437 protein-coding genes, 8 pseudogenes and 2 riboswitches (1 of these 447 cut by a window edge) are annotated in these 457498 nt (G+C 74.7%); of the genes and pseudogenes, 265 read left to right on the top strand and 180 right to left on the bottom strand.

What is annotated here, in order from left to right; genetic code table 11:
- Positions 1 to 114: the 5' portion of a dihydropteroate synthase gene (gene folP, locus FB558_RS35715; protein ID WP_142062017.1), read on the bottom strand. It extends 696 nt beyond the left edge of the window; only the first 114 of its 810 coding nucleotides appear in the window; it begins with the start codon at positions 112 to 114; its stop codon lies off the left edge, out of view.
- 246 nt (positions 115 to 360) lie between these two features.
- On the opposite strand from folP, the gene FB558_RS35710 reads away from it, so the two are divergent.
- The gene (locus FB558_RS35710) at positions 361 to 690 is read left to right on the top strand and encodes a DUF3817 domain-containing protein (RefSeq protein ID WP_142061375.1); all 330 of its coding nucleotides are present in this window, start codon (positions 361 to 363) and stop codon (positions 688 to 690) included.
- Between the two features lie 24 nt (positions 691 to 714).
- Here FB558_RS35710 and FB558_RS35705 read toward each other — a convergent pair whose 3' ends face one another.
- Both FB558_RS35705 and FB558_RS35700 read right to left on the bottom strand, forming a co-directional pair.
- Entirely contained in the window at positions 715 to 1911 is a 1197-nt protein-coding gene (locus tag FB558_RS35705) for a trans-sulfuration enzyme family protein (protein WP_142061373.1), read from the bottom strand.
- Between the two features lie 23 nt (positions 1912 to 1934).
- Complete coding sequence (locus FB558_RS35700) at positions 1935 to 3002, bottom strand: LuxR C-terminal-related transcriptional regulator (RefSeq protein WP_142061370.1); 1068 nt, start codon at positions 3000 to 3002, stop codon at positions 1935 to 1937.
- A gap of 86 nt (positions 3003 to 3088) precedes the next feature.
- On the opposite strand from FB558_RS35700, the gene FB558_RS35695 reads away from it, so the two are divergent.
- Positions 3089 to 3520, top strand: coding sequence for an ester cyclase (locus tag FB558_RS35695; RefSeq protein ID WP_142061369.1), 432 nt, complete (start codon positions 3089 to 3091; stop codon positions 3518 to 3520).
- 669 nt (positions 3521 to 4189) lie between these two features.
- On the opposite strand, the gene FB558_RS35690 is transcribed toward FB558_RS35695, so the two are convergent.
- Positions 4190 to 5014 (bottom strand): SWIM zinc finger family protein, encoded by an 825-nt coding sequence (locus tag FB558_RS35690; protein WP_142061366.1) that lies wholly within the window; start codon positions 5012 to 5014, stop codon positions 4190 to 4192.
- On the bottom strand, positions 5007 to 8153 hold the full coding sequence (locus tag FB558_RS35685) for a DEAD/DEAH box helicase (protein ID WP_142061363.1): 3147 nt from the start codon (positions 8151 to 8153) through the stop codon (positions 5007 to 5009). Before FB558_RS35685 ends, FB558_RS35690 begins: the two co-directional genes overlap by 8 nt.
- A gap of 175 nt (positions 8154 to 8328) precedes the next feature.
- Between FB558_RS35685 and FB558_RS35680 the strand changes: the two genes are divergently transcribed.
- Positions 8329 to 9303, top strand: a complete 975-nt coding sequence (locus FB558_RS35680) for a mannonate dehydratase (protein ID WP_211367063.1) — start codon at positions 8329 to 8331, stop codon at positions 9301 to 9303.
- Here FB558_RS35680 and FB558_RS35675 read toward each other — a convergent pair.
- Positions 9255 to 9788: a GNAT family N-acetyltransferase gene (locus FB558_RS35675; RefSeq protein WP_246106999.1), complete on the bottom strand. Its 534-nt coding sequence runs from the start codon at positions 9786 to 9788 to the stop codon at positions 9255 to 9257. The genes FB558_RS35680 and FB558_RS35675 overlap by 49 nt on opposite strands.
- Before the next feature lie 4 nt (positions 9789 to 9792).
- Positions 9793 to 10521 carry an MBL fold metallo-hydrolase gene (locus FB558_RS35670; RefSeq protein ID WP_142061357.1) on the bottom strand — a complete coding sequence of 243 codons (729 nt, stop codon included), beginning with the start codon at positions 10519 to 10521 and terminating at the stop codon, positions 9793 to 9795.
- Between the two features lie 84 nt (positions 10522 to 10605).
- Here FB558_RS35670 and FB558_RS35665 point away from each other — a divergent pair, with 84 nt between their 5' ends.
- On the top strand, positions 10606 to 11031 hold the full coding sequence (locus FB558_RS35665) for a TIGR03668 family PPOX class F420-dependent oxidoreductase (RefSeq protein ID WP_142061354.1): 426 nt from the start codon (positions 10606 to 10608) through the stop codon (positions 11029 to 11031).
- Here the strand turns inward: FB558_RS35665 and FB558_RS35660 are convergent.
- On the bottom strand, positions 10991 to 11938 hold the full coding sequence (locus tag FB558_RS35660) for a LysR family transcriptional regulator (protein ID WP_142061351.1): 948 nt from the start codon (positions 11936 to 11938) through the stop codon (positions 10991 to 10993). The two genes, FB558_RS35665 and FB558_RS35660, sit on opposite strands and share 41 nt — an antisense overlap.
- Before the next feature lie 70 nt (positions 11939 to 12008).
- On the opposite strand from FB558_RS35660, the gene FB558_RS35655 reads away from it, so the two are divergent.
- Entirely contained in the window at positions 12009 to 12890 is an 882-nt protein-coding gene (locus tag FB558_RS35655) for a dihydrodipicolinate synthase family protein (RefSeq protein ID WP_142061348.1), read from the top strand.
- 12 nt (positions 12891 to 12902) lie between these two features.
- Here FB558_RS35655 and FB558_RS35650 read toward each other — a convergent pair whose 3' ends face one another.
- From FB558_RS35650 to FB558_RS35630, 5 genes are all read right to left on the bottom strand, one after another.
- Positions 12903 to 13664, bottom strand: a complete 762-nt coding sequence (locus FB558_RS35650; RefSeq protein WP_142061346.1) for an alpha/beta fold hydrolase — start codon at positions 13662 to 13664, stop codon at positions 12903 to 12905.
- A gap of 72 nt (positions 13665 to 13736) precedes the next feature.
- Positions 13737 to 14096, bottom strand: coding sequence for an MmcQ/YjbR family DNA-binding protein (locus FB558_RS35645; protein WP_142061344.1), 360 nt, complete (start codon positions 14094 to 14096; stop codon positions 13737 to 13739).
- Entirely contained in the window at positions 14093 to 15097 is a 1005-nt protein-coding gene (locus tag FB558_RS35640) for a methyltransferase (RefSeq protein ID WP_142061342.1), read from the bottom strand. The genes FB558_RS35645 and FB558_RS35640 overlap by 4 nt, the downstream gene beginning before the upstream one ends.
- The gene (locus FB558_RS35635; RefSeq protein WP_142061340.1) at positions 15094 to 15480 is read right to left on the bottom strand and encodes a VOC family protein; all 387 of its coding nucleotides are present in this window, start codon (positions 15478 to 15480) and stop codon (positions 15094 to 15096) included. The genes FB558_RS35640 and FB558_RS35635 overlap by 4 nt, the downstream gene beginning before the upstream one ends.
- A 56-nt stretch (positions 15481 to 15536) precedes the next feature.
- Positions 15537 to 16358 (bottom strand): helix-turn-helix domain-containing protein, encoded by an 822-nt coding sequence (locus FB558_RS35630; RefSeq protein WP_170231696.1) that lies wholly within the window; start codon positions 16356 to 16358, stop codon positions 15537 to 15539.
- A gap of 70 nt (positions 16359 to 16428) precedes the next feature.
- Between FB558_RS35630 and FB558_RS35625 the strand changes: the two genes are divergently transcribed.
- The gene (locus FB558_RS35625) at positions 16429 to 17097 is read left to right on the top strand and encodes a nucleoside/nucleotide kinase family protein (protein WP_246106998.1); all 669 of its coding nucleotides are present in this window, start codon (positions 16429 to 16431) and stop codon (positions 17095 to 17097) included.
- 213 nt (positions 17098 to 17310) lie between these two features.
- On the opposite strand, the gene FB558_RS35620 is transcribed toward FB558_RS35625, so the two are convergent.
- Genes FB558_RS35620 through FB558_RS35610 form a run of 3 tightly spaced genes read right to left on the bottom strand, consistent with a single transcriptional unit; the run spans position 17311 to position 21133 of the window.
- A complete protein-coding gene (locus FB558_RS35620; protein ID WP_211367062.1) occupies positions 17311 to 18438 on the bottom strand; it encodes a DUF3500 domain-containing protein in 1128 nt (375 codons plus the stop codon).
- Between the two features lie 60 nt (positions 18439 to 18498).
- The gene (locus FB558_RS35615; protein ID WP_142061335.1) at positions 18499 to 18738 is read right to left on the bottom strand and encodes a hypothetical protein; all 240 of its coding nucleotides are present in this window, start codon (positions 18736 to 18738) and stop codon (positions 18499 to 18501) included.
- Between the two features lie 22 nt (positions 18739 to 18760).
- Positions 18761 to 21133 (bottom strand): transglycosylase domain-containing protein, encoded by a 2373-nt coding sequence (locus FB558_RS35610; RefSeq protein ID WP_246106997.1) that lies wholly within the window; start codon positions 21131 to 21133, stop codon positions 18761 to 18763.
- Positions 21134 to 21553: 420 nt separating this feature from the next.
- Here FB558_RS35610 and FB558_RS35605 point away from each other — a divergent pair, with 420 nt between their 5' ends.
- The 12 genes from FB558_RS35605 to FB558_RS35550 all read left to right on the top strand — a co-directional run bounded on the left by FB558_RS35605 (position 21554) and on the right by FB558_RS35550 (position 34070).
- The gene (locus tag FB558_RS35605) at positions 21554 to 22330 is read left to right on the top strand and encodes a hypothetical protein (protein ID WP_142061333.1); all 777 of its coding nucleotides are present in this window, start codon (positions 21554 to 21556) and stop codon (positions 22328 to 22330) included.
- Between the two features lie 107 nt (positions 22331 to 22437).
- Positions 22438 to 22881 carry a hypothetical protein gene (locus FB558_RS35600; protein WP_142061331.1) on the top strand — a complete coding sequence of 148 codons (444 nt, stop codon included), beginning with the start codon at positions 22438 to 22440 and terminating at the stop codon, positions 22879 to 22881.
- A gap of 28 nt (positions 22882 to 22909) precedes the next feature.
- Positions 22910 to 23479 (top strand): hypothetical protein, encoded by a 570-nt coding sequence (locus FB558_RS35595; RefSeq protein WP_142061329.1) that lies wholly within the window; start codon positions 22910 to 22912, stop codon positions 23477 to 23479.
- 109 nt (positions 23480 to 23588) lie between these two features.
- A complete protein-coding gene (locus tag FB558_RS35590) occupies positions 23589 to 25130 on the top strand; it encodes a hypothetical protein (RefSeq protein ID WP_142061327.1) in 1542 nt (513 codons plus the stop codon).
- Positions 25131 to 25238: 108 nt separating this feature from the next.
- On the top strand, positions 25239 to 27290 hold the full coding sequence (gene thrS, locus FB558_RS35585) for a threonine--tRNA ligase (protein ID WP_142061325.1): 2052 nt from the start codon (positions 25239 to 25241) through the stop codon (positions 27288 to 27290).
- 740 nt (positions 27291 to 28030) lie between these two features.
- Positions 28031 to 28603, top strand: coding sequence for an HIT family protein (locus tag FB558_RS35580; protein WP_142061323.1), 573 nt, complete (start codon positions 28031 to 28033; stop codon positions 28601 to 28603).
- Between the two features lie 85 nt (positions 28604 to 28688).
- Positions 28689 to 29345: a phosphatidylinositol phosphate synthase gene (gene pgsA / locus FB558_RS35575; protein ID WP_142061321.1), complete on the top strand. Its 657-nt coding sequence runs from the start codon at positions 28689 to 28691 to the stop codon at positions 29343 to 29345.
- The gene (locus FB558_RS35570; protein ID WP_246106996.1) at positions 29342 to 30274 is read left to right on the top strand and encodes a phosphatidylinositol mannoside acyltransferase; all 933 of its coding nucleotides are present in this window, start codon (positions 29342 to 29344) and stop codon (positions 30272 to 30274) included. Before pgsA ends, FB558_RS35570 begins: the two co-directional genes overlap by 4 nt.
- A gap of 14 nt (positions 30275 to 30288) precedes the next feature.
- Positions 30289 to 31419, top strand: coding sequence for a glycosyltransferase family 4 protein (locus FB558_RS35565; protein ID WP_142062001.1), 1131 nt, complete (start codon positions 30289 to 30291; stop codon positions 31417 to 31419).
- Complete coding sequence (locus FB558_RS35560) at positions 31416 to 31955, top strand: NUDIX hydrolase (RefSeq protein ID WP_142061319.1); 540 nt, start codon at positions 31416 to 31418, stop codon at positions 31953 to 31955. The genes FB558_RS35565 and FB558_RS35560 overlap by 4 nt, the downstream gene beginning before the upstream one ends.
- Before the next feature lie 45 nt (positions 31956 to 32000).
- On the top strand, positions 32001 to 32921 hold the full coding sequence (pdxS, locus tag FB558_RS35555) for a pyridoxal 5'-phosphate synthase lyase subunit PdxS (protein WP_094924589.1): 921 nt from the start codon (positions 32001 to 32003) through the stop codon (positions 32919 to 32921).
- 210 nt (positions 32922 to 33131) lie between these two features.
- The gene (locus tag FB558_RS35550) at positions 33132 to 34070 is read left to right on the top strand and encodes a glycoside hydrolase family 16 protein (protein WP_211367061.1); all 939 of its coding nucleotides are present in this window, start codon (positions 33132 to 33134) and stop codon (positions 34068 to 34070) included.
- 34 nt (positions 34071 to 34104) lie between these two features.
- On the opposite strand, the gene FB558_RS35545 is transcribed toward FB558_RS35550, so the two are convergent.
- Positions 34105 to 34659: a helix-turn-helix domain-containing protein gene (locus tag FB558_RS35545; protein WP_142061317.1), complete on the bottom strand. Its 555-nt coding sequence runs from the start codon at positions 34657 to 34659 to the stop codon at positions 34105 to 34107.
- 54 nt (positions 34660 to 34713) lie between these two features.
- Here FB558_RS35545 and FB558_RS35540 point away from each other — a divergent pair, with 54 nt between their 5' ends.
- The 3 genes from FB558_RS35540 to FB558_RS35530 are packed head-to-tail and all read left to right on the top strand — an operon-like array spanning position 34714 to position 37121.
- The gene (locus tag FB558_RS35540; protein WP_142061315.1) at positions 34714 to 35409 is read left to right on the top strand and encodes an AzlC family ABC transporter permease; all 696 of its coding nucleotides are present in this window, start codon (positions 34714 to 34716) and stop codon (positions 35407 to 35409) included.
- Entirely contained in the window at positions 35406 to 35714 is a 309-nt protein-coding gene (locus FB558_RS35535; protein WP_142061313.1) for an AzlD domain-containing protein, read from the top strand. The genes FB558_RS35540 and FB558_RS35535 overlap by 4 nt, the downstream gene beginning before the upstream one ends.
- Before the next feature lie 27 nt (positions 35715 to 35741).
- Positions 35742 to 37121, top strand: coding sequence for an SDR family oxidoreductase (locus FB558_RS35530; RefSeq protein ID WP_142061311.1), 1380 nt, complete (start codon positions 35742 to 35744; stop codon positions 37119 to 37121).
- Here the strand turns inward: FB558_RS35530 and FB558_RS35525 are convergent.
- Both FB558_RS35525 and FB558_RS35520 read right to left on the bottom strand, forming a co-directional pair.
- Entirely contained in the window at positions 37108 to 38274 is a 1167-nt protein-coding gene (locus tag FB558_RS35525; protein ID WP_211367060.1) for an MFS transporter, read from the bottom strand. The genes FB558_RS35530 and FB558_RS35525 overlap by 14 nt on opposite strands.
- A 55-nt stretch (positions 38275 to 38329) precedes the next feature.
- Positions 38330 to 40516, bottom strand: a complete 2187-nt coding sequence (locus FB558_RS35520) for an elongation factor G-like protein EF-G2 (RefSeq protein ID WP_142061309.1) — start codon at positions 40514 to 40516, stop codon at positions 38330 to 38332.
- Between the two features lie 199 nt (positions 40517 to 40715).
- Between FB558_RS35520 and FB558_RS35515 the strand changes: the two genes are divergently transcribed.
- Positions 40716 to 42110: an NAD-dependent malic enzyme gene (locus tag FB558_RS35515; protein WP_142061307.1), complete on the top strand. Its 1395-nt coding sequence runs from the start codon at positions 40716 to 40718 to the stop codon at positions 42108 to 42110.
- A gap of 14 nt (positions 42111 to 42124) precedes the next feature.
- On the opposite strand, the gene FB558_RS35510 is transcribed toward FB558_RS35515, so the two are convergent.
- Positions 42125 to 43060: a LysR family transcriptional regulator gene (locus FB558_RS35510; RefSeq protein WP_142061305.1), complete on the bottom strand. Its 936-nt coding sequence runs from the start codon at positions 43058 to 43060 to the stop codon at positions 42125 to 42127.
- A 124-nt stretch (positions 43061 to 43184) separates the two neighbouring features.
- Between FB558_RS35510 and dnaE the strand changes: the two genes are divergently transcribed.
- Complete coding sequence (gene dnaE, locus FB558_RS35505) at positions 43185 to 46799, top strand: DNA polymerase III subunit alpha (RefSeq protein ID WP_142061303.1); 3615 nt, start codon at positions 43185 to 43187, stop codon at positions 46797 to 46799.
- Positions 46756 to 47397, top strand: a complete 642-nt coding sequence (pdxT, locus tag FB558_RS35500; RefSeq protein ID WP_142061301.1) for a pyridoxal 5'-phosphate synthase glutaminase subunit PdxT — start codon at positions 46756 to 46758, stop codon at positions 47395 to 47397. The genes dnaE and pdxT overlap by 44 nt, the downstream gene beginning before the upstream one ends.
- Before the next feature lie 50 nt (positions 47398 to 47447).
- Here pdxT and FB558_RS35495 read toward each other — a convergent pair whose 3' ends face one another.
- Positions 47448 to 48425, bottom strand: coding sequence for an ABC transporter substrate-binding protein (locus FB558_RS35495; protein WP_142061298.1), 978 nt, complete (start codon positions 48423 to 48425; stop codon positions 47448 to 47450).
- A 27-nt stretch (positions 48426 to 48452) separates the two neighbouring features.
- Positions 48453 to 49286 carry a (2Fe-2S)-binding protein gene (locus tag FB558_RS35490; protein ID WP_142061296.1) on the bottom strand — a complete coding sequence of 278 codons (834 nt, stop codon included), beginning with the start codon at positions 49284 to 49286 and terminating at the stop codon, positions 48453 to 48455.
- Between the two features lie 88 nt (positions 49287 to 49374).
- Here FB558_RS35490 and FB558_RS35485 point away from each other — a divergent pair, with 88 nt between their 5' ends.
- Positions 49375 to 50127, top strand: a complete 753-nt coding sequence (locus FB558_RS35485; protein ID WP_142061294.1) for a YebC/PmpR family DNA-binding transcriptional regulator — start codon at positions 49375 to 49377, stop codon at positions 50125 to 50127.
- A 202-nt stretch (positions 50128 to 50329) separates the two neighbouring features.
- Here the strand turns inward: FB558_RS35485 and FB558_RS35480 are convergent, their stop codons facing one another.
- Positions 50330 to 50800 carry a nucleotide exchange factor GrpE gene (locus FB558_RS35480; protein WP_142061292.1) on the bottom strand — a complete coding sequence of 157 codons (471 nt, stop codon included), beginning with the start codon at positions 50798 to 50800 and terminating at the stop codon, positions 50330 to 50332.
- 29 nt (positions 50801 to 50829) lie between these two features.
- Between FB558_RS35480 and FB558_RS35475 the strand changes: the two genes are divergently transcribed.
- From FB558_RS35475 to FB558_RS35460, 4 genes are all read left to right on the top strand, one after another.
- Positions 50830 to 52521, top strand: coding sequence for an Hsp70 family protein (locus FB558_RS35475; protein ID WP_142061290.1), 1692 nt, complete (start codon positions 50830 to 50832; stop codon positions 52519 to 52521).
- A gap of 3 nt (positions 52522 to 52524) precedes the next feature.
- Positions 52525 to 54579, top strand: coding sequence for an Ig-like domain repeat protein (locus FB558_RS35470; protein WP_142061288.1), 2055 nt, complete (start codon positions 52525 to 52527; stop codon positions 54577 to 54579).
- A 198-nt stretch (positions 54580 to 54777) separates the two neighbouring features.
- Complete coding sequence (locus FB558_RS35465; protein WP_142061286.1) at positions 54778 to 55914, top strand: DUF475 domain-containing protein; 1137 nt, start codon at positions 54778 to 54780, stop codon at positions 55912 to 55914.
- Between the two features lie 27 nt (positions 55915 to 55941).
- Positions 55942 to 56520, top strand: a complete 579-nt coding sequence (locus FB558_RS35460) for a TerD family protein (protein ID WP_142061284.1) — start codon at positions 55942 to 55944, stop codon at positions 56518 to 56520.
- A gap of 72 nt (positions 56521 to 56592) precedes the next feature.
- Here the strand turns inward: FB558_RS35460 and FB558_RS35455 are convergent, their stop codons facing one another.
- From FB558_RS35455 to FB558_RS35425, 7 genes are read right to left on the bottom strand one after another with little or no spacing between them, the layout of a single operon-like run.
- On the bottom strand, positions 56593 to 57048 hold the full coding sequence (locus FB558_RS35455; protein WP_142061282.1) for a tellurite resistance TerB family protein: 456 nt from the start codon (positions 57046 to 57048) through the stop codon (positions 56593 to 56595).
- Positions 57049 to 57081: 33 nt separating this feature from the next.
- Positions 57082 to 57942 carry an HAD family hydrolase gene (locus tag FB558_RS35450; RefSeq protein WP_211367059.1) on the bottom strand — a complete coding sequence of 287 codons (861 nt, stop codon included), beginning with the start codon at positions 57940 to 57942 and terminating at the stop codon, positions 57082 to 57084.
- An 11-nt stretch (positions 57943 to 57953) separates the two neighbouring features.
- Positions 57954 to 59078 carry a cysteine protease StiP family protein gene (locus FB558_RS35445; RefSeq protein WP_281288716.1) on the bottom strand — a complete coding sequence of 375 codons (1125 nt, stop codon included), beginning with the start codon at positions 59076 to 59078 and terminating at the stop codon, positions 57954 to 57956.
- A gap of 14 nt (positions 59079 to 59092) precedes the next feature.
- Entirely contained in the window at positions 59093 to 60505 is a 1413-nt protein-coding gene (locus tag FB558_RS35440; protein WP_211367057.1) for a phosphoribosyltransferase family protein, read from the bottom strand.
- Positions 60502 to 61722: an HpcH/HpaI aldolase/citrate lyase family protein gene (locus FB558_RS35435; protein WP_246106995.1), complete on the bottom strand. Its 1221-nt coding sequence runs from the start codon at positions 61720 to 61722 to the stop codon at positions 60502 to 60504. Before FB558_RS35435 ends, FB558_RS35440 begins: the two co-directional genes overlap by 4 nt.
- Before the next feature lie 31 nt (positions 61723 to 61753).
- On the bottom strand, positions 61754 to 62440 hold the full coding sequence (locus FB558_RS35430) for a TerD family protein (protein WP_142061277.1): 687 nt from the start codon (positions 62438 to 62440) through the stop codon (positions 61754 to 61756).
- An 11-nt stretch (positions 62441 to 62451) separates the two neighbouring features.
- Positions 62452 to 63027 (bottom strand): TerD family protein, encoded by a 576-nt coding sequence (locus FB558_RS35425; RefSeq protein ID WP_142061275.1) that lies wholly within the window; start codon positions 63025 to 63027, stop codon positions 62452 to 62454.
- A 365-nt stretch (positions 63028 to 63392) separates the two neighbouring features.
- On the opposite strand from FB558_RS35425, the gene FB558_RS35420 reads away from it, so the two are divergent.
- The 3 genes from FB558_RS35420 to polA all read left to right on the top strand — a co-directional run bounded on the left by FB558_RS35420 (position 63393) and on the right by polA (position 67947).
- Positions 63393 to 63578, top strand: coding sequence for a hypothetical protein (locus FB558_RS35420; RefSeq protein WP_246106994.1), 186 nt, complete (start codon positions 63393 to 63395; stop codon positions 63576 to 63578).
- A 24-nt stretch (positions 63579 to 63602) separates the two neighbouring features.
- Positions 63603 to 65072: a flotillin family protein gene (locus FB558_RS45365; protein ID WP_281288714.1), complete on the top strand. Its 1470-nt coding sequence runs from the start codon at positions 63603 to 63605 to the stop codon at positions 65070 to 65072.
- An 85-nt stretch (positions 65073 to 65157) separates the two neighbouring features.
- On the top strand, positions 65158 to 67947 hold the full coding sequence (gene polA, locus FB558_RS35410; RefSeq protein ID WP_211367056.1) for a DNA polymerase I: 2790 nt from the start codon (positions 65158 to 65160) through the stop codon (positions 67945 to 67947).
- 196 nt (positions 67948 to 68143) lie between these two features.
- On the opposite strand, the gene FB558_RS35405 is transcribed toward polA, so the two are convergent.
- The 3 genes from FB558_RS35405 to FB558_RS35395 form a co-directional block, all read right to left on the bottom strand.
- Positions 68144 to 68635 (bottom strand): pyridoxamine 5'-phosphate oxidase family protein, encoded by a 492-nt coding sequence (locus FB558_RS35405; protein WP_142061271.1) that lies wholly within the window; start codon positions 68633 to 68635, stop codon positions 68144 to 68146.
- A 149-nt stretch (positions 68636 to 68784) separates the two neighbouring features.
- Complete coding sequence (locus tag FB558_RS35400) at positions 68785 to 69369, bottom strand: class I SAM-dependent methyltransferase (RefSeq protein WP_142061269.1); 585 nt, start codon at positions 69367 to 69369, stop codon at positions 68785 to 68787.
- Positions 69370 to 69421: 52 nt separating this feature from the next.
- Positions 69422 to 69736, bottom strand: a complete 315-nt coding sequence (locus tag FB558_RS35395; protein ID WP_246106993.1) for a helix-turn-helix domain-containing protein — start codon at positions 69734 to 69736, stop codon at positions 69422 to 69424.
- Between FB558_RS35395 and FB558_RS35390 the strand changes: the two genes are divergently transcribed.
- The 13 genes from FB558_RS35390 (at position 69735) to FB558_RS35330 (ending at position 80789) form a co-directional block, all read left to right on the top strand.
- Positions 69735 to 70166, top strand: a complete 432-nt coding sequence (locus tag FB558_RS35390) for a hypothetical protein (RefSeq protein WP_246106992.1) — start codon at positions 69735 to 69737, stop codon at positions 70164 to 70166. The genes FB558_RS35395 and FB558_RS35390 overlap by 2 nt on opposite strands.
- Complete coding sequence (locus tag FB558_RS35385; protein ID WP_142061267.1) at positions 70112 to 70549, top strand: helix-turn-helix domain-containing protein; 438 nt, start codon at positions 70112 to 70114, stop codon at positions 70547 to 70549. Before FB558_RS35390 ends, FB558_RS35385 begins: the two co-directional genes overlap by 55 nt.
- A 10-nt stretch (positions 70550 to 70559) precedes the next feature.
- Positions 70560 to 70997 carry a VOC family protein gene (locus tag FB558_RS35380; protein ID WP_142061265.1) on the top strand — a complete coding sequence of 146 codons (438 nt, stop codon included), beginning with the start codon at positions 70560 to 70562 and terminating at the stop codon, positions 70995 to 70997.
- Positions 70994 to 71359 (top strand): VOC family protein, encoded by a 366-nt coding sequence (locus tag FB558_RS35375; protein ID WP_142061262.1) that lies wholly within the window; start codon positions 70994 to 70996, stop codon positions 71357 to 71359. Before FB558_RS35380 ends, FB558_RS35375 begins: the two co-directional genes overlap by 4 nt.
- A gap of 104 nt (positions 71360 to 71463) precedes the next feature.
- Positions 71464 to 72051 (top strand): crossover junction endodeoxyribonuclease RuvC, encoded by a 588-nt coding sequence (ruvC, locus tag FB558_RS35370; RefSeq protein WP_142061260.1) that lies wholly within the window; start codon positions 71464 to 71466, stop codon positions 72049 to 72051.
- Positions 72048 to 72650 carry a Holliday junction branch migration protein RuvA gene (gene ruvA / locus FB558_RS35365; RefSeq protein WP_142061259.1) on the top strand — a complete coding sequence of 201 codons (603 nt, stop codon included), beginning with the start codon at positions 72048 to 72050 and terminating at the stop codon, positions 72648 to 72650. The genes ruvC and ruvA overlap by 4 nt, the downstream gene beginning before the upstream one ends.
- Before the next feature lie 8 nt (positions 72651 to 72658).
- Positions 72659 to 73690 carry a Holliday junction branch migration DNA helicase RuvB gene (gene ruvB / locus FB558_RS35360; protein ID WP_246107026.1) on the top strand — a complete coding sequence of 344 codons (1032 nt, stop codon included), beginning with the start codon at positions 72659 to 72661 and terminating at the stop codon, positions 73688 to 73690.
- Between the two features lie 64 nt (positions 73691 to 73754).
- On the top strand, positions 73755 to 74129 hold the full coding sequence (yajC, locus tag FB558_RS35355; RefSeq protein WP_142061255.1) for a preprotein translocase subunit YajC: 375 nt from the start codon (positions 73755 to 73757) through the stop codon (positions 74127 to 74129).
- 64 nt (positions 74130 to 74193) lie between these two features.
- Positions 74194 to 75936 carry a protein translocase subunit SecD gene (secD, locus tag FB558_RS35350; protein ID WP_142061253.1) on the top strand — a complete coding sequence of 581 codons (1743 nt, stop codon included), beginning with the start codon at positions 74194 to 74196 and terminating at the stop codon, positions 75934 to 75936.
- Between the two features lies 1 nt (position 75937).
- Positions 75938 to 77149: a protein translocase subunit SecF gene (gene secF, locus FB558_RS35345; protein ID WP_246106991.1), complete on the top strand. Its 1212-nt coding sequence runs from the start codon at positions 75938 to 75940 to the stop codon at positions 77147 to 77149.
- Entirely contained in the window at positions 77146 to 77688 is a 543-nt protein-coding gene (locus FB558_RS35340; protein ID WP_142061249.1) for an adenine phosphoribosyltransferase, read from the top strand. The genes secF and FB558_RS35340 overlap by 4 nt, the downstream gene beginning before the upstream one ends.
- 42 nt (positions 77689 to 77730) lie before the next feature.
- The gene (locus tag FB558_RS35335) at positions 77731 to 80088 is read left to right on the top strand and encodes a RelA/SpoT family protein (RefSeq protein ID WP_142061247.1); all 2358 of its coding nucleotides are present in this window, start codon (positions 77731 to 77733) and stop codon (positions 80086 to 80088) included.
- A 53-nt stretch (positions 80089 to 80141) separates the two neighbouring features.
- The gene (locus tag FB558_RS35330; RefSeq protein ID WP_211367055.1) at positions 80142 to 80789 is read left to right on the top strand and encodes a hypothetical protein; all 648 of its coding nucleotides are present in this window, start codon (positions 80142 to 80144) and stop codon (positions 80787 to 80789) included.
- Positions 80790 to 80877: 88 nt separating this feature from the next.
- Here FB558_RS35330 and FB558_RS35325 read toward each other — a convergent pair whose 3' ends face one another.
- Positions 80878 to 82560 (bottom strand): carboxylesterase/lipase family protein, encoded by a 1683-nt coding sequence (locus tag FB558_RS35325; protein ID WP_170231695.1) that lies wholly within the window; start codon positions 82558 to 82560, stop codon positions 80878 to 80880.
- Between the two features lie 359 nt (positions 82561 to 82919).
- Positions 82920 to 83774 (bottom strand): peptidylprolyl isomerase, encoded by an 855-nt coding sequence (locus FB558_RS35320; RefSeq protein ID WP_142061241.1) that lies wholly within the window; start codon positions 83772 to 83774, stop codon positions 82920 to 82922.
- A 116-nt stretch (positions 83775 to 83890) separates the two neighbouring features.
- Between FB558_RS35320 and FB558_RS35315 the strand changes: the two genes are divergently transcribed.
- Both FB558_RS35315 and hisS read left to right on the top strand, forming a co-directional pair.
- Positions 83891 to 84580, top strand: a complete 690-nt coding sequence (locus tag FB558_RS35315) for an MBL fold metallo-hydrolase (RefSeq protein ID WP_142061239.1) — start codon at positions 83891 to 83893, stop codon at positions 84578 to 84580.
- Between the two features lie 5 nt (positions 84581 to 84585).
- Entirely contained in the window at positions 84586 to 85878 is a 1293-nt protein-coding gene (gene hisS, locus FB558_RS35310; RefSeq protein WP_246106990.1) for a histidine--tRNA ligase, read from the top strand.
- Between the two features lie 88 nt (positions 85879 to 85966).
- On the opposite strand, the gene FB558_RS35305 is transcribed toward hisS, so the two are convergent.
- Positions 85967 to 87772: a penicillin-binding transpeptidase domain-containing protein gene (locus FB558_RS35305; RefSeq protein WP_142061237.1), complete on the bottom strand. Its 1806-nt coding sequence runs from the start codon at positions 87770 to 87772 to the stop codon at positions 85967 to 85969.
- Between the two features lie 163 nt (positions 87773 to 87935).
- Between FB558_RS35305 and FB558_RS35300 the strand changes: the two genes are divergently transcribed.
- Positions 87936 to 88517, top strand: coding sequence for a class I SAM-dependent methyltransferase (locus FB558_RS35300; RefSeq protein WP_142061235.1), 582 nt, complete (start codon positions 87936 to 87938; stop codon positions 88515 to 88517).
- 68 nt (positions 88518 to 88585) lie between these two features.
- On the opposite strand, the gene FB558_RS35295 is transcribed toward FB558_RS35300, so the two are convergent.
- The 5 genes from FB558_RS35295 to FB558_RS35275 all read right to left on the bottom strand — a co-directional run bounded on the left by FB558_RS35295 (position 88586) and on the right by FB558_RS35275 (position 95477).
- Entirely contained in the window at positions 88586 to 89704 is a 1119-nt protein-coding gene (locus FB558_RS35295) for a Gfo/Idh/MocA family protein (protein WP_142061233.1), read from the bottom strand.
- On the bottom strand, positions 89701 to 90465 hold the full coding sequence (locus FB558_RS35290; RefSeq protein ID WP_142061232.1) for a sugar phosphate isomerase/epimerase family protein: 765 nt from the start codon (positions 90463 to 90465) through the stop codon (positions 89701 to 89703). Before FB558_RS35290 ends, FB558_RS35295 begins: the two co-directional genes overlap by 4 nt.
- A 202-nt stretch (positions 90466 to 90667) precedes the next feature.
- The gene (locus FB558_RS45590; RefSeq protein ID WP_342787641.1) at positions 90668 to 93316 is read right to left on the bottom strand and encodes a YibE/F family protein; all 2649 of its coding nucleotides are present in this window, start codon (positions 93314 to 93316) and stop codon (positions 90668 to 90670) included.
- A gap of 67 nt (positions 93317 to 93383) precedes the next feature.
- Positions 93384 to 93929: a gluconokinase gene (locus FB558_RS35280; RefSeq protein WP_211367054.1), complete on the bottom strand. Its 546-nt coding sequence runs from the start codon at positions 93927 to 93929 to the stop codon at positions 93384 to 93386.
- Positions 93930 to 93980: 51 nt separating this feature from the next.
- Entirely contained in the window at positions 93981 to 95477 is a 1497-nt protein-coding gene (locus FB558_RS35275) for an Rv2578c family radical SAM protein (protein WP_142061228.1), read from the bottom strand.
- A 104-nt stretch (positions 95478 to 95581) separates the two neighbouring features.
- Between FB558_RS35275 and aspS the strand changes: the two genes are divergently transcribed.
- The 4 genes from aspS (at position 95582) to FB558_RS35255 (ending at position 100788) form a co-directional block, all read left to right on the top strand.
- Positions 95582 to 97393, top strand: coding sequence for an aspartate--tRNA ligase (gene aspS, locus FB558_RS35270; RefSeq protein ID WP_142061226.1), 1812 nt, complete (start codon positions 95582 to 95584; stop codon positions 97391 to 97393).
- A gap of 118 nt (positions 97394 to 97511) precedes the next feature.
- A complete protein-coding gene (locus tag FB558_RS35265) occupies positions 97512 to 98444 on the top strand; it encodes a DUF389 domain-containing protein (protein ID WP_142061224.1) in 933 nt (310 codons plus the stop codon).
- A 10-nt stretch (positions 98445 to 98454) separates the two neighbouring features.
- Positions 98455 to 99648, top strand: coding sequence for a hypothetical protein (locus FB558_RS35260; RefSeq protein WP_142061222.1), 1194 nt, complete (start codon positions 98455 to 98457; stop codon positions 99646 to 99648).
- A gap of 267 nt (positions 99649 to 99915) precedes the next feature.
- Entirely contained in the window at positions 99916 to 100788 is an 873-nt protein-coding gene (locus tag FB558_RS35255; protein ID WP_246106989.1) for an SGNH/GDSL hydrolase family protein, read from the top strand.
- Positions 100789 to 100884: 96 nt separating this feature from the next.
- On the opposite strand, the gene FB558_RS35250 is transcribed toward FB558_RS35255, so the two are convergent.
- The 5 genes from FB558_RS35250 to FB558_RS35230 all read right to left on the bottom strand — a co-directional run bounded on the left by FB558_RS35250 (position 100885) and on the right by FB558_RS35230 (position 105050).
- Positions 100885 to 101088, bottom strand: a complete 204-nt coding sequence (locus FB558_RS35250) for a hypothetical protein (protein WP_142061220.1) — start codon at positions 101086 to 101088, stop codon at positions 100885 to 100887.
- 74 nt (positions 101089 to 101162) lie between these two features.
- The gene (locus FB558_RS35245; protein WP_142061218.1) at positions 101163 to 102338 is read right to left on the bottom strand and encodes an aminotransferase class I/II-fold pyridoxal phosphate-dependent enzyme; all 1176 of its coding nucleotides are present in this window, start codon (positions 102336 to 102338) and stop codon (positions 101163 to 101165) included.
- The gene (locus FB558_RS35240; RefSeq protein ID WP_170231694.1) at positions 102335 to 102826 is read right to left on the bottom strand and encodes an Lrp/AsnC family transcriptional regulator; all 492 of its coding nucleotides are present in this window, start codon (positions 102824 to 102826) and stop codon (positions 102335 to 102337) included. The genes FB558_RS35245 and FB558_RS35240 overlap by 4 nt, the downstream gene beginning before the upstream one ends.
- A 9-nt stretch (positions 102827 to 102835) precedes the next feature.
- The gene (locus FB558_RS35235; RefSeq protein WP_142061216.1) at positions 102836 to 104026 is read right to left on the bottom strand and encodes an aminotransferase-like domain-containing protein; all 1191 of its coding nucleotides are present in this window, start codon (positions 104024 to 104026) and stop codon (positions 102836 to 102838) included.
- A gap of 457 nt (positions 104027 to 104483) precedes the next feature.
- On the bottom strand, positions 104484 to 105050 hold the full coding sequence (locus FB558_RS35230) for a Uma2 family endonuclease (protein WP_142061214.1): 567 nt from the start codon (positions 105048 to 105050) through the stop codon (positions 104484 to 104486).
- 95 nt (positions 105051 to 105145) lie between these two features.
- Here FB558_RS35230 and FB558_RS35225 point away from each other — a divergent pair, with 95 nt between their 5' ends.
- On the top strand, positions 105146 to 106540 hold the full coding sequence (locus FB558_RS35225; protein WP_142061212.1) for a replication-associated recombination protein A: 1395 nt from the start codon (positions 105146 to 105148) through the stop codon (positions 106538 to 106540).
- Positions 106541 to 106571: 31 nt separating this feature from the next.
- Here the strand turns inward: FB558_RS35225 and FB558_RS35220 are convergent, their stop codons facing one another.
- Positions 106572 to 107198 carry a TIGR03086 family metal-binding protein gene (locus FB558_RS35220; RefSeq protein ID WP_142061210.1) on the bottom strand — a complete coding sequence of 209 codons (627 nt, stop codon included), beginning with the start codon at positions 107196 to 107198 and terminating at the stop codon, positions 106572 to 106574.
- 51 nt (positions 107199 to 107249) lie between these two features.
- On the opposite strand from FB558_RS35220, the gene FB558_RS35215 reads away from it, so the two are divergent.
- From FB558_RS35215 to FB558_RS35195, 5 genes are all read left to right on the top strand, one after another.
- Complete coding sequence (locus tag FB558_RS35215; protein WP_246106988.1) at positions 107250 to 107678, top strand: MarR family winged helix-turn-helix transcriptional regulator; 429 nt, start codon at positions 107250 to 107252, stop codon at positions 107676 to 107678.
- A gap of 93 nt (positions 107679 to 107771) precedes the next feature.
- Positions 107772 to 110039, top strand: a complete 2268-nt coding sequence (locus tag FB558_RS35210; protein ID WP_142061208.1) for an alpha-galactosidase — start codon at positions 107772 to 107774, stop codon at positions 110037 to 110039.
- The gene (locus tag FB558_RS35205; RefSeq protein ID WP_246106987.1) at positions 110036 to 110983 is read left to right on the top strand and encodes a carbohydrate ABC transporter permease; all 948 of its coding nucleotides are present in this window, start codon (positions 110036 to 110038) and stop codon (positions 110981 to 110983) included. The genes FB558_RS35210 and FB558_RS35205 overlap by 4 nt, the downstream gene beginning before the upstream one ends.
- Before the next feature lie 11 nt (positions 110984 to 110994).
- Positions 110995 to 111951 (top strand): carbohydrate ABC transporter permease, encoded by a 957-nt coding sequence (locus FB558_RS35200; protein ID WP_142061206.1) that lies wholly within the window; start codon positions 110995 to 110997, stop codon positions 111949 to 111951.
- Complete coding sequence (locus tag FB558_RS35195; RefSeq protein WP_142061204.1) at positions 111948 to 113312, top strand: ABC transporter substrate-binding protein; 1365 nt, start codon at positions 111948 to 111950, stop codon at positions 113310 to 113312. Before FB558_RS35200 ends, FB558_RS35195 begins: the two co-directional genes overlap by 4 nt.
- 40 nt (positions 113313 to 113352) lie before the next feature.
- Here FB558_RS35195 and FB558_RS35190 read toward each other — a convergent pair whose 3' ends face one another.
- The 3 genes from FB558_RS35190 to FB558_RS35180 form a co-directional block, all read right to left on the bottom strand.
- A complete protein-coding gene (locus tag FB558_RS35190; RefSeq protein WP_211367053.1) occupies positions 113353 to 114537 on the bottom strand; it encodes an ROK family transcriptional regulator in 1185 nt (394 codons plus the stop codon).
- A gap of 86 nt (positions 114538 to 114623) precedes the next feature.
- Positions 114624 to 116033 carry an FAD-binding protein gene (locus FB558_RS35185; protein WP_170231693.1) on the bottom strand — a complete coding sequence of 470 codons (1410 nt, stop codon included), beginning with the start codon at positions 116031 to 116033 and terminating at the stop codon, positions 114624 to 114626.
- Positions 116030 to 117259 (bottom strand): arginine deiminase, encoded by a 1230-nt coding sequence (locus FB558_RS35180; protein WP_142061200.1) that lies wholly within the window; start codon positions 117257 to 117259, stop codon positions 116030 to 116032. Before FB558_RS35180 ends, FB558_RS35185 begins: the two co-directional genes overlap by 4 nt.
- Positions 117260 to 117314: 55 nt before the next feature.
- Here FB558_RS35180 and FB558_RS35175 point away from each other — a divergent pair, with 55 nt between their 5' ends.
- From FB558_RS35175 to rocD, 3 genes are all read left to right on the top strand, one after another.
- Complete coding sequence (locus FB558_RS35175) at positions 117315 to 117770, top strand: Lrp/AsnC family transcriptional regulator (protein ID WP_142061198.1); 456 nt, start codon at positions 117315 to 117317, stop codon at positions 117768 to 117770.
- A 173-nt stretch (positions 117771 to 117943) separates the two neighbouring features.
- A complete protein-coding gene (ddaH, locus tag FB558_RS35170; protein WP_142061955.1) occupies positions 117944 to 118717 on the top strand; it encodes a dimethylargininase in 774 nt (257 codons plus the stop codon).
- The gene (rocD, locus tag FB558_RS35165; RefSeq protein ID WP_142061196.1) at positions 118714 to 119955 is read left to right on the top strand and encodes an ornithine--oxo-acid transaminase; all 1242 of its coding nucleotides are present in this window, start codon (positions 118714 to 118716) and stop codon (positions 119953 to 119955) included. Before ddaH ends, rocD begins: the two co-directional genes overlap by 4 nt.
- Before the next feature lie 47 nt (positions 119956 to 120002).
- Here the strand turns inward: rocD and FB558_RS35160 are convergent, their stop codons facing one another.
- The 4 genes from FB558_RS35160 to FB558_RS35140 form a co-directional block, all read right to left on the bottom strand.
- A complete protein-coding gene (locus tag FB558_RS35160; protein ID WP_142061194.1) occupies positions 120003 to 120716 on the bottom strand; it encodes a molybdopterin-dependent oxidoreductase in 714 nt (237 codons plus the stop codon).
- Positions 120717 to 120804: 88 nt separating this feature from the next.
- Positions 120805 to 123351, bottom strand: coding sequence for a glycoside hydrolase family 140 protein (locus FB558_RS35155; protein WP_170231692.1), 2547 nt, complete (start codon positions 123349 to 123351; stop codon positions 120805 to 120807).
- A gap of 71 nt (positions 123352 to 123422) precedes the next feature.
- Positions 123423 to 124517 carry a DNRLRE domain-containing protein gene (locus FB558_RS35145; RefSeq protein WP_142061188.1) on the bottom strand — a complete coding sequence of 365 codons (1095 nt, stop codon included), beginning with the start codon at positions 124515 to 124517 and terminating at the stop codon, positions 123423 to 123425.
- Between the two features lie 151 nt (positions 124518 to 124668).
- A complete protein-coding gene (locus tag FB558_RS35140) occupies positions 124669 to 125361 on the bottom strand; it encodes a TetR/AcrR family transcriptional regulator (protein ID WP_170231691.1) in 693 nt (230 codons plus the stop codon).
- 383 nt (positions 125362 to 125744) lie between these two features.
- On the opposite strand from FB558_RS35140, the gene shbA reads away from it, so the two are divergent.
- The 6 genes from shbA (at position 125745) to mltG (ending at position 132078) form a co-directional block, all read left to right on the top strand.
- On the top strand, positions 125745 to 126431 hold the full coding sequence (gene shbA / locus FB558_RS35135) for an RNA polymerase sigma factor ShbA (RefSeq protein WP_142061185.1): 687 nt from the start codon (positions 125745 to 125747) through the stop codon (positions 126429 to 126431).
- A gap of 111 nt (positions 126432 to 126542) precedes the next feature.
- Positions 126543 to 126953: a DUF948 domain-containing protein gene (locus FB558_RS35130; protein ID WP_142061183.1), complete on the top strand. Its 411-nt coding sequence runs from the start codon at positions 126543 to 126545 to the stop codon at positions 126951 to 126953.
- A complete protein-coding gene (locus FB558_RS35125) occupies positions 126950 to 127276 on the top strand; it encodes a hypothetical protein (protein ID WP_142061181.1) in 327 nt (108 codons plus the stop codon). The genes FB558_RS35130 and FB558_RS35125 overlap by 4 nt, the downstream gene beginning before the upstream one ends.
- Before the next feature lie 110 nt (positions 127277 to 127386).
- Complete coding sequence (alaS, locus tag FB558_RS35120; protein ID WP_142061179.1) at positions 127387 to 130071, top strand: alanine--tRNA ligase; 2685 nt, start codon at positions 127387 to 127389, stop codon at positions 130069 to 130071.
- A complete protein-coding gene (gene ruvX / locus FB558_RS35115; protein ID WP_142061177.1) occupies positions 130068 to 130493 on the top strand; it encodes a Holliday junction resolvase RuvX in 426 nt (141 codons plus the stop codon). The genes alaS and ruvX overlap by 4 nt, the downstream gene beginning before the upstream one ends.
- Before the next feature lie 172 nt (positions 130494 to 130665).
- Positions 130666 to 132078: an endolytic transglycosylase MltG gene (mltG, locus tag FB558_RS35110; protein WP_246106985.1), complete on the top strand. Its 1413-nt coding sequence runs from the start codon at positions 130666 to 130668 to the stop codon at positions 132076 to 132078.
- Between the two features lie 34 nt (positions 132079 to 132112).
- Here mltG and FB558_RS35105 read toward each other — a convergent pair whose 3' ends face one another.
- A complete protein-coding gene (locus FB558_RS35105; RefSeq protein WP_246106984.1) occupies positions 132113 to 132982 on the bottom strand; it encodes a spermidine synthase in 870 nt (289 codons plus the stop codon).
- 170 nt (positions 132983 to 133152) lie between these two features.
- On the opposite strand from FB558_RS35105, the gene FB558_RS35100 reads away from it, so the two are divergent.
- Both FB558_RS35100 and aroC read left to right on the top strand, forming a co-directional pair.
- A complete protein-coding gene (locus FB558_RS35100) occupies positions 133153 to 133839 on the top strand; it encodes a prepilin peptidase (protein WP_246106983.1) in 687 nt (228 codons plus the stop codon).
- 12 nt (positions 133840 to 133851) lie between these two features.
- Positions 133852 to 135021 (top strand): chorismate synthase, encoded by a 1170-nt coding sequence (gene aroC, locus FB558_RS35095; RefSeq protein WP_142061173.1) that lies wholly within the window; start codon positions 133852 to 133854, stop codon positions 135019 to 135021.
- A 507-nt stretch (positions 135022 to 135528) separates the two neighbouring features.
- On the opposite strand, the gene FB558_RS35090 is transcribed toward aroC, so the two are convergent.
- Positions 135529 to 135861, bottom strand: a complete 333-nt coding sequence (locus FB558_RS35090) for a hypothetical protein (RefSeq protein WP_142061171.1) — start codon at positions 135859 to 135861, stop codon at positions 135529 to 135531.
- A 267-nt stretch (positions 135862 to 136128) separates the two neighbouring features.
- Here FB558_RS35090 and FB558_RS35085 point away from each other — a divergent pair, with 267 nt between their 5' ends.
- From FB558_RS35085 to aroQ, 3 genes are read left to right on the top strand one after another with little or no spacing between them, the layout of a single operon-like run.
- Positions 136129 to 136749 carry a shikimate kinase gene (locus tag FB558_RS35085; protein WP_142061169.1) on the top strand — a complete coding sequence of 207 codons (621 nt, stop codon included), beginning with the start codon at positions 136129 to 136131 and terminating at the stop codon, positions 136747 to 136749.
- Between the two features lie 37 nt (positions 136750 to 136786).
- A complete protein-coding gene (gene aroB, locus FB558_RS35080) occupies positions 136787 to 137869 on the top strand; it encodes a 3-dehydroquinate synthase (protein ID WP_142061167.1) in 1083 nt (360 codons plus the stop codon).
- Complete coding sequence (aroQ, locus tag FB558_RS35075; RefSeq protein ID WP_142061166.1) at positions 137866 to 138312, top strand: type II 3-dehydroquinate dehydratase; 447 nt, start codon at positions 137866 to 137868, stop codon at positions 138310 to 138312. The genes aroB and aroQ overlap by 4 nt, the downstream gene beginning before the upstream one ends.
- On the opposite strand, the gene FB558_RS35070 is transcribed toward aroQ, so the two are convergent.
- Positions 138306 to 138530 carry a DUF6458 family protein gene (locus FB558_RS35070; RefSeq protein ID WP_142061164.1) on the bottom strand — a complete coding sequence of 75 codons (225 nt, stop codon included), beginning with the start codon at positions 138528 to 138530 and terminating at the stop codon, positions 138306 to 138308. The two genes, aroQ and FB558_RS35070, sit on opposite strands and share 7 nt — an antisense overlap.
- A 56-nt stretch (positions 138531 to 138586) precedes the next feature.
- Here FB558_RS35070 and FB558_RS35065 point away from each other — a divergent pair, with 56 nt between their 5' ends.
- From FB558_RS35065 to nusB, 3 genes are all read left to right on the top strand, one after another.
- Positions 138587 to 139684 (top strand): M24 family metallopeptidase, encoded by a 1098-nt coding sequence (locus FB558_RS35065; RefSeq protein WP_142061162.1) that lies wholly within the window; start codon positions 138587 to 138589, stop codon positions 139682 to 139684.
- 113 nt (positions 139685 to 139797) lie between these two features.
- Positions 139798 to 140361, top strand: coding sequence for an elongation factor P (gene efp / locus FB558_RS35060; protein WP_142061160.1), 564 nt, complete (start codon positions 139798 to 139800; stop codon positions 140359 to 140361).
- Positions 140361 to 140795: a transcription antitermination factor NusB gene (gene nusB, locus FB558_RS35055; RefSeq protein WP_142061158.1), complete on the top strand. Its 435-nt coding sequence runs from the start codon at positions 140361 to 140363 to the stop codon at positions 140793 to 140795. Before efp ends, nusB begins: the two co-directional genes overlap by 1 nt.
- 54 nt (positions 140796 to 140849) lie before the next feature.
- On the opposite strand, the gene bldD is transcribed toward nusB, so the two are convergent.
- Complete coding sequence (bldD, locus tag FB558_RS35050; protein ID WP_142061156.1) at positions 140850 to 141332, bottom strand: transcriptional regulator BldD; 483 nt, start codon at positions 141330 to 141332, stop codon at positions 140850 to 140852.
- A 480-nt stretch (positions 141333 to 141812) separates the two neighbouring features.
- Here bldD and pyrR point away from each other — a divergent pair, with 480 nt between their 5' ends.
- The 6 genes from pyrR to pyrF are packed head-to-tail and all read left to right on the top strand — an operon-like array spanning position 141813 to position 149949.
- Positions 141813 to 142415, top strand: a complete 603-nt coding sequence (gene pyrR, locus FB558_RS35045) for a bifunctional pyr operon transcriptional regulator/uracil phosphoribosyltransferase PyrR (RefSeq protein WP_142061154.1) — start codon at positions 141813 to 141815, stop codon at positions 142413 to 142415.
- Entirely contained in the window at positions 142412 to 143356 is a 945-nt protein-coding gene (locus FB558_RS35040) for an aspartate carbamoyltransferase catalytic subunit (protein ID WP_142061152.1), read from the top strand. Before pyrR ends, FB558_RS35040 begins: the two co-directional genes overlap by 4 nt.
- A 32-nt stretch (positions 143357 to 143388) precedes the next feature.
- Positions 143389 to 144729, top strand: a complete 1341-nt coding sequence (locus FB558_RS35035; protein ID WP_142061150.1) for a dihydroorotase — start codon at positions 143389 to 143391, stop codon at positions 144727 to 144729.
- Positions 144726 to 145838, top strand: a complete 1113-nt coding sequence (gene carA / locus FB558_RS35030) for a glutamine-hydrolyzing carbamoyl-phosphate synthase small subunit (protein WP_142061147.1) — start codon at positions 144726 to 144728, stop codon at positions 145836 to 145838. The genes FB558_RS35035 and carA overlap by 4 nt, the downstream gene beginning before the upstream one ends.
- Positions 145838 to 149131, top strand: a complete 3294-nt coding sequence (gene carB, locus FB558_RS35025) for a carbamoyl-phosphate synthase large subunit (protein ID WP_142061145.1) — start codon at positions 145838 to 145840, stop codon at positions 149129 to 149131. The genes carA and carB overlap by 1 nt, the downstream gene beginning before the upstream one ends.
- Complete coding sequence (pyrF, locus tag FB558_RS35020; protein WP_142061143.1) at positions 149128 to 149949, top strand: orotidine-5'-phosphate decarboxylase; 822 nt, start codon at positions 149128 to 149130, stop codon at positions 149947 to 149949. The genes carB and pyrF overlap by 4 nt, the downstream gene beginning before the upstream one ends.
- Before the next feature lie 74 nt (positions 149950 to 150023).
- Here pyrF and FB558_RS35015 read toward each other — a convergent pair whose 3' ends face one another.
- Positions 150024 to 150842: a class I SAM-dependent methyltransferase gene (locus tag FB558_RS35015; RefSeq protein ID WP_142061141.1), complete on the bottom strand. Its 819-nt coding sequence runs from the start codon at positions 150840 to 150842 to the stop codon at positions 150024 to 150026.
- Between the two features lie 638 nt (positions 150843 to 151480).
- Here FB558_RS35015 and mihF point away from each other — a divergent pair.
- The 4 genes from mihF to coaBC are packed head-to-tail and all read left to right on the top strand — an operon-like array spanning position 151481 to position 153926.
- On the top strand, positions 151481 to 151795 hold the full coding sequence (gene mihF, locus FB558_RS35010; RefSeq protein WP_094928871.1) for an integration host factor, actinobacterial type: 315 nt from the start codon (positions 151481 to 151483) through the stop codon (positions 151793 to 151795).
- A gap of 51 nt (positions 151796 to 151846) precedes the next feature.
- Entirely contained in the window at positions 151847 to 152431 is a 585-nt protein-coding gene (gene gmk / locus FB558_RS35005; protein ID WP_281288713.1) for a guanylate kinase, read from the top strand.
- Positions 152432 to 152433: 2 nt separating this feature from the next.
- Positions 152434 to 152706, top strand: a complete 273-nt coding sequence (gene rpoZ / locus FB558_RS35000) for a DNA-directed RNA polymerase subunit omega (protein WP_142061939.1) — start codon at positions 152434 to 152436, stop codon at positions 152704 to 152706.
- A 5-nt stretch (positions 152707 to 152711) separates the two neighbouring features.
- The gene (coaBC, locus tag FB558_RS34995; RefSeq protein WP_170231690.1) at positions 152712 to 153926 is read left to right on the top strand and encodes a bifunctional phosphopantothenoylcysteine decarboxylase/phosphopantothenate--cysteine ligase CoaBC; all 1215 of its coding nucleotides are present in this window, start codon (positions 152712 to 152714) and stop codon (positions 153924 to 153926) included.
- A 191-nt stretch (positions 153927 to 154117) separates the two neighbouring features.
- Here the strand turns inward: coaBC and FB558_RS34990 are convergent, their stop codons facing one another.
- Positions 154118 to 154717: an SH3 domain-containing protein gene (locus FB558_RS34990; protein ID WP_142061139.1), complete on the bottom strand. Its 600-nt coding sequence runs from the start codon at positions 154715 to 154717 to the stop codon at positions 154118 to 154120.
- A 247-nt stretch (positions 154718 to 154964) separates the two neighbouring features.
- Here FB558_RS34990 and metK point away from each other — a divergent pair, with 247 nt between their 5' ends.
- From metK to FB558_RS34965, 5 genes are all read left to right on the top strand, one after another.
- Complete coding sequence (gene metK, locus FB558_RS34985) at positions 154965 to 156167, top strand: methionine adenosyltransferase (RefSeq protein ID WP_142061137.1); 1203 nt, start codon at positions 154965 to 154967, stop codon at positions 156165 to 156167.
- Positions 156168 to 156257: 90 nt separating this feature from the next.
- The gene (locus FB558_RS34980; RefSeq protein ID WP_142061136.1) at positions 156258 to 158300 is read left to right on the top strand and encodes a primosomal protein N'; all 2043 of its coding nucleotides are present in this window, start codon (positions 156258 to 156260) and stop codon (positions 158298 to 158300) included.
- A 106-nt stretch (positions 158301 to 158406) separates the two neighbouring features.
- Entirely contained in the window at positions 158407 to 158958 is a 552-nt protein-coding gene (gene def / locus FB558_RS34975) for a peptide deformylase (RefSeq protein ID WP_142061134.1), read from the top strand.
- The gene (gene fmt, locus FB558_RS34970; RefSeq protein ID WP_142061131.1) at positions 158958 to 159899 is read left to right on the top strand and encodes a methionyl-tRNA formyltransferase; all 942 of its coding nucleotides are present in this window, start codon (positions 158958 to 158960) and stop codon (positions 159897 to 159899) included. Before def ends, fmt begins: the two co-directional genes overlap by 1 nt.
- Positions 159900 to 160008: 109 nt before the next feature.
- The gene (locus tag FB558_RS34965) at positions 160009 to 161490 is read left to right on the top strand and encodes an RsmB/NOP family class I SAM-dependent RNA methyltransferase (RefSeq protein WP_142061129.1); all 1482 of its coding nucleotides are present in this window, start codon (positions 160009 to 160011) and stop codon (positions 161488 to 161490) included.
- A 70-nt stretch (positions 161491 to 161560) separates the two neighbouring features.
- Here the strand turns inward: FB558_RS34965 and FB558_RS34960 are convergent, their stop codons facing one another.
- Positions 161561 to 161956 carry a DUF1801 domain-containing protein gene (locus FB558_RS34960; RefSeq protein ID WP_142061127.1) on the bottom strand — a complete coding sequence of 132 codons (396 nt, stop codon included), beginning with the start codon at positions 161954 to 161956 and terminating at the stop codon, positions 161561 to 161563.
- Positions 161957 to 162119: 163 nt separating this feature from the next.
- On the opposite strand from FB558_RS34960, the gene rpe reads away from it, so the two are divergent.
- The 7 genes from rpe (at position 162120) to FB558_RS34925 (ending at position 167665) form a co-directional block, all read left to right on the top strand.
- The gene (gene rpe / locus FB558_RS34955; RefSeq protein WP_142061125.1) at positions 162120 to 162806 is read left to right on the top strand and encodes a ribulose-phosphate 3-epimerase; all 687 of its coding nucleotides are present in this window, start codon (positions 162120 to 162122) and stop codon (positions 162804 to 162806) included.
- A 35-nt stretch (positions 162807 to 162841) separates the two neighbouring features.
- Complete coding sequence (locus tag FB558_RS34950; RefSeq protein WP_142061123.1) at positions 162842 to 163480, top strand: riboflavin synthase; 639 nt, start codon at positions 162842 to 162844, stop codon at positions 163478 to 163480.
- A 92-nt stretch (positions 163481 to 163572) separates the two neighbouring features.
- Positions 163573 to 164814 (top strand): bifunctional 3,4-dihydroxy-2-butanone-4-phosphate synthase/GTP cyclohydrolase II, encoded by a 1242-nt coding sequence (locus FB558_RS34945; RefSeq protein WP_211367091.1) that lies wholly within the window; start codon positions 163573 to 163575, stop codon positions 164812 to 164814.
- 29 nt (positions 164815 to 164843) lie between these two features.
- Entirely contained in the window at positions 164844 to 165326 is a 483-nt protein-coding gene (gene ribH / locus FB558_RS34940) for a 6,7-dimethyl-8-ribityllumazine synthase (protein WP_142061120.1), read from the top strand.
- Complete coding sequence (locus FB558_RS34935; RefSeq protein WP_246106982.1) at positions 165323 to 165790, top strand: PH domain-containing protein; 468 nt, start codon at positions 165323 to 165325, stop codon at positions 165788 to 165790. Before ribH ends, FB558_RS34935 begins: the two co-directional genes overlap by 4 nt.
- 42 nt (positions 165791 to 165832) lie before the next feature.
- Entirely contained in the window at positions 165833 to 166870 is a 1038-nt protein-coding gene (locus tag FB558_RS34930) for a beta/alpha barrel domain-containing protein (RefSeq protein WP_246106981.1), read from the top strand.
- Between the two features lie 78 nt (positions 166871 to 166948).
- The gene (locus FB558_RS34925) at positions 166949 to 167665 is read left to right on the top strand and encodes an HAD-IA family hydrolase (protein ID WP_142061118.1); all 717 of its coding nucleotides are present in this window, start codon (positions 166949 to 166951) and stop codon (positions 167663 to 167665) included.
- Between the two features lie 5 nt (positions 167666 to 167670).
- Here the strand turns inward: FB558_RS34925 and FB558_RS34920 are convergent, their stop codons facing one another.
- Positions 167671 to 168408: a DUF2786 domain-containing protein gene (locus tag FB558_RS34920; protein ID WP_142061116.1), complete on the bottom strand. Its 738-nt coding sequence runs from the start codon at positions 168406 to 168408 to the stop codon at positions 167671 to 167673.
- Positions 168409 to 168576: 168 nt separating this feature from the next.
- On the opposite strand from FB558_RS34920, the gene uvrC reads away from it, so the two are divergent.
- Genes uvrC through whiA form a run of 4 tightly spaced genes read left to right on the top strand, consistent with a single transcriptional unit; the run spans position 168577 to position 173616 of the window.
- Complete coding sequence (uvrC, locus tag FB558_RS34915) at positions 168577 to 170640, top strand: excinuclease ABC subunit UvrC (protein WP_142061114.1); 2064 nt, start codon at positions 168577 to 168579, stop codon at positions 170638 to 170640.
- Positions 170637 to 171569 (top strand): RNase adapter RapZ, encoded by a 933-nt coding sequence (rapZ, locus tag FB558_RS34910; RefSeq protein ID WP_142061111.1) that lies wholly within the window; start codon positions 170637 to 170639, stop codon positions 171567 to 171569. The genes uvrC and rapZ overlap by 4 nt, the downstream gene beginning before the upstream one ends.
- Positions 171566 to 172642 (top strand): gluconeogenesis factor YvcK family protein, encoded by a 1077-nt coding sequence (locus FB558_RS34905; RefSeq protein WP_142061109.1) that lies wholly within the window; start codon positions 171566 to 171568, stop codon positions 172640 to 172642. The genes rapZ and FB558_RS34905 overlap by 4 nt, the downstream gene beginning before the upstream one ends.
- Positions 172633 to 173616: a DNA-binding protein WhiA gene (gene whiA / locus FB558_RS34900; protein ID WP_142061107.1), complete on the top strand. Its 984-nt coding sequence runs from the start codon at positions 172633 to 172635 to the stop codon at positions 173614 to 173616. The genes FB558_RS34905 and whiA overlap by 10 nt, the downstream gene beginning before the upstream one ends.
- 3 nt (positions 173617 to 173619) lie before the next feature.
- On the opposite strand, the gene FB558_RS34895 is transcribed toward whiA, so the two are convergent.
- The 11 genes from FB558_RS34895 to FB558_RS34845 all read right to left on the bottom strand — a co-directional run bounded on the left by FB558_RS34895 (position 173620) and on the right by FB558_RS34845 (position 182865).
- The gene (locus FB558_RS34895) at positions 173620 to 174798 is read right to left on the bottom strand and encodes an alpha-D-ribose 1-methylphosphonate 5-triphosphate diphosphatase (protein ID WP_142061105.1); all 1179 of its coding nucleotides are present in this window, start codon (positions 174796 to 174798) and stop codon (positions 173620 to 173622) included.
- Complete coding sequence (locus tag FB558_RS34890; protein WP_246106979.1) at positions 174795 to 175529, bottom strand: ATP-binding cassette domain-containing protein; 735 nt, start codon at positions 175527 to 175529, stop codon at positions 174795 to 174797. The genes FB558_RS34895 and FB558_RS34890 overlap by 4 nt, the downstream gene beginning before the upstream one ends.
- 41 nt (positions 175530 to 175570) lie before the next feature.
- Positions 175571 to 176404, bottom strand: coding sequence for an ATP-binding cassette domain-containing protein (locus tag FB558_RS34885; RefSeq protein WP_142061101.1), 834 nt, complete (start codon positions 176402 to 176404; stop codon positions 175571 to 175573).
- Complete coding sequence (locus FB558_RS34880; protein ID WP_246106978.1) at positions 176401 to 177279, bottom strand: alpha-D-ribose 1-methylphosphonate 5-phosphate C-P-lyase PhnJ; 879 nt, start codon at positions 177277 to 177279, stop codon at positions 176401 to 176403. Before FB558_RS34880 ends, FB558_RS34885 begins: the two co-directional genes overlap by 4 nt.
- Complete coding sequence (locus tag FB558_RS34875; RefSeq protein WP_142061099.1) at positions 177276 to 178331, bottom strand: carbon-phosphorus lyase complex subunit PhnI; 1056 nt, start codon at positions 178329 to 178331, stop codon at positions 177276 to 177278. The genes FB558_RS34880 and FB558_RS34875 overlap by 4 nt, the downstream gene beginning before the upstream one ends.
- A gap of 1 nt (position 178332) precedes the next feature.
- The gene (gene phnH, locus FB558_RS34870) at positions 178333 to 178947 is read right to left on the bottom strand and encodes a phosphonate C-P lyase system protein PhnH (RefSeq protein WP_142061097.1); all 615 of its coding nucleotides are present in this window, start codon (positions 178945 to 178947) and stop codon (positions 178333 to 178335) included.
- On the bottom strand, positions 178944 to 179378 hold the full coding sequence (locus FB558_RS34865; protein ID WP_142061095.1) for a phosphonate C-P lyase system protein PhnG: 435 nt from the start codon (positions 179376 to 179378) through the stop codon (positions 178944 to 178946). Before FB558_RS34865 ends, phnH begins: the two co-directional genes overlap by 4 nt.
- Entirely contained in the window at positions 179375 to 180172 is a 798-nt protein-coding gene (gene phnE / locus FB558_RS34860; RefSeq protein WP_142061093.1) for a phosphonate ABC transporter, permease protein PhnE, read from the bottom strand. The genes FB558_RS34865 and phnE overlap by 4 nt, the downstream gene beginning before the upstream one ends.
- Positions 180169 to 181017: a phosphonate ABC transporter ATP-binding protein gene (gene phnC / locus FB558_RS34855; protein ID WP_142061091.1), complete on the bottom strand. Its 849-nt coding sequence runs from the start codon at positions 181015 to 181017 to the stop codon at positions 180169 to 180171. The genes phnE and phnC overlap by 4 nt, the downstream gene beginning before the upstream one ends.
- Positions 181018 to 181020: 3 nt before the next feature.
- On the bottom strand, positions 181021 to 182001 hold the full coding sequence (locus tag FB558_RS34850) for a phosphate/phosphite/phosphonate ABC transporter substrate-binding protein (RefSeq protein ID WP_142061089.1): 981 nt from the start codon (positions 181999 to 182001) through the stop codon (positions 181021 to 181023).
- 147 nt (positions 182002 to 182148) lie between these two features.
- Positions 182149 to 182865 carry a GntR family transcriptional regulator gene (locus FB558_RS34845; protein WP_142061087.1) on the bottom strand — a complete coding sequence of 239 codons (717 nt, stop codon included), beginning with the start codon at positions 182863 to 182865 and terminating at the stop codon, positions 182149 to 182151.
- Between the two features lie 164 nt (positions 182866 to 183029).
- Between FB558_RS34845 and gap the strand changes: the two genes are divergently transcribed.
- From gap to FB558_RS34820, 5 genes are all read left to right on the top strand, one after another.
- Complete coding sequence (gap, locus tag FB558_RS34840) at positions 183030 to 184046, top strand: type I glyceraldehyde-3-phosphate dehydrogenase (protein ID WP_142061085.1); 1017 nt, start codon at positions 183030 to 183032, stop codon at positions 184044 to 184046.
- On the top strand, positions 184043 to 185230 hold the full coding sequence (locus tag FB558_RS34835; protein WP_142061083.1) for a phosphoglycerate kinase: 1188 nt from the start codon (positions 184043 to 184045) through the stop codon (positions 185228 to 185230). Before gap ends, FB558_RS34835 begins: the two co-directional genes overlap by 4 nt.
- A complete protein-coding gene (gene tpiA / locus FB558_RS34830) occupies positions 185230 to 186051 on the top strand; it encodes a triose-phosphate isomerase (protein WP_142061081.1) in 822 nt (273 codons plus the stop codon). The genes FB558_RS34835 and tpiA overlap by 1 nt, the downstream gene beginning before the upstream one ends.
- A 131-nt stretch (positions 186052 to 186182) precedes the next feature.
- A complete protein-coding gene (gene secG, locus FB558_RS34825; protein WP_142061080.1) occupies positions 186183 to 186419 on the top strand; it encodes a preprotein translocase subunit SecG in 237 nt (78 codons plus the stop codon).
- Between the two features lie 13 nt (positions 186420 to 186432).
- Positions 186433 to 186774, top strand: coding sequence for an RNA polymerase-binding protein RbpA (locus FB558_RS34820; protein WP_142061077.1), 342 nt, complete (start codon positions 186433 to 186435; stop codon positions 186772 to 186774).
- A gap of 84 nt (positions 186775 to 186858) precedes the next feature.
- On the opposite strand, the gene FB558_RS34815 is transcribed toward FB558_RS34820, so the two are convergent.
- From FB558_RS34815 to FB558_RS34805, 3 genes are all read right to left on the bottom strand, one after another.
- Positions 186859 to 188487 carry a hypothetical protein gene (locus FB558_RS34815; RefSeq protein ID WP_142049190.1) on the bottom strand — a complete coding sequence of 543 codons (1629 nt, stop codon included), beginning with the start codon at positions 188485 to 188487 and terminating at the stop codon, positions 186859 to 186861.
- Between the two features lie 327 nt (positions 188488 to 188814).
- Complete coding sequence (locus FB558_RS34810; RefSeq protein WP_142061075.1) at positions 188815 to 189357, bottom strand: hypothetical protein; 543 nt, start codon at positions 189355 to 189357, stop codon at positions 188815 to 188817.
- 53 nt (positions 189358 to 189410) lie between these two features.
- Positions 189411 to 189827 (bottom strand): rhodanese-like domain-containing protein, encoded by a 417-nt coding sequence (locus FB558_RS34805; RefSeq protein ID WP_211367051.1) that lies wholly within the window; start codon positions 189825 to 189827, stop codon positions 189411 to 189413.
- A 62-nt stretch (positions 189828 to 189889) separates the two neighbouring features.
- On the opposite strand from FB558_RS34805, the gene FB558_RS34800 reads away from it, so the two are divergent.
- Complete coding sequence (locus FB558_RS34800; RefSeq protein ID WP_142061071.1) at positions 189890 to 190384, top strand: Lrp/AsnC family transcriptional regulator; 495 nt, start codon at positions 189890 to 189892, stop codon at positions 190382 to 190384.
- 27 nt (positions 190385 to 190411) lie between these two features.
- Here FB558_RS34800 and FB558_RS34795 read toward each other — a convergent pair whose 3' ends face one another.
- Genes FB558_RS34795 through tkt form a run of 7 tightly spaced genes read right to left on the bottom strand, consistent with a single transcriptional unit; the run spans position 190412 to position 198931 of the window.
- Complete coding sequence (locus FB558_RS34795) at positions 190412 to 190834, bottom strand: hypothetical protein (protein WP_142061069.1); 423 nt, start codon at positions 190832 to 190834, stop codon at positions 190412 to 190414.
- A complete protein-coding gene (pgl, locus tag FB558_RS34790) occupies positions 190834 to 191613 on the bottom strand; it encodes a 6-phosphogluconolactonase (RefSeq protein ID WP_142061067.1) in 780 nt (259 codons plus the stop codon). The genes FB558_RS34795 and pgl overlap by 1 nt, the downstream gene beginning before the upstream one ends.
- A complete protein-coding gene (opcA, locus tag FB558_RS34785; protein ID WP_142061065.1) occupies positions 191613 to 192575 on the bottom strand; it encodes a glucose-6-phosphate dehydrogenase assembly protein OpcA in 963 nt (320 codons plus the stop codon). Before opcA ends, pgl begins: the two co-directional genes overlap by 1 nt.
- A 37-nt stretch (positions 192576 to 192612) precedes the next feature.
- A complete protein-coding gene (gene zwf / locus FB558_RS34780) occupies positions 192613 to 194163 on the bottom strand; it encodes a glucose-6-phosphate dehydrogenase (protein ID WP_142061063.1) in 1551 nt (516 codons plus the stop codon).
- 42 nt (positions 194164 to 194205) lie between these two features.
- Positions 194206 to 195684, bottom strand: coding sequence for a glucose-6-phosphate isomerase (locus FB558_RS34775; protein WP_142061061.1), 1479 nt, complete (start codon positions 195682 to 195684; stop codon positions 194206 to 194208).
- A gap of 26 nt (positions 195685 to 195710) precedes the next feature.
- On the bottom strand, positions 195711 to 196832 hold the full coding sequence (tal, locus tag FB558_RS34770) for a transaldolase (protein ID WP_142061059.1): 1122 nt from the start codon (positions 196830 to 196832) through the stop codon (positions 195711 to 195713).
- Between the two features lie 11 nt (positions 196833 to 196843).
- Positions 196844 to 198931 carry a transketolase gene (gene tkt, locus FB558_RS34765; protein WP_246106977.1) on the bottom strand — a complete coding sequence of 696 codons (2088 nt, stop codon included), beginning with the start codon at positions 198929 to 198931 and terminating at the stop codon, positions 196844 to 196846.
- Between the two features lie 311 nt (positions 198932 to 199242).
- Between tkt and FB558_RS34760 the strand changes: the two genes are divergently transcribed.
- Complete coding sequence (locus tag FB558_RS34760; RefSeq protein WP_211367050.1) at positions 199243 to 200190, top strand: heme o synthase; 948 nt, start codon at positions 199243 to 199245, stop codon at positions 200188 to 200190.
- Between the two features lie 51 nt (positions 200191 to 200241).
- Here the strand turns inward: FB558_RS34760 and fdhA are convergent, their stop codons facing one another.
- The 4 genes from fdhA to FB558_RS34740 form a co-directional block, all read right to left on the bottom strand.
- On the bottom strand, positions 200242 to 201462 hold the full coding sequence (gene fdhA / locus FB558_RS34755; RefSeq protein ID WP_142061056.1) for a formaldehyde dehydrogenase, glutathione-independent: 1221 nt from the start codon (positions 201460 to 201462) through the stop codon (positions 200242 to 200244).
- 1042 nt (positions 201463 to 202504) lie between these two features.
- A complete protein-coding gene (locus tag FB558_RS34750; protein WP_142061054.1) occupies positions 202505 to 204556 on the bottom strand; it encodes a S9 family peptidase in 2052 nt (683 codons plus the stop codon).
- Between the two features lie 76 nt (positions 204557 to 204632).
- On the bottom strand, positions 204633 to 205604 hold the full coding sequence (locus FB558_RS34745) for a quinone oxidoreductase family protein (protein ID WP_142061052.1): 972 nt from the start codon (positions 205602 to 205604) through the stop codon (positions 204633 to 204635).
- A 30-nt stretch (positions 205605 to 205634) separates the two neighbouring features.
- Positions 205635 to 206603, bottom strand: a complete 969-nt coding sequence (locus FB558_RS34740; protein WP_246106976.1) for a COX15/CtaA family protein — start codon at positions 206601 to 206603, stop codon at positions 205635 to 205637.
- A gap of 149 nt (positions 206604 to 206752) precedes the next feature.
- Here FB558_RS34740 and ctaD point away from each other — a divergent pair, with 149 nt between their 5' ends.
- Positions 206753 to 208504, top strand: a complete 1752-nt coding sequence (ctaD, locus tag FB558_RS34735) for an aa3-type cytochrome oxidase subunit I (RefSeq protein ID WP_142061050.1) — start codon at positions 206753 to 206755, stop codon at positions 208502 to 208504.
- A 120-nt stretch (positions 208505 to 208624) separates the two neighbouring features.
- Here the strand turns inward: ctaD and FB558_RS34730 are convergent, their stop codons facing one another.
- From FB558_RS34730 to mptB, 3 genes are read right to left on the bottom strand one after another with little or no spacing between them, the layout of a single operon-like run.
- A complete protein-coding gene (locus FB558_RS34730; RefSeq protein WP_142061048.1) occupies positions 208625 to 209407 on the bottom strand; it encodes an ABC transporter permease in 783 nt (260 codons plus the stop codon).
- An 11-nt stretch (positions 209408 to 209418) separates the two neighbouring features.
- A complete protein-coding gene (locus tag FB558_RS34725; RefSeq protein WP_142061046.1) occupies positions 209419 to 210348 on the bottom strand; it encodes an ABC transporter ATP-binding protein in 930 nt (309 codons plus the stop codon).
- Positions 210349 to 210377: 29 nt separating this feature from the next.
- Complete coding sequence (gene mptB / locus FB558_RS34720) at positions 210378 to 211979, bottom strand: polyprenol phosphomannose-dependent alpha 1,6 mannosyltransferase MptB (RefSeq protein ID WP_170231689.1); 1602 nt, start codon at positions 211977 to 211979, stop codon at positions 210378 to 210380.
- Positions 211980 to 212055: 76 nt separating this feature from the next.
- Between mptB and FB558_RS34715 the strand changes: the two genes are divergently transcribed.
- From FB558_RS34715 to FB558_RS34685, 7 genes are read left to right on the top strand one after another with little or no spacing between them, the layout of a single operon-like run.
- Complete coding sequence (locus FB558_RS34715; protein ID WP_425468137.1) at positions 212056 to 212823, top strand: helix-turn-helix transcriptional regulator; 768 nt, start codon at positions 212056 to 212058, stop codon at positions 212821 to 212823.
- Positions 212820 to 214247, top strand: coding sequence for a Fe-S cluster assembly protein SufB (gene sufB / locus FB558_RS34710; RefSeq protein WP_142061042.1), 1428 nt, complete (start codon positions 212820 to 212822; stop codon positions 214245 to 214247). The genes FB558_RS34715 and sufB overlap by 4 nt, the downstream gene beginning before the upstream one ends.
- Positions 214244 to 215434: a Fe-S cluster assembly protein SufD gene (gene sufD / locus FB558_RS34705; RefSeq protein ID WP_142061040.1), complete on the top strand. Its 1191-nt coding sequence runs from the start codon at positions 214244 to 214246 to the stop codon at positions 215432 to 215434. Before sufB ends, sufD begins: the two co-directional genes overlap by 4 nt.
- Before the next feature lie 32 nt (positions 215435 to 215466).
- Positions 215467 to 216237, top strand: a complete 771-nt coding sequence (gene sufC, locus FB558_RS34700; RefSeq protein ID WP_142061038.1) for a Fe-S cluster assembly ATPase SufC — start codon at positions 215467 to 215469, stop codon at positions 216235 to 216237.
- Positions 216237 to 217523, top strand: a complete 1287-nt coding sequence (locus FB558_RS34695) for a cysteine desulfurase (protein WP_211367049.1) — start codon at positions 216237 to 216239, stop codon at positions 217521 to 217523. Before sufC ends, FB558_RS34695 begins: the two co-directional genes overlap by 1 nt.
- 6 nt (positions 217524 to 217529) lie before the next feature.
- Positions 217530 to 217994: a Fe-S cluster assembly sulfur transfer protein SufU gene (sufU, locus tag FB558_RS34690; protein ID WP_142061034.1), complete on the top strand. Its 465-nt coding sequence runs from the start codon at positions 217530 to 217532 to the stop codon at positions 217992 to 217994.
- Complete coding sequence (locus FB558_RS34685; RefSeq protein WP_142061032.1) at positions 217991 to 218377, top strand: metal-sulfur cluster assembly factor; 387 nt, start codon at positions 217991 to 217993, stop codon at positions 218375 to 218377. The genes sufU and FB558_RS34685 overlap by 4 nt, the downstream gene beginning before the upstream one ends.
- Positions 218378 to 218414: 37 nt before the next feature.
- On the opposite strand, the gene FB558_RS34680 is transcribed toward FB558_RS34685, so the two are convergent.
- Entirely contained in the window at positions 218415 to 219143 is a 729-nt protein-coding gene (locus FB558_RS34680) for an aspartate/glutamate racemase family protein (RefSeq protein WP_142061030.1), read from the bottom strand.
- 77 nt (positions 219144 to 219220) lie between these two features.
- Between FB558_RS34680 and FB558_RS34675 the strand changes: the two genes are divergently transcribed.
- Positions 219221 to 220105 (top strand): LysR family transcriptional regulator, encoded by an 885-nt coding sequence (locus tag FB558_RS34675; RefSeq protein ID WP_142061028.1) that lies wholly within the window; start codon positions 219221 to 219223, stop codon positions 220103 to 220105.
- A gap of 76 nt (positions 220106 to 220181) precedes the next feature.
- Here the strand turns inward: FB558_RS34675 and FB558_RS34670 are convergent, their stop codons facing one another.
- The 4 genes from FB558_RS34670 to FB558_RS34655 all read right to left on the bottom strand — a co-directional run bounded on the left by FB558_RS34670 (position 220182) and on the right by FB558_RS34655 (position 223916).
- On the bottom strand, positions 220182 to 221162 hold the full coding sequence (locus FB558_RS34670) for a helix-turn-helix transcriptional regulator (protein WP_142061026.1): 981 nt from the start codon (positions 221160 to 221162) through the stop codon (positions 220182 to 220184).
- 38 nt (positions 221163 to 221200) lie between these two features.
- Positions 221201 to 222196 carry an adenylate/guanylate cyclase domain-containing protein gene (locus FB558_RS34665; RefSeq protein WP_246106975.1) on the bottom strand — a complete coding sequence of 332 codons (996 nt, stop codon included), beginning with the start codon at positions 222194 to 222196 and terminating at the stop codon, positions 221201 to 221203.
- Position 222197: 1 nt separating this feature from the next.
- Complete coding sequence (locus FB558_RS34660; RefSeq protein WP_142061024.1) at positions 222198 to 222647, bottom strand: universal stress protein; 450 nt, start codon at positions 222645 to 222647, stop codon at positions 222198 to 222200.
- 69 nt (positions 222648 to 222716) lie between these two features.
- Positions 222717 to 223916: a lycopene cyclase family protein gene (locus tag FB558_RS34655; RefSeq protein WP_142061022.1), complete on the bottom strand. Its 1200-nt coding sequence runs from the start codon at positions 223914 to 223916 to the stop codon at positions 222717 to 222719.
- A 90-nt stretch (positions 223917 to 224006) separates the two neighbouring features.
- Here FB558_RS34655 and FB558_RS34650 point away from each other — a divergent pair.
- Positions 224007 to 225533: pseudogene (locus tag FB558_RS34650) on the top strand (deoxyguanosinetriphosphate triphosphohydrolase family protein).
- 8 nt (positions 225534 to 225541) lie between these two features.
- Here FB558_RS34650 and FB558_RS34645 read toward each other — a convergent pair.
- The 9 genes from FB558_RS34645 to FB558_RS34605 form a co-directional block, all read right to left on the bottom strand.
- Positions 225542 to 226012 (bottom strand): heme-degrading domain-containing protein, encoded by a 471-nt coding sequence (locus tag FB558_RS34645; protein ID WP_211367048.1) that lies wholly within the window; start codon positions 226010 to 226012, stop codon positions 225542 to 225544.
- Positions 226012 to 227064, bottom strand: coding sequence for an L-glyceraldehyde 3-phosphate reductase (mgrA, locus tag FB558_RS34640; protein WP_281288712.1), 1053 nt, complete (start codon positions 227062 to 227064; stop codon positions 226012 to 226014). The genes FB558_RS34645 and mgrA overlap by 1 nt, the downstream gene beginning before the upstream one ends.
- Positions 227065 to 227084: 20 nt before the next feature.
- Complete coding sequence (locus FB558_RS34635) at positions 227085 to 227687, bottom strand: bifunctional 4-hydroxy-2-oxoglutarate aldolase/2-dehydro-3-deoxy-phosphogluconate aldolase (protein ID WP_142061020.1); 603 nt, start codon at positions 227685 to 227687, stop codon at positions 227085 to 227087.
- On the bottom strand, positions 227675 to 228418 hold the full coding sequence (locus FB558_RS34630; RefSeq protein WP_142061018.1) for an IclR family transcriptional regulator: 744 nt from the start codon (positions 228416 to 228418) through the stop codon (positions 227675 to 227677). The genes FB558_RS34635 and FB558_RS34630 overlap by 13 nt, the downstream gene beginning before the upstream one ends.
- On the bottom strand, positions 228419 to 229336 hold the full coding sequence (locus tag FB558_RS34625) for a sugar kinase (RefSeq protein ID WP_246106974.1): 918 nt from the start codon (positions 229334 to 229336) through the stop codon (positions 228419 to 228421). It lies immediately after the preceding gene.
- Complete coding sequence (locus FB558_RS34620) at positions 229311 to 230822, bottom strand: tripartite tricarboxylate transporter permease (RefSeq protein ID WP_142061016.1); 1512 nt, start codon at positions 230820 to 230822, stop codon at positions 229311 to 229313. The genes FB558_RS34625 and FB558_RS34620 overlap by 26 nt, the downstream gene beginning before the upstream one ends.
- Entirely contained in the window at positions 230819 to 231313 is a 495-nt protein-coding gene (locus FB558_RS34615; RefSeq protein ID WP_142061014.1) for a tripartite tricarboxylate transporter TctB family protein, read from the bottom strand. Before FB558_RS34615 ends, FB558_RS34620 begins: the two co-directional genes overlap by 4 nt.
- Entirely contained in the window at positions 231313 to 232296 is a 984-nt protein-coding gene (locus FB558_RS34610) for a tripartite tricarboxylate transporter substrate binding protein (RefSeq protein ID WP_142061012.1), read from the bottom strand. The genes FB558_RS34615 and FB558_RS34610 overlap by 1 nt, the downstream gene beginning before the upstream one ends.
- A 196-nt stretch (positions 232297 to 232492) precedes the next feature.
- On the bottom strand, positions 232493 to 233287 hold the full coding sequence (locus FB558_RS34605; RefSeq protein ID WP_142061010.1) for an SDR family oxidoreductase: 795 nt from the start codon (positions 233285 to 233287) through the stop codon (positions 232493 to 232495).
- Between the two features lie 130 nt (positions 233288 to 233417).
- Between FB558_RS34605 and FB558_RS34600 the strand changes: the two genes are divergently transcribed.
- The 4 genes from FB558_RS34600 (at position 233418) to FB558_RS34585 (ending at position 238555) form a co-directional block, all read left to right on the top strand.
- The gene (locus FB558_RS34600; protein WP_142061009.1) at positions 233418 to 235040 is read left to right on the top strand and encodes an ABC-F family ATP-binding cassette domain-containing protein; all 1623 of its coding nucleotides are present in this window, start codon (positions 233418 to 233420) and stop codon (positions 235038 to 235040) included.
- A 323-nt stretch (positions 235041 to 235363) separates the two neighbouring features.
- Positions 235364 to 235573, top strand: coding sequence for a helix-turn-helix domain-containing protein (locus FB558_RS34595; RefSeq protein ID WP_028932228.1), 210 nt, complete (start codon positions 235364 to 235366; stop codon positions 235571 to 235573).
- Positions 235574 to 235613: 40 nt separating this feature from the next.
- On the top strand, positions 235614 to 236432 hold the full coding sequence (locus tag FB558_RS34590; protein WP_142061007.1) for an enoyl-CoA hydratase/isomerase family protein: 819 nt from the start codon (positions 235614 to 235616) through the stop codon (positions 236430 to 236432).
- A 176-nt stretch (positions 236433 to 236608) separates the two neighbouring features.
- The gene (locus FB558_RS34585; RefSeq protein WP_142061005.1) at positions 236609 to 238555 is read left to right on the top strand and encodes an ABC transporter ATP-binding protein; all 1947 of its coding nucleotides are present in this window, start codon (positions 236609 to 236611) and stop codon (positions 238553 to 238555) included.
- A 28-nt stretch (positions 238556 to 238583) separates the two neighbouring features.
- Here the strand turns inward: FB558_RS34585 and FB558_RS34580 are convergent, their stop codons facing one another.
- Entirely contained in the window at positions 238584 to 239153 is a 570-nt protein-coding gene (locus tag FB558_RS34580; protein WP_142061003.1) for a TetR/AcrR family transcriptional regulator, read from the bottom strand.
- 160 nt (positions 239154 to 239313) lie between these two features.
- Between FB558_RS34580 and egtA the strand changes: the two genes are divergently transcribed.
- From egtA to FB558_RS34550, 6 genes are all read left to right on the top strand, one after another.
- Positions 239314 to 240636, top strand: coding sequence for an ergothioneine biosynthesis glutamate--cysteine ligase EgtA (gene egtA, locus FB558_RS34575; RefSeq protein WP_246106973.1), 1323 nt, complete (start codon positions 239314 to 239316; stop codon positions 240634 to 240636).
- Positions 240633 to 242048, top strand: coding sequence for an ergothioneine biosynthesis protein EgtB (gene egtB, locus FB558_RS34570; protein WP_142061001.1), 1416 nt, complete (start codon positions 240633 to 240635; stop codon positions 242046 to 242048). Before egtA ends, egtB begins: the two co-directional genes overlap by 4 nt.
- A gap of 8 nt (positions 242049 to 242056) precedes the next feature.
- Positions 242057 to 242818 carry an ergothioneine biosynthesis protein EgtC gene (gene egtC / locus FB558_RS34565; RefSeq protein ID WP_142060999.1) on the top strand — a complete coding sequence of 254 codons (762 nt, stop codon included), beginning with the start codon at positions 242057 to 242059 and terminating at the stop codon, positions 242816 to 242818.
- Complete coding sequence (gene egtD, locus FB558_RS34560; protein ID WP_142060997.1) at positions 242815 to 243786, top strand: L-histidine N(alpha)-methyltransferase; 972 nt, start codon at positions 242815 to 242817, stop codon at positions 243784 to 243786. The genes egtC and egtD overlap by 4 nt, the downstream gene beginning before the upstream one ends.
- Positions 243783 to 244241 (top strand): cupin domain-containing protein, encoded by a 459-nt coding sequence (locus tag FB558_RS34555; protein WP_142060995.1) that lies wholly within the window; start codon positions 243783 to 243785, stop codon positions 244239 to 244241. Before egtD ends, FB558_RS34555 begins: the two co-directional genes overlap by 4 nt.
- A 192-nt stretch (positions 244242 to 244433) precedes the next feature.
- Positions 244434 to 245207, top strand: a complete 774-nt coding sequence (locus tag FB558_RS34550; RefSeq protein ID WP_142060993.1) for a ribonuclease activity regulator RraA — start codon at positions 244434 to 244436, stop codon at positions 245205 to 245207.
- 147 nt (positions 245208 to 245354) lie between these two features.
- On the opposite strand, the gene FB558_RS34545 is transcribed toward FB558_RS34550, so the two are convergent.
- Together FB558_RS34545 and FB558_RS34540 are read right to left on the bottom strand one after the other, a co-directional pair.
- Positions 245355 to 246062, bottom strand: a complete 708-nt coding sequence (locus tag FB558_RS34545; RefSeq protein WP_142061903.1) for a sulfite exporter TauE/SafE family protein — start codon at positions 246060 to 246062, stop codon at positions 245355 to 245357.
- 226 nt (positions 246063 to 246288) lie between these two features.
- Positions 246289 to 249081 carry an aconitate hydratase gene (locus tag FB558_RS34540; protein ID WP_425468136.1) on the bottom strand — a complete coding sequence of 931 codons (2793 nt, stop codon included), beginning with the start codon at positions 249079 to 249081 and terminating at the stop codon, positions 246289 to 246291.
- A gap of 288 nt (positions 249082 to 249369) precedes the next feature.
- Here FB558_RS34540 and FB558_RS34535 point away from each other — a divergent pair, with 288 nt between their 5' ends.
- The 6 genes from FB558_RS34535 to fabI all read left to right on the top strand — a co-directional run bounded on the left by FB558_RS34535 (position 249370) and on the right by fabI (position 255505).
- Positions 249370 to 250689 (top strand): C40 family peptidase, encoded by a 1320-nt coding sequence (locus tag FB558_RS34535; RefSeq protein ID WP_211367047.1) that lies wholly within the window; start codon positions 249370 to 249372, stop codon positions 250687 to 250689.
- Between the two features lie 223 nt (positions 250690 to 250912).
- The gene (locus tag FB558_RS34530) at positions 250913 to 251950 is read left to right on the top strand and encodes an AAA family ATPase (RefSeq protein WP_142060987.1); all 1038 of its coding nucleotides are present in this window, start codon (positions 250913 to 250915) and stop codon (positions 251948 to 251950) included.
- Between the two features lie 116 nt (positions 251951 to 252066).
- Positions 252067 to 252945 carry a DUF58 domain-containing protein gene (locus FB558_RS34525; protein WP_142061900.1) on the top strand — a complete coding sequence of 293 codons (879 nt, stop codon included), beginning with the start codon at positions 252067 to 252069 and terminating at the stop codon, positions 252943 to 252945.
- Positions 252946 to 253932 carry a VWA domain-containing protein gene (locus FB558_RS34520; protein WP_142060985.1) on the top strand — a complete coding sequence of 329 codons (987 nt, stop codon included), beginning with the start codon at positions 252946 to 252948 and terminating at the stop codon, positions 253930 to 253932.
- Between the two features lie 56 nt (positions 253933 to 253988).
- Positions 253989 to 254699, top strand: coding sequence for a 3-oxoacyl-ACP reductase FabG (fabG, locus tag FB558_RS34515; RefSeq protein ID WP_142060983.1), 711 nt, complete (start codon positions 253989 to 253991; stop codon positions 254697 to 254699).
- A 29-nt stretch (positions 254700 to 254728) separates the two neighbouring features.
- Complete coding sequence (fabI, locus tag FB558_RS34510; RefSeq protein WP_142060981.1) at positions 254729 to 255505, top strand: enoyl-ACP reductase FabI; 777 nt, start codon at positions 254729 to 254731, stop codon at positions 255503 to 255505.
- A 20-nt stretch (positions 255506 to 255525) separates the two neighbouring features.
- On the opposite strand, the gene FB558_RS34505 is transcribed toward fabI, so the two are convergent.
- Entirely contained in the window at positions 255526 to 255981 is a 456-nt protein-coding gene (locus FB558_RS34505) for a MarR family winged helix-turn-helix transcriptional regulator (protein ID WP_142060979.1), read from the bottom strand.
- 108 nt (positions 255982 to 256089) lie between these two features.
- Between FB558_RS34505 and FB558_RS34500 the strand changes: the two genes are divergently transcribed.
- On the top strand, positions 256090 to 257235 hold the full coding sequence (locus FB558_RS34500; protein ID WP_142060977.1) for an epoxide hydrolase family protein: 1146 nt from the start codon (positions 256090 to 256092) through the stop codon (positions 257233 to 257235).
- Positions 257236 to 257264: 29 nt separating this feature from the next.
- A complete protein-coding gene (locus tag FB558_RS34495; RefSeq protein WP_142060975.1) occupies positions 257265 to 258305 on the top strand; it encodes a ferrochelatase in 1041 nt (346 codons plus the stop codon).
- Positions 258306 to 258609: 304 nt separating this feature from the next.
- On the opposite strand, the gene FB558_RS34490 is transcribed toward FB558_RS34495, so the two are convergent.
- On the bottom strand, positions 258610 to 259344 hold the full coding sequence (locus FB558_RS34490; RefSeq protein WP_142060973.1) for an alpha/beta fold hydrolase: 735 nt from the start codon (positions 259342 to 259344) through the stop codon (positions 258610 to 258612).
- A 264-nt stretch (positions 259345 to 259608) separates the two neighbouring features.
- Here FB558_RS34490 and FB558_RS44145 point away from each other — a divergent pair, with 264 nt between their 5' ends.
- Positions 259609 to 260022, top strand: a complete 414-nt coding sequence (locus FB558_RS44145) for a hypothetical protein (protein WP_211367046.1) — start codon at positions 259609 to 259611, stop codon at positions 260020 to 260022.
- Positions 260022 to 260201, top strand: a complete 180-nt coding sequence (locus tag FB558_RS34480) for an NAD(P)-binding domain-containing protein (protein WP_211367045.1) — start codon at positions 260022 to 260024, stop codon at positions 260199 to 260201. Before FB558_RS44145 ends, FB558_RS34480 begins: the two co-directional genes overlap by 1 nt.
- Positions 260202 to 260289: 88 nt before the next feature.
- Here the strand turns inward: FB558_RS34480 and FB558_RS34475 are convergent, their stop codons facing one another.
- From FB558_RS34475 to FB558_RS34455, 5 genes are all read right to left on the bottom strand, one after another.
- Entirely contained in the window at positions 260290 to 261714 is a 1425-nt protein-coding gene (locus tag FB558_RS34475) for a glycine hydroxymethyltransferase (protein WP_142060972.1), read from the bottom strand.
- Positions 261715 to 261734: 20 nt separating this feature from the next.
- Positions 261735 to 261829, bottom strand: a riboswitch (ZMP/ZTP riboswitch).
- A 69-nt stretch (positions 261830 to 261898) separates the two neighbouring features.
- Positions 261899 to 263113: a tyrosine-type recombinase/integrase gene (locus tag FB558_RS34470; RefSeq protein ID WP_142060969.1), complete on the bottom strand. Its 1215-nt coding sequence runs from the start codon at positions 263111 to 263113 to the stop codon at positions 261899 to 261901.
- Between the two features lie 42 nt (positions 263114 to 263155).
- A complete protein-coding gene (locus tag FB558_RS34465) occupies positions 263156 to 263626 on the bottom strand; it encodes a nuclear transport factor 2 family protein (RefSeq protein WP_142060967.1) in 471 nt (156 codons plus the stop codon).
- Positions 263623 to 264069 (bottom strand): nuclear transport factor 2 family protein, encoded by a 447-nt coding sequence (locus FB558_RS34460; RefSeq protein ID WP_142060965.1) that lies wholly within the window; start codon positions 264067 to 264069, stop codon positions 263623 to 263625. Before FB558_RS34460 ends, FB558_RS34465 begins: the two co-directional genes overlap by 4 nt.
- Positions 264066 to 264326 (bottom strand): hypothetical protein, encoded by a 261-nt coding sequence (locus FB558_RS34455; RefSeq protein ID WP_142060963.1) that lies wholly within the window; start codon positions 264324 to 264326, stop codon positions 264066 to 264068. Before FB558_RS34455 ends, FB558_RS34460 begins: the two co-directional genes overlap by 4 nt.
- An 856-nt stretch (positions 264327 to 265182) precedes the next feature.
- Between FB558_RS34455 and FB558_RS34450 the strand changes: the two genes are divergently transcribed.
- Positions 265183 to 266265: a coiled-coil domain-containing protein gene (locus tag FB558_RS34450; protein ID WP_142060961.1), complete on the top strand. Its 1083-nt coding sequence runs from the start codon at positions 265183 to 265185 to the stop codon at positions 266263 to 266265.
- Positions 266266 to 266351: 86 nt separating this feature from the next.
- On the opposite strand, the gene FB558_RS34445 is transcribed toward FB558_RS34450, so the two are convergent.
- Both FB558_RS34445 and FB558_RS34440 read right to left on the bottom strand, forming a co-directional pair.
- Entirely contained in the window at positions 266352 to 267935 is a 1584-nt protein-coding gene (locus tag FB558_RS34445) for an FAD-dependent monooxygenase (RefSeq protein ID WP_142060959.1), read from the bottom strand.
- 83 nt (positions 267936 to 268018) lie between these two features.
- Entirely contained in the window at positions 268019 to 268615 is a 597-nt protein-coding gene (locus FB558_RS34440; protein WP_142060957.1) for an acyl-CoA-like ligand-binding transcription factor, read from the bottom strand.
- Between the two features lie 157 nt (positions 268616 to 268772).
- On the opposite strand from FB558_RS34440, the gene FB558_RS34435 reads away from it, so the two are divergent.
- Positions 268773 to 270071, top strand: coding sequence for an MFS transporter (locus FB558_RS34435; RefSeq protein WP_246106972.1), 1299 nt, complete (start codon positions 268773 to 268775; stop codon positions 270069 to 270071).
- On the top strand, positions 270068 to 271189 hold the full coding sequence (locus FB558_RS34430) for a M20 family metallopeptidase (protein WP_142060953.1): 1122 nt from the start codon (positions 270068 to 270070) through the stop codon (positions 271187 to 271189). The genes FB558_RS34435 and FB558_RS34430 overlap by 4 nt, the downstream gene beginning before the upstream one ends.
- On the opposite strand, the gene FB558_RS34425 is transcribed toward FB558_RS34430, so the two are convergent.
- Positions 271186 to 272007, bottom strand: coding sequence for a serine/threonine-protein kinase (locus tag FB558_RS34425; RefSeq protein WP_142060951.1), 822 nt, complete (start codon positions 272005 to 272007; stop codon positions 271186 to 271188). The two genes, FB558_RS34430 and FB558_RS34425, sit on opposite strands and share 4 nt — an antisense overlap.
- A gap of 196 nt (positions 272008 to 272203) precedes the next feature.
- Here FB558_RS34425 and FB558_RS34420 point away from each other — a divergent pair, with 196 nt between their 5' ends.
- The 3 genes from FB558_RS34420 (at position 272204) to FB558_RS34410 (ending at position 274910) form a co-directional block, all read left to right on the top strand.
- The gene (locus tag FB558_RS34420; protein ID WP_142060949.1) at positions 272204 to 273016 is read left to right on the top strand and encodes a DUF3097 domain-containing protein; all 813 of its coding nucleotides are present in this window, start codon (positions 272204 to 272206) and stop codon (positions 273014 to 273016) included.
- 46 nt (positions 273017 to 273062) lie between these two features.
- Positions 273063 to 273497, top strand: a complete 435-nt coding sequence (locus tag FB558_RS34415) for an NfeD family protein (RefSeq protein ID WP_142060947.1) — start codon at positions 273063 to 273065, stop codon at positions 273495 to 273497.
- 72 nt (positions 273498 to 273569) lie between these two features.
- Positions 273570 to 274910 (top strand): SPFH domain-containing protein, encoded by a 1341-nt coding sequence (locus FB558_RS34410; protein WP_142061897.1) that lies wholly within the window; start codon positions 273570 to 273572, stop codon positions 274908 to 274910.
- Between the two features lie 95 nt (positions 274911 to 275005).
- Here FB558_RS34410 and FB558_RS34405 read toward each other — a convergent pair whose 3' ends face one another.
- On the bottom strand, positions 275006 to 275851 hold the full coding sequence (locus FB558_RS34405; protein WP_170231688.1) for a glycosyltransferase family 2 protein: 846 nt from the start codon (positions 275849 to 275851) through the stop codon (positions 275006 to 275008).
- 292 nt (positions 275852 to 276143) lie between these two features.
- Between FB558_RS34405 and FB558_RS34400 the strand changes: the two genes are divergently transcribed.
- The 5 genes from FB558_RS34400 to FB558_RS34380 all read left to right on the top strand — a co-directional run bounded on the left by FB558_RS34400 (position 276144) and on the right by FB558_RS34380 (position 281862).
- Entirely contained in the window at positions 276144 to 277136 is a 993-nt protein-coding gene (locus FB558_RS34400) for a glycosyltransferase family 2 protein (RefSeq protein ID WP_142060943.1), read from the top strand.
- 156 nt (positions 277137 to 277292) lie between these two features.
- A complete protein-coding gene (locus FB558_RS34395; protein ID WP_142060941.1) occupies positions 277293 to 277649 on the top strand; it encodes a hypothetical protein in 357 nt (118 codons plus the stop codon).
- Positions 277650 to 277683: 34 nt separating this feature from the next.
- A complete protein-coding gene (locus FB558_RS34390; protein ID WP_142060939.1) occupies positions 277684 to 279243 on the top strand; it encodes a lipopolysaccharide biosynthesis protein in 1560 nt (519 codons plus the stop codon).
- The gene (locus FB558_RS34385; protein ID WP_142060937.1) at positions 279240 to 281465 is read left to right on the top strand and encodes a hypothetical protein; all 2226 of its coding nucleotides are present in this window, start codon (positions 279240 to 279242) and stop codon (positions 281463 to 281465) included. The genes FB558_RS34390 and FB558_RS34385 overlap by 4 nt, the downstream gene beginning before the upstream one ends.
- 1 nt (position 281466) lies before the next feature.
- Positions 281467 to 281862, top strand: coding sequence for a hypothetical protein (locus tag FB558_RS34380; protein WP_142060935.1), 396 nt, complete (start codon positions 281467 to 281469; stop codon positions 281860 to 281862).
- A gap of 156 nt (positions 281863 to 282018) precedes the next feature.
- Here the strand turns inward: FB558_RS34380 and FB558_RS34375 are convergent, their stop codons facing one another.
- The gene (locus FB558_RS34375) at positions 282019 to 283515 is read right to left on the bottom strand and encodes an NAD-dependent succinate-semialdehyde dehydrogenase (protein ID WP_142060932.1); all 1497 of its coding nucleotides are present in this window, start codon (positions 283513 to 283515) and stop codon (positions 282019 to 282021) included.
- Between the two features lie 118 nt (positions 283516 to 283633).
- Here FB558_RS34375 and FB558_RS34370 point away from each other — a divergent pair, with 118 nt between their 5' ends.
- Together FB558_RS34370 and FB558_RS34365 are read left to right on the top strand one after the other, a co-directional pair.
- A complete protein-coding gene (locus FB558_RS34370; RefSeq protein ID WP_246106971.1) occupies positions 283634 to 284803 on the top strand; it encodes an acyl-CoA dehydrogenase family protein in 1170 nt (389 codons plus the stop codon).
- Positions 284803 to 285813 (top strand): acyl-CoA dehydrogenase family protein, encoded by a 1011-nt coding sequence (locus FB558_RS34365; RefSeq protein ID WP_142060928.1) that lies wholly within the window; start codon positions 284803 to 284805, stop codon positions 285811 to 285813. Before FB558_RS34370 ends, FB558_RS34365 begins: the two co-directional genes overlap by 1 nt.
- A gap of 77 nt (positions 285814 to 285890) precedes the next feature.
- On the opposite strand, the gene FB558_RS34360 is transcribed toward FB558_RS34365, so the two are convergent.
- A complete protein-coding gene (locus tag FB558_RS34360) occupies positions 285891 to 288554 on the bottom strand; it encodes a nitrate- and nitrite sensing domain-containing protein (RefSeq protein WP_142060926.1) in 2664 nt (887 codons plus the stop codon).
- Positions 288555 to 288877: 323 nt separating this feature from the next.
- On the opposite strand from FB558_RS34360, the gene FB558_RS34355 reads away from it, so the two are divergent.
- Positions 288878 to 290161, top strand: coding sequence for an ABC transporter substrate-binding protein (locus FB558_RS34355; protein WP_142060924.1), 1284 nt, complete (start codon positions 288878 to 288880; stop codon positions 290159 to 290161).
- Between the two features lie 6 nt (positions 290162 to 290167).
- Here the strand turns inward: FB558_RS34355 and FB558_RS34350 are convergent, their stop codons facing one another.
- Positions 290168 to 290623 carry a pyridoxamine 5'-phosphate oxidase family protein gene (locus FB558_RS34350; RefSeq protein ID WP_142060922.1) on the bottom strand — a complete coding sequence of 152 codons (456 nt, stop codon included), beginning with the start codon at positions 290621 to 290623 and terminating at the stop codon, positions 290168 to 290170.
- Positions 290624 to 290656: 33 nt separating this feature from the next.
- A complete protein-coding gene (locus FB558_RS34345; RefSeq protein ID WP_246106970.1) occupies positions 290657 to 291766 on the bottom strand; it encodes an NAD-dependent epimerase/dehydratase family protein in 1110 nt (369 codons plus the stop codon).
- Position 291767: 1 nt separating this feature from the next.
- On the opposite strand from FB558_RS34345, the gene FB558_RS34340 reads away from it, so the two are divergent.
- The gene (locus FB558_RS34340; protein WP_211367044.1) at positions 291768 to 292922 is read left to right on the top strand and encodes an NAD(P)/FAD-dependent oxidoreductase; all 1155 of its coding nucleotides are present in this window, start codon (positions 291768 to 291770) and stop codon (positions 292920 to 292922) included.
- Between the two features lie 100 nt (positions 292923 to 293022).
- On the opposite strand, the gene FB558_RS34335 is transcribed toward FB558_RS34340, so the two are convergent.
- The gene (locus tag FB558_RS34335; protein WP_342787627.1) at positions 293023 to 293844 is read right to left on the bottom strand and encodes a UbiA family prenyltransferase; all 822 of its coding nucleotides are present in this window, start codon (positions 293842 to 293844) and stop codon (positions 293023 to 293025) included.
- A gap of 26 nt (positions 293845 to 293870) precedes the next feature.
- Between FB558_RS34335 and FB558_RS34330 the strand changes: the two genes are divergently transcribed.
- Together FB558_RS34330 and FB558_RS34325 are read left to right on the top strand one after the other, a co-directional pair.
- The gene (locus tag FB558_RS34330) at positions 293871 to 294563 is read left to right on the top strand and encodes a methyltransferase domain-containing protein (RefSeq protein WP_246106969.1); all 693 of its coding nucleotides are present in this window, start codon (positions 293871 to 293873) and stop codon (positions 294561 to 294563) included.
- 49 nt (positions 294564 to 294612) lie between these two features.
- Positions 294613 to 295650, top strand: coding sequence for a type III polyketide synthase (locus FB558_RS34325; RefSeq protein WP_142061881.1), 1038 nt, complete (start codon positions 294613 to 294615; stop codon positions 295648 to 295650).
- An 8-nt stretch (positions 295651 to 295658) separates the two neighbouring features.
- On the opposite strand, the gene FB558_RS34320 is transcribed toward FB558_RS34325, so the two are convergent.
- Positions 295659 to 297122, bottom strand: a complete 1464-nt coding sequence (locus FB558_RS34320) for a bifunctional 3-(3-hydroxy-phenyl)propionate/3-hydroxycinnamic acid hydroxylase (protein WP_425468135.1) — start codon at positions 297120 to 297122, stop codon at positions 295659 to 295661.
- Positions 297123 to 297331: 209 nt separating this feature from the next.
- Here FB558_RS34320 and FB558_RS34315 point away from each other — a divergent pair, with 209 nt between their 5' ends.
- The gene (locus FB558_RS34315) at positions 297332 to 299644 is read left to right on the top strand and encodes an aminoglycoside phosphotransferase family protein (RefSeq protein WP_142060918.1); all 2313 of its coding nucleotides are present in this window, start codon (positions 297332 to 297334) and stop codon (positions 299642 to 299644) included.
- Positions 299645 to 299707: 63 nt separating this feature from the next.
- Complete coding sequence (locus FB558_RS34310; protein WP_142060917.1) at positions 299708 to 300613, top strand: SGNH/GDSL hydrolase family protein; 906 nt, start codon at positions 299708 to 299710, stop codon at positions 300611 to 300613.
- On the opposite strand, the gene FB558_RS44140 is transcribed toward FB558_RS34310, so the two are convergent.
- Positions 300610 to 301368, bottom strand: a complete 759-nt coding sequence (locus FB558_RS44140) for a metalloregulator ArsR/SmtB family transcription factor (protein WP_142060915.1) — start codon at positions 301366 to 301368, stop codon at positions 300610 to 300612. The genes FB558_RS34310 and FB558_RS44140 overlap by 4 nt on opposite strands.
- Positions 301369 to 301470: 102 nt before the next feature.
- Here FB558_RS44140 and FB558_RS34300 point away from each other — a divergent pair, with 102 nt between their 5' ends.
- From FB558_RS34300 to FB558_RS34285, 4 genes are read left to right on the top strand one after another with little or no spacing between them, the layout of a single operon-like run.
- Positions 301471 to 301803, top strand: coding sequence for an ArsR/SmtB family transcription factor (locus FB558_RS34300; protein WP_142060913.1), 333 nt, complete (start codon positions 301471 to 301473; stop codon positions 301801 to 301803).
- A complete protein-coding gene (locus tag FB558_RS34295) occupies positions 301800 to 302270 on the top strand; it encodes an SRPBCC family protein (protein ID WP_142060911.1) in 471 nt (156 codons plus the stop codon). Before FB558_RS34300 ends, FB558_RS34295 begins: the two co-directional genes overlap by 4 nt.
- A gap of 11 nt (positions 302271 to 302281) precedes the next feature.
- The gene (locus FB558_RS34290; RefSeq protein ID WP_246106968.1) at positions 302282 to 302968 is read left to right on the top strand and encodes a DUF899 domain-containing protein; all 687 of its coding nucleotides are present in this window, start codon (positions 302282 to 302284) and stop codon (positions 302966 to 302968) included.
- Entirely contained in the window at positions 302968 to 303393 is a 426-nt protein-coding gene (locus FB558_RS34285; protein ID WP_142060909.1) for a hypothetical protein, read from the top strand. Before FB558_RS34290 ends, FB558_RS34285 begins: the two co-directional genes overlap by 1 nt.
- 19 nt (positions 303394 to 303412) lie before the next feature.
- Here FB558_RS34285 and FB558_RS34280 read toward each other — a convergent pair whose 3' ends face one another.
- Complete coding sequence (locus tag FB558_RS34280; RefSeq protein WP_246106967.1) at positions 303413 to 305035, bottom strand: bifunctional 3'-5' exonuclease/DNA polymerase; 1623 nt, start codon at positions 305033 to 305035, stop codon at positions 303413 to 303415.
- 76 nt (positions 305036 to 305111) lie between these two features.
- Complete coding sequence (locus FB558_RS34275) at positions 305112 to 306653, bottom strand: FAD-dependent oxidoreductase (protein WP_142060905.1); 1542 nt, start codon at positions 306651 to 306653, stop codon at positions 305112 to 305114.
- A gap of 65 nt (positions 306654 to 306718) precedes the next feature.
- Between FB558_RS34275 and FB558_RS34270 the strand changes: the two genes are divergently transcribed.
- Positions 306719 to 307555: an LLM class F420-dependent oxidoreductase gene (locus FB558_RS34270; RefSeq protein WP_142060903.1), complete on the top strand. Its 837-nt coding sequence runs from the start codon at positions 306719 to 306721 to the stop codon at positions 307553 to 307555.
- A gap of 5 nt (positions 307556 to 307560) precedes the next feature.
- Here the strand turns inward: FB558_RS34270 and FB558_RS34265 are convergent, their stop codons facing one another.
- Positions 307561 to 308136 carry a CGNR zinc finger domain-containing protein gene (locus FB558_RS34265; protein WP_246106966.1) on the bottom strand — a complete coding sequence of 192 codons (576 nt, stop codon included), beginning with the start codon at positions 308134 to 308136 and terminating at the stop codon, positions 307561 to 307563.
- 68 nt (positions 308137 to 308204) lie between these two features.
- Here FB558_RS34265 and FB558_RS34260 point away from each other — a divergent pair, with 68 nt between their 5' ends.
- Complete coding sequence (locus FB558_RS34260; RefSeq protein WP_142060899.1) at positions 308205 to 308963, top strand: class I SAM-dependent methyltransferase; 759 nt, start codon at positions 308205 to 308207, stop codon at positions 308961 to 308963.
- Between the two features lie 27 nt (positions 308964 to 308990).
- Here FB558_RS34260 and FB558_RS34255 read toward each other — a convergent pair whose 3' ends face one another.
- Entirely contained in the window at positions 308991 to 310478 is a 1488-nt protein-coding gene (locus FB558_RS34255; RefSeq protein WP_211367043.1) for an MFS transporter, read from the bottom strand.
- Between the two features lie 151 nt (positions 310479 to 310629).
- Between FB558_RS34255 and FB558_RS44960 the strand changes: the two genes are divergently transcribed.
- The 3 genes from FB558_RS44960 to FB558_RS34240 are packed head-to-tail and all read left to right on the top strand — an operon-like array spanning position 310630 to position 312739.
- The gene (locus tag FB558_RS44960; RefSeq protein WP_246106965.1) at positions 310630 to 311439 is read left to right on the top strand and encodes a L,D-transpeptidase; all 810 of its coding nucleotides are present in this window, start codon (positions 310630 to 310632) and stop codon (positions 311437 to 311439) included.
- A 33-nt stretch (positions 311440 to 311472) separates the two neighbouring features.
- Positions 311473 to 311823, top strand: a complete 351-nt coding sequence (locus FB558_RS34245; protein WP_170231686.1) for a BlaI/MecI/CopY family transcriptional regulator — start codon at positions 311473 to 311475, stop codon at positions 311821 to 311823.
- Positions 311824 to 311836: 13 nt separating this feature from the next.
- Complete coding sequence (locus FB558_RS34240; RefSeq protein WP_142060895.1) at positions 311837 to 312739, top strand: M56 family metallopeptidase; 903 nt, start codon at positions 311837 to 311839, stop codon at positions 312737 to 312739.
- Positions 312740 to 312757: 18 nt separating this feature from the next.
- Here FB558_RS34240 and FB558_RS34235 read toward each other — a convergent pair whose 3' ends face one another.
- Positions 312758 to 313801: a fatty acid desaturase family protein gene (locus FB558_RS34235; RefSeq protein ID WP_142060893.1), complete on the bottom strand. Its 1044-nt coding sequence runs from the start codon at positions 313799 to 313801 to the stop codon at positions 312758 to 312760.
- A 154-nt stretch (positions 313802 to 313955) separates the two neighbouring features.
- Between FB558_RS34235 and FB558_RS34230 the strand changes: the two genes are divergently transcribed.
- The gene (locus tag FB558_RS34230; protein ID WP_170231685.1) at positions 313956 to 314810 is read left to right on the top strand and encodes an FAD:protein FMN transferase; all 855 of its coding nucleotides are present in this window, start codon (positions 313956 to 313958) and stop codon (positions 314808 to 314810) included.
- Between the two features lie 38 nt (positions 314811 to 314848).
- On the opposite strand, the gene FB558_RS34225 is transcribed toward FB558_RS34230, so the two are convergent.
- On the bottom strand, positions 314849 to 316240 hold the full coding sequence (locus FB558_RS34225; protein WP_142060889.1) for an MFS transporter: 1392 nt from the start codon (positions 316238 to 316240) through the stop codon (positions 314849 to 314851).
- Positions 316241 to 316279: 39 nt separating this feature from the next.
- Entirely contained in the window at positions 316280 to 317263 is a 984-nt protein-coding gene (locus FB558_RS34220) for a zinc-binding dehydrogenase (RefSeq protein WP_142060887.1), read from the bottom strand.
- A gap of 113 nt (positions 317264 to 317376) precedes the next feature.
- Between FB558_RS34220 and FB558_RS34215 the strand changes: the two genes are divergently transcribed.
- Both FB558_RS34215 and FB558_RS34210 read left to right on the top strand, forming a co-directional pair.
- On the top strand, positions 317377 to 318762 hold the full coding sequence (locus FB558_RS34215) for an ATP-binding protein (RefSeq protein WP_211367042.1): 1386 nt from the start codon (positions 317377 to 317379) through the stop codon (positions 318760 to 318762).
- A gap of 12 nt (positions 318763 to 318774) precedes the next feature.
- Positions 318775 to 320724: a vWA domain-containing protein gene (locus FB558_RS34210; protein ID WP_142060883.1), complete on the top strand. Its 1950-nt coding sequence runs from the start codon at positions 318775 to 318777 to the stop codon at positions 320722 to 320724.
- Positions 320725 to 320735: 11 nt separating this feature from the next.
- On the opposite strand, the gene FB558_RS34205 is transcribed toward FB558_RS34210, so the two are convergent.
- From FB558_RS34205 to FB558_RS34185, 5 genes are all read right to left on the bottom strand, one after another.
- Positions 320736 to 321050, bottom strand: a complete 315-nt coding sequence (locus FB558_RS34205) for a HepT-like ribonuclease domain-containing protein (RefSeq protein WP_246106964.1) — start codon at positions 321048 to 321050, stop codon at positions 320736 to 320738.
- 22 nt (positions 321051 to 321072) lie between these two features.
- The gene (locus FB558_RS34200) at positions 321073 to 321375 is read right to left on the bottom strand and encodes a nucleotidyltransferase family protein (RefSeq protein WP_142060879.1); all 303 of its coding nucleotides are present in this window, start codon (positions 321373 to 321375) and stop codon (positions 321073 to 321075) included.
- Positions 321376 to 321534: 159 nt separating this feature from the next.
- Positions 321535 to 322761 carry an N-acetylglucosamine-6-phosphate deacetylase gene (locus tag FB558_RS34195; RefSeq protein ID WP_142060877.1) on the bottom strand — a complete coding sequence of 409 codons (1227 nt, stop codon included), beginning with the start codon at positions 322759 to 322761 and terminating at the stop codon, positions 321535 to 321537.
- The gene (locus tag FB558_RS34190) at positions 322758 to 323819 is read right to left on the bottom strand and encodes an SIS domain-containing protein (protein WP_142060875.1); all 1062 of its coding nucleotides are present in this window, start codon (positions 323817 to 323819) and stop codon (positions 322758 to 322760) included. Before FB558_RS34190 ends, FB558_RS34195 begins: the two co-directional genes overlap by 4 nt.
- Entirely contained in the window at positions 323819 to 324745 is a 927-nt protein-coding gene (locus FB558_RS34185) for an N-acetylglucosamine kinase (RefSeq protein ID WP_142060873.1), read from the bottom strand. The genes FB558_RS34190 and FB558_RS34185 overlap by 1 nt, the downstream gene beginning before the upstream one ends.
- A 92-nt stretch (positions 324746 to 324837) precedes the next feature.
- On the opposite strand from FB558_RS34185, the gene FB558_RS34180 reads away from it, so the two are divergent.
- Positions 324838 to 325020 (top strand): hypothetical protein, encoded by a 183-nt coding sequence (locus FB558_RS34180; protein WP_142060871.1) that lies wholly within the window; start codon positions 324838 to 324840, stop codon positions 325018 to 325020.
- Here the strand turns inward: FB558_RS34180 and FB558_RS34175 are convergent.
- On the bottom strand, positions 325002 to 326195 hold the full coding sequence (locus FB558_RS34175) for an FAD-dependent monooxygenase (RefSeq protein WP_142060869.1): 1194 nt from the start codon (positions 326193 to 326195) through the stop codon (positions 325002 to 325004). The genes FB558_RS34180 and FB558_RS34175 overlap by 19 nt on opposite strands.
- The gene (locus tag FB558_RS34170) at positions 326195 to 326767 is read right to left on the bottom strand and encodes a TetR/AcrR family transcriptional regulator (RefSeq protein WP_142060867.1); all 573 of its coding nucleotides are present in this window, start codon (positions 326765 to 326767) and stop codon (positions 326195 to 326197) included. Before FB558_RS34170 ends, FB558_RS34175 begins: the two co-directional genes overlap by 1 nt.
- 91 nt (positions 326768 to 326858) lie before the next feature.
- Between FB558_RS34170 and mshC the strand changes: the two genes are divergently transcribed.
- Positions 326859 to 328106 (top strand): cysteine--1-D-myo-inosityl 2-amino-2-deoxy-alpha-D-glucopyranoside ligase, encoded by a 1248-nt coding sequence (gene mshC, locus FB558_RS34165; protein WP_142060865.1) that lies wholly within the window; start codon positions 326859 to 326861, stop codon positions 328104 to 328106.
- Between the two features lie 47 nt (positions 328107 to 328153).
- Here the strand turns inward: mshC and FB558_RS43580 are convergent, their stop codons facing one another.
- Positions 328154 to 328318, bottom strand: a complete 165-nt coding sequence (locus FB558_RS43580) for a hypothetical protein (RefSeq protein WP_170231684.1) — start codon at positions 328316 to 328318, stop codon at positions 328154 to 328156.
- Positions 328319 to 328353: 35 nt separating this feature from the next.
- Between FB558_RS43580 and FB558_RS34160 the strand changes: the two genes are divergently transcribed.
- Together FB558_RS34160 and FB558_RS34155 are read left to right on the top strand one after the other, a co-directional pair.
- A complete protein-coding gene (locus tag FB558_RS34160; RefSeq protein WP_142060863.1) occupies positions 328354 to 328710 on the top strand; it encodes a DUF2237 family protein in 357 nt (118 codons plus the stop codon).
- 13 nt (positions 328711 to 328723) lie between these two features.
- Complete coding sequence (locus FB558_RS34155; protein ID WP_142060861.1) at positions 328724 to 329125, top strand: pilus assembly protein CpaE; 402 nt, start codon at positions 328724 to 328726, stop codon at positions 329123 to 329125.
- Here FB558_RS34155 and FB558_RS34150 read toward each other — a convergent pair.
- Complete coding sequence (locus FB558_RS34150; protein ID WP_211367085.1) at positions 329089 to 330234, bottom strand: MFS transporter; 1146 nt, start codon at positions 330232 to 330234, stop codon at positions 329089 to 329091. The genes FB558_RS34155 and FB558_RS34150 overlap by 37 nt on opposite strands.
- Positions 330235 to 330257: 23 nt before the next feature.
- On the bottom strand, positions 330258 to 331145 hold the full coding sequence (locus tag FB558_RS34145) for a PAC2 family protein (protein WP_142060857.1): 888 nt from the start codon (positions 331143 to 331145) through the stop codon (positions 330258 to 330260).
- 67 nt (positions 331146 to 331212) lie between these two features.
- On the opposite strand from FB558_RS34145, the gene metH reads away from it, so the two are divergent.
- The 4 genes from metH to hisG all read left to right on the top strand — a co-directional run bounded on the left by metH (position 331213) and on the right by hisG (position 336814).
- Positions 331213 to 334776: a methionine synthase gene (gene metH / locus FB558_RS34140; protein WP_142060855.1), complete on the top strand. Its 3564-nt coding sequence runs from the start codon at positions 331213 to 331215 to the stop codon at positions 334774 to 334776.
- The gene (locus tag FB558_RS34135) at positions 334766 to 335470 is read left to right on the top strand and encodes an HAD family hydrolase (protein ID WP_142060853.1); all 705 of its coding nucleotides are present in this window, start codon (positions 334766 to 334768) and stop codon (positions 335468 to 335470) included. Before metH ends, FB558_RS34135 begins: the two co-directional genes overlap by 11 nt.
- Positions 335471 to 335633: 163 nt before the next feature.
- On the top strand, positions 335634 to 335897 hold the full coding sequence (locus FB558_RS34130) for a phosphoribosyl-ATP diphosphatase (protein ID WP_142060851.1): 264 nt from the start codon (positions 335634 to 335636) through the stop codon (positions 335895 to 335897).
- Between the two features lie 14 nt (positions 335898 to 335911).
- Entirely contained in the window at positions 335912 to 336814 is a 903-nt protein-coding gene (gene hisG / locus FB558_RS34125; protein ID WP_142060849.1) for an ATP phosphoribosyltransferase, read from the top strand.
- Positions 336815 to 336821: 7 nt separating this feature from the next.
- Here the strand turns inward: hisG and FB558_RS34120 are convergent, their stop codons facing one another.
- Entirely contained in the window at positions 336822 to 337610 is a 789-nt protein-coding gene (locus FB558_RS34120) for a thioesterase family protein (RefSeq protein ID WP_142060847.1), read from the bottom strand.
- Positions 337607 to 338110, bottom strand: a complete 504-nt coding sequence (locus FB558_RS34115) for a hypothetical protein (protein ID WP_142060845.1) — start codon at positions 338108 to 338110, stop codon at positions 337607 to 337609. The genes FB558_RS34120 and FB558_RS34115 overlap by 4 nt, the downstream gene beginning before the upstream one ends.
- A gap of 90 nt (positions 338111 to 338200) precedes the next feature.
- Here FB558_RS34115 and FB558_RS34110 point away from each other — a divergent pair, with 90 nt between their 5' ends.
- The 3 genes from FB558_RS34110 (at position 338201) to arc (ending at position 342077) form a co-directional block, all read left to right on the top strand.
- Positions 338201 to 339106, top strand: coding sequence for a RecB family exonuclease (locus FB558_RS34110; RefSeq protein WP_142060843.1), 906 nt, complete (start codon positions 338201 to 338203; stop codon positions 339104 to 339106).
- Between the two features lie 156 nt (positions 339107 to 339262).
- Positions 339263 to 340099, top strand: coding sequence for a tRNA (adenine-N1)-methyltransferase (locus FB558_RS34105; RefSeq protein ID WP_142061869.1), 837 nt, complete (start codon positions 339263 to 339265; stop codon positions 340097 to 340099).
- 163 nt (positions 340100 to 340262) lie between these two features.
- Entirely contained in the window at positions 340263 to 342077 is a 1815-nt protein-coding gene (gene arc / locus FB558_RS34100; RefSeq protein WP_142060841.1) for a proteasome ATPase, read from the top strand.
- A gap of 30 nt (positions 342078 to 342107) precedes the next feature.
- Here the strand turns inward: arc and FB558_RS34095 are convergent, their stop codons facing one another.
- Positions 342108 to 343265: an MFS transporter gene (locus tag FB558_RS34095; RefSeq protein ID WP_246106962.1), complete on the bottom strand. Its 1158-nt coding sequence runs from the start codon at positions 343263 to 343265 to the stop codon at positions 342108 to 342110.
- A 55-nt stretch (positions 343266 to 343320) separates the two neighbouring features.
- On the opposite strand from FB558_RS34095, the gene FB558_RS34090 reads away from it, so the two are divergent.
- Both FB558_RS34090 and FB558_RS34085 read left to right on the top strand, forming a co-directional pair.
- Positions 343321 to 344115, top strand: a complete 795-nt coding sequence (locus FB558_RS34090) for an AraC family transcriptional regulator (RefSeq protein ID WP_142060839.1) — start codon at positions 343321 to 343323, stop codon at positions 344113 to 344115.
- A complete protein-coding gene (locus FB558_RS34085) occupies positions 344112 to 344513 on the top strand; it encodes a VOC family protein (RefSeq protein WP_142060837.1) in 402 nt (133 codons plus the stop codon). Before FB558_RS34090 ends, FB558_RS34085 begins: the two co-directional genes overlap by 4 nt.
- On the opposite strand, the gene FB558_RS34080 is transcribed toward FB558_RS34085, so the two are convergent.
- The 3 genes from FB558_RS34080 to FB558_RS34070 all read right to left on the bottom strand — a co-directional run bounded on the left by FB558_RS34080 (position 344492) and on the right by FB558_RS34070 (position 348043).
- Complete coding sequence (locus tag FB558_RS34080; protein ID WP_211367041.1) at positions 344492 to 345196, bottom strand: helix-turn-helix domain-containing protein; 705 nt, start codon at positions 345194 to 345196, stop codon at positions 344492 to 344494. The genes FB558_RS34085 and FB558_RS34080 overlap by 22 nt on opposite strands.
- 67 nt (positions 345197 to 345263) lie before the next feature.
- Complete coding sequence (gene betT / locus FB558_RS34075) at positions 345264 to 347336, bottom strand: choline BCCT transporter BetT (protein WP_142060835.1); 2073 nt, start codon at positions 347334 to 347336, stop codon at positions 345264 to 345266.
- A gap of 143 nt (positions 347337 to 347479) precedes the next feature.
- Positions 347480 to 348043 carry a YceI family protein gene (locus FB558_RS34070; protein WP_142060833.1) on the bottom strand — a complete coding sequence of 188 codons (564 nt, stop codon included), beginning with the start codon at positions 348041 to 348043 and terminating at the stop codon, positions 347480 to 347482.
- A gap of 86 nt (positions 348044 to 348129) precedes the next feature.
- On the opposite strand from FB558_RS34070, the gene FB558_RS34065 reads away from it, so the two are divergent.
- The 3 genes from FB558_RS34065 (at position 348130) to lpdA (ending at position 351345) form a co-directional block, all read left to right on the top strand.
- The gene (locus FB558_RS34065; protein ID WP_142060830.1) at positions 348130 to 348639 is read left to right on the top strand and encodes a MarR family winged helix-turn-helix transcriptional regulator; all 510 of its coding nucleotides are present in this window, start codon (positions 348130 to 348132) and stop codon (positions 348637 to 348639) included.
- Positions 348640 to 348712: 73 nt separating this feature from the next.
- Positions 348713 to 349906: an esterase-like activity of phytase family protein gene (locus FB558_RS34060; protein WP_142060828.1), complete on the top strand. Its 1194-nt coding sequence runs from the start codon at positions 348713 to 348715 to the stop codon at positions 349904 to 349906.
- A gap of 29 nt (positions 349907 to 349935) precedes the next feature.
- The gene (lpdA, locus tag FB558_RS34055; protein WP_142060827.1) at positions 349936 to 351345 is read left to right on the top strand and encodes a dihydrolipoyl dehydrogenase; all 1410 of its coding nucleotides are present in this window, start codon (positions 349936 to 349938) and stop codon (positions 351343 to 351345) included.
- Between the two features lie 851 nt (positions 351346 to 352196).
- On the opposite strand, the gene FB558_RS34050 is transcribed toward lpdA, so the two are convergent.
- On the bottom strand, positions 352197 to 353666 hold the full coding sequence (locus FB558_RS34050) for an amidase (protein ID WP_425468125.1): 1470 nt from the start codon (positions 353664 to 353666) through the stop codon (positions 352197 to 352199).
- 37 nt (positions 353667 to 353703) lie between these two features.
- On the bottom strand, positions 353704 to 354219 hold the full coding sequence (locus tag FB558_RS34045; protein WP_142060823.1) for an NUDIX hydrolase: 516 nt from the start codon (positions 354217 to 354219) through the stop codon (positions 353704 to 353706).
- 83 nt (positions 354220 to 354302) lie between these two features.
- Between FB558_RS34045 and dop the strand changes: the two genes are divergently transcribed.
- The 4 genes from dop to prcA all read left to right on the top strand — a co-directional run bounded on the left by dop (position 354303) and on the right by prcA (position 357850).
- Positions 354303 to 355802: a depupylase/deamidase Dop gene (gene dop, locus FB558_RS34040; RefSeq protein ID WP_142061860.1), complete on the top strand. Its 1500-nt coding sequence runs from the start codon at positions 354303 to 354305 to the stop codon at positions 355800 to 355802.
- Between the two features lie 116 nt (positions 355803 to 355918).
- A complete protein-coding gene (locus FB558_RS34035; protein WP_094928543.1) occupies positions 355919 to 356116 on the top strand; it encodes a ubiquitin-like protein Pup in 198 nt (65 codons plus the stop codon).
- Between the two features lie 63 nt (positions 356117 to 356179).
- Entirely contained in the window at positions 356180 to 357046 is an 867-nt protein-coding gene (prcB, locus tag FB558_RS34030) for a proteasome subunit beta (protein ID WP_142060821.1), read from the top strand.
- Positions 357047 to 357049: 3 nt separating this feature from the next.
- A complete protein-coding gene (gene prcA / locus FB558_RS34025) occupies positions 357050 to 357850 on the top strand; it encodes a proteasome subunit alpha (RefSeq protein ID WP_142060819.1) in 801 nt (266 codons plus the stop codon).
- Between the two features lie 184 nt (positions 357851 to 358034).
- Here prcA and FB558_RS34020 read toward each other — a convergent pair whose 3' ends face one another.
- Entirely contained in the window at positions 358035 to 358481 is a 447-nt protein-coding gene (locus FB558_RS34020; protein WP_142060817.1) for a hypothetical protein, read from the bottom strand.
- A gap of 111 nt (positions 358482 to 358592) precedes the next feature.
- Between FB558_RS34020 and FB558_RS34015 the strand changes: the two genes are divergently transcribed.
- Together FB558_RS34015 and FB558_RS34010 are read left to right on the top strand one after the other, a co-directional pair.
- On the top strand, positions 358593 to 359447 hold the full coding sequence (locus tag FB558_RS34015; protein ID WP_246106961.1) for an MmyB family transcriptional regulator: 855 nt from the start codon (positions 358593 to 358595) through the stop codon (positions 359445 to 359447).
- A complete protein-coding gene (locus FB558_RS34010) occupies positions 359432 to 359812 on the top strand; it encodes a VOC family protein (RefSeq protein WP_142060815.1) in 381 nt (126 codons plus the stop codon). Before FB558_RS34015 ends, FB558_RS34010 begins: the two co-directional genes overlap by 16 nt.
- A 33-nt stretch (positions 359813 to 359845) precedes the next feature.
- Here FB558_RS34010 and FB558_RS34005 read toward each other — a convergent pair whose 3' ends face one another.
- The gene (locus tag FB558_RS34005) at positions 359846 to 361393 is read right to left on the bottom strand and encodes a bifunctional phosphatase PAP2/diacylglycerol kinase family protein (RefSeq protein ID WP_246106960.1); all 1548 of its coding nucleotides are present in this window, start codon (positions 361391 to 361393) and stop codon (positions 359846 to 359848) included.
- Positions 361394 to 361643: 250 nt separating this feature from the next.
- Between FB558_RS34005 and pafA the strand changes: the two genes are divergently transcribed.
- From pafA to tatC, 6 genes are all read left to right on the top strand, one after another.
- Complete coding sequence (pafA, locus tag FB558_RS34000; protein ID WP_142060813.1) at positions 361644 to 363005, top strand: Pup--protein ligase; 1362 nt, start codon at positions 361644 to 361646, stop codon at positions 363003 to 363005.
- A 66-nt stretch (positions 363006 to 363071) separates the two neighbouring features.
- The gene (locus FB558_RS33995) at positions 363072 to 364064 is read left to right on the top strand and encodes a helix-turn-helix transcriptional regulator (RefSeq protein ID WP_142060811.1); all 993 of its coding nucleotides are present in this window, start codon (positions 363072 to 363074) and stop codon (positions 364062 to 364064) included.
- Entirely contained in the window at positions 364061 to 365020 is a 960-nt protein-coding gene (locus FB558_RS33990) for a helix-turn-helix transcriptional regulator (protein WP_142060809.1), read from the top strand. Before FB558_RS33995 ends, FB558_RS33990 begins: the two co-directional genes overlap by 4 nt.
- Before the next feature lie 93 nt (positions 365021 to 365113).
- On the top strand, positions 365114 to 365377 hold the full coding sequence (locus FB558_RS43575; RefSeq protein ID WP_170231683.1) for a hypothetical protein: 264 nt from the start codon (positions 365114 to 365116) through the stop codon (positions 365375 to 365377).
- A 37-nt stretch (positions 365378 to 365414) separates the two neighbouring features.
- On the top strand, positions 365415 to 365720 hold the full coding sequence (gene tatA / locus FB558_RS33980; protein ID WP_142060807.1) for a Sec-independent protein translocase subunit TatA: 306 nt from the start codon (positions 365415 to 365417) through the stop codon (positions 365718 to 365720).
- Between the two features lie 65 nt (positions 365721 to 365785).
- Positions 365786 to 366709 carry a twin-arginine translocase subunit TatC gene (gene tatC, locus FB558_RS33975; RefSeq protein ID WP_142060805.1) on the top strand — a complete coding sequence of 308 codons (924 nt, stop codon included), beginning with the start codon at positions 365786 to 365788 and terminating at the stop codon, positions 366707 to 366709.
- Between the two features lie 88 nt (positions 366710 to 366797).
- Here tatC and FB558_RS33970 read toward each other — a convergent pair whose 3' ends face one another.
- Positions 366798 to 367292 (bottom strand): pyridoxamine 5'-phosphate oxidase family protein, encoded by a 495-nt coding sequence (locus FB558_RS33970; RefSeq protein WP_142060803.1) that lies wholly within the window; start codon positions 367290 to 367292, stop codon positions 366798 to 366800.
- A 72-nt stretch (positions 367293 to 367364) separates the two neighbouring features.
- On the opposite strand from FB558_RS33970, the gene FB558_RS33965 reads away from it, so the two are divergent.
- From FB558_RS33965 to FB558_RS33955, 3 genes are all read left to right on the top strand, one after another.
- Positions 367365 to 370124, top strand: coding sequence for a DEAD/DEAH box helicase (locus FB558_RS33965; protein ID WP_170231682.1), 2760 nt, complete (start codon positions 367365 to 367367; stop codon positions 370122 to 370124).
- Positions 370125 to 370211: 87 nt separating this feature from the next.
- Entirely contained in the window at positions 370212 to 372020 is a 1809-nt protein-coding gene (locus FB558_RS33960) for a DUF4333 domain-containing protein (protein ID WP_211367040.1), read from the top strand.
- Positions 372021 to 372075: 55 nt separating this feature from the next.
- Positions 372076 to 373305, top strand: a complete 1230-nt coding sequence (locus FB558_RS33955) for a GNAT family N-acetyltransferase (RefSeq protein WP_142060799.1) — start codon at positions 372076 to 372078, stop codon at positions 373303 to 373305.
- A 12-nt stretch (positions 373306 to 373317) separates the two neighbouring features.
- Here the strand turns inward: FB558_RS33955 and FB558_RS33950 are convergent, their stop codons facing one another.
- On the bottom strand, positions 373318 to 374262 hold the full coding sequence (locus tag FB558_RS33950; protein WP_142061848.1) for a 5'-3' exonuclease: 945 nt from the start codon (positions 374260 to 374262) through the stop codon (positions 373318 to 373320).
- Positions 374263 to 374318: 56 nt separating this feature from the next.
- On the opposite strand from FB558_RS33950, the gene FB558_RS33945 reads away from it, so the two are divergent.
- Positions 374319 to 375446, top strand: a complete 1128-nt coding sequence (locus FB558_RS33945; RefSeq protein ID WP_142060797.1) for a M24 family metallopeptidase — start codon at positions 374319 to 374321, stop codon at positions 375444 to 375446.
- 70 nt (positions 375447 to 375516) lie between these two features.
- Here FB558_RS33945 and FB558_RS33940 read toward each other — a convergent pair whose 3' ends face one another.
- Positions 375517 to 376566, bottom strand: coding sequence for a GDSL-type esterase/lipase family protein (locus tag FB558_RS33940; protein WP_246106959.1), 1050 nt, complete (start codon positions 376564 to 376566; stop codon positions 375517 to 375519).
- 246 nt (positions 376567 to 376812) lie between these two features.
- Between FB558_RS33940 and FB558_RS33935 the strand changes: the two genes are divergently transcribed.
- The 5 genes from FB558_RS33935 (at position 376813) to FB558_RS33915 (ending at position 381215) form a co-directional block, all read left to right on the top strand.
- A complete protein-coding gene (locus FB558_RS33935; RefSeq protein ID WP_142060795.1) occupies positions 376813 to 377001 on the top strand; it encodes a PspC domain-containing protein in 189 nt (62 codons plus the stop codon).
- A 298-nt stretch (positions 377002 to 377299) separates the two neighbouring features.
- Positions 377300 to 378100: a PIG-L deacetylase family protein gene (locus FB558_RS33930; protein WP_142060793.1), complete on the top strand. Its 801-nt coding sequence runs from the start codon at positions 377300 to 377302 to the stop codon at positions 378098 to 378100.
- Positions 378101 to 378272: 172 nt separating this feature from the next.
- Entirely contained in the window at positions 378273 to 379901 is a 1629-nt protein-coding gene (lnt, locus tag FB558_RS33925; RefSeq protein WP_142060791.1) for an apolipoprotein N-acyltransferase, read from the top strand.
- The gene (locus FB558_RS33920) at positions 379894 to 380718 is read left to right on the top strand and encodes a polyprenol monophosphomannose synthase (RefSeq protein ID WP_142060788.1); all 825 of its coding nucleotides are present in this window, start codon (positions 379894 to 379896) and stop codon (positions 380716 to 380718) included. The genes lnt and FB558_RS33920 overlap by 8 nt, the downstream gene beginning before the upstream one ends.
- Entirely contained in the window at positions 380715 to 381215 is a 501-nt protein-coding gene (locus FB558_RS33915) for a phosphoribosyltransferase (RefSeq protein ID WP_142060786.1), read from the top strand. Before FB558_RS33920 ends, FB558_RS33915 begins: the two co-directional genes overlap by 4 nt.
- A gap of 69 nt (positions 381216 to 381284) precedes the next feature.
- Here the strand turns inward: FB558_RS33915 and FB558_RS33910 are convergent, their stop codons facing one another.
- The 4 genes from FB558_RS33910 to ligD all read right to left on the bottom strand — a co-directional run bounded on the left by FB558_RS33910 (position 381285) and on the right by ligD (position 385967).
- On the bottom strand, positions 381285 to 381629 hold the full coding sequence (locus tag FB558_RS33910) for an RNA polymerase-binding protein RbpA (protein ID WP_142060784.1): 345 nt from the start codon (positions 381627 to 381629) through the stop codon (positions 381285 to 381287).
- A gap of 244 nt (positions 381630 to 381873) precedes the next feature.
- Entirely contained in the window at positions 381874 to 383199 is a 1326-nt protein-coding gene (locus tag FB558_RS33905; RefSeq protein ID WP_142060782.1) for an MFS transporter, read from the bottom strand.
- A gap of 27 nt (positions 383200 to 383226) precedes the next feature.
- Positions 383227 to 384024 (bottom strand): glycerophosphodiester phosphodiesterase family protein, encoded by a 798-nt coding sequence (locus FB558_RS33900; protein WP_142060781.1) that lies wholly within the window; start codon positions 384022 to 384024, stop codon positions 383227 to 383229.
- Positions 384025 to 384050: 26 nt separating this feature from the next.
- On the bottom strand, positions 384051 to 385967 hold the full coding sequence (gene ligD, locus FB558_RS45585; RefSeq protein WP_342787624.1) for a non-homologous end-joining DNA ligase: 1917 nt from the start codon (positions 385965 to 385967) through the stop codon (positions 384051 to 384053).
- A gap of 76 nt (positions 385968 to 386043) precedes the next feature.
- On the opposite strand from ligD, the gene FB558_RS33885 reads away from it, so the two are divergent.
- The 8 genes from FB558_RS33885 (at position 386044) to FB558_RS33850 (ending at position 391850) form a co-directional block, all read left to right on the top strand.
- Positions 386044 to 386241, top strand: a complete 198-nt coding sequence (locus FB558_RS33885) for a (2Fe-2S)-binding protein (RefSeq protein ID WP_142060779.1) — start codon at positions 386044 to 386046, stop codon at positions 386239 to 386241.
- 110 nt (positions 386242 to 386351) lie between these two features.
- Positions 386352 to 386837, top strand: a complete 486-nt coding sequence (bfr, locus tag FB558_RS33880) for a bacterioferritin (RefSeq protein WP_142060777.1) — start codon at positions 386352 to 386354, stop codon at positions 386835 to 386837.
- Positions 386838 to 386935: 98 nt separating this feature from the next.
- Complete coding sequence (locus FB558_RS33875) at positions 386936 to 387985, top strand: ABC transporter substrate-binding protein (protein ID WP_211367039.1); 1050 nt, start codon at positions 386936 to 386938, stop codon at positions 387983 to 387985.
- A gap of 54 nt (positions 387986 to 388039) precedes the next feature.
- Positions 388040 to 388279 carry a DUF3072 domain-containing protein gene (locus tag FB558_RS33870; RefSeq protein WP_142060775.1) on the top strand — a complete coding sequence of 80 codons (240 nt, stop codon included), beginning with the start codon at positions 388040 to 388042 and terminating at the stop codon, positions 388277 to 388279.
- A gap of 48 nt (positions 388280 to 388327) precedes the next feature.
- Positions 388328 to 388777, top strand: coding sequence for a helix-turn-helix transcriptional regulator (locus FB558_RS33865; RefSeq protein ID WP_142060773.1), 450 nt, complete (start codon positions 388328 to 388330; stop codon positions 388775 to 388777).
- A 5-nt stretch (positions 388778 to 388782) separates the two neighbouring features.
- Entirely contained in the window at positions 388783 to 389193 is a 411-nt protein-coding gene (locus FB558_RS33860) for a VOC family protein (protein WP_170231681.1), read from the top strand.
- Between the two features lie 4 nt (positions 389194 to 389197).
- Positions 389198 to 389416, top strand: coding sequence for a hypothetical protein (locus FB558_RS33855; protein WP_142060769.1), 219 nt, complete (start codon positions 389198 to 389200; stop codon positions 389414 to 389416).
- A 37-nt stretch (positions 389417 to 389453) separates the two neighbouring features.
- Positions 389454 to 391850: an ATP-binding cassette domain-containing protein gene (locus FB558_RS33850; protein ID WP_142060767.1), complete on the top strand. Its 2397-nt coding sequence runs from the start codon at positions 389454 to 389456 to the stop codon at positions 391848 to 391850.
- A 50-nt stretch (positions 391851 to 391900) separates the two neighbouring features.
- Here the strand turns inward: FB558_RS33850 and FB558_RS33845 are convergent, their stop codons facing one another.
- Positions 391901 to 392458 (bottom strand): MarR family winged helix-turn-helix transcriptional regulator, encoded by a 558-nt coding sequence (locus tag FB558_RS33845; RefSeq protein WP_142060765.1) that lies wholly within the window; start codon positions 392456 to 392458, stop codon positions 391901 to 391903.
- 60 nt (positions 392459 to 392518) lie between these two features.
- Here FB558_RS33845 and FB558_RS33840 point away from each other — a divergent pair, with 60 nt between their 5' ends.
- Genes FB558_RS33840 through FB558_RS33830 form a run of 3 tightly spaced genes read left to right on the top strand, consistent with a single transcriptional unit; the run spans position 392519 to position 395546 of the window.
- Entirely contained in the window at positions 392519 to 393241 is a 723-nt protein-coding gene (locus FB558_RS33840; RefSeq protein WP_142060763.1) for an SDR family NAD(P)-dependent oxidoreductase, read from the top strand.
- A gap of 42 nt (positions 393242 to 393283) precedes the next feature.
- On the top strand, positions 393284 to 394288 hold the full coding sequence (locus FB558_RS33835; protein WP_246106958.1) for an acetylserotonin O-methyltransferase: 1005 nt from the start codon (positions 393284 to 393286) through the stop codon (positions 394286 to 394288).
- A gap of 46 nt (positions 394289 to 394334) precedes the next feature.
- Complete coding sequence (locus FB558_RS33830) at positions 394335 to 395546, top strand: CynX/NimT family MFS transporter (protein WP_170231680.1); 1212 nt, start codon at positions 394335 to 394337, stop codon at positions 395544 to 395546.
- Between the two features lie 85 nt (positions 395547 to 395631).
- Here the strand turns inward: FB558_RS33830 and FB558_RS33825 are convergent, their stop codons facing one another.
- On the bottom strand, positions 395632 to 396378 hold the full coding sequence (locus FB558_RS33825; RefSeq protein WP_142060759.1) for an SAM-dependent methyltransferase: 747 nt from the start codon (positions 396376 to 396378) through the stop codon (positions 395632 to 395634).
- 307 nt (positions 396379 to 396685) lie between these two features.
- Between FB558_RS33825 and FB558_RS33820 the strand changes: the two genes are divergently transcribed.
- From FB558_RS33820 to FB558_RS33805, 4 genes are all read left to right on the top strand, one after another.
- Complete coding sequence (locus tag FB558_RS33820) at positions 396686 to 397369, top strand: FadR/GntR family transcriptional regulator (protein WP_142060756.1); 684 nt, start codon at positions 396686 to 396688, stop codon at positions 397367 to 397369.
- Positions 397366 to 398583, top strand: a complete 1218-nt coding sequence (locus FB558_RS33815; RefSeq protein ID WP_246106957.1) for a CynX/NimT family MFS transporter — start codon at positions 397366 to 397368, stop codon at positions 398581 to 398583. The genes FB558_RS33820 and FB558_RS33815 overlap by 4 nt, the downstream gene beginning before the upstream one ends.
- A 120-nt stretch (positions 398584 to 398703) precedes the next feature.
- A complete protein-coding gene (locus tag FB558_RS33810) occupies positions 398704 to 399711 on the top strand; it encodes a sigma-70 family RNA polymerase sigma factor (protein ID WP_142060754.1) in 1008 nt (335 codons plus the stop codon).
- Positions 399712 to 399742: 31 nt separating this feature from the next.
- Positions 399743 to 400513, top strand: coding sequence for an amidohydrolase family protein (locus FB558_RS33805; protein WP_142060752.1), 771 nt, complete (start codon positions 399743 to 399745; stop codon positions 400511 to 400513).
- Here FB558_RS33805 and FB558_RS43570 read toward each other — a convergent pair.
- Both FB558_RS43570 and FB558_RS33795 read right to left on the bottom strand, forming a co-directional pair.
- Positions 400467 to 400829, bottom strand: a complete 363-nt coding sequence (locus FB558_RS43570) for a protease-associated domain-containing protein (RefSeq protein WP_170231678.1) — start codon at positions 400827 to 400829, stop codon at positions 400467 to 400469. The genes FB558_RS33805 and FB558_RS43570 overlap by 47 nt on opposite strands.
- Before the next feature lie 65 nt (positions 400830 to 400894).
- A complete protein-coding gene (locus FB558_RS33795) occupies positions 400895 to 401722 on the bottom strand; it encodes an alpha/beta fold hydrolase (protein WP_211367038.1) in 828 nt (275 codons plus the stop codon).
- A 167-nt stretch (positions 401723 to 401889) separates the two neighbouring features.
- Here FB558_RS33795 and FB558_RS33790 point away from each other — a divergent pair, with 167 nt between their 5' ends.
- From FB558_RS33790 to FB558_RS45870, 8 genes and pseudogenes are all read left to right on the top strand, one after another.
- Entirely contained in the window at positions 401890 to 402492 is a 603-nt protein-coding gene (locus FB558_RS33790) for a PadR family transcriptional regulator (RefSeq protein ID WP_142060750.1), read from the top strand.
- 96 nt (positions 402493 to 402588) lie between these two features.
- Positions 402589 to 403572 carry an ATP-binding cassette domain-containing protein gene (locus FB558_RS33785; protein WP_142061826.1) on the top strand — a complete coding sequence of 328 codons (984 nt, stop codon included), beginning with the start codon at positions 402589 to 402591 and terminating at the stop codon, positions 403570 to 403572.
- Positions 403569 to 404378, top strand: a complete 810-nt coding sequence (locus tag FB558_RS33780) for an ABC transporter permease (protein ID WP_142060748.1) — start codon at positions 403569 to 403571, stop codon at positions 404376 to 404378. Before FB558_RS33785 ends, FB558_RS33780 begins: the two co-directional genes overlap by 4 nt.
- Positions 404375 to 404824, top strand: coding sequence for a nitroreductase/quinone reductase family protein (locus FB558_RS33775; protein WP_142060746.1), 450 nt, complete (start codon positions 404375 to 404377; stop codon positions 404822 to 404824). The genes FB558_RS33780 and FB558_RS33775 overlap by 4 nt, the downstream gene beginning before the upstream one ends.
- Before the next feature lie 43 nt (positions 404825 to 404867).
- The gene (locus tag FB558_RS33770) at positions 404868 to 407144 is read left to right on the top strand and encodes an ATP-binding cassette domain-containing protein (protein ID WP_142060744.1); all 2277 of its coding nucleotides are present in this window, start codon (positions 404868 to 404870) and stop codon (positions 407142 to 407144) included.
- A gap of 118 nt (positions 407145 to 407262) precedes the next feature.
- Complete coding sequence (locus FB558_RS33765) at positions 407263 to 410205, top strand: DEAD/DEAH box helicase (protein ID WP_142060742.1); 2943 nt, start codon at positions 407263 to 407265, stop codon at positions 410203 to 410205.
- Positions 410202 to 410972 (top strand): SWIM zinc finger family protein, encoded by a 771-nt coding sequence (locus tag FB558_RS33760; RefSeq protein ID WP_142060740.1) that lies wholly within the window; start codon positions 410202 to 410204, stop codon positions 410970 to 410972. Before FB558_RS33765 ends, FB558_RS33760 begins: the two co-directional genes overlap by 4 nt.
- A gap of 22 nt (positions 410973 to 410994) precedes the next feature.
- Positions 410995 to 411213 (top strand): annotated as a pseudogene (locus FB558_RS45870) (DUF6924 domain-containing protein); the annotation flags it as partial.
- A 134-nt stretch (positions 411214 to 411347) separates the two neighbouring features.
- Here the strand turns inward: FB558_RS45870 and FB558_RS33755 are convergent.
- On the bottom strand, positions 411348 to 411746 hold the full coding sequence (locus tag FB558_RS33755) for a VOC family protein (RefSeq protein ID WP_142060739.1): 399 nt from the start codon (positions 411744 to 411746) through the stop codon (positions 411348 to 411350).
- A gap of 86 nt (positions 411747 to 411832) precedes the next feature.
- Here FB558_RS33755 and FB558_RS33750 point away from each other — a divergent pair, with 86 nt between their 5' ends.
- On the top strand, positions 411833 to 412825 hold the full coding sequence (locus FB558_RS33750; RefSeq protein WP_142060737.1) for a helix-turn-helix transcriptional regulator: 993 nt from the start codon (positions 411833 to 411835) through the stop codon (positions 412823 to 412825).
- A gap of 263 nt (positions 412826 to 413088) precedes the next feature.
- Here FB558_RS33750 and FB558_RS33745 read toward each other — a convergent pair whose 3' ends face one another.
- Positions 413089 to 413709 carry a CatB-related O-acetyltransferase gene (locus tag FB558_RS33745; protein ID WP_211367081.1) on the bottom strand — a complete coding sequence of 207 codons (621 nt, stop codon included), beginning with the start codon at positions 413707 to 413709 and terminating at the stop codon, positions 413089 to 413091.
- Positions 413710 to 413824: 115 nt separating this feature from the next.
- On the opposite strand from FB558_RS33745, the gene FB558_RS33740 reads away from it, so the two are divergent.
- Entirely contained in the window at positions 413825 to 414430 is a 606-nt protein-coding gene (locus FB558_RS33740; protein ID WP_142060733.1) for a TetR/AcrR family transcriptional regulator, read from the top strand.
- A 28-nt stretch (positions 414431 to 414458) separates the two neighbouring features.
- Here the strand turns inward: FB558_RS33740 and FB558_RS33735 are convergent, their stop codons facing one another.
- Positions 414459 to 415550: a heparan-alpha-glucosaminide N-acetyltransferase domain-containing protein gene (locus tag FB558_RS33735; protein WP_142060731.1), complete on the bottom strand. Its 1092-nt coding sequence runs from the start codon at positions 415548 to 415550 to the stop codon at positions 414459 to 414461.
- 53 nt (positions 415551 to 415603) lie between these two features.
- Positions 415604 to 417490, bottom strand: coding sequence for a serine/threonine-protein kinase (locus FB558_RS33730; protein WP_246106956.1), 1887 nt, complete (start codon positions 417488 to 417490; stop codon positions 415604 to 415606).
- Positions 417491 to 417647: 157 nt separating this feature from the next.
- Between FB558_RS33730 and FB558_RS33725 the strand changes: the two genes are divergently transcribed.
- Positions 417648 to 418355, top strand: a complete 708-nt coding sequence (locus FB558_RS33725; protein WP_142060729.1) for an SIMPL domain-containing protein — start codon at positions 417648 to 417650, stop codon at positions 418353 to 418355.
- Positions 418356 to 418398: 43 nt separating this feature from the next.
- Positions 418399 to 419196, top strand: coding sequence for a DUF427 domain-containing protein (locus FB558_RS33720; RefSeq protein WP_142060727.1), 798 nt, complete (start codon positions 418399 to 418401; stop codon positions 419194 to 419196).
- Between the two features lie 2 nt (positions 419197 to 419198).
- Here the strand turns inward: FB558_RS33720 and FB558_RS33715 are convergent, their stop codons facing one another.
- Together FB558_RS33715 and coaA are read right to left on the bottom strand one after the other, a co-directional pair.
- Positions 419199 to 419648 carry a MarR family winged helix-turn-helix transcriptional regulator gene (locus tag FB558_RS33715; protein WP_142060725.1) on the bottom strand — a complete coding sequence of 150 codons (450 nt, stop codon included), beginning with the start codon at positions 419646 to 419648 and terminating at the stop codon, positions 419199 to 419201.
- An 81-nt stretch (positions 419649 to 419729) separates the two neighbouring features.
- A complete protein-coding gene (gene coaA, locus FB558_RS33710) occupies positions 419730 to 420725 on the bottom strand; it encodes a type I pantothenate kinase (RefSeq protein ID WP_142060723.1) in 996 nt (331 codons plus the stop codon).
- 219 nt (positions 420726 to 420944) lie between these two features.
- Here coaA and FB558_RS33705 point away from each other — a divergent pair, with 219 nt between their 5' ends.
- The 5 genes from FB558_RS33705 to FB558_RS33685 all read left to right on the top strand — a co-directional run bounded on the left by FB558_RS33705 (position 420945) and on the right by FB558_RS33685 (position 425923).
- Complete coding sequence (locus FB558_RS33705; RefSeq protein WP_142060720.1) at positions 420945 to 422294, top strand: hemolysin family protein; 1350 nt, start codon at positions 420945 to 420947, stop codon at positions 422292 to 422294.
- The gene (locus FB558_RS33700) at positions 422287 to 423333 is read left to right on the top strand and encodes a hemolysin family protein (RefSeq protein ID WP_142060718.1); all 1047 of its coding nucleotides are present in this window, start codon (positions 422287 to 422289) and stop codon (positions 423331 to 423333) included. The genes FB558_RS33705 and FB558_RS33700 overlap by 8 nt, the downstream gene beginning before the upstream one ends.
- Positions 423334 to 423366: 33 nt before the next feature.
- Positions 423367 to 423789 carry a PPOX class F420-dependent oxidoreductase gene (locus FB558_RS33695; protein WP_142060716.1) on the top strand — a complete coding sequence of 141 codons (423 nt, stop codon included), beginning with the start codon at positions 423367 to 423369 and terminating at the stop codon, positions 423787 to 423789.
- A gap of 46 nt (positions 423790 to 423835) precedes the next feature.
- Positions 423836 to 424720: a 3-methyladenine DNA glycosylase gene (locus FB558_RS33690; RefSeq protein ID WP_142060714.1), complete on the top strand. Its 885-nt coding sequence runs from the start codon at positions 423836 to 423838 to the stop codon at positions 424718 to 424720.
- A 132-nt stretch (positions 424721 to 424852) separates the two neighbouring features.
- Entirely contained in the window at positions 424853 to 425923 is a 1071-nt protein-coding gene (locus tag FB558_RS33685; RefSeq protein ID WP_142060712.1) for a DUF4037 domain-containing protein, read from the top strand.
- Between the two features lie 187 nt (positions 425924 to 426110).
- Here FB558_RS33685 and gcvP read toward each other — a convergent pair whose 3' ends face one another.
- The 6 genes from gcvP to clsA all read right to left on the bottom strand — a co-directional run bounded on the left by gcvP (position 426111) and on the right by clsA (position 432228).
- The gene (gene gcvP, locus FB558_RS33680) at positions 426111 to 428984 is read right to left on the bottom strand and encodes an aminomethyl-transferring glycine dehydrogenase (protein ID WP_142060710.1); all 2874 of its coding nucleotides are present in this window, start codon (positions 428982 to 428984) and stop codon (positions 426111 to 426113) included.
- 149 nt (positions 428985 to 429133) lie between these two features.
- A riboswitch (glycine riboswitch) is annotated at positions 429134 to 429232 on the bottom strand.
- Positions 429233 to 429256: 24 nt separating this feature from the next.
- The gene (locus FB558_RS33675; RefSeq protein ID WP_142060708.1) at positions 429257 to 429835 is read right to left on the bottom strand and encodes a MerR family transcriptional regulator; all 579 of its coding nucleotides are present in this window, start codon (positions 429833 to 429835) and stop codon (positions 429257 to 429259) included.
- Between the two features lie 124 nt (positions 429836 to 429959).
- Positions 429960 to 430433 carry a bifunctional nuclease family protein gene (locus FB558_RS33670; protein WP_142060706.1) on the bottom strand — a complete coding sequence of 158 codons (474 nt, stop codon included), beginning with the start codon at positions 430431 to 430433 and terminating at the stop codon, positions 429960 to 429962.
- Positions 430434 to 430527: 94 nt separating this feature from the next.
- Positions 430528 to 430986, bottom strand: coding sequence for a glycogen accumulation regulator GarA (gene garA / locus FB558_RS33665; RefSeq protein WP_094928613.1), 459 nt, complete (start codon positions 430984 to 430986; stop codon positions 430528 to 430530).
- 145 nt (positions 430987 to 431131) lie between these two features.
- Positions 431132 to 431515 carry a glycine cleavage system protein GcvH gene (gene gcvH / locus FB558_RS33660; RefSeq protein ID WP_142060704.1) on the bottom strand — a complete coding sequence of 128 codons (384 nt, stop codon included), beginning with the start codon at positions 431513 to 431515 and terminating at the stop codon, positions 431132 to 431134.
- Positions 431516 to 431601: 86 nt separating this feature from the next.
- Complete coding sequence (clsA, locus tag FB558_RS33655; protein ID WP_246106955.1) at positions 431602 to 432228, bottom strand: cardiolipin synthase ClsA; 627 nt, start codon at positions 432226 to 432228, stop codon at positions 431602 to 431604.
- A 67-nt stretch (positions 432229 to 432295) separates the two neighbouring features.
- Here clsA and FB558_RS33650 point away from each other — a divergent pair, with 67 nt between their 5' ends.
- The 5 genes from FB558_RS33650 (at position 432296) to FB558_RS33630 (ending at position 437527) form a co-directional block, all read left to right on the top strand.
- A complete protein-coding gene (locus tag FB558_RS33650; protein WP_246106954.1) occupies positions 432296 to 432847 on the top strand; it encodes an OsmC family protein in 552 nt (183 codons plus the stop codon).
- Complete coding sequence (locus FB558_RS33645; RefSeq protein ID WP_142060700.1) at positions 432844 to 434424, top strand: acetolactate synthase large subunit; 1581 nt, start codon at positions 432844 to 432846, stop codon at positions 434422 to 434424. Before FB558_RS33650 ends, FB558_RS33645 begins: the two co-directional genes overlap by 4 nt.
- Positions 434425 to 434585: 161 nt before the next feature.
- On the top strand, positions 434586 to 435503 hold the full coding sequence (locus FB558_RS33640) for an MEDS domain-containing protein (RefSeq protein WP_142060698.1): 918 nt from the start codon (positions 434586 to 434588) through the stop codon (positions 435501 to 435503).
- Complete coding sequence (locus FB558_RS33635) at positions 435500 to 436480, top strand: ATP-binding protein (RefSeq protein ID WP_142060696.1); 981 nt, start codon at positions 435500 to 435502, stop codon at positions 436478 to 436480. The genes FB558_RS33640 and FB558_RS33635 overlap by 4 nt, the downstream gene beginning before the upstream one ends.
- A 180-nt stretch (positions 436481 to 436660) precedes the next feature.
- A complete protein-coding gene (locus FB558_RS33630; protein ID WP_142060694.1) occupies positions 436661 to 437527 on the top strand; it encodes an AfsR/SARP family transcriptional regulator in 867 nt (288 codons plus the stop codon).
- 88 nt (positions 437528 to 437615) lie between these two features.
- On the opposite strand, the gene FB558_RS33625 is transcribed toward FB558_RS33630, so the two are convergent.
- A complete protein-coding gene (locus tag FB558_RS33625) occupies positions 437616 to 438053 on the bottom strand; it encodes an ATP-binding protein (protein WP_170231675.1) in 438 nt (145 codons plus the stop codon).
- Positions 438054 to 438157: 104 nt separating this feature from the next.
- Here FB558_RS33625 and FB558_RS33620 point away from each other — a divergent pair, with 104 nt between their 5' ends.
- Genes FB558_RS33620 through FB558_RS33610 form a run of 3 tightly spaced genes read left to right on the top strand, consistent with a single transcriptional unit; the run spans position 438158 to position 439120 of the window.
- Positions 438158 to 438397 carry a hypothetical protein gene (locus tag FB558_RS33620; protein ID WP_142060690.1) on the top strand — a complete coding sequence of 80 codons (240 nt, stop codon included), beginning with the start codon at positions 438158 to 438160 and terminating at the stop codon, positions 438395 to 438397.
- The gene (locus FB558_RS33615) at positions 438394 to 438711 is read left to right on the top strand and encodes a DUF4235 domain-containing protein (RefSeq protein WP_142060688.1); all 318 of its coding nucleotides are present in this window, start codon (positions 438394 to 438396) and stop codon (positions 438709 to 438711) included. Before FB558_RS33620 ends, FB558_RS33615 begins: the two co-directional genes overlap by 4 nt.
- 4 nt (positions 438712 to 438715) lie before the next feature.
- Entirely contained in the window at positions 438716 to 439120 is a 405-nt protein-coding gene (locus tag FB558_RS33610) for a ChaB family protein (protein WP_142060686.1), read from the top strand.
- 53 nt (positions 439121 to 439173) lie between these two features.
- Here the strand turns inward: FB558_RS33610 and fgd are convergent, their stop codons facing one another.
- On the bottom strand, positions 439174 to 440190 hold the full coding sequence (gene fgd, locus FB558_RS33605) for a glucose-6-phosphate dehydrogenase (coenzyme-F420) (protein WP_246106953.1): 1017 nt from the start codon (positions 440188 to 440190) through the stop codon (positions 439174 to 439176).
- A 168-nt stretch (positions 440191 to 440358) separates the two neighbouring features.
- On the opposite strand from fgd, the gene FB558_RS33600 reads away from it, so the two are divergent.
- The 6 genes and pseudogenes from FB558_RS33600 to FB558_RS45860 all read left to right on the top strand — a co-directional run.
- Positions 440359 to 442143 (top strand): ABC transporter ATP-binding protein, encoded by a 1785-nt coding sequence (locus tag FB558_RS33600; protein ID WP_142060684.1) that lies wholly within the window; start codon positions 440359 to 440361, stop codon positions 442141 to 442143.
- Complete coding sequence (locus FB558_RS33595) at positions 442140 to 444050, top strand: ABC transporter ATP-binding protein (RefSeq protein WP_211367037.1); 1911 nt, start codon at positions 442140 to 442142, stop codon at positions 444048 to 444050. Before FB558_RS33600 ends, FB558_RS33595 begins: the two co-directional genes overlap by 4 nt.
- A 776-nt stretch (positions 444051 to 444826) precedes the next feature.
- Positions 444827 to 445486, top strand: coding sequence for a GntR family transcriptional regulator (locus FB558_RS33590; RefSeq protein ID WP_142060682.1), 660 nt, complete (start codon positions 444827 to 444829; stop codon positions 445484 to 445486).
- A 70-nt stretch (positions 445487 to 445556) separates the two neighbouring features.
- A pseudogene (locus FB558_RS33585) lies at positions 445557 to 445790 on the top strand (acyl-CoA dehydrogenase family protein); the annotation flags it as partial.
- Positions 445791 to 445896: 106 nt separating this feature from the next.
- Positions 445897 to 446097, top strand: coding sequence for a CoA-binding protein (locus tag FB558_RS45865; protein WP_170231674.1), 201 nt, complete (start codon positions 445897 to 445899; stop codon positions 446095 to 446097).
- Between the two features lie 50 nt (positions 446098 to 446147).
- Positions 446148 to 446618: pseudogene (locus FB558_RS45860) on the top strand (hypothetical protein); the annotation flags it as partial.
- Here the strand turns inward: FB558_RS45860 and FB558_RS44950 are convergent.
- A complete protein-coding gene (locus tag FB558_RS44950; RefSeq protein ID WP_246106952.1) occupies positions 446546 to 446875 on the bottom strand; it encodes a hypothetical protein in 330 nt (109 codons plus the stop codon). The pseudogene FB558_RS45860 and the gene FB558_RS44950 overlap by 73 nt on opposite strands.
- A gap of 338 nt (positions 446876 to 447213) precedes the next feature.
- On the opposite strand from FB558_RS44950, the gene FB558_RS43560 reads away from it, so the two are divergent.
- From FB558_RS43560 to FB558_RS45840, 11 genes and pseudogenes are all read left to right on the top strand, one after another.
- Positions 447214 to 447870, top strand: coding sequence for an acetate--CoA ligase family protein (locus FB558_RS43560; protein WP_281288711.1), 657 nt, complete (start codon positions 447214 to 447216; stop codon positions 447868 to 447870).
- 75 nt (positions 447871 to 447945) lie between these two features.
- Positions 447946 to 448605 carry a CoA transferase gene (locus tag FB558_RS45360; RefSeq protein WP_142060678.1) on the top strand — a complete coding sequence of 220 codons (660 nt, stop codon included), beginning with the start codon at positions 447946 to 447948 and terminating at the stop codon, positions 448603 to 448605.
- Positions 448578 to 449072: a CoA transferase gene (locus tag FB558_RS45355; RefSeq protein ID WP_170231671.1), complete on the top strand. Its 495-nt coding sequence runs from the start codon at positions 448578 to 448580 to the stop codon at positions 449070 to 449072. Before FB558_RS45360 ends, FB558_RS45355 begins: the two co-directional genes overlap by 28 nt.
- 43 nt (positions 449073 to 449115) lie before the next feature.
- A pseudogene (locus tag FB558_RS44940) lies at positions 449116 to 449949 on the top strand (MFS transporter); the annotation flags it as partial.
- A gap of 98 nt (positions 449950 to 450047) precedes the next feature.
- Positions 450048 to 450209: pseudogene (locus FB558_RS44935) on the top strand (MFS transporter); the annotation flags it as partial.
- Between the two features lie 253 nt (positions 450210 to 450462).
- Positions 450463 to 451116 (top strand): hypothetical protein, encoded by a 654-nt coding sequence (locus FB558_RS43555; RefSeq protein WP_170231669.1) that lies wholly within the window; start codon positions 450463 to 450465, stop codon positions 451114 to 451116.
- Positions 451086 to 451364 carry an alpha/beta fold hydrolase gene (locus FB558_RS45855; protein ID WP_170231705.1) on the top strand — a complete coding sequence of 93 codons (279 nt, stop codon included), beginning with the start codon at positions 451086 to 451088 and terminating at the stop codon, positions 451362 to 451364. The genes FB558_RS43555 and FB558_RS45855 overlap by 31 nt, the downstream gene beginning before the upstream one ends.
- The gene (locus FB558_RS33550; RefSeq protein WP_142060672.1) at positions 451340 to 451708 is read left to right on the top strand and encodes an alpha/beta fold hydrolase; all 369 of its coding nucleotides are present in this window, start codon (positions 451340 to 451342) and stop codon (positions 451706 to 451708) included. Before FB558_RS45855 ends, FB558_RS33550 begins: the two co-directional genes overlap by 25 nt.
- Positions 451709 to 451715: 7 nt before the next feature.
- Positions 451716 to 452648, top strand: a pseudogene (locus FB558_RS45850) (aldehyde dehydrogenase family protein); the annotation flags it as partial.
- Positions 452530 to 453275: pseudogene (locus FB558_RS45845) on the top strand (aldehyde dehydrogenase family protein). The pseudogenes FB558_RS45850 and FB558_RS45845, both read left to right, overlap by 119 nt.
- A 932-nt stretch (positions 453276 to 454207) precedes the next feature.
- Positions 454208 to 455017: an MBL fold metallo-hydrolase gene (locus FB558_RS45840; RefSeq protein WP_142060668.1), complete on the top strand. Its 810-nt coding sequence runs from the start codon at positions 454208 to 454210 to the stop codon at positions 455015 to 455017.
- On the opposite strand, the gene FB558_RS33535 is transcribed toward FB558_RS45840, so the two are convergent.
- Both FB558_RS33535 and FB558_RS33530 read right to left on the bottom strand, forming a co-directional pair.
- Entirely contained in the window at positions 454953 to 455276 is a 324-nt protein-coding gene (locus tag FB558_RS33535) for a TetR-type transcription factor C-terminal domain-containing protein (protein ID WP_142060666.1), read from the bottom strand. The two genes, FB558_RS45840 and FB558_RS33535, sit on opposite strands and share 65 nt — an antisense overlap.
- Positions 455273 to 455545 carry a TetR family transcriptional regulator gene (locus FB558_RS33530; RefSeq protein ID WP_170231668.1) on the bottom strand — a complete coding sequence of 91 codons (273 nt, stop codon included), beginning with the start codon at positions 455543 to 455545 and terminating at the stop codon, positions 455273 to 455275. Before FB558_RS33530 ends, FB558_RS33535 begins: the two co-directional genes overlap by 4 nt.
- Before the next feature lie 384 nt (positions 455546 to 455929).
- On the opposite strand from FB558_RS33530, the gene FB558_RS33525 reads away from it, so the two are divergent.
- Both FB558_RS33525 and FB558_RS33520 read left to right on the top strand, forming a co-directional pair.
- Positions 455930 to 456919, top strand: a complete 990-nt coding sequence (locus FB558_RS33525; RefSeq protein WP_281288710.1) for a flavin-containing monooxygenase — start codon at positions 455930 to 455932, stop codon at positions 456917 to 456919.
- Positions 456920 to 456936: 17 nt separating this feature from the next.
- Positions 456937 to 457498 (top strand): NAD-dependent epimerase/dehydratase family protein (locus FB558_RS33520; RefSeq protein WP_142060660.1); only part of this gene is annotated, 562 nt, incomplete at its 3' end.

Genomic DNA, 457498 nt, shown 5'->3' with positions numbered 1-457498 from the left:
GATGATGTCGGCGCCCTCGGCGACGGCGCGGTCGACCGCGGCCTTCGCGGCGTCGTCGGCGAACGTGGCGCCGTTGTCGTAGAACGAGTCGGGGGTCCGGTTGACGATCGCCATGACCAGCGCCCGGTCCCGGACCGGCGCCCGCCCCCGGATCACCAGCCCACCCGCTGCCGGGCCCACCTCTGGGCCCACCTCTGGAACTGCCACCCGCGCACCCTCCACGCCTCCGACTCCCACACCTGGGAGCCATACTGCCCGGGCGCGGCCCGCCGGCGAGCGGTACGGCTCCGGCGTGCCGGTGTGGCGGCGGCTTCGACACCCGGTAGAAAGTGTGGATCACCGGTCGGGCACAGTGGAGGGGTGGCTGTCGTCTCCCCGTCCAGCGCCGCCCTGGTGTTCCGTGCCGTGGCCATCGCCGAGGCCTGTTCCTGGGCCGGCCTGCTCATCGGCATGTTCTTCAAGTACGTCGTGGTGTTCGACGAGGTCGGTGTGACCGTGTTCGGCCCGATCCACGGCGCGCTGTTCGTGGCCTACGTCGTGGTCACGCTGGTGGTCGCCCGCACCTTCCGGTGGAGCGTGGGGACCACGCTGCTGGCGCTCGTCGCGAGCATCCCCCCGCTGGCCACCCTGTGGTTCGAGCGGCGGGCCCGCCAGCGGGGCCTGCTCGCCGAGCGCGCTCCCGCCGCGTAGTGCGGGAGGCGCCCACCGGATCCTTCACCCGGGGCCGACCGCCGCCGTCAGGGCCTGGTCGAGGTCGGCCACCAGGTCCCTCGGGTCCTCAAGCCCCACCGAGAACCGCAGGTGCCCGTACCGGCGGAACTCCTCCGGGTAGTACGGGGCCCGCTCGTCGTCACCGGACACGTGCACGACCAGCGACTCGTCGTGCCCGAGCGACACCGCCGAGGTGATCACCCGCAGCGCCGCGACGAACCGGTTCTGGGTGTCGGAGTCGCCGCGCACGGCGAACGCGAGCATCCCGCCGAACCCGCCGTCGAGCGTCCGGGCCGCGAGGTCGTGCTGGGGGTGCGACGCCAGGCCGGGGTAGGCCACGTAGGCGACGCGGGGGTCGGCCTCCAGGAACTCCGCGACGGCCTGCGCGCCCGCGCAGTGCGCGCGCATCCGCATCGGCAGCGTCACCGACCCGCGCATGATCAGCCACGCGTTGAACGGGCTGATCGCGCCGCCGACGTTCACCATCGCCTCGCGGCGGATCGCGTCCACCAGGGCCGTGCCCGCCGCGCCGCCGCCGACGACCGCACCGCCCATCGCGTCGCCGTGGCCGTTGATGTACTTCGTGAGCGAGTGGACGACCACGTCGGCGCCCAGCCCGAGCGGGCGCTGCAGCACCGGCGTGGCGAACGTGGAGTCCACCGACACCAGTGCGCCCGCCGCGTGGGCGAGCTCGGCGACGGCGGCGACGTCGGTGATCCGGGTGGTCGGGTTCGCGGGCGTCTCGACGTGGACGACGCGGGTCTCCGGGCGGATCGCGGCGGCCACGGCGTCCAGGTCGGAGGTGTCGACCAGCGTGGCGGTGATGCCGTACTTGCCCGGCAGCAGCTCCGACAGCAGCCGGTAGGTGCCCACGTAGGTGTTGTCGGAGCTCACGACGTGATCGCCCGAGCGCAGCGCGGCGAAGAACACCGCGTGCTGGGCGGCCATCCCGCTGGCCAGCGCCACCGCGGCCGCGCCGCCCTCGAGCGCCGCGAGCTTCTCCTCCAGCCAGCCCTGGTTGGCGCCGCCGTTGCGGGTGTAGAGCGGGGTGCCCGTGCCCGACCAGGACAGCTCGGACGGGTCGTCGGGCAGCGCGTAGGAGTTGGCCATGACCAGCGGACGGCGGATCGCCCCGCTGCCGGCGTCGACGGCGTTGCCGGCGTGGACGGCGAGGGTGGCGAGGTGGGGGGAGTCGGACACCCCCTCTTCGTACGCCAGCCCCCTCAGCCGCCGAGCAGCAGGCCCACCAGGTCGCGCCTGCTGCGCACGCCGAGCTTGTCGAACACGTGTTTGAGGTGGTCCTGCACGGTGTGCGGCGAGATGTGCAAGGAGGCGGCGATCCCCCGGGTCGAGGCCCCGCGCAGCACGAGACCGGCCACCTCGGACTCGCGGGCGGACAGGCCGTGGGCGGCCAGCCGGATCGGGACGGTCGCGCGGGCGGCGCAGGGCTCGACGACGACGGCGACGCGGCCGGAAGTGGGGCCGGCAGGGTGGTCGGCGGGGTGGCCGGTGCCCGGCCCTCCGAGCCGGGACGCGTGGACGGCCAGCCACCGCCCGGAGGCCCCGCGCACGTGGGCGCTCGGCGTGGCACGGCCGGCGTTGAGGGCGGCCACCACGGCGTACACGACGGCGGGCAGCGGCAGGCGCGGCGCGGGGTCGAGCTGCTCCAGCAGGGCGTCGGCCTCCGGCGTCGTCGAGACGACGCTCCCGTCCCCGGCGAGCAGCAGTACGCCCGGACGGGCCCGGTCGGGGTGCGGCGTCGCGTCCAGCAGGAGCGACTGTCGCAGGCCGTGCGCGATGTGCGGGCCGACGCGGGCGAGGAGCGCCGCCTCCGCGGGGGTGAAGCCCAATGGGTGGTCGGTGCGGTGCAGGCACAGGTAGCCCCAGCAGTCCGGGCCGACGGTCAGGGCGGCGCGCAGCTCGTCGCCGAGCCCGGCCGGACGCATGATGTCGCGGTACCGCCCGCTCGTGAAGCGGTCTCCGCGGGTCGCGGCGTCCAGCGACGACACGTGGGTGCGCGCCGTGGCGAGCGCCGTGAACTTGTTGACGTCGTCGTCACCGAACTCGTTGTCGAGGAAGAGCGCGGTGGCCGCGGCGAGCGGCTCCTCGGCGTACGCGCTCGTGAACAGCAGGGTGTGGGGGTCGGCGGTGGCGAAGAAGGCGGCGTCGACCGGCAGCAGCCGCCGCAGCGACCGCAGCACCCCCGCGCGCAGGGCGGGCAGGTCCAGGCCGCTGTGGCACAGCCGGACGAGGTCGCGTTCCGCCCGTTCGGCCCCGGATGCCGGGCTCACTCTCGAAGTGTCCGCCCGCGTGCGCGACGGCGGAACCCCACATTGCTGGGATGGTCCACCCGGCCGCGGCGCCGCACGCTTCCGGCATGAGTACCGACCAGGAAGCCCGCAACAAGAACCTCGTCGACGCCTTCATCCAGGAGCTCTTCACCAAGGGCGACCTCGACGCCGTCGACCGCTACCTGCACCCGGACTACGTCGACCACGACCCGCCGGTCCCCGACGCGCCCACTGCGGTGGAGGGCATGCGGCGGGCGGGTGCGCTGTTCCGGCAGGCGCTGCCGGACTGGCACAGCGATCTCGGCATGCTCGTCGCCGAGGGCGACATCGTGGTCGAGCTGTTCCGCGCCGGCGGCACCCACACGGGCGCCGAGTTGATGGGCGTGCCGGCCTCGGGTCGGACGCTCACGCTCTCCGGGATCAACATCTTCCGGATCGAGGACGACAAGATCGTCGAGCGCTGGGGCCGGCTCGACGACCTGGGCCTGCTGCGCCAGCTCGGTCTCGTGCCGAACTGATGCGGTGGCCACGAACGTCCACCGGTGCACCCGGCCGACCGTGTGTCGATCGCCAGTTCCGTGCCAGGGCGACATCCCGCGGGGTGCGAGATTGTGTGACCGGCGCACCGACGCCGGAGCCGGGCTTCAGGGGATGCGGTGATCGCTGTCTGCGGTGGCACGGCCGCACCCGTGCGGCCGCACCCGTGCGGCTCCGCCACCGCACCGGGTGATCTCCAGGACGGCACGCAGTCGTGATCGTCGACCGCGGTGAAGAAGCAGCGCTCCTGCGGCCTGAGGACCGCACCCGGTGATCTCCCCGCGGCGTGTGCTGCAGGCCGCGCGAGCGGTGGTGGCCGCCGACCGCCGTCCCCGTCCCACTCGCCTTGATCGGTGCGAGCATCACGGCTGCCGCGCCCGCGCTCACGTGCCGCTCGCAACGATCAACCATGCGGGATCGGTCCGAGACGCACCACGCGGCTGCCGCCACCACATTGACGTACGGCTCGCAACGCTCAACCGTCCGAGATCGATCCGAGCAGCACACCACGGCGCTCGCCGCGACCGTGGCGTACCGCTCACTTCGATCACTGCCCGTTCCGGCGCGGCCCGTTTCTGCCGGCGCTACCGGTCGATGGGTAGCGCGGGCCGGGTCGGGTAGCGCGGGCCGGGTCGGGTAGCGCGGGCGGCCTACTCCGCGGAGCCGAGGGCGCGGTAGGCCGGGCGCAGCAGCTCCGTGACCTGCTCGCCGCGCACGGCGATCGGGAACGGCGGCACCTGGTCGAGCAGTGCGTCCGGCGGGGTACGGGGGCCGGTGAGCTGCTCGTCGAGGGCGCCGCCCGCACTCCAGTACCGGTCCATGACGTCGGCGAGCGCGCCGCCCGACGCCGGCGCCTCCTCCTCGGCCGCGGCGCGCCGGGCGCGGACCTCCGCCAGCAGCGCCTCCCGGTCGCGCCCGCGCAGCGCGAGGATCTGGAACGGGTCGGCGTCGAACCGCTCCGCGAGCACGTAGAACACCGCGGCGAGGTGCTTGCACGGCACCGCGTAGTCGGGGCAGCTGCAGTCCATCGCGAGGTCCCGGCTCTCCGCCGGGAACAGCGAGAGCCCGACGGCCTCGAAGACCCGCTCGATGTCGCGGGGCATCTCGCCGGCGAGCAGCGCCGCGGCGTACGAGGCGTCGTCGGCGAGCGCCTGCGCGACCGCGCCCCACTCGGCCTTGCCGAACGCCGGCACGCCGACCCGCACCTGGTAGGGCGCCGGTCGCGAACCCTGCACGGTGGCGAGCGCGCCCCCGGTGTCGATGTCGAGCGCGACGATCTGCCCGGCCCGCGCGTAGGTGCGGCCCCGGGACAGGCGCCCGCCCATGCCCAGCGACTCGAGCACGCCGAGGAAGCGCTGCGACCACCACGTGCGCGCCACGGGGCCCCGGCTGCTGTTGATCTGGATCCCGCCCTCGACCTTGCGCGGCCGGGACGGCTCGGCGTCGCGCCACCAGAAGGGGTCCGGATCAGGCATCGTCGGCCACCTCCTGCTCGGGCTCCTCCTGGGCGTCGGCGCCGAGCGTGAACAGCTCCCGCAGCGACTCGGTGGAGAGCTCCGTGAGCCAGCCCTCGCCGTCGCCCACGACCAAGGACGACAGCGCCTTCTTCTTGGTGATCAGTTCGTCGATCCGCTCCTCGACGGTGCCGGGGCACACGAACTTGCGGACCTGCACGTTGCGCCGCTGCCCGATGCGGAACGCGCGGTCGGTGGCCTGGTTCTCGACGGCCGGGTTCCACCAGCGGTCGAGGTGGATCACGTGGTTGGCGGCGGTGAGCGTGAGACCGGTGCCGCCCGCCTTCAGCGAGAGCAGCATGATCGGCGGGCCCTCGCCCGCCTGGAACCGGGTGACCATCTCGTCGCGGCGCGTCTTCGGGGTGCCGCCGTGCAGGAACGCGACGTCGGTGTCGAAGCGCGCCGACAGGTGCGGCACCAGCAGGTGGCCGAACTCGGTGAACTGCGTGAAGCAGAGCACGCGGTCGCCCTCGTCGAGGATCTCGGCGAGGATCTCCTCGAGACGAATGATCTTGCCGGAGCGCCGTCCGACGGGGGAGCCGTCGTGCAGCAGCTGGGCGGGGTGGTTGCAGACCTGCTTGAGCTTCGCCATCGCCGCGAGGACGTTGCCGCGGCGCTCGATGCCCTCGGAGTCCTCGATCTTCTCCAGCATGTCGTCGACGACGGTGCGGTAGAGCGAGGCCTGCTCGCGCGTGAGCCGGTAGTGCTGGGTGACCTCGATCTTGTCGGGCAGGTCGTCGATGATCGTGGGATCGGTCTTCACCCGGCGCAGCAGGTAGGGCCGGGTGACCCGGCGCAGCATGCCGGCGGCCTCGGTGTCGCCGTGGCGCTCCACCGGGATGGCGTAGCGGTGGCGGAAGCTGTCGGCGGTGCCGAGCAGCCCGGGGTTGAGCACATCCATGATCGACCACAGCTCGGAGAGCCGGTTCTCCACCGGGGTGCCGGTGAGCGCCACGCGGTGCTCGGCGTCGAAGCGGCGCACGGCCCGCGCGTGCGACGCCCTGCTGTTCTTCACCGCCTGCGCCTCGTCGAGCACGAGCCGCCGCCACGCGACGGCGGCCAGCTCGTCGCCGTCGCGGGCGGCGGTGGCGTAGGTGGTGACCACGAGGTCGGCCTCCGCCACCGCGGCCGCCAGCGCCTCCCCGTGCAGCCGGGCGGACCCGTGGTGGGCGAGCACCGCCAAGTCGGGGGCGAACCGCGCCGCCTCCCGCTGCCAGGTGCCGACCAGCGACATCGGGCACACGAGCAAGGTGGGGCCCCGCTCGTCCTGCGCCCGCTCGTGCGCCTCCAGCGCCAGCATCTGCACGGTCTTGCCCAGCCCCATGTCGTCGGCGAGGCACGCGCCGAGCCCCAGCTCGGACAGGAACGCCAGCCACGCGACCCCACGCTCCTGGTAGGGGCGCAGCTGCGCCCGGAACCCGGGTGGCGGTGCGACCGGCGTGATCGTGCGCTCCGCGGAACCGTCCAGCAGCGCGCCGATCCAGCCGTCGGCCCGGACCGCGGTGACGGGGAGCGGGAGCTCCTCGCCCGCGTCGTCGAGGCCCCGGTCGTCGGGGTGGCGCTGTGCCAGCGCGAGCACCTCGGCCGCCGTGGGCGCACCGGCGTCGCGGCGGCGGCGGGCCCGGCGCAGGAACTCCAGGCCCTTGCGCAGCCGCTCGGCGTCGACGCTGACCCACCGCCCGCGCAGCCGCACCAGCGGTGCCTTGGTGGCGACGAGGTCGCTGATCTCCTCCTCGGACAGCTCGTCGTCGCCGACGGCGATCGACCACCGGAACTCCGCCAGCTGCTCGCGGCCCAGCCCGCTGCGGGTGAGCACGCGCTCGGCCGGGGTGCTGCGGGCGCTCAACGTGAGCCCGACGCGGCGCGCGCCGTCCCAGCCGCTGGGAAGCAGGACCCCGAACCCGGCCTCGACGAGCAGCGGCGCGCGGGTGGTGAGGAAGTCGTGGGCGTCGTCGACGGTGAGGTCGAGCCGGTCGGGGCGGGCCTGCCGCAGCGCCCGGCCGAGCGCCGGGTGCACCCGGGCGGCGCGGCCCAGCTCGGCGAGCAGCAGCTCCTGCGGATCGGCGAACAGGCGCTCGGCGCCGCCCGACCACACCTGCTCGGCCCCGACGAGCAGGCTCGGGTCCGCCGTGGACTGCAGCAGGAACTCCAGCACCCAGCGGGTGCCGTCGCCGGTCTGGTCCAGCGGGTCGGCGCCGGGGTCGGCCGGGTCGTGCAGGGTGCTGATCTCCGAGAGTCGGAAGCAGGCCCGGCCCTCGCCGGCGGTGGTGGCGCCGAACGCGTCCCACGCCGCGACGGCGTCGGCGAGGGCGGAGAGCTCGGCGGGGGGCACGCCCCGTTCACCCCCGACGCGGCCGTCGGGCGTGAGCAGGGCGGCCAGCCACGCCTCGGCGGCGGGCAGCCGCCGCGGCGCGCGGCCCGACCGCGGCGGCAGCACGGTGACCGGCTCGGGCGCGCGGGCCAGGCGGTCGCGCACGGCGGCGTCGGTGAGGGCGGCCAGCGCGTCGAGGACGAGCTCTCCGGCGTCGGCCCCGCGTTGCGGCCCGCGGGCCGGGCCGCCCGCCTCGGCGCGACCGACCGGGGGGAGCGCCTCGACCAGCGCGTCGAGGGTGACGACGTCGAGGCCCTGCACGACCGGGCGCCACCGGGCCACCGCGTGCGACCCGGTGCGCGCCAGCGTGGGCAGCACCCGGCCGCGCGAGGCCAGGTCGGCGGCCAGTGCCGCGACCGCGCGCAGGTGCGCCACCGAGGAGCCGTAGCGCGCCTCGTCGGCGAGGTCGTCCAGCTCGGCGACGTCGACGGCGAGCGCGGGCACCGTCCACGCCCGCAGCACCGGGCCGCCGCGCGGGGCGGCCCCGCGACGCGCGCTGCGCACCAGCTCGGGCGAGGCGAGCGGACCGCCGGGCCGCGAGGGCAGCAGCAGCGTGGCGGTGGTGGCCTTGCCCGGGTGCAACGCGGCGAGCACGGAGGCCGGCGCCGCGAACGGGTGCGGCCGCGCGGTGCGCAGCGAGCGCACCGACGACGTGGCGGGCCGCTCACCGTCCTCCGCCCACAGCAGCACCCCGCGGCCGGGGGACCAGAGCGCGTGGACGGCGAGCACGGGACAAGGCTACGGAGGCGCCCCGACACCCCCGCGTGACGACCGGATCCGCCGGTACGAACGGTCGGCCTCGCGGACCGGACACCTGGGAGCGCGGTACCGTCGGGCTGTTCGGTGGTGCGGGAACCTGTTCTGCTCAGCGGAACGCTTGGGGGGATCGATGAGGATCGCGGAGATGTTGCCGGCCGACCGGGCCGACGGGAGCCTCTGGCCGCTGATGCGGCAGGCCGGCGTCACCGACGCGGTGGGCACGCTGCCCGGCGACCCGCGACCGAAGCCCGGTGAGGACGCGCCGTGGGACTGGCTGCCCATGGTCCGCACGAAGGACCTCTACGAGCGCAACGGCTTCGACCTCGGCGTGATCGAGTGGCGGCCGCCGTTCAACCTCGCCAAGCGCGGGCTGCCCGGCCGCGACGAGGAGATCGAGACCGTCTGCACGCTCCTGCGCAACATGGGCAGGCTCGGCATCCCGGTCTGGTGCTACGAGTGGATGACCGACCGCAACTGGGTGCGCACGAGCACCGCGGTCCCGGCGCGCGGCGGCTCGACCGTCACCGGCTTCGACCGGAAGGTGTTCGAGGCCGGCCCGCCGCCCGCGCTGGGCGGGATCTCGGAGGAGCAGCTCTGGGAGAACCTCGAGTACTTCCTGGCCCGCGTGCTGCCGGTCGCCGAGGAGGCGGGCGTGCGGCTGGCCATGCACCCCGACGACCCGCCGATCTCGCCGCTGGGCGGGATCGGGCGGATCATGTCGAGCGTCGCCGGGTTCCGCCGGCTGCTGGCAACCTCCGACAGCCCGATGAACGGCGTCACGTTCTGCCAGGGCAACTTCCGGCTCATGGCCGACGACGTGCCCGCCACCATCCGGGAGATCGGCGCCGACGGGCGCATCCACTTCGTGCACTTCCGGGACGTGGAGGGCACGGTCGACTCCTTCGTCGAGACCTGGCACGACGCCGGCCCCACGGACATGCGCGCGTGCATCGAGGCCTACCGCGGCATCGGCTTCGAGGGCGTCATGCGCTCCGACCACGTGCCCACGCTGCACGGCGAGGTCGGCGCGCAGGCCGGGTACGGCGTGCTGGGCCGCCTCTACGCCGTGGGCTACATCCGCGGGCTGCTCGAGGGCACGTCGGCACCCGCGAGCTCCTGACCGGACGGCAGCTCCTTCGCGAACCAGTGCTCGGCGTAGGGGCCCACGTTGAAGGGCGCCACCTCCGCGTAGCCGAGCCGCGCGTACAGCGCGCGGGCCTCCACCAGGTCGTGGCGGGTGTCGAGCCGCAGCCGCGTGACGCCGCGGACCGCAGCGTGGCGTTCGAGCTCGCGCAACAGGCGGGTGCCGATCCCACGGCCGCGCGCGCGGGGTTCGACGAAGACGCGCCTGACCTCGCCGACGCCGCCGGGCAGCACCTGCATGCCCGCGCACCCGACGACGTCGTCGCCGTCGCGGGCGAGGAGGAACACGCCCTCCGGCGGCGCCAGACCGACGGGCGGGTGGTCCCGCAGCGCGGCGTCGACCTCGTCGGTCGTGGCCTGCCGTCCCTGGTACCGGCCGACGATGTCGGTCATGTAGGCGCGCAGGACCGCCGCGCCCGCAGGCGACCCCGGCGCCGCCGTCTCGATCTCCGGCTCGCGCACGGGACTACTCGGGAGTGTGCCGGGTGACGGCCTTGGCGAGGAAGCGCCGCACGCTCTCGCGCGCGCCGTCGACGATCTCGGGTCCGTGGGTGAAGCCGGCGCGCTCGTACTCCAGCTCCCCGAGGACGTGCGCGGTGCGGCGGCACAGCCGGAAGTCCGAGCACAGCATGCGGGGCGAGTAGCGCACGCCGAGCACGTTGAAGATCGCGTCCCCGGTGATCAGCGTGCGGGAGGGCTCGTGCAGCAGCGAGACGTGGCCGGGGGAGTGACCGGGGGTGGCCACCACCCGCAGCCCGCCCGCGACGTCGAGCACCTGCCCGTCGGTGAGCCGCTCGCCCACCGGCACCGGCGGGAAGCCGCCCCCGGGCAGCCGCGCGAACAGCCGCCCGGTGGCGGTGGAGGTGTCGTTCGGCGGTGAGGTGCCCGCCTCGGCGAACCCGGCGTCGCCCTCGTGCACGGCGACCGGGGCGCCGGTGCGGGCCGCCATGTCCGCCGCGCCGCCCGCGTGGTCGGGGTGGGCGTGGGTGAGCACGATCCGCTGCACGTCGGAGGGGTGCTTCCCGAGGGCCGCCAACCCTGCGACGATCTTGGGCGGCGCGCTCCGCACGCCGGTGTCGACCAGCGTGACCGAGCCGTCGTCGTCGAGCAGGGCGAAGGAGTTCGTCGCCGCGGAACCGACGGTGGGGATGCGGAAGACGCCGGGGGCGATCGCCACGGCGGGGGGAGGGGCCATGCGCCCGCAGCGTAACCAGGTCCGGCCGGCCGGAGGAGGGTCACTGCGCAGCGGGGACACCGGCTCAGGGGGACACTGCCCGGCGTGCCCGCCCTCGACCCCGCCGCCCAGCGCTCCCGGCTCGCCGCCGCCCCGGCCGCCCGGCTCGCCACCCTGCGCGCCGACGGGACGCCCCGGCTCGTGCCCATCACGTTCGCGCTGGTCGAGGGGCTGATCTGCTCCGCGGTCGACGAGGTGAAGCCGAAGACCACGACGCGGCTCGCGCGGCTGACCGACGTGGAGCGCGATCCCCGGGTCGGGCTCGTGGCCGACCACTACGCCGACGACTGGTCGGCCCTGTGGTGGGTGCGGGTGGACGGCACCGCGGCGGTCCACCGCGACGGCCCGCTGCGGGAGCGGGCACTGGCCGCGCTGGTCGCGAAGTACCCGCCCTACGCCGCGGCACCGCCGGCCGGCGCGGTGCTGGTGATCACGCCGAACCGGTGGGCGGGGTGGGCGGCGACCCGGTGACGGGGCGCCGCGTCGTGCCGCGCGGGGCGGCCGCCCGCACCGCGTCGACGAACGCGGCGATCGCCGGGTCGGCGCCCGCGCCGGCGCGGAAGGCGGCCAGGGTGCGGCGGTGCATCGGCACGGGCGTGAGCGCGACCGCCGCGTCCGCGGTGGCGACGCCGAGCTCCGGGACCAGCGCGACGCCGCCGCCGATCCCGACGAGCGCCAGTACCGCCGGGAAGTCGTCCACGACGTGCCGCACCCGCGGCGAGAACCCGGCGGCCTCGCACGCCCGGACCGCCATCGCACCGCAGCGGGTGGCCGGCGGCGCGACGATCCACGGCGCCGCGTGCCAGCGGCGCAGCGGGTCCGGCTCGTCCGGCTGCGGGGCGAGCGCGTGCGGGGCCGCGAGGAACATCGCCTCGTCGAACAGGGGGGTCGTCCCGACGCCCGGATCCGGCGGCGCGGGCACGAAGTCGTAGTCGTGCACGAGGGCGACGTCGACCTCCCCGGCCCGCAGTGCCGCGGCGACGGCGGCCGGGTCGAGCTCGTGCAGCCGGGGTTCGAGGTCCGGGTGCGCCGCGGCGAGCGCGGCGAGCGCCGCGGGGACGACGGTGCGGGCGGCCGAGGGGAACGTGCCGATCCGCAGCGGCCCGGCCGGGCCGCCGCGGCAGGCGGCGAGGTCGGCCTCGGCGCGTTCCAGCTGTGCGAGCACGGATTCGGAGTGGGCGACGAGCGTGAGCGCGGCCGGGGTCAGGGTCACCCGGCGCCCTCCGCGGGTGAGCAGCGCCGTCCCGGCCTCCCGTTCCAGCGCGCTGAGCTGCTGGGAGACGGCGGAGGGCGTGTAGGCGAGCGCCTCGGCGACGGCGGCGATCGTCCCCCGGTGGGAGAGCTCGCGCAGCAGGCGCAGGCGGCGGACGTCGAGCATCAGCTCAGCTTAGGCTCAGCGCCAGGAACGTGAACTGGACCTGACGGTCGTCGGGTCGCAGTCTCGGCGCATGGATCTCGCCGGTGTGCACGTCCCCCTGATCACGCCGTTCACGCCCGCCGGGGCGGTGGACGGTGCCGCGCTGGACCGGCTGGCCCGCGACGTGCTCGCCGAGGGCGCGGCGGGCCTGGTGGCGCTGGGCACCACCGGCGAGCCCACCGCCCTCGAGGACGCCGAGCGCCGCACCGTGCTCGACGTCTGCGCCGCGGTGTGCCGGGACACCGGCGCGAGCCTCGTCGTGGGTGCCGGTACCAGCGCCACCCGCCGCAGCGTCGCGGCGCTGGCCGAGCTCGCGGCCCGACCCGAGGTGGCCGCGGCGCTCGTGCCCGTGCCGGCGTTCGTGCGGCCCACCGAGGCGGGCGTGGTGCGCCACCTCGCCGAGCTGGCGGCGCACAGCCCGGTGCCGCTGGTCGTCTACCACGTGCCGCACCGCAGCGGACGCCCGCTCGGCGTCGCGGCGCTGCGGGAGCTGGCCGCGCTGCCCGGCGTCGTCGGCGTGAAGCACGCCGTGCAGGCCCTGGACGCCGACACCGCGGCGCTGCTCGCCGACCCGCCGCCGGGGTTCGCCGTGCTCGCCGGGGACGACGTCGTGGCGGCGCCACTGCTGGCCCTCGGCGCCGCGGGCGGGGTGCTGGCGTCGGCGCACCTGTGCACCCGACGCTGGGTAGCGATGGCGGCGGCGTGGCGCGCCGGCGACGCCGACGCGGGCCGCCGCCTCGCCGCCCCGCTCACGCCACTGGCCGCGGCCCTGTTCGCCGAGCCGAACCCGGGCGTGCTCAAGGCGGTGCTGCACGCGCAGGGGCGGATCTCCTCGCCGGAGGTGCGGCTGCCGCTGCTCGCGCCGCACCCGGGCACGGTCGCCCGGGCACTCGACCTGGCCGGGGCCGCGTGACCGGACGGCCGGCTACCCCAGCGGGCGCAGGAACGCCGTGACCGCCGCGTCCACCGCGTCGGGGCGCTCCAGGTGCGGGGCGTGCCCGCAGTCGAGCACCTCCAGCGTCACCGGCCCGGCGGCGCGCTCCCGCACGGCCTCGACGTGCACGACCGTCCCGTACGGGTCGTCGGTGCCCTGCACCCCCAGCACCGGGGCGGTGATCCCGTTCAGCTCGGGGCGGATGTCCCAGTCGCGGAAGGCGTCGTCGAGCCAGCCGTCGTTCCAGTTCCAGAAGGTGACGTCCGGATCGCGGTGGTGACGGGCCATCCGGGCGCGCAGGTCGCCCTCGGTGTAAGCGCGGCGGGCCTGCTCGATCCCGCGCAGCCCGACCTCCTCGACGAACACGTGCGGCGCGAGCACCACGACCCCGCGCACCGGGGCGGCCGCGGCGTGCAGCAGGGCGATCGACCCGCCGTCGCTGTGCCCGACGAGCACGGGGCGCTCCAGACCGAGCGCCGCGCACAGCGCCGGCACGACGCCCGCGGCCTCGTCGTGCATGTACCGCGGGGTCCGCTTCCCCCGCGGCGGGTCCGAGGTGCCGTGCCCGTGGCGGGAGAAGGCGACGGCGCGCCGTCCGGTGGCCGCGGCGAGCCGGTGGTGGAAGCCGCGCCACAGCCGGACCGAGCCGAGCCCCTCGTGCAGCAGCAGCAGCGGAGCGCGGCCGGGTTCGCCCGGCAGGTCCTCGTACTCGACGCGCCCGCCCGGCAGGTCGAGCAGCGGGAGCTCAGACACGCCGGTACCCCACGCGCAGGGGCCGGTCCGATTCCTCGGCCTCCCTGATCTGCAGCACGCCGACGAGCGTAATCACGCCCCGTCGCGCAGCCGGGACACCAGCCGCGCCGGGGCCACCTCCCGGTAGGCGTCGGTGACGATCTCCGCGATCTCGTCCCAGTCGACGCCCGCCACGTCGAGGTACACCCCGAGCCACCCGCGCCCCCCGACGTAGGGCGGCCGGAAGAACCGGTCGGGGTCGGCCGCCACGAGCTCCTCCTGCACGCCGGGCGGTGCCGCGCACCAGAACGCGAGCCGGTCGTCGTGGTGGTGGTCGGCGAACATCACGAAGCTCTTGCGCACGAACCACGTCGGCTCGCCGTGGCTGAGCTTCTCGGTGACCTCCGGCAGCGCGGTGCACAGCTCCCGCAGCCGCTCCAGCGGCGCGGTCACGGCACCGCTCGCCGCACCGCTCGCAGCACCGAGTAGCCCGACGCCTCCGTGGGCGTGACCGCGGTGAGCCGCAGCCCGGCCGCCTCGAGCAGCGCCGCGAACTCCGCCTCCGTGCGCTCCCGCCCACCGGTGCAGACGAGCATGTTCAGGTCGCTCATCAGCAGCGTGCGTTGCGCGCCGAGGGCCGCGGGCTCGTCCACGAGCACCGGCTCCACGACGAACACCGCCGCGTGCGCGGGCGCCGCCTCCCGGATGCGGGAGAGGATGGCGACGCTGCGCTCGTCGTCCCAGTCGTGGATCACGCTCTTGACGACGTAGGCGTCCGCTTCGGGCACGTCGGCGAAGAAGTCGCCGGTCACGACCTCGCAGCGCTCGCCGACGACCAGGTCGCTCGCCCCGGACGGCGTGTCGAACAGGATCCCGCGCAGGTCCGGGTGCGCGTCGAGGAACGCGGCGAGCAGCGTGCCGTTGCCCCCGCCGACGTCGGCGAGCGTGCCGACCCCGGTGAGGTCGCAGGCGGCCACGATCCCCGGCGCCGCCCGCCGCGTGCCCTCGGCCATCGCCTCGGTGAAGACCGCGTTCAGCGCGGGGTCGGCGGCGAAGTGGGCGAACGACGAGTGGCCGGTGAGCTTCTCGAACGACGGCTCCCCGGTGCGGACGCTCCACTCCAGCTCGCCCCACGCCCGCCACACCGCGTCGCCGCAGAACAGCTGCGCGAGGTTGCCGATCGAGCCCGGGAGCCCGGTGCGCAGCAGCTGACCGCCCGCGGTGAGCTCGAACCCGTCCGCGGTGCCCGTGACGAGGTCGAGCCCGGCGGCCGCCCGCAGGAGGCGTCCGAGCGGCCCGGGCCGGGCCCCGGTGCGGTCGGCGAGCGCGTCGAGCCCGAGCGGGCCCGCGGCGAGCGCGTCCGGCACGCCGAGCCGGGCCAGGGTCTGCACGACCTGGGCGGGGAAGAAGCCGAACACCATCCCGGCCACCCGTTCCCGCTCGGCCGCGGTCACGGCGTGACCTTCGGCCGGTAGCTGCCGATCGACCAGACGTTGCCCTCGGGGTCGCGCACCGCGTACTCGCGCGAGCCGTAGGGCTGGTCCACCAGCTCCTGCACGACCTCGGCGCCGGCGGCGACGGCGCGCTCGTGGTGGGCGTCGACCGCGCCCGCGTCGTCCAGGGCCAGGTAGACGACGGCGCGCCCGGTGTCGAAGGCGTCCGGCGTCGGGCCGCGGGTGCCGATCATGACGACGCCGTCGCCGAAGCTCAGCTCCGCGTGCCCGACGCTGCCGTCGTCGGCGGTGCTGAGGTGCTGCTCGGCGAACCCGAGTGTGCCGGTGAGGAACGCGATCGCCGCGTGGGCGTCGTCGTAGCGCAGGGTCGGGTAGATGCTCATGGCCGAGACCGTAGGACCGTCGTGCGGGTCCGGCTTGGACGAATGGGAAGGCGGGCTCAGCTCCACCCGGCCAGGTACTCGCTGGGAGTGCAGCCGGCGAGGGCGTGGAACTCGCGCACGAGGTGGGCGTGGTCGGCGTAGCCGCAGGCGGCGGCGACGTCGGCGACCGACCGGGCGGGAGGCGTCGCGGTGCCGTCGTGGACGGCCGTCGGCACCAGCAGCCGGGACGCGCGCTGGAACCGCAGCACGCGCGCGGCCGGCTTGGGCGCGAGGCCCACCTGCCCGCGGAACCGCGTGAGCAGGTGCCTGCGGCTCCACCCGGTGCCCTCGGCCAGCTCCTGCACGGTCACCCGGCCCCCGGTCCGCACCAGCCGCCGCCACGCCCACGACACCTCCGGGTCGGGGCGGACCGCCGTCCCGCCCAGACGGCGCAGCAGCAGCGCGTCCACCAGGGCGAAGCGGCCCGGCCAGTCCGGGGTCTCGGCCAGGCGTGCGGGGAGCCGCGCGAGCTCCGGCTCGCCGAGCTCGGTGAGCGCGGGCTCGACGTTGGTGAGCTCCGGCATCGGGCGGCCCAGCAGCGCGAACACGCCCAGCGGGCTCAGGTCGACCTGCAGCCCGTGCTGGTGGCCGGTGTACTCGGTGTGCACCACCCCGTCGTGCATCCCGGCGAGGAACGACGCAGGCGCCGACGGGCCTGCCGGTCCGTGCAGCCGGATCGGCGGGCCGAGGCCCAGGATCAGCGTGCACGAGCCGACGGGCGCCTGCATGCGGCGCACCGGCGTGCTGCTGTGCTCGCGGTAACCCAGGTAGCGCAGCACGTGCCCGGCGAGCGCGGGATGCGGTCGCCCCAGGACGTACTCGCTCTGCGGCGCGTCCACCCCACCAGGATCGCACCCCCGGGGCGGCGTCCACGAACCGCGAGGCGCCCCCGCTCTAGGCTGTGCCGTCGTGGATCTCCCCGAGGACATCCGGGCGCTCGTGGAGCGAGCCGCCGCACTGGCCGCCGGACCGCAGCGGGCCGTGCTGGGCATCACCGGCGGTCCCGGTGCGGGCAAGTCGACGCTCGCCGCGGCGCTGCTGGAGCGGCTGCGCGCCCTGCTGCCCGACGGCGCCGTCGCGCACGTCCCGATGGACGGCTTCCACCTCGCCGACGTGGCGCTCGAGCGGCTCGGGCTGCGGCAGGCCAAGGGCGCGCCCGACACGTTCGACGCGGGCGGCTACGTCGCGCTGCTGCGCCGGCTGCGGGCGGCCGAGCCGGAGGAGGTCGTCTACGCGCCGATGTTCGAGCGGGACCTGGAGCAGCCGCTCGCCGGGGCGATCGCGGTGCCGCGCACCGCCCGCCTGGTGCTGACCGAGGGCAACTACCTGCTGCTCACCCGCGGACGCTGGGCCGAGGTCCGCCCGCTGCTGGACGAGGTGTGGTTCTGCGACCCGGAGCCGGACGTCCGGCTCGCGCGGCTCACGGCCCGGCACGTCGAGTTCGGCAAGGCGCCGGACGCCGCCGCGGCGTGGGTCGCGACAGTCGACGAGCCCAACGCGGCGCTGGTGCAGGCGACCCGGGGGCGCGCCGACCTCGTCGTGCCGCCGTCGGTGCTGGAGTCGCTGCGCCCGGCGTGACGCACTCGCACACCGACTTGCGCGTTCCCACACCGACTGCAGTCGGTGTGGGAGCACCGGAATCGGTGTGCGACCGGGGTGCCGGGGCGTGGCACACCGACTTCTGCGCTCGCACACCGCCTTCGGCCGCGGCACACCGACTTCGGCGTCGCACACCGACTCGGGCGCTCGTACACCGACTGCAGTCGGTGTACGAGCACCGGAATCGGTGTGTCAGGCGTGGTGGGCGGCCCGGTGCGCGGCGAGCACGTCGTGGCCGAAGTCGGCCTCCGGGTCGCGCCACACGGCGTGGGCGTGGTTCACCGCGTTCTGGGTGTTGTCCCACTCGACGAGCAACCGGGGCCCCTGCAGGCGGTAGTAGTGCGGTTCGCCCGGGGTCGTGGAGCCCGCCCAGGCGAGGTGCACCGCATCCAGCGCCGCCGGGTCGTCGTAGCGCGGCATCGGCGAGACGCCCGCGGGCACGCGGTCGAGGTAGGTGGTGAGCAGCGCGCGCAGCAGCTCGCGCCGGCCGGCGTCGAGCTCGGCGCCCGCCACGCCCTTCGGTGCGGCGGTGACCGCGACCGCGTGGTGGTCGTCGCCGCCGAGCTCGGTGACCGGGTCGCCGGCTCCTCGGGGGGTGTGCGGGCCGGGTCGCCACAGCACGTCGCGCGGGACGGGTTCACCCGCGTGGTCGAGGCGGGGGCGGTTGCCCGTGACGATGTCCGCGGGAGCGCGCGGGAGCAGCAGCGCCCGCGCGGCGAGCGCCGGGTCCAGGGACCGGACCAGCTCGCGGGCCAGGTCCTCCGACGCGCCCAGCGGGCGCAGGGCCGTGCCGCCCAGCAACGGGGACGACGCGGGGTTGGCGCCCAGGAAGCAGGGTGTGGTGGCGGCGACCCGCCCGTCGACCACCAGGTTGTTCAACGAGACGTGGTGGCCGCCGAACCGCCAGCCCCACGGCGCGCCGCCCCCGGGTTCCCCGAAGACGCGCAGGTAGTACATGCCGGGGTCGCGGCCCCGCTCGCGGCCGAAGCCCGCGCGGAACCCCTCGGCCCGGTCGAGCACGTTCTCGAGGCCCAGCACGGTGGCCACCGTGGTGAACGCGGCCTCGGACAGGCCCGTCGCGACCAGGCGCATCAGCAGCTGCTGCTGCGCCGGGCGCTGCTCGTGGAGCGTGAGACCGCCGTGGTCGGTCGGCGTGTAGAACCAGCGCGTGCGCTCGGCCTCGGCGTCGGGGTCCGCGCCGGGCGGGGCGCCGTGCGCCACCGCCCGCTGCCGCGCGTCCAGCGACTCCAGCCACGCCCCTGCCGCCTCGGCCATCCGGTCCGCGACCTCGCGAGCCGCCTCCGTCCCCACCTGCCCCATGCGGGAACCCTATCGGGGCCGAGCCGCCACGGGCCTCCCCTCGTGAGGCGTGGGCGCGCGTCAGACGGCCGGAGCGGGCGGGCCGCCGAAGCCGCGTGCCCGGCCCATCCGGATCTCGCACCGGACGGCCGCCGGGTCGAGCCCGGTGAGGTCGGCGATCAGGGAGCGGGCCGCGTCCTCGGCCTCGGGCATCGCCGGGGCCGTGGTGGCCGCCTCGATCTCGGGCACGTAGAGCACGAGGTGGCGCTCGGAGAGCCAGGCCACCACCTCGAACGTCCGCTCGCCACCGTGCGGCGCCACACCGACCACGGTAGCGCCGCGATCAGCCGCACGGGGTGATGGAGCAGTCCTCCTCGGGTTCGTCCTCGTCGTCGAGGTCCCGGTCCGGGTCCGGGTCCTCGAAGAGGCCGGGGCCGTCGCCGTCGAACGGGGGTTCCGGGGCGGGCGTCGCCTCGGGGCCCTCCGGCGGGGCGCCGGGGGGCGGGAAACCGGGCGCGGGTGCCGGGGGCGTGGTGACCTGCTCCGGCTCCGGCTCCTCGTTCGGCCCCAGGGGGGACGGTGGCTCGCCGATCGGCCGGAACGGCGGGAACTGCTCGAGCGGCGCGTCCTCCAGCGCCTCGCTCATGAACTCCTGCCACACGTCGCCGGGCAGGCTGCTGCCCTGGATGGGGGTGCCGCGCGCGGTGCGGATCGGGGAGTTCATGTCCGTGCCCATCCACACGGCCGAGGCCAGCGACGGCGTGAACCCGGACATCCACGCGTCGTTGTTCTCCCCCTCGAACCGCGACTGCACGGTGCCGGTCTTCGCCGCGACCGGCCGTCCGCCGGGCAGCGTCAGGTCGTCGTGCTCCGCGACGTCGACCATCGCCTCGACGACGTTGCGCGCGACGCGCTCGGGGAAGCGGCGCTCGCCCTCGGTGGCGGCGTCGTAGAGCACCCGGTCGTCGGTGGTGACCACCGAGGCGACGAGGTGGGGCTGGCGCCAGACTCCGCCCGCGGCGATCGTCGCGTAGGCCGAGGCCAGCTCGAGCGCCGAGACCTCCTTGTTGCCCAGCGCGATGCCCGCCGTGGGGTCGTCGAGCGGTGCGGTGATGCCGGCGGCGCGGGCCGCCGCCGCCACGGCCTCCGGACCGACCTGGCGGGCCAGCGTGTGGAATACGACGTTGTTGGACACCGTCATTGCCTGCTTCAGGTCGCACTCGTCGCAGTCGGCACCCGCGGCGTTGCGCAGCCCCGGCAGCTCCTCGCCGTCGAACACCTCGCCCAGCCCGACCGGCGGTTCCTCCAGGAGGCCCGCGAGGACCACGAACGGCTTGAACGTCGAGCCGGCGAGCTTGCGCACCTGCGCGTAGTCCAGGCCGAGCCCGTTGTCGCCGCCGTAGTAGGCGAGCACGCCCCCGGTCGCGGGGTCGATCGCCACCATCGCGCTTCGCAGGTTCACCGGCTGGCCCTCGAGCGCGGCGTGCGCGGCGTCGACGGCCAGCTGCTGGCGGCGCGGGTCGACGGTCGTCGTGATCCGCAGGCCCTCCTGCGCGATATTCTGCTCGGTGAACCCGAGCTCCTCCAGCTCCGCGGTGACGGCCGTGACGATGTGCCCCCTGCTGTCGGTGGGGACACCGCCCGGGAGCGAACGCCGGGCCGCGGTCTGCGGGAACTGCGCGCCGGCCCGCTCGGCGGGGGTGAGCCAGCCCTGGGCGAGCATCCCGTCGAGCACGAACGTCCACCGCTCGACGGCGCGCTCGGGGCTCACGGCCGGGTCCCACCGCGACGGTGACTGGATCAACCCGGCCAGCAGCGCGCCCTCGGTGGGGGTGAGCTCCTGGACGTCCTTGCGGAAGTAGGCCTGCGCCGCCGCCTGGACCCCGTAGGCGCCCCGGCCCAGGTAGATCGTGTTGAGGTAGTCGGCGAGGATCTCGTCCTTCGAGCGCTCCTGGGAGATCTTGACCGCGAGGATCACCTCCTTGTACTTGCGCCAGAGCGTCTGCTCGTCGCCCACCAGCGCCTTCTTGACGAACTGCTGGGTGACCGTCGAGCCGCCGCCCTCGCCGCCGCGCAGCTGGTTCCAGGCCGCCCGCAGGATGCCGGTGAGGTCGAAGCCGGGGTTGGAGTAGAAGGTGCGGTCCTCGGCCGCGAGCACCGCGTGCCGCACGTGCAGCGGCACCTGCTCGAGCGGCACCTTGATCCGGTTGCCCTCCTCGGGCACCAGCCGGGCGAGCGGGCTGCCGTCGGCGTAGGAGACCAGCGCCACCTGGTTGTTCACGGCCTCGTCCGGGTTCGGCACGGAGAAGGCCAGGTAGCCGACCGCGAACGCGAGCAGGGGCCCCAGCACGACGGTCGCGGCCACGCCGAGCAGCGCGCGCCGCAGCAGCCGCAGCCGCCCGGCCCGCCGCTGTGCCGCGGTGGGCGGGCGCGAGTGCCGCCGACGGCCGGTTCCCGCGGGGGCGAGCACGACCGGCAGCACGTCGGTGGCGTCCGGAACCCGGTGCCGGGCGGAGTCCTGCTCGGCGCCGCTGCGGGGGGAGCGCCCCGTGGGCCCGCGGCCCTTCTGCGCGGCGCCGCGGTGCGTCCGCGGCGGCTGCCACCACGCGACGCCCGACGGGCGCGCGGCCCGGCGCGAGCGCGTGGCCGGCGTCCCGGCGCGGCGGACACCGGACCCCCTGGACCGCTCCGGCCGCGGCGGGTGGGCTCCGTTCAACGCGTCCCACCTCCCGTGGTGCGGCGCTCCCCGCAGACGGCTGCGGAGACGACGTCGGGTTCAACGGGAGCCCCGGCGCGCACGGTGTGGCGGCGCAGGCGATATCACCCGTTGGTTGTGCCCGGTGTGATCTCGATCGGGCCCGCGCGCTCGTCGGCGACACGGTGGGTAGTCGGGGATCCACCGGACGGCGGCACGCAGCTCACGCCGCGCCCACGCGAGGCGCGCCGCCGGTCGCCCGTCGCGGGCACCCCGGCCGCAACCGGTGCGCGCCCGGCTGCGCCGAACGGCTCTCCCGCTCGGCCGGAAAGCGCAGTGGAAAATTGCGGCGGACGCCGGTGGAGGGCAGGGCCGAAAGGGTGGCTCGAGAGTGCGGCGGGAGCCCGTGGGAGCATTTCCGACCCTCGGAAGGAATGGCGCTTGACGATGATCGGTGACGCGCTCCAGGAACTGCTCGGGCTGCCTGGTGCGCGCTACTCGTGCGTCGCGGATCCGGCGACCGGCGAGGTGCTCGGTGAATCCGGTGGCGTGGCCGGCCCGGTTCCCGCCGGGTTCCTGACGTGGGGGAGCGGGGCCGCCCGGTTCCTCGCCGAGACCGACGGCGACGACCTGGAGGACCTCGTCGTCTCCTCGCGCCGCAGCTACCACCTGGTCCGGCAGGTCGGCGCAGGCGGGACCGGCCGGCTGCTGGTCTACCTCCGCCTCGACCGCGAGCGGGGCAACCTCGCCGCGGCGCGCCGCGAGCTCGCGTCACCGCGCCTGCGGGAGCGCCTGACCGGCGGTGGCCGGACCGGCGCGCGCGCAGCGCTGCCGCCGGGGCAGCCCCTCTCACCTGCGGCGACCGCGTCCCCGGCGGGCGTCCGCCCCGTTCCGCTCGCCGCGCTGCCGGGTGCCCCTCTGCCCTGGGCCGCAGCGTCCGCGACCGGCCCGACACCGTCGCCGTGGCCGCGGGGGTCGTCACGATCCGTGTCCGAGCGGGCGCTCGGCGCGCATCCCGGGACCGCCGTTCCCCAGCAGCGCCGTTCCGCCACGGGGCTCCCGCGGCGGGCGGAGGCACCGCCGTCACGGCTGCCCCCGCCCGCGTCGGCCGAGGCCGCACCCGCGGTACCCGACGAGCTCCCGGAAAGCGGCCTCACGTGGGCGAACGACGCCGGAACGCTGCGCAGGCTGCTCGCCGCGCTCCGCCGGATGGCGTAGGTCCAGAAGTGCCGAATACCGGTCCCGGTGGCCCTCGCGAATGGCGCGTCGAAGGCCGGGATATGCTCCTTTTCTCCCCGATCAGAACTGCACTGGAGGCGTTCACGATGAGTAATATCGAACTCGCGCTCGACATGGCGGGAAACATCAAGGGTGCCTTCGCCGTCGCGGTCGTCGACTACGACAGCGGCATGACGCTCGGGTCGCGCGGCGGCAGCCCCGAGTTCGACCTCGAGGTCGCCGCACCCGGCAACAGCGACGTCGTGCGCACCAAGCTCGACCTCATGGAGAAGCTGGGCCTGCGCGAGACGATCGAGGACATCCTGATCACCCTCGACACCCAGTACCACCTGATCCGCCCGGTGCGCGGCAACCCCGACGAGAAGCTGTTCTTCTACCTCGTGCTCAACCGGGCGCAGGCCAACCTGGCGATGGCGCGCCGCGACCTGCGGATGATCGAGCAGCAGTTCTACATGGGCAACCCGGTCGTCGCGCCGCGCCCGCCCGCCGACGGGCAGGCGTTCTTCCCGGCCGGCACCGGCCACCGCTGAGCCGGGCGGCGCGGGAGCGGGGGGATCCGTGGCACGTCACCGGCACGCCGTCACCGTCCGCGCCGACGGGCTCGTGACCGTGCTCGGCCCGCTGCTGCGCGACTCCCGGGTGCGGGCCGTGGCGCTCGTCGACGTCGGCAGCGGGATGGTGCTCGACGGCTGGGACGGGCGCGGTTCCGGCGACCCGGAGATCGTGGCCGCCGCGGCGGCCGAGCTCGTCCGGGTCGCCGTCGGGCTGCTCGGCTCGGCCCGGCCGGAGCTGGTGGTGGGCCTGGGTGGCACGTGGCACCAGCTCGTGCGGGCCGTGCCCGACCCCGGTGGCGGGCCGCTGGCGCTGTCCGTCCTCGTCGACGGTCCGCGCAGTGCCGTCGAGCGCACCCGGCGGCGGCTGCGGGAGGTGCCCGACGCGGCGCTCGCCGCCGGGCCGAGCACCAGCCGGCGGCCGATCGGCGGGGCGTGGATCCTCCCCGCGGGACCGCCGCCCGCGCTCCCGCACCCCCGGCCCGCACCGCCGCGGGCGCCGGGCGGCGCGCGGCCGACGTTCCGGGGGCGGCCGGCACCGCCCGCCGCCCTGCCGCCGCCGTCGCGCGATCCGTGACACCACGCGGGCGTGCGGCGCCCCGTCGCCGATCGCCGGTCGGCGCAGGGGTGGCACCACCCGCCGGGTGGGCCGTCGTTGCTCCTGCTCACCGAGAGACTCTTCCCTGATGCTCCCCGCTCCCCGCCATCCGCTCGCGCCCGAGGCGGTGCCCGACCGGCCCCCGCTCGCCACCCTGCTCACCGGGCTGCTGCGGTCCGCGGGGGCGCAGGCCGTCCGGGCGGTGCGCGGGAGCGGCGCCGTGCTGGCCGAGGTCGGGCTCGCCGACGGCGACGACGTCACGGCCCTCCTGGCGCTCGCCCGCAGCGCCGCCGCGATGGGCCGGGGCCGCGGCGAGTGGCTCGAGGACCTCGTCGTCACCCTCGGTGCCACCGTCCACGTGCTGCGGGAGTGCGAGGGTGCGGTGCTGCACGTGCGGCTGGACCCGGCCCGCGGCGACATCGCCACCGTCCGGCGCGGGCTCGCCGACGCCGAGGTGCGACGCGCGGTCGCGGCGGCCGTCGACGAGGAAGGCGAGGACGCGCCGGACGCCGGCGCCCCGCCGACCGGGGTGCCGGCCCGCCCGGCCGCCCTCCCGCGGTTCACCACGACCCCACCCGCCGATCCGGCGTCCCCCGTACGTCAGGAGGGCCACCTCCGCGGCGGGGACGGTCGTGAGGCCGGCTCTGCCGATCTCCGGGACGGGGGATCGAGCGGTGCGCAGGCCCCGGTCGCGCCCCAGGAGGGCCGGCGCCGTGCCGCGGCGGAACGGGGCGGTGGCCTCGCCGACACCGGCCCGCAGCCCCGCCTGCCCGGCGGGTCGCTCCCGTCGCCCGGCCCGGTGCCGCCCGGCGGCTCCGGAGCGTCGGACGCCGCAGGCCCCGACTTCGCCACCGCAGGTCCCGCCGCCTCCGATCCCGCAGGAGGTCGTGCTGCCGCGCCCCGGCCACCGGCGCCACGACCGCGCGCGGTCGGCGCCTCGCATACCCGCGCGGACCGCGTCCCGGACGCACCGGCCGGTGGCCCGCCCGCGGCCCGCCCGCCGGCTCCCGCGGACCTGCGGGCGCCGGCGGAACCGCCCGGTGCCGCCGTTGCGTCCGGCGTCCGGGACACGGGTCGCGGCTCTGCGTGGTCCGACCGTCCCGCCGGTCCGCCCGACCCGGGCGGACCCGCGCTCGACGCGCAGTCCACGGTGCCGTCGATGCGCCCGGTGCCGCTCGGCGGGCGGCCCGCCCCGGTGCCCGGCGAAGCACCGGCGCCCCACCGGACCCCGGTGCCCCGCCAGGCCCCGGATCCCCACCGAGCTGCGGTGCCTCGGCAGGCCCCGTCGCCCCGCTCGTCGGCGGAGGCGGGCGGCCCGCAGCCGGACCCGTCCGGTGGGCACCCGCTCGCCCGGCCGCCCGCGCCCGCCCTCCCGCGGCCGCGCCCGACCGGTGGCAGCGGGGGACAGGAACCGGCGCTGGTCGCGGTCGACGGGGGCTCGCCGGTGACGCGCTCGGGGGCGCTCGCGGTGCTCGCGCTGCCCCCGGTGGGGGCGTTGCCACGCCGCCGGCCCGCGCCGGTGACGACGCCGCCCCGGCCCGTGTTCACGCCGGCCGTGCTCCGCCAGGCGTGGGTCGCGGACCTCACGACGATGCGTCGCGTGCTCGCGGGGCTGCACCGCCTGGGCTAGTGCGTCCCACCGGTGGGCGGCGTGCCGGAAACCGGCTCGCGGACCCTGACTAGCATCGGTGCACCTCGGGCGGTCCGCGCCCGGGTCCGAAACCTGTGGAGGTCTCCCGTGTCCGCGCCCGCACCCCGTCCCGCGTCCGCCCCCGTCCGGGTGCCGGCCGGGACGACGGCCGGCACCGCGGTGCGGGAAGCGGGGTTGCCCACCGCGGGCCCCGCAGCCGTGGTCGTCGTCCGCGACTCCGGCGGGCAGCTGCGCGATCTCGCGTGGTCGCCGGAGTCCGAGGTGGAGGTCGAGCCGGTCGCCGCCGACACCGACGACGGCCGCAGCGTCATCCGGCACTCGGCCGCCCACGTGCTCGCGCAGGCCGTGCAGCAGCTGCGCCCGGACGCCAAGCTCGGCATCGGCCCGCCCATCACCGACGGCTTCTACTACGACTTCGACGTCGAGGAGCCCTTCACCCCGGACGACCTGAGCAAGCTCGAGTCGGCCATGAAGAAGATCATCAAGGCCGGGCAGCGGTTCTCCCGCCGCCGCTTCGACTCGCGCGAGGACGCCCGCAAGGAGCTCGCGGACGAGCCGTACAAGCTGGAGCTGATCGACCTCAAGGGTGCTCCCGGTGAGGACGTCGTGGAGGTGGACGCGTCCGGCGAGCTCACCATCTACGACAACGTGCACGCGCACACCGGTGAGACCGTCTGGTCCGACCTGTGCCGCGGCCCGCACCTGCCCACCACCAAGTTCATCCCGGCGGTCAAGCTGATGCGCAGCGCCGCCGCCTACTGGCGCGGCGACGAGAAGAACCCGCAGCTGCAGCGGATCTACGGCACCGCGTGGGAGAGCCAGGAGGCCCTCGACGCGCACCTGGAGCGGATCGCCGAGGCCGAGCGCCGCGACCACCGCCGCCTGGGCGCCGAGCTGGACCTGTTCTCGTTCCCGGACGAGATCGGCTCCGGGCTGCCGGTCTTCCACCCGAAGGGCGGGGTGATCCGCAAGGAGCTCGAGGACTACTCGCGGCGCCGCCACGAGGAGGCGGGCTACGAGTTCGTCAACACCCCGCACATCACCAAGGCGCAGCTGTTCGAGACCTCGGGGCACCTGTCCTGGTACCGCGAGGGCATGTACCCGGCGATGCACCTCGACGAGGAGCGCAACGCCGACGGCACCGTGCGCAAGCAGGGGCAGGACTACTACCTGAAGCCGATGAACTGCCCGATGCACAACCTGATCTTCCGGGCGCGCGGGCGGTCGTACCGGGAGCTGCCGCTGCGGCTGTTCGAGTTCGGCGGCGTGTACCGCTACGAGAAGTCGGGCGTGGTGCACGGGCTCACCCGGGCGCGCGGCTTCAGCCAGGACGACGCCCACATCTACTGCACGCAGGAGCAGATGCTGGGCGAGATCCGCTCGCTGCTGCAGTTCGTGCTCGACCTGCTGCGCGACTACGGCATGGACGACTTCTACCTGGAGCTGTCCACCCGCGACCCGGAGAAGTCGATCGGCTCCGACGAGGACTGGGAGCGCGCCACGAACGCCCTGCGCGAGGCCGCCGAGGCCAGCGGGCTGGAGCTGGTGCTCGACCCGGGCGGGGCCGCGTTCTACGCGCCCAAGATCAGCGTGCAGGTCAAGGACGCCATCGGGCGCAGCTGGCAGCTCTCGACCATCCAGGTCGACCTCATGGAGCCGGGGCTGTTCGACCTGGAGTACACGGCTGCCGACGGGTCCCGCCGGCAGCCGGTGATGATCCACCGCGCGCTGTTCGGCTCCATCGAGCGGTTCTTCGGCGTGCTCACCGAGCACTACGCCGGGGCGTTCCCGGCCTGGCTCGCGCCCGTGCAGGTCGTGGCCATCCCGGTCACCGACGAGCAGGTGCCCTACGTCACCGACGTCGCGGCGCAGCTGCGGGCGAAGGGCGTGCGCGTGGAGGTGGACGCGAGCGACGACCGGATGCAGAAGAAGATCCGCACCCACACGCTGCAGAAGGTGCCCTTCATGCTGCTGGTGGGTGGCCGCGACGCCGAGGCGGGCGCGGTCAGCTTCCGGTTCCGCGACGGCAGCCAGCTCAACGGCATGCCCGCGGCCGACGCGGTGGCCGCCGTGGTGGACTGGATCGCCAGCCGCACGAACACCTCGCCGACCGGGGACGTGTTCGCAGCGACCCCGTGAGACGTTCACCCGCCTGACGAACGGCACTTTCGTCGGCTAGGTACCGACGAGGGTGCCGTTCGTCCGGATGGGAGCCTGGCGATTGGGCAACACGCTCCCCGTGCAGCGCATGTCCCGTTCCCGACGATCAAGGGCGCCTGGATGTCCGCGGGCCGGTCCGATGATCACCGGGGCGGGGTGGATCGGGACCGCAGCCAGGTGAGCACCCACCCGGCAGCGACGTTCTGGTCCGGAACGGGCCTGGGCCATGTCGGGGACGGCCGCCCGGCCGACCACACTATTTCGATAGTCGGCCCGACCCGGCCACGTCGCCGACGGGACGGGGCCAGGGGGACCGGGGGGACTGCGCCGAAGGCCCCGGGCCGGGGCGGGCGGCAGTGGCCTCGAGCCGGGAACGGCGCGCCCACAGAAGGATTCCCTGACCATATCGACACCATGGGTCTGCGACCGCGGGCCGAGGACCCATGACGTCGACGGGGTCGTGGACGGGCGCGTTCCGCGGAACGCGGGAACAGCCATGATCAGCAGGAGTGGTGTGAGGGCGTCAGTTCTGTCGCCCTCACACCACTCCTGGCGATCACCCCGGCGAGGGGGACGTGAACGCGGTCGTGAGGACCCGCGCCGCCGCGTGATCGAAGCCGGCGAGCGCATGCGGCCCGCGCTCCAGGTGCCGACGGGAGTGCGTCGGCCGCGGGAGGGCGTGGCCCCGACTCGTGGGCAGCCGCGCATAGGATCGCTCCATGACCGACCCGGGCGACCCCGACCTGGAGCCGCGGGACGGCGTCGGGACGCCCGACGGGTTCCGGCGGCTGTGGACCCCGCACCGGCTGGCCTACATCAAGGAGGCCGGCTCCACCGGGTGCCCGTTCTGCCGCATCCCGGGCCTGTCCGACGAGGAGGGCCTGGTCGTGGCGCGCGGGGCGACGGTCTACGCGGTGCTGAACCTGCACCCCTACAACCCGGGGCACCTGATGGTGCTGCCCTACCGCCACGTCGCCGAGCTCGAGGACCTCGACGCCGACGAGGCGGCGGAGCTGATGGTGTTCACGCAGGCGGCGGTGCGGGCGATGAAGCGGGTGGCGGCGCCGCACGCGTTCAACGTCGGGCTCAACCTGGGCACGGTCGCCGGCGGGTCGCTCGCCGAGCACCTGCACCAGCACGTGGTGCCGCGCTGGGGCGGCGACGCCAACTTCATCGCCGTCGTCGGGCAGACGAAGGTGATCCCGCAGCTGCTGTCCGAGACCCGGGCGCTGCTGGCGTCGGCGTGGCCCGCACCCGGCGCGCCGCCGGACCGGCACGAGCACCCGCAGTAGGCTGGGTGGGGTAGAGGCGGCGGCCGGCAGCCCGGGTACCGGCGACCGAGCCGGAAACCCAGGCCGGAGTCTCAAGCAGGAGTCCATGCTCAACGTCTTCGCCCGCGTGCACGTGAACCGCGTGACCGAGCCCCTCGCCCGCTGGCTGGTCGCGCGCGGCGTCGCGCCCGACGTCGTCACCGTCGCCGGCACCGTGGGATCGGTGGCCGCCGCGCTGTGGTTCCTGCCGCGTGACGAGCTGTTCGTCGGCGCCGCCGTGATCACGCTGTTCGTGCTGTTCGACCTCCTCGACGGCGCGATGGCGCGCGCCCGCGGCCACAGCACGGTCTTCGGCGCGGTGCTCGACTCCACCTGCGACCGCGTCGCCGACGGCGCCCTGTTCGCGGGCCTCGCCTGGTGGTGCCTGGGGGTGGGGGAGCAGCGGGTGCTCGGCGTCGCGGCGCTGCTGTGCCTGGTGGCGGGCCAGCTCGTCTCCTACATCAAGGCGCGGGCCGAGGGCGCCGGGCTCGTGGTCGAGGGCGGGCTCGTCGAGCGGGCGGAGCGGCTGATCATCGCGCTGGTCGGCTGCGGGCTGCACGGGCTGGGCGTGCCGTACGCGCTGCACGTCGCGCTGTGGGTGCTGGCGGTGGCGTCGCTGTGGACGGTGGGGCAGCGGATCGCGATCGTGTACCGCGCGGCGCAGGCACGGGCGGTCCCACCGCCTGCCGCGCCCGGACCGGCCGACGCGGCGCCGAACCCGTGACCGCGGCGAGAGCGGACCGGGTGCCGGTCGCGGAGCGGCTCGCCGACGCCCAGTACGCCGCGGCGTGGCGGCTGGTGCGCGCGCTGCCCGCGGGTGCGGCGGCGGGGGTGTTCCGGCTCGCCGCCGACCTCGCCGCGCGCACCGGCGCCGGCCCTGCCGTGCGCCTGCGCGCCAACCTCGGCCGGGTCGTGCCGGCCGCCACACCGGCCGAGCTGGACCGGCTCGTCCGCGCCGGGCTGCGCAGCTACGCGCGCTACTGGTGCGAGATGTTCCGCCTGCGGCCGGGGGACGCGCAGGCGGTGCACGCCCGCATGGACGAGGGCATCTCGGGCACGGGGCCGTTCTTCGACGCGATCGCGGCCGGACGCGGCGTCGTGTTCGCGGTGCCCCACAGCGGCAACTGGGACGCGGCGGGCGTCTGGGTGGTGGAGACGCTGCGCGGGCTCGGCCACGAACCCGTGTTCACGACGATGGCCCAGCGGCTGCGCCCGGAGTCGCTCTTCCGCCGGTTCCTGGCCTACCGCGAGGCGCTCGGGTTCGAGGTCGTCGCCGCGGAGGCGGGCACGGCCGCCCACCGGGCGCTCACCCGCCGGCTGCGGGCCGGCGGCGTGGTCTGCCTGGTGGCCGACCGCGACCTGGCCGGCTCGGGCGTCGAGGTCTCGTTCTTCGGTGAGCCGGCGCGCTTCCCGGCGGGCCCGGCGCGGCTCGCGGCGCTGACGGGCGCGGTCCTGATGCCGGCCTACCCCCATTTCAGCCGCGACGGGTGGGTGGTGCCGATCGCCGATCCGGTGCCGGTGGAACGCTCCCCGGACTCCGTCGCGAAGGCCACCCAGGCGATCGCGGACGCGTTCGCCCGGCTCATCGCGCAGGCCCCGGAGGACTGGCACGCGCTGCAGCCCCTGTGGACCGCGGACCGGGAGCCGGGATGAGCAGCGGCGGGGCACTGCGGGTGGGGATCGTCTGCCCGTACTCGCTCGACGTGCCGGGCGGCGTGCAGGCCCACGTCGTGGGGCTCGCCGGGGCGCTGGAACGCCTCGGCCACACCGTGAGCGTGCTCGCGCCCGCGGCGGAGGGCACGGCGGTGCCCGGGTTCGTCACGCCCGCCGGCCGGGCCCTCGGGGTGCCCTACAACGGGTCCGTCGCGCGGGTGAGCTTCGGCCCGCTCACCTACGCACGGGCGCGCCGCTGGCTCGCCGAGCACACGTTCGACGTGCTGCACCTGCACGAGCCGACGACGGTGAGCCTCTCGGTGCTCACGCTGCTCGCCGCGGAGGGGCCGATCGTGGCGACCTTCCACACCTCCACCGAGCGCTCGCGGGCGCTCGCCGCGTTCGGCGGGGTGCTGCAGCCGCTGATGGAGAAGGTCACGGCGCGCATCGCCGTGTCGCCGCTGGCCCGGCGCGTGCAGGTGGAGCACCTGGGCGGGGACGCCGTCGAGATCCCCAACGGGGTCGACGTGGAGGAGTTCGCGGCCGGAGCACCCCTTCCCGGGTACCCGCGGCCGGAGACGGTCGGGTTCCTGGGCCGGTTCGACGAGCCGCGCAAGGGCATGCCCGTCCTCCTCGACGCCGTCCGCAGGCTGGCGCCCGACCGGCCGCGGCTGCGGGTCCTGGTCGTGGGCCGCGGTGACGCGGCCGGGCTGCGCCGCGCGGCCGGGCCGGTGGCCGACCGGCTCGACGTCCTCGGCCCGGTCGACGACGCCACCAAGGCCGCGGCCCTGCGCTCCATGGACGTGTTCTGCGCGCCCAACACCGGAGGCGAGAGCTTCGGCATCGTCCTCGCGGAGGCGCTCGCGGCCGGGGCCCCGGTGCTGGCGAGCGACCTGGACGCCTTCCGCGACGTGCTCGGGGAGCCGGCGGCGGGCGTGCTGTTCCCGACCGGGGACGGGGCGGCGCTCGCCGAGCGGCTGGCGGCCCTGCTGGACGACCCCGCGCACCGCACCGCCCTCGCCGCGGCGGGTCGGGTGCGCGCGCAGGACTTCGGCTGGCCCGCGGTCGCGGCCGCGGTGGTGCGGGTCTACCGTGCGGCGGTCGCGGCGGACCCGCGGCGGGTCGCGGCGCAGGGCCTGCGATGACCGTCGTCCTGTGGTTGCTCGTGGGGCTGGTGCTGGTGGGGGTCGTGACCCTGGTCGCCACCCGCATCCGGCGGCTGGACCGCCTGCACGTGCGCACCGACGCGGCGCGCGACGGGCTGGAGGCCGCGCTCGAGCGGCGCGCCGCGGCCGCGGTGGCGGTGGCCGCGGTGCTGCGCCGGGACCGGGCCGACGCGGTGACGCGGGCGGTGGCGGCCACCCGGCAGGCCCGCGCCACGGGGACCGACCGGGAGGCCGCGGAGAACCTGCTCGGCCGCGCGCTCGCCGCGCTCGACCGCTCCCGGCTGCCCGACGCGGTGCTCGAGGAGCTGGTCGACGCCGAGCAGCTGGTCGTCCTCGCCCGGCGGGTGCACAACGACGCCGTCCGCGACACCCGCGGCCTGCGATCGCGGCGGCTGGTGCGCTGGCTGCACCTCGCAGGCACGGCGCCGATGCCGGAGTACTTCGAGATCGCCGACGCCGAGGCCGGTGTGACGACCGCCGCCCCCGTGCGGCGGCGGTTGGCGCCTCCCGCCTGACGTAGGATCGGGTGTTTCCTGCAGCAGAACCGAGAGGTAGACGCCGTGTCCTCCCCCGAAACACCCGCCACCGGATCCACCGAGTCGGCGCTGGGTACCGCCCGCGTCAAGCGCGGGATGGCGGAGATGCTCAAGGGTGGCGTGATCATGGACGTGGTCACGCCGGAGCAGGCGAAGATCGCCGAGGACGCCGGCGCCGTCGCCGTCATGGCGCTGGAGCGGGTGCCCGCCGACATCCGCGCGCAGGGCGGCGTGGCGCGCATGAGCGACCCGGACATGATCCAGGGCATCGTCGAGGCCGTGTCGATCCCGGTGATGGCCAAGGCCCGCATCGGCCACTTCGTCGAGGCGCAGGTGCTGCAGTCGCTCGGCGTCGACTACGTCGACGAGTCCGAGGTGCTCACGCCCGCCGACGAGGCGCACCACATCGACAAGTGGGCGTTCACGGTGCCGTTCGTGTGCGGTGCCACCAACCTGGGCGAGGCCCTGCGCCGCCTCTCCGAGGGTGCCGCCATGATCCGCTCGAAGGGCGAGGCCGGCACCGGCAACGTCGTCGAGGCCACCCGGCACATGCGCTCGATCCGCTCGGAGATCCGCAAGCTCGCCGCGCTCGACGAGGCCGAGCTGTTCGTGGCGGCGAAGGAGCTGCGCGCACCGGTCGAGCTGGTGCGCGAGGTGGCGCAGGCCGGCAAGCTGCCGGTCGTGCTGTTCACCGCGGGCGGCATCGCCACCCCGGCCGACGCGGCGATGATGATGCAGCTGGGCGCCGAGGGCGTGTTCGTGGGCTCGGGCATCTTCAAGTCCGGCGACCCGGCACAGCGCGCCGCGGCCATCGTCAAGGCCACCACGTTCCACGACGACCCCGACGTCATCGCGAAGGTCTCCCGTGGGCTGGGCGAGGCGATGGTCGGGATCAACGTCGCCGAGCTGCCCGCCGAGCAGCGCTACGCCGACCGCGGCTGGTGAGCCAGCCCGCCTGACCGCCGCGAGCCGTACACCGACGTCGCACCGACGGCGCTGGTGTACGGCTCGTGTCGTCGAGGCGTCGCGTAGCCGACGTGCTCACCCGTCCGGGTCGGCTCCCGCACCCGGTCCGGTGACCCGCCCTGCTGGAGTCACCGCCCCCGCCTAGCGTCCGTCCTGTCCGGTTCGGGACTGGAGTGGCGGAGGAGACGCATGAGGCGCTGGCTCACGGTCTGCGGGATCGCGGGGACGATGCTGCTCGCCCTGTCGACGGCGGCTGTCGCGGCGCCGGCCCCGCCGGACCCCCCACGCCCCACGGCCCCGGACCAGGCCCCGGACCAGGCAGGACAGTCTGCGGGGCACGAGACCAGCGCCGCGGCCGCGTTCGGCTGGGGGGAGCCCAACCGCGTCGACGAGTTCGACGGGCCGCTGGGCGAGGCCTGGAACGTCTACGACGGCCCCGGGCACGCCGACAACGGACGGCGCACGCCGGACGCCGTCAGCATCGAGGACGGCATCCTGACGATCACCGGTGACGCGCAGGGCAACACCGCGGGCATGGCCTGGGGTCCGGGGCAGAAGTACGGGCGCTGGGAGGGCCGGGTGCGCGCACCCGCGAGCGACGAGAGCTACAACGCCCTGCTGCTCCTGTGGCCCGACGCCGAGGACTTCCCGGTGGGTGGCGAGATCGACTTCATGGAGATGATGGACCACACCCGCCAGACCACGAACATCTTCCTGCACTACGGGGAGGACAACGACCAGGTGGTCGGCGAGGTGCAGATCGACGCGACGCAGTGGCACAACTGGGCGGTCGAGTGGACCCCCGACCACGTGGCGGCGTTCGTGGACGGGAAGGAGTGGTGGCGCACCGAGGACACCGAGATCCTCCCGCCGCGCGCCATGCACCTGTGCATCCAGCTCGACTGGTTCCCCGAGGACGGGGAGGGGGAGGTGCAGGAGTCGACGATGCACGTCGACTGGGTGACGCGCTACCCGCTCGACGAGGGGCAGCGCAGCGAGCCGGCCGACGAGGCCGTGGGGCCCGCGCCGGCCCCGGGCTCCGCTCAGCGGGCGCCCTCGGACCCCGCCACCGCCACCCGTGTCGAGAGCGGGCTGACCGAGGGGACGCCCGACCCGGCGACGCGGTGACCCCCCGCAGGCGCGACCCGTCACGAGTACTCCGTCACGAGTACTCCATCACGAGCACCGCGGCGCAGCCGGGGGACAGGGCGACGTAGCGGTGCGGGCGGTCGCCGGGGAAACGGGCGTAGTCGCCGACGCCGAGCTCGACCTCGCCCCCGTCCGGCCCGGCCCGCCAGCGGCCGGCCGTGATGAGCATGTGCTCGACCGTGCCCGGGATGTGGCCGTCCGCCTCGCGGGGCGCGCCGGGCTCGGCGGTGATGACGTGCAGGTCGCGCCGGGCGCCGGGCGGGCAGGCCGCGAGCAGGGTGCCGGTGAACGGCGCGTGCTCGGACGCGATCGCGATCCCCTCACCGGCCCGCATCACGTGGACCGGCGCGGTCGGGGGGTCGACCAGGCGGCTGAACGGGACGTCGAGCGCCACGGCGAGCGCCCACAGCGTCTCGACGCTGGGGTTGCCCGTGCCCGCTTCGAGCTGCGAGAGCGTGGACTTGGCGATGCCGGCCCTGCGGGCGAGCTCGGTGAGCGAGAGGTCGTGGCGGCCGCGCTCGCGGCGCAGGGCGGCGGCGATGGCGGCGAAGGGAGTCGTTCGGTCCATCGGACTCCTTGTTCGGCTTGACGAACGCGGGCGGGTGCGTCCACTGTAGTGGACATGCGTTCGCTGTACCGAACACTGCACCCCGACGACCTCCGGGACGCCCTCGCGCTCACCGCCGCGGTCGGCGTCGTCGGCGCGTCCTTCGGCGCGCTGGCCGGCGCTGCCGGGGTGCCGCTCGTCCTCATGGTCGCGCTCTCGGTGCTCGTGTTCGCGGGTGCCTCCCAGTTCCTCGTCGTCGCGGTGGTGGCGGCCGGCGGGAACGTCGTCGCCGCCGTCGCCGCCGGGCTCGTGATGAACGCGCGGCACGTGCCGTTCGGCCTGGCGATCGGCGGGAACGTCGGCGACAGCTGGCCCGCCCGGTTGCTCGGGGCGCACCTGATGGTCGACGAGTCCGTCGCGTTCTCCCGGTCGCGGGGGAACGGCGAACGGGCCCGCGCGGCCTACTGGGCCTGCGGGATCCTGCTGTTCGTCTTCTGGAACGTCGGCGCACTGGTGGGCCGGGTCGCCGGCGCGGCCATCCCGGACCCGGACGCGTTCGGCGTGGACGCGGCGTTCCCGGCCGCGCTGCTGGCCATGCTGCTGCCCGCGCTGGGCCGGGCCGACGCCCGCCGGGTCGGTCTCGCCGCCGCGGTGGTCGCGCTGGTGGCCACCCCCTACCTGCCCCCGGGCGTGCCGGTGATCGTCGGCCTCCTCGGGCTGGTCGCCGCCGGCCGGGCGCCGGTGGAGGCACCCGAAGGGCGGACGTCGTGAACTGGACCGCCGTCCTCACCCTCGCCGCGGGCACCTACCTGCTGCGCGTCGTCGGGATCGTGCTGCGCGGCCGGATGCGCGTGCCGGAGCGGGTCGAGCGCTACCTCGACCTGGGCGCCACCGCGCTGCTGGTGGCGCTGATCGCGACCGCCGCACTGACCGAGGACGGGGGATTCGCCGGCTGGGCCCGCCCCGCAGGCGTGCTCGTCGGCGCCGTCGCGGCGTGGCGGCGGGTGCCGTTCGTGCTGGTCGTGGTCCTGGCGGCGGGTACGACCGCCGGTCTGCGGGTGCTGGGCGTGCCGTGACCGCCCGCGTGCGGGAGGCTGGCGCCCGTGCGCTGTCTGGTGATCGGAGCGACCGGCTACGTCGGGAGCCGGCTGGTGCCGCGACTGCTCGGTGGCGGTCACGAGGTCCGCTGCCTCGTGCGCGACGCGGGCAGGCTCGCGCGGCACGACTGGGCCGAGCGGGTCGAGCCCGTGCACGGCGACGCCACCGACCCGGACGCGCAGGCGAGCGCCTGCCGCGGCGTCGACGCGGTGTTCCACCTCGTGCACTCGATGGACGGCCCCGGCTTCGCCGAGCGGGACCGGGTGGCGGCGTCGGCGCTGGCCACGGCCGCGCGGGCGGCGGGCGTGCGCCGGATCGTCTACCTCGGAGGGCTGCAACCCGCCGGGCCGGGCAGCTCGGAGCACCTCGCGTCGCGCCGCGAGGTCGGCGAGCTGCTGCTCGCCTCCGGGGTGCCGACGGCGGTGCTGCAGGCCGGCATCGTGGTCGGGGCCGGATCGGCGAGCTTCGAGATGATCCGCCGCTTCGCCGCGGCGGCGCCGGTGCTGCCGATGCCCGACCGCGCGTGGAACCGCGCGCAACCCATCGCCGTCGAGGACGTCCTGCACCACCTGGTGGGGTGCCTCGAGCTGCCGGAGCGGACCCACGGCCACTTCGACGTCGGGGGGCCCGACGTCCTCACCTACGCCGAGCTGGTGGGCCGGTGCGCCGAGATCGCCGGGCTGCCGCGGCCACTCGTGATCCCGGTGCCGGGTGCGGCGCCGCGCCTGACCGCCCGCGCCGTGGCGGCGCTGACGTCGGTGGACCGGCACCTCGCGGGTCCGCTGCTCGCGTCGATGGCGCACGACCTCGTGTGCCACGGTGAGCCGCCCAACGGGCCACCACCGGGGGGCCCCACGTCGTACGCCGACGCGGTGCGGGCCGCGCTCGCGGCGGGCGCACCCGACGAGCCGCTGGTCAGCGAACACGTCGAACCGGTGGTGGCGCCGCCCGCGGCGCTGTGGTCCGTCGTCGCGGGCCTCGGCGGGGACACGGGCTGGTACACGCTCCCGGGTGCCTGGGCGCTGCGCGGCGCCCTCGACCGGCTGCTCGGCGGAGTGGGCGCGCGCCGGACGCGGCCCGAGCGGCTCGCACCCGGGGCGGCGCTGGACTGGTGGCGCATCGAGGAGGTCGAGCCGGGACGCGCGCTGCGCCTGCGGGCCGAGATGCGCCTGCCCGGCACGGCGCGCCTCGAGCTGCGGGTCGAGCCGGCCGACGGCGGCAGCCGCCTCGTCCAGCGCGTGACGTTCCACCCGCACGGCACCGCGGGCCGCGCCTACTGGTACGCCCAGCTGCCCGCACACCGGTTCGTGTTCGGCGTGACCGCCCGCACGATCGCCGGGGTCGCCGCCGGGGTCGCCGCCCGGGCACCGCTCACCCCGGCGTGACGAGGCGCCGCGCCGCAGGCAGGGACAGCGCGGCCGCCACCACCGCGACCACGACCGTCAGCTCGGCCAGCGGCAGCACGAACCCGTCGGCCCCACCCAGGACGGACAGCAGCAGCGGCGCCCCGAAGCCCAGGTAGGCGCAGGCGTAGAAGGTGCCGGTGAGCGCGCCGCGCGCGGTCGGGGACGCGAGCGTGGCGACCATCGTGAGGCCCGCGGCCAGGCACAGCCCGTAGCCCACCCCGAGCAGCAGCGCCACCGGCAGCAGCAGCGGCCACGCGTCCAGCCCCACGCCGACGAGGCTCAGCCCGAGGCCCGCCGCGCCCGTGGCGAGCCCGGCGGGCCCACCCCGCACGGCCCCCAGCCTGCGCCCGATCGGCTGGGCGAGCACCCCGGTCAGCAGCGTGACCCCCGCGACGACGCCGGTGACGGCCACCGCGATCTGCGGCATCGACGGGATCATCAGCAGCGGGAGCACCGTCACGGCCGTGGACGGGAACGTGAACACGCCCACCGCGACCGGCAGCACCACCAGCGTGAACGGCAGCCGCGCACCGTCGGGGACCCCGAGGTGGATCAGCGGACCCGCGCGCCGGTCGGCCGCGGCCAGCGTCTCGGGCACGACCGGCAGCAGCGCCAGCCCGACCAGCATCAACGCGACGTGCACGAGGTAGGGCAGCACGGTCGGCGCCGGTGCGAACTGCGCCAGCAACCCGGAGGTGAGCGGCCCGATGGCCCACCCACCGCCGAGCGCCGCCGTCGTCCACCGGGCCGACCGGCCCGGGTCGCCGACGAGCTCGCCCAGCCACGCCGTGCCGACGCTGAACACCACGCCCGACACCGCGCCCTGCAGGAACCGGCACGCGAACAGCAGCAGCACCGACGACCCCGCGCCGAGGAACAGCAGCGACGTCACCGCGGACAGCACCACGAAGGGGAGGACGACGGGCCGCCGCCCGACGCGGTCGGACACCGGGCCGGCCAGCAGCAACGCCGGCACCAGGCCCGCGGCGTAGACGCCGAACGCGCCGGTCAGCGCGTTCGACGAGAGCCCGAGCTCGTCGCGGTAGATCAGCAGCAGCGGGGTGGGCACGTTGGTGCCGAACGCCACGACGAACACGGCCGTCCACAACGCCGGTACCGCGCGTCCTCGCACCGGCCCACGCTACCGCCGCGCCGCATGATCGTCGGCTCCGTGCGCGGGCGTGGTGTCAGCCCGGGGACGGCGCCACGTCGTAGCGGGCGAACCGGCGCGTGAACGTCGCCGTGCCGGCCGTCAGCGCCCGCACGTCCACCGCGTAGCGCAGGAGCTCCGCGCACGGCACCTCGGCCTGCACCAGGGTGCGCCCCTGGCCGGCCACGTCGGTGCCGAGCACCCGGCCGCGGCGCCCGGAGAGGTCGCCGAGCACGGCGCCGAGGTGCTCGTCGGGCACCCGCACGGACACCTCGTCGAACGGCTCGAGCAGCACCGTGCCGCAGGCCGCGGCGGCCTCGCGCAGGGCGAGCGCGCCCGCCGTCTGGAACGCCGCGTCGGAGGAGTCGACGCTGTGGGCCTTGCCGTCGACGAGCACCGCGCGCAGGTCGACGGCCGGGTGGTGGGAGTCGGAGATCCCGCGGCTCAGCTGGGCGCGGATGCCCTTCTCGACGCTCGGGATGAACTGGGTGGGCACGGCGCCGCCCACGACCCGGGACTGGAACTCGAACCCGGCGCCGCGGGGCAGCGGCTCGAACTCGACGTGGCACACGGCGTACTGGCCGTGCCCGCCGGACTGCTTGACGTGCCGGCCGGTCACCCGTGCGGGCTTCGCGATCGTCTCGCGCATCGGCACCCGCACCGGCTCGGTGTCGACGTCGGCGCCCCCGGCGCGCAGCCGGGAGAGCACGACGTCGGCGTGGGCCTCGCCCATGCACCACAGCACGGTCTGGTGGGTCTCCTGGTTGCGCTCCAGGTGCAGCGTCGGGTCGGCCGCGACGATCTTCGCGAGGGTCTTCACCATCGCGTCCTCGTCGCCGCGGGTGCGTGCCACGACCGCGACCGGGAGGAGCGGGTCGGGCAGGTTCCAGCACGACAGCAGCAGCGGGTGCTCGGCGGCCGAGACCGTGTCGCCGGTCTCGGCGCTGCTCAGCTTGGTCAGCGCGCAGATGTCGCCCGCGATGCACGCGTCGACCTCGCGCAGCGTGGAGCCGAGCGGCGCGTAGACGTGGGCCACCCGCTCGTCGGCGTCGTGCCCGCCGTCCTCCCCGCCGTCGTGCCCCCCGTCGTGCCCGCCGTCGACACCACCGGAGCGCTCGTCCGGCGCCGAGCGCGGTGCGGGGACCGCGGCGCGGGCGGTGGCGTGGTGCCCGCTGACGTGCACGGTGGTCTCGGGTCGCAGCGTGCCGCTGAACACCCGCACCAGCGACACGCGCCCCACGTAGGGGTCGGCCGAGGTGCGCACGACCTCCGCGGCGAGCGGGCCGTCGGGGTCGGCGGTGAGCGGCGGGTGCGCGGCGCCGTCGATGCCCGTGACCCGGGGGAGCGGGTGCTCCAGCGGTGACGGGAAGCCGCCGACCAGTACCTCCAGCAGGGCGTCGCACCCGACGCCGGACGTGGCGCAGACCGGGATGACGGGGTGGAACGCGCCGCGCGCGACGGCGGTCTCCAGGTCCTCGACCAACGTGGCGAGCTCGATCTCCTCGCCCGCGAGGTAGCGCTCCATGAGCGTCTCGTCCTCGGACTGCTCGATGATCCCCTCGATCAGCGTGCTGCGCGCGTCCTCGGCGCCTGCGGGCTCCTGCCCCTCCGGCGTCCGCGAGAGCAGCCCGTAGAGACCGGTCAGCCGCTCGCCCTCGCGCAGCGGCAGGTACAGCGGGGCGACCCCGGCGCCGAACGACTGCCTGCAGGCGGTGATGGTGGCCTCCAGGTCGGCGCGGGCGTGGTCGCACCGCGCCACGACGACCGCGCGCGGCATCCCGACGGCGGCGCACTCCTCCCACTGCGCCACGGTGGCCGGGTCGATCACGCCCTCGCGCCCCTCGACGGCGGGCACCACGAACAGCGCGGCGTCCGCGGCGCGCAGGCCGGCGCGCAGCTCACCGACGAAGTCGCCGTACCCGGGGGTGTCGATGAGGTTGATCTTCGTGTCGTCGTGGTCGAACGGGGCGACCGAGAGGGCGACCGAGCGCTGCTGGCGCACCGCGGCCGGGTCGTGGTCGCAGACCGTGGTGCCGTCCAGCACCGTGCCCGCCCGCGGGATCGCACCCGTGTGGGCGAGCAGCGCCTCGACCAGGGTCGTCTTCCCCGCTCCGGACGGGCCGACGAGGACGACGTTGCGCAGCCGGGCGGGGTCGGTCGGCGCGGCCGAGCGGCCCCCGGCGCGCTGCCCGCTCTCCTTGACCGCTGCTGCTCTGCCGGACATGGGGACCACCTCCGCGACACTGCGTCGAGGCCCGGGCGCCGCCGCCCGGGCGTCACGTGTCCGCCATCACACACCCCGTCCCCGGAGGTCACAACCCCTGACCGGCACGAGCAGCGGGACGACGGCGGTCCCGGGCCCGCGCCGCGGGCGGCTGCTCCCGGCGTGCGGGCGCGCGGCCCGCCGCCGGTAAGGTGCGCGGGTGCCCGTTCCCGGTCCCGGATATGCCATCACCGCGCGGGTCGAGGTGCCCGCCTCCGCCAGCGCGGCGGGTGACCTCACGATGGCGGTCGGCCGCGTCGGCGGGGTCGTCACCGCGTTCGACGTGGTCGAGTCGCACACCGCGACGCTCGTCGTCGACATCAGCTGCAACGCGCTGAACGAGTCGCACGCAGGGGAGATCACCGCCGCCCTCGAGTCGCTGCCCGGCGTGCGCGTGCGCAAGGTCTCCGACCGCACGTTCCTGCTGCACCTGGGCGGCAAGCTCGAGGTCCACTCGAAGGTCAGCCTGCGCAACCGCGACGACCTCTCCCGCGCCTACACCCCGGGCGTGGCGCGGGTGTGCCAGGCGATCGCGGCCAACCCCGCCGACGCGCGCCGGCTCACGATCAAGCGCAACACCGTCGCGGTGGTCACCGACGGCTCCGCGGTGCTCGGGCTGGGCAACCTCGGCGCGGCTGCCGCGATGCCGGTGATGGAGGGCAAGGCGGCGCTGTTCAAACGGTTCGCCGGTGTGGACGCGTGGCCGGTGTGCCTGGACACCCAGGACACCGAGGAGATCATCCGGACCGTGCAGATCCTCGCGCCCGCCTACGGTGGCATCAACCTCGAGGACATCGCGGCTCCGCGCTGCTTCGAGATCGAGGCCCGGCTGCGCGAGATGCTCGACATCCCGGTCTTCCACGACGACCAGCACGGCACCGCCGTCGTGGTGCTCGGCGCGCTGCGCAACGCCTTGCGCGTCGTCGGCAAGAAGCTGACCGACTGCAAGGTCGTGGTGTGCGGGGTCGGCGCCGCGGGCTCGGCGATCATCCGGCTGCTGCGCTCCAGCGCGCCGGGCGACGTCCTCGCCGTCGACATCGACGGCATCGTGCACCCCGGCCGCGACGGCCTGGACGACAACCTGCGCTGGATCGCCGCCCACACCAACGCCGAGGGCGCGTCCGGCTCCCTTGCCGACGCGCTGGTGGACGCGGACGTGTTCATCGGCGTCTCGGCACCCAACCTGTTCGGTGCCGACGAGCTCGCGACCATGGCCGACGACGCGATCGTGTTCGCGCTGGCCAACCCCGACCCCGAGATCGACCCGGCCATCGCCACGGCCCGCGCCGCCGTGGTGGCCACCGGGCGCTCGGACTACCCGAACCAGATCAACAACGTGCTCGCGTTCCCCGGTGTCTTCCGCGGCCTGCTCGACGCGCAGGCCCGCGACATCACCGACGCGATGCTGCTCGCCGCCGCGGCGGCGATCGCGGACGTCGTCACGGAGCCGAACCCGTCGTTCATCGTGCCGAGCGTGTTCGACGCGTCGGTCGCCCCCGCCGTCGCGGAGGCGGTCCGCGAGGCCACGAAGCAGAAGGACGTCGCCCCGGTCTGACGCACCGCGGGCCCTCAGGGGTCGGCGAACAGGTGCTGCTCGGCCGGGGGCAGCCAGACCCGCGCGCGCGTGGGCGGGCGGTAGCCGGCGCGCAGGTGGGCGATCAGGGCGGGCAGCAGCGGGTGGCGGTGGGCGCGCCGCCACAGCAGCGAGTGGGCGTAGACCGGCACCGGCGGGGCCACCGGGATCCGGACGATCTCCGGGTGCCACGGCACGCGCACGCCCTCGCCCGCGAACGTGAGCACGTCGGCGGAACGGGCGACCTCGTCGAGCAGGTGGTCGAAGCCGAAGTCGGGCCCACGGTTGGTGATGGTGACCGCGAACTCGGCGGCGAGGTCGGCGAACCAGGCGGTCCACTCGGTGCCCGGGGTGTTGCCGGGCATCCACGCGGTGGCGCTGGCGAGCTCGGCCATCCGCACCTGCCGGCGACCGGCCAGCGGGTGCCGGGCGCCGACCAGCACGTGCAGGGGGTCGAGGCAGACCGGGGTGTGCGCCAGCGCGGGGTCGACCGGCCCCAGCACCCGCACGAACGCGGCGTCGACCGCTCCGCGCAGCAGCGCGGGCCCGGCGGACCGCAGGCCGTCGGAGGTGATGATCTCGACGTCGGCGCCGGTGGCCTCGTGGAAGTCCCGGACCAGCTCGGTCGCGGCCAGGCGCGTGCCGAGCACGTCGACGCGCAGCGCGCGCCTCCGGGACCGCACGGCGTCGGCGGCCTGGTCCGCCGCCCCGAGCAGCGCCCGTGCGGGCACCAGGAGGGCGGCGCCGTCCTCGGTGGGCTCCGCGCCGGCGGGCCCGCGGTGCAGCAGGACGGCGCCGAGGTCGGACTCGAGCTTCGCGATCCGCTTGGAGACGGCCTGCTGGCTGATCCCGAGCTCGTCGGCGGCCTCGCCGAAGCGGCGGTGGTCGGTGACGGCGACGAAGGCGCGCACCGCCCCGAGGTCGAGCTCCACCCTGTCCTCCTGTGACAACCGTTGGTTGTGGGGTCTAGCGTGTCCGGTGTTGGACTGCAGGCCGCTGTCCTCGATGTGATGCCGGTGCCCCGATCACCGGCCCACCACCGCGAGGAGAGTACGCGTGGACTCGTTCGCCCACCTGCACGTCCACACCGAGTACTCGATGCTCGACGGCGCGGCGAAGATCGCGCCGCTGTTCGCCGAGGCCGAGCGGCTCGGCATGCCCGCCGTCGCGATGACCGACCACGGCAACCTCTACGGGGCCGACGAGTTCCACCGGGTGGCGGGCCGCACCGGTGTGAAGCCGATCATCGGGATCGAGGCCTACGTCGCGCCGGCGGGACGCTTCCACCGCAAGCCGGTGTTCTGGGGGCAGTCGCACCAGCGCGGCACCGACGAGCTGGGGGAGGGCGGCGACGTGTCCGGGGCGGGCGCGTACACGCACCTGACCCTGCTGGCGCAGGACGCGGAGGGGCTGCGCAACCTGTTCCGGCTCTCGTCGCTGGCCAGCATGGAGGGCTACTACCGCAAGCCGCGGATGGATCGCGAGCTCCTGGAGCGGCACGCGGGCGGGCTCATCGCCACCACCGGGTGCCCGTCCGGCGAGGTGCAGACGCGGCTGCGCCTCGGCCAGCGCGCGGAGGCGACGGCGGCCGCGTCCGATCTCAAGGACGTGTTCGGTGCCGGCAACGTCTACCTCGAGCTGATGGACCACGGGCTGCCCGTCGAACGGTCGGTGCGCGAGGGCCTCCTCGACGTCGGGCGGCAGCTGGGCCTGCCGCCACTGGCCACCCACGACTCCCACTACGTCACCCGCGACCAGGCGCAGGCCCACGCCGCCCTGCTCTGCGTGCAGTCGGGCAGGACGCTGACCGACCCGACCCGGTTCCGCTTCGACGGCGACGGCTACCACCTCGCCTCCCCGGCGGAGATGCGCGCCTACTGGGACGTCGAGGTGCCCGGCGCGGCCGACCGCACGCTGGAGGTGGCCGAACGCGTCGGCTCCTACGCGGAGGTCTTCCGGGGCCGGGACCGGATGCCGGTGTACGACGTGCCGCCCGGCCACGACGCGGCGTCCTGGTTGCGGCACACGGTGGCCGAGGGCCTGGCCCGGCGCCTGCCGGGCGGGGTGCCCGACGCCTACCGCGAGCGCGCCGCGTTCGAGATCGACGTGATCGTGGCCAAGGGCTTCCCCGGCTACTTCCTGATCACCGCCGACCTGATGGACCACGCGCGCGCCGTGGGCATCCGGGTCGGGCCCGGTCGCGGGTCCGCCGCCGGCTCACTGGTGGCGTACGCGCTGGGCATCACGAACCTGGACCCGATCCACCACGGCCTGCTGTTCGAGCGCTTCCTCAACCCCGAGCGCGTCTCGATGCCCGACATCGACATGGACTTCGACGACCGCCGCCGCGGCGAGATGGTCCGCTACGCCACCGAGAAGTACGGGGCGGACCGCGTCGCGCAGGTCATCACGTTCGGCACGATCAAGACGAAGGCCGCGATCAAGGACGCGGCGCGCGTGCACTTCGGGCAGGCCGGCTACGCGATCGCCGACCGGATCTCCAAGGCGCTGCCGCCTCCCGTCGCCGCCAAGGACATCCCGCTCGCCGGGATCGTCGACCCGGCGCACGAGCGCTACGCCGAGGCCGCAGAGGTGCGCGCCCTCGTGGAGCGCGACGAGAGCGTGGCGACGATCATGGAGACCGCGCGGGGGCTGGAGGGCCTCGTCCGCGGGGCCGGCGTGCACGCGTGCGCGGTGATCATGTCGGCCGAGCCGCTGATCGACGCGGTGCCGCTGTGGCGCCGCGACGACGGCGCGGTCATCACCGGCTGGGACTACCCCTCGTGCGAGGCCGTCGGCCTGCTGAAGATGGACTTCCTCGGGCTGCGCAACCTCACGGTGGTCGGCGACGCGATCGACAACGTCGCGGCCAACCGCGGCGTCGAGGTCGACCTCGAGGGTCTCGCCCTCGACGACGCGGCGACCTACGCGTTGCTGGCCCGCGGTGAGAGCCTGGGCGTCTTCCAGCTCGACGGCGCCGCGATGCGGGAGCTGCTGCGGCGCCTGCGGCCCACCGGGTTCGGCGACATCATCGCGGTGAACGCGCTGTACCGCCCGGGCCCGATGGCGATGAACACGCACAACAACTACGCCGACCGCAAGAACGGGCGTCAACGGGTCGAGCCGATCCACCCCGAGCTCGCCGAGCCCCTGCGCGACATCCTCGCCGAGACCCACGGCCTGGTCGTCTACCAGGAGCAGATCATGCAGATCGCGCAGCGGGTGGCCGGCTACTCGATGGGGCGTGCCGACGTGCTGCGCCGGGCGATGGGCAAGAAGAAGAAGGAGGTCCTCGCCGACGAGTTCGACGGGTTCCGCGCCGGGATGCGCGCGCAGGGCTTCTCGGACGAGGCCGTGCAGGCGCTGTGGGACACGGTCCTGCCGTTCGCCGGGTACGCGTTCAACAAGTCCCACGCCGCCGGGTACGCGCTGGTCGGCTACTGGACGGCCTACCTCAAGGCGCGGCATCCCGTCGAGTACATGGCGGCGCTGCTGACCTCGGTGGGCAACGACAAGGACAAGTCGGCGGTGTACCTCGCCGAGTGCCGGAAGCTCGGCATCCGCGTCCTGGTGCCGGACGTCAACTCCTCGGCCCGGCGCTTCGCCGCGGTCGGCGACGACATCCGCTTCGGGCTGGAGGCCGTGCGCAACGTCGGGGGCGGCGTGGTCGACTCGATCCTGCGCACGCGCGAGGCGGGCGGGCCCTACCGGTCGTTCACCGACTTCGTGGAGCGGGCGGAGCTGGTGGCGTGCGGCAAGCGGGCCCTCGAGTCACTGGCGAAGGCGGGGGCCTTCGAGTCGCTGGGTGCCACGCGGCGCGCCGTCGTCGAGGTCCACGAGGCGGCCGTCGACGCGGTCGTGCCGCTCAAGCGGCGGGCCGCGATGGGGCAGTTCGACCTGTTCGGCGCGGACCCGGACCCGGACCCGGGCACGGTGCCCGCTTCCGTCTCCCCGCTGGCGCACCTGCCGCTGTGCCCCGAGGAGTACCCGCGGGCGCAGCTGCTCGCCCAGGAGCGGGAGATGCTGGGCCTCTACGTGTCGGGCCACCCGCTCGACGGCGCCGAGGCGCTGCTGCGCCGGCACGCCGACCGCTCGATCGCCGGCCTGCTCGCCGACCGGCCGCGCGAGGGGGAGGTGATCGTCGCCGGCCTGGTCACCGCCGTGGAGCGGCGCGTCGACAAGCGGGGCGAGCCGTGGGCGATCTGCACCCTGGAGGACCTCGACGCGAGCCTGGAGGTGCTGTTCTTCGCGAAGGCCTACGCGGCGCTCGGCGGGGAGCTCGCCGAGGACCGCGCCGTCGTGGTGCGGGGGCGGGTGAACTGGCGGGAGGAGCGGATGTCGGTGTTCGGCGACGAGCTCGTCGTGCTCGACCTGGCCACGGCCGGGGACGGCCCCGAGCCCCTCGTGCTGACCTGCGCCCCCGAGCGGCTCGACGCCGACGCCGTCGACGAGCTGCGCCGCACCCTGGAGGCGCACCGCGGCGACACGCCGGTGCACGTGCGCCTGGACGGCCGGCGCGGCCCGCGGCTGTTCGCGCTGGACGCCCACCCCGTCGCGGTCACCGCGGCGCTGCTCGGCGAGCTCAAGGGCGTGGCCGGGATCGGCGTCGCCCCCGCGACGTACGCTGGTGGGCGTGGTTGCGGTGATCGGCGTGCTCGCCTTGCAGGGTGATGTCCGCGAGCACGTGTCGGCGCTCACCGCCTGCGGTGACGTGCGGGCGGTGGCGGTGCGGCGGGCGTCCGAGCTCGACGCGGTGGACGCCCTGGTGATCCCGGGTGGCGAGTCCACGACGATGAGCCGCCTGCTGCAGACGTTCGACCTGCTCGACCCCCTGCGCAAGCGGATCGTGGACGGGATGCCGGCCTACGGCTCGTGCGCCGGGATGATCCTGCTGGCGAGCGAGGTGCTCGACGGCCGGCCCGACCAGCAGCAGCTCGGCGGGCTCGACGTCGTGGTGCGGCGCAACGCGTTCGGCCGCCAGGTCGACTCGTTCGAGACCGACCTCCCGTTCTCGGGCCTGGTCGACGGCCCGGTGCGCGCGGTCTTCATCCGGGCGCCGTGGGTCGAGTCGGTCGGACCGGGTGTCGAGGTGCTCGCCACCGTCCCGGAACGCACGGTCAGCGGCGCGCACGCCGGCGCCGCGGCCGGGCGCGCGGTCGCGGTGCGGCAGGGCTCGGTGATCGCCACCTCGTTCCACCCGGAGCTCACCGGCGACCTGCGCGTGCACGGCCTGTTCTGCGACCTGGTGAAGCGCACGGTCACGCGGTAGCCGGACGAACGGCACTCTCGTCGGCACCTAGCCGACGAGAGTGCCGTTCGTCATGGGCGGGCCAGCGCGGCGTCCAGCTCGTCGACGCACGCCAGGGCGGCTGACACCGAGTAGCCGTCCCACCAGGCCACCGGGTCCAGCTCCACCACCCGGCCCGCCTGCACGGCGGGCAGCTGCGCCCACAGACCGCCGGAGAGGTACCGCTGCGCGGTGTCCGCGGCGTCGCGGGCAGACCCGCCACCGCCGACGAAGTAGAGCAGCACGTCCGCGTCGGCGGTGACGCCGACGGTCTCCTCGCCGAGGGAGACGTAGGTGGCGCTGCCACCCGGGGTGTCGGTGGAGGGCGGGCGCCGGATCCCGGCGTGCGCGAGGATCGAGGCGCCGAAGATCTCGCCGCGCACGATCCGCAGCTCGGACCCGGTGAACCGGAGCAGCGCGACGCTCGACCCGGCGATCGTCGCGGCGTGCCGCGCCGCCACGGCCTCCACCCGCGCGGCGTACTCGGCGAGCCGCGCGTCGATGCGGTCCCGCGCGCCCAGCACGTCGCCGATCGTGCGGACGGCGTCGCGCCAGTCCTGCCCGGCCCCGGCGTTCTCGTACGCCACCGTGGGGGCGATCCGGCTGAGCTCGGGGTAGGCGGGCTCGACGCGCTGCACGTTGCCGATCACGAGGTCCGGGGCCAGCGCGGCGATGCGCTCCAGGTCGAGCTGGTCGAACCCGAGCGAGGTGAAGCCCGGCGGCGGCTGCGGGAGGTAACCCGGCACCGTCACGGCGCCGTCGAGCGTCTCGGACGCGACGAGCGGGGCGCCCACCTCGAGCCCGACCTGCAGCGCGCCGTTGGAGTCCAGCGAGACCACCCGCCGCGGTGCCAGCGGGACGTCGGCCGTGCCGAGCGGGTGGGTGACCGGCCGCGTGGCAGCGGGGGCGGTGGGCGCGGGGTCGGCGGCGCAGCCCGCGAGGGTGACGAGCCCTGCGGTGCCCGCGAGGAACGCGCGGCGGGTGAGCGGGGGCGGCGCGGCCGTGATCACGCGCCCACAGTAGAGGTGAGGCTAACCTCAGCTGCGCGCGGGCCGCAGGGCCGAGGCGGCCCACTTGGCGGTGCGGGCGTCCGCGTCGAGGAGCGGGCAGGTCAGGCACATCCCGTGCCCCGGGTCCTTGAAGTCCAGGCAGCACGCGCCGCGCACGCCCCACACCTCGTCCCGGTCGGCGCCGAAGCGCACCAGCTCCGGACGGGAGAACCGCGGCGCTCCCGCCGCGTGCAGCGCATCGGCCAGCCGTGCGGCCCGTTCCCACGCGGTCGTGCGGTCGTGCCCGAGCTGGCGGGCCACGCTGAGCGCGTTGAAGTGCAGCATGTCGAGCACGTAGCCCCACAGGGTGCGCGGCCCGACGCGGCTGCGGGCGCGCACGGCCTCGACGAGCGGCGCGACCGTCCCCACGAACCCCTCCGCGACCCACGCGTCCAGCGCCTCGGTGGACGACAGGCGCACGTCGGCGGCACCGGTGGGCGACGCGCCGCCCACCCGCGCGGTGGCGGCGACGACGAGCAGGCGGCGGTCCACGCCCGTCCGCCCGCCCGCGTGGCACCAGTAGCCGGCCGGGGTGACGGCCGGCGCGGCGTCCACGAGGTACACCGCGGCGCTCACGCAGAAGATCAGCTCGCGCAGCACGGTGCGCAGCGCGTGGACGGCGTGCGGGCCGGTGGGTGCGCTCGCGGCGGCGACCGCGAGCAGCTCGTCCAGCCGGGCCGACCCGGGCGCGGCGAGCTGCGCGGCGCTGGACCAGCCCGGCCCGCTCGGCGCCGTGGCCGCGATCTCGGGCAGCGGCGCGAAGGTGAGCGGCGCGCACCGGGCCCGCAGCTCCTCGAGGCGTTCGCCCACGACCGTCCCCATCCGGGCACCCTATGCGCGCACACCGCCTCCGGCGCGCCGAGCCCCGACGGTAGGATCGACGGGATCTGTGCACGGAGAAAGGACATCGATGAGCGGCCACTCCAAATGGGCGACCACCAAGCACAAGAAGGCCGTCATCGACGCTCGCCGCGGCAAGATGTTCGCCAAGCTGATCAAGAACATCGAGGTCGCCGCGCGCACCGGCGGCGGTGACCCCGACGGCAACCCCACGCTCTACGACGCCATCCAGAAGGCGAAGAAGAGCTCGGTGCCCAACGACAACATCGACCGCGCCGTCAAGCGCGGGTCGGGGGCCGACGCGGGCGGTGCGGACTACCAGACCATCACCTACGAGGGGTACGCGCCGAACGGCGTCGCGGTGCTCATCGAGTGCCTCACCGACAACCGCAACCGCGCCGCCACCGAGGTGCGCACGGCGATGACCCGCAACGGCGGCCAAATGGCGGACCCGGGGTCGGTCGCCTACCTGTTCACCCGCAAGGGCGTGGTGATCGTGCCGAGGAACGGGCTCACCGAGGACGACCTACTGCTCGCCGTGCTCGACGCCGGCGCCGAGGAGGTCAACGACCTCGGCGAGAGCTTCGAGATCGTCTCCGAGGCCACCGACCTCATCCCGGTCCGCACCGCGCTGCAGGAGGCGGGCATCGACTACGACTCGGCCGACCCCACCTTCCTGCCCTCGATGTCGGTGCCGCTCGACGCCGACGCGGCCAAGAAGGTGTTCCGGCTGATCGAGGCCCTCGAGGACTCCGACGAGGTCCAGAACGTCTACGCCAACTTCGACGTGAGCGACGAGGTCCTGGAAGAAGTGAACGCGTAGAACCCGCTCCGCCTGACGAACGGCACTCCCGTCGGTCCCTAGTGTCCCCCGCCGGAAGTCCGCCGAATAATTCGGCGGCCCAGCTCCACGCTGCGCGCACCGGTCGACGAGCCGAGTACGCCCGGTACGAGGCTCGCCGCCCGGCACACGCAGCGAGAACCTGGATCCACCGACTTACCCAGCGAACTTCCGGCGGGGGACACTAGCCGACGGGAGTGCCGTTCGTCGGTTGCGGGCCGCGGTGGCGGTGCACGGCCACCCGCGCCGGGCGCACCGAGCGGCCCTCGACCTCCAGGCCGGGCTCGAGCAGGACGGCCACCGTGCGGTCGAGCGCGGCGTCGTCGGTGCGCACGACCTCCGCGGCCTCCATGGTCGCCGCGCTGAACGCGTGCCCCGGACGGGGTGAGACGAGCGTCCCGCCGCGGCCGGCGAGCAGGCGCTCCAGCCCGCCGGCGATGGCCTCGAACGCCGCGCGCTCCTTGCGGGTGCGGGTGGTCGCGGCACACGCCAGCGCGTCGGTGCGCAGGGCGTGCAGGTCCACGAGGAGGGGCACGTCGGGCCCGGAGCGGGCGCCCGCGTCGGCGATCCTGCCGAGCGTGGCGGTCTGGCGGGTGACGAGGCGCGTCAGGTCGTCGACCTTGTCCGCGAGGTCCTGCAACGAGGGGTCGGCCACCCCGGGGAACCTATCGCTAGTGTCTGCGCGTGGCCGTCCACGGTATCGATCTCGGCACCACGAACTCCGCCATCGCGCGCACCGGCCCGGACGGCCGCCCCGAGGTCCTCACGGGCCTGTCGGGCACGCCGACCACGCCGTCGGTGGTGCTGTTCGCCGGCCCGGACGAGCACGTCGTGGGGGAGGGCGCGCGCCGGGAGGCCCGGCTCGACCCGGAGCACGTGTGCGCGCTCGTGAAGCGCCGGATGGGCGACGCGGAGTGGCGCTTCGTCGCCCACGGCACGGGCTGGTCGGCGCCCGCGGTCTCGTCGCTGGTCCTGAAGAGCCTGGTCGCGGACGCGGGCTTCGCCACGGGGGACACGCCCTCGGCCGCCGTCATCACGGTGCCCGCCTACTTCGGCGACGAGGAGCGGCGCGCCACCGTGCTCGCGGGCGGCTACGCCGGGCTCGACGTCGTCGACGTGCTGTCCGAGCCGATCGCCGCGGCGCTCGCGTACGGGTTCGGGCGCCTCGACGGCAGCCCCGACGTCTCGAAGAGCCAGGAGACGACCCGGCACGAGACCGTCCTCGTCTACGACCTGGGCGGTGGCACCTTCGACGCCACGGTCATCGAGCTGGCGGACCGGCGGATCTCCGTGCTCGCCGTGGACGGCGACCACCAGCTCGGCGGTGCCGACTGGGACGAGCGGGTGGCGCTGCACCTGTCGCGCCGCTTCTGCGCCGAGAACCCGGACGCGGAGGACCCGCTCGACGACTCGGCGGGTGCGCAGGCGCTGGTCCTGGCGGCGGAGCGGGCCAAGCACCAGCTCACCGACGCCGAGAGCACCGACGTAGTCGTCGCGCACGACGGCGTCCGCGCGACCGTGTGCCTCACCCGCGCCGAGCTGGAGGAGATGACCGCGCCGCTGCTGCGCCGCACCGTGGACCTCACCCGCGCCTGCCTCGCCGAAGCCGCCCGCCGCGGCGTCGCGGGCGTCGACCGGGTGCTGCTGGTCGGCGGCTCGGCGCGCATGCCTGCCGTGGCGGCCGCCCTGCGCGCCGAGCTGGACCTGGACCCGCAGCTGCACGATCCCGACCTCGCCGTCGCCCGCGGCGCCGCGCTGTACGGGGAGAAGAAGGAACTCGAGCGCATGGTCGCGGCCGACCTGCGCACCCGCGGCCGGCTGCGGGACGGCGCGCCGCTCGAGGACGCCGCCGCCGCCGACCTCGACGACGCCTGCCGCCGCGTCGCCGACGCCTATGCGGTGCCGCTGTCGCAGGTGCGCCGCGCCGTCGAGATCCAGGTCGACACGGTGGTGTCGCGCGGGTTCGGGGTGCTGGCGGTCAACGCCGCCTCCGGGCGTCTGGAGCCCTCGTGGCTGGTGCACCGCAACGACCGGCTCCCGATCCGCACCAGCCGCTCCTACGGCACGATCCGCGCGGACCAGGACGTCATCCAGGTGACGGTCGTGGAGCAGCAGGGGCAGGCCGAGTCGTCCCGGCCCGAGGACGCGAAGGTCCTCATGGTCGGGGACATCTCGGGCATCCCGCCCGGCTACGACGAGGGCAGCGAGGTGCGGGTGACGTTCGAGATGGGCTTCGACGGCGTGCTGCACGTCACCGCGTTCCACGTCGACGCCGCGATTCCGCTGCAGCTGACGGCCACGACCGGGGCCACCCTGTCGCAGGCCGAGGTGGCGCGGGAGCGCGACCAGCTGGGCAGGACGCGCCGCCGTGGGTGAGCCGTGACCACCGATCTGGCCCCGTTCGACCCGGGCGACTACCGCAAACGGGTGCTCGCGGCCGTCGAGAAGCGCGGCGGACCGGAGGCGTCGGACCCGTTCGAGCTCTACGACCTGCCCCCGTCCGACGACCTGGACGACGCGGCCGTCGCCGAGCGGGTCGCCGAGGTCTGGGGGGCCTGGCAGCGCCAGCGCGACCACCCGAAGTACCGCGTGCTCGTGGGCCTTCTGGTGGCCCAGCACGCCGTGCGCAGCGCGGAGCTGCTCGACGCGGGCCGGCGCCGCACCGCCGCCGCGCGGGTGCGCGCCCAGCGCGAGCAGCGCGACGCGGTCCGCTTCGAGCTGCTCGACACCGCCGTCAGCCGGCTGGTCGCCCGCCACCGCGGGATCCCCGCCGACAAGGTGGAGGGCCTGTACGAGGTGGGGGCGCTGGCCGGGCTGGCGCGCACCGAGGTCGAGGTACGGCTGCGGCGCCACCGGGTGCTGCCGGGCGCCGCCGCGCCCGCTCGGGCGGAGGTCGGCGCCGAGCGGCGCCGGCAGGTCCACGCCCTGCTGGAGGAGTTCGGCCGGCTCACCGGCGAGGCCGCTCCGCCCACCCTGTTCGCACTGCTCGGGCTGACCGCCGACGCCACGGACGCGCAGGTGCGCGCCCGGACCGGGGCCTGGCGGGCCCGGGCGCGGGAGCTGCCGCCGGACCGGCTGCGCGCGGTGGTCGACGAGCTGCTCGTCCACGTCGCGGAGCTGGTCGAACCGGGCCCGGCGGCGCGGGAGGCCTACCTGGAGGCGGTCGCCGCGGATGTCGCCGACCACCTGCGCCCGCGGTTGCGGGCCGCCGTGCTGGTGGAGGACCGGCTCGTCGCCGAGGACCGGGCACACCTGCTGGAGGTGGCGCTGGCGGCCGGCCTGGACCCCCGGCGGGCCGCGGCGGTGCTGGCCGGGCTGGCCGCCGAGCTGGGCGTCGTCGTCGAGGAAGTCGCCGTCGAGGAAGTCACCGCCGAGGAACAGGCCCCGGTGGCGGGCGCACCACCGCCGCCGGCAGCACGGCGGCGGGCGTGGGAGGAGCCGCTGAAGGCCGCTCGCGCCGCGCTGCGCGCCGGGCGACCGGCGCAGGCGCAGCGGCTGGTGCGCGAGGCCGAGCGGCACGCGGGCGACGACGGCGGGACGCCGGTGCGCGCGGTGGCCGACGAGGTCGAGGCCGTCCTCGGCGAGGCGGGCTCGCGCTGGCGGTCGGCCGCGGCCGCGTGCGGGGCCCGGCGGTGGCACGAGGCGGTCGAGCACCTGGACCGGCTGCACCGCTGCGCCGCGGACGTGCCGGGACCGGAGGGCGTCGGCGCGGACGCGCTGCTGCGGCGCGCCCGCGCGGAGCTGGAGCGGGCCGACCGGGCGGTCGCCGACGCCCCGGCCGGGCCGCCCGCCGACCGCGCCGCCGCCCTGCTCGCCGTGCTGGGAACCTGCCCGGGGCACCCGGGCGCCACCGCCGCACTGGCGCAGATCCCGGTGGGTGCCCCGGCCTGGGTGAGCGCCGCCCGGGACGCGCGGGGCGACGTCCTCGTCCTGTGGGCCGCCTCGACCACGCCCGACGTCGTCTACCGCGTCAGCCGCATGCGCCCCGACGGCAGCTGGCAGGTGCTGGGCCGCTGCGGCGGCACGTCGATGGACGACGGCGGCGCCCCCGTGGGCGTCGAGGTGCCGGTGTACGCGGTGGCGGCCCTGCAGGGGGGCCGCACGTCGGACGCCACGCGCTCCGATGCCGCGCAGACGGCAACGCCTCCCGCGGCCGCGGCGTCGGGGCCGGGCGCACCCCGCACCGTGCGCGCGGTGCGGGAGGCGAGCGGCGCGGTCCGCGTGCGCTGGACCGGCGGCGGGCCCGACGCGGAGTACCGGGTGCGGTGCCTGACCCCGGACGGGCGGTGGCGCGTGGTCGGCCGGACCCGCGGGCACGACCTCGAGGACGGCGGCGCGCCCCGGGACGGCGGGGTCCCCGTCTACGCCGTGAGCGCGGCCGTCGGGGGTGAACGCTCGGCCGAGATGCGCTCGGACGACCGCTCCGCCCGGTGACCGCCGCGGCTCGCCGGATCGTGACCAGGATGTGACCGGGGACGTGATCTCGGACGGCCGCCTCCGACACGACGCGACGTTTCGGGCACACTGGACACCGCTGCCCGATTCGGGTGTGCCGCTCGGACGTGCCCGGTCCGGGCGACAGATGGTGGCTCCGGGGCCGCGGACGCCGAGACGGAATCAGGAAAAGGGGACATGAACCTTCGGATCTTCGGCTGGTCCTATGCGGTGACGGTGGTGTCACTCGTCATCGCCCTCATGTACGGCGGGTGGGAAGCACTCCTCCTGTGCGCGGTCCTGGGCATCCTCGAGGTCTCGCTGTCGTTCGACAACGCGGTGGTCAACGCCACCGTGCTGGAGCGGATGAGCGAGTTCTGGCAGAAGATCTTCCTGACGATCGGCATCCTGATCGCGGTCTTCGGCATGCGGCTGGTGTTCCCACTGCTGATCGTCGGTGTCACCGCCGATCTCGGCCCGATCGAGGCGGTCACGCTGGCGATGGAGCGCCGTCCCGAGGACGACCCCACCAGCTACGCGTACCTGCTCAACGAGGCCTACCCGCAGATCGCCTCGTTCGGCGGCATGTTCCTGATCATCCTGTTCCTGGACTGGGTGTTCACCGAGCGCGAGCACACCTGGCTCACCTGGCTGGAGCGCCCGCTCGCGCGGATCGGCCAGCTGCAGCGGCTCTCGGTCGTCATCGCCGTCGGCGCGCTCGTGCTGCTGGCCAACTTCCTCGCGGAGGACCCGGCCGTCGTGCTGGTCGCCGGCTCGCTCGGCCTGATCACCTACCTCGCGGTCAACGGCCTGGGCGACTTCTTCGAGCGGGCCGGGCAGAAGCAGGTGGAGCACCTCGACGAGGACGCCGCCGCAGCGGGCGGCAACGGGGGCGGCCCGTCGCAGCTGGCCAAGGCCACCGGCAAGGCCGGCTTCTTCCTGTTCCTCTACCTCGAGGTGCTGGACGCGTCGTTCTCGTTCGACGGGGTGATCGGCGCGTTCGCGATCACGACCGACCCGATCATCATCGCCCTGGGCCTCGGCTTCATCGGCGCGATGTTCGTCCGGTCCCTCACCGTGTTCCTGGTCCGCAAGGGCACCCTGGCCGAGTACGTCTACCTGGAGCACGGCGCCCACTGGGCGATCGGTGCGCTGGCGACGATCCTGCTCGTCGGCGTCGGCTTCCACGTCAACGAGATCATCACCGGCCTCCTCGGCGCCGGGTTCATCCTGGCCGCGCTCGCCAGCAGCATCATCCGCAACCGGCGGCTGGCCGCGCAGGGCATCGACACCCACAAGACGGCCGACGAGCTGGCGGCCCATCACAACGCCTGATCGATCCACGTTCACGAGGGGGTACAAGTGGGCATCAACCTGACCAAGGGCCAGAAGGTGTCGCTCGCCAAGCGCGGCGGCGGCACCCTGACCCTGGTGCGGATGGGCCTGGGCTGGGACGCGGTGAAGAAGCGCGGCCTGTTCGGCTCGAAGTCGCAGTCCATCGACCTGGACGCCTCGGCGCTGCTGTTCGACGCCGGCGGCAACCTCGTCGACGCCGTGTGGTTCCGCCAGCTGCGCAGCCAGGACGGCGCCGTGCAGCACACCGGTGACAACCTCACCGGCGCGGGCGAGGGTGACGACGAGGCGGTCCTGGTGGACCTCGGCCGGCTGTCGCCGAGCACCACGCAGATCGTGTTCACGGTCAACTCGTTCACCGGCCAGGACTTCTCGCAGATCGAGAACGCCTTCTGCCGGCTGGTCGACGAGACCACCAACGAGGAGCTCGCGCGCTACGAGCTGTCGGGATCCGGCCGGCACAACGCGCAGATCATGGCGAAGGTCAGCCGGGACGGCGGGGGCGGCTGGAGCATGACGGCCATCGGTGCCACGGCCACCGGGCGGACCTTCCAGGACCTGCTGCCGGCCACCACCGGACACCTCTGAGAGCACGTCCCGGCCCACACGGCAACGGGCCCCGGCGGAACACCGCCGGGGCCCGTTGCCGTGTGCGACGGATCAGAGGTCGAACTCGGCGGGCGCGATGCCCACCGCCTGGCACGCCTCGCGGACGGCCTGCATCTCGTTCTTGTCGAAGTTGCCGTCGGCGCCACCGATGATGATGCCGACCTGGATGACGGCGCGGCCGGCGTCCGGCTTCGACTTGAGCTTGGACAGGGCCTGGATGGCCTCGACCTTGCCGAAGTCGTAGTCGGCCTCGAGCTTGCCCGCGTAGTGGTTGAACTTCTCCAGCAGCTCGCTCGCCGGGAAGATCGACAGCGTGTCGTTGCTGCTGATGAACCCCGCGGTCTTGCGCTTCTCCTCGGGGTCGATGCTGCCGTCGGCCGCGGCGATCAGCGCGCACATGGCCATGCTGGCGTTGGCGAAGTCCTTGTTCTTGAACTTCCCGACCTGGGTCTTGGCCTGGGCGGACATGTCCGCCGCGCGTTCCTTGAGCTGGTCCCACAGCGCCATGGGGCGATTACCTCCTGTTGAGCGTCGGCTGGTTCACAGCCTGCCAGAAACGGACATCGGGGCGGTGCCCACCCGGCCGGTCGCCCGGTCGCGCAGCCAGCCGAGCAGCTCCGCGCCCGCCGCGGCCCCGCGCGCGGTGGTGACGGCGAGGTGCGGGCGTGCGAAACCGGTGTCGGCGAGCTCGCCGTGCGCGGGGCGGATGGCGGCGCCTGCGACGTCGAGCAGGTCGGTGTCGAGCAGCGAGTCGCCCGCGGCGAGCAGCGGCCCGCCCCCGCACCGGGCGACGACCTCGGCGGCGGCGGCCGACTTCGTCAGCCCGGCGGGCACCGCGTAGACCTTGCGGCCCTGCAGCGAGACGGTCCAGCCCCGCGGCGCGCACCACGCCGCGAGCTCGTCGACCCAGCCCGCGGGCAGCACGGCGCGGTCCACGACCGCGTACGCGAACAGCGCGCTCGCCTCCCGCAGCGCCAGCACGAACGGGCCGCCGCGGGCGCGCAGGTGCGCCTGCACCTCGGCGAGCGGGGCGCAGCCCGCCAGCCGCTCGCGCACTGCGGCGTCCCATTCGGGGTCCGCCACACCGTCGACCAGCAGGTGGCCCCCGTTGCTCGCGATGGCGTACGGCGACGGTGGGCCGGGCAGGTGCACGCGGGCGAGCTGCTCCGGGGTGCGGGTGGTGGTCGGGACGACGGTGGCCGCTGCGCGCAGCTCGTGGAAGGCCGCGACCGCGGCCTCCGTCATGAACGACAGGGGCGCGCCCTTGTAGACCTCCACGCAGAGCAACCGCGGGGCCTCGTGGTCGGGTTCGCGCAGCTCCAGCGCCGCGGCCGAGTAGATCGTGGTGCGGTCGAGGTCCAGGCAGACGACCGGTGCGGGGCTCACGGTGTCGGGGGTCACGGTGTCGGGGGTCACGGTGCGGCCGCCGCGAGCCCGTCGGCGCCGGTGGCACCGCGCGTGAATCGGGGGTGGATCAGCCCCACGCAGCTGTAGGGCAGGCCCTCGACCTCCTCCACGGGCACGCCGCGGCGCTCCGCGAGCAGCCGGACGTGCGCCAGGTCGTCGGCGGGGGCACCGGCGCGCACCAGCACCCGCCAGGGCACCCGTCGCAGCAGGACGCGGGTGGTCTCACCGACCCCGGGCTTGACGAGGTTCGCCTCGCCGATGCCGTACGCGTCGACGATCTCGTCCACGGCGCGGCGGCCGGCGAAGTCGGCGGTGCGGTCGGTGGGCGGCGCTGCCGCGGTGACGCAGGCGAACTCGGCGGTGACCGTGTCGAGGAAGTCGTTCGAGACGTCGGCGGGCGCGAGGTCGGCGTAGAACTTCGCGCCGTGGTACTGGCCGGGATGCAGCAGCCGCGGGTTGAGCACGGTGCGCGAGACCAGGCCGGAGACCGTCGAGTTCAGGCACGCCGATGCGATCAGCCAGTCGTCGCGGGTGCCGAACGTGGTGGCGCAGCGGCCCGGGTCGGCGAGCACCGCGAGGTCGGGGTCGAACCGCGCGCCGGTGTCGCGCTCGTGCTCGGCGAGCGCGGCGCTGAGCTCGCGGGAGATGGCGCCCTTGCCGGTCCAGCCGTCGACGAACACGACGCGCTCCGGATCGTGGTGGGCGGCGAGGTGGTGCAGCGCGAGCCGGTCGATCCCGCGGCCGCGCACGATCGAGACGGCGTAGTGCGGCAGGTCGAGCCCGTGGGCGTGGCGGGCCCACCGGCGCAGCAGCACCCCGACCGGGGTGCCGGCACGGGCCAGCGAGACGAGCACGACGTCCCGCCCGCGCTCGGCCAGCACCAGCTCGGCCACGGTGGCGACGGCCCGTGCCAGCCGCGGCGCGCCCGCCGCCAGCGCGGAGCGGTAGAGCTGCATGTACTCGGCGTCGGGCTGGTACTCCTGCGGCAGCGACTCGGCGTAGTGCGCGCCCCCGCTCTGGACGGCCTCCTCGCGCTCCTCGACCGGTGCTTCCAGCTCGAGGTCGGACAGGTCGGTGAGCAGCCACGCGACCTCGTCGGGGGCGTAGCTGCCGAAGCCGGGTCCGCGCAGCGGTTCGGGCGTGTTCAGGGCGTCACCACCAGGGTCGTGCGGCGGGTGTGCGGGGCCAGCGCCGGGAGCAGCCCGGCGATCAGCGCGGGTGTGTCGGCCGGGGGGTCGACGACCACGAGCACGTGGTCCCAGTGCGCGGCGCCCACGTTGTAGGCGAAGCGCGGGCCGGGCCCGTCGGCGGGGTCGTCGTGGGCGGGGAAGGTGATCCCGCTGGACAGGGCGTAGCCGGGCTCGTCGGCCACGACGGCGGGGGAGCGGGTGGTGGTGGAGAACGCCACCTCGTGCCCGGCGTCGGCGAGGGTCTGGGCCAGCCGCAGCGGCAGCTGCATCAGCTCCTCGGTGCCCAGCACCAGCGTCTTGTCGCCCGCGCGCAGCCCGGCCGCGGCCGCCACCCCGGCGGCGAGGCCGGGCAGCGCCGCCGCGAGCGCGCGGTGCGCGGCGGCGTCGAACCCGTGCCGCGCCCCCGCCGGCAGCCCGGACGGCCAGCCGAGCGCCGCCAGCTCCACCCGCGGGCCGGGTGCAGCCGTGTCGTGAGTCGGAGCCTCGGTGTGCGCGCGTCGCGGTGCGGCCGGGCCGGGCCGGGCGTCGAGCTCGGCGCGCAGCGCCGCGGCCCGTGCGGCGAGGTCGGCGGGGAGCTCGACGCGCCCGCGGGCGAGCGCCACGACGTCGAGCCGCGCACCGAGCGCCGCGACCCCCGCCGCGAGCTCCCCGCCCGGCGGTCGCACGTCGACGAGAGCGGCCACCACGTAGCGCTCGCGGGGCGCGCTGCGGTGCAGGGCCGTGATCGTGTTCAGCGCGGTGCGACCGGTCGACAGCTCGTCGTCCACCAGCACGAGCGGGCGGGTGCCGCGCAGCAGGCCGGCCTCGGCGGGCAGCAGCAGGTGGTCGGTGGCGTGCGAGTGCTCCTCGGTGAAGCCGCCCGCGGTGGCGAATCCGGGGACCGGCCGGCGGGTCGAGTGCAGCACGTCGGCGCCGCCCAGACCCTCGGCGACGCAGTGCCCCAGCGCCGTGGCCGTCTCGGCGAACCCGAGGACGAGCGCGTCCGCCGCCGGTTCGCCGATCGCCCGGCAGGCCGCATCCTGCAGGGCGGCCGTCGCGTCCCGGTCCCCGCCCACGGCGGCGTGCAGCAGGGCCAGCGGCAGCGCCCGCGCCGGGCGTGCGGCGAGCGCGTCGGCGACGAGCCCGCCCAGCAGGAGCCCGGCCGCGCGGACCAGGCGGGGGTCGGTGGGCACGTGCTTGCCGAGCACGCGGGAGACGAGCAGCTGCGCGCGGCGCGGGTTGCGGCGCAGCGCGAGGCCGAGCAGCACGCGTGGGTCCGCGCCCGGCCCGACCGGGTGCAGCCGCACCCCGAGCCGCTCGACGAGCGGGGCAGCGGGCGCGAGCCGCGTCGCCGGACCCGTCATCGACCCCGTCATCGACCCCGTCATCGGCGCAGGCTCGCGGCCAGGAGGTCGACGAACGAGACGCCGTCGGCCGCCACCCCGAACACCTGCGCGCGCAGCATCGTCTGGCGCGCCCAGGCGGCGTGGGGGCGGACCTCGTTCATCTTGTTGCGGTGCACGGAGGCGAGCACGCCGCCGGAGGCACCGGAGCCGAGCACGTCGGCCGCGTCCCGGTGCTCCTCGTAGGGGACCACCGACAGCGCGTGGACGACGCCCACGTGGCTCGGGTGGATCACCGTCTTGCCGGTGAGGCCGTTGGCGCGGTCCAGCGTGACCTCCCGGATGAGCCCGTCGATCGCCCGGGAGACGAGCTGGCCGCGCAGGTCCGGCTCGTCGTGCTCGAGGAAGGGCGACTGCCGCAGCTGCGGCTTGAAGATCCGCTCCGGGCCGCCGTCGTGGCCCCCGTAGTACTCCCAGACGGGGCCGGTGACCGTGAACCCGCTGCCGTCGGCCCGCCCGAGCACGTTGACGACGTCGGCGATGAGGTCGCTCACGACCTTCACGTCGTAGATGGAGAGATCGGGGGAGCGCCGCAGGCCGTAGAGGGCGCACAGGTCGGTGGCGCCCAGCCGGACCGCGAGGACGCGGCGGCGCTCGCGGTGCAGCAGGTCCCGCAGCCGGGTGAGCTCGGCGACGCGGGACTCCGCGTAGAGCACGGCACCGGACTCGATCACGGGCATCACCAGCAACGGCGGGGCGCCTGTGCGGGCGGCGTCGGCCGCGTCGACCGCGCGCAGGAAGTCGGCCCCGCGCTCGGCGGTGAACTTGGGCAGCACGAACCCGTCCAGAACCGCGGCGGCGCGGCCCAGGCGCGCCACCAACGCCGGGATCTGCTCCGGGGCGCGGACCCGCACGAACAGCAGCGGCAGCTCGGCGGCGGCGTCCCCGTGCAGCTCGGTGAGCGCCGCCACCAGGTTGTCCTCGGCCTCGGCGAGCCGATCGTCGGCGATCGAGTCCTCGAGGCAGGCGACGACCGAGGTGACCCCGGCCGCCGCCTGCTTCGTGACGTCGGCGGCGAGCGCGGGACGGCTCGCCGGCATGTACAGGGTGGCGCCCAGCGCCACCGAGAGCAGTCCGGTGCCGCTCCCGCGGCCGAACGGCTCCGGCGGCGCCTCGAACAGCGCACCCGTGTCGGACGCGCTCAGGTACCCGAAGTGCCGCACGGTGGTGCTCCCCTCGAAGAAGCCACACCGATGTGGCACGACACGCGATCGTCCGGGCGGACGGGTGGCGCTACTTGCGCCCCCGCGCCCACTCCATCCCCCAGCCGTACGCCGCGTCGACGTCGGCCTGGCCGCCCCGGATGTAGCGCACCTCGCGGCGCACCACCAGGTCGCCGCCCTGGTTCTCCAGCATCGCGATCACGCAGGTGGGCGAGCTGGGGTCGGGCTCGTCGAGCCGCACCTCGATCTCCGGCCCGGCGGCCGGGTGGAGGGTGACGACGCCGTCGGCGCTCGCCCAGTTCGGCACACCCTCGTAGATGAAGGTGAACACGAGGATGCGGCGGATCTCGTCGACCCGGGACAGGTCGATGAACATGTTCTCGCCGCCGGTGGCCGACCCCGAGCGGTCGTCGCCGTCGAGCCGGATGATGGGCGTGCCCTGGTAGGGCGCCTGGAACGCGTTGCCCAGTGCCTGCACCACGCCCTTGCTGCCGTCGGAGAACTCCCACAGGCAGCCCAGGTCCAGGTCGATCGCGTTGCCGCGGCGCTTGCCGAACAGGCCCCGGCTCTGCTGCTCGCCCGCGCTCCACTGGAGGTTGACGCGCAGCTGCCCGCCGGCGGCGCCCCGCTTGGTGAGCGAGACGCTCGGCGCGGACTTCGTGAGCGTGACCTTCGACAGGGACACCCCGCCCGGCTCACCACCCGACGCCGCGTCCCCGCCGCCCGCCTTCGGCCGCTTGGTGTAGTCGATCGCCACGACGGACCGGGTCAGACGTTGACGCCGAAGTCGCGGGCGATGCCCGCGAGGCCCGACGCGTAGCCCTGGCCGACCGCACGGAACTTCCACTCCGCGCCGTTGCGGTACAGCTCGCCGAAGACCATGGCGGTCTCGGTGGAGGCGTCCTCCGACAGGTCGTAGCGGGCGATCTCGGAGCCGCCCGCCTCGTTCACCACGCGGATGAACGCGTTGCGGACCTGGCCGAAGCTCTGCGACCGCGAGTCGGCGTCGTAGATGCTGACCGGGAAGACGATCTTGTCGGCGTCCGCGGCCATGCCGGCCAGGTTGACCTTGATCTGCTCGTCGTCGCCCTCGCCCTCACCGGTGAGGTTGTCGCCGGTGTGCTCGACCGTGCCGTCGGGGCTGGTCTTGTTGTTGAAGAAGACGAAGTGGCTGTCGGAGATGACCTTGCCGTCGGCGCCCAGGACGATCGCGGACGCGTCGAGGTCGAAGTCGGTACCCGTGGTGCTGCGGACGTCCCAGCCGAGGCCGACGATGACGTTCGTCAGGCCGGGGGCCTCCTTGGAGAGGCTGACGTTTCCGCCCTTGGTGAGGCTGACGCTCACGTAGTGCTCCGCATCTGTCGCGGGGGGCTCGATCCCCCCTGGTCCGAGCTGGCGCGGCCGAGCTTAACGGGATGAACCGGACTCGGTGCCAGGTACGTCACAGGCCCAACGGGGAACGGTCGCGCACAGTTCCCCCGCAACGCTCCCACCTGGCCGGGCAGCTCACCGAGATCGTGGAAGTGGCCTTCCGGCCCGTCGCGGGCCGGGAGAGTCGCGCCGGGCGGCGAGGAGTGCGTGAGCGCGCTCGCGGGGGCGCCGCCGTGCAGCTGCCGATCGATCACGAAACGCCCCACGACCTGCCGCTGTCGTACTAGGCTGCTCGCGCTCGGGAGTCGGGGGGATGCGTGATCGGCAAGGTGGGGCGGGTGACCGGTCGGATCGGACCGGGCCTGGTGGGCGAGATCATGGTCTCGGTGCGCGGCGGGTCGGAGGCGTTCTACGCACACCCCCAGCGGTCCGAGGAGGAGATCGAGCCCGGCGCCCAGGTGCTGATCGTCGACTTCCAGGCGCCGCGCACGGCCTACGTCGAGCGCTGGAACACCACGGGCTGATCCGCACCACCACTGGGGGAACAGGTGGAACTGCTCATCACGATCGGTGCCGTCGTCGTCGGCATCCTCGTGCTCGCGCTCGTGCTGAAGATGCTCTGGCGGGTGGCCGAGCCGAACGAGGCGCTGATCATCTCCGGCTTCCGGGCGCGCACCAGCCCTGGCGAGACCGCCGACAGCCTCGGCTTCAAGATCGTCACCGGCAAGGGCACGCTCGTCCTCCCGGGCTTCCAGGGGGCACGGCGGCTGTCGCTGGACACGCGCGGGGCCAACCTGCAGGTCTCCTGCGTCACCAAGCAGGGCATCCCGGTCGCCGTGCGCGGTGTCGTCATCTACAAGGTCGGCGACGACTTCGTCTCCATCGCCAACGCCGCGCGCCGCTTCCTCGACCAGCAGGCCACCATGAACGACACGATCCACGAGCTGTTCGCGGGCCACCTGCGCTCGATCTGCGGCGGGCTCACCATCGAGGACATGATCCACAATCGGGAGGCGCTCACCGGCGAGGTGCGCCGCAGCTCGGCCGACGAGATGAGCAAGCTCGGCCTGGTCATCGACTCGCTGCAGATCCAGGAGATCGACGACAACTCCGGCTACATCGTCAACCTCGGCAAGCCGCACGCGGCCGCGATCGCGGCGGCCGCCCGCATCGCCGAGGCCCAGCGCGACCAGGAGGCCACCGAGGCCGAGCAGGTGGCGGAGGCCAAGAAGGCGGCCGCCATCCGCGACAGCCGCATCCAGCAGGCCGGCTACCAGGCCGAGATGGACGAGGCGTCGGCCAGGGCGACGCAGGCCGGGCCGCTGTCGGAGGCCACGGCGCGCCAGGAGGTCGTCGTCCAGGAGACGCGCGCGGCGCAGCTGGAGGCCGACCTGGCCGAGCAGCGGCTGCAGTCGCAGGTGCGCAAGCCCGCCGACGCCAAGGCCTACGAGACGCGCACCCTCGCCGACGCCGACCGGGACGCCCAGATCGCGCGCGCCGAGGCCCACGCCCGCGAGACCGAGCTCTCCGCGGGCGCCGACGCCACCCGCGTCAAGGCCGCGGCGCAGGCCGAGGCCGAGGCCACGAAGGCCCGTGGCGACGCGCAGGCCAGCGCCACCCGGGCCACCGGTGAGGCCGACGCCGCCGCCGCGCGCGCCCGCGGTCTCGCCGAGGCCGACGCGGCGAAGGCGCGGGGTCTCGCCGATGCCCAGGCGATCCAGGCCCGCGCGGAGGCGCTGTCGGAGAACCAGGAGGCGGTGATCGCCCAGCAGCTCGCCGAGAACTGGCCCGAGATCGTCAAGGCCGGGGCGAGCGCCCTGGGCAACGTCGACCAGATGGTGGTGCTCAACGGCGCCGACGGGGTCTCCGAGCTGCTCACCAAGGCCCTCGCCATGGGCGGCACCGGCCTGGGCCTGGCCCGCTCGCTGCTCACGTCGATGGGGGAGAAGCCGGAGCCGGCTGCCAACAACGGCTCCGCCCCCGCTCCCCTCGACCTCGACCTCGACAAGACCGCGTGAGCACGCTCGTCGCCGGCCCGCAAGCCGCCGGAGCGAAGCGGAGGCAATCGAACACTGTCGGGGGTCGGTCCTAGACTCGCCTCCCGTGAGCACCGCCACCACCGCGTCCCGCAAGTCCGGCGCCGCGCAGGCCGCGCAGCCGCCGTCCACCGGTCGGCGGCTGCTGCTGCTCGACGGCCACTCGTTGGCCTACCGGGCGTTCTTCGCGCTGCCTGCGGAGAACTTCCGCACCGGCACGGGGCAGACCACCAACGCGGTCTACGGCTTCACCTCCATGCTGATCAACCTCCTGCGCGACGAGCAGCCCACGCACCTCGCGGTGTGCTTCGACGTCTCGCGGGTCACGTTCCGCAACGAGCGCTTCGCCGAGTACAAGGCCAACCGCACCACCACGCCCGACGACTTCCGCGGCCAGGTCGACCTCATCAAGGAGGTCCTCGGTGCGCTCAACATCCCGAACTTCGGCGTGGAGGGCTACGAGGCCGACGACCTGATCGCCACCCTTGCCACGCAGGCCGAGGCCGACGGGTTCCAGGTCCTGATCACCACGGGTGACCGCGACGCGTTCCAGCTGGTCAGCGACGACGTCACCGTGCTCTACCCGAAGCGCGGGGTGTCCGACCTCGGCCGGATCGACCCGGGCGAGGTCATGAACCGCTACGGGCTCACCCCTGCGCAGTACCCCGATTTCGCGGCCCTGCGCGGCGACCCCAGCGACAACCTCCCCAACATCCCGGGGGTCGGGGAGAAGACGGCCGCCAAGTGGGTGCGCGAGTTCGGTTCCCTCGCCGAGCTCACCGACCGCGTCGACGAGGTGAAGGGCAAGGCGGGCGACGCGCTGCGCGCCCACCTCGCCGGGGTGCTGCTCAACCGCCAGCTCACCGAGCTCATCCGCGACGTTCCCCTCGACGCGAGCCCGGCGGACCTCGAGGTGCGGCCGTGGGACCGCGACGCCGTGCACCGGCTGTTCGACGAGCTGGAGTTCCGCGTGCTGCGCGAGCGGCTGTTCGCCACGCTGCAGAGCGCCGAGCCGGAGGCCGAGGGCGGCATCGAGGTGCAGGGCGGCGCCGTCGAGCCGGGTGGGGTGCGGGCCTGGCTCGACGCGCACGCGCGCGACGGCCGCCGCGTCGGCCTGGCGTTCTCCGGCGTGCGCGGCGGGGCCACCGGGGGCGACCTCGCGGGCATCGCGCTCGCCGCGGGCGAGCCCACCGTGGAGGCCCGCGCCGAAGGTGCCGCCGCGGGTGTGCCGCAGGCCAGCTACCTCGACGTCACCACACTCACGCCGGACGACGAGGCCGCGCTCGGCGAGTGGCTCGCCGACCCGGCCGTGCCGAAGGCGGCGCACGACGCGAAGTCGGCGTTGCACGCGCTGCGCGGCCGCGGCTGGAGCCTGGCCGGGCTCACCAGCGACACCGCGCTCGCGGCCTACCTGGCCCGTCCGGGGCAGCGCAGCTTCGACCTGGCCGACCTCGCGCTGCGCTACCTGCGCCGCGAGCTGCGGGCCGACGGCGAGGCCGAGAGCGGCCAGCTGTCGCTGCTGGGGGGCGAGGAAGAGGCCGACGCGTCCCGCGCGCAGGCCCAGATGGTGTCCGCCTCGGCGGTGGCCGAGCTGGCCGACGCCCTCGACACCGATCTCGCCGAGCGCGGCGGCACCGAACTGCTCGCGGAGCTGGAGCTGCCGCTGGAGTACGTGCTGGCCGACCTGGAGGCCGCCGGCATCGCCGTCGACGTCGACGCGCTCTCCGCGCTCGAGGCGGAGTTCGCCGCGCAGGTGCGGCAGGCGGCGCAGGACGCCTACTCCGTGATCGGCAAGGAGATCAACCTCGGTTCGCCCAAGCAGCTGCAGGTCGTGCTGTTCGACGAGCTGGGCATGCCGAAGACCAAGCGCACCAAGACCGGCTACACCACCGACGCCGACGCGCTGCAGACGCTCTACGAGCAGACCGGTCACGAGTTCCTGTCCCACCTGCTGCTGCACCGAGACGCGACGCGGCTCAAGGTCACGGTCGAGGGGCTGCTCAAGTCGGTGGCCGACGACGGGCGCATCCACACCACCTACAGCCAGACGATCGCGGCCACCGGGCGGCTGTCGTCCACGGAGCCCAACCTGCAGAACGTGCCGATCCGCACGGCCGCAGGCCGGCGCATCCGCGGCACGTTCGTCGTCGGGCCCGAGCACACCGAGCTGATGACCGCCGACTACAGCCAGATCGAGATGCGGATCATGGCGCACCTGTCGGAGGACGCCGCGCTCATCGAGGCGTTCCGCTCCCGCCACGACTTCCACGCCGAGACCGCGGCGCGCGTCTTCGGCTGCGAGCCCACCGAGGTCTCGCCGGAGCAGCGGGCCAAGATCAAGGCGATGAACTACGGGCTGGCCTACGGGCTGTCCGCGTTCGGGCTCTCCGGGCAGCTGCGGATCTCCACGGAGGAGGCCCGCGGCCTGATGGACGACTACTTCGAGGGCTTCGGCGGGGTGCGCGACTACCTGCGCAGCGTCGTCGACGTCGCGCGCAAGGAGGGCTACACGGCCACGATCATGGGCCGCCGCCGCTACCTGCCCGACCTCACCAGCGACAACCGCCAGCGCCGGGAGATGGCCGAGCGCATGGCCCTGAACGCCCCGATCCAGGGCAGCGCGGCCGACATCATCAAGGTCGCCATGCTCGGCGTGCACCGCGCGCTCACCGCCGAGGGCCTGCGCAGCCGCATGCTCCTGCAGGTGCACGACGAGCTCGTGCTCGAGGTCGCGGAGGGTGAGCGCGAGCGCGTGGAGGAGCTGGTGCGCCGGGAGATGGGAGCGGCGGCGCAGCTGTCGGTGCCGCTCGAGGTGTCGGTCGGCTACGGGCGCAGCTGGGACGACGCGGCGCACTGACACCGGCGGCGACGGACGGGTTGCGCCGACGGGATCACTGCGCCCTCGGTCCTGCGCCAGAGCGCGTGATCATCGGCGGCCGCGTCGCCGGACGAACGGCACTCTCGTCGGCACCTAGCCGACGAAAGTGCCGTTCGTCATGCGAATGGGGCCTCCGCACCGGAGAGCGCCCCGCGCCGGCCCGGCCCGCGGAACCTCAGGTCTTGCGCACCACGCGTTCGGGCTCGCCGGACCTCCAGACCGTGACCTCCATCGCCCCGTCGACGATCTCCACCGACGACGCCCCGGTCAGGTCGGCCACGTAGAACGGCCGGAACTCCCGGCCGCGCAGGTCGAAGCCGCTCTCGGCGTAGAGGGCCTCGGCGAACCGCTCGTGCAGGGCCGGGTCCTGCTCGTCGCGCACGCGGCCGAACAGCTTCGCGTCACCCTCGGAGACCTGCGTGTCGACCGTGGCGGTGTGCAGGCAGAAGCGCGGGTCGCGGGCGAGGTCGTGGAACTTGGTGGTGCCCGGCATCCCGGCGACCACCAGGCGGCCCTCGAAGACCCGCGGTTCGATGGGGCTGATCCGCGGGAAGCCGTCGGAGCGGAGCGTGGCGAGCATGCAGAGGTTGCCGGTGGCGGCGTGGCGGCGGGTGAAGATCTCCGCGATCCGCGGGGCGCCGGCGGTGAACTCGTCCCAGGTGCTCATGGCTGCGGACGTTACGCACGAACCGTGACAGCTGCTGTCAGGGAAATCCTGCTGCGCAAGCGCACCACGGGCGGAGCCCCGGCCTCGCCGGTCAGGGTCTGCACCAGATCCGGGCGCAGGACCCAGCCCGGGCCGCGCTGCCATCGTGGTCAGCGTGAGTGCCGGGGTGACCGCGCGATCAGGATGCGGGCGGGCGGCAGGTTCCGCCAGACCGTGGCGCTGCCGGTGACCTCGCCGAACGCGGTACGCAGGTCGCGCCGCTGCCGGCGGGCCGGCGGGAGCAGGTGCAGACCGCGCAGGGTGACCTGGGTGAAGGTGCCCGACGGCGCGAGGACGCTCGCGGCGAGCTCCGGCACCGGCGCGGCCGCGTACGCCGACCACGGCAGGAGGCTGACCAGCGCGTCCACCCGTTCGACGCCGTGCTCGGCCAGCACCGCGGGCAGGCGGGCGGCGTCCGCGGCGACGACGGTGACGCCCGGGTGGCGGTCGGCGAGCCGGCCGGCGAGCACCGGGTTGATCTCGATGGCGACGTGGCGCGCGGCCGGGCCGAGACGGCGCTGCAGCGCGTCGGTGACCCGCCCGGTGCCGGCGCCCAGCTCCACGACGACCGGCGCGCCGCCGAAGCGGTGCGGCGCGAGCAGCGCGGCGACCAGCGCGTCCGAGCTGGCCGTCACGGTCGCGACGCGGGTCGGCGCCCGCAGGAACTCTTGGAACAGCACTCGCCCGTCGCTCACGCCGCGACCCTAGGGAGCAGCGTGGGCGCGGCGGGTGATGTTCCGGGGAACATCAGCTGTCGGACAGGCGGGCGAGGTCGCGGGCGCGCAGGGCGAGCCACAGCTCCTGCCGGTCGTGCGCGGTGCCGAGCCGGCGGCCGGTCAGCTCCTCCACGGTCGCGACGCGGTTGCGCACCGTGTGCCGATGGACCTGCAGCGCGACGGCGGTGGCCGCCCAGCGACCGTTGTGCTCGAGGAACGCGGTGAGCGTGCGCAGCAACTCGCCGCGGCCTACGGCGTCCAGGACATCTGGCAGCGGGTGTTCACCGCGCGCAGCCCCGGCGTGGCCCGCTGGGATGGTGCTCGCCGCGGCGCTGGCCGCCGTCATGTCCACCGCCGGCGGCGCGCTGATCGCCACGGCCACGGTGTTCGGGCAGGACATCGCGCGGCGGTGGCGGTCGCAGACCGGGTCGGAGGACGAGCACGTGCGCGGCAACCGGCTGCTGATCGCCGGGTTCGGGGTCGTGGTGATCGTGATCGCCTGCCTGCTGCAGGACGTGGTGGCCGCGCTGACGGTGGCCTACGACATCCTCGTCGGCGGCCTGCTGGTGCCGATCCAGCCTCATATCCCGGCCCACCGCGGCGGACGTGCGGGCCGAGTGGGACCGGCGGTCCGCGGGCGAGCGGTCCACCGGAGAGCCGGTCCCGGCCGCCGGGCAGCCGGTCGTCCCCGAGCAGGTAGTCGGTGCGGGACGATGGGCCCATGCCCGGGCCCGTCGTCCCCGCCGTGTTCCACCTGCGGCGGGCGCGCGACCTGATCGACCGGCACTTCGCCGAGCCGCTGGACCTCGACGCGATGGCCCGGGCAGCCGGGTTCTCCCGGTACCACTTCGCCCGCGGCTTCAAGGAGGCCTACGGCGAGACGCCCGGCCGGTACCTCACCCGCAGGCGGGTCGAGCGGGCGCAGGACCTGCTGCGGTCGGCCAACCTCACCGTCACCGAGGTCTGCCACCTCGTGGGGTTCACGAGCCTGGGATCGTTCAGCGCGCGGTTCTCCGAGCTGGTCGGGGCCTCGCCCACGGAGTACCGCCGGGTGCACGCCGCGCGCGGGGCGGCGCGGATCCCCGGGTGCTTCGTGATGGCCTGGAACCGGCCCGGGACCGCAATTCCGGAGAAGCCACCGGACACGCCGCGGTCCTAGCCTCCCGGGCATGATTAGGAAGCTGTCGCACACCTGCATCTACGTGCTGGACCAGGACCGGGCGAAGGCGTTCTACACCGAGAAGCTGGGCTTCGCGGTGCGCGCCGACGTCAGCATGGGCGGCGAGTTCGAGGGCGCGAGAGCGGGATTCCGGTGGCTGACGGTCGGCCCGGCCGACCAGCCGGACGTCGAGATCATCCTGGCCGACCCGCGGATGGGCAACGACGACGCGAGCGCCGAGCAGATCCGCGCGCTCGTGGCGAAGGGGGCGCTGGGCACCGGGGTGATGGCCACCGACGACGTGCAGAAGACCTACGAGGAGCTGTCGGCGCGCGGGGTGGTCTTCACCCAGGAGCCGGCGAGCCGGCCCTACGGGGTGGAGGCGATCTTCCGCGACGACTCGGGCAACTGGTTCAGCCTCACCCAGCACACCGGGGACGAGTCGTGATCTCCCGCGTGGCGGCCGCGATCGTCGCGGTCGCCGACCAGGACCGCATGGCGGCGTTCTTCGTCGACCGGCTCGGGTTCGAGGTGGTGCGCGACGCCGAGATGTGGCCGGGCGCCCGCTGGGTGGAGGTGGCCCCGCCGGACGGCGGCACCTCGGTGGTGCTCAGCGCCGCGGCCGACTGCGGGCGCGAACCCGACCCCGCCTACCCCATGACGTTCGCCTGCGCCGACCTCGCCGGCACCGCCGCGCAGCTGCGGGCCGCAGGCGTGGAGGTGACCGACCCGGTGACCGAGCCGTGGGGCAGCTACATCCGGGTGACCGACCCGGAGGGGCGCCAGCTGCTGGTCAACGACCGGGTGTGAGTGTGGTCAGGTGGCCCCGGCGCGTCCCCCGGGGCGGCGTGGCGGGGCGCCGGTAGCCTCCCCTCGAACGACTGTTCGCGGTCGGGGGATCGGGAGGGGATTCTGTGCGGGTGCTCGGCGTCGACCCGGGGCTGACCCGGTGTGGTCTCGGGGTCGTCGACGGGTCCGGCGGGCGCCGGGTGCGAGCGGTGGCGGTGGACGTCGTGCGCACCCCTCCCGACGCACCGCTGCCGGAGCGGCTGCTGGCCGTGGGCGTCGAGGTGGAGCGCTGGATCGAGCGGCACCGGCCCGACGTCGTGGCGGTCGAGCGGGTGTTCAGCCAGCACAACGTGCGCACGGTGATGGGCACGGCGCAGGTCAGCGGCGTCGTCGCGATGCTCGCCGCGAAAGCGGGGCTGGCGGTCGCGTTCCACACGCCCAGCGAGGTGAAGGCCGCCGTCACGGGGGAGGGGCGGGCCGGCAAGGAGCAGGTCACGGCCATGGTCACGCGGTTGCTGGCGCTCGAGGAGGCCCCGCGGCCCGCCGACGCGGCCGACGCCCTCGCCCTGGCGATCTGCCACTGCTGGCGGGCGCCGATGCTCGACCGCATGGCCCAGGCGCAGGCGCGGTCGGCGGAGCTGGCGCGGGCGCACAAGGCGCGCCTGGCGGCCGCCCAGCGGGCGCGGCTCGCCGCGGCGGGGGAGGCGTCGTGATCAGCTCGCTGCGCGGGGAGGTCCTGGAGATCGGGCTCGACCACGCCGTCGTGGAGGTCGGCGGGGTCGGGTTCGCCGTGCAGGCGACGCCGGGCACGCTCGCCGGGCTGCGCCGCGGCGAGCAGGGCAGGCTCGCCACCGCCCTCGTGGTGCGGGAGGACTCGCTCACGCTGTTCGGGTTCGCCGACGACGAGGAGCGGGAGCTGTTCGGGCTGCTGCAGACCGTGAGCGGGATCGGGCCGCGGATCGCGCTGGCCACCCTCGCCGTGCTGAACCCCGACGCACTGCGCCGTGCCCTCGTCGACGGGGACCTGGCCACGCTGACGCGCGTGCCCGGTATCGGCCGCAAGGGGGCCGAGCGGCTGGCCCTCGAGCTGCGCGACAAGGTCGTGGCGCCGGCCGCAGCGCCTGCGACGCTGCCCGCCGGGAACGGGGCCGACCCGCGGCGCGACCAGGTGGTGGAGGCGCTCGTGGGCCTCGGGTTCGCGGCGAAGCCCGCCGAGCAGGCGGTCGAGCGGGTGCTGGGCGACGACGGGTCCGCGGACACGAGCGCACTGCTGCGCGCGGCCCTGACCCGGCTGGGCGGGAAGGGCCGGTGACCGACCCGGTGGACGAGCTCGCCCTGACCCCGGGCCCCGAACCGGAGGACGTGGAGGCCGACGCGTCGCTGCGGCCCCGCTCGCTGGACGAGTTCGTCGGGCAGCCGCGCGTGCGCGAGCAGCTGCAGCTGGTGCTGGAGGGGGCCCGTCGCCGCGGCCAGCCGCCCGACCACATCCTGCTGTCGGGCCCGCCCGGCCTGGGCAAGACCAGCCTCGCGCTCATCGTGGCCGCCGAGCTCGGCGCCGCGATCCGGCTGACGTCCGGGCCCGCGCTGGAACGGGCCGGCGACCTCGCCGCGATGCTGTCGAACCTCGAGCCGGGCGACGTCCTGTTCATCGACGAGATCCACCGCACCGCCCGCCCCGCGGAGGAGATGCTCTACCTCGCGATGGAGGACTTCCGGGTCGACGTCGTGGTCGGCAAGGGCCCGGGCGCCACGTCCATCCCGCTCGACATCGCGCCGTTCACCCTCGTCGGGGCCACGACCCGGTCCGGTTCGCTCACCGGGCCGTTGCGGGACCGCTTCGGCTTCACCGCGCACATGGAGTTCTACGAGCCCGCGGAGCTGGAGCAGGTGCTGCGCCGCGCCGCGCCGATCCTGGACGTCGACCTGCGCCCGGACGGCGCCGAGGAGATCGCGCTGCGGTCGCGCGGCACGCCGCGGATCGCGAACCGGCTGCTGCGCCGGGTCCGCGACTTCGCGGAGGTGCGCGCCGACGGCGCCGTCACCCGGCGCGTGGCCCAGGACGCGCTCGCCGTCTACGACGTCGACGAGCTGGGCCTCGACCGCCTCGACCGTGCCGTGCTGGGCGCGCTCGTGCGGTCGTTCGGCGGTGGACCGGTGGGCGTGTCGACGCTGGCGGTGGCGGTGGGCGAGGAACCGGGTACCGTCGAGGAGGTCTGCGAGCCGTACCTGGTGCGGGCGGGCATGCTGGCCCGCACGCCACGCGGCCGGGTGGCCACTGCCGCCGCCTGGTCACATCTGGGCATCGCTGCGCCCCCGGACGTCACCCCGGGCGGACCTCCCGCGTTGTTCTGAGGCGGGGGCTGGCAGACTCGGGTGGCTCTCGACGTGCGGAGATTCGGAGACCTGAGAAAAGACCATGGACATCTCACTGCTCTTCCCCCTGCTGATCCTGCTGCTGTTCATCCCGATCTTCCTGTCCGGCCGGCGCCAGAAGCGGCAGATGCAGGAGATGAAGGACCTGCAGGCCTCGCTCGAGCCCGGTGACGTCGTGATGACCACCTCGGGCCTGCGCGGCACGGTCGTCGACGCCTCCTACGAGGACACCATCGACCTCGAGGTCGCCGACGGCGTCGTCACCACGTGGGTCCGCGGCGCCGTCCGCGAGAAGGTCGCGCTGCCCGCCGGGGACGACACCACCGCGGTCGAGGCGCCCGCCGAGCCCGAGGTGTCGCTGGACAAGGGGGCGTCGCTGGAGAAGGACGACTCCGCGAACGGCACGCCCCGCACCTGACCGCGCCCGCGCACCACCCGGTCGGCCGCACGGGTCGCACCTGACAAGGAAGAGATCGCAAGCAGTGGCAACCACCCCGGGGCACATCCGTCCCTGGCGCTACCTGGCGGCGTTCGTCGGCGTCGTCGCGGTGCTCTACTCGCTGGTGTTCTTCACCGGCGACGGCAACGCCACCCCGAAGCTGGGCATCGACCTGCAGGGCGGCACCCGCGTCACGCTGCAGCCCCGCACGGAGACGGGCGCCGAGCCCCCGCGCGACCAGCTGGTGCAGGCGCAGCAGATCATCGAGCAGCGCGTCAACGGCCTCGGCGTGAGTGGCGCCGAGGTCGTGCTGGACGGCAGCAACCTGACGATCACCGTGCCCGGCCAGGAGGGCGAGCAGGCCCGCAACCTGGGCCAGACCGCCCAGCTGCGGTTCCGCGAGGTGATCGCGGGCCCGTTCGCGGCCACCCCGCCGGCACCGCCTGCGCCGCCCGCCGGTGAGCCGGGAGCCCCGCCCGCCGCGGAGCCCGGCGCTCCGCCGGCCGAGCCCGCACCGCAGCCGCAGGGCATGGGTGGCGGGGGAGCGCCGGTCGAGCGGGAGGTGGCCCCGGTCGCGCACACCGAGCCGCTGCAGGACCCCCCGCCACCGCCGACGCCCGAGCCGGCGCCTGCGCCGGCACCGGGCTCGGCGCCGCCCGCCGGACCGGCGGATCCCGAGCTCGCCGCCGCGATCGACGCCGCGCGCGCCACGCGGCAGAGCACCGACCCGGCCACGCAGGAAGCCGCGCTGATGGCGCTGGACTGCAACGCCCAGGACCCGCTGCGCGGCTACGACGACCCGACGCTCCCGCTGGTGGCGTGCAACCAGGACGGCACCGAGAAGTACGTGCTCGGCCCCTCGTTCCTGGAGGGCACCGAGATCGCGAGCGCCCAGGCCGCGCCGGACGCGCAGGGGGTCGGGTACGTCGTGAGCCTGACGTTCGAGAGCCAGGGCGCCCAGATCTGGGGCGAGTACACGACCAACAACGTCGGCAAGCAGGTGGCGTTCACCCTCGACACCGAGGTGGTGTCCGCCCCGAGCATCAACCAGCCGATCTTCGGCGCCACCGAGATCAGCGGGCAGTTCAACCAGGAGGACGCCGAACAGCTCGCGAGCGTCCTGCGCTACGGCTCCCTGCCGCTGTCCTTCGAGTCCTCGGAGGCGCAGACCGTCTCCGCCACGCTCGGGCTGGCCTCGCTGCAGGCCGGGCTGCTCGCCGGCGCGATCGGGTTGGGGCTGGTGTTCATCTACAGCCTCTTCTACTACCGCGTGCTCGGCGTGCTCACGATCCTGTCGCTGGTGCTCTCCGGCGTGATCGTCTACGGCGTGCTCGTGCTGCTGGGGCGCTGGATCGGTTTCACGCTCGACCTGGCCGGGGTCGCCGGGTTCATCGTGGCCATCGGCATCACGGCCGACTCGTTCATCATCTACTTCGAACGGTTGAAGGACGAGATGCGCGAGGGCCGCACGTTCCGCTCGGCGGTGCCGCGCGGGTGGGTCCGCGCGCGGCGCACGATCCTGTCCGCCGACGCGGTGAGCTTCCTCGCGGCCGCGGTGCTGTACCTGCTGGCCGTCGGGCAGGTGCGCGGCTTCGCGTTCACCCTCGGGCTGTCCACGGTGCTCGACCTGATCGTGGTGTTCCTGGTGACGCACCCGCTGGTGGCGCTGGCGGCGAAGTCCCGGGTGTTCAGCAGCCCGGGCCTGTCCGGGCTGGGCGAGGCGGCGCGCGCGGGTGCCGAGCGCCGGCGCGCCACCGCCGTGGCCGGCCGATCGAAGGGAGCCTGACGTGGCCGGAGTCCTCACGCGGCTCTACACCGGCACGGGCGCGTTCGACATCGTCGGACGCAAGAAGATCTGGTACATCGCCTTCTCGGCGCTGATCCTCGTCTGCATCGGCTCGATGGTCTTCCGGGGCTTCAACCTCGGGATCGACTTCACCGGGGGCACGCAGATCCAGTTCCCGGCCACCACGGCGGCGGCCCCCGCCGACGTGGAGTCGGTGCGGGCGGTCTACGAGCGGGTGATCGGCGTCGAGGCGGCGACCGTGCAGTCGGTCGGCACGGGTCCGTCCGCGTCGGTCATCATCCGGTCCGAGGCGCTCGACCCGGCGCAGCTGTTCGCGCTGAAGCAGGCGCTGTTCGACACGTTCCAGCCGATCGGCGCCGCCGGCACCCCGGCTCCCGAGGTGATCAGCGACAGCGCCGTGAGCGGCAGCTGGGGCGGGCAGATCACCCGTCAGGCGCTCATCGCGCTGGCGGTGTTCCTCGTGCTCGTCACGGTCTTCCTGGCCTTCTACTTCGAGCGGTCCATGGCGGTGGCGGCGCTGGTGGCGCTGCTGCACGACGTCATCGTCACCGCGGGCATCTACTCGCTCATCGGGTTCGAGGTCACGCCGTCCACGGTGGTCGGCCTGCTGACGATCCTCGGGTTCTCGCTGTACGACACGGTCGTGGTGTTCGACAAGGTCAAGGAGAACACCCGCGGCCTCCTCGGGCTCACCCGGCGCACCTACGCCGAGGCGGCGAACCTCGCGCTGAACCAGACGCTGATCCGGTCGATCAACACCTCGCTGTTCGCGGTGCTGCCGGTGCTCGCGCTGATGGTCATCGGCGTCGGGCTGCTGGGCGTCGGCACGCTGGCCGACTTCGCACTCGTGCAGCTGATCGGCATGACCGCGGGTGTGATCTCGTCGCTGCTGCTGGCCACGCCGGTCCTGGTCGACCTGAAGATGCGCGACCCGCGCTTCCAGCAGCAGGCCGCGCGGGTCGCGGCCCGTCGGAAGAAGGCGGCCGCGCCGGACGCGGGCGGGGCCGATCCCGACATCGGCGACGACGGCGTGCTCGCCACGGAGCTGCGCAAGGAACGCGCGATGGCCGCCGCGGCGAGCGTCCCGGCGCGCCGGGCCCCGAGCGGGGGCGGGCAGCACCGCGGGAAGCGCGCCGCCGCTCAGGCACCGTCCGGCAAGGCGGCGCGTCCCACCGGCAAGCGCAACCGGTGACCGGCGCCGTGACGGGGGAGGACGCCGACCTCGCCCGGGTCGCCGAGCTGGTCCGCGACGTGCCGGACCACCCGTCGCCCGGCATCCTGTTCCGCGACATCACGCCGGTGCTGGCCGACGCTGCGGCGTTCACGGTCGTCACCACCGAGCTGGCGTCGCTGGTCGGGGACGCCGACCTCGTGGCCGGGGTGGAGGCACGCGGGTTCCTGCTCGCCGCCGCGGTCGCCGTGGTGGCGGGCACCGGCGTCGTGCCCGTGCGGAAGGCGGGCAAGCTCCCCCGGGTGGCGGCCTCGCGCACCTACGAGCTCGAGTACGGCAGCGCCACCCTGGAGCTGCCCGCGGACACGATCGCGCCCGGGGCACGGGTGTTCCTCGTCGACGACGTCCTGGCCACCGGCGGCACGGCCGCAGCGGCCGTCGACCTGCTCACCGACGTCGGCGCCACCGTGGTCGGGTTCGGCACGTTGCTCGAGATCACGGCGTTGGACGGCAGGGAACGCCTGGGTGACACCCGCGTGGACGCCCTGCTGCGGGTCTGAGCGCCTGCGGCATAGACTGGCGCGGGTGAAGGGCACAACCGGATGACGGAGCTGCAGCACGCGGCGTCCCCGGCCGCGCCCGACCGGCCCGGGACACCGGACCCGAACGGCGCAGGCAACAGCGCCGGCAACGGCGCGCGGCCGTCCGCCACGCGCCGCGTCCGGGCCCGCATCGCCCGCCGGATGACACCGCAGCGCGTCGCCGTCGTCGCGCCGGTGCTGGAGCCGCTCGCCAGCGTCCACCGCTCCCTGCACCCCAAGGCGGACCTCGGGCTGCTGCAGCGCGCCTACGACGTCGCGGAGGCCAAGCACGACGGCCAGAAGCGCAAGTCCGGCGACCCCTACATCACCCACCCGCTGGCCGTCGCCACGATCCTGGCCGAGCTGGGCATGGACACCACCACGCTGGTGGCGGCGCTGCTGCACGACACCGTCGAGGACACCGACTACTCGCTCGAGCGGCTGCGCGAGGACTTCGGCGAGGAGGTCGCGCACCTCGTCGACGGCGTCACCAAGCTGGACAAGGTCGAGCTGGGCAGCGCCGCGGAGGCGGAGACGATCCGCAAGATGGTGGTCGCGATGGCGCGCGACCCCCGCGTGCTGGTCATCAAGCTGTCGGACCGGCTGCACAACATGCGCACGATGCGCTTCCTCCCGCCGGAGAAGCAGGCGAAGAAGGCCCGCGAGACGCTCGAGGTGCTCGCGCCGCTGGCCCACCGCCTCGGCATGGCCACGGTGAAGTGGGAGCTGGAGGACCTGTCCTTCGCGATCCTGCACCCGAAGAAGTACTCCGAGATCGTCCGCCTCGTCGCCACGCGGGCGCCGTCCCGCGACACCTACCTCAAGCAGGTCATCGACGAGGTGATGCAGCAGCTCGAGTCGGCGCGCATCGCGGCCACCGTCGAGGGCAGGCCCAAGCACTACTACTCGATCTACCGCAAGATGATCGTCAAGGGCCGCGACTTCGACGACATCCACGACCTCGTGGGCGTCCGCGTGCTCGTCGACGAGGTGCGCGACTGCTACGCGGCGATGGGCATGGTCCACGCGCTGTGGCAGCCGATGCCCGGGCGGTTCAAGGACTACATCGCCCAGCCCCGGTTCGGGGTCTACCAGTCGCTGCACACCACCGTGATCGGGCCCGACGGCAAGCCGCTCGAGGTGCAGATCCGCACCCGGGACATGCACCACACCGCCGAGTACGGGATCGCCGCGCACTGGCGGTACAAGGAGACGCGCGGCTCGCACAACGGACAGGCCGTCGAGGTCGACGAGATGGCCTGGATGCGCCAGCTGCTCGACTGGCAGCGCGAGGCCGCCGACCCCGGCGACTTCCTGGAGTCCCTGCGCTTCGACCTCGGCTCCCAGCAGATCTTCGTGTTCACGCCGAAGGGCGACGTCGTCACGCTGCCGGCCGGGTCCACGCCCGTCGACCTCGCCTACGCCGTGCACACCGAGGTCGGCAACCGCTGCATCGGTTCGCGGGTGAACGGCAAGCTCGTCGCGCTGGAGCGCAAGCTCGAGTCCGGCGACGTCGTCGAGATCTTCACCTCCAAGGCCGAGGGCGCCGGACCGAGCCGCGACTGGCTGCAGTTCGTCGCGTCGCCGCGCGCCAAGACCAAGGTCAAGCAGTGGTTCGCCAAGGAACGCCGCGAGGAGGCCATCGAGGCGGGCAAGGAGGCGATCACCCGGGAGGCGCGGCGCACGTCGTTCCCCCTGCAGCGGCTGGTCTCCGCCGACGCGATGGCGGCGCTGTCGCGGGAGCTGCACTTCCCCGACCTGTCCGGGCTGTACGCGGCGGTCGGGGAGGGCCACGCGAGCGCCCGGCACGTCGTGCAGCGGCTCGTGGCGCTGCTCGGCGGTGAGGAGCAGGCCGAGGAGGACCTCGCCGAGCGCGCCACCCCGTCCACGGTGCGGCTGCGGCGCACCAGCGGCGACGCGGGCGTGGTGGTCCGTGGCGAGGACGGCGACGTCGGCGACCTCTACACGAAGCTCGCGCGCTGCTGCACCCCGGTGCCCGGCGACGACATCCTCGGTTTCGTCACCCGCGGTGGCGGCATCAGCGTGCACCGCACCGACTGCACCAACGCGGGCGACCTGCAGGCGCGTTCCGAGCGGCTGGTCGACGTCGCCTGGTCGGTGTCGCCGGGCTCGGTGTTCCTGGTGGCCATCCAGGTGGAGGCGCTCGACCGGCACCGCCTGCTGTCCGACGTCACGAAGGTGCTCGCCGACGAGCGGGTGAACATCCTCTCGGCGTCGGTCACCACGTCACGTGACCGCGTGGCCGTCTCGCGGTTCACCTTCGAGATGGGCGACCCGAAGCACCTCGGGCACGTGCTGCGCGCGGTGCGCAACATCGAGGGTGTCTACGACGTGTACCGGGTGACCAGCGCGAGCTGAGTGCCGGACACCCGATCGGGGTACCTCCTCCCCAACACAGGGAGGAGACCGACATGAGCACGGTTCCCGACGCCGACCCCACCCAGCCCGTCCCGACCGTCCCGCAGTCCCCGGCGCACACGGCCCGGGAGGACCGGGCCGCGCAGAAACGGCGCTTCGGCGGCATCCGCTGGGGCTCGGCGTTCTTCGGGTGGGTGACCGCCACCGGTATGGCGGTCCTGCTCACCGGGCTGGCCGCGGGGATCGGTGCCGCGCTGGGGCTGGCGACCGCGGCCGGCGACCCCGCCCAGGCCCTCGACCAGGCCACCCGCGACCCCGCCGCCGCGCGCACGCTGGGCGTCGCCGGCGCGGTCGTCGTACTGGCGGTCCTGCTGGTGTCCTACTACTGCGGAGGCTACGTCGCCGGGCGGATGGCCCGCTTCGCCGGCGCGAAGCAGGGGGTCGCGGTCTGGCTGTGGGCGCTGCTCTTCGCGGCGATCGTGGCGATCGCCGCGCTCGCGGGCCTGCAGTTCGACCTGCTCGCCACGGCAGGCGGCCTGCCCCTCATCCCCTTCGACGGGAGATCCCTGACCACCGGCGGGCTCCTCGTCGGTGTCGGGGCGCTGGTCGCGAGCCTGGTGGGCGCCGTACTCGGCGGCCTGGCCGGGATGCGCTTCCACCGCAAGGTCGACCGCGCCACGACCGAGCCCGGCGTCGGCTAGACGCCCCCTGGCTCGATCGTTCCGGGACGCACACGATCGCGGTGCGGCTGACGCTGGTGTGCGACTGGTGACGATCACATGCGCCGGGTCAGTACCGGTCCCACACGCCGCAGTGGTGGTCGGCGACGAACTGGGAGGGCGTCCGCACGGCGGTGCCCGCGCCGGGCCCGGTCATCGTGAGGATCTGGCCCTCGCCGGTCCACTCCGGCCACGGGGTGCCCGGGCCGCCGTTCGGGTTCCCGGTGGCGGCGAAGCGGGCCCAGCGCGCCACCAGCTCGTCGGCGAGCTCCTGCTGCGAGGGGGAGAGCTGCGGCTGCCCGGGGACGAGGTCGAACAGGGAGGGCATTTCGGAGCCGTGGGTGGCGCCATCCGAGAGGTCGGGCGGCAGGGCCACGAAGGGCGAGGGCGCGGCCGGGTCGGCGAACTCGTAGGCGTACACCGGGCCGACGTCCGCGAGCATGCGGTAGGTGGCCAGGCCGGGGCAGGCGTAGGCGCGGTCGGTGATCACCTGCGACCACGACCGGTCCGGGGTGCGGCCCGGGGCCGTGTAGGCGGCTCGAGCCGCGTCGGCCTGCCGCCCGGAGGTGGCCGTGAGCAGCGCGTCGAGATCGGCGGCGGTGAGGGGACCGCCCGTGCGCGGGTAGGCCATCGCCGTGAACAGCGTGCCCTCGTCGCGCGTGGTGCCCGCGAGCACCGGGATGCCCAGCCGGACGTCGCGGTCGACCACGACGTCGGACGGCCGGCGCGGCAGCGTCGGGGTGCCCGAGGCCGGGCTCCAGTAGTAGTCGGTGCCGCCGACGAGCTGCGCGGCCGGGAGCGCGCGCAGGCAGTCCAGCACGGCGCCCGTGTCGTAGCGGGATCCGAACCGGCCTGCGGGCGGCTCGCCGAGCTCGTCCTCCGAGCAGCCCAGCCCCGCGGCGGCCGCGTCACCGGCGGCCTGCAGGAGCGGCAGCGTCTTCCACGTGTCGCCCGCGGGCCCGGTGCCCGGCCGGATGACGTCGACGACGTTCGCCATGCCGCACCCGCCGCTCTGCATGATCACCCGGTCGAACAGGCCCAGCGCGCCGGGTGAGGTCAGCTGGCTGCAGACGCTGTCCGCGCCCGCGGACCCGCCGGCGATCGTGACGGAGTCCGGGTCGCCTCCGAAGGCGCCGATGTTGCGCTGCACCCACCGCAGCGCCGCCTGCTGGTCCAGCAGGCCGAACTCGCCCGACCCCTCCAGGCCCGGCAGCCCGAAGAACCCGAGCACGCCCAGCCGGTAGTTCACCGTGACGACGACCAGCGGCCCCGCCTCCGCGAGCCGGCGCGGGTCGACGTCGCTGCCCGCCCCCGCGCTGAACCCGCCGCCGTGGATCCAGACGAGCACCGGCAGCCGGGCGTCGGGAGTGGTGCCGGCCGGCACCGTGACGTCGAGCGACAGGCAGTCCTCGGTGTCGCTCGCGGCCGTGGCGTGCGGGGTGCCGGGCGGCGCCGCGAGCTGGGGGCAGCGGGGCCCGGGCTCGGTGGCCGGCCGCGTCCCGTTCCACGCCGGCGCGGGGCCGGGCGGGCGCCAGCGCCGCTCGCCCACCGGGGGAGCGGCGTAGGGGATGCCGCGGTAGCGCAGCACGGACCCGTCGGTGGTGCCGTACAGCTCGCCCTGGTCGAGGGAGACGAGCTCGCCGAGCGGGGGAGGCGGATGATCGGGCTCCCCCGCCGAACACGAGGCGAGCAACAGCGCTCCCGCGGCGACCGCCGCGCAGGGGCGGAGCCGGTCGAGGACGCGCCGGATCACGCGATGATCACTGGCTCCCGCCCCGGTCGTCGCTCTCCCAGAGCTCGAGCCGGCGGCCGAGGTCGAACGCGATGTGCTCGACGGCGATCGACGCGGCGAGATGCCAGTAGTCGTCGGTCTCGTGTTTGCGGCCCTGGACCTCCCCGGTCTGAGGGGGCCGGGACGCGAACGCGTTGTGCGGACACCCGGCCCGGGCGTGGTGGAGCCGCGGGGACTGGCAACAGCAGCCGACGGCGCACGATCAGCATGGTCCCACGGGCGCTGCCCGTCTTGTCGCACACACCTCCGCTACCTGGCACAGACGCCCGGCGGTGGGTGCCGGGACGATGCGGTAGGTGTCGGGCGCCGGGGGACACAGGTCAGCCGACGACGGCCTGCTCGATCGTGACCGGCTCCACCGGTGCGCCGTCGCCCGGGCTGTTGGCCCCGTCCTGACCACGGTGGGCGATCTCGTCGATCACCTGCAGGCCCTCGGGGCTGATGGTGCCGAACGCCGTGTAGTTCGGGGGGAGTTCGCCGTCGCCGTAGACCATGAAGAACTGGCTGCCGTTGGTGTTCGGGCCGGCGTTCGCCATGGCCAGGATTCCGCGGCCGTAGGTCAGCTCCGGGAAGACCTCGTCGGCGAACGAGTAACCGGGCCCGCCTGAGCCTGTCCCCGACGGGTCGCCGCACTGCAGAACCTGCAGACCCGGATCCGTGGTCAGGCGGTGGCACGTCGTCGCGTCGTAGTAGCCCTGCTGCGCGAGGCTCACGAAGCTGTTGACGGCGCACGGGGCGAGGGCCCGGTCGAGCGTCAGCGGCACGGCGCCGGCGCTGGTCTGCAGCGTGACGGGCACGGTGCCCTCGGCGCTGATGTCGGCGCCCGCCGGCGGCTGGACCGGCTTGGCCGCCTCACCATCGGCCGGGTAGTCGCAGCTGACGGTGGCCGGCAGCGGGGTCGGGCGGGCCGGGAGCGCCGCGAGCTCGGTGGGGATGGACGCCGGCGTGCCGGCTGCTGTCGGCTCCGCGGGCGGCGGGGCTGCTGCGGTGTCGTCGCCACCACCGGGCATCCCGACCGTGCTCAACAGCACCACGGCCACGACGACGACGACCACGACGGACGCGGAGGTGATGATGGCGACGCGCTGGCGTCGCCGAGCCCGCTCGGCCCGCCGCTTCTGCTGGTGCTCCAGCTTGCGCTTCGCCGCCTCGCGCCGCACCTGGTTGGTGGTCACCGCAACTCCTCGCCTGTCGCCCGAACGGCCGCAGGATAGCGACCGATCCTGAGAAGCCCCGGTGAGGTACGGGCGGGGCGGGATCGGCGTGCTCCTGCGCCCTCTACGCTGGTGACGTGCTCGTCGCAGGTTTTCCCGCCGGTTCCTTCCAGACCAACTGCTACGTGGTGGCAGCGGGTCCGGGCGAGGCGTGCGTGGTGGTCGACCCCGGCCAGGACGCCGTCGAGCCACTGGACGCGCTGCTCGCCGAGCACCGGCTCACGCCGGTGGCGGTCCTGCTGACCCACGGCCACTTCGACCACACCTACAGCGTCTCCCCGGTGTGCGACGGCCACGACGTCCCCGCGTGGATCCACCCGGACGACCGGGAGATGCTCGCCGACCCGCTCAAGGGCCTCTCCGCCGAGGCCACCGCGTTCTTCGGCGGGCGCATGGAGATGCGCGAGCCGCGGGAGGTCCGCGAGCTCACCGACGGGGCCGCGCTGGAGCTGGCCGGGCTCACCCTCACCGTCGACCACACCCCCGGCCACACGCGCGGGTCGGTCGTGTTCACCACGCCCACCGAGGAGGGCGTGGACGTCGTGCTCGCCGGTGACACGCTCTTCGCCGGCTCGATCGGGCGCACCGACCTGCCGGGCGGGGACCACGCGCAGATGCTCGCGAGCCTGCGCGACAAGCTGCTCACCCGGGCCGACGACACGGTCGTGCTGCCCGGGCACGGGCCGACCACGACGATCGGGCGGGAGCGGGTGGGCAACCCGTTCCTGCAGGATCTCGGGGCTCCGGTGCGGGGGCGAGGACTGTGACGTCGGTGGATGCGACCGCGGTGGACGAGCAGAAGAGGGCCACGGCGTTCGCCGCGCCGAAGGGGATCCCGGAGTACTTCCCGCCGGAGTCCGCCGGGTTCGCGCACGTGCGCGCCTCCCTGGAGGCGGCGGCCGAGCGCGCCGGGTACGGCCTGCTCGAGCTGCCGGTGTTCGAGGAGACCGGGCTCTACGCCCGCGGCGTCGGCGAGTCCACCGACGTGGTCAGCAAGGAGATGTACACCTTCGCCGACCGCGGGGACCGCTCGGTCACGCTGCGGCCCGAGGGCACCGCGGGCATCGTGCGCTCGGTGATCGAGCACGGGCTCGACCGCCAGGGGCTGCCGGTCAAGCTGCGCTACGCCGGCCCGTTCTTCCGCTACGAGCGTCCGCAGGCCGGGCGGTACCGGCAGCTGCAGCAGGTGGGCGTCGAGGCGATCGGCGTGGACGACCCGGCGCTGGACGCCGAGGTCATCGCGATCGCCGACGAGGGTTTCCGGGCGCTGGGCCTCACCGGCTACCGGCTGGAGATCACCTCGCTCGGCGACGCGGAGTGCCGCCCGGCCTACGGTGCCCTGCTGCGCGAGTTCCTCGCGGGCCTGCCGCTCGACGAGGCCACGCGCGCCCGCGCGCAGCTCAACCCGCTGCGGGTGCTCGACGACAAGCGCCCGGAGGTGCGGGCCCTGCTCGCCGACGCGCCGCTGCTGCGCGACCACCTGTCGGCGGCGTCGGCCGAGCACTACGCGCAGGTGACGCAGCACCTCGACGACCTGGGCGTGGCCTACACCGAGAACCCGCGGATGGTCCGCGGCCTGGACTACTACACCAAGACCACGTTCGAGTTCGTGCACGACGGCCTCGGCGCGCAGTCCGGGATCGGCGGCGGCGGCCGCTACGACGGGCTGATGGCCACGCTCGGCGGGCAGGCCCTCTCCGGCGTCGGCTACGGCCTCGGCGTCGACCGCACCCTGCTGGCGTGCCGCGCCGAGGGCGTCATGCCCTGGTCGGCGGCGCGCTGCGAGGTCTTCGGCGTGGCGCTGGGCGACGTGGCCAAGCGCCGGCTGGTCGTGCTGGCCGCGCAGCTGCGCCGCGCGGGCGTCCGGGTGGACCTCGCCTACGGCGGCCGCGGCCTCAAGGGCGCGATGAAGGCCGCCGACCGCTCGGGCGCGCGTCTCACCCTCGTGCTCGGCGAGCGCGACCTCGAGGCGGGCACGATCGGCGTCAAGGATATGGCGTCGGGGGAGCAGCAGGCGGTGGCGCTGGACGCGACGGTCGACACCGTGGTCGCCGCGCTGGCCTAGACGGGCGCGACGGCACACACCGGGTGGCGGCGGCACACACCGCCGGCGCTGTGTGCCGCCGCCGGTCGATGTGTGCGGTGACCCGGGATCAGCCGGCGGGCTCCAGGAGTGGGGTCAGGAACCTTCCTGCCGCTTGCACCGCGGGGGTCGACGAGCCGCCGTCGACCACGAGCACGGCCACGGCGAGGTCGCCCGCGGTCGCGACGAACCAGCCGTGGGAGCGCGTCCCGTCGCCGTACTGGGCGGTGCCCGTCTTCCCGGCGACGCCCGGAAGGCCGGCAAGGGCCGTGGCGGTGCCCTCGGTGACGGTCTCGCGCATCATCGCGCGCAGGTCGGCCAGCACCCGCGGGTCGAGCGGGGGAGGGGCGGCGTCGGACGTGGTCGGACGCCCGGGGAGCAGCACCGGGGCGACCGCCTCGCCGCGCACCACGGCCGCGGCGACGAGCGCCATGCCGAGCGGGCTGGCCAGCACCTCACCCTGGCCGATGGACCACTCGACGCGCTGCTCGGGCCGGGGTGCCGGCGGGACCGCGCCGGTGATCGTCGTCATCCCCGGCGCCACGTGGTCGATCCCGAGGCCGAGCTGCGCGGCCGTCGACGCGAGTGCGTCGGGCGGGAGGTCGACGGCGAGGCGGGCCATCGTCGTGTTGCAGGAGTTGGCGAACGCCGTGTGCAGGGGGACCGCACCGAGGCCGAACCCGTCGTTCTTGATCTGCCGGCCCTGGATGTTCTCGGTGTAGGGGCAGGGCAGGACGGCGTCGGCGGTGGTGGCACCGGCCTGCAGCGCCGCCGTCGTCGTCACGATCTTGAAGGTGGAGCCCGGCGGGTAGCGCCCGACCAGGGCCGGTGCACCCTCGCGGTCGGCGGCGGGCGTCTGCGCCACCGCGAGCAGCTCCCCGGTCGAGGGCTGCACGGCGACGAGCATCGCCGCCCGGTCCTCGGGTGCGAGCGCGTCCTGGGCCGCGCGCTGCGCGTCCCGGCCGATGCTGGTGACCAGCGGCTCGACCTCATGCGGAGCCACCTCGTGCAGGACGTCGAGCTCGCCCGCGCCGCCGACCGCCGTGACCCGCCAGCCCGGCCCCGCCGCGCGCTGCTCCTGCACCTGCGCGGCCAGGCCGGGCAGCACCGGCGAGGAGAGGTCCGGGTCGGTGGACAGCAACCGGGTGTCCTCGACGGTCCCGACGCCCGGCACGCCCGCGAGCTGCGCCTCGACGGCGTCGTAGTCGGGGCCGCGGAGCGTGACGACCCGGTGGCGCTGCCCCGGTGGCGCGGCCGACGCGCCGTCGAGGACCGCCTGCTCGGTGATCGTCGGGTCGAACCGGTCGAGCGCGGCCGCGAGCGTCCGGGCGACCCCGGCGTCGACGGAGCCCGGCTCCACCAGCACGGTCACCACCCGCTGCGGGGACATCAACGCGATCCCGTCCCGGCCCAGCACCGGCGGCGTCGGCACCGCGAGGGTGTCCAGCCGCAGGCGCTCCCCGGCGCCGAGCCCGGGGTGCAGCACCGACGGCTGCCAGGCGACGCGCCAGCCGTCAGGGGTGTCGCGCAGGGCGGCCGTCCCCTCGTAGTCCCACAGGCGCCCGCCGCCGAAGTCCCAGGAGAGCCGGTACCGCGCGGTGGTCGCCGCACCGTCCTCGGTGACGGACAGGTCCCCGGCCCGGACGGCCACCGGCTCGAGCGCGCTCCGGTACTCCAGCAGCTCGCCGGCCGCCGCCGGGTCGTCCGTCGCGGCCGCCGCCGCGGGGACGTCGCCCGCGGCGAGCGCGTCGAGGAAGGTGCGGGCCGCCGCCTCGGCGCCACCGCCGAACAGGCCGCACCCCGCCAGCGGGGCGATCGTCGCCACCGCCAGCACGAGCGCCGCACAGCGGCGTGCACCGGCTCCCGTCGTCGCCATCCGTCGTCCCCCTCCGTCGACCGGGCGGCAGTCAACCCGGCCGCGCGTGGCCGTGTCGAATAGGCGATCGACGGCTGCTCGGGTGCGGTTCCGATATCGGTGCAGGTGAGCGCCCCGCGCTGCGTGGTGGCCGTGATCAGCGGCACCGCCCTAGGCTGCACGCGTGGCCGTGGCCGACCGGGAACGCTGGGACGCGCGGCACGCCGCTGCCGGTGCGGCGGGCGCGGGGCCGTCCCCGGCACCCCCGGACGCCCTGCGCGGCCGCGAGGCGCTCCTGCCCGCGCCGGGCCGGGCGCTCGACGTCGCCTGCGGACGTGGCACGGTGGCGGTCTGGCTCGCGGCCCGCGGGTTCGCCGTGGACGCCGTCGACGTGTCACCGGTCGCGCTCGACGCCGCACGGGCGCTCGCGGACCGGGAGGGCGTGGGGGAGCGGGTGCGGTGGTGGGCCCACGACCTGGACGCCGGACTGCCGGGCGCCGGCCCCTACGACGTCGTCGTCTGCCAGCGGTTCCGCGACCCCGCCCGCTACCCCGACCTCGCCGCGCGGCTGGCGCCCGGCGGGCTGCTGGTCGTGACCGTGCTGTCGCAGGTCGGGGAGGGGCCGGGGCAGTTCCGCGCGCCCGCGGGCGAGCTGCGGGCCGCGTTCGGCGACCTGGAGCTGCTCCACCACGTCGAGCGCGACGGCGAGGCGAGCCTCGTCGCGCGGGCACCGCTCACGTCCGCGACGCGGTCATCCCGCCGGTGAGGTCCGCGCCGTCCGCCTCGCGCGGCAGGGCGATGCCCACCCGGTGAGGCGAGCGGGCGCCCCGGCGGTCATGCGTGCAGGGTCCGCTCCGCCGGGTCCCAGTCCTCCGGCAGGGCCGGGCCCACCTCGACGGTGCTCGCCACGTCCACGGCGCCGCCGCGCTCGGCGGCCTCCACGGTGGAGATCATGACGTCCAGGACGTGGGCGCCCAGCTCCCCGGACGCACGCTCCGGCCGGCCCTCCCGCACGGCGCGCGCGAGCTCCAGCACCCCGCGGCCGCGGGTGGTCGCGGCGGGGACGGACGGCACCGTGACCTGCTCTCCGTCCATCCGGTGCACGACGACCTCGCCGGCGAACGTGTTCGGGTCGGGCACGGAGATCGTGCCGTCGGTGCCGCTGATCTCGAACTGGCGCCGTTTGATGGCGGAGTCGAAGCTGAACAGGCACTGCCCGCCGGCCCCGCCCGCGAACGCGTACAGGCCGGCGACGTGCGTCGGCACCGTGACGTCGAACCGCTGACCGGCCCGTGGTCCGGACCCGACGACGCGCACGGCCCGCGCCTGCGAGGTCTCCGCCTGCACCCTGGCCACCGGGCCGAGCAGCTGCACGAGCGCGGTGAGGTAGTAGGGGCCGATGTCGAACAGCGGGCCCGCGCCGTCCTGGAACAGGAAGTCGGGGTTGGGGTGCCACGACTCGGGCCCGGGGCCCTGCATGAGGGTGAGCGCGGTGAGCGGGGTGCCGATCGCGCCGGACTCGACGAGCCGGCGCGCCGTCTGGATGCCGGTGCCCAGGAACGTGTCCGGCGCCGTGGCCACCCGCAGCCCGCTCGTGCGCGCGGCGTCGAGCAGCGCCGCCGTACCCGCGCGGTCGAGGCCGATCGGCTTCTCGTTCCACACGTGCTTGCCTGCGCCGATCGCCTGCAGCGCGACGTCGACGTGCGCCTGCGGCACGGTGAGGTTGACGACCAGCTCGATCTCGTCGTCGGCGAGGACGGCGTCCACGGCGCCGGAACGGCGCACGCCGAACGCGTCTGCCTGGGCCCGGGCGCGGGCGGGGTCGAGATCGCCGACGGCGCGCACGTCGAGGTCGGGCAGGCCGGTGAGGTTGCGCAGGTACTCGGTGCTGATGACCCCCGCGCCGATGACGCCCACGCGGACCGGGCCGCTCCCGTTGCTGTGGCCGCTCACGCCAACCCCTCGGCGCGCAGCCACGCGCAGCTGTCGGCGACGGCGGTGAAGCGGTCGCCGCGGGTGTCGTCGAGCTCGACGACCCGCAGGGCCTGCGGTGCGGCGTCGAGGATGGCGCGGATCGGCAGGTCACCGCTTCCCACGGCCACCTGGTCGGCCGGGTCCGGCGTCGCCGGGCCGTCCTTGACGTGCACGGCGGTGACCCGCTCACCGAGGCGCTGCAGGAGCGCGACGGGGTCCTGCCCGCCGACGGCCGCCCAGTAGGTGTCGACCTCCAGCACGACCGCGTCGTCGAGGTGCGTGGCGAGCAGCTCCAGCGCCGTGGTGCCGTCGAGGACGATCTCCAGCTCCTGCGCGTGGTTGTGGTAGCCGACGCGCACCCCGTGCCGGGCCGCGACGGCGGCCGCGGCGTTGAGGTCCTCCGCGACCGACTTGACGGCGTCCGCGCTGGTGAACCGCTCCCGGTCCACGCGCGGGTCGAACACCGTGCCCACGCCGAGCGCGGCGGCCGCGGCGAAGACCTGCTCCTCCGCGCCGGTGCCGACGACGTGCTGGTGCGCCGTGGGCGCCGTGAGCCCGCTCGCCGCGAGCGCCGGGCCGAGCGCGGGCGCGTAGTCGGTGAGCCGGAAGGGCTCGACGTGGGTCAGTCCCAGCGTGGCCAGCCGGTCCAGGGTTCCGGGCAGGTCCTCGTCCAGCTGCTCGCGCAGGGTGTAGAGCTGGACCGAGAGCTCGGGTGCGTCGTCGCTGCCGGACGCGGTCACGAGGGCGTGCTCCTCGGGTCGACGGACGGGACGCGGTCGCGCCCCGCCGCGTCGAGGATCACCGCTGCCGACGGCCCTGGCAAGCGTTGTCCCACGGGCCGGACGGTGCTGGTGGTCCCCGCCGGAGGTTCGCCCCGGGTCTCGGCGGCCCAGCTCCACGCTGGACGCACCGATACCTCCGACGAACCTCCGGCGGGAACCACTAGGCGGGCGCCTCCGCCGCGGGTGCGGTCTCCCGGACCGCCACCGCCGCCGCGATCGCCGTGGTGATCGGCACCGATGCCACCAACCCGATGCTGCCCACCAGCGTGCGGACGACCTCGGTGGCGACGTCCTGCGCCGTGACGACCTCCCCGAGCCCGCGCCCGGACAGCGAGAACAGCAGCATCAGCGGGAGTGCCGCGCCGGCGTAGGCCAGCACGAGCGTGTTCACCGCGGACGCGACGTGGTCGCGGCCGATCCGCATCGCCGCCGTGAACAGCGCCCGCGCGCCCAGCTGCGGGTTGGCGTGGCGCAACTCCCAGACCGCGCTGGTCTGGGTGACGGTGACGTCGTCGAGCACACCGAGCGCGCCGATCACGACGCCGGCCAGCAGCAGGCCGCGGGCGTCGACCCCGGTGCCCAGCGACGCGATGAGGTTGCTCGTCTGGTCGTCGAGCCCGGTGAGCTGCGCCGCCGCGGAGAACGCCGCCCCCAGGCCCCCGATGAGCGCCAGTGACAGCAGCGTGCCGAGCACGGCCGTCGACGTGCGCGCGGACGGGCCGTGCGTCAGGTACAGCACCGCGAACATGATCAGGCACGAGCCGACCACCGCGACGGCCAGCGGGTCGCTGCCGGCGAGGATCGCCGGCACCACGAACGCCAGCAGCACCACGAAGCTCAGGGCCAGGGCCGCCAGCGCCGCGAGGCCGCGCCAGCGGCCCAGCAGCAGCACCGCGACGGCGAACAGGCCCGCCAGCCACGCGAGCGGCGCACCGCGCTGGAAGTCGACGATCTGGTAGGAGCCCGCGTCCTCCGGGTCGGCCCCCGACCAGCCCAGCACCACCTGGTCGCCGATCGCGAACTGCGGCGACCCCGGTTCGACGGGCACGACCTGCACGAGATCGCGCCCGGGCAGGGGGCCGTCGGCCATGTGCACGACGAGCGCGACGCAGCCGCCGTCGCCGGATTCCGGCGTGCAGTCGGTGACGCGGGTGGCGGTCACCTCCGCCCGCACCTGCTCCTGGGTGATCGGCCCGGCCGTGGGAGGGGGGCCGCCGGTGGGCCACAGCAGCACCAGGCCGACGAGCGTGGCGAGCGCGCACGGCACCAGCAGTGCGGCGATGACGATCCGCACCCGGCGCCCGGCCGGGCGGGCGGGCCCGTGGCCGTGCCCGTGGCCATGGCTGTGCCCGGTGGCCGGCGCGTCGTCGCGGCCCGGGCGGAGCCGCAGGAGCAGGGACCGCCCCCGGCCCGCGGGTCGTCCGGGGCGGTTCGCCTGCTCGGCGTCGGCCGCCGCGGTGCGATCGTCGGGCTCGGGTGGCAGGTCGTCCAGGCGCAGCGCCGGTGTCTCGGCGGTGGTCTCCACGAAGAGCTCGGCGGGCACGCCCGGCGGGTCGCCGGGGCGCCGGCCCGGCAGGCCCGGGTCCGGTGGCGGGCCCGGCCGGGGGTGCAGGTCCCAGCCCTCGGCGGCGCTCCCGGCCGCGTCCGGGTGCGCCGTCCTCGGCGCGTCCGCGTCGCCCCGGACGGCACCGCTGCGGGCCCGGTCGGCACCGGCGTCGGCACCCGTGTCGGCGCCGCCGCGGGGGCCGCCGCCGAGCCGGGTGCCGTCGTCCGCCCGTCCCGACCGCTGCGGCGGCTCCGGAGGGTGCGTGTCAGCGGGCGCGGCCAGGCGGCGTGGGCCGCGGCGCGCCGGGCCGTCGTGTCGTGGGCCGTCGTGTCGTGGGCCGTCGTGTCGTGGGACTGCGCTGTGCGGCTCGTCGCTGTCGGAGTGATCGCCGTACCGGGCGTCGGTCGGCGGGTCGGTCGGGTACCGGCGGGGGCTCCCGGTGCCGTACGGGTCGGCGTCGGGAGGACCGGCCCCGTTCCCGCCGTCGGGCGCCCCGTAGGGGTCTGCGCCGTAGGGGTCTGCGCTGTGAGGGCCGACGCCGTAGGGGTCCCGGTGGGGTCCGCGGCCGCGGAGTGCGCCGTAGGTCCCGCCGCCGTTGGTCGCGCCGCTGTAGGGCTCGGCGCTGTAGGGCTCGGCGCTGTAGGGCTCGGCGCTGTAGGGCTCGGCGCTGTAGGGCTCGGCGCTGTAGGGGCCGCCACCGTGGGGATCGGCGCCGTCGGGCCGGCCGCCGTCGGACGCGTCGCCGTGGGACCCGGTGCCGTGAGAGGCGGCCCCGCGGGGGACGGCGCGGCTGGATCCGGGGTCGTAGCGGGCGGGGTCGTAGGCGGCTGCGTCGTAGGCGGCGGCGTCGTACGGGGGACGGCCGGAGGTGCCGCCGCCGGCTCCGTACGGGTCGGCTCCGTACCGCTCGCCGTACGGGTCGGCTCCGTACCGCTCGCCGAGGGGGCCGGGATCGTACGGGGCGCCGGCGCCCGGATGCGCATCCGCCAGGTACGGGTCGGCGGGGACGGGGTCGTAGGGGTCGCTGCGGTACCAGTCGCCGTAGGCGTCGCGGCCCGGGTCGGCGTCCGGTCCGCGGTGGGGAGCGGCCCCCGTGGCGCCGGCGTCCGCGGGCCGGGCGTGCCGGGAGCGGCGGGATCTGCGGGGTGGCGCGTCCGCCGCAGACCTCAGAGCCGCGTCGTCGGGCTGCCCGTGGCGGTGCCGGCCCTGCTCGCCGCGCGCGGCTCGCGCCGTTCCCGTCGTCGCGTCCGGTTCGTCTGCCACGCCCCCATCCTGTCAACGGCGCGGGCGGTGCCGCCGCCCCGTCCGCTCGCCGGTGCTCCGCGCGCGGTCACCGGCCCCGAGGCGCGTCCCCGTCCCGGGTCGCGGTGCCGTCCGGCTCGGCGAGCTGTGCCAGGACGCGTTCGGCGACGGCGTCCGGCGATCCGGTGGTCTCGACGCCTGCGCCGGGCTCGTCGGGGCCGAGCGGCTCGAGCGTGGCGAGCTGGCTCTGGAGCAGGGAGGGCGGCATGTAGTGCCCGCGGCGGGCGTCCACCCGTTCCTTGATCAGCTCGGGTGGGGCGAGGAGGTGCACGAACCACACCGAGGGGTGACCGTCGCGCAGCAGGTCGCGGTAGCTGCGCTTGAGCGCCGAGCAGGTGACGACGCCGCTGCGGCCGGCCGCCTCCTGCTCGCCGATCCACGCGGCGACCCGGCGCAGCCACGGCCAGCGGTCGTCGTCGTCGAGGGGGACCCCGGAGGACATCTTGGCGCGGTTGGCCTCGGGGTGCAGGTCGTCGCCCTCGACGAAGGCCCATCCCGTCCGTTCGACGATCTCGTCGGCGACCGAGGTCTTGCCGACCCCGGACACGCCCATCACCACCAGCGTGCGCGTCATGGTCGCAGCTTGGCGCATCGCAGGTGCGGGTGCTCGCGCGAGGTGCCGGGATCAGCCGGCAGGCCGGCCCGGGGGAGGAAGCGGAAGGAGGCTGAGCTGCTCCCCGCCCGGTGGGGGCGGCGTCGGCGCGGCGGGTCGGATCGTCGGTAGGCCACCCGCGAGCCCGTGCCGGCGCAGCAACGGCGCGACCCGTTCGGCCAGCGCCCGCCGGTACGCCGGATCGACGTAGGCGCCGCGGCGGTAGAGGCGCTCGTAGGCCCCGACGAGCTCGGGTTGCTCCCGTGCGAGCCAGGCGAGGAACCACTGCCGGGTGCCGGTGCGCAGATGCAGTGCCAGCACCGTGGCTCCCGCGGCGCCCGCGGCCGCGATCCGGGAGAGCAGCGCGTCGAGCGCCTCCGCGGAATCGGTGAGGAGCGGGAGCACCGGTGCCACCATGACGCCGCAGGGCAGCCCGGCGTCGGTGATGCGCCGGACGAGGTCGAGGCGGGCGTCCGGCGATGGCGTGCCCGGTTCGAGGAGACGCTGCAGCTCGCGGTCGAGCAGGGCGATCGACACGCCGAGCCCGACCGGCACGTCGCGGGCGGCGGAAGCCAGCAGTGGCAGGTCCCGGGTGAGGACGGTGCCCTTGGTGAGCACCGAGAGCGGTGTGCCCGAGCGGGCCAGGGCGTCGATGATGCCCGGCATGAGCCGGTAGCGCCCCTCGGCTCGCTGGTAGGGGTCGGTGTTGGTGCCCATCGCCACCGGCTCCCGCTGCCACCGCCGCGAGCGCAGCTCCTTCTCCAGCACGCGCGCGACGTTGACCTTGACCACGATCTGCGAGTCGAAGTCGTGGCCTGCGTCGAGGTCGAGGTAGGTGTGCGTGTTGCGGGCGAAGCAGTTGTGGCTGACCACGCCGTTGGCGATGAAGTCGCCGGTTCCGGTCGTGATGTCGATCATTTCCTGCTCGTGCCCGAGGTCCGCGACGTCCACCACGCGCCGCGGGTCCGGTTCCGTGATCGCATCGCCCGGTCCGAGGCCGGCCAGCCGGTCGTCCGTCGTCAGGTACGGGCGCTGGGGCTCTCCCGGCTCCTGGCGGGCGACGTGCCTCCAGCCGCGGTCGGTGAGGAACCGGTGGTCACCGCTGGCGACGATCTCGATGCCGTCCTCGCACGTGACCCGGTAGGCGCGCTTCCGCGTGGACCACGTCGCCAGTACCCGGGTGCCGACGGAGCGCCGGTAGGAGCCGCGCACCCGCGTGCCGATGATCTCGTCGCCGACCACGAGCTCCCGGATCGGCTTGCGCCGCCCGTCCGCCATGAGGACGAGCGTCGACGGGTCCAGGCAGTAGGTGCACGCATGACTGCACCCGCGGTACGGGTTGATCGTCCAGCGGAACGGCAGGGGCGAGGGGCCGCGCACTTCGTTGAGCGCCGACCGCGCCTCGACCTCGTGGAAGACGGTGCCCGCGAACTCCGGGGTGCGGATCGAGCGCAGGAGACCGCGCAGCCCGGGTAGGGCGGGCTCGTCTCCCACACCGTCCGCGAGCACCTGCTGGCCGGTCCACCGCATCGCAGGAGTCGAACACATGTTCGACGAATGCGCAACCCTCTTCCGGTCTGCGCCTCGAGGGGTGCGGGAAACGCGCTGGCCCCAGCCGGATAGCCTCTTCGGTTGTGATGCGCAGCCACCCCACCGGCACTCTCCGTGCCGACCACGCCGGACAGACCGTGACCCTCGCCGGGTGGGTGGCGCGCCGCCGCGATCACGGAGGCGTGATCTTCATCGACCTGCGCGACGCCTCCGGGTCGGCGCAGGTGGTGTTCCGCGAGGGCGAGATGGCCGAGCGGGCGCACCGGCTGCGCGCGGAGTTCTGCGTGCGGGTCACCGGTGAGGTCGTCCGCCGCCCGGCAGGCAACGAGAACAGCGACCTCGCCACGGGCGAGATCGAGGTCACCGCCACCGAGCTGACCGTGCTGTCCGAGGCGGCGCCCCTGCCGTTCCCCCTCGACGAGCACGGCGGCGACGCCGGCGAGGAGATCCGGCTCAAGCACCGCTACCTGGACCTGCGCCGCAGCGGACCGGCGGCGGCGCTGCGGCTACGCAGCGAGGCCAACCGGATCGCGCGCACCGTGCTGCACGAGCGCGACTTCGTCGAGGTCGAGACGCCCACGCTCACCCGCTCCACGCCCGAGGGCGCGCGCGACTTCCTCGTGCCGGCCCGTCTGCGCCCCGGCTCCTGGTACGCGCTGCCGCAGAGCCCGCAGCTGTTCAAGCAGCTGCTGATGGTCGCCGGCACCGAGCGCTACTACCAGATCGCGCGCTGCTACCGCGACGAGGACTTCCGCGCCGACCGCCAGCCCGAGTTCACCCAGCTCGACATCGAGATGAGCTTCGTCGAGCAGGACGACGTGATCGAGCTCGGCGAGTCGATCGTCGCCGCGCTCTGGTCGGAGCTCGCCGGCTACGAGGTCCCGCGCCCGATCCCGCGCCTGACCTACGCCGAGGCGATGGCCCGCTACGGCTCCGACAAGCCGGACCTGCGGTTCGGCGTGGAGCTCACCGAGCTCACCGAGTACTTCGCCGACAGCTCGTTCCGGGTCTTCCAGGCGCCCTACGTCGGCGCCGTCGTGATGCCGGGCGGGGCGAGCCAGCCGCGCAAGCAGCTGGACGCCTGGCAGGAGTGGGCCAAGCAGCGCGGCGCCCGGGGGCTGGCGTACGTGCTGGTCGACGACGACGGCACCGTGAGCGAGCGCGGTCCGGTCGTGAAGAACCTGTCCGAGGCCGAGCGGGAGGGCCTGCCGAAGGCCGTCGGCGCCGCGCCGGGCGACGCGATCTTCTTCGCGGCAGGACACCCCTCCGACGCGCGGGACCTGCTCGGCGCGGCGCGCGGGGAGATCGCCCGCCGCTGCGGGCTGGTCGACGAGAGCGCGTGGTCCTTCGTGTGGGTCGTCGACGCGCCGATGTTCGAGCGCATCCGGGACGACAAGGGCAACGAGCTGGGCTGGACGGCGGTGCACCACCCGTTCACCTCGCCGAACGGGGAGTGGCTCGACCGCTTCGAGTCCGCCCCGGACCAGGCGCTGGCCTACGCCTACGACATCGTCTGCAACGGCAACGAGATCGGCGGCGGCTCCATCCGTATCCACCGCTCCGACGTGCAGGAGCGGGTGTTCGCGCTGCTCGGCATGGACGAGGCCGAGCAGCGGGAGAAGTTCGGCTTCCTGCTCGACGCGTTCGCCTACGGCCCCCCGCCGCACGGCGGCATCGCGTTCGGCTGGGACCGCACCTGCATGCTGCTGGCGGGCGGCGAGTCGATCCGCGACGTGATCGCGTTCCCGAAGACCGGCGGCGGCTACGACCCGCTCACCGCGGCGCCCGCGCCGATCACGGCCGCGCAGCGCAAGGAGGCGGGGGTGGACGCGCAGCCTCCGGCGGCGCCACCCGCGGCCTCGCCCGCCGCGGACGAGCCGCCCACCAAGCTGTGACGGCCGCGGCCGAGGCCCGGCCGCGCACCCACCGCGCACACCCTGTGGTGTCCGCACACACCGCCGGCGGTGTGTGCGGACCACGTGAGGTGTGTGCCGTCGCCGTGGGGGCGCGCCGATGCTGCACATGAGGGTCATCGCACCCACCGAGCGGACGGGCGCCGTGCGCGATCTCCTGCTGGACGCTCCGGGGGCCACGCACGTCACCGTGCTGCCCGGGGTGGCCGTCCAGCCACCGGGGGACGTGGTGGAGGCCGACGTCGCGCGGGAGTCCGTGGACGACCTGCTCGGGCAGCTGTGCGCGCTGGGCGTCGACAGCGCGGGCGGCGTCACGCTCGAGCTGATCGACACCACCCTGTCCGACGCCGCCGACGCGGCCGAGGAGGCCGCACCGGGGGATCCGCAGGACGCCGTGATCTGGGACGAGGTCGTGGCACGCACCGGCGAGGAGTCCCGTTTCTCGGTCAGCTTCCAGGCCTTCCTGACGATCGCGTGCCTGCTGGCGGCGGTCGGTGCCATCACCGACTCGCCCGTCACGGTCGTGGGGGCGATGGTGCTCGGGCCGGAGTTCGGGCCGCTGGCGGCCGTCGCCGTCGGGGCGGTGCTGCGCCGCGGCGATCTCGTCCGTCGTGGCGCGTTCGCGCTGGCCGCCGGGTTCCCGCTGGCCATGGTGGTCACGGCGCTCGCCTCGTTGCTGCTCGACGCCACCGGACTGCTCTCCACCGCGCAGCTCGCCGACCTCGACCAGGTCGGGTTCATCTACGAGGTCGGGCCGTTCTCGCTGATCGTCGCGCTGCTCGCGGGCGCGGCCGGCATGCTCTCGCTGACGTCGGCGAAGTCGGCCGCGCTCGTGGGCGTGTTCATCTCGGTCACCACCGTGCCCGCGGCCGCGTTCGCGTCGGTCGCGCTCGTGGAGGGCCGCTACCTGCAGGCCCTCGAGTCCGCGATCCAGCTCGCCGTCAACCTCGTCGGCATCGTCGTCGCGGCGGCCGTGGTGCTCCTGCTCGCCCGCCGGCCGCGGCGGGGGAGCAGGAAGCTGTCCGCGGGGTAGGGTCGTGGCGATGGTTCGCGACCTGGGCAGCTTCCCCAGGCCGGTGCTGGCAGCGCTGGCTGCCGCCGAGCGGTTGCTCACCCGCCGGTCCGGCGCCGGCGTCGTGCTCGCTGACCCCGAGGACCTCGGCGGCAGCGACCGGTCCGTGGTGGCCCGTGCGCGTCTGGCACGCAACCCGTTCTCCTTGCCGCGCACGATCGTGGTGAAGCACTACCTCGCCGAACCCGATGCCGACCGGCCCGACCCGTTCCACTACGAGGTCGCCAGCTGCCAGCTGTTCACCGCGCTGCCCACCGACGCGCGTCCCAGCCCGGTGCTCATCGCGCACGACCCGCAGGCCCGGTTGCTGGTGCTGGAGGACCTGGGCCGCAGCTCCACGCTCGCGGACAAGCTCTTCGGCACCGACTCCGCGGCGGCGCACCGCAACATGCTGAGCTGGGCGCGCGCGCTGGGCCGGATGCAGGCGGCCACCGCCGGCCGCGAAGGTGACTTCGGTGCCCTGCTGAGGCGGCTCGGGGAGCGGGCCTGGCGCGACCCGGTGGCCGAGGAGGCGCGGGTCGCGCTGGCGAAGGGGCCTGCGCTGCTCGCCCAGGAGCTGGGCGTCGACGCCTCGTCCGCGGCCACGCGCGAGGCGCACGAGACCGCGCGGCTGCTCGGCGGCACCCGCTACCGCGCGTTCAGCCCGTCCGACACCTGCCCGGACAACAACCTGGTCACCAGCCGCGGGGTCCGCTTCGTCGACTTCGAGTGGGGTTGCTTCCGCGACATCGCGCTCGACGCCGCCTACTTCCGCGTGCCGTTCCCGGGCTGCGAGGCGAGCTTCGCCCTGCCCGACGGCCTGGCCGACACGATGCTCGAGGCGTGGCGCAACGAGATCGCCGCCGTCTGGCCCGACCTCGACGAGCCCGCCGTGCTCGAACGCCGCCTGCTGCACGCCCAGCTGCTGTGGGTGTGGCTGTGCACCTGGTGGCTGCTGCCGCGGATCCGGGAGCGCGACCGCCCGATCGGCCCCGACGCCACCCGCTCGCCCCGCATCAGCACCGCGCTGGCCCACTACTGGCGCCAGATGGCCCGTGCCGCGGAGACGGGTGGGCTGCCGGGCAGCGCCGAGCTCGGTGACGCGGTCGCGGACGCGTTCGCGAAGCGCTACCCCGACGCACCCGGCACGCTGCCGGTCTACCCGGCGTTCCGCTCCGTCGCCTGACCCCTCGCACACCAATCGCAGCGCTGCCACACCGACTGCAGTCGGTGTGGCAGCGCTGCGATCGGTGTGCGAGCTCTGAGGCGCGGCGTCCGCGCAGCCCGGCGGGTCGCGCACCGATATCTGCTGTCGGACACCGACTGCAGTCGGTGTGCGGGCGCAGGAGTCGGTGTGGGAGCGGCGCGGTCGCGCCCAAGCGTTCGCCGACCTGCCCACGCGGCGTCATCCGGCGCACACCGCGGCGGAGCCGGGATCGGTGAAGGTGTCGGCGTGAGCGTGCAGCCGATGACCGTGCAGCCGTTGACCGTGCCGCCTTCCGCCAATCGGCCCAGCGTCCCGTACCTCTCGCTCGCCCCCGCGGCGCCGGCCACGACGCCGCGGGCGGTGCGCGTCCTCGCCGCTCTCGGGGACTCCACCGCGGTCGGGCTCGGCGACCCGGTGCAGGGCGGTGCCTGGCGCGGGTTCGCCGTCCTGCTGGCCGAGGCGCTCGGCGCGGAGCTCGTGAACCCGTCGTTCACCGGTGCGCGCATGGCCGACGTGCGGCGGGCGCAGCTGCCGGCCGCGGTGGCGGCGGCTCCGGACGCCGCCGTCGTGTTCGTCGGCATGAACGACACGCTGCGGTCGGACTTCGACCCCGCCCGCCTGCAGGACGACTGCGCCGCGACCGTGGCCGCGCTGCGGGAGGCGGGAGCCCACGTGGTGCTGGTGCGCTACCACGACCACACGCGGGTGTTCCCGTTGCCGGCGCCCCTGCGCCGGGCCCTGCGGCGGCGGGTCGAGGCGCTGAACGCCGCCACCGCCGCGGTGGTCGCGGGCGAGCCTGCCGGGATCGCCGTGCTGGACCTGGACCTGCTGCCCGGCGGCTACGAGCGGGCGTCCTGGGCGGTGGACCGCCTGCACCCCTCCGAGCGCGGGCACCGGTTGCTCGCCGCCGGGCTCGCGGCGCTGCTGGCCGACGCCGGGTTCGCGGTGCCGCAGCCGGTGAGCCCGGAGTGCGGCGGGGGCCGGGAGGTGACGGCGCTGCACCGCGCCGCCTGGCTGGTCTTCAAGGGCGTGCCGTGGCTCGTGCGGCGGGGCCGCGACCTCGGGCCGGTGATCGTGACCGGTCTGGTGGGCGAGCAGCGCGTCACCGGGCAGGGCTGACCGGGGCCGGCTGCCCGCCGAGCTCGCACATCGATTGCGGTGCTGCCACACCGACTGCAGTCGGTGTGGCAGCGCGGATGTCGGTGTGCGAGTGCCTCAGGCGGCGCGGCGCAGCGGCGCTGCGGCCACGGGTGCGGTGACCGCGAGCAGGGTCTCGATGCGCCAGAGCTCGGCGCGCGTGCAGGTCGGGCAGATCCAGGCGAGCGAGCCGTCGCGCTCGTGCTGGCTGCTCCACGCCAGCCCGGCGGCGTCGGCGGGGGTGCGCGGCAGGTCGCAGAGCGGGCACGTGGTGCTGTCCATGGGGCCGAGGCTCCCGGACCCGGATTGCCGGCTCGTGAACCCCGCGAGAAGGTTCACGCTGCGTGGACGTCCGACTACCGGACGTCCTGGTGGCCCTCCTCGGCTCGCAGGAAGCGGTCGATCCGCACCAGTGCCTCCTCCAGCAACGGCAGGGCCGTGGCGTAGGAGCACCGCACGTGCCCCTCACCGGACGGGCCGAACACGCTGCCCGCCACCACCGCCACGTGCTCGGCGTGCAGGAGCCGCTCGGCGAACGTCTCGGAGTCCAGCCCGGAGGAGCGGATCGAGGGGAACGCGTAGAACGCCCCACCCGGCTCCGGGCACTCCAGGCCGGTCTCGCGCAGGCCCTTGACGAAGACGCGCCGGCGCCGGTCGTAGTCGGCGACCATGGCGTCGACCTCGTCGTCCGGTGCCGACAGCGCCTCGACCGCCGCGAGCTGCGAGACGTGCGGCGCGCACAGCATCGTGTACTGGTGCACCCGGACCGCCAGATCGGCGACGGGCGCGGGCGCGCAGATCCACCCCACCCGCCAGCCGGTCATCGCGTGCGCCTTGGAGAACCCGCCGAGCAGCACCGTGCGCTCGCGGGCGCCGGGCAGCGTGCCGAGGCAGGTGTGGCCGCCGGTGTAGGTGAGGCGGTCGTAGATCTCGTCGGAGACCAGGTAGAGGTCGTGCTGCTCGGCCAGGCGCACGAGCGCCTCCAGCGCGGCCCGCGGCTGCACGGCGCCCGTCGGGTTGGCCGGCGAGCCGAGCAGGATCGCCTTCGTGCGCGGCGTGATCGCCGCGGCGACGACGTCGGCGTCGACGGCGAAGCCGTCCTCCCAGCGCGTCGGCACGCGCACCGGGGTGCCGCCCGCGAACGCGACGCACGGCTCGTAGGCCACGTAGCAGGGTTCCGGGACGATCACCTCGTCGCCGGGGTTGAGCAGCACCCGCAGCGCGAGGTCGAGGCCCTCCGAGACGCCGGTCGTGATCAGGCACTCGGTGTCGGGGTCGTAGTCGGCGCCGTAGCGCCTGCCGAGGTCCGCGCAGATCAGCTCGCGCAAACGCGGCAACCCGGCGTTGGAGGTGTAGGTGGTGTAGCCCTGCTCCAGGGCGTAGATCCCGGCCTCGCGCACCCGCCACGGCGTGACGAAGTCGGGTTCGCCGACGCCGAGGGAGATCACGTCGTCCATCTCGGCGGCGATGTCGAAGAACCGCCGGATCCCCGACGGCGGACACGCCGCGATGACGTCGTTGAGCGGCTTCACGGGGTCACCGGGAGCCGGTGGTCGGCCTCCTGCGCGGTGAACGCGTCGCCGTCGCGCTTGTAGGTCTTGAGCACGAAGTGCGTGGCCGTGGACTGCACGCGGTCGATCGTCGAGAGCTTCTGCGAGACGAAGTCCGACACCGCCCGGATCGTGCGGGCGATGACGGTGCAGCGCAGGTCGTGGCTGCCCGAGACGAGGTAGACGCTGCGGACCTCGTCGAACCGCGCGATCCGCGCCGCGACGTCGTCGAACCCGACGCCGCGGGCCGGGGCGAGCGAGACGTCGATGAACGCGGTGACGGTCTCGCTGGTGGGGTCGTCGGAGACGGCGTCCCAGTCGACCACCGCCTTGTAGCGGCGGATCGCGCCCGACGCCTCCCACGCCGCGATCGCCTCGCTGACCTCGGCGACCGGGATGCCGGTCATCGTCGCGATCGTGTCGTGGGAGAGCTGGGCGTCGCGCTCCAGCAGTTCGAGGATCTGCCGCACGGCCCGACCCTACGACGCGGTGGTGCGCCAGGCCGCCTCGAGCCGCTGCACGGCGGAGTGCAGCTGCGCGGGCGGGTTCGACGCGAAGCAGAGCCGGGCCGCGCCGGAGAGGTCGCGGTCGACGGCGAACGCGGTGCCCGGCACGAACCCGACCCCGTGCTCCAGCGCCCGGGGCAGCAGCTCGGCCGGGCGGGTGCCGTCGGTGAACTCGAGCCAGCAGAACATGCCGCCTGCCGGCGTGGAGCAGGTGACGGCCGTCCCGAACGCGGCCCGCACGGCACCGGTGAGCGCAGCGGCCCGCTCGCGCAGGGCGGCCCGCAGCGCGTCCAGGTGGGCGGCGAACCAGGCGCGGTCGGCCAGCAGGTCGGCGGCGACGATCTGGGTGAGGCTCGAGGTGCACAGGTCGGTGCACTGCTTGAGCCGCTCGACGGCCGCGAGCAGCTCGGCGGGCGCGCTGAGCCAGCCGACCCGCAGCGCGGGGGCGAGCACCTTCGACGCGCTGCCCAGCCGCACCACCCGCCCGCCGTACGCGGCAACGGGCACCGGCGGCGCGGAGTCGAACGCCAGCAGCCCGTAGGGGTCGTCCTCGACCACGAGGAAGCCGTACCGGTCGGCCAGCTCCGCCAGCGCCGCGCGCCGCGACGGGCTCAGCGTCGCCCCGCGCGGGTTGTGGTAGCTCGCCACGGTGTGGACCAGTCGGGGGCGCAGGCCTGCGGCCAGGCGTGCGGCGAGCACGTCGACCACCATCCCGTCGTCGTCGACGGGCACCGGGTGCAGCGCCGCGCCGGCGGCCTGGAAGACCTGCAGCGCCCCGACGTACACCGGGTCCTCGACCACGACCGGGTCGCCGGGGTCGAGCACCGCGCGCGCCACCAGGTCGAGCGCCTGCTGGGAGCCGCTGGTCACGACCACGCCGTCCGCGTCGAGCGCACGCCCGAGCCGCTCGGACTCGTGCGCCGCCACGACCTCGCGCAGGCGCCGCAGCCCCGCGGTCTCGCCGTACTGGACGGCCGACGGATCGGCCACCGCGGCGGCGAGCGCGGCGGCGACGCGTTCGCGGGGCAGCAGGTCGGTGCCGGGCAGCCCGCCGGCGAGCGAGATCACCTCGGGCCGGGCGGTCAGCGCGAGGAGGTCGCGGATCGCCGACCCGCGCACGTCGCGCAGCCGGGAGGAGAGGGGAACGGAGAGGGGGAGGGTCATGCGGACCGCCTTCGCGTGTCGAACCAGGAACGAGTCGTCCTGGGTCGGCAGGGCGAGCTGAGCGGCGGGCCGGGTGCGGCCCGGTACGAGGATGCCAAACGATTCCTGCGATGCGGTACGGGAATCTCATGTAATGAGATGCTCGTCTCTCGTGCGGCAGCGGTGGGCCCTGCTCCGGTGCGGGTCGTACGCATGGTGCTCGCCACCGCACTCACGGCCCGGTCCGGGCCCTCCAGGCGCCCTTGATCGGCGGAAACGGGACGTGCGCTGCATGGGTGCGGCTCATGTGCGCTGCATGGGTGCGGCTCATGTCCCTGGCTCGGTGATCAAAGGCGTGTCGACGGGGTTGGGACGGGACCACGGCCGGTCTGGACCCGTCGAGCGGTCTCGTGGAGGGCCGGAGGCCGGGCCGGAGCGTTCCGGACCGCCCGGGCGCGTGCCGGACGACGGCCCAGGCTCAGCGGCGGATGAGCGCGGGCAGGTCGATCTCGACGGGGTGACCGGCGACGTCGAGCATGGTGGTGCCGGTGTGCTCGCCGGACAGCTCGTAGGAGTCGTCGACCAGCACGTAGGTGAGCAGGCTGGTGGGCTCGTCGAGGTCGAGGATCCAGTACTGGGGGATGCGGGCCTCGGCGTACTCGGCGAACTTCAGGACCCGGTCGACGCGACGGGTGCCGTCGGAGAGGACCTCGACGGCGAGCAGCACGTCGGTCGCCGCGAGCCGCGGCGGGTTCGCCTCGTACCGCGCAGTGCGGGTGACCACCAGGTCGGGGATCCGGATGGTCAGGGGTGGCTCGGCGACGACGACCTCGATCTCGCCGAGGGTGATGAGGCTTCGGGGAAGGCGGTCGTTGGCGAGCCGGGCGAGGTTGTGGCAGGCGAACTGGTGCCAGGGGAATGGCTGCGGCGACACGGCGATGACCCCTTCGACGAGCTCGAGTCGGACCCCGTCGTCCGGCAGCGCCTCCCACTCCTCGAGCGTGATCAGGTGGTTGGGCCACGGGATCGTCAGCGATCGGGTCATCGCCACCTCCATGTCGATGCCGCGGATCGTCCCACACCGACACGGCGGCGCGGGTGCGTTCGGGGGTGTCGGACCCGGGTGGCAGGCTTGTCGTGATGACGAGCGAGGCGGACGGGCTGTTCGAGCTGGGGGAGCCGGCACCGGCGTCGCCGGCCGGTGAGGCCGGGGTGCCGGCCACCGCGCCGCTGGCCGTCCGCATGCGCCCGCGCACGCTCGACGAGGTCGTCGGGCAGGCGCACCTGCTGCGTCCCGGCGCCCCGCTGCGCCGGCTGGTCGAGGGCGGTGCCGCCGCGTCGGTGCTGCTCTACGGTCCGCCCGGCACCGGCAAGACCACGATCGCCCGGCTGCTCGCTGCCTCCGGGAGCGGTCGCGAGCGGGACATCGGCGCCGCGGGGAGCCGGCACTTCGTGGCGCTGTCGGCGCTCTCGTCCGGGGTGAAGGAGCTGCGCGCCGTCATCGACGACGCCCGCCGCCGCCGCGACCGGCTCGACCAGCAGACCGTGCTGTTCATCGACGAGGTGCACCGGTTCTCCAAGACCCAGCAGGACGCGCTCCTGGGCGCTGTGGAGGACCGGCTCGTGCTCCTGGTCGCGGCCACCACGGAGAACCCGTCGTTCTCGGTGGTGTCGCCGCTGCTGTCGCGCTCGCTCGTGCTGCAGCTGCAGTCGCTCACCGACGACGACGTGCGCGCGCTCCTGCGCCGCGCCGTCGCCGACCCGCGCGGGCTCGGCGGCGCCGTGTCACTGGCGCCGGACGCCGAGGACGCGCTCGTGCGGCTGTCCGGCGGCGACGCCCGCCGGGCCCTGACGGCTCTGGAGGCCGCGGCCGACGGGGTGACCGGCACCGACGCGAGCGAGATCGACGTCCCGGCCGTCGAGCGGGCCGTCACCGAGGCCACCGTGCGCTACGACCGGCAGGGCGACCAGCACTACGACGTGATCAGCGCGTTCATCAAGTCGATCCGCGGTTCCGACCCCGACGCCGCGCTGCACTACCTCGCCCGCATGCTCGTGGCGGGGGAGGACCCGCGGTTCGTCGCCCGCCGGCTGATGGTGCACGCCAGCGAGGACATCGGCCTCGCCGATCCCACCGCGCTGCAGGCGGCGGTGGCCGCGGCGCAGGTCGTGCAGCTGGTGGGGCTGCCGGAGTGCCGCCTCGCGCTCGCGCAGGCCACCGTGCACCTGGCCACCGCGCCCAAGTCGAACGCGGTGATCAGCGGCATCGACGAGGCGATGGCCGACGTGCGCGCCGGTGCGGCCGGCGCGGTGCCGCCGCACCTGCGCGACGGGCACTACGCCGGCGCGCAGAAGCTGGGCAACGCCGTCGGCTACCGCTACCCGCACAGCTCGCCCGACGGCGTGCTCGCCCAGCAGTACCCGCCCGACGCCCTCGTGGGCCGCGACTACTACCGCCCCACCACCCACGGCGCCGAACGGGTGCTGGCCGATCGCGTGCCGAAGCTGCGCCGGGCCGTCCGCGGCGACTCCTGAGGCCGGGGCTCCCGCGGGCGGGCGTCCCGGCTCAGGTCCTCGCCGGCTGCGGGCGCCACGACGGCTCGCGGCCCAGCAGCGTGAGGGTGCGGGTCCAGTCGTCCGCATCCGGGTCGGCGGGCAGCGCGCGGCCGAACGGGGCACCGGGGGCCTCGCGGGAGGCGTCGTCGGGCACCTGCTCGGAGAGGGCGAGGGTCGCGGCGGCGAGGTCGTCGGCCAGGCCCGCGCTGTAGTCGGCGTGGACGCCGAGCGTCGCCGCCACGTCCCAGCCGTGGACCAGGGTGTCGACCAGGTGCATCCCGGCGACGACGTGCAGCGGCGGCCGGGCGCCGAACTCGGGCAGCAGCACGGGGGCCTCGAGGTCGCCTGCCTCGGCGAAGGCGGCGACCACGTCGTCCAGGCCCGCGGACAGCGTCGTGGCGGGGGTCGCTCCGAGCGGGCGCGGGTGGAAGGCCGCGACGTCGACGTCCTCGCCGCCGCGGGCGGCCCGCACCGCGGCGGCGAACCCGTGGTCCTGGCCGGTCATGTGGGCGAGCAGGGCTCGCAGGTCCCACCCGGTGCAGGGCGTGGGCAGGTCGAGGTCGGCGGTCGTGACCCGGTCGAGGACGGGGTGCACCGCGGCGGCGGCGCGGCGGTGGAGCTCCAAGGTGTTCTGCATGAGTAGATCGTCTACCGAAGTAGACGATTGGTCAAGGGCTACCGTTCTGCCGTGGACGGGCAGCGGCACGACCTGGGAGCGGCCTTCGCCTGGCTCGCGCGCGCACTGATGAAGGCCGAGGAGCCGGTGCTGCGGGCGCACGAGGTCGAGATGTGGGACTACGCGGTGCTCACCGCGCTCCGGGAGGGGCCCGCGCCGACCCAGTCGGAGCTGGCGGTCGCGGCCGGGCGCGACAAGACCCGGCTCATCCCGATCCTCGACCGGCTCGAGGCCCGCGGGCTGCTGCGCCGCACCCCGGACCCGGCGGACCGGCGCAACCGCGTGGTCGCGCTGACCGCGGGAGGGCGGGAGCTGGTGGAGTCCTGCCGCGCCGGGATCCGCGAGGTGGAGGCGGAGCTGCTCGCCGGCCTGGACGCGGCGGAGCGGGCCACGTTCGTCGCCGTGCTGGACCGCCTCGCGGACGCCGTGCGCGAGCAGTAGTCCGGGACCCGTTGACGGCGGATAAGTTCTGTCGTAGAACTTACCCGCCCGGCGGTGCAGCAGCCGTCGCACGACGAGGTGAACGGAGCACCGATGCCGTCGATGTCCCCGCAGACCGCCGAGCCGGTCCACCTGCGCGCGGCGGGGGTGAGCGTCGTGCTCGCGACCGGCGGCCGATCGCTGCCCGCGGTCCTCCACTGGGGCGCCGACCTGGGTGAGGTGAGCGCGAGCGACCTGGCGGAGCTGGCCGCCGCCGACGTGCCCTCGACCGTCCCCAACGACCTCGACCAGGTCACCCGGGTCGGCCTGCTGCCCGAGCACGCGGCGGGCTGGAACGGGCGCCCCGGGCTGGCCGGGCAGCGCGGCGGGCGCGCGTGGTCGCCGCTGTTCGCGCTCAGTGACCTCACCGTGGAGCGCCCGCCCGAGGGCGGCGGGCGCGTCCACGCCGTCGGCCACGACGCCGAGGCCGGTCTCGAGGCGCGCCTCGAGCTGGAGCTGCTGCCCTCGGGCGTGCTGCGCCAGCGCGCCACGGTGACCGTCGCCCAGGACGCGCCGGAGGAACCCTTCGTCGTCGACGGGCTCTCGCTGACGCTGCCGGTACCCCCGCTCGCCACCGAGCTGTTCGACCTGGCCGGGCGCTGGGGCCGCGAGCGGGCGCCGCAGCGCGCGCCGTTCGTCGTCGGGATCCACTCGCGGGAGAACCGGCGGGGCCGCACCGGGCCGGACGCGCCGCTGATCCTCGCCGCGGGCACCGCGGGGTTCGGGTACGCCGACGGCGAGGTCTGGGCGATCCACGTCGCCTGGAGCGGCAACCACGTCAGCTACGCCGAGCGGCTGGCCACCGGCGCCGCCGTGCTGGGTGGCGGCGAGCTCCTGCTGCCCGGCGAGGTGCGGCTCGCGCCCGGGGAGTCCTACACCGGTCCGTGGGTCTACGCCGCGCACGCCACCGGCCGGGACGGCGGTCTGGACGGCGGTCTGGACGGCGGTCTGGACGGCGGTCTGGACGGCGGTCTGGACGGCATTGCCGCCCGGTTCCACACGATGCTGCGCGCCCGCCCGCACCACCCGGCGCAGCCCCGCCCGGTCGTGCTCAACACGTGGGAGGCCGTCTACTTCGACCACGACCTGGACCGGCTCGTCGAGCTGGCCCGGGTGGCGGCGGACGTGGGCGTGGAGCGCTACGTGCTCGACGACGGGTGGTTCCGCCACCGCCGCTCCGACCACGCCGGGCTCGGCGACTGGTACGTGGACGAGGGCGTCTGGCCCGACGGCCTGCACCCGCTGGTGCACCAGGTGCGGGAGCGGGGCATGCAGTTCGGGCTGTGGGTGGAGCCGGAGATGGTCAACCCCGACTCCGACCTCGCCCGCGCGCACCCGGACTGGATCCTGCAGACGGGCGGGCGGATGCCGATCGAGTCGCGCCACCAGCAGGTGCTCGACCTGGCGCACCCGGACGCGTACGCGTTCATCCTGGAGCGGCTCGACGCGCTGCTCACCGAGTACCCGATCAGCTACCTGAAGTGGGACCACAACCGGGACCTGCTGGACGCGGGCCACGGGCCGTTCGGGGTTCCGGGCGTGCACGCCCAGACGCGTGCGGTCTACCGGCTGATCGACGAGCTTCGGGCGCGGCACCCGGGCGTCGAGATCGAGTCGTGCTCGTCGGGCGGGCTGCGGGTGGACCTGGAGATCCTGGAGCGCACCGACCGGGTCTGGGGCAGCGACATGATCGACCCACTCGAGCGCCAGCAGATCCAGCGCTGGACCGCGCAGCTGCTGCCGCCGGAGCTGGTGGGCTCGCACGTCGGCTCGCCGCGCTCGCATTCCACCGCGCGCACCCACGACCTGTCCTTCCGCGCGGGCACGGCCCTGTTCGGCTCGTTCGGCATCGAGTGGGACGTCACGACCACCGGGCCCGAGGACCGCAAGGAGCTCGCGGCCTGGGTGCAGCTCTACAAGGACGTCCGCGGCCTGCTGCACACCGGCCGGGTGGTCCGCGCCGACCAGCACGACCCGGCGTTCGCCCTGCACGGCGTCGTCGCCGCGGACCGCAGCGAGGCCCTGTTCGCGCTGGTCCAGCTGGCCACGCCGCTCACCGCGGTGCCGGGGCCGCTGCGGCTGCCCGGCCTGGACCCCGACCGCCGCTACCGGGTGACGCCGCAGTCCCCGGGTGACCGGCCGTCCCTGCGGCAGCGCCGGGGCCCGCAGTGGCTGGAGACGGGGGTGGAGCTGCCCGGGCGGGTGCTGGCCGGTGCCGGGCTGCGGGCACCCGCGCTCAACCCCGAGCAGCTGCTGCTCCTGCGGGTCGCCGAGGTCGGACCCGGGGTCGCGCCCGGAGCTGCACCCGGAGCTGCGCGGTGACCGCCGGGACGACGACGGCGGCGCCCGCGGCCGGCGCGCCGGTGTCCGGCGCTCCCGCCGCCGCCCGTCGCTCGGGCAACACCCGCGAGACCTGGGTGGCGCTGGGGTTCATCGCCCCGACGCTGCTCGGGTTCGTCGTCTTCTACTTCTGGCCCTCGCTGCGCGGGCTGTGGCTCAGCCTCACCGACTACCAGTTCTTCTCCACCAGCTCGTTCGTCGGCCTGGCCAACTACCAGCGGCTGCTGGCCGACGAGACGTTCTGGAACGCGATGGCCGTGACGGTCTGGTACGTCGTGCTCAACATCGGCTTCCAGACCGTGCTCGCGGTGGCGCTCGCGGTGCTGCTGCACCGGCTCACCCGCTCGGTCGTGATCCGCGGGCTGGTCCTGCTGCCCTACCTCGTGGCCAACGTCGTGGTCGCGCTGTTGTGGTTCTGGATGCTCGACGCGCAGATCGGGATCGTGAACCAGGTCCTCGGGTGGGTCGGGCTCGGTCCGATCTCGTTCTTCGGCAGCGAGGCCTGGGCGATCCCCACGATCGCGTTCGTCAACACCTGGCGCCACCTCGGCTACACCGCGCTGCTGATCTTCGCCGGGCTCGTGATGATCCCGCGGACGCTCTACGAGGCCGGCCGCGTGGACGGCGCGAGCGAGCTGCAGATGTTCCGCCGGATCACGCTGCCGCTGCTGCGCCCGGTGCTCGCGCTGGTCCTGGTGATCACGGTCGTCGGCTCGTTCCAGGTGTTCGACACCGTCGCCGTCACGACCGCGGGCGGCCCGGCCGACGCCTCCCGGGTGATCCAGTACTACATCTTCGACCTCGCCTTCCAGCGCCTGGACTACGGCTACGCCTCGGCCGTGTCGGTGGTCCTGCTGGTGATCCTGTCCGTCATCGCGTTCGTGCAGCTGCGGCTGATGCGCGCGAACGAGTCGGACCTCTCCTGAAGGAGCGCCAGATGGTCGCAGAGATCAACGCTGTCGACACCGTCGCGCCGGCCGGCAGCACCCCGGGCAGCCGCACCCCGGGACGGGAGGCCGGGCGCCTCACCGCGGGCCGGGTCGTGGCCTGGGCCTGCCTGGTCGCGATCATCGCGCTCACGCTGTTCCCGTTCTACTGGATGCTGCGCACCGCGCTGTCCAACGGCACGACGCTCGCCACCGCAGGCACCTCGTGGCTGCCGGTCGACTTCACCTGGGGTGCGTTCCGGCGCGTGCTCGGGCTCGCCACCCTCGAGGAGGCGCAGGCCGAGGGCGGGACCGGGTCGGCGGTGGACTTCTGGGTCTACCTGCGCAACTCGGTGCTCGTCGCGGCGCTCATCACCGCCGGTCAGGTGTTCTTCGGGGCGCTCGCCGCGTACGCCTTCGCCCGCATGCAGTGGCGGGGCCGGGACACGGTGTTCTTCCTGATCCTGACCGCCCTGATGGTGCCGCCGATCTTCACGCAGCTGCCGAACTTCCTGCTGATGCGCGACCTGGGCATCCTCAACACCTACGCCGCGATCGTGCTCCCGTTCTTCTTCATGACGCCGTTCGCGGTGTTCTTCCTGCGGCAGTTCTTCCTCGGCATCCCCCGCGAGATCGAGGAGGCGGCGCGCCTGGACGGCGCCGGGCACGTCCGGACGTTCTTCCGGATCATCGTGCCGATGAGCTGGGGCCCGATCACCACGCTCGCGCTGCTGCAGTACGTGCAGGCCTGGAACGAGTACTTCTGGCCGCTGCTGGTGGGCAGCGAGCGCAGCGTCCGGACGCTCACGGTCGCGCTCGGCGTGTTCCGCTCGCAGACCCCGAACGCCGGCCCGGACTGGCCCGGTCTGATGGCCGCGACGCTGATCGCGGCGCTGCCGGTGCTCCTGCTGTTCATCGCCTTCGGTCGCAAGATCGTCGACTCCATCGGCTTCTCGGGGATCAAATGACGCGCACCCGCACCCTCGCCGCGCTCGGTGCGGCCCTCGCCGTCGCGCTCGTCCCGGCCTGCGCGGCCGAGCGCCCGCCCGCGGAACGGGGCGGGTGGAACGAGACCGGCGAGGTCACCTACTGGATGTGGGACGCCACCCAGCTGCCGGCCTACCAGCAGTGCGCGGACGACTTCGAGGCCCGCAACCCCGAGATCGACATCGCGATCGAGCAGGTGGGCTGGGACGACTACTGGGGGCGGATGCTCACCGGGTTCGTCGCGAACGCGGCCCCGGACGTGTTCGTGAACCACACCTCCAAGTACGGCGACTACACCGCGCGCGGGCTGATCGAGCCGCTCGACGAGCTGGTGGCCCGCGACGGGCCGGACCTGTCCCAGTTCGTCGAGGGCACCGGGGACCTGTGGGTCGGCGACGACGGGAAGCGCTACGGCCTGCCGAAGGACTTCGACGCCGTCGGCATCTTCTACAACGCCGGGATGGCCGCCGAGGCCGGCATCACCCCCGAGCAGATGCAGAACCTCACCTGGAACCCGCAGGACGGGGGCACCTACGAGGACGTCCTCGCCCGGCTGTCCGTCGACGTCAACGGCGTGCGCGGCGACGAGCCGGGGTTCGACCCGCGCAACGTCGCGACCTACGGGCTCGGGATCTCCTACCCGCCGGGCGGCGGCTCGGGCCAGACGCAGTGGTCGATGTACACCGCCACCCTGGGCTGGAGCCACACCGACAAGCCGCTGTGGGGCACCCACTTCCACTACGACGACCCGCGCTTCCAGGACACGATCGCCTGGTGGCGCAGCCTGATCGACAAGGGCTACATGCCGCCCGTGGAGCAGGCGGTCGGCAACGAGCCTGCGCAGCTCATGCAGGCCGGCCGGGTCGCGCTGGTCACCGAGGGCTCATGGAACATCGCCACGTTCGCCAAGCTCGGCGGCATCGAGCTGGCCACCGCCGCGACGCCGATCGGCCCGCAGGGGTACCGCGCCGCGATGACGAACTCGCTGGCCGACTCGATCTCGGCGGGCTCGCCGAACAAGGGCGCCGCCTGGAAGTGGGTGCGCTACCTCGCCTCGCCGGAGTGCCAGTCGGTGGTCGCCCAGGGCGGGGTCGTCGTGCCGGCCATCGCGTCCGTGGTGCCCGCGGCCGAGGCCCGCATCGCGGAGTCCGGCCTGGACATCACGCCGTTCACCCGGCACCTGCGGGAGGGCACGGCGTTCCCGTTCCCGGCCGCGCAGCACGCGGCCGACGTCGACGAGATCATGGGCACGGCGTTGGAGCGGGTGATGGCCGGCAGCGCGGACCCGTCCTCGTTCACCGCGGCGAACGACGAGGTCAACGCCCTGTTCACGCAGGGCTGACCGCCCGCGACCGGGAGGGCGCGGGGCCCGCGGGCGGCGATCAGGTCGCCGCAGCCGCCCCGAGCACGTGTTCCTGCACGGCGACGGCCGCGGCGCCGCGAGCCCACTCGGTGAACGGGAACGGGCGGACGTCGACCCGCGGTGGGGCGAGCGGCTCCTTGCGGTTCTCCCGCAGGGCGGTGTCGAACGCGGGGCGCGCGACCTCCACCAGGCCGATCCCGTCGCCGGTGAGGATCACCAGTTCGGGGTCGACGAGGGTGGCGACGTCGGCGACGAGCACGCCGAGCGCACCCGCCGCGTCGTCGACCACCCGGCGGGCGGCCGCGTGGCCGTCCGCAGCGAGCTGCAGCGCTTCCGCGTAGGTGACCGGCCTGCCCACCGCCTGGGCGACGGCCCCGGAGATCGCACGCGAGGACACCAGGCCGTGGGCGCAGCCGCGGTGGCCGTCCTCGCAGACCGCCCACGTGACGACCGGGCGGTGGCCGATCGTCCCGCCGCCGCCGTGGGCGCCCTCGACCACCCGGTCGTGCACGACGATGCCGCACCCGAGACCGGCTCCGATCGTGATCACGAGCAACGACCGCATCCCCCGCCCGGGGCCGAACCAGTGCTCGGCGGCGGTCAGCGCGCGCACGTCGTTGTCGACGACCGTCGGGAGCCCGGTGGCCGCGGCGAGGAGGTCGGCGAGCCGCACCGGCTCGCGCCAGCCCAGGAAGTGGGCGCGGGCGACGTCGCGGCGCTCGACGACCAGGCCGCCGATCCCGACGCCGAGGCCCCTCACGTCCGGGTGCGCCGCCTGGAGCGGCCGCACGACGTCGGCGACGGCGGCCACGACGGCGGCCGGCCCGGGGTCGGGCAGCGGCGCGGTGTGCTCGGCGAGCACGGTGGCGCGCAGGTCGGTGACCACGGCGAACACCGCGTCACCGGTGATCTTCACCCCGAGGAAGCGGCGCGAGGACGCCCGGATGTCCAGCGGCAGCGACGGGCGCCCGGTCCGTCCGGGCCCGTCCGGGCCGTTCTCCGGGCTGCCCTCGACGAGCAGCCCGGAGTCCACCAGCGGGCGGGTGAGCCGGGTGAGCGACCCGGGCGACAGGCCGAGCCTGCGGGCGAGCTGCGCGCGGGGGAGCGGGCCGAACCTCAGGACCTCCACCGCGACGCGCTGCGCGCTGCCGTCGAGCATCGTCCAGTCGTCGGGGAGCGGAGTTCGTTCCGCGACGGAAGTCACCGAGGAACGATAGCTCGCGCCGGCGGGGGCCCGCCGCACCTTTCCCCCATGTGGGACGCGTCGCACGGGTGCCTGCGGGGGCGTGCTCACCGGCGTGGACCGAACACCCCGGGGCCGGGAGTCAGGACGCCGGCCGGGTCGTAGCGGCGCTTCAGGGCCGCCAGGTGCTCCCACCGCTCGCCGTAGTGGGCCCGCCAGTCGGCGGGGCCGTAGGCGACCGTGCCGATCGGGTAGCGGGTGCCGCCCGCCGCGACCGCGCGCTCGACGACGCGGCGGTTGCGCTCCCGCATCGCCGCCGCGAACCCGGCGTCGGCGCCCGGTGGCCCGGCGGTCATGACGGTGAACAGGTGCACCAGCTCGCTGCCGTCCGGTGCGGGCAGGCGCAGCGACGGGCGCGTGAAGGCGGCGCGGTGGTGGCTGTAGAGCAGCACGAACCCGCCGACGCCGACGTCGTGCGGGGCGAGGTCGCCCAGCACGTCCCCGACGGCCGCCTCGACGCCGGCGTCGGGCAGCCACACGGTGACCCACGGCTTGACGAGCGCGTCCCAGCCCAGCTCGGCGCGCAGGTCGGCGACGGCGTCGTCGATGCGGCAGACGTGCTCCAGGTACCCGGCCCCGCGGACGGTCGCCGCACCCGGCCCGACGCTCAGCCCGCGCAGGACGTGCGCGTCGTCGATCTCCTCGTGCGCCCCGGCGAACACGAACGCGTTGAGGTGGTGCACCTCGCCCGCCTCGCCGGGCCGCCACCAGTCGCCGTACACCTCGCTGACCTCGCCGCGGCGCACGAGGGTGCGCAGGTCGGCGAAGAACGCGGCCGGGTCGGCGTAGGGGATGGAGTAGCCGCGCACCCGGGCCGGCGCGGGGACGAGCCCGACCGTGGCCCCGGTGATGATCCCGAACTGGCCGAGCCCGGCGAGGACGGCCTCGAACAGCTCGGGCTCCGCCGACGGCGAGCAGCGGCGCAGGACGCCGTCGCCGGTGACGACCTCCAGCTCGCGGACGTGGTCGACCTGGGCCCCCGTCGCGATCGCCGGCGGGATCCCGCCCACCGAGAGGGTGCCGCCGACGGTGAGGCCGAGGTATCCGGTGGCCACCGGGATGGCGAGGCCGCGGGCGTCGGCGGCGCGGGCGAGCTCCAGCCAGGTGGTGCCCGCGCCGACGGTCGCGTGGTCGGCACCGACCGCGCGGACCCCGGCCAGCGCGCGGGTGTCGACGACGACGCCGCCGGGCACGAGCGACTGGCCACCGGTGGTGGTGCCCAGCCCGCGCGCGGCGACCGGCACGCCGTGGCGCCTGCAGTGCCCGACCACCCGCGCGACGTCCGCGGCGGAGCCGGGACGCAGGACGGCGGCCGGGAGCCCGGTGGCGATGCGACCGGCGTCGGAGGCGTAGCGCTCCCGGGTGGCGAGGTCGCGGTGCAGGGTGCCCTCGAGCCCGGTGCCCTCGAGTCCGGTGCCCTCGAGTCCGGCGCCCTCGAGCGGGGGCAGGTCCGTCACGCGGGGTCCCGCACGACCGGGCAGCTCATGCACCGCGGTCCGCCGCGGCCGCGACCCAGCTCCCCGCCCGGCACGTCGAGCACCTCGATGCCGTTGCGGCGCAGGTACCGGTTGGTGGTGACGGTGCGCTCGTAGGTGACCACGACGCCCGGCGCGACGGCGAGGGTGTTGCAGCCGTCGTCCCACTGCTCGCGCTCCGCGGAGTGCACGTCCTGCGCGGGGGTGAGCACGCGGAGCGCGGGCAGGCGCAGCGCGTCGGCGATGGCGCGGTGCATGTCGTCGGGCCGGTGGTCGGTGAGGTGCAGCTCCTTCTCGCTGTCACCGGGCCGGATCGTGTACGCCGGGAGCATCCCGAGCCCCGCGTACTGCACGAACGTCTCGGGGTCGACCATCGTGAGCACCGTGTCGAGGTGCATGAACGCGCGGGTCTGCGGCATCCGCAGCGCGACGATCCGGTCGACCTCGCCGCCGGCGAACAGCCGCCGGGCGAGGCGTTCGACGCCCTGCGGGGTGGTGCGCTCGGACAGCCCGACGAGCACCGCGCCGTCGCCGAGGACCAGCATGTCGCCGCCCTCGGTGGTGGCGGGCCCGTTGACCGCGCCCTCGGACCAGACGGCGTAGTCCGCGTCGGCGAACAGCGGGTGCCAGCGGTAGACGGCCTCGTAGTGCACCGTCTCGCGCATGCGTGCCTTCTTGCGCATGCTGTTGATCGCCACGCCGCCGTGGATCCACGCCGACGTGTCGCGCGTGTAGAGGTGGTTGGGCAGTGGCTCGAGGACGAAGTCGTCGGCGTCGAGCACGTGGAAGGCGATCGAGCGCGGCTCCGGGATCCGGTCCAGGACCTCCCGCTTCGTGATCCCGCCGACGAGGTGGTCGGCCAGGGTGTCGGGATCCATCGCGTCGACGCAGTTGCGCAGTGCGTCGATCGCGAGCGGCCCGTACACCCGGTCGTCGAAGATCCGGTCCAGGACGTGCTTGCGCGCCTCCGGGATCTCCAGCGTCGCGCGCAGCAGGTCGCCGAACAGGTGCACGGCCACCCCGCGGTCGCGCAGGAGGGCCGCGAACCGGTCGTGCTCCTCCTGCGCCCGGGCCACCCACAGCACGTCGTCGAACAGCAGGCGCTCCCGGTTGCCCGGGGTCAGCCGCTTCAGCTCGAGGCCCGGCCGGTGCAGGATCACCTGCCGCAGCACGCCCACCTCGGAATCCACGCGGTACACGCGGCCCATCGTGCCCGCTCGCCGAGCGGAGCGGGCCGATGACACGACCGGGCAGGATGGGTTCGTGCCGCTCGACCGCCTGGACTCCGAGATCGTCGCGCTGCTCGTGGACGACGCCCGCCGCAGCTACGCCGAGCTGGGCCAGCGGGTCGGGCTGAGCGCGTCGGCGGTCAAGCGCCGCGTCGACCGCCTGCGGGCCGCGGGCGCGATCACCGGGTTCACCGTGCGGCTCGACCCGGCCGCGCTCGGCTGGACCGTCGAGGGCTACGTCGAGCTGTACTGCCGCAACAGCACCGCTCCCGCCGTGATCCGGGCGGCGGTGGACCGGTTCCCGGAGGTCGTCGACGCCAGCACGGTCTCCGGGGACGCCGACGCCGTGCTGCGCATCCTCGCCACCGACATGCGCCACTTCGAGCAGGTGCTCGAACAGATCGGCGCGCAGCCGTTCGTGGCCCGGACCAAGTCGGTGCTGGTGCTCTCCCCGCTGCTGCGCCGCCCGTCGACCCCGCCGCCCCCGTAGCCCGCGCAACGGTCGCGCGGAAGCGCCGCCATCCACGCGGGAATCGTGCGTGGACCAGCAGCGGATCGCGATTGTCCGCCGCGATCGGCGTTCCTACCGTGATCGTCGTGACCAGCGTCCTGCCCCGGCCGTCGCCCGCGACCGCGCGCACCGCGCGCCCCCGCCACTACCTCATGTGCCGCCCCGACCACTTCGAGGTGCGCTACGCCATCAACCCCTGGATGCACCCGGACGTCCCCGTGGACCGCGAGCGCGCCCTCGCGCAGTGGGACGCGCTGCGGCGCACCTACCTCGACCTGGGCCACCGCGTCGATCTGCTCGATCCCGTCCCCGGGCTGCCCGACATGGTCTACACCGCCAACGGCGCCACCGTCGTCGACGGGCTGGTCCTCGGCGCGCGGTTCCGCCACCCGGAGCGGGCCGCGGAGGCGCAGGCGCACCGCGCGTGGTTCGCCGCCGCGGGCCACCCGGTCGTCGAGCCCGAGTTCGTCAACGAGGGCGAGGGCGACCTGCTCGTCGTCGGGGACGTCGTGCTGGCCGGTTGCGGGTTCCGCACCGACCCGCGCGCCCACGCCGAGGCCGCGGCCGTGCTGGGGCGCGAGGTCGTCGCGCTGGAGCTGGTCGACCCCCGCTACTACCACCTGGACACCGCGATCGCCGTGCTCGACGAGACGACGGTCGCGTGGCTGCCCGCGGCGTTCACGCCCGCGGCGCAGGAGGTGCTGCGCGCCCGGTTCCCCGACGCGCTCGTGGCCGACCCCGCCGACGCCGCCGTCCTCGGGCTCAACGCGGTGAGCGACGGGCGGCACGTCGTGCTCCCCGCGCAGGCGGTCGGCCTCGCCGCCGCGCTGGCCGAGCGCGGCTTCGTGCCCGTCCCCGTCGACCTGTCGGAGCTGCGCAAGGGCGGCGGCGGACCCAAGTGCTGCACCCTGGAGGTGCGCGCATGACGGTGACGGACCCGGCCCCGAACTCCGTGACGGCCCTGCACGAGCAGCTCGTGCACGAGCACTCGGCGCACAACTACCACCCGCTCCCGGTCGTGGTGGCCCACGGCAGCGGGGCCTGGGTCACCGACGTCGAGGGGCGCCGCTACCTCGACTGCCTCGCCGGCTACTCGGCGCTCAACTTCGGGCACCGCCACCCCGACCTGGTCGCCGCGGCCCACCGGCAGCTCGACCGGCTGACCCTGACCAGCCGGGCCTTCGGCAACGACCAGCTCGGCCCGTTCTGCGCCGAGCTCGCGGCGCTCGTGGGCAAGCAGCGCGTGCTGCCGATGAACACCGGCGCCGAGGCCGTCGAGAGCGGGCTGAAGGTCGCGCGGAAGTGGGGCTACGAGGTCAAGGGCGTGCCCGCGGACCGGGCCCGGATCGTCGTGGCCGCGGGCGGGTTCCACGGCCGCACGATCAGCATCGTCGGCTTCTCCACCGACCCGGAGGCCCGCGGCGGCTTCGGTCCCTTCACGCCGGGCTTCGACGTGGTGCCCTACGGCGACCTGGGCGCGCTCGCCGCCGCCGTCACCCCCGACACCGTGGCGGTGCTGCTCGAGCCCGTGCAGGGCGAGGCAGGCGTGGTCGTGCCGCCCGCCGGCTACCTGGCCGGGGTCCGCGAGGTCTGCGACCACGCGCGCGTGCTCTTCGTGGCCGACGAGGTGCAGGCCGGCCTCGGCCGGACCGGGCACGTGCTCGCGACGCGCGCGGCGGGCGTCGACGCCGACGTCTACCTGCTGGGCAAGGCGCTGGGCGGGGGCATCGTGGCCCTGTCGGCGGTGGTCGCCGACGACGAGGTGCTGGGCGTGCTGCGCCCCGGCCAGCACGGCAGCACCTTCGGCGGCAACCCGGTCGCCTGCGCCGTCGGCCGCGCGGTGCTGCGGCTTCTCGCCGACACCGGGCCGGACGGGGTGCTCGCCGCCGCGCGCAGGCTCGGCGACGCGCTGCACGCCCGGCTCGCGGGGCTGCGCGGGCAGGGCGTGGTCGCGGTGCGCGGTGCGGGCCTGTGGGCCGGCGTGGACATCGACCCGAGACGGGGCGACGGCCGCGCGGTGAGCGAGGCACTGGCCCGCCGGGGGGTACTGGTGAAGGACACCCACGGGGCGACGATCCGGCTCTCGCCGCCGCTGGTGGTCACCGAGGACGAGATCGACCTCGCCGTCGACGCGCTCGCCGACGTGCTGGTCACCGACCTCTGATCGCCCCGCCCGCGCCCCGCCCGCACTGCGGCCGCGGGGTCGTCGCATCAGGACGGGGAGCGGGTCGACCTCCGGGAGTCGCGGCGGTTCAGCCAGGCGATCAGCGGGGTGAGCGCGCGGCCGATGAGGCGGTAGGTCCGCGCGTTCAGGTACGGGTCGCGCTCCTCGAGGGCCACCCTGGCCCGCGGGTGCTCGCCGAGGACGCGGCCGGGCCTGGGGAACGTGCGCGTGGCCTCCAGCGCGACGAGGTGCTTGATGTTCTTGTAGCCGTACTGGGCGGGGCTCACGAGGCGCAGCGGAGCCCCGTGGTCGTCGTCGAGCGGCCGGCCGTCGAGCCGGTCGGCGAGCAGGACGTCGTCGGCCAGCGCGTCCCGCATGTCGAGGACCGCCGTGACGCCGTCGTCGCCGTGGGCGATGACGGCGACGGCGCCGGTGGGCCCGCAACGGGGGACGACGACCTGCTCCCAGAACTGCCGGAACGAGACGCCCGACCACTGCAGGCCGGTGGCCGACCAGGTGGCGACGCAGTGGAAGTCGGCGGTGCGCGTGACGCGGGGGAGCGCGTCGAACAGCTCGGTGAGCGGGAGCCGCAGCTCGTGCTCGACCGCGCCGGTGACGGCGAGCTCCGCGACGGCGGGCGCCTGCGGCCGGGGCGGGAACGGCACCCCGAAGCGGGGGAAGTCGCGACGCAGGCGCTGGCCGGGCGGGAGACCGGCCGGGGGAGCGCTGTCGACGGCCGACGGGTGGCGTGGTGTCCGCATGCCGACCAGGCTCGGGCACCGGAGGCGCCCGCTGCTCCCGCAGGAGGGGGAAGCCGCTCCCTCCGGTGGGGGAGAGCGGGTGGGCGGCTCAGGGCGCGTCGAGGACCAGGACCCAGTCCTGCTCGTCGGGCGCGGTGTACGAGCCGGCGCCTGCCGCCTCGCCGGCCCAGGACTCGCCGGTGCGCGGGTCGAACCACGTGACCTGCGGGCTGCTGCTCGCGAGCACCGAGGTGTCCACGTCGACGGAGCCGCCCTCGGGCAGGTAGACCATGGCCCAGCTGCCCGACTCCGACCGGGTGGCGCGCCCGGCACCGGAGGTGATCAGCGACCGGTCGGGGATCCGGTCGAGGAAGGAGCGCGAGAGCAGCAGGTCCTTGAGGTGGCGCATCTGCGTGGCGCCCTCGTGCCGGATCGCCTCCTGCCACGCGTCGCGGACCTCGTAGGGCGCGTCCATGCCCGGTTCCCAGAACTGGTGCACGGCCCCGTTGCCGTAGGTGTGCCCGGCCGCGCCGGAGAAGACCTGGTAGTAGGCCGCGCCGCGGGCGTGCACCGCGGTCTTCCAGCCCTCCCGGGAGTTCCAGTTGAACGGGTGCTCCTCGTAGAACACCTCGCTGTCGATCACCGGCTTGGGCGGGCTCTTGCCGTAGTCCTCGACCAGCAGGGTGGTGAGCTGCGCGAACGGCACCTTCTTGTGGCTGCCCTGGATCAGGTTGAAGTCGAGGACCGGGCTGTCGTTGGGGAACATCTCGGTGGAGGACTCCTCGCCCCACGGGTGGAACGAGATCAGCCGGTCGTGGGTGTCGGTGGCGCGGATGCCCTCGGCGAGCGCTCTCCACACCTCCGGGGTGTTGGCGCCCGCGTTCGACTCGCGATCCCCGCCGAGGACGAAGAAGACGTCCTTGCCGCCGTAGCGCTCGCCCAGGAACTCCCCGTAGGCCCGGGCGTTGGAGGCGTTCAGCACCTCCGGCCCGTCCTGGACCATGCTGCCCCATGCCGCCCAGAGCGCGACGTACAGGCCCTGCGCGTTGGCGTAGTCGATCATGTAGTCGACGTCGTCCCAGTAGTCGTCGTCGGGGCCCGGCCGCACGTCGGGCCGCGCGGGGTCCTCGTCGACCAGCGGCGTGTGGCCCGCGGGGGTGGGGACCTCCAACCCGCCCTTCTCGGCGAGGGCGACGGCCTGGATCACGGTGAACCCCTGTGCGGCGCGCGTGTCGAGGTAGAGCCGGGCGTCCTCGCGGTCGGCCCGGTGGAACAGCTCCCACCCGGTGTCGGCGAGCCAGAAGAACGGCCTGCCGCCGGGGTGCTGGAGGAACCGCCCGTTCGCCGAGACCTCGACGGGCGGGAGGCCCGCGGCGTCGCCGGGCTCCTGCGCACCGTCCGGGCGGGGCGGCCGGGAGGAGACGCCCTCGGCCTCGGACGCGAACCGGCGCGCGGGGGGCTCGGTGCGCGGGCCGGTGAGCAACGCCTCCAGGTCCGCGCGCGTCGGCTCCTCCTCGCCGGTGATGGCGAAGTAGGTCACGCCCGCGTCGGACACGTCGCCCTTCTCGGCCAGCTCGAGGCGGGAGTGCAACCACTCCAGGTCCGGGTCGCCGGAGTCGAGCAGGTAGTCCCAGTCGGACATGTCGGTGGGGCCGAGGTTGCCGTTCTGGTCGGGGATCTGCACCCGCCGGCAACCGAGGTCGATCACGTCGTCGTAGGAGTGGCCGCCGTGGTCGGTGGCCCCGTGGGTCTGGTTGAACGTCCCCTCGCCGTGCGAGACGCACCGGACGTTCTCGCGGGCCTGCGGGTCGGCGGCGTCGAGGGCCATCCAGGTGGTCTCGACGGGGCCGCCGATCACGATGGTGAGCTCGTCGTCGGGGGTGGAGGCGTTGATCTCGGCGGTGAGGTCGGCCACGCCCGCCGCGAGCCCGTCGGGGTCGGCGGCGTCGTAGAAGGCCGAGGTGTCGAAGCCGAACCGCTCCGCGGCCCCCAGGACGCTCTCGGTCATGTTCTCCCGGTGCGTCGGGTCGGAGTCCCAGATGTGGTTGTCGTAGGTGAAGTTCACGAGGTTCGGCTGCAGGCCGCGCTGGGCGAGGATGGCCAGTGCCATGGGCGCGGATGCCCAGTCGTCCTCGTCGTGCTGGTTGCCGTCGGCGCCCACGGCGATGCGTCCGACGCCGTCGCCCGGCCCGGGAGCCGCGTCGCCGCGGTCGCGCTCGGCGGGCGGTTCCTCCTGCTCGGCGCCCCCGCAGCCCTCGGGCGGCGCGCCGTCGGCCGTGATGCCCCGGCGCTCGAGCGCGGCCCGCAGGCGCTCGGCCCGCGGGTCGCTCTCGCCCGCCAGCGACCCGGCGAGCCGCACCGCGGCGGCGTGCCACGGGCACGGGTCCTGGCCCGCGCGCACCGGCACCGCCCTGTCCTGCACCGCCCTGTCCTGCACCGCCCCGTCCTGCACCGCCCCGTCCTGCACCGCCCTGTCCTGCACCGCCCTGTCCTGCACCGCCCCGTCCTGCACCGCCCCGTCCTGCACCGCCCCGTCCTGGGTCGCGGCGAACTGCACGGCGGGGGTCGGCACGGCGGGAGCCGGCGCGCCCGCCCCGGCGGTGGCCGCGGCGAGCACGGCGAGGGCGGCGGCTGCCGTCCGGGCGGAGAACCTCACGGCGGGGATCCTCCTGGACGCGCGCGGCCCCCGTGGCGTTTTCGGCTCATTCGTTCGGGCGTTGCGGGCGGTCACGCGAGGGTGACCTCCAGGTGCGGGACGTGCGGGCCCTCGGCGGAACCGAACCGCTTCCACCCGAGCGGGTCGCGCTCGTCGCCCGCGCGCAGCTGGACGCCCCCGGCGGGGGCCCCGGCGTCGGCCCAGGCACGCACCAGCCCGGTGACGTCGACGGCGGACCAGCCGCCCGCGCAGGCGGCGTGCCCGCGCGTCTCCGTGCTGGTGGCCCACATCCGGTCCGCGGCGGGCTGGGTCGACCACCGGGTCTGCGGGCCCGCCGCGGGCGCCGACCACACCTCCCACGCCCGCGGCGCGCACGACGCCGACCAGTCCTGGTGCACGAGCAGCCGCGCGGCGGTGACCCGCTGCCCGGCGAGCGCGGCCGTGTCCCACGTGAGCAGGCTGCGGGCGAGCGCCGTCCCGTCGTAGGTGCCCAGGCGCAGGTCCGGGTCACCGGAGAGGTCGGTGCGCGCCACCGTGGTCTGCACGGTCGTGTCGAACGGCACCGGAGCGGGACCCGCGGGCGGCGCGGCGGCCACCACCCGGCTCACCGCGGACTCGGTCTCCACCAGTGCCTCCCCGGTGAGCGGCTCCCCGGCCCCCGCGGGCCGCCCGTCACGGCGCAGCGCCAGCGGCGGCACGGGGGCCGCGGCGGGGTCCGTCCGGCGCAGGGACGCGACGAATCCGCTGCGGGTCGCCTCGACGACCAGGTCGTGGCCCGGCTGCGCCTGCGGGTAGGTGGCGCGGTGGCCGGTCAGCCGCGGGGCGGGCAGCGGCGTGGTCCGGTCCAGGGCGGCGCTCCCGCCGCCGGCGAAATGGACGACCGGTCCGGTCGGGGTCAGTGCGAGGTCGTGCGCGACCGCGGTCGGGCGCACGATGCCGTCCGGACCGGCCACGAGGGTGAGGTCGACGGGGCGCCACCGCGCGCCCTCGCGCAGCCGAACCGGTCCGGCGTGCAGGGTGACGGTGCGGGAGCCGTCGGGTTGCCGCACGGTCGTGCTGGTCTCGGTGCGCCCCTCCTCCACCTGCCCCGCTCCCGGTGGCGCCGCGTGCGCCGGGGGTGGCGCCACCACCGCGGCGAGCCCCGCCACCGCCACAGCCGTCGCCACCGCCACCGCGCCGAGCGCGCTTCCCCGCCGTCGTCGAGCCTCTCGCGTCACGTCCGCAACGGATAGGCCCGGTGCGGGGGCCCTGACAAGATCACCGGGCGCGGTGCCCCACCCGTGGACCCGAGGTCCACCCGTTGGGGGAGCAGCAGGGTCAGTGCACGCGGCCGAACGGACGCGTCCGCTCGCCCGCCGCGGTGAGCAGCTCCGGGCGGAGCATCCCGAAGAGCACGGTGAGCAGGAGCTCCGCGGTGATCTCGGCGGGCTCGTCGGCGTGGTTGATGCTGCGCAGCAGCAGGAGGTTCGCGATCATGCCGCTGGCCTCGAGCGCGGTGGGGAACGGGCGCAGCTCGCCGGTGCGCTGGCCGTGCTCGATCAGCATCCGCAGCGGCTGCGGCACCGGGGCCAGCGTGCGCGGGTCGATGTCGTCGCCCGGGTCGGGCGGGCCGGACACCTTGATCGTGTACTCCTCGACGGCGGACCAGAACGCCGCCGTGAGCCTGCGGTTGCGGTGGCTGATCCGCGCGAGCGCCCGCACCTGGTCGGTGAGGGCGTCGACGACGGGCCGGCCCGCGCGCAGGTCCTGGTCGGCCTGCACCAGCAGGGGCTGCACCAGCGGGCCGTAGACGCAGCCGACGAGCACGTGCTTGGACGGGAAGTGGTTGTAGGCGGTGGCCGCGCTGACGCCCGCGGCGGCGGCGATGTCCTCCATGCGCGTGTTCGCCCACCCCCGGGCACCGAACGTGGCGTCGGCGGCGTCGAGGAGCGCCCGCCGCGTACGGTCGCGCTTGGTCTGCGCCGCCCGCGCGCGCGGATCGTCCGGGAGAGTGGAGTCGGAGGCTGCCATTGAGCGCAGCGTAACCGTTTTCGGGCCGAACTGCTCTTGACTCCAACTTGGGTGCGACACCAGACTGCCTACTTGAACGTCGAACGACTCCGGACGTGCAGGGCACGGCACGACCGGACGTACGGGTGGGGCACCGGACGGGGCCTGCGGTCGGGGGACGCAGCAGGTATCCGCGTGACGGTCCGGTGGCTCACAGCAGCGAGATGTAACGCACAGCAGTACCCAGCACGATCGCAGTGCGCGCCGCCGGTCGGCACCGGGGCGCGTCCGTGTCGCCGGCGAGTCCATCGCCGGTGCAGGGGGAGGGGAACCCGAATGAACGCGTTGGACCAGTGCTGCCGTCCCACGGCCGGCGAGCACCACGTGCCGCCGGAAGCACGGCGATGACCGCCCTCGCGGAGGACCCGGCGCCGGACCCGCGGCTCGGGGCGGGCCACGTACCCGGACCCGGGCCCGCCGTCGCGGGTGAGGGCGACCCGCCGGTGCTCGAGGGGCTGCTGCGGGGCGCGGTCGCGGGCGAGCCGCAGGCCCGCGAGCGGCTGCTCGAGGAGATCCACCCGCTCGTGCTGCGGTACTGCCGGGCCCGGCTGGGCAGGCAGGAGACCGTGATCGGCGCGGCCGACGACGTCGCGCAGGAGGTCTGCCTCGCGGTCGTCAACGCGCTGCCGACCTACACGCTGCGCGGGCTGTCGTTCCGGGCCTTCGTCTACGGGATCGCCGCGCACAAGGTCACCGATGCGTTCCGGGCGATCGGGCGCAACCGGGCCGAGCCGGTGGCCGACCTGCCCGACCCGCCGGTGGTGCACGACGGGCCGGAGCACCATCTGCTGCAGGTCGAGCTCACCGAGCGGCTCGGCGCGCTGCTGCAGCGCCTCACCCCGCGCCAGCGCGAGGTGCTGGTGCTGCGGATCGCGGTCGGCCTGTCCGCCGAGGAGACCGCGCTCATCGTGGGCTCCACGCCCGGCGCCGTGCGCGTCACGCAGCACCGCGCGCTGAACCGGCTGCGGCGCAAGGTCGTGACCGCCGAACCGGTCACGGACGAGCCCGACGGGGCCGACGACCCGCAGTGACCGATCCGGTGCTCCCGGCGTGCCCCGAGCGTGTTCCGGGGCCGCCGGGGAGTAGCCTGGCGTCGATCAACATCGGGCGTGCGGACTCCGTGCGGACTCCGGGGAGGCTTCGTGTCGGCTGGCCAGATCGCGGCGCTCATCGCCGCGGGGGCCTTCGTGGTCCTCGTGCTGCTGCTGGCCGTCCCGCTGCTGAAACTGGGCCGCACGCTCGACGAGGCCACGGTCGCCATCCGCAAGGCCCACGAGGGCGGTGACCCGCTGCTGCGCGACGCGCAGACCACCCTGCACCAGGTGAACACCCAGCTGGAGCGGGTGGACGGCATCACCTCCAGCGCGCGCACCGTCTCGAGCAACGTGTCGGTGCTGACGTCGCTGTTCACCGCCACCCTCGGTGGTCCGATGGTGCGTGCCGCGGCGCTCACCTACGGCGTCAGCAAGGCCGTCAAGGCCCGGCGCGCCGGTCGCGACGCCGGTGCCCACTCGCTGCGCACCCGGCCGGGCCGCCGGAGGGGTAAGCGGTGAAGAGGCTGTTCTGGCTCGGGTTGGGGCTCGCGGTGGGCGTGTACGCCACCCGGCGGGCCAGCGAGGCCGCGCAGCGGCTCACGCCCGCCGGTGTCGGGGCCAACCTGGCCGACGGGCTGCGCGAGCTGGGCGCGGGGCTGGGAGCGTTCGGCGCGGAGGTGCGGGCCGGGATGACGGAGCGCGAGCGCGAGCTCGCCACTCTGGTGGAGCGCCGCACCGGCGCACCCCTGCCGTCGATCGCCGACGCGTTCGCCGACCCGGAGCCGGCCCCGGCTCCCCGCGCGCGAGCGCGCAGGGCAGGGGGCCGCGGCGCAGGGGCCTGACCCGCGCCCCGCGGCGTCCCCCTGCCGTCCCGCGTCCCGCTCGCTGCGGGAGACTGGTCCGCGTCGTCCACGCCGCGCCCGCCTCCCGCTCGACCCTTGGAAGCCACACCGTGCAGACCCACGAGATCATCCGTCGTTTCACCGAGCACTTCACGAACGCCGGGCACACCCGCGTGCCCAGCGCGTCGCTGATCCTCGACGACCCCAACCTGCTGTTCGTCAACGCGGGGATGGTGCAGTTCAAGCCCTACTTCCTGGGGCAGGTGCCGCCGCCGTACCCGCGGGCCACCTCGATCCAGAAGTGCGTGCGCACCGGGGACATCGACGAGGTCGGGCGGACGACCCGGCACAATACGTTCTTCCAGATGGCCGGGAACTTCTCCTTCGGCGACTACTTCAAGGCCGGCGCGATCGAGCACGCCTGGAAGCTGATCACCGGCAGCCAGGACGCCGGGGGCTTCGGCTTCGACCCGGAGCGGATCTGGGTCACCGTGTTCCACGACGACGACGAGGCGATCGCGCTGTGGCGCAGCATCGCCGGGCTCCCCGAGGAGCGGATCCAGCGCCGCGGCGGCGAGGACAACTACTGGGACATGGGCGTTCCCGGCCCGGGCGGGCCGTCGTCGGAGATCTACTACGACCGCGGCCCCGAGCACGGGCGCGAGGGCGGCCCGGTCGCGGACGAGGACCGCTACCTCGAGATCTGGAACCTCGTCTTCATGCAGGACGAGCGCGGCGAGCTGTCCCCGAAGAAGGGGCACCCGCCGATCGGCAGCCTGCCCAAGAAGAACATCGACACCGGCATGGGCGTCGAGCGCGTCGCCTACCTGCTCCAAGGCGTCGACAACGTCTACGAGACCGACCTCGTGCGTCCCGTGATCACCCGTGCCGAGGACCTCTCCGGCCGTCGCTACGGCGTCTCGGCCGAGGACGACGTCCGGTTCCGCGTGATCGCCGACCACGCCCGGTCCGGCCTGATGATCATCGCGGACGGGGTCACCCCCTCCAACGAGGGCCGCGGCTACGTGCTGCGCAGGCTGCTGCGCCGGATCGTGCGCTCCGCGCGGCTGCTCGGCGTGCACGAGCCGGTGCTCGGCGCGTTCGCCGAGGTCGTGCGCGACACGATGGCGCCCGCCTACCCGGAGGTGCGGACCGACTTCGAGCGCATCTCGGCGGTGATGCGCGCCGAGGAGGAGGCCTTCCTCGCCACGCTCACCGCGGGCTCGCGGATCTTCGACACCGCGGTGGCGGAGACCAAGCAGGCGGGCGGCCTGGTGCTGCCCGGCGACCGGGCCTTCCAGCTGCACGACACCTACGGGTTCCCGATCGACCTGACGCTGGAGATGGCCTCCGAGGCGGGCCTCGAGGTCGATCAGGACCGGTTCCGCGCCCTGATGCAGGAACAGCGTTCCCGGGCGAAGGCCGACGCGGCCAAGCACAAGGTTGGCCACGGCGACGGCTCGGTCTACCGCACGGTGCTCGACCGGCACGGCAGCACGTCCTTCCTCGGCTACACCGAGCTCGCCGCCGAGGCCACCGTCGTCGGGCTGCTGGTCGACGGGCAGCCGGTGCCGGCCGCGCGCGAGGGCGAGCACGTGGAGGTGGTGCTCGACCGCACGCCGTTCTACGCCGAGGCCGGTGGCCAGCAGGCCGACACCGGTGAGCTGCGCGGCGCGTCGTTCACCGTGCGCGTCGAGGACGTGCAGTCGCCGGTGCAGGGGCTGCGCGTGCACCGCGGCACGGTGGTCGCGGGCGAGGTGTCGCTGGACGCGGCGGTGGTCGCGGAGGTCGACCGGTCCCGCCGCTCGTCGGTCTCGCGGGCCCACACGGCCACCCACCTCGTGCACGCGGGCGTCCGGGGTGCGCTGGGCAGCGCCGCCGCCCAGGCCGGTTCGCTCAACGCACCGGGCAGGCTGCGGTTCGACTTCACCTCCCCGACCGGTGCCGTCGCCCCCGCGGCGCTCGGCGAGATCGAGGACGAGGTCAACACCGTCCTGCAGGAGAACCGTGAGGTCGAGGCCTACGAGACGTCCATGGACGAGGCCCGCAGGCTCGGGGCCATGATGCTGTTCGGCGAGAAGTACGGCGACCGCGTCCGCGTGGTCGACATGGGCGACTACTCCCGCGAGCTGTGCGGGGGCACCCACGTCGGGCGCACCGGGGAGATCGGCATGATCAAGGTCCTCTCCGAGGCCTCGATCGGCTCCGGGGTGCGGCGCGTGGAGGCCCTGGTCGGCCTGGACGCGTTCCGGCACCTGTCGAAGGAGCACCTGCTGGTCTCCACGCTGGCCGACCAGCTCAAGGCCCGCCCCGAGGAGCTGCCCGAGCGCATCAACGGGCTCGTCGAGCGGCTGCGCACCGCCGAGCGGGACCTGGAGAAGGTCCGCGCGGACGCGGTGCTGTCCTCGGCGGGCGCACTCGCCGAGGGCGCGGAGGACGTCGACGGGGTCGCGCTGGTCGCCGTCGCCGCCCCGGACGGGGTGGGCGGCAACGACCTGCGTGCACTCGCCTCCGACGTGCGCGGCCGGCTGGGGTCGCGCCCCGGTGTCGTCGCGCTGTTCTCCGCGGACGGGGAGAAGGTGGCCTTCGTCGTCGCCACCACGGCGGCGGCCCGCGACCGCGGCCTCGCCGCCGGGAAGCTGATCCCGGCGTTCGCGCCCGCCGTGGGCGGTCGCGGCGGGGGCAAGCCGGACCTCGCCCAGGGCGGGGGCACGAACCCGGCCGGCGTCGCGGAGGCGGTCGCGGCGCTGCGCACCGCGCTGCGCCGAGGGGCGCCAGAGGCGCAGCGCGCGTGAGGCGCGGCCGGCGCCTCGGCATCGACGTCGGCGCCGTCCGGGTCGGGGTCGCGATCTGCGACCCGGACGGCGTGCTCGCCACCCCACTGGTCACCGTGCCCCGTGACGTCGAGGGCGGGTCCGACCTGCGCGCTATCGCTGCCCTCGTGGCCGAGCACGAGGCCGTCGGCGTGGTCGTCGGGCTGCCGCGCACCCTGGCCGGGCGCGAGGGCCCGGCGGCGGAGGCCGCGCGGGTGTTCGCCGACGCGCTCGCCGGCGTGGTCGACGTGCCGCTCGAGCTGACCGACGAGCGGCTCACCACGGTGGTCGCCACCCAGCAGCTGCGTGCACGGGGCGTGAAGGGCCGCAAGCAGCGGGCCGTGGTCGACCAGGCCGCGGCCGTCGCGATCCTGCAGGGCTGGCTCGACGCGCACCGCGGTTGACCCGCGGGTGTGGCGGCCGCCGCGGGGCTGGTTACTCTCCGGTCTCGTGAGTCCGGACGGATGGGATCAGCGACCGCCGCCCCGTCACCGGGGTGAGGGCGGGCGCCACGGAGCCCGTCCCGGGCCACCCCCCGCGCGCCACCGCGCCGCCCCGGACCCCAGCCCGCCGACGGTGCCGGTCCCCGTCGTGGGCCGGCACGAGCCGCCGTCGGCCCCTGCGCGACGCGACCCCGTACCGCCGTTCGACCGTCGCGAGGCGGCCCCGCCCGGGGACCCCCGTGGCTCCGGCGCCGCGTTCGACCCGCGCGATCCCACGCCGCCGGCGGACCGGCCCCCGGCCACGCCGCCTGCGGACCGGCGGGAGCCGGCGCCCGCCGGCCGGGAGCAGCCCTCCCCGCCCGAGGCGGACGAGGCGGAACCGGTCTCCGCGGGGAGCTCGCGGCGCACCGCGGAGCGCGGCACCTCCCGCCGCAGGCGCGGGCGCACGATCATCGTGCTGCTCGCGGTGCTGCTGCTCGGCGGTGTCGCCGCCGGGGGTGCCTACACGTTCTTCACGTGGTTCGCCACGCCGGACTTCGAGGGCACCGGTGTCGGCGACGTCGTCGTGCAGGTCGAGGACGGCGACTCCACCACCCGGATCGCGGGCGAGCTCGCCGAGAACGGCGTGGTCGCGAGCGCGGCGGCGTTCACCAACGCCGCCGAGGACGACGAGCGGATCCGCGGCGTGCAGCCGGGCTACTACCAGCTGCGGCGGCAGATGTCGGGCGCCTCGGCCGTCGCGCTGATGCTGGACCCGGCCTCCCGCGTCGGGCAGCTGGAGATCCGCGGTGGCGTCCAGCTCGACGACACGAGCGCCCCCGACGGCAGCGTCGCGCCCGGCGTCCTCAGCCTGATCTCCCGAGCCACCTGCGTGCGGCGGGACGGCGAGGAGCAGTGCGTGTCGGTCGACGAGCTGCGCGCGGCGATGAGCGAGACCGACCCGGCGACGCTGGGCGTCCCGGAATGGGCGCTGGAGGACGTCGCCGAGGCGGAGCCGCGGCGCCGCTTGGAGGGACTGCTGCTGCCCGGCCGCTACGACGTCCACCCCGGCTCCACCGCCGCCGACGTGCTCAAGGAGCTGCTGGCCACCTCGGCCGCGCGGCTGGAGGCCACCGGGCTCGTCTCCGGTGCCCGCAGCATCGGCTCCTCGCCCTACGAGGTCCTGACCATCGCGTCGCTCGTGGAGAAGGAGGCGATCACCCCGGACATGCCCCAGGTCGCCCGGGTGATCTACAACCGGCTCGGGGCCGGGCGCAGGCTCGAGCTCGACTCGATGGTGAACTATCCGCTCGACCTGCAGGCGCTGCGCACCACCGCCGAGGACCGCACGCGGCCCGGCCCGTACAACAGCTACGTGGTCACCGGCCTGCCGCCCACGCCCATCGCGGCCGCGGGCCGGGAGGCCATCGCGGCGGCGCTGGAACCGGCTGCCGGCCCCTGGATGTACTTCGTGCGCTGCCAGGCCGACGGCACGTCCTGCTTCGCCGAGACCTACGAGGAGCACGACGCGAACGTCCGCGAGGCGCGGGCCAACGGCGCCTTCTGACCGATCCGACCGGGCGGTCGACCGGTCCGGGAGGTCAGTCCGCGGGCCGGCCGAAGAACCCCGGCGGCGGGAGCGGTGACGGGGAGGTGCTGCGGTCGCCGGGCACCGGCACCCCGTCCGCGAGCCGCCGCGCGTCCGGCCCGGCGAGCACCCGGGCCGGGAACGGGTCGCCCGCCGTGCGCCGGACCAGCTCGTCCACCGGGAGCGGCGCCGCGGAGGCCACGAGCACGAGGTTGCCGAACCGCCGCCCGTGCAGCAGCGGGGGCACGGCCACCACCGCGATCTCGGGGAACACCGCGGCCGCCGCCGCGACCTGGCCGCGGGCGAACGCCAGGCGCCCGCCGTCGGCGACGTTGGCGGCGTACACCCCGCCCGGGGCGAGCACGGCCGCCGCGGCGCGGACGAACTCCACCGACGTGAGGTGCGCCGGGGTGCGGGCACCGGCGAACACGTCGAGCACCAGCAGGTCCACCGACCCGGGCGCCAGCCGCGCGAGGGCGGCCCGCGCGTCCCCGACCGTGACGTCGATCCCCGCGCCGTCGGCGGGCAGCCGGGAGGCGACCAGGTCGACGAGCCCCGCGTCCAGCTCGACCACGCGCTGCGCGGACCCCGGACGGGTCGCCGCCACGTAGCGGGCGAGCGTCCACGCCCCGCCGCCGAGGTGCAGCACCCGCAGCGGGGCCGTCGGCGCGGCCACGAGGTCGGCCACGTGGCCCAGCCGGCGGACGTACTCGAACTCGAGGTGCAGCGGGTCGTCCAGGTCGACGTGCGACTGCGCCGTGCCGTCGAGCAGCAGCGTCCATCCCTGGGGCCGGTCCGGGTCACCCACGAGCTCGGCGCGGCCGTGGTCCACGTCCGCGGTGATGACCGCTCGCGCCACCCGGTCCGCCTGCCGCCTCTGCACCCCCACGATCCTGCCCCGACCGTCTCCCCACCCGACGAACGGCACTCTCGTCGGTCCCTAGCCGACGAAAGTGCCGTTCGTCATGCGGATCAATGCACCTCGGGGGTCGGCTATCCACAGCTTCGCGATGGGCCTGGGCACGCCTCGGCACGCCGGCGACGATCGAGCACGTGGACGGGACGGGAGTGGTGGCCGAGGCCCTGGTCGTTGCCGGGTTCGCGGCCGCGGGAGCGGGGGCGGGCGCAGGGGCGCGGTTGCTCCTGCGCCGGCTCCGCCGCGGCGCACGGGTGCCGGTGCCGTGCTGCGAGGTCGCGGTGGCGGCGCTGTGGGCGGGCACCGGGGCGGCCGGGGCGCTCGAGCTGCTCCCGCTCGTCTGGCTGCCGGTCCTGCTGGGCCTGGGCTGGTTGGCCGTCGCGGCGGGCGCCGTCGACGTCCTGCACCGGCGCCTGCCCGACGCCCTCACCGTGCCCGCGCTGCCGGTGGCGCTGCTGCTCCTGCTGCCCGTGGGGCCCGCGGCCGTCGTGCGCGGTGCGGGAGGTGCGGCGGTGGCCGTGGCCGTGCACGCCGCGGTGCACCTGCTCGACCGGCGGGCGGTGGGCGCGGGCGACGTGAAGCTCGCGGCGTCGCTCGGCGCCGTCCTGGCCGCGGTGGCGTGGCCCGCGCTCGCCGTCGCCGCGGTGCTGGCCGCCGCCTTCACGGCGATCGCCGGCCTGCGCGGCGCCGCGCGTGCCCGCCGGCTCCCGGGCCCACGGTCCGGGGGAGCCCTGCCGCACGGCCCGTCGATGCTCGCCGCCACCTGGCTGGTCGTGACGTGCCTGGCCGGTGTGGGTGCGGCGGGCGGCGCGGGTGCGGGGTGAGAGAATCGCGGCGTGCTGCGTTGGATCACCGCCGGGGAGTCCCACGGTCCCGCCCTGGTCGCCGTGCTGGAGGGCATGGTCGCCGGGGTCGAGATCACCACCAAGGAGCTCGCCGCGGAGCTGGCGCGCCGCAGGCTCGGGCACGGCCGCGGTGCCCGGATGAAGTTCGAGGCCGATGAGCTCGAGGTCATCGGCGGCGTCCGGCACGGCGTCACGCAGGGCGGGCCGGTGGCCGTCCGGATCGGCAACAGCGAGTGGCCGAAGTGGGAGACCGTGATGGCGGCCGACCCGGTCGACCCGGAGCTGATCGCCCAGCGGGCCCGCAACGCCCCGCTCACCCGCCCGCGTCCCGGCCACGCCGACCTGGCGGGCATGACGAAGTTCGGCTTCGACGACGCCCGGCCGGTGCTGGAGCGCGCCAGCGCCCGCGAGACCGCGTCCCGCGTCGTGCTCGGCACCGTGGCGAAGGCCTTCCTCGCCCAGGCGTTCGACGTCGCCATCGTGTCGCACGTGGTGGCGCTCGGAGCCGTCGAGGCGCCGGAGGGGCAGCAGCCGGGCCCGGGCGACCTGGAGCGCGTCGACGCCAGCCCGGTCCGCGCGTTCACCGACAGCGCCACCGCCGAGATGGTCGCGGAGGTCGACGCCGCCCAGAAGGACGGCGACACCCTCGGCGGCGTCGTCGAGGTGATCGCCTACGGGCTCCCGGTCGGGATCGGCTCGTACGTGCAGAGCGACCGCCGCCTCGACGCCCGCCTGGCCGGCGCGCTGATGGGCATCCAGGCGATGAAGGGCGTCGAGATCGGCGACGGGTTCCGCACGGCCCGCCGCCGCGGCAGCGCGGCCCACGACGAGATGGTGCCGGGCGACCCGGTGCAGCGGCTGTCCAACCGGGCCGGGGGCATCGAGGGCGGGATGACCAACGGCGAGCCGGTCCGCGTCCGCGTCGCGATGAAGCCCATCTCCACGGTCCCCCGGGCCCTGCAGACCGTCGACGTCGCCACCGGCGAGCCCGCCCAGGCGATCCACCAGCGCTCGGACGTGTGCGCCGTGCCGGCCGCCGGCGTGGTGGCCGAGGCGATGGTCGCGCTGGTGCTGGCCGACGCGGCCCTGGAGAAGTTCGGCGGCGACTCGCTGGCCGAGACCCGCCGCAACCTGCGCGGCTACCTCGACACCGCGCGCTGACCGCGCGCTGACCGCGCCGCACCGACCCGGCCCCGCTCGCGCACCCCGTGCGGCCGGATTCGGGGTGCGGACCGGCTCGGGGAGCGTCGCCCGAGGTGATCGTTCTGAGTCGCGCGCTGCTGTGGCGCCCGGGGCGCTGCTGTGCGGCTGGGACGGATCACGGGTCGGTGATCGATGGGAGGCGTACGGCAGCGTGGTGGCGGGAGCGCTGGTGTGCGCCTGGGACCGATCTTCGTGGGTGATCGGTCTGAGGCGTCCGTGAGTGTCGTGTGGGGAGCGTGGGTGTGCGTCTGGGGCCGATCATGGTGGGTGATCGGTCTGAGGCGTCCGTGAGTGTCGTGTGGGGAGCGTGGGTGTGCGTCTGGGGCCGATCATGGTGGGTGATCGGTCTGAGGCGTCCGTGAGTGTGGTGTCGGGAGCGTTGGTGCGCGTCCCGGACTGATCTGTCAGTGCGGTGCCCGCGGCGCTGAGGTGCTTCTCGCGCCGATCACGGACGGCGCTGCCGGGTCAGCGCTCCGTGCGGTGCGGGCCGGTGCCGGGGCCGCGGGGGCGGGGGGCGCTGCCGGCGCGGCGGGCGCCGGCGCGGAAGGCGGCCGCCCGGTCGGCGGGCGCGCTCGCCGGCCCGCCGGAGGGGCCCTCCTCGCGGACCGGGCGGACGACCGGGATCTCGCCGGTGACGGCGTCACAGAACGCGGTGAACGGGGTGCCCGCGCCGGGGCTGCCGGGGGTGCGCAGCTGCGGTTCGAGGTGGGACTGGCGCCGGCGACGGGGGAGCGGGAGCTGCTCGCGGGCCGGTGTCGGGCCGTCCGGTTGGCGGGGTGCGTCGTCGGGCCGCGTCATCGCCTGCGCCTCCCCCCGGGGGCGACCGGCCCCGGGCGCGGGGCCCCGCGGCGCTGGTGCCCCTGGTGCGCGGCGCTGCCGCCTCGTCCGTCCTCGCCGTGGCTCACCGGCTGCTCCGTTCGTGCGACGTCCCGTGTCGTCGGTGGTGACCGTTCGGCGTTGCCGCCGTCCGCGCAGCCTAGTAGATCAGCCGTACGCGGCTGCGGCACCCGCTGGGTCCGGGTGGGTCGTCCGGGCACCCGGGCAGCGGTCACTAGGCTGGGGTACGTGCAGGTCGAGAACCGTCCCACCCTGGTCATCGTCGGTCCGCCGGGTGCCGGGAAGACCACCGTCGGGCGCGTGCTCGCGCGCCGGCTCGGCGTCGGGTTCACCGACGCCGACGCGCTGATCGAGAAGCGGGCGGGCAAGGCGATCGCCGACATGTTCCTCGCCGACGGCGAGGAGGCGTTCCGCGCGCTCGAGCGCGACGTCGTCGCGGAGGCGCTCGGCGCCACCACCGGGATCCTCGCGCTCGGCGGCGGAGCGGTGCTGGCGGCGGAGACCCGCGAGCTGCTGCGGAGCCACCGCGTCGTGCACCTGACGGTCGGGCTCGCCGACGGGCTGCGCCGCACTGGGATGTCCACGGCGCGCCCGCTGCTGGCGGGGGTCAACCCGCGGGCCACGTTCAAGGCGCTGCTCGACGCGCGCGCACCCCTCTACGCCGAGGTCGCCACGGTGCAGGTCGACACGAACCGGCGCAGCGCCAACCAGGTGGCCCGTGCCGTGCTGGAGGCGCTCGGCGAGCTGCCGCCGTCGGCCCCGGAGGACCCGGTCGACCCCGACGACCCCCTGGACCGCCCGACCCCGCGGGCGGAGTCCCCGCTGCCGGACCCGACCCTGCACCTCTGACGCACCTTCCCCGGGCGGCCGTCAGTAGGGTGATCGCGTGAGTGAGACCGTGCGGATCGACGTGGCCGGCGAGCGGCCCTATCCCGTGCTCGTCGGGCGGGGTGTGCGCGCGCAGCTGCCGGCCACCGTCACCGGGCTCGGTGCCGCCGTCGCGCTGATCGTGCACCAGCCGGCGCTGGCCGAGGTGGCGGAGCAGGTCAGGGGCGAGCTGGAGGCCGCGGGCGTCGACGCGCACCGCGTGGAGGTGCCCGACGCCGAGGACGGCAAGGCGCTGGCCGTCGCCGGTTTCTGCTGGGAGGTGTGCGGGCGCGCCGGGCTCACGCGCGGCGACGTCGTGATCTCGCTCGGGGGCGGCGCGGCCACCGACCTCGCCGGGTTCGTCGCGGCCACGTGGATGCGCGGGGTGCGGGTGGTGCACGTCCCGACCACGCTGCTCGCGATGGTCGACGCCGCCGTCGGCGGGAAGACCGGCATCAACACCGCGGCCGGCAAGAACCTGGTCGGCGCGTTCCACGAGCCGTCGGCGGTGCTGGTCGACCTCGCCGTGCTCGACACGCTGCCCGCGCCGGAGCTGGTCGCCGGCAGCGCGGAGATCGTCAAGACCGGGTTCATCGCCGACCCGGTGATCCTGGAACGCATCGAGGCCGGCCCGGCGGCGGCGCTCGACCCGGCGGGACCGGTGCTGCCCGAGCTCGTGCGGCGCTCCATCCAGGTCAAGGCCGACGTCGTGGCCGCCGACCTGCGCGAGTCGCACCTGCGGGAGATCCTCAACTACGGGCACACCCTCGGGCACGCCATCGAGCGCCGCGAGGAGTACCGGTGGCGCCACGGCGCCGCCGTCAGCGTGGGCCTGGTGTTCGCCGCCGAGCTGGCCCGCGCGGCCGGCCGGCTCGACGACGCGACGGCCGACCGGCACCGCGCGGTGCTCGAGTCGGTCGGGCTCCCGGTCACCTACACCCCGGGCGTGCTGCCCGAGCTGGTGGAGACGATGCGCGGGGACAAGAAGGCACGCGCCGGCACGTTGCGGTTCGTGGTGCTCGACGGGCTCGCGAAGCCCGGCCGGCTGGAGGGTCCGGAGCCGGAGTTGCTGGAGCGCGCGTACGGGGCGGTGAGCGCGTGAACCGCGTGCTGGTCCTGAACGGTCCCAACCTGGGACGGCTCGGTACGCGGGAGCCCGCCGTGTACGGCCGCACGACCTACGCCGACCTGGTCGGGCTGTGCGAGGGTGCGGGTGCGGAGCTGGGCCTGCAGGTCGAGGTGCGCCAGACCGACCACGAGGGCGAGCTGCTCGGCTGGCTGCACGAGGCGGCCGACGCCGCGGCCCCGGTGGTGCTCAACGCGGGGGCGTGGACGCACACCTCGGTGGCGGTGCGCGACGCCTGCGCGCAGCTCACCGCGCCGCTCGTGGAGGTGCACATCACGAACGTGCACCGGCGCGAGGAGTTCCGCCACCACTCCTACATCTCGGGGGTGGCCACCGGGGTGATCGTCGGGCTCGGCGTCGACGGGTACGCGCTCGCGCTGCGGTGGATCGCGGGCCGGGCCGGTAGCGAGCCTCAGTAGCGCGGGTCCGGCGGGCGCGGCGGCGGGTACTCGACCTCCCGGCGCACCACGGGACGGGCCTGGCGGGCGAGGACGAGGCTCGCGACCAGCCCGATGACGCCGACCGCGGTGAGGATCCAGCCCACCAGCTCCAGGTCGATCCCGGCGAGGTCGACCCGCACCGCGAGGGCCAGGATCAGACCGATCGCGATCAGGCCGATGCTCGATCCGATTCTCATGACCACGCCTACCCGCTCGGGCCGGTCGCGCAACCCCGCGTCGTAGGGTGGCGCGCATGACCACCGTCGGCCCGACCGCCCGCAGGCGCGCGGCCCTGCGCGCGCTGCTGCCCGCAGCGGAGGTCGATGCGCTGCTCGTCACGGACCTGGTCAACATCCGCTACCTGACCGGTTTCACCGGGTCGAACGCGGCGTTGCTCGTCCACGCGGACGGCGACGCGGCGAGCCGGTTCTGCACCGACGGGCGCTACCGGACGCAGGCGGCGGCCGAGGTACCGGACCTGGAGACCGTGGTCGACCGGGCGAGCGCGCTCGCGCTGGCCGCGCAGGTGCACGCGTGGGGCGTGCGCCGGCTGGGCTTCGAGTCCGACGCCGTCACCGTCGACGCCCACGACGCGCTGGTCGCCGCGGCCGACGGGGTGGCGCTGCACCGGGCTCCCGGGTTCGTCCAGCGGCTGCGGGCGGTGAAGGACGCCGGTGAGGTCGCGGCGCTGCGCCGGGCCTGCGCGGTGGGCGACGCCGCGTTCGCGGACCTGCTGGCATCAGGTGGCCTGCGCGCCGGGCGGACCGAGCGGGAGGTCGCGCACGACCTCGAGGAGCGGATGCGCGGCCACGGCGCGAGCGGGCCCGCGTTCGAGACGATCCTGGCCGCCGGGGCGCACTCCGCGGTGCCCCACCACCGGCCCACCGACTCCGTGCTGCGCCGCGGTGACCTGGTGAAGCTGGACTTCGGCGCGCTCGTCGAGGGCTACCACTCCGACATGACGCGCACGGTCGTGCTCGGCGCGGCAGCCGGGTGGCAGCAGGAGCTGCACGCGCTCGTCGCCGAGGCCCAGGCCGCGGGGCGGGCGGCGCTGGCGCCCGGCGCCGAGACGCGAGCGGTGGACGCGGCGGCCCGCGACGTGGTGGAGCGCGCCGGGCGCGGGGAGGAGTTCGTGCACGGCCTCGGCCACGGGGTCGGCCTGCAGATCCACGAGGCGCCGGCACTGGGCAGGACCGCCACGGACGTGCTGGCGGCCGGGATGGTGGTCACCGTCGAGCCCGGCGTGTACCTGGCGGGCCGCGGCGGCGTCCGCATCGAGGACACGCTGGTGGTGCACGTCGACGGGCCGGAGCCGCTCACGCACACCGCGCGCGAGCTGCTCGAGGTCTGACCGGTATCGTGGTCGACGACGAACGGCGCCGCTCGCGCCGGTTACCGCAGCACAGCCCCGGCGCGTGACGGCAGCCCTCCGCGCCCGAAGACAATGCGAGGAGTCAGGCGCACGTGGCCACGACGAACGACCTGAAGAACGGTCTGGTCCTGAACATCGACGGCCAGCTCTGGGCCGTCACCGCGTTCCAGCACGTCAAGCCCGGCAAGGGTGGCGCCTTCGTGCGCACCACGCTGAAGAACGTGCTCACCGGCAAGGTCGTCGACAAGACGTTCAACGCCGGCACGAAGGTCGACACGGCCACGGTGGACCGCCGCGACATGACCTTCCTGTACCGCGACGGCGCCGACTTCGTCTTCATGGACGGCGACACGTTCGACCAGATCCCGGTGCCCGAGGCCACGGTCGGCAGCGCGGCGGGGTACATGCTCGAGAACCAGGGCGCGATGGTGGCCTTCCACGAGGGCACCGCGCTGTACGTCGAGCTGCCCACGTCGGTCGAGCTCGTCATCTCCCACACCGACCCCGGGCTGCAGGGCGACCGCTCCACCGGCGGCACCAAGCCCGCCACCCTGGAGACCGGCGCCGAGATCCAGGTCCCGCTGTTCGTCACCACCGGCGAGAAGGTCAAGGTCGACACCCGGGACGGGCGTTACCTGGGCCGCGTATCCAGCTGATGACCGACCGGCTGCCGCGGGCGCGCACCAGGGCGCGCAAACGCGCCCTGGACATCCTGTTCGAGTCCGAGGCGCGCGGTGACGACGCGCTCGCGGTGCTCGCGCACCGGCGCGAGACCGAGGACGCGCCGCCGGTCTCGGACTACGCCGCGATGCTCGTCGAGGGCGTCGTGACGCACCGGGAGCGCATCGACCAGCTGCTCGCCGAGCACGCCGAGGGCTGGACGGTGGCGCGCATGCCCGCCGTCGACCGCACGCTGCTGCGGATCGGCGTGTTCGAGCTGCTGTGGGTCGACGAGATCGACGACCCGGTGGCCATCACGGAGGCCGTCGAGCTGGCTCGCACGCTCTCCACGGACGACAGCCCGCGCTTCCTCAACGGCGTGCTCGGCCGGATCGCCGACATCGCCGAGCACCTGCGCGCCACGCGCTGACGCCGACCGTGAGTGGGCACGGGTGCCGAGCACCCGCAACCACTCACGACCGGGTCAGGCGGTGGGTCGCGCCTCGGGCGGCAGGACGCCCCAGTCGATCAGCTGGTCGGTGAGCTCGCCGGGCGTCATGTCGTAGATGATCGACAGCGACCGCAGGTCCTCGGACCGGATCGAGAGCACCTTGCCGTTGTAGTCGCCGCGCTGGCTCTGGATCGCCGCGGCGTAGCGGGCCAGCGGGCCCACCTTGTCGGCCGGGAGCTGCTGCAGGCGCTCCAGGTTGATCACGATCTTCGTGGCGGGCTCGGAGCCCGACGGGATGCGGCCCTCGGGGAGCAGCTCGGCGACCGGCACGCCGTAGAAGTCGGCCAGCTCGGCCAGCTTCTGCACCGTGACGGCGCGGTCCCCGCGCTCGTAGGAGCCCACCACGACCGCCTTCCAGCGGCCGCCGGACTTCTGCTCGACGCCGTGCAGCGACAACCCCTGCTGCTGCCGGATGGCGCGGAGCTTCCCGCCGAGCGCCTTGGCGTAGTCGCCCATCTGGCGACCTCCTCACTTGCTGCGCGCCCGGCCGCGGGACCGAGCTGTTACCGGTGGTGCAACTGGAACCGTGCGCCGGGTCGGCGCCGGCCCCGCTCCTCGGGGCGGTGCCCCCCGCTACCGCGGCCACCCTGGGAGCAATGCTTCGATACGGAGAGTAATCATGCGCGCGCGCCGACGATCGGTCAAGTTGTCGTCCCCCTCCCGGTACCACGGAGCGTAGAGACCACTCGAACGGCTGATCGAGGGTCCCCCGCCAGGCGTTACGCCCCGTGCGGCGCGTGCATGTCGGCCCAGATGCTCTCAGTCGTGCTTGCACGCGGTGACGGGTGGGGTAGGTGTGGGTGTCGGGGAAGGGTACGGCGTGTGACGCTGGCGATGCCGCGGCGCGGAAACGGGGGTCCGCGGCCGCCCCGCTGGTAGCGTCCGGGTGACCGGTTCCTTTAAGCCCGTCCCGTGAGGCGGGGAAGGAGAGACTTCGTGGCGGAGCACCGCCGCGGGGACCCGGCAGGCGCGAGCCCTCCCGCCCGGGAGCTGCTCGGCGCCGCCGACGTCGCCCGCACCATCGCGCGGATCGCGCACCAGATCATCGAGAAGACGGCGGGCACCGCCGGCGTGGAGAACGTCGTGCTGATCGGCATCCCGACCCGCGGCGCCGTGCTGGCGCGGCGGCTCGCCGCCGCGATCGCCGAGTTCGAGGGCAGCGCGCCCCCGGTCGGCTCGGTCGACCCCACGCTCTACCGCGACGACCTGCGCCGCCGTCCGGCTCGCGCACTGGAGGACACCGAGGTGCCCGAGGGCGGACTGGACGACGCGCTCGTCGTGCTCGTCGACGACGTGCTGATGTCCGGGCGCACCGTGCGCTCGGCGCTGGACGCGCTGTCCGACCACGGCCGCCCGCGGGCGGTGCAGCTGGCAGTGCTCGTCGACCGCGGGCACCGGGAGCTGCCGATCCGCGCGGACTACGTCGGCAAGAACGTGCCGACCGCCCGCGACGAGCAGGTCCTCGTGCTGCTGTCGGAGACCGACGGGGTGGACGCCGTCCGGCTGCGCCGCGGCGGCCCGGAGGGGACGGCGCCGTGAAGCACCTCCTCTCGGTCACCGACCTCGACGCCGCCGCCGCGACCGGCCTGCTCGACACGGCCGACCGGCTCAAGCAGGCGCTGCTGGGCCGCGAGGTCCGCAAGCTGCCCACGCTGCGCGGCCGCACCATCATCACGATGTTCTACGAGAACTCCACCCGCACCCGGGTCTCGTTCGAGATCGCCGGCAAGTGGATGAGCGCCGACACCATCAACGTCAGCTCCTCGGGCTCGTCGGTGGCGAAGGGGGAGTCGCTGCGCGACACCTCGCTGACGCTCTCGGCGATGGGCGCGGACTGCGTGGTCGTGCGCCACCCGGCCTCCGGCGCCGCCCACCGCCTCGCCGGCTGGATCGACCGCGACCACGAGACCACCGGCGCGCACACCTCGATCGTGAACGCGGGCGACGGCACCCACGAGCACCCCACCCAGGCGCTGCTGGACGCCGCCACCCTGCGCGACCGGCTCGGGTCGATCGCCGGGCGGCGGATCGGGATCGTGGGCGACGTCCTGCACAGCCGGGTGGCGCGCTCGAACGTCTTCCTGCTGGCCACGCTCGGCGCCGAGGTCGTGCTCGTCGCGCCGCCGACGCTGCTGCCGGTGGGTGTCGCCCAGTGGCCGTGCCGCGTGAGCCCCGACCTGGAGGCCGAGCTGCCCGGGCTGGACGCGGTGATGATGCTGCGCGTGCAGGCCGAGCGGATGCACGGCGCGTTCTTCCCGTCGGCGCGGGAGTACTCGATCGGCTACGGCCTGTCCGAGGACCGGGCGCGGCTGCTGCCCGAGCACGCCGTGGTGCTGCACCCCGGCCCGATGGTGCGCGGCATGGAGATCGCCCCGGCCGTGGCCGACAGCCCGTCGGCGGCGATCCTCGCGCAGGTCTCCAACGGCGTGCACATCCGGATGGCCGTCCTGTACCACCTCCTGGCCGGAGCCCCCGAATGAGCCGAGGACGCTGCAACCGGAACGGAGATCACGTGGCCGACCTGCTGATCACGAACGCCCGGCCGTACGGCGAGGACGCCACCGACCTGCTGGTTCGCGACGGCGTCGTCACCGAGATCGGGAACGACCTGCCGGCGGTCGAGGGCGTCGAGGTCCTCGACGCCGACGGCGCCGTGCTGCTGCCCGGCTTCGTCGACCTGCACACCCACCTGCGCGAGCCGGGCGGCGAGGAGTCCGAGACGGTCGAGACCGGCTCGCGGGCCGCCGCCCGCGGCGGTTACACCGCGGTGTTCGCGATGCCCAACACCGACCCGGTGGCCGACACCGCCGTCGTCGTCGAGCACGTGCGCCGCCGCGGCGAGGAGGTCGGGCTGGTCGACGTGCACCCGGTCGGCGCGGTCACCGTCGGGCTCGAGGGCGTCAAGATGGCCGAGCTCGGCACGATGGCAAAGTCGCGGGCGGGCGTGCGGATGTTCTCCGACGACGGCCGCTGCGTGCACGACCCGGTGATCATGCGGCGGGCGCTGGAGTACGCCTCGGCGCTGGACGTCGTGATCGCCCAGCACGCCGAGGACCACCGGCTGACGGTCGGCGCGCAGGCGCACGAGGGCGTCGTGGCCTCCCGGCTCGGGCTGACCGGGTGGCCTGCCACCGCCGAGGAGACGATCGTCGCCCGCGACTGCGCGCTGGCCCGCGAGGCCGGGGCGAAGCTGCACGTCTGCCACGTGTCGTCGGCGCGCACGATCGAGGTGCTGCGGGCGGCGAAGGCGCAGGGCGTGCGGGTCTCGGCCGAGGTCACGCCGCACCACCTGCTGCTCACCGACGCCGCGCTCTCCGGCTACGACCCGGTCCACAAGGTCAACCCGCCGCTGCGCACGGGCGAGGACACGAAGGCGATGCGCGCGGCGCTGGCCGAGGGCGTGATCGACGTGGTCGGCACCGACCACGCCCCGCACGCCGCGCAGTACAAGGACACGGAGTGGGCCGCCGCACGTCCCGGAATGCTCGGGCTGGAGACGGCGCTGTCGGTGGTGGTGCACACCATGGTCGAGCCCGGCCTGCTCGACTGGCGCGGCGTCGCCCGGGTGCTCTCGGAGCGCCCGGCCGAGATCGCAGGCCTTCCCGACCAGGGGCGGCCGATCGCGGTGGGCGAGCCGGCCACGTTCGCGCTGGTCGATCCGGACGCGGTCTGGACGGTCCGCGGCGCGGCGCTGGCCAGCCGGGCGTCCAACACCCCCTTCGAGGGGATGCGGTTGCCGGCGGCGGTCGCGGCCACGGTGCTGCGCGGCCGCGTGACGGCGCGCAGCGGAGCGGTAGCGCCCATCGGCGCCGCCAGGAACGGATCGGTAGCCGAAGGGAAGGCGCAAGTATGACGGCCCTGCTCGTCCTCGAGGACGGACGGATCTTCCGCGGCGAGGCCTACGGCGCCCGCGGCACGGGCCTGGGTGAGGCCGTGTTCACCACCGGGATGACGGGTTACCAGGAGACGCTGACCGACCCGTCCTACCACCGCCAGATCGTGGTGCAGACCGCGCCGCAGATCGGCAACACCGGGTGGAACGACGAGGACGACGAGTCGCACCGCATCCAGGTGGCCGGGTACGCGGTCCGCGACCCGGCGCGAGCCCCGTCGAACTGGCGCTCGCGCCGCTCCCTCGAGGACGCGCTGCGCGAGCAGGGCGTCGTCGGGATCGCGGGCATCGACACCCGCGCGGTGGTGCGCCACCTGCGCGAGCGCGGCGCGATGCGCGCCGGGGTCTTCTCCGGTGACGCACTGGCCGCCGACGGGGAGCTGGTGGACCGGGTGCTCGCGAGCCCGCCGATGGAGGGCGCCGACCTGTACGGCGCGGTCACCACCCGGGAGCCCTACGTCGTGCCCGCCGACGGCGAGCGGCGTTTCCGGGTGGCCGCGCTCGACGTCGGCATCAAGTTCAACACCCCGCGCATGATGGCCGCGCGCGGCATCGAGGTGCACGTGCTGCCGGCCGACACGTCGATCGCGGCGATCGAGGAGCTCGCGCCGGACGGCTACTTCATCGCGAACGGCCCGGGCGACCCGGCCACCGCCGACGCCCCCGTCGCGCTCACCCGCCAGGTCCTCGAGCGGCGCATCCCGACGTTCGGCATCTGCTTCGGCAACCAGATCCTCGCCCGCGCGCTCGGGCGCGGCACCTACAAGCTGCAGTACGGGCACCGCGGCATCAACATCCCGGTGATCGAGCACGCCACCGGCCGCGTCGCCATCACCTCGCAGAACCACGGGTTCGCCGTCGAGGGCGAGGCGGGGGAGCGGTTCGACACCCCGTTCGGCGCCGCCGAGGTCAGCCACACCTGCCCCAACGACGGCTGCGTCGAGGGGCTGCGCGCCCTGGACGTGCCCGCGTTCAGCGTGCAGTACCACCCGGAGGCGGCCGCCGGGCCGCACGACGCCGCCGACCTCTTCGACCGGTTCGTCGAGCTCATGGACGGGAGCAAGAGCTGATGCCCAGGCGCGACGACATCCGCCACGTCATGGTGATCGGCTCCGGGCCGATCGTCATCGGCCAGGCCGCCGAGTTCGACTACTCCGGCACCCAGGCGTGCCGCGTGCTGCAGGCCGAGGGCCTGCGCGTGTCGCTGGTGAACTCGAACCCGGCCACGATCATGACCGACCCCGAGTTCGCCGACGCCACCTACGTCGAGCCGGTCACCCCGGAGTTCCTGGAGCAGGTGATCGCGGCCGAGCGACCGGACGCCATCCTGGCCACCCTGGGCGGGCAGACCGCGCTGAACGCGGCGATCGCGCTGCACGCCAGCGGGGTGCTGGAGCGCTACGGCGTCGAGCTGATCGGCGCCGACGTCGACGCGATCCAGCGCGGCGAGGACCGGCTCAAGTTCAAGGAGATCGTGCAGTCGATCGGCGGCGACGTGCCGCGCAGCGCCGTCTGCCACTCGATGGACGAGGTCCGGGCCGCGGCCGACGAGCTGGGCCTGCCGGTCGTCATCCGGCCCTCGTTCACGATGGGCGGGCTCGGCTCGGGCATGGCGCACACGCCCGAGGACCTCGAGCGGCTCGCCGGCACCGGCCTGGACGCCTCCCCGGTGACCGAGGTGCTCATCGAGGAGTCGGTGCTCGGGTGGAAGGAGTACGAGCTCGAGCTGATGCGCGACCACCACGACAACGTGGTCGTCGTCTGCTCGATCGAGAACCTCGACCCGATGGGCGTCCACACCGGTGACTCGATCACCGTCGCCCCGGCGATGACGCTCACCGACCGCGAGTACCAGAAGATGCGCGACGTCGGCATCGCGGTGCTGCGCGCGGTCGGCGTCGACACCGGCGGCTGCAACATCCAGTTCGCGGTGCACCCCGACACCGGCCGCCTGGTCGTCATCGAGATGAACCCGCGCGTGTCGCGCTCGTCGGCGCTCGCGTCGAAGGCCACCGGGTTCCCGATCGCGAAGATCGCCGCCCGGCTCGCGATCGGCTACACGCTCGACGAGATCCGCAACGACATCACCGGCGAGACCCCGGCGGCGTTCGAGCCCACGCTCGACTACGTGGTCGTGAAGATCCCGCGGTTCGCGTTCGAGAAGTTCCCCGGCGCCGACCCCGAGCTCACCACCACGATGAAGAGCGTCGGCGAGGCCATGGCGCTCGGTCGCTCCTTCCCGGAGGCGCTGGGCAAGGCCATGCGCTCGATGGAGACCAGCCGCATCGGGTTCTGGACCGCAGCGGACCCCGACGGCGAGCCGGACGTCGCCGCGAGCCGCGACGGGCGGATCTACGCCGTCGAGCGCGCGCTGCGCACCGGCACGAGCGTGGCCGACGTGGCCGCGGCCTCCGGGATCGACCCGTGGTTCGTCGACCAGATCGCGGCGCTCACCGAGCTGCGCCAGGAGATCGAGGACGCGGCGGTGCTGGACGCGCCGTTGCTGCGGCGGGCGAAGCGGGCCGGGCTCTCGGACCGCCAGATCGCCGTCCTGCGCCCCGAGTTCGCCGGCGAGGACGGCGTGCGCTCCCTGCGGCACCGCCTCGGCATCCGCCCGGTCTACAAGACCGTGGACACCTGCGCCGCGGAGTTCGCGGCGAGGACGCCCTACCACTACAGCGCCTACGAGACCGACCCGAGCGCGGAGTCGGAGATCGTGGCGCAGACCGAGAAGCCGAAGGTGCTCATCCTCGGCTCCGGGCCCAACCGCATCGGTCAGGGCATCGAGTTCGACTACTCCTGCGTGCACGCCGTGATGGCGCTGCGCGAGGCCGGGTTCGAGACCGTCATGGTCAACTGCAACCCCGAGACGGTCTCCACCGACTACGACACGGCCGACCGCCTCTACTTCGAGCCGCTGACGTTCGAGGACGTCCTCGAGGTGGTGCACGCCGAGCAGCAGTCCGGCACGGTCGCGGGCGTCATCGTGCAGCTGGGCGGGCAGACCCCGCTCGGGCTCGCGCAGCGGCTCACCGCGGCGGGCGTGCCGGTCGTCGGCACGTCGGCGGCGGCGATCGACCTGGCCGAGGACCGCGGCGCGTTCGGCGAGGTGCTCAGGAAGGCAGCGCTCCCGGCGCCGGCGTTCGGCATGGCCACCTCGTTCGACGAGGCCCGGGCCATCGCCGCGCGCATCGGCTACCCGGTGCTCGTGCGGCCCTCCTACGTCCTCGGCGGGCGCGGCATGGAGATCGTCTACGACGACGAGACCCTCGCCGGCTACATCTCGCGCGCCACGACGATCAGCGAGGACCGGCCGGTGCTGGTCGACCGGTTCCTCGACGACGCGATCGAGATCGACGTCGACGCCCTGTGCGACGGCGAGGAGGTCTTCCTCGGCGGTGTCATGGAGCACATCGAGGAGGCCGGGGTGCACTCCGGCGACTCCTCCTGCACGCTGCCGCCGATCACGCTCGGGCACTCGGTGCTGGAGCAGGTCCGCCGCTCCACCGAGGCGATCGCGCACGGCGTGGGCGTGCGGGGGCTGCTCAACGTCCAGTACGCGCTGCACGGCGAGACGCTCTACGTGCTGGAGGCCAACCCGCGGGCGTCACGCACGGTGCCGTTCGTCTCCAAGGCCACCGCGGTGCCGCTGGCCAAGGCGGCCGCGCGGATCATGCTCGGCGCCACCATCGCGGAGCTGCGGGCCGAGGGGCTGCTCCCGGCCGACGGTGACGGCGGCGAGCTGCCGCCCGACGCACCGGTGGCCGTCAAGGAGGCGGTCCTGCCGTTCCACCGGTTCCGCACCGTGGAGGGGCACGGCGTGGACCCGCTGCTCGGGCCGGAGATGAAGTCCACGGGCGAGGTGATGGGCTTCGACGCCTCGTTCGGCGCCGCGTTCGCCAAGTCGCAGGCCGGGGCCTACGGGTCGCTGCCGACCTCGGGGCGGGTGTTCGTGTCGATGGCCGACCGCGACAAGCGCGCCATGGTGTTCCCGGTGCTGCGCCTGGCCGACCTCGGGTTCGAGGTGCTGGCCACCGCGGGCACCGCGGACGTGCTGCGCCGCCACGGGGTGGCGGCCACGGTGGTGCGCAAGCACAGCGAGAGCGCCGAGGGCGAGACGATCGTCGACCGGATCCTGGCCGGCGACGTCGACCTGATCATCAACACCCCGTACGGCAACTCCGGGCCCCGCGTGGACGGCTACGAGATCCGCGCCGCCGCCGTGGCCCGCGGCGTCCCGTGCATCACCACCGTGCAGGGCGCGGGGGCGGCCGTGCAGGGCATTGAGGCGATGAAGGCGGGGCGCATCGGCGTCCGCTCGCTGCAGGACGCGCACGCGAGCTTGGCGAAGGCGCGTTCGTGAGGGCGTTCGGGGAACGGCTCGTCGACGCCGTCGCCGCGCGGGGCCCGCTGTGCGTCGGGGTCGACCCGCATCCCGCGCTGCTCGCCGCGTGGGGGCTCACCGACGACCCGGACGGGCTCGGCCGCTTCGCCGACGCCTGCGTCAGCGCGTTCGCCGGGCAGGCCGCGGTCGTCAAACCGCAGTCGGCGTTCTTCGAGCGGCACGGGTCGCGCGGGATCGCGGTCCTGGAGCGCGTGCTCGCGGCGTTCGCCGAGGGCCCGACGCTCACGCTCCTGGACGTCAAACGCGGCGACATCGGCTCCACGATGGACGGCTACGCCGACGCCTACCTCGGCGTCGGCGCGCCGCTGGGGGCCGATGCCGTGACGCTCTCGCCGTACCTGGGATTCGGGTCGCTCACCTCGGCGCTCGACACCGCCGCCGACGCCGGGCGCGGTGTCTTCGTCCTCGCCCGCACGTCGAACCCGGAGGGTGCGGACGTGCAGCTGGCGGAGCTCGGCGGGCGTGCCACCGCGCAGTCGATCGTGGACGGCGTCGCCGCCCGCAACGCGGGCGCGGAGCCGCTGGGCGACGTCGGCGTGGTCGTCGGCGCCACCCGGGAGCACGGGCTCGACCTGTCCGCGCTGAACGGCCCCGTCCTCGCTCCCGGGCTCGGCGCCCAGGGGGCCGCGCCTGCGGACATCGCGGGGATCTTCTGCGGCGTCCGGGGGATCGTCGTGCCCGCGGCGTCCCGGTCGGTGCTGCGCGCGGGCCCGGACGTGGCGGCGCTGCGCGCGGCCGCCGAGTCCCTGCGCGACGAGCTGACCGCGGCGGTCTGAGGGCCGCACACACCGTCGCCGGTCCGCACACACGCCCCGCGGTGTGTGCGGACCCCACTCGCGCTGTGCGGCGGTCAGGGGCTGCCCGAACGGCCCACCAGGAGAGACACGCGCACGTCCTCCGCGAACGTCTCCCGGTCGCCGAGAGCGGCGCGGAGCCCGTGCTCGAACGTCGTGCGGGCGTCGCCGGTCGGCAGGGTCTCCGGGCTCATCGCGGAGTAGACGCTGCCGACGAGCTGCGGGAACGTCAGCTCCTCGCGGTAGCCGACGGCGAGGTCCTGCACCCGGTCGAACCCGGCGGCGACGAGGGCGTCCCGGTACGCCCGGCGGGAGTCCGCGTCGGTGCCGCAGCGCGCGGTGAGCGGCCGGCCCAGCCAGTGCTCCAGGTGGCCGCGCAGGGCTCGTGACCATGCGAGGTCCAGCAGCCACTGCGGCTCGCCGTTCGTGACCACGGCGACGCCCCCGCCCGGGCGCACGAGCCGGTGCAGCGCGGCGAACAGGCCGGGCGCGTCCATCCAGTGCAGGGCCTGGCCGATGGTCGCGGCGTCGAACGCGTGCGCGCCCGTCAGCGCGGCGAGGGCGCCGAGGTCGCGGTCGGCGCCGAGCACCCAGGTGACGTTGCCGGCGCCGGCGTCGCGCGCCGCCCGGTGGGCCAGGCGCAGCATGTCCGCCTCGACGTCGACGCCGACCGCGGCCCGGACCCGTGCGGCGAGCGGAAGGGTGAGCTGGCCCGTGCCGCAGCCGACGTCGAGGACCCGCGAACCGGCGTCGAGGCCGAGCGCTCCGGCGAGCTCGTCGACCACCGCGGGCGGGTAGCCCCGGCGGAACCGCGCGTAGTGCTCGGCGACGGGGCCGCGGAACGTGCTCGTCGTGCTCGTCGGAGTCGCTGCCACGGTCCCAGCGTTCCCCGACCAGGGCGCAGGATCTCGGCGTATCGCTCAGAGCGCAGCACCCGCACGGCGCGGCCTCGACGCGGTGCGGGGTCGGCGACGCGCCGATCGTGGTCGGCGCGCGAGATCATCGGCCGGGTGCGGTGGCGGCGAGGTCCTGCCGGTTCCGCGCCGGCGGGGTGATCATGCCCACCCCCGGCGCGCGGGGGCGGGGCGGCACGCGGGTGCGACCGGCGCGCCTGCGGGTTGCGGCGCGCGGAGCGGCGCGGTCCGTGCCCGCTCGGGGTGACGATTGTCGCTCGGCGCACGTGGGGCGCCGTCGACAGCGGGGGGCGCGCAGCTCGGCGCGGGCGTCCTCGTCCCGCGGGAGGAGCTCGGGCGCGCGGCCGGGTGGCGGTGCGAGCGGTGCTGCGCAGGAGACGGTCGGTCCGGTGCGCCGAGCGGGCGGGTCGCAACACTCATCCGGGTGGTCGTCGTGGTATCACCCGTCCGGGTGGCCGGGTCGGAGAACCGGCAGGTGGCACCCCCGTTTCCCCTTCCGGGGGGTGCGTGAGTACGTTCGGTGGAAGCCGCGGGTCAGGCCCGCGACGGTGGTGAGGATGCGCCTGGTTCCAGGCCGCACGAGAAAGACGGAGGAGACCGTGGCCCTTCCCCAGCTGACCGAGGAACAGCGTGCTGCCGCCCTGGAGAAGGCGGCCGCGGCGCGCCGGGCCCGGGCCGAGCTGAAGGACCGGCTCAAGCGCGGCGGGACGACCCTCGGGGAGGTCCTGAAGCAGTCCGACACCGACGAGGTGCTGGGCAAGATGAAGGTCTCGGCCCTGCTCGAGGCGATGCCGGGCGTCGGCAAGGTCCGTGCTGCTCAGATCATGGAGCGGCTGGAGATCGCGCCGTCGCGCCGGCTGCGCGGGCTCGGTGACCGGCAGCGCAAGGCGCTGCTGGCCGACTTCGAGTCCTGAGCCCGAGAGGTCGGCGAGATCGTGAGGAACGGCGCGCGGAGGGGTCGGCTGGTGGTTCTGGCCGGCCCCTCCGGCGTCGGCAAGAGCAGTGTGATCGAGGCGCTCCGGGCCCGGTTGCCGGAGTTGTTCTTCAGCGTCTCGGCCACGACCCGCGACCCGCGGGCCGGTGAGGTCGACGGCGTGCACTACCGCTTCGTCGGCCCGGCCGGGTTCGACGCGCTGATCGCGCGCGGCGACCTGCTGGAGTGGGCGGAGATCCACGGCGGGCTGCAGCGCTCCGGAACGCCGCGCGAGCCCGTCGAGGAGGCACTGGCCGCGGGTCGCCCGGTGCTGGTCGAGGTCGACCTGCAGGGCGCCCGGGCGATCAAGGCGGTACTGCCCGAGGCCGTCACCGTGTTCATCGCACCTCCGTCCTTCGACGAGCTGGCCCGCCGGTTGCGGGGTCGCGGCACCGAGTCGGAGGCGCAGTACCAGCGACGGCTGGAGACGGCGCGGGAGGAACTGGCCGCCAGCGGCGAGTTCGACGTCACCCTCGTCAACCACGAGCTGCAGGACGTCGTGGCGCGGTTGGTAGAGTTGCTGGTCGGCGCGGGTGATCCCGCCGTCAGACCGTCCCCCCAGGAGTCTTCTTCGTGAGCATGCCGCTGACCGGTGCCGTCGCAGGTACCACCCCCGAGGGCATCACCAACCCGCCCATCGACGACCTGCTGGGTCAGGTGAGTTCCAAGTACGCGCTGGTGATCTACGCGGCCAAGCGCGCCCGGCAGATCAACGACTACTACTCCCAGCTGGGCGAGGGCCTCCTCGAGTACGTGGGCCCGCTCGTCGAGCCGGGCCCGCGCGAGAAGCCGCTGTCGATCGCGATGCGCGAGATCCAGGCCGGCCTGCTCGAGCACACCGAGGGCGAGTAGGCCTGATGAGCGGCCCCCGGGTCCTGCTGGGTGTCGCCGGGGGCATCGCCGCCTACAAGAGCGCGGAGCTGCTGCGCAGGCTCACCGAGTCCGGGCACTCCGTGCGCGTGCTGCCCACCCCGTCGGCGCTGGAGTTCGTCGGTGCGGCGACGTTCGAGGCGCTGTCGGGGCAGCCGGTGCACACCGGCGTCTTCACCGACGTGCCGTCGGTCCCGCACGTGCGGCTGGGCCAGGAGGCGGACCTCGTCGTCGTCGCCCCGGCCACGGCGGACCTGATGGCGCGGGCAGCGTCCGGGCGCGCCGACGACCTGCTGACGGCGTCGCTGCTCACCGCCCGGTGCCCGGTGCTGTTCGCGCCGGCCATGCACACCGAGATGTGGGAGCACCCCGCCACCCGGGCCAACGTGGCGCTGCTGCGCTCGCGCGGCGTGGTCGTCCTGGAGCCCGCGTCGGGCCGGTTGACCGGCGCCGACACCGGCCCCGGGCGCCTGCCCGACCCGGCCGAGATCGCCGAGCTGGCCCGGCTGCTGCTCGAGCGCGGGCAGGCCCTGCCGCGCGACCTCGTGGGCCACCGCGTGGTGGTGTCCGCGGGCGGCACGCGCGAGGCGCTCGACCCCGTGCGCTACCTGGGCAACCGGTCGTCGGGGCGGCAGGGCTACGCGCTCGCGCGGGTCGCGGCGCAGCGGGGAGCGCGGGTCACGCTGGTCGCCGCGCACACGGCCGACCTCGGCGACCCGGCCGCCGTCGACGTCGTGCGCGTCGGGTCGGCGCGGGAGCTGCGGGACGCCATGCACGCCACCACGGCGGACGCGGACGCGATCGTCATGGCGGCGGCGGTGGCCGACTTCCGGCCCACCGCGCTCGCCGAACACAAGATCAAGAAGGACGGGTCGGAGCCGCCGGCGCTCCCGCTGGCCCTCAACCCCGACATCCTCGTGGAGCTGGTCGCCGCGCGGCGTCCCGGGCAGGTCGTCGTGGGCTTCGCGGCCGAGACCGGCGACGCGTCGGGGGATCCCCTGCACCACGGCCGGGCGAAGCTCGCGCGCAAGGGCTGCGACCTGCTCGTCGTCAACGCGGTGGGGGACGGCCGGGCGTTCGAGGTCCCGGACAACGCCGGATGGCTGCTGGGTGCCGACGGCACCGAGGAGGAGCTCAAGCCGGGCTCCAAGGCGCTGCTGGCCTCGCGCGTCTGGGACGCCGTCGCCACGCGCCTGGGATAGCGCAGTCCGCGCGGGGCATGCGGGCCCTGACGTGGTCCATGTGCTGGCTCCGACCGAGTGAGCGCACCTGGAAGGGCCGCGAACCGCCGGAGCGGAGCGGCGGCAGTTCCACACCGCACAACCCGCGGGGCGGGCGCAGCTGCGGGTCCGGGGACACCCGGCGCAGCCCGCCCCGCGGAGAGCGGGTGGCCTCAGCCGAGCAGGCCGCCGACACCGCCGCCGGACTGGCGGCCGCGCGGCTCCTGGCCCTCCTCCTCGCCGGACTCCTCGGCGCTGCCGCCGGTCTCCTCGTCCGCGCCCTGGCCGGACTCCTCGGCGCCGCCGTCCTCCGACGCGCTGCCGTCCTCGGTCGCGCTGCCGTCCTCCGTGGCGCTGCCGTCCTCGGCGGCGCCGGCGGCGTCGCGGTCGTCGGATCCCCGCCCGGCGGCCTCGTCCTCGTCCCCGGCGGACTCGGTGGACTCGGACCGGGTGGTGGCGGCGGGGGCGGGGTTCTGCCCGTTGACCGACACGTACTGCTGCGCCGCCCAGCCGCCGAGGCTGGTGAGCTGCACGAAGCCGTCGCGGGCCTCGCCGGTCTTGACCTCGGTGCCGGCCTCGCAGAGGGCGACGATGCGGGAGTTCATGTCCGGCTCGGCGCGGACGTTGACGTTCTCGGTGCAGCGGCCGGGCTCCTCGGCGACGGCCGTGCCGGAGACCAGTGCGACGGCGGCGCTCGCGCTGACCGCGACCACCGCGCCGACGACGGCTGCAGCGCGGCCGGGTCGGTCGAAGAGCGACGTGGGGGCCTTCATTTCAGCGTTCCTCCGTGGGGTGGGGGCCTTCGCCGGGACCAACGAGCGTTTCCGTTACCGATTCGCTACCGAACGCAACATCACCGGATGGGTTGACGCCGTGCGCGCGTGTCGTGCACGACATGACGCTCTGTCACCACCCCTGGCGGTCCCGGGCCGCCCGGGTGCGTCGGCTACGCTCGCCGGTCGGATATCGGGGTAGGTGGTCGCGCCAGCGGCGACCGGTCGGAAGCGGACGGAGTACGGCGTGGCGAACGCAGGGCGGCGGCTGTTCACCAGCGAGTCGGTGACCGAGGGTCACCCGGACAAGATGTGCGACGCCATCAGCGACACGATCCTCGACGCGCTGCTGGCGCAGGACCCGCGCAGCCGGGTCGCGGTGGAGACGCTCGTCACCACGGGCCAGGTGCACGTGGCCGGCGAGGTCACCACGAGTGCCTACGCCGACATCCCCACGCTCGTGCGCGACACGGTGCTCGGGATCGGCTACGACTCGTCGGCCAAGGGCTTCGACGGCGCCTCCTGCGGCGTGAACGTGGCGATCGGGGCGCAGTCGGCCGACATCGCGCAGGGCGTGGACACGGCCTACGAGAGCCGCGTGGAGGCGTCGGAGGACGTGATCGCCCGGCAGGGCGCGGGTGACCAGGGGCTGATGTTCGGCTACGCGAACACCGACACCCCCGAGCTGCTGCCGCTGCCGATCGCGCTGGCGCACCGGCTGGCCCGGCGCCTCACCGTCGCCCGCAAGTCGGGGCAGCTGCCCTACCTGCGCCCCGACGGCAAGACCCAGGTCACCATCGAGTACGACGGCGACAAGGCCGTGCGCCTGGACACCGTGGTGGTCTCCAGTCAGCACGCGGCCGACATCGACCTCGACGGCCTGCTCGCCCCCGACATCCGCGAGCAGGTCGTGGGCCCGGAGATCGCCGACCTCGGGATCGACGTCTCCGACGTCCGGCTCCTGGTCAACCCGACGGGACGGTTCGTGGTGGGCGGCCCGATGGGCGACGCGGGCCTGACCGGCCGCAAGATCATCGTCGACACCTACGGCGGCTTCGCCCGCCACGGCGGCGGCGCGTTCTCGGGCAAGGACCCGTCGAAGGTCGACCGCTCGGCCGCCTACGCCATGCGCTGGGTGGCGAAGAACGTCGTGGCCGCGGGCCTGGCGGAGCGCATCGAGGTGCAGGTCGCCTACGCGATCGGCAAGGCGGCGCCGGTCGGCCTGTTCATCGAGACGTTCGGCACCGAGCACGTCGACCCGGTGAAGATCCAGTCGGCGATCAGCGAGGTGTTCGACCTCCGCCCCGCCGCGATCATCCGCGACCTCGACCTGCTGCGCCCGATCTACGCGCAGACCGCGGCGTACGGCCACTTCGGCCGCACCGACGTCGAGCTGCCGTGGGAGAGCACCGCCCGCGCCGCCGACCTGAAGGCCGCCGCAGGCGCCTGATACCCCGGTGAGCGGATACGGGTGCTCCGGCACCCGTATCCGCTCACGAGCGCCCGGAGGGCGCGGGCGGCGCCGTGGCGAGGAGGACGGGTGGCGCGAGCGAGCCGCAACCGCGGCGAGTGGCGCCCTGCGCCCGAGCTGCCGGTGGCGCGCGTCGCGGTGGACGTCGCGCTCGCCCACCTCGACCGCCCCTTCGACTACCGCGTGCCCGAGCACCTCGACGCCGCCGCGGTGGCGGGGGTGCGGCTGCGGGTGCGGTTCGCCGGCCGCCTGGTGGACGGGTTCCTGCTGGAGCGGGTGGCGGAGTCGGGTCACGGCGGGCGGCTCGCCTGGATCGAGAAGGTGGTCTCGCCCGAGCCGGTGCTGACGCCCGAGGTCGCCGCGCTCTGCCGGGCGGTCGCCGACCGCTGCGCCGGGGTCCTCGCCGACGTGCTGCGCCTCGCGGTGCCGCCGCGGCACGCGCGGGTCGAGGCCGAGGCCGTTCCCGACGGCGGCCCGGAGCCGCCCGCGTCCGTGGCGCCCGCGGCGGAGACCGGCTGGCGGCGCTACCCGCGCGGGGCCGCCCTGCTCGACGCGCTGTCGGGGGGACGGGCGGCGCACGCCGTCTGGCAGGCGCTGCCGGGGGAGGACTGGCCGCGCCGCCTCGCCGAGGCCGCCGCGGCCACCGTCGGTGCCGGCCGGGGCGCCCTGCTCGTGGTGCCCGACCAGCGCGACGTCGACGCCCTGCACGCGGCCTGCGTGGACGTGCTCGGCACGGACGCGGTGGTCGCGCTGACCGCCGACCTCGGCCCGGCCGAGCGGTACCGGCGCTGGCTCGCGGTGCGCCGCGGGCGCGTGCGGGTGGTGGTGGGCACGAGGTCCGCGGCGTTCGCGCCGGTGGCGCCGCTGGGCCTGATCGTCGTGTGGGACGACGGAGACGACCTGCACGCCGAGCCGCGCGCGCCCTACCCGCAGGTCCGGGACGTGCTGGTGCTGCGCGCGCACGCCGTCGGCGCGGCACTGCTGGTGGGGGGCTTCGCCCGTACCGCGGAGGCGCACCTGCTCGTCGAGTCCGGGTGGGCGCGCGAGGTCGTGGCGGACCGGGACACCGTCCGCGCGGCGATGCCACGGATCCTCGCGATCGACGACTCGGGCGCCCAGTTCGTCCGCGACCCCGACGCGCGCGCGGCGCGGCTGCCGCACGTCGCGTTCGACGCGGCCCGGACCGCGCTCGACGCCGGGCGACCGGTGCTCGTGCAGGTGCCCCGGTCCGGGTACGTGCCGTACCTGTCCTGCGGGTCGTGCCGGGAGCCGGCCCGGTGCCGGCACTGCGCGGGCCCGCTCGGGTTCGTCGGGCGCGCGCCCGAGGACGGGGGCGCCCAGCTGCCGCAGTGCCGCTGGTGCGGGCGGCCCGACGGCGCGTTCCGCTGCGCGGCGTGCGGGTCCCGGCGGCTGCGGGCCGGCGTGGTCGGGGCGGGCCGCACCGCGGAGGAGCTCGGGCGGGCGTTCCCGGGCACCACGGTCCGCGCGTCCGGTGGCGGGTCACCGGTGCTGGCCACCGTGGCACCCCGCCCGGACCTGGTGGTCGCCACGCCGGGCGCCGAGCCGCGCGTGCCCGGCGGGTACGGGGCGGCGTTGCTGCTCGACGGCTGGGCGTTGCTCTCGCGCCCGGACCTGCGGGTGGCCGAGGAGACGTTGCGCCGCTGGCTGGGCGCGGTCGCACTCGTCGTGCCGCACGGCGACGGCGGGCGCGTCGTCGTCGGGGCGGACGCGGCCCTGCCGGTGGTGCAGGCGCTGGTGCGCTGGGACCCCGTGGGTCACGCCGCGTCCGAGCTGGCGGGCCGCGCCGAGGTGGGCTTCCCCCCGGCCGTGCGCATGGCCGCCGTCGACGGCGGGCCGACGGCCGTCGCCGAGGTCGTCGACGGGGTGCTCGCCGACCTGCCCGAGGTGGAGGTCCTCGGCCCGGTGGAGATCGAGCCCGACGCCGCGTCCGGGCCGGGCGAGGGCGACGTCCGCGAACGCGCCCTGCTGCGGGTGCCGCGCCCCGCGGGCCGCGCGCTCGCGGCCGCGCTGCACACCGCCCAGGCCGCCCGCACGGCGCGCAAGGCGACCGATCCGGTCCGGGTGCGGCTCGATCCCGTGGAGCTGGGCTGATCCCCTGACCGGCGGGCGCGTGGCGGGCCCGGTGCGCATGGCAGAATCGAGGGTCGCCGTGCGTCCCCGCTCCCGTCCCCGCGCGGCGCAGCCTTCGAGGAGATGCGTGTCCGTACTGCCCGTCCGGCTCTTCGGCGACCCGGTGCTGCGCACGCGCGCCGCGGAGGTCACCACCTTCGACGCCGAGCTGCGCAAGCTCGTCGTCGACCTCACCGACACCATGCACGACGAGGGCGGCGCGGGACTGGCCGCGCCGCAGCTCGGTGTGGGCCTGCGGGTGTTCACCTACGACTGCGACGGCTTCGCCGGGCACCTCGTGAACCCGACGTTCGACGTCGTCGGCGACGAGGAGCAGATCGGGCCCGAGGGGTGCCTGTCCATCCCCGGGCTGCGCTGGGACTGCCGCCGCCACCTGCACGTGGTCGCGCGCGGCTGGAGCATGCACGGCGAGCCGCTCGTCGTGGAGGGCAGCGAGATGCTCGCCCGCTGCATCCAGCACGAGACCGACCACCTCGACGGCGTCCTGTTCGTGGACCGGCTCGACCCCGAGACGCGCCGCCAGGCGCTGGCCGAGATCCGAGCGGCGGAGTGGTTCGGGCAGCAGCCGGCGCCCGAGATCCGCGTCAGCCCGCACCCGCTCTTCGGGAAGGCCAGGTAGTGCGCCTGGTCTTCGCGGGCACCCCGGAGCCCGCCGTCCCGTCGCTGCGCGCGCTGCTCGGCTCGCGGCACGAGGTCGCCGCCGTCGTCACCCGCCCGGACGCTCCCGCGGGCCGCGGCCGCAAGCTCCTGCGCTCGCCGGTGGGCCGCCTCGCCGACGAGGCCGGGATCCCCGTGCTGACGCCCGCCCGCCCGTCGGATCCCGCGTTCCTCGCGCGGCTGCGGGAGCTGGCGCCCGACTGCTGCCCGGTCGTCGCGTACGGCGCGCTCGTCCCGCGCGCGGCGCTCGACGTGCCCCGTCACGGGTGGGTCAACCTGCACTTCTCGCTGCTGCCCGCCTGGCGGGGGGCCGCGCCCGTGCAGGCGGCGCTGCGCCACGGCGACGAGATCACCGGGGCCAGCACGTTCCGGCTCGAGGAGGGCCTGGACACCGGCCCGGTGTTCGGGGTCGTCACGGAGGCCGTCCGCGCCACCGACACGGCAGGCGAGCTGCTCGCCAGGCTCGCCACGTCCGGTGCCGACCTGCTCGTGGCCACCCTCGACGGCATCGCAGGCGGCACGCTCGAGCCGCGCCCGCAGCCGGGCGAGGGGGTGTCGCTCGCGCCGAAGGTCACCACCGCCGACGCGCGCGTGGACTGGACGGCGCCCGCCGTGGCGGTCGACCGCCTGGTCCGCTCGGTCACCCCCGACCCCGGGGCGTGGTGCACCTTCCGCGACGAGCGCCTCGGGCTGGGCCCGGTGACCCCGCTCGACGCCGGCGAGCCGGCCCTCGAAGTGGCCCTGGAACCGGGGCAGCTGCACGTGGAGAAGCGACGGGTGCTCGTGGGCACGGCCGCCGGGCCGGTGCGGCTGGGAGAGGTGCGTCCGGTGGGCAAGCGCGCCATGCCGGCGCCGGACTGGGCGCGCGGCGTGCGGATCGCGGACGGGGAGCGGCTGGCATGAGGCGGGCGACAGCGGCACCGCCGCATTCCGGGCCCGGGTCGTGGGCGGGGCCCCGCCCCGCCGACCGCAGCGGCCTCCGCACCCGGGTCCGCGCGGCGGGAGGGTCGCGGTGAGCGCGCCCGGCCGCGGTGGCGGTCCCCGCAGGGACCGTCCCCGGCGCGCCCACGGCGGCGGCCGGTCCGGGCCCCCGCGCGGGCGCTCCGGTCCCGCGCGCCCGCCGGAGCCGGACCCGGCCCGCCTGGCAGCGTTCCAGCTGCTCGTGTCCGTGCGCGTGCGGGACGCGTACGCCAACCTGGCGCTGCCCTCGATCCTGCGCCGGCACCGGCTGGGCGGGCGCGACGCGGCGCTGGCCACCGAGCTCGGGTACGGCACGCTGCGGGCCCGCGGGCTGCTCGACGCCGTCGTCGAGGCCTGCACCGACCGGCCGCTCGAGCGCGTGGAGCCGCACCTGCTCGACGCGCTGCGCCTCGGCGCCTACCAGCTGCTGCGCACGCGGATCCCGCCGCACGCCGCCGTGGCCACGACCGTGGAGCTGGTGCGTGCCGAGGCCGGGAGCCGGGCGGGCGGCTTCGTGAACGCCGTGCTGCGGCGCGTCGGCGAACGCGACGAGGCGGCATGGGTCGCGCAGCTCGCGCCGTCGGTCGACGAGGACCCCGTGGGCCACGCCGCGTTCGCCCACGCGCACCCGCGCTGGATCGCGCAGTCCTTCGCCGACGCGCTCGGCAAGCCCGCCGATCCCGACGCCGACCCGTCCGCGGAGCTGCACGCGGCGCTCGCCGCCGACGATGCCCGGCCCGCGGTGCACCTGCTGGCCCGCCCGGGCGAGATCACCGCCGCCGAGCTGGCGCTCGTCACCGGTGGCGCGGAGGCGCCGTACTCGCCCTACGGGGTGCACCTGGAGGCCGGCAGCGGCGACGTCGGCGAGCTCGACGCGGTGTCCGAGGGCCTCGCGGTGGTCCAGGACGAGGGCAGCCAGCTGGTGGCGCTCGCCCTGACCCGCGCCGCGCTCACCGGCGCCGACGGCGGCCGGTGGCTCGACCTGTGCGCCGGACCCGGCGGGAAGTCGGCCCTGCTCGGAGGCCTCGCCGCCCTCGACGGCGGCACCCTGGACGCCGTGGAGCCCAGCGAGCACCGCGCCCAGCTCGTGCGCCAGGCCGTCGCCGACCTGCCCGTCACGGTTCACCAGGCCGACGGGCGCAGCGCGCCGCTGCCCGACGCCGCGTTCGACCGGGTGCTGGTCGACGCGCCCTGCTCGGGGCTCGGGGCGCTGCGTCGCCGGCCGGAGGCGCGCTGGCGCCGGCAGCCGTCGGACGTGTCCGCGCTGACCGTGTTGCAGCGCGAGCTGCTGACCGCCGCCCTGCGGCACGTGCGGCCGGGCGGCGTGGTGGCCTACGTGACGTGCTCGCCGCACCTGGCCGAGACGGTGGGCGTGCTGGCCCGGGTGCTGCGGGTGCATCCCGAGGTGCAGCGCCTCGACGCGCGGGAGTGCCTTCCCGGCGTCCCGGACCTCGGCGACGGGCCGGCGGTCCAACTCTGGCCCCACCGCCACGGCACCGACGCGATGTTCCTCGCGCTGCTGCGCCGCGCCTGACCGCAGGCTCCCACCCGGACGAACGGCACTTTCGTCGGTACCTAGCCGACGAAAGTGCCGTTCGTCATGCTTATCTCGCTTTCGCGTCGGCGCGGTCGATGGCGGCGTCGACGGCCAGGTCGAGGTAGTCGACCACCACGTCCTCCTCGTCGGGGCCGGCGCCGACCTCGACGCGGACGTCGCGGGTGCGTCCGCGGCCGGTGAGCCTGCGGTGCGGGTCGGGCAGGTCGCCGCCGTGCTCGAAGCCGACGTTGACGCCGCCGTCGCGGGGGAACAGTGCGACGACGTAGCCACCGCGGGGGTGGTGGAAGGCGAGGCCGTGCCAGCCGGTGTTGACCCGTTCGCGCAGGTCGGGATGGGCGTCGCGGACCACGGCGCGCCGGCGGTGGACCAGCTCCGCGACCGCGGGCGGCTCGTGGGAGAGCAGCGCGTGCAGCTGCTCGTCGACGGAGGCAGGGGCGGGCATGGGCACAGTGAATCGCGGGGGACCGACAGGACGCCACCCGCTCGCACACCGACACCATCGCTCGCACACCGACTGCAGTCGGTGCGCGAGCGCGGGGATCGGTGTGCGAGCGCCCAGGGGCGGTCCGGTGGGCGGTCCGGCGTACCCTCCTGGGGTGCACCCCATGATCGCCCCGAGCATCCTCGCGGCCGACTTCGCGCGGCTCGCCGACGAGGCCGCCGCGGTGGCCGGGCCGCCCGGAGCGGGTGCCGACTGGCTGCACGTGGACGTCATGGACGCGCACTTCGTGCCGAACCTCACGCTCGGCCTGCCCGTGGTGCAGTCGTTGCGCAAGGCCACCGACGTGCCGCTGGACTGCCACCTGATGATCGAGGACCCCGAGCGCTGGGCGGTGGGCTACGCCGAGGCCGGCGCGCACAACGTCACCGTGCACGTCGAGGCCTCCCGCGAGCCGGTGGCGCTGGCGAAGGACCTGCGCGCGGCCGGCGCCCGCGCGGGCCTGTCGATCAAGCCGGACACCCCGCTCGAGCCGCACCTGGAGACCCTGCGGCACTTCGACACCCTGCTCGTCATGAGCGTCGAGCCCGGCTTCGGCGGCCAGGAGTTCCGGCCGTCGGTGCTGGAGAAGGTCCGCACGGCGCGCCGCCTGGTGGACACCGGGCACCTCACGCTGCTGGTGGAGATCGACGGCGGCATCAACGCCGAGACGATCGAGGACGCCGCCGAGGCGGGCGTCGACTGCTTCGTGGCCGGCTCGGCCGTCTACGGCGCCGACGAGCCCGCCCGGGCCGTGCAGGCGCTGCGGGAGAAGGTGCGGGCGTCGTCGGCGCACCGCGGCTGGTCCGGCTGAGCGCGGGACGAGCGGTCGGGGAAGGGGAGAGCGGGATGTTCACGGGGATCGTCGAGGAGATCGGCGAGGTGCTCGACGTGCGGGAGAACGCCGACGTCGTGGAGTTCACCGTCCGCGGTGGCACGGTCAGCTCGGACGCCCGCCACGGCGACTCGATCGCGGTCAACGGCGTGTGCCTGACCGTCATCGACCCGGACGGCGGCGCGGGCGGCACGTTCCGCGTCGAGCTGGTGCCGGAGACGCTGAAGCGCTCGAGCCTGTCGGCGGTGGTGCCCGGCACGCGGGTGAACCTCGAGCGGGCCGTACCGGTGGGTGGGCGGCTCGGCGGCCACATCGTGCAGGGCCACGTGGACGGGGTGGCCACCGTGCTCTCGCGCACCCCGGGTGAGCGCACCGACGAGGTGCGCTTCAGCCTCGCGCCCGAGCTGGCCCGCTACGTGGTGGAGAAGGGCTCGATCACGGTCGACGGCGTGTCGCTGACCGTGGCCGGTGTGAGCAGTGACACGTTCTCCGTGGCCCTCATCCCCACCACCTTGTCCGACACCACACTCGGTTTCCGGGAGCCGGGGGATACCGTGAACCTTGAGGTCGACGTGGTGGCGAAGTACGTGGAGCGACTCACCGCGGGGTACCGCGGTGCCACGTCGGCGCGCGAGGAGGCAGTGGAGCGGTGAAGGGTGTGGAGCAGGCGGCGGGCGATGCCGCCCCGCGACCGGCCGTTGGCGATACCGCCCCGCGGCCGGCGGCGGGCAGCGGCTTCGAGGCGATCGAGCGGGCCATCGCGGACCTGAAGGCCGGCCGCGCCGTCGTGGTCGTGGACGACGAGGACCGCGAGAACGAGGGCGACCTGATCTTCGCGGCCGAGAGGGCGACGCCGGAGCTGGTGTCGTTCATGGTGCGCTACACGTCGGGCTACATCTGCGTGGCGCTCACCGAGGGCGAGTGCGACCGGCTCGACCTGCCGCCGATGCACCACACGAACGCCGACAGCTTCCGCACCGCGTTCACCGTGACCGTCGACGCGAAGGCGGGCATCACCACCGGCATCTCGGCGTCCGACCGCGCGCACACGATCCGGCTGCTCGCCGATCCCGGCGCAGGCCCTGGCGACCTGGTGCGCCCGGGGCACGTGCTGCCGCTGCGGGCGCGCGAGGGCGGCGTGCTGCGCAGGCCCGGCCACACCGAGGCCGCCGTCGACCTGGCCCGGCTCGCCGGTCTGGCGCCCGCGGGAGCGCTGTGCGAGATCGTGTCCCAGAAGGACGACGGCGACATGGCCCGCGGCGACGAGCTGCAGGTGTTCGCGTCCGACCACGACCTCACCCTGATCACGATCGCGGACCTGATCGCCTACCGCCGCCGGTTCGAGAAGCACGTCGTGCGGGTGGCGCAGGCGCGCATCCCCACCGCGCACGGCGAGTTCATCGCCTACGGCTACGACTCCCTGCTCGACGGCATCGAGCACATCGCGATGGTGCGCGGCGACGTCGCCACCCCCGAGGGCAGCGGCGAGGACGTGCTGGTGCGCGTGCACTCGGAGTGCCTCACCGGCGACGTCATGGGCTCGCTGCGCTGCGACTGCGGCCCCCAGCTGGACGCCGCGCTCGCGGCCGTGGCCGCCGAGGACCGCGGGGTGGTGCTCTACATGCGCGGGCACGAGGGCCGGGGTATCGGCCTGCTGCACAAGCTGCAGGCCTACCAGCTGCAGGAGGCAGGGGCCGACACCGTCGACGCCAATCTCGCACTCGGGCTGCCCGCCGACGCCCGCGACTACGGGATCGGTGCGCAGATCCTGGTGGACCTCGGTGTGCGGTCGATGCGGCTGCTCAGCAACAACCCCGACAAGCGGGCCGGCCTCGAGGGCTATGGTCTGACGATCACCGGGCGGGTGCCGCTCCCGGTGCGCCCGCACCGGGAGAACCTGCGCTACCTGCGCACCAAGCGCGACCGGATGGGTCACGACCTGCCCGACCTGGGCGAGGGCGCGCTGGCCGACGGCACCGGCACCTGAGCACCGGCACCTGAGACGGGAGAGGGTCGATGAGTGGCGAGGGCCGTCCGACGACGGACGAGCTCCCGGACGCGTCCGGGCTGCGGCTGGCGATCGCGGCCACCACCTGGCACGCGGACATCGTGGACGTGCTGCTGGAGCGCGCGGTCGCCACCGCGGAGAAGGCCGGCGTGCTGCGGCCCACCGTGGTGCGGGTGCCGGGCACCGTGGAGCTGCCCGTGGTGTGCCAGGAGCTGGCCGTGCAGCACGACGCGGTGGTGGCGCTCGGCGTGGTCGTGCGCGGCGGCACGCCGCACTTCGAGTACGTGTGCGACGCCGTCACCGCGGGCCTGACCCGCGTGGCGCTGGACGAACGCACGCCCGTGGGCAACGGCGTGCTGACCTGCAACACGAAGGAGCAGGCCGTGGAGCGCTCGGGGGCACCGGGCTCGGCGGAGGACAAGGGCGCCGAGGCGTGCGCCGCGGCGCTGCAGACCGCGCTCGTGCTGCGCGGCCTGCGGAGCGGGCGGTGACGGCCGTGCCCGCCGCGCGGCCCGACGTCGAGCGGCCGGTCGTGGTGCGCCCGCGCAAGGTGCTGATCGCGGCCTGGGTCGGCGCGGTGGCCACCGTGGGGCTGTTCGTCGTCATCGCCCTGGTGCTGCGCAACAGCCCCACCGGCGTGTACTTCCGGCTCGCCGACCAGATCGCGCTCGTGCTCCTCGGCCTGTTCATCGCCGGTGGGCTGCTGCTGCTCGCCCGCCCGCGGGTGCGTGCCGACGCCGAGGGCATCGAGGTGCGCAACATCCTCGTCACCCGCCGGCTGCCGTGGTCGGTCGTGGAGCGGGTCGCGTTCCCCGACGGCGCGTCGTGGGCGCGGCTGGACCTGCCCGACGACGAGTACATGGCGGTGCTCGCCATCCAGGCCGTGGACGGCCGCCGCGCGGTGGACGCGATCACGCGCGTGCGGGCCCTGCACGCACGGGCCCACGGCCGGTGACCCCGCGGCCGGTGGCCCCGCCCCGCACGTAGCATCGGGGACGTGCTGCGCACCCGGGAACCCGCAGGTCCGACCACCTCCTCCGCCGTCGAGGAGAGCGTGCGCCTGGGGGACATCGTCCTCCGCAACCGGCTCGTCACCTCGTCGAGCCTGCTGGGCTACGGCGTCTCGAACTCGCCGCTGCTGCCCTACGGGATGAGCCCGATCTCGCTGTTCGTGCCGCTGGCGGAGTTCGGCGCCGTCACCACGCGCACGCTGACGGTCGAGCCCCGGGAGGGCCACTTCACCACCCGCGACGACTGGTCGCTGCCGGAGCTGCCCGGCCTGCTGCGCCGCTACGGCACGGTGCTGCGCGGCACCGACGGCGGCTGGATCAACGCGTTCGGCTGGTGCAACGTCGGCATCGACGCCTACCTGCGCGACTACTACCCCCGCACCCGCGACCAGCGCGTGATCATCTCCCTCGGCGGCTTCTCCGCGGAGGAGTTCGTGACGCTCGTGGACCGGGTGAACGCGACCGTGCCGGCGGGCGACATCGCCGCCGTGGAGCTCAACGTGAGCTGCCACAACGTCAACTTCGACTTCTCGACGATCCTGCAGGACGTCCTGGACGAGGCCGTGCCCCGCAGCAACCACCCCGTGATCCTCAAGCTCTCACCGGACAACGACTACCTGCGCAACGCGCAGCAGGCGGCGAAGGCCGGGGTGTCGGCCCTGACGGCGATCAACACCGTGAAGGCGCTGCGGCTCGACCCGCGCACCGGGACGCCGTTCCTCGCCAACCGCTACGGCGGGCTGTCCGGCCGCGCGATCAAGCCGATCGGCCTGCGGGTGGTGAGCGAGCTGCGCGAGTCCGGTGTGACGCTGCCGATCATCGCCACCGGCGGCATCCGCACCGTGGACGACTGCCGCGAGTACTTCTGGGCGGGCGCCGACGCCGTGAGCCTCGGCAGCGCGACCTGGCTGGCCAGCTATCCGGGGTACGCTCTTGCCCCGGTGCGCGCGATGCGCGTCCGGCGCGTGTTGCGGGCCGTTCGGCGCCACGGCGCCCGCCCGGTCCGTGGCGGCCCTGCGCGCTGAGCGACGATCTTCGTGAACGCGGGCGCCGCCCTGTAGACGGAACGGGCCCGGTCGGATCACGACGGACGAGGTGGCGCGATGCCCACGACGGTGTCCGGTGCTGCTGCCGAGCCGCTGCGCGCCCCCGACCGGCGGCCCCGCGCGGTGCTCCTCGACGTGTTCGAGACGATGCTGCGCGTCGACGCCCTCGGCGCGCGCTTCGTGGACGTGGGGCGCCCCGAGCACGAGTGGGAGCTGTTCTTCACCCGCGCCCTGCGCGACGGGATGGCCCACACCCTGGCCGGTCCGGCGCGCCCGTTCGCCGACGTCGCCCGCGCCGCCCTGCACACCACCACCCACCACACCCTCTCCGACGAGGCCGTCGAGCACGTGCTCGCGGGGTTCCGCACGCTCCCCCCGCACCCGGACGTGGAACCGGCCCTGATGGCACTCGCCCGCGCCCGGATCCCGGCCTACGCGTTCACCCACGGCGCGGAGGCGGTGGCCGCCGCGGCGCTGGACGGCGCCGGGCTGCGCACCTACCTGCGCGACGTGCTCTCCTGCGAGCAGATCCGCTCCTTCAAGCCACCGGCCCGCGTCTACCACTGGGCCTGCCGGCAGGTGGACCAGCGCGCCGACCGGGTGGCGCTGGTGGCCGCGCACTCGTGGGACGTGCACGGTGCCGTGCGGGCGGGGCTCGTGACCGGCCTCGCCACCCGGCTCGAGGGCGCCGTGCCCGACGTCGTCGAGCGCCCGCACGTGGCGGCCGAACGGCTGGACGCGGTGGTGGACGGCATCATCGCCCTGCCGTCCTGACGCTCCTACGCCCCCACCGCGCGTCGCCGCGCCCGGTCGAGACCGCCCGAGCCGCCGAGGTCGGCCCGCTCGCCGGCCCGCACCCCGGCAGCCCGGCCCGAGCCGGACAGCACCCGGCGCCGGGCCGTGCCCAGCCGGGGGAAGGCGGCGGCGAACGCCTCCTCGACGCGCTCGCGGCGGTCGGCCAGCACGAGGGCCACGCCGCCCGTGCCCGGGGGAGCGGCGGTGCCGGGCGGGGCGGCGGCGGTGGCGGCGCGTTGCTCGGCCGCCAGCAGCCGGCGGTGCACCTGTTCGGCGAAGCCCTCGAGCCAGGACCGGCGGTAGGCGGCCACCGACTCGCCCGGCCACGTCGGCCGCACCCGTACGAGCTGGCTGGTGGCCTGCAGTTGCAGGGAGGTGTACAGCAGGTCGACGCGCTCCCGGTCGGAGGCGTGCCCGAACACCGTGACGGCGGCGACCTTGCCCGCCCACACCCCGTGCAGCACCCAGCGGCAGCCGAGCGCGGCGGCCGTCCAGCCCAGCAGCCGGGCCTTGCCCGCGCTGTACGGATCGCTCATCGCGACCCGCAGGGCACCGATCTCGTCGCTGCCGGGTTCGGCGGCGGCGAGCAGCGCGGCGTCGATGCCGTGGCGGGCCATCAGCTCCACGGCCTTGGCCGTGTAGGTCTCCGCCTCCTCGGCGGTGGCGGCGCGCTCGGCCTTGGCGAGCAGCTTGCGGACGGTGGCCAGCTTCTCGGTGCTCATGGGATCCTCCCGTGCGTCGAACAGGCGTTCGCATCCTGCGGAGGGTCTACCACGGTCCGCCGACAGAACCGCTGCGGCGCCGGTGCGGCACCTACACCACACCGCGACGCGCCGGGTGCCCGGTCCCCGCCCGGGCGTGTCGGACGGCGGTCCTACCCTGGAGTGGCCATGCGCGATCCCGCCTCGAACGACCCCTCCCGGTACCGGCCGGCGCCCGGGTCCATCCCGGAGGCCCCCGGGGTGTACCGCTTCTCCGACCCGCACGGCCGCGTGATCTACGTCGGCAAGGCGAAGAGCCTGCGGCAGCGGCTGAACTCCTACTTCGCCGACATCACCGGCCTGCACCCGCGCACGCGCCAGATGGTCACCACCGCCGCGAAGGTCGAGTGGACGGTCGTCACCACCGAGGTGGAGGCGCTGCAGCTCGAGTACAACTGGATCAAGGAGTTCGACCCGCGGTTCAACGTCCGCTACCGCGACGACAAGACCTACCCCGTGCTCGCGGTCACGCTGAACGAGGAGTTCCCGCGGCTGCACGTCTACCGCGGGCCCCGGCGCAAGGGCGTGCGCTACTTCGGGCCCTACGCCCACGCGTGGGCGATCCGCGAGACGCTCGACCTGTTGCTGCGGGTGTTCCCGGCCCGCACCTGCAGCGGCGGCGTGTTCAAGCGGCACGGGCAGATGGGCAGGCCCTGCCTGCTGGGCTACATCGACAAGTGCTCCGCGCCGTGCGTCGGGCGGGTCGACGCCGACGAGCACCGCGCCATCGTCGAGGACTTCTCCGACTTCCTCGCCGGCCGCACCGACCACCTGGTCAAGCAGTTGGAACGCAAGATGGCCGCCGCGTCGGAGGAGCTGGAGTTCGAGCGCGCGGCGCGGTTGCGCGACGACATCGGCGCCCTGCGCCGGGCGATGGAGAAGCAGGCCGTGGTGCTGGGCGACGGCACCGACGCCGACGTGGTCGCGTTCGCCCAGGACGAGCTCGAGGCCGCCGTCCAGGTCTTCCACGTGCGCGGCGGGCGGGTCCGGGGCCAGCGCGGCTGGGTGATCGACAAGGTGGAGCCCACCGACACCGCCCAGCTCGTGGAGCGCTTCCTCACCCAGTTCTACGGCGAGCAGGCGGCGCTGGCCGGGGCGGCCGACGACGCCACGCAGCCGGTGCCGAAGGAGATCCTCGTACCGGAGCTGCCGGCGGAGGCGGGCTCGCTCGCGCAGTGGCTCACCGGGCTGCGGGGCTCGCGCGTGCAGCTGCGGGTGCCGCAGCGCGGGGACAAGCGGGCGCTGGCCGACACGGTCGCGCGCAACGCCGCCGAGGCGTTCACCCAGCACAAGCTGCGCCGCGCCGGTGACCTCACGGCGCGCTCGGCCGCGCTGCAGGAGATCCAGGACGCGCTCGGGCTCGACTCGGCCCCGCTGCGCATCGAGTGCGTGGACGTCAGCCACGTGCAGGGCAGCAACGTGGTCGCCTCCCTCGTCGTGTTCGAGGACGGGCTGGCCCGCAAGTCGGACTACCGGCGGTTCGAGATCCGGGGCGGCGCCGAGGGCGGTGACGTCGCGGCGATCGCCGAGGTCGTGCGCCGGCGGTTCCGGCGCTACCTCGCGGAGACCCGGGAGGCGGGGGACGCGGCGGGTAACACCGGGCCGGGCCCCGGCGAGTCCGGAGAGGTCCCGGCAGCGGCCGGCACCCCCGACCCCGAGCACCGCCCTGGCATCGACCCGGAGACCGGCCGGCCGCGCAGGTTCGCCTACCCGCCGAACCTGCTGGTGGTCGACGGCGGCCAGCCGCAGGTGGAGGCGGCCGCCGACGTCATGGCCGAGCTCGGCATCACCGACGTGGCCGTCTGCGGGCTCGCCAAGCGGCTGGAGGAGGTGTGGATGCCCGCCGAACCCGACCCGGTGATCCTCTCGCGCACCAGCGAGGGCCTCTACCTGCTGCAACGCGTGCGGGACGAGGCGCACCGGTTCGCCATCACCTACCACCGGCAGCGCCGTTCGCAGAGCATGATCGTCTCCGAGCTGGACGCCGTGCCGGGGCTCGGGCCCGCGCGGCGCGCGGCGCTGCTGAAGCACTTCGGGTCGGTGCGCAAGCTCAGGGCCGCGGGAGCCGACGAGATCGCGTCCCTCCCGGGGTTCGGGCCGCGCACCGCGGCCGCGGTGCTCACCGCGCTGCACGGCGAGAGCCCCGCGGACGGGGCAGCGGCGTCGACCGGGCACGAGGTGCCGGCCACATGAGCGGGAGCCCGACGGGGTCGGGGAGAGCAGGAGGAGCGGTGGGTGCGGTGCCGGGCAGTGAGCCCGCGGGGATCGAGGTCGCGCTGGTCAGCGGCCTGTCGGGCGCGGGGCGCAGCACCGCGGCGAAGGTGCTGGAGGACCTGGGCTGGTTCGTCGTCGACAACCTGCCGCCGGAGCTGATCTCCACGATGGTCGAGCTGGGCTCCCGCGCCCGGGGGGAGATCACGCGGATCGCGGTGGTGATGGACGTCCGCAGCCGGGCGTTCACGGCCGACCTCGGCACCGTCATCAAGGACCTCGACGCCCGCGGCTACAAGCCGCGGCTGCTGTTCCTGGAGGCCTCCGACGCGGTGCTGGTGCGCCGCTTCGAGCAGGTGCGCCGCAGCCATCCGCTGCAGGGTGACGGGCGGCTCGTCGACGGGATCGCCGCCGAGCGGGAGCTGCTCACGCCGCTGCGGGAGAGCGCCGACCTCGTCGTCGACACGTCCACGGTGGCGGTCCCGCAGCTGCGCGCCACCCTGGAGCGCGCCTTCGGGGCCGAGTCGGCGCAGGTCACGCGCGTCACGTTGCTGTCGTTCGGCTACAAGTACGGGCTGCCGATGGACTCCGATCTCGTGGTGGACGTCCGGTTCCTGCCCAACCCGTTCTGGATCCCCGAGCTGCGCGACTCCACCGGCCGCGACGAGCCCGTCCGCGACTACGTGCTGAGCCAGGACGGCGCCGAGGAGTTCATCACCCGCTACCTCGACCTGCTGCGGCTGGTCGGGGCGGGCTACCGCCGGGAGGGCAAGCGCTACCTCACGGTGTCGGTGGGCTGCACCGGCGGCAAGCACCGCAGCGTCGCGATCAGCGAGGAGATCGCGCGGCGGCTGGCGGGCGCGGAGGGTGTCACCGTGAACGTGGTGCACCGGGACCTGGGGCGCGAGTGACGCCCCCGGACGGCACCGCGGGCGGCCCGGTGGCCGTCGCGCTCGGCGGGGGTCACGGCCTGCACGCCACGCTGTCGGCGCTGCGGCGGCTCACCGACGCGGTCACCGCCGTCGTCACCGTCGCCGACGACGGCGGCTCCTCCGGCCGGTTGCGCCGGGAGCTGGGCGTGCTGCCCCCCGGCGACCTGCGGATGGCGCTGGCCGCGCTGGCCGCCGACGACCACTCCGGGCGACGCTGGGGCGAGCTGGTGCAGCACCGGTTCGGTGGCACCGGGGCGCTGGCCGGGCACGCGGTGGGCAACCTGGTGCTGGCCGGGCTGATGGAGGTCCTCGGCGACCCGGTGGCGGCGCTCGACGAGGTGGCCGCGCTGCTCGGGCTGCGGGGGCGGGTGCTGCCGATGAGCTGCGACCCGCTCGACATCGAGGCGGAGGTCACCGGCCTGGGCACCACCGGGACGGGCGTCACCGGATCGGGTGCACCTGCGGCCCTCATCCGCGGGCAGGTGGCCGTCGCGTCCACCCCTGGCCGGGTGCAGCGGGTGTGGCTGCGGCCGGAGCGCCCGCGCGCGTGCCCGGAGGCGGTCGAGGCGGTGCGGCAGGCGGACGTGCTGCTCCTGGGCCCGGGATCGTGGTTCACCAGCGTGCTGCCGCACGTGCTCGTGCCCGAGCTGCGGGAGGCGCTCATCACGAGCCCGGCCCGGCGGATCGTCGTGCTGAACCTCGCTCCGGAGCCGGGGGAGACCGCCGGGTTCTCACCCGAGCAGCACCTCGCCGTACTCTCACAGCACGCTCCCGCGCTGCGGGTCGACGCGGTGATCGCCGATGTCGCCGCCGTCCCGGTGCCCGAGCGGTTGCACCGCACGGCGGCCGCGATGCTCGCCCCCGGCGGCCGGGTCCACCTGGCACCGGTCGCCGCGGCCGATCCCGCCGACCCTGATATGACAGTGCCGCGTCATGACCCGAAAGCGCTGGCCGAGGCCCTCGGCGCCGTGCTGGCGGAGTGGGACGGGGACACCGGCGCCGGCGCGGCGACCGGTGGCGCCGAGAGGAGGAGGTCGAACCCATGGCCATGACCGCAGCGGTCAAGGACGAGCTGAGCAGGCTGGTCGTCACGAAGCCGTGCTGCCGCCGTGCCGAGGTGGCGGCGTTGCTGCGCTTCGCAGGCGGCCTGCACATCGTCGGCGGCCGGGTGGTCGTGGAGGCCGAGGTCGACACCGGCTCCGTGGCGCGCCGCCTGCGCCGCGAGATCCACGAGCTCTACGGGCACACCTGCGAGGCGCACGTGATCAGCGCGGGCGGGCTGCGCCGCGGGGCCCGCTACGTGCTGCGCGTGGTGCGCGACGGCGAGGGCCTCGCGCGCCAGACCGGCCTGCTCGACGTCCGCGGGCGCCCGGTGCGCGGGCTGCCGCCGCCCGTCGTCTCCGGCGGCGTGTGCGACGCCGAGGCGGCGTGGCGCGGCGCGTTCCTCGCCCACGGCTCGCTCACCGAGCCCGGGCGCAGCTCGGCGCTCGAGGTCACCTGCCCCGGGCAGGAGGCGGCGATGGCGCTGGTGGGCGCGGCGCGCCGGCTGGGCGTCACGGCGAAGTGGCGCGAGGTGCGCGGCGCCGACCGGGTCGTCGTGCGCGACGGCGACGCGATCAGCGCGCTGCTCACGCGCATGGGCGGGCACGACAGCGTGCTGGCGTGGGAGGAGCGGCGCATGCGGCGCGAGGTGCGCGCCACCGCCAACCGGCTGGCCAACTTCGACGACGCCAACCTGCGCCGGTCGGCCCGCGCCGCGGTGGCCGCGGCGGCGCGGGTGCAGCGGGCGCTGGAGATCCTCGGCGACGACGTGCCCGAGCACCTGCTCGCGGCGGGCCGGCTGCGCGCCGAGCACAAGCAGGCCTCGCTGGAGGAGCTCGGCCAGCTCGCCGACCCCCCGATGACGAAGGACGCGGTGGCCGGCCGGATCCGCAGGCTCCTGCACATGGCCGACAAGCGGGCGGCCGACCTCGGCATCCCGGACACCGACTCCGCCGTCACGGCGGAGATGTTGGAGGAGGCCTGACGGTCACTCCGCCGGCAGCACGGTCCGCACGCGGGGCCAGCGGTCGGTGTCGTCCACCAGAAGCAGGTCGGCGCGGGCGCCCTCGACCAGCCTGCCCCGGTCCCGCAACCCGCCGACGGCTGCCGCGCCCGCCGTGACGAGCGCGACGGCCGCCGGCAGTGCGACCACCCGCTCGGCGGCGAGTCCGAGCGCCGCCGCCAGCAGCGCGGGCGGCGAGTAGTCACTGGCCAGCGCATCGACGAGGCCGGCCGCCACGAGCTCGCGCGCGCCGACGTTGCCCGAGTGCGAGCCGCCGCGGATGACGTTCGGGGCGCCCATGACCACCGGCATCCCCGCGTCCTTCGCGGCGCGGGCCGCGTCGAGGGTCACCGGGAACTCGGCCACCGCCGCGCCGCCCGCGTGGACGCGCCGGACCTCCTCGGGCGAGTCCACGTCGTGGGCGAGCAGCCGGATGCGGCCCGCGGCGGCGAGGGCCGCGAGCCGCGACCGGTTGCGTCCGACGTGCTCCCGGAGGGCGTCGCGGGCGGCGATCCGCTCGCGGACGAGGTCGGCGGCCTCCTCGGCCGAACGGCCGGGCAGCTCGCGCATCCGCGCGGCGACGAACCGGTCCAGGTCCCGGTACTGGCCCTGGCCCGGCGTGTGGTCCTCGCACGACACCAGCGGAACCTCGGGACCCGGCGCGGGCAGGCAGTCCAGCAGGACGTCCAGCGCGTCGGGGCTGCGGACGTCCATCCGGTGCAGGACGCGGTGCTCGACCGGCGTCGCGCCGGAGGCCCTCCGCTCGCGCAGCGCCGCGCACACCGCCCGGGCCTGCTCCAGCGACCGGTGGTAGCCGGGGTTGTCCTGGAACCCGACGCCGTGGAACACGGTGGTGACGCCGGCCGCGCGCACCCGGGACTCGAACGCGGCCAGCGCGAACCCGATCGGGAACGAGGTGCCCGGGCGCGGGGTGATGTCGCGCTCGAGCGCGTCGGAGTGCACGTCGACGATCCCGGGCACGAGCAGCGCGCCGCGCCCGTCGAGCGCCCCCGGCGGCACGGCGCCACCCGGCCGCACCGAGGTGATCAGCCCGCCCTCGCAGACCACGGAGGCACCGTCGAGAACCCGGTCGGGGAGCACCGCGCGCACGTCGCGCACCGCGAAGGTGCCGGTGTGCACCGGTGCGGGAGCCGAGACCGTCATGCGACGGCCTGCGCGAGCACGGTGTCCGGCTCCCCGGCGTCGACGACCCGTCCGTGCGCCATCAGCACCACGCGGGTGGCCACGCGCCGGATGGCGTCGTGGTCGTGCAGGATGGTCAGCACCGCGGTCCCGCCCGCCACCAGCGCCTGCACCATCGCCAGCACCGCCTCCCGGTTGGCCGGGTCCAGGGCCGAGACCGGCTCGTCGAGCAGCAGCAGCCGGGGCGGGGCGAGCAGCGCGGACGCGAGGTTCACCCGCTGCTGCTCCCCGCCCGACAGCAGCGTCGGGTAGGTCTGCCACAGCTCGCGGTCCAGCCGCAGCCGGGCCAGCACGTCGGCGGCCGCCTCCCGGGCCTGCGCCGCCGCCATGCCGCGGCGCACCCCGGCCCGGGCCACGACGTCGAGCACGCCGCGGCGGGGCTCGGCACGCAGGAACTGCGAGACGTAGCCGATCTCCCGCTCGCGCAGGTCGGCGACTGCGGAGTCGGGGAGGGCGGCCAGGTCCACGGTGTCCCCGGACGAGCGGGCGAACCGCACCGACCCCGCCGTCGGCCGGTAGGTGCGGTACACGCACTTGATCACCGAGGACTTGCCGGCCCCGGAACCGCCGGCCAGCGCGACGAGCTCGCCCGCGCCGACGGTGAGGTCGACGCCGGAGAAGGCGTGCACCACGCGGCCGCCGATGCCGTGCAGGGTGAAGTTCTTGGCCAGGTCGCGAACGTCGAGAACCACAGGTGCCTCCGTCATCGGTCCGCCCGTCATCGCGCCGCCCGTCATCGCGCAGCGGCGACCAGCCGCTGGCTGTAGGGGTGCTGGGGGTCCTCCAGCAGCTGGTCGGTCAGTCCCTGCTCGACCACGCGGCCGTGCTGCATCACCAGCACGCGGCGGGTCAGCATCTCGATCACCCGGAAGTCGTGGCTGACCACGACGATCGCGAGGTCGAGCTCCTCCTGCAGGTCGCGCACCAGGTCGAGCACCCCGGCGGCGACGGAGGCGTCGAGCCCGGTCGTCGGCTCGTCCAGCAGCAGCACGCCCGGCCGGTTGGCGAGCACCTTCGCGATCTGCACGCGCTGGCGCATGCCGCCGGAGAACGTGCGGACCAGGTGGTCGACGCGCTCGGCGGGCACCTCGGTGCGGGCCAGCAGCTCGAGCAGGCGCTCGCGCATGCGGCCGAAGTGCCGCCACCCCGCGGCGGCCAGCCGGTCGACGACGTTGCCGCCCGCGGTGATGTCGAGCGCCAGCCCCTCCGCCGGGTTCTGGTGGACGATGCCGACGTCCTCCACCGCGACCCGGCGCCGCTCCGCGGCGGGCAGGGTGAACAGGTCGGTCGCGCCGCCGTCGACGCTGCGGACGAACGCGCGCCCGGCCGTCGGCTCCTGGTCACCGGCGATGCAGCGCAGCGCCGTCGACTTGCCGGAGCCGGACTCCCCGATGATGCCCAGCGACTCGCCCGGCGCCACCGTGAACGCGACGTCCCAGCACGCCACGATCGACCCGCACACCACGCACAGCTCGCGCTGCAGGTCCGGCCCGGTCGCGGCCACGCACTCGGGGCACCCGGGTCCGAAGATCTTGCCCAGCCCCTCGACCTGCACGGCCCAGCTCATGCCACACCTCCCGCACGTCGGTCGCACCAGTCGGTGTCGCTGCAGACCCACCGGGACGGGGCGCCGGGCTGCGGGATCTCCGCCAGGTAGCTCTCGCTGCTCCCGCACCGGGCGCAGGCAGCACCCGGCACCCGCTCCACCTCGAACGGGATGTCCTCGAACGTCAGCGGCACCACGTCGGTGTGCGGGGGCACCGCGTAGATCCGCTTCTCGCGCCCGGCGCCGAACAGCACCAGCCCGTCGTGGTGGTGCAGCCGGGGCACGTCCCAGCGGGGGATCGGGCTGGTCTGCATCACGTACCGGCCGCCCACCAGCACCGGGTAACCGGTGGAGCGGCTGATCGCGCCGTGGCGCACGTAGTCCTCGTAGAGCGCCACCCACATGCGCGAGTAGTCGGCCTCGGCGTGCATCCGCCGCAGCTCCGACTCGCGCTTCTCGATGCCGCGCAGGGACTCCGGCTGCGGCACCTGCAGCACCAGCACCTGCCCGTCCGGCACACCCTCCTCCGGGACGCGGTGGCGCGACTGCACGATCGTCGCCTCGCGGCGGTCCAGCGTGGTGGTGACGCCGGTGGTGCGGTGGACGAGCCGGCGCAGGTTCGCGGCGTTGACGCCGGCGTCGTCGCCCTGGTCGATGACCTTCAGGACGTCGTCGCCGCCGATGACGCCGAGCGTCACCTGCAGCCCGCCGGAGCCCCAGCCGCGGGCCACCGGCATGTCCCGGCTGGCGAAGGGCACCTGGTAACCCGGCAGCGCGACGGCGGAGAGGATCGCGCGGCGGATCTCGCGCTTGGACAGCTCGTCGAGGAACCCGAAGGTGTAGTGGTCGGACTCCTCGAGCAGCGCCGCGACGCCCTCGGGCGCGGAGATCGTCACTTGCGGATCGCCTCCTTGCGCTCGACCTGCGAGCCGAACGTCACGTAGTGCGGCAGCTTGAGGTGCTCGAGGAACCCGCTGGCGTCGGTGCCGTCGCAGGTGCCGATCACGTTCTGCTCCAGGCCGGTGCGGCCCCGGTCGCGGTGCATCGCCACGTCGAGCACGGCCATGGCGATCGCCTTGCGCTCGTTGTGGCCGAGCACCAGCCCGTAGCCGATGTCGAACACGCCGGTGTCCTCGTCGGGCCGGTTGAGGTTGGACATCGCCTCCACCTCGGTGACCGGCACCGATCCGACCCGGACGGCGCCACCGGTGCGCGGGTGCGCGACGGTGACGGGCAGCGTGCCGACCCGCACCTCGCCCAGCGTGACGTCCTCGGCACCCCTCCGGTCGCCCCGCACGCCCTGGTACCAGAGGTTGACCAGGGCGCCGGTCTCACCGCGCGCGAGCGCGGCGAGCCGGGCCGACCGGGGAGCGGGCGTGATCACCGGCTCGCGGGTGATGTCCACCGGGTCCGGGTCGCCCTCGACCTGCCGGTTCGCGAGGAGCCCGCGGGCGGCGAGCAGCTCGGCGAGGCGGGGTTGGCGGGCCTCGGGGTCGACGTCGCCGCGGCCCGCGGGCGGTTCCCGGAGCGCCGCGCGGGCGGCGGCCTCGTCCCGGAAGTCGACCAGCCGCTCGGTGTAGTCCAGGGTCCGGCCCAGCAGCTGACGGCCCGGCGGCTCGCGGAAGGCGGGGACGATCCGGCGCACCGCCTCCAGCTCGGCCGTCGGGGTCGGCAGCGTGTAACCGAGGCGCGGGAGCGTGCTGCGGTACGAGCGCACGAGCAGCGCGGCCTCGATGAGGTCGCCCTCGGCCTGGCGGATCGCCCGCGCGGCGAGCTCGGCGGAGGCGAGCCCGCCCTCGCCCTGCACGCGGTCGACGGCCAGGCGGAGCCGCCCGATCAGCTGCGCCTCCTCCAGCCACGGGCTCGGGTCGTCCACCCGCATGCGGGCGACCAGGTCCTCGGCGGCCAGGATCGCGTCCAGCCCGCCCTTGACGGCGGCGTACCCCATGTCAGCTCCTTCCCCAGCTTCCGGCGCCGGCCCGCACGCGCACCCGCGTGCTGCGCGGCAGGCCGGCGACGCGGCCGTCGGCCGCGACGACGAACGCGTCGACCCCGAGCGGGAACGCCCGGTTCACCGCCACCAGCGCCTCGACCGTCTCCACCGGCAGACCGCCGACGCCGAGCTCGGCGGCGCCGTCGACGCCCGGGCCGGTCAGCGCGCAGCGCACGTCCCCCTCCGGGCCCAGCGCGGCGCAGGACAGCACCAGCCGGCAGGCGCGGTCGGGCCGGTCCGGGGTGCCCCGGCGCAGCCCGCGCACCTCGTCCGGGCGCGGGGCGCGCAGCGCGAGGACCAGGTCGGCCTCCTCGGCGGGCGCCGGGCGGGCGCCGGTGGCCGCGGCCAGCGCACCGGCCCACCCGGCACCGGCAGGCTCCAGCACGCCGAGGGTGACCTCCAGGTCGGCCAGCGCCAGCGGGACCAGCAGCGCGGCGGGCGCGTCGGCAGCGCCGAGCAGCTCCGTGGGCAGGGCGCCGATCGTGCCCGGCCGCGACAGCGCGTCCAGCAGGACCCGGAAGACCCGCTGCGACCCGACGTGGTCGAGCGGGTGCAGTGCGGTCCCGGTCATCGGTCGAGCTCCTCGAACGCCACCGCGGTCGGGGCCACCCGGGCCAGCTCCGCGGCGGCTTCGGCGGCCTGCCGGTCGGCGGTCTCGGTGCACAGCCGCTCGACCTCGGGTGCCAGCGCGTGGCCGGCCTCGGCCGCGGCGTCGCACACCGCGGCGGCGAGCGCGGCGAGCCGGTCGTCACCGGTGCGCATCGCCCAGCCGGGCGCGCCGTCGACGCTCACCCGCGCCTCGGTGACGAGGACCTCGGTGAGGTGGAAGCGTTCCCCGGCCACCGGCTCGCGGACCTCCAACACCACCATGCCCACCTCCGGGCCGCGTTCCACCCGGCAGGTGGCCTCGGCGGTGATGCGGTCGGCGAGGGCGACGAGGTCGTCGCGCGTGGCGACCGCGAGCAGTTCGGCCCGGCGTTCGGCGAGTACGGGTGCGGTCACAGGAGCCTCTTCCTGAGCTGGGCGGAGACGAAGTCGAAGAAGGCGACGCACACCCCGATCGCGATCAGGATCATCGCCATGTTCTGGTACTGGAACAGCCGGATCGCGGCGTTGAGCTCGTAGCCGATCCCGCCGGCGCCCACGACGCCGAGGATCGTCGCCGCCCGGAAATTGATCTCCAGGAGGTAGATCACGAAGCTGCCCATGATCGGCGCGGCCTGCGGCACGACCGCGTACCAGGCGGCCTGGCCACGGGTGGCGCCCAGGCCCTGCAGGGCGTCGACGGGGCGGGGGTCGACGCTCTCCAGCGTCTCGGAGTAGATCTTGCCGAGAAAGCCGAGGTTGCCCAGCAGCAGCGCCATCACACCGGCGAACGGCCCGAGCCCCACGGCCGCCACGAAGAGCAGCGCGAAGATCAGCTCGGGGATCGTGCGCAGCGCGTTGAGCACCGGGCGGACCACCGCGCGCAGCGCCGGGTGCGGCGTGACGTTGCGGGCCGCGAGGAAGCCGAGCGGCAGGGCGACGACCGAGGCCAGCGCGGTGCCGACGATCGCCATCCGGACGGTCTCCAGGATGGGCTCGACGAGGTCGGGCAGGATCGTCACGTCCGGCGGCAGCATCCGCCCGATCAGGTCGAACAGGTTCGGCAGGCCGGTGACGACCTCGGTGGGGGAGAACCCCGTCCCGCTGAACGACCAGACGAGCACGGCGAGCCCGGCGACGATCCCGACGGTCCGCAGCGGCGTCACCGTGCGCGGCCGGGCGGGCGGGCGGAGCGTGCCGGGGGCGGTCATCGGGCGCCACCCCCGGCCGGGACGCTGCCCGACATCCACTCGGGCAGGGCGACCGCGAGCTCCTCCTCGTCGGCGGTCCCGGCGTAGATCCGCGCGACGGTGGTGGGGTCGTCGAGCAGCGTGGCGGGGCCGTCCACGACGACCCGCCCGGCGTTCAGCCCCACCACGCGGTCGGCGTAGCGGGCGGCGAGTGCCACGGTGTGCAGGTTGACCACCGTGGTCAGGCCCTCGTCGCGGTTGACCCGGCGGAGATGTCCCATGATCCGCTCGGCGAGCTTCGGGTCGACGCTCGCCACGGGCTCGTCGGCGAGCAGCAGCCGCGGGGTCTGGCACAGGGCGCGCGCGAGCGCGACCCGCTGCTGCTGCCCGCCGGACAGCGTGTCGGCGCGCTGGTGCGCCCGGTCGAGCAGGTCCACCCGTTCCAGGCAGGCGTAGGCCGCCGCGACGGCCGCCCGGTCGAACCGCCCGGCCAGCCAGGCCGCCGGCCCCATGCCGGGCAGCCGGCCCATCAGCACGTTGGTGAGCACGCGCAGCCGTCCGACGAGGTTGAACTGCTGGTAGACCATGCCGATGCGGCTCTGGGCCGCGCGCAGTGCCGAGCCGCGCAGCGCGGCGAGGTCGTCCTCGCCCACCCGCACCTGCCCGGCGTCGGGGCGCACCATCCCGGTGAGGGTGCGCATGAACGTCGTCTTGCCCGCGCCCGACGGGCCGAGCACGGCGACGAACTCGCCCGGCGCGATGTCGAGCTCGACCGCGTCGAGGGCCACGGTGGTGACGCCTGCGGTGGAGTAGGTCTTGCGCAGGCCGCGCACGGTCACCGCGGCGGTGGCGTTCCGGTCCGCCACGGCTCAGCCCAGCTCGGCGAGGTCGACGTCCAGCTTCTCGGCCAGCTCGCGCACCACGTCGTACTGGTCGTCGGTGACCACCTGGTACGGGTGCGTGGGCGGCTCGTCCAGCGAGCTCGCCGCCTGCACGAGCTCCGGGTGCTCGGTGACCAACCGCAGGTAGACGTCGGTGATCTGCTGCCGCAGGGCGGGGTCGAGGTCCGCGCGGGCGCTGAGCGGGCTGGGCGGGATCGGCTCCGACTCGGCGATCACCCGGATGTCGGCCGGGTCGGCGAGACCCTCGCGGTAGAAGCGCGCGATGCAGGTGTCGCAGACGCCGGCGGCGTCGACCTGCCCGTGGGCGACGGCGACCAGCGAGGCGTCGTGACCGCCCGAGAAGCTGGTCTCGGAGAAGTAGCCCTCGACGTCGGTGATCCCGGCGTTGGCCAGTATCAGCCGGGGGAACAGGTTGCCCGAGGTCGACGCCGGGTCGGCGAAGGCCATCGAGCGATCGCGCAGCTGCTCGACGGACGTGATGCCGGAGTCGGCGCGCGTGATGAGCAGGCTCTTGTACCCGAGCGCTCCCGTCTCCTGGTTCGGCTGCGCGACCAGTGCGGTGGCGTTCGCCTCGCTGGAGGCGATCACGTAGGAGAACGGGCCGAACACCGCGACGTCCACCCGGCCCGCCCGCATGCCCTCGATCACCGAGCTGTAGTCGGTCGTCTCGATGAACTCCACCTCCATGCCGATCTCGTCGGCGAGGTGGTCGACGATCGGAGCGAGGCGGGCGGCCGAGGACTCCTCGTCGGCGCCGGAGATGGACGCGAAACGCAGGGTCTGCGGGCGGTAGAACTGCCCGTCCACCACGTCGGGGGCGGGTGGGGCCGCGGTGGGGAGCCCGCCGTCCGCGGTGGGATCGGGGGTGCCGGCACAGCCGGTGAGCAGGACGGCGGCCACGGCGGCGAGGGCGGCCAGGGGTCGGGTACGGCGTCGTTTCGGCCGCATCGGTCCTCCGGGGGATCGGCTTCAGGCGCGGTCACGATCGCGGGGGACGCTAGGTCGCCACGGTGGCGCGCGATGCCCGATCGGGTGAACGCCCGTGGACGGTGAGCGAGATATCTAGATGTCTCGGCCGATCAACCGCAGGGCCGTTCAGAGTTCGACGACGTACTCGATCCGGTCGCCGCGGGTGCGCCGGGCGGCGACCAGGGTGACCTCCCCGTCCTGGTCGCAGTTCGCCCCGACCAGGACGAGCAGGGGAACGCCGAGGGCGACGTCGAGGGCGTCCGCGTCGGCGGGGCCGGCCGGCTCGGCCGCGTACCGGCGCCACGCCCGCCGCATCCGCAGGCCGTAAGCGGCCTGCAGCAGGCCGGTGAGGGACGTGTTGTCGGTCCACACCGCGGGGATCCCGGCGAACCGGTCGTGGGCGAGCCAGGTGGTGGCCCGCGACCAGGGGGCGCCGTCCACGCACATCACCGTGTCCAGTTGCAACAGATCGCCGTCGGGGAGGCCGGTGGCGTCGGGCGCCGCGGTGGACGGCACGACGGAGTGCGCGACCAGGCGCTGGGTCACCGAGCGGCCCTGCTCGCGCATCTGGGCGACGATGCTCGGCGCATCCGGCACCACCCGGAACCGGTACGGCGGCTCGGCGACGTACGAGCCGCGTCCGTGCACGGTGCGGATCGCGCCGGTGCGGGCGAGCTCGCCGAGCGCCTGGCGGACGGTGAGCCGGTGCACGCCGAACCGCTCGGCGAGCTCGGCCTCGCTGGGCAGCCGCTCGCCCGGCCGGACCTCGCCCGCGTCGAGCCAGCCGGTCAGGTCGCCGAGCACTCGTCGCCATTGGGGACCGGGTTGGGCCGTCGCGGACACCGCATCACCCTAGAGGGGCACCAAGACATCTAGATGGCCAAGGAAGGTGAGGCGCCTCAGCCGGTGTGAATCGATACAGGGCCTCCCGCTGGCCGCGGGTCCGGCGGCGACTAGGGTTGTCCCCGGTTCGAGCAGATAGAGATCCAGGCACAGGAGGCGTGCACATGACCGTGCGGGTGGGCGTGAACGGGTTCGGTCGCATCGGCCGCAACTTCTGGCGGGCGGTCGACGCCCAGCGCAAGGCCGGCAGCACCGACATCGAGATCGTGGCGGTGAACGACATCACCGACAACGCCACGCTGGCGGGGCTGCTCAAGTACGACTCGATCCTCGGCCGGCTGCCCTACGAGGTGACCCACACCGACGACGAGATCGTCGTCGACGGCAAGGGCTTCAAGGGCCTCGCGGTGCGCGACCCCGCCGAGCTGCCGTGGAAGGACCTCGGCGTCGACGTCGTGGTCGAGTCCACCGGCATCTTCACCAAGCGCGAGGGTGCCACCAAGCACCTCGACGCAGGCGCGAAGAAGGTCGTCATCTCCGCCCCCGCGACGGACCCGGACCTCACCGTGGTCATGGGCGTGAACGACGACGCCTACGACGGCTCGCAGGCCATCATCTCCAACGCGTCCTGCACCACCAACTGCCTCGCGCCGCTCGCGAAGGTCATCGACGACGCGTTCGGGATCGAGAAGGGTCTGATGACCACGATCCACGCGTACACGCAGGACCAGAACCTGCAGGACGGCCCGCACAAGGACAAGCGCCGCGCCCGCGCCGCCGCCCTGAACGTGGTGCCCACCTCCACGGGCGCGGCGAAGGCGATCGGCCTCGTCCTGCCGCACCTCAACGGCAAGCTCGACGGCTACTCGCTGCGCGTCCCGGTGCCCACCGGCTCGATCACCGACCTCACGGTGGACCTGCGCGAGGAGGCCTCGCTCGAGCAGATCAACGCCGCGTACAAGGCGGCCGCGGAGAGCGGCCCGCTGAAGGGCTTCCTGCGCTACAGCGAGGACCCGATCGTCTCCTCCGACATCGTCACCGACCCGGCGTCCTGCATCTACGACGCGCCGCTGACCAAGGTCATCGGCAACCAGGTGAAGGTCTTCGGCTGGTACGACAACGAGTGGGGCTACTCGAACCGCCTGGTCGACATCACCGACCTGGTGGCCTCGAAGCTGTGAAGACGCTCGACGACCTCCTCGCCGAGGGCGTGTCCGGGCGGACGGTCCTCGTCCGCTCGGACCTCAACGTCCCCCTCGACGGCTCGAGGATCACCGACGACGGCCGCATCCGCGCCTCGGTCCCCACGCTGCGGACGCTGCGTGAGGCCGGGGCCCGCGTCGTCGTCTCCGCGCACCTGGGCCGGCCGAAGGGCGGGCCGGACGCGAAGTACGGCCTCGCCCCGGTGGCCGGGCGGCTCGGGGAGCTGCTCGGCGCCGAGGTCACCCTCGCCGACCACGGCGAGGAGGCGCAGGCCGCGGTCGGCGCCCTGGCCGACGGCGGCGTGGTGCTGCTGGAGAACATCCGGTTCGACCCGCGCGAGACCTCCAAGGACGAGGACGAGCGGGCGGCACTGGCGCACGAGCTCGCGGCGCTCACCGGCGCGGACGGCGCGTTCGTCTCCGACGGGTTCGGCGTGGTCCACCGCAAGCAGGCCTCGGTCTACGACGTGGCGCTGGACCTGCCCGCCTACGCGGGCGGGCTGGTGCTCGCCGAGGTCGAGGTGCTGCGCAGGCTCACCGAGACGCCGGAGCGGCCCTACACCGTGGTGCTCGGCGGGTCGAAGGTCTCCGACAAGCTCGCGGTGATCGAGTCGCTGCTGCCGAAGGTCGACGCGCTGCTCGTCGGCGGGGGGATGTGCTTCACGTTCCTCGCCGCGCAGGGTTACGGCGTGGGTGACTCGCTGCTGGAGCGCGACCAGATCGACACCTGCCGCTCGCTGCTGGAGACCGGGAAGATCGTGCTGCCCTCCGACGTGGTGGTGGCCGACGACTTCTCGGCGGAGGCGAACACGCGGACAGTCGGCGCGGACGCGATCCCGGACGGGTGGAAGGGCCTCGACATCGGCCCGGAGTCGGTGGCGGCGTTCGCCGACGTGCTCGGCCGCGCGGCCACGGTGTTCTGGAACGGGCCGATGGGCGTGTTCGAGCTGGCGCCGTTCGCCGACGGCACGCGCGGGGTCGCCCAGGCGATCATCGACAGCGCGGCGTTCAGCGTCGTCGGCGGCGGCGACTCCGCCGCGGCGGTGCGCGCGCTCGGCCTGGCCGAGGACGGGTTCTCCCACATCTCCACCGGCGGCGGCGCGTCGCTGGAGTACCTGGAGGGCAAGTCCCTCCCCGGCCTCGCGGTCCTGGAGAAGAGCTGATGGCTGCATCGACCCACCCCGCCGGCTCGCCATCCCCCAGGCGCAAGCCGCTCATCGCCGGCAACTGGAAGATGAACTGCAACCACCTCGAGGCCCTCGCGCTGGTGCAGAAGATCGCCTTCGCCCTGCCGGAGAAGTACTACGACAAGGTCGAGGTGGCGGTGCTGCCGCCGTTCACCGACATCCGATCGGTGCAGACCCTGATCGACGGCGACAAGCTCAAGCTGGTGCACGGCGCGCAGGACCTCTCGCCGCACGACTCCGGGGCCTACACCGGTGACGTCTCCGGCGCGATGCTCGCCAAGCTCGGCTGCACCTACGTCACGGTGGGCCACTCGGAGCGGCGCGAGATCCACGGCGAGGACGACGCGCTCGTCAACAAGAAGGTGCGGGCCGCGGTCAAGCACGGCATCGTGCCGATCCTGTGCGTCGGGGAGCCCCTGCCCGTCCGCGAGGCCGGTGAGCACGTCGCGCACACCACCCGGCAGGTCACCGCCGCGCTGGAGAAGGTGGAGAGCCAGCACGCGCAGACGCTGGTGATCGCCTACGAGCCGGTGTGGGCGATCGGCACCGGGCGCGTCGCGAGCGCCGCCGACGCGCAGGAGGTGTGCGCCGCCATCCGGCAGGCCGTCTCGGCCAAGTACGGCGAGGCCATCGCCGCCGGCGTCCGCGTGCTCTACGGCGGGTCGGTGAAGGCCAAGAACGTCGGCGAGATCGTCGCGGAGTCCGACGTGGACGGCGCGCTGGTCGGCGGGGCGAGCCTCGACGCCGACGAGTTCGCCCAGCTGTGCGCCATCGCGGCGGGCGGCCCGCTCCCGTAACACCCCCGTGAGTGGATACGAGTGTTCCCGCACTCGTATCCACTCACGACCCCCGGTGGGCGCCGTGACGGGCCCGGGTACCCTCGGTGACCCCGGCAACGGGACGCACGCGGAAAGAGGATGAGGATCGGATGGAAATCGCCCTGCAGGTCGTGCTGATCGTCTCCAGCGTCCTGCTGGTGCTGCTCATCCTGCTGCACCGCGGTCGCGGCGGCGGGCTCTCCACCCTGTTCGGGGGCGGCGTGCAGTCGAGCCTGTCGGGATCCAGCGTGGTCGAGAAGAACCTCGACCGTCTCACGCTGTTCGTCGGTGCGATCTGGCTGATCGCGATCATCGGCACCGGGCTGCTGGTCCGGGTCGGGGTCTGAGGGGAGCATGGCGATGTCAGGCGGCAACGCGATCCGGGGCACCCGCGTGGGAGCCGGTCCGATGGGGGAGTCCGAGCGGGGCGAGACCGCTCCCCGCGCGCGCATCCCGTACTTCTGCACGAACGGGCACGTCACCACTCCGTCGTTCGCCTCCGAGGCGGACATCCCGGAGACCTGGGACTGCCCGCGCTGCGGCCTGCCGGCCGGCCGGGACGGGGAGAACCCGCCCGCCCCGCCGCGCACCGAGCCGTACAAGACGCACCTCGCGTACGTGAAGGAGCGGCGCAGCGACTCCGACGGCGCCGCCATCCTGGAAGAGGCGCTGGGCCGCCTCCGCGCGTCGCGCGAGCTCTGACACCGCCGCTCCGCCGTCGCCGGGCCGCGCTGCGGCCCGGCTAGCGATCCTTGGTCGCTAGGAGTTCGGCACTTGTCCAGAGTTTCAGGCAGTCGTGGTCGGTAGCCGGGCCGCTGCCAGCCGGGCGTCGATTTGTGTGTCGATGGTGCGTAGCGCGGCCTTGAGCGGTGGTGGTGCGTGTGGCGCGTCGGTGGTGGCGAGCAGCGGTCGCAGGACCCGGTTGTGGACCTTGCTGTAGAAGATCGCGAAGGCGAGGCCGTCCGGGGTGAGCCGGTAGAGGTTGCGGCCGGGGAGGCGTTCGATCAGTCCGTTGCGGCGCAGGCGGGTCAGGTCGTAGCTGGCCCGGCTGATGCTGTAGTTCGTGTGGTTGGGCTCGACGAGCAGTCCGGTCATCAAGGCGCGCAGGCTCTTGTTGGTGATGCCGGTGACGGCGAGCAGGGTGTGGCAGAGCGCGCCGGCCAGGGCCTGGACCCGAGGGTCGCCGAACCGCAGGGCCGGGGCCCTCCGCCCCTCCCGGGTGCGGGTGGGGTGCGCGATCCGCTCAAAGGCTGGACTCGCAAGGACGCAGCCCTGACCGACCCGTTCAGTATCGAGCAGGCGGCGGTTGGCCGCACGGGCCCTGGCTTGTAGCTCGGGCAGGTGGTGCAGGCGGCGCAGGCAGCCCAGGTCGGCAGTGTCGTTGACGACGGTTTCGATGCGCAGCGCGCGACCGTCTTTCAGATACTGCTTGATCCGGGAGTGTTTGTAGGCGGCGTTCACCGTGACTTGGGTGCCTTGGGTGACCAGCCAGGTGGAGAACCGTTGCTGCCCGGACGGTCGGCCGCGCCGGGTCGGCCACCGGGAGAAGATCAGCTCGACCTGTTCCGGGCGGCCGATGTCAAGGTTGTCGGTGACCAGCGCTTCGAAGAACGATCGCGCGTGGCGGGGCTGGGTGAACACGATCGTGCGGGAGACCTCGACCTGGCGCATCGACAGCTCCCACCAGTAGCCGGCGGCCCGATCGGCCTCGGTGAGCGGCAACGGCAGCACCGCCAGCCAGCGCTCGACGAACGCTTCGATGGTGGCCGGGCCCAACCGGTCGCAGATGGCCTGCAGCCGGGCCGGGTCGTCGGTGGCGGCGAACCCGTTGGACAGCTCGCGGTAGCCGATGCCGGCGTGGGTGGCCTGGCGTTTGGCCCACTCGTGGCCGTTGATCCAGACCTTGGCGGGGTAGGGGAAGTAGGAGCAGACCTTGATGAACCCCGGCCCGAACTCGTCATCCCAGAGGTAGAAGTAGTAGCAGCTGACCCGCCTCTTGGCCTTGGTGAAGGAGAACCAGACCGCGTTGCCCTGGCCCTTCTTGCTGGGCGAGAACACCTGGGCGAACTCCTGGGCGATCCCGATCGCGGCCACCCCTGACCGCCCGGTGGCGGCCTGTCGGGCCAGGTAGCGGCCCATCCTGTCGATCTTGCGGTCGGTTTTCGCGAACCGCACCACCGGGATGTGCTCGTCGGCAGCGAACCGGTCCACCGCGGCGCGGAACGCAGTGCCGATCTTGTCGAAGATCGCCGGCGACGGGATCGGATACCCCAGATGCGCGGTCAGGAAGGACACGACCTGCCCGCCGACCTGTAGGTTCGGCACGTAGGCGTTGAGGTAGATCCGGTCCAGACACTCCAGATCGAGTCCGACATGCCCGTCCAGGACGTCGTTGACCGTTACCGGCGTGGCCATACCGGCAGCCTGGCCCCATCCCGGCGCGCTGGCCAGCGGCCAGCCACGCGGCGAAGCCGCGATCGCTTACCCGGACAGCCTCGGACCGCTCCCCAGCCCGCACTCAACCGAAACGGACCCAACCACGGCGACCACCCACCTTGGCGGTCCGAGGCTGGCCTCACTAGTGTCCCCCGCCGGAAGTTCGCTGGGTAAGTCGGTGGATCCAGGTTCTCGCTGCGTGTGCCGGGCGGCGAGCCTCGTACCGGGCGTACTCGGCTCGTCGACCGGTGCGCGCAGCGTGGAGCTGGGCCGCCGAATTATTCGGCGGACTTCCGGCGGGGGACACTAGGGTCGCAGCGCGGCAACCTGCTGGTCGAACGCCACCACGAGGCGCGCTGCCGTGGTGCCCTCCGGCACCGCTGACGCGGCGACCGTCACCAGGCGGCCGTCCCGCACCGCCGCCGCGAACACGCTGCCGCCCTGGAAGCGGCACACCACGCCGGCCTCGCCCGCCGGCACCTCGGACCCCTCCTCGCACAGCGCCGTGACGGTGTCGAGCGTCGTGGCCGGGTCCGCGGCCGGCGCCACGTCCACGGTGACGAAGGTCGGGCCCGCGTCGGCGTCCGCCTGCGGCGCGCCGGTCGGGTCGTAGACGCAGCGCGTGTCGCTCGCCGTGCTCAGGTCGGGCGCCCAGCCCAGACCGGTGGCCGCGGCGAGCGCGGCCGTGTCGAGCAGGCAGGCGGCCGGCGGTGGTGGCGGCGGTGGCGGGGGCGGTGGCGGCGCCGGGGTGGTGCCCGGCGAGCACGCCCCCGCGACACCTGCCGTGACGGCCGCGGCCACCGCGACGGACGCCGCCCGGCGCGCGGTACGAGGTCCGATCGGGAGCACGGTCCCAGCCTCCCACGCGGCCCCGCGGCACCCGTCCCCGAGGGCCGTCGCGGTCAGCAGCCGCAGGGGACGGTGAGCGGGTCGGGCTCGGCGCGGGTGAGCCCGTCGTCCGTCGCGACCGGGAGACCCTCCCGCGTCCAGTACTCGATGCCGCCGAGCATCTCGCGCACCGCGTAGCCGAGGCGGGTGAGGGCCAGCGCGGCGCGCGTCGCGCCGTTGCAGCCGGGCCCCCAGCAGTACGTCACGACCGGAACGGCCGGGTCCAGCAGCGCCGGGGCGCGTTGCCCGATCTCGGCGGTCGGCAGGTGCACCGCGCCGGGGATGCGGCCCTGCGCCCAGGCGGCGCGGCTCCGGGAGTCGACCAGCACGAAGCCGGGGGAGTCACCGGCGAGAGCGGCGTGGACGTCGGCGACGTCGGTCTGGAAGGCCAGCCGGGCGGTGAAGAACGCGGCTGCGGCGGAATCGGTCACGCCGCGGACGGTAAGGCGCGTGGTTGCCGAGCGGAACGGGGAAACCACGGTAGTTTGGCCGAATGCCCGTGGATTCCCTGGACGATACGGATTGGCGCCTGCTCGAAGCGCTGCAGGACGACGGTCGCGCCAGCTTCGCCGACCTGGGCCGGTTGGTGGGGCTCTCGCCCAGCGCGGCGACCGAGCGCGTCCGGCGGCTCGAGGAACGGGGCGTGATCACCGGGTACCGGTGCGAGGTCGACCCGGAGCGGCTCGGGCTGACGATCATGGCGCTGGTGCGGCTGCGGTACCCGCACGGCAACTACAAGCCGTTCCGCGACCTGCTCGCCACCACGGCGGAGGTCACCGAGGCCCACCACGTCACGGGCGAGGACTGCTTCGTGCTCACGGTCCGGGCGCGCTCGATGCGCCACCTGGAGGCGGTCACCGGCCGCATCGCCGGCCTCGGCGCGGTGACGACGAGCGTGGTGTACAGCAGCCCGCTGCCGGGGCGCCCGGTGGTGCGCAGCGCGGTGGCGGCCAGCGGCGCGGCCGCGAGCACGTCGCGCCGCCGCTGACACCTCCCACCGGCACGGCCCCCGGGGTCAGGGGAGGGCGTTCTGGAGGGTGTGCGGGCCCGCTGTCGTGGCGCCTGCGTCCACCACCCGGGTCCGCAGGGCCCGGTCGGCCGTGACGACCACGACGTCGGCGTAGGGTGCGGCCGCCAGGTCGGTGGCGAGATCGGCGATGGCGGCGTCCCCGTCGGCCTCGGCGAGGACGACGTCCAGGTGCGGGTGCGTCGGCAGGTCCGCGACGCGCGCCGCGCCCTCCAGGACGAGGTGCACCCGCAGGTCGGTGCCGGGCCGCCCGAGCGCGTCGGCGAGGCGGCCCGGATCCTCGGCCAGCACGGCCGCCAGGCGCCCCGCCAGGCTGCGGGCCGCACCGCCCCGGTCGCGCCACCAGCCATCAGGTCGGGAGCCGACGACGTTCGCGGCGTCGACGACCACGTGCAGCACGGTGGCGGCCATCAGCCGATCGGTGGCACCAGGTCGCGCGGCAGCTTCGACGCCGCGGCGCGGTCGAGCAGCCAGCGGGTGCGCCGCCTGCCCGCGGCGCCCGCCACCGGGATCGCGACCTCGCCGGCCCCGCCCAGCCCCATCGCCACGGCCGCGGCCTTCGCCTCGCCGGTCGTCATGATCCAGACCTCGGCGGCGCGGCGGATCGCCGGCAGCGTGAGCGACACGCGCGTCGGCGGCGGCTTCGGGCAGCCGTGCACCGCCACCACGGAGCGCTCGGTCTCGTAGACGGCGGGGGAGTGCGGGAACACCGACGCGGTGTGGCCCTCCCCGCCCATGCCGAGCATCAGCACGTCGAAGGTCGGCACCGGGCCGTGGTCCTCGGGCCGGGCGGCGCGGGCGAGCAGGTCCGCGTAGGCCTGCGCGGCGGCCTCGGCGCCCGCGGGGCCGTCGCCCTCGTCCGCTCCCATCGGGAAGACCTTGGCCGGGTCGACCGCCACGTGGTCGAGCAGCGCCTGCCGGGCCTGGGTCTCGTTGCGCTCGGGGTCGCCCGGGGCGAGGAACCGCTCGTCGCCCCAGTAGAACTCCACCCGTCCCCAGTCGACGGCGTCGCGGGCGACGGTGGCGCGGATCTGCTCCAGCACCGCGGTGCCCGTGCCGCCGCCGGTGAGCACGATCTTCGGCGTGGTGCCCGCGGACTGCAGGTCGACGAGCTTGGTGATCAGGCGCGCGGCCACGGCGGCGGCGAGCACGTCCGGGTCGGCGTGGACGGCGACGTCGGGGACGGCCATCAGTAGCCCGCCAGCGCGGGGACCTTCACCGGTGTGCGGCCGCGCGCGATCCGCGACACACCGGTGATGGCCGCCCCGTAGATCTCGTCCGGGTCGAGGCGGCGCAGCTCTTCGGCGAGGCAGTCGCGCACCTCGCGGCGCGCCAGCGCGACGAGGCGGTCCGGCTGCCCGGGCTGGCGCAGCGTGCCCACCTTGCCGTCCGGGCGCACCAGCTCCACCGGCCCGGAGCGCCGGTCGAGGCGCACCGACACCAGGCCGGGGCCGGTCTCCGCGGGCGAGCGCTTCACCTTCGCGTCCAGCCGCACGGCGAGCCAGCCGGCCAGCAGGTCGGTGGACGGCGAGACGGACTCGCCCGCGACCACCGCGCCCGTGACCGGCTCGTGCGGCGGGGCGTCGAGCGCCGTGGCGAGCAGTGCGCGCCACGACGTGAGCCGCGTCCAGGTGAGGTCGGTGTCGCCCGCCACGTGGTTGGCCCGGCGCTGCTCGAAGGCCCGCAGCGGGTTCCGCGCGGAGAGCGCGTCGGTGATCCGGCGCTGGGCGAGGCGCCCGACCGCGTCGTCGGACGGCACCGCGGGAGCCTCCCCGGGCCACCAGGCGACGACCGGCGCGTCGGGGAGCAGCAGCGGCATCACCATGCCGGCGCCCGCCTCGTCGGCGGCGAGCGGGCCGTACCCGCGCAGGACGATGACCTCGCTCGCGCCCGCGTCGCCGCCCACCCGGATCTGGGCGTCCAGCCGCGGCGCCGCCCGGCGCTGCCCCCGGGCGAGGACGATCACCCGGCACGGGTGCTCGCGGCTGGCGGCGTTGGCGGCCTCGATCGCGTCCTCGATGTTCGCGCCGTCGTCGGTGACGATCACCAGCGTGAGCACGCGACCCAGCGCCAGTACGCCGCCGCGCTCGCGCAGCTCGACGATCTTCTTGTTGACCGCGGACGTGGTGCTCGACGGAAGGTCGACGATCATGCTCGCCTCGCAGGCTCGGCTTCGGGGACGGTGGCGGTCACGGCCGGCGCCAGGTGCGGCCGGTGCGGGCGAGCATCGTGTCGGCCGACCCCGGCCCCCAGCTGCCCGCCGGGTACGGGTCCGGGCCCTGCTCCTGCTCGGCCCAGTGCTCGATGACGGGGTCGAGGATCTTCCAGGAGCGCTCGACCTCCTCGTTCACCGGGAACAGCGACGGCTCGCCGAGCAGCACGTCGAGGATCAGCCGCTCGTAGGCCTCGGGGGAGGCCTCGGTGAACGCGGTGCCGTAGCCGAAGTCCATCGTGACGTCACGGACCTCCATCTGGCTGCCCGGCACCTTCGACCCGAACCGCATGGTGACGCCCTCGTCCGGCTGCACGCGGATGACCAGCGCGTTCTGCCCGAGCTCCTCGGTCATCGTGGCGTCGAAGGGCAGGTGCGGGGCCCGCTTGAAGATCACCGCGATCTCGGTGACGCGGCGGCCCAGCCGCTTGCCGGTGCGCAGGTAGAACGGCACGCCCGCCCAGCGACGGGTGTCGACCTCGCAGGTGATCGCCGCGTAGGTCTCGGTGCGCGAGTTGGGGTCGAACCCCTCCTCCTCGGTGAGCCCGCGGACGAGCTCGCCGCCCTGCCAGCCGCCGGTGTACTGCCCGTGGGCGGTGGTCTCGTCGAGGGGGCCGACGAGCTTGGTGGCGTTGAGGACCTTGATCTTCTCGGCCCGCAGCTCGTCGGAGGAGAACGAGACCGGCTCCTCCATCGCGGTGAACGCGAGCAGCTGCAGCAGGTGGTTCTGGATGACGTCGCGGGCCGCGCCGATGCCGTCGTAGTAGCCGGCGCGGCCGCCGAGCCCGATGTCCTCGGCCATCGTGATCTGCACGCTGTCGACGTAGTGGCTGTTCCAGATCGGCTCGAACAGCTGGTTCGCGAAGCGCAGCGCGAGGACGTTCTGCACCGTCTCCTTGCCGAGGTAGTGGTCGATGCGGAACACCGAGTCCTCGGGGAAGACGTCGCCGACGATGTCGTTGAGCTCGCGCGCCGAGCGCAGGTCGTGACCGAACGGCTTCTCGATGACGACGCGCCGCCACCGCTCACCGTCGGCGGTGGCGAGGCCGGAACGGGAGAGCTGCTTGAGCACCACCGGGAACGCGCCGGGCGGGATCGACAGGTAGAACGCGTGGTTGCCACCGGTGCCCCGCTCGCGGTCGAGCGCCTCGACCGTGGCCTCGAGGCGGTCGAAGGCGTCGTCGTCGTCGAAGCTGCCGGGCACGAAGCGGAAGCCCTCGGCCAGGCGGTCCCACACGGTCTGGCGGAACGGCGTGCGCGCGTGCTGCTTCACGGCCTCGTAGACGACCTGGCCGAAGTCCTGGCTGGCCCAGTCGCGGCGGGCGAATCCGGTGAGGGCGAAGCCCGGGGGCAGCAGGCCCCGGTTGGCGAGGTCGTAGATGGCGGGCATCAACTTCTTGCGCGAGAGGTCGCCGGTGACCCCGAAGATGACCAGGCTGCACGGTCCCGCGATGCGCGGGAGGCGCTTGTCCCGCGGGTCGCGCAGCGGGTTGGTCCACCCCGTTGCGGCGGACGTGGCGGCGCTCATCTTTCTCCTCATCGCTCGGATCGGGGGATCATCGCAGGTCCTTCACAGCCGCTGCACGGCGCGCGCCACCGTGACCAGGCCCGCCACCCGGTCGGTGAAGTGCAGGCGCAGCACCGGGCGGCCCCGCGCGGCGAGCGCGGCGGCGTCCGCACCGGCCTGCGCGAGCTGGGCGGTGGCGAGCGCGTCGACCCCCGCCGGGACCTCGTCCGGTGCGCCGTCGAGGGCACCGGTGAGCTGGCAGACCCGCCCGCCGGGCGGGCCGCCCTTCGCGTGCTGGCCCGCGCCCGGCAGGCAGCGGGGCGCCCAGTCGAACGTGGTGGGACGGCCGGTGCGGCGGGTGAGCTCGGGGCGCAGCACGGCGGCCGAGGCATCCTCGATGCGGTCGAGGTAGGCGTGCACGGCCAGGTGCCCGGTAGCTCCGTCGGCCTGCCCGTCGAGCTCGGCGGTGAACGCGCGCAGCGCGCCGGTGACGGTGTCGGTGCCTGCCGGCAGCCAGTCGCCTGCGTAGACCTCGACGGCGCCGTCGGTGAACACCGGGGCGCCGCCGTCCGCTCCGGGCATCGGGGCCGTGGCGTCGGGCCGGTCGGTGGGATCGACGCCGAGCAGGTGCGCCGCCACGGCGACGGCGTGCTGCCAGGTGAGCATCTGCGCGGCGGGGGAGCCGCGGGTCGCGAGGGCCGCCCCCGCCACCTCGCCCACACCGACGGCAGGCAGGTCGTCCCACTCGGGCGCGCCCGGCCCCTCGACCAGCACGGGGAGCGGCCCGTGCCCGTCCTTGCCGAGCCCGCCCGCGACGAGCTGCGCCGCCCACTCGGCGAGGGCGGCGGCGTCCGGGCCCGGCGCGAGCGCGACGGCGGTGGCGCCGGCGAGCAGCGCGCCGAGCTCCAGCGCGGGGTTGGCGGGCGTGTCGGTGGCGAGGGCGTCCCGTACCCCGCTCGCGTCGGCCAGCGCCGCTCCGACGTCGGCCCCGGCCAGACCGGCCGGGACCAGCGCGTAGGCGGTGAGCGCGGCCCAGGGCCCGTCGACGTCGTCGGGGCCGAGGACCACCACCGATCCGTCGTCCGGCTGCAGCGGCCCGCCGGGCGGGGTGACGACGACGGTGTGCGCGGCCGGGTCGAGCCCCTCGGCGCGGAACGCGGTGTGCACGGTGTCGCGCAGCAGCGCCACCGGCTCCGGGTCCTCGCCGGGCGGCACGGACACGACGAGGACGGTGGCCGCGAGCTCGCCCGCCAGCGCGTCGAGGACCTGGACCGGGTCGGTCGTGTCCAGGACGACCAGCCGCGGGTCCTCGTGGACCAACGCCTCGGCAGCGACGCCCACGCCGCCGGCCGCGGCGAGCACGACGCGGATCTGCCCCGCCACCCGCCGCTGCTCGTGCAGGGCCGCGACCTCACCGACGAGCGGCCGGGCGGCGCGCACCGCGCCGGACCAGCCGGGCCGGGCGACCCGGGGCCAGAGCCCGGGGTCGCCGGCGGCCGTCCGGGCGGCGACGGCGTCCTCGACCAGCTGGTCGGCAGTCACGGCGGCGCTCCCGTTCGGCTCGCGCGTCAGCGCGCTCCCTCGAGCTGTCCCGTCACGGTCTCACCGAGCTCGGTCCAGGACTTCTCGAACTTGTCGACGCCCTCGTCCTCCAGGACGAGGAACACGTCGGTGAGGTCCACCCCGACGCGCTCGAGCGCGTCGAACACCTCCTGCGCCTCGCCCGCCGTGCCCGTGACGCGGTCGCCGTGCACCTCGCCGTGGTCGCCGAAGGCCAGCAGGGTCTTCTCCGGCATCGTGTTCACGGTGTCGGCGACGACCAGCTCGGTGACGTAGAGCGTGTCGGAGTAGTCCGGGTTCTTGACGCCCGTGGAGGCCCACAGCGGCCGCTGCCTGCGGGCGCCCTTGGCCTCCAGCGCCTTCCACCGGTCGGAGGAGAAGACCTCCTCGTACGCGGCGTAGGCCAGGCGCGAGTTGGCGACGCCCGCCTTGCCGCGCAGGCCGAGCGCCTCGGCAGAGTCGGTCTCAGCGCCGATCGCCTCCAGCCGCTTGTCGATCTCGGTGTCGACCCGGGAGACGAAGAAGCTCGCCACCGAGGCGATGCCGGCGAGCGGGTGGCCGTTGGCGGCGGCCTGCTCCAGCCCGTCCAGGTAGGCGCCCATCACCGCGCGGTAGCGCTCCACCGAGAAGATCAGCGTGACGTTCACGCTCACGCCCTCGGCCAGCGCCCGCGTGATGGCCGGCAGCCCCGCCTCGGTGGCCGGGATCTTGACCAGCAGGTTGGGGCGGTCGACGGCCTTCCACAGGTCCAGCGCCTGCGCGACGGTGCCCTCGGTGTCGCGGGCGAGGCCGGGGTCGACCTCGAGCGAGACGCGCCCGTCGACGCCGCCGCTGGTCTCCCAGGTGCCGCTGAACACGTCGCAGGCCTGCTGGACGTCGGCGACAGTGATCTCGCGGACCGCGTCCTCGACCGACGCCCCGCGCGCGGCCAGCTCGCGGACCTGCGCGTCGTAGGCCTCGCCCTTCGCGAGGGCGCCCGCGAAGATCGTGGGGTTGGTGGTGACCCCGACGACGTGCTTGTCGGTGATCAGCTCCTGCAGGTTGCCGCTGTTCAGGCGCTCGCGGGACAGGTCGTCCAGCCAGATGGACACGCCCGCCTCGGCGAGCTGCCGGAGTCGCTCGTTGCTCATGGTTGTTCCTCTCAGGAGAGCTTCGCCAGGCTGCGGTTCGCGGCGGCGACCACGTTCTCGGTCGTGAAGCCGAACTCGCGGAACAGGGTCTGGTAGTCGGCGCTGGCGCCGAAGTGCTCGATGGAGACGTTCTCGCCCGCGTCGCCGGTGAAGCGGTGCCACGGCTGTGCCACGCCCGCTTCGACGCTGACCCTGGCCTTCACCGCGGCCGGGAGCACCGACTCGCGGTAGGCCTCGTCCTGCGCGTCGAACCACTCGACGCACGGCATGGACACCACCCTCGTGGCAACGCCGTCGGCCTCCAGGACCTTCCAGGCCTCGGCGGCGATCTGCAGCTCGGAACCGGTGGCGATGAGGATCACCTGCGGCTCGCCGGAGGAGGCGTCCGCCAGGACGTACCCACCGCGGGCCACGCCCTCGGCGGAGGTGCCCTCCAGCACGGGGAGGTTCTGGCGGGTGAGCGCCAGCCCCTTCGGGCCCTCGGGCCGCTCCAGGGTGGCGCGCCAGGCGTAGGCGGTCTCGTTGGCGTCACCGGGGCGGACCACCGCGAGGCCCGGGATGGCCCGCAGCGCCGCGAGGTGCTCGATCGGCTGGTGGGTGGGGCCGTCCTCGCCGAGGCCGATCGAGTCGTGCGTCCAGACGTAGACGACGCTGGAGCGCATCAGCGCCGCGAGCCGCACGGCCGGGCGCATGTAGTCGCTGAACACGAGGAACGTGCCGCCGTACGGGCGGGTGGGCCCGTGCAGCGCGATGCCGTTGAGGATCGCGCCCATCGCGTGCTCGCGGACCCCGAAGTGCAGGGTGCGCCCGTAGGGGTGGGCGTTCCACATCTTGGTGGCGGTGGAGGTGGGCCCGAACGAGTCGGCGCCCTCCATCGTGGTGTTGTTGCTCTCCGCGAGGTCGGCCGAGCCGCCCCACAGCTCGGGCAGCACGTCGGCCAGGGACTTGAGCACCTCGCCGGAGGCCTTGCGGGTGGCGACGCCCTTGGGGTCGACGTCCCAGCTCGGCAGCGCCTTCTCCCAGCCCACCGGCAGGTCGCGGCCCAGCACGCGGTCGAGCAGCTCCTTGCGCTCCGGCTCGCGCGCGGCCCAGTCGTCGTAGGTCGTCGCCCAGGCCCGGTGGGCCTCGCGGCCGCGATCGACGACCTTGCGGGCGTGCGCCAGCACCTCGTCGGCGACCTCGAACGTCTGCTCCGGGTCGAAGCCGAGGATCTTCTTGACCTCGGCCACCTCGTCGGCGCCCAGCGCCGAGCCGTGGGCCTTGCCGGTGTTCATCTTGTTCGGCGCGGGGAAGCCGATGATGGTGCGGAGCAGGATGAACGAGGGCCGCGTGGTCTCGGCGCGCGCGTTCTCCAGCGCCTCGAGGATGCCGGTGACGTTCTCGCCGCCCTCCACGACCTGCACGTGCCAGCCGTAGGCCTCGTAGCGCTTCGCGGTGTCCTCGGACAGGGCGATGTCGGTGTCGTCCTCGATGGAGATCTTGTTGTCGTCGTAGATCACCGTGAGGTTGCCCAGCTGCTGGTGCCCGGCCAGCGAGGACGCCTCGGAGGTGACGCCCTCCTCGATGTCGCCGTCGGAGGCGATCACGTAGATCTGGTGGTCGAACGGGCTCTGCCCGGGTGCGGCGTCCGGGTCGAACAGACCGCGCTCGCGACGGGCGCCGATGGCCATGCCGACGGCCGAGGCCAGGCCCTGGCCCAGCGGGCCGGTGGTGATCTCGACGCCGGGGGTGTGCCGGTGCTCGGGGTGGCCGGGGGTCTTCGAGCCCCACGTGCGCAGCGCCTTGAGGTCGTCGAGCTCCAGGCCGTAGCCGGACAGGTACAGCTGGATGTAGAGGGTGAGGCTGGAGTGGCCCGCGGACAGCACGAACCGGTCGCGCCCGATCCAGTCGGCGTCGGCGGGGTCGTGCCGCATGACGCGCTGGAACAGCGCGTAGGCCAGCGGGGCGAGGCTCATGGCGGTGCCCGGGTGGCCGTTGCCCACCTTCTGCACGGCGTCGGCGGCGAGGACCCGCACGGTGTCGACGGCGCGACGGTCGAGGTCGGTCCAGTCGTCCGGGAGGCTCGCTCGGGTCAGTGTCTCGATGTCGGTGTCGGCCACAGCACTTCCCTCGGGTTCGGGTGGGGGCGCGGGCGGTGCGCCTCGACGCGCCCTGCCCTGCGCGGATCGACGCTTCCGCGGGCTCCGCTCGCGGTCCAGCCTAGTCACGTCCGGCGGGCTCGGTGATCGCATGTGTGACCGCCGGGGTGACGGCCCGGACGACCACCCGAGTGATCACGCTCCGCCGCTCGCGCACGGGGTCTACCCGGCCGTGGGTACGCCCATGCCCCCGGCTATCATCGACAAGCCGTAGAAGTCGGCGCCAGCATGCGGGCCCGAGCTTCCCCACCACGCGGATCGAGGTTGTGCCGGTGAGTCTGCCCCTGTCCCAGCAGCCGCCTGCGCAAGGCGTCCGGGCGGGTTGGCGGGAGCGGGTCGGCCGCACGGTGCGCGCCTACCTCGGCCTGACGAAGACCCGCATCATCGAGCAGCTGCTCGTGGTCACGGTGCCGGCGATGTTCCTGGCCGAGCGCGGCGTGCCGTCGGTGTGGCTGATCGTCGCCACCCTGGTCGGCGGGGCGATGGCGGCCGCGAGCGCCCACGCCCTCAACTGCGTGGTCGACGCCGACATCGACGCCGTCATGAAGCGGACCGCGCGCCGGCCGCTGGCCAAGGGACAGGTGCCCACGCGCCACGCGCTGGTCTTCGGGCTGGTGCTCGGCGCGCTGAGCTCGGTGTGGCTGGGCCTGACCACCAACTGGCTGGCCGCCGGCCTGTCGGTGGCCGCCATCGCGTTCTACGTGCTCGTCTACACGCTGCTGCTCAAGCGCCGCACCTCGCAGAACATCGTCTGGGGCGGCGCCGCCGGCTGCATGCCGGTCGTGATCGGGTGGGCCGCCGTCACCGGCACGGTGGAGTGGCCCGCGCTCGTGATGTTCGCCGTGATCTTCTTCTGGACGCCGCCGCACTTCTGGGCGCTGGCGATGCGCTACCGCGAGGACTACGCCAACGCCGGGGTGCCGATGCTGCCGGTGGTGGCGACGCCCGCGCAGGTGACGATCCGGATCGTCCTCTACTCGTGGGTGATGGTCGCCGCCACCCTGCTGCTCGTCGCCGCGACCTCGTGGATCTACGCCACGGTCGCCGTGCTCGGCGGCACCTGGTTCGTGTACCAGGCCCACCGCCTGCACCACGGCGTCAGCGCGGGCCGCGAGGTCGGCACGATGAAGCTGTTCCACCTGTCGAACGCCTACCTGTGCGTGCTGTTCGCCGCGATCGCGGTGGACGCGGCGATCGGCCTGCCGGTCCTCTGGCCGTGAGTGGACACGAGTGCTCCGGCACTCGTATCCACTCACGACCGGCGAAGCCGGCTAGGCGGCCCGCGGCACCATCCCGTGCGGGTCGAGCACGTACTTGCGCGCGGCGCCCCGGTCGAACTCCTGGTAGCCGCGCGGCGCGTCGTCCAGGGGGATGACGGTGGCGTTGACCGCCTCCGCGATGCGCGCCTTGTCGTACAGGATGCTCATCATCAGGTTGCGGTTGTAGCGCAGCACCGGGCACTGCCCGGTGGTGAACGAGTGGCTCTTCGCCCAGCCGAGCCCGAGGCGCACCTTGAGCGTGCCCTCCTTGGCGTCCGGGTCGGCCGCGCCGGGGTCGCCGGTGACGTAGAGGCCCGGGATGCCCAGCCGACCCCCGGCGCGCGTGACCCCCATGACCGAGTTCAGCACCGCGGCCGGTGCCTCCCCGCCGCCCGCGCCGTGCCCGGTGGCCTCGAACCCGACGGCGTCCACGGCGCAGTCCACCTCGTTGGTCCCGAGGACCTGCGCGATCTGGTCCTCGAGGGTGGCGTCCTGGGAGATGTCCACGGTCTCGCAGCCGAACGAGCGGGCCTGCGTGAGCCGGTCGGCGTTGAGGTCACCGACGATGACGACGGCCGCGCCGAGCAGCTGGGCCGAGTGCGCCGCGGCCAGCCCGACCGGGCCTGCGCCCGCGACGTACACGGTGGAGCCGGTGGTGACGCCCGCGGTGTAGGCGCCGTGGTAGCCGGTGGGGAAGATGTCCGACAGCATCGTCAGGTCGAGGATCTTCTCCAGCGCCTGCTCGCGGTCGGGGAACCTCAACAGGTTGAAGTCGGCGAACGGCACCATCACGTACTCGGCCTGACCGCCCTCCCAGCCGCCCATGTCCACGTAGCCGTAGGCGGAGCCGGCACGCGCCGGGTTGACGTTGAGGCAGACGCCCGTCTGGCCCTCGCGGCAGTTGCGGCAGCGCCCGCACGCGATGTTGAACGGCACCGAGCAGATGTCGCCGACGTCGACGAACTGCACGTCACTGCCCTTCTCCACCACCTCGCCGGTGATCTCGTGGCCGAGCGTCTGCCCCGGCGGGGCGGTGGTGCGCCCGCGCACCATGTGCTGGTCGGACCCGCAGATGTTGGTCGACACGCACCGCAGGATGACCGCGTGGTCGGCCTTGCGCGTCATGCCCATGGCCTCGGCGACCTCGGCCGGCACCTCGAGCGTCGGCATGTCGTGGTCCTCGACCGCGACCACGCCGGGCTCCTTGTAGACGACGATCCTGTTGCCACCCATTCGTGATGCACCTCACTCCTCGGTCGCCCCAACGCCTACTCCCCATGGGGCACCTCCACAAGTGGAGGGCGTGATGCGCTGGCCCCGAGCGTCCATCAGTGGGCGGTCCGCAAGGCTCCGATGCGCCCGCTCACGCCCCCGACTGTGGCGACGCCCCCCGTCGATGGGGTGCGTGGGCTGATCGGGGGCGTGGCGGGACCGGGGGGCGTGGGCACGCGGTCCGCCCCTCCCCCCGGGTCTTGACGGGCAGGGCCGGCTGCGGTGGGCGCGCCGTTCCCGGCTCGGGACCGACTGTCCCACCCCGCGCCGAGGCGTCACTCGCAGTCGCCCCGGCGCCTTGCCCGACTGCCGGTGGCGAGGGTGGCCGGGTTAGCGAAACTACCGAATATCGTGGCCGGCCGGGCGGCCGTCCCCGACCTGGCCCCGGCCGGTCCACGACGAGCCCGTCCCCGCCGGGTGCCACTCATCCGGCTGTGGTGCCGTTCACGAACCCCTCCGAAGCGCCCTTCACCAGCGAAGCAGGAACCAGGCCGCAACCGTGCAGCGTATGTCCCGTTCCCGATGATCAAGGGCGCCTGGATGGCGCGGGCCGGGCCGATGATCACCGGGGCGGCGAGGAACGGGACCACAGCCAGGTGCGCACCCACCCAGCAGCGACGTTCTCGTCCGGGACAGGCGTGGGCCAGGTCGGGGACGGCCGCCCGGCCGGCCACAACAATCGGTAGTTGGCCCAACCCGGCCACGTCACCGACGGGGCGGGGCAGGGGACCGGGGTGACGCGCCGTAGAACCCCGGGCCGGGGCGGGCGGCAGTGGGCTCGAGCCGGGAACGGCCCGCCCACAGAAGGTTCCCGGACCACATCGACACCATGGGTCTGCGACCGCGGCCGGAGACCCATGACGTCGACCGGGTCCGCACAGGCGTGTTCCGCGGAACGCGGGAACAGCCATGATCAGCAGGAGTGGTGGGAGGGCGACAGAACTGACGCCCCCACACCACTCCCGGCGATCACCCCGGCGAGCAGTGCGTGCGCGCCGCAGGCTCAGCGCAGCAGGTCGGGGGTCTCCCAGTCCTTGCCCAGCACGTGGTGATCGAGGAACGCGGTGACGGTCTCGTACCAGAGGGCGGCGTTCTGCGGCGTGAGCACCCAGTGGTTCTCGTCCGGGAAGAGCAGGAAGCGGTGGGGGAGGTCCTCCGGGTCGCCGTCGTGCCGCGACACCAGGTCCCACCACAGCCGCAGGGCCTCGCCGACCGGCACGCGGTAGTCCTTGTCGCCGTGGATGACCAGCATCGGCGTGGTGATCGCGTCGGCGAAGCGGTGCGGGCTGTTGCGCTCGGCCATCTCGGCGGTCATCTCGCGCAGCCAGTAGTGCGGCGCGTCGGTGGTGGGTCCGAACTGGTCCAGCGCCCAGAGGCTCGCGTGCGTGACGATGGCGCGGAAGCGGTCGGTGTGGCCGGCGATCCAGTTGGCCATGTAGCCGCCGAACGAACCGCCGATCGCCGCCGTGCGGCCCGCGTCGAGGTCCGGGCGGGTGAGCGCGGCGTCGGTGATCGCCATCAGGTCGGTGAACGGTGCGCCGCCCCACTCGCCCCAGCCGCGTGCGACGAAGTCCAGGCCGTAGCCGGTGGACAGGGCGGGGTCGGGCAGCAGCACGGCGTAGCCGCGGGCGGCCAGCACCCAGGGGTTCCAGCGCCAGTGCCAGGAGTTCCAGCTGTTCAACGGGCCGCCGTGCACCGTCAGCAGCAGCGGTGCCGGAGCTGCCGCCGAGGCGTCGGCGGGCAGCACGAGCCACGCCCGCAGCGCGCTGCCGTCCTCGGCGGTGGCGTGGACCTCGGTGAGCGAGCCCGGCAGGGCGGGCGGGGCCGCCGGGCCCTGCAGCGCCACCGGCTGCTGTCCCGGCGCGTCCGGGTCGAGCCGGACGGGGGCGGGCGGGCTGTCGACGCCGCTGCGCAGCGCGTAGACGGCGCTCCCGTCGGGTGCCACCACGAGGTCGGAGTACGCGCCGTCGTCACCGGTGAGGCGGGTGACCGCGCCGTCGGTCAGCCCGATCCGGAACACCGGGGCGCGTCCGCCCTCGTCGGCGACGACGAGCAGGGCGCTGCCGTCGGGAGCCCACCGGGGGGTGCCGGCCCAGCGGTCCCAGCCGGGCGCGACGTCGCGGGGTGCGCCGCCGGCGAGCGGGAGCACGACCAGCCGGATGTCGGGCGGGCTGGTGGGGGTGGTCAGGGACTCGCGCAGGCACACCACCTGCGTGCCGTCCGGGCTCACGACCGGGCCGCCGAACTCGTGGTCGGGGTCGTCGGCGAGGACCCGGCGTTCGCCGGTGGCGACGTCGATCGCGACGAGGACGCTGCGCGTGGCCCCGCGCGGCTCCGCGACCCGCCACCCGGCGACGACGGTGCGCCCGTCCGGGGTGATGTCGTGCGCGGACTCGACGAGCGCGCCCCCGGGCGCCGGGGTGAGCTCGCGCCACTGCGCTGTCCCCCCGTGGGCCGGGGCCGACCCGGCGCCGGGCAGGTCGGCCACCACCAGCCGCGGCTGGGCCGGGCCCAGGTCGGCGTCCCAGAACCGGACCGGGTGCCCGGCGTGCAGGATCCCGCTGACCTTGCGGTCCCGGCGGGCCTTGCGGCGTTCCGCGTCCTCGTCGCCCGAGACCGCGCCGGGCAGCGTCATCGAGGTGGCGACGACCGTGCCGGCCTCCGCGGCCACGGCGGGCGCGGCGAGCCCACCGGGCCGGGTGCCGACGACGTGCGCCTCGCCCGAACCGGGCAGCAGCCACAGCGCGGCGGGCTCGTCCGGCTGGGGTTCGGCGCGCTCGGGGTCGGGCCGCGCGGAGGTGAACAGGAGGTCCCCGTCGGGCGTGAAGACCGGCGAGGACTCACCGGTGGGCCCGTGGGTGAGCCGGCGCGCGGGCCGGGCCCCGGCCGGGTCGATCTCCCACAGCGCCGGACGCAGCCGGGTGCGCTCCGGGTCGAGCTGCGCCACGCCGGTGACGAGCCGGGTGCCGTCGGGGGAGAGGGCCAGCCCGGCGAGGCGGGGGAGTGCCAGGAAGTCCTGCAGGTCGTGGAAGGGGGAGCCCGGGGTGTCCGTCACCGGGCCTGTCTAGCACGGCCTCCGGCCGGTCGTGAGTGGATACGAGTGCTCCGGCACCCGTATCCACTCACGGCGGTCAGGGGATCAGCAGCAGCTTGCCGGTGGTGCGCCGCGCCTGCAGGTCCTCGTGGGCGGTGCGGGCGTCGGCGAGCGCGTACCGGTTGCCGATCCGCACGTCGAGCGTGCCCTCGCCGACGGCCGTGTAGACGGCCGCGGCGCGCGCGGCGAGCAGGTCCGGGGTCGCGACGTAGTCGAACAGCTTCGGGCGGGTGAGGTACACCGATCCGGCCGCGTTGAGCCGCTGCGGGTCCAGTGGTGGCACCGGACCGCTGCTCGCCCCGCAGAGCACCAGCATTCCGCGCGTGCGCAGGGCGGCGAGGCTCGCGTCGAACGTCGTGGCGCCGACGCTGTCGTAGGCGACGTGCACGCCGGCGCCGCCGGTGTGCGCGCGCACGGCCGCGGCGAGGTCGTCGACCTCGGTGTAGCGCACGACCTCGGCGGCGCCGGCCGCGCGGGCCAGCCGCTCCTTCTCCGGCGTCGACACGGTGCCGATCACGCGGGCTCCGCGGGCGGTGGCGAGCTGGGTGAGCATGAGCCCGAGCCCGCCCGCGGCCGCGTGCACGAGCACGTCGTCACCCGGCCCGACGGGGTAGGTGTCGGTGATGAAGGCGTGGGCGGTCATCCCCTGCAGCAGGGCCGCCGCCGCCACGTCGTCGGGCAGTGCGTCGGGCACCGGCACCGCTTTCGCGGTGGGCACGGCCACGAGCTCGGCGTAGCTGCCGAGCTGCTCCGCCCACGCCACCCGGTCCCCGACGGCGAACCCGGTGACGTCGGGCCCCACCGCACGCACCCGCCCCGCGCCCTCCAGCCCGGGCACGTACGGCAGCGTCATCGGGTAGATGCCCTCGCGCTGGTAGGTGTCGATGTAGTTGACGCCGGCCGCCGCGACCTCCACGAGGAGCGTGCCGGGCCCCGCCTGGGGGTCGGGGAGCTCCACGGGGGTGAGGACGTCGGGGCCGCCTGCTGAGCTGATCTGGATCGCGCGCACGCCCCGATCATGCCTTGCGCCGCGGCCCGGCTACCGGGGCTGCTCGGCGAGGGCGGGCTCGGGCCCCGGCGCCGCGGCCGCCTGCGCCGCAGGCCGCTCGGTCAGCCCGGCCCACAGCGCGGCCGCGACCACGGTCACCAGCGCGGCGCCGAGCACGTGCAGCGACACGAGGACCTCGGGCACGCCGAGGGCGTACTGGACCGCGCCGAGCAGCCCCTGCGCGGCCACGACGGCCAGCAGCCACGCGTAGCGGCGGAGCACCTTCGACGGTGCCGCCACCGCGCGGAGGGTGAAGCCGAGCCCGACGAGCAGGCCGAGGTACCCGACGAGCAGCTCGGCGTGGACCTGCGCGACGGTCTCGACCTCGACCTGCAGGCGCGGGGTGGCCGCGTCGCCCGCGTGCGGCCCCGCCGCGGTGACGAACGACCCGGCGACGAGGACCGCGGCGAGCACGGCGGTGCTGGTGGCGACGAGCCCGCGCACCGCGCCGCCGACCAGCCGCCGGGGTGGACCGGCCCCGTCGGATGCGGCCTCCACCAGCTGGACGGCGAGCCAGACCAGCACCATCGACACGAGCAGGTGCAGGCTGACGCTCCACCACACCAGGCCGAGCTGCACGACGATGCCGCCGATCAGCGCCTGGGCGACGACGCCGAGCGGCTGCACGAGCGCGAGGCGGGTGAGCCGGGCCCGGCGCGGCCGGGTGGCGAGCGCGGCGAGCAGGCAGGCGCCCGCGACCAGCACCACGGCGAAGGTCAGCAGCCGGTTGCCGAACTCGATCCACTGCGTGAGGGGCTCGACCTCGGGGTGCGGCGTGGGCACCAGGCTGCCGGGGAAGCACTCCGGCCACTCCGGGCAGCCCAGCCCGGACCCGGTGACGCGGACGACCGACCCGGTGACGGCGATCCCGGCCTGCGCCACGACCGCGGCGATCGCCAGCCCCCGCATCACCGGCGCGGGTACGGCGGGCAGGCGGTCGAGGAAGGCGGGCCGGGTCACCGACACATCGTAGAAGATGCCGGAGGAGTTCTCGTGCGGGCCGCATGGACCCGCTCCCTGCGGGGCACCCGTCGATCGGGGGCTGGCAGTGGCGGCCGAAGGCTCCTACCGTCACCGCAGGAGCCCGGGCCGCGCCGAGGGAGGGCACCATGACCGCCGTCGAGCCGAAACCGGTCGCGCCGAAGTACCCGGCGCGGCAGTCGGTCAAGGGCTCCACGCTGCTGAAGATGCTGCACACGACCGACCCCAAGGACATCGCGATCCTGTACATGGTCACGTCGTTCGGCTTCTTCCTCGCCGGGGGCGCGATGGCGCTGCTCATGCGCGGCGAGCTGGCGGTGCCCGGGCAGCAGTTCCTGTCCAACGAGCAGTACAACCAGCTGTTCACCATGCACGGCACGATCATGCTGCTGCTCTACGCCACGCCGATCCTGTTCGGCTTCGCGAACTACATCGTGCCGCTGCAGATCGGTGCCCCCGACGTCGCGTTCCCGCGGCTCAACGCGTTCTCCTACTGGCTGTTCCTGTTCGGTGGCCTGACGGTCCTGTCCGGGTTCCTGACGCCGGGCGGCGCGGCCGACTTCGGCTGGTTCGCCTACGCGCCGCTGCACAGCGCCACCTTCTCGCCGGGCTCCGGGGGCGACCTCTGGGCGGTCGGGCTGATCGTGTCGGGGCTCGGCACGATCCTGGGCGGCGTCAACTTCGTGACCACGATCGTCTGCATGCGGGCACCGGGCATGACGATGTTCCGGATGCCGATCTTCACCTGGAACATCCTGATCACGGTCATCCTGATCCTGATCGCGTTCCCGGTGCTCACCGCGGGCCTGTTCGGGATGCTGGCCGACCGGCACCTGGGCACCCACGTCTTCGACCCCGCCAACGGCGGCGCGATCCTGTGGCAGCACCTGTTCTGGTTCTTCGGCCACCCCGAGGTCTACATCGTGGCGCTGCCGTTCTTCGGCATCATCACCGAGGTCATCCCCGTCTTCTCCCGCAAGCCGCAGTTCGGCTACCGGTTCCTGGTGTTCGCCACGATCGCGATCGGCGCGCTGTCGGCCGCCGTCTGGGCCCACCACATGTACGCCACCGGCGCGGTGCTGCTGGCCTTCTTCTCCCTCACGACCTTCCTCATCGCGGTGCCCACCGGCATCAAGTTCGTGGCCTGGATCGGCACGATGTGGCGCGGGCAGCTGACGTTCGAGACACCGATGCTGTTCAGCGTGGGGTTCCTCATCACGTTCCTGCTCGGCGGGTTGACGGGTGTGCTGCTGGCCTCGCCGCCGGTGGACTTCCACGTCTCCGACACCTACTTCGTGGTGGCGCACTTCCACTACGTGCTGTTCGGCACGATCGTGTTCGCCACCTACGCCGGCATCTACTTCTGGTTCCCGAAGATGACCGGCCGGATGCTCGACGAGACCTGGGGCAAGGTCCACTTCTGGCTCACGTTCGTGGGCTTCCACCTGACGTTCCTGGTGCAGCACTGGCTGGGCAACGAGGGCATGCCCCGCCGCTACGTCGACTACCTGCCCACCGACGGCTTCACCCTCCTCAACGCGATCTCCTCGATCGGGGCGTTCGTGCTGGGTGCATCGGTGCTGCCGTTCATCTGGAACGTCTTCCGCAGCTACCGCTACGGGCGCGTGGTCACCGTCGATGACCCGTGGGGCTTCGGCAACTCCCTGGAGTGGGCCACGTCGTGCCCGCCGCCGCGGCACAACTTCACCGAGCTGCCGCGCATCCGCTCGGAGCGCCCGGCGTTCGAGTTGCACTACCCGCACCTGGTGGAGCGCTTCCGCAACGAGGCGCACGTCGGCGGGAAGCCCGCCATGTCGGAGGAGATGGCGCACGCCACGAGCCGGGAGCAGCAGCCGGACGGGGACCCCAAGTCGCGCTGAGCGCCCGACGCCGCGCGGCGGACCACTCCCACACCGGTTGCGACCGTCGCACACCGACTGCAGTCGGTGGGCCGGCGCAGGAGTCGGTGTGCGAGCCCGCGGGCGGTCCGGCGAGCCCGCTCAGCGCAGGCGGACCGTGCGGACGGCCACCGCGGTGGCCACCAGCGTCCACCCGAGCAGCACGAGCACCGACGCGCCGCTCGGCGGCCCGCCGGTCGCGAGCGTGGCGCGCAGGCCCTCGGCGAGCGCACCCGAGGGCAGCAGCGCGCCGACGGTGGCGAGCGGTCCGGGCAGCTGGGCGAGCGGCACCACGATGCCCCCGGCCAGCAGCAGCACGAACCAGACGAGGTTGGCCACGGCCAGGGTGACCTCGGCGCGCAGGGAGCCGCCGAGCAGGATCCCCAGCGCGCCGAACGCGGCGCAGCCCAGCAGCACGAGCAGCAGGCCCCACCCGACCCCGGCCGCCGCAGGCCGCCAGCCGAGCGCGGCGGCGATCGCCCCGAGCACCACCACCTGCACCGCGACGACACCGAGCACGGCGGTGAGCCGGCCGGCCACGAGCAGCCAGCGGGGGAGCGCGGTGGCCGCGAGGCGGCGCAGCACCCCGTAGCGGCGGTCGAACCCCAGCGAGATCGCCTGCCCGGTGAACGCCGTGGACATCACGGCCAGCGCCAGCACCCCCGGCGCGACGGCCGCGACCCGCGGCTCGGGCAGCGGCACCACGGTGAGCAGGGTGAGGCCCACCAGCAGGACCACCGGGATCAGCAGCGTCAGCAGCACCTGCTCGCCGTGGCGCAGCGCGAGGCGCAGCTCGGTGCCCGACTGGGCGGCGAGCATCCGCAGCGGCGCGCCCGGACCGGGGCGCGGGGTGAAGGTGCCCTCGGGGAAGGTCTCCTCCGCCATCGACCCCCTCCTCACGAGCGCAGCTCCCGTCCGGTGAGCTCGAGGAACACGTCCTCCAGGCTGCGCCGGGCGACCTGCACGTCGTCGGCGAGCGCCCCGTGGGCGGCGCACCACGTGGTGATCGTGGACAGCACGGCGGGGTCGATGCGGCCCTGCACCACGTAGCGGCCCGCCGCCGGTTCCGCGGCGCCGTAGCCGGCGGGCAGCGCGGCGGCGAGCTCGGCGACATCCATGCCAGGGCGGGCGCGGAAGCGCAGCTCCTGCTGCCCGGACGCCGCCGTGAGCTGCGCGGGCGAGCCCTGCGCCACCACCCGGCCGTGGTCGACGATGACGACGTGGTCGGCCAGCGCCTCCGCCTCCTCCATCAGGTGCGTGGTGAGCAGCACCGACACGCCGTCGCGGCGCAGCGCGCGGATCAGGTCCCACACGAGCCTGCGGCCCTGGGGGTCCATGCCGGCGGTCGGCTCGTCGAGGAAGACCAGCTCCGGGCGGCCGACGACGGCGCAGGCCAGCGCGACGCGCTGCTGCTGGCCCCCGGACAGGCGCTTGTAGGGGGTGCGCGCGCAGCCGTCGAGGCCGAGGACGGTGCCGAGCCAGCCGACGTCGAGCGGGTGGGCCGAGCAGGCGGCGACCAGACGCAGCATCTCCGCCGCGTGCACCCCGGGGTAGGCGCCCCCGCCCTGGGGCATGACGCCGATGCGGGCGCGCAGCGCGTCCGGCGCCCTGGCCGGGTCGACGCCGAGGACGCGGACCTCGCCGCCGTCGGCGCGCAGGAAGCCCTCGCACACCTCGACGGTGGTGGTCTTGCCGGCGCCGTTGGGTCCGAGCAGGGCGAGGACGGAGCCGGTCCGGAGTTCGAGGTCGAGACCGTCGACCGCGGTGGTGCGGCCGTAGCGCTTCACCAGCCCCCGGACCGCGACGGCGGGCGGCGCGGTGTTCACGGCCGACGAGCTTAGGCTCGACCTGGGGTTCAACGAGGTGCCGGGTCCGGCCCCGGAGCCGCCACCGGGGCACGGCCGGGCAGCGCGTCGATGTCCGCCCCGCTCTGACCGGCGAGGTGCCGGCGCAGCACGAGCAGCATGACCAGCAGGATGCCCAGGCCGGCGATGATCGCCATGGGCAGCTGGAAGGCGCGGAAGTTGAAGTCGGCGCCCGTGGGCGGGACGAGGAGCGCGAGCACGGCCGAGGCGGCGAGGGCGAGGCGCCGGTAGCGGGGCAGGCCGCGGGTGGCGGCGAGCGGGATCGCGGCCCACAGCAGGTACCAGGGGTGCACGATCGGTCCGAGCAGCACGACGGCGCCGAGACCGGCGCCCATGCCGGTGATCGCGTCGAGCCGGCCGCGCAGCACGGCGAACAGGAGCAGGACGACCAGCACGCCCGACACCGCCAGCCCGATCCCGCGCGCGACCACGAGCGTGGAGTCGGTGTGGTCGCCCATTCCGGCGAGGATGCCCACCTGTCCCGACAGCAGGCCGAAGTCAGTGGACACCGACATCCAGCTGCGGATGAGGCTGGGCACGCCGAGGGTCTGCAACCAGCCGATGCCCACCCCCGTGCCCACCGACAGCGGGATGTAGACGGCGAGGGTGAGCAGCAGGAACACCGAGGCGACGGCCACCACGTGCCCGGCCTTCGCGCCGCGCCGCCGCGCCCACTCCATGCCGAGGAAGCCCAGTGCCAGCAGGGCGGGCAGCTTCACCGCGGACGCCGCCACGATGAGCAGGGCGCCGCCGAGCAGGTGGGGGTCGAGCAGCCGGTCGCCCGCGCGCAACCCGATCTCCATCCCGGCGAGCATCAGCCCGATCATGATGGCCTCGTTGTGGATGCCGCTCACGAGGTGGAACAGCACGAGGGGGTTGGCGGCGCCCAGCCACATCGCGAGCCCCGGGTCGAGACCGCAGCGGCGCGCCAGCTTCGGCAGGGCCCACACGATGAGCCCGACCCCGGCCAGCGCGAGCAGCCGGTGCTCGAAGAGCCCGAGGACGACGTCGTTGCCCGACAGGGCGGTGATGACCCGCCCCATCAGCAGGAACAGCGGCCCGTACGGGGCGGGGGTGTCGCGCCAGATCGTCGGGATGCTGCGGGTGAGCGGGTCGTCGACGCCCAGCGCCTCGGCGGGGCCCAGCACGTAGGGGTCCAGCCCACGGGCGAGCGTGGCGCTCTGGGCCAGGTAGCTGTAGACGTCGCGCGAGAACAGCGGTGGCGCCACCGCGAGCGGGACGGCCCACAGCACGGCGGTGCGGGCCAGCTGGCTCCGGTTCGGCGCCGGGGCCACGGCACCGCGGGCGCGCAGCATCTTGCCGATCCACAACCAGGCGAGCACGAGCAGGCAGATGCCGGTGTAGCTGACGGCGATGGCGATGGTGGTGTTGCGGCTGGGCAGGCCGAGCAGCCGCAGGCCGAACACCGGGTTGGGCACGGGCAGCGCGCCCGCGCCGAGACCGCTGACGGCCATCAGGAGCGTGCCGGTGAGGCCCACGCGGCGTGCGATGCGGCTCGGATCGCGGGGAGCGGCACCCGCAGTCCCGGGTTCCGCGTCCGCCGCGGCGGAGTCGAGTTCCCGGGCGACCATGGGCGGCAGCCTAACGAGCACCCCCGACGTGACCGTGCTCACCCACGGCGTGGCCGGCTTTGCGGTCTCCGGGGATATACGCAAGACTGGTGTTGTGAAAAGCGCCGGGCCTGCTGCGCCGGTCGACGTCCGCCCTCCTGAGGCGCCGTCGGCCGGTGAGGGCGGCACGCGTGAGGCCGTGGCCCGCCTGCTGATGGAACAGGGGCCGATCACGGCCGCCGCGGTGGCCGCCGAGCTGGAGCTGTCCGCGCCCGCGGTGCGCCGCCACCTCGACGCGCTACTGGCCGACGGGGAGGCCGAGGTGCGCAGTGCACCGCGCCGAGGCCCGCGCGGCCGCGGCCGGCCTGCCCGGCAGTACCTGCTCACCGACGCCGGGCGCGCCCGGTTCGGGCACGGCTACGACGAGCTGGCCGTCGCCGCGCTGCAGTACCTCGCCGAGCACGGCGGGGAGGCGGCGGTGCGCGGGTTCGCCCGCAGCCGGGTCGACGACCTGCTCGGCGCCGGCGTCCAGCAGATCACCGCGGCATCCGGTCCCGACGGGCGGGCGGAGGCGCTGGCCTCGCTGCTCACGGCGCGCGGCTACGCGGCGCAGGCCCGCGAGTCGCACGCGGGCGTGCAGCTGTGCCAGCACCACTGCCCGGTTGCCCACGTCGCGGCCGCGTTCCCGGAGCTGTGCGAGGCTGAGACCCAGGCGTTCGCCGCCCTGCTCGGCACCCACGTGCAGCGGCTGGCCACCATCGCGCGCGGCGACTCCGCGTGCACCACCCACGTTCCGCTGGACGCTCCCGACGTCCGGCGGAAGCACGACACCACCACCACCTCTGCAGGGAGGCAGCCCGAATGACCACGGCTCCTGAGGCCCTCACCCAGGAGGAGACGCTCGCGACGCTCGGCCGCTACGACTTCGGCTGGGCCGATCCCGACGTCGCCGGCGCCTCCGCCCGTCGCGGCCTGTCGGCAGACGTCGTCTCCGACATCTCCCGGATGAAGAACGAGCCGAAGTGGATGCTCGACTTCCGGCTCAAGGCGCTCGACCTGTTCGAGCGCAAGCCGATGCCGCGCTGGGGCGCCGACCTGTCGGGCATCGACTTCGACAACATCAAGTACTTCGTGCGGTCCACCGAGAAGCAGGCCACCTCGTGGGAGGAGCTGCCGGAGGACATCAAGAACACCTACGACAAGCTGGGCATCCCGGAGGCGGAGAAGGCCCGGCTGGTCGCGGGCGTCGCCGCGCAGTACGAGTCCGAGGTCGTCTACCACCAGATCCGCGAGGACCTGGAGGAGCAGGGCGTCATCTTCCTGGACACCGACACCGGCCTGCGCGAGCACCCGGAGCTGTTCAAGGAGTACTTCGGCTCGGTCATCCCGGCCGGCGACAACAAGTTCTCCGCGCTGAACTCGGCCGTGTGGTCGGGCGGGTCGTTCATCTACGTGCCGCCGGGCGTGCACGTCGACATCCCGCTGCAGGCCTACTTCCGGATCAACACCGAGAACATGGGCCAGTTCGAGCGCACGCTGATCATCGTCGACGAGGGCGCCTACGTGCACTACGTCGAGGGCTGCACCGCGCCGATCTACAAGACCGACTCGCTGCACTCGGCCGTGGTCGAGATCGTCGTGAAGAAGGGCGGCCGCTGCCGCTACACGACGATCCAGAACTGGTCGAACAACGTCTACAACCTGGTGACCAAGCGGGCCAAGGCCGAAGAGGGCGCCACCATGGAGTGGGTCGACGGCAACCTGGGCTCCAAGGTCACGATGAAGTACCCGGCCGTGTGGCTGATGGGCGAGCACGCCAAGGGCGAGGTCCTGTCCATCGCGTTCGCCGGCGAGGGCCAGCACCAGGACGCCGGGGCGAAGATGGTGCACCTGGCGCCGCACACGTCCTCGACGATCATCTCGAAGTCGGTGGCGCGCGGCGGTGGCCGCACCTCCTACCGGGGTCTGGTCCAGGTCAACCCGCGGGCGCACCACAGCCGGTCCACGGTGAAGTGCGACGCGCTGCTGGTCGACACGATCAGCCGGTCGGACACCTACCCGTACAACGACATCCGCAACGACGACGTGTCGATGGGCCACGAGGCCACCGTCTCCAAGGTGAGCGACGACCAGCTCTTCTACCTGATGAGCCGCGGTCTCACCGAGGACGAGGCGATGGCGATGGTCGTGCGCGGGTTCGTCGAGCCCATCGCGCGCGAGCTGCCCATGGAGTACGCGCTGGAGCTGAACCGGCTGATCGAGCTGCAGATGGAGGGTTCGGTCGGATGACCGTTCCGAACACGGCACCAGAAGTTGCCGGCCTCGCCCCCGAGCTCAAGGGGGCCAAGAAGGGTCAGGGCGAGACGCCGATCGCGTCGGCGAGCGAGCGGTTCACCTCCTACGACGTCGAGGCATTCGAGGTCCCCGGCGGCCGCGAGGAGAACTGGCGGTTCACGCCGCTGCGCCGGCTGCGCGGCCTGCACGACGGCAGCGCGGCGTTCGACGCCGCCGCCGCGGTCGAGGTCCCCGCCACACAGGGGGTCACCGCCGAGACGGTCGGGCGCGACGACCCGCGGATCGGGGAGGGCGGCGTGCCCGCCGACCGGGTCGCGGCCGCCGCGTGGTCGGCGTTCCGCGAGGCCACCCTCGTCACGCTGGACGGCACGCCGGAGCCCGTCACGATCACGGTGACGGGGCCGGGGGAGGGGCGCAGCGCCGCGGGTCACCTGCAGCTGCGCACCACCCCGAACACGCAGGCCACCGTGGTGGTCGAGCAGCGCGGATCCGGTGTGCTGGCCGACAACCTCGAGGTGGTGCTGGGCGACGGGTCGCAGCTCACGCTCGTGGTCACCGAGGAGTGGGCCGACGACGCGGTGCACGCAGGGGCGCGCCACCTGTCGGTGGGGCGCGACGCCACGCTGCGGTCCACCGCGGTGGCGCTGGGCGGCGACCTGGTGCGCGTCACCGAGACCGTCACCTACCGCGGCCCCGGCGGCGACGCCGAGCTGGTCGGCCTCGGCTACGCCGACGCGGGCCAGCACCTCGAGCAGCGCCTGCTCGTCGACCACGGCGTGGCCCACTGCCGGTCCAACGTGCTGTACAAGAACGCACTGCAGGGCGACGGGGCGCACGCGGTGTGGGTCGGCGACGTGCTGATCCGCGCCGCCGCGGAGGGCACCGAGACCTTCGAGTTCAACCGCAACCTCGTGCTCACCGAGAAGGCCCGCGCCGACTCGATCCCCAACCTCGAGATCGAGACCGGCGAGATCGCCGGGGCCGGGCACGCGAGCGCCACCGGCCGGTTCGACGACGAGCAGCTGTTCTACCTGCAGAGCCGCGGCATCCCCGAAGACGTCGCGCGCCGCCTCGTCGTCCGCGGCTTCTTCGGCGAGATCCTCGCGAAGATCACCCTGCCCGAGCTGCGCGAGCGTCTCAACGCCGCCATCGAGGCCGAGCTCGCCGTCACCGGCGTCTGACGCCACCCGACCACCACGGAGTACTCACAGACATGTCCACCCTGGAGATCAAGGACCTGCACGTCTCGGTGGCCACCGACGACGGCGCCAAGGAGATCCTGAAGGGCGTCGACCTCACGGTCCGCACCGGCGAGACGCACGCCATCATGGGCCCGAACGGGTCCGGCAAGTCCACGCTGGCCTACGCGGTCGCGGGGCACCCCAAGTACGAGATCACCTCGGGCAGCGTCACGCTCGACGGCCAGGACATCCTCGAGATGACCGTCGACGAGCGCGCCCGCGCCGGCCTGTTCCTCGCGATGCAGTACCCGGTCGAGGTGCCCGGCGTCTCGATGTCGAACTTCCTGCGCTCGGCGGCCACCGCCGTCCGCGGCGAGGCGCCGAAGCTGCGCACCTGGGTCAAGGAGGTCAAGGGCGCGATGAGCGACCTCGACATCGCCTCGGACTTCGCGGAGCGCTCGGTCAACGAGGGCTTCTCGGGCGGGGAGAAGAAGCGCCACGAGGTGCTGCAGCTCGCCCTGCTCAAGCCGAAGTTCGCCGTCCTCGACGAGACCGACTCCGGCCTGGACGTCGACGCGCTGCGCGTCGTGTCCGAGGGCGTCAACCGCTACCGCGCGGGCGGCGAGACCGGGGTGCTGCTGATCACGCACTACACGCGGATCCTGCAGCACATCACCCCCGACCGCGTGCACGTGTTCGCCGGCGGCCGCGTGGTGGAGTCCGGCGGGCCGGAGCTCGCCGACGAGCTGGAGAAGAACGGCTACGTGCGGTTCACGGGCGGGAAGGCCGAGGCGGCGGTCTGATGACCGGCACCCTCGACGGCGTGGAGCTGGACGTCGGGGCGGTCCGGGCGGACTTCCCGATCCTGTCCCGCACCGTGCGCGACGGGCGCCCCCTGGTCTACCTCGACTCGGGGGCCACCTCGCAGCGGCCGCGCCAGGTGCTCGACGCCGAGCGGGCGTTCCTCGAGCAGCACAACGCGGCGGTGCACCGCGGTGCCCACCAGCTCGCCGAGGAGGCCACCGACGCCTACGAGTCGGCCCGCGCGCGGATCGGCGCGTTCATCGGCGCCGACCCGGGAGAGGTGGTGTTCACGAAGAACGCCACCGAGGCGATCAACCTCGTCGCGTACGCGATGGGCAACTCGTCGGTGCGCACCGGGCTCGGCGCCGAGACCGAGCGGTTCGTGCTCGGCCCCGGCGACGAGATCGTGATCACCGAGCTGGAGCACCACGCCAACCTGGTGCCGTGGCAGGAGCTCGCCCGCCGCACGGGCGCCACCCTGCGCTGGTACGCGGTCGACGAGGGCGGGCGGCTCGACCTCGACTCGGTGCAGCTGTCCGAGCGCACCAAGCTGGTGGCGTTCGCCCACCAGTCGAACGTGCTGGGCACGATCCTGCCGGTGGCCGAGCTGGTGCGCCGCGCCCACGCCGTGGGCGCGCTCACCGTGCTCGACGCGTGCCAGTCGGTGCCGCACATGCCGGTGCACCTGGCCTCGCTCGGCGTCGACTTCGCCGCGTTCTCGGGCCACAAGATGCTCGGCCCGTCGGGCATCGGTGTCCTGTACGGGCGCGCGGAGCTGCTGTCCGCGATGCCGCCGTTCCTCACCGGTGGCTCGATGATCGAGCTGGTGCGGATGGAGGGGTCCACCTACGCCCCACCGCCGCAGCGGTTCGAGGCGGGCGTGCCGATGACGTCGCAGGCCGTGGGGCTGGGCGCGGCCGTCGACTACCTGTCGGGCATCGGCATGGACCGCGTGCACGCCCACGAGCTGGCGCTCACCCGCGCGGCGCTGGACGGGCTGGCCGAGGTGCCGGGAGTCCGGATCATCGGGCCCCGCACGCTGGAGGAGCGCGGCGGCGCGGTCGCGTTCGTCGTCGACGGGGTGCACGCCCACGACGCCGGGCAGGTGCTCGACGACCGCGGCGTGGCCGTGCGGGTCGGGCACCACTGCGCGTGGCCGTTGCACCGCCGCTTCGGCGTGGCGGCCACCGTGCGGGCGTCGTTCGCGGTGTACAACACCCTCGACGAGGTCGGCGCGCTGATCGACGGCGTGCGCGCGGCCCGCGACTTCTTCGGGGTGAGCTGAGCCGACATGCAGCTGGAACAGATGTACCAGGAGATCATCCTGGACCACTACCGGTCGCCGCACGGCGCCGGTCTGCGCGAGCCGTACGACGCCGAGTCGTTCCAGATCAACCCGACCTGCGGCGACGAGATCACCCTGCGCGTCAAGATGGACGGCGAGGTGATCGCCGACGTCTCCTACGAGACGCTCGGCTGCTCGATCAGCCAGGCCTCGGCGTCGGTGCTCACCGACCTCGTCGTCGGGCGGTCGGTGGAGGAGTCCCACGAGGTGCTCGGGGCGTTCCAGGCGATGGCGCAGGGCCGCGGCCAGGTCGAGCCGGACGAGGACGTGCTCGGTGACGGCGTCGCGTTCGCGGGCGTGGCCCGCTACCCGGCACGCGTGAAGTGCGCGCTGCTCGGGTGGATGGCGTTCAAGGACGCCGTCGCGAAGGCCGGTACGGGTAGCGTCGAGGCGGAGGAGGCAACCACATGAGCGACAGCGACACCGAAGAGGTCGTGCGGGGCGCGGCCGGGATGCCCGAGCCCCCCGCGCAGCCTGCGGGCGAGGTTTCGGTCGACGACCTCGAGGAGGCCATGCGCGATGTGGTCGACCCCGAGCTGGGCATCAACGTCGTCGACCTCGGCCTGGTCTACGGGATCCAGGCCGAGAAGGGCGTCGCCACCATCGACATGACGCTCACGTCGGCGGCGTGCCCGCTGACCGACGTCATCGAGGAGCAGGCGCGCGGCGCGCTCATCGGCCCCGGCCTCGTCGACGACATCAAGATCAACTGGGTCTGGATGCCGCCGTGGGGCCCTGACAAGATCACCGAGGACGGCCGCGAGCAGCTGCGAGCCCTGGGCTTCCGCGTCTGATCGGCACGTCATCTGCAACGAACGGCACTTTCGTCGGCTAGGTAGCGACGAGAGTGCCGTTCGTCGTGTGGGGGGTGGGGGAGAGGGACAGGTCGGCTGCCGCTCGGGCGTGGGTGCGCGCCGTCGCGATCAGCGGCAGTGCCGCGTCCGCCTGCGTGAGCGCCAGTTCCAGTTCCGTGCACGCCAGCGCCACGGCCTGCGCGCCCGCCCCGGCGAGCTCCCGGACGGCCGCCTGCAGCGCGGCCGACGACTCCGGGCGGACCTCCCCGACCGTGAGCTCGCCGAAGATGATCTCGTCGAGCCGGTCCCGCGCGGCTGCCCCGGGCACCACGGTGTCGATGCCGTGACGGCTCAGGCGCTCGGCGTAGAAGCCGTCCTCGAGCACCGGACGGGCGCCCAACAGGCCGATCCGCCGCGTCCCGAGGCGGGCGGACTCCTGCGCCACCGCGTCGGCGATGTGCAGGAACGGGACGCCGAGCCCGTCCTCGATCGCGCCCGCCGCCTTGTGCATGAGGTTCGTGGCGAGCACGACCAGCTCGGCGCCGGCGCCGACGAGGCCGTCCGCGCTCGCCCTCATGATCGCTCCGGCTCGCTCCCAGTCGCGGTCGACCTGGCACTGCCGGATCCCCGAGAAGTCGAGCGAGTGCACCAGCAGGTCGGCGCTGTGGTGCCCGCCGCGCCGCTCCTGCACCCGCTCATTGATCACCCGGTAGTACTCGGCCGTCGAGTACCAGCTCATCCCACCGATCACGCCGATCCGTCGCATGGCGCTCATGGTGCGCGGGACCCGCTGCCATAGGTAGCCGTGTTCTCCTGCGAGGAGCCATCGCCCATGCTTATGCCATGGATCCCCGTCGGTTGCTCACCTTCCGCGCGGTCGTTCGCGCCGGCTCGATCAGCGCCGGTGCCCGCGAGCTGGGGTGGACCCAGCCGGCCGTGAGCCAGCAGCTCGCCGGTCTGGAGCGCGCCGCGGGTACCCCGCTGCTGGTGCGTGGGCCGACCGGGGTGGTCCCGACGGAGGCGGGTGCGGCGGTGCTCCGGCACGCCGAGGCGGTGGACGGTGCACTGCGCGCGGCCCGCGAGGAGGTCGACGACCTGATCGGATTGCGGTCGGGCACCGTCCGGATCGCGGCGTTCCCCTCGGCCGGGGCCGTCGTCGTGCCCGCCGTCGCGGCGGCCCTGCGAGAGCGCGCCGTGCCGGCGGGGAGCCCTGGCGTGCAACTGCGGACGGAGGAGGCCGAGCCGCCGGAGGCCGTGGCGCTGGTCCGGTCCAACGACGTGCACCTCGCGCTGGCGTTCCGCTACCCCGGCCCCGTCGAGGCGGGCGACCTCGTGTGGCATCCGCTGGCTCAGGACCCGACCCGGATCGTGCTGCCCGCGACGCGACCGCCGGTGGACGGGCTCGCGGCGCTGCGCGACGAGGCGTGGGTGGCCGGCTGCGCGCGGTGCCGCGCCCACCTGCTCGCCGCGTGCGCCGCCGTCGGTTTCACCCCCGATGTCCGGCACGTCACCGACGACTACGTGGCGGTGCAGGCGCTCGTCGCCCGCGGGGTGGCCGTCGCGCTCCTGCCCGAGCTGGCGCTGCGCGCCGCCACGCTCGACGGCGTGCGCGCCCATCCCGACCCCGCGCTCGCTCCCCGCACGATCGGCGTGCTGCACCGGCCCGGTGTCGACCGGGTGCCCGCGGTCGCCGCGGTCCTGACGGCCCTGAGGACGACCGCGGGCTGAGCCACCGGATGCGCGGCCTCGCCGCACGCCGCTCCGGCGACGTGGAATGCCGGGTGCGCGAAGCGGCGCGGGAGCGTCAGCGCGCCGATCGAGCCAGCCGTTCGCCCAGGGCGCGGACGTGCTCGCGGAGTTCGGGCGGCTCGTGCACCTCGAACTCGCAGCCGAGCCGGACCAGCGCGATGGCCAGCCACTCCAGGGTGTCGGTGTGGCTGCGCAGGCGGCACCGGCCGGCGCCGATCGGCTCCAGGTCGCCGGGGGAGTCCCCGATCCGGCCGCGGACCTGCTCGACCGGCGCGTGCAGCGTCGCGACGGCCGAGTGGACCGGAACGAGCGAGTACAGCCGGTCGGTGACGTAGGTGGCGGCGTCGGGTGCGGGCAGCGTCCGCGGGGTGGCGCGGGCGCCCGTCGGCCGGGTCGCGGTGATCCGGTCCACGCGGAAGGTCCGCCAGTCGTCGCGGTCGAGGTCGTAGGCCACGAGGTACCACCGCCGCCCCGCGGACACCAGCCGGTGCGGCTCGACGTGGCGCCCGCCTGCGGTGTCACCGGTGCCGGTGCCGCCTGCGCCGTCGGGGCGGTGGTAGCGCAGCCGGGCCCGTTCGCGGTTGGCGATCGCCGCGGCCAGCGCCGTCAGCTGGGCGGGGTCGACGGGCGTGGCGTACACGTCCGGGGCCGGGACGGTGGCCGCTCCCAGCGCGCCCACCCGGTGGCGCAGCCGCGACGGCAGCACCTGCTCGAGCTTGGCGAGGGCGCGCACGGCCGCCTCGTCGATGCCGGTGATGGCCTGCCCCGCGGCGGTCCGCAGGCCGACGGCGATGGCGACCGCCTCGTCGTCGTCGAGCAGGAGCGGCGGCATCGCGGTGCCCGCGACGAGCCGGTAGCCGCCGGCCGCACCCATCGTGGCCTCGACGGGGTAGCCCAGGCCGCGCAACCGGTCGACGTCGCGGCGGACCGTGCGCAGGCTGACCCCCAGGCGGCGGGCGAGCTCGCTGCCGGGCCACTCGCGCGGGGTCTGCAGCAGGGAGAGCAGGGTCAGCAGCCGGGCCGGTGTGTCTGCCACGTCGAGGAGGATGCCACCGCGGGGTGCCAGGACCTGACCTACTCCGCGGTGGCCGACCGTTCCAGCAGCCAGGGGTGCAGGTGCCGGTAGCCGCGCACGGCCACCGAGCGCAGCGGCCGCAGGGCGTAGCGCGGGTCACCGGTCAGGGCGTCGGCCATCCCGCGGTCGACCAGCACGCTGCCCGGCCGGGCGTGGGCCGTCAGCCGGGCCGCGATGTTCACGACCTCGCCGTAGACGTCGCCGTAGCGCACCAGCACGGGGCCGGTGGCCAGACCGATGCGCAGGTCGGGCAGGGCGGGCTCGGTCCGGACGCGGTCGAGCAGCGCGAGGGCGATCCCGGCGCCGTCGCCCACCGCGTCGGCGACGAACAGCACCTCGTCGCCGACGGTCTTGACGATGCGGCCGTGCCCGTCGGCGATCACCTCGGTGGTGGTCGAGCCGAACCGCTCGATCATCTCGCCGAGCTCGGCCGTGGAGCGGCGGCGGGTGGCACGGGTGAAGCCGACCATGTCGGCGAAGCCCACGACCAGCGGCCAGGTGCCGGTCGCGTCGGCGCGCTCGACCGGCACCAGCATCCGGCGGACCGCCGCCGCCAGGTGCCGGCGCCACACGTAGTTCTGCAGCTCCTCCAGCCCGGGCAGGGCGGCCGCGGCGATCTCCTGCGCGCCCTCGGGCGTCACCGTCCCGTGCTGCGCCTCGATGACGCGCACGAGCATCCCGACCTGCCACTCGGCGAGCCGCGACATCGACTGCGCCACCGCCCGCGCCACGGCCTCCCGCACGTCGGGCTCGAGCACGCCTGCGTCGGTGAGGCGGGTCATCAGCCGCACCGCGTCGAGGTCGCGCTCGGTGAACAGGACGTCGCCGTCGGCCGCCTCGGGGAAGCCCAGCGCGCGCCACAGCCGCCGCGCCTCGTCGAGGTCGAGCCCGGCGGCCTCGCTCACCTGCGAGCGGGTGTAGCGGCGCGGGGCGCCGAGGACCAGCTCCTCCAGCGCCTCGTCCAGGGGGCGGGCGCCTGGCCGCGGCGGCGCCACGTCAGGTGGTGTGGACGATCAGCACGTCCACGCCGGCACGGCGGGCCACGTCGGAGGGCACGGAGCCCAGCAGCCGCCCGCTGAGCGTGTTGAGGCCGCGGTTGCCGACGACGAGCAGGTCGGCGTGCGAGTCGCGCACGGCCTTGCGCAGGACGTCCACGGGCGGCCCGTCCGCCGCGGTGGTGCGGATCTTGCGCGCGCCCGCGGCCGCCGCGCGCTCCTCGGCCGCCCGCAGCGTCTCCTCGGCGGGCGTCCAGCCGACCACCAGGTAGGCCTCGTCCTTCAGGGCGTCCTCGGCCTCGGCGGTGTCCTGCCGGGATGCGGGCGTGTAGGCGCACACGATCACGAGCTCGGCCTGGCTGTCGGCGGCCACGGCGGCGGCCCGGTCGACGGCGGCGAAAGAGGTGTCGGAGCCGTCGGTGCCGACGACGATCGTGCGGTAGGCGGGCATGGGGAGCCTCCGGCGTCGGGGAACGTGGGCAGCAGGTTACCGCCGGTAGCAACACGGGCGCGCGCGCCGTCACCCGCCGGTGGGTGCGGGCGGCGCGGGTGGGAGCAGCGCGGGGGTGACCAGCCGGGCGCGCAGGCGCCAGTCCGCGTGGGCGAACAGGCTGCGCATGGTGGCGGCCGTGCCCGGGACGTCGGCCCGTCCCGTCAGGTAGGCCCACCGGTGCCGGGGCGGCAGCGCGAGGAAGACCTCGAAGAACGCGGGCACCTCCGCGGGAGGCATCCGCAGCAGGGCCTCGAGGCCGATGTGGCGGAACCGGTGCACCGCGCCCGATCCCGCCGGCCAGACCACCGACCGCGCGGCGGCGAGCGCGGCGGCCGGACCGGCGGGCAGCCGGCCGGCGATCGCCGCCGCCACCGCCGGGGCGAGGCGCAGGGCCGTGGCGACGCTGAAGCCGCTCGCCGGGTGCACGAGCGGGGCGGCGGCACCGAACCCGAGCACGCCCGGTGTGCGGTGGCGGGGGGAGTCGACCGGGAAGCGGACGGTCTCGCGCGCCGCGGCGGCGGGCGCGTGGATGCCGTGCCGCGCGAGACGGGCGTGCAGCCTGCGCCGCAGCAGGGGGACCGGGAGGCCGGGGCGCCGTGCCAGGGAGGTCTCCTCCAGCAGCACCGCGCCCCGCCCGAGCGGCACCCCGTAGAGGAACGTCGGCCACCCGGGCTCGCCGTGGTCGGGGCGCCAGTCCATGAACAGCGCCTCGCCCGGCGGCACCAGCGGCGCGGCGGTCGCGGCGTCGACGACCACTCCCGCGGCGGTCTGCTCGGCCGCCGGGCGCTCCCGGGCCCGCCCGCGCAGCGGTTGGCGGTGCCCGGCGGCGTCCACGACCACCGCGGCGGTGAGCACGGTGCCGTCGGCGAGCCGCACCGCACCCGGGCCCGCCGTCCCGGCGGCCCGCCCGGCGCAGACGGTGGCACCCGCCCGCCCGAGCGCGTCGTCGAGGTGCGCGCGCAGCGCGGGCACGTCCAGCACGGCGTAGTCCCAGCCGAGGCGGTGCTCGGTGCGGGCGATCGCACGGCCTGCGGCGCGGGCGGCCACCACGCCGTCGGGCAGGCCGGGCGGCAGCTCGTCGGCCCAGCACCCGTAGGTCGCCCGCCACGGGGCGTCGGGCGCGGGGTCGAGGAGCACCGTGCGCAGCCCGTGCGCGGCGGTGGCGGCGGCCAGCGCCCTCCCGGCGGGCCCGCCGCCGACGACGAGCACATCGGGATCGCGCCGCACCCCGGCATCCTGCCCGGCCGGGGTCCACCACGCAGGCCGCGGGCCTCCGGCGGGGACCACTAGCCTGCCCCCGTGGCGGAGGATCTCTCGGTGGCGCGGGCGGGTCGGCGCTCCGGCGTGGGGGAGACCGGGGCCGGGCTGGCCGCCAGCCCGTTCCGGGTCGACCGCGACCGGATCGCGGCGTCGCCGTTCTTCGCCCGCCTCGCCGGCGTCACCCAACTGGTCAGCCCGACCGGCAGCGGCCTGCTGCTGCACAACCGGCTCACCCACAGCCTGCAGGTGGCCCAGGTGGCGCGCGCCATCGCCGAGCGCCTCACCGAGGACCCCGCAGCCGGCGCGGTGCTCGACCGGCTCGGCGGCTGCGACCCCGATGTCGTCGAGGCCGCCGCGCTGGCCCACGACCTGGGCCACCCGCCGTTCGGGCACCTCGGCTAGCAGGTACTCGACCGGCTCGGGCGCGAGCAGCTGGGGCTGCCCGACGGGTTCGAGGGCAACGCGCAGAGCTTCCGGGTCGTCACCACCGTCGACCTGCACGGGCCCGGCGGCGCGGGCCTCGACCTCACCGCGGCGGTCCGGGCCGCGGTGCTGAAGTACCCGTGGGCGCGGCGCAGCCACCCGGATCCGCACCCGAGCACCGCGGCGACGCCGCCGCGCGGCGCGGGCCCGCTCCCGGACGCCGTGACGGCCGGCTCGGCGAAGTTCTCCTGCTACCTCACCGAGCTCGACGACCTGGTGGAGAGCCGGGAGGTGTTCGCGGGCGCGATCGGACCGTGGCAGCAGACTGTGGAGGCGGCGGTCATGGACACCGCCGACGACGTCGCCTACGCCATCCACGACCTGGAGGACTTCCACCGCGTCGGCGTGCTGGCCCAGCCGGGCGTCGCCGTGGAGCTGGGCGGGTGGATCCGCGACCGGACGGCGCTCGCGGCCGCCGACCCCTCGGCGCTCGGCCCGCTGCGTCCCGGCGCCGACCTGGAGCGGCTGCGCAGACGCCTGCACGCCAAGGACGCGTGGGCGTTCGACGACGAGGTCTTCGCCGCGGCCGTCGCCGTCGTGCGCGAGGAGGTCGTCGACGGGCTGCTCGCGCTCCCGTTCGACGGGTCGATGGCCGCGGAGCGCACGGTCGCGGAGTTCTCCGCGCGCTGGACGGCCCGGCTGGTCGCCGGGGTGCGCGTGCTGGCGGACCCGCCGGTGCGGGCGGCGCCCGTCACGCTGGCGACCGGGCCGTGGCACGAGGTGGCGGTGCTGAAGTTCGTGCACCAGCGGTTCGTGCTGCAGCGCGCCGACCTGGCCTCCCACCAGCGCGGGCAGGCCACCGTGCTGGCCGGGCTGGTCGGGGCGCTCGCCGAGTGGCTGACCGCCGACGACGACCCGGTCCGCCTGCCGCCCCGGCTGCACGACCTGGTGGCGCTGGCCCACGAGGAGTACGGCGGGCTCGCGGCCGCAGGCCACCTCGGCCCCGACGAGAGCGGGAGGCGCCCCGACGTCGACGCGCTCGCCCGTGGCCGCGCGGTCGTCGACTACGTCGCGTCGCTCACCGACGGGCAGGCCGGCGCGCTGCTCGACGTGCTCACCGGCCGCTCCGCACGCCTGTGGACGGACGCGGTGGTGCTCTAGAGCTCGGGCTACGCGCCGCGGAACGCCCGCAGCTGCTCGACGACGAACTCGTGGTCCCGCACCTGCGGCAGCCCGGACACCCCGACGGCGCCGACCACGCCGGTGCCGTGCAACCGGATCGGGAAGACGCCGCCGTTCGCGGCGTACCGATCGGCGGGTAGCCGGGAGTCCGTCTCGTACACCCGCCCCTGCACCCGGAACTGCTCGCCGACGCCCATCGTGCTGCGCTGGAAGTGCAGCGCCGCCCGGGTCTTGCGCTCCAGCCAGCTGTCGTTGTCCGGAACCGCGCCGTCCAGCGCGCAGTGGAACACCCGCTGCTCGCCGAGCACGATCCCGATCACGATCGGCAGCTCGCGCTCGACCGCGGCCGCCCGCATCCGGCTGCCGAGCTGCCAGGCGTCGGCGCGGGTGAACGCGTCGAACACCAGCTCCCGCTCCTCGGCCAGGATCCGGTCGTGGAACTCGCTCGAGTAGGTCATCAGGCCTCCGACGACGCGGCCCAGATGTTGAGCCCCCCGTCGCGGGCGTGCTCGTCGATCGCCGCGAGCTCGTCGGCGGTGAAGCCGGGGCCCCGGACGCTCGCGACGGTGTCCTCGAGCTGCTCGGGCCGGCTCGCCCCGATGAGGACCGAGGTCACGCGCGGGTCGCGCAGCACCCACGACACGGCCATCTGCGCGAGCGACTGGCCCCGCGCCTCGGCGATCTTGTGCAGGGCACGCACGTGCTCGAGGTTCTCCTCGCTGAGCATGTGCTCGCGCAGCGTCTTGCCCTGCGTGGCGCGCGAGCCCTCCGGGATCCCGTTCAGGTACTTGTTCGTGAGCAGGCCCTGCGCGAGCGCCGAGAACGCGATGCATCCGACGCCCTCGTCGGCCAGCACGTCGAGCAGGCTCGGCTCGCCCTCCTCGATCCACCGGTTGAGCAGCGAGTACGACGGCTGGTGGATCACCAGCGGGGTGCCGAGCCCGCGCAGGATCGCCGCCATCTCACGCGTGCGGGTGGCCGAGTACGACGAGATCCCGACGTAGCGGGCCTTGCCCGCGCGCACGGCCGCGTCCAGCGCCGCGGCGGTCTCCTCCAGCGGCACCTCCGGGTCGAAGCGGTGGCTGTAGAAGATGTCGACGTGGTCGAGCCGCAGGCTCGACAGCGAGTGGTCGAGGCTGGCGAGCAGGTGCCCGCGCCCGCCTCCGGAGCCGTGCGGCCCCGCGAAGAACGGGTAGCCCGCCTTCGTGGAGATGATCAGCTCCTGGCGGAGACCGGAGAAGTCCTCCTGGAGGATCCGGCCGACGTTCTTCTCCGCCGACCCGAACGGCGGGCCGTAGCCGTTGGCCAGGTCGAAGTGCGTGATCCCCAGGTCGAACGCCTTGTGCATGATGGCGCGCTGGCGGGCGATCGGGGTGTCGTCGCCGAAGTTGTGCCACATGCCCAGCGAGACGGCCGGCAGCTTCAGGCCGCTGCGGCCGACCCGGCGGTGCGGCATCGCCTCGTACCGGTCGGGGTTGGGGACGTAGGCGGGCGTGACGTGCACGGGCACGGGAGTTCCTTTCTCGGGGATCAGACGGATGCGGCGAGGCGATCGAGCTGGGCGGGGTCCTCGAGCGCCGAGCCGACGGCGACGACCGACGCGCCCGCGTCCAGGAACTCGCGCGCGTTGCCCGCGCCCATCCCGCCGGTGGCGACGAAGCGGACCTGCGGGAACGGTCCGTGCATCGCGGTGAACCACCCGGCGCCGAGCACCGACGCGGGGAAGGCCTTGACCCAGTGCAGGCCGAGGCCGACGGCGCGCTGGACGTCGGACGCGGTGGCGACGCCCGGCAGGTGGGCGAGCCCGGCGTGGGCGCTGGCCGCGGCGACCCGCTCGTCCAGGCCGGGGGCGACGGTGAACGCCGCGCCCGCGTCGGCGGCCTGCCGCACGTGGTCGGTGCTGGTGACGGTGCCGGCGCCGACCGGGAAGCCGCGGGCGGCACCCGCCGCGACGGCGGCGGCGAGCGCCTCGACGGCCTCGGGGGACTGGATGGGCACCTCCACGGCGGTGATGCCGTTGTCCCAGGCCCGCTGCGCGAGCTCGACCGTGCGGGCCACGGAGAAGCCCCGCAGGATCGCCATCACCGGACGCCCGGTGAACGCCTCGTCGAAGAACCCGGCTACGGGCGCCATCCCAACTCCCTGGAGATCGTGGTGGTGACCTCGGTCAGCCGCGGGAGCAGCTGCCCGAGGTCGTCGAGCGAGGCGCGGGCCTTGAGCGCGGTGATCGACACCGCCGCCATGACCTGGCCGGACGCGTCCCGCACCGGCATCGCGACGCAGTTGACGTAGTCCTCGTACTCGCCGTCGTCGACCGACCACCCGCGCCCGGCCACCACCGCGAGCTCCTCGCGGTAGCGCTGCGCCGAGGTGATCGTGGTGTCGGTGTGGCGGGCGAAGTCGGTGGTGGCGAGCATCGCGTCGACGAGCGCGGCGGGCTGGAACGCGAGGATCGCCTTCGCGACACCCGCGGTGTGCAGGCAGACCTTCTGCCCGACCTCGGAGTACAACCGCACCATGCCGGGCTGGTCGATCTTCTCGGCGTAGACGATGCCGGAGTCCTCCAGCGCCGCGAGGTGGATCGTGTGCGTGCACTCCTCGCCGAGCGCCCGCAGGTGCGGACGGGCCACCCCGGCGAGGTCGAACTGCTCGATCGCGAGCTGGGCCAGGCCCGCGAGGCGGTAGCCGACGCTGTAGCGGCCGTCCTCGTGCCGCCGGGTCAGCCCGCACTCGGCGAGCGTGCCGAGGATGCGCAGCGCGGTGGAGCGGTGGACGTCGAGGTGCTCGGCCACCTCGGTCTGCGTGCGCGGGCGAAGGCTGATGAACTCCAGCACCTCGGCGGCGCGCTGGATGCTCTGGGACATCTATGTCTCCGGCAGGTAGTCGTGGGTGCTGCTCAGTGCCCGGGCCGCCAGGTCGTGCCCGGCCCGCAGTCTCCCAGCGGCATCCGAGCCGCGGAGCAGCTCCGACAGGTACCCGGCCGCGAACGCGTCGCCCGCCCCCACGACCTCCACGACCTCCACGGCGTGGGCGGGGACGAACACCGGCTCCGCGCCGGCCGCGATCTCGGTCGCCCCGACCGCGCCGTCCTTGACGACCAGCCGCACCGGGGCGTCCAGCAGCGTCGCGACGGCCGCCGCGTCCGCCGTGCCCCACAGCCGCTCGGCCTCGTCCCGCCCGACGAACACGACGTCGGCGCGGCGGGCCAGCTCGAGCAGCACCGGGGCCGCCTCGGCGGCGGACCAGAGGCCCGGTCGGTGGTTCACGTCGAACGAGACCGGCACGCCGCGTTCGCCGGCCGCGGCGTAGATCGCGTCGAGCAGCCCGCGGCAGCTCGCCGACAGTCCCGCGGTGATGCCCGAGACGTGCACGATCCGGGTGGCCGACCAGTCGAGCCCGTCCAGGTTGTCCGCGCTCATGCGGGACGCGGCCGAACCGGCCCGGTAGTAGTGCACCTGCGTGGACTGCGGACCCGGGTCCTTGAAGTAGACGCCGGTCGGCGCGTCGGCGCGCACGCGGACCGCCGAGGTGTCCACCCCGTGCCGGGCGACGGCGGCGAGCATCCGCCTGCCCAGCGGGTCGTCGCCCACCTGGCTCAGCCACGCCGCGCGGTGCCCGCGCTCGGCCAGGTACAGCGCGACCGTCGACTCCGCGCCGCCGACGTGCAGCGCGAACTGCTCGGCGAGCTCCAGCGGCGCCGGCTCCACCGGCGTCACGAGGATCATGCTCTCGCCGACGCAGAGGACCTCCGGGGACTCAGCCGGCGACGGGGTCACGGTCACGCTCGGTCCGCCTCCTTCTCGAACGGGCGGCGGCGCGCAGCCGCGGGCCGGCGACGGCGAGCACGCTCAGGGCGAGCAGCGCCAGCGCGATGGGACTGCTCAGGATGCCGCTCGCGCCGTCGATGAGCAGCGCGCGCCGCAGGTTGCTCTCCGCGAGCGGGCCGAGGATCAGCCCGAGCACCATCGGGCCCGCCGGGAATCCGAACCGGCGCATCCCGAGCCCGAGGACCCCGAACACGAGCATGAGAGCGACGTCGAACGGGTTGTTCTGGACGGCGAACGTGCCGACCATGCAGAACGTGATGATCACGGCCCAGAGGTAGCGTTGCGGGAGCGCGAGCAGCTTCACCACACCCTGCAGCCGCAGCAGGCTGAGGCCGAGGGTCACCGCGGTGGCGACCAGCATGATCGTCGCCAGGCTGAACACCAGGTCCGGGGAGTTCACGAACAGCGACGGGCCCGGCTGCAGGCCCCAGATGATCATCGAGCCGAGCATCACGGCCATCACGGAGTCGCCGGGAACGCCGAGGGCGAGGGTCGTCGTGACGGACCCGCCCATCGTCGCGGTGCTCGCGGTGTCGGGCGCGGCCAGCCCCTCGAGCGAGCCCTTGCCGAACTTCTCCGGGTGCTTCGACGCGCGCCGCGCCTGGTCCCATGCGATGACGCCGGCGATGTCGCCACCCGCGGCCGGGATCACCCCGACGACCGCGCCGACACCGGCGCCGATGGCGGCGGGCCTGCGCAGCTCGCGGCGTTCGCTGCGGCTGGGCCACCAGCTGCCGAGCTGGGTGATCAGGGCCGGGCGGGCGCCGCGCCGGGCGCAGACGATCTGGTTGAACACCTCGGCGATGCCGAACAGCCCGACGATCGCCGCGATGAACGGGATGCCGCTCGACAGCTCGGGCAGGCCGAGCGTGAAGCGTTGGTCCCCCGTGATCGGGTCGCGCCCGACCGTCCCGAGCAGCAGCCCGACCACCCCGGCGACCAGGCCCTTCGCGACCTTCCCCCCGGAGACGCCCACCATCATCGTCAGCCCGAACACGACCAGCGCGAACATCTCGGCCGGGCCGAACTGCAGCGCGATCCCCGCCAGCGGCTGGGCCGCGAAGACCAGGATGAGGATGCCGGCGACCGACCCGAACGCCGACACCAGCGCGGAGCTGGTCAGCGCGACGCCGGCGCGGCCCTGCTTGGCGAGGGGGTAGCCGTCGAACGTGGTGGCGATGGACGCCGGTGTACCCGGCGTGTTGATCAGGATGGCCGGCACCCGGTCGCCGAACTGGGCGGCCACGTAGATCGCGAGCAGCACCGCGAGGCCCTGCAGCGGTTCGAGGGTGAGCGTGAAGCCGGCGGCGAGCGCGACGGCCATGGTGGCGGTCACGCCCGGGATGGCGCCGACGAGCGTGCCGAGCAGCACGCCGATCAGCAGGCACAGCCCGATCGTCGGGTCGAGCAGCGCGCCGACCCCTTCCAGCAGCGCGCTCACAGCGGCACCCGCAGCAGCAGTCCGAAGATCACGTACAGCAGGGCGGTGGTGAGCAGCGGGAACACCAGGAGCGCCCGGACGCCCCGCCCGCCGGTCACGAACACGAGCCCGGCGATCAGCGGCACCGTGACGACCAGGAAGTGCAGCTGGTACCAGGCCGCGCCGTAGCCGACGATCAGCGCGAGCACCGCGACCAGCTGGGCGACGCCGTGACCGCTCGCCGGCTCCTCGTCGGGAGCCGACGGCCTCGTCAGACCCAGCGCCCCCAGTGCGACGGCACCGACGATCAGCGCGACGCCCAGCACGGTGGGCCACCACTGCGGCCCGAGCTCGCTCTCGTGCGCCGCGACGATCGTCGAGCGCGCGAGCAGCACGCCGATCCCGGCGGCCAGCACCACGGCGGCGGCCCCCAGCTCCCGTGCCCGCGAGGCGGGCAGCGCGGGGGGAGCCCCTGCATCCGCCGCCGCCTCCTGCTCGGTGACGCCGGACATCACGGAGCCTCGGACAGGGCGGCGAACCGCTCGCTCTCCGCCCGGACGAACTCGGTGGTCTCGGCAGCGGAGCGGTACAGCGGGATGTTCCCGCCGGAGGTGATCAGGTCGACGAACGGCTGCGACTCCGCGGCCGTCCGGACGGCTGCCTCGAGCGCGGCGGCCGCATCCTGCGGGAGCCCGGCCGGCGCGGCGACGACGGCCCAGCTGCCGGTCACCACGTCGATGCCCTGCTCGGCGGCCGTCGGGACGTCGGGCAGCGCGGGGGCCCGCTCCTCGGTGAAGGTGGCCAGCACGCGCAGCCTGCCGTCCGTGTGGGCGGGCGAGGTCTCGCCGATGCCGGCGACGACGGCGTCGACCTGACCGCCGACCGCGGCGGTGATGCCCGGAGCGGCACCCTCGAAGGGCACGCCCTGGAACTGCACGCCCGCGGCCTCGCCCAGCTGCTCGGCACCCGCCTCCCAGATCGAGCCGGGTCCGGCGTTGGCCACCGTGACCGTTCCGGGGGCGGCCTGCGCGGCGGCGACCAGGTCCGCGAGCGTCTGGTGCGGGCTGTCCGCGGGCACGGCGACGGTGCCGGGCTGCGAGTTGGCCTGGCCGAGGAAGTCGTAGTCGGCGGGGTCGACCTCGTACCCCTGGTGGCCGAGCATGGCGACCTCGACCGGGAACACCGCGATGTTGTAGCCGTCGGGCTCCAGGCCTGCGACGTGCTGCATGCCCACCGACCCCGCGCCGCCCGGCCGGTTCTCCACCACGACGGAGACGCCCAGTGCGCTCTCCATCTCGGCGGCCAGCGTACGGGCGGTGAGGTCGGTGGCCCCTCCCGCGGACGTGGGAGTGAAGAACGTGATCGTGTCACTCGGGAACGCCTCGCCCGCGTTCCCGCCGCCTGACCTGTCGGCGCAGCCGACCAGCGCGGCACCGGCCGCAACGGCCGTGACCGCGACGGCGACGAGCCGGGATCGCCGGATCCAACCGGACATCTTCGTCCTCCCTCTACGGAGATTGTTGCAAGAGGCGCAACACTGTTGCGCGGTGGGAGGACCCTAAAGGGCTGCCCTCAGGGAGGCAAAGCGCGTGTGACCGACGTGGCACGAGGGCGGGCGAGCAGGGGTGAACGCCCGCGCGCGACGCGGGACCGCCGGGCGCCCCTCGCCGGGGGGCGGTACGGCTAGCGCACTAGGCCGAGCCCAGCGACCCCGTGGCCAGGATCCCGCCGTCCACGCGCACGGTCTCCCCGGTGATCCACGAGGCCGCGTCGGAGACGAGGAAGGCCACCAGGCCGGCGACGTCCTCCGGGGTGCCGAGCCGCTTCATCGGGTAGGCGGCGCTCACCTTCTCCTCGCCCTCGGCGTACAGGGCCGTGGCGAACGTCGTCTTCACGATCGCGGGAGCCACCGCGTTCACCCGGATCGACGGGCCCAGCTGCCACGCCAGCTCCTCGGTGAGCCGGATGAGCGCCGCCTTGGACGCGCCGTAGGCGGGGATCACCCCCGACGAGCGGAGGCCGGCCACCGACGCGATGTTGACCACCGCGCCCCCGTGCTCGCCCATCCAGGCCTTGTGGGCGAGCTGCACGAACCCCAGCGCGGCGACGACGTTCGTGTCGAAGGTCTTGCGGACGGCGTCGAGGTCGGCGTCCATGAGCGCGCCGTAGGTGGGGTTGATCCCGGTGTTGTTCACCAGGATCGCGAGGTTGCCGAACCGTTCGACGGTGCGGGTGACCGCCTCCTCGCGCGCCTGCGCCGACCCGGCGTTGCCGGGCAGCGCCAGCACCCGGTCCGGGTCGGCGCCCGCCGCGAGCCGCGCCGCCGCGGCGGCGAGCTCGTCGGGCTTGCGGGCGGTGACGGTGACCGAGGCGCCGCGGGCCAGCAGTTCCGTGGCGATGGCGAAGCCGATGCCGCGGCTCGCGCCGGTGACGAGGGCGGCACGGCCTGCGAGGTCCTGGGGGCGGGCGGCGGTGACGTCGGTCATGCCGGGACCCTACTGCCGGAATCGGGTCGCGCCGGTCGGTAGTCTGGGTGGCGTGATCGTGGTCCGGATCGAGTAGCGCAGGCGGTTGTCACCGCCTCGTGCCGATACCCGGACGTCCTGGAGTCTCCTCGTGATCACCGCTACCGACCTCGAACTGCGCGCTGGTTCGCGCATCCTGCTCTCCGGCGCCACCCTGCGCGTGCAGCCCGGCGACCGCATCGGCCTCGTCGGCCGCAACGGCGCCGGCAAGACCACCTCGATGCGGGTGCTCGCCGGCGAGGGTGAGCCCTACGGCGGTGCGGTCAGCACCACCGGTCCGGTCGGGTACCTGCCGCAGGACCCCCGCGAGGGCGACCTGTCGGTCACGGCCAACGACCGGGTGCTGTCCGCCCGCGGCCTCGACGTGCTGCTGCGCAAGATGGAGAAGGCGCAGACCGCGATGGCCGAGCTCGTCGACGGCGCCGAGAACGCGAAGGCGGTGCGCGAGTACGGCCGGCTCGAGGAGCGGTTCTCCGCGCTCGGCGGCTACGCGGCCGAGAGCGAGGCCGCCCGCATCTGCACCCACCTCGGGCTGCCCGAGCGGGTGCTCACACAGTCGATCGCGACGCTGTCCGGTGGGCAGCGCCGCCGCGTGGAGCTGGCCCGCATCCTGTTCGCCGCGTCCGACGGCGGCTCGCAGAGCGCCACCACGCTGCTGCTCGACGAGCCCACCAACCACCTCGACGCCGACTCGATCACCTGGCTGCGCTCGTTCCTCTCGTCGCACGAGGGCGGGCTCGTCGTGATCAGCCACGACACCGAGCTGCTCGCCGACGTCGTCAACAAGGTGTGGTTCCTCGACGCCACCCGCGGCGAGGCCGACGTCTACAACATGGACTGGCGCCGCTACCAGGAGGCGCGGGCCACCGACGAGAAGCGCCGCCGCCGCGAGCGCGCCAACGCCGAGAAGAAGGCCGCGGCGCTGCACACCCAGGCGGCGAAGATGGGCGCGAAGGCCACCAAGGCCGTGGCGGCCAAGAACATGGCCCGCCGCGCCGACCAGATGCTCGCCGCGCTCGAGCCGGAACAGCAGGCCGACCGCGTCGCGCGGATCCGCTTCCCGGACCCGGCTTCGTGCGGGCGCACCCCGCTGACGGCCGAGGGGCTGTCGAAGGCGTTCGGTTCGCTCGAGGTGTTCACCGGCGTCGACCTCGCGGTCGACCGCGGCGCGAAGGTCGTGGTGCTGGGCCTCAACGGGGCGGGCAAGACGACGTTGCTGCGCCTGCTCGCCGGCACCGAGAAGCCCGACGCGGGCCGGGTCGTGCCCGGCCACGGGCTGCGTACCGGCTACTTCGCCCAGGAGCACGACACGCTCGACATGGACGCGTCGGTCTGGGACAACGTCCGGCACGCCTCCCCGGACACCCCGGAGCAGCAGCTGCGCACCCTGCTGGGCGCGTTCATGTTCTCCGGCGAGCAGCTCTCGCAGCTCGCGGGCACCCTGTCCGGCGGTGAGCGCACCCGCCTCGCGCTCGCCGGGCTCGTCTCCAGCGCGGCCAACGTGCTTCTGCTCGACGAACCGACGAACAACCTCGACCCGGCCAGCCGCGAGCAGGTGCTCGACGCGTTGCGCCACTTCGCCGGCGCGGTCGTGCTCGTCACCCACGACCCGGGCGCGGTGGAGGCGCTCGAGCCGGACAAGGTGATCGTGCTGCCCGACGGCACCGAGGACCACTGGTCGGCCGAGTACCTCGAGCTCGTGCAATTGGCCTGATCGGGCGATTCGCCCGGCGCGCCGGATCACTCGATCGGGCCGAGTTCGGCGGTGCCCCTGCGTGTCGCGGGGTGGTTCGGGACGGCCGTCCGGCGCGCCGCTCGACTCCCGGAGTGACCCGTGGGTGGCGAGGGGGTGACATCGGGGTGTGCAGGACGAGTCAATGATCACCCGTACGCGTGATCCATTCGGCCCAACCGTTCACCGATCATCGAGTGGATCTCCTGGCACCGGGTAATCCCGTGGACGATCATTGCCGCACCGGGGGGAGCCGGAAACGATCTACCTGCGGTCAGCGCAGGTGGGCGAAGGAGATCACGGTCATGGCCGACCTGAAGAAGGGGGCCCGGATCACGGGCACCCAGCGCGACAAGCTCGCCACCGACCTGAAGAAGAAGTACGAGAAGGGCGCCAGCATCCGTGCCCTCGCCGAGCAGACGGGGCGGTCCTACGGCTTCGTGCACCGGGTGCTCTCGGAGACGGGCGTGACGCTGCGCGGACGCGGCGGCGCCACGCGCACCAAGAAGAAGTAGGTCGCGCACCGGGCGGCCGTCCCCGGGATAGCCTGCCGCCATGACGACGGCGACGGTCGACCCGGAGCTCCTGCAGCGCGGCGGGCTCACGCTCGACGTCGACGGGCCGCGAGCGACGATCACGCTCGTCCGTCCCGGGGCGCTCAACGCGCAGACCCCGCTCACCTGGGAGGCGCTCCGGTCCATCGGGGAGTCGCTGTCCGCGGGGCCGCTGTCCGAGCAGGTGCGCGTCGTCGTGGTGCGCGGCGCCGGTCGGGCGTTCTCCGCCGGGCTCGACCGCCGCTTCTTCGGCGAGCAGGAGGTCGACGGCCTCCCGGGCCTGGCGGGGATCGCGGCCCTGTCCGACGACGACGCCGACGCCACCATCGCCGGCTTCCAGTCGGGGTTCTCGTGGCTGCGGGAGCCGGGCCGCGTCACCGTCGCCGCCGTGCAGGGCCACGCGATCGGCGCCGGGTTCCAGCTCGCGCTGGCGTGCGACCTGCGCGTGGTCGCCGATGACGTGCAGTTCTGCATGGCCGAGACCGGGCTCGGAATCGTCCCGGACCTGGGCGGCACGTACCCGCTCGTGCACGCGGTGGGCTACGCGCGCTCGGTGGAGATCTGCCTGTCCGGGCGCCGGATCGGCGCGGAGGAGGCGGTGGCGACCGGGCTCGCGCTGCGCGCGGTGCCCGCCGCAGAGCTGGACGTCGCGGTCGACGCGCTGGCCGCGTCGCTGGTGGTCGCGCCCCCTGCGGCGGCGGCCGAGACCCTCGCCCTGCTCATCGGCGTCGCCGACGGCGCCGATCCGGCCGCGGCGCTGGCCGCGGAGCGCGCGGCGCAGCTGCGCAGGCTCCGCGCGCTGGCCGCCGGCGAGGGCTGAACGCACGCTCCCCGACCTCCCCGATTTCCCCTCAGTCCCGCGACGGCGCGGCCGCTCGCTGAAGCGTCGACCGACGGGAGCGAGCACCGGTGCCGATGGGGAACGAGCGGGGAGTAAAGGTGGCGGTCCCGGCGTTGGACGCAGGGTTGCAACGCTGTAAGTGAAGGGGGCCGCGGATGGATCGGCCGATGGGCATGCTGCGCGGTGTCGTGCGCGGGGCGGACGCCCCGAAGTCGATCAAGAAGGGCACGATCCCGCGGATCTGGGCGTTCGCGCGCCCGTACCGGGGCTGGCTGCTCGCGTTCCTGCTGCTCACCGTCGTCTCGGCGACGGTCGGGGTGCTCACCCCCGTCCTCGCGGGGCGCGTCGTCAACGCGATCGTCGCGGGTGGCGAGGTGTCGGCGGCCGCGGCCACCGTGGTCGGGCTGGCGGCCGGGATCGCGGCGCTCGCGGTCGTGGAGGCCGTCGTCGGGTTGGTGTCGCGCTGGTTCTCCTCACGGATCGGTGAGGGGCTGATCGTGGACCTGCGCCGAGCGGTCTACGAGCACGTGCAGCGCATGCCGGTGGCGTTCTTCACCCGCACGCGCACCGGGGCACTGGTCAGCCGGCTCAACAACGACGTCATCGGCGCGCAGTCGGCGATCACCTCGACCCTGGCCACGGTGCTGAGCAACAGCATCCAGCTCGTGCTCGCACTCGGCGTGATGATCACCCTCGCATGGCAGGTGACGCTGCTGGCGCTGGTGCTCCTGCCGATCTTCGTGCTCCCCGCGCGCCGCTTCGGGCGGCGCCTCGCCGACCTGCGCCGCGAGGCCGCGGACCTGAACGCCGGCATGGGCAACCAGATGACCGAGCGGTTCTCCGCGCCCGGCGCCACGCTGGTGAAGCTCTTCGGCAGGCCCGAGGAGGAGGCGCGGGACTTCGGCGAGCGCGCCGAGCGCGTCCGCGACATCGGCGTGCGCACCGCGATGGTGTCCCGCGTGTTCGTCACCGCGCTCTCGCTGGTCTCCGCGCTGGCCCAGGCGCTGGTCTACGGGCTGGGCGGCTGGCTCGCCGTCACCGGGCGCATCGAGCCGGGCACGGTGGTCACCCTCGCCCTGCTGCTCACCCGCCTCTACACGCCGATGACGGCGCTGGCCAACGCCCGGGTGGACGTGATGACGGCACTGGTGTCGTTCGAGCGCGTCTTCGAGGTGCTCGACCTGGAGCCGATGATCACGCAGGCCCCGGACGCGGTCGCGCTCCCCGACGGCCCGGTGGACGTGCGGCTGCGCGACGTCCGGTTCGGCTACCCGAGCGCCGAGCGGGTGTCGCTCGCGTCGCTGGAGGAGGTGGCCGTGCTGGACACCCGCGGTGGCGAGGAGGTGCTGCACGGCGTCGACCTCGACGTCGGTGCGGGGCAGCTGGTCGCGCTGGTCGGGTCGTCGGGTGCGGGGAAGTCGACGCTGGCCTCGCTCGTCCCGCGGCTCTACGACGTCGACTCCGGCGCGGTGGAGCTCTCCGGGATCGACGTGCGACGGCTGACCGCCGCGTCGCTGCGCGGGGCGGTCGGCGTGGTCACGCAGGACGGGCACCTGTTCCACGACACGATCCGCGCGAACCTGCGCTACGCGGCCCCGGGCGCGAGCGACCCCGAGATCGTCGACGCCCTGCGCCGCGCCCGGCTCGGCGAGCTGCTCGACACCCTGCCCGACGGCCTCGACACGGTGGTGGGGGAGCGCGGCTACCGGCTCTCGGGCGGCGAGCGCCAGCGCCTGACGATCGCGCGCCTGCTGCTGGCCCGGCCCCGCGTCGTGATCCTCGACGAGGCCACCGCCCACCTCGACTCCGAGTCCGAGGCCGCCGTCCAGGAGGCGCTCGCGGAGGCGCTGGAGGGCCGCACGGCGATCGTCATCGCCCACCGCCTGTCCACCGTGCGCGCCGCCGACCAGATCGCGGTGCTGGAGCACGGCCGCATCGTCGAGCGCGGCACGCACGAGGAGCTGCTCGCGCGCGGCGGGCGCTACGCGCAGCTGCACCGCACGCAGTTCGCGCCCGAGCCGGTGACCGCGGCGCCGGACGGCGTCGAGTGCGGGATCCCCGGCTGCGCCGCCCGCCACCGCGAGGAGCACCTCGTCGGCTGACCCGCCCCGTGCGGTCGACGCCGTGCCGTCAGCGCCTGCGGACCGCGCCCTCCACCACGTCGAGGACGCCGTCGAGGTCGTCGGCCGGCAGGCCCATGGCCAGCTGGGACACCAGGCCCTCGAGCACCAGCTCGAGATAGCGGGCCAGCACCGGGACGGGGACGTCGTCGCGCAGGGTGCCTGCCGCGGCCTGCCGGGCCAGTCGTTGTTCGGTGGCCGCGGTGAGCGTCTCGGCGTGGGCGCGCCAGCGGGCGCGGAACCCGGGGTCGGTGCGGCCGCGGCGGGCGACCTCGAGGAACGTGCCGGTCCAGCTGGTGTCCAGCGACTCGGGAGCCGACACCAGCTCCCGCATGACCTGCACGAGCCCCTGCGCCGCCACCAGGTCGGTCATCCGCTGCGCGTCCTGCTCGGCGAGCGCGAGGAAGAGCGCCTCCTTGTCCCGGAAGTGGTGGAAGATCGCACCACGGGACAGGCCGGTGGACTGCTCCAGCCTGCGGACGGTGGCGCCCTCGTAGCCGTGGCGGGCGAAGCAGGACCGGGCGTCGTCGAGGATCTGCTGGCGCCGCGCAGCGAGCTGGTCGGTGCTGACGCGGGGCACCCGACAGAGGATAGCCGGATCTCCGGACGGACGTACGGTTCGCGTGAGCGGACCGCCCGGGCGGGAGCCGTGCCGCGCGGGCCCGGCTTCCGCGAATTGTCACCTCCGCCTTCCCGTCGTCACCGCGAAATCGTCGGGGACCGGCGGTAGCGTCGCTCGCATGGTGGACGAAGCGGTGGTCACGATGGTGCGAGGCGGGGCGGACGCCCCGCTGGACGGGGTGGGCAGCGGCCCTCCCGACGCCGGCCCCTCCGTGCTGCGCGACTGCGCCGACGCCGAGACGCACGTCGGCTCGGTCTGCTTCAAGCACGGGCCCCCGAGGCTGGTCGGTGTCGAGCTCGAGTGGCTCCTGCACCCTCCCGAGGCCCGCTCGCTGCCCGACGCCGCCACGCTCGCCGCGGCCCTCGGCCCGCACGCGCCCACCACCCTCGATCCGTCCTCTCCCGCTCGCCCGCTCCCGGCCGGCTCCGCCGTCACGGTGGAGCCCGGCGGGCAGGTGGAGCTCGCCAGCCCACCGCTGCCCGACCTCACCTCCCTCCTGCAGACCACCCGCGACGACGCGGCCGCCCTGCACGAGCTCCTCGCCGCCGCCGGGCTGCGCCCCGGCCACCGGGCCGCCGACGCGGTCCGCCCGCCCCGCCGGATCCTGGCGCACCCCCGCTACCAGGCGATGGAGGAGTCCTTCGACCGGCGCGGCCCCCACGGACGCAGCGCGATGTGTTCCACGGCCGCCGTCCAGGTCTGCCTCGACGCAGGGGAGGCGCACGAGGTGGCGCAGCGCTGGCACGTGCTGCACGCGCTCGGCCCGGTCCTGCTGGCCGCCTTCGCCAACTCGCCCACGCTGCACGGGCGGCGCACCGGATGGAAGTCCTCGCGCTGGGCCGGCTGGCAGCAGGCCGACCCGTTCCGCACCGCACCGCCCGCCGCGAGCGCCGACCCGGTGCAGGCGTGGGCGCGGCGGGTGCTGGACAGCCCGCTGCTGTGCGTGCGCCGCGAGGGCGCCAGCTGGTCGGTGCCGCCCGGCATCACCTTCGCCGACTGGGTGCGGGGCACCGCGCGCGAGGTGCTGCCCACCCCGCCCACCACCGCCGACCTGGACTACCACGTCTCCACGCTGTTCCCGCCGGTCCGCCCGCACGGGCACCTCGAGGTGCGCTACGTCGACGCCCAGCCGGGACGCCGGTGGGCCCTGCCGGTCACGGTGCTGGTCGCGCTGCTGTCGGACCGCGCCGCCGTCGACGCGGCCCGCGCCGCGTGCGAGCCCGCGGAGGGGCGGTGGATCTCCGCCGCCCGCCACGGCCTGTCCGACCGCGTGCTCGCCCGCGCGGCCGCCACCGTCTTCGAGCTGGCACTTCGCCGGCTGCCCGCCGTCGGCGCCCCGCACTGGGTGGCCGACGACCTCACCGCCATGACCGAGCAGCAGGTGCTGCGCGGGCGGTGCCCCGCCGACGATCCGGACATCCCGGAGGGAGCGACCCCATGACCCGCACCACCCCCGGGGCCACGAGCCCCGACACCCCGGCCCTCGACACCCCGGCCCTCGACGACCCGGCCCTCGACACCGCCGCGCCCGGCACCGCGGTCGGCGGTGAGGAGCTGCGCAGCCGCGTCGCCACGCTGCTGGCGCAGTCGCGGGCCCGCAGCACCGCCCTCACCGACGCCGTCGACGAGGCCGACCTGGTCGCCCAGCACTCGCCGCTGATGTCGCCGCTGGTGTGGGACCTGGCCCACATCGGCAGCCAGGAGGAGCTCTGGCTGGTCCGCGACGTCGGCGGACGCGAGCCGCTGCGCCCGGAGATCGACGGCCTGTACGACGCCTTCCAGCACTCGCGCGCCAGCCGCGTCGAGCTGCCGCTGCTCACCCCGTCCGAGACCCGGGCCTACGTGGCGCAGGTGCGGGACAAGGCGCTCGACGCGCTCGAGCGCAGCCCCCTGCGCGGGCGCAGGCTCGTCGAGCACGGCTTCGCCTTCGGCATGATCGTGCAGCACGAGCAGCAGCACGACGAGACCATGCTCGCCACCCACCAGCTGCGTGCCGGCGCGCCCGTGCTGCACGCCCCGCCCCCGCCCGCGGGGAGCGCGCCTGCCGCCCGCGAGGTGCTCGTCCCGGGCGGCCCGTTCACCATGGGCACCTCCACCGAGGCGTGGGCCCTGGACAACGAGCGGCCCGCGCACGTCGTCCACGTGCCGGCGTTCGTGATCGACACGGCCGCGGTCACCAACGCCGAGTACGCCGCGTTCGTCGACGCGGGCGGCTACGACGACCCGCGGTGGTGGAGCGAGGAGGGCTGGGCCCACCGGGTCGGTGCCGCGCTGGAGGCCCCCCGTTTCTGGCGGCGCGACGGCTCCGGTGCCTGGTTCCGCCGCCGGTTCGGCCGGGAGGAGCCGATCGTGGCCGACGAGCCGGTGGTGCACGTGTGCTTCCACGAGGCGCAGGCGTACGCGCGGTGGGCGGGCAAACGGCTGCCCACGGAGGCGGAGTGGGAGAAGGCCGCCCGGTTCGACCCGGCCACCGGCCGGTCGCGGCGCTACCCCTGGGGCGACGAGGAGCCCACCCCCGCGCACGCCAACCTCGGCCAGCGCCACCTGCAGCCCGCCGCCGCGGGCGCCTTCCCGCGCGGGGCGTCGCCGCTGGGCGTGCAGCAGCTCATCGGCGACGTGTGGGAGTGGACCAGCTCGGGCTGGCACCCCTATCCGGGCTTCGAGGTCTTCCCGTACCCGGAGTACTCGCAGGTGTTCTTCGGCGGCGACTACCGGGTGCTGCGCGGCGGTTCGTTCGGCACGGCGCCCGCGGCCGTCCGCGGCACGTTCCGCAACTGGGACCACCCGATCCGCCGGCAGATCTTCGCCGGCTTCCGCTGTGCGCGCGACGCCCGCCCCGAGGAAGCGGCGTAGGGGCCCGCGTGTGCCGTCACCTGGCCTACGTCGGGCCGCCGGTGCCGCTCGCGGCGCCGGTGCTCGAAGCGCCGCACTCGCTGCGGCACCAGGCGTACGCCCCCGCCGACATGCGCGGCGGGGGCACGATCAACGCCGACGGCTTCGGGGCGGGCTGGTACCCGCGGCCGGGTGGGCCCGCGGCGCGGTACCGCAGCGCGCAGCCGATCTGGTCCGACGCGTCGTTCGCCGCGCTGGCCGGCGCCACGTCGTCGGGCGGGGTGCTGGCCGCCGTGCGGTCCGCCACCGTGGGGATGCCGATCACCGACACCGCCGCGGCGCCGTTCGCGGAGGGGCCGTGGCTGTTCAGCCACAACGGCGTGGTGCGCGGCTGGCCGCAGTCCGTCGCTCCGGCGGCCGCGGCGCTGCCCGTCGCCGACCTGATCACGCTCGACGCGCCCACCGACGCGGCGCTGCTGTGGGCGCTGGTCCGCCACCGGCTGCGCGCGGGCGCGGACCCGGCCGACGCGCTGGCCGAGGTCGTCGTCGAGGTGGCCGCCGCAGCGCCCGGCTCGCGGCTGAACCTGCTGCTCACCGACGGCGCCACGATCTGGGCCACGGCCTTCGACCACGCGCTGTGCGTGCACATCGACGAGGGGAGCGCGCTGGTCGCGTCCGAACCGCTCGACCCCGCACCGGCGTGGACCGCCGTGCCCGACCGCCACGTGGTGGTCGCCGGTGCCGGCCACTGCCGCACGATCCCGTTGCCGCCCATCGAGGGAGCCCGATGACCGTCCCGCTGCTGGACATCCACCTCACCGACGCCGACGCGGAGACCGCGCTGCGCGCCGACGCCCGGGCCGGCCTCACCGCCGTGCCGAAGCACCTGCCGCCGAAGTGGTTCTACGACGCCCGGGGGAGCGCGCTGTTCGAGGAGATCACCGCGCTGCCCGAGTACTACCCCACGCGCACCGAGCGGGCGCTGCTGGAAGGCAGCGCCGACGCCATCGCCGCGGCCTCGGGTGCCGACACGCTCGTCGAGCTGGGCTCGGGGTCCTCGGCGAAGACGCGGCTGCTGCTCGACGCGTTCCGGCGGGCCGGCACGCTGCGCCGCTACGTGCCCCAGGACGTGAGCGAGCCGGCGCTGCGCGAGGCGATGGCGGCGCTCGCCGCCGAGTACCCCGACGTGGACCTGCACGGAGTGGTCGGCGACTTCACCGCCCACCTGGACCGGCTCCCGCCGCACGGGAGGCGGATGGTCGCGTTCCTGGGCGGCACGATCGGCAACCTGCTGCCGTCGCCGCGCGCGGAGTTCCTGCGCGCGCTGCGGGCGGCGCTGCGGCCGGGGGAGCAGTTCCTGCTCGGCACCGGCCTCGTCACGGACCCGGAGGTCCTCGTCCCCGCCTACGACGACGCGGCAGGCGTCACCGCGGAGTTCAACCGCAACGTGCTGCACGTGCTCAACAGGGAGCTGCGGGCCGACTTCGACGTCGACGCGTTCGCCCACCTGGCCCGCTGGGACACCGCGCACGAGTGGATCGAGATGCGGCTGGTGGCGCAGCGGGCGATGACGGTCACCCTCGCCGAGCTGGAGCTCACGGTCGCGTTCGCCGCGGGCGAGGAGATGTGCACGGAGGTGTCGGCCAAGTTCCGGTTGCCGGGGGTGCGCGCGATGCTCGCCGAGGCCGGCTTCGCCGTCGTGCACAGCTGGACCGACGCCGACGAGCGGATGGCGCTCACCCTGGCGAGTGCGGCATGAGCCGCGACTGGCGCCATGAGGGCGTCCGCGTCGTCCCCGCCGACGCGCTGGACGCGAACACGCCGCAGACGCCGGGGATGCACCGCGCCGCCGCGATCACCGCCGCGCGCACCGGCGCGCAGCGGTTGTGGGCGGGCACGGTCACGATCCACCCGGGGGCGCGCACGGGTGCCCACCACCACGGCGAGCTGGAGAGCGTGATCTACGTGGTGCGCGGCCGGGCCCGGATGCGGTGGGGCGAGCGGTTGGAGTTCACGGCCGAGGCCGGGCCGGGTGGGTTCATCTTCGTGCCGCCGTTCGTGCCGCACCAGGAGATCAACGCACTCGACGACGAGCCGCTCGAGTGCGTGCTCACCCGCAGCGGCCAGGAACCGGTCGTCGTCAACCTCGACATCGCGGGCGTGCCGGATCCCGAGCACGTGCCCTGGGTCGATCCCACCCATCCGGCCCCGTGATCGGCCCCGTCGTCGGCTGCGTGGTCGGCGGGAGCGGATACCGGCATTCGCTTGTCGAATGACGCGCGCGGGGCGCTCCATTGACGGGCGGGACCGGATCCGGCGAGGGTCGACAGAACCGCCGGATCGTCCGTGGCCGGCGGTGGAAGCGTCGCGGCGGCCCCGCCTCGGCGCAGGAGGTGAGAGGACCAGATGGTGGAGACACCGGACATCGTCCGACCCGACCCCGAGATCGTCGCCGGGCTGGAGCGCATCGGGAGCGCCACGGCCAGCAGTGAGCTGTCCAAGCAGTTCGGCATCCGCAGCGCCCACATCGCCGGCCCGGTCTGCCGGACGCCCGGGGTGCGCGTGGCGGGCCCCGCGTTGACCCTGCAGTGCCTGCCGAAGCGCGAGGACCTCTACCCGGTCGACGAGTACAGCCAGCCGGAGCGGCAGCTGCACCGGCAGGTCCTCTACCACACGCAGCCGGGCGACATCGTGGTCGTCGACGCCCGCGGGGACATGACCAGCGGCATCTTCGGCGAGATGATGCTCACCTACTTCGCGGGCCGCGGCGGCAAGGGGATCGTCGTCGACGGCTGCATCCGCGACTTCGCCGACGCGTCCGCGCTCGGCATCGGGATGTGGCTGCGGGGCACCACGCCCAACTTCCACACCCAGACCGGCATCGTGCCCACCGCGGTGAACGTGCCGGTCGCGTGCGGCGGCACCGTCGTGGTGCCGGGCGACATCGTGATCGCCGACGACGACGGCGCCGTGGTGGTGCCGATCGCGCTGGCCCCGAAGCTGCTCGAGATCGCGGGCGCGCACGCCGAGTGGGAGGAGTTCTCCCGGATCAAGCTCGCCGAGGGCGGCGACCTGCGCCGGTACTACCCGCTGTCGGACGAGGCCCGCCCGGAGTACGAGGAGTGGCGGCGGGCCCAGGCCAACGGGTCGACCCTCCCGTCGGGCGCCACCCGGCCGTGAGGGCCGTCCGCGTCGAGCCGCGGGGGAGCTCCCCGTCGTCGAGGTCCGCACCGCCCCCGGCGTGACCGGCCGGGGCTGCGGTCCCGGGACGGGCTCGACGTGGACCGGCTCCGTAGGCGGCTGGGGCCGGCGTCGCCGAGGCCGGTCTCAGCCGAGCGCCGCCTGCCCCAGCAGCGCGAGAGCGCCCGCACTCGCCAGTGCCAGCACGGCCGGGCGGGTCCAGCCTCGGTCCAGCAGGCGGCGGGCGGGGGAGGACACCGCGAAGCCGACGACCATGAACGGGAGCAGGACGGCAGCGGCCCGGAGCGCGTCGACGGTGAACTCGCCGCCCGCGGCGAGGCCGGCGAGGGAGACCAGCGAGCCTGCGGTGAAGTACGCGCCGAGCGTCGCGCGCACCCGTGGCCCGGCGGCGTTCTGGTAGAGCAGGGCGACCGGCGGCCCGCCGATCCCGGACGCGGTGCCGCCGGTGCCGGAGACGAGGCCGGCCACGAGCAGCGCGGGTGCCGTCGGCCGGGGGTGCCAGCGCACGAGCGACAGCGCGACGCAGACCAGGACCGTCGCCGCCACGACCACCGCGAACCACCGCGGCGGCAGCAGCGCCACCGCGAGGACGCCGAGCACGGTACCCGGCAGCCGTCCGAGCAGCGCCCAGCCGACGCCGGGCCAGTCGGTGTGCCCGTGCTCGCGCACCAGCCCGAGCGCGGCGTGCGCGGTGCCGAGCAGCAGCATCGGCACGGGCACGAGCGCCGGGTCGATGATCGCCAGGAGCGGTGCCGCGACGAGGCCGATCCCGAAGCCGACCGTGCCCTGCACGAGGGCACCGAGCAGGACCACGAGCCCGGCGAGGGCGAGCATCACCGCCCCACCCTAGTTCCCCCGTTGTCAACGAATGATTGACGCCCTCCGATCGGCAACGAATCGATGACCACCAGCGCTCGCACACCGATAGCAGCGCTCCCACACCGACTGCAGTCGGTGTGGGAGCGCTGCTATCGGTGTGCGACCGGCGGCCGTGCCCGGACGCGACGGAGCCCCGCGTCCCGACACCGCCGGGACGCGGGGCTCCGTGGGGCGGGGACCCTCAGCTGCGGAGCATGCCTCGCAGCACGTACTGCATGATCCCGCCGTTGCGGTAGTACTCCGCCTCGCCCGGGGTGTCGATGCGGACCGTGGCGTCGAACTCGACGGTCTCGCCCGACTCCCTCGTGGCCGTGACGTGCACGGTGCGGGGGGTGGAGCCGTCGTTCATCGCGGTGACACCGCTGACGGCGAAGGTCTCGGTGCCGTCGAGGCCCAGCGACGCCGCCGACTCGCCCTGCGGGAACTGCAGGGGCAGCACGCCCATCCCGATCAGGTTGGAGCGGTGGATGCGCTCGTAGCTCTCCACGATGACGGCCCGGACGCCGAGCAGCGCGGTGCCCTTGGCGGCCCAGTCGCGCGACGAGCCGGAGCCGTACTCCTTGCCGCCGAGGATCACCAGCGGCGTGCCCTGGGCGGCGTAGTTCTGCGCGGCGTCGTAGATGAACGCCTGCGGCCCGCCGTCCTGGGTGAAGTCGCGGGTGTAACCGCCGCTGACGTCCTCCAGCAGCTGGTTGCGCAGCCGGATGTTCGCGAACGTGCCGCGGATCATCACCTCGTGGTTGCCCCGGCGCGACCCGTAGGAGTTGAAGTCGCGCTTCTCCACACCGTGCTCGCGCAGGTAGGCGCCCGCGGGCGTGTCCTCCTTGATCGAGCCGGCGGGGGAGATGTGGTCGGTGGTGACCGAGTCGCCGAGAAGGGCGAGCACGCGGGCACCGGCGATGTCCTCGACGGGCGAGGGCTCCGGCTGCATGCCCTCGAAGTACGGGGGCTTGCGGACGTAGGTGGAGTCGGGGTCCCAGTCGAAGACGTCGCCCTCGGGCGTGGGCAGTGAGCGCCAGCGCTCGTCGCCCGCGAAGACGTCGGCGTAGTCCTTGGTGAACATCTCCTGGCTGATCGCGTTGTCGATCGTGGACTGCACGTCCTGGGCCGAGGGCCAGATGTCGCGCAGGTACACGTCGGCGCCGCTGCTGTCCTGGCCCAGCGGCTGGGACTCGAAGTCGAAGTCCATCGTGCCGGCCAGCGCGTAGGCGATGACCAGCGGCGGGGACGCCAGGTAGTTCATCTTGACGTCCGGGTTGATCCGGCCCTCGAAGTTGCGGTTGCCCGACAGCACCGACGCGACGGCGAGGTCGGCCTCGTTGACCGCGGCGGAGATCTCCTCGGCGAGCGGCCCGGAGTTGCCGATGCAGGTGGTGCAGCCGTAGCCGACGAGGTGGTAGCCCAGCTTCTCCAGGTACGGCCAGAGGCCGGCCTTCTCGTAGTAGTCGGTGACGACCTTCGAGCCGGGCGCCATGGAGGTCTTGACCCACGGCTTGACGGCGAGGCCCTTGTCGACGGCGTTCTTGGCCAGCAGCGCCGCGCCGAGCATCACCGACGGGTTGGAGGTGTTCGTGCAGGAGGTGATCGAGGCGATCACGACGGCGCCGTGGTCGAGCTCGAACGAGGCGCCGTCCGCCGTGGTGACGGCGGTGGGCTTCGTGGTGCGCCCGTGGGCGCCCGCGGCCGCGGAGATCGGGGCGCGCGGGGTGCCGCTGCCGTTGCCGGCCGAGCCGTGCGCCGGGGCGTCGCTGGCGGGGAAGGACTCCTCGCTCGACTCGTCGACCGGGGACTGGGCGCCCGCCGCGTCGTCCGGGTCGTCGGCGCCGTGGTCGGCGTAGTCGCCCAGGGCGCTGCGGAACGCCTCCTTGGCCTGGGAGAGCGCGATGCGGTCCTGCGGCCGCTTGGGCCCGGCGATCGAGGGCACCACCGAGGACAGGTCCAGCTCGAGCGTCTCGGAGAACACCGGCTCCCGGGACGGGTCGTGCCAGAGGCCCTGCTCCTTGGCGTAGGCCTCGACGAGCTCGATCTGCTCGCTGGAGCGGCCGGTCAGCTTCAGGTAGCGCACGGTCTCGTCATCGATCGGGAAGATCGCCGCGGTGGAGCCGAACTCGGGGCTCATGTTGCCGATCGTGGCGCGGTTGGCCAGCGGCACGGCGCCCACACCCTCGCCGTAGAACTCGACGAACTTGCCCACGACCCCGTGCCGGCGCAGCATCTCGGTGATCGTCAGCACCACGTCGGTGGCGGTGGCGCCGGCCGGGATCTCCCCGGTGAGCTTGAAGCCGACCACGCGCGGGATGAGCATCGAGACCGGCTGACCGAGCATGGCCGCCTCGGCCTCGATGCCGCCGACGCCCCAGCCCAGCACGCCGAGGCCGTTGACCATCGTGGTGTGCGAGTCGGTGCCGACGAGGGTGTCGGGGTAGGCCTGCCCGCCCCGGGTCATCACCACGCGGGCCAGGTGCTCGATGTTGACCTGGTGCACGATGCCGGTGCCCGGCGGCACGACCTTGAACTCGCTGAACGCGCCCTGGCCCCAGCGCAGGAACTGGTAGCGCTCCTTGTTGCGCTGGTACTCGAAGTCGACGTTGCGCTCGAAGGCGTCCGGGCGGCCGAAGACGTCGATGATCACCGAGTGGTCGATGACCAGCTCGGCGGGCGCGAGCGGGTTGACCTTGCCCGGGTCCCCGCCCAGCTCGGTGACGGCCTCGCGCATGGTGGCCAGGTCGACGACGCAGGGCACGCCGGTGAAGTCCTGCATGACGACGCGGGCGGGCGTGAACTGGATCTCGGTGTCCGGCTCCGCTGCGGGGTCCCAGCCGGCGAGGGCGCGGATGTGGTCGGCGGTGACGTTGGCGCCGTCCTCGGTGCGCAGGAGGTTCTCCAGCAGCACCTTGAGGCTGAACGGCAGGCGCTCGGCGCCGTCGACGGCCGACAGCCGGAAGATCTCGTGATCGGCCCCGCCGGCCTGGATGGTTCCTCTCGCTCCGAAGCTGTCGGTCCTGGTCACGTGGACTGTCCTCCTGGCGGTGGTGGGCGCTCTCGGTCGGGTTGCCCGGAGTCTGGCGCACCGACACGTTCCCGGTACGGCGGGCCCCGCACTCCTAAACAGTACGCTTGTCCGGCTAGCCGGTCGAGTCGCCCCCGCGCCCCTCGCGATCCACCCATGTGGTGGAAGTTGCCCCCGGTACGGGTGTGGCGGCAGGTGCATCGCGCCCTCCAGTGGCACAGTGCGATCGCTCCTGAAGTGATCTCGGGTCGGATGGAGGTCGGTCTCGTGCAGGCATCCGGGCGCCGCTCCGTGCGCGTCCTCGTGCTGGTCCTGCTGATCGGGCTGCTGAGCGGAACGACGGCCTTCGCGCAGGAGCCGCCACCGCCACCGAACCCCAGCGACGACGATCTGCGGCGCAGCCAGGAGAGCGTGGCCGGGCGGGCCGGCGAGGTGGCGCGGCTGACCGCCGAGCTGGCGGCCCTCGACGACCAGGCCGACGACCTGCAGATCGCGCTGGCGTCACAGCGCGAGAACGCCTCCGCGGCGCTCGCGGACCTGCGGGCCGCCCAGAGCGCCGCGGACGCCGCGGCCGCACGGGCGCGCGACGCCCGCGTGCAGACCGAGGCCGCGACCGTGGCGATCGACGAGGCCCGGGCGCGGCTGGACGACTTCGTCGCCGTCACCTACCAGCAGGGGCTCGACACCGGTCCGCTCGGCCTGCTCACCGACGCCAGCGGTCCCGAGGACTTCCTCGCGCGCGCCGAGTACGCCGACCTCATCGCGCGGGAGCAGCTGCAGGCGCAGGACGGGCTGGAGCGGGCGCGCGTCGACAAGGCCAACGCCGACTCGGCCGCCCGTGCCGCGCTGGAGGAGGCCCGGGACCTCGAGGCGAAGGCCGAGACGGCCAAGAGCGTGGCCGACGAGGCGCTGGCGGCGGCGCAGGAGGCGGCGCGCGTCCAGGCCGAGAAGCTCGCGGGTGTGGCCGCGCAGCGCGAGCGGGTGCAGCAGCTGCTCGCGGCCGCCGAGTCGGCCGACGCCGGGCTGCGCGCGCAGCGCGAGCGGTTCGCCGACTGGCAGCGCCGGATCGAGGCCGAGCGGGTCGCACGCGAACGCGCCGAACGCGCGGCGGCGACGGCGCGGCTGGCCACGCACGAGCGGTCGTCCGGGTTGCGGGGGAGCGCGGCCGTGCAGCGCGTGATCGACCGTGCGATGTCGCAGGTCGGCGTGCAGTACGTCTGGGGAGGGGGCACCGGCCGCGGGCCGAGCACCGGGATCCCGGACGCGTTCGGCTCACCGCTCGACCGCGTCGGCTTCGACTGCTCGGGGCTGATGCTCTACGCCTTCAACGGCGTGGGCGTGGACCTGCCGCGGGTGAGCCGCAACCAGTTCCATGCGGGCCGCAAGGTGTCGATCGACGACCTGCGCCCCGGGGACATGGTGTTCTACCAGGACGGCGGCGACCCGATCCACCACGTGGCGATGTACGTGGGTGACGGGAAGATGATCGAAGCCCCGTACACCGGTGCCAGCGTCCGGGTCGTCCCGCTGCGCACGAAGGACTTGCTGCCCGAGGCCACCCGCGTGCTCTGAGCGGGATTCGCATGACGAACGGCACTTTCGTCGGCTAGGTACCGGCGAGAGTGCCGTTCGTCGGGGTGAGAGCCGCTCTCCGACCACTTCTGGTGTCAACGAATCATTGACGCCTACGAAACGTCTCCCTTTCGTTGACCGCTCGCCGCTACCGCGGCGGCGGGCAACGACGGGAGAGGGCCGGTTCACCGGCGTCTCACGGTCCGCGAGGTGAGATGGGGTCGTGAGCGTCCAGGAGTCCGTCCCCAGCCCGGCCCACGAGGGGGAGCGCCTCGAGCGCGTCGTCTTCGAGATCAAGCGCGTGATCGTCGGTCAGGACCGGCTGGTCGAGCGGATGCTCGTCGGCCTGCTGGCCCGTGGCCACCTGCTGCTGGAGGGCGTGCCGGGGGTGGCGAAGACGCTCGCCGTCGAGACGGTGGCGAAGGTCGTCGGCGGCACGTTCTCGCGCCTGCAGTTCACGCCCGACCTGGTGCCCGCCGACATCCTCGGCACGCGCATCTACCGGCAGGGGCGGGAGGAGTTCGACGTCGAGCTCGGCCCGGTCGTCGCCAACTTCGTGCTCGCCGACGAGATCAACCGCGCGCCGGCGAAGGTGCAGTCGGCGATGCTCGAGGTGATGGCGGAGCGGCACCTGTCGATCGGTGGCCGCAGCTACCCGATGCCCGACCCGTTCCTGGTGCTCGCCACGCAGAACCCGATCGAGAACGAGGGCGTCTACCCGCTGCCGGAGGCGCAGCGCGACCGCTTCCTGTTCAAGCTCATCGTCGAGTACCCGGGCGTGGAGGAGGAGCGGGAGATCGTCTACCGGATGGGTGCCGAGCCGCCCGTCGCGCAGCAGGTGATCGAACCGGCAGAGCTCACCCGCCTGCAGCAGGTCGCGGGGCGGGTGTTCGTGCACCACGCCCTCGTCGACTACGTGGTGCGCCTCGTCGTCGCCACCCGCACGCCTGCCGAGCACGGCCTCTCCGACATCGCCGGCTGGGTGTCCTACGGGGCGTCGCCGCGCGCCACCCTGGGCATCGTCAGCGCCGCGCGGGCGCTCGCCCTGATCCGGGCCCGGGACTACGTCCTGCCGCAGGACGTGCTCGACGTCGCGCCCGACGTGCTGCGCCACCGGCTCGTGCTCTCCTACGACGCCGTGGCCGACCAGGTTCCGGTGGACCACATCATCTCGCGGGTCCTCGCCACCGTGCCGCTGCCGCAGGTCAGCGCGCGTCCGCAGGGCGGGCCGGCGCAGTACCCGGCGAGCAGTCCGGCGTGAGCTCCCCGGAGGTCCAGGACGGCCGTCCACCCGCCGAGAGCGGGCCGGGCGCCGGGGCCCCCGAGCCCGGACGCCGGCGCGTGCCCACCGCCCCGCCCTCGTTCCGGGACGGCCGGATGGAGGCGGCGCTGCGCACGCTCGAGCTCGCCGTGCGCGGACGGCTGGACGGGCTCCTGCAGGGCAACCACCTGGGCCTCGTGCCCGGTCCGGGCAGCGAGCCGGGCGAGGCGCGCGACTACCAGCCCGGCGACGACGTGCGCCGCATGGACTGGGCGGTCACCGCGCGCACCACCGAGCCGCACGTGCGGGAGACGGTGGCCGACCGCGAGCTCGAGACCTGGGTCGTGCTGGACCTCTCGGCCAGCCTCGACTTCGGCACCGCGGCGTGCGAGAAGCGGGACCTCGCCATCGCGGCGCTGGCCGCCGTCACCCACCTCACCCGCGGTGGCGGCAACCGGATCGGGGTGATCGTCGCGACCGGCGAGAAGGTGGTGCGCATCCCGGCCCGCGGCGGCATGGTGCACGCCCAGGGCATGCTGCGACGCGTCGCGAGCACGCCGCGCGCCGCGGAGGGCACGCGGGGTGACCTCGCCGCGGCGATCGAGCAGCTGCGCCGCCCGCCGCGGCGGCGCGGGCTCGCCGTCGTGATCTCGGACTTCCTCGGCGAGCCGGAGTGGGAGCGCGCGCTGCGCGCGCTGTCCGCGCGGCACGAGCTGCTGGCCGTGGAGGTGCTGGACCCGCGCGAGGTCGAGCTGCCCGACGTCGGCACCGTCGTGCTCGCCGACCCCGAGACGGGCAGGCAGCGCGAGGTGACGATCACGCCCCTGCTGGCGCGGGAGTTCGCGGCGGCCGCCGCCGAGCACCGGGAGCAGGTGGCGGCGGCGCTGCGGCGCTGCGGCGCGGCCCACCTGACCCTGCGCACCGACTCGGACTGGATCGCCGACGTGGTGCGGTTCGTGCTCGCCCGCAAGCGCACCTGGTCGGGAGGGCGCTAGATGTTCTCGCACCCCTGGTGGCTGCTGCTGCTGGTCGTCGTGGCCGCGCTGGCCGTCGGCTACGTGCTGCTGCTGCGCAGGCGCCGTCGGGACACCGTCCGGTTCACCAACCTCGAGCTGCTCGAGCGCGTCGCGCCGAAGCGGCCCGGGTGGTACCGGCACGTGCCCGCCGCCGCGCTGATCGCCGCGCTCGCCGTGCTCACCGTCGCGCTGGCCGGGCCGATGGCCGAGGCGCGCGTGCCGCGCAACCGGGCCACGGTCGTCCTGGTGATCGACGTGTCGCTGTCGATGCAGGCCACCGACGTCGAACCGAACCGGCTCGCGGCCGCGCAGGTCGCCGCGAAGGACTTCGCCGACCAGCTCACCCCCGGTATCAACCTCGGGCTGGTGTCGTTCGCGGGCACCGCTGCCGTGCTCGTCTCGCCGACGCCGGACCGGGCGCCGGTGAAGCGGGCGGTCGACGGGCTGAAGCTGTCGGAGTCCACGGCCACCGGCGAGGCGATCTTCGCCGCGATGCAGTCGGTGGAGACGTTCTCCCAGGCGATCGCGGGCGCCGCGGCCGAGGGGCCGCCGCCGGCGCGGATCGTGCTGATGAGCGACGGCAAGCAGACCGTCCCGGGCGGTGTCATGCCCGAGGAGGAGCCGCGCGGGGCGTTCACGGCGGCGCGGGCGGCGTCCGAGGCCGGGATCCCGGTCTCGACGATCTCGTTCGGCACCGACTACGGCACCATCGAGATCAACCCGGGGGAGCGGACGCCGGTGGCGGTCGACGACGCGTCGATGCGCCAGATCGCGGACCTGTCCGGCGGCCAGTTCTTCACCGCGGCGAGCGAGGACGAGCTGCGGCAGGTCTACGCGGAGCTGGGCGAGCAGATCGGCTACGAGGTCCGCCGCGTCGACACCAGCAGACCGTGGATGGCCGGGGGCGCCCTGCTCCTGGTGGCGGGGCTCGGCGCAGGCCTGGCCCTGGGCCGCCGACTGCCCTGACCGGGTTGGGCGGGCCGGGGTCGCCCGCCGGACCCGCGGGCCCATAGGGTGAGCGCGTGGGACGCAGCGTGCTGGTGACCGGAGGCAACCGCGGTATCGGGCTCGCGATCGCGAAGGCGTTCGCGGCGCAGGGTGACCAGGTGGCGGTGACCCACCGCAGCGGCGCCGACGGCCTGCCCGCGGAGCTGCTGCCCGTGCAGTGCGACGTCACCGACGCCGCGGCCGTGGATGCCGCGTTCAGCGAGGTGGAGGAGAAGCACGGGCCGGTCCAGGTGCTCGTCTCCAACGCCGGGATGAACGACGACACCCTGCTCATGCGAATGAGCGAGGACTCGTTCACGAAGGTCATCGACGCCAACCTCACCGCGGCCTACCGGGTGGCCAAGCGGGCCTCGCGGGGCATGCTGAAGGCCAAGAGCGGGCGGATGATCTTCATCTCGAGCGTCGTCGGGCTCACCGGCTCGGCCGGGCAGGTGAACTACGCCGCGTCCAAGTCCGGCCTCGTCGGGCTCGCCCGCTCGATCGCCCGGGAGCTCGGCTCGCGCGGCATCACGGCCAACGTCGTGGCGCCCGGGTTCGTCGACACCGACATGACCCGCGCGCTGCCCGACGCGCGCCGCGCCGAGATCCTCGGCCAGGTCCCGCTGGGCCGCTACGCCGACGCCCGCGAGATCGCCTCCGCCGTCACCTGGCTGGGCTCCGAGGACGCCGGGTACGTCACGGGAGCAGTGATCCCCGTCGACGGCGGCCTCGGCATGGGCCACTGACCCCTCCACCACGATCTCGGAAGGCTTCCATGGGACTGCTCGACGGCAAGCGCCTGCTCATCACCGGTGTGATCACCGACGCGTCGCTGGGATTCCACGTCGCTAAGGTGGCGCAGGAGCAGGGCGCGCAGGTGGTGCTCACCGGCTTCGGCCGGCTGCGGCTGGTCGAGCGGATCGCGCAGCGACTGCCGCAGGAGGCGCCGGTCGTCGAGCTGGACGTGGCCAACTCCGAGCACCTGGACACCCTCGTCGAGCGCGTCTCGCCGCACCTGGGTGACGACCCCCGCCTGGACGGCGTGCTGCACTCCATCGGCTTCGCGCCGGCGTCCTGCCTGGGCGAGGGCGCTTTCCTGAACGCCCCGTGGGAGGACGTCGCGCAGACCATCCAGGTGAGCGCGTACTCGTTCAAGTCGCTGTCGACCGCGCTGCTGCCGCTGCTGGGACCGGGCAGCTCGATCGTCGGCATGGACTTCGACAACCGCCAGGCCTGGCCCGCCTACGACTGGATGGGCGTCGCGAAGTCGACGCTCGAGTCGGTCACCCGCTACCTGGCGCGTGACCTCGGCCCGAAGGGCATCCGGGTGAACCTGTGCGCGGCGGGCCCGGTCCGCACGATGGCCGCCAAGTCGATCCCCGGGTTCGCGGCGTTCGAGGACGCGTGGGACGGCCGCGCGCCGCTGGGCTGGGACGTGAACGACCCGACGCCGGTGGCGAAGACGGTCTGCGCGATGCTCTCGGACTGGATGCCCGCCACCACGGGCTCGATGGTGTGGGCCGACGGGGGCTTCCACGCCATCGGCGTCTGACACCGCCATGCACGGCACCGTCAGCGGTGCCGGCCCTCGTGGTGGTCGACGAGGCGGGTGAGCAGGTCGATCAGGTGCTGCCGGTCGGCTGCGGGTAGCGGGGCGAGGAACTCGTCCTGGGCGGCGGAGAGCAGCCGGTCGAGGTGAGCGAGCCGCTCCCGGCCGGCCGCGGTGACGCTGATGACGTTGCGGCGGCGGTCGGCCGGGTCGGGTGTGCGCTGGAGGAGCCGCCACCCGGCGAGGTCGTTGACGGTCGCCACCACGTCGCTGCGGTCGATGCCGGTGCGCCGCCCGAGGGCGGCCTGGCTGTCCGGGCCGTACTCCTCCAAGGCGGCGAGCAGGGCGTAGTGGTAGCGCCGGACGCCCGCCTCGGCGAGCGCTCGGTCCACGATCCGGTTGGCGGCCAGTGCCACCCCGTTGGTCAACCTGCTCGGCAGCGTCCGCAGCCGCTGCGGCGTTCCCCCTGCGGTCTCCACGGCAGCAACCTAGCAAATTGTTGGCCGCGCCCACGTTTCTGTGTATCGTGGGGAGCGCCAACGTTGGCTTGTCCAACGACAAACCGCCCCGCCCGAGGTGCTGACACCGTGATCACCCCGTTCCGCATCGACATCCCGCAGACCGACCTCGACGACCTGACCGACCGGCTCTCCCGCACCCGCTGGCCCAACGAGGTCGCCGACGCCGGCTGGGACTACGGCTTCCCGCTGGCGCGGCTCCAGGAGCTGGCCGAGTACTGGCGCACCGGCTACGACTGGCGCGCGCACGAGGCCGCGCTCAACGAGCTCCCGCACTTCACCACCGAGATCGACGGCCAGAACATCCACTTCGTCCACGTCCGATCCGCGAAGCCGGACGCGCTCGCGCTGGTCCTCACCCACGGCTGGCCCGGTTCGTTCCTGGAGTTCCTCGACGTGATCGAGCCGTTGGCGCGAGACTTCCACCTGGTGATCCCGTCCATCCCCGGCTTCGGGTTCTCCGGGGCGACCCACGAGCGCGGGTGGGACGCCGTCCGCGTCGCCCGCGCGTGGGCCGAGCTGATGCGCCGCCTGGGGTACGAGCGCTACGGCGCGCAGGGCGGCGACTTCGGCGCGGGCATCTCCCTCGCGCTCGGCGCGGTCGCGCCCGAGCACGTCGCCGGCGTGCACGTCAACTACCTGCCCACCCGGCCGGACCCCGACGTCGAGGTGTCCGAGGCGGACGAGGCGCGACTGACCACGGTCCGGAGGCTGATGGCGGATCGCCCGCCGTACCAGGCACTGCAGGCGCTGACCCCGCAGACGATCGGCTACGCGCTGACCGACTCGCCGGTCGGTCAACTGGTCTGGATCGCCGAGCGCTTCGCCCAGTGGACCGACGCCGCCACGCCGGTCGGGGACGACCGGATGCTCACCGACGTCTCCCTGTACTGGCTGACCGCGACCGCGGCCTCCTCGGGCCGGTTCCACCACGACACCCCGCGGGGGAGCGGGCTGCCCTGCCGGGTGCCGGTCGGCGTGGCGGTGTTCGCGCACGACATCACGCTGTCGGTGCGTCCGCTGGCCGAGCGGCTGTACGACATCAGGCACTGGTCGGAGTTCGAGCGCGGGGGCCACTTCGCCGCCATGGAGGTGCCGGAGGAGTTCGCCGGGGACGTCCGGGCCTTCTTCCTCGCCCGCCTGGAGGACGCCCGCCTGGACGGCCGGGTGGTGTTCGGCGGCATCACCGCAGACGGGCTCGAGCCCGCGTCCTGACCGTCGCGGCGGTGTGCTCTCATCGGGACATGAACGTCGACGCCCTGCTGGTGCTCTCGTTCGGCGGCCCGGAGGGCCCCGAGGACGTGCGGCCCTTCCTCGAGAACGTCGTCCGGGGCCGCGGCGTCCCGCCCGAGCGGCTCGACGCCGTGGAGCGGCACTACCAGCACTTCGGGGGCGTCAGCCCGCTGAACGCCCGCAACCGGGAGATCATCGCCGCGGTGCGGGAGCGGATCGAGCTTCCGGTGTACTTCGGCAACCGCAACTGGCACCCGATGGTCGAGGACACCGTCGCGGAGATGGCCCGCGACGGCGTGCGCCGCGCGCTCGTGTTCGCCACCAGCGCCTACGGCGGGTACTCCGCGTGCCGGCAGTACGACGACGACATCGCGCGGGCGCGCGAGGCCGTCGGTGAGCAGGCGCCGGAGCTGGTGAAGCTGCGCCACTTCTTCGACCACCCGCTGTTCGTCGCCGCCAACGCCGACGCCGTGCGGGCCGCCCGGCAGACCCTGCCCGCCGCCGTCCGGGACGCGGCGCGCCTCGTGTTCACCGCCCACTCGATCCCGACGGCGGCCGACGCCGCCGCGGGTCCGCCTGCGCAGGGCGGGCACCGCTACTCCCGGCAGGTCGCCGAGGCGGCCCGGCTGGTCGCGGCCGAGGTGGGCGCCGAGGAGCACGACGTGGTGTGGCAGTCGCGGTCGGGCCCGCCGCAGGTGCCGTGGCTGGAGCCGGACATCGTCGACCACCTCGACGTCCTGCACGGCAAGGGCGTGCCCGCCGTGGTCGTCGCCCCGGTCGGGTTCGTCTCCGACCACGTCGAGGTGATCTGGGACCTCGACACCGAGGCCCGCGAGCGCGCCGAGGAGCTCGGCATGGGCTTCGCCCGGGCCGCCACGGCCGGGCCGGACCCACGGTTCGCCGACATGGTCGCCGAGCTGGCGGCCGAGCACCTGCACGATGCCGCCCCGCGCGAGCTGGGCGACGAACCCGGCGGCGGCTGCACGGTGAACGGGGCCCCGTGCGCCGTCGACTGCTGTCTGCCGGCGCGCCGCCCCGTCCGTCCGGAGTGAGCCGGCCGGTTCCGCCGGGGCTGTGCTCCTCGCGAGTCGAGCCGGTCGAGCGCTGGCTTCGCACACCGACTCCGGTGCTCCCACACCGACTGCAGTCGGTGTGGGAGCGCTGCGATCGGTGTGCGAGCACGGTGGGCCCGGGCGCCGACCGTGGGCCTACCCGCCCGGCGCCGCGGCGTGCTCCTGCGCGGCGAGGAGGTCGACGAGCGCTCGTCACTCGTCACGCATCCGGCCCAGTGTCGTTGACGGTTCAAGCGGCTGATCACCGCGCGTGAGCTGCGTCTGTGCCTCTCGGCCGGCGCGGTCAGGAGACGGCCATGTCGAGGACGCGAGCGAGTTCGGCGGGCGCGGACAGCATTGGCCAGTGCCCGGTGGGCAGGTCGAAGCGCCGCCACGGCGGCTGGTTCAGGTAGGCCAGCATCGGCACCCCGGCGTCCAGCAGCCCCGTGAAGTCACGGCAGGCGATCAGGACACGGTCCACACCGGGACCGGGCTCGGCCGGGCCGGCGAGACGCCGGGTGAAAGTGCCGAACGGCTGAGGGGTGGCACGCGTGCGCAGAGCGTTCCGCTGGCCCTCATCGAGCCCGTCGAGGCTGCTGGACGAGCCCAGGACCTCGAAGGGCGGCATCGGTAGCCGCCACCCGTCGCCGGAAGCGTCGACCTGCTGGCGCAGCTGGTCCGCTGCCTGCGGTGGCATGAGGTCGAGCATGCACATGCCTGCGGCGAACGGGGCGCTGTCCACGTAGATCACGCGCTCCAGGCGGACGCCGAGACGTCCGGCTGTCCCGGTTACCGGGGCAGCCGCGTAGCTGTGGGCGACCAGCGTGACGTCGCGCAGACCGTTCCGCTCAATGAAGCCGGTGATGTCCCCGATGTGCGTGTCCAGGTCTGTCCGGGGGCCGGCCTGGTCGGCGTGTTCGGCCAGGCCGGTCAGGGTCAGCGGCAGCGCCGTGTGGCCGCGCTCCTGCAGGGCGCGGGCGGTGTCTTCCCAGGCCCACGCCCCGAGCCAGGCGCCGGGAACGAGTACGAAGGTGGCCATGTGATCTCCCAGAAGTAGGCGCTGCGGGGAGCGTAGATTCGATACAGGACAGAATCCGCCCTGAAATGCCTCGCGCCCTGCGCGAACCGCTCGCCGCCATGCGGGAGGCCCTGTCCTTCACCGCCATCGCCGTATCGGGCAGGCACCCGGAACCGGCGTCCTGCTGGCATCGCCCAGCTCCTGCCCCGGCTCATCGCCCGCCGCACCCGCGGCCCGCTGTTCCTCACCGGCCGCAAGACCCCGGCCGGAACGCCGACGCTGGACGTGTGCCCGGAGACCGGTCGGGGCCGGCTCTCCTACCGCCGAGCTGAAGAGATCTTCGAGGAGCACACCCGGCTGCCGGCCAACCCGCTCGCCTCGCCCGAGGACATCGAGGACTTGGACGGCTGGACCCTGCACCGGCTCCGGCACAGCGCTCTGACACACGACGCCGAGGACGGCACCTCGACCCCGATGCTGCTGGCCCGCTCCCGCCACGCCTCCGTCCGCTCCCTGGAGAGATGCGCCCGCCCCGGCGTCGACTCGGTCGCCCGGCACGTCGCCGAGCGCGACCACGCTGCACGCCGCCGCACGCAAGTCCGAGCAGATCAGGTCTTCAAGATCATCCCATTTGCGCCTTCGGCGCGCATCTCGGTCACACCCCATCCGGGAACGGCGAGGCGCCCGCGACGGTCGTGATGTGCGGCGATGACGCGGCCGCTCTGCGGGTGGTCGGCGAGCTCGTGCGTGCCGTCGGCGGCGTTCCGGCCGTCCTCGGACCGCTGGACCGGGCCCGGCAGCTGGAGGAGGTCGCCGGGTTCGCCATCGGGCTCGCGTTCAGCGGCGTCGACCCTCGTTCCGCCGTGCCATCGGCGTGATCGTGGCGACCGGCCCGCCACACGGCGCCGCCCGTGCTCGCGCGGGTAGCGGGACGACGACCGACGCCGTGATGCGGGTGCCGGGCCGTCAGTCGATCCCCGGGTAGAGGGGGTGCGGGGCCAGCAGCTCGGCCGCGTCCCCGGCGACGGTGGCCGCGACCGCCGGGTCGAGGTCGTAGCGGGCCTTCGACGTGCCCGGTTGCGTGCCGGTGAGCACGGTGGTGATGAGCCCGGCGATGCGGTCCATCTCCTCGGTCCCGAGACCTCGGGTGGTCAGCGCCGGGGTGCCGATCCGGATGCCGGAGGTGTACCAGGCGCCGTTGGGGTCCTGCGGGATCGCGTTGCGGTTGGTGACGATCCCGGCCTCCAGCAGCGCCGCCTCGGCCTGCCGTCCGGTGAGGCCGTGGCCGGAGACGTCGAGCAGGACGATGTGGTTGTCGGTGCCGCCGGTGACGAGCCGGACGCCGCGGCGCAGCAGCCCGTCCGCCAGCGCCACGGCGTTGTCGACGATCCGCTGGGCGTAGTCGCGGAAGTCGGCGGTGCGGGCCTCGGCCAGCGCCACCGCCTTGGCCGCCATCACGTGCGGCAGCGGCCCGCCCAGCACCATCGGGCACCCGCGGTCGACGTGCTCGGCGAGCTCGTCCCCGCACAGCACCATCCCGCCGCGCGGGCCGCGCAGCGACTTGTGCGTGGTGGTCGTGACGATGTGCGCGTGCGGCACCGGGTCGAAGTCGCCGGTGAGGACCTTGCCCGCGACCAGCCCGGCGAAGTGCGCCATGTCGACCAGCAGCGTCGCGCCGACCTCGTCGGCGATCTCCCGGAGCTTGGCGAAGTCGACGCGCCGGGGGTAGGCGGAGTAGCCGCCGACCAGGATCAGCGGGCGGAACTCGCGGGCGGTGGCGCGCAGGGCCGCGTAGTCGAGCAGGCCGGTCTCCGGATCGGTGCCGTAGCTGCGCTGGTCGAACATCTTGCCGGAGATGTTGGGGCGGAACCCGTGGGTGAGGTGGCCGCCGGCGTCCAGCGACATGCCGAGCATGCGCTGGTCGCCCAGCTCGCGGCGCAGCGCCGCCCAGTCGGCCTCGCCCAGGTCGTTCACGTGGCGGGCCTGCGCGCGGCGCAGCGCCGGGGCCTCGACGCGCTGGGCGAGCACCGCCCAGAAGGCGACCAGGTTGGCGTCGATCCCGGAGTGCGGCTGGACGTAGGCGTGGTCGGCGCCGAACAGCGCGCGGGCGTGCTCCGCGGCGATCGACTCGACGGTGTCGACCTGCTCGCACCCGGCGTAGAAGCGGCGCCCGACGGTGCCCTCGGCGTACTTGTCGCTGAACCAGTTGCCCATGGCCAGCAACGTGGCGGGCGAGGCGTAGTTCTCGCTCGCGATCAGCTTGAGCGACGCGCGCTGGGCGGCCAGCTCGTCGGTGATCGCCTGCGCGATGCGCGGTTCGACGGCGCGCACGGCGTCGAGCCCGGCCCGGACGGCGAGCGCTTCGGCGGTGGACTGTTCCGTGGACGACATGGGCCGACCTCCTGCTCGAGGTGGATGGCCCAGGCGCACGGCTCTGCAGGTCACACCGACCGGGCCGCTCCCCGATGGTTGATCCCATCCCAGCGCGCCAGTCACGGCCCGGGGCCACGGTAGCAGGGCACCGGCGCGGCACCGGGAACCTGCGCGCAGGGGCGGGTCGTGCCGGCGCGCCGGGTCACGCCGGTGCCGGCGGCCCGGTGACCTCGGGGAGCTCGGTCGCTGAGGGAGCGGGAGCGGCGGCGATGGCGGCGGCCACCAGGTCCGCCGCGGTGCTCGCGCGGCTGCGGCGGCCCCGGTCGTAGTGCTGGGTGGTCGCGATCGTGGCGTGCCCGACGTCGGCCTGGACGTGCTGGATGCGGGCGTCCTGCTCGAGGGCGATCGTGACGTAGGCGTGGCGCAGGGCGTGCGGGTGCACGCGGTCGGCCACGCCGTCCAGGGCCGGTCCGGCGTGGGCGGCGATGCGGCGCAGCAGCGTGTAGAGGTCCACGCGGGAGCAGCGGCCACCGTCGCGGGTGGCGATCATCGGGGACGCGCCCGCCGTGGTGCGGCCGCGCCGGGCAGGCGCGCTCGTGCCGCCCAGCCGATCGCGCTCGGCCAGGTAGGCGGCGAGGGCCTCGCGCACCAGGTCGGTGACGTACACCTCGCGGTGCAGGTCCCCCTTGCCCAGCACGCGCAGCACGTCGTCCCCGCCGGTGCGGTACAGGTCGTCGCGGTCCAGCCCGACGAGCTCGGAGATCCGCAGCCCCAGCGTCAGCAGCGCCACCACCGCGACGGCGCGCAGGGCGTAGAGCCGGGCGAGCCGGGGGCTGCGGGAGTAGCGCATGCGGGCCGCCGCCAGCAGCAGGGCCTTGAGCTGCTCGGCGGTGAGCCGCACGGTCGGCGACGCGTCGCGGGCACTGGAGGACAGGCCCAGGCGGGCCCGGTTGAGCGCCGCCGGGTTCGCCGCCACCGCGCCGGTCTCGGCCAGGTGCCCGTACAGCGCGGAGAGCGTCGACAGCATCCGCTGCCGCGTCCGCCGCTGCGCTCCGGCCGCGTCCAGCGCGTGCAGCCAGGCCTTGACGTGCCCGGCCGTCGCGTCCCGCGGGTCCAGCTCGCGGCGGGCGCACCAGCGGAACCACGCCAGGTCGTGCAGCGCGCCAGGGGGCGCGGCCGGCGGCCGGGCGCGCCCGGCCGGGGCGACGGTGTCGACCCAGGCGATCGGCAGTCCCAGTGCGTAGGCGTAGGTGCGGCGGGTGCCGGCGTTCGCGTACTGGGAGAGCCAGTCGAGCAGCTGCGCGCGCAGCTGCTCGGGGTCCGCGACGCCCGGCCACGACGAGTCGTCCCCGGGCAGGGCAGGGGAGCGGCCGCTGCCGACCGACTGCAGCACGGCCAGCGGGCCCTCCGCGGTCATGGTCCCCCCGTGTCCGTAGGAGCCCGAGGGTAGAGGGCGGGGCTACACCGGCAGGAGCCGCCGTCGGCCGAGCAGCGGGCCCACCCCGGAGCGCCACCACCGCCACCAGGCGCGCGGGCGCGCGAGGACGGCCAGTGCGACCGGCCACCAGTCGAAGGACGCGTCGCGGCGGGCGATCGTGCCCGAGGGCGTGACGCGGAGCTCGTCGACCGAGCGGACGGTGAGCGGGGCCCCGCCGACCGTGGCGCTCAGGCGGACGTCGATGAACATGACGTCGTCGCGGGCCGCCCATGCCACCACCTCGCCGCGCAGGTCGGGCGCGAGCACGAGGAGGCGGCGGGCCTCCTCGTGCCAGTGCACGGGCCCGGTGCCCGGGCGCAGCAGCGGCTGGGTGAACTCGACGTCCTCGGCCAGGATGTCGTCCCAGGCGTGCGGGTCGGGCCGGTGCCAGCCGGCGCTGAAACCGTCGAGGACGCGCCGGTGCGCGGCCGCCCAGCTCGTCGACGTGGTCATCGCGCCGCCGCCCCGGCGCCGTCGAACACACCGAGCCGGGCGGCGGCGCCCGCGGTGTCGAGGTAGGTCTCCTTGCGGTGCACGAGCTCGCCGGACAGGGTGATCACGTCGACGCCGCTGAAGTGGACGGCCGAGCCGGTGGGGCGGGCGAGGGCGGCGCCGAAGGGCATGGGCGCGGCGAGCGTGCCGGTGACGACGTACTGGTGGACGAAGAACCCGTCGCCCGGCACCAGCCGGTCGGTGTGGAAGGCGATGTCCGGCCACAGTGCGAGGAGCCCGGCGAAGCCGTCGCGGACCGCGGCGCGCCCGGTGAGCTCGGGAGCGTCCAGCAGGTGCAGGCGGAACGCCGTGTCGTCGGTGTGCAGGGCCATGACGGCGTCGAGGTCGTGGGCGTTCCACGCCTCGCCGTAGCGTGCGGCGAGCCGGGCCGGCGCGGAGGTCATCGGGTCTCCTCGGAGTGGGTGGTGAGGCTGAGCCGGGTGAGCCACGCGAACAGCGCGGTCACCCCGACCAGCACCGCGGACTCGAGCGGGCCGACGATCGCCGGTTCGGCGTCGGCGATGTCGTGGATGTGGCTCACGGCATGGAAGCCGTTCCAGAGCGCCGACAGCGTGAGCGCCGGGGTGCGCCAGTGCGGTCGCGGGCCCGCCAGCACGAGCCCGAGGCCGAACGTGGCGGCGCAGGCGGCGAAGTCACGCACGAGGTGGTCGTTCCGCGGACCGAAGTTCGCCAGGACCGTCGTGAACGACGACGGGTGTGCGGCGGCCCAGGCGGCCAGCGCGAGGTAGTGCCGCCGAGCAGGTACAGCACCTGGCGCCAGCGGTGCTCGGTCATCGCGGCGACCCGACCGCGGCGGTGGCGGTGTCGGTGTCGGTGGCGAACGCGCTGCGGATCTCCTCGACGACCCGGCCGCCGCCGAGCTCGGCGCCCTTCCTGCCGACCACCACGACCTGGCGCGATCAGAGGCGTGGGCCGCCTGTCGCGTGCGCCGCCGCCCGCAGTTCCGGCGAGTCTCCCGTCCGAGCGGGGCGAATCCCACGAACGGACAGGCGGGCGGGGGCAACGGTCCGCGCGGGCGCGACGGCCTCGTAGGGCACGGGGCCCGGACGAGCCGGCGCCGACCGGGGACTGATCGCTGATCGTTCTGGGGCGTACAGCACGGCGCTCCGGACGACCGCGGGGCGCGGCTCGGACCGATCGATCGCAGCGAGCCGCACGCGATGGCCGTTCCTTCGACGGTCGCGTGCGTGCCGGAACGATCGATCGTCGCGAGGCGCACATCCGTGCCGTCGTGGCGGCGACGGTGCGCGTCTCGCAACGATCTCGGGCCGCCTCGCGGCATCCGTGGCGCCGTTGGCGGTTCCCTCGACGCTCGAGCCGGCGTCGCCGGCCCACCGAGCCCGGTCCGTTCCCCGTGCCGGGCGCCTCCCCGTCGTCAACGCCTTCCCGACCGATCCACACCAACGAAACAGTAGTTTCGTTGGGTGCAGGATCGGTTTCCGAAACGCCGGACCGGGTCAGCGGTTGAGTAACCCCGAACCGGTAGCGTTCCGACCATGATCGACGAGGCCGCACGCTGCGGCTACAGCAAGTGCCGGGCCGAGCTGCCACCCCCGGGGCCGCAGGGCGGCAGGCGGCGGCTCTTCTGCCGGGACACCCGCTGGGACGGCGGCCGGACGTGCGCGCAGATGGCGCGCGGCGAGCGCGACGCGCTGGAGGCGCTGGGGCTGGACTCGGGGCGAACGGCGTTCCGGCTCGACGCGGACCGCCTGCGCGAGCACGTCGAGGCCGTGCGGGGCCCGGTGGCGGAGCTCGCCGGTGCCCTGGACGCGGTGGCGACGCGCCTCGACGAGGTGGAGGCGAGCGCGCTGACGGCGGTGGAGTCCGCCAACCGGACCGCGGCGCAGGCCGAAGCCGCGCGCGTCGAGGCGCAACAGGCGGCGGAGCGGGCGCAACGGGAGTCCCGGGCCGCGCAGGAGCGGGCCGCGGCGGCGGCGCAGGAACGCGGGGAGGCCGTGGAGCGGGCCGCGGCCGCCGCGCGTCAGGCGCTGGAGGCGACCGAGGCGCTGGGCGCGGCGCGACAGCAGGCCGAGGAGGCGGGAAGCGCGCGGGCCGCGGCGCAGGAGCGCGCCGAGGAGGAGGCCCGCCGCGCCGGGGCGGCCGAGCGGGCCGGACGGGAGGCGGCGCTGCGCGCCGAACGCGCCGAGGCCGAACGGGCGGCGGCCCGGGACCGCGCGCAGGAATGGCGGGGCGAGGCCGAGCAGCTGCGCGCGGAGCTGGCCGCGGTCCGGGCGGAGGTGGCGGCCGCCGCGGACGCCCGCGACGACGCCGTCCGGCGCGCGGAGGACGCCGAGCGCCGCGCGGTGGACACGGCCGGCGCCCTCGACGGGGAACACGAGGCACGCCGCCGGGCCGAGCAGGAGCTCGCCGGCGTCCGTGAGCGGGCCGAGGCCGCGGAGGCGCTGTGCCGGCGCTCGGACGCGGAGCTGGAACGGGCGCGGGCCGAGCTCGAGCGTGCCCACGCCGACGCCCGGCAGGCCCGCGCCGACCTCGCCGCGCTGCGGGAACGGGGCGCCGACGAGCTGCGCGAGCTGGTCGTCGCGGCGATCAACCGCGGGAACGGCCCGCCGAGCGGGTGATCAGCGGTAGGCGACGGCGGCCTGCGGCGGGGTCCGGGGAGCCGCTGCCGACGGGCCTGATGGTGACCCGGCGTGGTGCGGGGTGGTCAGAGCGCCGAGCCGGCCTGCGCGCGGTCGGTCGCCGGGCACCCGAACCAGGTGGTGAGCGCCGTGCGCAGCGCGGCGCGTTCCGGCTCCCCGGGCCGCGCGGAGCCGGTGGCCCAGGCGACGTAGCCGTCGGGGCGGACCAGCAGGGCGCGGGCCGGTGCGGGCGCGCCCACCGCCCGGGCGGCGACGACGTCGACCCGGTCCGCCCAGCCGGCCGGCACCCCGCTGAGCGCGGCGTCGTCGGTGAGGTCTAGCAGGAGCGGGCGGGCGCCGCGGGTCAGCTCGGCGAGCCGGACCGGGCCCGCGCCGGTGTCGAGCACCAGGTCCGGGGCCCAGCGGCCGGCCAGCTCGTGCGCCTCCGGTGTGGTGGTGGGGTAGCGGACGTCGGCGGCGGCGAGCAGGTCGGCGAGCCGTGCGACGTTGCCGGGCTCGCGCAGCAGCTCGGCCATCAGCTCGCGCAGCGCGGTCACCTCGCTGCCGGGCGCGAGGAGCGCCGACTGGGCCTGGGAGTGCATGACCACCCGCTGCGCGACCGGCCGCCGCTCGGCCTCGTAGCTGTCGAGCAGGCCGGGTGCCGCCCAGCCGTGCACCTCGGCGGCGAGCTTCCACCCCACGTTGATCGCGTCCTGCAAGCCGAGGTTGAGGCCGGGGCCACCGACCGCGGAGTGCACGTGGGCCGCGTCGCCGACGAGAAGGACGCGGCCGTCGCGGTACCGGTCGGCGAGGCGGGTGTTGCCGCCCGTCAGCCTGCGCAGCAGGTGCGGCCCCGCGCCGGTCGGCGGGTGCAGCGGCAGGTCGACCCCGAGCACGCGGCGCACGGCGGCCCGTAGCTCCTCGAGGGTCGGCGGCGCCGGGTCCGGGTCGCCCGACGCGTCCCACTCCATCGTGGTCACAGCGGTGCCGGTGGCCGGGAACGGCGCGTACACGAACACCCCGCTCTCGGTGCGGTGGTGCAGGAACGGGGGGATCACTCCGTAGCCGGGGACGTCCAGCCCACCGGTGACCGGGTCGACCAGCTCCGCGGGCACCGTGACGTGGGCGCTGCGCGAGACGGTGTGGTCGCGGCTCACGCCGGGGAACCCGATGCCGGTGAGGCCGCGGGTGGCGCTGTGGCCGCCGTCGGCGCCGACGAGGTAGCGCGTGCGCAGCTCGTACCCGCCGTCCGGGCCCGTGACCTCGGCGGTCACCGCGTCGGCGTCCTGGGTCAACCCGGTCAGCCGGTGCCCGCGACGGATCTGGGCCCCGAGCTCGACGGCGCGTTCCTCGAGCACCTCCTCGATACGGCGCTGCGGCACCGGCAGGACGTACAGCGGGTTGTCCGGGAGGACGCTCAGGTCGAGGGGCAGGCCGCCGAACATGTACCGGGGCGCCGGCTGCGGACGGCCCGGGCCACCGAGGCGTCCGTAGAGGCCGCGGCGGTCGACCATCCGCACCACCTGGCCGACGAGGCCGTTGGCGCGGCGGTCCGCGGGCCGCTCGGGCAGGGCCTCCAGCACCAGTGGCCGGACGCCGGCCAGGCTCAGCTCGCAGGCGAGCATCAGCCCCGTGGGGCCTGCTCCGGCGATGACGACGTCGTGGGACACGGGGTTCTCCTCGGATGTGACGGTTTCCGGGCAGGACGGACCGCCCCGGCGGCCGAGCCGAGGTGGTGCCGGGGGGATCGGGTCTAGCGGGGGACCGGCAGCCCCGCGGCGAGCTGACCGAGCGCGGCGCGCAGCAGCGGGGCCATCTGGACGGGTGGGTCGGCGTGCAGCCACTGGTCGGTGCACACCTGGGCGGCGGCGAGGACGGCGCCGGCGACGAGCCGCGGGTACATGTCCCGGGCGTCGGTGCCGGTGCGCTCGCCGACGGCGGCGGCGAGCTCGGTGGCCGCCGCGGCGGTGGCCTTGAGGACCTCGCCCTGCAGCGCGGGCTCGCCCATCATCAACCGGACCCCCGCGACCCACCGGGGGTCCGGCCCGTCGTCGTGCTGTCCCAGCGCGTACCGCTCGACCACGGCCTCGGTGATCGAGGGCCACAGCGGCTCGCCCGCCGGGCGCGCGCGCAGCGCGTCGGCGATCGCCCGGGCGCGCTCGAGCTGGCGGGCCGCGATCGCCTCGGCCTTGCTGGAGAAGTAGTTGTTGAAGGTGCGCGGGGAGACGTCGACGGCGGCGGCGATGTCCTCGACGCGCACCTCGTCGAACCCGCGTTCCACGGCCAGCCGGACCGCGGCCCAGCTCAGCGCCGCACGTGTCGCTTGCTTCTTGCGCTCGCGCAGCCCCATGGCCCCACCGTAGCAAAAGCTGCGCGGCGCGCAAGTTCGCGCGGAACGCAAGATTGTCAGGACACGCGCTCTCGGGTGACGGCCGGGACCGGGTGGCCTAATGTCACCTCACCGTCCGTCACCGACGCTTGTCGCCGCCCTTCCCCGGGGGTTCCCCTTGTCCGACCGCACCGCCCCTCCTGCCAGCGCGACACCCGCGCACCGGCTGCCCGTCCGCACGCTGCTCGCGGCGTCGGTCGGCAACGCCATCGAGTGGTACGACTGGACGGTCTACGCGACGTTCAGCATCTTCTTCGCGACGCAGATCTTCCCGTCCGGGGACCCCGCCCTCGCGCTGATCAACACGCTGGCGACGTACGCGCTGGCCTTCTTCTTCCGCCCGCTGGGCGGGTGGCTGCTCGGTCGGTTCGCCGACCTGCGCGGGCGGCGCACCGCGATGCTGCTGACGATCGTGCTGATGGCGGGCGGGTCGTTCATCATCGGGATCCTGCCGACGTTCGAGATGGTCGGCTGGCTGGCCCCGGTCCTGCTGCTGCTCGCGCGGATCGGGCAGGGCATGTCGCTGGGCGGGGAGGTCTCGAACGCCTCGGCCTACCTCGCCGAGATCGCGCCGCCTGCCCGGCGCGGCCGCTACTCGTCGTTCTTCTACATCTCCACCGGTTCGGCGGTGCTGGTCGCGTCGCTGCTGGGGGCGCTGCTCACCGCCGTGATGTCTCGCGAGGACCTGGCCGCCTACGGCTGGCGGATCCCGTTCATCATCGGCGGCGTGCTCGGGCTCGTCGGGCTGTGGCTGCGGCGCGCGATGCCCGAGACCGACCAGTTCGAGGAGAACAAGGTCAAGGCGCAGGCGCTGCGCCACCCGCTGCTGATGACGCTGCGCGAGCACCCGAAGGCCGTCGGCCAGCTCATCGCGTTCACGCTGCTCTCGACGCTCTGCTACTACACCTTCTTCTCCGCGCTCACCCCGTTCGCCGTGAGCGCGCGTGGCGCCGATCCCGGGCAGGTGTTCACGGCGCTCTCGATCGCGACGGCGCTGTTCGTGGCGCTGCAGTACCCGATGGGCGTGCTGTCGGACCGGTTCGGCCGCAAGCCGCAGCTGCTGGTCTGGTCGGCCGCGACGGCCGTGCTGATCGTGCCGCTGTCCGGCCTGATCGGCCCGGGGCTGTGGAACATGCTCGTGGTGTTCTGCGTGGGGCTCGGGCTCTACACGGCGATGACCTCGATCGCCCCGGCGGTCATGAGCGAGCTGTTCCCCACCGAGCTGCGCGGCCTGGGCATCGGCGCCTGGTACAACCTCACCGTCGCGACGTTCGGCGGCACGGCCCCGCTGGTGATCCAGGCACTGTCCGGCGCCGGCCTGGCGCACGTCTTCTTCTGGTACGTCGCCGGGGGTGCCGTCCTCGCGTTCCTCGTGATCCTCACCCTGCCCGAGACGCGCGGGCAGGTGCTGCGGTGACCGGCGCGCTCGACCTGCTCGGCGAGCTGATCCGGTTCCGCACCGTCGGCGGTGGCGAGGGCGCCGCGGCCCGGCACTGCGCCGCGCTGGCCGAGGAGGCCGGGTTCGGCACCGAGCTGCTCGCGTGGGCGCCGGGGCGCGAGCAGCTCGTGGCCCGGACCGGGGGCGGGGACGGCCCGCCGCTGACGTTCACCGGGCACCTCGACACCGTGCCCGCCGAGCCGGGCGACTGGTCGGTGGACCCGTACGCGGGCGAGCGCGACGGCGAGAAGGTGGTGGGCCGGGGCGCGAGCGACATGAAGTCCGGGGTGGCGGCGGCCCTCGCCGCTGCCCTCGCGCACGCGCGGGAGCCGCACGCCTGCCGCGGCGTGCAGATCGTGCTCACCGCGGGCGAGGAGACCGGCTGCACCGGGCTGGTCGGCCTCGACACCCCCGCCCGCGACGCGATCGCGCGGGGCGGCCCGCTCGTCGTCGCCGAGCCCACCGCCAACGCGCTCGTGCTCGGGCACAAGGGCGCGCACTGGATGCGGCTGCGCGCCACCGGCCGCGCCGCCCACGGCTCCGCACCGGAGCTGGGCGACAACGCGGCCGTCCGGCTGGCGCGGGCGGCGGTCGCGCTGCACGACCACGCCGGCTGGCCGCGGCACGACCGGTTCGGCCCGGTCACCGCGAACGTCGGCGTGCTGCGCGGCGGGGTGGCACCCAACGTGGTGCCCGATTCCGCGGAGCTGCTGCTCGACGTCCGCACCGTGCCGGGCGTCGACAGCGCCCGGCTGCGGGCGCAGGTGGGTCTGCTGGCCGGGGAACGCGTGGACGTGGCCGACCACGTCGTGCTCCCGCCGCTGGACACCGGCGCCGACGACCCGTTCGTCGGGATGGTCCGCGCGGCGCTGCAGGCGAGCGGCCTGCCCGACGACGTGGCACCGCCCGCGCGGTTCTTCACCGACGCCTCGGTGCTGGCCGGTCTGCTCGGCGACGACGCCGCGGCCCCGACCGTGGTGCTCGGCCCGGGTGAACCCGACCAGTGCCACGTGGTGGACGAGTACTGCCTCGCCGGCCGCGTCGAGCAGGCCGTCACGGTGTACGGGGAGCTGCTCGACCGCTGGTGCCGCCCCTAGACCAGGGGGCTGCTCGCCAGCACCCGGACGGCCTCTGCCACGGCCGCGCGGCGGGCCACCCGCACGGCGGTCTCGATCGGGCGCAGGGCCTCGCGGCGCGCCGTGGCCGCCGACGCGGAGAGGGCGCCGCCCGGCTCGTCGACGGACGCGGCGGCGAGGATCGCCTCCACCTCGTCGGCGTGCTGGAGCACGCGCAGGGCCTGCGGGGGCATCCCGTCGGGCCACAGCGACGCCGGACGCGCCCGCAGCGCGGCGGCGATCTCCTCCCGGACACCGGGCCGGTGCCGCGCGACGCCCAGTGAGGTGAGGACGGACGCCGAGCGGCGCACCTGGTCGCGCAGGTCGCGCTCGGCCTGGCTCAACGCGACGAACTCGGCGGGCGGTCCCGGATCGGCGACCGAGTGGACCGTCCAGCGCAGGACGCCGTCGGCGACCGGGGCGGGCACGATGCCCAGGCCCACGCCCAGGCTCGTCCCGGGGAACAGCACGCCCTCGCCCGCTTCCGTGGCGGCCCGGCTGAACGCGCCCGGCCCGGGCAGCCCGCGCACGTCACCGGGAGCAGGCAGGACCAGCCGGGCCGGACCGGCCGGCTCGTGACCGCCCACGGCCCGGCGCAGCGCCGCGAGCAGGAACGTCAACGACGAACCCCGCTCGCCGGGCGGGGGGAGGGCGGTGAGGCGTGCGGTGTCCACGTCGGCGGCCTGGACGTCGTGCGCGTCGGCCCAGGGCGCGAGCGCGTCCAGGACGTCGTCGGGCGCGGCGGCGCCCACCAACCAGGCCGAGGCCCACACGGTGGCGGTGGCGGAGGGGCAGGGCACCGAGCCAGGCTAACCACGTCCGGGTGCGAGGGCACTGCCGCGTGGGGGTGAAGCCGAATACGCTTCGTCGCCGCAGCTCACGACGGGTGACGCGGCGTGTCGCGCGGGACGCGCCGCCGCGCGGGTGCCGATCGTCGCCCCGGATGGCGCGTGTCGGGCACCGGATCCGGCGCCCGCTGCCGGTAGAACGGTGCCCGTGACCCGTGCGCACGACTACCGAGGGGCGTTCGGCGCCGACGGCACCCGCGCCCGCAGGCGCAAGGAGGTCCCGGAGGTGCCCGCGGAGGCGGGCCTCGTCGTGGAGGACCCGGCGAGCGGCTACTGCGGGGCGGTGGTGGCGGTCGACGCCCGGGGCGTGACGCTGGAGGACCGCCACGGCGGAAAGCGCGTGTTCCCGCTGCGCCCGGCCGCGTTCCTGGTCGAGGGCGTGCCCGCCACGCTCGTGGTCCCGAAGCGCGCGCCGGCCGCCCCGGCGCGCTCGGCGTCGGGGTCGGTGCGGGTGCAGGGGCACACGGCGCGCACGGCCCGGGCCGCCCGGATCTGGGTGGAGGGCCTGCACGACGCCGAGCTCGTCGAGCGGGTGTGGGGCCACGACCTGCGCGTGGAGGGCGTCGTCGTGGAGCCGATGCACGGCATGGACGACCTCGCCGGCGCGGTCGCGGAGTTCGGCCCCGGTCCGCAGCGCCGGCTCGGCGTGCTCGTCGACCACCTGGTGCAGGGCTCGAAGGAGACCCGCGCCGCCGCGTCCGTCGCCGGGCCGCACGTCCTCGTCACCGGTCACCCCTACGTCGACGTGTGGCAGGCCGTGAAGCCCTCGGTCGTCGGCATCCGGGCCTGGCCCGAGGTGCCGCGGGGCACCGACTGGAAGACCGGGGTGTGCCGGGCGCTGCGGTGGGGCGAGCCCGCCGACGGCGCCCGCCGCGTGCTCGGCGCCGTGCGCGACTACCGTGATCTGGAGACCCCGCTGATCGGGGCGGTCGAGCGGCTCATCGATTTCGTGACGTCCTGATCTCATCCGGTCGGCGCCGGGCGTCGATCTGGAAGGATCTCCCACCATGACGGCCGCTGTGATCTGGCTCATCCTCGGCGTCGTCCTGGTCGTGGCCGAGGTGCTCTCCGGCGAGTTCGTCCTGCTGATGCTCGGCGGCGGCGCGCTCGCGGCGGGTGGCGTGTCACTGATCGTGGGCGGGCCCGTCGTCGGCGGCATCGTGTTCGCCGTCGTGTCCGTGCTGCTGCTGCTCGCGGTGCGTCCGGCGTTGCGCAAGCGGCTGGACCGGGGCGTGGACCCCGCGGTGATGCACCACGAGGCGCTGCTGGGCAGCACGGCGGTGGTCGTGGCCCGCGTCGACGGGCACGGCGGCCGGGTCAAGATCGGCGGAGACCTGTGGTCGGCGCGGACCAGCGAGGGGCACGAGCCCATCGAGCCCGGCGCCCGGGTCACGGTGCTGACCATCTCCGGCGCCACCGCGGTGGTCGTCGCACAGGACTGACATCATCCCCGCGCCGCTGCGCTGCAGCGGTCGACGGGCACAGGGAGGGGGAAGACCGTGACTGAAGGCACGGTGCTGCTGGTCATCGTGGTGCTGTTGGTACTGCTGGTGGTCGTGTCGCTGGTGAAGGCGGTGCAGATCATCCCGCAGGCCACGGCCGCGGTGATCGAGCGGCTGGGGCGGTTCAAGGGGACCGCCGATCCGGGTCTGGTGTTCCTGGTGCCGTTCGTCGACCGGGTGCGCGAGCGCATCGACCTGCGCGAGCAGGTCGTGTCGTTCCCGCCGCAGCCGGTGATCACCCAGGACAACCTGACCGTCAACATCGACACCGTCGTCTACTTCCAGGTGACGGACCCCAAGTCGGCGATCTACGAGATCTCCGACTACATCACCGGCGTCGAGCAGATCACCACCACCACGCTGCGCAACGTCGTCGGGGGCATGACCCTGGAGGGCACGCTCACCTCCCGCGACCAGATCAACACGGTGCTGCGCGGCGAGCTCGACGAGGCCACCGGGCGCTGGGGCATCCGGGTCGGCCGCGTGGAGATCAAGGCGATCGACCCGCCGCAGTCCATCCAGGAGTCGATGGAGCGGCAGATGAAGGCCGACCGCGAGAAGCGGGCCATGATCCTCACCGCCGAGGGCCAGCGGGAGTCGGCGATCCGCAGCGCGGAGGGGCAGAAGCAGAGCCAGATCCTCACCGCAGAGGGCGCCAAGCAGGCCGCCATCCTCGACGCCGAGGCCGAGCGGCAGTCCTCCATCCTGCGCGCGCAGGGCGCGCGGGCGGCCCGCTACCTCGAGGCGCAGGGCGAGGCGAAGGCCATCGAGAAGGTCTTCGCGGCGATCAAGGCGGGCCGGCCGACGCCGGAGCTGCTGGCCTACCAGTACCTGCAGACCCTGCCCGAGATGGCGCAGGGCGAGGCGAACAAGGTCTGGATGGTCCCCAGCGACTTCGGCAAGGCCCTCGAGGGCTTCACGCGCATGCTGGGGGCCCCGGGCGAGGACGGCGTGTTCCGCTTCGAGCCCTCGCCGGTGGAGGACCACGTCACGCAGGCCCGCCCCGAGCAGGACGACGAGTCCATCAAGGACTGGTTCGACACGGCGAGCGACCCGGAGATCGCGAGGGTCGTCGCCGACGCCGAGGCGCAGGCCCGCAAGGAGGTGCCGCCGATCGGTGCGCCGGTCGAGGAGACGCCCACGCCGTCCGCGAAGCGCCCGTCGGGGGTGCCGCAGGAGCTCTCGCGGCACCTGCCGCCGCCCGCCCTGGAGGGCAACGACCCGGCCCCGTCGACACCGCAGCAGGAGCCGGCGCCGTCGGAGTCGGCCACCCCGCCGAGCGGGCTCCCGCAGGTACCCGACGAGCGCAAGAACGGCCCGCGCCCCGGCTACCCCGCACCGCCGCAGCAGTAGCGCGGGACTCCAGACATCGAGCAGCCACTCCACACGAGGCCCGCCTCGTGTGGAGTGCGCACCCCGGTGTGTGGAGTGCGCCCGCCGGGCGCGGGTCAGGCGGCCTCGCCGCGCGAGGCGACCTTGGAGATCGTGTAGAGCGCGCGCCTGCGGGCGCGTCCGGCCGGGGCGAGCATGCGCCCGAGCGCGAGGTCGAGCCCGCGCACCTGGAAGTAGGGCGAGTCGCCCAGCTCCTCGATCAGCATGCGCTGCTGCTCGTAGATCTTCTCCTCGTTGTGGGAGGAGACCGAGTCGCGGGCGATCCGGAAGGCCGCGAGGGTCTCCGGGAGGCCCAGGAAGTCGCCGAGCTGCAGCAGCCGCAGCCACAGGTCGAGATCCATGATGTAGGGCCGGTCGGTCTTCCAGCCGCCGACGGTGAAGAAGTCGTCGCGGCGGAACAGCACGTTGTTGGACTCGCCGATCGGGTTGGACCCGTTGCGGACCACCCGTCGCGCCACCTCCACCCCGGTGCGCACACCGACGAGCCCGGAGAGCCCGCGCCGCGGCACGATGATCCGGCTCTGCTCGTCGATCATGTGCCGGCGGGCGGCGACGACGGCGAGCCCCGGGTCCGCGTCCATCGGCGCGACCTGCAGCTCGAGGCAGCGCGGGTGCAGCAGGTCGTCGGCGCAGACCACCTTCACCAGCGGGCCGCGGGCCAGTTCCACGACGCGGTTCCAGTTCTCCGCCTGGGGCAGCGTCTCGCGGTTGCGCTCGATGCGGATGCGCGGATCGCCGAAGGAGCGGGCGATGTTGCCGCTCTGGTCGGTGCTCGCGTTGTCGAGCACGACCAGCTCGAAGTCGCGGTAGGTCTGGTCGAGGACGCTGCGGATCGTCTCGGCCAGGAACTGCTCGCCGTCGTAGACCGGGAGGCAGACGGAGACGCTGGGAATCGGCAGCACGCAAGGACGGTACCGCTGGCGCCGCAGGTCGCCGACCGCCACCCGGACGGGGGACCGGCGGGCGCGGTGACCAGCCCGCATCCGTAGAGTGCGGACGATGGTGCAGGCCACCCCGCCGAAGCATCAACGGGCGCGCCCGGAAGAACTGGGCGCACCGTCCCGAGCGCGTACCGTAACGCGAGGGGGACCCGTGGAGATAAGCCTGGTGACGACGAAGGTCTCCAGCGGCGGCTACGGGCAGCAAGAGCCAGATGGCGCGAGCGACCGCTGAAGCGGTGGGGGGAGAACGGCGATGCAGCGGAACGGCAATCCGCGGGTGTCCGTGGTGGTGCCGACCCGGAACGAAGCGCGGAACCTGGAGGTGGTGCTGCCCGCGATCGCGGCGGTGCGACCGGCGGTGCACGAGGTGATCGTCGTCGACGGCAACTCCGTCGACGGGACGATCGACACCGCCCAACGGGTCCTGCCATGGGTCAAGGTCATCATGCAGACCCGCAAGGGCAAGGGCAACGCGATGGCGTGCGGCTTCGCGGCCGCGACAGGGGACGTCATCGTGATGTTCGACGCCGACGGCTCGGCGGACCCCGCCGAGATCCCGGCGTTCGTGCGGGCACTGATCGACGGTGCCGACTTCGCGAAGGGGAGCAGGTTCGTCCGCGGTGGGGGCAGCGACGACATCACGCTCCTGCGCAAGTCGGGCAACGCCGGTCTCAACGGGGTGGCCAACGCGCTGTTCGGCACCTCGTACACCGACCTGTGCTACGGCTACAACGCGTTCTGGGCCGACATCCTCCCGGTGCTCGACCTGCCGCCGATCGAGACCCCGCAGCCGGCCGACGGCGCCATGCTCTGGGGCGACGGCTTCGAGATCGAGACCGTGCTGAACTGCCGCGTGGCGGCAGCCGGTCTCAAGATCACCGAAGTGCCGTCCATGGAGCGGGAGCGGATCTTCGGGCAGACCAACCTGCGCACCTTCGCCGACGGCACCCGGGTGCTGCGCACCCTGGCCGCCGAGCGGCGGCGGGCCTCGCGGGGCCGCGCCGAGCGCGCGCAGGTCGAGGAGCAGTCGCGGGCGCTCACGCCGGTCGGGGGCATCCCGGTCGTGCCGCCCGCCCCGCAGCAGGCCGCGCAGGCCCCGCAGGCGGAGGCGCCCGCGAGCCGTCCCGTCCCGCAGCCGCGGTCGGGCGGTCCCGACGCGCCGCAGCAGCCGCGCCACGAGGGCCCGGCCCGTGAGCAGCGCGACGGGGTGAGCCTGCGGCTGGCGCTCGAGGAAGAGGCGTCCTGAGGCCGGCCTGAGGGCCGCCCCCGGACACGCCACTAGACTCCGACGTCAGCCGGCACGCCGGCGGGTCCGGTGGAAGACGTGCAGGTGATCGCACCGCGAGGAGGGTGCGGTCCGGTTGATGAACGGAGCCAGACGGTGAGCATACCCTCGAACGCGGTGCTGACGCGCGCGCGGGTGGCGCGCCGCTACGTGGCGCTGGTGCTGGTCGTGGCGGGCGTCGCCGCGTGCGTGTTCAGCGTCCTGGGCACCACCGGCGGCGTACTGGGCGACCTCCGGTTCGTCGCCACCGTGGGGTTCCTGATCCTCGGTCCCGGCTGGGCCGCCGCGGGGTTCCTGCGGCGCGCCCCGGCCGCGCACGTGTGGCTGCTCACCGTCGGCGTCGGTGTGGCCGTCACGCTGCTCGTCGGCCAGATCATGGTGAGCTCCGAGATCTGGCGCCCCGACCTCGCTCTCTACGCGATCACGGTGCTGAGCATCCCGTTCCTCCTCCGGCACGCGGTGGTGGCGCAGTGAGCCGCCGCCCGGACCTGCAGCCGGTCGGGGTGCCGTGAGCCGACGGCCATCCACGCCGCCGCCGTCGAGCACCGGGCCGGCGATCCCGCGTCCCGCGGCGTCGACGTCCGGGCGATCCGGGCGCGGCGTCCTGCACCAGGCGACCGTGCGCCCCGACCACCGGGGCCGCACCCATCCCGATCCCCGGGACGACCCGCCCACCGAGACCCTCGACCCGGCGAACGCGCGGACCGAGCGGCTGCGTGAGGTGGCCGACGACACCGACCGCTTCCCGGTCGTCACCGCCGAGCCACCGGACGCGGCCCCCGAGGCCGCGGAGGCGCCGCCCGCACCCGCCGGCCGCCGCTCCGACGGGCTCGCGCTCGCGCTGTGCTCGCTGCTCGGCTCGCTCGCGGGGTTCCTGAGCTGGCTCGTCGCCGCGCGGATCATGACGACCACCGAGGTGGGCAACGCCCAGCTGGTGGTGTCCGCGTTCATCCTGATCGGCGGCGCCGCGCAGCTCAACATCGGCATCGGCCTGATGCGCTGGCTGCCGGGCGCGGGCCGCCACACCGGCCGGCTCGCCTGGCGGGCCCTGCTGCTGGTCATGCCGCTGTCGGCCGTCGTGGGCCTGGTGTACGCGCTCATCACGCCGCGGCTCGCCTCGATCTCGGCGGGCGCGGACGGCGCCCCCGGCGTCGGGATGCTGGTCTTCGTGCTCGCCTGCGCGGGGTGGGGGGCGTTCGCCCTGCACGACTTCCTGCTCGTCGCGGTGGGCAAGCCCTGGTGGGCGGTCTGGCGCAACGGGCTGTTCGCGGTCGTGCGGATCGGGCTGCTCGTCGCGCTCGGCGTCGCCGGCCTCGGCGCGTACGGCGTCGTGCTGTCGTGGGTCGGTCCGCTCGTCGTGGGCACCGTGCTCGGGTCGGCGCTCATCGCCGTGCTCACGCGGCGGATCAGCGCGCGGGCCGACGGGGGCGTGGTGCCCACCCGGGCCGAGGTCGTCGCCTTCCTCGGACCCACGGCGGTGTCGCAGGTCGGTGCGGCGCTGCTGTACAACCAGGTCCCGGTCATGGTCAACGTCCGGTTCGGCCCGGAGACCGGCGCGGTGTTCTTCATCGCGTGGCAGGCGGTCATGGTCATCGACCTCGCCGCGGCGTTCTTCATGAACTCGCTCGCCGTGGCCGTGGCGCGCGAACCGCACCGCAGGGCCGAGCTGGCCGCCGCGGCCCGCCGCAGGCTCCTGCTGCTGTTCCTGCCCGCGCTCGCGCTCGGCGCGGCGCTCGCCACGCCGCTGCTCTCGATCTTCGGTGGCGCGTACGCCGAGGCCGACGACGTGCTGCGCCTGCTCCTGCTGGGCCTGGCCTTCCGGCTCGTCGTCGCGCACGAGCTGGGGGTGCGCCAGGCCGTCGGGTGGGCACTGGGCTTCGCCCGGCTGCAGCTGCTCAGTACGGTGCTCGTGCTGGTGGTGGCGATCGTGGTGCCCGTCGCCGGCGGTGGTGTGGCGGCGCTGCTGCCCGTGGCGATCGGGTACGTCGCCGTCCAGGTGGTCTGCGCGGCCGCCGTCCTTGCCTTCCCGGCGAGCCGCCGGGCCGACGTGGAGGTGCCTTCGCCGTGACATCGACAGACCGCGGCGGTGGACGTCCCGCGGAGCCCACCCGGGCCCGGCCCGCCGGTGCGGACGGGGTGCTCGGGCCCCAGGCAGCGCCGCGGGACGCGCGCGGCCAGCCGGTGCGCCCACGGCCCTCCCAGCACGCTCGCCCCGACGCCCGGCCGGAGCAGGCCCGTCCGGAGACCGGGCGCGCGCAGCACGCGCGGCCCGACCCCGCGCGTCCGGGTCCCGGACGCCCCGAGTCGTCCCGGCCCCAGCCTCCCGGTGCCCAGCCTCCCGGTGGCCAGCCTCCCCGCGCCCAGTCGCCCCGCCCGCCTGCCGGTGGGCCGCCCCGCGCCGTCGCCGAGGCCACCACCGCCCTGGCCACCGTCGGTGGCGACGCGGGAGGCCGCACCACCGCGCTCCCGGTGCAGCGCCCCCGGCCCGGTCCGCCCCCGGCCCCGCCCGCCCCGCAGGACGTCGGGATCTACCGCTGGCTCTCCCCGGTGCTCGCGCTCCTCGCGGTCGCGCTGCTGCCGCTGGCCGCGGCCACCACCGACCTGGGATCGCTCGACGGCTGGGGCCTGGCCAAGGTCCTCGGCCCGGCGGCGTGGGCGTCCATGGCGTGCGCGGTGGCCGCCTGCGTGGCCGAGCTGTGGTCGCCCCGCCCGCGGATCCCCATGCTGGGCACCGCCACCGGCGTGCTCATCCTGTGCTCGTACGGCTTGCCGTCGGTGGTCGAGCCGGCGGCCCGGTTCTCCACGGCGTGGCTGATCTCGGGCTTCGTGGACGCCGTCGCGGGTGACGGCCAGGTCGTCGAGGGCTACGACGCCCGCTTCTACTGGCCCGCGTTCTTCGCGCAGTGGGCGTTCTTCCGGGACGCGGCCGGCGCCACCCAGCTGGACGAGGTGCTGCGCTGGTTCCCGCCGCTCATCGTCGCGGTGTGGGCCATCGGGATCTACGCGCTCGCCCGCTCGATGCTCGGGGGTCACCGGGCGCCCTGGGCGGCGGCATGGCTGTTCCTCGGGCTGAACTGGATCGAGCAGGACTACTTCTCGCCGCAGGCCACGGGCGTCGTGCTGATGCTGACGGTGCTGACGTTCGCCCTCGGCCCGCTGGCCACGCGCCGCACCGACGCGGCGGGCGTCCCCGGCTGGCCCAAGCCGCACGCCGACGCGAAGCGGCTGATCCTGCCGCGCCGGTGGCTCGTGTCGGCCATGACCCCGCCGAACCGGCCCACGCTGCCGCCGCGGCAGCTGCTGCTCATCTACTTCTGCTCCGCGCTGTGCCTGATCGCGCTCGCCCCCTCGCACCAGCTCACCCCGTTCGCGATCATCGGTCAGCTGGCCGTGCTCGCGGTCGTCGGGCGCTTCCGCGGGCGCGGTCTCGTCCTCATCGGGATCATCGCGGTCGTCGTGTACATCCTCATCGCGGGCCGGGACTTCTGGGTCAATCAGCTGAGCATGATCACCGGTGGCGACGCGGAGGCGGGCGCGCTCGAGTCGGGTGTCGCCGACCGCCTGGCCGGCGACACCGGTCAGGTCGCCGTGAAGCTGCTGCGCATCATCGTGCCCGGCCTCACGTGGCTGCTCGCGCTGGTCGGCGCCTGGGTGTACTGGCGACGCCGGCGCGACCTCGCACCGATCGCCCTGGCGGCGGTGCCGATGGGCTTCGCGGCGCAGGGATACGGCGGCGAGGTGTTCCTGCGGATCGTGCTGTTCGGCCTGCCGATCCTCGCGATCCTCGGGGCCGACGCGCTGCGCGCCGTCGTGCGCTGGAAGCGCGGCATGGAGTACGTGCTGGCCGCCGGCATGGTCCTGCTGTTCGGCTCGCTCGTCCTGATCCGGGGCGGCAACGAGTCGTACATGATCGTCTACCCCGACGAGGTGGCGATGGCGCGCGAGGTCTACGCCACCACACCCCCGGGGCTGGAGGTCGTGCCCCTGGTCAGCGGCGTCGGCCCCTACGCCGTCGACGGCATCGACACCCACAGCCGGGGCAACAACGTCGAGGACTGCAGTGACCTCATCGACGACCCGCTGCGCTGCGTCGACCTGCAGGACCCGGACGTCATCGTGTCGTTCGACTCCACCGAGGCCTACGGCCGCGACCTGAAGGAGATGCCGCCGGGCTGGTCGCTGCAGGTCGTGCAGCAGATCGTCGCCACCGAGGAGTACGTGATCACCTACCAGAACGGGTTCGACGTGGTGCTGCGCAAGGTGGAGCCGTCGAACCTGCCGGGAGGTTGAGATGATCTACGAGCGGCTCGACGTGGTGGTCTGGGCCACCACCCTGCTGGTGTTCGTCCTGCTCGGGGCGCGGGCGTGGGCGGTCGAGACGGCCGGGGCGCAGCTCTACCGCACCGCCCCGAAGGTGCGGGTGCTGACCATCGGGTCGTGGCTGGCCGTCATCGCGCTGGTCGTGCTCCTGGCCGTGCAGGGCGGCGTCCTGCTGGCGCAGTCGATCATCACCCGCACCGACCCGTCCGACGTCGTGACGGTCGTGCCGGCCAACCCGCCGCCGCCCGCGCCCGTGGACCCGAACGCGCCGCCGGCGGCTCCCGCCGATCCGAACGCGCCACCTCCGGCCGACACCGGTGCCCCGCCGGCGGACGCACCGGTGGACCCAGCGGCCCCGGCCGGCTGAGCCGGCACCGGCGCCGCGTCGACCAGCATCCCGGCCTCATGATCAGCGAGTCGGCGCATTCCCGGGCGGAAAACGCCCGTTCTCGCGCCGACTTGCCGATCATGGCGAAGACCGCGGGCCGTGGCCCCGCCCGGCGCACGGGCGGGGCCGGGCGGTTCACTGGCCGGCGAAGCCGATCGCGACGTACTTCGTCTCCAGGAACTCGTCGATCCCGACGCTGCCACCCTCGCGGCCGAGGCCGGACTGCTTGATGCCGCCGAACGGGGCCGCCGGGTTGGAGACCAGGCCGGTGTTCAGCCCGATCATCCCGGCCTCCAGCCGCTCCGACACGCGCAGGGCGCGCGTGAGGTTCTCCGTGTACAGGTAGCTGACCAGGCCGTACTCGGTGTCGTTGGCCGCGGCGACGGCGTCGTCCTCGTGGTCGAAGACGCTGATCGCCGCCACCGGGCCGAAGATCTCCTCGGAGGTGAGGCGGGCCTCCAGCGGCACCTCGGACAGCACCGTGGGCCGGTAGAAGTACCCCGGGCCCTCGCCCGGCTCGCCGCCGACGTGGACGCGGGCGCCGCGGCCGACAGCGTCCCGCACGAGCTCCACGACCTTGTCGCGGCCCTTCGCGTCGACGAGCGGGCCGACCTGGACGCCGTCGTCGGTGCCGCGGCCGACGGTGAGCGCCCCCATCTTCTCGGTGAGGCGGCGCGCGAACTCCTCGGCGACGCCGCGCTGCACGAGGAACCGGTTGGCGGCCGTGCAGGCCTCGCCCATGTTGCGCATCTTCGCGAGCATCGCGCCCTCGACGGCCTTGTCCAGGTCGGCGTCGTCGAACACGAGGAACGGCGCGTTGCCGCCCAGCTCCATCGACGTCTTCAGCACCTTCTCCGAGGCCTGCTCCAGCAGGAGCTTGCCGACCGCGGTGGAGCCGGTGAAGGACAGCTTGCGGGCGCGCCCGTCGCGGATCAGGGGCTCCATGACGCCGCCTGCGTCGGAGGTGGTGACGATGTTCAGCACCCCGTCGGGCAGCCCGGCCTCGGCCAGGATCGCGGCGAGCGCGTGCATCGACAGCGGGGTCTGGGCGGCGGGCTTCAGCACCATGGCGCAGCCGGCCGCGATCGCGGGGCCGATCTTGCGGGTGCCCATCGCCATCGGGAAGTTCCACGGCGTGATCAGCAGTGACACGCCGACCGGCTGCTTCTGCACGAGGAACCGGCTCGCGCCGTTCGGGGCCACGGCGTAGCCGCCGTCGATCCGCACGGCCTCCTCGGCGAACCAGCGGAAGAACTCCGCCGCGTAGGCGACCTCGCCCCGGCTCTCGGCGAGCGGCTTGCCCATCTCCAGGGTCATGAGCAGCGACAGGTCGTCGATGCGCTCCATGATGACCTCGTAGGCGCGGCGGAGGATCTCGCCCCGCTCCCGGGGCGCCACCGCGGCGAAGGACTGCTGCGCGGCGACCGCAGCGGCGAGCGCGTCCATGCCGTCCTCGGGGCCTGCGTCGGCCACCTCGCAGAGCGCCTTCCCCGTGGCGGGGTCGTCGACGGTGAGGGTGCGGCCCGACGCGGCGGGGCGCCAGGACCCGCCGATGAACAGGCCGGTGGGCACCGCGTCGACCACCCTGGCCTCGTCGGCGGTCGCGCTGCTGGTGGCGGCGGAGTTCGTCATGGCCGCGATGCTGCCATCGCACGTCGCTCGACGTACACCCCGGTCCACGCCGTCGGGCGGGTATGAAAGTGCTCTCCACCACTCGGTGGGCGCGGACGTCATGGCGCAGGATGTCCCCGTGACCGCAACGCTGCACCGGCTGCCCGAACTCGTCCCACCACCGACCGAGCTCCCGCCGCGGGCGGCGGCGTTGCGGGAGGAGGTGCGGGCGTTCCTCGACGAGGAGCGGGCCGCGCAGCGCTGGGTGCCCCGCGCGGACGTGTGGCTGTCGGGCTGGGACGAGCGCTTCACCCGCGAGCTGGGTCGCCGCGGCTGGCTCGGCATGACCATCCCGCAGGAGTACGGCGGGCACGGCGCGTCGCCGCTGGACCGCTACGTCGTCACCGAGGAGCTGCTCGCGGCCGGTGCGCCGGTGGCCGCGCACTGGATCGCCGACCGCCAGATCGGCCCCACGCTCATGCGGTTCGGCACCGAGGCGCAGCGGCGGAGGTTCCTGCCGGGCATCGCGGCCGGTGAGGTCTACTTCGGGATCGGGATGAGCGAGCCCGACGCCGGCTCCGACCTCGCGGGCGTGCGCACCCGGGCCGAACGGGTGGACGGCGGGTGGGAGCTCACCGGCACGAAGGTGTGGACGTCGGGCGCGCACCACGCCCACGCGTTCTTCGCGCTCGCCCGCTCCGCACCCCGCGACGAGCAGAACCGCCACGCCGGGCTCTCGCAGTTCATCGTGCTGCTGGACTCCCCGGGCGTGCAGATCCGCCCGATCCCGCTGCTCACCGGGGCGCACCACTTCAACGAGGTGGTGTTCGACCGCGTCTTCGTCCCCGACGACATGGTCCTCGGCGAGATCGGCGCCGGCTGGGGCCAGGTCACCAGCGAGCTCGCGTTCGAGCGCAGCGGCCCCGAACGGTTCCTGTCGACGTTCCCGCTGCTGGTGGCGCTGATCGGGGAGCTCGCCGGCACGAGCGGGGCCGAACGCGAGGTCGGCGGGCTCGTCGCCCGGCTGTGGACGCTGCGGCGGATGTCGCTGGCGGTGGCCGGTTCGCTCGAGTCGGGGCAGGCCCCTGAGCTGGCCGCCGCCGTCGTCAAGGACCTGGGCACGCGATACGAGAACGAGGTGATAGACGTGGCCCGGCTGCTGGTCGCGACCCCGCCCGACCCGGGCGCCGAGAGCGGCTACGCCCGCCTGCTGGCCGACGCCGTGCTGCACGCCCCCGGGTTCACCCTGCGCGGCGGGACCAACGAGGTGCTGCGCGGCATCGTCGCGCGCGGGATGGGGCTGCGCTGATGGCCGACACCGAGCTGCAGGAGCTGGCCGAGTCGATCTTCGGGGACGCCGCCTCGTCCGACACGGGGTTCGACGCGCCGCTCTGGAGCACGCTGGAGGAGACGGGGCTCGCCCGGCTGACCCTGCCCGCCGGTGCCGGCGGCAGCGAGGGCACCTTCGCCGACGCGGCCGTGGTGCTCGCCGCGGCCGGGCGGCACGCGGCGCGCGTGCCCCTGGTCGAGACGGACCTGCTCGCCGGCTGGTTGCTGCACGCCGCGGGCGTCGACGTGCCGGCCGGGGCGCTCACCGCGGTGGCGGGCGACCTCGAGGTGGACGGCGGGCGCGTGCGGGGGCAGCTGGCCCGCGTGCCGTGGACCCGGGCCGCCGCGGCACTGGCGGTGCTCACACCCACCCGGGTCGTGCTGCTCGCGCCGGGGACGCTGACGATCACCGACGGGGCCAACCTCGCCGAGGAGCCGCGCGATGCGGTGGCGGTCGACGGGGAGGCGGTGGCGGTGGCACCGGCGCCGGACGGCGCGGCGGGAGAGCTGCGCGTGCGCGCCGCGTTGGGACGCGCCCAGCTGCTCGCTGGCGCGGCCTCGGGCGCGCTCGCCGCGACCGTCCGGTACGCGGGGGAGCGGGTGCAGTTCGGCCGGCCGATCGGGCGTTTCCAGGCCGTGCAGCAGCAACTGGCCGAGGCGGGGGCGGAGGTCGCGGCGGCATCGGCGGCCGCGTCGGCCGCGGCGGGTGCAGCCACCGCGGACGGCATGGCCGCGGCGTCCACGCGGTTCGCGGTGGCCGCAGCGAAGGCCCGGACGGGGGAGGCCGCGGGCACCGTCGCGCGGATCGCCCACCAGGTGCACGGCGCCATCGGCTTCACCCGCGAGCACGACCTGCGGTTGTGGACCACCCGCCTGTGGGCATGGCGCGACGAGGACGGCTCCGACGCCGAGTGGAACGCCGAGGTCGGCGCCGCGGCGCTGGCCGCGGGACCCGCGGGGCTCTGGCCGCTGGTCACCGGGAGCCCCTGACCGAAATCGGGATGATCACGACGAACGGCACTCTCGTCGGTACCTAGCCGACGAGAGTGCCGTTCGTCAGCTGAGGCCTACTCGCCGCCGGCCCGGTTCACCCGGCCCTCGTGGATCCCGCGCTGGAACGTCGTGAGCCGGCCGCGGATCGCGTCCGCGTCGCGGGCGGGGCCGCTCGGCGTCGGGCCCGCCGGGCCCGCGTTGCCCGGGAGCAGCCGGTTGCGCGGCACGCGCTTGGGCAGGCCCGCCTTCGTGACGCCGTCCTCGGTGCGGTTCGTCGCCGCGCGCGCCGCCTGCCAGAGGCTGTCGGCGGCGGTGGCGAACGACGCCGGGTCCGGGCCGCGCGCACCGACCGCGACCGGGATCACCTCGGTGGCCGTCTCCGCAGGCACCGAGGTGACGTGGAACCACCCGGACGTGACCTCGGCGAAGATCGGTGTGGCGTCGGCGTCGTCGAAGGAGGCGCCTGCGAACGGGTCGCGCGGGCGGGGCTCCTCCGGATCGGGCAGCGACGACGGGGGCACGAGCGGCTCGAACAGCGCCGCGCCGTCCAGCTCCCGGGGAGCGGCGGGCACCGGCACCGGTACCGGCGCCCCCTGCGCCGGCACGACGGGCAGGCGCAGCGTCTCGGCCCCGACCGAATCCTGTTCCGCCAGCGGCGCGGACCACGCCCCGGCAGGCGCGCGCCGGCCGCCGTCGGTCCCGTCCGGGATCACGATGCGCGCGGGCAGCGGGGGCGCCGCCTCGAACCGCGACCACAGCACCTGGTCGGGCTCGCCCTCGCGCTCGCCGACCAGGTCGGCCGGCACGGTGACGCGCGCGGTGACGCCGTGGGCGCGCCCCTCCGCCGACGCCCCGCGGGAGGGGCCCATCGAGTCGGTGAACAGCCCGACCCAGACTCCGTGCCGGTTGGCGAGCTTCCCGACCACGAACAGGCCCATCTGCTGGGACGCCGCGACGGTGGCGGTGGCCTCGCTCGGGTTGCGCAGCCGGGCGTTCAGCGTGGCGAGCTCGCCCGCGGACATCCCCGGCCCGCTGTCGAAGATCTCCACCAGGATGGAGTCGTCCCGGGCCTGGCTGCAGCTCATCACCACCTGCGTGTCGGGCGGGGAGAACTTGGTGGCGTTGTCGAGCAGCTCGGCGAGCAGGTGCTGGATGTCGTTGGCCGCCTCCCCGACGAACACGGCGTCCGGGGAGGTCTGGACGGTGACGCGCGCGTACTGCTCGATCTCCGAGACCGCAGCGCGGAGCACGTCCAGCACCGGCATGGGGTCGCTCGCGTCCCGCTCGACCTCGGTGCCGGCCAGCACCAGCAGGTTCTCGCAGTTGCGCCGCATCCGGGTGGCGAGGTGGTCGAGGCGGAACAGGTCGGAGAGCTGCTCGGGGTCCACCTCGCCCGCCTCGAGCTGCTCGATGAGCAGGAGCTGGCGGTCCACCAGTGACTGGCTGCGCCGGGAGAGGTTGACGTACATGGCGTTGACGTTGTTCTGCAGCGTGGCCTGCTCGGCCGCCAGCCGGACCGCCTGCGCGTGCACGGCGTCGAAGGCGCGTGCGACCTGGCCGACCTCCTCGCGCGTGACGACCGGCACCGGGTTGACGTCGACGTTGGGCACCGACCCCTGGCGCATCCGCTGCACCGCCTCGGGCAGCCGTTCCTGGGCCACGAGGATGGCGCTGCGGCGCAGGGTGCGCAGCGCGGCGAGCATCGCCCGGGCGACGAACCCGACGATGGCGGCGGCCAGCAGGAGCGCGACGATCAGCGCCGTGACGTTGATCCAGGCCTCGGCGATGGCGCTCTGCCTGCGCTCGGCGGCCGTGATGCGCAGCTCGGCCCGCACGCCCTCGCCCGCCGCGTCGAGCTCGCCGAGGAACCGGCTGTAGACATCGGCGACGCGGACGACGTCGACCCCTTCGCCGGCGCCCCCGGCGGCGAGCACCGACTCCACGAGCGTGGCGCGCTGCGCGTTGGCCGACCCGGCGATGAGCCCGCCGTAGCGGACGCGCTGCGCGGCGTCGAGCGCGACGCGGAACTCGGCGAGGCCGCTGCTCAGGCGCGCCCCGCTGTACTGCAGGTCGGCGGCCAGCGGGGCGGAGAGCCGCCCCCGCACCGCGATGGCCAGCTGGGCCTGCTGGAGGGTGGCCTCGTTGCGGGCGGCGTCGATGCCCGCGAGGCTATTGGCGAGACCGAGCACCTCGGCGGTGTTGACGTTGCGCAGCAGCGCCCTGTCCAGCTGCACCAGCTGCTCGAGCAGCTGGGAGTACCGCGAGATCACGGTGGTGGCCGGCGCGGTGGAGCCGGTGACGACCTCCCGCAGCCCGGGCAGGCGCTCGAGGGCCTGCGCGGCCTGCCTGCGCACCAGGTCGAGCCCGGCGACGTCGTCGATGTGCAGGCCGGCCACGGCGTCCTGGCTCTGCGCCGCGCGGTGGTCCACCGACTCGATGACGCGCCGCAGCGCGCGGTCGTCGACGCGGCCGTTCGCCACGAACTCCGCGGCGCGGTAGCGCTCCCGCTCCACGTCGACGATGAGGGAGGACACCACTCCCTGGACGCCGACGAAGCGCGCCACGCGGTCCCGCTCGTCGGCCTCGGCCGTCTGGTCGGCGATGCGGAGGACACCGAGGGTGACGGCGAGCAGCAGCGGGACGAGCAGCACCACGGAGAACTTGACCCGCAGGCTCCAGTGCTGCGGCGACCGCCACGCGAACCGGCCACGTGGCGGCGTGCGGGTGTCCCTGGTCACGTCGACATCTCCACGCCTGGGGGGAGCGCGCGGCGCGGACGCCGCGGTTCGGTCGCCGCTGCTCACGGCCCGACGAGTGGTCGCGATCAGCAGTTGTCGCAGTGTAGCCAGGTCTGGCTGCTCAGGTGAGAGATCTGTTACACAGTTGCGCCGAACGGGGCTGGATAGCTGCGCTGCGTCACTGTACGTGCACGTGGAGGTCCCCCGCCGAGGGACTCCCGTGTTGACACTGCTCTGCGTGCCGATGATGCTGCGCTCCGCAGACGATCACTCACGCACGGCCGCCCAGCGGGCGCGGTCTCCACGGCGCCCAGGGAGGCAGCATGCGTCGGCTGGATCGCCGTCGCTTCCTGAGGACGGTGGCCGCCACCGGCGCCGTCGCGGCGGCGGGCGCCTGCGCTCCGGCACCGCGGGGTGCCGCCGCGGCACCGGGTGCGACCGGCACCGTCCGGATCGGCTTCGTCAGCCCCGAGACCGGTGCGCTGGCCGCGTTCGGGGAGACCGACCAGTACGTCGCCGCCGCGTTCGAGGAGCACGTCGCGCGCCACCCGCTGCAGATCGGTGGCCGGGCACACGGCGTCGAGGTCCTCAAGCGCGACAGCCAGTCCGATCCGGATCGCGCGGCCGACGTCGCCGCCGACCTGATCCTCAACGACCGAGTGCACCTCGTGCTGGTCTCGTCCACCCCGGACACGACGGACCCGGTGAGCGACCAGTGCGAGGCGGCCGGGGTGCCGTGCGTGGCCACCGCGACCGCGTGGCAGCCCTGGTCGTCCGGGCGGAGCGGCCTCGCGTGGAGCTACCTGTTCTCCTGGGGGCTCGACGACGTCGAGGCCGTTTACGCCGCCATGTGGGACCAGGTGGCGACCAACCGCACCGCCGGGGCGTTGTGGCCCGACGACCCGGACGGGCTCGCGTGGGCCAACCCCGACACCGGTGTCCTGGCGGGCCTGGCCGCGCGCGGCTACTCCGTCGTCGACCCCGGCAACCACGCCGCGGGCACGCAGGAGTTCTCCACGCTGATCGCCGCGTTGCGCGCCGCGGACGCCGACGTCCTGTTCGGCGTGCCCGCCCCGGCGGACTTCGCCGCGTTCTGGCGCCAGGCCGCGGACCAGGGCTACCGGCCCCGGATCGCGACGCTGGGCAAGGCGCTCGTCTCCCCGGCGGACGTGGAGGCGCTCGGACCGCTCGGGGCGAACCTCGCCACCGAGGTCTGGTGGTCACCCGCCCACCCGTTCACCTCGTCGCTCACCGGCCAGAGCGCCGCGGCGCTCGCCGAGGCCTACACGGCGGCGACCGGGCGGCGGTGGTCGCAGCCCCTCGGCCCCGCGCACGCGCTGTTCGAGGTCGCGGCCGCGGCGCTGTCCGCGGTCGGCGCGGTCGAGGACCGCAGGGGCATCGCCGACGCGATCGGACGGCTGCGGCTCGACACCGTGGTCGGTCCGCTGGACTTCACGGCGGGCCCCGTGCCGAACGTCGCCACGACGCCGCTGGTCGGCGGGCAGTGGCGCGCCGGCCCGGCCGGGGTGGAGCTGGTGGTGGTCAGCAACACCGGGCACCCCGAGATCCCGGTGGCCGGCGCGGTGGAGCCGCTGCCGCCGGCCTGACCGGCGTCAGCCGGGCAGCTTGCGGAAGTCCCAGCTCGTGATCTTCTCCGGCACCAGCCGCAACCACGCGTGCCGGCCGTCGTGGTGCACGGCGCCGCCGGTGTAGCGGTCCGCGAACAGCTGTTCGGGGCCCTCCAGTTCCGGCACCGGGTCCCCGGTGCGCGGCACCTCGCCGACGACCTCGACCCGCCCGCGCAGCTCGACGCCGCGCAGCTCGTCGTAGGCCTGCCCGGCGTCGACGACGACCGCGACGCGCGGATCGCGCCGCAGGTCCGCCCAGCGCCGGCTGCGCACCACCGAGGTGAGCCACAGCGCCCCGCCGTGCCAGGCGAACCACAGCGGGGTGGCGTGCGGTCCATCCGGACCGACCGTGGCGACCCGGCAGGTGCGCTCCTCGGCGAGGAACGCATCGACCTCTTCCGCCGTCATCGCGATCCGCCGGCCCCGCCGCTGCTCCTGCACGGACGCCGACGCTACCGCGACCGCGCGCTCAGCTCAGGGCAGGCGGCGGGTGTCGATCGGGTGGCCGCGGGCCGCGGCGGCCAGCTCGGCGCGCGCGGAGCGGCGGCGCAGGGCGGGGCTCGCGGTGGCGGCGCGGTCGGCCATGCCTGCCAGCACCTCCCGCAGCGCCTCGTCGGCCCGCACCCGCGGCTCCCAGCCCAGCTCGCGCCGGGCGCGCGTGCTGTCGAGCAGCGGCACGGCGAAGGCGAGGTCGAGCCAGCCCGGGTCCAGCGGTTGCAGCCGCAGCCGCCACGCCGCCGCGGCGGCTCCGCGCAGGGCCCGCGCCGGCAGGTGCACCGCGCGGGCGCCGAGCACGCCTGCGATCACGTCGCGGGTGATCGGTGGGTCCGCGGCGAGGTTGAACGGGCCCGTCGCCCGCTGCTGGAGGACCCGGGCGACCGCGTCGGCGGCGTCGGCGGTGTGCATCAGCGGCACGACCAGCCCGCGGTCGAGCGGCAGCAGCGGCACGTGCCGCAGCAGCGCCGCGGGGACGTACGGGGGCACCGCGTAGCGCAGCAGCGCGCTGCCGATCCCGCGCTGCACCATCAGGCCCGGCCGCATCCGGGCCACGGCGGTGCCGCCGGGGTGGCTGCGCTCGTGCTCGTCGAGGATCCGCTCCGCGGCGGCCTTGTGCCTGCTGTAGGGCGAGGACTCGATGCCCTCGGTCGGCCACGACTCGTCCACCGGTTCCTTCGGGCCGGCGGAGTAGGCGCCCAGCGAGGACATGTGCACCAGGTGCGGCACCCCCGCGGCCTGCGCGGCCCGCACCACCGAACGGGTCCCGTCGACGTCGAGGCGGCCCAGGTAGCCGATGTCGTGGGAGGGCTGGAAGCCCCAGGCGAGGTGGACGACCGCGTCGGCGCCGGCCAGGACCGGTTCCAGCACGTCCGGTCCCGCGTCGGCGAGGTCGAGCGCCACCCAGCGCACGCCGGCGTAGGGCGGGCCCGCCGACGGGGGGCGGCGGCAGATCCCCACGATCTCGTGCCCGGTGAGCCGCCGCAGCAGTGCCGTGCCCACGTTGCCGCTGGCGCCGGTGATGACGATCCGCACATCCGGCAGGTGCCCGCGGGGCGCGCCGGCAAACCGGGAGGGGTAGAACCGCACCGTGGACGATGTCGTCGACGTCGCCGTCGTGGGGGCGGGCCCGGCCGGGAGCGCCGCCGCGCTGCGCGTGCTGCAGCTGCGCCCGGACGCCCGGGTGCTCCTGTTCGACGCCGCGGCCTTCCCCCGCGACAAGACCTGCGGGGACGGGATCGCCGCCCACGCGCTCGACCTCCTCGACGGGCTCGGCGTGCACGGGGTGTCCGGGCTGGGCCCGCCGGTGCCGCGACTGCGGCTGCGCAGCCCGGGCGGGCGGGTGGTCGACCGGGCCTGCGCCCGGCCCAACCGGGTCGTGCCGCGGGCGGTGTTCGACGCCGAGCTGGTCGGCGCGGCCGTCGCGCGGGGCGCCCGCCTGCGCCGCCACCGCGTGCGGCGGCTCGAGGCCGGGGCGGACCGCGTCCTCGTCGACGACTTCGCCGCGGCCCGCGTGGTGATCGGCGCCGACGGCGCCAACTCCGTCGTCCGGCGGCTGCTCGGCGCCCCCGACCCGCCGCCGTCGACCGTCGCGGTCGCCGTGCGGGGGTACACCCCGGCGACCCCGGACCCGGACGCGCTCGTGATCGAGTTCGCGCGCGGTCCGTACCCGGCCTACGCGTGGTCGTTCCCACTGCCGGGCGGGGGCGCCAACGTCGGGTACGGGGTGTTCGACCGGCGCGGCGGCGGGTCGCGCACCGAGCTACTGGCGGCGCTGCGCGCGCTGCTGCCCGGCCAGGAACCGGACCCGGCGACGGTGCGGGGCCACCACCTGCCGCTGTCGACCGGCCCGCGCCACCAGCCCGACGGCCGGGTGCTCCTGGCCGGTGACGCGGCGGCGCTGGTCAATCCGCTCACCGGCGAGGGGATCTTCGACGCGCTCGCGTCCGGAGCGCTGGCCGGGCGCGCCGCGCTGCTCGGCCCGGCGGCGGGCGCGGCGCACCGGGCCGCCATGCACCGGGCGTTCCGCCGCCACCACGCGCACGCCGGCCTGCTGGCCCGGCTGCTGCGCCACCCCCGCTTCCTGGACGCCGCGGTGACGGCGGCGTCGCGCCACCAGTCCGTGTTCGACGCCGCGGTCGACCTCGGCCTTGGCTGCGGCACCGCGCCGGCCCACGCCCTCGCCCGGGTCGCGCTGAGCTACGCCACCCTGTCCCGGACGCGGGGTGCGGTGCGGGTGGGATGAACGTGGTGGCGAGCCGCCGGCCCGGGGATCGCCATGGTGTTCATGTCACCGGTGTTCATCTCACCGCTCGGAACTCGACCCGATCCGCGGGGAGCATGGGTCAGGACGAGGCGACGAGCAGCAGCAGGACGGCGAGGGCCGCGGTCATCAGCACGGCGCGGAACGGGGCGCGCGAGCCCGGCCGGCGCCCGGCGCGGAACCCGGCCGCGAGCACCAGCGCCGCGAGCACGGGCACCGACCAGGCGAGCGCGGCCGGCAGCGGCGCGGCGACCGCGAGCACCACGGTGGCGGCGAGCAGCAGCAGCCCGGCCGCGGCCCGGCTGCCCGCGGCGCCGAGCCGGTGCGGCAGGCCGCGCACGCCGGTGGCGGCGTCGTCGTCCAGGTCGGGCAGCACGTTCGCGAAGTGGGCGCCCGCGCCGAGCAGCGCCCCCGCCGTCGGCAGCCACCACGGCACGGGTGCTCCGGGCAGGCCGAGCAGGACGAACACCGGCAACAGCCCGAAGCACACGACGTAGGGCAGCACGGACCACCGCGTGGCCTTCAGCCCGAGGTCATAGGCCCACCCGGCGCCCACCGCCACCAGGTGCACGACGCCCGCGAGCGCGCCGGACGCCAGCGACAACGGCACGCACACCACCGCGGCGACGACGGCGGCGACACCGACGGTCCGCACCGATACGGCGCCGGTGACCACCGGCTTGTCGCTGCGCGCGACCGCCGTGTCGCGCCCGGCGTCGAGCGCGTCGTTGAGCCAGCCGATCGACAGCTGCCCGGCGAGGACCGCGCCCGCGACGAGCAGCACGCCGCGCACGTCCCGGCCGGCGATCACCGCGAGCGCCGTGACCATCGCGGTGACCGCGACCGTGGGCTCCGGGTGGCAGGCCCGCAGCAGCGCGAGCGGGGTCGCGACGGCGCGCAGCACGCCGCCCAGTCTGGCAGCCTGGCACGGTGGCCCGCGCCCGCAACGACCCGGCGCAGTACGACGACCTGGCCGGGCAGTGGTGGCACCCCCGCGGGCCGTTCGCGATGCTGCACTGGCTGGCCGCCGCCCGCGGGGCGCTGGTGCCGCCGCCCGCCCGCGAGGGCGCGGTGCTGGTCGACCTGGGCTGCGGGGCCGGGCTGCTCGCCCCGCACGTGCGCGGGTACCGCCACATCGGCGTGGACCTCACGGCCTCGGCGCTCGCCCAGGCCGCTCGGCACGGCGTCGTCGCGGTGCGCGGGGACGTCTCGGCCGTGCCGCTCGCGGACGGCTGCGCCGACGTGGTCGCGGCGGGCGAGATCCTCGAGCACGTGCCGGACCTGCCCGCCGTCGTCGGCGAGGCGTGCCGGCTGCTGCGCCCCGGCGGCCTCCTCGTGATCGACACCATCGCGGCGACGGCGCTGGGCCGGTTCGTCGCGGTGACGCTGGCCGAACGCGTGCCCGGTGGCGCGCCCCCGGGCATCCACGACCCCGCGCTGTTCGTCGACCGGGAGGAACTGGTGCGCGAGTGCGCCCGCCACGGCGTGGCGCTGCGGCTGCGGGGCATCCGCCCGTCGGTGCCCGGGCTCGTGCGCTGGCTCGCCCGCCGCGGCGAGTCCGTCGCGATGGTGCCCGTGCCCACCACCGCGGTGCTCTTCCAGGGGGTGGGCCGCCGTGGTTGACGCCGCCGCGGGTGGGGGAGCCGGGAGGGTGCAGCACCCCTCGGCGTACGTGGCGGCGATCGGTACGGCGGTGCCCGGCGGGCCCGTCGAGCAAGGGCGGTTGTGGGAGGGCTTCTTCGCCGCGCACTTCCGCGGCGACCGGGCCGCGGAGCGCATCTTCCGGGGCGCGGGCGTGCAGCGCAGGCACGCGGCGGTGAACCCCCTGCTCGAGGACGTGGGCGGGTGGTCGACCGGGGACCGGATGCGCCGCTACGCCGCCGAGGCCCGCCCGCTGGGGAAGGAGGCGGTGGCGGCCGCCCTGGACACCGCCGGGCTGCGTCCCGACGAGGTCGGGCTGCTGGCCGTCGTCTCGTGCACCGGCTACGCCACCCCCGGCCTGGACATCCACGTGGCCGCCGACCTCGGCATGGCCGCCGACGTGCAGCGCCTCGTGATCGGGCACATGGGCTGCTACGCCGCGATCCCCGGGCTGGGCGCCGTCGCCGACCACGTCACGGCGCGGGGCCGGCCCGCGGTGGCGCTGTGCCTGGAGCTGACGTCGCTGCACGTGCAGCCACCGGCCCCCGACCGCGGCCAGGTCGTCTCCCACGCCCTGTTCGGCGACGCGGCCGCCGCCGTCGTGGTCGTGCCGGGCCGGCCGCAGGCCGGGGGGCTCGAGGTCGTCGACGTCGCCGCCCTGACCGACCCCGGCACCGCCGACCACATGACGTGGGACGTCACCGACCTCGGCTTCCGGATGGGTCTGTCGCCGGAGGTGCCTGCGGTGCTGGCCCGCCACGTCCGGGGCATGGTCACCGGGCTGCTCGGGCGGCACGGGCTGAGCATCGCCGACGTGGACGGCTGGGCCGTGCATCCGGGCGGCCCGCGGATCCTGAGCACGGTGGCCGAGCAGCTGCGCCTGCCCGACCGCGCGCTGGACGCGTCGCTGCGGGTGCTCGCCGAGCGCGGCAACTGCTCGTCGAGCACCGTGCTGCTGGTCCTCGACGAGTTGCGCGCCTCCGGGCGGCCCCGCCCCGGGCGTTCCGCCGTCGCGATGGCCTTCGGGCCGGGGCTGACCCTCTACGCGGCGCTGCTGCGGGCCTGCTGAGGGGCGGGTCAGGCCGGGCTGCTCGCCTCCACGATCCGGTCGGGACGGACGAGGACCGTCGTGGCCCGGCCCGCGGCCAGCCACGCCCGCAGCGCGCCGTCGTCGGTGACGTCGGTGCCCAACTGCACGATGCGGGCGCCGAGCCGTCGGGCGCGGGCGGCCAGCGCGGGGTCGGGCTCGCCGCAGGTCAGCAGGGCGTAGCCGGCGCCGAGCACGTCGTCGAGCGGGGTGGGCCGGCCCCCGGCGCGGACGGTCGGTTGCGGGCACGGGGTGCCGGGGAGGTCGGCGCGGTGGCGACGCCGGTCCACGAGCGGTCCGGCGGGGTAACGGGTGGCGATACCGCGCTGCGCCCGCTCGCGCACCGCGGGCACGCGCAGCAGCAGCCCCGCCAGCGGGCGGCGCAGCGCGGCCGTGGTGTGCGGGCCGCCGGTCAACGCGCGGCCCACGCGGACGGCGCCCCGGATCACCGCCTCGACGTGCGGCGCGCGCTCGCGCTGGTAGGTGTCCAGAATCCCGCCGTGGGAGCTCTGCGGCGCGGCAGCGAGCTTCCAGGCGAGCTTCCAGGCGAGGTTGTGGGCGTCGCGCAGGCCCGCACCCAGGCCCTGACCGATGAACGGGGGCATCAGGTGCGCGGCGTCGCCGAGCAGCAGCACGGGACCGGCCCGCCAGCGGTCGGCGATGCGCGCCCGGAACGTGTACGCGGCGGCCCGCAGGACCTCCAGCTCGGTCACCGGGACGCCCCACGCGGCGGTCAGCCGGGCCAGCTGTTCCGGCCGGGCCAGCAGCTCGGCCGACTCGCCCGGGTGCATCCGGAACTCCCAGCGGTAGCGGTCGTCGGGCAGCGGCAGGAAGGTCGCGGCCCGGCGGGGGTCGCAGACCTGGTCGACGCCGCCCCACGTCGGGATCCCGGCGCGGCAGCGGACGTCGACGACGAACCAGCTCTCGTCGAACCGCAGGTCCCGCAGGCGAGCGCCGATGGCGGCCCGGACCGTGCTGTGCGCCCCGTCGCAGCCCAGCACCACCCGCGCCCGCAGGCGTTCGGTGCCCCGCGGTCCGCGCAGGGCGGCAGTCACCGGGCTGCCGTCCTCGATCCCGATGAGCTCGCGTCCGCTGCGCACCGTCACCAGGGGGTGGCGTTCGAGCTCGGCGCGCAGCAGCGCGTCCAGCTCGGGCTGGTCGAACAGGCTGGACCGCGGGTGGCCGTGCATGCCGGGCCCGTCGCGGGAGAACTGTGCGAACGGGCGCAGCCGCGCGTCCAGCAGCCGCAGCCCGCCGGCCGGCCGGCTGATGCGCGCGAACGCGTCGGCGAGCCCCACCTGCTGCAGGACGCGGACGGCCTCGTCGTCGAGGTGCACCGCTCGTGGCGTCGGGAAGGGCGTCGGGTCGCGGTCGACGACCGTGCACGCCACCCCGAGCCCGGCGAGCAGCAGCGCGGCCGTGCTGCCGGTGGGGCCCGCCCCCACGACCAGCACGGGTACGACCGGTTCCCCGTTCACCGTCACCCATCCACCCTGCCCGCGCGCCGCGAAACCGACCCCCAGGCCACTCTTCCGGACTAGTGCTAGTCCGTTCGGGTAGAGGTGGAACGGCCCTTGCTGCGCGGGTAGAGGTGGATCTTCCGAATCGTTCCCCGAGAGTTCACCGGCAGGTGGGTGACAGTTGCTTGCTACAGTCCGGCGCCATGACGCGCTCCGCCGCCGCTCCCCCCGGCGGGCACGCCCCGGTACTCGGCTCGGTGATCTCCTCCGGGTTGGGGTTGCTCGTCTGCGTCGCGGTCACCCGGCTGTTCGACCCGGGGACCGTGGGCGTGAACGCCGTGGCGCTCAGCGCCACGATGCTGCTCGCCGGCGCCGCCCACCTCAACCTGCCCCGCGCCCTCCAGCACCTCCTGCCGGTGGCAGGCACCTCCGCGCGGCGCCTCGTCCTCGCCGGGTACGCCGCCACGGTCGCGCTCGCCGCCGTGGCCGGCGCGGCCTTCGCGCTCGCGGCGCCGCTGTGGGAGGCCGAGGAGCTGGCCGCCGCGGCGGGACACGGCCCCCTGCTGGCCTACTTCGTGGTGGCCACACCGCTGTGGGCGCTCTACCTGATGCAGGACCGCGTGCTCGCGGGCACCGGGCGGCCGCGGGCGGTACCCGTGCAGGACGTGCTCGTCGCCGTCGTCGCAGGCGCGCTCCTCGGCGTCGTGGCGCACCTCGGCGTACCCGGGGGGATCGCCGCGGCCGCGGTCGCGGCGGTCGGCGGTGCCGTCGTCGTGGTCAGCGGGTGGCTGTTGCTGCGCGAGCTGCCGCGCTTCGGCAGGCGGACCGCGGCCCGCGCCGTCCCGATCACGGTGGGCGCCCTGGTCCGGCACGGGCGGGCCGAGCACGCCGGGACCGTCTGCTGGCTCGTGGCCGTGTTCGGCCTCCCCGTGATCGTGCTGGCCCACCTCGGCGCCGAGCAGGCCGCCGCCTACGCCGTCGTGTGGGCCGTCGCGTGGACGCTGTACCGGATCACGGCGGGGGTCGGGCGCTCGGTCCGCGCGACCGGCCCCGCGGGGTTCGAGGAGGCGCGGCGGGCGACGGTCCGGCGCTCGCTGCGCGTGGTGGTGCCGACCGCCGTGCTCGTCGCGGTGGCCGCGCCGTTCGTGCTCACGGCCTTCGGCGGGCACTACGCGGAGACCGGCGGGCTCGCGCTGGCGTTGGCGGCGCTGTCGGCCATCCCGAACGTCATCACCGCGAGCACGGTGCGGACCGCCCGGTGGCGCGGTCGCCCGGGCGTGCTGGTCGGGGTGCCCGCAGCGGTCGCTCTGCTCGTGGTCGTGCTGTCCTGGCTGTTCCTGCCCCGGCTGGGGATCACCGCCGTCGGCCTCGCCTGGCTGGTGGCCCAGGCGAGCGTCGCCACCGGCATCCTGGTGGCCACCGCGCCGTGGCTGCCCCCGTTGCTGGCCACCCGCATCGACGCCGCCCGCAGCGCGGTGCTGCTGCGCCGCATCGGCGCCGCCCCGTTCGTCGACAGCGGCATCGCCGACGCGCAGGACTGGGCGCTGCGCGAGCGGCTGGCGGGCGGCTCGACCTCCGTGGTCGTCGGCGTCGGCCCCGAGCAGGGGCCGGGCGCGCTGCTCAAGGCCGTCGACACCGCGCGCGGGCAGGCCGAGCTGCACTGGCAGAACGAGGTGCTGTCCCGCCTGCACACCGACCCGCGCATCAGCCACTGGTCGGTGCTGGTGCCGCGCGTGCTCGCCACCGGCGAGGTGGACGGCAGCGCCTACGTCGTCGAGTCGCGGCTCCCCGGAGAGCCCGGCGCCGACGCCCTGCGCGACCCCGTCCGCAGGCGCCGGTTCACCTCGAGCGCGATCAGCACGATCAGCGAGCTGCACCGCTGCACGTCGAGCGTGGTCACCGTCGACGACGACGACCTGCGCCGCTGGGTCCACGAGCCGATGGCCGTGGTCCTCGACCGCCTGCCGCGACCGCTGCACGAGCCCGCCCGCGCACTCGAGCGGGAGCTGGCCGACGGGTTGCGCGGGCGCCGCGTGGCGGCCGGCTGGTACCACGGCGACTACACACCGGGGAACGTCCTCACCGACCCGGAGGGGCGCGCGGTCGCCGTCGTCGACTGGTGCAACGCCCACCCGCGGGCGCTGCCCGCCCTCGACGTCGTCACGTTCCTGATGCTCTCCAGCGTCCTCGCCGACGGGGAGGAGCTGGGCGACCTCGTCGTCCGGTGGATGAGCGCGTCCCCGCCGCCGGCCCACGACCTCGTCGCCCGCTCGCAGCGCCTGCTCGGCGGCGCGCTGCTGGAGCCGGGCCTGCTGTGCCTGCTCGCGTGGCTGGTGCACGTCTCGCAGTCGCTGACGAAATCGCCGCAGTACGGGGCCAACCCGGTGTGGGTGCGGCGCAACCTGCGCAGCGTGGTCGAGCGGGCGCCGGGGCTGCTGGGTGCCCGCGAACCCGCGGTGCCCCGGCCCGCCCCGCCCGCCGACGCCCACCCACACGTCCAGGCTCCGGTCCGCTGATCTTCACCCGTCCGGTGCGCGTACTCGTGAGTATCGCGCGGCGCCGGGCGTCGTTGTGCCGGTGTGCGCCGCCGCTCCCGGGCCCGCTGGGCCGCCCCGGTCCTGCTCGCCGCCGTCGTCACCGCAGGTTCGGCCACCCCGGCCGTGGCCGCGGAACCAGATCAGGGGCCCCGCAGCTACGTCGCGCTCGGTGACTCCTACGCGGCGGGTCCGCTCATCCCGATCCAGACCGGTGAGCCGGTCGGGTGCCTGCGCTCCACGAGCAACTACCCCTCCGTGGTCGCCGAGACCCTCGACATCCCCGACTTCCGCGACGTCAGCTGCAGCGCCGCCACCACCGAGCACATCACGGGGCCGCAGAACGTGCCGCTGGGCGTCAACCCGCCCCAGCTGGACGCGCTCGGGCCGGACACGGAGCTGGTCACCGTGTCGATCGGCGGCAACGACATCGGCTTCGGCGACATCATCAGCGAGTGCGCCCGGCGCTCGCCGCTGCAGCCCACGGGCAGCGCGTGCGCGGACTTCTACACCTCCGGTGGCACCGACGAGCTCGCGCAGCGGATCGACGAGGCGGCCCCCCAGGTCGCGGCGGTGCTGGACGCCATTACCGAGCGCTCGCCGGACGCCCGGGTGCTGCTCGTCGGCTACCCGGCGATCCTGCCCGACGAGGGCCCCGGCTGCTACCCGGTCGTGCCGTTCAGCCCCGGCGACGTCGCCTACCTGCGCGGCGTGGAGAAGGCGCTCAACGCGATGCTGAGCGACGAGGCGTCCGGTGCGGGCGTCGACTTCGTCGACACCTACACGCCGTCGATCGGGCACGACGTGTGCCAGCTGCCCGGCACGAAGTGGATCGAGGGCCTGGTGCCCACGGCCCCCGCCGCGCCGGTGCACCCCAACGCGCTGGGCATGGCCGGGATCGGCGCGGTCGTCGCGGAGTCGGTCACCGACACGGCGGTGCTCGCCGGCTAGAACAGCTTCTCCAGCCGGGCCACCCACTCCTCCCAGCCGCCCCGCAGATCGTCGTAGTAGGACGGCTCGAACTCGGGCCCGACCCAGCTGTTGACCACCGTCACCTCGGTGCGGGCGGGGTCGATCTCGCGGAGGGTCACCACGACCTTCTCGTCGCTGATGCCGTCCTCGGGTGTCTGCGAGTGGTGGGTCAGGGTGAAGGCCAGCCGCACGGGTGGCTCCAGCTCCAGGTACTCGCCGGTGAACCCGTTGACGCTGCCGTCGTCCTCGTGCAGCTCGATGCGGTAGCGCCCGCCGACGCGCACGTCGGCGTCGACGACGGTGGCGAACCAGCAGCGCATCTGCGCGGGCTCGGTCCACGCGGCGTAGAGGCGTTCGGCGGACGCGGCGATCGTGCGGACGACGGTGACGCTGTGCGGGACGGTGCACACGGGGTCTCCTCGGGTCGGGTGACGAAGGCGTCGAGGGCGTCGAGGCGCACGGTCGGCGAACTGCTCGTAGAAGCGCAGGTGCCGCTCGGCGGTGGCGAGGGGACGCGCGTCGAGGCGGCAGACGTGGCGCCTGCCGTGGACGGTCCGTCGCACCAGTCCGGCCCGCTCCAGCACCTTGACGTGCTTCGACGCCGCGGCCAGCGAGATCGGGTGCGGTGCGGCGAGCTCGCTGACGGTGCGTGCGCCACCGGCGAGGCTGCGGACCATCGCGCGCCGCGTCGGGTCGGCCATCGCGTGGAAGACCGCGTCCAGTTGCTCAACCACAAGGTTGAGGATAGCGGAACCTCAACCTTTCGGTTGAGCATTCGCTTGACATCCTGCCTATGCTGAACTCGTAGGTTAATTAACCGGAAGGTTTGATACGGCATGAGTGATCAGCTGAGCCTCGTGTTCGGGGCGCTGGCCGACCCCACGCGCCGCGCGATCCTCGCTCGGCTGACCGGCGGCGAGGCCACGGTCACCGAGCTCGCCACGCCGTTCGCGATGAGCCTCCCGGCCGTCTCCAAGCACCTGAAGGTGCTGGAACGCGCCGGGCTGATCAGCCGCGGGCGCAGCGCGCAGTGGCGCCCCTGCCGGCTGGAGGCGGCGCCGCTGGCCGACGTCGCCGGGTGGGTGCAGACCTACCGGCGGTTCTGGGAGGGCGGCTTCGACCGCCTGGACGAGCACCTGCGGGCGCTGCAGGACGGGGAGCGGTCGTGAACGGGTCGCAGGGGGCGACGCGGCAGTTCACGATCGTCCGCGAGCTCGACGCGCCACGGGAGCTCGTGTTCCGGGCCTGGACCGACCCGGAACACCTCACCCGCTGGTTCGGCCCGCGCGGCTGCTCCACCCCGCGCGCATCCATCGCGATGGACGTCCGGCCCGGCGGCACCTGGCGCGCCACGATGGTGGTCGACGAGACCGGACAGGAGTTCCCCACCGGCGGCTTCTACCTCGAGGTGCGCGAGCCCGAGCGCCTCGTCCTCACCTGGCGCGAGCCCGGCGGCGACTCCGAGTCGGTGGTCACCGTCGAGCTGGCCGACCTCGGGGACGGTCGCACCGCCATGACCTTCCACCAGGCCGGGTTCACCACCGAGGAGACCCGGCGCGGAGTCCACGAGGGCTGGTCGAGCGCCTTCGACCGGCTCACCGAGCACGTCACCGATCCCGGAGGGCGGAACCGATGAGCACGTCACCCATGAGCACGTCACCCATGAGCGCAGCGCCGATGTCCACGCTCCCGGCGGCCGCGCTGCCGCCGGTCGTCACACCCGAGGAGTGGTCCGTCGCCGCGGCCGAGCTGCGGGCGGCGGAGAAGGAGCACACCCGGGCGGGCGACGCGCTGGCCGCCCGGCGCAGGCGGATGCCGATGGTCGAGTTCGGCACCTACTCGTTCGAGGGCGCCGACGGGCCGCGCACCCTCCTGGAGCTGTTCGAGGGCCGCCGCCAGCTGATCGTCTACCAGTTCATGCCCGGGCCGCCGTGGTGCGAGGGCTGCTGCATGTTCACCGACCAGATCAGCGAGCTCGCGCACCTGCACGCCCGCGACACCTCGATGGCCGTGGTCTCGCGCTCGGCCTACCGCGACCTGGCCGCGCTGCGCGAGCGCATGGGCTGGCAGGTCCCGTTCCTCTCCAGCGCCGGCAACGACTTCGCCGCCGACTGCGGCACGGGTGAGGGCTTCGGCCTGAGCGTCTTCCTGCGCGACGGCGACCGGGTCTTCCGCACCTACTTCACGACGGGGCGCGGGGTGGAGGCGCTGGGCAGCGTGTGGTCCTTCCTCGACCGCACGCCGTTGGGCCGGCAGGAGACCTGGGAGGACACCCCCGCCGGACGTCCGCAGGGCGCGCCGTACCAGTGGTGGCGCCTGCACGACGAGTACTGATGCACGCCTGGGAGCCGCTGATCGGCAGCTGGTCGTCCGCGGGCCGGACCGTGGAGCGCCCGGGCGAGCCCGCCGTCGAGATCGCGGGCGCCGACGTCTACGCGTGGGGCCCGGGCCGCCGGTTCGTGCTGCACACGGTCGAGGTGCGGATGGGGGAGGCGCAGGTCGAGGTCCACGAGGTGATCGGGGAGCCCGGCGGCGACGGGGCGGTGCTCATGCGCTCGTTCGACGGGCACGGCGGCACCGCGCTGATGCGGGCGAGCCGGGACGCCGGGGGTGCGTGGCTCTTCACCGGCCCGACCGAGCGCGCGCGGCTCGTCGTCGACCCGCACGGCCGGTCGATGGCCGCGGTCTGGGAGCGCAGCACCGACGGCGGCACGACGTGGGAGCACTGGATGGACATGAGCTTCCGCCGCACGCGCTGACGAACGGCACTTTCGTCGGTTAGGTACCGACGAGAGTGCCGTTCGTCGGCGGAGGGGGATCGTCGTAGCCGTCCACCACGCGGACCTGCATCGGGAAGCGCACCGGGCTGTCTCCGAACAGGCGTCGCCCGGCCGTGGTCGCGGCGGCCCGGACCGCGGCCGCGGTGTCCTCTGCAGCCTCGGCGGGGGTGTGCAGCAGCACCTCGTCGTGCTGGAAGAACACCAGGCGGGCCGGGCTGCCGCTGCTGCGCAGCAGGCCGCGCAGCTCGGCGAGCAGCACGAGCGCCCACTCGGCGGCGGTGGCCTGCACGACGAAGTTGCGGGTGAAGCGGCCCCGGGCCCGGGCCGCGGCCGGCTGCTCGTGGCCCGGCCGCGCGGGTGGGCAGGTGCGGCCGAGGTGCGACCGGACGAGCCTGCCCTCCTCGCCCGCGCGGGCCGCGTCCTCCACGTAGGCCATCGCGGCCGGGAACCGGCGGCGCAGGGTGGCCAGCAGGACCCCGGCACCGCCGGAGGTCTGCCCGTACATCGCCGACAGCAGCGCGAGCTTGGCCTTCGCGCGGTCGCCGCCGAACTCCCGCGCGGCGAGCGCGGTGTAGAGGTCCTCCTCGCCGGGGGCGAGGGCGTGGTCGCGTGACAGCGCGGCGAGCACCCGCGGCTCCAGCTGCGCGGCGTCCGCCACCACGAGCCGCCAGCCGGGGTCGGCCCGGACGGCCGCGCGCACGGCCTTGGGGATCTGCAGCGCGCCACCGCCGCGGGTGGCCCACCGCCCCGAGACGACCCCGCCCACCACGTACTCCGGGCGGAACCGGCCCTCGTGCACCCAGCTGCGCAGCCACGCCCACCCGTGGGCGCTGTGCAGCCGGGCGAGCTCCTTGTAGGCCAGCAGCGGGGCCACGGCCGGGTGGTCGATGCGCTTGATCTCCCAGGACCGGGTGGTCTGCAGCTCGTGACCGGCGCGGGCGAAGGCGCGCAGCACCTCGGCGGGGGAGTCGGGGTTGACGGGCCGCCCGAACGCGGCGTCGACGGCAGCGGCGAGCGCCGCGAGCTTCGCCGGCCTGCCGCCGGGCAGCGGCCGTGGCCCGAGCAGCTCGACGAGCAGCCGGTCGTGCACGTCGGCGCGCCACGGCAACCCGGTCGCCGTCATCTCCTCGGCGACGAGCGCGCCTGCGGACTCCGCGGCGGCGAGCAGCCGCATCCCGGGCCCGGCCGTGGACAGCGCCCGCTGCTGCGCGGCGTGCACGGCCACGACGTCGGCCAGCTCGTCGGCCGCGGGGCCGGCGTCGAACAGCGCGGGCGGCCCGGCGTCGGCGAGCGGCGGGTCCGGATCGGGGACGCGGCCCTGGAGCCGGGCGACGGCGGCGGCGAGGCCGTGCGGCTGCCCGAAGTGCCCGTCCGCGGCCACGAGCAGGCCCTCGACCAGCTCGACGTCGTGGGCCCGGCCCAGCTCCACGCCCGCAGCGAGCAGGCGCCGGTAGCTGCGCGGGCGGGCGAGCACCCAGCGTGGTGCCGATGCCGCCTCGATGGCGGCGACGCCGCCGAGGTCCGCCAGCACCTCGACCGGCCCGTCCGGCGTCCCGTCGTCGTGCAGGCGCCGGACCCGCGGCGGCGCGTCGCGCGCCCCCGGGTCGACCGCGACCCTCACCTCGCACACCGTGCACGGACGTCGCACACCGCCGGCCGTGTGCGACGCGGGGAGACGGTGTGCGACGTGGAGCGGGTCACCGGCGGGGCAGGAGGCCGGCGAGCAGGCCGCGTTGCGGGCCGGCCACGATCGGCTCCGGGCCCGCCCCGACCTCGGCCAGGACGTCGTTGGCGGCGAGCACGCCGGAGACCGCGGCGCGCTCCATCAGCCCGGTGAGGAACGGGGTGTCGACGTGGTCGCCCGCCACGCGCACCCCGCGGCCCTCGCCGGTGACGGTGAGCCGGGTGGCGGCGCCGCCCGGCGGGAACGCGGGCGCCGTGGCCTCCATCCGCTCCTGCAGGTGTCGCACGCCGGCGTCGGCGGTCTCGGGCCAGAGCACCGCCAGCTCGGCGCGCATCCGGGCGGTGGCCGTGGCGGCGTCCGGTGCGTCGCAGGCGTAGGAATGCAGCTCGACGACCGAGCCGCCGGCACGGGCCGCCCATTCCGCGGAGGGCCGCTCCAGCCGTGAGTACACGGTGACCGAGTCGAGGGTGGGCTCGCGGCTGACCGCGCTGAACGTGGCGCGCCCGGGCGCGACGTCGCGGTCGAGCCAGAGCCGGGTGACCGCGAACGGCGGGGCGACGGTGAGGTCGGCGGCCTTCGCGGCCAGCCGCGGCGCCACCGCCGCGACCTCGGGTGAGGCCGCGAGCAGGGAGCGCAGGGCGCCGGGGTCGGTGGCGAGCACGAGGTGGCGGGTGGTGAGCGCGCCGCCGTCCAGCTCGACGCGCCAGCGGTGCCCGTCGGCGGGGGCGACCGCGCGGGCCGGGGTGGCCGTGCGGACCTGCGCCCCGTGCCCGTCCAGGTAACTGGCGAGCGGGCTCCAGATCGCCGTGAGGTGGTCGGTGTCGGGGGCGTCGAACCCGATGCCCGCCGCGTTGCCCAGGAAGTAGTAGTGGAACATCGCGATCAGCTCACCCGCCGACAACGCGCCGGGCTCGGCGAAGAACGAGCGCGCGAACGCCTCGAACAGCATGGCCTGGGCCCGGTCGGACATGCCCAGATCGGCCAGGAAGCGCGCCGCGGGCACGTGGTCGAACAGCGCGGTGGTGCGGGCGCGGTCGTAGGCCAGCAGCTCGGCGGCGAGCGACTGGCGGGAGCCGAGCAGGTCGCGCAGCCCGAGGCTGGGGCTGCGGGCGAACAGCGCGAGCAGGTTCAGCGGCGGGGCGGTGGGCAGGCCGGTGAGGTCCTCGGCAGGCCACTCCCGCGAGATCACCGGGTAGCCGCCGACGGGGCGCAGGAAGCCCAGCTCCGGGTCGATGCGCCGCAGCACCGACCGCCAGGTGTGGTAGTGCCGGAAGAAGGCGTGGAAGCCGTGCTCGACGACCTGCCCGGTGCCGTCGGGCAGGGTGTGCGGCCAGGCGCCGAGGCGCCCGCCCAGCGTGGGCGCGGCCTCCAGCAGCGTGACCGCGACGCCCCGCTCGGCCAGCACGACCGCCGCGCAGACCCCGGCGATGCCGCCGCCGACCACCACCGCATCGGTGCCCTCCGGTGCGTGGCGGGGCAGCGCGGGGTCGGCGGCCACGACCACCCGCGGGCGCATCCGCATCGGGGCCGCGCGGTCGGCCGGTCGGCGAGTCACCCCGCGACCCTATGCCGGGCCCCCGACACGGAATGCCGACCGGGGCGGCGCGCGTTGGGGCGATCATGACGGTCGAACTGGGTCGGTACGGGGTGTGGCGCGGCCACTGGGCGCTGGACCCGCAGCTCGCGGTGGAGATCGAGGCGCTCGGGTACGGCGCGATCTGGATCGGCGGCTCGCCCCGGGGCGACCTCGCGCTCGCCGAGTCGCTGCTCGACGCCACGCAGCGGCTCGCGGTGGCCACGGGCATCGTGAACATGTGGTCCACCCCGGCCGAGGAGGTCGCGGAGTCCTACCACCGCATCGAGGCCAAGCACCCCGGGCGGTTCCTGCTCGGTGTGGGCATCGGCCACCCCGAGGCCACGAAGGAGTACCGCAGCCCGTACGCCACGATGATCGAGTACCTCGACCGGCTCGACGCGGCGGGCGTGCCCGTGGCCGGCCGCGCGCTCGCGGCGCTGGGCCCGAAGGCGTTGCGGTTGTCCGCCGACCGCACGGCCGGGGCGCACCCGTACCTGACGACCCCGGAGCACACCCGGGAGGCGCGGCAGCTCGTGGGCGAGGGGGTGCTGCTCGCGCCCGAGCAGAAGGTGGTGGTGGACACCGACGCGCCGCGGGCGCGCATCACGGCGCGTCCGGGCGTCGAGAACCCCTACCTGCACCTGGTCAACTACCGGTCCAACCTGCAGCGGCTCGGCTGGAGCGAGGCCGACCTGGACGACGGCGGCAGCGACGCGCTGATCGACGCCCTGGTCGCCCACGGCGACGCCGCCTCGGTGGCCGCCCGCCTGACCGCGCACCTCGACGCGGGCGCCGACCACGTCTGCGCCCAGGTACTGCCGGGCGCTGCCGACCCGCTGCCCGCGCTGCGCGAACTCTCGGCGGCGCTGCGCCTGGCCTGATCCGCTCAGGCGGTGCGCCGGCGCCGGTAGGCCGCGGCCTTCACCCGGTTCTGGCACGCCGTCGAGCAGAAGCGACGGGTGCCGTTGCGGCTCACGTCGACGTACACGCGGTCGCACGCCTCGGCGCGGCAGACGCCGAGGCGGTCGACCGCGGGGTTGCCCACCACGACGGCGAGGCCGGTGGCCAGCGACGCCGCCCAGCTGTCGGACTCGGACGCGTCCGGGCGGTGGAAGTGCAGGTGCCAGGGCTCACCGTCGTGGCGGGAGAGCACGGGCACCGCGCGGGATTGCGCGAGCACGCCGTTGAGGTGCGCGCACGCCTCGTCGACGCGGCCGGCCTCGACGTGCTCGATGACCGTGCGCAGCCGGGCGGCCCAGTCGACGAGCCGCTCGGCGTCACGCGCGGGAACCGGTGGTACGGGCTGGGCCGTCGCGTGCTGCACCGCCCCGGTGACGGCGTCGGCGAGGGCGGGCCCGGCCGGAACCTCGGCGGGCCGGCCGCCGCGCAGCCCGGGCGTCACCGCGTTCACCAGTGCGACCGCGGCGAGCACGGTACCGCTGACATGACTGTCGAAGTCCACTTGACCAGTTACTCCCGCTCGCATAGCGTCACTGCCGTCCAAGCATACGACAGTGATGGGGTGGGCGCGTGCAGGCGAGCGTGGCACAGCGGTGGGTGCGGCGGTGGGACGTGCAGCAGGAGCGCTACGTGCCCGACCGCGAGGAGCGGTTCCGCGTGGTGATCGACGTCGTCGGCTGGGCGGTGGCCCGCGCGGGCGACCGCGGGGGCGTGGCGCGGATCGTCGACCTCGGCTGCGGGCCGGGGTCGTTGAGCAGCCGGTTGTCCCGGGTGTTCCCGACCGCGGAGATCGTGGGGGTCGACACCGACCCGCTGCTGCTGGGGCTGGCCGCGGGCACCGTCGGTGACGTCCGCCTGGTGCACGCCGACCTCACCGATCCCGGGTGGCCGGCCGCGACCGGTCTGGACGCGCCGTGGGACGCGGCGGTCTCCTCGACCGCGCTGCACTGGCTGGCGCCGGACGCCCTCGCCGGGCTCTACGCGACGGTCGCCGGGCGGCTGCGGGCCGGCGGGGTGTTCGTCGACGCGGACCACCGCGCCCTCGACGAGCCGGTGATGGCCGACCTCGCCCGGCACGTGCGCAGCGCCCGCGCGGTGCGGGCGGGTGTCACCGCCAACGAGGACTGGGGCGCCTGGTGGGACGGCGTGCTCGCGGACCCCGACCTCGCCCCGCTGGTCGACGCGCGCTCGGAGGCCGCGATCTCGCACAGCGCGGAGAGCGGGCTCACGGTGGGGGAGCAGGTGGGCATGCTGCGCGCCGCGGGCTTCTCGGCCGCCGCGCCCGTCTGGCAGTCCGGCGACGACCACGTCCTCGTCGGCGTGCGCTGACCCGGCGTGCGCTGACCGGGCGGGCGCTCAGCGCCGAGTGTCGCCCGGGTGCATCGGCGGACCGCTGACGGGGCAGTGCGGGCACTCCTCCACCCGCACCCGCCCCGGTTCCGGGGTCGTCGACGCGACGAGCGGCCTGCGGATCAGGGTGAACGCCACGACCGCGGCGAGGGCGAGCAGGCTCGCACCGATGAGCATCGCGACCCGGAAACCGGCGTCGAACGCCGCGGGATCGGTGTAGTCGTCGCCCCCGATGCCGGCGACGCCGGGCACGACGGCCACGGCGAGCAGGCCGGCCGCCCGGGCCACCGCGTTGTTGACGCCGGACGCGGCGCCCGCGTACCGGTCCGGGGCGGCGTCGAGCACGGTGGCGGTGAGGGGCGCGACGGTCAGCGCCAGCCCGGCGCCGAACACGAGCATCGCGGGCAGCACGTGCCCGAACCAGGACGCGGAGGCGTCCACCCGCAGCAGCAGGAGCAGACCCGCCGCGCTCACCAGCGGGCCGATCGTCATCGGCAGCCGCGGGCCGATGCGTCCCGCGAGCGCCCCCGCCCGGCTGGAGAACACCAGCATCACGGCGGTGACCGGCAGCAGCGCGGTTCCCGCCTCGAGAGGGCTGAACCCGGCGACCGTCTGCAGTTGCAGCACCAGCAGCAGGAACACCGCGCCCATCGCGCCGTAGATCAGCATGGTGGCCGCGTTGGCCGCGCTGAACGTGGCGTCGCGGAACAGGACCGGTGGCACCAGCGGGTGCCGGGACCGCCGCTCCACCACGACGAACGCCACCAGCGCGAGCACGCCGACGGCGACGCCGCCCAGCAGCAGCGGGTCCGCGCCGTGCTCGCCCAGCCCGGTGAGGCCGTAGGTCAGGGCACCGAGCCCGACCACGGCGAGGACGGTGCCGGTGACGTCGAGCCCGGGCGCGGACTCGGCGTCGCGGCTCTCCGGCACGTGCGCCACGGTGATCGCGACGATCAGCGCGGCCAGCGGCAGGTTGATCAGGAAGACCGCGCGCCAGCTCCACTCCACCAGCCAGCCGCCGAGGAACGGGCCGACCGCGCCGGCGACGCCGCCGAGCCCGGACCACGCACCGATGGCCGCCGCGCGGTCGCGCCCGTGGAACGAGGCCGAGATCAGCGCGAGGCTGCCGGGTGTGAGCAGCGCGCCGCCGACGCCCTGCAGTGCGCGCGCCGCGATCAGCGTGCCGATGTCCGGGGCGAGCCCGCACGCCAGCGACGCCACCGCGAACCACACCACGCCGATGAGGAAGACGCGCCTGCGCCCGAGGTGGTCGCCGAGGGAGCCGCCGAGCAGGATCAGCGCGGCGAGGGTGAGGGTGTAGGCGTTGACGGTCCACTGCAGGCCCGTGAACCCCGCCCCGAGCTCGGTGCCGATCCGTTCCAGCGCCACGTTGACGACCGTGCCGTCGATCATCACGAGGCCGGAGCCGAGCACGGTGGTGGTGAGCACCCACCGGCCGGCGGCCGTGCCCATGCGCAGTTCCCCCGCCACCATGCGCGAAACCCTGCCAGACGCCGCACGGGACGCGGGAGTGACGGGTCCGCCGTTCCCGGCCCCGCGGGCGACTCCCCGTGCACGCCGGATGACAGGGCGTCACCTCTGTGGGTTCCGGTCGTTGATCGTTGCAGGATCCGGGGAGGCGAGGATGGGAAGTAGCGCGCGGCGCGCACCGGCCGCCCGTGCGGCGGTGGCGGCAGCCCTCGTGGCCGTGGCGGCCACCGTGCTGGTCGGGCTCGGGCACGCGGACGAGGACCCGCAGGTCAGCGCGGCGGAAGGGCCGGCCGCGCTCCCGGCGCTCGCGTCCCCGGGCGCCGCGCGGGCGGAGAGCCCCGCCGCCCGTCCGGCCCGCGAGAGCGAGGCGGCGCGTGCGGCGGCGCCGACCACCACCCGGACCGCCACCCCGACGACCGAGCGCGAGCGCGACGAGGCCCCGGAGCGCATCCGCATGGCCGCACCGCGCCCGGCCGCCGCCGAGGAGACGGCGCGCCCGGCGCGCACCGAGGCCCCGTCCACCTCCACCGCGGCGCCCACCCAGCACGCCGCCGCGGCGGCCGGGCCGAAAGGCGGCGGTGCGGTCGACGGTGGCGGGCCGCCCGCGCCGGTGGCGGGCACGCCGTGCACGGCGACGGCCCGGGCATGCGTGGACCTCGACGAACGGCGCGCCTGGCTGATCGACGCGGGCAAGGTCGTGCGCGGGCCGGTCACCATCCGCCACGGTGACACCTCGGACCCGACGCCGAAGGGCACGTTCCACGTCCAGTGGAAGGCCGAGCAGTACACGAGCCGCGAGTACCTGACGCAGATGCCCTACTCGGTGTTCTTCGCCGACGGGGGGATCGCCTTCCACGAGGGCGCCCAGGACACCCCGTCCGCCGGATGCGTGAAGCTCGAGCACGAGGACGCCAAGGCCTGGTTCGCCTTCCTGCAGGTGGGTGACGAGGTGCAGATCCACTGAGGGTGGTACCCGGAGGCTTCTACCTCAAGTAGAATGGATGGCGTGCCGACATTGGGTGAGCTCGAACGCGCTGTGATGGAAACCCTCTGGTCGGCCACCGGGCCCGTCACCGCCCGCGACGTGCAGGACGCGCTCGCCGGCCGCGATCTCGCCACCACCACCGTCCTCACGGTGCTGGGGCGCCTCGAGCGCAAGGGCCTGGTCACCCGGGAGCGGGAGGGCAGGGCCCACCGCTACCGGGCGGTCGCCAGCCGCGAGGACCACGTCGCCGAGCTGATGCGCGACGCGCTCAGCGCCGCCCCGGACCGGGGTGCGGCGCTGGCCCGCTTCCTGGGGTCGATCCCCCCGGACGAACGCGCCGCACTGCGCGAGCTGCTCGACTGACATCCTGCTCACCATGGAAGCCGCCGCGCTGGGGCTGGTCGTGTTCGGCGTGCTGCTCGCCGAGCCGGTCAGCCGGTCGCTGGCGCGAGCGCACTGGCCGGTGCGCGACCCCGTGGGTGCGCTCCTCGTCTGGCAGGCCGTCGGCCTGGCCGGCGGGCTGGCGCTGCTGGGCTCCGGCGTCGTCTACGGCCTCGCGCCGCTCGGCCCGACGCTGCCCGAGGCGCTGCGCTCGGCCCGCGACACCCTCGCCGCCGGTGAGCTGCCCGACCTCGGCGTCACGCACGTGCTCGCACTGGCCGCCGCCCTCGCGCTGGCGCTGCGGCTGGTTGGTGTGCTCGTCGGCGTGACCGTGCGCACGCTGCAGGCCCGCCGGCGCCACCGCGACCTGCTCGACCTGCTCGCGACGCCGTGGCCCGCGGCGCCGGGCGCCCGGGTGCTCGACCACCCGGTGCCCGTCGCCTACTGCCTGCCAGGGCTGCGGTCGCGGCTGGTGCTCTCGGCCGGGGTGCTCGACGCGCTCGACCCGCCCGCCGTGCGGGCGGTGCTCGCGCACGAGCAGGCCCACCTGCGTGAGCGCCACGACCTCGTCGTGCTGCCGTTCGTGGCCTGGGGGGCCACCGCGCCGTTCGTGCGCGGGATGGTCTGCGCGCAGGTGGCGGTGGCGGCACTGGTGGAGATGCGCGCCGACGACGTGGCTTCCGCGGCGGTCACGCCCACCCAGCTCACCGGTGCGCTGCGCACCATGGGCGGGGCTGCCCCGGCCGCGGCGCTGAGCTCGTTCACCGACGCGCTGGACCGGCGGCTGCTGCGGATCACCCACCCGCCTGCGCCCCTGTCCGGGCCGGTCCGGCTGCTCGTGCGGCTGGCCGCCCTCGGACTGGTCGCGGTGCCGACCGCCCTGCTGCTCCTGTCCTGACCTGCACGACCGGCGGGATCAGGAGCGCAGCGGGGCGCTGGCGGTGCGCAGCTGGCCCAGCGACTCCGCCCAGGACCGGACCAGCCCGGTCTCGTGGTAGGGCACGCCGATCTCGGCGCAGTACTCGCGCACGAGGCGCCGGGAGCGGCGCAGGTTCGGCGTCGGCATGCTCGGGAACAGGTGGTGCTCGATCTGGTGGTTGAGCCCGCCCATCGCCACGTGCAGCAGGCCGTCGGTGAACCGCCCACCCGCGACGTTGCGCGAGGTGAGCACCTGCTTGCGCAGGAAGTCGAGCCGTTCGGTCGGCATCTCCATGCCCTTGTGGTTCGGCGCGAAGATCGAGCCGAGGTAGACGCCGAACAGGCCCTGGTGCACGGCGAAGAAGGCCAGTGCGAGCCCGGGCGGCAGCACCGCGAACAGGGCCACCAGGTACCCGACGCCGTGCAGGGCGAGCAGCGCGAGCTCGAGGCCGCGCCTGTGCACCTTCGCCCCCCGCTCGCCGAGCAGGCCCGCCACGCTCCCGCGGCGCAGGTCGATGCCCGCCAGCGTCAGCAGCGGGAAGAACAGCAGCGCCTGGTGGCGGTTGACCAGCCGGTTGACGCCCGTGCTCGCCTTCGCCTGTTCGTCGGTGAAGACCAGCGCGCCGGGCTCGACGTCCGGGTCGAGCCCCTCGTGGTTGGGGTTGGCATGGTGACGGGTGTGCTTGTCCATCCACCAGCCGTAGGACATGCCGATGCCGAGGTTGCCGATGATGCGGCCGGTGACGGCCGAGGGGCGGCGGGTGCGGAAGACCTGACGGTGGGCGACGTCGTGGGCGAGCAGGGCGATCTGGCCGTACACGACGGCGGCGACCGCCGCGACGAGCAGCTGCCACGGCGAGTCGCCGAGCAGGAGGAAGGCCGCGACCGTCGCGGCGGTGAGGCCCCCGACGAGGAGGAAGCGGGCCACGTAGTAGGCGGGTCTGCGGCGCATCAGGCCCGCCGCCGCGACCCGCGCGGACAGCCGGGCGAAGTCGCTGCCGGCCGAGCCCGCCGGGGTGTCGGTGATCATGCTCGAGGTCATGGCTCGACCCTGCGCGACGCGCGCGGCGCGGGTGAGCCGGTCAACCCCCGAGCACGGGTGGGGCTGCCCCCCGATCGGGTGCCTGCTCACAGCGTCGTCACAGGGATCGTCTGCGACCGTGTGCTCCTGCCTGCACGACGCCCGGAGGCACACGATGACGATCTTGCTGCACACCGGTGTCCGCACCGCGACGGTGAGCACCGAGTGGACCGCGTGGGACACCCCCTTCCGGCTGGTGGTCACCGATCCGTGGGCGATGCATCGCGCCCGCAAGCTCGTGGAGGAGCAGATCGGGCTGCTGGTCGCGACCGTCGCCCCGTGCCGCGACGCGACGTCGCGCGACGCCCTGCTCGCCGAGCTGCTCGGCGCCGGCACGCGGTCGGGCGCCGTGCGCCCGTTCCCCTACGGGATCGCGGCCGCCGCCGCGGGGGCCGACGTGCACCGGAGCGCACCCCGGCCATGGCAGCAGGCGTTCGCGTCGGCCGCGCGCGGGCGCGACGGCTGGCGCGTCGAGCCGGGCCCCTCGGTGCGGTCGCTGATCGCCCGCCGCTGCGCGGAACTGGTGGCCGAGGCGACCTCCTGCGGAGCGCTGGTGGCCTTCGGTGACGACGTCGCGACGTCCGGGCTGGCCCCGGTCGGCGGGTGGCGGGTGGAGCTGCGCGACGCCCCGGACGCCCCGACCACGACCGTCGCCGTCGACGGCGGCGCGATCTCGTCGGTGAGCAGCGTGCGCGCGGACCGCGGCGGACGGCTGCAGCCGCTCGTCGTGAGCGGATCCGGGCGCGTCGTGCGGCCGGTGTGGCGGTCGGTCGCGGTCGCCGCCGCCGACGCGCCCGCCGCGAGCGCCGCGTGCTCGGGCGCACTGCTGCGGGGCGCGGGCGCGCCGGCCTGGCTCGCCGGGCTCGGCCTGCCGGCACTGCTGGTGGACACCGCGGGCGCCGCGCACCCCGTCGGACGCTGGCCCGCGGGGCACGACTCCGACGGAACGGACGGCACTTTCGTCGGCTAGGTACCGACGGGAGTGCCGTTCGTTGCGCTCGGGGTGCCTCAGGCGCCGCTCGCCTGCGGCACGGCGACCCGGTCGGGTCCGCCGCGCAGCAGCGCCGCGAGCCCGGCCAGCGGGAGCACCACGAGCAGGCCGAAGGCCGCAGGTACTCCGATGACCCCGGAGAGCCCGCCGACGAGCGCGGCTCCCACGCTCGCCCCGGTGAGGAAGACCAGCGTGGCGATGCCCAGCGCGATCCCGCGCTCCGCGGCCGGCACCGCGGCGCCGACCGCGGAGATCATCGCCGGCTGCCCCACCCCGAACGCCGCGCTGACCAGCACAACGGCCGTGGCCAGCAGCACCGGTGCCTGCAGCAGCGCACCCGCCGCGGCCGCGGCCAGCGCGATGATCGCCGTCGGGCAGGCGAGCGCCAGGGAGCGGCGTGGGCCCAGCCGCGCGAGCAGGGTGCGGGCCATGGCGGGGGAGGCGAACCCGACGAGGGCCGCGGGCACGAGCAGCGTGCCGGTGGCGAGCGGCGTCCACCCCCAGGACGCGGCCGCGAGCGGCACCCCGAGCAGCAGGGCGAACCAGCTCGCGGGCACCGCCGCCGCGGCGAAGGCGCTGCGCAGCACCGTGGTGTTCGTGATGATGTCGCGGGGCAGGAAGCCGTGCGGGCGCGACCGCACCCGCAGGGCCAGCAGCGGGGCGCCCGCGACGAGCAGCGCGGCCCCGACGGCCGCGGTCGTGAGGCCCGCCGACGGGGACTGGATCAGCAGCACCAGGCCGGAGGCCGCCACCGCGACGAGCGCGGCACCGGAGTAGTCCAGGCGCTCGCCGGTGCCGCGAGCCGGCGCCACCCGCCACAGCGGTGGGATCGCGAGGGCGCCGAGGACGGGCAGCGCCACGGCCCAGCGCCAGCCGCCGAGCGCCTCGAGCCCCCCGCCGATCAGAGGGCCGAGCGAGCTGAGCGTGGCGCTGACACCGGCCACGCGGCCGAGCGCGGCACCCCGGTCGGCCCCGCTCCAGCGGGCGCTGATCAGCGCCGTGGCCAGCACCGGGATCGCGGCGGCGCCGATGCCCTGCAGAACCCGGGCCACCATCAGCACCGGGAACGACGGCGCGAGCGCCGAGAGCACCGACCCCACCGCCATCCCGGCGATGCCGATCGTCAGCGGCAGCCGGATGCCGACCATGTCGGCGAGCCGGCCGTGCACCGGCGTGGCGACGGCCAGCGCCACCGTGTAGCCGCTCACCATCCACGCCGCCGTGGCCGCGGTGAGGTGGAGCTCGCTCGCGAGCTCCGGCAGCGCGACCGTGACGGCCGACGTGGAGGTGCCGGCGAGACCGAACAGGAGACCGAGCAGGGCGGCCGACCGCCCGGGAGACAGCACGTCGCTGTGGAACCCCCGGCCGGCGAGCGGCATTCCCTGGTCGGGGCGAACAGCGGTGTTCATCCCGAAGATCCCGAAGATCCGGGCCCGGGCCGCCGCCCGTCAGGGCGCCAGGACGACCTTGCCCGTCGTCTCCCTGCCCACCAGTGCCCGGTGGGCCGCCGCGGCGTCGGCGAGCGGGAACGGCGGGTGCACCACCGGCACCAGCCGGCCGGCGGCGGCCTCGGCGAGGGCGCGGGTCTCGAGGCCGCGCAGACCCCCGTAGCGCTTCATCATCCGCGGCCCGGTGACCCATACCACCGACAGGGAGCCCGCGGCGATGTCGGCGCTGGTGAACGGGGTGACGGTGCCGGAGGTCCAGCCGAACATCACGATCCGCCCGCCGACGTCCAGCATGTCCAGCCCGGCCCGGCCGACCTCGCCGCCGACGCCGTCGAGCAGGACGGTGGGCTTGCGTCCCTCCAGCGCCGCGAGCACGCGCTCGGGCCAGCCCGGCTCCCGGTAGTCGACGGCGACGTCGGCGCCGAGCGCGCGGACCCGCTCCACCTTCTCCGGCCCGCCCGCCAGCCCGACCGCGACGGCCCCGGCGCCGCGCGCGGCCTGGATGAACAGGCTGCCCAGCCCGCCCGCGGCGGCCGGCACGAGCACGACGTCGCCCGCCTCGATCTCGGCGGCGTCGAGGATCCCCACCGCGGTGCGCCCGGTCCCGATGGTGGCGACCGCCTGCTCGGGGGTGAGCGTGTCCGGGATCTCGTGCAGGGAGGTCGCCGCGGCGACCGCGAGGGCGGCGTAGCCGCCGCTGGCCATGCCCAGGTGGGCCACCACCGGCCTGCCGACCCACGAGGGGTCCACGCCGGGCCCGGTCGTCGCCACCGTGCCGGCGACCTCGCGGCCGGGTGTCGTCGGGAGCTGCGGCAGCGGGAAGGGGCCGCCGCTCTCGCCGGACCGGATGACGGTGTCCAGCAGGTGCACCCCCGCCGCGGCCACCTCGACGAGCACCTGTCCCTCACCGGGCACCGGGTCGGGGGCCTCCTCGTGGCGCAGGACCTCCGCGGGCCCGAACTCGTGCTGCCGGATCGCCTTCATGCCGTCTCCTCGCTCGCGTCGATCATGTCGAGGGAACGCTAAGAGTTGAAGTCAACTAGAGGTCAAGGATTCGGGTCGCGCTCGCGCGACGGTTCCGGCGTAACGTTGATTACGTGCCTTCTGATCTTCCCCGCACCCTGGGCGCGCTCCGCGCGTCCGGCCACGAGCTCCGTGGCGTCAAGGACGAGATCCGCACCAACCTCCTCACCGCGCTCCGGGAGGGGCGCGACCCGTGGCCCGGCATCGTCGGGTTCGAGAACACCGTGCTCCCGCAGCTGGAGCGCGCGCTGATCGCCGGGCACGACGTCGTGCTGCTGGGCGAGCGCGGCCAGGGCAAGACCCGCCTGCTGCGCTCCATCGCCGGCCTGCTCGACGAGTGGACCCCCGTGATCGAGGGCTCCGAGATCGGCGAGCACCCCTACGACCCCATCACCCCCGCCTCGAAGCGGCGCGCCGCCGAGCTGGGCGACGAGCTGCCGGTGGCGTGGCGCCACCGCGACGAGCGCTACACCGAGAAGCTCGCCACCCCCGACACCGCCGTCGCCGACCTGATCGGCGACGTCGACCCCGTCAAGGTCGCCGAGGGCCGCTCGCTCGGCGACCCGGAGACGATCCACTACGGCCTCGTGCCGCGCGCCCACCGCGGGATCGTCACGATCAACGAGCTGCCCGACCTGGCCGAGCGCATCCAGGTGGCCCTGCTCAACGTCATGGAGGAGCGCGACATCCAGGTCCGCGGCTACACGCTGCGGCTGCCGCTGGACGTGCTGCTCGTCGCCTCGGCCAACCCCGAGGACTACACCAACCGCGGCCGGATCATCACCCCGCTCAAGGACCGGTTCGGCGCCGAGGTCCGCACCCACTACCCCCTCGAGCTGGCCGACGAGATCGCGCTCGTCCAGCAGGAGGCCGAGCTCGTCGCCGACGTGCCGCGGCACCTCGTCGAGGTGGTCGCCCGGTTCACGCGCTCGCTGCGCGAGTCCAGCGCGATCGACCAGGGCTCCGGCGTCTCGGCGCGCTTCGCCGTCGCCGCGGCCGAGACCGTCGCAGCGGCCGCGCTGCGGCGGGCCGCGATCACCGGCGAGGAGCGCCCCGTGGCACGTCCGGTGGACCTGGAGGCCGTGCCCGCCGTGCTGCGGGGCAAGCTCGAGTTCGCCACCGGCGAGGAGGGGCGCGAGGCCGAGCACCTGCAGCACCTGCTGCGCCGGGCCACCGCCGACACCGCCCGGTTCCGGCTGCGCGGCATCGACCTGAACCCGCTGGCCGAGGCGGTGGCGCAGGCCCCCGTCCGCACCGGGGAGCGCGTGCCCGCCGCCGAGGTCGTGGCCGGTCTGCCGGTCGTCGACGCGCTCACCGAGGTCGCCAAGCGCCTGGACGCCGGCGGCACCGAGGACCCCGGCCCGATGGCGAGCGCCGCGGAGCTCGCGCTGGAACTGCTGTACCTGACCCGGAGGCTGACGAAGTCGGAGACCGACGACGACAAGGTGGTCTACGAGTGAGAGGGACCGGTCATGGCGCGACGTAACCGCCGCTTCGCCTACGGGCCCTACGTCGACGGGCCCGATCCGCTCGCCCCGCCCGTCGACCTGCGCGAGGCGCTGGACTCGATCGGCCGTGACGTCATGGAGGGCTCCTCGCCGCGCTCGGCGCTGCAGGAGCTGCTGCGCCGCGGCACCGAACAGCGCCGCGGCCTGGACGAGCTCACCCGCGAGGTCTGGCAGCGGCGCAGCAGGCTGCAGCGCGAGAACCGGCTCGACGGCACGCTGCAGGAGGTCCGCGAGCTGCTGCAGCGGGCCCTGGACGCCGAGCGGGACTCGCTGGGCCGCCAGGACACCGACGACGCCCGGTTCCGCGAGATGCAGCTGGACGCGCTCCCGTCCGACACGGGAGGCGCGGTCCGGGAGCTGTCCGAGTACGACTGGCGGTCCGCCGACGCCCGCGAGGCCTACGAGGAGATCCGCGACCTGCTCGGCCGGGAGATGCTCGACCAGCGCTTCCAGGGCATGAAGCAGGCGATGGAGAACGCCACCCCGCAGGACGTCGAGCGGATCCGGGAGATGCTCGACGACCTCAACGACCTGCTCGGGAACCACGCGCAGGGCCGCGACACCGAGCAGCAGTTCGCCGAGTTCATGGCCAGGCACGGCGAGTTCTTCCCGGAGAACCCGACGAGCACCGAGGAGCTGGTGGACCTGCTCGCGCAGCGGGCCGCGGCGGCGCAGCGGATGCTGAACTCGATGTCCGAGCAGCAGCGCAACGAGCTGATGCAGCTGTCGCAGCAGGCGTTCGGCGACCCGCGGCTGGCCCAGGCGCTCGCCCAGCTGGACGCGAACCTGCAGGGGCTGCGTCCCGGCGAGGACTGGGAGGGCAGCGGCCGGTTCCGCGGCGAGAACCCGATGGGCATGGGTGAGGCCACCCGCGCGATGGAGCAGCTCGGGCAGCTCGACGCACTGGCCGAGCAGCTGTCCCAGAGCTACCCGGGCGCGCGGATGGAGGACATCGACCTCGACGCGCTCGGCGAGCACCTGGGCGATCAGGCCCGCGTCGACGCCCGCGCGCTGGCCGAGCTGGAACGCGAGCTGGCGCGCCAGGGCCTGTTCGAGCGGGCCCCGGACGGCTCGCTGCAGCTCTCGCCGAAGGCGCTGCGGCGGCTGGGGGAGTCGGCGCTGCGCGACGTCGTCGACCAGGTCCGCGCCCGTCGCGGTGAGCGGGAGACGCACCGCTCCGGCGCGGCGGGCGAGGCCACCGGGGCCACCCGGCCATGGGCGTTCGGCGACACCGAGGCCTGGAGCGTGCCGCGCACCCTGCTCAACGCGCAGCTGCGCCGGGCGGGCGGGGACGAGCGGGCGCTCGACGTCACCGACGTGGAGATCGTGGAGACCGAGCAGCGCTCCCGCGCGGCGGTGGCGCTGCTGGTCGACACCTCGTGGTCGATGGTGCAGGACGGGCGCTGGGTGCCGATGAAGCGCACCGCGCTCGCGCTGCACCAGCTGATCTCCACGCGGTTCCGCGGCGACGACCTGAAGCTGATCACGTTCGGGCGGCACGCGCGGTCGGTGGAGCTGGGGGAGCTGGTCGGCCTGGAGGGGGTGTGGGAGCAGGGCACCAACCTGCACCACGCACTGCTGCTCGCCGGGCAGCACCTGCGCCACAACCCCGACGCCCAGCCGGTCGTCCTGGTGGTCACCGACGGCGAGCCGACGGCGCACCTGGAGCCGGGCGGGGAGGCGGTGTTCGACTGGCCGCCCAGCCCGGAGACGCTGCGGGCCACGATCGGCGAGCTGGACCGCGTCACCGCCCTGCGCCCGTCGGTCACGTTCTTCATGCTCGGCGACGACCCGCGCCTCGCGGTGTTCGTCGATGACGTGGCGCGCCGCTGCGGCGGCAGGGTGGTGGCCCCGACGCTGGACGGCCTGGGCGCGGAGGTGGTGAGCGACTACCTGCGCACCCGCCGCCGCTGAGTTCGGTCTGCTCAGCCGTCGAGTTCGTCCCTGAGCCGGCGGACCGTCTCGAGCAGCGTGGGCACGCTCTCGTGGACGGTCCGCCAGACGCGGGTGTCATCGACCTGGGCATAGCCGTGAACGAGAACGTTGCGGAAGCCGACGACTGCTCCGACGTCCGGGATCCGCGCGGCAAGCCCATGGTCGACCCGGCTGAGCTGGTTCAGCGCTTCGCCTGCGATCTCCAGCTGGCGCTCGACCGCCGACCGCACGAGGAGGTCATCCCGGTAGCCCGCGAGCGTCAGTCCGTCGACGAACCGCTGCACGGCCTCGCCCGCCTGGATCACGTCCGAGAGGTACGCGCGTGGATCACGCCGCATAGAGCAGCTCACGCGTCGCCATGACCTGGGCTTTGAAGTAGGGGTTCCGGACCGCACCTGCATCGACGACGTCGACCGACCGCTGCAGCAGGCGTTCGAGGCCGTTCTTGAGGGCGAAGTAGTTCTCCAAGGTGAGGTGCCGGGGGTCGGTCTCCACCAGGACGTCGACGTCGCTGCGTTCGGCGTCGAAGTCGTCGCTCACCGCGGAGCCGAAGACGTCGAGTCGCAAGACCCCGAGCTCGCGGCACAACGCCACGATCTCGTCCCGCTTCGCCTCGACCACCGGATGCACCGACTTCACACCTCCCGGAGGCATTGTGCCGCATCGGCCCGGTCTGGGTGCCGCTGTTCTCGCCCACGATCGTTTCGAGCAGCACCCGTAGTGTTGTTCCCACATCCCTGACGTACGCCTCGGAACGATCAGGACGTGGTGATCGTGGCGAGCAGTACCTCAGTGCTGTCCGGACGAGCGTGGCGTGCTGCTCGGATCGATCAGAGACCCGCTGCCTGTCGTGACGGGCGGCAGATCGACCCGGGACCCGGCCCGGTAGACCGCCCGCACCCGCAGCTGCGGGTCGAGCACGACGAGGTCCGCCCGGCGGCCGGGGGCGATGGCGCCGATGTCGGGGAGGCCGAGGGTGCGGGCCGGGGTCGTGGACGTCAGCGCCACGGCGCGGCGCAGCGCCTCGGCCCGCGGAACGGCAGCGTGCCGCACGACCTTCGCGAACAACGTGTCGGCGGTGGCCGTGCTGCCCGCGATGGCGCCCGCGCGGCCGTCGGAACCCGGCGCCAGCCGGGCGACCCCGTCGGTGACGGCCACGCGCATCGCGCCCAGGTGGTACTGCCCGTCCGGCATGCCGGCGGCGGCCATCGCGTCGGTCACGGCGGCCACCCGCCCGGTGCCCGCGCTGCGCACCACGTGCTCCCAGAGCGCGGGGTGCACGTGCAGGCCGTCGGTCACCAGCTCGACGGTGACGCGGTCGTCCTCGAGCAGCGCCACGGCCGGCCCGGGCTCGCGGTGGTGCACCGGGGCCATGGCGTTGAACAGGTGGGTGCCCACGCGGGCGCCGGCCTCGATGGCCTCGCGGGTGAGGGCGTAGCTCGCGTCGGTGTGCCCGAGGGCGGCGACCGCGCCGGCGTCGACGATCCGGCGCACCGCGTCCAGGCCCCCCACCCGCTCGGGAGCGAGCGTGACCATCCGCACGGCGCCGTTCCCGGCCCGCAGGAGCCGGTCGAGCTCGGCGGGATCGGGGTCGCGCAGCTGGTGGGGGTCGTGGGCGCCGCAACGCCCGGCGGCGAGCCACGGGCCCTCCAGGTGGACGCCCGCCAGCTCGCCGTCGACCACCAGCTCGGCGAGCGCGTCGACCGTCTTCAGCAGGTCGTCCGGGCCGGCGGTCACCAGGCTCGCGACCATCGTCGTGCTGCCGTGGGCGCGGTGGAACCGGACCGCCCGCAGCGCGGCGTCCGCGTCACCGTCGGGGAACGCGGCGCCCGCGCCGCCGTGCACGTGCATGTCGACGAACCCGGGGACGAGGACGGCGTCGCCGAGGTCGACGTCCGCGGGCCGGGACGGCGCGCCCGCTCCGACGGCGGCGATCCGGTCCCCGGCCAGCTCCACCCAGCCGGGGCCGACGGGGATCGCGTCGGCGACCAGCGTGGCGGCGGACAGGACACTCACAGGGTCTCCGTGATCTTGGAGAGCCCCCTCGGCGCGTCCGGGTCGCCACCGCGGCCGACGGCGACGTCGAGCGCGAGCAGCTGGAACGGCAGGATCTCCAGCAGCGGCGAGAGCTCCTCCGGCGCCCCTTCCGGCAGCGTGAACCCGACGGCCGCGCCCGCCACCGCACCCCGGTGCCCCACGCAGCACACGTCCGCGTTCCGCTCGGCGAGCCGCGGCAGCACGTCGCCCATCGCGGCGCCGCCGACGCCGTCGGCCACCACGGCGAACACCGGCACCTGCGGGTCGACCAGTGCGAGCGGGCCGTGCAGCAGGTCGGCGCCGGAGAACGCCTGCGCCGAGACGTAGGAGGTCTCCATGAGCTTCAGCGCGGCCTCCCGCGCGGTGGGGTAGGAGTAGCCGCGCGCGGTCGTGAGCATCCGCTGCGCGAACCGGTAGCGCTGCGCGAGCTCGGTGACCTCGCCGCGGCGGGCGAGCAGGGCGTCACCCAGGTCGGGAAGCGGCGCGGCCGCCGCGCGCCCGTCCACCTCGCGCACCCGCTCCAGCAGCAGGTACAGCGCGAGCAGCTGCGCGGTGTAGGACTTGGTGGCCGCCACCGAGCGCTCCGGCCCGGCCAGCACGTCGACGTGCGCGTGCGCGGCGCGCGCCAGCGCCGAGGCGCGGTCGTTGGTGACCGCGACGGTGAGCGCACCCTGCGCGCGGGCCACCTCGAGGGAGCGGACGAGGTCCGGCGAACCGCCGGACTGGCTGATCCCGATCATGAGGACGTCCTGCAGGTCGGGCCGGGCCCCGTAGGCCGTCATCGTCGAGGGCGAGACGAGCCCCGCCGGCAGGCCGTGCCGGATCTCGACGAGGTACTTCGCGTAGAGGGCGGCGTGGTCGCTGGTGCCGCGCGCGACGAACAGCACGGCGCGCGGGCGCCTGCCGCGGATGAGCGCGGCGGCGTCGTCGATCCCGGCGGCGCCGCCCTCGGCGAGCAACCGGCGCCAGACCACTGGCTGCTCGGCGATCTCGGCCGCCATCAGGCGGCCCGGTCGGTCGGTGGCGACGGCGGTCATCAGATGATCTCCAACTCGGGACGGGGGAGGCTGCGGGCGAGGCGCACGGCGCCGGTGGCGGGGGCGGCGGCGAGGACCCGCACCTCGGTCCCGACCAGGCGCTCGCGCACCGCGTCCTGCAGGAGCGGTTCGTGCACGGCGAAGCCGCCGCCGAGCACGACGGGGCCGGGACGGCCGAGGCGGTCGAGCACCCGCGCGGCGAGCGCGGCCAGCGCGTCGGCGGCGGTGTCGAGGATCGCGCGCGCGGCGGTGTCGCCCTGCGCGGCCAGCGCCGTGACGACGCGGGCCTGCTCGGCCCAGAAGCGCCGGTCCTGGCGGGTGTAGAAGAAGTCGATCAGCTGGTGCGGCCCGGCGAGGCCGACGCCGTCCAGCAGCGCGGCGCCGAGCGCGTCGACGGGCCGCCCGGCGTCCATCCGGTCGAGGCAGTGGCGCACCGCGTCCAGCGCCACGCGGTAGCCGCTGCCCTCGTCGCCGAGCAGGTGCCCCCAGCCGCCCGCGCGAGCCGTGGCGCCGTCGGCGCGGGCCCCCCACGCGACCGACCCCGTGCCGGCGATCAGCGCCGCACCTTCGTCCAGGCCGGCGGCCGCGAGCACGAGCCGGGCGTCGTGCACGACGCTCACCACGGCTCCCGGGACGCGGTCGCGCAGCAGGCGGATCATGGTGGCCACGGACTCGGCCCCGTCGGCGCCGGCCGCGCCCGCGCACACGGCGTCGACCTCGGGGGCGACCCCGGGGGCGACCCCGGACCCGGGGCCGGGCACGCCGAGCGCGGCGAGCACGGCGTCGAGCTGCCGGCCCGCCTCGGCCGGCCCGACGGCGGCGAGGTTGGCGCTGCCCGCCACCGCCTCGGCGACCGTCCTGCCGTCCGCGGCGCGGATCCCGTGGGTCTTGGAGCCACCGATGTCGAGGCCGATGACGCTCCGCACGCGTGCCCTCGCAGAAGTAGACGTTTGGTCTAGATGACTTGGCTCAGGTTGTCAGACGACGCACTCGCGGGCAAGGGGGGATGCTCGGTGGTGTGCAGGACGACGCGCAGCGCTGCCGGCAGTGCGGGACCCCGCGCGACCCGCGGGCTCCGAGCGCGCTCGCCTGGGCGCGGGAGCGCGATCCCGACGGGCGCGGGCACTGGCTGTGTCCGGCGTGCGCCCGCCGCCACGTCCGCGACATCGAGGCGAAGCTGCCTCACGAGTGGTGGACCTGACGTCCGGCCCGCTGCGCGACCACCGCCGTCGGTCTGCCCGCGATGCTGGTGGCCACCACCCGGTCCAGCCCGGGGAGCCGCGCCAGCGCCAGCGCGACGCGCCGCAGGCGGACCTGCAGCCGCGAGGCGGGCAGGAACCAGCGCGCCGTCCGGCGGCCCGCCCGCTGCTTCTCCTCGGCCACCGGGCGGAAGGCCCGCTCGTAGCGGTCCAGTCCCTCCTCGATCGACGGCGCGCGGTCCAGCTCCTCGGCGAGCACGAAGGCGCCGCCGACGCCCAGCGAGGCGCCCTGCCCCGCCAGCGGGGAGACCGCGTAGCAGGCGTCGCCGACCAGCGCGACCCGGCCCGCGCTCCAGCGCGGCACCACGATCTGGGCGATCTGGTCGTAGTAGATCTCCGGCGACGCGGGGCAGGCCCGCAGCGCCCGTGGCGTGATCCAGCCCAGCGAGCCGTACGCCGCCTGGACGGCGGCGCGCACGTCCGAGGGCAGCGCGGGGTCGGGCGTGCGGTGCACGGCGAACGTCGCGATGCGCCCGTCGCGCAGGCGGTAGAAGCCCATCTGGCGCCCCGCCGTGTCGGTGATCGCGTACCGGTCCCGGGCCTCGGCCTCGACCACCTGGTCGCGGAACAGGTACGCGGCGACGTGGAAGCCCAGGTAGCGCAGGAACCGCCGCTCTTCGCCGAACACGAGCCGCCGCACCGCGGAGTGGATCCCGTCGGCCCCGACGAGCAGGTCGGCCTCGAGCGTGCTCCCGTCGGTGAGGGCGACCCGGACCCCGTCCGGCCCGTTCTCGATCCCGGTGGTGGACGTGGCGAACCGCAGGTCCACGCCGGCGGGGAGCTGCGCGCGCAACACCGCCTCGAGATCCGGACGCATCAGGCTCAGCAGCCTGTGGTGCACGGTCGCGCCGAACTGGTCGAAGCCCAGGCTGGCCCGCACCCGACCGCCGCCGTCCACGTACTGGGCCTCGGCGATGCGGTACCCGACCTCGTGGAGCGCGGGCAGCAGCCCCATCGCCTCTGCGGCGTCGTACCCCGCGCCGAAGAAATCGATCATGTAGCCCTGGGTGCGGGGTCCGGGCGCCTTCTCCAGCAGCACGACGTCCCAGCCGTACGTGCGCATGCGGTGGGCGAGCGCGAGCCCGGAGATCCCGGCTCCGCAGATCACGACCTTCATCAGCGACCTCCGTGCTGAGCGACGATCCGGCGCAGGACGGGTGTCACGGCGCCGGTGGGCTGCGGCTCCAGGGCGCGGTGCAGCAGCACGCCGTCGAGCGCGGCGGCCAGCACGGCGGCAGTGGCCTCCGGTTCGCCGACGCCGTGCTCCGCCAACCACGCGGCGATCCGGCCCCGGAAGTCCTCCAGGAGCCCGGCCAGCTCGCCGCGCAGCGCGGGGTCGCGGGTGGCGGCCAGGTGGGTCTCGACTGCCAGCAGGGACGCCGGGTCGGCGCCGGTGTAGCGGTCCACCTCGGCGACGAGGAGCTCGACGAGCTCGTCCGGCGTGCGCGCCCGTTCCAGGAGGTCCGCGGTGGCGCCGAGGGCCTCGCGCAGCGCCCCGATCGCCGCCTCGGCCAGCAGCGCCTGCAGGGACGGGAAGTGGTAGTGCACGAGCCCGGGTGCCACGCCCGCCCGCTCGGCGACGGTGCGCGTGCTCACCGCCGCCCACCCGCGCTCGGGCACGAGCTCGCGAGCCGCGCGCGTGAGCCGCCGCCGGACCTCGCGGCCCCGTTCGGAAGCGGTCGCGCTCACCGGACACCTCCTGGGCGTTCGCCTTGGGCAACTGCCCAAATCGTAGCACCGTGACCCCGGGCACTCCGGGGCGCCGCGTAGGTTGTCGGGTATGCAGACCTGGGCATCCGTCGACGTCCCGCGGCTGGAGGGCGGCGGTCCGCCGCTGCGCCTGCACGACACCGCCACCCACCGGATCCGCCCGACGGCTCCCGGGCCGGTGGCCACGATGTACGTCTGCGGCATCACCCCCTACGACGCCACCCACCTCGGCCACGCGGCCACCTACCTCGCGTTCGACCTGGTGAACCGCCTGTGGCGCGACCTCGGCCACGACGTGCACTACGTGCAGAACGTCACCGACATCGACGACCCGCTGCTCGAGCGCGCGGCCCGCGACCAGGACGACTGGGTCGTACTGGGAATGCGCGAGACCGCCCTGTTCCGCGAGGACATGGAGGCGCTGCGGGTGCTGGCGCCGCGGCAGTTCGTCGGCGCCGTCGAGGCGATGGGGGAGATCGCCGAGCTGGTGGGCAAGCTCCTCGCCGAGGGCGCCGCCTACCGCGTGGACGACCCGGCGCACCCCGACGTCTACTTCGACTCGACCGCGAGCGGCCACTTCGGGTACGAGTCGAACTACGACGAGGCCACGATGACCGCCCTGTCCCGGGAGCGCGGCGGCGACCCGGACCGCCCCGGCAAGCGCCACCCCAACGACGCGCTGCTGTGGCGCACCGCCCGCGAGGGCGAGCCGTCGTGGGAGTCCGACCTGGGTCCGGGGCGCCCCGGCTGGCACGTCGAGTGCACCGCGATCGCGCTCAACCGGCTCGGCACCCAGATCGACCTCAACGGCGGCGGCTCGGACCTGGTCTTCCCGCACCACGAGTTCGGGGCCGCGCACGCGGAGGCCCACACCGGCGTGCACCCGTTCGCCCGCCACTACGTGCACACCGGGATGATCGGGCTCGACGGCGAGAAGATGTCGAAGTCGCGCGGCAACCTGGTGTTCGTCTCCAAGCTGCGCGCCGACGGCGTGGACATGGCCGCCGTGCGGCTCGCGCTGCTGGCGGGGCACTACCGCACCGACCGCGCCTGGACCGCCGACCTGCTGGCCACCGCGCAGGAGCGGCTGACCCGGTGGCGCGCCGCCGTGGCGCTCGACGCCGCGCCCCCCGCCGACGACCTGGTCGAACGGCTGCGCACCCACCTCGCCGACGACCTGGACACGCCGGGCGCGCTGGCCGCCGTGGACGCGTGGGCCGCGGAGGCGCTGGAGCGCCGGGGCCGCGACTCCGCTGCTCCCGCCCGGGCGCGCGACGCGGTCGACGCCCTGCTCGGGATCGACCTGGCGCGCTCCTGATCCGCGTCGTCGCCTCGCCCGTGGTGGTGATCGCGACGCGATCTCCGTCAGTCGGGCGGCTCCATCGTGCCGGCGTCGCGCTGCACGTCCTCGTCCGCGGGTTCGTTGCCCGGCCGGTCGTCGCCGTCGCCACCGACCGGCACGTCGAGGTCCAGGTCCGGCGTCCCCGGCGGTCGCGGGGCCTCGGGCTCGGGCTGCTGCGGCTCGGTCATGCGGTGGGCCTACCCGTTCTGGTTGGGTGGGGCACATGGCGCACAACGTGCTGGGCGGTGAGCTGGCGACCTGCGGCACCGACCCGATGACCGGCTTCTACCGCACGGGCTGCTGCGACACCGGCGCCGACGACGCCGGCGTGCACACCGTCTGCGCCCAGGTCACGGCGGAGTTCCTGGCGTTCAGCGCCGAGCGCGGCAACGACCTGTCCACGCCCCGGCCCGAGCACGGGTTCGCCGGGCTGGTGCCGGGCGACCGGTGGTGCCTGTGCGCCGACCGCTGGGCCGAGGCGCTCGCCGCCGGCGTGGCGCCGCCGGTGGTGCTGGAGGCGACGCACGCCCGCACCCTGGACTGGGTGGACCTGGCCGACCTGCGCCGGCACTCCGCATGACCGGGGGTGCGGATTGATCACCGTCGAGCTCGCCCTGCGGCTGCGCGCGGCCGGCCTCGAGTGGCACCCGACCTCCGGTGACCGGTTCGTCATCCCGGGCCGCGAGATGGACGCCGACGTGTTCGTGGTGAGCGAGCTGACCATCGACGTCCACCAGGCACCGACCGGGCCGCTGATCCGCTTCAACGGCACCACCGAGTGGGCGCTGGACAGCGTGCCGCAGGAGTCGGTGGTGTGGCTGCCGCGGGAGGGCCAGCTGCGCGAGGCGCTCGGGGCGCGGTTCCGCCGGCTGGAGCCGATCGGTGACGGTCTCGCGGTGGTGCTCGCCGCGCCCGACGGCACCGAGGAGCGCCACGTGGACGTCGACGCCGAACGCGCCTACGCCCGGGCGCTGCTGTCGGTGCTGGGGTCCTGACCGCCCCGCGCGAGCGCCGCGGGCACCGCCACCGCCAGCAACGCCGCCGGCACGAGGAAGCCGGCGAGCGGGTCGGCGTGGTAGATCGGGGTGATCGCCACCGGGCTCAGGGCGCCGCCGCCGAACCGCACGGCCTGCACCACCGACACCGCCCCGCCCCGGTTCTCCCCGGGCGTCCCCAGGACCATCGCGTTGACGCCCACGAGCACCAGCTGGGTGGCGACGCCGCCGACGGCCCAGGCGAGCGCGACCGGCCAGACGGCGGGGAGCACGCCCACCGCCACCACCACGACGGCGCCCAGCCCGGCCCCGAGCAGGACGCTGCGGCGCGCGCCGACCCGGTCGACGCCGCCGCCGACGAGGCGGGCGGTGAGCAGGCCCGCCACGCCGAGGCCGGTCAGCAGCAGCCCGCGCGGGCCCGCGCCGACGCCGAACTCCTCCTCCAGGCGCAGCGCGACGAGGAAGCTCAGGCCCGCGAGGCAGCCCCAGCCCAGCGCCGCGGCCACGCCGGCCCGCAGGACCTCGGGCCGCAGCGCCGCCCGCAGCGCGTCGCCCAGCCCCGGGCGGACGGCGTCGGGGCGGGTCTCGGAGGGGATGCCGAGCACGAGCAGCAGGGCGGCCACGACGGCGACACCGCCGAAGGCGAGCCGCCAGTCGACCTCGGCGGCGAACCCGCCCAGCAGCGGCGCCGAGGTCTGACCGGCCGCCTGCAGCGACCCGAACCAGCCCAGCGCCCGCCCCAGCCGCTGCGCCGGCACGGCGGCGGCGAGCGCGGACAGCAGCAGCGGGGTGGTGAACGCGTTGGCCGCCCCCTGCAGGGCGCGGGCGGCGAGGAACACCGGGAACGCGGTCGCGAGGATGCAGGCCACCGAGGCGAGCACGTACGCCCCGTAGGCGGTGACCACCGTGCGCCGCCGGCCCCACCGTTCGCCCAGGGTGCCGGAGAACAGCATCACCGCGGCGAACGGGAACAGGTAGGCCGTGAGCGAGAGCGACGCGGTGCCGGGCGACACCCCGTACGCGGCCCCCAGCTCGGGGAGCATCGCCACGGTGATCCCACCGCCGAACGGGCCGAGGAACGCCCCCGCGTAGAGCCCGCCCCGGGCCAGCGCCCCCGGCCGGGGACCGCGGTTCAGTTGCCCGAGCCGCCCGTGCCGCGGCGGCGCAGGTAGCGCTCGAAGTCGGCGGCGATCGCGTCGCCGTCAGCCTCGGGCAGCTCGTCGTCGGCCTCGGCCTCGGCCTGCTCCTCGAGCTGGCGCACGTACTCGCGCACCTCGTCGTCGGCCTCGGCCATCTCCGAGACCGTGCGCTCCCACTCCTCGGCCTGCTCGGGCAGCCCGCCGAGCGGCACCTCGACGTCGAGCAGCTCCTCCACCCGGTGCAGCAGTGCGACGGCCGCCTTGGGCACGCGCGCCTGCGAGACGTAGTGCGGCACGGCCGCCCAGAACGACACCGCGGGCACCCCGGCCTCGACGCACGCGTTCTGGAACACCCCGACGATCCCCGTCGGCCCCTGGTAGCTCGACGGCTCGACGCGCAGCGCGCCCGCGGAGGACTTGTCGTAGGAGATGCCGCTCACCGGGGTGGGCCGCGTGTGCGGCGTGTCGGTCAGCAGCGCACCGAGGGTGATGACCTTGGTCACGCCCAGCTTGTCGACGTGGCCCAGCAGCTCCCGGCAGAACGCCCGCCAGCGCAGGTTGGGCTCGATGCCGTTGACCAGCACGACGTGCCGCTCCGTGCCGGGCAGGGTGGCCACGGACAGCCGCGTGGTCTGCCACTCGATCTTGCGCGTGACGCCGTCGGCGAGCCGGACGTGCGGGCGCGTGACCTGGAAGTCGTAGTACTCCTCGGGGTCGATCGAGGCCAGCGGTGTGGCGTCCCAGCTGAGCTCGAGGTGCTCCAGCGCGGTGCTGGCGGCCTCCCCGGCGTCGTTCCACCCTTCGAAGGCGGCGATCATCACCGGCTCGACGAGACGCGGCTGGTCGCCCGACGCTCCGGTGTCCGGGTCGCGATCGGTCATCGGTCCAGCCTACGGCCCACCGCGCTCCCCGACCGGGCCGTCCCCCGTGGACGACTACCGTGGGCACGTGCGGTCCGATCTCGACTCGACGTTCCTCGACACGCTCGACCGGCGCGTGGTGCTCGCCGACGGCGCGATGGGCACCATGCTGCAGGGCGCCGACCTCACCCTGGACGACTTCGCCGGCCTCGAAGGCTGCAACGAGATCCTCAACGACACCCGCCCGGACGTCGTCCGCCACATCCACCGCGCCTACTTCGAGGCGGGCGCCGACGCGGTGGAGACGAACACGTTCGGGGCGAACCTGCCCAACCTCGCCGAGTACGACATCGCCGGGCGGATCCGGGAGCTGGCCGAGAAAGGCGCGCGGCTGGCCCGCGAGGTGGCCGACGAGCTCGCCACCGCCGACCGCCCGCGCTTCGTGCTGGGCTCGGTCGGACCGGGCACCAAGCTGCCGACGCTGGGCCACGAGTCCTTCGCCCGCCTCCGCGACGCCTACACCGAGTGCGGGCGCGGGCTGCTCGCCGGGGGCGCCGACGCGTTCGTCGTCGAGACCTGCCAGGACCTGCTGCAGGTGAAGGCGGCGGTGCACGGGATGCAGCGGGCGATGGCGGCCGAGGGCCGGCGCATCCCGCTGGTCACCCAGGTCACCGTGGAGACCACCGGCACGATGCTGCTGGGCAGCGAGATCGGCGCCGCGCTCGCGGCGATCGAGCCGCTGGGCGTCGACCTGATCGGGTTGAACTGCGCCACCGGCCCGGCCGAGATGAGCGAGCACCTGCGCACGCTGTCCAAGCACGCGCGCATCCCGCTGTCGGTCATGCCCAACGCCGGGCTCCCGCAGCTGGGCCCGACGGGCGCGGAGTACCCGCTCACGCCCGACGAGCTGGCCGAGGCGCTCTCCGCGTTCGTGCGCGACTACGGGCTGCGTCTCGTCGGGGGGTGCTGCGGCACCACGCCCGCCCACATCAGCGCCGTCGCCGACGCCGTCCGCGACGTCACGCCCGCCGAGCGCACGCCGCGGCCCGAGCCCGGCGTCGCCTCGCTGTACGCCGCGGTGCCGTTCCGGCAGGACACCTCCGTGCTCATGGTCGGCGAGCGCACCAACGCCAACGGGTCCAAGAAGTTCCGCGAGGCGATGCTGGCCCGGGACTGGGAGGCCTGCGTCGGGATCGCCCGCGACCAGACGCGCGAGGGCGCGCACCTGATCGACCTGTGCGTCGACTACGTGGGCCGCGACGGCGTCGCCGACATGGCCGAGCTGGCCGGGCGGCTGGCCACCGCGTCCACGCTGCCGGTGATGCTCGACTCCACCGAGCCCGACGTGCTCAAGGCGGGCCTGGAGCGACTGGGCGGTCGTTCGATCATCAACTCGGTCAACTACGAGGACGGCGACGGGCCCGGCTCGCGGTTCCAGCGCGCGATGGAGCTGGTCCGCGAGCACGGCTGCGCGGTCGTCGCGCTGTGCATCGACGAGGAGGGCCAGGCCCGCACCGCGGAGTGGAAGGTGCGGGTGGCCGACCGGCTCATCCGCGACCTGACCACGAACCACGGGATGCACGTCGAGGACATCGTCGTCGACACGCTGACCTTCCCGATCACCACCGGGCAGGAGGAGGTCCGGCGCGACGCGCTGGAGACCATCGAGGCGATCCGCGAGCTCAAGCGCCGCTACCCCGATGTGCAGACCACCCTCGGCGTCTCGAACGTCTCGTTCGGCCTCAACGCCGCGGCGCGCCAAGTGCTCAACTCGGTGTTCCTGCACGAGTGCGTGAACGCCGGCCTGGACACCGCGATCGTCTCCGCCGCGAAGATCCTGCCGATGTCGAAGATCCCCGACGAGCAGCGCTCGGTCGCGCTCGACCTGGTCTACGACCGGCGCCGCCCCGACTACGACCCGCTGAACAAGTTCATGGAGCTGTTCGAAGGGGTGTCGGCTACCTCCGCCCGCGCCGGCCGCGCCGAGGAGCTGGCCGGGCTGCCGCTGTTCGAGCGCCTCGAGCGGCGCATCGTCGACGGTGAGCGCGAGGGCCTGGAGGCCGACCTCCTGGCGGCGCTGGAGTCCCGACCGGCCCTGGAGATCATCAACGACACCCTGCTCGCGGGCATGAAGACCGTCGGGGAGCTCTTCGGCTCCGGGCAGATGCAGCTGCCGTTCGTGCTGGCCAGCGCCGAGGTGATGAAGGCGGCCGTGGCCTTCCTCGAGCCGCACATGGAGAAGGCCGAGGACGACCAGGGCAAGGGCACGATCGTGCTCGCCACCGTCAAGGGCGACGTCCACGACATCGGCAAGAACCTCGTCGACATCATCCTCACCAACAACGGCTACACGGTCGTCAACCTCGGCATCAAGCAGCCGATCTCCACGATCCTGTCCGCCGCGCAGGAGCACCGGGCCGACGCCGTGGGCATGTCCGGGCTGCTGGTGAAGTCCACGGTGGTGATGAAGGAGAACCTGCAGGAGATGAACGGGCGCGGGGTGGCGAAGGAGTTGCCCGTGCTGCTCGGCGGCGCCGCGCTCACCCGCTCCTACGTGGAGAACGACCTCTCCGAGGTCTACGAGGGCCGGGTCGACTACGCCCGCGACGCGTTCGAGGGCCTGCGGCTGATGGACGCCACGATGGCCAGGGCCCGCGGTCTCGCGCCCGCCGTCGACCCCGAGGAGGAGGCGAAGCAGGCCGAGCGCAAGGCCCGCCACGAGCGGTCGAAGCGCATCGCGGCCAAGCGCAAGGCGGCCGAGGCCGAGGCGGCCGGGCCGCTGCCCGCCCGCTCGGACGTCGCGCTCGACAACCCGATCCCGGCCCCGCCGTTCTGGGGCACCCGCGTGGTGAAGGGCGTGGCGCTGGCCGAGTACTCCGGGATGGTCGACGAGCGCGCGCTGTTCCTGGGCCAGTGGGGGCTGCGCGGCGCGAAGGGCGGGTCGGGCCCGTCGTACGAGGAGCTCGTCGAGACCGAGGGCAGGCCCCGGCTGCGGTACTGGCTGGAACGCCTGTCGACGGAGGGGGTGCTCGCGCACGCCGCCGTCGTCTACGGGTACTTCCCGGCCGTCGCCGAGGGTGACTCGCTGGTCGTGCTGACCGAGCCCGCCCCGGACGCCCCCGAGCGCTTCCGCTTCACCTTCCCGCGCCAGCGCCGCGACCGGCACCTGTGCCTGGCCGACTTCTGGCGGCCCCGCGAGCGCGCCGTCGCCGAGGGTGTGGTCGACGTGCTGCCGCTGCACCTGGTGACGATGGGGCAGCCGATCGCCGAGTTCGCGAACGCGCTGTTCGCCCAGGACGCGTACCGGGACTACCTGGAGGTGCACGGCCTGGGCGTCCAGCTGACCGAGGCGCTGGCCGAGTACTGGCACCGGCGCGTCCGCGAGGAGCTGGTGTTCCCGTCCGGACCCGCGGTGGCCGCGGAGGACCCCGACGACGTCGAGGAGTTCTTCAAGCTCGGCTACCGGGGCGCCCGCTACTCGCTCGGCTACGGCGCCTGCCCCGACCTCGAGGACCGCGCCAAGATCGTGGAGTTGCTGGAGCCCGGCCGGATCGGCGTGGAGCTGTCCGAGGAACTGCAGCTGCACCCCGAGCAGTCGACCGACGCGCTCGTGGCCCACCACCCGGAGGCGAAGTACTTCAATGCTGGCTAGCGATGGTCCCGGCAGCGGTCCCGCCGCCGTCCTGTGGGACATGGACGGCACGCTGGTCGACTCCGAGAAGGTCTGGACGGTCTCGCTCGCCGAGACCGCCCGCCGCCTCGGCGGGGAGCTGAGCGCCCGCGCGCGCGAGGACATGGTCGGGTCGAACATGCCCCGCAGCCTGGGCATCATGTTCGACGACCTGGGGCTCCCGCACGAGGCCGACCGGCTGGCGACCGCCGAGCGCTGGCTGACCGAGCGCACCGGCGAGCTGTTCGCCGCCGGGCTGGAGTGGCGTCCCGGCGCGCTCGAGGCGCTGCGCACCGTGCGCGCCGCCGGGTGGCCCACCGCCCTGGTCACCAACACCCTGCGCTCGCTCACCGAGCAGGCGCTGGAGAGCATCGGGCGCGAGCACTTCACGGTGACGGTGTGCGGGGACGAGGTGCCGCACGGCAAGCCGGAGCCCGACCCCTACCTGCGCGCCGCCGAGCTGCTGGGCGTGGCCCCGGAGCAGTGCCTCGCGATCGAGGACTCGCCCACCGGCACCGCAGCGGCCGAGCGGGCCGGTGCCGCCGTGCTCGTGGTGCCGTGCGAGGTGCCGGTGCCCGCCGGTCCGCGGCGCATCCAGCGCGCCTCCCTCGCCGGGCTGACCCCCGACGACCTCCGTGCCGGCTACGCGCAGGCACGGAGCGAGCGCGCGGCGTGACCACTCGGCCCGTCCGGGGGTCCGCTCGGCGGGATCACGGGACGTGCTGGAAGGCTGGTTGCGCCACCCGCCGCAGCGCGAGGACCGGGCGCAGCAGTACCACCGCGCCGGTTCGCGTCCCGCGCGAGGGCGGATGACACTGATGAGGAGAGGAGGGGTCGAGGTGAAGACCTTCGACGGGCTGTTCGCCGAGCTCACCGAGCGCGCCGCCCGCCGGCCGGAGGGTTCCGGCACGGTTGCCGCGCTCGACGCCGGCGTCCACGCGCAGGGCAAGAAGGTGCTCGAGGAGGCGGGCGAGGTCTGGCTGGCCGCCGAGCACGAGGCCGACGACGCGCTGGCCGAGGAGATCTCCCAGCTGCTGTACCGGATCCAGGTCCTCATGATCGGGCGCAAGATCACGCTCGACGACGTCTACAAGTACCTGTAAGAGGAGAGTTCCCCATGCTGCGCGTCGCACTCCCGAACAAGGGGACGCTGGCCGAGCCCGCCGCCACCATGATGCGGGAGGCGGGGTACCGGCAGCGCTCGGACTCCCGCGACCTCAGCATGCTGGACGAGGAGAACGAGATCGAGTTCTTCTACCTGCGGCCCAAGGACATCGCCACCTACGTCGGCTCCGGGGACCTGCACCTGGGCATCACGGGCGCCGACCTCATGGACGAGTCCGGCAGCCAGGTCAAGCGGGTCATCGAGCTGGGCTTCGGGGCCTCGAAGTTCCGCTTCGCCGCACCCGAGCTCACCGACGAGGGCGAGAAGTGGACCATCGCCCACCTCGAGAGCAAGAAGATCGCCACGTCCTACCCGCGCCTGGTCCGCGCCCACCTGGCCCGCAACCGCGTCCGCGCCGACATCATCAAGCTCGACGGCGCCGTCGAGATCTCGGTGCAGCTGGGGCTGGCCGACGCGATCGCCGACGTCGTGTCCTCCGGCCGCACCCTGCGCCAGCACGGCCTCGTGGCCTTCGGCGACGCGATCGCCGAGTCCCAGGCCACCCTCATCGAGCGCGAGCCGCGCCCGGACCGGCCGGAGACCGTCGAGGTCAAGGCGGCCAAGCAGGTGTTCAGCGCGCGGATCCAGGGCGTGGTCTACGCGCGGCAGTACCTGATGCTCGACTACGACTGCCCCAACAACGTGCTGGAGCAGGCCAAGCGCATCACCCCGGGCATGCAGGCCCCCACCGTGTCGCCGCTGTCGGACCCCGACTGGTCGGCCGTCCGCTCGATGGTGCGCCGCACCGTGGCGAACAAGGTGATGGACGACCTCGCGGCGCTCGGCGTGCGCGCGATCCTGACCTCGGAGATCCGCTCCTGCCGCGCGGTGGACGGCAGCGGCATCCACCCGTAGGGCGGGATCAGCGGGGACGCACGATCAGGGCCTGGGTGCTGTGGCCGGTGTGGCCTTGCGCGTCGTGCAGCTGTCCGGACACCGTGCCGAGGCCCGTCGGACCCACCACCGTCGCCGCGCGCACGCCCATCCACTCGCCCACCGGGGCGCGGTGCAGGTGGACGGTCAGCTCGGTGTTCACGAAGAGCCACTCGCGCACGTCCAGCGGGGCGGCGACGCCGTTGGCGCAGTCCGCCGCCACCGCGAGGCGCTGGGTGGGGGTCGGGTCCTCGCCCTCGACGAGGGGCACGCGCTGGCGCAGCCATGCGGTGCTCGGACCCGGGTCGTCGAGCCCGCCCGAGAGCCAGCGCCACTCCAGCGCGTCGAGGAAACCGGGCAGCCAGCCCTCGGGCCGCTCGTGCAGCACGCCCTGCGACGGCGGCGCCAGCGGCTCCGCCGTGCCGAGTGCGACCGCGGCGGTGTCGCCGCTCGTCAGGCGCCACGCCCGCGCCCGCAGGACCGCCCGCCCGCCCGCGGTCATCTCCGCCGCGAGCAGCTCGATCGCGCGCCCCGGCCGCTCCACCGAGGCGCTGACCCGCACCTCGCCGGCCGGCACCGGCCCGAGCACCTCGACGGTGAGCCGGGCGAGCTGCGCGCCGGGCCGTCCCGGAAGCCGTTCCAGCGCACGCGCCAGCAGCGCGGAGGGCGGGCCGACGTGCTGGGCGTCGGCGAACCACGGCCCGGTCGTCGAGGAGGTGGCGTGGAACCGCGCGCCGTCCGGGCCGTCGAGGGGGCGGTAGAAGGGCTCGAGGGTCATGCGCCGGTGTCGACCAGACGCCACTGCCCGTCCACGCGGCGGAGCTGGCTGGTGACGGTGTTGCGGGCGCCGTTGACCTCGGCCGACCAGGTGATGCTGGCGGTGTCGCCGGTGACGACCACCCCCTGCACCTGGGCGCCCTGCACGATCCCGTCCACGGTCTCGGCGGCGCCGGGGATCGCGTAGACGGCGGTGAGCGCCTCCTCGCAGGTGTCGGCGGTGATCCCGCGCGACTGGAGGTTCGCCAGCAGCTGCTGGGTGGTCTCCGGGGCGTTGAACTCGCACGCCGTGGCGAAGTCGCGGGCCAGCAGCGCCTCGTAGTAGTCGCGGAAGACCGCCTCGACGGCCTGCTGGTCCGCCGCCGGGTCCGGCGCGACCACCGACGGCGGGGGTGGCCCCGGCTGGGGGGCGGGCGTGCCGGCCACCGGGTTGCCGCACGCGGTGAGGGCGACCAGCGCTGCGGCCAGCGCGCCGGCGACTGCGGCGGGGAGCGTCTTCACGCGTGTCAAGGTAGAGCAACCCGTTCGGAGCAGTGGCGCCGCCCGGGAGTGTCGCGGGGAGTGTCGGTGGCCTCGCCTACCCTGCGGAGCGTGACCGACAGTGCGGGCGCCGCCACCAGCACCGCAGGCGAGGTGGCCCCGCGGCGACGTCCGGCGCTGTCGCCGTCGCGGGCGGGCGATTTCAAGCAGTGCCCGCTGCTCTACCGCTTCCGGGCCATCGACCGGCTGCCGGAGCTGCCCTCCCGGTCCCAGATCCGCGGCACCCTCGTCCACACCGTGCTCGAGCGCCTCTACGACCTGCCGGCCCCTCAGCGCTCGCCCGAGGCCGCGCGCCGGCTCGTCCGGCCCGCGTGGGAGGAGCTCTGCGCGGAGCTGCCCGAGCTGGTGGGCCAGCTGTTCGACGGCCCCGAGGACCCCGAGCTGCCCCGGTGGTTGGAGTCCGCCGACGCCCTGCTCGAGGTCTACTTCCGGATGGAGGACCCCCGGCGGCTCGAGCCCGCGGCCCGCGAGCTGCTCGTCGAGACCGAGCTCGCGTCGGGCCTGCTGCTGCGCGGCTACGTCGACCGGCTCGACGTCGCGGCCACGGGCCAGGTGCGGGTGGTCGACTACAAGACCGGCGCCGCGCCCCGCGAGTTCGCCGAGGTCAAGGCGCTGTTCCAGATGAAGTTCTACGCGCTGGCGCTGCTGCAGCTGCGCGGCGTCGTCCCCACCCAGCTGCGCCTGCTCTACCTGGCCGACGGCGAGTCGCTCACCTACGAGCCCGACGAGGCCGAGCTGCGCCGCTTCGAGCGCACGCTGGAGGCGATCTGGTCGGCCATCCGCACAGCGGGGGAGAACGGCGACTTCCGCGCCAACCGCACCCGCATGTGCGAGTGGTGCAGCCACAAGGCCCTCTGCCCGGCCTGGGGCGGCACCCCGCCCGCCTACCCGGGCTGGCCGGCCGAGGAGGAGATCGCGCCCACCGCGCTTCTGACGAACGGCACTTTCGTCGGTTAGGTTCCGACGAAAGTGCCGTTCGTCGGGGTGGGAGCCTGCAGCGGAGCCCGGCCGGGGGAGGCGTTAGCGTTGCGCCCCGTGTCCGAGCCCCGATCCACCGCCACCACCGACAGCGCCGACAGCGCCGACCCGGTCGAGCCCGGGACGGGTGACGAGCTGCCCGCCCGCGGTGGCCCGTTCCGCGCGGGGGACCGGGTGCAGCTCACCGACCCGAAGGGCCGCCACTACTCGCTCACGCTCGAGGCGGGCGGGCAGTACCACACGCACCGCGGCGGGCTGGCCCACGACGACCTGATCGGGAAGCCCGAGGGCAGCGTCGTCGTCTCGCCGGTGGGCACGCCCTACCTGGCGCTGCGCCCGCGCCTGGCCGACTACGTGCTCTCCATGCCCCGCGGCGCGCAGGTGATCTACCCGAAGGACGCCGCCCAGATCCTGATGTGGGGCGACGTGTTCCCCGGGGCGCGGGTGCTGGAGGCCGGTGCCGGGTCGGGGGCGCTCACCTGCTCGCTGCTGCAGGCCGTCGGGCCCGACGGCGCGGTGGTGTCCTACGAGGTCCGCGACGACCACGCCGAGCACGCCGAGCGCAACGTGCGCCAGTTCTTCGGGCGCCACCCCGAGCACTGGACGCTGCGGGTGGCCGACCTCGCCGCGCACGACGGGTCCGACGAGCGGTTCGACCGGGCCGTCCTCGACATGCTCGCCCCGTGGGAGCACCTGGAGACCGTGTCGCGCGCGCTCATCCCGGGCGGCGTGCTGGTCGGCTACGTCGCCACGACCACGCAGCTGTCCCGGCTCGTGGAGGACCTGCGTGCCCAGCAGTGCTGGACCGAGCCCCAGGCGTGGGAGTGCCTCGTGCGGCCGTGGCACGTGGTGGGCCTCGCGGTGCGCCCGGACCACCGGATGCAGGGGCACACGGCGTTCCTGGTGACGGCGCGCCGCCTCGCCGAGGGTGTCGTCCCGCCGCGCCCGCAGCGCAGACCGACCAGCCGATGAGGCCGACCGGCTGAACGGCGCGCCTCCTGGCGGTGACCGGATCAGCACGGGAGGCTGTCGTCAAGGTGCCGTCCGGCTGAGTGGTGGATCACCGGTTCGTCGCACGGGTCCTGACCCCCGTTGGCAGGTACCGTATGGAAACGGAACACGGAGGGAGGATGCCGTGAACCCCTACGACGGTCCCGGCAGGCGTGAACCAGGTGATCGCGGCGAGCTCAGCCCCGCCGAGGCCGCCGCACAGATCCGCTTCCTCGAGGAGGAAGTGGCCTTGCTCCGCCGCAAGCTCACCGAGTCCCCGCGGCACGCGCGCGTCCTCGAGCAGCGTCTCGCCGAGTCGGCCAGCCGGCTCGCGCAGCTCTCCGCGCGCAACGAGAAGCTCACCGAGACCCTCAAGGAGGCCCGGGGACAGCTCGTGGCGCTCCGCGAGGAGGTCGACCGGTTGGCGCAGCCGCCCAGCGGCTACGGCGTCTTCCTCGCCCGTTATCCCGACGAGACCGTGGACGTGTTCACCTCGGGGCGCCGGATGCGCGTCGCGGTGTCACCCGCGGTCGAGACGGCCGAGCTGCGCAGCGGGCAGACCGTGCGGCTCAACGAGGCGCTCACCGTGGTCGAGGCGGGCGAGTACGACCGCATCGGCGAGGTGTGCGGTCTGCGGGAGGTGCTCTCCGAGCCCACCGAGGACGGGGTCGCGGGCCGCGCTCTGGTGGTCGGGCACGCCGACGAGGAGCGGGTGGTGTGGCTGGCCGCCCCGCTGTTCCCCGGTCCGGACAACCCGGACACGGTGTCGCTGAAGCCCGGCGACTCGCTGCTGGTCGACACCAAGGCCGGCTACGCCTACGAGCGGGTGCCCAAGGCCGAGGTCGAGGACCTGGTGCTGGAGGAGGTGCCCGACGTCGACTACTCCGACATCGGTGGCCTGTTCCGCCAGATCGAGCAGATCCGCGACGCCGTGGAGCTGCCGTTCCTGCACGCCGAGCTGTTCAAGGAGTACGAGCTGCGCCCGCCCAAGGGCGTGCTGCTCTACGGCCCGCCCGGCTGCGGCAAGACCCTCATCGCCAAGGCCGTGGCCAACTCGCTGGCCAAGAAGGTGGCCGCCGTCCGGGGCGACGACCCCGAGGACGGCCGCGCGTTCTTCCTCAACATCAAGGGCCCCGAGCTGCTCAACAAGTTCGTCGGCGAGACCGAGCGGCACATCCGGCTGATCTTCCAGCGGGCCCGGGAGAAGGCCTCGGCCGGCACCCCGGTGATCGTGTTCTTCGACGAGATGGACTCGATCTTCCGCACTCGTGGCTCGGGCGTGTCCTCCGACGTCGAGACCACGATCGTGCCGCAGCTGCTGGCCGAGATCGACGGCGTCGAGGGCCTGGAGAACGTCATCGTCATCGGCGCCTCCAACCGCGAGGACATGATCGACCCCGCGATCCTGCGGCCGGGCCGCCTGGACGTGAAGATCAAGATCGAGCGGCCGGACGCCGAGGCGGCGCAGGACATCTTCTCCAAGTACATCACCGAGACCCTGCCGATCCACGCCGACGATATCGCCGAGTTCGGCGGCAACCGCAAGGCCTGCATCGACGCGATGATCCAGCGGATCGTCGAGCGGATGTACGACGAGACGGAGGAGAACCGGTTCCTCGAGGTCACCTACGCCAACGGCGACAAGGAGACCCTGTACTTCAAGGACTTCAACTCCGGCGCGATGATCCAGAACATCGTGGACCGGTCGAAGAAGTCGGCGATCAAGTCGGTGCTCGAGACCGGCCAGCCGGGGCTGCGCGTGCAGCACCTGCTGGACGCGATCGTCGACGAGTTCGCGGAGAACGAGGACCTGCCCAACACCACCAACCCCGACGACTGGGCGCGCATCTCCGGGAAGAAGGGGGAGCGGATCGTCTACATCCGCACCCTGGTCACCGGGAAGAACGCCGAGACCGGCCGCGCGATCGACACGGCGTCGAACACCGGTCAGTACCTGTAGCCCGTCCAGACCAACGCGCCCCCGTCCGGCCTACCGGGCGGGGGCGTCGTTCGTCCGTTCGAGGCAGGGCTCCGCCAGCGTGCGCAGGAGCAACCAGCCGACAGCGGGGAGTGCGATCAGCGGGGCGAGCGCCACCTGCAGCGAGGTGTGGTCGGCCGCGGCGCCGATGAGCGGGCTGGCGATCCCGCCGACGCTGACGGTGAGGCCGAGCGTCACCCCGCCCGCCGTGCCCACGCGCCGCGGGAGGAAGTCCTGGCCCAGCGTGATGTGCAGCGAGAACGGGACGTAGAGGCACGCCGAGGTCAGCGCCACGCAGGCGAACAGGAGCGGGCCGGGGACGAACACCACGCCCGCGACCGCGGGGACGGCGAGGACGTAGGACCAGCGCACGACCGGGACCCGGCCCCAGCGGGTGGCGAGCCTGCCGCCGAGCACGGTGCCGACGGCGCCGCCGAGGTAGAGCACGAACAGCGCGGCGGTGCCGGCGACCTCGCCGCCGCCGGTGCGGCCCTGGGCGTAGAGGGACAGGAACGCGCTCAGCCCGACGAAGACGATCGAGCGGCAGACGATGGCCCCCGACAGCCGGGCGAAGGAGGCCCAGTCGTCGGCGCCGGTGGCGGCACGGGCGGCGGTGGACGCGGTCGCCGTCACGGCCCTCAGCGCCGTCACGCAGAGGGCTGCGCCCACCAGCGCGGGCAGGACCAGGAGCGGCGAGGCGTCCAGACCACCGGTCGCGACGACCGCGGCCACCAGCAGGGGCGAGGTGGCGAACCCGATGTTCCCCCCGAGGGAGAACCAGCTCATCGCCGTGTGACTGCCGGCGCTGGCGCTCCGGGCCACGCGGGCGGCCTCGGGGTGGTAGGCGGCGACCCCGATCCCGGACAGGGCGATCGCGGCGAGGGTCAGGGGGTAGGAGTCGCCGACGCCGGAGAACGCGATGCCGATCCCGGCCACCAGCGTGCTCACCGGCAGCAGCCAGGGCAGCGGCCACCGGTCGGTGAGCGCGCCGAACAGCGGCTGCACCACCGAGGACAGCAGGGACGCCGCGAGGACGAGACCGGCTGCCGCGGCGTAGGTGTAGGCGCGCTCGGACACGAAGTAGGGCACCAGGGCGGCGACGGCCCCCTGGTAGACGTCGACGCAGGCGTGCCCCGTCGACATCAGCGTGATCGGTCGGGTTCGCGGCACGCCGTCGATCGTCGCCACCGACGACGCTGTCGCGCTTCCGATAAAGTGCCAAGGTATGCCGGAAGCCCGCCACACGCCGACGGCGCCGACACGGGTCCAGTCGCTCGCCGCCGGTGAGAGCATCGACCCGCACCGCCACGACGACCACCAGATCCTCTACGCGGGCTCCGGCGTGCTGGCCATCACCACCGGCGCCGGCACCTGGTTCGCCCCCGGCACGCGCGCGATCTGGGTGCCGGCGGGCACCGTCCACGCCCACCGCGCGCACGGCCGGCTCGACCTGCACATGCTCGGGGTGCCCGCGACCGAGAACCCGCTCGGCCTGGACGCGCCCACCGTCCTGGAGGTGGGCCCGCTCCTGCGCGAGCTGATCCGCGCCTACACCCGCTCCCCGCACGACGACAGCCCCGCGCGCGGCAGGCTGCGCGCCGTACTGCTCGACGAGCTGCGCGCGTCCCCGCAGCGCCCGGTGCACCTGCCCGAGCCCCGCGACCCCCGGCTGGTCGCCGTGTGCGACGCCGTGCGCCGCGATCCGGCGGACGGGCGCACGTTGGCCGCGCTCGGCGCGGAGGCCGGCGCGGGTGAGCGCACCCTCTCGCGCCTCTTCCGCGCCGAGTTCGGGATGAGCTTCCCGCAGTGGCGCACCCAGCTGCGCCTCTACCACGCGCTGCGGATGCTGGCCGACGGTGCCGCCGTGACCACGGTGGCCCACCGCTGCGGCTGGGCGTCGACGAGCGCGTTCATCGACGTGTTCCGCCGCACCTACGGCCACACCCCCGGAGCGCACTCCGGCCGTGTCCGATCCGTTCACGACGGAGGGCCGGGGGCGCGCCTACCGTCGCGGGCATGACGATCGAAGCGAAGCTGGACGCGGTCGGCGTGGTGGTCGCCGACATGGCGAAGGCGCTGGCGTTCTACCGGGCGCTCGGGCTGGCCGTGCCCGACGGCGCCGAGGACCAGCCGCACGCGGAGGTGCCGCTGGGCGGCGGGATGCGCCTGATGTTCGACACCGAGGAGACGGTCCGCTCGTTCTACCCGGAGTGGGAGGCCGTCCCCGGTGCGGGCCGGATCGGGCTGGCCGTGGCGCTGCCGGACGCGCGTGCCGTGGACGCGGCGTACGCGGAGCTCACGGCGGCCGGGCACCACGGCGAGCTGGCGCCGTTCGACGCGCCGTGGGGGCAGCGCTACGCCTGCGTGCACGACCCGGACGGCAACGGCGTGGACCTCTACGCGCCCCTGGCGAGCTGACCGGGTGCGACCCCGGCCAACGCCCTGACCTCGCGGGACAGGTGCGGCTGGTCCGCGTAGCCGGCCGCCGCCGCGGCCTGCGCGATCGGGACGCCGTCGTGCAGCAGCGCCGCGGCCCGCCGGAAGCGCAGCACGCGGCGCAGCACCGCCGGGCCGTAGCCGAACGCGGCCAGGCAGCGGCGGTGCAGGGAGCGCTCGGTCCAGCCGAGGTGCTCGGCGGTGTCGCGGGCCGTGGCACCGGCGTCGAGGTGGGCGCTCACCACCCGCAGGGCGGCCTCCGCGGGCGAACCGGGCAGCGCCGTCGTCACCGCGAGGAGCACCGGGACGGGGGAGGCGCCCTGCTCCAGGCGGGCGAGGGCGCGCCGGGCGAGGTCCGGGCGCAGCGCCTCCAGCGGCACCCGCCGGTTGCGCACCTCCACCGCAGGCACCCCGAGCAGCGCAGGCAGCCGGCCGGGGGCGAAGCGCAGACCCGCCCCGATGTCACCGGGTTCGCGCCGGGCCGGGTGCGGGGCGGTGTCCGGCCCGGCGACGAGCAGCTCGCGGCCCGTCCAGACGAGGTCCATGCAGCCGTCGGGCAGCACCTGCTGCACGCGGGCGGGCGCGTCGTCGGCGACGCGCACCGTCCAGACTCGCTCGACCTCGCCCCGCAGCGCGGGCGGCGGCAGGGCCTCGCGGTAGACCACCCGGCAACGGTATCGCCCGCCCCTGACGGCTCGCGCCGTCCCGGCCACCGACGGTGTCCGGCTGCGATCAGGTACCGATCTGCTGCACCCGGACGAACTCGAGGTGGCGTTCGTACTGGTCGAGGATGTCGTCGGTCAGCTGCCCGTAGCTGTACCCCATGACGTCGTAGCCCTGGCCCCCTTCGCGCAGGTGCACCTCGAGACGACAGTAGGTGTCGGTGCCCTTCGGGAACGCGGGCCCGTAGACCGGCACGGGCACCTCGCGCGGCCGGATCTGGTAGCGGAACGGGTGCTCCTCGCCGAGATCGGCGGTCAGCTCGACGAAGCTGCTGCCGTCCTCGTCGCGGTCCTGCTGCGCCCGTGCCCGCACTCCCCGCTCCTGCAGGTGCGCGGCCACCTCCTCGACCGCGGGTAGCGCCACCTCGGCGAGGAACTCCTCGGCGCGCTCCGGGCCGGGGAACGACATCGCCCGGTCGATCCGCGCCCGCCAGCCCGGGCCGCCGTGCCGGTGCCCGTCGGGCGCGCTGCGCCAGGAGAGGGAGGAGCGCAGGCTCTGCTCCTGGCCCTCCGCGTGCAGGGCCTCCGTCCGCAGGGCGGAGTACAGCCCGTACATCACGAGCACCAGCACGAACGCGAACGGCAGCCCCATGATGATGGTGGCGTTCTGCAGCGCGGGCACCCCGCCGACGACGAGCATCCCCACGGTGAGCAGGCCGGTTGCCACCGCCCAGAAGATGCGCACCCCCGGCGCCCCGTCCGAGTGCACCGTCGGGAGGCGCGAGGTCAGGTTGCTCATCACCAGTGCGGCCGAGTCGGCCGAGGTCACGTAGAACAGCAGGCCGACGAAGGTGGCGACCGCGGCGATGAACGTGACGCCCGGGTACTGGGCGAGGAGCTCGTAGAAGCCCTGTGCGTTGTTGGCGACCGTGTTCTCCCCGAACGCGGTGTCGCCGTCGCGGATGACGTCGATCGCGCTGTTGCCGAAGATCGAGATCCACATGACGATGTAGGTGAACGGGATGACCAGCGTCCCGGCCACGAACTCCCGGATGGTGCGCCCGCGGGAGATCCGGGCGAGGAACAGCCCCACGAACGACGCCCACGCGATCCACCACGCCCAGAAGAACAGCGTCCACGCGTTGAGCCAGTCCACCGGGCGGTCGTAGGCGAAGGTCTCCATCGTCATGCCGGGGAAGGAGCTGACGAAGTCGCCGACGTTCTGCACGATGCCGTTGAGCAGGAACACGGTGTCGCCCACGACGAGGAGGTAGAGGGCGAGCCCGATCGCGAGCAGCACGTTGAGCTGGGACAGCAGCTTGATGCCCCGGTCGACGCCGCTGACCGCCGAGACCGTGGCCATCGCGACCGCCACGGCCACCAGCCCGACCTGGGCCGCCGTCCCCTCGGGGATCCCGAAGAGGAAGAAGAGCCCGTAGTTGAGCAGCACCACGCCGATGCCGAGCGACGCGGCGACGCCGAAGATGGTGCCGAGCACCGCGGCGAGGTCGACGGCGGTGCCGATCCCGCCGTGGATCCGCTTGCCGAACACCGGGTAGAGCGCGGACCGGATGGCGAGTGGCAGGTTCCTGCGGTAGGCGAAGTAGGCCAGCGCCATGCCCATCAGCGCGTACATCCCCCACCCGCTGATCCCGTAGTGGAACAGCGTCCACACCACGGCGTCCTCGGCGGCCGCCAGGGTGCCGCCCTCGCCGCGCGGTGGTGTGAGGTACTGCGTGACCGGCTCGACGACGGCGAAGAACATCAGGTCGGTGCCGATACCGGCGGCGAACAGCATCGACGCCCATGCGAACGTGCTGAACTCCGGCCGTGAGTGCTCCGGGCCGAGCCTGGTCCGGCCGAGGCGGGACCCACCCACGAAGATCACGAAGACCAGGATCGCGGTCGAGAGCAGGATGTAGAACCAGCCGAACCACTCGGAGGTCCAGCCGACCACCGCACCGATGGTGTCGGCCGCGGCGGTCGGGGTGATGATCGCCCAGATCGCGATGACCAGGGTGACCGCGCCCGAGCCGTAGAAGACCACCGGGTTGATCCGGGCGCGCGGCGCCGGCGTCGGTCCGGGTTCCGGCCCTGGTGTCGGCTCCGGTGTCGTGGCGCTGCCGGCCCCGCTCTCGTCCATCGAGCCTCCTCGCTCGCCACCCGCACTCGGGATCGGCGAAGCTTCTCATGCCGGGGGTCGGCTGCGAAGGGTTCCCGAGACGACGAACGGCACTCTCGTCGGTACCTGGCCGACGAGAGTGCCGTTGGTCCGGCGGTGCCCCCTCAGGACTGGCGCAGCACGCCCTGGATCTCCAGGTTGATCTGCACCTTGTCGCTGACGACGACGCCCCCGCCGTCGAGCGGCATCTTGATGTCGACGCCGAAGTCGTTGCGGTCGATCGTGCCCGAGGCCGAGAAGCCGGCGCGGGTGCCGCCGAAGGCGTCCGGGCCGAAGCCGACGACCTCGAGGTCCAGGGACACGGGACGGGTGACGCCCTTGATCGTGAGCTCGCCGTCCAGCACGAGGTCCCCACCGTCGGTGCGCACGCCGGTGGAGCGGAAGGTCCACTGCGGGTGGTTCTCGGCGTCGAAGAAGTCGGCCGAGCGGATGTGCCCGTCGCGCTGCTCGTTGCCGGTGTCGATCGACGTGGCGTCGAGCGACGCGGTGACCGAGGAGCTCGCCAGGTCCTCGCCCGTGACGATCTCGCCCGAGAACGACCCGAAGCGACCGCGTACCTTGCTCACCATCATGTGACGGACCGTGAAGGAGACATCGGAGTGCACGGGGTCGATGTCCCAGGTGCCCGCGAGGTAGCCGGGGATGGTGGTCGTTCCTGCCGTGGTCATCGGTTCTCCCAAGTTAGTTGAACGCTCAGTTGTTGAGACGGACACTAGCTGAAGGCGCATGAGCGTTCAACTATTCCGGAGGTGTGGTGTCGGACACACGGTGGCTCGATGACGACGAGCAGCACACGTGGCGCAGCTTCCTGACGGCCAACCGGCTGTTCTTCGACGGCATCGAACGGCAGCTGCAGCAGGATTCGGGCCTCCCGCACGCCTACTACGAGATCCTCGTGCGGCTGTCCGAGGCCCCCGACCGGGAGCTGCGGATGAGCGACCTCGCCTCCACGTCGCTGTCCTCGCGCAGCCGCATCTCGCACGCGGTGGCGCGGCTGGAGGAGTCCGGGTGGGTCCGGCGCAGGCCCTGTGCCGACGACAGGCGCGGCGCGATCGCCGAGCTCACCGACGAGGGGCTGGCCCGCCTGCAGGCGGTCGCGCCGGCCCACGTCGAAGCCGTGCGCCGCGGGCTGTTCGACGCGCTGTCGGCCGAGCAGGTCGCGGCGTTGCGCGACATCAGCGACACGCTCGTCTCCCACCTGTCGGACGTGCCCGTGTGGCCGGCCGCCGACGACCCCGCAACCACTGCCCGCGACCGCCGGTAGCGGCCCCGCGCGGGTCGCCGCCCGGCCACGTCGGCGTCACCTCCCGGTCGCCCCGTCCGGGTGGGATGCCCCCATGTCGTCCCTCCGCCCGCGCGCGCTCGGCGTCCCCGTCGCGCTCGCCCTCGTCGTGACCTCGGCCGCGTGCGGCGCCGCGGCCGCGCCCACCGCGCCCGTCGCGGCGCCCGCCCCGCCGGCCCCGCCGCCGCTGCAGGTCGCCGGGTTCCTCGGCGAGCAGCGCATCCCGTCCGGCACGCAGTTCGCCGGCACCACCGTCGGCGGCCTCTCCGGGCTGGACCGCGACCCGGCCACCGGCACGTGGTTCGTCGTCAGCGACGACCGGTCCGAGCTTGCACCGGCCCGGTTCTACACCGCCGACCTGCGCTTCGACGGTCCCGACGGGGCGCTGTCGGCGGTCGAGCTCACCGGCACGACCCCGTTCCTGCGCCCGGACGGCACGCCGTACCCGCCGCTGGAGGGCGGCGACGGCACCACCGTCGACCCCGAGGACATCCGCGTCGACCCGATCGGCGGTGGGCTGCTGTGGAGCCAGGAGGGGGAGCGGATCGTCCCCGCCGACGGCGGCCCGCCGACGCTGATCGACCCCACCGTCCGGTTCGCCGAGCGGGACGGCCGGTCCGGGGACGAGCTGACCGTGCCGCCCGAGCACCGGGCCGACGCGACGGAGCGCGGCATCCGGCAGAACCTCGGGCCGGAGGGCCTCACCTTCGCCGACGGAGGCGAGCTCGTCGTCACGGCGCTGGAGGGCCCGCTGCTCCAGGACGGCGCGGTGCCGACGCGGGCGGCGGGCGCGGTGTCGCGGATCGTGGTCCGGACCCGCACCGGTGAGGTCGTCTCCCGCTTCGCCTACCCGCAGGAACCGATCTTCGCCGACCCGGTGCCCGCGGGCGGCTTCGCGAACAACGGCGTCACGGCGATACTCGCCGTGGACGCCGCCGACCCCACCCGCTTCCTGGTGCTCGAGCGCTCGTTCGTCACCGGGGTGGGCAACGCCGTGCGCCTCTACGACGTCGACACGGCCGGCGCCACGCACATCCCGGAGGGCGGGTCGGCCGCCGGAGTGACACCGGTGCGAAAGCGCCTGCTCCTGGACCTGGCCGAGCTCCCGCTGGCCTCGCTCGACAACGTCGAGGGCATGGCGTGGGGCCCCGACCGCGCCGACGGGTCGCGGACCCTGGTGCTCGTCAGCGACGACAACTTCTCCGACACCCAGGTGACCCAGTTCGTGGCGGTGGCCGTCCGGAATTGACGGCCCGACCGCGGCCTAGAGTCGTACCCATGGCTTCTCATGTCGATGTCGTGGTCCTCGGAGCGGGTCCGGGAGGGTACGTGGCGGCGATCCGGGCCGCCCAGCTCGGCCGCAGCGTCGCGGTGGTGGAGGAGAAGTACTGGGGAGGGGTGTGCCTCAACGTCGGCTGCATCCCGTCCAAGGCGCTGCTGCGCAACGCCGAGCTCGCGCACCTGGTCACCTCCGAGGCGAAGACGTTCGGCATCTCCGGTGACGTGAGCTTCGACTTCGGGGCCGCGTTCGACCGCAGCCGCACCGTCGCCGACGGGCGCGTCAAGGGCGTGCACTACCTCATGAAGAAGAACAAGATCACCGAGTACGACGGGCGGGGCTCCTTCGTCGACGCCTCGACGATCGAGGTGGCGCTCTCCGGGGGCGGCACCGAGCGGATCACCTTCGACGACGTGATCATCGCCACCGGCGCGCAGACGAAGCTGCTGCCCGGCACGTTGCTGTCGGAGCGGGTGGTGACCTACGAGGAGCAGATCCTCACCCGGGAGCTGCCCGGCAGCATCATCATCGCCGGCGCCGGGGCCATCGGCGTCGAGTTCGCCTACGTCATGCGCAACTACGGCGTGGACGTCACGATCGTCGAGTTCCTGGACCGGCTCCTCCCGCTGGAGGACGTCGACGTCTCCAAGGAGCTCGCCAAGCGCTACCGCAAGCTGGGTGTGCAGGTGCTGACCTCCACCCGCGTGGAGTCGATCGACGACTCCGGCGAGCAGGTCACCGTCACCGTCACCGGCAAGGACGGGCAGACGAAGGAGCTGCACGCCGACAAGGTGCTGCAGGCGATCGGGTTCAGCCCCCGCGTGGAGGGCTACGGGCTGGAGAACACCGGCGTGCAGCTCACCGAGCGCGGCGCCATCGCCATCGACGACCACATGCGCACCAACGTGCCGCACATCTACGCGATCGGCGACGTCACCGCGAAGCTGATGCTGGCCCACGTCGGCGAGGCGCAGGGCGTCGTGGCCGCGGAGACGATCGCCGGCGCGGAGACCATGCCGCTGGAGTACGTCATGATGCCCCGCGCCACCTTCTGCAACCCGCAGGTCGCGAGCTTCGGCTACACCGAGGCGCAGGCCCGCGAGCTGGCCGACGAGAAGGGCTGGAAGGTCAAGGTCGCGCAGTTCCCGTTCACGGCCAACGGCAAGGCGCAGGGCCTCGGTGAGCCGGGCGGGTTCGTCAAGCTGGTCGCCGACGACACCTACGGCGAGCTGCTCGGCGGGCACCTGATCGGCCCCGAGGTCACCGAGCTGCTGCCCGAGCTCACGCTGGCCCAGAAGTGGGAGCTGACCGCCACGGAGCTGGCGCGCAACGTACACGCCCACCCGACCCTGAGCGAGGGCCTGCAGGAGGCGATCCACGGCCTGGCCGGCCACATGATCAACCTCTGACCGCGGGCCGCGATCACCGGCCGTCCACGCACCCCGTCGACGGGTCGCGTGGGCTGATTCGGTGGGCGTGAGCACGCGGCCCATTCCCCCAGGGCTCCTGACGGGCGGGGCGGGTTGCGGTGGGCGCGCCGTTCCCGGCTCGAGACCGCTGCCCCACCCCACGTCCAGGCCCCACTCGCAGTCACCCCGGCACCATGCCCGCCCCCCGCGGCGAGGGTGGCTCGGTTGGCACAACTACCGGGTGACGTGGTCGCCATGACAGCCGTCCCCGACCTGGCCCCGGCCGGTCCACGACGAGACCGTCCCCGCCGGGTGCCACTCAACCGGCTGTGGTGCCGTCCCCCAACCCCTCCGACGACAGGGCTTCATCGGCGAACCGGGGGCCTGAGCCGCACCCCCGCAGGCGCATGGCTCTCGTTCCCGCTGATCACGGGTCCGGGGGGTGGAACGGGACCACAGCAAGGTGCGCACCCACCCGGCAGCGACGGTCTCGTCCCCGACAGGCCTGGGCCAGGTCGGGAACGGCCGCCCACCCGGCCACAACATTCGGTAGTTCACCCAACCCGGCCACCTCGCCGACCGGCGGGGGCAGAGGAAAGCGCTGACTGCGGCGAAGACCCGGGCCGGGCCGAGGGGCAGTGGTCTCGAGCCGGGAACGGCGCGCCCACAGAAGGTTTCCTGACCATATCGACACCATGGGTCTGCGACCGCGGCCGGAGACCCATGACGTAGACGGGGTCGTGCACGGGCGCGTTCCGCGGAACGCGGGAACGGCCATGATCCCGGCGAGGAGTACGCGATGCCGGCATGCGGCTCACACCGCGCCGCCGTGATCGAAGCCGGCGAGCGCCCTAGCGGTCCAAGGGCGGGGGCGTGAATCCCCCGAACTCGCGCTCGGCCAGCTCCGCGAACCGGATGGTGGTGCGGTCGGCGTGCATCGCCCCGATGGCCTGCACGCCGATCGGGAGGCCGTCCTCGGAGGTGCCCACGGGCAGCACCGTCGCGGGCAGGCCGGGCAGCGTGGCGATCCCGGCGAGGGCGAGCTGGTCGAAGTAGTCGTGGTCGTCCTGGTCGAGGCCGTCGATGCGGATCCGGCGGGTCGGGATCGGGCTGTGGTCGTGCGGGAACGCCGGGGTCGGCATGATCGGGCAGAGCACGACGTCGAACTCGGCGAACAGGTCGTGCCAACGGCGGCGCAGCAGCGCGCGCTCGCGGCTGGCGAGCATCCAGTCGCGGTGGCTGAGCACCGTGCCGCGGCTGCGCTCGGCGGCGAGGCCGTGGTCCTCGGGATCCAGCCGCGCGGCGCCGTCGCGGGCGCGCTCGTAGACCTCGGCCGGGTAGCCCGCGCCGAGCTCCGACAGCAGCATGCGCATGTACAGGCGGGCCGCCTCGGCCTGGTCGGGCAGCAGCGGGCTCTCGTGCGCCACCGTCGCCCCTGCCGCGGCGAGCCGTTCGGCGAACCCGGCGATCGCGCGGCGCACGCTCGCGCCCGTCGGGAGCAACGGGTGCGACTCGAGGACGAGCACGCGGTGCCCGGCCAGGGTCTCGTGCCGCGCAGGCGGGAGCGCGAGCCGGTAGGCGGCGCGGGAGCCCAGCGGGTCGGGTTCGGCGAGCAGGTCCAGCAGCAGCCGCAGGTCCGCCGCGCTGCGGGCCATCGGCCCGATGACCGCCAGGTCGTCGTCGAAGGACAGCACGGGCAGCCCCGGCGGCGTGTGCCCGCGCTGGGGCAGCAGCCCGACCGTCGGCTTGTGCGCGTACACCCCGCAGGAGTGCGCCGGGTTGCGCAGGGAGCCGCCGATGTCCGAGCCGAGGGACAGGGCCCCGAACCCGGCGGCGAGCGCCGCGGCCGACCCGCCCGACGAGCCGCCCGGCGTGCGGGAGGTGTCCCACGGGTTGTTCGTCGTGCCGTACACCTCGTTGTAGCTCTGCAGGTCGCCCAGGACGAGGGGCACGTTCGTCTTCCCCAGCACGACCGCGCCCGCCGCCTTGACCCGTTGCACCGCCAGTGCGTCCGCCTCCGGGACGAAACCGGCGAACTCCGGGATCCCCCACGTGGTCGGCAGGCCGGCCATGTGGAAGGACTCCTTGACCGTCATGGGGATCCCGAGCAGCGGTCGCTGCTCGCCGCCGGCCCGCGCGGCGTCGGCGTCCCGGGCCGCGTCGAGCGCCCGGTCGAAGTCCCGCACGCAGACGGCGTTCAGCGCGTCGTCGTGGCGTTCGATCCGCACGATCGCGGCCTCCGCCAGCTCCACCGCCGACACCGCGCGCTCGGTCAGCAGGCCGGCGAGCTCCGTCGCGCTCCGGTGGTCGAGGTCGGTCACGTCCATCTCCTCCGGTCGGGGCTCGTCCTCGATCAACCTACGCGCGGGCCGCCAGCCAGCGCTCGACGGCGACCCGGCCGTCCGGGACGAACGGCCAGCGCTGCGGGTCGTCGAGCCGCGCGCGGAGCTCCGCGAGCGTCACCCAGCTGCCCCAGACCACCTCCTCGGGCTGGTGGCGCAGCGGGCCGTCCCAGCGCACCTCGTAGGTGAACAGGTGGCAGCGCAGCGTCCCGTCGTCGTAGGGGACCCGCTCGCGCGCCCGCAGCGGCACCCCGCGCACGCCGAGCTCCTCGTCCAGCTCGCGCGCCGCCCCGGCGTCGGGGGCCTCGCCCGGCCCGAGCACGCCACCCGCCCAGCAGTCGTACCGCCCCGGGAAGATGAGCTTGTCCGGGGCTCGCCGGTGCAGGTAGACCCGCGCGCCGTCGCCGCTGCGGACCAGCACCGCCGAGCTGGCGTGCCACAGCCCGTCGCGGTAGACGACGCCGCGCGGCGCCACCCCGATCTCCTGCCCGCACGCGTCGTAGAGCGCCACCGCCTCGTCCTCTGCCCGCACCCGCACATCATGGCGCGCCCCCGGGGCTACGCTCGCCCCATGAGCGCGCACGTGGAGGCAGGCCGGTGACCGCCCGCCGGATCATGGGCACCGAGGTCGAGTACGGGATCTCCGTCCCCGGCGACCCCACCGCGAACCCCGTGATCACCTCCACGCAGGTGGTGCTGGCCTACGCGGCCGCGGCCGACATCCCGCGCTCCCGGCGCGCCCGCTGGGACTACGAGGTCGAGTCCCCGCTGCGCGACGCCCGCGGATTCGACCTGTCCGCGCCCACGATGCACAACCCCGCCGAGTCCGAGCTCGACGACCTCGGCGCTGCCAACGTCATCCTCACCAACGGGGCGCGGCTCTACGTCGACCACGCCCACCCCGAGTTCTCCACGCCCGAGGTCACCACCCCGCGCGACGTCGTGATCTGGGACAAGGCGGGGGAGCGGGTGATGGAGGAGGCCGCCATGCGCGCGGCCACCGTCCCCGGCGCCCCGCGCATCCAGCTCTACAAGAACAACGTCGACGGCAAGGGCGCGAGCTACGGCTCGCACGAGAACTACCTGATGAACCGCTCGACGACGTTCCCGTCGATCGTCGCGGGCCTCACGCCGTTCTTCGTCACCCGACAGGTCGTCTGCGGGGCCGGTCGCGTGGGGCTCGGGGCCACCGGCGACGAGGCCGGCTACCAGCTCTCGCAGCGCAGCGACTACATCGAGGTCGAGGTCGGGCTCGAGACCACGCTCAAGCGCGGGATCATCAACACCCGCGACGAGCCGCACGCCGACGCCGACAAGTACCGGCGGCTGCACGTCATCATCGGCGACGCCAACATGAGCGAGTACTCCACCCTGCTCAAGGCGGGCACCACCGCGCTCGTGCTCGACATGATCGAGGCCGGGGTCCGGTTCGACGAACTACGCCTCGCCGAGCCGGTGCGCTCGGTGCACCGGATCAGCCACGACCCGGGCCTGACCACGCTCGTCGAGCTCAGCGACGGCCGCAAGATGACCGCGCTCGACGTGCAGCGGGCCTACTTCGAGAAGGCGCAGAAGCACGTCGAGAACACCCTCGGCGGGGACGTCGACGAGGCCACCGCCGAGGTGCTCACCCTCTGGGGCGAGGTGCTCGACGACCTCGCCCGCGACCCGATGAGCACCGCGGATCGGCTCGACTGGACCGCGAAGCTGCGCCTGCTCGAGGGCTACCGGGAACGCGACGGCCTGGCCTGGAACTCGGGCCGGCTCGCCCTGGTCGACCTGCAGTACACCGACGTGCGCTCGGGCAAGGGCCTCTACAACCGGCTGGTGGGACGCGGCTCCATGAAGCGCCTGGTCGCCGAGGAGGAGGTCGTCGCCGCGATGCGGAACCCCCCGGAGGACACCCGCGCCTACTTCCGGGGCCGCTGCCTGGAGCGCTACCCGGCCGAGGTGGCCGCCGCGTCGTGGGACTCGGTGATCTTCGATCTCGGCCGCGAGTCGCTGGTCCGCATCCCCACCCTGGAGCCCCTGCGCGGCACCCGCCGGCACGTCGGGGAGCTGCTGGAGCGCTCCCGCACCGCGGAGGAGCTCGTCGAGGCGCTCACCCGCGGCTGACCCGCGGGATGGGCGGAGCGCCCGCGGATGCGGGCGTGTCGCCCATCGGCTCGGTAGTGTTCACCTACGCCGGCCGGTGCGCGGCCGGCGGCGGGCAGGCGCGAGGAGGGATCACCATGTCGCAGGAGCAGACCAAGCGCCAGGGCGGCGGCGGGGGCGACGAGGAGGACGGCGCCGACGCCGCGGGCGCAGGCCAGGAGCGGCGTGAGAAGCTCGGCGAGGACGTCGACACCATCCTCGACGAGATCGACGACGTGCTCGAGGAGAACGCCGAGGACTTCGTCCGCGCCTACGTCCAGAAGGGCGGCCAGTAGCCGCTCCCCGCACACCTGCACGGACCTGCACGACCCCGCACGGAGAGAGGCTCCGACCTGACCATGTCGTTCCCTGAGCGTCCGCCGCTCGGCGCGCCCGCAGGCCTGGGCGCCTTCCTCGCCCCCGGCGTCACGTCGTTCACCGACTTCGTCACCACCGCCGCACCGCACCTGCTGCCCGGACGAGTGCCTCCCGGCCTCCCGGTCGGCGCGGGAGCCGCCGGGGCCGTCGACATCCCGCACGGCACCACGATCGTCGCCCTGACCTTCGCCGACGGCGTGGTGATCGCCGGAGACCGGCGCGCCACCAGTGGCAACGTCATCGCGCAGCGCGACATCGAGAAGGTGTTCGTCACCGACTCGCACTCCGCGATCGGGATCGCCGGCACCGCGGGCTTCGGCCTGCAGATGGCCCGGCTGTTCACCGTCGACCTCGAGCACTACGAGAAGACCGAGGGCGTCTCGCTGTCGTTCGACGGCAAGGCCAACAAGCTCGCCGGGATGGTGCAGCAGAACCTCGGCGCCGCCCTGCAGGGCTTCGTCGTCGTGCCGCTGCTCGTCGGCTACGACCTCGCCGCCCCGAACGGCTCGGGTGGCCGCATCGTCACCTACGACGCCGCGGGCGGGCGCTACGACGAGCTGCTCGGCTACCACGCCATCGGTTCCGGGTCGGTGTTCGCGAAGTCGGCGCTGAAGAAGCGCCACAACCCCGGTGCCGACATGCCGGGCGCCGTGCGCGCCGCGGTCGAGGCGCTCTACGACGCCGCCGACGACGACACCGCCACCGGCGGCCCCGACCTCACCCGCCGGATCTTCCCCGTGGTCGTCAGCATCACCGGCCCGGACGGCGCGGTGCGCCGCCCCGAGGACGAGATCGAGTCGATCGTGCGTGACGTCGTGACCGGCCGCACCGAGAACCCGGGGGGCTGACCCATGACCATGCCGTTCTACTCCTCGGTCGACCAGCTGCTGCGCGACCGGTCCGAGCTCGCCCGCAAGGGCATCTCCCGGGGCCGCAGCGTCGTCGTGCTCACCTACACCGGCGGCGTGCTCTTCGTGGCGGAGAACCGCTCCACCGCGCTGCACAAGGTCTCGGAGATCTACGACCGCATCGGTTTCGCCGCCGTGGGCCGCTACAACGAGTTCGACAACCTGCGCACCGCCGGCATCCGCAGTGCCGACCTGCGCGGTTACTCCTACGACCGGCGCGACGTCACCGGCCGCTGGCTGGCCAACGCCTACGCCCAGCTGCTGGGCACCTCGTTCGTGGAGCAGCAGAAGCCCTACGAGGTGGAGCTGTGCCTGGCCGAGGTCGGCGCCGACGCCGAGAGCGACCAGCTCTACCGCATCACCTACGACGGCTCGATCACCGACGAGCCGCAGTTCGTGGTCATGGGCGGCACCACCGAGCCGATCAGCGCCAAGCTGAAGGAGACCTACCGGCCCGGGCTGGAGCTGGCCGAGGCGGTCGCCATCGCCGTGGAGGGCCTCCAGGCGGGATCGGCACCGAACGGGGGCACGCCCGAGGTACTCGGCGTCCGCGCCCTGGAGGTGGCGGTGCTGGACCGCACCCGCCCGCGCCGGACCTTCCGGCGCTTCGACGGCGACGCGCTGCGCGGCCTGCTCCCCGAGGCCAACCGCGGCGAGAGCGGCGCCACCACCGGGGTGGCGGGCGGCGACGACGCCCCGGCCGGCAGCGGCGCGGTGAACGGCACCGGCGACAACGGGTCCTGACCGGCACCCACATCGCGGCGCGGGCCACCCCGATCGCGTGCCGGACGCTCACCTGATCGTCCAGCACGTCGAGCAGGGCGCGCGCCAGGTCAGCGCGGCTGATGCTGCCGCCCGGCACGTCGGCCTCGAGCGCACTGCGGTACGCCCCTGCCGGTGCCGCCGGTCGCACCGAACACGGTGAGCCTCATGCCGCCGCCCGCGCGTCCGCGCCTCGCAGCCGCCGCACGCCGACGAACTCGATCGCGGCGTAGACCCCGACCACGACCGCCCCGGCGGCCATGAAGGCGACGCCCGCCCCGGTGAGGGGCACGAGGCCGGTGGCCGTCAGCACGAGCAGCGCAACGCCGGACAGCAGGTTCCCCGCGACGACGGCCGCGCCGTGCCGCCACGGGATCCGGGGACGGCCCGCGATGAGGCCGAGCGCCGCCGCCCCGCCGAGCATCGCGACCCCGAACGGCACCGACCAGGACGTCGGGAGGCCGAGCGGGCCGCTCAGGGGCTCGGCACCGGCGAGCATGACGACTCCGAAGGCGCCCGTGCTCCATGCGTCGATCCGCAGGATCCGGCGCAGCAGGCGGTCGTCGCCACCCGTCGGGAACTGCGGTCGTGTGGTCGGTACAGCGGTGCTCACGGGGCCTCCTCGATCGGTACGTCAGCGGTGACGGTGCACCGCCGAGGTACCGGGATCAATGACCTGTGAGGTCATGGCTGCGCTGATCCCCGGCTCGATAGGTTGACGGACGTGGACCTCCAGCCCCCGCGGATCGGTGCCCTCCTGCGGCAGTGGCGGCAGCGACGCAGGCTCAGCCAGCTCGATCTCGCGCTCGCCGCGGAGACGTCGGCACGGCACCTGTCCTGCGTGGAGACCGGACGGGCGCGCCCGAGCCGGGAGATGGTGCTGCGGCTGTCCACCGCCCTGGACGTCCCGCTCCGCGAGCGCAACGCCCTGCTGCTGGCCGCCGGCTATGCGCCGGCGTACCGGGAGAGCAGCCTCGACGACGAGGACATGGCCGCGGTCCGGTCCGCGGTCGAGGTCATGCTGACCGCGCACGAGCCGTACCCGGCGGTGCTGGTCGACCGGTGCTGGAACGTGCTGGGCGCGAACCGCGGGATGGCCGTGCTCATGGACGGTGTGCCGGAGCGCCTGCTGGCGCCGCGGCCGAACGTGTTCCGGCTCGCCCTGCACCCGGACGGGCTCGCGGCGCGGCTGGTCAACCTGAGCGAGGTGCGTACCTTGTTCCTCGACCGGTTACAGCGCCAGGTGAACGCGTCGGGGGATCCGGAGCTGCGCGCGCTCCTCGACGAGGTCGGCCGTTACCCGGCGCCGGCGTCCGACGGTGCGGCGGGCAGCGACCGGGAACCGCGTCGGGCCAGCCCGATCGAGGTGCCGCTGCAGATCCGCACTCCGCAGGGAGTGCTGTCGATGTTCAGCACCATGGCGACCTTCGGCGCCCCGGCCGACGTGACGCTCTCGGAGCTGGCGATCGAGCTGTTCTACCCGCTCGACGAGTTCACCTCGGCGGCGCTGCGCACCCGCCCGGACCTTGACCTGAACCCGGCTTCAGGCCCGATGCTGGCCGCATGGCAGTCGAGCTGAACCACACCATCGTCTCCACCCACGACAAGCACGCCGAGGCCCGGTTCGTCACCGACGTCCTCGGGCTGCCCGAGCCCGGGTCGTTCGGCCCGTTCGCCGTGGTCGAGCTGCAGAACGGGGTGAGCCTCGACTTCATGGACGTCGAGGGCGACATCACCCCCCAGCACTACGCCTTCCTGATCAGCGAGCAGGAGTTCGACGCGGTCTCCGAGCGGCTCGCGCGGCGAGGGCTGCCGACCTGGGCCGACCCCGGCCGCCGCACCCCGGGGTTCAACACGAACGACGGCGGCCGCGGCCTGTACTTCGACTCGCCCGAGGGGCACAACCTCGAGGTGCTGACGCGCCCGTACGGCAGCGGGGGCTGACGGGCACGGCCGGGAACCCGATCGCCGGCACCGTCAGCCCAGGAACGGCCGGTGCCGCCCGGTCCAGCGCTCCTCGTCGCGGCGGTAGACCGGGATCGGTCGTTCCGCGACCCGGAACGTGTAGCGCCCGGCCGTCTCGATCACCTCGCCGTCGGTGGCGAGCATCCCCGGCACGGCCAGCTCGACGTCCAGCACCCCGACCTCGCGCTGGTGGTAGACCCGGCTGTGCCCGAGCGCGGCGAGCACCAGCGCGAGCACCGCCCGCAGCCGGGAGAAGCGGATGTCGGCGCGCAGCCACCGCACGTCCAGCAGGCCGGAGTCGAGTGACGGGCGCCAGGCGGGCACCATCCCGCGCGGGTGGTACGGCCCGTTGCCGACGAACAGGAACCACACCGCGAGCCACCGGCCGTCGACCTTGATCTGCACCGGCTCGGACCGGCGCAGCACCACGACCAGCGCGGCGGCGAACGCGGGCCACTTGCCCCACCGCGGCTGCCACTTCTCCCGGAGCCGGACCAGCTCCGGGTAGGACCCGATGCTGGCGGTGTTGAGGAAGCAGCGGGTCCGCACGACGTCGCCCGTGTGCGGGTCGGAGCCGTGACCGGGATGCACGTCGATCAGGCCCAGGTCGACGGCGACCGCCTCGCCCGCGCCGGTGGCGTCCACGGCCTCCTGCATGTCGTACACGCCGACGTCGCGCGCGAAGTGGTTCAGCGTGCCCGTGGGCACCACCACCAGCGGCAGGTCGCGACGCCCGGCGACGGCGGCCGCGGCGGCGACCGAGCCGTCCCCGCCCGCCACGCCGACGGCGCGCACCCAGCCGTCCCGCTCGGCGACGGCGGCGTCGAGCTGCTCGTCGAGATCCCGGCCGGGCGCGGCGCGGACGACGACGGCGTCGGGGAGCGCGGCCTCCAGGTCGGTCGCCGGGTCGTAGTCCGGATCCCCGGAACGCTGGTTGGACACCAGCACGAGGCCCTTCCCCCGAGGCAGCTCCGGCACGGCGTCCAGCGGGCGGGCCCGGGCCTCGTCGGTGCGGCGCACCGGCCACCACCGGTGGGTGGCCAGCGCGATGCCGCTGCCGAGCGCCGCACCGGCCAGCACGTCGGAACCCCAGTGGACGCCGACGTGCACGCGGGAGTAGGCCACCGAGGCGGCCAGGGGCGCGAGGGCGGGGCCCAGCCGGGGGCTCTCCATCGCCACCGCCGTGGCGAACGCCGCCGCGGAGGCGGCGTGCCCCGACGGGAACGACGAGGACGTCGGCGGGTTCGGCAACGTCTGGTAGGCGGGCAGCTCGGACGCGGCCGGCCTGCGCCGTGGCAGCAGCGGCTTGAACAGGCCGTTGGCCGTGGCGCTCGCGCCCGCGATCGCCAGCACACCGCGGGCCGCGGCCTTGCGGCTCGCGCCCCGCCGGGCGGCGAGGATCGCGGCGACGGCGAACCACAGCATGCTGTGGTTCGCGGCGGTCGAGACGGTCTTCATGGCGGTGTCGAGCGGGCTCGGCGGCAGGGCCGAGATCGCCCGCGACACCGCGCGGTCGGCGTCGTTCACCTGGTCGGTTCGGCGCCGGATCCACGAGAGCACGTCGCGACCCTACGCAGGGCCGCCCGCGCCGCCCGCACGGAGCCACGGTGGCCGGCTGAGCGGCGGCTGAGGCCCCGGCGCAACGAACGGCACATTCGTCGCTACCTAGCCGACGAGAGTGCCGTTCGTCCGTGCGGGGCGGCGCGTGGCCACCGCACGAGCCGTGCCGGCGCGGATTCCGCGGCGACGCGCCGAAGCCGCGCCGTCACAGGCGTGACACGAGTGGGCTCTCTCCGCTTACGCTGGCGGGATGCAGCGGCGGATCTATGGTGTCGAGACCGAGTTCGGGGTCACGTGCACCTTCCACGGACAGCGGCGTCTCTCGCCCGACGAGGTCGCGCGCTACCTGTTCCGCCGGGTGGTGTCGTGGGGGCGCTCGTCGAACGTCTTCCTGCGCAACGGCGCCCGGCTCTACCTGGACGTCGGCAGCCACCCCGAGTACGCCACCGCCGAGTGCGACTCGCTGGCCCAGCTCGTCGCCCACGACAAGGCGGGCGAGCGGATCCTCGAGGACCTGCTCGTCGACGCCGAACGCCGGCTGGTCGACGAGGGCATCGGCGGCGACATCTACCTGTTCAAGAACAACACCGACTCCGCGGGCAACTCCTACGGCTGCCACGAGAACTACCTGGTCGCACGGGCAGGGGAGTTCTCCCGGATCGCCGACGTGCTGCTGCCGTTCCTCGTCACCCGGCAGCTGATCTGCGGCGCGGGCAAGGTGCTGCAGACCCCGCGCGGCGCCGTGTACTGCCTGTCCCAGCGCGCGGAGCACATCTGGGAGGGCGTCTCGAGCGCCACCACCCGCTCCCGGCCGATCATCAACACCCGCGACGAGCCGCACGCCGACGCCGAACGCTACCGCCGCCTGCACGTCATCGTCGGCGACTCGAACATGTCCGAGGTCACCACCCTGCTCAAGGTCGGCTCGGCCACGCTCGTGCTGGAGATGATCGAGGCGGGGGTGCAGTTCCGCGACTTCACCCTCGACAACCCGATCCGCGCCATCCGCGAGATCAGCCACGACCTCACCGGCCGCCGCACCGTCCGCCTGGCGGGCGGGCGCGAGGCGAGCGCGCTCGACATCCAGCGCGAGTACCACGCCAAGGCCGTCGAGCACGTCGCCACCCGCGGCACCACCGACCCGACGATCGCGCGCGTGCTGGACCTGTGGGGCCGCGCCCTGGACGCCGTCGAGACGCAGAACCTGTCGCTGATCGACCGCGAGATCGACTGGGCCATCAAGCACCGGCTCGTGGAGCGCTACCGGGAGCGCAACAACCTCGACCTCGCCAACCCCCGGATCGCCCAGCTCGACCTGGCCTACCACGACATCCGCCGCGGCCGGGGGCTGTTCGACCTGCTGCAGCGCAAGGGAATGGTCGACCGCGTCACCGACGACGGCGAGATCGAGGCCGCGAAGGACACGCCGCCGCAGACCACCCGGGCCAAGCTGCGCGGCGACTTCATCGCCGCCGCCCAGGCCGCGGGCCGCGACTTCACCGTCGACTGGGTGCACCTCAAGCTCAACGACCAGGCCCAGCGCACCGTGCTGTGCAAGGACCCGTTCCGGGCGGTCGACGAGCGGGTGGAGCGCTTGATCGCCTCCTTGTAGGCCACCCACGAGGGCCTTTCCGCCGGTCGCCCACGGGCCCGCCGTGGACGGTCGTACGATTCCGAGGTGTCGTCTGCCCGGGCCGAGCGGCTGGTGAACCTGGTGCTCTGCCTGCTGTCCACCAGGCAGTTCCTCACCGCCGAGCGCATCCGCCAGATCGTGCCCGGCTACGCCGACGCGCGCGGTGACGAGGCGTTCTTCCGGATGTTCGAGCGCGACAAGGCCGAGCTGCGCGAGCTCGGCGTGCCGCTGGAGACGGGCAGGCGGTCCAGCTTCGACACCGTCGACGGCTACCGCATCGCCCGCCAGGACTACGAGCTCGGCGACATCGAGCTCGAACCGGACGAGGCCGCGGCCGTCGCGCTGGCCGCCCGGCTGTGGGACTCCCCGGAGCTCGCCGCGCCCGCCCACGGCGCGCTGGTGAAGCTGCGCGCGGCCGGCGTCGAGGTCGACGAGGAGCAGGGCCGCGTCCAGCCGCGCGTGCGTGCCGCCGACCCCGCGTTCGCGCCGCTGCTCGCGGCGGTGCGCGCCGGCCGGGCCGTCACGTTCGACCACCAGCGCGGCGGCGTCGGCGGCCCCGTCCAGCGGCGCACGGTCGAGCCGTGGGGCGTGGTGTCGTGGCGCGGTCGCTGGTACCTCACCGGGTACGACCGCGACCGCGGGGCGCCGCGCTCGTTCCGCGTCTCCCGGATCATGGAGCCGATCCGTGCGATCGGGCCCGCGGGCGCCGTCCGGGTGCCGGAGGGGGCGGACCCGATGGGCATGGTCCGGCAGAGCGTGGAGCCGCCCGCGGCCACCGACACCGCCCGCGTCTGGATCGCCGACGGTCGCGCCCACGGCCTGCGCCGCCTCGGTCGTGTCGTCGGACGGCGCACCCACGCCGGGCGCGACGGCGACGAGGTCGAGATGGAGCTGCGCGCCCTGGAGACCCTCGCCCGCTGGGTCGCGGGCCACGGCCCGGACGTGGCCGTGCTCGCGCCGCAGCGCCTCGCCGCGGCCGTCCGCGCCAACTGGGCGGCCTCGGTGGCGGCCCACACCGAGCCCTTGGCACGCACATGAGCACGGGCGGGGTCACCGAGCGGCTCCCGCGGCTGCTGTCGCTGGTGCCCTACCTGCTCGCGCGCCCGGGCATCCCGGTGGCGGAGGCGGCCGCCGACTTCGGCATCTCCGAGCGGCAGCTGCGCCGCGACCTGGAGCTGCTGTGGATGTGCGGGCTGCCCGGCTACGGGCCCGGCGACCTGGTCGACCTGTCCTTCTCCGGCGACACCGTCACGGTCACCCACGACGCAGGCATGCGCCGCCCGCTGCGGCTCACCACGGCCGAGGCCACCGCGCTGCTGATGGCGCTGCGCACGCTCGCGGACGTCCCCGGCGTGGCCGACACGGCCGCGGTCCGCCGGGCCGCGGCCAAGGTCGAGCAGGCCGTCGGCGACGCGGGGTTCGCGGGCGTCGCCATGGATGCGCCCACCCGCGAGGAGGCCGACACCACGGCCGCGGTGCGGCAGGCCCTCGCGGCCGGCCGGGCGTTGCGCATCGTCTACTACACCGCCGGCCGGGACGCGGTCTCGCAGCGCACGATCGACCCGATGCGGCTGCTGATCGTCGACGGCCGCGGCTACCTGGAGGCATGGTGCCGGCGGGCCGAGGCCGTGCGGCTGTTCCGCCTGGACCGGGTCGAGGACGTCGCCGTGCTCGACGAGCCCGCCGCCCCACCGCCGGACGCGGAGCCCACCGACGTGTCCGAGGGGCTGTTCCGGCCCAGCGCCGAACACCGCTCGGCGGTGCTGCTGCTGGAGCGGGAGGCGCGCTGGGTGGCCGAGTACTACCCGGTCGACGAGGTCGTGGAGCTGGGTGACGAGCGCGTGCAGGTGCGGTTGCGCTACGCGGACCCGGCGTGGCTGGTGCGGCTCGTGCTCGGCCTCGGCGGCGGCGCCCGGCTGCAGGAGCCGCCGGAGCTGGTGGAGGCCGTCGCACGCAGGGCGCGTGAGGCGCTGGAGAGCGCCGGCGAGGAGTGAGGTCCCCTCCCCGGCGGGTCGCGCGCCTGCGAGCATGGGAGTCACACGCGCGTGCGCCGGCGGTAGGTTCCCGGGCTGCCGGGCACGGAGCAGGTGGACGCGGAGAGGGAGGTGCGCCGGGTGTTGCCAGCGCTGGTCGTAGCGGGCGTGGGCGTGGTGCTGCTCGTTGCGCTCGTCGTCATCGTGCAGCGGCCGATCGCGAGGTTCGTCCGCGCGCGGACCGCCTTGCAGGACCGGGTGGTACGAGGTGCCGCCGCACTCCGCGCGTTGCGCGATGCGCGGCGGCCGGCTGCGGCCGAGGGCGAGCGGACGCCGGCGGCGATCGGCACCCATTCCCTCCCTTCCACGACCGCGTAGACTTCGCTCGACTGCAGACGGCGGAAGGACGAGAACCATGCCGAGCCTCGGTGGCTGGGAGTTCGTGATCCTCATCGGGATCCTGGTACTCCTGTTTGGCGCCAAGCGCCTCCCTGACATGGCCCGCTCGATCGGCCAGTCCGCCCGCGTCTTCAAGGGCGAGATGAAGGGCATGAAGAGCGACGAGGCCGCGAAGTCGGACGACAAGCAGGCCGACTCCGCCGCGCCGTCGACCCCGCAGGCGCTCCCTGAGGCCAAGACCCGCTCCGAGGCCCCGGCGCAGGAGAAGGCGGCAGATCCGGCCCGCGCCTCCCAGCCGGGTTCGGGCAGCTCCGTCCAGTAGCACCTGCGGTGGCTCGATTTCCGCTCCGCCGTGCGGACAGGCGGCCCAAAAGCCCCGACGGCACGATGTCCCTCGTCGAGCACCTGTACGAGCTCCGCAACCGCCTGACGGTCGCGCTCGTCGCGATCGTGATCACCACGGTCTTCGGGTACATCTGGTTCGCCGTGGCGTTCTTCGGGATGCCCAGCCTGGGTGAGCTGCTCAAGGGCCCGTACTGCGCATTGCCCCCGGCGTCCCGTGCGGTGTTCACGGCCGACGGCAGTTGCACCCTGCTCGGCACCGGCCCGTTCGACCAGTTCGCGCTGCGCCTCAAGGTCGCCGCCACGGCGGGTGTCGTGATGGCGTGCCCCGTGTGGCTCTACCAGCTCTGGGCGTTCATCGTGCCGGGCCTCCACGCGAAGGAGAAGCGCTACGCGCTGTCGTTCGTGTCGGTGGCCTCGGTGCTGTTCGTGGCCGGCGCCGTGCTCGCGTACGCGGTGATCACCCAGGGTCTGGGCTTCCTGCTGACCATCGGTTCGGAGATCCAGACCACCGCGCTGTCGGGCGACCAGTACTTCTCGTTCGTGATCGCCCTGTTGCTGATCTTCGGTGTGAGCTTCGAGCTGCCGCTGCTCGTGGTGATGCTCAACGTCGCGGGTGTGATCAGCTACGCCCAGCTCAAGGCCTGGCGGCGCGGGCTGACCTTCGGCCTGTTCGCGTTCGCCGCGATCGCCACGCCGGGCCAGGACCCGATCTCGATGATCGCGCTGGCCGTCGCGCTGGTGGTGCTGTTCGAGCTCGCCATCCAGATCACCCGGATCAACGACCGGCGCCGCGAACGCAGGCGGGCCGCCGAGGGCTGGGACGACTGGGATCCGGACGCCCCGAGCCCGATCGACACCACCCCGAGCGCCATCGACACCTCACCGAGCGCCATCGACACCAGTCCGAGCGTTCTCGATCCCACGCCGGCCTCCGGCGAGACCCGGCGCCTGGACGACGTGACCTGACCCGCGGACCAAGATCTGAAGTATCGGTTGCCCGTGGTCGTGACTGCAGCAATGGGCAACCGATACCGCGGATCATGGCAGTGGGCGATCACCCCGCCTCGCGCCACTCCCGGATCAGCTCGCCCTTGCCCTCGAGCAGGACCGCGGCCGGCTGGACCCGCAGCTGCCACGGCTCCAGGCGCAGGGCGGCGAAGCCGGGGGTGAGCGGGCCGTCCTTCCACGGCGGGACGACCGCCGGGTCGTAGCCGACGGGCTCGGGGCCGGAGACGAAGCGCTCCCACACCGCGGTGCGCGTGGCGTCGTCGGTGTGCAGCGACGCGCGGCAGTGGGCCGACGCCGTGTCCTGGGACGGGTGCCAGTAGGTCAGCGACACGTACGGGTGCGCCGCGAGGTGGGCCCGCTTCGTGGGCGTCGGCCCGGTCGCGACCCAGCCGGTGAGCCGCTCGCCGTCCCACTCCCAGATCGGGTGCAGCACGCGCGTCCAGGGCCGGCCCTGCGGGTCGACGGTCGCGGCGGTGGCCCAGACCACGCGGTGCGCGATCTCGACGAACGGGGGAGCGGTGGCTGCCAGCGGGAGGGCCATGTCGCCGATCATGACACGACGTGTGAGCGGCCACTCCCGGTCCCCGGGCAGCCCATGTGGAAGCCTGGGGGTGTGGCCAGCAGCCAGTCTGCTCCCGCGGATGCCTACGCCGCCGCCCGGAGCCGCGCCGCACGACCCCGGCTCACCGAGTTCGTGCAGACGCTCCCGTTCGAGCTCGACGGGTTCCAGCACAGCGCCTGCTCCGCCCTCGAGGACGGGCACGGCGTGCTCGTCTGCGCCCCGACCGGCGCCGGGAAGACCGTCGTCGGCGAGTTCGCCGTGCACCTCGCGCTCGCGCAGGGGCAGAAGTGCTTCTACACGACGCCGATCAAGGCGCTGTCCAACCAGAAGTACGCCGACCTCGTCGAACGTCACGGCGCGTCCGCCGTCGGGCTGCTAACCGGGGACAGCGCGATCAACGGCGACGCCCAGGTGGTCGTGATGACCACCGAGGTGCTGCGCAACATGATCTACGCAGGCTCCCGGCAGCTGGAGCACCTCGGCTACGTCGTGATGGACGAGGTGCACTACCTCGCCGACCGGTTCCGCGGCGCGGTGTGGGAGGAGGTCATCCTCCAGCTGCCCGAGCACGTCTCGCTCGTCAGCCTGTCGGCCACCGTGAGCAACGCCGAGGAGTTCGGTGACTGGCTGGTCACCGTGCGCGGCGACACCACGGTCGTCGTCGACGAGCACCGGCCGGTGCCGCTGTGGCAGCACGTCATGCTCGGCAACCGGCTGCTCGACCTGTTCGCGGGCGAGGACGCCGAGGGCGGGCTGCAGGTCGACCCGGACCTCGTCCGCCACGCCCGCGACCTGGAACGGCAGAGCGCGATCACGCACTGGGACCGCGGAGGACGTGGTCGGGGGCGCACCGGCGGCCCGCCGCGCCGCACCGGGTTCCGCCCGCCGTCACGCACCACCGTGATCGACCGCCTCGACCGCGACGGGCTGCTCCCGGCGATCACCTTCGTGTTCAGCCGGGCCGGGTGCGACGCGGCCGTCGGGCAGTGCGTGCGCTCGGGGCTGCGGCTCACCACCGAGGACGAGGCCGCCGAGATCCGGCGCACCGTCGAGCGCCGCACCGCCGACCTCCCGCACGCCGACCTCGCCGTCCTGGGCTACTGGGAGTGGCTCGAGGCCCTCGAACGCGGTGTCGCGGCGCACCACGCCGGCATGCTGCCGGCGTTCAAGGAGACGGTCGAGGAGCTGTTCGTCCGCGGGCTCGTGCGGGCCGTGTTCGCCACCGAGACGCTCGCCCTGGGCATCAACATGCCCGCGCGCACCGTGGTGCTGGAGCGGCTGGTCAAGTTCAACGGCGAGTCGCACGCCGAGCTGACGCCCGGCGAGTACACCCAGCTGACGGGCCGCGCCGGCCGCCGGGGTATCGACGTCGAGGGCCACGCGGTCGTCGTCTGGCAGCCCGGCGTCGACCCGGAGCAGGTCGCCGGGCTGGCCTCGACCCGCACGTACCCGCTGCGCAGCTCGTTCCGGCCCGGCTACAACATGGCGGTCAACCTCGTGGGGCGCCTGGGCACCGAGGCCGCGCGCGATCTGCTGGAGCTGTCGTTCGGGCAGTTCCAGGCCGACCGTTCGGTCGTCGGGCTGGCCCGCCGGATCGAGCGCAACGTCGAGGCCCTCGACGGGTACGCGCGCTCGATGGAGTGCCACCTCGGTGACTTCGCCGAGTACGCCGCCCTGCGCCGGCGCGTCGGCGATCGGGAGAAGGCCCTGTCACGCCGTGGTGTCACCGAGCGTCGCGAGGCCGCCGCCGACTCGCTGCGGGCCCTGCGGCCCGGCGACGTCATCGCCGTGCCCTCGGGCCGGCGGGCCGGGCTCGCCGTGGTGCTCGACCCCGGCCTCGATCCCGGCGGCGAGCCGCGCCCGCTCGTGCTGAGCGAGGACCGCTGGGCGGGACGCCTCTCACCGGCCGACTTCCCGGCCCCCGTCGAGCCGCTGGGCCGCATGCGCCTGCCCAAGCGCGTGGACCACCGGGCCCCCCGCGTGCGCCGCGATCTCGCCTCGTCGCTGCGCAACACCGGCATCGTCGCCCCGCCTGCCCAGCGCCGGCGCGGACGGGGCGGCAACGTCGACGACCCCGAGCTGGCCACGCTGCGCCGTGCGCTGCGAGCGCACCCGTGCCACGGCTGCGACGACCGCGAGGCCCACGCCCGCTGGGCCGACCGGCACGCCCGCCTGGAGCGCGACACCGAGCAGCTGCGGCAGAAGGTCCGCGCCACCACGCACTCGCTCGCCCGCGCGTTCGACCGCATCCGCGCGCTGCTCGCCGAGCGCGGCTACCTCGACGGCGAGCAGGTCACCGAGCACGGCGAGCGCCTCGCCCGGCTGTGGGGCGAGTCCGACCTGCTCACCGCCGAGTGCCTGCGCCACGACGCGTGGGACGGGCTGGAGCCCGCCGAGCTGGCCGCGGTGGTGTCGGCGCTGGTCTACGAGTCGCGGCGGGACCACGGGCCGATGCCCCGGGTGCCCTCCGGCGCGGTCTCCGAGGCGCTCGCCACCACGGTGCGCCTCTGGGCCGACCTCGAGGGCGACGAACGCCGCCACCGCGTCGACCGCACCCGCGAACCGGACCTCGGGTTCGCCTGGCCGATGCACCGCTGGGCCCGGGGGGAGTCGCTCTCCGCCGTGCTCACCGCCGCCGAGCAGAACGGCGTGGAGCTCTCGGCCGGTGACTTCGTCCGCTGGTGCCGGCAGGTGCTCGACCTGCTCGACCAGGTCGCGGCGGTCGCCGGTCGCGACAGCGGCGTCGGACGCGCGGCGGCCACGGCGATCACCACGATCCGGCGTGGCGTGGTCGCCGTCGGTACCGGCTGAGGGTGCCGCGCCCCCACCGCCTCTCGGCACGGTCGGTCGGCTGTGCTTTGATCCCGTGACCGTACGTGCTGAGGGGGAAGGCCCGCGATGAGTACGCCCCAGGGACCGCAGGCGCCGCACGGCGCGCCGCAGCAGCCCGCCGAGCAGCCCGCGTGGGGCCAGCAACCACCCGGCGGGTGGGGAGGCGCGCAGGGCTGGAACGGGGAGGAGACCCGGGCCGTCCCGCAGCAGGCGTGGAACGGCACGGAGACCGGCGACCTGCCCCGCCAGGGGGCGGCGCAGCGCCCGGACGACGCGCCCGATCAGGGTGCTCCGCAGGAGTCCGAGGAGGCGCCGGAGCAGGCCGCGCCGCGGGCCGACGCCGAGCCGGAGCAGCCCGCCGCCGAGCCGGAGCCGCAGCGGCCGGAGGGCGAGGCCGCCGCCGAGCCCACGATGGCCGTTCCGCCGCACGTGCGGCAGGCACCGGACGAGGACCGCACCCGCGCCGTCCCCCGGCAGGACGAGCCGCCGCAGCAGCACACGCCGGAGCGCGACGACACGAGCGCCGTGCCCCGGCAGGACGAGCCGGGACAGTCCGGCGAGCGCGCCGCCGAGACCCCGCACCACGCCCCGCAGCAGGCCCCGCAGCAGGCCTGGGGCGCCGGCGAGCAGGGCCAGGCGGGGGCCGCCCCGTACGCGTCCTCTCAGCAGCACTACGCGGCACCGCAGCCGCAGAACCCGGCCTCGCAGAGCCAGCCCTTCCCGGCCCAACCCGGGCATGGGCAGAACGCCGCTCCCCACCAGAACGGGGTGGCCCAGAACGGGGTGGCCCAGGACGGGCCGTCGGAGAACGGGTTCTCGCAGGGCGGGCCCGCCCCGACCGGGCAGCAGCACCCGGGCCAGCCCCACGGCGCGCCCCAGCACGGCGCCGGCGGCCCGCAGGTGCAGCTGACCCAGCCCCAGCAGGCGCACAGCGCCCAGAACCAGGCCCAGAACCAGCAGCCGTACGCACCGCAGGCCCCCTACGGTCCGCCGCCGGGCTACGGCCAGCCCCCGTTCGGGCAGCCGGGTCAGCCCGGGCAGCAGCAGGCCGCCCACCCTGCACAGCCGCCGTTCGCGCAGCAGCCCGCGCCGCACGGCGCGCCGCCGTACGGGCAGGCGCCGTACGGGCAGCAGGGTCAGCAGGGGCAGCAGGACGCCACGCAGATGTTCGGCCAGCCGGCGCAGGGGCAGCAGGACGCCACGCAGCTCTTCGGCCAGCCGGCGCAGGGCCGCCCGGATCAGCAGGATGCCACCCACCAGTTCGGCCAGCCGCCGTTCGGCCAGGAGGGCCGGGGCCGGCCGGGACCGCAGCAGGACGCCACCCAGCAGTTCGGTCCGCCGCCGCAGTACGGCCAGCCGGGGCAGCAGCACCCCCAGGGGCAGCCCGCACAGGGTTACGGGCAGCCGCCCTACGGCCAGCAGCCCGCGTGGCCCGCGCAACAGGGCTGGGCCCCGCCCGGGCAGCCGCCCGGCCAGCAGTGGGGAGCACGCCCGGATGCGTCCCCGCAGCAGTGGAGCGCCGGTCCCGCCGCTCCCCACCAGCAGCCCGAGAGCGGCGGGTCCCGCCCGAAGGCGCTGTACATCGGCATCGGCGCGGCAGTGCTCGTGCTCGCGCTGGTCGGCGTGCTCGGGTTCGTCTCCCCGGGCTTCTTCACCACCCAGGTCCTCGACGCCGTGGCCGTGCAGCAGGGCGTCGAGCAGGTCCTCGCCCAGGACTACGGCCTCGAGGTGGAGGGCGTGACGTGCGCCGAGGGCGTGGTGGTCGAGACGGGTGCCACGTTCGAGTGCCAGGCCACCGTCGACGGTGAGGCCGTGACCGTGCCGATCACGATCACCAGCGACCAGGGCAACTACGAGGTCGGTCGCCCGCTCTGACCCGACCGGGAATCCGGTGCCGCCGCGCGCCGGTGATCGGGCAGCATCGGGCGGTGTGAGCACCATCGACGTACGCCCGCTCGATCCCGACGACCTGCGCAGCGCGCACACCCTCTTCGGCGCCGCGTTGCACCACGCGCCCGCCGACGACGCCGCCTGGGCGCGCATCGCGTCCAGCTACAGCCCCGGTCGCACGCTGGGGGTGCACGAGGACGGCGCGCTGGTCGCGACGGCCACCTCGTTCCCGAGCGAGATGGCCGTGCCCGGCGGTGCGGTGCTGCCGTTCGCCGCGGTGACGCGGGTGGGGGTGCGGGCCGACCACACGCGGCGCGGGTTGCTGACCGCGATGATGCGCGCCCAGCTCGAGGACGTCGCCGCGCGGGGCGAGGCGTTCGCGTCGCTGCGGGCCTCCGAGGCCCGCATCTACGGGCGCTTCGGGTACGGCGTCGCGACGCGCGGCCGCGGCGTCCGGGTGCGGGCCGACGCGGCACTCGTCCGAGCGGACGCACCACGGACCGGCACCGTCCGGCTGCTCGAGCGGGCGGAGATCGCTCCCGTCCTGCGGGACGTGCACGCGCGGATCGCGCTGCGCCGCGCGGGCGGGATGACCCGCAACGACGGGTGGTGGGGCCTGCTGCTCGAACGCCGGCTGGAGGTCGACCGCGCGCACGTGCTGGCGCTCGTGCACCGCGGGCCGGACGGGGACGACGGCTTCGCGCTCGCCCGTCTCGGCGACGAGCCCGGCGCCGGGTTCGCCGAGCGCCGCCTGGACGTCGTCGACCTGCACGCCGCCGACGCCGCCGGCACCGCGGCGCTGTGGGGCTTCCTGCTGGGCACCGATCTGATCGGTTCGGTGCAGGGCGACCTGCGCCCCCTGGACGAGCCGCTGGAGCTGCTGCTGACCGACCCGCGGGCGTGCGCCGTCACCGGGCAGGGCGACGAGGTGTGGCTGCGGATCGTGGACGTGCCGACCGCACTCGCCGCCCGCGGCTACGGCACCGCGGAACCGGTGCTGCTCGCCGTGCACGACGCGCTGCGGGAGGCGAACGCGGGCGTCTACCGCATCGCGGACGGGGTCGCGGAGCGCGTCGGCCCGCTGGGCGGGCCCGTGCGCCCGGAGCTGGAGTGCGGGGTGGCCGGGCTGGCGATGGCCTACCTCGGCGACCGGCGCCCGTCCGAGCTCGTGGCCACCGGCTGGTGGACCGCGCCGGACGCCGCCGCCGTGCCCCGGGCCGACGCGGCGTTCGCGACGGCCACGTCGCCCTGGTGCGGCACGTTCTTCTGAGCGGCTCGCCGGCTACCGGGCGTTCTTGGCCAGCGCCGCGCGGAGGCGCTCGATCGAGCTGCCGATGCCCCACCGCTCGGCGAGCGCGTCGAGCCGGTCGGGGTCGACCGGCTCGACGGGCAACGCGTCGGGTCGGTCGAGCTCGACGGGCGCGTCCAGCGCCACCCGCACCACGGGCTCGACGACGGAGAGGTAGGGCGCGGCCGTGGCCAGCTTGGTGCGCACCGGCGGGCTCAGCCGGGTGTCGGTCCGGTCGGTGACGGCCGCGCGCAGCTCGTCCCACGAGCCGAACCGGCCCACGATCGTGGCCGCGGTCTTCGTGCCGACCCCGGGCACGCCGGGCAGCCCGTCGGAGGGATCGCCGCGCAGCATCGCCATCTCCGCGTAGGCCTCCCCGGCGCGCGCCACCGGGACGCCGTACTTCGCCGCCACCTCGACCGGCCCGAGGTGCTCGGCCTTGGCGAGCCCGCGCCCGACGTAGAGCAGCCGCACCGGCACGGGCTCGTCGCGCACGATCTGCATGAGGTCGCGGTCGCCGCTCACCGCGAGCACCGGGTCGGTGCGCTCGCCCGCGGCGAGGGTGCCGATCACGTCGTCGGCCTCGTAGCCCTCCGCGCCGCCGGTGGCGATCCCCGCTGCCGCCAGCACCTCGAGCAGGACCGGCACCTGCGGGGCCAGCAGGTCGGGCACCTCCTCGGGCAACCCGGCGGGCGCCACCTCCGGCTCGCCCGGCACCCGGTGCGCCTTGTACGACGGCAGCGCCTCCACGCGGAAGGCCGGCCGCCAGTCGAGGTCCAGGCAGGCCACCAGCCGGCTCGGCCGCCGGTCGGTGATCAGCCGGGCGACCATGTCGGTGAAGCCGCGCACGGCGTTGACCGGCGTGCCGTCGGGCGCGGTGATCGACTCGGGGACGCCGTAGAAGGACCGGAAGTACAGGCTGGCGGCGTCCAGCAGCATCAGCGACTGTGCGGGGCGGGTCACGCGCCCCAGCTTGCCGGAATACCCTCCCTCCCATGACACCGGCCGTTCCGACCGCGCTGTTCGCCGACCGCATCCGCCGCGCAGGCGAGGTCGCGGCAGTGCAGGGCACCGACCTGCTGCTCGTCACCCCTGGCCCGGATCTGCGCTATCTGATCGGCGCTTCCGGTGAGTCGCACGAGCGGCTCACCTGCCTGGTGCTGCCCGCCGCGGGCCACCGGGCCCCGCCCGCGCTGGTCGTGCCGCGCCTGGAGGCACCCGGTTTCGCGAGCCTGGCGCTGGACGAGCTGGGCATCGAGGTCGTCACGTGGCGCGACGAGGAGGACCCGCACCTGCTCGTCAGCGATCTGGGAGGCGGCCCCGCCCGGGTGGGGCTGGCCGACCACATGCCCGCAGCGCACGTCCTGGCCCTGCGCACCGCCTTCCCCGAGGTGGAGCAGGTGCTCGCCGGGCCGGTGCTGCGCGAGCTGCGGATGCGCAAGGACGCCGCCGAGGTGGCGGAGCTGCGCGCCGCGGGCGCGGCGATCGACCGCGTCCACGCGCGGATGGGCGAGTTCCTCAAGCCGGGGCGCACGGAGGCGCAGGTCGGCGCGGACATCGAGGCCGCAATCGTCGCCGAGGGCCACACCGGCGCGGCGTTCGTCGTGGTCGGCTCCGGGCCGAACGGCGCGAGCCCGCACCACGACCGGTCCGACCGGGTGATCGAGAGCGGCGAGGTCGTGGTGATCGACATCGGCGGGCCGCTGCCGAGCGGCTACAACTCCGACTGCACCCGGACCTACGCCGTCGGCGCCGAGCCACCCGCCGCGGTGCGCGAGGCCTACGCGGTGCTGCAGGACGCCCAGGAGCGCGCCGTGCGCACCGTCCGGCCCGGAGTCCTGGCCGAGCAGGTGGACGCCGCCGCCCGCGAGCTGATCACCTCCGCGGGGCTGGGAGAGCGGTTCCTGCACCGCACCGGCCACGGCATCGGCCTCGAGGTGCACGAGGAGCCCTACATCGTGGCCGGCAACGCGCTCGCGCTCGAGCCGGGCATGGCCTTCAGCGTGGAGCCCGGCGTGTACCTCGACGGCGAGTGGGGCGCGCGCATCGAGGACATCGTCGTGGTCACCGAGGACGGCTGCGAGCGGCTGAACACCCGCCCCCGCGACCTCGTGGTCCTCTGACCCCGGAAACAGGATCCGCATGACGAACGGCACTTTCGTCGGCTAGGTACCGACGAGAGTGCCGTTCGTCCTAGGCGGCGGGGGCCGTGGCCGGTGCCGGCTCCAGGTGGGCCCGGCCGTCGGCACCCGCCACGCACGCGGCGTCCGCGGACCCGGAGCGCACGAACTCCCCGATGCAGCGCCCCATCTGGGCGTGCGCCGCGGCGGTGGGGTGGAACGACTCCTGGGCGAGGTGGAAGCCGACGGCGTCGAGGCCGCCGTACACCAGCGCCTCGGGGTCGACGGTGATGCGCCGCTGCCACTCCTGCGCCTGCAACGGCTTGGTGCACGCCTCGTAGCCCTCGGTGGCGCGGACCATGTCCAGGAACCGCGCTCCCGTGCGCTCGGCGACGCCGCGCAGCGCGTCCGACAGCGCCGGGAACAGCTCGGTGCGGCCCCAGCCTGCGTCGGCGCGGCTGTAGGGGCACCCGGCGGCGGGCTGCAGGGGCAGCATGTGCTCGGTGACCGGCGAGGCGTAGGAGGCGAGCACCAGGGCGTAACCGTCGTCGGCGTAGCCCGCCCGCCGCATGGCCTCGCGCACGTCGTCCACGGCCGCCTCGACCTTGGTGGCCGTGGCCGCCATCCGCTCGGGCACGAGCGGGCCGATGGTCTCCCGGCACGGCGGCTCGCCGGGATCGATGAAGGCGCGGATGCAGGCGATGCCGGTGGCGGTGAGTGCGGCGTCGTCGTTGGCGCCGACCTGCACGATCACGGTGGTGACGCGGTGCGCACCGGCCACGTCGACCAGGCGCTGCGCCTGCGAGCCCTCCGTGTGGTGGGTGCCCGCGCCGAAGCCGACGTTCGCCGACTCCGCGCCCGAACAGGCCAAGTTGACCGATTCGTCGGCCAGCGCCGTGCGGTGGACGTAGGCGTGCACGGAGCGGTGGCACCAGTTGCCGTTCTCCCCGCGCGTGCCCTGCTCGTAGTCGTTCGCGCCCTCGCCGGACGCCGCGCTGTCGCCGAGCACGACCACCGCGGTGGGTGGCTGCGCCTGCGCGGTGGCGGGCGCGCCGAACAGCGCGAGGGCCGCGGTGCAGGCCGCCGTGGCGAGCAGGGCCGGCAGGGAGCGTGATCGGGACACGACCGAGACGCTATGCGGCGTGCACCGAGCTGACCAGGGGGTTCACCGACACCTGTGGATGAATCGCGATCTTCGCCCCGGGCGGAGCAGCTCACCCTCACCGTCCGCGAGTGCCGTCAGCCCTCCGGGGGTACTTCTCGGGGACATCTCAGGGGCGTCTCCGGGCGTTTCCCGAGCCCCGACGCTCCGGCGGCGCCGACACTGGAGGTCAGCGGCGAGGTGCGCCGCACCTGGAAGGAGCTGAAGGTGGCATCGACCCTGACCCGCCCGCGCCACGGCAAGGTCATCGCCGGCGTGTGCGCGGGCCTCGCAGAGCGCTTCGGCTGGAGCCCGTTCGCCGTGCGGCTCGCGTTCGTGCTGTCCTGCCTGCTGCCCGGCCCGCAGTTCGTCATTTACATCGTGCTCTGGGTGATCATGCCCAAGCGCCCGTACTGATCCAGGAGACGCGGCGGTGGCCGGACCCGCCCGGGCCGCCCCGTTACCCGGTGATCGGCGCGAGCCGCACGTCAGCGCCGTGTGCGCGGCGATCACGTGCGGCTCGGACGGATCAGGGCGGCGGGTGCCGGTGACCGGGGCCCGGGGTTCTGGCAGAATGCGCGGCGTGACGGACCGGATCTGCAGCGCGGGCGCGACCCTCTGCTGTCCGGGGTGCTGTCGCTGCTGTTGCAGCTGACCCCCGGCCCCCTCCCGTCCGGTCGCCTCCCTGCGCGGCCCGTCACGTCTGCGGACCCACATGATCAACTCCCCCGACCTCCGGGGTCGTACCGTCCTCGCCCTGCACGCCCACCCGGACGACGAGGCGATCTTCACCGGCATCACGCTGCGCCGCCTGGCCGACGCGGGCGCGCGCACCGTGCTCGTCATGGCCACCGCGGGTGAGCTGGGCGGCTCGCGGGTGCCGCTGCGCCCCGGCGAGACGACGCCCGAGCGCCGCGTGGCCGAGCTCGAGCGGGTCGCGGAGCTGCTGGGCGTCTCGCGCCTGGTCCTGCTCGGCAGGCGGGACTCCGGGCTCCCCGGCTGGCCCGCGGGCCGGCACGGGCGCGCGCTCGCCGCCGCCGACCCGCTCGAGCTCGCCCGCGAGGTCGCCGAGGTCGCCGACGACGAGGGCGCCTGCGCGCTCGTCCACGACGACGAGCACGGCATCTACGGCCACCCCGACCACCGCGCCGTGTTCCGCATCGGGGCCACCGCCGCCGAGCTGCTCGACGTCACGAGCTACCGCGTCACGGTGGACCGCGAACACCTGCACGTCTCCGCCCGCGACCGGCACCTCGTGCACGGCGCGGCCCGCTCCGCCGACGTCGCGTTCGGGCGTACCACGGCCGAGATCGGGCTGGCCGTCACCGGCACCGCCGAGCACCTCGACCGCAAGCGGGAGGCGATCCTGGCCCACGCCAGCCAGGTGTCCCCGGAGGACGTGCCGGCCGACGGGTTCGCCGCCGCCTACGGCTACGAGTGGTTCCGCCGCAGCGGCCCCCGCGGCCCGCTCGACGCGCTGGGCAACGCGCACCTGCTCGCCCCCACCCCGGCCTGACGCCGTGTCGGCGGACGCGCCCCGTCGACCGGAGCTCCGGAAGCGGGATTCGCATGACGAACGGCACTTCCGTCGGTTAGGTACCGACGAGAGTGCCGTTCGTCGGCGGGGCGCCTGCAGCGGCGGCGGCCGCGATCACGGCCGTCACACGTCCGGGTCGTAGGCTCGGCCCGTGGCCGCACCCACCACCGAGCCCGCCGCCGGTCCCAGCGCTGATCCGCCGCCCTCCGGCACGCCCGGCTCGCGCGGGCCCGTGCCCTGGTGGGCGGCCGTGCTGGCGCGCTGCGCTGGCGCGGTCGCCGGTGGGGTGCTGCTGTACCTGAGCTTCCCGCCGCGCACGCTGTGGTGGCTGGTGCTGCCGGCGTTCGCGCTGCTCGGGGTCGTGCTGCGCGGGCGGGGGGTGCGGGCGGCGTTCGGCTATGGGTTCCTGTTCGGGCTCGCGTTCCTGCTCCCGCTGCTGGCCTGGGTGTCCTCGTTGGTGCAGGCCGCGCCCTGGATCGCGCTCTCGGTGTTCGAGGCGCTGTTCATGGGGCTCGCCGCGGTCGCGATGGCATGGGTGTCGCGGCTGCCGCTCGCACCGGTCTGGGGGGCGGCGGTGTGGATCGCGGGGGAGGCGCTGCGCGGGCGCGTGCCCTTCGGCGGCCTGCCGTGGGGACGGGTCGGTTTCGGCCAGCCGGACGGGCCGCTGCTGCCGCTCGCGGCGATCGGCGGGGAGCCGCTGCTGTCGTTCGCCGCGGTACTGGCCGGGCTCGCCCTGGGCGAGCTGGTGCGCCGCGCCGTGCGGCGGCGCAGCCCGCGCCGCCTGCTCACCCCGGCGGTGATCGCGGTGCTGGCGATGGTCTCGGGCCCGCTGGCCGCGCTGGTGCCGCCGAGCGGGGGTGGTGGCCCGGAGCGCACCGCCACGATCGCGGCGGTGCAGGGCAACGTGCCCCGCTCGGGCCTGGACTTCAACGCCCAGCGCCGCGCCGTGCTGGACAACCACGTGCGCGTCACCGAGCAGTTGGCCGCGGACGTCGCCGCGGGCCGCGTGCCCGCCCCCGACCTCGTCCTCTGGCCGGAGAACTCCAGCGACATCGACCCGCTCCGCAACGCCGACGCCGCGGCGCAGATCGAGCGCGCCGCCCGGGCCGTCGGCGTGCCGATCCTCGTCGGGTCGGTGCTGCGCAACCCGGACGGGCTCACCACGAGCAACTCCGCGCTGGTGTGGGAGGCCGGTCAGGGCGTCGTGGAGCGCAACGACAAGCGCCGCGTGCAGCCCTTCGGCGAGTACATGCCCTGGCGGGAGTTCTTCGCCCTGTTCTCGCCCTACGTCGAGCGCGCCGGGTACTTCGTGCCCGGCGACGGCACCGGCGCGGTGGACATGAACGGGGTGCGGGTCGGCGTCGCGATCTGCTGGGAGGTCGCGTTCGACGACCTGGTGGCCGACAGCGTGGCGGCCGGCGCCGAGGTGCTCGCCGTGCCCAGCAACAACGCCACCTTCGGGTGGACCGAGATGACCTACCAGCAGCTGGCGATGTCGCGCATCCGTGCGGTCGAGCACGACCGACCGGTGATCGTCCCCACCACCAGCGGGGTGAGCGCGACGATCGCGCGCGACGGTACGGTCACCGCCAGTACCGCGCAGTTCACCCCGGATGTGCTGGTCGATCGGACCGTCCTGCGGGACACCACTACGCTGGCCACTCGATGGCGGTCCGCGCCCGAGTGGGCGCTGGTCGTCCTGGGAGTGCTCGCGATCGGCGCGGGGATCGTGACCAGGCGTCGCGCGGTCAGCCGCGCGGGGGAGGACGAGGATGGCTGAGCCCACGGGCCGGGTGCTGGTGGTGATCCCCACCTACGAGGAACGGGACAACCTCGGCCCGGTGGTGTCGCGGCTGCACGCAGCGGTGCCCGAGGCGGACGTCCTCGTCGTCGACGACGGGAGCCCGGACGGCACCGGTGAGCTCGCCGACGAGATGGCGGCCGCCGACCGGCGCATCCGGGTGCTGCACCGCGGCGGCAAGTCCGGGCTGGGCGCCGCCTACCTGGCGGGGTTCGCGGCGGCGCTGGAGGACGGCTACGAGGTCGTCGTCGAGATGGACGCCGACGGCTCGCACCCGCCCGAGGACCTGCCCGCCCTGCTCGCCGCGCTGGACGACGCCGACGTGGTGCTCGGCTCCCGCTACGTGCCGGGCGGCACCATCCGCAACTGGCCGGCGCGCCGGCAGCTGCTCTCCCGCGGCGCCAACCTGTACGCGCGGCTCGCCCTCGGCGTGCCGATCAAGGACATCACCGCCGGGTTCCGCGTCTTCCGCCGCCAGGTGCTCGAGGAGCTCGTCCTCGACGAGGTCGCGTCGCAGGGCTACTGCTTCCAGATCGACATGGCGTGGCGGGCGGTGCAGGCCGGGTTCCGGGTCCGCGAGGTGCCGATCACGTTCACCGAGCGCGAGCGCGGGGCGTCGAAGATGAGCAGCGCGATCGTCGCCGAGGCCTTCTGGCGCGTCGCCACCTGGGGCGCGGGCCGGCTGGTGCACCGCACGAAGCCGCGCGCGGTGCGGCCGAGCAGCGGTGCCCCCAGCAGCACTCCCAGCGGCACGACCAGCGGCGACACCGTCAGCGACGGCCCGGTCCGCGCGTGAGCGGGGCACCGCGCGAGGAGCTGACCTGGGAGCTGTTCGGCGCGGCGTCGCGCGAGCTCGCGGAGCAGGTGGCCGCCGACGGCTACCGGCCCGACATCGTCCTGTCGATCGCGCGGGGCGGGCTGTTCGTGGCCGGAGCGCTCGGCTACGCGCTGGACGTGAAGAACCTGCACGTGGCGAACGTGGAGTTCTACACGGGCGTGGACGAGCGGCTGCCGGTGCCGATCATGCTCCCGCCGGTGCCGAACGTGGTGGACCTGTCGGGGGCGCACGTCCTCGTCGCCGACGACGTGGCCGACACGGGGGCCACGCTCAAGCTGGTGCGCGACTTCTGCGCGGGCCACGTGGCCGACGTCCGCTGCGCGGTGGTGTACGAGAAGCCGCACAGCAGCGTCCGGTGCGAGTACGTGTGGCGGCGCACCGACCGGTGGATCAACTTCCCGTGGTCGACGTTGCCGCCGGTGGTCCGCCGAGCCGACCAGGTCCTCGACGCCTGAGCCCCACCGCCCGCACACGCGAAGAGCCGGGCACCCCCGAAGGGGCACCCGGCTCTCGTCGGTCTGCTGTCAGGCGATCTCGCGGCGGCGTTCGGCCAGCAGCTCGAGGCGCTCGTTGAGCAGCACCTCGAGGTCGGCGACGGAACGACGCTCCAGCAGCATGTCCCAGTGCGTACGCGGGGGCTTCGCCTTCTTCTGCTCGGGCTCTGCGCCGTCGACGAGGCGCGAGATGCTGCCGTGCAGGCGGCACTCCCAGGTCGCCGGGGCCTCGGCGTCGCCCGCGAAGGGCACCTCGAACTCGTGCCCACGCGGGCACGCGTAGCGCATCGACTGCCGCGGCGCGAGGTCGTGGTTGCGGTCCGTCTCGTAGCTGACAGCCCCGAGCCGGCTGCCACGGAGCACGCGGTCGGCCATGCGTCATCCTCCCTACCTGGGTCCGAGGGAGCCTCCCTCGGCCATCACCACCGGGTGTAACGTCTGCAGCACAGCCGTCCATTCCCGCCATTGCGAACGGCGCCGGACCGGGTGTGGTCGTCGTGCGATCACACCGGACGTTGGCCGTCCCGATGCCTGAGTGTCCCCGATACGGCGCCGCTACACACGCGGTTGTGACCTGTCAGCCAACTGTGACTTATGTCACCCCCGGTCGGGGTGGTGTTCACGGCGTCGCCGAATTTCCGTTACCGGAGGACATCTGCGGCGGCCGTACCGGCCACAACGCCAGCAGCCCGGCGGCGAGCACCACCAGGATCCCCACGATCCCGGCCCGCTGCGCGCCGAACACCGTGACCGACAGGCCGAACAGGGCGGGCGACAGGAAGGACACGGCCCGGCCGGTCGTGGCGTAGAGGCCGAACAGCTCGCCCTCGCGGCCGGGAGTGGCGAGGCGGGCGAGGAAGGTCCGCGACGACGACTGCGCGGGCCCGACGAACAGCGTGAGCAGCAGACCGAAGACCCAGAAGGCCCCCGGCCCGGACACGAACAGCAGCACGACCCCGGCCGCGATCATCCCCAGCAGCGAGGTGACGATCACCGGCTTCGGCCCGACGCGATCCTCGACCCGCCCGCCGGCCAGCGCCCCGAGCGCCGCCACCACGTTGGCGGCCACCCCGAACAGCAGCACGTCGCCTGCGCCGACGCCGTACACGCCGACGGCGAGCACCGCCCCGAACGTGAAGATCGCGGCGAGCCCGTCGCGGAACAGGGCGCTGGCGCCGAGGAAGAAGACGGTGTGCGGGGCGTTCCGGTAGAGCGTGCGCAGGTCGGCCACCAGCGCCCGGTACGACCCGGCGACGCCGAGGCGCGCGGGCCGGTCCGGGGCGGGCGCCACCTCGGGCACCGCCAGGAACAGCGGGAGGGCGAACAGCAGGAACCACGCCGCCGCGACGAGCGCCACCAGCCGGATGTGGAACCCGTCGCCCGTCGGCACGCCGAGGAACCCGGCCTGCCCGCCGTCGCCGCCCGCGATGAACCCGGTGTAGACGACCAGCAGCAGCACGATGCCGCCGAGGTAGCCCATCGCCCAGCCGAAGCCGGAGATCCGCCCGATCGTGCCCGGAGTCGCGACCTGGGACAGCATCGCGTTGTAGGACACCGACGCGAGCTCGAACACGATCGAGCCGACGCCCAGCAGCACCAGGCCGAGCCACAGGTACCCGGCGTCGTCGCGGACGGCGAACAACCCCGCCATCGTGACGATCGTCAGCCCGGTCCAGACGCCGGTGGCGAGCTTGCGCCGGCCCGCGGCGTCGGCCCGGCGTCCGAGCACGGGTGCCAGCAGCGCGATCAGCAGCCCGGCCGCGCCGATCGCGTAGCCCAGAGCGGCGCTCGCCTCCGGCCGGCCGTCGCCGACCGCGTCGGTGAGGTAGACGGAGAAGACGAAGGTCAGGATCACCGCGTTGTAAGCGGCGGAGCCCCAGTCCCACAGCGCCCACGCCACGACCCTGCCGCGGTCGACGGGCGGGGACTGCACGGCGGGCGGCACGAGCGGAGGTTAGGCCATGCGGCGGGGTCAGGACCCCTGCCACGCGCCGCGGGCGTGGAGCACCTCGCGCAGCACGTCGGGGCGATCGGACAGCAGCCCGTCGGCACCGAGGTCGAGCAGCGCGGTCATCTCCGGCTCCGTGTCCACCGTCCACACGTGGACCTCCCGCCCGCCGGCGTGGACCGCGCGCAGGAGGGCCGCGTCGACCACCGGGATCCCGGCGAACCGGCGGGGGAGCTGCGCGAGGTCACCCGGCGCGGGCGGGGCCGGCAGGTGGCGCAACGGTCCGGGCAGCGCGTCGAGCCAGGCCCGCGTGCGCAGGCCGACGGCGGCGCCCTGCCCCATCGACGTGCACAGCCGCGCCCCCGCGGCCTCGCGGGCCCGGCGCAGCCAGCCGTCGTGGTAGCTGCCCAGGCAGACGCGGTGCCAGCTGTCGGTGCGTTCCAGCACCGCGAGCACCGGCGCGACCGCGGCGCCGGACTTCAGCTCCACGGTGATCCGGGTGTCCGGCAGCTCGGTGAGGACCTGCTCGAGCAGCGGCAGGGGCTCCCGGCCCCGGACCCGCACATTCGCCAGGGAGGCCGCGGAGCGCAGGCGGATCGGGCCGTGGCCGTCGGTGGTGCGCTCCAGGATCGGGTCGTGGTGCACGACGGCGACGCCGTCCGCGGTGGCGTGCACGTCCATCTCGAGGTAGCCGAACCCCTCGTCCACGGCGCGGCGGAACGCCGCGAGCGTGTTCTCGCAGCCCGCGAGCTCCCCGATGTGCCAGCCGCGGTGGGCGTAGGCGCGCGGGTAGGGGCCGTCGAGGTAGGGGTGGTGCGGCACCGGGGCAGCCTCGCAGGCGGGGGCGGTCAGGCGCGACGCGGGAGGCGTTGCGGTTGGGTGAACAGCGGCGCGAGCAGGTCGCCGTGCTCGGCGAGGCGGGCCGGCAGGTCGCTCGCGGTGAACACCAGGTCGTCCGGGCGCCGGCAGGCCCGCACCTCGTCCCACGTGATCGGGGTGGCGACGGTGGGGCGGGCGCGCCCGCGCAGGGAGTAGCTCGCGATCGTGGTCTTGTGCGGGTTGTTCTGGCTCCAGTCCACGAACACCTTGCCGCGCCGGCGCGCCTTGGCCATCACCGCGGTGACCCGTCCCGGGGTCTCGCTGGCGAGCTCCTCGGCCAGCGCCTTCGCGAACTCCGAGGTCCGCTCGGCCCGCGAGACCGTCACGGGGAGGTAGAGCTGCATCCCCTTCCCGCCGCTGGTGCGCGGGTAGGCGCGCAGACCGTCCTCGGCGAGCCGCTCGGCGATGCGTTCGGCCACGCGCGCGCAGTCGACCACCGTGGTGCCCTCTCCCGGGTCGAGGTCGAACACCACCAGGTCGGGCAGCTGCTGCCCGCCGCGCGGACCGACCCGCCACTGCGGCACGTGCAGCTCCAGCGCGGCCAGGTTCGCCGCCCAGGCGAGCCCCTCGGCGTCGTCGATCAACGGGAAGTCCGCCTTCTCCGACCGCCCGCCCGGCGTGCCGACCCGCGCGGTGCGGATCCAGCGCGGGGCGTGGCGGGAGACGTTCTTCTCGAAGAAGGACGAGCGTTCCACGCCGTCGGGCCACCGCACGAGCGTGACGGGCCGGTCGCGCAGGTGCGGCAGCATCACCTCGGCGACGGCCAGGTAGTGCTCCAGCACGTCGGCCTTCGTGGTGCCGGTGAGGGGGTAGAGGACCTTGCCCGGGTTGCTGAGGGTGGCCCGGCCGACCCCGCTCACCGCGTCGCGCCGCGGGCGGGGCGCGGGCGGAGGGGTGGCCGCTGCCGTGTCCACCTGCACCCACCGCGCGCTGCGCCTGCCCGGTTCGTAGGGCGACTCCGGGTCCTTCGCGACGACGTGGGGGAGGCCCTGCTGCTCGGCGGCGGCGAGCACCTCGGCGCCCGCACCCGGGAACACGGGCGCGAGCCGCCAGCGGGGGCCGTCCAGGGGCAGGCCCTCCAGCAGCGCCCGCCGCTCGCGGAACGGCAGCGCGCAGGCGTCGCGGCCGTCGAGGTGCAGCAGGTCGCCGATCCACAGCTGCGGGCCCTCCGGCGGGCCGGTCAGCTCCCCGTCGAGGAGCACCTGCGTGGCGCCCAGCGACGGGCCCAGCTCGCGCAGCCCGGGGGCGGCGACCTCGTCTCCGTCGGCGTCGGTGAGGCCGGCGCGCCCGCCCTCGACCCGCACGATCACCCGGCGTCCGCCGAACCCGACCTGCGGCCACCAGTCGCCCTCGACCGGGAACGCGCCCGGCGTGGCCCGCATCGGCAGGGCCTCGTGCGGGAGCGGCTCGCGGCCGGCGTCGCGGTCCGAGCGGCGCAGCAGCCAGCCGTCCTTCCCGCTGCCTCCCCGGTCGGTGCGGATGAACACGAACCGCCCGGACGCCCGCTCGCCGCGCAGCCGGACGATCACCTCCCGGGGGTTCCACTTCTCCGTCTCGTAGGTGCCGGTGTCCCAGATCGTCATCGCGCCGCCGCCGTACTCGCCGGCCGGGATCTCCCCCGAGAACTCCAGGTACTCGATCGGATGGTCCTCGGTGCGCACGGCCAGCCGGATCGTGTCCGGGTCGGTCGGCAGCCCCTTCGGCACCGCCCACGAGGCCAGCACCCCGTCGCGCTCGAGCCGGACGTCCCAGTGCAGCCGCCGGGCGTGGTGCTCCTGGATCACGAAACGGCGGCCGGGGCCCTCCGGCGCCACCGGATCGACCTCGGGCACCGGTTCCGGCGTGCGCCGCGCGTCGCGCTTGCGGCGGTACTCGTCGAGCGGCACGGGCTCAGGCTAGTTCTTGCGTCCACCCGGCCCCGATGTGAACATAGGCTTGCCTTGCCGAAGTGGAGGAGAGCCTGTGTACGTGTGCATCTGCCACGCGGTGCCGGACACCGAGGTCCGGTCCTGCATCGCGCGCGGTGCCCGCACCGTGGAGGAGGTCGGTGACGCATGTGGCGCGGGCACCGGGTGCGGCTCGTGCCACGACCACATCGACGTCCTCCTCGCCGCCGCCCAGGCCCCGTCGCTGATCGCGGAGCTGCCCTCCACTGCCTGAATCACCGCTGAGGTTCGCCTGACCTGCGCAAAGGCGACACTGGCTCCGCCGGCCCGTGCGTGCGCCGCTAGCGTTGCGGCTCCCTGCAGGGCCGACGAAGCGAGGACACCGTGCGTGGCGACACCGAGATCATCGCACTGCTCAACGATCAACTGACCAGCGAGCTCACGGCCGTCAACCAGTACTTCCTGCATGCCAAGATGCAGCAGAACTGGGGCCTGACCAAGCTCGCCGCCTACACGCGGGCGGAGTCCCTCGACGAGATGCGCCACGCCGAGCGGATCACCGACCGCATCCTGTTCCTCGAGGGCCTGCCGAACTACCAGCGCCTCTTCTCCCTGCGGATCGGCCAGACCGTGCGCGAACAGCTGGAGTCCGACCTCGCGATCGAGGTCGAGGTCGTCGACCGGCTGCGGCCGGGCATCACGATGTGCCGGGACAAGGGCGACCACACGACGGCCACCCTGTTCGAGGACATCCTCGCCGACGAGGAGCACCACATCGACTACATCCAGACGAACCTGGAGCTCATCGACAAGCTCGGCGAGCAGCTCTACCTCGCGCAGCTGGTGGACCAGCCACCGACCGCGGGCTGACCCGGCCCGCCACCTCGCGCACAGCGAGATCCCCGGCCCCACCCGATTGCTATGGTCCTCTCGATCTCAGGTTAGGCAAACCTTTCTCGGAGGATCACGTGGTCGGACGGACGTCCGTCGTGGCAGGTGCGGTGCTCGTCGCGCTCGCCACCCTGGCCGGGTGCGCGAACGCGCCCACCGACGCGCATACGGGGTCCTCCGGGCCGCAGGAGCTCGAGCCCGCGGCAGTCGCTCCGCCCGGGCCCACGGCGATCCCCACGGGCATGGGCGCCGCCGAGCCCGACGGCACCTTCCCCCGCACGGTCACGCACTTCGGTGGCACCACGACCGTCCCGGCGCCGCCGCAGCGGGTCGTCGTGATCGCGACCGGCCAGACCGACGCGATCCTCACCCTCGACGTCGTGCCGGTGGGGGTCGCGCACGGCGACGACGCCGACCTCGTGCCCCGGTACGTGCAGGAGGCGTTCCCCCAGTACGCCGAGCAGCTGGCGGCGGTGGCGTCGGTCGGCTCGCGCCAGAGCCCGAACCTCGAGGCGATCGCGGCGCTGCGACCCGACCTCGTGCTCGCGAACGCGGCGGCGTCGCAGGACCTCTACCCGGTGCTCGCCGAGATCGCGCCCACCGTGCTGGTGCAGGGCACCGGGGTGAACTGGAAGCAGGACTTCCTGCTGCTGGCCGACAGCCTCGGGATGCAGGAGCGCGCCCAGGACTTCCTCGACGGTTTCGCCGCGGACGCCGCGGCGCTCGGGGCGGCCGCGGGGGAGGAGACCGTCTCGTTCGTCCGCGTCACCGCCGACCGCACCCGGGTGTTCGGCGTCGCCTCGTTCACCGGGTTCGTCGCCTGGGACGCCGGCCTCGTCCGGCCCGAGCCCCAGCGCTTCGACGCGACGTCGCGCGACCTCTCACCCGAGGAGCTGGCGCTCGCCGGCGGCGACCGGATCTTCTACTCCGTGCAGGGCGCGACCACCGAGGAGCAGGCCGCGGCGTCGGCCACGGTGGGGAACCCGCTCTGGCAGACGCTCCCGGCCGTGCGCGACGGCCGGGCCGTGCTCGTCGACGACGACCCGTGGTACCTCAACGCGGGCCCGACCGCCGCCCGGCTGGTCCTCGGCGACCTCGAGGCCACACTCCTCACGGGAGAGAGCTGAGGCGAGGGCCCGGTCCGCCGTGCGGTCGCCGCGGATCGAAGATACGTTCGAGCCATGAGCGAAGACCGGACCGCACCGCGCCCCGACACGGACGCCGCGGACGCCACCGGGCCCGCGGCGAAGGACCCCGACGACTGGAGCACCGGCGACGAGCCGATGACCGGCCCGCAGCGGTCGTACCTGCACACGCTGGCCCAGCAGGCAGGGCAGGAACCACCGCCGGACTCCCTGTCCAAGGCCGAGGCGTCGCGGCGCATCGACGAGCTGCAGGAGCGCACCGGCCGCGGCGGCTGACCCGCCGGGGGGAGGCCGCGCTCTCGGGGCACATGGCACGATCTGCACGTGACCAGCACGCCCACCGCGGCGCAGCACCTGCGCGACCTCGCGCGGCTGCGTCGCGTCCGCGACCGGATCGACCGGGAGTACGCCCAGCCGCTGAACGTCGAGGCGCTCGCGCGCGGCGCGCACATGTCCGCCGGGCACCTGAGCCGTGAGTTCCGGCGCGCCTACGGCGAGTCGCCGTACTCCTACCTGATGACGCGGCGCATCGAGCGCGCGATGACGCTGCTGCGCCGGGGCGACCTCAGCGTCACCGAGGTCTGCTTCGCCGTCGGCTGCTCGTCGCTGGGCACCTTCAGCACGCGCTTCACCGAGCTGGTCGGCGTGCCGCCCAGCGTCTACCGGCGCGAGGTGTCGGACGCGATCGCCGGGATGGCGCCGTGCGTGGCCAAGAAGGTGACCAGACCGGTCAGGAATCGAGAAGCACCGGCTCCCGCGCCGCACCTAGCGTGAGCGCCATGGACCTCACCATTCACCAGGCCTTCCTCCCGCACGACGACCACGAGGCCTCGCTGGCCTTCTACCGCGACACGCTCGGGTTCGAGGTGCGGGGTGACGTCGAGTACGGCGGCGTGCACTGGCTCACGGTCGGCCCTCCCGGCCAGCCCGACACGTCCATCGTCCTCACCCCGCCGGCCGCCGACCCCGGCATCACCGAGGACGAGCGCCGCACCGTCGCCGAGATGATGGCCAAGGGCACCTACGCCGGGATCAACCTGGCCAGCAAGGACCTCGACGCCACCTTCGAGCGGTTGCAGGCCGGTGACGCCGAGGTCGTCCAGGAGCCGACCGACCAGCCGTGGGGCGTCCGCGACTGCGCCTTCCGCGACCCCGCCGGCAACATGATCCGCATCTTCGAGGTGCGGTGACCCGATGAGCAGGCGCATCCGCCAGTTCCACCGCTGGGTGTCCATGGCGTTCACCCTGACCGTGGTCGTCTGCTTCGTGACCCTGACCGGGGTCCTGCCCTTCTGGGTGTTCTACCTGCCGCTGCTCCCGCTGACCCTGCTGATGGCCAGCGGCCTGTACCTCTTCGCGCTGCCCTACACCGCCAGGTCGCGCAGCGGGCAGCGTGCTGCGACCGAGGTATGACGAGCGACCGGCGATCCCCGCACGAGATGGAGACTTGATGAGCACGGCCACCGACCCGCAGGAGCTCGCCCTGCACCCCGCCGACAGCCACGACCTGATCCGCGTGCTCGGCGCACGCGAGAACAACCTCAAGGACGTGCACGTCGAGCTGCCGAAGCGCCGGTTGACCGTGTTCACCGGCGTCTCCGGCTCGGGCAAGAGCTCGCTGGTCTTCGCCACGATCGCCGCCGAGTCGCAGCGGATGATCAACGAGACCTACAGCGCGTTCGTGCAGGGCTTCATGCCGACGATGGCGCGACCCGAGGTCGACGTGCTCGACGGGCTGACCACCGCGATCATCGTCGACCAGGAGCGGCTGGGTGGCAACCCCCGCTCGACGGTCGGCACCGTGACCGACGCCAACGCGATGCTGCGCATCCTCTTCAGCCGGCTCGGGCAGCCGCACATCGGCTCGCCACAGGCCTTCTCCTTCAACGTCGCCTCGATCAGCGGGGCGGGTGCGGTCCAGTTCGAACGCGGCGGGCGGACCATCAAGGAGCGCCGCGACTTCACTGTCGTCGGCGGGCAGTGCCCGCGCTGCGAGGGCACGGGTCGGACCTCCGACTTCGACCTCACCCAGCTCTACGACGACAGCAAGTCGCTCAACGAGGGTGCGCTGCTGATCCCCAACTACACCGGCGACAGCTGGTACGGCACCATCTTCCGCAAGTCGGGCTTCCACGACCCGGACAAGCCGATCCGCAAGTACACCAAGCGCGAGCTGAACGACCTGCTGTACAAGGAGCAGACGAGGATCAAGGTCGAGGGCGTCAACGTCTGGTACGAGGGCCTGATCCCGCGGATCCAGAAGTCGATGCTGGCCAAGGACCGGGACGCGCTGCAGCCGCACATCCGGGCGTTCGTGGACCGGGCGATCGCCTTCGCCACCTGCCCCGAGTGCGATGGCACCCGCCTGTCCGAGACGGCGCGGTCGTCCAGGATCCGCGGAACCAACATCGCCGACGCCTGCGCGATGCAGATCAGCGACCTGGCCGAGTGGGTCCGCGGGCTCGACGAGCCGTCCGTGGCGCCGCTGCTCGCCAAGCTCCTGTACACCCTCGACGCGTTCGTCGAGATCGGGCTGGGCTACCTCTCGCTCGAGCGGCCCTCGGGCACGCTGTCCGGCGGCGAGGCGCAGCGCACGAAGCTGATCCGCCACATCGGCTCCGCGCTCACCGACGTCACCTACGTCTTCGACGAGCCCACCATCGGCCTGCATCCCCATGACGTCCAGCGGATGAACGACCTGCTGCTGCGGCTGCGGGACAAGGGCAACACGGTGCTCGTCGTGGAGCACGAGCCGGAGACGATCGCGATCGCCGACCACGTCGTGGACCTCGGCCCCGGCGCCGGCGCCGCGGGTGGCACGGTGTGCTTCGAGGGGACCGTGGACGGGCTGCGGGGCAGTGGCACCGTCACCGGCCGCCACCTCGGCGACCGGACGGCCCCCAAGGAGACCGTGCGGACGCCCACCGGCCGGCTGGAGATCCGCGGTGCGACCAGGCACAACCTGAAGGACGTCGACGTCGACATCCCGCTGGGAGTGCTCTGCGTCGTCACCGGCGTGGCGGGCTCCGGCAAGAGCTCGCTCGTGCACGGCTCCGTCCCCGCGAGCGAGGGTGTGGTGTCGATCGACCAGAGCGCGATCAAGGGCTCGCGGCGGAGCAACCCGGCGACGTACACCGGGCTGCTCGACCCGATCCGCAAGGCGTTCGCGAAGGCCAACGGCGTCAAGCCGGCGCTCTTCAGCGCCAACTCCGAGGGCGCTTGCCCCGCCTGCAACGGTGCCGGTGTCATCTACACCGAGCTGGGCTTCATGGAGACCGTCTCCACCACCTGCGAGGAGTGCGAGGGGAAGCGGTTCCAGGCCGCGGTGCTGGAGTACCGCCTCGGAGGCCCGGACAACAGCAAGGACATCAGCGAGGTGCTCGCGATGTCGGTGACCGAGGCCCTGGCGTTCTTCGGCGCCGGCGAGGCCCGCACGCCGGCCGCGCACGCCGTCCTCGACCGGCTCTCCGACGTCGGGCTCGGCTACCTCGGCCTGGGCCAGCCGCTCACCACCCTGTCCGGCGGCGAGCGGCAGCGGCTCAAGCTGGCCACCCGGATGGGGGAGAAGGGCGGCGTCTACGTCCTCGACGAGCCGACCACGGGCCTGCACCTCGCCGACGTCGAGCAGCTGCTCGGCCTGCTCGACCGGCTCGTCGACGCCGGCAAGTCGGTCATCGTCGTCGAGCACCACCAGGCGGTCATGGCGCACGCCGACTGGATCATCGACCTCGGCCCGGGCGCCGGGCACGACGGCGGCCGGATCGTCTTCGAGGGCACACCGGCCGACCTCGTCGCCGCCCGGTCGACGCTCACCGGGCAGCACCTGGCGGAGTACGTCGGCCGGTGATACTGCAGATCTTGCCTGTCGTGCTGAGCCGATAATCGACGTTATGACAGTTATCGTGACGGCGGCTCCTCCCTCTCGCTGCCCACCTGGGTCATGACGGCGGGTCCGTACCGGCGTTCCAGGTCGTCGATCAGCACGCGCAGCAGGTCGTCGAACTCGCCGCGCTGCGCCGGGGTCAGACCGGCCACCAGATCCGTGTCGAGATCGGCGATGCGGCCGACGAGCCGGTCGACGAGCTCGTGGCCGGTCGGCAGCAGTCGCACCGTGGCGTAGCGGCTGCCGGGCTCCCGGGTGCGCTCGACGAGGCCGTCGCGCTCGGCGCGGGTGAGGCGCTGCGAGATCGCCCCGGCGGTGACCATCGATCGCCGGGCGATCTCGCCGGGCGCGAGCTCGTACGGGGCTCCGGCCCGCCGCAGGACGGAGAGCAGGTCCAGGGTCGCCTGGTCGGCGCCCGCCTCGGCGAGAACCCGCCGGCGCTGCTCACCGAACAGCTTGGCCAGTCGCCACGTCCGCGACACCAGTGCGATGCCGTCGGTGGGCATGTTCGGCCGCTCACGCGCCCAGGCGGCGGTGATCGCGTCCACCTGGTCAACGGGCTCCCCTGCCATGTGCCGCTCCCCTGTCGAATTTAGTGCTAAACTTTAGGCCTGAATCGAGAAGGGGAGTGTATGCGCATCACCGTCGTCACCGGAGCCGCCACGGGCATCGGTCACGCGATCGCGTCCCGCCTGCACGGCGAGGGCGACCACGTCGTGCTCACCGGACGTCGCCGTGAGCTGCTGGACGAGGCCGCGGCCGCGTTCGGCGAGCGGGCCACCGCCGTCGCCTTCGACGCCACCGATCCGGCCGCTGTCGCCGGGGCCCTCGACCGCATCCCCGAGCGGGTCGACGTGCTCGTCAACAACGCGGGTGGCAACACCGACTTCGACCGCGGGGAACCGGCCGACCTCGCTGCCGTCGCCGCCGCGTGGCGGGCCAACCTCGAGGCCAACCTGCTCTCCGCCGTCCTCGTCACCACCGCGCTGCGCGACCGGCTCCGGCCCGGCGGCGCCGTCGTCAACATCGGCTCGATCGCGGCGGACAAGGGCGCCGGTGCCTACGGGGCCGCGAAGGCAGGGCTCGCGTCGTGGACCGTCGACCTCGCCGCCCAGCTCGGCCCCGGGGACGTCACCGTGAACACCCTGGCCCCGGGCTACGTCGCCGACACCGAGTTCTTCCGCGACCGGCTGACCGACGAGCGGCGTCGCGCGCTCATCGGCGCGGCCGCCACCCGCCGGCCCAGCAGGCCCGACGACATCGCCGCAACCGTGGCCTTCCTCGCCTCTCCCGGCGCTCGGCAGATCACCGGGCAGGTGGTGGCGGTCAACGGCGGCGAGCGCACGACCCGGTGACCCGCCGTTATCCGGTTGACGGTCGTGCCACGGTTGACCTTCGTGACCGATCACGACGTCTCCGCGATCCGCACGCTCGCCGGCCTGGCCACGCCGATGGCCCTGCGCGTGGCGGTGACCCTGGGCCTACCGGACCGGCTGCACGGTGACGGCGCCGCCGTCGCGCAGGTCGCCGCCGAGCTGGACGTGTCGGCGCAGGCGCTCGACCTGCTGCTGGGCCACCTCGCGACCCTCGGGATCGTCGAGCGCGCCCCCGCGGGGTACCGCACCACCGGCTACGGGGCGGCCCTGTGCGTCGACGCCGGCAACGGCCTGACCAACTTCCTGCACCTGGACATGGCCGGCGGGCGCGCCGAGATGGCGTTCGTCGAGCTCCTGCACAGCATCACCACCGGCGCCGCCGCCTACCCGCGCCGCTTCGGCCAGGACTTCTGGGCGGACCTGCGCCGGCACCCGCACCTGCGCGAGTCGTTCGACCAGCAGATGACCGACCGGCTGCGCGAGCAGGTCCCGCAGATCGTCGCCGGCCACGACTGGGGCCGCTACCCCACCGTCGTCGACGTCGGCGGCGGTCGCGGCACCCTCCTCGCCGCGATCCTGGCCGCCTATCCCGGGGTGCGCGGCCACCTGGTCGACCTCGAACCGACCGCGGCGGGTGCGCGCCGCACCTTCGAGGCGCACCGGGTGGCGGACCGGGCCCGCGTGACGGCGGGCAGCTTCTTCGACCCGCTCCCCCACGGGGCGGACGCCTACCTGCTGTGCGACATCCTGCACGACTGGGGCGACGACGATGCCCACCGGATCCTGGGGCGTTGCGTCGAGGCCGTCTCGCCGACGGGCCGCGTCCTGGTCGTCGAACCGGTCGGCGGGCGACGCGCCGCCACCGAGTTCGACCTGGCGATGCTCGCGATCTTCGGCGGCCGGGAGCGCCGGGTCGACGAGTTCCACGCGTTGGCCTCGGTCCACGGTCTGGTCCTCGACGTCGTGACCGACCTGTCCGACCAGCGCTGCCTCCTGGAGTTCCGCCTCGCGGCCGCCGAAAGGTAGGATGTTAGGCTCATTCGGTGGTCGTGACTGCGCTGCGGGCGCTCCGGTGAACGCGCTGGCCGACGTCCTCGCCCGGCCGCGAGCGCGCGCGACCTGGTGGTTCGCCGCCGCCATCGTGCTCGTCGCGGCCAACCTGCGGCCCGCCGTGGTCGGCCTCGCCCCGGTGCTCCCGGAGATCCAGCGCAGCGTCGGGCTCTCGGCCACGGCGTCCGGGGTGCTCACGGCGTTGCCGGTGCTGTGCTTCGGGCTGCTCGCCCCGGCGGCGCCCCGCCTCGCCCGGCGCTTCGGCATCGGGCGCACGCTGCTCGGCGCGCTCGTGCTGATCTGCCTCGGGATCGCGCTCCGGTCGAGCGGCCCGACCGCCACCCTGTTCGCCGGAACGGTACTCGTCGGCTCGGCGATCGCGCTCGGGAACGTCCTGCCCGGGCTGATCAAGCGGGACTTCCCGCACCGCACCGGCTCCATGACGGGCATCTACTCGATGGCGATCTCGGCCGGTGGCGCCCTGGCCGCCGGGACCACGGTGCCGGTGGCCAGGGCGCTGGGCGTGGACTGGCGCGGCGCGCTCGCGCTCTGGGGCGCGTTCGCCCTGGTCGCCCTCCTGTGTTGGCTGCCCCACGTGCGCTGGGTGGACCGCGCCCGCGGCGTGCGCGAGGCGCACGTCCGCCCGCTGTGGCGCAGCCCGCTGGCGTGGCAGGTCACCGCCTTCATGGGCCTGCAGTCGCTCGGCTTCTACGCCACTTCCGCGTGGCTGCCCGCGATCTTCGTCGACCGGGGATTCGACCCGGCCACCGCGGGCTGGCTCCTCGCCTTCGCCAGCGTCACCGGGCTCAGCGGCTCGATGGCCGCGCCGGTGCTGGCCACCCGCCTGCGCCGGCAGCGCGCCGTCGCTGCCGGGCTCACCGCCGTGGCCGCGCTCGGCCTGCTCGGGGTCCTCCTGCTGCCGGGGGCGGAGGTCGTGTCGATGGCGGTGCTCGGCGTCGGGCAGGGTGCCGCGCTCGGGCTCTCGCTGACGCTGATGGTGCTCCGCTCCCCCGACGCCGCGCACGCCGCCCAGCTGTCGGGGATGGCGCAGTGCGTGGGCTACGTCGGTGCGGCCGCAGGCCCGTTCGCGGTCGGGGCGCTGCACGACCTGACGGGCTCCTGGACGGTGCCGATCCTGCTCCTGCTCGGCGTGTTCGTCGTCCAGGCGACGATGGGCGTGCTGGCGGGCCGGGACCGGCTCGTCGCCGCCGACGTGCCGGCATCCACCGGCTGACCCCTCACCCGGAGCCAGTGCACCGCCATCGACGGGAGGCGCGGGTCCGGACAGCGGACCACCCGGACCCGCGCTGCTCGGGCCGTCAGCGAACCATCAGTGCGAAGACCCCCCAGCCGAGGTGTTCACGCTGGTACCGGACATAGCGGGCGGGTTCGGTGCTGAGCTCGGCCCGTACTTCGGCGGCCAGCTCGTCATCGGGATTCCCGTCGAGCCAGCGGCGGAGGTTGAGCCATTGCGCCGCCTGGTAGCGGTCCCAGCTGTCCTGATCGGCCAGCACCATTTCCACGACGTCGTACCCGAGGTCGCCGAACTGCGCGATCAGCTCCGGCAGCACCAGGAAGTCGTCCTCGCTGCGGGCGAGGCAACCCGTGGCGGTGTCCTGGTCCGGCACTTCCTGACGCCAGTACGGTTCGCCGATCAGCATCAGGCCGCCGGGACGGAGACTGCTGGCCAGCAGTTCGACGGTGCCGGCCACCCCGCCTCCGATCCAGGTGGCGCCGACGCACGCGGCGAGGTCGACCGGCTCGTCCGAGCGATGGCCGGAGGCGTCGCCGTGGACGAAGGTGACCTGGTCGGCGACACCGAGTTCGGTGGCGCGGGCGCGGGCCTTCTCGGTGAACACCGTGCTGATGTCGACCCCGGTCCCGGTCACGCCGTGGTCACGGGCCCAGGTGCACAGCATCTCGCCCGATCCGCTGGCGAGGTCGAGCACGCGGGTCCCGGGCGCCAGGCGCAGCGCCTGGCCCAGGGTGGCGAGCTTGCCAGGGGTGAACGGGTTGTGGATTCGGTGGCTACTTTCGCGGATGGTGAAGATGCGTGGAAGATCCACGGGAGCTGTTCCTTACGTGTGATGAGGTCATGGCGTTCGCGGAGGACCGTCGACCGGAGTCGGCAGCCGTTGCTCGGACCGTCATCAATTCACCCCGTGAGAAGACATGGATCGTGAACCCGGACGGCATCAACCTACTCACTGCTGCTCGGGATTTTCCTCGTCACACCACGGCCGACGACCCACCCGAGCCGGCGAGTACGCCATGAGCAGCGGACCGGTGGCGGGACGGGAGCCAGGCGGACAGCAGCTCCGCCTCCGTGTGGACGCCACGCGGAACCCAAACATGGGTTGTTAGGCTCTTTCGATGGGACTCACGGCGGTGCGCGCCGGTCGGCTCAGTGACGAGGTCATGGTCCAGATGGAGGCGTTGATCTCCAGCGGGGAGTGGCCGGTCGGCGCGAAGATCCCGCCCGAACCCGAACTGGTCGCGGCGCTCGGCGTCGGCCGCAACACCGTGCGGGAGGCGGTCCGCGCGCTGGAGCACGCCGGCCTGCTGGAGCCCCGGCGCGGCGACGGCACGTACGTGCGGGCCTCCAGCGACCTCGGCGCCGCCCTCCTGCGCCGTGCACGCCGCACCACGGCCGCGCACGTGCTCGCGGTCCGCGCGAGCCTGGAGCGCGACGCGGCCGCGGCCGCCGCGGTGCACCGCACCCCCGAGGACGTCGTCGCCATCCGGGAGGCGGCAGCGGCGCGGCGCGCGGCATGCGAGGCACCCGACCGCACGCGGTTCGTCGACGCCGACGTGGCCTTCCACCGCGCGGTGGTCGCCGCGACCGGCAACCCGGTGCTGGTCGACCTGTACGCGGGGCTCACCGAGGCGCTGCAGCGCAGCGTCAGCGAGATCGACCAGCAGGACGACGACCCCGCCGCGTTCCCCGGCCACGACGAGCTCGCCGACGCGATCGCCGCGGGCGACGCGGACGCGGCCCGCGCGGCCGCCGACCGCTACCTCGCCGCCGCGCGCACCATCGTGGAGCGCGAGCGGTGAACATCCCCGCCCCTCCCGTGCGCCCGCCGCGGGCGCCGGTCTGGTGGATCGGGATCGCGATCGTGCTGGTCGCGGCGAACATGCGGCCGGCGGTCGTCGGCGTGGCCCCGGTGCTCGCGGAGATCCAGGCGAGCGAGCGGCTCTCCGGCACCACCGCGGGCGTCCTCACGGCGCTGCCGGTGCTCTGCTTCGGGCTGCTCGCCCCCGTGGCGCCGCTGCTGGCCCGGCGGATCGGCATCGAACGCGCGCTGCTGACGGCGCTGGTCGTGCTGTGCGCGGGTTTCGTGGTGCGCTCCAGCGGCCCGCTCGTCGCCCTGTTCGCCGGCACCGTGCTCGTCGGGGCCGCGATCGCAGTGGGCAACGTGCTGCTGCCGAGCCTGATCAAGCGCGACTTCGCGCACCGCACGGGCCTGATGACCGGGCTCTACACGATGGCCATCACCGGTGGGGCCACCCTCGCCGCCGGCATCACGGTGCCCGTGGCGCGGGCCGCCGGCCTCGAGTGGCGCGGCGCCCTCCTGGTGTGGGTGCTGTTCGCCGTGCTCGCGCTGCTGTGCTGGGCACCCCGGGTGGCCAGGGCGACGAGGCCTGCGCGCGGAGGCGGTTCGCGGGTGGGCGGGCTCTGGCGCGACGCTCTCGCGTGGCAGGTCACGGCGTACATGGGCCTGCAGTCGCTGAGCTACTTCGCGGTGATGGCGTGGCTGCCCGCGGTGCTCGTGGACCGCGGCTTCGACCCGATCGCGGCGGGGTGGATGCTCTCGCTCACGAGCGCCGCCGGGGTCGTCGGTGCGACGATCGCGCCGATGCTGGCGACCCGGGGCCGGGATCAGCGGGCCCTGGTGGTCGTCGTCACCGCGATCGCCGGGCTCGGCCTGCTCGGCGTGTTCGCCGTGACCGGGATCGAGGTGCCGGCCGTCGTGCTGCTCGGTGGCGCGCAGAGCGCGGCGCTGGGCCTCTCGCTCACCTTCGTGGCGCTCCGCGCGCCCGACACCGCGCACGCCGCCCAGCTGTCGGGCATGGCCCAGAGCGTCGGCTACGTCGTGGCGGCAACGGGTCCGTTCGCCGTCGGCGCGCTGCGTGACGCCACCGGAGGGTGGACGATGCCGTTCGTGCTGCTGCTCGCGGTGCTGGCGGTGCAGGGGACGTCGGGGGTGCTCGCCGCGCGGGACCGGCTGGTGCGCCGCCGCGGCGTGGTCGCCGCCGCCGCTCCCTGAGCGCCGTTCGCCCGATTCGGGCCCGAATCGGTCTCGGTTTTGTCGGTGCCCGGTTCTACGCTCGCTCCAGCGTGCGCTGGGCACGGCGCCGCGGGCAGCTCCACGAGAGGGGAACCCCCGATGACCGTCACCGCTGACGCCCCGTCCGACACCTGGGAACAGCACCGGGCCGAGCTCACCGGCTACTGCTACCGCATGCTCGGCTCGTCGGCCGACGCCGAGGACGCCGTGCAGGACACGATGGTCCGGGCGTGGCGCTCGTACGACAAGTTCGAGGGGCGCTCCTCGGTCCGGTCCTGGCTGTACAAGATCGCCACCAACGTCTGCCTCACGATGCTGGACAGCCGCAAGCGCCGGGCCACGCCGATGGACTTCGGCACGGCCGGGTCCGCCGACGCGCCGGCGCCGGCGCCACGGCCGGAGGTGTCCTGGTTGGAGCCGATCCCCGACGCCCGGGTCCTGCCCACGGTGGCCGATCCCGCGGAGCTGGCGGTGGCGCGCGAGTCGGTGCGCCTGGCGTTCGTGGCCGCCCTGCAGCACCTGCCGGCCCGCCAGCGCGCGGTGCTGATCCTGCGCGAGGTGCTGCAGTGGAAGGCCTCCGAGGTCGCGGAGCTGCTGGGCACCACGGTCGCGTCGGTCAACAGCGCGCTGCAGCGCGCGCGGGCCACGCTCGCCGAGCAGGAGCAGGTCCAGCCCGCCAACGGCGCGGCGCTGGGCGGCGACCTCGACGCCGACCACCAGGAGCTGCTCACCCGCTACGCGGAGGCGTTCGAGCGCTACGACGTCGGCGCGCTGGTCGCGCTGCTGCACGAGGACGCCATCCTCAACATGCCGCCGTTCGACCTGTGGCTGCAGGGCGTGGAGGACATCCAGAAGTGGTGGGTGGGGCCGGGCGCTCCGTGCAGGGGGTCGAAGCTGCAGCCGCTCACGGCCAACGGGATGCCGGGCTTCGCCCAGTGGCGGCCCAACCCCGAGGGCGACGGCTACCACGCCTGGGCGGTGCAGGTCCTGGCCATCCGCGACGGCCGGATCGCGGGCTACACCTCGTTCCTCGACGTCGAGACGCTGTTCCCGATGTGGGACCTGCCGCTGCGGCTGGACCGGGAGGGCGAGCCGATCCGCGGGTGAGCGCGGCCCGCGCGGCGAGAGGAGCCTGGTCATGGCCGCGGCGTGGGTGCTCGACGACGTCATCCTCGTCGACGGCACGGGCGGTGCCCCGGTTCCGCGATCGCGGGTCGTCGTCGAGGACGGCGTGATCGTCTCGGTGGGGAGCGCGGCCACTCCTCCGGTCGCCGGCGCCGCCGTGGTCGAGGGGCGGGGTCGGTGGGTGCTCCCCGGTCTCTGGGACACGCACATGCACCACCGGTTCAGCGCCGGGGGAATGCTCTGGCCCGAGGAGTTCCGCGAGGAGCAGCTGCTGCTCAACTGGCGTGCCTACCTGGCCGCAGGCGTCACCTCGGTGGTGAGCATCGGCGACGACCCGACCACCACCGTGGCGGCGCGCGCGGCCGAGCAGGACGGCGCCCTCGTCGGACCACGCGTCTTCGCCGCCGGCAGCCTGTTCACCGCTCCCGGTGGTCATCCGGTGGGCACCGTCCTGCGCAACCCGGCCGTGCGCGTCGGCGACCTGGCGATCGAGGTCGGCCACCCCGTCGAGGCACGCCGGCGCCTGCGCCTGCAGTGCGAGCAGCACGGGATCGATCTCGTCAAGGTGGTCTACAGCTCCATCCCGGGGGGTGGGCCGAGGCTGGGGCGTGAGGTGCTGGACGCCCTGGTCGAGGAGGCCCGCCTGCTCGGACGGCGCGTCTTCGCCCACGTCTCCACCTTCGAGGAGGCCGCCGAGTGCGTGCAGGCCGGCGTCGACGGGCTCGAGCACATGGTGGTCAAGCGGGGCACGCCGTTCGATCCCGCCGAGCTGCGGGTGGGCTGACCGCTCCGAAGCGGGACCACACCCCGGGAGACGACCCGCCGAACCGGCCGGGTGTGGTCCCGACGAGCCGGGTGAAGTGCCGGTGCAGGTGCGCCTGGTCGAGGAGGTCGCGCAGCTCGGCGGCGAGCCCGTCGGGTGCGGGCGGGGCGGCGGGCGCGTGCAGGTGGGCGCGGATGCGGTCGCCGATCAGTGCGAGCCTGCTCTCCGCCTCGAGGTCGGCTCCCGCGCCGGCGAGGACCTGGCTGGCCGCCGCCCACGAGCGGGCCGTGCGGCGCGGGCTGCCGGCCGCCGTGTTCACCGAGGAGCTGTTCGGCACGGGGCACGACGAGGCCAGAAGGCGCCACGCTGCACACCTGACGCCTCCTGCGACGTGGTGGCCGGTCACCGGTCGGTTGCGGTCAGCACCCAGTCCAGGGCCTGCGCGCAGGCGGCGAGCACCGTGATGTGCCCGTCGTGCGGGCGGTCCCACCGCTCGGCGCCCGGCACCGCCGCGGCGAGCAGGCCGGCGTGGGCGGGCGGGATCACCCGGTCCTGCCCGCCGTGCACCAGCAGCACGGGCGCGGTCACCGCGGTGAGCTCGCACCCCCACGGGCCGACCAGGGCGACGTCGTCGTCGATCTCCCCGTCGGCGCCTGCGCTCCCGGCCGCGCCGGCGTCCGCACCCATCCCGGCCCACTCCCCGTCGAGCGCGGCGAGGTCGGCCTCGGTGAAGACGGCCGGGTCGAACTCGTCCTGCTCGGCGTGGCGCGCACGCGCTCCCCGCCCGACGAGGGCGGCCCGGAGGGCGCCGTCGGAGATCATGCCGGCGAACCACTCGTCCCGGCCGGAGTACGGCGCGACGGCCGCGAAGCACGCCACGGCCGTCACCCGGGCCGGCGCCACCGCGGCGCAGGCCAGGGCGTGCGAGCCGCCGCTCGACGACCCGAGCACCGCGAACCGATCGAGGCCGAGCGCGTCGGCGGCGTGCGCGACGTCGGCCGCGGCCGAGGCGATGCTCCGCCCTGGTCGCGGGGTGGAGCCGCCGTACCCGGGCCGGGCGCACGAGACCAAGCGCACTCCGCGCGCCGCGGCCAGGCCGAGCAGCGGCTCGTAGAGCGAACCGGTCTGGGGCGTGCCGTGGTGCCAGACGAGGGCCGGTCCGGAACCGCCGGTGTCATGGGCGCGCAGGACGCGCCCGTCCGGCAGCGGCACGTCCCGGGTGATCACCACCGGCCGACCATAGCGGTCACGGGGTGAGAGCCGGGCGGCGTCGCGGCGCAGCCGGTGCCCTCCATCGCGACGAATGGCGGGTACACCCGCAGGAAGACGTGTGACGCGGCGAGGCGTTGCCGGACAACTTGCGCGGTACAACCAAGCGGGTGGCCTAGGGTGGCGTCGTGTCGGCGACGCGCCTGCTCGTGCTCGGGATCGTCCGCGGGTACGGGCGTGCCCACGGCTACCGGATCGGCAACGACCTGCTCTCGTGGGGCGCCGACGAGTGGGCCAACGTCAAGTGGGGCTCGATCTACCACGCGCTGCGCTCCCTCACCGACGGCGGGTTCCTGCTCGATCACAACGACGTCCCCGGCCGCACCGAGTACGAGCTCACCGAGCGCGGTGAGGCCGAGTACCTGAAGCTCCTGCGCGACGCGCTGCGTCGCCCGCAGCCGCGTCCCGACTTCCTGGGCGCGGCGCTCGCGATGCTGCCCTCGCTCCCCCGCGCGGAGGCGGTCGCCCTGCTGCGCAAGCGCCTCGAGGCGTTGGAGGCGGCCAGGGACAAGGCGCACGCGCAGGTCGAGGCGTTGGTCGACCCGCCGCACGTCCAGGAGCTGTTCGGCCTGTGGGAGCACAACGCCGCCGGCAGCGCCGAGTGGACGCGGGGGCTCATCGAGCGGCTCGAGGCCGGCGCCTACCCCATGGCGGGCGATCCGGGGTCCCCGGGCCGGCCGGGGAGCTGGCACGCGCTGAGGTTCCCGCCCTACCCGCCGCGGGACGAGTAACGCTCGCCCGCTCTCCGACGATTCAAGTTTGCATACCCCGCCGGTCGTCGGGCACACTCGCCGACCCAGGGTTCAAACTTGAGTACCGGGAGGAACATGGCCGCCGCGGTGAGCGCCGAGTCGCTCCGCAAGCGCTACCCCGGATCCGCCGAGCTCGCGCTCGACGGGTTCGACCTGTCCGTGCCGCCTGGCACGGTGCACGGCCTGCTCGGTCCCAACGGGGCGGGCAAGACCACCGCCGTCCGCATCCTCGCCACCCTGCTGCGCGCTGACGGCGGGCGCGCAGCCATCGACGGGTTCGACGTCGCCACGCAGGCGGCCGAGGTGCGCCGGCGGATCGGGCTCGTCGGCCAGTACGCCGCGGTCGACGAGATCCTCGACGGCCGCCGCAACCTGGTGATGTTCGGCCGGCTGTTCCACCTGTCGCCGTCCGACGCCCGGCGGCGCGCCGACGAGCTGCTCGCCCAGTTCGACCTCACCGACACCGGCCGGCGGCCGGTCGGGAAGTACTCCGGCGGGATGCGGCGGCGCCTCGACCTGGCGGTGAGCATGATCCTCGCGCCCGCGGTGCTCTTCCTCGACGAGCCGACCACGGGGCTGGACCCGCGCAGCCGTGCGGAGGTCTGGCACGCCGTGCGCACGCTCGTCGCCGGCGGCACCACGGTGCTGCTCACCACCCAGTACCTGGACGAGGCCGACCAGCTCGCCGCCCGGATCTCGGTGCTGGCCGTGCGGAGCCGCGGCGGCGCGCCCGGGCGCGGGGGCGGGCACGTGATCGCCGAGGGCACCCCGGACGAGCTGCGCACCCGCATCGGCGGCGACCGGATCGACCTGGTCGTCCGGCACGCCGCGGACCTGCCGCGGGCCGCCGCGCTCGTGGAGCGGGTGGCCGGCACCGCCGCCGAGGTGGACGCGGCCACCCAACGGGTCGCCGCCCCCGTGCGGCACCGGATGGAGGCGCTCGCCGCGGTGGTGCACGGGCTGCAGCACGACGGCATCGACGCGGAGGACCTCAGCGTGCGCCGCCCCACCCTGGACGAGGTGTTCCTGCAGCTCACGGACGTGGAGGTGCCGGCATGACCGTGCTCCCCGCGCCCGGTTCGCGGATCGGCTGGGCCGTCGCCGACGCCGCCACGCTCACCCGCCGCTACCTGGCGCACCTGCGCCACCAGCCCGTCCAGCTCGCGGAGAGCATCGGGTTCCCGATCCTCATCCTGCTGATCTTCGTGTACCTGCTGGGCGGCATGCTGCGCGTGCCCGGCGGCGACTACCGGCAGCTGCTGCTCCCGGGGATGCTGACCATGACGATGCTGTCCGGGCTCGCCAGCACGATGGTCGCGGTCGTCACCGACGCCCAGCGCGGGATCACCGACCGGTTCCGCTCGATGCCGATGTCGTCGTCCGCCGTGCTGGTCGGGCGGGCCGCGGCCGACCTCGCGATCTCGACGATCGGCCTGGCCGCGCTCGTGCTCGTCGGGCTGGCGGTGGGCTGGCGGATCACCGGTGGCCTCCCCGCGGCGCTCGCCGCCGTCGGGCTGCTCCTGCTGCTGCGGTTCGCGTTGCTGTGGGTGGGCATCTACCTCGGCCTGCTCGCCCGCGGCACCGGCGCCGTCACCGCGGCCCAGGCGCTGGAGTTCCCGGTCGCGTTCCTGTCCGGGGTCTTCCTCGCCCCGGGCGCGATGCCGACGGTCGTCGGCACGATCGCGGAGTGGAACCCGCTCTCGTCCACCGCGGCCGCCGCGCGGGGGCTGTTCGGCAACCCGGGCTGGGGTGGCGACTCCTGGGTGGCGCAGCACCCCGTCCTGATGGCCGTCGTCTGGCCAGTTGTGATCATCGCGGTCTTCGCGCCGCTGTCCGTCCGTCGATTCCAGGAGATGAGCCGATGACCGCGTCCCCGTACACCCCGCCCCGCTGGCTCAAGCCGATGAACAAGGTCTTCCTCGGGCTGCGGCGCCTCGGCATCGGCATGAAGGAGCTGCCGGTGCTCACCGTGCCCGGCCGCAAGAGCGGCAAGCCGCGCAGCACCCCGCTCTCGGTGCTGGAGCACGAGGGGAACCGCTACCTGCTCGAGGGCTTCCCGGGCGCCGACTGGGCCCGCAACGTCCGGGCGGCCGACGGCATCGCGACGCTGGCCACCGGCAGGCGCAGCGAGCGGGTGCGGCTCGTCGAGCTCGACCCGCAGGCCGCGCTGCCGGTGCTGCGGCTGTGGCCGGTCCGCATGACGGACGGCTCGAAGATCATGGCGGACGCCGGGGTCGTCGAGGCGGTCACCCCGGAGGCGTTCGAGGCCGTGGCCGGCCGGTGCGCCGTGTTCCGCGTCGAGCCCGCGTGATTCCGGTCGGGAACCGTCCGCTGCCCCTCGTAGGAAGGACTGCATGACCGAGTACCTCAGCGTCACGGGCGCGCGTGAGAACAACCTGCGCGACGTCTCCGTCCGGGTCCCGAAGCGACAGATCACCGCGTTCGTCGGCGTGTCCGGCTCCGGCAAGTCGTCGCTGGTGTTCGACACCATCGCCGCGGAGGCCCAGCGGCAGCTCAACGAGACGTTCTCGGCGTTCGTGCGCGGGTTCCTGCCCAAGCTCGGCCAGCCCGACGCCGACCTGATCGAGGGGCTGTCCACGGCGATCGTCGTCGACCAGAAGCGGCTCGGCGGCGGCGCCCGCTCCACACTGGGCACCGTCACCGACATCAACCCGCTGCTGCGACTGCTGTGGTCGCGGCGCAGCACCCCGCACGTCGGGTACGGCTTCGCGTTCTCGTTCAACGAGCCGCAGGGCATGTGCCCGGGGTGCAAGGGCATCGGGCGGAAGGTGCAGCTCGACCACGCCGCGATGTTCGACACGTCCAGGTCGCTGAACGAGGGCGCGATCCTGCACCGCGACTTCGCCGTCGACTCCTGGTACTGGCACGTGTGGGCGCAGTCCGGGAAGTTCGACAACGACAAGCCGCTCCGGGACTACACCGACGCGGAGTGGCAGCTGCTGCTGTGGGGCTCGGACGAGAAGGTGGTCATCGCCGAGCCGGGCCGCAAGGCCCTGAAGATGGACTTCGAGGGCGTCGAGGCGAAGTTCAACCGCCTGTTCATCCAGGCCGACGCCGACTCGGGCAGCTCGGAGCGCAAGCGGGAGGTCGTGGCCCGCTTCACCACGTCCGTGCGCTGCCCCGACTGCGGTGGCACCCGCCTGAACGAGGCCGCGCGCACGGCCAGGGTCGGCGGGCACACGCTGCCCGGGGTCACGGCGATGGACCTGCACTCCGTGCACGCGCTGCTGCCCACGCTGTCGGACGCCGAGGTGGCACCGCTCGTGCACGAGGCCACCGAGCGGGTCGGCGCGCTCATCGACATGGGCCTGGGGTACCTCACCCTCGACCGGGAGACCTCCACGCTGTCCGGCGGCGAGTCGCAGCGGATCAAGATGGTGCGCCACCTCGGCTCGTCGCTGGTGGACGTCATGTACGTGTTCGACGAGCCGACGATCGGCCTGCACCCGCGCGACGTCGGGCGGATGAACGCGCTGCTGCACCGCCTGCGCGACAAGGGCAACACGGTGCTGGTCGTCGAGCACGACACCGACGTCATCACCGCCGCCGACCACGTGGTGGAGCTCGGCCCGCGGGCGGGCACCGAGGGCGGCCGGGTCGTCTACGAGGGCGACGTCGCCGGGCTCGCGACCTCCGGCACGCTCACCGGCGAGTTCCTGCACCGCCCGATCACGCTGCGGGAGCAGCCCCGCACCCCCACCGGACACCTGCGCCTGACCGACGCCACGGCCCACAACCTGCGCGGGTTCGACGTCGACGTGCCGCTCGGGGTGCTCGTCGCGCTCACCGGCGTCGCCGGGTCGGGCAAGAGCACCCTGGTGCGCGAGGTGCTGGTGCCCCAGCACCCGGAGGCGATCGTCGTCGACCAGAGCCCGGTGTCGACCTCGATCCGGTCCACGCCCGCCACCTGGACCGGGGTGATGGACCCGATCCGCAAGCTCTACGCGAAAGCCACCGGCGTGAAGCCCGCGCTGTTCAGCTTCAACTCCGCGGGCGCCTGCCCCACCTGCAAGGGCCTGGGCGTGCTCTACACCGACCTGGCCTACCTGGACGGCGTGCGTTCCACCTGCACCGACTGCCACGGCCGCCGCTACACCGAGGACGTGCTCGCGCTCACCGTCGCGGGCAGGTCGATCTCGGACGCGCTGGACATGACCGCGGCGGAGGCGGTGGAGTTCTTCACCGCGCGCGACGTCCGGCGCCGCCTGCAGGCCGTCGTCGACGTCGGTCTGGGTTACCTGACGCTCGGCCAGCCGCTCTCGACGCTGTCCGGCGGCGAGTGCCAGCGGCTCAAGCTGGCCGGGCGGCTGCACGAGCAGGGCAACCTGTACGTCCTGGACGAGCCGACAACGGGTCTGCACATGTCCGACTGCGGGCACCTGCTCGGGCTGCTGGACCGGCTGGTCGACGGGGGCAGCTCCGTGGTCGTCGTCGAGCACAACCTGGACGTGATCGCGCACGCCGACTGGGTCATCGACCTGGGCCCGGACGGCGGCGACGCGGGCGGGCAGATCGTCTTCGAAGGTCCGCCGCGGGAACTCGTGCGGGCCCCGGGATCGTTCACCGGCGAGCACCTCGCCCGCCACCTCGCCGCCGCTGCCGCCCGTTGAGCATGATCCGCAGTATCGGTTGCCCATGGTCGTCGCGACAGCAATGGGCAACCGATACTCGAGATCTTGACCGCCGCGCCTCGGCGGAATGCCCCTCTCACCACCCTTCGGGAGTTCGATGACCGCGACCCAGCCCGCCCCGACACCCGCGGCGACCGGCGCCCCGCTGGCCGTCTTCGCCCCGTCCGACCCGCCCCGGGCCGGACGGCTGCTGCTCACCGGCGACCTGCTGCTCGGCCTCGGCACGCCCGGCACCGCCGACGTCGCACCGCCACCCGGGGACACGACGGTGACGGTGCAGGCCCGGTGGGTGGCGCTCGACGAGGCGCTCCCGGCGCTGCTCCGGATCGGCAACGCGCCGGACCCTGCCGGAACGCGTACTTCGGCCGGTCAGGACGGGAGACTCGCCGACTCTGCGGCGAGTCTCCCGTTCGGGCAGGGTGAATGTCGCGAACGGGCAGGCGATGGCACGGTCGGCGCGGGTGGCGCGGGTGGGGATGCCCTCGCGTTCTGGGCGGCTGCGGCCCGGTTCGCGGTGCACCTCGTCGCCAGGGGCAGGCTGCTGCCCGGCGTCTCCTGCGACGGCTGGGACGCCTGGCGGGTCGGCCCGCTCGACGCCGCCGACGCCGATCGCCTGCACACCCTCGCCGCGGCGCTGCCGCCCACCGCGCGGGCCGTCCCGGTGCCGGGTTCCGCGCCGCCCGCACTGCCGGCCGCGACACCGCTGGTCCGGGCGTTCCTCGACGCGGTGGCCGACGTGCTGCCGCGAACGCCCGACGCGGACGACACCCCGTTCGCCTCGCGCGCCCCGCAGGCCGTGCCGCAGCTGCGGGACTGGGCCGACGAGGTCGCGGCAGGCGTCGACGCCGGGGTGCTCCTGTCGCTGCGGATCGAGGCGGACGGCGACGCCACGCGGTTCCGCGCCGTCGTCCAACTGCACGCGCTCGACGACCCGACCAGGGTGGCTGATCTCGCGGGCGTGTGGAGCGGCGCGGCGGTCGGGTTCGGGCCGCGCGGGCGCATCGACGCGCTGGTCGCGGTGCGGCGCGCCGCGCGGTTCTGGGACCCGCTGCAGCAGCTGCTCGGCCAGGCAGTCCCCGACGAGCTGGACCTCACCGACGCCGACGTGGCCGACCTGCTCGGCGACGGCGCTGCCCGGCTCGCCGGGGCGGGTGTGGCGGTGCACTGGCCGCGCGACCTGCGCCCGCAGGTCTCGGCGCGCGCCGTGGCGGGGCGGGGATCCGGGCCGGCCGCGGGCCCGGAGGCGTTCGGGGCAGGCGGGGAGCCACTGCACCTGGACTGGGAGCTCGCCCTGCGCGGCGACCCGCTGTCGGCCGAGGAGATGGCCGAGCTCGCCGCGAGCCACCGCCCGGTCGTGCGGTTGCGCGACGAGTGGGTGCTCGTCGACCCGGCGAGCCGGGAACGGGCCCGGCGGGGCACCCTCGGCCCCGTCAGCCGGATCGCGGCGCTGGGTGCGGCGCTCACCGGCCAGGTCGACGACGGCGGCACGCCGGTCCCGGTCGTCACCACGGGCTGGCTGCAGGAGCTGCGGGAGCGGATCGCGGCGCCGCCCGTCCCGGTCGCGGCCCCGGACGGGCTGGCCGCCGTCCTGCGCGACTACCAGCTGCGCGGACTGGGCTGGCTGGACCGGATGACCTCGCTCGGGCTCGGCGCGTGCCTGGCCGACGACATGGGCCTGGGCAAGACCATCACGGTGATCGCGTTGCACCTGCGCCGCCACGCGCTCCCACACGCACTTCCGGGGAGCAACCGCCGCAGCGGAGCAAGGCGGGGGCTCGCCGGGGAGAACACCGCCGGCCCGACGCTCGTCGTCTGCCCGGCGTCGCTGCTGGGCAACTGGGAGCGGGAGATCACGCGGTTCGCGCCCGGGGTGCCGGTGGACCGCTACCACGGTGCCGGCAGGGCGCTACCGGCCCACGACGGGTTCGTCCTCACCACCTACGCGACGATGCGCCTGGACGTCACCGTGCTCGCGGCACACGCGTGGGGCCTGGTGGTCGCCGACGAGGCGCAGCACGTGAAGAACCCGGCGTCGGGCACGGCGCTCGCGCTGCGCCGCGTCCCGTCCGCGGCGCGGGTGGCGCTCACCGGTACGCCGGTGGAGAACGACCTGGTCGAGCTGTGGTCGATCCTCGACTGGACCACCCCCGGACTGCTGGGCAGCCTCGAACGGTTCCGGGCCCGGTGGGCCGACCCGATCGCCGACGGCCGCGACCCGGGCCTGGCCGAGCGGTTCGCGCGGCTGCTCGCGCCGTTCCTGCTGCGGCGGCGCAAGTCCGACCCGGGCATCGCCCCCGAACTGCCCCGCAAGACCGAGACCGACCGCGCCGTCGGCCTCACCCGGGAGCAGGCCGGCCTGTACGAGGCCACGGTCGCCGAGACGATGGCCCGCATCGCCGCCGCGGACGGGATGTCCCGCCGCGGACTGGTGCTCGCGCTGCTCACCGCGCTCAAGCAGATCTGCGACCACCCCGCGCTGTACGCGAAGGAGCCCGACCCGGTGCTCGCCGGGCGTTCGGGGAAGCTGGAGCTGCTCGACGAGCTGCTCGACACCATCCTCGCCGAGGACGGCGCCGCGCTGGTGTTCACGCAGTACGTGGCGATGGGACGGCTGCTCGAGCGGCACCTGCGGGCCCGCGGCACGCCGGTGGCGTTCCTGCACGGCGGCGTGCCCGTGCCCGAACGGGAGGCGATGGTGGAGCGGTTCCAGCGCGGCGACGTGCCGGTGTTCCTGCTGTCGCTGCGCGCCGCGGGCACCGGGCTGAACCTCACCCGCGCCGACCACGTCGTGCACTTCGACCGCTGGTGGAACCCGGCCGTCGAGGAGCAGGCCACCGACCGGGCCTACCGGATCGGCCAGACCCGCCCGGTGCAGGTGCACCGGCTCATCAGCGAGGGCACCGTGGAGGACCGCATCGCCAGGTTGCTGGAGTCCAAGCGGGCGCTGGCCGACGCCGTGCTCGCCGGCGGCGAGTCGGCGTTCACCGAGCTTACCGACGCCGAGCTGGCCGACCTGGTCGCGCTGCGGGAGAAGGGGTGACCGCGGCGCGGGGGTTCCCCGCGTTCCCGCCGCGGCCGGGCCGCCGGGGTCGCTCGTGGTGGGCGCAGGCGTTCGTCGCGGCCATGGAGGACGCCGCGCTCGACGCCACCCTGCTGCGTCGGGGCCGCCGCTTCGCAGGCAGCGGCCGGATCGGGCCGATCACCGTGTCGCCCGGGCGGATCGCCGCCACCGTTGACGACCCGGACGGCAGCTACGACGTCGTCGTGCACCTCGCCGAGCTGACCGGGGCGGAGTGGGACCGGTTCGCCGACCAGGTCCGCGCCGAGGCGGGCCACCTCGCCGCCCTGCTCGACCGGGAGGTGCCGCGCTCGCTCGTGCGCTCGGCCGACGCCGCCGACGTCGCGCTGCTGCCCACGATCGGCGACCTCGAGTCCGAGTGCGACTGCCCGGACATCGGCGACCCCTGCCAGCACGCGGCGGCCCTGTGCTACCAGGCGGCGTGGCTGCTCGACGACGACCCGTTCGTGCTGCTCCTGCTGCGGGGGCGCGGCGCCGAGGAGCTGCTGGAGCTCCTGGAGACCGGGCCGAGCGCACCGGAGGCGCCCGCTGTCCGGGACGTGGACCGGCCGGTGCCCGCGGCAGCGGCGCACGCGTCCGTCGCCGGTGCGCTGCCCGGCCCCCTCGGCCCACCGGGTAGGGCCGCCGTCCCGGTGTTCCCCGCGGCCCCGGACCTGCCGCCGGACGCCCTCGCCGGCCTGGTCGCGCACGCCGCCGCCCGGGCCCGGGAGCTGCTCGGGCCGGGGTGACCGGCCGTCGAGCCCGAACGCGCTGGTTCCCGGCGGCAGCGTCTATCCGGTGCTCGTCGTCGCCGACGACCGCACGTCCTCCTCCGTCGGGCGTTCGCCGTTGCTGGTCGAGGTCGATGAGGAGCCCGGCCGGAAGTTCCGGGTGGCGGTGCCGGACGCGCTCCGCTCCGTCGTGGGCAACCTCGAGATCTCCAACGCGAGCTTCGACGACTACCTCGACTCCGACTCCTTCGACCATTCCGGTGTGTACCGGCTCTCCGACCGGCACCACCAGGCGCGGGCCGCGCTCGAGTGCACCAGCAGTCGAGCGGGCGACACGAGGTGGCGCAAGCAGCCCCCCGTCCCCCAGCGTGCCGACCGGGCGGTGAGGGCCCGTCAGCGGGCGAACTTCGCGATGGCGGCCGGGGTGACCGGGGTGAAGAAGTTGGCGAGGTTGCCGTCGGGGTCGCGGCACAGGAGCGCGCGGTTGCCCCAGGGCATCGTGGTGGGCTCGCAGACGAGGTCCACCCCGGAGCCGGTCAGGTTCTCGTGCACGCCGTCGACGTCGTCGACGAGGAACTCGATGATGACGCTGCGGTTGTCCGCCGGGTGGGCGGAGCCCGGCGCGAACAGCGCGACGGTGCGGGTGCCTGCGATCGCGAGGGTGGCCGAGGCGGTCCTGAGCTCGGCGAAGTCCTCGGTGGCCCAGCTCGCCCGCACGGCGGTTGCGCGCTCGTAGAAGTCGACGAGGCGGGCGACGTCGCCGGTGATGATGCGGATCGACACGAAGTTCACGGGTTCTCCTGGTCGTCGGTGCTGCTGACGCCACGTTAGGACTGATACCGGGTAGAACCCGCCCGGTATTGCGGGAGACTGGACATGTGCCCCGTCCCGTTGCCCGCGTGCTCACCCTGCTGGAGCTCCTGCAGTCGGGGGGCACCCGGACCGTGGCCGAACTCGCCGACCGGCTCGACGTGGACGAACGCACGGTGCGGCGCTACGTCGGCCACCTCCTCGACCTCGACGTGCCCGTGGAGTCGGTGCGCGGCCGCTACGGCGGCTACCGGCTCGCCTCCGGTTACCGCCTGCCTCCGCTCATGCTGAGCGACGACGAGGCGCTCGCCGTGCTGCTCGGGCTGGTCGCAGGGCGCCGAGCCGGCTTGATGACGACCACGGGCACGGCGAGCGAGACGGCAGCGGCCAAGATCCGGCGGGTGCTGCCCGAGCGGCTCGGCCACCGGCTCGACGCCGTGCTCGACTCCCTCGCCTTCACCGCTGCGGCCGGTGAAGCGACTGCGCCGGAGACCGCGGTCCTGCTCGCGATCGCCGACGCCGTGCGGCACCACCGGCCGGTGTCGATCCGCTACACCGCCGCCGACGGCCGGCGCAGCGAACGCACGCTGCACCCGTACGGGCTCGTCGCCCACTCGGGCCGGTGGTACGTGACCGGTGCCGATCCCGCGATCGGCGAGGACCGGACGATCCGGCTGGACCGCATCGCCGGCGCGAGGACCCTGCCCGGCTCGTTCGCGCCGCCCGACGGGCTCGACCCGGCGGAGCGGGTCCTGACGGGGCTCGCCGCCCCGTACCGGCACGAGGTGACCCTGCGGGTCCAGGGAACCACCGAGCAGATCCGCACCCGGCTCCCCGCCGGCATCGCGGTCGTGGCGGAGCCGGACACCGGACACTGGGCTCGCGTCGAGCTGCGGGTGGAACGGCTCGACTGGCTGCCCGGCGTGCTCGCGGCGCTCGACCTGCCCTTCGTCGTCGAACGACCGGACGAGCTCCGCGACCTGATCGTGGCGCTCGCCGACCGGCTCACGCGCTCGGCCCGGCGCCATCCGCGCGGCGCGGGCCCGGAATCCGGCGGGTAGCGGCAGGGACCCTCAGATCGTGAGGCCGTCGGCGATGGTGGAGGTGCCCTGTCGAGGACGCCGTCGAACGCGTCGCGCAGGAGTGCGAACTCCGCGATGAAGTGGGAGTGCTCGCCGATCGCGGCGACCCGCGCGTGGCCGATCGTGTCGCGAGCGGCTCCAGGTCGTCGAGGGGCGCTGCCGGGTCGAGATGGATGAGCGGGAGGCCGTTGGCGCGGAGCCAAGCGACGAACGGGTCCGTGGAGGAGCCTTGCGCGTCTCGGTCACGGGGTCTGCTCCGGGAGCGCGGATGCCGCGGCCTCCAGGTCGTCGATGCTCCCGGACATGATCTTGCGCAGGTGCGCGGTGAGGTGCGGGAGCGGCCAGTCCCACCAGGCGAGCGCGAGGAGCCGGTCGACGTCCGCGTCGTCGTAGCGGCGGCGGATGAGCCGGGCGGGGTTGCCGCCGACGATGCCGTAGTCGGGGACGTCGTCGACGACCACGGCGCCGGACGCGACGATCGCCCCGTGCCCGATCCGGACGCCGGGCATCACCGTGGACCGATATCCGAGCCAGACGTCGTGGCCCACCACGGTGTCCCCCCGTCCGGGCAGGCCCGTGATCAGGTCGACGTGCCCGGCCCAGGACCCGCCCATGATCGGGAACGGGAACGTCGATGGACCGTCCATGCGGTGGTTGGCGCCGTTCATGAGGAACCGCACGCCCTCGCCGAGCGCGCAGAACCTGCCGATGACCAGCTTCTCGGGCCCGTAGTGGTACAGCACGTTGCGGGTCTCGAAGGCGGTCGGGTCGTCCGGGTCGTCGTAGTAGGAGAACTCCCCGACCTCGATGAGCGGGGAGGTGACCAGCGGCTTCAGCAGCACCACTCGCGGCTGCTCGGGCATCGGGTGCACCACGGTCGGGTCGGGGGGAACGGGCTGCACGATCAACTCCACTAGTGCGACAACTGATGCATTAAGATCGTGCCACGACGCCGCCCCACCGAACGACCGGACCCCCATGACTTCCCCAGCACCCCCAGAGGGCACCCGGCGCCGCCCCGGCGGCCGCACCGCCCGCATCCGCTCGCAGGTCCTCGACGCGCTCCTCGCGGAGCTCGGGGAGCGCGGTTACGACGGGCTCACCGTGGATGCCGTCGCCGCCCGTGCCGGCGTGCACCGCGCCACGGTGTACCGGCGATGGAGCGACGTCGGCGGCCTGCTCGCCGACGCCCTGGACGCCGCGGGCGACGACGGCTGGCAGCCCCCGGACACCGGCTCGCTGCGCGGGGACCTGGCCGCGCTGAACCACGAGATCCAGGACGCGCTGACCGCGCAGCCGCCGGTCGTCGCGGCCCTGATCGCCGCATCGTTCCGCTCGGAGCAGGCCGAGCACGCCCAGCGGCGCCTGTGGGAGGACCGGTACGCCCGCTGCGAGAGCATCGTCGCGCGGGCCGTCCGGCGGGGCGAGCTCCCACCACGCACCGACGCGCGGCGGCTGCTCCTCGCCGCGACCGCACCCGTCTACCACCAGCTGGTGCTGCTGCGCACGCCCGCAGACCCGGACCTGCCCGACCAGGCGGCCCGGACCGCCGTCCTCGCCGCATCCGCCGGTGCCTTCGCGTGAGGCCACCGGCCGGCTCAGCGGGAGGGCGCTAGCGCTGAGCCACGCGGCCCTGGACCGACTGCCGCGTGGCGCGGCCGGCCGCGGCCAGCACCGCCTCCAAGGGCCCGCGCGTGCCCGCCCACCACAGCACCACCCCGACGAGCGTCGCGCCGAGCACGTTGCCCAGCCACACCGCCGCGTCGTCGGGACCGCGGCCGGGGTACACCGTCACCGCGACCACGTGCAGCGCGTACACGGTCAGCGGGGCGGCCCCGACCGCAGCGGGCACCAGTACGAGCGGACGCGCGACGCGCGCCAGCACCAGCATCGCCCCCAGTACAGCGAGGGCACTGCCGACGGTGGCGGCGAGGTCGAGCGGGGAGCCGGAGTGCGGGCTGTCGACGGCGAGCCACCACCAGGACCCGACGGGCGTGGTCCCGTGGTGCCGCTGCGTCGCCGCCCCGCCCAGCACCACGGCGCCGCCGGCCCCGAGCAGCAGCGCCGACGCCGTGTGCGCGGCCGCCGCGAGCGCCACCCCACCCCCGAGCAGCCCGGCGGCCACCCGCGTGCGGCCCAGGTCCAGCCGGCCGACCGCCATGCCGGCGAGCAGGTAGGTCGTCCAGGTCAGGACCGGGTAGGTGCCGGTGAGCCCGAGGGTGACCAGCAGCGCGCCCGGGTCGGCGAGCGCCGCCCACCCGGGTTGGTCCGGGTATCCGCCGGGCAAATCGGCCCGCAGCAGCTGGCTCACCACCGGCATGAGGACGCACGCGAGCACCGCACCCCCGGCCAGCACCGGCGCCGGCAGCCGCAGCAGCGGCGTGGCCAGGAGGAACAGCAGCCCGTAGTAGGCCAGGATCACCGCGACCGGCGGGTCGAGCGCCACCAGCGTCAGGCCGAGCGCGCCGACCAGCACGCCGCGCACCGCCAGCCCGGCCGCCGCGGCGAGGTGCGCCCGCGCGCCGTCCGGTGGCCGCGTGCCGCCGGTGGCGAGCGCGATCCCCACGCCGGCGAGCACCGCGAACAGCGCCGACGCCCGCCCGGACGCCACCTGGGCGGTGAGCGTCTCCTGCCCGTCGGCGCGCAGCGGGAAGATGTGCGTGGCGAACATCCCGACGAGCGCCACCGCGCGCGCCGCGTCCACCCCGAGGATGCGCCCCCTACGGGAGGCGGGCGCCTCCGTGGGGAGCGCCCGGGTCACCGGACGCGGGCGCCGGCCGTCACCGGGCCGTCGGGACGCACCCCGGCCCGGCGCAGCCACTCCTCGAGCGCGCCCTGCACCGTGCGCATCGACGGGCGCCTGCGCGGGTCGGTGTCCATCGCGGCCCGCAGCAGCGCCAGGTGCGCCGAACCCTGCGGCAGGTGCGTCAGCGGCGCCCCGACCGCCGCCGCCCGCAGCCCGGACACCGCGTCGGGGTGGCCGCCGCGGGGCGGGTGGCCGGTGAGGGCGTAGGAGATCGTGGCGCCGAGCTGCCAGGCGTCCGAGGCCGGTGTGGCCCGCTCACCGCAGGCCACCTCGGGGGCGAGGAAGTCCGGGGTGCCGAGCACGAAGCCCGCCATCGTCATCGTGGAGTCGCCGGTGCGCCGCGCGATCCCGAAGTCGATCAGGTGCGCGAGCCCGGCCTGGTCGACCACCACGTTGCCCGGCTTCACGTCGCGGTGCATCACGCTGCGGGCGTGCGCGGCGTCCAGGGCGCCCGCGATCCCGGACCAGACGCGGGCGGCGGCGACGTCGTCGAGCACGCCGCGGGTGCGCACCAGGTCGCCGAGGGAGGCGCCCTCCACGTACTCCATCACGATGACCATGCCCTCGAGCTCGCGCAGCCCGGGGTCGCTCGCGGCCGGCACCAGGTCGTGGATGCGCACGCAGTGCGGGTGGCGCACCGCGGCGAGGGCGCGCGCCTCCCTGCGGATGCGCTCCTCGGTCTCGGTGTCGGGGGCGTGTGCGGCCTTGAGCGCGACCGGGTGCCCCAGGCGGGCGTCGTGCGCGAGCCACACCCGGCCGAACCCGCCGGAGCCGAGCCTGCGGACCAGCCGGAACCGGGCGCCGCCGGGGACGGGCGCACCCGCGCCCGGCGGGGCGGGGGCGACCAGCGTGGGACGCCGCGGAGCGGGCGGCTGCGCGCGCGGGGGTACCGGCCCGGGCTGCGGGGCGAGCGCGGGCGCGGCCGTGCGGGGCTGCGGCACCACCGGCGGTTCCGGCGTGCGGGCGGCGAACCGCTCCGCCATGCGGTCGGACCAGGAGCGCTGCGCCGCGACGCCCGGTGCCGGGGAGGCCTGCGCCGGCGGCCGGGGCGGTGCGGACACGGGCGGCGCCGGGTCCCGGCGCAGCAGCGGGCGGCGGGAGGGCTCCGGACGCCGAGCCGGCGGGCGGGGCGCCGGGGCGGCCAACGAGCGGCGCACGACCTCGCGCGACGGCGTGCCGGCCATCAGCACGACGGCGATCCCGAGGAAGGCGCCGGTGGCGACACCGATCCACAGGTGCCCGGACGAACCGGCCGGGGTGCGCGCCGTGAGCACGGTGAGGGCGAGGGCGGGCAGCCAGAAGAACTTGGCGGGCCAGCTCGGCCCGCGGCGCAGGGCCAGCCGTGCCTGCGCCGCCACGAACAGCGCGGCCACCAGCGGGAACCCGACGAGCAGCACGACCGCGAGGCCGAAGCGCAGCGGATCGGACGGGTCGAAGGCCGCGGCGACGGAGTACCCGCCGAGGTAGGTCGACTGCGGACCCGCCCCGCACGCCTGGGTGCCGAGGTCCGCGACCTGCGCGTCGGTGAGCCCGGGCACGTCGCGCCCGAGCGCGGCCGCCCGGAACACCCGGCCCGTGGCGGTGAACGCCACCAGCGGCAGCAGGCCGGCGCTGACCAGCCCGGCCAGCGCGAGCAGCACCGACTCCCCGGCCCCGTAGCGGGAACCGATCCGCTTGCGCAGCAGCACCACGCCGACCGCACCGGCCGTCGGGAGCAGCCCGACGCCGATGCCCAACGCCGAGACCGCCCACGGCCAGCCGCCCGGACACACGTCCGCGGCCAGCCCGGCCCGCAGGCTGGCGACGAGGCCGGCGACGAGTGCCGTCAGCGCGTCCACGCCGTGCTCCCCTTCCCCTCACCTCCCCGGCGCAGCGCCGTGGAGTCCCGGTTCCACTATGGCACCCCCCGGGCGTGCGCACCGCGAGTGCGGCGTGCAACCGGATCCGACGCCCGTCACGTCCTGGGGACGACCGCACGCCGAACGGAGATCCACCATGCCCCGCGCCACGTCCGCCGTCCTGCTCCTCGCCGCGGCAGCCCTCACCCTCGCCGGCTGCTCCGGCGCCGCCGCGGCGCCGCCGGGGGCAGCCGAGGCACCCGGCATCACCGCCCGCGGCACGGGCGTGGCCACCGCGACGCCGGACACCGCCACCGTCGTGCTGGGGGTCGAGACCCGCGACGCGAACGCGGCCGCCGCCCTCGCCGCCAACTCCGAGCGGGCCGCCGCGGTGATCGGCGTCCTCGAGGGCGCAGGCGTGGCGTCCGGCGACATCCGCACCAGCCGCCTCGCGATCCTGCCCACCCGTTCGCCCGAGAGCGACCGGATCACCGGCTACGAGGTGACCAACCAGGTGACGGCCACGCTGCACGACATCGCCGCCGCGGGCACGGTGATCGACGCCGCCGCCGCGGCGGCCGGGGACGCGATCCGCGTGCAGGACATCAGCTTCTCGGTCGCCGACGAGACCGCCGCCAAGGCCGCGGCCCGCGCCGACGCCGTGCGCCAGGCGGTGGCCCAGGCCGAGCAGCTCGCCGAGGCGGCGGGCGTCGAGCTGGGACCGATCCGCTCCGTCGTCGAGCTGCCGGGCACCCAACCCGTTCCCTACCGGGCGGAGGCGGCCGACGCGCAGCGGGCGGTGCCGGTCGAGCCCGGGACGCAGGAGCTGAACGTGGTGGTCGAGGTCGTCCACGGGGTCGCGTGATCGGGGCGGGGAATGCGACCGAGCGGGTCGCGTTGCCAGTGGCATGGCTCTCACCCGCACCGACGGGCCGCTGTCCGCGCGCGCCCCCGCCACGGTGAACTACCGGCTCGACGGCCCCGCCCACAAGCTGCTCATGCACCCGTTCCCGCGCCGCGTGCGGGCCGAGTTCGCCGAGCGCACCGTGCTCGACACCCGCCGCGGCGTGCTGCTGCACGAGACGGCGCTCCTCCCGCAGCTCTACGTGCCCGAGGAGGACCTCGACGCATCGCTGTTCGTGCCGAGCGCGCACACGACGCACTGCCCGTTCAAGGGCGATGCGACCTACCGCACCCTGCAGGTCGGCGACCGGGTCGCCGAGAACGCGCTCTGGGCCTACCCCGACCCGCTGCCCGACGCCCGGTGGCTCGCCGGCTACGCCGCGCTGTACTGGTCGGCCGCCGACGCGTGGTTCGACGAGGACGAGCAGGTCTTCGCCCACCTCACCGACCCCTACACCCGGGTGGACGTGCGCCCCACCAGCCGGCACGTGCAGGTGCTCGCGGGCGACACCGTCGTGGCCGAGTCGCGCTCGCCGCTCGTGCTGAACGAGACGGGGCTGCCGGCCCGCTGGTACCTCTCCCCCGACGACGTGCGCGTGCCCCTGGAGCCCACCACCACCCGCACCCGCTGCCCCTACAAGGGGGAGGCGCGCTACTGGAGCGTGCGGCTGCCCGACGGCCGCGAGCTCACCGACGCGGTGTGGGCCTACGACGAGCCGCTTCCGGAGTCCGCGCACATCGCCGGACGGCTGAGCTTCCTGCACGACGAGCTGACGGTGCTGGTCGACGGGGCGCCCGCCTGAGGTCAGTCCTCGTCCACCAGCAGGGCCTCGAGCGCGGGCAGGGCGTCGGCGATGCGGCGGCGCTCGTCGTCGTCGAGGCGGCCCAGGCGTCGCGCCACCAGCGCGGTGCGGTGGCTGCGGACCTCGGCCAGCTTCGCCGCGCCCGCGTCGGAGAGCACGATCTGCACGCCGCGGGCGTCGTTCGGGTCGGGCGTGCGGATCACCAGCCCCTGCTCGTCGAGCGCGCTCAGCACCCGGCTCATCGTCGGCGCCGACACGGCCTCCCGCCGCGCCAGCTCCGAGAGCCGCATCGGCCCGTGCTGCTCCACGGTGACCAGCGCGGACAGCTGCAGGGGCGGGACCGACTCGCGGCCGTCGATGCGGATGCGGCGGTGCAACCTGCCGACCACGAGCCGCAGCCGGGCGGCGAGCTGGGTCTGCTCGTCGATCTCCACGGGACCGGTGCGGGTCATCGGGACATCGTGCCAGGTGGGATGCCGCGCACGCGCCGGCGCTGCCTGTTCGGCGCTGTCCGTTCGCTGCGCGAGCTCCGCTCACACCTTCCGCAGCCGGATCCCCGTGACGTCGTGCTTGGGCCCCTTGCGCAGCACGAGGCTCGCGCGACCGCGGGTGGGCAGGATGTTGCGTTCCAGGTTCGGGCCGTTGATCTCCGCCCAGATGCTCTCCGCGCGCGCGATCGCCCCGGCCTCGTCCAGCGCGGCGTAGCGGCGGAAGTACGAGTCGGGGTCGCGGAACGCCGTCTCGCGCAGCCGCAGGAACCGCTCGACGTACCAGCGGCGGATGTCGTCGGTGGCCGCGTCCACGTACACCGAGAAGTCGATGAAGTCCGACACCGCGAGGGCAGGCCCGCCCTCGCGTGCGGGCTGGGCGGGCTGCAGGACGTTCAGGCCCTCGAGGAGCAGGATGTCCGGGCGCCGGACCGTGGAACGCTCCCCGGGCACGATGTCGTAGACCAGGTGCGAGTACACCGGGGCCGACACCTCGGCGCGCCCCGCCTTGACCTCGGTGACGAACCGCAGCAGGTCGCGCCGGTCGTAGGACTCCGGGAAGCCCTTGCGGGTCATCAGCCCGCGCCGCTCCAGCTCGGCGTTCGGGTGCAGGAACCCGTCGGTCGTCACGAGCTCCACCCGGGGGTGCTGCGGCCACCGGGCCAGCAACAGCTGCATCAGGCGCGCGGTCGTGGACTTGCCCACCGAGACCGAGCCCGCGATGCCGATCACGAACGGCGTCCGGGCCGTGGCGGCGCCGAGGAACGTGCGGTAGGCGCGGTAGAGCCGCCCGCCCTCCTGGACGTGCAGGGTCAGCAGCCGCGACAGCGGCAGGTACACCTGCCGCACCTCGTCCAGGTCGACCTCGTCGCCGAGGCTGCGGACCCGGTCGAGCTCCTCCGCCGTCAGCGGCAGGGGGGTGTTCTCGCCCAGGCGCGCCCACGCCTCCCGGTCGAAGTCGACGAACGGCGACTCCTGCGACGACTCGTGCGACGAATCGTGCGAGGTGACCAGCGGCGCACCGGTGCGAGTGCCGTTCATGACCGGTCAACCTATGTCCCGGTACGCCCCGATGCCCGTCAGACGTGACCGGCGCGACTCCGGGAAGTGCCCGTTCGGACGCCGTTCTAGACTGAGCCCTCCCCTCGAGGAGGAGCACGTCGTGCCCACCGCACGCCCCGACGACCCGAGTTGCAGTAGGCGGCCGGGTCCGACCCGGCGCCCCGCCCCACGCCGTGCCGCACGCCCCCGAGGCCGCGCATGACCGTCCTGCTGTCCGTGCTCGGCCTGCTCGCCGTCGCGGCGCTCACGCTGGGCACCGCCATCTCCGTGGCGTCCGAGTTCGCCCTCACCGCACTGGAACGCAGCACGGTGGACGCCCACGTCGCCGAGGTCGGCGACCGGCGCGCGCGCACCGTCCAGCGCGCCCACCGCGGGCTGTCGTTCCAGCTCTCCGGCAGCCAGCTCGGCATCACCGTCACCACGCTGGTCACCGGCTACATCGCCGAACCGGCCATCGCGTCGCTGTTCCGGCCCGGGCTGACCGCGATCGGGCTGTCCCCCGCGCTCGCCGCCGGTACGGCCACCGTGCTGTCGCTGCTGCTGGCCACCGCCCTGTCGATGGTGTTCGGCGAGCTCGTGCCGAAGAACCTCGCGATCGCCGACCCGCTGCGCACCGCGCGCGCCGTCGTGTGGCTGCAGAGCGGCTTCGCCCACGCCTTCCGGTGGCTCATCGACGGGCTGAACCGCTCGGCCAACACCGTGGTCCGCCGCCTCGGCGTCGAGCCCGCGGAGGAGCTGCGCTCGGCGCGCTCGGCCCGCGAGCTCACGTCGCTGGTCCGCACGAGCGCGGAGCACGGCACCCTCGACGCCGGCACCGCCACGCTGCTGGACCGTTCCCTGCGGTTCACCGACCGGGTCGCCGAGGACCTGATGACCCCGCGAGTGCGGGTGGAGTCGCTCGACGTCGACGCCACCGTCGCCGACCTGGTCGCCCTCGCCCGCCGCAGCGGGATCTCCCGGTTCCCGGTGCACGACCGCGACCCGGACGCCGTGCTCGGCGTCGTCCACGTCAAGCAGGCGTTCGGCGTGCAGCCCGCGCAGCGGGCCACGGCCGCCGTCCGCGACCTGATGCAGCAGGTGCCCACCGTGCCCGCGTCGCTGGACGGCGACGAGCTGCTCACCCGGCTGCGCAACTCCGGGCTCCAGCTCGCCGTGGTCGTCGACGAGTACGGCGGCACCGCCGGCATCGTCACCCTCGAGGACCTCGTCGAGGAGATCGTGGGCGACGTCCGCGACGAGCACGACCGCGCCGAGCAGGCCACCGTGCGCCCGCTGGGGCGCGGGAGCTGGCTCGTGTCGGGGCTGCTGCGCGCCGACGAGGTCGTCGACGCCACCGGCTTCGAGATCCCCGACGGCGAGTACGAGACGCTCGCCGGCCTCGTCCTCGCCCGGCTCGGGCGCATCCCGGACGTGGGCGAGGAGGTGAGCGTCGACGGCTGGCAGCTCACGGTGATGCGCCGGGACCGCAACCGGGTCGCCGAGCTGCGCCTGGCGCGGCCCGGCGGCGACGAACCGGCGACTGACCGGGAGGAGGCAGCCCGTGGGTGACCTGCTCGCCCTGCTGGCCGCGATCGCACTGCTGGGCGCCAACGCGTTCTTCGTCGGCGCCGAGTTCGCGCTGATCTCCGCCCGCCGCGACCGGCTCGAGGCCATGGCGGCGGAAGGCACGGCCGCGGCCGCCAGGGTGCTGCGCGCCCACGCCGACCTGTCCCGCATGCTCGCGGCGTCCCAGCTCGGCATCACGATCAGCTCGCTGGTGCTCGGCCGGCTCGGCGAGCCCGCCGTCGCGCACCTCATCGAGTACCCGCTCGGGTGGGTGGGGCTGCCCGAGGCCGTGCTGCACCCCATCGCCTTCGCGATCTCCCTCGCGATCGTGGTGGTCGCGCACATCCTGCTCGGCGAGATGGTGCCCAAGAACATCGCGATCGCCGGGCCGGAACGCACCGCGGTCTGGCTGGTACCGCCCTTCCTGGTGTTCACCACCGTCATGCGCCCGCTGATCGAGCTGTTCAACGTCATGGCCAACGGCGTCCTGCGGCTGGTCGGCGTGCAGCCCCGCGACGAGCTCGAGGCCTCGTTCACCTCCGGCGAGCTCGCCGACCTCATCGCCGAGTCCGGCCGGGAGGGGCTGCTCGCCGACGACGAGTCCCGCCGCCTCACCCGCACCCTCAGCTCCGCGGAGAGCACCGTCGCCGGCGTCCTCGTCCCCGTCCGGGAGCTCGTCACCCTCCCGGCGGAGCCCACCGTCGGGGACGTCGCCCGCGCCGTGTCCGAGACCGGCTTCTCCCGCTTCCCGGTGCAGTCACCCACCGGCGGCCTCGCCGGCTACCTGCACGTCAAGGACATCCTCGACCTGGTCGACGACCCGGAAGCCGCCGTGCCGGGCGGCCGGGTGCGCCGCCTTCCGGAGGTGCCCACGTCGGTGCGGCTCGACGAGGCGCTGGCGGTGCTGCGCCGCGCCCGCGCCCACCTCGGGCGCGCCGTCGGCTCGCGCGGCGAGACGGTCGGCCTGGTGGCCATGGAGGACCTCCTGGAGACCTACGTCGGCGAGGTCCGCGACGCCACCCACGCCCAGGACCGCGCTTGACCTGAACCCGGCTCGAGATCGCAGGCTGCACCCATGACGACAACCACTGCGGTCTTCACCGCCGCCGAGCTCGCCTACCTGCGCGGGCAGCGGCTGGCCCGGCTCGCCACCCTCGGCCCGGACGGCGCGCCCCAGGTCCGGCCCGTCGGTTTCCTGGTCGACGCGGCGACCGGCGCGATCGACATCCCGGGGCTGGACAACCCGTCCACCCAGAAGTGGCGCAACGTGCTGCGCGACGGACGCGTCTCGCTCGTGGTCGACGACGTCGTCCCGCAGCCGTGGCAGCCCAGGGCGCTCGAGGTCCGCGGGGTCGCCGAAGCGCTCCCGGACGTCCTGCACGAGGGCGCCTTCCCCGGCGTCCGGCCCGGCGTCATCCGCATCCACCCACGGCGCATCCTCGCGTTCGGCCTCGACGACCCCGACTCGCCCGGCAACCGGGACGTCCCGGCGGCCTGACGACCGCCCCGGCCGCGACGCGACGGCCTCGGTAACCTGGCCCGCCGTGACCACCGAGCTCGACCGCACCCCCGTGGTGCTCGACGAGCCGACGTGGCGCGCCCGCGCCGCCGCGCACCGGGACCGCGTCGGGCGGTGGACCGACCCGCACCGCGACCGCCGCAGGCGCGGCGAGCCGCACCCGGTGCTCGACTTCCTGTTCACCTACTACTCGCTGCGCCCCGCGCGCCTCGAGCAGTGGCTGCCCGGGCCCGGCGTCGTGCTCCTGGGCGCCGACGAGCTGCTCGACGTGCCCGGGCACGTCCGGGACGGGGCGGGCGTCCGCCTGGAACCGGCGGCCCTGCCGGACCGCATCGCGCGCACGGCGCGGTTCGTGCACGACCTCCTCGCGGCCACGGCGACGCGCCCACCGCGGCTGGGCTGCTTCGGCCTGCACGAGTGGGCGATGGTGTACCGCAGCGAGGAGCCCCGCCACGGCCAGGTGCCGCTGCGCCTCGGGCCGGCCGGCACCGACGCCGTCGTCGAGTCGCTGCCCGTGCACTGCACCCACCACGACGCCTTCCGCTTCTTCACCGACGCCGCGCGCCCGCTCAACGCGCTGCAGCCCGCCCGGTCCGAGCAGGTCGCCAACGAGCAGCCCGGGTGCCTGCACGCGACCATGGACCTCTACAAGTGGGCCTACAAGCTCTTCCCCGCCACCCCGGCCGACCTGCTGGCCGACTGCTTCGAGCTCGCCGTCGACGTCCGTGAGCTCGACATGCGCGCGAGCCCCTACGACCTCGACGGCCTCGGCTATCCCCCGGTCCGGATCGAGACGCCCGCCGGGCGCGCGGAGTACGCCCGCACCCAGGCGGCGTTCGCCCGCCGTGCCGCTCCCCTGCGCTCCCGCCTCATCGCCCTCTGCCGGCTGCTGGAGCTCGGCGAGCGCTGACCGCCGGCGCGGCGGCTCCGCGGTCCTGGCCGTTGTTGATCGTCAATCGAAGATTGACGATCTGTAAGCGTCAATCATTCGTTGACAGCGAATAGGGGTGCGGAGATCCACTCGTCCGGGCACGATGCCGCGGTGTTCGTGCCGGGACTCCAGCTCTCCAGGGCCTTCTACCTCGAGGCCGTGCGGCCGCTCCTCGACGGCCTGCCGCACTCGGCCGCGCGCATCGGCAGCGGTTCGGAGGTGCTCGGCTACGACACCCCGCGCTCCGCCGACCACGAGTGGGGCCCGCGGCTGTCGCTGTTCCTCTCCCCCGCCGACGCGGGCCGGGCCGACGAGCTGGACCGGCGCCTCGCCGAGCGGCTCCCCCGCACGTTCGGCGGCTGGTCGACGCACTTCGAGATCGTCGAGGGCGACCACATCGGGCGGATGGCCCCGACCGACGGGCCGGTCCGGCACCGGGTCGGGATCTCGACGCTCGACGCCTGGCTCCCGCGCCACCTGGGCGTCGAGCCGCGTGCCGGGCTCAGCGCCCTGGACTGGCTCGCTCTGCCGACCCAGGCGCTCGCCGAGGTCACGGGCGGAGCGGTCTTCCACGACGGCCTCGGCGAGCTCGGGCCGCTGCGGGAGACCTTGCGCTGGTACCCGCCCGACGTCTGGCGCTACGTGCTCGCCTGCGGGTGGCAGCGGATCTCCCAGGAAGAGGCGTTCGTCGGCCGGTGCGGCGAGGTGGGCGACGAGCTGGGGTCCGCCGTGGTCGCGGCCCGGCTCGTGCGCGACCTCATGCGGCTGGCCCTGTTGCTGCACCGTCGCTACCCGCCGTACGGCAAGTGGCTCGGCAGCGCGTTCGCCGGCCTCCCCGTTGCCGACGCCCTCGGCCACGTCCTGCGGGCCGCGCTGGCCGCGACGGGCTGGCGGGAGCGCGAGCAGCACCTCGCGACCGCCTACGAGGCGCTGGCCGCCGCGCAGAACGGCACCGGGCTGGCCGAGGCCGTCGACCCCAGCACCCGGCCCTACTTCGGCAGGCCGTTCCGGGTGCTGATGGCCGACCGCTTCGCCGACGCCCTCCTCGCCGCGGTCACGGACCCGGCGCTCACCGCCCTCACCCGGGTCGGCGCGATCGACCAGCACACCGACAACACGGACCTGCTGACCGACCCCCACCGCCGCCGAGCGGTCACCCGGGCCGCCCACGCCGCCGACTGAGCCGCGCCGGACCCACTTCGCTCTGTCGACGATCGCGGCGGGCGTCCGGTGTCCACGAATCGTTGGCGGATCGGTCGCGTCAATGTTTCGTTGACATCTGTAAGACGCTGTATCAGCCGGTCTCCTGGCGCCTCTTACTCGTGGACGGGCGGGCCGGAGGGGGACCCGCCCGTCCACGTGGGGCGCGTCAGGCGGAGTAGGCCTCCACCGGCGGGCAGCTGCAGACCAGGTTGCGGTCGCCGTAGGCGCCCTCGATCCGACGCACCGGCGGCCACACCTTCCGGTCGTGCACCCCGGGCGTGCCCCCTGTCGGGTACGCGGCGATCTCCCGCGTGTACGGGTGGTCCCACTTGTCCACCAGGCAGGCCGCCGTGTGCGGGGCACCGCGCAGCGGGTTGTCCGTCACCGGCCACTCCCCCGCCGCCACGCGCTCGATCTCCTTGCGGATGCCGATCATGGCGTCGATGAAGCGGTCGATCTCGGCGAGGTCCTCGCTCTCGGTGGGCTCGACCATCAGCGTGCCGGCCACCGGGAACGACATCGTCGGGGCGTGGATGCCGTAGTCGGCCAGCCGCTTGGCGACGTCGTCGATCGTCACGCCGGTCTCCTTGGAGATCGCGCGCAGGTCGAGGATGCACTCGTGGGCGACGTGCCCCTCGGCGCCCGCGTACAGCACCGGGTAGTGCTCGCGCAGCCGCGCCGCCACGTAGTTGGCGGCGGCCACCGCGGTGAGGGTGGCCCGGCGCAGGCCCTCGGTGCCCATCAGCCGCACGTACGCCCACGAGATCGGCAACACGCCCGGGCTGCCGTGCGGGGCCGCCGACACCGCGCCCACCTCGCCCCGGCCGGGCAGGAACGGCGCCAGGTGCTCGGCCACGGCCACCGGCCCGACCCCCGGGCCGCCGCCACCGTGCGGGATGCAGAAGGTCTTGTGGAGGTTGAGGTGGCTGACGTCGCCGCCGAACGCACCCGGACGCGCCAGCCCGACCAGCGCGTTGAGGTTCGCGCCGTCGACGTAGACCTGCCCGCCCGCGGCGTGCACCGCGTCGCAGACCTCACGCACCCGCGCCTCGAACACCCCGTGGGTGGACGGGTAGGTGATCATCAGGGCGGCCAGCGCCTCGCCGTGCTCGGCGATCTTGGCGTGCAGGTCGTCGAGGTCCACGTCGCCGGTGGGCGCGGTGGCCACCACCACCACGCGCATGCCGGCCATCACCGCCGACGCGGCGTTGGTGCCGTGGGCGCTGGCCGGGATCAGGCAGACGTCGCGGTGCGCCTCACCCCGGCTGCGGTGGTACGCGGCGATCGCGAGCAGCCCGGCGAGCTCGCCCTGGCTGCCGGCGTTGGGCTGCAGCGACACGGCCGCGTAGCCGGTGAGCTCGGCGAGCCAGCGCTCGAGGTCGGCGATCAGCTCGAGGCTGCCGGCGGCGTCGGCCTCGGGGGCGAACGGGTGCAGGTCGGCGAAGGCGGGCCAGGTGATCGGCTCCATCTCCACGGCCGCGTTGAGCTTCATCGTGCACGACCCCAGCGGGATCATGGTGCGGTCCAGTGCCAGGTCGGCGTCGGCGAGGCGGCGCAGCCAGCGCATCAGCGAGGTCTCGCTCCGGTGCTCGTGGAACACCGGGTGCGTGAGGTACTCCGACGTGCGACCCAACGCGGTCGGCAGCGCGTCGGCGGTCTCGCGGTCCAGCGCGGACGCGTCCGCGTCGACGCCGAAGGCCGACCAGACCGACACCAGGTGCCCCACCGTGGTCAGCTCGGAGCAGGCGATCCCGAGCGTGTCGGCGTCCACCCGGCGCAGGGCGATCCCGGCCGCGTGCGCCGCGTCGGCGATCCCCTCGGCGCGGCCGGGCACGCGGACCTGCACGGTGTCGAAGAACGCGTCGTGCACGACCTCGACGCCGCCGGCGCGCAGCCCGGCCGCCAGGACGGCCGCCATCCGGTGGGCGCGCTCCGCGATGCGGCGCAGCCCGTCGGGACCGTGGTACACGGCGTAGCAGGCGGCGACGACGGCCAGCAGGACCTGCGCCGTGCAGATGTTCGAGGTGGCCTTCTCGCGGCGGATGTGCTGTTCCCGCGTCTGCAGCGCCAGCCGCAGCGCCGGGTTGCCGTCGGCGTCGCGCGACATCCCGACCAGGCGCCCCGGCAGCTGGCGGGCGTGCTTCTCGTGCACCGACAGGTAGCCCGCGTGCGGTCCGCCGAAGCCGAGCGGGACGCCGAACCGCTGGGTGGTCCCGACCACGGCGTCGGCCCCCAGCTCCCCGGGCGGGGTGAGCAGGGTGAGGGCGAGCAGGTCGGCGGCCACCGCGGCCAGCGCCCCGCGCTCGTGGGCGGCCTCGATCAGCGCGGACGGGTCGCGCACCACGCCGGACGCGCCCGGGTAGCTCAGCAGCAGCCCGAACAGCTCGCCCTCGGGCAGCCCCTCCCCCAGGTCGGCCACGACGAGCTCGATGCCCAGCGGCTCGGCCCGGGTGCGCAGCACGTCGAGGGTCTGCGGCAATGTGTCGGCGTCCACGACGAACCGCGGGGAGCGGGAGCGGCCCGCGCGGCGCAGCAGGGTCATCGCCTCCGCGGCCGCCGTGGCCTCGTCCAGCAGCGACGCGCCCGCCACCGGGAGGCCGGTGAGGTCGGCGACGACGGTCTGGAACGTCAGCAGCGCCTCCAGCCGGCCCTGGCTGATCTCCGGCTGGTACGGGGTGTAGGCGGTGTACCAGGCGGGGTTCTCCAGCACGTGGCGCCGGATCACCGGCGGGGTCACGGTGCCGGAGTAGCCCAGCCCGATCATCGGGACGGTGACGGTGTTGCGGGCCGCCAGCGCCCGCAGCTCGGCGAGCACCTCGCTCTCGGTGGCCGCGGGCGGCAGGGACGACGGCACCGGCTCCGTGTCGCGGATGCTGTCGGGCACCGCGGCGGCGGCGAGCTCGTCGAGCGAGGCGGCGCCGATCGTGGCGAGCATCGTGTCGAGCTCCGCCGGGCGCGGGCCGACGTGCCGGTCGACGAACGGGGTGCCGCGCTCCAGGTCGGAGAGTGCGGGGCGGTCTGTCGCGGGCGTGTCGGTCACTGGGTCCTCCGGGCGGCGCGGGCGGTCGGGCAGGGTGGAACCGCCCTCCCCCTCTGTCCCCGCCCGCGACCGGGCACCTGAGAGATTCACCCTGTTGCCAGAGCTTTCCCCGTCGGCGGACGGGCGTACCCGTCGCTTTCCAGAGGCGTCTCACCCGCGCGGTCCTGGGTGCCTGAGAGGTTCCGGGGAGGATTTGCTCCTTCGGCGCCCGATCCGCGGCGAGATCAGGTCTCTCCCGCGCGGGTTCGGCGACTACCCGCTGATGCTACCGCTCAGCTGATGGCGCGGCGTGCGCGACGGCGCGACAGCTCGTCCTCGGGCGAGTCGTCGACGGTGCCACCGTCGGCGCGCTCCACCGGGAAGTCCTTGATCGAGCCGCTGATCTCCTTCATCGCCCCGCCGACGGCGATCCCGAACACGCCCTGGCCACCGCGCAGCAGGTCGACGACCTCCTCGGGGGACGCGCACTCGTACACCGTGGTGCCGTCGCTGAACAGGGTGATGCCGGCGAGGTCGCGGATGCCGCGACGCCGCAGGTGCTCGACGGCGACGCGGATGTTCTGCAGCGACACCCCCGCGTCGAGCAGTCGCTTCACGACCTTCAGGACGAGGACGTCCTTGAAGGAGTAGAGCCGCTGCGACCCGGAACCCGCGGCACCGCGGATCGACGGGACGACGAGACCGGTGCGCGCCCAGTAGTCGAGCTGGCGGTAGGTGATGCCGACGACCTGGCAGGCGGTGGGCCCGCGGAACCCGGCGAGCTGGTCGGGCAGGCCGTCGAGCCCACCCCCCAGCAGCGGGTCGGGGAAGAGCTCGCCCTGCTCGGGCGTGCCGGACGGCGGCTGCTCCACCGAACTCCTTCCGCCGGAGCCCGGCTCCGGCCACCGGAAGGGCCACCGGAGCCGACGGGCTTGAGGATCCGACGATATGGGCGCGCGCCGCGGTGGTCAACGCGGCGCGCCGCCGTCGCGGCTCCTAGGGCTGGGCGCCGCGGAAGTCCTCGGGCGAGATCGAGTCGAGGAACTCGCGGAACTTCTCGACCTCGTCCTCCTGCTCGTCCGGGATGATCAGCCCGGCCTCGGACAGGACGCTCTCCTCGGCATGGATCGGCACGCCGATCCGCAGCGCGAGCGCCACCGAGTCACTCGGCCGCGCCGACACGGTGACACCGCCGTCGAACACCAGCTCCGCGTAGAAGGTGCCCTCCTGCAGGTCAGTGATCCGCACCTGCTCGAGGCGCCGCCCGAGGGCGTTGATCACGTCCTTCAGCAGGTCGTGCGTGAGCGGGCGGGCGGGCTTGACCCCCTGCTGCTCCAGGGCGATGGCGGTGGCCTCGACCGACCCGATCCAGATCGGCAGATAGCGCTCGCCGCTGGTCTCCCGCAGCAAGAGGATCGGCTGGTTCGCGGGGAGTTCTACCCGCACTCCCACGACTCGCATTTCGCTCATCGCCACGCTCCTCCTCGCGGTCCTGCACTTCCTGACGCTACACGGCGCGCCCCGCCCGCGCCCGACTCCGGACGGGCGGCGGGTCGCCGTTGCGTCAGCCCCCGGCGCCCGGTTCGCGGGGCCCGGTGAGGAACACCAGCCGGAACTTGCCGATCTGCACCTCGTCGCCGTTGGCCAGCACGGCGGTGTCGACCGGCTCCCGGTTGACGTAGGTGCCGTTGAGGCTGCCGACGTCGACGACGACGAACTCGCCGGCGTCGCTGCGGAACTCCGCGTGGCGGCGCGAGACGGTGACGTCGTCGAGGAAGATGTCGCTGTCCGGGTGCCGGCCCGCGCTCGTGGACGCGCGGTCCAGGAGGAAGCGCGACCCCGCGTTGGGCCCCCGCTTCACGATCAGCAGCGCTGCGCCCGCGGGCAGCGAGTCGACACCGGAGACCGGCTGGTCCTGGGCTGGCGGCTCGGACTCGGAGAGGAAGTCCGCGCGGAAGACCGAGGTGGTCTCCGGGGAGCGCTCGCGCTCCGGGGGCACGCCGGGCCCGTCGTTCGTGGTCACCTCGGGGTCTCCTCCTGGTGGCTGGTGTGGTGCCTGTGGGGCGCCGCCGGGGTGGTGCGTGGCGGCGTCTGGGTGGGGCGCGGTCGCGGGCGCTCGCGCGGTCGGACTCAACCTACCGCGCACCCGTGGTGGCGGGAGGGCCGCCTCAGCTCCCGACCAGATCCCGGTACGCGGCCGCGTCGAGCAGGTCGTCGGGGACGCCCGAACCGTCGGGGAGCCGCACGTCGAGCATCCAGCCCGCCTCGTACGGCCCCGAGTTGACGAGCTCCGGGTTGGCCTCCAGCGCGTCGTTGACGGCCGCGACGGTGCCGGCGACGGGGGCGTAGATGTCGGAGACCGACTTCGTGGACTCGACCTCGCCCACGGCCGCGCCCGCGGCGACCTCGTCGCCGACGGCGGGCAGCTGCACGAAGACGACGTCTCCGAGCTGGGACTGGGCGTGGTCGGTGATGCCGATCCGGACCACCCCGTCCCCCAGGTCGCGCACCCACTCGTGGGCATCGGTGTAGCGGAGGTCCTCGGGGATCACGTGCGGAAGACTATCCCCCGCCCCACGCGCCGCCCGCCAGGAGGGTGCTGGGGAGCTCCGGCCGCCGCGCAGTAGGTCGGAGCTCCTCAGCGCGCTCCTAGACCCGCCGCATGCGCCGGCGTGCGCAGCGCACGCACGAACTGGGCCAGGTAGAGCAGGCCGGTGTACAGGTAGAGCGCCGTGCCCCAGACGGCGAACCCGTAGGCGAACGGCCGGGAGAGGTCGGCGAACCAGCCCTGCGACTGCGCGGCCAGCAGCAGGGGGAAGGCGTAGAGGAGCAGGAAGGTGGCGCCCTTGCCGAGGTAGACGACCTCGTAGGGCCCGTACCCGCGGGCGCGCAGGACCGGCAGGGTAGCGGCGAGCACCAGGTCGCGCGCCACCAGCGCGACGACCGCCCACCACGGCACGACCTCCCGCACGCCCAGCGCCACGAGCGCCGCGAGGATGTAGAGCCGGTCCACCGCCGGGTCGAGGAGCGCCCCGAGCCTGCTGTACTGGCCCAGCAGCCGGGCGAGCTTGCCGTCGAGCCAGTCGGTGATCCCGCCCACGGCGAGCACGACGATCGCCCAGAAGTCCGCACCCCATGCGCTCCCGCCGGGCGCCAGCAGCAGGTACAGGAACAGCGGCACGCCGGCCAGGCGCAGCACGCTGAGCAGGTTGGGCACCGTGAGGACGCGGTCGACCCCGGGACTGCTCGGCGACGGGTCGACCACGCCGGGGAGCCTATCCGGGTTCGGCGGCCCGTCGCGCCGCGCGGCGCCGGGAGGCACGATGCAGGCCATGGACGCCATGGACGAGAAGCGAGACGCAGCGACCGACGCGGGCACCCTGAAGGAGCGCCAGGCCCCGCTGAAGGCGCGCTACCGGGAGGACCCGCAGGCCGCGGTCGTGACCCTCATCGCCGACGGCGAGCTCGACGGCACCGGCGTGGCCTGCCGCGTGCGCACCGCCACCGCGCTGGCCGAGGCCGGACTGCACCCGGCCACCGGCGGCGACGGCACCCAGCTGTGCTCGGGCGACATGCTGCTGGAGGCGCTCGTGGCCTGCGCGGGGGTCACGCTGCGCGCGGTGGCCACGTCGCTGGGCCTGTCGGTCGCCGGCACCGTGCACGCGGAGGGCGACCTGGACTTCCGCGGCACCCTGGGCGTGGACAAGGAGGCCCCGGTCGGCTTCCGCGACATCCGCCTCACCTTCGACCTGGACACCACGGCGAGCGAGGAGGAGATCGCCACGCTGGTGAAGCTCACCGAGCGATACTGCGTGGTGCTGCAGACCCTCGTCTCCTCCCCCACCACCTCGGTGCGGGTGCGGGGCCCCCAGGCCGCCGCGTGAACGGCGCGCAGGCGCTGCTGCGCTCGCTGCTCGCGAGCGGGGTCGACACCTGCTTCGCCAACCCCGGCACGTCGGAGATGCACTTCGTGGCCGCGCTGGACGCGGTGCCGCGGATGCGCGCGGTGCTCACCCTGTTCGAGGGCGTCGCCACCGGCGCCGCCGACGGCTACGCCCGGATGGCCGACCGGCCCGCGGCCACCCTGCTGCACCTCGGCCCGGGGCTGGGCAACGGGCTGGCCAACCTGCACAACGCCCGGCGCGCCGGCACCCCCGTCGTCAACGTCGTCGGCGACCACGCCACCACGCACGCGAAGTACGACGCGCCGCTGCAGTCCGACATCGCCGCGATCGCGGGCGCGGTGTCGGGGTGGGTGCGCCACGGCGCGCTCTCGGCCGAGATCGGTGCCGACGCGGCCGCCGCGGTGGCGGCCGCCCGGGCGGGCCAGGTGGCCACCCTGGTCCTGCCCGCCGACGTCAGCTGGGACGACGGCGGCGAGCCGGTCACCGAGCCGCTGCCGGTGGCCCCGCCCACCCCGGTGGCGCCGGACGCGCTGCGCGCCGCGGCCGACGCGCTGAGCTCCGGGGAGCCCTGCGTGCTGCTCGTCGGGGGTGACGCCACCCGCGCCGCCGGTCTCGCCGCGGCCGACCGGATCGCCGCCGCCACCGGGGCCCGCGTGCTCGCCGAGACCTTCCCGACCCGGCTCGAGCGCGGCGCAGGCGTCGCGCGGGTCGACCGGCTGGCCTACCAGGTGGACGCCGCCGTCCAGCAGCTCGCGGGGGCGCACCACCTGGTGCTGGCGGGCGCACGCTCCCCGGTGTCGTTCTTCGCCTACCCGGGCAAGCCCTCAGACCTGGTCCCGCCGGGGTGCGAGGTGCACGCGCTGGCGGCGCGCGCGGGCGCCCTCGCCGACGGCGCCGCCACGGCCGCGCTCGAGGAGCTCGCCGACCTGCTCGCCCCGGGCACCACGGCGCGCCTGGCGCCCGCGGCACGTCCCGAGCTGCCCACCGGGCCGCTCACGGCGGCGAGCGCGGCCGCGGTCGTCGGGGCGCTGCTGCCGGAGGGGGCCGTCGTCGTGGACGAGTCGGTGACCAGCGGCCGCGGGCTGCCCGCCACCACCGCGGGCGCCCCGCGCCACGACTGGCTCGCCCTCACCGGCGGCGCCATCGGCTACGGCCTGCCCGCCGCCACGGGCGCGGCGGTGGCGTGCCCGGACCGGCCGGTGTGGTGCCTGCAGGCCGACGGCAGCGCCATGTACACGATCTCGGCGCTGTGGACCCACGCCCGGGAGGGCCTGGACGTCACGACCGTCATCTACCACAACAGCGCCTACGCGATCCTGCGGATGGAGCTGCAGCAGGTGGGCGCGGCCGGGGCGCTCGGGGCCGACGGGGCCCGCGCGCGGGCGCTCCTCGACCTCGGTGGCCCGGAGCTCGACTTCGTCGCCCTCGCCCGCGGCATGGGCGTCCCCGGCGTGCGGGCCACGACCGCCGAGGAGCTCGCCGACGCCCTGCGCCGGGCCGCCGCCGAGCCGGGACCCCACCTCGTGGAGGCCGTGCTGCCACCACCGGTCCCGTGAGCCGGCGCCCGACCGGACCAGGGCCGTCCACCCCCGTCGCCCGACCGGCTGAGCCGCGGCTCGGGCAGACGACGTAGAGTGTCGTGCGCGTGACGCTGCGTTCCCCCGGGGGCGCGGCGTCCTGCGCTGCACGGCCCCCTGCCGCCACCCCGGGATGCGTGATGACGACAACGGTCGAGGACTACCGGTCCTTCGGCCACGCCCTCGCCGTCCCGATCAGCGACGAGCAGCTGTGGGAGGTCACCGCCGGGTTCCTCGCCACCGGCCTCGACCTCGGCGAACGGGTCGTGTACTTCGACGACGGAACCCTGGACCGGGTGCTCGAGCGGCTGACCGACGACGGCGTGCCGATCGACGCGCCGATGCGCGACGGGCGGTTCACCGTCGTCCCCGCCGAGGACACCCGGGCCGCCCTGAACAGCTCCCTCGCCGACGTCGGCGCGGCCGTGCGCGGTGTGATCGACGACGCGCTCGCGGCCGGCTTCCCGGCCGTGCGCTTCTGCGGGCAGCTCCAGGCCGGTCTGCGGCGCACCGCGGAGGGCTCGATGCTCGACTGGGACCGCGCCGTCGACGAACAGGTGCGCGACCGGCCCGCCAGCGTGCTGTGCCTCTACGACCGCGTCCGCTTCCCCGACGAGTTCATCGACACCATGCGGGCGGCGCACGCCACGGAGGTCGTCTCCCCGGCCATCTATGACGACGGGCTCCTGCGCATCACCGCCACCGGCGTCGGCTCCGCCCGGGTGGCGGGCGAGGTCGACCACAGCAACCGCCCGCGTATCCGGAAGCTGCTCGAGGCCGCGCTGGAGACCGCGCTGCGCGCGCCCGACGCCCCCGACGACATCGCGCTCGACCTGTCGTCGCTGCGCTTCCTCGACGTCGCCGGGGCCGTCGGGCTCGTCCACGCCGCCGAGGAGTTCCCCAGCGCCCACCGGCTCGTGCTCACCGGGGTCCGCCCGCGCGTGCAGCGCGTGCTCGACCGGTGCGGGGCACCGTTCGCCAGCCAGCTCGTCGTCGGAGCGCACCCGGGCGCTCCCGCCGCTCCCACCCCGGATACGACCCCGGACGAGGCGCCGTGAAGGTCGAGACCACCCGGTCGGCCGCCGCCGTCCGGCTCGAGCACGCCGTGGCCTTCCGCGCCCGCGGCGCCGACCCGGCGGGGCAGCTGGGCCCGCTCGCCGCCGCGGCGCTCGACCGGGGCGAGCGGATCGCCGTGGCGCTCGCCCCGGCCACCCTCGACGCCCTCCGCGCGCACCTCGAGGGCCACCGGGACGACAACCGGGACGCCCCGGCCCCGCTGATCCCCCTCACCGCAGCCGACGACCCCGAGCACGTCTCCGCCCAGACCACGGCCACGCGCTGGGCACTCGAGCTGCGCGCGCTCACCGCCGCGGGCGTCGGCCCGGTCACGGTCCTCGCCGAGCACCTCGACCACCTCGACGGAGCCGACGGCGGGTTCTGGACCGAGCTGGACGCCGCCCTCAACGTCGCGCTGGCCGACCTCCCGGTCCGCCTCACCTGCTCCTACCCCGAGCTCCCCCTGCACCAGGAGGTCCTCGACGGGGCCCGGCGCAACCACCCGCTGCTGCTCGCCGACGGGCGGCTGCACCGCAACCCCGCCCACCGCGACCCCCGCGCGGTCCTCACCGACCGGCCCGCACCCGCGCCGCCGCTGCTCGGGCCCCCGGACGTGCACCTGCCCTTCAGCGCGTGGCGCCTGCACGAGGTGCGGGCGGCCGTCGAGCGGGCCATGGCCGGGTCGGGCTGCCCCCGCGAGCGGATCGAGGACGTCGTCCTCGCGGTCAACGAGGTCGCCACGAACGCGGTCGAGCACGGCACCCCCGACGCGCAGCTGTCGCTCTGGACCGGTGCCCGCGGCCTGCTGTGCGAGATCGACGACGCGGGCGTGCTGCGCGACCCGCTCCCGGGCCTGCAGGCCCCCCACCCGTCCGACCCTCGCGGACGCGGCGTCTGGATCGCCCGCCAGCTCTGCGACACGCTGCACGTCTGGACCGACGGCCGCGGCACCCACGTCCGGATGCGCGCCACGCCGTGAGTAGGATGAGCCGCGCGCTCGTTCGTCACCCGGACGGCCCTGGAGCAGCCGGAAGTGTGACGAAGATGCCCCTTGGCAAGGCCGCCGCACCGGAGAACACTCTTCCGCGGACTCCGGCGCCGTCGTGCTGCCGACGGGTCACTGCGAGCTCCGGCCGGGCACTTCACATTTGGGACGATCATGTCTGACGATCAGCGACGATCTCGCACGACTCAGGCGCACGGCGGCGCCCTGCACCAGGTCAGGGTGCTGGGGTCCTTCACCCTCACCACGGACGGCACCACCGTCCCGCTGGGGGTCGACTCCCGCCGGCTGGTCGCCTACCTGGCCGTGCACCCGCGCCCCCAGGAGCGCACCGCCCTCGCCACCGACCTGTGGCCCGGGGTACCCGCCACCGCGGCGCTGCGCCTGCTCGACGAGGCGGCCGCGGGGGTCGGCGTGCCCGCCCTGTTCAGCGACGGCGACCTCACCGGGCCGCTGTCCCTGGCCGCGGACGTCCACGTGGACCTCGCCGACGCGCTCGGCCTCGTCCGCGCGCTCCCCGAGATCCCCGCGACCGACAGCCCCGACATCGCGCTCCTGTCCGCCGACATCCTCCCCGGCTGGACCGCCGCGTGGATCGCCGTCGAGCGCGAGCGGTTCCGCCAGCTCCGGCTGCACGCCCTCGAGGAGCGCAGCCTGCGCCTGTCCGCGGCGGGTCGCTACGAGGAGGCGGTCGCGATGGCGCAGGGCGCCGTGCAGGCGGCGCCCAGCCGGGAGAGCGCGCGGCGCACGTTGATCGAGGTGCACCTCGCGGAGGGCAACATCGCCGCCGCCGTCGCCGCGTACGACGACTACCAGGAACTGCTGCGCTCCAGCGTCGGACCCGCGTCCTCCGGGCTCGAGGCGCTCTTCCCGCCCTCGCCCGCGTGGCCCCTGCTGCGCGCTCGCCACCCCATGCCGCGGTCCGCGGTGCAGCTGCCCGGCCTGCGCTCGGTGCGCGGCGCGGGCGGCGGCGCGCGCCGCCTCGTGGCGGGCGGCTCGGTGCCCGGCACCGCCCGGCCCTGAACCCCGGCGCTCCGCTCCCACCCGGACGAACGGCACTCTCGTCGCTACCTAGCCGACGAATGTGCCGTTCGTCATGTGAATCCCCGCGCTAGGGCGCCGGGATCGCGAAGGTCACCACGGTGCCGCGCATCGTGCGCCGCACCCGCATGTCGCGGGACAGCTGCCGGATGAGCGCGAGCCCGCGGCCGCGGTAGCCCGGATCGGCGGGCACCGGGCGCCACCGCCCGCGGTCGGCCACCCGCGCCGCGACCACCCGTGCGTGCCCGGCCGAGCGCAGCTCGAGCTCCACCTCGACGCCCGCCCCGTCGTCGCGGCGCGGGCCCTCGCCGGTGTAGGCGTGCTCGATCCCGTTCGAGACGGCCTCGCCCACCGCGATCTGCAGGTCGATCACGACGTCCTCGGGCAGCCCGTGCCCGCTCGCCCACCGCTGCACCCGACGGCGGACGACGCGCAGCTCGGCAAGGGCGGCGGGGCAGCACAGGCGCAACCGCTGCGCCGCGGGTGTCCGGTCGTCGAGCTCCGTCACGGCCCAGTTGTCCCCCGGACGGTGGCCGGGCAAACCGCCCGCACGCGACGAGCACGGGGGCCGGGAGCGGTGTCAGGAGCAGGGTGATCGGGTACCCGCGCGGCATGCATGGTTCCTCCGAACCCGACGTCGAGGTCGACCCGCAGGTCGCGCGCAGCCGCGACACGGGCGGTGTCGACCCCGACCGCAAACCCCACCCGGACGACGAGGGCGTCGACCCGGACGGGCCGAGCACCACCGGCACCGACGAGAACGAGCAGTTCGTCGGCCGCACGGCCGGTCAGGACGCCGGCTACACCGGCGAGACCGGTGCCGAGGCCCGCGCGGAGGGGGGATCCCGATGAACCGCAGGGACGGCAACGAGCTCAGCGGGCTCGCCAAGCTCGGCTACAAGCCGTTCGGCCTCGTGCTCGGGCTCATCGGCGGCATGCTCGCCGGCAAGGTCTTCGGGATCATCTGGAAGAAGATCTCCGACGAGGACGAGACCCCGCAGCCCCTGTCGGACGACTACAGCACCCGCGAGGTGCTCCTGGCCGCCACGCTGCAGGGGGCGGTCTTCGGACTGATCAAGACGGCGGTGGACCGGTACGGCATGAAGGGCGTGCGGCGCTTCCTGGACGCGCCCCGCCGGCCCATCCGCCACGCTGAGGAGGTGTGAGGCGATGCCCGGCAAGGACGCGATGCCCAGCACGGTGGAGCGCTCCGACAAGAAGGCCCAGCGCACGTGGGTCGAGACCTACGACTCGGCGATGGAGACCTACGGCGACGACGGCGCCCGCGTGCGGCGCACCGCGTTCGCGGCGCTGAAGCACACGCACGAGAAGGTCGGCGACCACTGGGAGCCGAAGGGGCGCAAGGGCCCGTCGGACGAGCAGGCGGCGCGCCCCGGACGCAAGGCCGAGAAGCCGACCGCGGGCGGCGTCGACGCGAACGCCTCGAAGAAGCACCTCCTGGACGTCGCGAAGAAGCTCGACATCTCCGGCCGCTCGTCGATGAAGAAGGACGAGCTGGTCGACGCCATCCAGAAGGCGAACAACCGCAAGACCGCGAAGTCCCGCGGGAAGTAAGCAGGTCGTGAGTGGATACGGGTGCTGGGGCACCCGTATCCACTCACGGGCCGTTAGAGGGCCCGCAGCCGCGGCAGGACGTCTTCGGCGAACTGGGCGAGGAAGCGCTCCTGGTCCTGCCCGGGGCCGTGGAACACCAGGTGGTTCAGCCCGGCGTCGACGTAGGGCTTGATCTGCGCGAGGGCCTCGTCCGGGTCGGAGGCGACGATCCAGCGCTTCGCCACCTGCTCGATCGGCAGCTCGTCGGCGAGGCGCTCCATCTCCACCGCCGAGTCGACGCTGTGCTTCTGCTCGGCCGTCAGCGACAGCGGCGCCCAGAACCGCGTGTTCTCCAGGGCCTGGCGCGGGTCCCGGTCGTAGGACATCTTGATCTCGATCATCCGGTCGACGGCCGCCGGGTCGCGCTCGGCGGCGGCGGCACCCTCCTCGACGGCCGGCAGCAGCTTGTCGGTGTAGAGCTCCATGCCCTTGCCGGAGGTGCAGATGAAGCCGTCGCCGGAGCGGCCGGCGTACTTCGCGACCACGGGCCCGCCCGCCGCCACGTACACCGGCACCGGCTGCTCGGGCCGGTCGTAGATGGTGGCGCCGACGGTGCGGTAGTACTCGCCCTCGAACGACACCTCCTCCTCGGTCCACAGCGCCCGCATGAGCCGGACCGACTCCCGCAGCCGCGCGAAGCGCTCCTTGAACTCCGGCCACTCCCGCCCCGACACCGCGATCTCGTTCAGCGCCTCCCCGGTGCCGACCCCGAGCATCACCCGCCCGGGGTAGAGCAGCCCGAGCGTCGCGAACGTCTGGGCGAGCACCGCCGGGTTGTAGCGGAACGTCGGCGTGAGCACCGACGTGCCGATCTGCACCCGGGAGGTGCGCTCCCCCACGGCGGCGAGCCACATCAGCGACGACGGCGCGTGCCCGCCCTCGTGCCGCCACGGCAGGAAGTGGTCCGAGGTCACGACGCTGTCGAGGCCCACCTCCTCGGCCCGCACCGCGTACTCCACGAGCTCCCGCGGCGCGAACTGCTCCGCCGAGGCCTTGTATCCGATGCGCAGTCCGCGCTCCGTTGACACCACGTCCCCGGTCCTTCCCCGATCCGTCCCGATCAACCTGCCCCGTCCAGACTGCCACTCCCGCGGCACTGGACCTCAACCCGCGTCGAGGTGGTTGCGTCGGGGCATGCCACCCGCCGCACCGGAACTCGCATGCGCGGGCCGCCCGGCCGTCCTAGCGTCGATGCAGCCATGAGCGTCCCGCCGCCCGACCGGGCCACCCTCGGTTCCCTGCTCCGCCTCACCCCCTACGTCCGCCCGCACCGGTGGGTCCTGCTCGCCGGTGGCTCCGCCGCGCTCGGCGGCACCCTCGCCGGCCTGACCATCCCGCTGGTCACCCGCGCGATCGTCGACGGCCCTATCGCGCGCGGCGAGCTCGCCGCGCTGCCGTGGCTGGTCCTCGGCGTGGTGGCGCTGGGCACGTGCGAGGCGCTGCTGACGTTCCTGCGCCGCCGCCTGGTCGCCCGGCCCAGCACCGCCATCGAGGCCACGATGCGCGCCGACCTGTTCGCCCACCTGCAGCGGCTGCCGGTGGCCTTCCACGACGCATGGGCGTCGGGCCAGCTGCTCTCGCGCGCCACCACCGACCTCACCACCATCCGCTGGTTCGTGGCCTTCTCGGGGATCTTCCTCGTGGTCAACGTGCTCACCGTGGCCGTCGGCATCGGTGTGCTGCTGTGGCTGTCGGTGTGGCTCGGCCTGGTCATCGCCGTCACCGCCGTGCCGCTGCTGGTGCTCACACTCACCCTGGAGCGCCGGTTCTCCGTCGCCGCGCGCCGGGCGCAGGACCAGGCGGGCGACCTCGCCACCGTGGTGGAGGAGTCGGCGCTGGGCATCCGCGTGCTCAAGTCGCTGGGCCGCGGGCGGCGGCTCACCGCGCGCTTCGTGGCCGACGCGCGCGGGCTGCGCGGCACCGAGCTCGCGAAGGTACGGCTCATCGCCGCGCTCTGGGCGGTGCTCGTGCTGCTCCCCGAGGGCGCGATCGCCGTGGTGCTCGGGCTCGGCGCCTACGGCGTCGCCGACGGCTCGCTGACGATCGGCACGCTCGTCGCCGCGGTCACGGTGATGACCTACCTGTACTGGCCGGTCGCGTCCCTGGGCTGGCTGCTCGCCCAGGCCAGCGAGGCGGCCGCGGCCACCCGGCGGTACTGGGAGGTCCGCGACGTGCCCCCCGCGATCGTCGACCCCGACGACCCCGTCCCCCTGCCGCGGCCCGTGCGCGGCGCCCTCGAGCTGCGCGACGTCCGGTTCCGCCACCCCGGCAGCGACCGGGAGGTCCTGCGCGGGGTGGACCTCGCGGTGCGGCCCGGCGAGACGATGGCGCTGGTCGGCGCCACCGGTTCCGGCAAGACCACGCTCACCGCGCTCGTCACCCGCCTCGAGGACGTCACCGGCGGCGCGGTCCTGCTCGACGGCGTCGACGTGCGGCGGCTGCGCCTGGCCGAGCTGCGCACCGCCGTCGCCACCGCGTTCGAGGACTCGGTGCTGATCTCGGCGAGCGTGCGGGAGAACGTCACGCTCGGGCTGCCCGGCGGCACCGACGACTCCCGGGTGTGGGAGGCGTTGCGGGTCGCGAGCGCCGACGGCTTCGTGGCGGCGCTCCCGTGGGGCCTGGACACGCGCATCGGCGAGCAGGGCATGTCGCTCTCCGGTGGGCAGCGCCAGCGCCTCGCGCTCGCCAGGGCCGTGGTCGCCCACCCGCCGGTGCTGGTCCTGGACGACCCGCTCTCGGCCCTGGACGTGCACACCGAGGCCGAGGTGGAGGCCGCGCTGCGCCGCGTGCTGGGCGGGGTCACCGCGCTCGTCGTCGCGCACCGGCCTTCCACCGTGCAGCTCGCCGACCGGGTCGCCCTCCTCGACGGCGGGCGCATCACCGCCGTCGGCACGCACAGCGAGCTGCTGGCCCGCCACCCGGAGTACCGCAGGCTGCTGACCAGCCTCGAGAGCGACGACCAGCGTGAGGAGGTGGGGGCGTGAGCACCGAGGCACCCGACACCGGGGCACGCGACACCGCGACACGCGACACCGGGCGGCCGGGCGACGACGAGGCCTGGCGCGGGATCGCCGCCGACGCCGCGGCCGAGGAGGAGGCCGACGCCGTCGACCGGCGCACCGGGCTGGCGCTGCAGGCCCGCGCGCGCCGGCTCGTCGGGGAGCTGTTGCGCCCGCACCGGGCGGCGGTGGTGCTGGCCGCGGTGCTGCTCGTCGCCGAGAACGCCGTGATGCTCGCCGGTCCCCTGCTGGTGGCATCGGCGATCGACACCGGGGTGCCGGCCGCGCTCGAGGGCCGCCCCGGCCCCCTCGCCGCGGCCATCGCCGGCTACGCCGCCACCGGCGTGGCCGGCGCCGGGCTGCGGGCCGGGTTCCTGCTGCTGTCCGGGCGCATCGGCCAGGACCTGCTGCTCGACCTGCGCCGGCGCGTCTTCGGTCACGGGCAGCGGCTGTCGCTCGACTTCCACGAGTCGTTCACCTCTGGCCGGCTGATCTCGCGGCTGACCAGCGACATGGACGCGCTGTCGGACCTGCTGGAGAAGGGCCTGGACGGGCTGTTCGGCGCCGTGCTGTCGCTGGTGGGCATCACGGTCCTGCTGATCTGGATCGACCCGCTGCTGGCCGCGGTGGTGCTGGCCGGGTTCGGGCCGCTGCTGCTGCTCACCCGCTGGTTCCAGCGCCGCTCCCGGGCCAGCTACCGGCGCACCCGCAGCACCGTGGCGCGGCTGATCGTGCACTTCGTGGAGTCGGTCAACGGGATCCGCGCCGTGCAGGCGTTCCGCCGGGAGCGGCGCAACGACGAGATCATGCACGGGCTCTCCGTCGCCTACCGCGACGCCAACACCACGGCGTTCCTCACCGTCGCGTGGTTCGTGGCAGGTGTGCGCCTGGTCGGCAACACCACGCTGGCGCTGGTGCTGCTGCTGGGCGGGCTGCGGGTCGTGGACGGCACGCTCGCGCTCGGCGCCCTCACCGCGTTCATGCTCTACCTGCGCCGCTTCTACGACCCGCTCGACGACCTGGCGCAGTTCTTCAACAGCTACCAGTCCGCAGCCGCCGCCCTCGAGAAGATCTCATCGGTGCTGGACACGCCCGTGGGTGTGCCCGAACCGGGCCACCCGGTGCGGCTGCCCGACCCGGTGCGGGGCGAGCTGGAGTTCGACCGGGTGCGCTTCGCCTACTCGCGCTCCGCCGACCGGACGGTGCTGCCCGAGTTCTCCCTGCGGGTGCCGGCCGGGCAGACGGTGGCGCTGGTGGGGGCCACCGGCGCAGGCAAGTCGACGCTGGCGAAGCTCGCGGCCCGCTTCTACGACCCCACCGAGGGCGCCGTCCGGCTCGACGGCGTGGACCTGCGCGACGTCGCCGACGCCGACCTGCGCTCCGCGCTGGTGATGGTCACGCAGGAGGCGTTCCTGTTCTCCGGCTCGGTGGCCGACAACATCGCGATGGGGCACCCCGCCGGCGTCGTCCCCTCCCGCGACGAGGTCGTCGCCGCCGCGGAGGCCGTCGGGGCGCGGGAGTTCGTCGAGGCGCTCCCGGAGGGCTTCGACACCGACGTCCGCAAGCGCGGCGGCCGCCTGTCGGCCGGCCAGCGCCAGCTCGTGGCCCTGGCCCGGGTGGTGCTCGCCGACCCGGCGGTGGTGCTGCTCGACGAGGCGACGTCCTCGCTGGACATCCCCTCGGAGCGCGCGGTGCAGGACGCGCTGGAGACGGTGCTGGCCGGGCGCACAGCCATGATCATCGCCCACCGCCTGTCGACGGTGCTGATCGCCGACCGCGTCCTGGTGGTCGCCGACGGCCGGATCGTGCAGGACGGCAGCCCCGCGCAGCTGCTGGCGGGCGATGGCGAGTTCGCGACGCTCCACGAGGCGTGGCGGGCGAGCCTGGCCTGACCCCCAGACACCCTCGTCGTGGCCGGTGACCGCCCGGTCACGACGAGGGTGTCGATCTCGGCTGGTCAACGCGGGCCGCGGGAGTGACATTCCGGAGCGGTGATCGACGGGAGCGGTCGCAGAGCCGCGCAGATGCGGCTGAGCCGCGCAGATGCGGCTGGAGAACCGCACACGCTGATCACAGCCGAGTGACCGGCGCCGAGGTTGGCACTGAGCGCGGCTCCAGGAAGGTCGAACAGCGCCGGCTGCTCTCCCGGGGGACATGCCCGTCGCCGTCGCCGCTGACCGGTGATCGTTGCGAGCCGCACGTGACGGTCGCCGCGGCAGCAGTGGCGTGCTGTTGGCATGGATCTCGGCCGTTGATCGCTGCGAGCCGCCCGGCGCGGTGCTCGTCAGCCGCAGTGTGCGGTTCGGAGGGGTCGTGGGCGGTGATCGTCGCGAGTCGCGCGCGACGGTGGCGGCGTCAGCAGCGGTGTACGGCTCGGGGCGGTGATCCTTGCGAGTCGCACGTGATGGGGGTCGTGGTAGCGGTGCTGTGCGGCTCGGATGGATCTCGATCCTGATCGTTGCCGGTCGCGCATCCCGGTCGGCGCGACCTCAGCAGGGTGCGACTCGGGCCGATCACGAGCGGCTGATCGTTGCGATCCGCACGCCCGCGTCCCCGACACGACCACGGCGTGCGACTCAGAGCGATCACCGCTCGTGACGGGAGCGGATCACGCGGCGAACCGGGCGTCCTCCCCCCGGAGCGGGCGTGCGGCACCTAACCTGGGTGGGTGACGGCGGAGTTGCTCGGGCGCGCCCCGGAGCTCTCGCGGCACCGGGGCCACCCGGTGCACGCGCAGATCGAGCGGTGGCTCATGGACGAGATCACCGCGGGCCGGGTCGCCGCGGGAGACCGACTGCCCGGGGAGCGCGAGCTCGCCGCCGCGCTGCACGTGAGCCGGATGACGCTGCGCCAGGCCCTCGACGGGCTCGCGCGCCGCGGCGTGCTGATCCGCACCCCTGGCCGTTCCGGCGGCGCGTTCGTCGCCGAGCCCCGGATCGACTGCGACCTCACCGGCCTCGCCGGGTTCACCGAGCAGATGCGCCGCGCGCACCGCCGGGCGGGCGCCGAGGTGCTCGCCGCGCACACCGTCGACGCCGAGCCGCCCGTCGCCGCGGCGCTGCGGCTGCCCACCGGCGCCCCGGTGCACGAGGTGGTGCGCGTGCGCTCGGCCGACGGCACCGCGCTCGCCCTGGAGCGGTCCTGGCTGCCCGCCGAGGCGCTGCCCGGCCTGCTCACCCACCCGCTCACGGATCGACTATACGAACTGCTCGACGAGCGCTACGGGCTCGCCCCGCACACCGCCGTGGAGTACCTGGAACCGGTCAGCGCCGACCCCCGCCGCGGCTCGCCGCACGCCCTCGGCGTCGCCCGGCACCGCCCGACATGAAGATCCGCATCGAGGCGGCCCGTCGCGCTGAGCTACCTCGCCGCCGACGCCATCGACAAGGGGCGGGCCCGCACGGCTCGAGGGCTCGATCGCGAAGCTCTACGCCACCGAGGCCGCCCACGAGGTCGCCGACATGGCGCTGCAGTGCACGGCGCGAGTGGCTACGCCAGGCGACTACCCGATCGAGCGGATCTTCCGCGACACCCGAGGGGGGACGATCCCGGAGGGCACCACCGAGATGCAGACCTTGATCATCGGCCGGGAGCTGGTCGGCATGTCGGCGATCGGCGGGGGTGCGAAGTGATCGAGTTCCCCGACCTGTCGCGCCTCGTCCGCCCGGAGTCCGTGGCGCTGATCGGCGCCTCGGACAACCCCGGGCAGCATCGGCAAGCTGACCGTGGGACAACCTGGTGGAGGCCTCGGAGTTCCGTGGCCGGGTCCATCTGGTGAACCCGCGCCGTCGCGAGATCGGCGGCCGGGTGTGCCATCCCGACGTGGCCGCGCTGCCGGAGGCGCCCGACGTCGCCGTGGTCTGCATCCCGGCGGCCCGGCGTCCTGGACGCGCTGCGGCAGTGCGCGGCGAAGGAGAGTGCGGTTCGCGATCGTGCTGACCTCCGGGTTCAGCGAGACCGGCGAGGCCGGCCGCGCGCTGCAGGAGGAGATGCGCGGGATCGCGCGGACGTCGGGCATGCGCATCTACGGCCCGAACTGCCCCGGTCTGACCAACCTCGCCGACCGCATCGGCATGACGTTCTCGCCGGCGTTCGCCGACGACCCGCACGAGCGGGCCGCTGGGCATCGCGACGCAGGGGGGCGGCCTCGGGCGCAACATACTGCAGTCCGGGGTGCGCGGGTCGGGCGCGGCGCTGTGGGCGTCGTTGGGCAATGGGTCGACCTGGACGTGGCCGACTTCGTGCACCACATGGCCGCCGACCCGGCGATCCGGGTGATCGTCACCCCTGTTCGAGGGCATCGGGACGGCGCCCGCCTGCTCGCGGCCCTGCGCGCCGCGGCGGAGGCGGGCAAACCGGTCGTCACGCTGAAGGTCGGGCACTCCGCCTACGGCGAGCGCGCCGTGCAGTCCCACACCGCGGCGATGGCCGGCTCCGCCGCGGTGAACAGCGCCGTGCTGGCGCAGCTGGGCGTGGTCGAGGTCCGCGACACCGACGAGCTGGTGGACGTGGCCTGGCTGCTGGCCAGGGCGACCCCGCCCGCGCGGACCCGCGTCGCCCTGTTCGGCGCGTCCGGCGGGGCGCTGTCACTCGCCGCCGACCTCGTGGGTTCGGCGGACCTCGAGCCCGCCGAGCTCGCCGACGACACCAGAGCCTCGCTGCGGGCGGACCTCCCGGCCTTCGCCGCCGTCGACAACCCGGTGGACACGACGGCCACGACGATCTCCGAGCCCGGTCTGTTCGATCGCGCACTGCGCACCGTGGCCGGGGATCCCGGCGTCGACCTCGTGCTGATGCCGATCCCGCTGGACTACGCAGAGCGCTCGGCCACCTCGTCGCGGGCCATCGCCGCCGCGCAGGAGCAGACGGACGTCCCCATCGTCCCGGTCTGGATGAGCGACCGCCGCGGCCCGGGGTGGCAGGTACTGGCGGACGCGAGCTTCTGCTCGCCGCGCAGCCTCACCAAAGCGGTGCTGGCGGTGCGCCGCTGGGCCGAGTACGGCCGGTGGCGGGCCGCCGCCGAGGCGCACCCACCTGCGGTGCCGCTGCTGTTGCGTGCCGACGAGCCGGGGACGGTCGCGGCGCTTCCGCCGTGGACACCGAGCCACGGGCGAAGGCCTGGCTGTCGGCGGCGGGCGTGCCGGTGCCGGACGGGGAGGTCGTGCAGAGCGCTCCGGCGGCTCGCGCGGCCGCGAACGGCTGGGCTGCCCCGTGGTCGTCAAGATCGTCAGCTCCGAGCTACCGCACAAGTCCGACGTCGGGGGCGTCGCTGTCGACGTCGGGTCGGGTGCCGCGGCCGAGGACGCGTGGCGGCAGGTCACCGAGCACGTCGCGCTCAAGGCGCCGCACGCGGCGACCGGCGGGGTGCTCGTCGAGCGCATGGTGCCTGCCGACGGCGTCGAGATGATCGTGGGGGTGCACCGCGACCCGGTGTTCGGGCACCTGCTCACGGTCGGCGCGGGAGGGGTGCTCGTGGAGCTGCTCGACGACGTGCAGCGGCGGCTGCTGCCGGTGGGCAGGCCCCAGGCCGAGGAGATGGTGGCCGCCCTGCGGTGCCACGCCCTGCTGACAGGAGCCCGCGGCAGGCCCGCCTGCGACGTCGACGGGTTCGTCGACCCTGCTCGTCGCGGTCTCCGACCTCGTCGTCGCGCACGCCCACCAGATCGAGGAGATCGACCTCAACCCGGTGCGGGTGCGGCCTGCGGACGGTGACGAGGCCCGCGTCGTCGTACTCGACGCCCTGGTCACCGTGGCCTCGGACGGGCCTCGTGATCTGCTGAACACCTCTTGGCGGACCTCGTCGTCGTCGACTTCAGCGAGCTCCTCCCCGGACCGTTCTTCACCCAGAACCTGGTCGAGCTCGGCGCTCGGGTGATCAAGGTGGAGCGGCCGGGCGGCGACAACGCGCGTGCGCTGGGGCCGGGCCTGTTCGCGGCGGTGAACCGGGGCAAGGAGCACGTCACCGCGGACCTGCGCGACGACGCCGACCGCCGGCGGGTGGCGGAGCTGGTCGCCACCGCCGACGTCGTGGTCGAGGGCTTCCGGCCCCGGGTGCTGGAACGGCTCGGGTTCGGCCCGGAGCGGCTGACGCAGCGCCACCCGCAGCTGGTCTACGTGTCGCTGTCCGGGTTCGGCCAGCACGGCCCGCTGTCGGACGAGCCCGGCCACGACAACACCTATGCCGCCTACGCAGGCGTGCTGTCGCTGGCCGGGCGGCCGGGCGGCCCACCGGAGTGGGGCCCCGGCGTCCCCGTCGCGGACCTCTGCGCCGCGATGTACGCCACGTCGGCCACGCTGGCCGCCCTGCGACACCGCGACCGCACCGGCCGGGGGCTCTGCGTGGACGTCTCGATCCGGGACTGCCTCGCGCACTGGCTCAACCGAGGCTCGGCGGGTTCGCGCACAACGGCCTCTCCGACGTGTCCGAGCAGCGCGCGAGCGCGCTGAGCCGGCCGGGGTACGGCACGTTCGCGTGCGCGGACGGCACCGCGGTGGCGATCGCGGCCATCGAGGACCACTTCTGGGCAGGGCTGGTGCGCGGGCTGGGGCTGGTCGAGTGGACCGACCCCCGATGGGCGCGGCACGCTGCCCGACGAGCCGCGACCACCGAGATCAACGCGGCCATCGCCGATGCCGTGCTGACCCGCGACGGGCGGGCGGTCGTCGCGGAGCTGAGCGCCTGCGGCGTCCCGGTCGCGCCGGTGCTCGGCCCGGGCGACGCGCTCGACGCCGCCGAGGCGGAGGGGACCGGCCGGGGTGTTCCGGCACCCGGAGGCGGGGCGGCTCTACCGGTTCCCGGTGCTGTTCAGCTCCTGAGCACCGCGTCCCGCAGCGTGCGTGGTCGGACGTCGGTTCCGCTCCTCGGTCCTGCTTGCCGTCGCGGAACCGGCACTGTATACAAAGGTACACACTGAGCTCGAAGCGTCCAGCGGTGACGATGCCGCGGGAAGGTCGACGATGACGCAGAACGCAACGCCGGGCATGGACGTCGGCACGGCACGGATGCGGCGCCGGGTCGTCCGTGCGAGCTTCATCGGCACGGCGATCGAGTGGTACGACTTCTACCTCTACGGCACCGCAGCGGCGCTGATCTTCAACCAGCTGTTCTTCCCGTCCTTCGACCCCGCCGTCGGCACCATCGCCGCGTTCGGCACCTTCGCCGCCGGGTTCCTCGCCCGGCCGATCGGTGGCGTCGTCTTCGGTCATTTCGGGGATCGCCTCGGCCGCAAGAAGATGCTCATCTGGAGCCTGGTCGGGATGGGCGTCGCGACGACCCTCATCGGCCTCCTGCCCACCTACGGGCAGATCGGCGTGGCTGCTCCGATCCTGCTCATCGTGCTGCGCCTGCTCCAGGGCTTCGCCGTCGGCGGTGAGTGGGGCGGCGCGGTGCTCATGTCGGTCGAGCACGCCGAGAAGGGGCGGCGCGGCCTGGCCGGCAGTTGGACGCAGACGGGATCACCGGCGGGCCTGGTGCTGTCCACACTGGCGTTCGGCCTGGTCTCCCTCCTCCCGAGCGAGCAGTTCACCTCCTGGGGCTGGCGCCTGCCGTTCCTGTTCAGCGCGGTGCTGGTGGTCGTGGGCCTGTTCATCCGGCTGCGCGTCGTCGAGAGCCCTGCCTTCACCGCCGTGGAGAAGGCCGGACGGACGTCCTCGATGCCGCTGCTCGACGCGATCCGCCGGCACCCGCTCAACATCCTGCTCGCCATCGCGACCTGTCTCGCGCCGTTCGTGAACTTCTACCTGTTCGCGACCTTCATGCTCACCTACGCCACCACCGAGCTGGGGATCGAGCGTCCCGTCGTGCTGACGATCGTCGCGATCGCCGGCACGATCGCGATCGTCACCACCCCGGTGCCGCGGCGTTGTCCGACCGGTTCGGCCGTCGCACGGTGTTCCTCACCGGCACGGTGCTCCTCGCGCTCTACGCCTACCCGTTCTTCCTCGTCAACGAGGCGGCCGATTCCGCCGTCGTCCTGGGCATCACCTCCGTCGTGGGCCTCTCGTTCATCCACCCGCTCATGTACGGGCCGCTGGCGACGCTCTTCGCCGAGCTCTTCTCGCCCGAGGTCCGCTACAGCGGCGCGTCGCTCGGGTACCAGATCGGCGGCATCCTCGGTGGCGGGTTCGCCCCGCTGATCCTGACCGCGCTGGTCGCGACCGGTGCCGGCGCGGCGCCGTCGCGATCCCGCCGTACGTCATCTTCGTGTCGCTGCTCACGTTCGTCGCGGTCTGGGTCGCCACCGGGCCCGGACGTCGCTTCGAGGACGACGACTGTCGCGCCCGCGACCCGCACGGTGCAGCGTCATGACGGCGACGCGCACGCCGTTCTCCGACGCGCCCGCCTGGGTCCACCGCTGCGCCACCGATCCCGAGCTCCAGGTCGCGGGCCGCGACGCCGCGGTGACGTTCGCGGTGCGGTCCGACGGGGCGCGGGTCGTGGTCACCTGCGACCGTGGCCGGTTCGCCCTCGGCTCGGGAACGCCAGAGTTCGAGCTCGCGGCGACGCCGGACGCGTGGGCCCGGTTCTTCGCGCCCGACCCGCAGCCCTGCCACCACCACTTCCTGGCGATGCGCATGCGCGTCCCGGGCACCCTCGTCGAGGGGGACGAACGCGCGTACGCGCAGCACGCCCGGATCGTCCACCGGGTCCTGGCACTCGGCCGGGAGCTGCTGCACGGCCCGCCCGCGCCCGACCCCGACCCGGAGATCGACCGCTCCCGCATCAGCGAGCGGTACGTCACGGCCGAGGTGGAGGGCTCGCCGGTGGACCTGCACGTCGCCACGGCCGGCACGGGCACCCCGCTGCTCGTGCTCCACACCGCAGGCGCCGACTCGCGGCAGGCGCACGCCCTGATGTCGGACGCCGCCCTCACGGCCCGGCACGAGGTGATCGCGTTCGACCTGCCGGCCACGGCTCGTCCGGCCGGCTGCCGGGCCCGATCGGGTCGTGGACGCTGACGACGTCCCGGTACGGCGACACGATCCTCGCGGTCGTCCGGGCGCTCGGCCTCGACCGCCCGATCCTGCTGGGTGCCTCCATGGCGGGCGAGGTCTGCCTCGAGATGGCCTACCGGGCGCCGGAGGCGTTCCGCGGCGTGATCGCCTGTGGAGGCGAGCGAGAAGGTGCCCGGCCGGACCACGCCGTGGGCTCGCGACCCACGCGTCGACACCCGCGACCTTCGTGCCCGAGTGGATCGCCGGACTGATCGCCCCCCGCAGCCCGCGGTCCTGCCGGGAGGACATCCTCTGGACCTACTCGCAGGGCGGTGCGGGCGCGTTCGCCGGGGACATCGACTTCTACAGCGGCGACTGGGACGGCACCGAGAAGGTGCCGCACATCGACACCGCCACCTGCCCGGTGGTGATGATGACCGGGGAGTACGACTACTCGTGCACGCCGAGGATGTCCGAGCAGACCGCCACGCGGATACCGGGCGCGGTGTTCTGGGAGATGCCCGGTCTCGGCCACTTCCCCATCTGCGAGAACCCGGCCGCGTTCGCGCCCCATCTCGCCCGTGCGCTCCAGCACCTCGGAGGACCCCGTGACTGACACCCGGATGCTCATCGGCGGCGGCCGGCCCGCGGTCGACCCCGCCACGTCGATGGCGGTCACCAGTCCCGTCGACGGCCGGGAGCTCGGCCGGATCGCCGACGCCACGGCCGACCAGGTCCACGACGCCGTCACCGCGGCGACGGACGCCTTCCGGGCCTGGCGACGCACCTCCGGCGCCGAGCGCGCCCGGCTCATGCACCTCCTCGCCGACCTCCTCGAACGGGACGCCGAGGAGTTGGCACTGCTGGAGACCTCGGACAACGGCAAGCTCCTGCGGGAGACCCGCACGCAGGCCCGGTTCGCGGCCCGCAACTACCGCTTCTTCGCCGGACTCGCCGACAAGATCCACGGCCGTACGGTGCCGCTCGACGCGTGGGACACGTTCGACTACACGGTGCGCGAGCCGGTCGGCGTCGCCGCGCTGATCACCGCCTGGAACTCGCCCATGCAGCTGTTGGCCAACAAGCTCGCCCCGGCCCTGGCCGCCGGCTGCACCGTCGTGGTCAAGCCGAGCGAGCTGGCTCCGCTGACCACACTGCGGATGGCCGAGCTGGTGACCGAGGCGGGCTTCCCCGACGGAGTGGTCAACATCGTCACCGGCGGCGCGGAGGCCGGCGTCGCGCTCACCACCGACCCCCGGCTGGGCCGGATCAGCTTCACCGGCTCCGTCGAGACCGGTCAGGCGATCCAGCGCGCCGCGACGGCGGCGCTCGTCCCGGTGACGCTGGAGCTGGGCGGCAAGTCCGCCAACATCGTCTTCGACGACGCGGACCTCGAGCGGGCGCTACCCGTGGCGGTGGCCGGCATCTTCGCCGCCGGTGGCCAGACCTGCATCGCCGGCAGCCGGCTGCTGGTGCACGAGCGAGTCCACGACCGGTCGTGCGAGCAGGTCGCCGAGACCGCCCGTCGCATCGTGCTCGGCGACCCGACCGACGACGCCACCCAGATGGCCCGGTGGCGAGCCAGGCGCAGCGGATGCGGATCTCGACCGCATCGGCCGCGCCCGCACCGACGGTGCGCAGCTGCTGACCGGCGGTGGCATTCCCGACGACGCCGAACCTCGCCGCGGCTCCTTCGTCGAGCCGACGGTCTTCGCGCACGTCGATCCGGCGTCGGACCTCGCCAGCAGGAGGTCTTCGGACCCGTGCTCGCCACACCACCGGTCGCCGACGAGGAGGAGGCCTCGCCATCTGCCAACGTGACCGAGTACGGGCTGGCCCAGCGGCAATCTGGACCTCGGATGTCTCCCGCGCACACCGGGTCCGCGCGCGAGCTCGCCGCGGGCACGGTCTGGGTGAACACCTACCGCTACAGCGCCGCACAGGCACCCTTCGGCGTCGTGAAGAAGTCCGGGTACGGGCGGGAGCGCGGCGTCGAGGCCATCGACGAGTACCTGCACACCAAGAACGTGCTCATCGACCTCTCCGACGAGGTCCGGGACCCGTTCGCGATCAAGGCTGACGGAGGCCGGCATGACCACCACCCGGATCGACCTCTGCGGGCTCGGCCAGATGGGCTGCCCGTGGCGGGCCGCCTGGCGACGGCGCACGACGTCCTCGCGTAAGACAATCTCCGTGGAGCGGCGCGCCATGGCGGAGGCGCACGAGCGGGTCACACCACCGACCGGCTCGACGACCTCGCCGCCTGCGACACGATCGTGCTGTGCCTGCCGAACCCCGCGTGTCCCGGTCGGTGCTCGGCGACCTGGCCGGCACGATCAGCCAGGGCACCCTCGTCGTCAGAGACGAGCACGGTCCTGCCGACCGACGTGCGTGAGTGGGCGCCGCTGTGGCGCCGGCCGGCGCCGGGGTGCTCGACGCTGCGCGATCCTGTCGGCGTCTGCGCAGATGGAAAGCGGCACCGCCACGCTGCTCGTCCGGCGGAGCACGACCGACGTCGAGTCGGCCCGCGGCGTCCCTCGACGCCCTCGGCGGCTCGCAGGCTGGTCCCGATTCGCGCGACCTCGGCAACGGGATGGCGGCCAGTCGTCAACAACGGTGTCAGCCTGCACGCCGTCATGGTCGTCCTCGTGGAGGCGTTCGCGATGGCCAGGCGCGGAGGGCGGCGACCCTCGCGGACGTGGCTGCCGTCCCCTCGAGACGGCCGACGGCTGGTCTCGCTGCGCCCCGCTGACCCAATCGCGTCATGGAGCGGGTGGCGAGCGGGGAGTACGCGGGCGGCATGCCGCTGAGGCGGCGCGCAAGGACTCCAGCGCTCCGGACCTCGCCATGGCTCAGCGGTCGGGCACACCCGCTGTTCGCCAACGCAGGCCGCCCAGAGCGTCTACGACCTGGCACTCGCGCCGGGCTCGGGCGGGCCGACTATGCCGCCGTCTGCCCACGCTGATGGGAGGGCGTGTGCCGGGCGGCCGCTGTACCTTCGAAGCGAGGACCGGGTCGTGTACCGCCGCGCCTCCCGGGGGTCTTCGCCCTCCGGTACGCCTACCGCACCGCGTCGGTCCGCGGGGAGCACTTCTACGGCCCATCCGGCGGGTGCATGGACCCGTGGCCCATCGACTACTTCACCTGGGTCGTCCTTCGACGGCGACCGCACGGTCGTCGTCGACGCCGGGTTCACCCCGGGACACGGCCGGGCGCCGGGGGGACCGGCCCTACCTCGCCACCCCCGGTCGACCTGCTCCGCCGCCTCGGCCGCGAGCCCGGGGACGTCTCCGATCTCGTGCTGACGCACCTGCACTACGACCACACCGGTTTCGTCGGCGCCTACCCCGCGGCGCGGATCTGGCGGCAGCGGCGCGAGCTCGAGTTCTGGTCCTCGCCCATGGCCCGCCGGGGCGGGTTCGCGCACCTGCTCGACCCCGACGACCTCGCCCACGATCCGCCGACTCGTCGACGACGGCCGCGTCGAGGTCATGGAGGGCGACGCCGCCGTCGCCCCCGGCGTCGGCCTGCACCTGGTCGGTGGGCACACGCCGGGCACGCAGGTGGTGCGCGTGACAGACCGACGACGGCGTGCGGGTGCTCGCGTTCGGACGCGAGCCACTTCTACGCCAACCTCGGCGAGGACAAGCCCTACGGCGTCGTCTGCGACCTGCCCGACATGTACCGGGCCTTCGACCGGCTGCGCGAGCTGGCCGGGCCGGGCGGTGTCGTCGTGCCCGGGCACGACCCCCGCGTCACGGAGCGGCCACCTCGCCGTGCCGGGCACGGGCGACCTGGTCATCGACCTCACCGCGACACCGCCGCGGGGGTAGCCCACCCACCCGCAGGCCCGAGCCCGCTCACCGGGGGGCGATCCCGTTCAACAGCATCTGCCAGAGCCGGTCGGCCACCTCCTCGGCCGTGAGCGGGCCGCTGCGGCGGAACCACTGGTAGGTCCAGTTCATCAGGGACAGCACGGCGATGGCGGCCATCTCCGGGTCCACGTCCGCGAACTCGCCCTCCTTCTGCCCGGCGACCAGGACGTCGGTGACCATCCGGCGGTACGCGGAGCGCTGGGCCGACACGGACTCGCGGACGTCGAGGGGGAGCGCCCGGTAGCTCTCGAAGAAGATCCGCAGGTGGCCCGGGTGGGACTCCATCAGCCCGATGACGTCGCGCATCATGGCCGCGCAGGCAGGTCCGGCGGCCCGAGCCGCCCGGCCGCGAGGCGGTCGCTGTGCTGCCGGATGACGACGGTCATCAGGGTCTCGTGCAGCTCGACGAGTATGTCCTCCTTGCTGCGGAAGTAGTAGTAGAGGGACGCCTTGCGGATGCCGGCACATCGGCGATCGCCTGCATCGTCGTCTCGTGGTAGCCGCGCCTGTCGAAGAGCTCGGTGGCGACCTCGATGATCTGGGATCGCCGCGGGTTTCTCCGCTCCGTCGCTGGTCACGCGGCAGATCCCTAGCACATCTGGTTGACACCGGAGTCGCGCGCTGCATATTCTCCCGACGTACTTTAGAAATGAATTGGAAGAGAATGTCAGGTGTGGATGAAAGCCTGCATCGTGGGCGAGGGCGCCTCCGGGTACCGTGGCGAAGAGCCTGGAACAGCGAGTCGTGGACATTCGACTGGTCGAGAGGGCTCGGAGCTCGCGGTCTGGTCGCTACGACACGCAGCGGACTCGTCGTCGTACCGCTCCCTGCAGATCGACAACCATCTCCCGCAGCCTCGCCCTACCCGACTTCCCGGGCCGCGGGGCTGGCCCGCCGTCCTTCGGGCCCGCCAGTAGCTGGAGACCTCGAGCGCTACGCGTCCGAGTTGGGGTAGCCGAGCTGTGCAGACCTACCCCGATGTCAGCCGCTGTGGAGCAGGTGGGTCGCTTGGGCGTCCGACCGACCGGCACGGCGCCGGCGGGCACGACACCGGTGAGTACGACGCCGTGATCGTCGCCAACGGCCACCTCAGCGTGCCCCGCCGCCCGGCGTTCCCGGGGACGTTCACCGGCGAGGAGATGCACTCGCACGACTACCGGACGCCGGAGCCGCTCAGCGGGAAGACGGTCGTGGTGGTCGGGATGGGCAACTCGGCCTGCGACATCGCCGTCGACCTCGCCCGCGTCGCGGGCCAGGTCCACCTCTCGACCCGGCGCAGCGCCTGGATCCTGCCGAAGTACCTCCTCGGCGTGCCGACCGACCGCTGGTCGGGTTTCTTCACCCGCACGCTGCGGCTGCCGACGCCCGTCGCCCGCAACCTGGTCAAGACGATCGCCCGGGTCGCCGTCGGGCCGCAGGAGCGGTTCGGGGTGCCCAGGCCCCGCCACCCGATCCACCGCGAGCACGCGACGATCGGCCAGGAGCTGCTGCCGTACGTGGCCTACGACTGGATCCGGATGCGGCCCGACATCGCCGAGCTCGACGGTCGCGAGGTCCGGTTCACCGACGGCACGGCCGTCACCGCGGACGTGGTGATCTACGCGACCGGCTACGACCAGTCGTTCCCGTTCCTGTCCGAGGACCTGGTCGCCGGTGCGGAGCGGGGCGCGCGGCTCTACCGGCGGATCGTGCACCCCGACGTGCCCGGCCTGCACTTCGCCGGCCTGGTGCAGCCGGTCGGCCCGACGATCCCGCTGGTCGAGGTCCAGGGCCGGTGGATCGCGCGGGTGCTGACCGGCGAGGTGGCGCTGCCCGGCAAGGAGGAGATGGCCCGCGAGATCGCCGCGCACCGGCGGTGGGTGGAGGCGAGCTTCGTGGGCTCGGAGCGCTACCGGCTCGAGGTCGACTTCCGCACCTACGCCGGGCAGCTCACGGCGGACATGGCCGCCTGAGAGGACGAGGAGGAGACATGCGAGTACTGGTCACCGGGGGCACCGGGGTCATCGGCAGCCTGACCGGCCGCAAGCTCGCCGAGCGGGGGCACGCCGTCCGGCTGTTCGACGTCGCTCCTGATCCCGTGGCGGCCGCCAGGGCCGGGGACGTCGACGTCGTGCGGGGCGACGTGCTGTCCTTCGCCGACGTCGGCGCCGCGGCGAAGGAGGCGGACGCGATCGTCCACCTGGCCTACAGCCTGGGCGAGGCGAGCAACCGGCAGCCCTACCCCGCCACCCAGCTGAACGTGCAGGGCAGCGCCGTGGTGCTGGAGGCCGCGCGGCTGTTCGGGGTGCAGCGCGTGGTGCTCGCCAGCTCGATCGCCGTGTACGGCTCGGACGCCATGTACGCCCCCGGGGAGCTCCCGCTGACCGAGGACGCGGCCACCCACCTCGCGCCCGGGATGCCGCTCTACGGCGCCGGGAAGCTGTACCTCGAACGGCTCGCCCAGGTGTACCGCACGACGCACGGCCTGCTGGCCGCCGGGATCCGGCCGAGCCCCGTCTACGGGCCGGGTGGTGTCCGCGGCGTCTCGGGCT

The sequence above is a fragment of the Pseudonocardia kunmingensis genome (genome assembly GCF_006716445.1).
In the GTDB taxonomy this organism is placed as follows: Bacteria; Actinomycetota; Actinomycetes; order Mycobacteriales; family Pseudonocardiaceae; genus Pseudonocardia; species Pseudonocardia kunmingensis.
Note: the sequence above shows the minus strand (reverse complement) of the source record. Positions and strands in the feature narration are given on the sequence as shown.

Bases quoted from the DNA above. Each gene is read 5' to 3' on its own strand.
- FB558_RS35695 (WP_142061369.1), top strand. From the start codon at position 3,089: ATGAGTACCGACCAGGAAGCCCGCAACAAGAACCTCGTCGACGCCTTC.
- FB558_RS35690 (WP_142061366.1), bottom strand. From the start codon at position 5,014: ATGCCTGATCCGGACCCCTTCTGGTGGCGCGACGCCGAGCCGTCCCGG.
- FB558_RS35680 (WP_211367063.1), top strand. From the start codon at position 8,329: ATGTTGCCGGCCGACCGGGCCGACGGGAGCCTCTGGCCGCTGATGCGG.
- FB558_RS35670 (WP_142061357.1), bottom strand. From the start codon at position 10,521: ATGGCCCCTCCCCCCGCCGTGGCGATCGCCCCCGGCGTCTTCCGCATC.
- FB558_RS35660 (WP_142061351.1), bottom strand. From the start codon at position 11,938: ATGCTCGACGTCCGCCGCCTGCGCCTGCTGCGCGAGCTCTCCCACCGG.
- FB558_RS35655 (WP_142061348.1), top strand. From the start codon at position 12,009: ATGGATCTCGCCGGTGTGCACGTCCCCCTGATCACGCCGTTCACGCCC.
- FB558_RS35635 (WP_142061340.1), bottom strand. From the start codon at position 15,480: ATGAGCATCTACCCGACCCTGCGCTACGACGACGCCCACGCGGCGATC.
- FB558_RS35620 (WP_211367062.1), bottom strand. From the start codon at position 18,438: ATGGGGCAGGTGGGGACGGAGGCGGCTCGCGAGGTCGCGGACCGGATG.
- FB558_RS35600 (WP_142061331.1), top strand. From the start codon at position 22,438: ATGAGTAATATCGAACTCGCGCTCGACATGGCGGGAAACATCAAGGGT.
- FB558_RS35590 (WP_142061327.1), top strand. From the start codon at position 23,589: ATGCTCCCCGCTCCCCGCCATCCGCTCGCGCCCGAGGCGGTGCCCGAC.
- FB558_RS35580 (WP_142061323.1), top strand. From the start codon at position 28,031: ATGACCGACCCGGGCGACCCCGACCTGGAGCCGCGGGACGGCGTCGGG.
- pgsA (WP_142061321.1), top strand. From the start codon at position 28,689: ATGCTCAACGTCTTCGCCCGCGTGCACGTGAACCGCGTGACCGAGCCC.
- FB558_RS35560 (WP_142061319.1), top strand. From the start codon at position 31,416: ATGACCGTCGTCCTGTGGTTGCTCGTGGGGCTGGTGCTGGTGGGGGTC.
- FB558_RS35550 (WP_211367061.1), top strand. From the start codon at position 33,132: ATGAGGCGCTGGCTCACGGTCTGCGGGATCGCGGGGACGATGCTGCTC.
- FB558_RS35545 (WP_142061317.1), bottom strand. From the start codon at position 34,659: ATGGACCGAACGACTCCCTTCGCCGCCATCGCCGCCGCCCTGCGCCGC.
- FB558_RS35540 (WP_142061315.1), top strand. From the start codon at position 34,714: ATGCGTTCGCTGTACCGAACACTGCACCCCGACGACCTCCGGGACGCC.
- FB558_RS35520 (WP_142061309.1), bottom strand. From the start codon at position 40,516: ATGTCCGGCAGAGCAGCAGCGGTCAAGGAGAGCGGGCAGCGCGCCGGG.
- FB558_RS35490 (WP_142061296.1), bottom strand. From the start codon at position 49,286: ATGGGGACGGTCGTGGGCGAACGCCTCGAGGAGCTGCGGGCCCGGTGC.
- FB558_RS35485 (WP_142061294.1), top strand. From the start codon at position 49,375: ATGAGCGGCCACTCCAAATGGGCGACCACCAAGCACAAGAAGGCCGTC.
- FB558_RS35465 (WP_142061286.1), top strand. From the start codon at position 54,778: ATGAACCTTCGGATCTTCGGCTGGTCCTATGCGGTGACGGTGGTGTCA.
- FB558_RS35455 (WP_142061282.1), bottom strand. From the start codon at position 57,048: ATGGCGCTGTGGGACCAGCTCAAGGAACGCGCGGCGGACATGTCCGCC.
- FB558_RS35440 (WP_211367057.1), bottom strand. From the start codon at position 60,505: ATGACGGGGTCGATGACGGGGTCGATGACGGGTCCGGCGACGCGGCTC.
- FB558_RS35405 (WP_142061271.1), bottom strand. From the start codon at position 68,635: ATGAGCACCTGGGACGAGTTCACCGCCGGCGCCCCGCGGATCGCGGAG.
- FB558_RS35390 (WP_246106992.1), top strand. From the start codon at position 69,735: ATGTCCACCGCCGGCGGCGCGCTGATCGCCACGGCCACGGTGTTCGGG.
- FB558_RS35395 (WP_246106993.1), bottom strand. From the start codon at position 69,736: ATGACGGCGGCCAGCGCCGCGGCGAGCACCATCCCAGCGGGCCACGCC.
- FB558_RS35385 (WP_142061267.1), top strand. From the start codon at position 70,112: ATGCCCGGGCCCGTCGTCCCCGCCGTGTTCCACCTGCGGCGGGCGCGC.
- FB558_RS35380 (WP_142061265.1), top strand. From the start codon at position 70,560: ATGATTAGGAAGCTGTCGCACACCTGCATCTACGTGCTGGACCAGGAC.
- yajC (WP_142061255.1), top strand. From the start codon at position 73,755: ATGGACATCTCACTGCTCTTCCCCCTGCTGATCCTGCTGCTGTTCATC.
- FB558_RS35335 (WP_142061247.1), top strand. From the start codon at position 77,731: ATGACGGAGCTGCAGCACGCGGCGTCCCCGGCCGCGCCCGACCGGCCC.
- FB558_RS35330 (WP_211367055.1), top strand. From the start codon at position 80,142: ATGAGCACGGTTCCCGACGCCGACCCCACCCAGCCCGTCCCGACCGTC.
- FB558_RS35305 (WP_142061237.1), bottom strand. From the start codon at position 87,772: ATGGCGACGACGGGAGCCGGTGCACGCCGCTGTGCGGCGCTCGTGCTG.
- FB558_RS35280 (WP_211367054.1), bottom strand. From the start codon at position 93,929: ATGACGCGCACGCTGGTGGTGATGGGCGTGTCCGGGGTCGGCAAGACC.
- FB558_RS35275 (WP_142061228.1), bottom strand. From the start codon at position 95,477: ATGCGGTGGACCGGCCAGCAGGTGCTCGCGGACGGTGTGGGAGACGAG.
- FB558_RS35265 (WP_142061224.1), top strand. From the start codon at position 97,512: ATGCTGCACATGAGGGTCATCGCACCCACCGAGCGGACGGGCGCCGTG.
- FB558_RS35260 (WP_142061222.1), top strand. From the start codon at position 98,455: ATGGTTCGCGACCTGGGCAGCTTCCCCAGGCCGGTGCTGGCAGCGCTG.
- FB558_RS35250 (WP_142061220.1), bottom strand. From the start codon at position 101,088: ATGGACAGCACCACGTGCCCGCTCTGCGACCTGCCGCGCACCCCCGCC.
- FB558_RS35235 (WP_142061216.1), bottom strand. From the start codon at position 104,026: ATGACCCTCCCCCTCTCCGTTCCCCTCTCCTCCCGGCTGCGCGACGTG.
- FB558_RS35230 (WP_142061214.1), bottom strand. From the start codon at position 105,050: ATGACCCGATCGCTGACGATCCCGTGGCCCAACCACCTGATCACGCTC.
- FB558_RS35225 (WP_142061212.1), top strand. From the start codon at position 105,146: ATGACGAGCGAGGCGGACGGGCTGTTCGAGCTGGGGGAGCCGGCACCG.
- FB558_RS35220 (WP_142061210.1), bottom strand. From the start codon at position 107,198: ATGCAGAACACCTTGGAGCTCCACCGCCGCGCCGCCGCCGCGGTGCAC.
- FB558_RS35210 (WP_142061208.1), top strand. From the start codon at position 107,772: ATGCCGTCGATGTCCCCGCAGACCGCCGAGCCGGTCCACCTGCGCGCG.
- FB558_RS35200 (WP_142061206.1), top strand. From the start codon at position 110,995: ATGGTCGCAGAGATCAACGCTGTCGACACCGTCGCGCCGGCCGGCAGC.
- FB558_RS35195 (WP_142061204.1), top strand. From the start codon at position 111,948: ATGACGCGCACCCGCACCCTCGCCGCGCTCGGTGCGGCCCTCGCCGTC.
- FB558_RS35180 (WP_142061200.1), bottom strand. From the start codon at position 117,259: ATGGGCCGCGTGTACCGCGTGGATTCCGAGGTGGGCGTGCTGCGGCAG.
- ddaH (WP_142061955.1), top strand. From the start codon at position 117,944: ATGTGCCGCCCCGACCACTTCGAGGTGCGCTACGCCATCAACCCCTGG.
- rocD (WP_142061196.1), top strand. From the start codon at position 118,714: ATGACGGTGACGGACCCGGCCCCGAACTCCGTGACGGCCCTGCACGAG.
- FB558_RS35160 (WP_142061194.1), bottom strand. From the start codon at position 120,716: ATGCGGACACCACGCCACCCGTCGGCCGTCGACAGCGCTCCCCCGGCC.
- FB558_RS35140 (WP_170231691.1), bottom strand. From the start codon at position 125,361: ATGGCAGCCTCCGACTCCACTCTCCCGGACGATCCGCGCGCGCGGGCG.
- shbA (WP_142061185.1), top strand. From the start codon at position 125,745: ATGACCGCCCTCGCGGAGGACCCGGCGCCGGACCCGCGGCTCGGGGCG.
- FB558_RS35090 (WP_142061171.1), bottom strand. From the start codon at position 135,861: ATGACGCGGCCCGACGACGCACCCCGCCAACCGGACGGCCCGACACCG.
- FB558_RS35070 (WP_142061164.1), bottom strand. From the start codon at position 138,530: ATGAGAATCGGATCGAGCATCGGCCTGATCGCGATCGGTCTGATCCTG.
- FB558_RS35065 (WP_142061162.1), top strand. From the start codon at position 138,587: ATGACCACCGTCGGCCCGACCGCCCGCAGGCGCGCGGCCCTGCGCGCG.
- nusB (WP_142061158.1), top strand. From the start codon at position 140,361: ATGACCGACCGGCTGCCGCGGGCGCGCACCAGGGCGCGCAAACGCGCC.
- bldD (WP_142061156.1), bottom strand. From the start codon at position 141,332: ATGGGCGACTACGCCAAGGCGCTCGGCGGGAAGCTCCGCGCCATCCGG.
- carA (WP_142061147.1), top strand. From the start codon at position 144,726: ATGACGGCCCTGCTCGTCCTCGAGGACGGACGGATCTTCCGCGGCGAG.
- carB (WP_142061145.1), top strand. From the start codon at position 145,838: ATGCCCAGGCGCGACGACATCCGCCACGTCATGGTGATCGGCTCCGGG.
- rpoZ (WP_142061939.1), top strand. From the start codon at position 152,434: ATGCCGCTGACCGGTGCCGTCGCAGGTACCACCCCCGAGGGCATCACC.
- coaBC (WP_170231690.1), top strand. From the start codon at position 152,712: ATGAGCGGCCCCCGGGTCCTGCTGGGTGTCGCCGGGGGCATCGCCGCC.
- FB558_RS34990 (WP_142061139.1), bottom strand. From the start codon at position 154,717: ATGAAGGCCCCCACGTCGCTCTTCGACCGACCCGGCCGCGCTGCAGCC.
- FB558_RS34960 (WP_142061127.1), bottom strand. From the start codon at position 161,956: ATGCCCGCCCCTGCCTCCGTCGACGAGCAGCTGCACGCGCTGCTCTCC.
- rpe (WP_142061125.1), top strand. From the start codon at position 162,120: ATGATCGCCCCGAGCATCCTCGCGGCCGACTTCGCGCGGCTCGCCGAC.
- FB558_RS34950 (WP_142061123.1), top strand. From the start codon at position 162,842: ATGTTCACGGGGATCGTCGAGGAGATCGGCGAGGTGCTCGACGTGCGG.
- ribH (WP_142061120.1), top strand. From the start codon at position 164,844: ATGAGTGGCGAGGGCCGTCCGACGACGGACGAGCTCCCGGACGCGTCC.
- FB558_RS34925 (WP_142061118.1), top strand. From the start codon at position 166,949: ATGCCCACGACGGTGTCCGGTGCTGCTGCCGAGCCGCTGCGCGCCCCC.
- FB558_RS34920 (WP_142061116.1), bottom strand. From the start codon at position 168,408: ATGAGCACCGAGAAGCTGGCCACCGTCCGCAAGCTGCTCGCCAAGGCC.
- uvrC (WP_142061114.1), top strand. From the start codon at position 168,577: ATGCGCGATCCCGCCTCGAACGACCCCTCCCGGTACCGGCCGGCGCCC.
- rapZ (WP_142061111.1), top strand. From the start codon at position 170,637: ATGAGCGGGAGCCCGACGGGGTCGGGGAGAGCAGGAGGAGCGGTGGGT.
- whiA (WP_142061107.1), top strand. From the start codon at position 172,633: ATGGCCATGACCGCAGCGGTCAAGGACGAGCTGAGCAGGCTGGTCGTC.
- FB558_RS34895 (WP_142061105.1), bottom strand. From the start codon at position 174,798: ATGACGGTCTCGGCTCCCGCACCGGTGCACACCGGCACCTTCGCGGTG.
- FB558_RS34885 (WP_142061101.1), bottom strand. From the start codon at position 176,404: ATGAGCTGGGCCGTGCAGGTCGAGGGGCTGGGCAAGATCTTCGGACCC.
- FB558_RS34875 (WP_142061099.1), bottom strand. From the start codon at position 178,331: ATGGGGTACGCCGCCGTCAAGGGCGGGCTGGACGCGATCCTGGCCGCC.
- phnH (WP_142061097.1), bottom strand. From the start codon at position 178,947: ATGACCGGGACCGCACTGCACCCGCTCGACCACGTCGGGTCGCAGCGG.
- phnE (WP_142061093.1), bottom strand. From the start codon at position 180,172: ATGACCGCCCCCGGCACGCTCCGCCCGCCCGCCCGGCCGCGCACGGTG.
- FB558_RS34850 (WP_142061089.1), bottom strand. From the start codon at position 182,001: ATGCGGCCGAAACGACGCCGTACCCGACCCCTGGCCGCCCTCGCCGCC.
- gap (WP_142061085.1), top strand. From the start codon at position 183,030: ATGACCGTGCGGGTGGGCGTGAACGGGTTCGGTCGCATCGGCCGCAAC.
- tpiA (WP_142061081.1), top strand. From the start codon at position 185,230: ATGGCTGCATCGACCCACCCCGCCGGCTCGCCATCCCCCAGGCGCAAG.
- secG (WP_142061080.1), top strand. From the start codon at position 186,183: ATGGAAATCGCCCTGCAGGTCGTGCTGATCGTCTCCAGCGTCCTGCTG.
- FB558_RS34820 (WP_142061077.1), top strand. From the start codon at position 186,433: ATGTCAGGCGGCAACGCGATCCGGGGCACCCGCGTGGGAGCCGGTCCG.
- FB558_RS34815 (WP_142049190.1), bottom strand. From the start codon at position 188,487: ATGGCCACGCCGGTAACGGTCAACGACGTCCTGGACGGGCATGTCGGA.
- FB558_RS34800 (WP_142061071.1), top strand. From the start codon at position 189,890: ATGCCCGTGGATTCCCTGGACGATACGGATTGGCGCCTGCTCGAAGCG.
- FB558_RS34795 (WP_142061069.1), bottom strand. From the start codon at position 190,834: ATGGCCGCCACCGTGCTGCACGTGGTCGTCGACGCCGCGAACGTCGTC.
- pgl (WP_142061067.1), bottom strand. From the start codon at position 191,613: ATGGCCGTCCCCGACGTCGCCGTCCACGCCGACCCGGACGTGCTCGCC.
- opcA (WP_142061065.1), bottom strand. From the start codon at position 192,575: ATGATCGTCGACCTTCCGTCGAGCACCACGTCCGCGGTCAACAAGAAG.
- zwf (WP_142061063.1), bottom strand. From the start codon at position 194,163: ATGAGCGCCGCCACGTCCGCCGCAACGGGGTGGACCAACCCGCTGCGC.
- tal (WP_142061059.1), bottom strand. From the start codon at position 196,832: ATGAGCAACGAGCGACTCCGGCAGCTCGCCGAGGCGGGCGTGTCCATC.
- fdhA (WP_142061056.1), bottom strand. From the start codon at position 201,462: ATGGGTGGCAACAGGATCGTCGTCTACAAGGAGCCCGGCGTGGTCGCG.
- ctaD (WP_142061050.1), top strand. From the start codon at position 206,753: ATGACCGCCGTCGAGCCGAAACCGGTCGCGCCGAAGTACCCGGCGCGG.
- FB558_RS34730 (WP_142061048.1), bottom strand. From the start codon at position 209,407: ATGGCGGAGGAGACCTTCCCCGAGGGCACCTTCACCCCGCGCCCCGGT.
- mptB (WP_170231689.1), bottom strand. From the start codon at position 211,979: ATGGTCGCCCGGGAACTCGACTCCGCCGCGGCGGACGCGGAACCCGGG.
- sufB (WP_142061042.1), top strand. From the start codon at position 212,820: ATGACCACGGCTCCTGAGGCCCTCACCCAGGAGGAGACGCTCGCGACG.
- sufD (WP_142061040.1), top strand. From the start codon at position 214,244: ATGACCGTTCCGAACACGGCACCAGAAGTTGCCGGCCTCGCCCCCGAG.
- sufC (WP_142061038.1), top strand. From the start codon at position 215,467: ATGTCCACCCTGGAGATCAAGGACCTGCACGTCTCGGTGGCCACCGAC.
- FB558_RS34695 (WP_211367049.1), top strand. From the start codon at position 216,237: ATGACCGGCACCCTCGACGGCGTGGAGCTGGACGTCGGGGCGGTCCGG.
- sufU (WP_142061034.1), top strand. From the start codon at position 217,530: ATGCAGCTGGAACAGATGTACCAGGAGATCATCCTGGACCACTACCGG.
- FB558_RS34685 (WP_142061032.1), top strand. From the start codon at position 217,991: ATGAGCGACAGCGACACCGAAGAGGTCGTGCGGGGCGCGGCCGGGATG.
- FB558_RS34680 (WP_142061030.1), bottom strand. From the start codon at position 219,143: ATGCGACGGATCGGCGTGATCGGTGGGATGAGCTGGTACTCGACGGCC.
- FB558_RS34675 (WP_142061028.1), top strand. From the start codon at position 219,221: ATGGATCCCCGTCGGTTGCTCACCTTCCGCGCGGTCGTTCGCGCCGGC.
- FB558_RS34660 (WP_142061024.1), bottom strand. From the start codon at position 222,647: ATGCCCGCCTACCGCACGATCGTCGTCGGCACCGACGGCTCCGACACC.
- FB558_RS34645 (WP_211367048.1), bottom strand. From the start codon at position 226,012: ATGACCTACTCGAGCGAGTTCCACGACCGGATCCTGGCCGAGGAGCGG.
- FB558_RS34635 (WP_142061020.1), bottom strand. From the start codon at position 227,687: ATGGCGCCCGTAGCCGGGTTCTTCGACGAGGCGTTCACCGGGCGTCCG.
- FB558_RS34630 (WP_142061018.1), bottom strand. From the start codon at position 228,418: ATGTCCCAGAGCATCCAGCGCGCCGCCGAGGTGCTGGAGTTCATCAGC.
- FB558_RS34615 (WP_142061014.1), bottom strand. From the start codon at position 231,313: ATGTCCGGCGTCACCGAGCAGGAGGCGGCGGCGGATGCAGGGGCTCCC.
- FB558_RS34610 (WP_142061012.1), bottom strand. From the start codon at position 232,296: ATGTCCGGTTGGATCCGGCGATCCCGGCTCGTCGCCGTCGCGGTCACG.
- FB558_RS34605 (WP_142061010.1), bottom strand. From the start codon at position 233,287: ATGACCGACGTCACCGCCGCCCGCCCCCAGGACCTCGCAGGCCGTGCC.
- FB558_RS34595 (WP_028932228.1), top strand. From the start codon at position 235,364: ATGGCCGACCTGAAGAAGGGGGCCCGGATCACGGGCACCCAGCGCGAC.
- FB558_RS34590 (WP_142061007.1), top strand. From the start codon at position 235,614: ATGACGACGGCGACGGTCGACCCGGAGCTCCTGCAGCGCGGCGGGCTC.
- FB558_RS34585 (WP_142061005.1), top strand. From the start codon at position 236,609: ATGGATCGGCCGATGGGCATGCTGCGCGGTGTCGTGCGCGGGGCGGAC.
- egtA (WP_246106973.1), top strand. From the start codon at position 239,314: ATGGTGGACGAAGCGGTGGTCACGATGGTGCGAGGCGGGGCGGACGCC.
- egtB (WP_142061001.1), top strand. From the start codon at position 240,633: ATGACCCGCACCACCCCCGGGGCCACGAGCCCCGACACCCCGGCCCTC.
- egtD (WP_142060997.1), top strand. From the start codon at position 242,815: ATGACCGTCCCGCTGCTGGACATCCACCTCACCGACGCCGACGCGGAG.
- FB558_RS34555 (WP_142060995.1), top strand. From the start codon at position 243,783: ATGAGCCGCGACTGGCGCCATGAGGGCGTCCGCGTCGTCCCCGCCGAC.
- FB558_RS34550 (WP_142060993.1), top strand. From the start codon at position 244,434: ATGGTGGAGACACCGGACATCGTCCGACCCGACCCCGAGATCGTCGCC.
- FB558_RS34545 (WP_142061903.1), bottom strand. From the start codon at position 246,062: ATGCTCGCCCTCGCCGGGCTCGTGGTCCTGCTCGGTGCCCTCGTGCAG.
- FB558_RS34535 (WP_211367047.1), top strand. From the start codon at position 249,370: ATGGAGGTCGGTCTCGTGCAGGCATCCGGGCGCCGCTCCGTGCGCGTC.
- FB558_RS34525 (WP_142061900.1), top strand. From the start codon at position 252,067: ATGGAGGCGGCGCTGCGCACGCTCGAGCTCGCCGTGCGCGGACGGCTG.
- FB558_RS34520 (WP_142060985.1), top strand. From the start codon at position 252,946: ATGTTCTCGCACCCCTGGTGGCTGCTGCTGCTGGTCGTCGTGGCCGCG.
- fabI (WP_142060981.1), top strand. From the start codon at position 254,729: ATGGGACTGCTCGACGGCAAGCGCCTGCTCATCACCGGTGTGATCACC.
- FB558_RS34495 (WP_142060975.1), top strand. From the start codon at position 257,265: ATGAACGTCGACGCCCTGCTGGTGCTCTCGTTCGGCGGCCCGGAGGGC.
- FB558_RS34490 (WP_142060973.1), bottom strand. From the start codon at position 259,344: ATGGCCACCTTCGTACTCGTTCCCGGCGCCTGGCTCGGGGCGTGGGCC.
- FB558_RS34480 (WP_211367045.1), top strand. From the start codon at position 260,022: ATGTGCGGCGATGACGCGGCCGCTCTGCGGGTGGTCGGCGAGCTCGTG.
- FB558_RS34475 (WP_142060972.1), bottom strand. From the start codon at position 261,714: ATGTCGTCCACGGAACAGTCCACCGCCGAAGCGCTCGCCGTCCGGGCC.
- FB558_RS34470 (WP_142060969.1), bottom strand. From the start codon at position 263,113: ATGACCGCGGAGGGCCCGCTGGCCGTGCTGCAGTCGGTCGGCAGCGGC.
- FB558_RS34465 (WP_142060967.1), bottom strand. From the start codon at position 263,626: ATGACCACGTCGACGAGCTGGGCGGCCGCGCACCGGCGCGTCCTCGAC.
- FB558_RS34460 (WP_142060965.1), bottom strand. From the start codon at position 264,069: ATGACCTCCGCGCCGGCCCGGCTCGCCGCACGCTACGGCGAGGCGTGG.
- FB558_RS34450 (WP_142060961.1), top strand. From the start codon at position 265,183: ATGATCGACGAGGCCGCACGCTGCGGCTACAGCAAGTGCCGGGCCGAG.
- FB558_RS34440 (WP_142060957.1), bottom strand. From the start codon at position 268,615: ATGGGGCTGCGCGAGCGCAAGAAGCAAGCGACACGTGCGGCGCTGAGC.
- FB558_RS34415 (WP_142060947.1), top strand. From the start codon at position 273,063: ATGACGGCCGCTGTGATCTGGCTCATCCTCGGCGTCGTCCTGGTCGTG.
- FB558_RS34400 (WP_142060943.1), top strand. From the start codon at position 276,144: ATGCAGCGGAACGGCAATCCGCGGGTGTCCGTGGTGGTGCCGACCCGG.
- FB558_RS34380 (WP_142060935.1), top strand. From the start codon at position 281,467: ATGATCTACGAGCGGCTCGACGTGGTGGTCTGGGCCACCACCCTGCTG.
- FB558_RS34375 (WP_142060932.1), bottom strand. From the start codon at position 283,515: ATGACGAACTCCGCCGCCACCAGCAGCGCGACCGCCGACGAGGCCAGG.
- FB558_RS34365 (WP_142060928.1), top strand. From the start codon at position 284,803: ATGGCCGACACCGAGCTGCAGGAGCTGGCCGAGTCGATCTTCGGGGAC.
- FB558_RS34355 (WP_142060924.1), top strand. From the start codon at position 288,878: ATGCGTCGGCTGGATCGCCGTCGCTTCCTGAGGACGGTGGCCGCCACC.
- FB558_RS34315 (WP_142060918.1), top strand. From the start codon at position 297,332: ATGACGCGCTCCGCCGCCGCTCCCCCCGGCGGGCACGCCCCGGTACTC.
- FB558_RS34300 (WP_142060913.1), top strand. From the start codon at position 301,471: ATGAGTGATCAGCTGAGCCTCGTGTTCGGGGCGCTGGCCGACCCCACG.
- FB558_RS34290 (WP_246106968.1), top strand. From the start codon at position 302,282: ATGAGCACGTCACCCATGAGCGCAGCGCCGATGTCCACGCTCCCGGCG.
- FB558_RS34285 (WP_142060909.1), top strand. From the start codon at position 302,968: ATGCACGCCTGGGAGCCGCTGATCGGCAGCTGGTCGTCCGCGGGCCGG.
- FB558_RS34270 (WP_142060903.1), top strand. From the start codon at position 306,719: ATGACGGTCGAACTGGGTCGGTACGGGGTGTGGCGCGGCCACTGGGCG.
- FB558_RS34255 (WP_211367043.1), bottom strand. From the start codon at position 310,478: ATGGTGGCGGGGGAACTGCGCATGGGCACGGCCGCCGGCCGGTGGGTG.
- FB558_RS44960 (WP_246106965.1), top strand. From the start codon at position 310,630: ATGGGAAGTAGCGCGCGGCGCGCACCGGCCGCCCGTGCGGCGGTGGCG.
- FB558_RS34245 (WP_170231686.1), top strand. From the start codon at position 311,473: ATGGATGGCGTGCCGACATTGGGTGAGCTCGAACGCGCTGTGATGGAA.
- FB558_RS34240 (WP_142060895.1), top strand. From the start codon at position 311,837: ATGGAAGCCGCCGCGCTGGGGCTGGTCGTGTTCGGCGTGCTGCTCGCC.
- FB558_RS34235 (WP_142060893.1), bottom strand. From the start codon at position 313,801: ATGACCTCGAGCATGATCACCGACACCCCGGCGGGCTCGGCCGGCAGC.
- FB558_RS34230 (WP_170231685.1), top strand. From the start codon at position 313,956: ATGACGATCTTGCTGCACACCGGTGTCCGCACCGCGACGGTGAGCACC.
- FB558_RS34225 (WP_142060889.1), bottom strand. From the start codon at position 316,240: ATGAACACCGCTGTTCGCCCCGACCAGGGAATGCCGCTCGCCGGCCGG.
- FB558_RS34220 (WP_142060887.1), bottom strand. From the start codon at position 317,263: ATGAAGGCGATCCGGCAGCACGAGTTCGGGCCCGCGGAGGTCCTGCGC.
- FB558_RS34210 (WP_142060883.1), top strand. From the start codon at position 318,775: ATGGCGCGACGTAACCGCCGCTTCGCCTACGGGCCCTACGTCGACGGG.
- FB558_RS34190 (WP_142060875.1), bottom strand. From the start codon at position 323,819: ATGACCGCCGTCGCCACCGACCGACCGGGCCGCCTGATGGCGGCCGAG.
- FB558_RS34175 (WP_142060869.1), bottom strand. From the start codon at position 326,195: ATGAAGGTCGTGATCTGCGGAGCCGGGATCTCCGGGCTCGCGCTCGCC.
- mshC (WP_142060865.1), top strand. From the start codon at position 326,859: ATGCAGACCTGGGCATCCGTCGACGTCCCGCGGCTGGAGGGCGGCGGT.
- FB558_RS43580 (WP_170231684.1), bottom strand. From the start codon at position 328,318: ATGACCGAGCCGCAGCAGCCCGAGCCCGAGGCCCCGCGACCGCCGGGG.
- FB558_RS34160 (WP_142060863.1), top strand. From the start codon at position 328,354: ATGGCGCACAACGTGCTGGGCGGTGAGCTGGCGACCTGCGGCACCGAC.
- FB558_RS34145 (WP_142060857.1), bottom strand. From the start codon at position 331,145: ATGACCGATCGCGACCCGGACACCGGAGCGTCGGGCGACCAGCCGCGT.
- FB558_RS34135 (WP_142060853.1), top strand. From the start codon at position 334,766: ATGCTGGCTAGCGATGGTCCCGGCAGCGGTCCCGCCGCCGTCCTGTGG.
- hisG (WP_142060849.1), top strand. From the start codon at position 335,912: ATGCTGCGCGTCGCACTCCCGAACAAGGGGACGCTGGCCGAGCCCGCC.
- FB558_RS34120 (WP_142060847.1), bottom strand. From the start codon at position 337,610: ATGACCCTCGAGCCCTTCTACCGCCCCCTCGACGGCCCGGACGGCGCG.
- FB558_RS34090 (WP_142060839.1), top strand. From the start codon at position 343,321: ATGCCGGAAGCCCGCCACACGCCGACGGCGCCGACACGGGTCCAGTCG.
- FB558_RS34085 (WP_142060837.1), top strand. From the start codon at position 344,112: ATGACGATCGAAGCGAAGCTGGACGCGGTCGGCGTGGTGGTCGCCGAC.
- betT (WP_142060835.1), bottom strand. From the start codon at position 347,336: ATGGACGAGAGCGGGGCCGGCAGCGCCACGACACCGGAGCCGACACCA.
- FB558_RS34070 (WP_142060833.1), bottom strand. From the start codon at position 348,043: ATGACCACGGCAGGAACGACCACCATCCCCGGCTACCTCGCGGGCACC.
- FB558_RS34060 (WP_142060828.1), top strand. From the start codon at position 348,713: ATGTCGTCCCTCCGCCCGCGCGCGCTCGGCGTCCCCGTCGCGCTCGCC.
- lpdA (WP_142060827.1), top strand. From the start codon at position 349,936: ATGGCTTCTCATGTCGATGTCGTGGTCCTCGGAGCGGGTCCGGGAGGG.
- dop (WP_142061860.1), top strand. From the start codon at position 354,303: ATGGGCACCGAGGTCGAGTACGGGATCTCCGTCCCCGGCGACCCCACC.
- FB558_RS34035 (WP_094928543.1), top strand. From the start codon at position 355,919: ATGTCGCAGGAGCAGACCAAGCGCCAGGGCGGCGGCGGGGGCGACGAG.
- prcB (WP_142060821.1), top strand. From the start codon at position 356,180: ATGTCGTTCCCTGAGCGTCCGCCGCTCGGCGCGCCCGCAGGCCTGGGC.
- prcA (WP_142060819.1), top strand. From the start codon at position 357,050: ATGACCATGCCGTTCTACTCCTCGGTCGACCAGCTGCTGCGCGACCGG.
- FB558_RS34010 (WP_142060815.1), top strand. From the start codon at position 359,432: ATGGCAGTCGAGCTGAACCACACCATCGTCTCCACCCACGACAAGCAC.
- pafA (WP_142060813.1), top strand. From the start codon at position 361,644: ATGCAGCGGCGGATCTATGGTGTCGAGACCGAGTTCGGGGTCACGTGC.
- FB558_RS33990 (WP_142060809.1), top strand. From the start codon at position 364,061: ATGAGCACGGGCGGGGTCACCGAGCGGCTCCCGCGGCTGCTGTCGCTG.
- tatA (WP_142060807.1), top strand. From the start codon at position 365,415: ATGCCGAGCCTCGGTGGCTGGGAGTTCGTGATCCTCATCGGGATCCTG.
- tatC (WP_142060805.1), top strand. From the start codon at position 365,786: ATGTCCCTCGTCGAGCACCTGTACGAGCTCCGCAACCGCCTGACGGTC.
- FB558_RS33970 (WP_142060803.1), bottom strand. From the start codon at position 367,292: ATGGCCCTCCCGCTGGCAGCCACCGCTCCCCCGTTCGTCGAGATCGCG.
- FB558_RS33960 (WP_211367040.1), top strand. From the start codon at position 370,212: ATGAGTACGCCCCAGGGACCGCAGGCGCCGCACGGCGCGCCGCAGCAG.
- FB558_RS33950 (WP_142061848.1), bottom strand. From the start codon at position 374,262: ATGCTGCTGGACGCCGCCAGCCTGTACTTCCGGTCCTTCTACGGCGTC.
- FB558_RS33945 (WP_142060797.1), top strand. From the start codon at position 374,319: ATGACACCGGCCGTTCCGACCGCGCTGTTCGCCGACCGCATCCGCCGC.
- FB558_RS33930 (WP_142060793.1), top strand. From the start codon at position 377,300: ATGATCAACTCCCCCGACCTCCGGGGTCGTACCGTCCTCGCCCTGCAC.
- FB558_RS33920 (WP_142060788.1), top strand. From the start codon at position 379,894: ATGGCTGAGCCCACGGGCCGGGTGCTGGTGGTGATCCCCACCTACGAG.
- FB558_RS33910 (WP_142060784.1), bottom strand. From the start codon at position 381,629: ATGGCCGACCGCGTGCTCCGTGGCAGCCGGCTCGGGGCTGTCAGCTAC.
- FB558_RS33870 (WP_142060775.1), top strand. From the start codon at position 388,040: ATGAGCGAAGACCGGACCGCACCGCGCCCCGACACGGACGCCGCGGAC.
- FB558_RS33860 (WP_170231681.1), top strand. From the start codon at position 388,783: ATGGACCTCACCATTCACCAGGCCTTCCTCCCGCACGACGACCACGAG.
- FB558_RS33855 (WP_142060769.1), top strand. From the start codon at position 389,198: ATGAGCAGGCGCATCCGCCAGTTCCACCGCTGGGTGTCCATGGCGTTC.
- FB558_RS33850 (WP_142060767.1), top strand. From the start codon at position 389,454: ATGAGCACGGCCACCGACCCGCAGGAGCTCGCCCTGCACCCCGCCGAC.
- FB558_RS33845 (WP_142060765.1), bottom strand. From the start codon at position 392,458: ATGGCAGGGGAGCCCGTTGACCAGGTGGACGCGATCACCGCCGCCTGG.
- FB558_RS33840 (WP_142060763.1), top strand. From the start codon at position 392,519: ATGCGCATCACCGTCGTCACCGGAGCCGCCACGGGCATCGGTCACGCG.
- FB558_RS33820 (WP_142060756.1), top strand. From the start codon at position 396,686: ATGGGACTCACGGCGGTGCGCGCCGGTCGGCTCAGTGACGAGGTCATG.
- FB558_RS33810 (WP_142060754.1), top strand. From the start codon at position 398,704: ATGACCGTCACCGCTGACGCCCCGTCCGACACCTGGGAACAGCACCGG.
- FB558_RS33805 (WP_142060752.1), top strand. From the start codon at position 399,743: ATGGCCGCGGCGTGGGTGCTCGACGACGTCATCCTCGTCGACGGCACG.
- FB558_RS33785 (WP_142061826.1), top strand. From the start codon at position 402,589: ATGGCCGCCGCGGTGAGCGCCGAGTCGCTCCGCAAGCGCTACCCCGGA.
- FB558_RS33780 (WP_142060748.1), top strand. From the start codon at position 403,569: ATGACCGTGCTCCCCGCGCCCGGTTCGCGGATCGGCTGGGCCGTCGCC.
- FB558_RS33775 (WP_142060746.1), top strand. From the start codon at position 404,375: ATGACCGCGTCCCCGTACACCCCGCCCCGCTGGCTCAAGCCGATGAAC.
- FB558_RS33770 (WP_142060744.1), top strand. From the start codon at position 404,868: ATGACCGAGTACCTCAGCGTCACGGGCGCGCGTGAGAACAACCTGCGC.
- FB558_RS33765 (WP_142060742.1), top strand. From the start codon at position 407,263: ATGACCGCGACCCAGCCCGCCCCGACACCCGCGGCGACCGGCGCCCCG.
- FB558_RS33745 (WP_211367081.1), bottom strand. From the start codon at position 413,709: ATGCCCGAGCAGCCGCGAGTGGTGCTGCTGAAGCCGCTGGTCACCTCC.
- FB558_RS33740 (WP_142060733.1), top strand. From the start codon at position 413,825: ATGACTTCCCCAGCACCCCCAGAGGGCACCCGGCGCCGCCCCGGCGGC.
- FB558_RS33725 (WP_142060729.1), top strand. From the start codon at position 417,648: ATGCCCCGCGCCACGTCCGCCGTCCTGCTCCTCGCCGCGGCAGCCCTC.
- FB558_RS33720 (WP_142060727.1), top strand. From the start codon at position 418,399: ATGGCTCTCACCCGCACCGACGGGCCGCTGTCCGCGCGCGCCCCCGCC.
- FB558_RS33715 (WP_142060725.1), bottom strand. From the start codon at position 419,648: ATGACCCGCACCGGTCCCGTGGAGATCGACGAGCAGACCCAGCTCGCC.
- coaA (WP_142060723.1), bottom strand. From the start codon at position 420,725: ATGAACGGCACTCGCACCGGTGCGCCGCTGGTCACCTCGCACGATTCG.
- FB558_RS33705 (WP_142060720.1), top strand. From the start codon at position 420,945: ATGACCGTCCTGCTGTCCGTGCTCGGCCTGCTCGCCGTCGCGGCGCTC.
- FB558_RS33695 (WP_142060716.1), top strand. From the start codon at position 423,367: ATGACGACAACCACTGCGGTCTTCACCGCCGCCGAGCTCGCCTACCTG.
- FB558_RS33670 (WP_142060706.1), bottom strand. From the start codon at position 430,433: ATGAGCGAAATGCGAGTCGTGGGAGTGCGGGTAGAACTCCCCGCGAAC.
- FB558_RS33650 (WP_246106954.1), top strand. From the start codon at position 432,296: ATGGACGCCATGGACGAGAAGCGAGACGCAGCGACCGACGCGGGCACC.
- FB558_RS33640 (WP_142060698.1), top strand. From the start codon at position 434,586: ATGACGACAACGGTCGAGGACTACCGGTCCTTCGGCCACGCCCTCGCC.
- FB558_RS33630 (WP_142060694.1), top strand. From the start codon at position 436,661: ATGTCTGACGATCAGCGACGATCTCGCACGACTCAGGCGCACGGCGGC.
- FB558_RS33620 (WP_142060690.1), top strand. From the start codon at position 438,158: ATGCATGGTTCCTCCGAACCCGACGTCGAGGTCGACCCGCAGGTCGCG.
- FB558_RS33615 (WP_142060688.1), top strand. From the start codon at position 438,394: ATGAACCGCAGGGACGGCAACGAGCTCAGCGGGCTCGCCAAGCTCGGC.
- FB558_RS33610 (WP_142060686.1), top strand. From the start codon at position 438,716: ATGCCCGGCAAGGACGCGATGCCCAGCACGGTGGAGCGCTCCGACAAG.
- FB558_RS33600 (WP_142060684.1), top strand. From the start codon at position 440,359: ATGAGCGTCCCGCCGCCCGACCGGGCCACCCTCGGTTCCCTGCTCCGC.
- FB558_RS43555 (WP_170231669.1), top strand. From the start codon at position 450,463: ATGACGGCGACGCGCACGCCGTTCTCCGACGCGCCCGCCTGGGTCCAC.
- FB558_RS45840 (WP_142060668.1), top strand. From the start codon at position 454,208: ATGGACCCGTGGCCCATCGACTACTTCACCTGGGTCGTCCTTCGACGG.
- FB558_RS33535 (WP_142060666.1), bottom strand. From the start codon at position 455,276: ATGATGCGCGACGTCATCGGGCTGATGGAGTCCCACCCGGGCCACCTG.